This is a genomic window from Yersinia massiliensis (assembly GCF_003048255.1).
Classification (GTDB): Bacteria; Pseudomonadota; Gammaproteobacteria; order Enterobacterales; family Enterobacteriaceae; genus Yersinia; species Yersinia massiliensis_A.
The window spans coordinates 1499458-1960830 of record NZ_CP028487.1 but is presented as its reverse complement, the minus strand read 5'-3'; the positions used below and the strand labels follow the sequence as shown (position 1 = coordinate 1960830).

Below are 461373 nucleotides of genomic sequence, written 5' to 3'. Positions count from 1 at the left end.
ACTTCTCATTCATCGCGCAGTTGATAGCCATGTTGAGGTAGAACGTGGTTTTACCCATCTTCGGACGCGCACCAACGACGAATAGCGACCCCTTCACAATGCGCTTAGGTTCCAGCATGGCATCCAGTGACGCGATCCCGCTGGTTAGTCCGATAGCACTTTGGTCGCCAGCAAATCGCTTCTCCACGACATCAACCCAATCCGTAAATACATCTTCGAACCGGCGTAAGCCTCGCTGATTACCTGTTTTGGCGTGATCTGCTATCTGCGAAAACAGCGATTGAGCCGCCTCGAATTTCTCCTCTGCCGTCATGCCGTCATTTGCATAGAACAGCTCAGTGATTTTATTGGCTTTCTCAATTCCGTAACGCTTCATAGCTCGATCGCGGATCACGTTCGCATAAGCGACAATGTTCGCGGCACTGGGTGTGTACTTGGATAGCTCAGCCAGATAACCGAACCCGCCGACCGTATCCAGCTCACCGCTATCACCGAGAGATTCCGATAACGTGATCAAGTCTAACGGTTGCTGCTGACTGTCCAGACGACGCAAACCTTCGTAAATAACGCGGTGTGGGCGACTGAAAAATGATTCAGACTTGAGGATTGAAAACACAGCTCGGCACCGATCAGTGTCACCGCCGTCAATCATCAGCCCACCAAGGACACTCTGCTCAGCTTCAAGGCTGTGCGGAGGTAATTTATAATCAATGGTCATCCTTGGCCCCCTCGCGGACTAGCAGGTAAGTTTCGTCGTTCAGAAAATATTCCAACCCCTTTTTCTGCCACGTCTTGCCAGAACGAGCATCAGGTCTGTTTTCCAGCATCCAGCGGCAATTGGTGGAAATGTAAGTCAGGTAGGCTTTCCAGCTTTCCAGCGTGAATGGCTGGCTGTCCAGTTGCCTAGTTATCTTGCTGGCTTTCACCCAGAAAGTTTTGATCAGGTTACGGCGTTTGTCGCTGAGTGCTCTGATGCCTTTAGCTTCTGGTAGGATGTCGTGATAAACATTGACCACATCTTCACAACTGAATGACGGTTTTTTCTTTCCAGCTTTATCGGCTGAAGAGGTACTCTCTATTACGTTAGTAATAGAGTTATTAGTTACTTCATTGTTTGTGGCACTTTGTTGGTAATCTGTTGGCACAACCTCGCCGCCAGCGCTTGGTATCAGCGGGTTTGCGATGGCACTTTGTTGGTAATCTGTTGGCACTAAATTTGGCTGATATTCGTCGTATTTTGTGACGTAAATTAGTGAGAATTTCTTGGTGGTTGACTTAGTGATCATCCCAAGTTTTTCAAATTTACCGATGAGATATTTGATGCGGTTTCCTGTGATACCGGTTGCCAATTCCAGCTTATTACGACCGGTCATAAATTCACCGCGACGAACCATGACATCACCTAGCTCAGTACTAACTATTGCCGGTGCGTGATTGGCGGTAAGGATGAAATGGAACCACAGGTGAACAGCTTCAGAATCCGTCCTGTAGAAAGGCAGATCCATTATTTTTCTATGCATCAAGGCAAACCCCTTACCGGTTGCCTCCGGCCTTGCTGTGTCTGGTTGACGAAACGCTAAGACGTTACTCATTGGCTTTCTCCCGATCAGCCTTAAGTCCACGGAAAATCTCAGCGAACTTGTGATCAAATAGTGGATTGTCGTTGCAGACCATGACTAACTCGTCAGGCTTGGCGGATCGCTGCTGAGTAACCTCTCGCTGCTTTGCGTTAGTTTTCTTTCGCATGTATAATTACCTCTAGAAAGACATAGTTATCTGTTGTTCTGAAGCCTCGACTGCCATCGGGGCTTTTTGCTTTCCGGTCACCGCAATCACAGCCTGCCTTGCGATTTCCCTTATTACGCTCGTCTCCCATATCTTCTCCAGAAGAACAAACGTCACTGCCATGTCATGTACGTTTAACCGGCTTACCTTTGATTCGGCCCAGCCAGCCTCCCGCGCAAACTTGCTCTGTCCCTTGATAGCCATTCGGCTTCGTAGCTCAGATTCAACTTCCATAATTCTCTTGCTGTTACTTGCACGTTCCATTGCGTACTCTTCCCTTGTGATTTGAATGTTGTTGTTCCTCCCCGATGGTCTGGGGATTTAGTTTTGATGGGCGCTTTTCAGCGCAGAGGATTTAATGAGCGGCGGTGATTAAGCGGCGTTAAGTTGATTTGTAGGTAACCCGTCAGTTTTGTTCGGGTAGTCATCACTGTTTAATTCATGGGGTGTTACCGCCCAATTGGTTGCCTCTGACCATTGAATGGCCTTGCGTCCCTTTGGTTTGTAACGACCAGCAATAACTTGACTAACAAAACCCTGAGTAACACCGGCAGCAACTGCATAGTCAGCTTGGCTAATGCCGTTCTGTTTTAGGTAATCATTCAGATTCATATCTATCTCCATTTGCTAGATACGACAATATTAGTGCTACTGATTAAGAAAAGCAATAGCTGCACTATTTGTTAATTATTAGCAATACGAATAAAGTCGCGAGCATGGCAAAGAAAAATGTAATTACTGAAGAAGACTTGAAAATTGCGGATCGCTTAAAGCAAATTTGGGATAGAAAAAAAGACCAGTTAGGACTTAGCCAGGAAAAGGCGGCGGGAATACTTGGTTTTAGCACTCAAGCAGCTATAAGCCAATTCCTTAATGGCAAGACTTCTCTTAACACAGAAAATATCCTCAAATTCTCTGCGCTGCTTGATGTAGCACCGGAGGAAATTAATCCATCTATCGGGCCACTGCTTGCACATGTAAGGGCAACGGCACAGACAACTAATTATAAGGATCCGACTCCAGCTTATGGTTACCCATTGATTAGTTGGGTTCAGGCTGGAGCATTTAGCGAGATTGATGGGTCATTCACTGAAAGAGATGCCATCAGGTTAGTGGACTCCACTAAAAGAGCCGGGAATAACGCATTTTGGCTGGAAGTTAAAGGCGACTCAATGACGGCTCCTGTAGGGGTTAGCTTCCCAGAGGGCATGCTCATTCTTGTTGACCCTGACAGGGCTGTTCACGATGGTGATTTATGTGTTGCATATTTGACGAACAAAAAAGCAGCCACCTTCAAGAAATACGTTGAGGACGCGGGGGATCACTTCCTTAAACCGCTTAATCCATCTTGGCCATTGACGGTAATCGATGAGGACTGCCGCATCATCGGTAAAGTTATCGATGCTACGTGGGAAGATTTGGACAGCTAACCCACTGCTAGCCCATAGAGGGGTGGGTAATATTTAACTAAGAGTTAGCTGTTTTTACATAATAAACTTTATTAAGAGGTTGCCATGTCAGCAATGTGGGGAGGGAAGAAATTGGAAAAAGAAGATGATCCAAGCCAGAATGAAGCACCAGAGCAAGGCAATCTTTTCGAGCTAGAATTTAATGACTATACCCCATCAAGCCTCGGGACTGCGCACCTTTCTGGCTTCGCTATCGCCAGTGATGAAATGGAATATGCAGTAAAAGGTTCAACAAGTAATATCACGATTCCAGTTCAGAACCCCTCTCAAGTCCCAGCGGCAGAATGGTTCTGTACAAATTTGGCGGAGAGATGCGGTATAGCGACTCCAGTATGTAAAGTATTGAAATGTATATCAGACGGCGAATATGTTTTTGGGTCAAGAATTGAGCTTTCTGCTTGGAAGAGCGGACTTAATGATGCTCAATGGATATCGATACTGTTCACCGCGAATGAGTCACTAAAAAAGCAGTTGTGGGCTATTTATGCGTTCGATCAGTTCGTGCATAACATAGATAGACATTTCAATAATTATCTATACATGAAAAATAGCCGAGACCAAGTTATCGTCAAGACTTTTGATTTTAGTTTGAGTTCATTTGTCATTGGCTGGCCAAGAAGTACAACAAGCACACTCCCTACGGATTCAAGCACCTGTATCAATTGGAGTATAGCAAAACAGTTTATCGGTGATACCGAAGAACTAAGGAAAGTGGGGCTAAACGTTCTTGACAAGATAGAAAGAATAGGTGTAGATGCCATCTCTGATATACTTAATGGTATGCCAGAAGACTGGATGCCTCCCATGCATAAAGATTATCTAATAAAATGGTGGGCAGGAGAGGGTAAAACAGAACGAATAAATGCCATACGCTTGGAGATAAGTTCATGAAAACATTTAAGTACAGCTTAATCAGAATAACGCCAAATCTCGAAAAAGGCGAAACGATTAATGTTGGGCTAATTGTATATCTGGACGAAGATATCGATGTGCGGATGCTGCATTCTGTTTCAAAACTTAGAGCAATAGATAAAAGCCTTGACCTGAATTATCTTGAAGAACTGACGGGTAACCTGTTTCATTTATCGAGCGCCATTAATGATATAAAAATGCTTCCACGGCTTTTTAAGGGGTCATTATCGCTATCTGAGTTTGGCGTTTTCACTGTAGGTAGTAGCGATAACTATGAAGCAAAGCTGAATGAATTGATGAATCGACTGGTCAACCCCCACAAAAAACCATATAAACGCGTAAACAAGAAAATATTCTTTGATATTAGGGATATGTTCAGTAAGCAAGGTATCCTTGGAAAATATAGTGAGGATATTTTTGAACATAAGGTTGTGGCAAATTACCCGATCAGCGCAGAAGAGGGGCTTGTGGCTGATTTCTTGTTAAAGAATGGGAAATATCATTTAACAGAAACACTAGATTTTAGAACGGAAAACGTAAAGAAGCAGATGGGTGAAGCGGCTATTAGCGCATTAACAATAAATAAAGCCGTTGAAATATATAGTAATAATATAGATTCATTTGTAATTTATGCAGCAGAAACAATGGCCCAAGAAAATAGCGCTAAACATCAGTTAAACTTATTGGGAAAGCATACTGATAACTTAATAAATGCATTTAGTCGCGATGATATGATGGTTTATTATGAGAAAATGATGAACGCCGCATCCCCGCTTCATTAATCACCTAACCCGGCCCCGCTGCCGGGTTTTTTGTGCCTGTAACTTGCTATGTAAAGAAACTCATCTACGCTAAGAGCACAACATCAGGGATTACAAATATATAAACTTAGTCTTTACCTTTGCCCACCGCGTCCCGTGTGGGCTTTTTTATGTCTGTAATCAGCCTTCTGGCGGTAATCTCAGAATATCAATAGCTAACTCGACGGCTAAAGTTACCTGTTCCTCCTGATACAGCACTTCTATCATCTCTGCTATCGACTCCTTCGACACTTCCCCACCTTCCGTTAGTAGCTGCATCACTGCGGTACCGATAACTTGCGCCACTTCTGGCCGCTGCTGCTCGAAAAACTCTTGTTCGCTATCCATATCTCACCCATCAAAGAATAAATTTCACCCAATTTAGCACACTTGACGACGTTTTTTCGGCTGGATGTTTGAGGGTAACCACTACATTGAAAAAATAAATACATATATAAATCAATAATAAGTAGCACTACTATAAATAATTATTAGAAGCACTATTGACCTTAATAATTAGTAGCACTATTATGAATCCATCGACACGGCAGGACGCCAAAAGTACGAAACGGATAGCACGCTCTTTAACAATCAAACGTAAGAATCCTCCGCAGCATCTTGAATGAGAATGCGGGCTAGTACCGGGAAGGTTAACAAAGTGGATAGTTGGCAAGGGAATCCGAGGGAACCAATCGCAAAGTATGCGCGATTATCTGGAAGGCTAATAACAAAGGCAGATAGCTTCCATCCTCTGTAACACGGCGAGTTCCACCATGGGCACAGCTTACGTTTGATAGTTACCAGAGCTTACCGCTCTTTAAGATAACTGCGCTGAAAAGCGCGAAGTACCAAAGCTAATGAGTTTTGGGATGGTGAATAGCTGGAGCTAACGACAGGTAATGCTGCGGGACTGAGAAAGCTATCGAGAGCGCTGTGATTGAAATAGGCACAGACACCATCACCAAAGCTTATTAACCGGAGGTAACACCATGGCTCATCAAGGTTATGACAACGCCAGACAGCGCCGTAACGATAAGCGCAAAGCTCTGACAGCAGCATACAACGCTCAACACGGCATCGTAGAACCAGAGTCACGCGAAGTTAAGCGCCCAACTCTGCGATTGAACCGCAAGCCTAACAGCCGCATAGAAAGCGCCATTACGCCTATCAGCTTTGAATACAGAGCGCAGATAGAGAAAGCCGCTGAGTTTTACGTGGCACTAGCTGAGAAAGCATCAGAGAAGCGCCAGCGCGCAAATATGAAAATTAGCGGTAACTTTGACCAGCAAATCAACGCTCGTCAAAAACAGCGCGGACACAGCATACCGTTAATTTAGAGGCCCACCACATAGTTAAGTGATGAAATTATGAAAATTAAGAATATGGAAGTAGCAGTTCAGGTTGTCGCAGCCCAGTGTTTGACCAAACAATTGGAAGAGCAATTAGTTCTTTGCACCACGGTGCAAACGGAGAAAGCAAAAGAGATTGCCGCCGCCGTCCGCACTGCTTTTGAAGAATTACTCAGTGATTAATAAGGAATATCTTCTTATTGCTTGTCCTTTTTGAAATGCTGTACAGCTTGGTCATACATTTTTAACAGATTATCCATATTTCCAGAGCTGTGCATTGGCACTTTATCTCCACGAATTAACTCTACTACCAGTTGTAGCGCAGCCTTCTCAGGTAAAACTGTTGGATCAGAAATGGGTTCTGACATTCTCAATTCCTTATTTTGACTGTGGAATAACCAACATATCAATTTTCCTTGACTGTGGAAAGCAGGGAAACCACGGCTGGGCGTGGCTAAATAACCCAGCACAAATTATAGAAGGTCACTTAGGCGGCCTTTTTTATTGCCTAAATTGGCGTAACTGAGGAATGAATGATGAGTCAATATCGAAACATAAGCATTGAGTGGCTTCAGCGAATGCATGCGGATGGATATGTAGCTCTGTGTGACGGTGATTTGCAGGAAGTATTAGATTTCATTTCGGAACCCCAGTGACCTTACCCCTGCCACTTAACCGGTGGCAGCAATAAGACCACTAGATGAGGTGATGTATGGAAATTGAAGAGTATGCAAAAGCAGCGATGTCGTCAGTAATTCAACGGTATGAGTCAGTTAACATAGATAATATCGATGTGATTAACGACATCGCCCATCGCAGTTTCCTGCTCGGTGAAGCAATGAAGTGGGAAGAAGAACGACGTAAAAAAATAAGCGAAGATGAGTATTTAAATACTCTCGCCACGCTCGGAAAGCAATAACCCTCCCCACCCCCACCAATCCCCAGAGTAAATAACTGACAACTGTCGGTGTTTTGCTGTGGGACAAACACAAGGAAATGAGCATGGCAGATGAAAAAAAGGAACTGGCACTCGTCACGCTGCCGGTCGAGAAAGCAGATTTAGAGGTCGCTTTACTCAATGACAAATTCATTGATGAGCTGATTGATAACGTTCGTAAGACAGCCGGTTCGGTAGTTGGTGACTTGAAGACTGCAAAGGGCCGCGGTGTATACATCACGATGGCTGACCAAGTACGCAAATCCAAAGCAGCATTTGAGGTTCGCGCTAAAGAGTTGGTTGCTGAACTAAAAGCACGCCCCGCCCTGATAGATGCCAATCGAAAAAAGTTTCGTGATGAGCTGGATAATATTGCAGTAGCAATCCGAAAGCCGGTAACGGACTGGGAGTCTGAACAGGAGCGCATTCGCCAAGAGGAAGAAGCAAAGGCTGAGGCTGAACGCTATAGCAAGATGCGCGACGATGCTGACAAAGACAATGCCGCTTTCGATTTGGCAAAGGCTAAAGAGCTAGCACTTCAAATAGAGGTGGCCCACGCAACAGCCCTACTGGACGACTATGAACGCGACCGAACCCTCGCGGAGCAAAAATCGGAAGCAGAGCGCCTTCGTATCGCTCACGAAGAAGAGTTAAAGCGTCTGGCGGTAGAGCAGGCGAAGCGAGATGCTGATGAAAAGATTCAACTGGAACGCGAAGAGGCTGCTCATCGTGAGTCCGTGTTAAAGGCTCGGGCGGAACAAGCAGAGCGTGACCGTATCGCAGCAGAACAAAAGGCCGAGCAAGACAAGAAGGATGCAGCCGCTAAAGCTGAGCGCGAGAAGCAGGAAGCTATCGCAGCCGAACAACGGAAAGCGCAGGAAACCGCTGACCGTATCCAGCGCGAAGATCAGCAAAAAGAAGAAGCACGTTTGGCCGAAGAGAAGCGTGTTGCTGATGAGGCGGCGGCCCGCGCGAAAGATGTTGAACACCGTCGCACCATCAACCGCCAAGCGGTAGCCGACTTAATTGCAAACGGATTGCCAGAAGATTGCGCACAGAAATGTGTAGCCGCTATCGCTAAAAACCTCATTTCCTCTGTTTGTATCACTTACTAATTAAACCGGAGTATCCCATGCATACCTTTTGTATAGCAGGGTGGCCTTGCGTGGGCTGCTCTGAAACTTTGCTCGACCGTATATTCCGCAACGCCAAGAACGCAGCTAAGCGGCTTATTGAGATATTAAACCAGCTGGGTGAACCATGAGAATAAAACCGAATGGTGACGGAACGGTTACCGCATCTCAGGTGCACAACGGATTCAAAAAGCGTTACACAAAGTCATTCCCTGATAATGCAAAAGGTATTCATGACGCCTATTTGTGGTGCCGAATTATCTGGCTTGGCTGGGATGACTCACAAGATGTGGAGCATGCAGCATGACGGTATCAATCGGAAAGCTGCCAGCAACGGATGCTGAATGGCTGGAGTTAATGCACTCAGAACTTGAAAGTGAGCTCGGCGAGTCATGGATGGAAACCGAATCAAGAAACCAAGGGACAACCAAGGCATCTCCACTAGTAACGCTAAGTGAGTTTGCTGGTAACTTTAACTGAGAGATAAATCATGAAATTTGAAAAGGCTATGAGAAAGAAAGCCAAGCTACGGCTGGCGCTTACAGGCCCGAGCGGTTCAGGGAAAACATACAGCGCCTTGCTGATAGCTAAAGGGATTGGTGGCAAGACGGCTGTAATTGATACCGAAAAAGGTAGCGCGTCGCTTTATTCAGACGTTTCAGACTTTGACGTTCTGGAACTAGATGCACCATTCTCGCCAGAGCGATTCATAGAAGCCATTCACGCAGCAGAGCAAGCTGGCTATGACAATCTTATTATCGACAGCATCACCCATGAGTGGGGTGGCGTAGGTGGCTGTCTTGAGCTTGTTGATACGATTGCAAAAGCTAAGTTCCGTGGAAATTCATGGTCAGCTTGGAGTGAAATCAATCCGCGGCATCGTTTGTTTTTGGATGCGATCCTTAGCACCGGCATGCATGTAATTGCAACCATGCGAAGTAAAACAGAAACCGCTCAGATTGAAGAGAATGGGCGCAAAAAGGTGGCTAAGTTAGGGATGAAATCAGAACAGCGTGATGGCGTGGAATACGAATTCACTACCGTTCTAGATTTGGTGCATGAATCACATCACGCCAACGCCACCAAAGACCGTACAAAACTCTTTTCAAATTCTGATCCAGTAATTATCTCCGAAGAAACAGGCAAGAGATTGATTGAATGGCTTGAATCAGGCGTAAACCCACATGATGAAGCATTAAAGCATTTCACCGCCCTAGCAACATCCGCAAATTCTGTTGAAGAGCTTAAACCAGCATTTGAAGAGGCATGGCGCACATTACGCGGGACTGAACAGCAAGCCATAGCGAAAGATGTATATGACATTCGAAAATCCGAACTGGAGCAAGCGGCATGAGCAAGGGCATAAATAAAGTAATTCTGGTGGGTAACCTTGGGAAGGATCCTGAGGTTCGTTATATGCCGAACGGCGGCGCGGTAGCCAGCATTACCCTTGCTACATCGGAAAGTTGGCGGGACAAGGCGACAGGCGAGCAAAAGGAAAAAACTGAGTGGCACCGGATTGTGCTGTTTGGGAAATTGGCAGAAGTAGCTGGCGAGTACCTGCGGAAAGGTTCTCAGGTCTACATCGAAGGAGCATTACAAACAAGGAAGTGGCAAGACCAATCAGGACAAGATCGCTACACAACGGAAGTAGTGGTCAATGTCGGCGGTACCATGCAGATGCTGGGCGGGAAGCAAGGTGATTCGCAGGGAGCACAGGGCCAAGGACGGCAAAACCAGAATCGGCAATCCAGTGGGCAATCTACTGGACAGAGTGAGCCACCAATGTTCGAAGAAGAACCACCATATTGAGGTGATAGCTATGGAGAATAACCAGCAAATAACAGTTGTTCGATTTTACAACGCGAATAAAAACTCGTGGAAATTTCCAGATGGAAAAGTGATTTTTTCTTTCGCAGAAGCTAATGCCAAGGCCAAAGAGCTTGGTATGACTTTGGAAACCGACAGTAAATGGCGATTTTCTAACTCACACTAAGCGCCATCCCCGCTGGTAATCCCATGACAATCAGAACAAATAACTATGCAGACATAATTGCAGGATGCCTCGCGGCTTTTGATTGTGCAAAGCGGGGAGAAGAACACGATCGGCTTAACAAGATGATTATCAGGACGATAGGCAGGATAACGGCGAGTCACCCTCGCTGCCCTGCTCACTTGTTACCCCTTGAGCGGCAGCCGTTCAGCTTAAGCAATCCTGCACCGATTATTTTAAGCAATATTGATCGTGAATATTACGGAATCGGCTGGTCTGTCAAGCAAGGCTAATCCCCCACCCCACTTAAAGCAGCTAGTCTGCTGAGGACTTTCTATGTCTGAAAATACTGATTATGAAACGTTAGAGGCTGAGTACATCGAACTAGACAAAAACTATCGAGCTGTCGCTGCTGAGAACATGTTACTGAAAGTTGCCGCAAGAGACATGCTTAGTGGATGGAAAGCGATTCGCCAGAACGGTGGTGAAAGTGAAATTTACGGCATTGGTTGGGACAGGTCGCAAAGCGCGGTTGAGTCAGCACTAAATACTCCAGCCACCACTCAAGCGATTAACGAGATAAAGGCGCAGGGTGTCGAGGAACAGGTTTCACGTCTTGAAGGTGAGTATGGTGAGCTTGATGACGTATGCGTGATGGTATTTCGTGATTTGCGAGAGTTCGCCGCCGCCCGCGATGGTGAGTGTCATCACAAAGATTGCCCTCAGATCCGTGATAACGAGCCGACCGCTACCGGACGACATTGCCCTATTGATAATTGGGATGATGAATAATGGAAAGAGAAGAGCGCTATATCGTAATTAAACGTTCTGATGCAGAAAAATACCTTGGTCATTTTAATTTTCAACTTCTGGATACGCTAGAAAATAGCATTAAAAAAGGGCGTGATATTGAGAGTAAGCCCCCATTGCAGTGTGTTGTAGTTGAGTCTGATTGGCCTGAATATGAAACCGTGTGGTCCATGATTGAAAGCCGTGTTGATGGAATATCGGAGGCGGTGAAACCGCGCGAACCTGTATCTTTTGATGCGCTAGCAGATGCAGTTCAGCATGTTACCGGCGGTATTCGCATGGAATTTGACTCTAAATCTGACAAGGGCCACCAAGCTGTGCCATTTATGAATTTCAATTCACTATCTCGCATCGTTGAAATGTTCCGCGCACCTATTAATCCGGTTGAAGGGGGTGAGTAGTGGCAGAACTAACAGCAGCAGAAAAGAAATGGGTTAAGCAGGTCAATGCATTGCTTGCTAAATGCCCGTCAAATCGGCTCGGTTTCTACACGATCGGCGATAGCAACGTTATGCTTTATGACGCGAAACAGTTCAAAGATAAAGGGTTGGAGAATGACCATCGTGACCTCATTGGCGTATTAGCCGACCATGACCTTGCGTTTGATGAAGCATTCGACCTTGATTTTCCGAATGACGTCGAGGGGGTGTGCGGATGAGCAAACTGGCAGAGGGGAATGCAGATGCTGAGTAAAGAAACATTGGAGAATATAAAACAACAGCGAATTGATGTTGACGGAAATATTGGCTCAGAAATGGCCACTGAACTGCTAGCGCTGCGTGAGCAACTTGAAGCGCTTAAGCAGCAGGATCCTATCGGTCAGGTTATTTTCGGCGGTTACAATTCAGGCGGCACACGCGATGTTAGCGTGGTGTGCCTACATGACCAGGCTGATTGGGATAACTTTCAAGATGGCACATTGCTGTTCATGGAGCCAAGGCCAGCAGGTGACTAAATGCTAATAGGCTTTGTTCTTCTCGTCAGTTCCTGCTTTAACGATAGTTGCGATGCCCTACCAGTTACCGAAGATATTTACCCTACTCAATCCGAATGCCAAGTCATGTTAGCGCGAATTAAAGAGCGAAGGCCTGATGCTGTGCTCATGTGCAGCGAAGTCTATCGGTAACCGCGCTATACTCCAATAAAGTAAGCGGAGGGTAAGCAAATGGCGCGTCGTCAGGATGTACCAATAGCCTTTATAGCCTCAATCGTCATTGAGCCAAGTGGTCGGAAAGTTGTTACAACCGCTCGATTTATTACTGAGCTTGAAAAGGTTAATCATCACTACAGCCCATCACAGGCTAACGACTACATAGTCAGATATGAAAGAAACTGGAAGCTTCTGGAAGAGAAAGATAACGGATTAAACACTTACTTTATGTTCAACAGTTACTAAGCGTCACCACCTCAATGAACCTCGCTAATGCGGGGTTTTTTATTGGGAGTAAATCATGAGCGACTCATTCGAAAAGTGGCTCAACGAGCCTATCGGCCCTAACGGTGAACAACGCCGCTACGTCCTCAGCATACCCCGTCAACACTTCGCTAAAACAGTATGGAACGATTGCGAGAAAGCAATCAAAGGGAAACGGACTTCATCTAAATAACTGGAGATTCCCTATGACTATTTCAATGCTCCCCGTCGAGCGCAAATTCCCGCTGCCCGCTGAATTAACGGGCCGTATTAATGACCTTATTCACGAATATGAAGGTGAGATAGGACTCAGTGAAGTGCTTGGCGTGCTGGAGATAGTCAAGTTTGGATTGCTAAACCAACAAGCAAATGAGGTGGCTTAATGTGCGATGAAGTAGACCAAGCCAAAAGCCTCGAATTACACACAATTGAAATCGGTATCGCCAATCGCAAGCCCGCAATGGCATTCACCGGATTCTGCCACTTCTCAGAGTGTCGCCAGCCAATAACTAGAGGCCTGTTCTGTGACGAAGGATGCCGTGACGACTTCGAAATCGATGAGCGCAGAAAAAGGAATTCGGCATGAGTAGAGGAACGATTATTTGCCTGTGCGACCTGACTGGAATTATGGCGGGACCGTGGGTTACGGCTGGGTATGATGCAATTTTGATTGACCCTCAGCATATCGAGAAAAGTAACCAGGAAAGAATACGAAAGTGGCCAGAGACAGTTCTCACGGCAGCCGGCGCATTGGGTGACGTTATCCGTAAAGAGAAAATCGTTTTTGTTGCAGGGTTCCCGCCATGTACTGATGTGGCAGTAAGCGGTGCCGCCCACTTTGAAAAGAAACGCAAAGCTGATATCCACTTTCAAGCAAAGGCGGCACTGGTGGCTGAACAATGCCGGATGATTGGCGAAATAACCGGAGCTCCCTGGTTCTTTGAAAACCCTATTAGCGTTTTCAGTGGCATATTCGGGAAACCAGATTTCATCTTTAATCCGAGCGACTACGGCGGCTATCTGCCAGTTGATGACGTTCATCCAACCTACCCCGATTACATTGCCCCGCGTGATGCCTATCCCAAGAAAACATGCCTATGGACCGGGGGAGGGTTTGTTATGCCAGATAAGTTGCCTGTTCCTGTTCCTGATGGTTATTCAACTCAGCACCTTAAATTGGGTGGAAAGTCAGATCGAGTGAAGAACATTCGAAGCGCCACACCCCGAGGTTTCGCTGAAGCGGTTTACCAAGCCAACGCTCTGCATCTGAAAGCGTTAAGAGAGGCTGCATGAGTGATTTTGGCGGCAGCCACACACCGGACAGCCTGAAAGATTTATGGATGACACCAGCCGACATATTCACCGCACTGGATATTGAATTCGGATTTTATCTCGATGCGGCCGCTAGTCACAAAAGCGCCCTCTGCGCCCGATACCTCACAGAGAAAGACGATGCACTTAATAGTGCATGGGAAAGTTATGGAGCCATCTGGTGCAATCCCCCCTACTCCGATATCTCGCCATGGGTAACAAAGGCCGCCGAGCAATGTAAGCAGCAACTCCAAACCGTGGTGATGCTTGTCCCCGCTGACTCATCTGTCGGTTGGTTTAGCCAAGCACTGCAATCAGTCGATGAGGTGCGATTCATTACTGATGGCCGGATATCGTTTCTGCGTTCTGATACTGGCAAGCCAATTAACGGCAATAACAAAGGATCGCTGCTATTCATCTGGCGGCCATTCATTAAACCTCGCTGTATGTTCACCACAGTTAAACGCGATGAGCTAAAGGCGATTGGCAATGAAATATTATCTGGGAGTAAAGCAGCATGAAACTACCAAAAATATCAGACGGCATATGGTTCTTTGTCGTCATCATCACATGGGCGGTACTGGCAACTATTTACACGATTGAGAATGAAGCTGTTATGGGGATGTTCGGATGATGCATTGGACGACTTTATCTGGCTCAGTTAGTGATTTCATCGGTGCGCCTCACTGGGCCAAACGATTATGCGTTCAGCGCGGCACGGGACAAAAACTCTGGTGGGATGGCATGCAGAAATATCAAGACAAAGAGCAATTGCTTGATGCATACACATCTGACTTTGATGAGTGTGTCGACATTCTGGCAGAGCGACGACTTGTACCTACTAAAGAGGTTGCGCCGAAATGGAAACAACAATAGAGAACGCTATCAGGTCAGTAGCTCGATGTTGTAGAACGGAAATAATACAAGCCACGGACGGCAAACCAACTTCAGAGCACGACAAGCTCATCACAGAAATCCTCGACCGCCACGCAAAAAAAATCACCGCCCTTCCCCCTAACACTTTCCCAGCTAAACGCTGGCTGAGTTACTTCGTTCGTCAGATTGATAAAGAGATAAGAGGCCAAAATGGATAATGTTATTCAAATTGTACCGAATAAGTGGGTAACAGAAGATCTGCTTATTGCTTTAACCGGCCTTCGCCCCGGAACAATTAAACGGGCCAGAGAGAAATCGTGGCTGCAAGGGAGGGAGTATTTATTATTTTCTCCTGAGGATAATCCAAAGCCAAATAGCGAGTGTATGTATAACAGGGAAGCCATTGATAACTGGGTAGAGCAGCAGTCGAAACGACAACCGAATGCTGCAAAGCTCAAGAAAAGCGCTTAACCTACGAACCCCTAATACATTGAGGCTAACTTTATGAGTAAAGCTCAGTATCCAACTGGCGTAGAACATCATGGAGGATATCTACGCATTTGGTTTATGTATCAAAAGAAGCGTTGCAGGGAATCACTTGGGGTTCCTGATACGCCTAAAAACAGAAAAATTGCATCTGATTTACGGTATTCAATTGTGTACGCCATTAAGACTGGGACCTTTGACTATGCAAAACAGTTCCCTGAGTCACCAAATGCATCACAATATGCAACCACAGAAATCAGGAGTATTACCGTTCAGGATTTGTTCAACAAATGGCTTTCCCTGAAAGAGCCGGAGGTTTCTCTAAACACCCACGATAGGTATACCTCAACACTGAAAACCGCAGCTATTCTGCTTGGCCCTGAACGGCAGGTTTCATCAATAAGAAATGAAGACATTTTGAAGTTGAGAAATGAGTTGCTTAATGGGATGCAACTACCTAGGCGTCACCAGATTACAGCGGTGAGGGGGAGGTCCGTGCCAACTGTTAACTACTGTCTTGCATGTGTTAAATCAGCATTTATGTTTGCGTCTGGGAATGGATACTCTGATTCAGATCCAACCTCAAATTTGGTTAGATTAAGAAAGAGTAAGCCACAGCCAGACCCTCTAACAAGAGATGAGTTTTTTAGAATGCTAGATGGTTGCACCCATCAGCAAATTAAAAATTTATGGACACTCGCTGTATATACAGGAATGCGGCATGGAGAGCTTTGTGCTCTTGCATGGGAGGATATAGATCTCGAAGCTGGAACAATCATGGTAAGGAGAAATCTTACCCGAGTTAAGCAGTTTACTTTACCAAAAACCGATGCGGGAACTGATCGTATTATTCAACTTACGGATAGTGCAAAAGAAGCGCTGCGCAGTCAAATGCTATACACCAGGATGGGTCCACAATATCAAATACTGATCCATACAAGAGAAGCGAGAAAGACTAGGGAGGATAGTTGCACCTTTGTTTTTAAACCAAGAGTTACATCATCTAACCAGCTTTGCGGTGACTACTATTCAACTGAATCGCTAGGACAGATATGGAATGGAGCGTTGAGGAGAGCAGGGATCAGGTCAAGGAAGCCATATCAATCACGCCATACTTTCGCATGTTGGTTGCTATCTGCTGGGGCAAACCCATCATTCATTGCATCACAGATGGGCCACGCATCAGCACAGATGGTTTTCTCTGTTTACGGGGAATGGATGCCAGACAGTAATGATGAACAAATGGCATTAATCAATGCTAAATTTTCTCAAAATGCCCCACTCATGCCCCATAAGAAAATTGGATAGTGGCTTTTACTATATAATTCAATAGCGTTACCCACTTACACGCCCATATTCATCACATCTTGATAAGCGGCAACCAACTTATTGCGCACCTGAATACCCAGTTGCAAAGAAACCGATGACTTTTGCATATCCACCATCACATCATTCAAACCAACACCCGGCACACCCAATTCAAAATTCTGGGCCTGAGTGCGGGCATGCTGCTGATTTTCACTGATTTTACCGATAGCCGCTTTTAATTCACTGGCAAATCCCGCTTCTGCTGGCAATGTTTTTGCCGAACCTGAAGCCTGTAATGCCGTGACCTGCAACTGCTGTAACACCCCTTCAATACCTTGAACAGACATGTTCATCCCCGATAGATAGCTGGTCAATCGCCTGATCAGGCAGATATCCCGATAAGACAAATGAAAACGTGGCAAGTGAGTGAGCGAGTGCCGTTATACACGACTGATTGCATATCACTATTTTCAGGATGACACCCTAACACATCATTTTTGCGCTAAAGCGGCTAAATAGACCCAAAAGTATCGGCTTATTGGCCCATCGAATTGATGGCTTACAGCAAATAATGGCATGCCCATAAAAGGGGGAGAACAGCTATTGATGCTTTATTGCTCACAGCAATTGGGAGTCTGTTTTGTTCCAACACACTGATTATATAAAAAATACTAACTCAAACGTTGTTCAGCTTGGCCAAGGACGTGTATGAATGCCTCAATAACTGGCGGTGAAAATCGTGATAATGCTTTTACGACAACGCTGGCACGCCTACGCGCGAATCCAAAAATCCCACTGCTGATTGCAGCAGCGGCGGCTGTCGCGATTATTGTCGCGCTGATGTTATGGGCGAAAAGCCCTGATTACCGCGTCCTTTATAGTAATCTCAGTGATCGTGACGGTGGCGATATCGTTACGCAACTCACGCAATTAAATATCCCTTATCGCTTCGCTGATAATGGCGGAGCATTACTGATCCCCGCAGAAAAGGTCCATGAAACTCGTCTGCGTTTGGCACAGCAAGGTCTACCGAAAGGCGGCGCAGTCGGGTTTGAATTGCTGGACCAAGAAAAATTCGGCATTAGCCAATTCAGTGAGCAGGTTAACTACCAACGGGCATTGGAAGGTGAACTTAGCCGCACCATCGGTACGCTTGGGCCAGTGATGAATGTACGCGTTCATTTAGCGATGCCAAAACCGTCACTGTTTGTCCGTGAACAAAAATCCCCGACGGCGTCCGTCACCCTCGCATTACAACCCGGCCGAGCACTCGATGATGGCCAGATCAACGCTATCGTTTATATGGTGTCGAGCAGTGTGGCGGGCTTACCACCAGCAAATGTGACGGTTGTGGACCAAACAGGTCGTTTGCTCACGCAATCCGACAGTGCTGGCCGTGATTTAAATGCCGCTCAGCTCAAGTTTACCAATGAAGTCGAAAACCGTTTCCAGCGCCGCATCGAAACTATCCTTGCGCCGATGGTTGGCAATGGCAATGTCCATGCGCAGGTCACAGCCCAAGTTGATTTTGCTAGCCGCGAACAGACTGATGAAGAGTACAAACCGAATCAGGCCGCTAACCAAGGGGCGGTACGTTCGCAGCAAGTGAGCAGCAGCGAGCAACTCGGTGGTACCAACGTTGGTGGTGTGCCGGGTGCCTTATCGAATCAACCTTCGGCGACGCCAGTGGCGCCGATTGAAGTGCCTCAAGCCGCCCCTGCCGCCGGTGCTGCTGGCGCAGGTGCCGCAGCGAACAATGCAGCCAATCGCCCTGCGACCACAGCCGCACGTTCGACCGCGACATCGAGCAATAGCCGTCACGACCAAACGACTAACTTCGAAGTTGACCGCACCATCCGTCATACCCAACAGCAAGCGGGCATGGTACAGCGCTTATCTGTCGCGGTTGTCGTCAATTACGGCAGTGATAAAGCGGGCAAACCCGTCCCGTTGACAAAAGATCAATTGGCACAGGTGGAATCACTGACGCGTGAGGCGATGGGTTACTCCACTGACCGTGGTGACACGCTCAATGTGGTCAACACACCATTTAACGCCACCGATGATATGAGCGGCAGTTCCCTGCCCTTCTGGCAGCAGCAGTCATTCTTTGATCAATTACTCAATGCCGGTCGCTATCTGCTGATTTTACTGGTGGCATGGATCCTGTGGCGCAAATTGGTGCGCCCAATGCTGACCAAGAAACAACTTGCGGATAAAGCAGCGGCGTCGGTCAATAACATCGTTCAAACCGCTCAAACTGCGGAAAATGTGAAACAAACTAAAGAAGAGCTGGCCCTACGTAAGAAGAATCAACAGCGAGTTAGTGCTGAGGTTCAGGCCCAGCGTATACGCGAACTTGCGGATAAAGACCCACGTATTGTCGCGTTGGTTATCCGTCAATGGATGAGTAATGACCAATGAGCCTGACCGGAACTGAAAAAAGCGCCATCATGCTGATGACACTGGGTGAAGACCATGCCGCCGAGGTGTTTAAGCATCTTTCCTCGCGCGAAGTACAGCAACTCAGTACCACCATGGCCAGTATGCGTCAGGTTTCTCATCAGCAATTGGTTGATGTCTTGGCCGAGTTTGAAGATGACGCGGAACAATATGCGGCGTTGAGTGTTAACGCCAGCGACTACCTGCGTACGGTGCTGATCAAAGCCTTGGGCGAAGAACGGGCCTCCAGCTTGTTGGAAGATATTCTGGAGTCGCGCGAAACCACCAGCGGCATGGAAACGCTCAACTTTATGGAACCCCAGATGGCCGCCGACCTGATCCGCGACGAACATCCGCAGATCATCGCCACCATCTTGGTTCATCTAAAACGTGCTCAGGCCGCCGATATCTTGGCCCTGTTTGACGAGCGCCTGCGCAACGATGTCATGCTCCGTATCGCTACCTTTGGTGGTGTCCAGCCCACCGCCTTGGCTGAATTGACAGAAGTGCTGAACAACCTGCTGGATGGTCAAAATCTCAAACGCAGCAAAATGGGCGGTATCCGCACCGCGGCTGAGATTATCAACCTGATGAAAACGCAGCAGGAAGAAACGGTTATGGAAGCCGTGCGCGAATACGACGGCGAGTTGGCACAGAAGATTATCGACGAAATGTTCCTGTTCGAGAACTTAGTCAGTGTCGACGACCGCAGTATTCAGCGTTTGCTGCAAGAAATCGACAACGAATCCCTGTTGGTCGCATTGAAAGGGGCCGATCAGGCGCTGCGCGAACGTTTCCTCAGCAACATGTCACTACGTGCGGCCGAAATCCTGCGCGACGATTTGGCCACCCGTGGGCCAGTCCGGATGTCGCTGGTCGAAAACGAACAGAAAGCCATCTTGCTTATCGTCCGTCGTCTGGCGGAGAGCGGCGAGATAGTCATTGGCGGTGGCGAGGATATCTATGTCTGATCGGATTAATTCCCTGCCTTGGCAACCTTGGTCGCTCAACGACTTTGCTAGCCAATCAGAAACCCCTCCGGCGGTTCAAGCGCCGGATATCAGCATGCTGTTTACCGATGAGCCAAGCACTGATGTCCCCATCTCTAATGAGGTAGACGAGCAACAGAAGTTGATGAATCTGCAACTCGAAGCCGAGAAACAAGGTCGGCAACAAGGGTTTGCTAAAGGGTTGCAAGAGGGGCTGGATAAAGGCTATCAAACCGGTCTGGAGGAAGGTCGCCAGCAGGCGCTGGCCGATGCGCAGAAAGAACTGGCCCCGATGACCGAACATTGGCAAATGCTGGTGAATGATTTCCAAAGCACCCTTGATGCATTGGACAGCGTTATCGCCTCACGGTTAATGCAGATGGCGTTGGCTGCCGCGAAACAAATCTTAGGGCAACCGGCCATTTGTGATGGCACGGCGTTACTGGCTCAAATCCAGCAATTGATTCAACAAGAGCCGATGTTTGCCGGTAAACCGCAACTGCGGGTCAACCCGCAAGATTTGGCCGTGGTCGAGCAACGTTTAGGCTCCACGTTGAGCCTTAACGGCTGGCGTTTACTCGGTGACAGCCACATTCACCCCGGCGGCTGTAAAGTCAGCGCCGAAGAAGGTGATCTGGATGCTAGCCTCGCCACCCGCTGGCATGAATTGTGCCGTCTGGCTGCGCCGGGAGAATTATGATGACCGCCCGTTTAGGTCGTTGGTTAGCCTCTTTAGATAAATTCGAAGAGCGCATCGGTCAATCAACCACGATCCGTCGCTACGGGCGGTTAACGCGTGCAACCGGTTTAGTGCTCGAAGCGACAGGATTGCAACTGCCCTTGGGGGCAACCTGTCTGATTGAACGCCACGATAACGGTGAAGTGCAGGAAGTCGAGAGCGAAGTCGTCGGCTTTAACGGCCAACACCTGTTTTTGATGCCATTGGAAGAGGTCGAGGGCATTGTGCCAGGCGCCAGAGTCTATGCGCGCATCACCACCAGCGGTGCTTCTGCCAGTAAACAATTACCCCTTGGCCCTGAATTGCTCGGTCGGGTACTGGATGGTAGCGCCAAACCTCTCGATGGTTTGCCCGCACCGGAAACCGGCTATCGCGCCCCCCTGATCACCCCGCCAATCAACCCTTTGCAACGTACCGCCATTGAGCAGGTTTTGGATGTCGGCGTGCGCACCATTAATGCGTTATTGACCGTCGGCCGTGGGCAGCGCATGGGTTTGTTCGCCGGTTCTGGGGTGGGTAAAAGTGTGCTGTTAGGCATGATGGCTCGCTATACCCAAGCCGATGTGATTGTAGTGGGCTTGATTGGTGAACGTGGTCGCGAAGTTAAAGATTTTATCGAGAACATTTTAGGCACAGAAGGCCGCGCCCGTTCCGTCGTGATTGCCGCCCCTGCCGATGTTTCGCCCTTGCTACGGATGCAAGGTGCCGCCTACGCCACCCGCATCGCCGAAGATTTCCGCGATCGCGGCCAGCATGTTTTGCTGATAATGGATTCCTTGACCCGTTATGCCATGGCGCAACGTGAAATTGCATTGGCTATCGGTGAACCGCCGGCCACCAAAGGGTATCCACCTTCCGTCTTCGCCAAATTACCGGCGCTGGTAGAACGAGCCGGTAACGGCGTCAGTGGCGGCGGCTCTATCACCGCGTTTTATACCGTGTTAACCGAAGGCGATGACCAGCAAGATCCTATTGCTGACTCCGCGCGCGCCATTCTTGATGGGCACGTGGTGTTATCACGCCGTTTGGCCGAGTCCGGCCATTATCCGGCCATCGACATTGAAGCCTCCATCAGCCGTGCCATGACCGCACTGATTGATGAAAGTCATTACAGCCAAGTTCGCCAGTTCAAACAGTTACTCGCCAGTTACCAGCGTAACCGTGATTTAGTCAGTGTTGGCGCCTATGCCGCGGGGAGTGATCCGTTACTGGATAAAGCCATTGCGCTCTATCCGCAAATGGAAATCTTCTTGCAGCAAGGGATGTATGAACGTAGCAGTTACGAAGATGCCTGCCAGCACCTTAAGAGCTTGTTTCCCGGCTAATTGCCAGTGATTCAAGCTGCAGCCCCTGCCGTATGCCCCAAGATATTGGCGTTGCAGGCACGGGGGCAGTGAATATCGTCAACAGCCCCGCGGTTTAGTGACGACGGGGATAAATGAGGAACACGATGAAAAGTCAATCACCTCTCGTTACCCTGCGCGATCTGGCCCAAAAGGCCGTCGAGCAGGCCACCACTCAGCTAGGGCAAGTGCGCTTGTCTTACCATAATGCTGAGCAGCAACTCACGATGTTGCTGTCTTATCAGGATGAGTATCGCGTGCGCTTGAATGACACGCTGTGTAACGGGATGGCCTCCTCCAGTTGGCAAAATTATCAGCAATTTATTCAGACACTTGAACAGGCCATTGAGCAACATCGCCATCAGTTAGCCCAGTGGAACGTCAAAGTGGAACAGGCAGTGAAACATTGGCAAGAAAAGCAGCAACGGCTAAACGCGTTTGAAACCTTGCAAGAGCGCGCTGAAACCACTCAGCGCCTACAGGAAAACCGTTTAGATCAAAAACTGATGGATGAGTTCGCCCAACGCGCCTCACAAAGGAGTCTTAATTCATGAATCTGTCCCTACTGCCTGCCGCTGCGACAACCAGTGAAACGGAAGGTGCCGCAGCGTCTTCCTCAATTGCGGCGCTCTTTACTGACGCAGGGCTGCCGGCTGATTTTGCCAAACTGCTAGGCGATCAACTGGGTAAAGAACTGACTGCCCTTGATGCCTCAGCCTTGAAATCATCTCTGGCCGCCAAGACCGATCTCATCGCAGATGTTGACGGTGGAAAATCCAGCACCGGTAACAGCAAACTGAATCAATTGTTAGCCGCCTTGGGCGACATCAGCGCCACTCTGCCAGCAGGATTAACCCATGCAGGGCAAACCGGTGACGCGGCAAATACCAAAGCGACCACGCTTGCCGATGAGAGCGCGCAGGATAAAACCGCAGATAAAGGCGACCTGAGCGCACTGCAAACCTTACTCGCGATGTTGCCCCACCAAGTCGCGACCACACTAGGTTCCGCCAATCAGGGGCAAAAAGTAGCACTCACTGAGGGCAACGGCCTGAGCGGCAGTAAAACCAGCACTAAACAAGAGTTGGCTGCGCTCACCAGTTTGACATCGCAAGATAAAGGCTTAGCCGCGCTGATCGGCAGTACCATCGCCACGGCCGGTAATGGGAAAAATGATAAAACAGCCAGCAGCGATCCGCTGTTAGCCGGCACCGCAAAAACCAAAACGGCACAAGATAAGTTGGCACGTTTGACCGCGCAAAGTGGCGATAGCGCGCAAACCGCTAAAGTTGCACCGCTCGCCGCGCAGGTTGATACCGCCGTCACCGCCACCTCTGCGCTGGAGAAAACCTTTGTCAGCGCCTCCGCGACCTCAGCAGTGTTACCGCCCGTCTCCAGCCCAGTGATCGCGACCCCCACCAGCACGTTAGTGAATGCGCCGGTGAGTGGTCATTTAAGTGCTCAACTGGGTAGCCAAGAGTGGCAACAATCGCTGGGGCAACAAGTGGTGATGTTTAGCCGCAATGGTCAGCAAACTGCCGAGCTGCGTTTAAACCCGCAGGAGTTGGGGGCGTTGCAGATCAGTTTGAAAATGGAAGATAACCAAGCTCAGCTCCACTTTGCCTCTGCTCATAGCCAAGTTCGCGCCGCCCTTGAAGCCGCCATGCCAAGTTTACGCAGTGCCTTGGCTGAGAGTGGCATTCAACTGGGCCAGAGCAGTGTCGGCAGTGAAGGACAGTGGCAACAGGCCCAGCAACAGAGCCAACAAAATCAGCAAAGTTTTGCTTCACGCAATCAACCCGCATACGGTGAGACCGCCTCGACCGATGCCCTTGCCAGCACACCATTAGTCACCCCTGCATCCTTGCAAGCGTTGGCTAACGGCTCGGGCGGTGTTGATATTTTCGCCTAAAAGGGATGGGAGTTTCGCCAAATAGTGACAAACGGGCAAGTTAGGCCGTTTTTCGCCACCTATTCAGCCTATTGGCAGAAAGGATACGCGGGATAATCATCAGTAATAATTCGGATAGCGAGGAGTGATTTGCGCCTCGCTATTATCGTGATCCACCGGTTTGATACCGAAACAGGAATTTGTCTTCTCCATGTCTGAAAATACTTTCCCGGCTAAGCGTAAGAGTTCGATCTGGGTCATCCTGCTGGTGCTGATTGCTGTGGCAGCCTCTGCGGGCGGCGGTTATAGCTGGTGGTTGCTCAATAAAAGCAAACCTACCACCGCTAAAGCGGCGCCTGTTATCCCGGTATTCATGCCGCTGGAGACTTTTACGGTCAATCTCATCACGCCTGATAACAATCTGGATCGTGTGCTGTATATCGGATTGACGTTAAGACTGCCCGACGATACCACTCGCGCCAAACTCAATGACTATCTGCCGGAAGTGCGCAGCCGCTTGCTGTTGCTGCTCTCTCGCCAGTCTGCTGACAGCCTGTCTAATGAAGAAGGTAAACAGCGTTTAGTCGGTGAAATTAAAAACGTACTTAGCCCGCCAATGGTTAAAGGCCAACCTAATCAGGTAGTCAGCGATGTGCTGTTTACCGCATTTATACTGCGATAATCATTATGGGCGATAGCATTCTTTCACAAGCAGAGATTGACGCACTGTTAAACGGTGACAGCGGCGGTGACGAACCGACGGCAGTGACCGGTAATGACACTGACGTCAAACCTTATGATCCGACCACCCAGCGACGTGTGGTGCGTGAGCGCCTCCATGCGCTGGAGATCATCAACGAGCGATTTGCTCGCCAGTTCCGGATGGGGTTATTTAACCTGTTACGCCGCAGCCCAGATATCACGGTCGGCCCGATTAAAATTCAGCCCTACCATGATTTTGCCCGTAACTTGCCGGTGCCCACCAATCTCAACTTGATCCACCTGAAACCCTTGCGCGGTACAGCGTTATTCGTGTTCGCCCCGAGTTTAGTGTTTATTGCGGTGGATAACTTATTTGGCGGTGATGGCCGTTTCCCGACGAAAGTGGAAGGTCGTGAGTTCACCCATACCGAACAACGGGTGATTAATCGCATGTTACGGCTGGCGCTGGATGCTTACCGCGATGCTTGGGCACCTATCTACAAGATCGATGTGGAATACGTCCGTTCAGAAATTCAGGTCAAATTTACCAATATCACCACCTCCCCGAACGACATTGTGGTTTCGACCCCTTTCCATGTCGAGATTGGTGCGTTGAGCGGTGAATTTAATATCTGTATCCCCTTTGCCATGATCGAACCGTTGCGTGAACTGCTGACCAATCCACCACTGGAAAACTCCCGTCAGGAAGACTCCCATTGGCGTGAAACCTTGGTCAAGCAAGTGCAACATTCTGAGCTGGAACTGGTGGCTAATTTTGTTGATATCCCGCTGAGACTGTCGCAGATACTCAAGCTACAGCCCGGCGATGTATTACCCATCGATAAACCAGACAGACTGATTGGCCATGTCGACGGCGTACCGGTACTGACCAGTCAGTACGGGACATTAAACGGGCAATATGCCCTGCGTGTTGAACATTTGATTAACCCTATTTTGAATGCTCTAGATGAGGAACAGCCCAATGAGTGACCCTAAGCTTCCGTCTGACGATGGAAAGGAATCCGTGGACGATCTGTGGGCTGATGCGTTTAATGAGCAGCAGGCGATGGAGAAACCCGCCGCCACCACCGAAGGCGTATTTAAATCACTGGAAGCGCCGGACGCCTTGGGCAACCTGCAAGATATCGATTTGATTTTGGATATCCCCGTTAAGCTGACGGTTGAGCTGGGCCGCACCAAAATGACCATCAAAGAACTGCTGCGCTTGTCACAAGGCTCCGTGGTATCGCTCGATGGTTTGGCCGGTGAACCGCTGGATATCTTAATTAACGGCTATCTGATTGCTCAGGGTGAAGTCGTGGTGGTGCAGGATAAATACGGCGTGCGTATTACCGATATCATTACGCCATCTGAGCGTATGCGTCGCCTGAGCCGCTAATGACCGCCGCGCAGACGGCCGATGCGCCGGCCACGTCACCACAAGTGCCAGCAACCGGCTTTGCGGCCAGCCATCCGGGTGTGGCGGTGCAGCAAACTGCCCCCGCACTGCCCCCAGGCTCGATATTGACGCAAGTCGGCAGTGTGTTAGGCGGCATTTTGTTGCTGATCTTGTGCGCCGCTTGGCTGGTGCGGCGTCTCGGTTTTGCGCCGCAAGCACGCAATAATAAGTTATTGAATGTGAAAGCCAGTTGTCAGGTTGGGCAACGGGAACGTGTGGTGATCGTCGAAGTGGATAATACGTGGCTGGTCTTGGGCGTCACCGCGCAACAGGTCACGCCATTGCATACACTGGCCCGCCCACCGGTGGATGAATCACAGAACACGTCTGCGAGTGACCTTTCGTCCACGAACAGCACCAAACCTGCGGACTTTCGCCAGCTCCTGAACAGCCATCTCTTTAGCAAGAAATTGAAACATCCGGAAAAATCGGCATGACGTTACTCCGCCTGCTTATCAATAAAATCCCCCTGCTGCTGCTAACCTTACTCTGCTCTCCAGCCGTCTATGCGCAGCTTCCTGGGATCATCAGCCAGCCATTGGCCAATGGTGGGCAAAGCTGGTCGTTACCCGTCCAGACACTGGTCTTTATTACTACGTTAAGTTTCCTGCCTGCTGCCTTACTGATGATGACCAGTTTTACTCGCATCATCATTGTGCTGGGTTTGCTACGTAACGCATTAGGCACCCCTTCCGCGCCACCGAATCAGGTGATGCTCGGACTGGCGCTGTTTCTGACCTTTTTTATTATGTCGCCGGTGTTCGACAAAGTGTATCAGGATGCTTATCTGCCCTTCAGTCAGGACAAGATCAGTATGGAAGTGGCGATGGATAAAGGCTCGCAACCGCTACGTGAATTTATGTTGCGCCAGACCCGCGAATCAGACTTGGCACTGTATGCCCGTTTAGCCAATCTGCCACCGCTGGAAGGGCCGGAAGTGGTGCCGATGCGCATTTTACTGCCCGCCTATGTCACCAGTGAGTTAAAAACCGCCTTCCAGATCGGTTTTACCGTTTTTATTCCTTTCCTCATTATCGACCTCGTAGTCGCCAGTGTGTTGATGGCGCTGGGGATGATGATGGTGCCACCGGCCAGTATTTCATTGCCGTTCAAGCTCATGCTCTTTGTCTTGGTCGATGGCTGGCAACTGTTACTGGGGTCACTGGCGCAAAGTTTCTATACCTAAGCACTAAACGGCTTCCAGCCGGAAATGGCTCGTGAGATTTCACATGACCGCTGCGTGGACTGCCTTCCTGCCACGCGAAGTATTGACGCTATTTTGACTCTTTATTCATCTCGCTAGGCGAAAGGCAGAGACACTATGACACCTGAATCGGTAATGGCCCTCGGCGTCGAGGCAATGAAGATAGCCCTAGCATTGGCCGCGCCATTATTGCTCGCTGCCCTGATAAGCGGTTTGATTGTCAGTCTGTTGCAAGCAGCAACACAGATTAACGAGATGACACTGTCCTTCATCCCCAAGATTCTGGCGGTTTTCACCACCATGGTGATCGCGGGCCCGTGGATGCTGAGCTTGATACTGGACTATATGCGTAACCTGTTCACCAGCCTACCCACGTTGATAGGCTAGCATTTTCAAGATGCTCTCCCTCGACACCACCCAGCTCAGTGCCTTAGTCAGTCAGTATTTCTGGCCTCTGATTCGTGTGCTGGCGCTGATCACCACCGCGCCAGTGCTCAGCGAAAAGCAGATCAACCGCAAAGTGAAAGTCGGCTTGGCGGTATTAATCACCTTTCTCATTGCGCCCGCCCTGCCGCCAGTGAATATCCCGTTGGTGTCCAGTGGCGCAGTTTGGGTCGCCATTCAGCAAGTCTTGATTGGTGTCGCGATTGGGTTGACCATGCAATTTGCCTTTGCCGCCATTCGTCTGGCGGGCGAAGTGATTGGCTTGCAGATGGGGCTATCCTTCGCCACCTTCTTCGACCCCTCCGGCGGGCCGAACATGCCGGTTTTGGCTCGGCTACTTAACCTCTTGGCGATGCTGCTATTTCTGACCTTCGATGGTCACTTATGGCTTATTTCGTTACTGGCTGACAGCTTCCATACCCTGCCGATTCAATTCGAACCGCTCAATGGCAACGGTTTCCTGGCCTTAACCCAAGCGGGATCGTTAATCTTTATGAGTGGCATGATGCTGGCTTTGCCGCTCATTACCCTGCTGTTAACCTTGAACTTAGCCTTAGGGATGCTCAACCGCATGACACCACAACTGTCAGTGTTCGTGATCGGTTTCCCGTTGACCCTCACCGTCGGCATTCTGACATTGGGGTTAACCATGCCGCTGCTCGCACCGTTTTCCGAGAATCTCTTTGCTCAATTCTTTGATCGGCTGGCAGGGGTATTAAGCGGGATGGCACACTAAATCCCGTCAACGAATTCCCATCGACGAATTGATGATTACTGCCTATTGACGTTTGATTAAGATGAGAATGGCGAGGAGAGCATCTGTGGGCCACAGGTAAAAAAATAGGGCCCACAGATGAAAGACAGCTTATTTATTCAGTTGGAACAACGACATACCCTGCATATTGGTAAATGTCGTGTAAGACGCTTGCAATGCCGCCTGCTGCATGACGTAAGAAGAAATGGCTGACGTCCAATCCACATCCACCAAGTCACTCAACCGCTGTTTGTTGCTCAACGTGCGGTCATTGCCCAAGCTATCAAGATTGTCCAACTCTTGCAGTTGAGTCCCCACTTCTGCCTGAACCGACAGCACATTGTTCAATGAGTTAGCCATGCCGCGAATACCTTTATCCATATCCGCTTGCGCCTGCTCTTTCACGGCGTCAGTTGCGCCCTCGAGAGGCACTTTCAGTGAATTTAAGACGGTATCGATGGTATTGAAAATATTGGCTTCAGACGCGACCGGATTACCGCCGGCATCATCAGGTTCGGGTTTAGCATTGCTGGTCAGTGCCATAAATACACTGGTCCCCGTATGCCCAACCGTCATTGAACGGCTTGCATCAACCTTTTGCTCAATCGTGACATCTCCGCCCTGATAAGTGACCTCACCTGTGGCACTGACCACGAAGGGTGGCTTGTCACTTTTAAAGGCAGCGAAAGTGTAGCGACCGTTGCCGTTAGTGGAGTTAGCCTGATTCAGCAACTGGTCTTTTAAACCCTGTAACTGAGTAGCATAAGAGGCTCGGTCATCATCACTCAGGATATCGGTTTTCGCGCTGATAATGATGCTTTGGATTGACTGAATGGTACTTGTCACCTGCTCCAGCGTTTTGGTTTCCTGTGACAGTTCATTACGAGCAAAGCTACGCGCCAACGTGTACTGGTTATTTTCCGATTGCGCTTGCGACACCATCACCGCTTGCGAGGCCGCCATCGGATCATCTGATGGATTCACCACACGCTTACCGGTGGAAAGCTGCTGACCGGATTGCATCCAGAGTGATTGGGCATTCGTGACGCCCTGCATATTTTGCTGATAAATCATGCTAGTACTTAAGCGCACAATGTCAGTTCCTTGTCGTCACTGTTCAGCCAGCTCATGGGGCAGCCTCATCAATTGAATGGCCCCAAGACTCATGCTGACTCAACTAAAATAAAATAAGTCGCGGCACAATGAATGCGCCGCAGGCAAAAACTTAACGCAGATCCAGTAAGGCATTAAACAGCGTTGACGCCGTTTGAATCACTTGCGCATTCGCCAAATAATATTGTTGGAAACGCTGAAGATCGCCGTACTCTTCATCCAAGTTCACGCCAGAGATAGACTGCTGTTCCGCCGTCAACTGGGTCACAATATTGGCTTGCGCCGCACTGTTGGTTTTCGCGGTATTTGTTTGGTTACCCACATTACTGACGAGCCCTGCATACGCGCCCGATAGCGTGGCTTTGCCATCAACCAGCTTCAACGTTTGCAGATTCAATAATGCTTTCGCATTCACGTTGTCACTTTCACCGCCATCCGCCGTGCCCGCTGCTGCAATCTTGCTGGAATCGGTAATATCAACCTGCAAGTTAGCCGCGACATTCGACACGGTTTTCACTAAGAATTTATCTTTGGCTTGTGGGCCACTCACGCCGTTATCAATGCTGACGTTTAGACCATCGAAACTCAAACCGGTGGTGTTACCACTGCCATCCACCACGGGATTAGCCGGTACTTTGGTGTTATCAGACAAGCGAGTCACCTGCCAGTTGGTGCCGTCAAACTCAACACTGTAATCACTGGCTTTGACTTTCGAGGTATCGGTATAGGCCACGGTCAGGTTGGCATCGCCCTGATTTTTCGTGTTTTTCAACACGTTTGGCTGGGCAAAACTGAAGAAGTTTTCACCGGGATCGCCATTGATATCAAACCCGGCTTTATGTTGCGTGTTGAAGCTATCGGCCATGGCCAAGGCCAATTGACCTAACTGATTGCGCGCGCTATCCAGCGCTTCACTGCGGAATTTCAGCGTACCGCCAAGGCTCCCTGTCGCCAGGCGGCTTTCATCCACTTCCATCAGCTCACCGCTGCCGTACTTATAGCCAATCGTCAGCCGCGTAGCATCACTGCTAGAAGGGATCGCTTCAATTTTGTGCGAAGTCTGGCCTTGCACCAATGGCAAACCGTTGGCAAAGGAGACGTTGTAAGCATCACCATCTTGTTGGGTCACGGTGACACCGACAATCTGGTTCAACTCAGTCACCAATTGGTCACGTTGGTCGAGCAAAGCATTCGGCTCACTGCCACTGCTGCCGCGCAAACGAGTAATTTGGTCATTTAACTTCGCGATTTGCTCGGCGTAGTTATTAATTTTGGTGACGCTTTCGGTGATTTTTTGATTCACGCCAGTGTCCATATCACGCAGATATTTATCCGCATTCTGGAACTGGTTCACCAACCCTTCAGCCTTACCCAATACCGTTTTACGCGCCGCATCATCGCCCGCGTTACTCACCAGATTTTGCAGATTACTAAAGAAGTCCTGCATGGTGACAGAGAGGTTATTGGAGGAGTTCGACAGCAAGTTATCGATTTGCGAAATTTGCTGATAATAGGTGGTTAACCCACTGCTTTGCGTCTGAGAAGAACGTAATTGGTTGGTAATAAAGGCATTATATTCGCGGTTCACACCAGTGACGGTGACGCCGTTGCCAACAAAACCGGCGGCGCTGAGTGTCCCACCATTTTGCGCAAAAATGGCGTTTTGGCGGTTATAGCCCGCCACTTGGAAATTGGTAATGTTATTACTGACGGTGCTCAGGGCATATTGCGCTGCGCTCAGACCACTCATCGCAGTATTCATTAAACTATTGGACATAAAGAAATCCTTTTACCGCAGGCGGTTAATATCGCGTACCTGCAATGATTAATATTGGGATACTGCCTGAGGAAACCTAAGCCCCCGCACAGCCTGTATTAGTTATCGACCGGTTAGAGAGAAACTTGAGTAAAAATATGGGTGTTATTGTCAATCAATCCAATGAGTAAAGTCGTGCTCGCCATCCTAATGATGAGGGCCGAGCACGGCCCCATCCCAACATGGCCCGTCACCTAGCCCACTAGAAGAGATTGGTTAAATCGCTGCTGTAGGCTTTCACTGCTTGATCGCCCGCATTCTTCATCTGCTGAATGACGCTGACCAATTTTTGCGCATATTGCGGATCGGTCGCATAGCCCGCTTTTTGCAGTGCATGTGCGCCCTGCTCAGGGCTTTGTGCTGCCGCCACATGGGCGTAGCGCGGGTTCTGGGTCAGCAATTTGACATAATCGCTGACTGCCTCGACGTAAGAACCATAAACACGGAAACGCGCCTTAGTTTTTGTCGCCACACCTTGCTCATATTCAGTGGTGGTAATTTCACTCACTGGCCCATCCCAGTTACTGCCTGCTTTGATGCCGAAGACGTTGTAGCTAGACTTGCCATCAGCGGTCGGGATTTCGCGTTGGCCCCAACCGGATTCGAGTGCCGCCTGCGCCATAATTAGTTGATGAGGTATGCCACTTTGCTGGCTAGCAATTTGGGCGGGAATCGACAACCGTGCCACGAAATTACCGGGGCCTTGCGGTAAGGACATCCCACCGCTGGCTGGCGGAGTCGGTATGGCCCGCCTGACCATTTGTTCTAACGCCTGCGCCGGTAAGGTTTGCAAGACTTCGTTATCCAGCACCATTGGCACGGTGCCCGCGGTTTCACTTGGCGACGTGGTACCTGAAAGCTGTTCCACCATCATGTCGGCTAACCCTAACCCTTTAACCGACATTTGTTGTGCTATCTGCTGGTCATAAAGGGAGGTATAAAGCCGGGTCTGATCACTGTTCATCACGCCATCTTGCGGCAAAGCGGCGCGCATGCTTTTCAGCATCATCTGCACAAACATCCCCTCCACCTGCTGAGCCACCTTTTTCAGGTTACCCTCGGGATCTTTTGCCGCATCACGCTTCAACGCATTCAGTGATTGGGCGTCATAAGCCGCCCCAGACATCGCCATTAAATCACTCATCAGATAATTTCCAATTTAGCCCGTAAGCAGCCAGCGCTTTGCATCGCCTGCAAGATAGACATTAAATCGATAGGTGTAGCCCCAAGTGAATTCAAGGCACGAACCACGTTATTAAGATTCGGGCTGGCATTCACGCGCTGTAACACGCCACCTTGTTGCTGAACAGAAATTTGGGTGTTCGGTGTGACCACGGTCTGGCCGCCGCCGAAAGGTGTATCCGGCTGACTGACGATATTTTGTTTATCCACCACCACCGACAAGTTCCCTTGCGCCACCGCGCAGGAGTCCAACACCACATTGCGGTTCATGACGACAGAACCGGTACGGGAGTTGATGATCACTTTGGCGTCTCCGGCATCCACATTCACCGGTATATTTTGGATATCAGCCAAGAAGCGCACTTGCGAACTGTTGCCACGCGGCACTAATACCTGAATGGTACGCGCATCAATCGCCGTGGCAGAACCGAAACCACGTTGGCGGTTGATGGCATCGCTCACCTGCTGCGCCATCGTGAAATCTTCGGTATTCAGTTGAAGATTAATCACGCCATCAGTGCCGAAGGTGGTTGGCAGTTCTCGCTCGATAGTGGCACCGTTACTGATACGCCCACCGGTCAATTGGTTGACTTGCACGCTGCTACCGCCCGATGATGCGCCAGCGCCACCGACCAAGACGTTACCTTGCGCCAAGGCATAAACCTGATTATCTACCCCTTTCAATGGCGTCATCAGCAGTGTGCCGCCACGGATGCTTTTGGCGTTACCCATGGAGGACACCACCACATCGATGGTTTGCCCTGCCCGAGAAAAGGCCGGTAACTTCGCCGTGACCATCACCGCAGCCACGTTTTTAAGCTGCATGTTGGTGCCCGGCGGTACGGTAATCCCCAATTGCGACAACATATTGCTGAGGCTTTGCGTGGTAAATGGCGTCTGCATGGTTTGGTCACCGGAGCCATCTAAACCCACCACCAAGCCATAACCGATCAACGCGTTATCACGCACTCCCTGAACGGTCACCAAATCGCGAATACGCTCGGCTTGCGCGGGCATCCACACCAGCGAGAGCAGCGTAATAAAGAGTGTGACAAGTGACGGTTTACGCATGGATGGACCTCTTAGTACGGCGAGATATTAAGGAAGAACCGCTGCAACCAGCCCATGGTTTGCGCTTCATTGATATAACCATTGCCCACATACTCGATGCGTGCATCAGCGACCTGTGTGGAGGTCACTGTATTGCTACCGCTGATGGTGCGTGGGTTAACGACCCCAGAGAAGCGGATAAATTCGGTGCCCTGATTAATCGCGATCTGTTTTTCACCGACGACATGCAAGTTGCCGTTCGCCAGCACTTGATTGACGGTGACGGTGATGGTGCCACTGAAGGTGTTATTGGCGTTTGCGCCACCTTTGCCACCAAAGGTGTTATCGCCGGCAATATCCATGTCGGCGCGGGCATTGCCCAATAAGCCCTGCAAATAACGCGGGGCGGTGGCGACTGCAAATGAACTGGAACCATTGCGACTCGCATTGGCCGATGAACTCTTACTGGCACTGACATTTTCTTGCAAGGTAATGGTCAGTGTGTCACCGACATTACGTGGCCGGCGGTCTTCGAACAGCGGCTGATAGCCATAGTTCATCGGCTGAGCAGCCTGAAAAATAGAGCCATTGGGTAATGGCGCACTGGCCGGTGCCGGCTGTGCAGACGTTGTGCCATCCACCAGTGGTTTATGCGGAATATACGCGCAGCCATTGAGTAGCATGGCCGTTAATGGCATGCAAACCCATTTCAATCCACCTGATTTGCGCAGCGGCTTTCTGTCCATCTCTGATTTTCAGTCCTGTAACCGGTTGGAGGCGAACGAGCTTAGCCTCGAATACTCATTGTTCTACAGCAATCAGGGGGCGCGCTGGCCCCCCGAAAGCGGATTTACAGCTGGGTCAGTTTTTGCAACATCTGGTCGGAAGTTGAAACCGCTTTACTGTTGATTTCATAGGCACGCTGGGTCTGGATCATATTGACCAACTCTTCCGCCACATTGACGTTGGAGGTTTCAACATAGCCCTGATACAGCAAACCACCGCCGTTCAAGCCCGGCGTGGTTTCATTTGGTGCACCGGAACTGGCGGTTTCCTGATACAGGTTTTCACCAATGCTTTCCAGACCACTGTTGTTGATGAACGTGGTCAGGGTCAGTTGCCCCACTTGCTGCGTGGCAGTCTGCCCTTGCAAGGTGACACTGACTATCCCGTCACGGCCCACGGTCATGCTCAAGGCATTCGCCGGAATGGTAATGGCGGGTTGCACTTGGAAGCCGCCAGCGGTCACCAACTGACCATTTTGGTCAACTTGGAACGAGCCGTCGCGGGTATAGGCATTAGTGCCATCAGGCATCTGCACCTGAAAGAACCCCTCACCTTTGATAGCAATATCTTTGGTGTTATCGGTCTTGGACAGGTTGCCTTGGCTATGCAAACGCTCTGTTGCCACCGGACGAACCCCCGTACCAATCTGTAAACCCGATGGCAAGGTGGTCTGTTCGGAGGATTGCGCCCCCGGTTGGCGCATCGTTTGGTACAGCAAATCTTCAAATACCGCACGCTGGCGTTTAAACCCATTGGTGCTGACGTTTGCCAAGTTGTTGGCGATAACGTCCATGTTGGTTTGCTGTGCATCCAAGCCGGTTTTGGCAATCCATAATGATCGGATCATCAGTTTATTCCTCTGCGCCTGCGCGCTTAGCCCATTGCTAACAGCTGATTCGCGCGCTGTTCGTTTTCATCCACACTGTGGATCACTTTCATCTGCATTTCGAAACTACGGGCATTGGCAATCATGTCTGCCATGGCTTCAACCGCTTTCACGTTGCTGCCTTCTAGCACACCCGGCATGATTTTAATCAGCGGGTCATTCGCCAACTGCGCGCCACGCGCCTGCTGTGTTTCTGGTGTCAGATGAAATAAGCCATCATCGCCGTGCATCACTTCACCCGCCGATGCCCGAACCCGTTTGATCTGCCCCAATTGCGCAATGGTATTGGGTGAATCACCGGCATTCAGTGCTGAGATGGTGCCATCTGCCGCAATGGTGACCGCCGCTTGTGGTGGCACGTCGATCGGGCCGTTGTCGCCCATCAGTGGGTAACCCTGCACCGTCATCTGCCCTTCAGGCGAAATCTGAATGTTCCCGTTGCGGGTATAGGCTTCTGTACCATCCGGCAGTTGCACCGCCAGATAGCCATCTTGCTGCAACGCCACATCCAACGGGCGACCACTGAAATTGATCGTCCCTTGACTGATATCCACACCGGGGGTTGATGCCACTACCATAGTGCGGGTCGCCATACTCGGCCCGTCGATAGGCACCGCGCGCATGGCAGACAACTGCGCGCGGAAACCCGGCGTAGAAGCGTTAGCCAAATTATTTGCCGTCACCGCTTGCTGATCCAGCGACTGCCGCGCCGCGCCCATCGCGGTATAGATTGCGTGATCCATGAACTTATCCCGTCAGTGCGATTAACGCAGGTTAACCAGAGTTTGTAAGATCTGATCTTGGGTTTTGATGGTCTGCGCGTTGGACTGATAGTTACGTTGCGCCACAATCATATTCACCAGTTCTTTACTCAAATCCACGTTAGAGGATTCCAGCGCGCCACTGGTCAAAGTACCGAAACCACCGCCGCCTGCAGTGCCCAGCATTGGGTTACCGGAAGCCAGCGTTTCGCGCCATACGTTGTCGCCTTCTGATGACAGCCCTTCAGGGTTGGCAAAGTTAGCCATCACGATTTGGCCCAACAATTGGGTCTGCTGGTTTGAATAGGTGCCGACCACCGAACCATCATTGTTGATTTGGAAGCCCGTGAACTCACCCGCCGCATAGCCGGTCTGGTTTTGCGTCACAATGCTATCGGTGCCGGTATTTTGCTGCTTAGTCCCCGCCACGCTCAGCGTAAACGCTGGGGCTGTTGCGCCATTAACCACGCCGATAGGGATTGTGAAGGTGAAGTCAGTGGTACTCGGTGGGTTTGCCCCGTTGGTCACACTTTGCAGCGCGCCATTGGTATCAAACTGCATGGATCCACGTAGTGCTGCCACTTGCGCCGGATTTGCGCTGCTATCACGGGTATAAACATCCCAAGAGTTACCTGTGGTGGAGCTTTCCGTACGTTTCACATAGAACACGTTGATCTCATGGCGATTACCCAAGGTATCGTAGGTGGTCATGTTGTTCACAAAGCTATAGGTATCCGGCTTATCGGGATCAAATGCTGGCGTGGTTGGCACAATATCGTGGGTTGACGTCAAGTTCGCCACCATATTACCGGAAGTCGTCGCTTTCGCTGGGATCATGTCCTGCGGGATAGACAGCGGAATCGGGTTCGCCCCCTGTTGGATCGTTGGCGGTGTACCGGTGGCTGGGTAGCCCGTCAGGCTCAGACCTTGCATGTTGATGATGTTGCGATTTGCATCCAGCTTGAACTGGCCGTTACGCGCAAAGAACACACCACCGCTGCTGTCTTGCATCCGGAAGAAACCGTTTTGGCTGATGGCCAAATCCAAACGACGGTTAGTGGTAGTGGCAGTACCGTCGTTAAAGTCTTGGGTGATCCCCGCCACTTTTACGCCCATCCCCGTCTGAGAACCGGCAAACATATCGGCAAAAGAAACTGAGCCGGCTTTAAAACCTGCCGTTGCCGAGTTGGCGATATTGTTACCGATCACATCCAAGTTACTGGATGCTGCGTTCAAACCGCTGACTGCTTGAGAAAAGCCCATTTTCTTCTCCGTTAGATTTGGGGTCCGTTAAAGACCTTGAGCATTGATGACATATCAAATGCTGCTTTTAAAATTGAGGGTAAGTCGGTACAAATCCTTGTCTCACCATCGTGTTGGTTATACTGCTACTAAAGATGAATCACTGACTTACAGAATCTGCCGGACTTTATCCATGGTGATGGTGCCTGCCATACCGAGGTCTAACTTGGCACCGTCACTACCACGAGTGACGCCATTGACCACGGCATAACTCAGGGGTGTCGTCACCAGTGATTCATTCCCATTGCTGGCGGTAATCGCCACGGTGTAGGCACCATCGGGTGCATTACCACCGGCATCCAATGAGCCATCCCAAGTAAAGGCATGGACACCCGCTGTTAGCTTGCCGATCTCGATGGTACGAACCACCTGACCATTTTTGTCGCTGATGGTCGCCGTCACTTTGTCGGCCGCACGATCCAGCTCGACACCAAATGGCGTCGTGGTCACCACGTCATCTTTACTCCCCGTTAAAATGGTGTTGCCAGGGATCATGACGCCATGACCAATCAGGCTGCTGGCCTGCAAGGACTGACTATTGTCAATTTGGCCGGAAATAGAGCCCAGAGTGGTATTCAACTTTTCAATGCCACTGACGGTGTTGATCTGCGCAAGCTGCGTCGTCAACTCGTTGTTTTGCATTGGGTTGGTCGGGTCCTGATTTTTTAACTGTGCCACCAACAGCGTAAGGAAACTGTTTTGCAGATCCTGACTGGTGCTGCCACTCGGCGAGTTGGCATTAGCACCGTTGGCACTGTTCACACCGTAATCGCTATCGGTCAAAGAATTGGTAATGGCCATCTATGTGGGCTCCTGTTATTGACCCAGTGTCAGCGTCTTTAGCATCAGAGATTTGGTGGTATTCAGGACTTCAACGTTGGCCTGATAGCTGCGAGAAGCGGAAATGGTGTTGACCATCTCGCCCGTCACATCCACGTTTGGCATACGCACATACCCCTTGGCATCGGCCAATGGGTTACCGGGTTGAAACACCAAACGATCCGGTGCGGGGTCATCGATGACTTGCGCCACACGCACACCACCGGTTTCTTGCCCCGGTTGCGCGGCGACCTGAAACACCACTTGCTTAGCGCGGTAAGGCTGACCATCTGGGCCAGTCACGCTGTCGGCGTTTGCCATGTTGCTAGCGCTAACGTTCAATCGTTGCGATTGCGCGGATAATGCTGAACCGGCAATATCAAAAATATTCAGTAAAGACATCCGTCTTATCCTTGTTGTAACACTGACAACATCCCTTTGATTTGGCTGCTAATGACAGTCAAATCAGTCTGATATTTCAGGCTGTTATCGGCAAAATTAGTACGTTCGCGGTCCATATCGACGGTGTTGCCATCCATTGATGGTTGATCCGGCACACGGAATAGCAGATCCAAGTCGGGCGGTTGGACCGTACTTGCTGGGATATGACGGGCTGACGTTAAACTGAGCGACACCCCTGTTCCGCTAACACGTCCTTGCTCCATCACCTTTTTCAGTTGGCTGGAGAAATCGATATCACGTGCCTGAAAGCCGGGTGTATCCGCGTTCGCAATGTTGGACGACAGGATCTCCTGCCGTTGAGCGCGCAAGTTCAGCGCCTCTTGTTGAAAACGTAGAGCACCGTCCAGTTTGTCGAGCATAGTCCCCCCGCAAGGTTAAAATTTGGAGTCGACAGCATAAACGCCGTACAGAGAAGCCTATCGCCAGAATAAGAGCAAAATGCGTCGCTATTTATCCCCTTAACCTGATGAAGGTACGGGTACACTAGCGATCAAAAGAACGATTGCGTGGAAAAAAGCAGAGCGTGATTTGACTCGATGGCAATGGCGGGGAAGAAAGTGATGGTGATAACAAGTAAGTACGCCAAAACATTCATGTGGGGGCTACTGCTGGTGAGTCCGGCATTCGCACACATCGCGATGGCGGCTGACCTATCTGTGCAGGTCAATCAGTTCTTCCAGCAACAATACCCTGACAAAGATAGCCAGGTGAAAGTCATCATCAAAACGCCGCAGAGCCAATGGCCACAGTGTGAAATGCCTGACATCACGTTGCCGACCAATGCTCGCCCATGGGGCAATATCAGTCTGTCGGTCCGTTGCGATGGCGTGAGGCGCTTTATCCAAACACAAGTGCAAGTCAGTGGGCGCTATGCGGTGGCGAGCCGTCCATTGGCGGCGGGGGCAAAAATTACCCCGCAAGATATTGAGATGAAACAAGGCCGATTAGATACCTTGCCACCCGGTGCCTTGCTGGAGCCGCAGTTTGCACAAGGCGCGGTGAGCTTGCGCCATGTTAATGCGGGGCAACCCATCACCCGTAATATGCTGCGCCGTTTATGGATCATCAAATCAGGACAAGACGTGCAGGTGCTTGCGCAAGGCGATGGCTTCAACGTTAACAGCAATGGTAAGGCGATGAATAATGCGGCCATTAAAGATAATGTTCGCGTGCGCATGCCATCAGGCCAGATCGTGAGTGGCGTGGTGGGCGAGGATGGCACTATTCGTATTATGTTATGACGGTTCGAATTAAAACTCGTAGCCTTGTTTGCGGCGTTGTTTTTGCCGCGTATAGTCACCTGAATCATTGACTCAGGTAAACTTGCTGAGGTTAACCGCACGTTGACGACGCTCTATGTGAACCTGTTTAGTTATCGTGATTAAAGTTTTTTTAACCTTTGCCGATAACCCTAGTATGCAGCTATTTACGGCTATGCCAGACCCTATTACAGGCACCGTAAACCGTGATAATCCCGCTATTTTTCGCTGAAAGATAATGGCTGAAAATAATGGATGAGAAATAAAAGTTTCGCGGGCCAATAAACGCCAATCCCGCTCGAAAGGGAGCAACATAAAATGAGTATTGAACGCACTCAACCGCTATCACCGGCAACTAAAGTGCAAGCACGGGAAATCAGTGACATTGCGCAGCAAACGCGTAAGCCTTCTGCCCAGACAAAAACAGCAGTGAGTGGTACAGAGGTTAAATTGAGTGATGCGCAGGCAAAACTGATGCAACCGGCGGGTCAGGATATCAATGTTGAACGTGTAGAAACATTGAAAGAGGCCATCCGCACCGGCCAATTGACCATGGATACCGGTAAAATTGCTGATGCTCTGCTGAAAAATGTCGCCGATGACCTTAAGAATAGTTAGTCGTCAAAAACCGTCTTAATCGTAAAAGGATACGTGGTGGTGGAAAGATTACAGGTAAACCTAGACCAGCAATTAGAACTGCTAGAATCACTGACGACTGTTGTCGCGCAAGAGCAACAATTACTGTGCGCCGGTCGGATTCAGGGTATCGTGCTGCAAGGGGTGACCGAACAAAAAAGTTCAATCTTAGCCACACTCGCTTATCTGGATAAAACCCGTCTCACCGCTGAAGCTGACGTTAAGGCACATGCGCCCTACCATCGCCATCCCGCGCTGGCAGCAAAATGGCAGCGTATGTTGCAGTTAGCGGAAGGTCTACAGTACAGCAATCTGCACAACGGGTTATTGCTACAACAACACATTGAACATAATACGCAGGCGTTAGCTGTGCTTAATACGCGTCACGGCCAGTCATTGTATGGCCCTGATGGCCAAGCGAAAGGCGCCAGTCTACTGGGTCGTAAAATCGGCGTTTAATGTGTCCCTGCCGTAAAATTTTGATTTATAAAATAGATTTATTGCTCGCAGAGATTGATTGCCGCATCGCGGGATCAGTCTCTGTGTCGGCTAAACCGCCTCTTTCGCTACACGCCTTTATCACGTTAACTCCCCCTCGTCTCAAAAATGAGTTTTTTCTCTTGATGGACAGCGCGTTACGATGCTGTGACTGAGCAACTGTGCTCAGTATCCAGACGGAGAAAACCGAGATGAAAAACCGAAGAATGACTCTGTTGTGGGGATTATTGGTCGGTGGCGCACTGGCACTGTCCATGACGCAGACCGTACGAGCCGCTGAAATGGGATGGGATCATTATCCCTACAACTATTGTATGACTTGTTTTCACCCATTATGGTTTTATCGATAATTAACCAATACTTGATTACTGATCACTTGCAGCGGCGGGTTAACCCGACCTTTGCCCGCGATAAAGTAGACAAAAGTCAGTTGCGTCGCCGCGGGTTCACCGGCAAGCCCTCGGCTTTGCCCACTCCCCCCCTCTAGTGGCATACAACGGGTTGGGGTGCATAATTTAACCTGCAAGCCATCTGGCGCTGCTGACATCAATTGGTAGCGCCAGCCCACCGAGACGATACGCGCATTCTCTTGAGCCAGCGCCACGGGTGAGTGTAGCGGTTTAGCCGAGGTCGCCACACCGCGCGAACTTTGTGTGACACCGATATCATCTGCCACCCATGTTCCTGAAGCCGCGGCATTGAGGGGTAATAAGCAAACCGTCAATACTCCGCCGACGATAATGCGCGAGAGGCGAATTAGCATTAAGCCGCTCCTATGGTTGACGTCATACGAATTTGGCGATTATCGCCAATTTCCAGATTAGACAGCACCACCATTTGCGGCAGGCTACGGCGAAGGAAACGGGCCAATAATGCACGCAGTGCGTGGTTCACCAACAGCACCGGCGGCGCACCCAGCATTTCTTGGCGTTGCAGTGCTTGTTTAGATTGTTCGAGCAATCGATCAGCCAAACCCGGTTCTAAACCGCTGCCACCTTGCAGCGCTTGTAATAACAAACGCTCTAATGCCGCATCCAAGCCAATAACCTGAATTTCGCCAGTCCCAGGGAACCACTGCTGCGCGATAGAACGGCCTAAGGCCACACGAACCACAGCCGTTAATTCGTAAGGGTCTGTTTGATTTGGCGCATGCTCTGCCAATGTCTCAATAATGGTGCGCATATCGCGAATGGACACTCGCTCCATCAGCAGATTTTGCAGCACTTTGTGCAACGTGGTGAGTGTCACGACACCGGGAATAAAATCTTCCGTCAATTTCGGCATATCTTGTGCGACGCGATCCAGCAATTGCTGCGTTTCCTGACGGCCAAACAATTCGCTGGCATATTGGCTAATCAAATGATTCAGGTGTGTTGCCACCACTGTACTGGCTTCCACCACCGTAAAGCCTTGAATTTGCGCTTGTTCGCGTAAGGCACTTTCGATCCATACCGCCGCCAAACCGAAAGCGGGATCATGGGTAGCCTCACCCGGTAACGTCCCTACCGCATTGCCTGGGTTTATCGCCAGCCAACGGCCAGGATGGGCTTCGCCACTGCCAATTTCCACCCCTTTCATTAATATCCGGTAGCTGGCTGGCGGCAATTCTAAATTATCGCGGATATGCACCACCGGTGGCAGATACCCCATCTCTTGGGCAAACTTTTTACGAATACTGCGGATACGGCCCAAGAGTTCGCCATTTTGCTGGAAATCCACCATCGGGATCAGGCGATAGCCTACTTCCATCCCCAATGGGTCTTCCAACTGAACATCTGACCAAGTGGCTTCCGTCGCTTGTTGCTGATCCTGTACCACTGGCGAGTCTGCCGTCGCGGCAGGTTTTTCTTGATTACCACGCAGCCGCCAAGCTAATGCCAGCAATGCCGCGGTGAACAGCAGGAAGACAAAGTTTGGCATCCCAGGGACTAAGCCCAGTAAACCCAATACGCTGGCACTTAATACCATCACCCGTGGGTTATTGAATAGCTGGGTGACCATTTGCTGGCCAACGTCCTGATCGGTACTCACGCGAGTAACGATAACACCGGCGGCGGTTGAGATAACCAACGCCGGAATTTGCGCCACCAGACCATCACCGATGGTCAATAACGTATAGGTTTCTGCGGCGTGTCCCACGGCCATGTTGTGCTGAAGCACCCCCACCAATAGGCCACCGACCACGTTAATGACCATGATCATTAAGCCCGCAATCGCATCCCCGCGCACAAATTTACTGGCCCCGTCCATCGAACCGTAGAAATCAGCCTCTTGCGTCACATCAGAGCGGCGCTTCTTCGCTTCATCTTCACCAATCAACCCAGCATTTAAGTCTGCATCGATTGCCATCTGTTTGCCGGGCATCCCATCAAGAACAAAGCGTGCGCCCACTTCGGCAATACGCCCCGCCCCTTTGGTGATAACCATAAAGTTGATGATGACCAAGATGATGAAAACGACAATACCGATAGCAAAATTACCGCCAACCAAGAAGTGACCAAAGGCCTCAACCACACGCCCTGCTGCGCCAGCCCCGGTATGACCATCCATCAAAATGATACGCGTCGAGGCCACGTTCAGGGATAAACGGAGTAAGGTTGAGAACAGCAAAATGGTCGGGAATGCCGCAAAATCCAGGGTGCGCTGGGTAAACATCGCCACCAGCAATACCATGATGGACAGCGCAATGTTGAAGGTAAACAGCAAATCAAGCACGAAGGGAGGCAGCGGCAATACCATCATCGATAAGATCAGCAAGATCAGTATCGGGCCCGCAAGGATTTGCCACTGCGTATCTTTAAAATTGCTCGGTAAACGAAGCAGGGCGGCCAAATTTGCCATTAGTCAGTCTCACTCTCTGTTGCAAAATCCAGTGCTTCCGGCACTGGCAGATGTTCAGGTTTTTTCGGGATTAGCCCACCTTCTCGCTTCCAACGTTTCAGTTGATAGACCCAAGCAAGCACTTCTGCGACCGCGGCATAAAGGGTGGCGGGAATATGTTGACCAACTTCGCTGTGGCGGAATAATGCCCTCGCCAACGGTGGCGCTTCTAATAAAGGAATACGGTTTTCTGCACCTAACTCACGAATACGCAATGCCACTGCACCCGCCCCTTTCGCCAACACTTTCGGCGCACTCATTTTTGCCTCGTTATATTGCAGCGCCACGGCGTAATGCGTCGGGTTGGTGACAATCACATCGGCTTTAGGAACATCCGCCATCATGCGCCGACGGGCCATCGCCCGTTGTTGTTGGCGAATGCGCCCTTTCACATGAGGGTCACCTTCTTGATCTTTAAACTCATCACGTATCTCTTGCTTAGTCATACGCAATTTTTTGATATTGCTGGTGATTTGGTAAAACACGTCAAAGCCAACCATCGGCGTCAGGCCAAGTACCACCACCAACCCGCAGAGAATAATCAGGTGCAGGGCATCCCCTAATGCCGCCACCGGTGGCGCCGCCATCAATCGCATGATGTCTGGCCAGTTGTGCCAGAGGAAAATACCGGTTACCCAACCCACCAACGTTGCCTTCAAAATCGCTTTGAGTAACTCAGCCAACGCTTGGCTGGAAAACATCCGTTTTAAGCCTGAAATAAGACTCATGCGTTTCAGGTCAAACTTGATTGATTCGCCGCTAAACAGCACGCCCCCCAACAGCATCGGCACCGAAATGGCCACTATCACCAGACCGGCAAATATCGGTAGCAGTGCGATTAACGTTTGACGCAGCAACATGCCAATTTGCCGCAACATCTGTTTGTCATTCGTGACCACGCCGTGATCAAAATGCAGGCCTTGCGCAATCATGGCAGCCAGTTGTCGCGCCATGGATTCCCCTGAAACCCACAGGATCGCCAAACCGGCCCCGAGCATTAGCATCGAGGTCAGTTCGCGCGAGCGCGGGATCTGGCCTTTTTCGCGAGCCTTCTCCAGCTTGTGGGCTGTGGGTTCCTCGCTTTTTTCCAGATCGCTATCTTCAGACACCGCCACTATTCCTATTCAGCATAATGGGTCCTGTTCTGTGAGCGTTCCGTATCAGGGAAATGGATAAGAGACAAAAATTGAAGCTTAGGATGCCAAACATTCCATAAGCCTATGGATGGAACAACGCTGTAATTAGTGGGTTATTTCGTGGATGAGCGATATCCAACCGCGTTCAATAGCAGGTTGTGGTGGTGTGAGAACGTTGGCGGAAGGTTGATGGGATAAGAAAGCATACAGATGAGAGTCTCCTCTCATCTGTATGCCTCTATCATCTTTAGTCGACTTAGAAACCTAAGCTGTCCAACAGATCGTCAACTTGATCTTGGCTGGCAATGACACCGGCACCGTTTTTATCCATTTGCGGCCCATTGAGTAGGCTATCAGTGGATTTCTGCGGTTTTGACGGCATATCGGGAATATTTTCCATCAGCACCATCAGCAGTTGTTTCTCAATCTCTTGCACCACATCCATCATGCGCTTAATGACCTGACCGGTGAGGTCTTGGAAATCCTGCGCCATCATGATTTCCAACAATTGCGCGTTGGTAAAAGCGGTATGTTGTGGCACGACATCCAGATAATCACGGGTATCCGTGACCAAAGATCGTGCATCAGAAAGCTCGATTGGGTTAGCAAACCATTCATCCCAACGAACTTTAAGCGCTTTCGCTGATGACTCGAGTTCATTCTGGCGGGGTTGCGCCGCTTCCACGCAGTTCAACGCTCTTTCCGCGGCTTGCGCCGTCATATGGACCACGTAGTCCAAACGATCACGAGCGTCAGGGATCGCTTCCGCCGCCTGAGCAATGGCTTGATCCAGACCTAATTCACGTAAACTGTCGCGTAGCATCCGTGTGAGGCTACCGATACGGCTAATAATATCACTGGCTGATGCCGCATCTGATGCAGGCATTTGATGGTTATTCATTCCGCCTCCTTACATACCCAACTTTTCAAAAATCTTATTGAGTTTCTCTTCCAAGGTCGCGGCAGTGAAAGGTTTCACTACATAACCACTGGCACCCGCTTGTGCTGCTGCAATGATGTTCTCTTTTTTCGCTTCAGCAGTGACCATCAAAACCGGCAACGCGCCCAGAGCACCATCAGCACGAATCGTTTTCAACAGATCCAAGCCGTCCATGTTCGGCATGTTCCAGTCAGAAACCACAAAATCAAAACCACCCGCGCGTAATTTATTCAATGCGTCGACGCCATCTTCCGCTTCTTCCACATTATTAAAACCCAACTCTTTTAGCAGGTTTCGGACAATACGACGCATGGTCGAAAAATCGTCTACCACCAAAAATCTGAGATTCTTATCCGCCATACCTACTCCTAAAGTTTGTTGCCCAACGCTGAGCGATTAATATCTACACCCGATTTTCATCGGAAGAAAATGAATGCCCAAAGTCGCTTTATATACGTAGGGCTTGACCACTACTAATCTGCGCCAACATACGCTGGCTTATTTGGTTCAAATCCAGTATTTCATTGACACCGCCCATGCCGATGGCCTCACGCGGCATGCCGAAGACCACACAACTGGCTTCGTTTTGTGCGATGGTATAAGCCCCTGCCCGATGCATTTCCAATAAACCGGCGGCACCGTCATTCCCCATACCCGTCAGGATCACGCCAACTGCATTTCGCCCCGCATACTGCGCCACGGATCGAAATAGCACATCGACCGAGGGACGATGGCGATTCACAGCAGGCCCGTCATGGATGCGCACTTGATAGTTTGCCCCACTACGTGCCAATTCCATGTGCCGATCACCGGGTGCAATATAGGCGTGTCCGGGCAATACCCGCTCACCGTCTTCTGCTTCTTTCACCGTAATCTGGCATAACTTATTGAGCCGCTCAGCAAATGAACGGGTAAAACCCGGTGGCATATGCTGAGTAATCAGCAGTGCTGGGCTGGTCGGCGGCAATGGCTGCAACACGGTACGAATGGCTTCGGTTCCCCCAGTCGAAGCCCCGATAGCGATTAATTTTTCGCTACTGAGCAGCGGGGTATGCGTGAGCATCACTGGCGCGTGTTCTGGGCCTCGCTGTGGTAAGCGGGCTTTCGCAGCGGTGCGGATTTTCTCCGCGATCAACTCGCTGTATGCCAGCATCCCCTCTCTGATCCCCAATTGCGGTTTGGTGACAAAATCGATGGCCCCCAATTCCAGCGCTCGCATGGTTATCTCGGAATTTTTACCGGTTAATGATGAAACCATCACCACCGGCATTGGCCGCAAGCGCATCAATTTCTCAAGGAAATCCAACCCATCCATACGGGGCATTTCAACGTCGAGCGTCAAAACCTGTGGATTGAATTTTTTGATCAAATCGCGGGCGACCAAAGGATCGGGTGCAGCAGCAACCATTTCCATATCTGGGTGACTGTTAATAATCTCTGTCATCAACTGACGCATCAATGCAGAATCATCAACGCACAATACTCTGATTTTACTCATCACCTCTCCTTGGTCAGCCCATAAACGGTCTGCCCGCGCAAATAGAATTCCCGACTAATTTGGCTGAAATTCTCCGAGTGACCTGCAAACATCAGGCCGCCGGGTTTTAGCAAAGGGACAAAGCGACGCAGAATGCGCTCCTGCGTTTCTTTATCAAAATAAATCATCACGTTACGACAAAATATCGCATCAAACTGGCCTGGCAAGGCCCAATCCGGTGCCAACAGATTGAGCTGCTGGAACTGGATCATATTGGCCAGATCTGGCCGTACCCGCACCATGCCCTGATGCGGGCCAGTGCCACGCAAGAAGTAGCGTTGCATCTGTTGCGCCGACAATGAACGCAACTCATCTTGCCGATAGACGCCGCTCACTGCTTTGTCTAAAACTTGCGTATCGATGTCACTGGCAATGACTTGGCAAGCGCCCGAACGATTTCCTAGTGCATCACTTAATGTCATGGCAATAGAATAAGGTTCTTCACCCGTCGATGCCGCCGTGCTCCAGACCGAATAAGTTCCCGACCGCTGGCGTGCATGTTCAGCCAGAATCGGAAAATGGTGCGCCTCACGGAAAAAGGCCGTCAGGTTAGTGGTCAGCGCATTAACAAACGCCTGCCACTCTGCACTGTTCGGATCACTTTCTAGCAATGCCAAATATTGACCAAAGTCGTTAATATCCAGCAATCTCAACCGCCTAACTAAGCGGTTATAGACCATTTCTCGTTTGTGATCGGCCAGTACAATACCGGCCCGTTGATAAATAAGTTGGCAAATGCGCCGGAAGTGGACATCCGACAGCGGGAGCCGCTGAATCATCTGGGTCAAAATCGATCCAGATTCTTGGGGTGAAGGTTTCATCCAGTTTCACCCCACAATACCGTCTTCGTTACGCCGTTTGACAATCTGGGATTTCCTTCACAACTGGTTGCTTACCACTGCTCACTGCTGCGTGCCCCTCCCCGTCGTCGCTATCCTGCTCCAAACGAAAAACAGACACTGCATGGGAGAGCAGACTTGCCTGCTCTTCCAATGCGTTAGCCGCAGCCGCAGCCTCTTCCACTAATGCGGCGTTTTGCTGAGTGACCTGATCCATTTGTGTTACCGCGAGTGAAACCTGCTCAATTCCTCGGCTCTGTTCATCCGAAGCGGAAGCGATTTCACCCATAATGTCGGTAACCCGAGTCACTGAGCGAACGATCTCTTCCATGGTAGTCCCCGCATTTTCGACCAGAGTGGACCCCTGGCTCACACGGCTGACCGATTCCTCGATCAACACTTTGATTTCTTTTGCTGCTTGCGCACTGCGCTGGGCTAAATTGCGGACTTCACCGGCGACCACGGCAAACCCGCGCCCCTGCTCACCCGCTCGCGCCGCTTCAACCGCGGCATTTAATGCCAGTATGTTGGTCTGGAAGGCAATACCATCTATCACACTGATGATGGCACCAATCTTCTTCGAACTGGTTTCGATAGCATGCATGGTGGTGACAACACTGCCCGCTAACTCGCCCCCTTTTGCCGCAGTGCCTGAAGCATTTTGCGCCAGTTGCGTGGCTTGACGTGCGTTATCCGCGTTCTGTTTCACCGTCGCGGTCAGTTGCTCCATACTGGCTGCCGTTTGTTCCAATGAAGCGGCTTGCTGTTCAGTTCTCGCCGACAAATCATTGTTGCCAGCAGAAATTTCTTGAATGCCCGTCAACATGGATTGCGTACCGTCACGAACATGACTCACCGTGGTGATAAGTGAGTGCTGCATGGTGCGTAAACTGGCAAACATCTGACTAATTTCATTACGGCCAGATACATCAATCTGACCCGATAAATCTCCCTGCGCGATGCGGTCAAAGTGAGAGCGCATGATCTTCAGGGGGTTAACAAACATGGTCCGCAGCCAGATGAGGGACGAAATCGCCATCGCGATCACCATCAGAATTGCGCCACCAAATATCCACATAGAGAGATGATAAGCCTGCTGATTCCCCGTACCTGCCTCTGCAATCACTTCATTGGCGTATTGCAAGTACTGCAAGAAATCCGCTTCGAATAAATCTTGTGTTTTCTGTGTTGGCTGGTCCATAAACGCTTGTAAATTACCGGCTTCCAGAAAATCGATTAACTGCCGTAGCGAGACGCGTAGATTCTGATAACTGTTTTTGGTCGCTTCCAGCAATTCACCGCCGGTTTCGCTTTCATCCAGCCGTGGCACAGCCAAAAATTGATTGAAATAAAGATCAGCTTTCTGCAATGAGCTACGGGCATTGCCCATTAATGCATTAACTTGCTCCTGAGGAACTTTGAGAGCCGAGCGAGTCCCCGCTCGGTTTAAGGTATTACGCGCTTGAAGTAAGGATACCCAACTGAGGCTTAAAGCATCCCGTTGCTGACTACTGAGATCCACACGATTTAAGTTTTGGTAGTCTGAGCGAAAAGCCGTGAATGACAGACCACTCGAAATTAACTGGATCGTGCAAATTAAGATCAATAACAGGAAAAAGCTGGTAGAAATCCGGATTCGGCTAAACATCGTAACCTCTTCTCAGCCGGCTCGTTGGCCGGCTTTATTTATTTTATCTACCCAGCATCATTGAGTTGGCAGGTAACACCCAGCCCATTTCAGCGATGAAGGGTTGTAGGGTTTTATCTAGAAAGTTTCCCAGTTATCTTGCAGGTCACTTCCCAGTGTTTTTTTCGCAGAGCCGCTCAATTCCTGCGTCGGTTGCTTGGTTTTTTTGACATTTTTGGTGTTACTTGCACTGTCCATACGGAGAACAAATACCGACATGGATTGGGTTAGCATACTGGCTTGCTCTTCCAGTGCGGCGGCGGCAGAGGCTGACTCTTCCACCAAAGAGGCGTTTTGTTGTGTTACGCGGTCCATTTCGGTGACCGCCTGACCCACTTGATCAATACCGCGACTTTGTTCATCCGAGGCGGAAGCGATTTCGCCCATGATGTCGGTGACGCGAGTGACCGCATTAACGATATCGCCCATGGTTTCACCGGCGCTTTCGACCAGTACTGAACCCATATCGACACGGCTAACGGAGTCTTCGATTAAGCCTTTAATTTCTTTTGCCGCTTGAGCACTGCGTTGTGCCAAGTTACGCACTTCACCAGCGACCACGGCAAAACCGCGACCTTGCTCACCCGCACGGGCAGCTTCAACGGCAGCATTCAATGCCAGAATATTGGTTTGGAAGGCAATGCCGTCGATGACGCTGGTAATGTCAGCAATTTTCTGCGAACTACCGGCGATCTCATGCATGGTTTGCACCACGTTCGCGACGACTTTTCCGCCTTTTTGCGCAGTTTCTGAGGCACTCAATGCCAATTGACTAGCCTGACGGGCATTTTCCGCATTCTGTTTCACGGTCGCCGTTAACTGCTCCATGCTAGCGGCAGTTTCTTCCAGCGATGCCGCTTGTTCTTCAGTACGGGCAGACAGATCGTTGTTACCCGCAGCAATTTCAGAAGCGCCGCTGTAGATGGCATCAGCCCCTAAACGGACATCATTGACGGTCGTCGCCAACTCAGTTTGCATGTGTTTCAAACTTGCGGCCAAGGTGCCCATTTCATTGCGGCTATGCACCTCAATGGTCTGAGTTAAATCTCCGTTAGCGATGTGTTTAATGTGCTCAATCAGATGTTTCAGTGGGTTAATCAAGATGTGCTGCATACCCAGCCACACAATGATAATGACAGCCAGCACCGCAATCAGCACGGTCACAATCACGCCCATCGCAAAACTGAAGGACTGGTTGCTATCTTCCACTGCGGAGGCATACAAACGGTCATTCTGTGTCAGGTAGGTGTTGTAATCTTGCTCGAACGCATTTTGGAAGCTAGAGGTTGGCTGATCAAAGAATTCATTGATTTTGCCGGCTTCCATCAATTGGATAAGCTCAGTCAACGCACCAAAATATTGGTCATAGGTTTGTTTTAATTTTTTCGCCGACTCTGCACTTTGTTGGCTATCTTGCGGAATTTGCTCATAATTTTTAAAACGGTCGGCTGCCACACCCAGAGTCCCTTTTGCGGAAGCCAACAGATCATTGACCGTTGGACCACTGCCGGTGTGGTTAACATCCATCATGTAGCGGATGCCGGCGCGGTTCAGTGTATTACGTGTTTGCAGCAGATTTACCCAGCTCTCGTTCAACACTGATTGTTGCTGACGGATAACTTGCAAAACTTCGAAGTTTTCTTTGTCATTTTTCAGGGAGTTGAAGAAAAGCCCGCTGGAAACCAGCTGTAAGGCACCAAATAGCACTAACACCAGCAGCAGGCTGGTGACCACTTTCATACGCTTAAACATGTTGTCCCTTCATAAGTACGTCAAAACATAGGTATGTCAAAATACGGGTACGTCAAATCACAAGACGCCTAATTAAAGGTGTTATCGGCATTAAGGGGGGGAACTTTACTGGAGAGGGGGGATTATTTTTTTCGCACGGTTGGGGATTGGAGCTGGTTTTCGGTTGAGGACTGGATTTGGTTTCGGTTGAGGACTGGATCTGGTTTCGGTTGATAGGCGTTCTGTGGCTACTTTACCCTTGTAGCCTCAACCGAGTCGGGCCGCAGGGCGGCGGCCCAACACCCGCGCCTTTGCGCGAAATATTGCCCTGCGGGTAAACCTCCTACGTCTTTCGGCTAACGAGCCAGCGCAATTCGCATCCATGCTCAAGCGCGCTTTTCGCGGGCGTCCTGCCCGCTCACTCTACCCTCTATCCTCGTCGGCAATATTCCTGATTGCGCTCAACGTCAAAGGCCATAGGCCATGATTTTGACCTTGAAGTTTAAAGCACATTTGAGCTGCCGAATGAAGAGTGAAGGTAGGACGCGAGGCATGGATGCCGAGCAAGCCGTGCTTGAGCAGGAGCGAATCACGGCGGTCCGTCAGCCGAAACGATAAGTGAGGGAACCTGCGAAGCAGGCAAGCGATACGTGCGCAAGCGCGGGGGCTCCAAGGGGGTCACGCGCTTGTGACCCCATTGGCGGTTGAGGCATCAGAGCCAAGGTGATCGCCAATCTCATGTCAACCGAACCGATCACCAGCCCAACCCCCCCCAGCAAAGCAGTCAAGCAATCCGTGCGCAAGCGCGGGGGCTCCAATGGGGTCACGCGCTTGTGACCCCATTGGCGGTTGAGGCATCAGAGCCAAAGTGAGCGCCGATCTCATGTCAACCGAACCGATCACCAAACAAAACAATCGGAGCCACCTGCGAAGCAAACAAGCGATACGTGCGCAAGCGCGGGGGCTCCAATGGGGTCACGCGCTTCTGACCCCATTGGCGGTTGAGGCATCAGAGCCAAAGTGAGCACTGAAGTGATAACAACCGAACCGATCGCTAAGCCAAAACCTTATCCCTTCGCCACCGCATCAATCAACGACATCTCTTCACTACTCAACAACTTCTCAATATCAACCAAAATCAGCATTCTCTCACCCAAAGAGCCTAACCCAGTGAGATACTCCGTCGCTAACGTCACCGCAAACTCAGGCGCTGGGCGGATTTGCTCATTGGTCAATGACAACACATCTGACACGCCATCAACCACAATACCCACGACGCGATGATCCAGATTCAACACGATCACCACGGTATTTTCGTTATAACTTACGCCCTTCTGCGCAAATTTAACCCGCAGGTCAATAATCGGCACAATCACACCACGTAAGTTAGTCACACCCTTGATAAATGCAGGCGTGTTAGCAATACGAGTCACCTGATCGTAACCTCGAATCTCTTGCACTTTCAGAATATCAATGCCGTACTCTTCATCGCCCAGCGTAAAAATCAGGAACTCTTGTCCTACCGTTTCGCCAGCCAGCTTCGTGACGGTTGCTAGTCCTGCCATGTTTTTTACCCTTCAATCAGTAGGTTGAATTTATGTTTTTTTTCAGGGCCGGAAACATCCTTCACAGCCCTGCACCTGTTTTCATATGGATTTAATACAGGCGTCCTATTGGGACATCCGCTATGCGGCGACAGTACTTTCAACCGTCACACGCTTTTCCCGATTTAGGGCCTGCAAAGCAGATACATCAACAATTAACGCGACACTACCATCACCCAAAATGGTCGCGGCTGAAATGCCGGGCACCTTGCGATAGTTACTTTCTAGATTTTTCACCACCACTTGATGCTGGCCAATCAGTTGGTCGACCAACAGCGCATAACGACGGCCAGCACTTTGCAGAATCACAACAATGCCTTGAGTGGCTTCGGTTTTCGCATTTTCAACATCAAATACCCGATACAGTTCTACCAACGGTAGATACTCACCGCGCACTTGTAACACACGTTCTCCGCCCGCCAGCGGGTGCAAATCTTCTGCCAACGGTTGCAGTGACTCCATCACCGCATTGAGCGGCAAAATAAAGACTTCATCACTGACTTTGACAGACATGCCATCAAGGATAGCCAGCGTCAATGGCAGCAAAATACGGATCGATGTCCCTTTACCCGCCTGGAAACTGACTTGCACATGGCCGCCCATTTCCTGAATATTTCGCTTCACCACGTCCATGCCAACGCCACGGCCAGAAACATCCGTCACTTGCTCAGCGGTGGAGAAACCCGGTGCAAAAATCAGCATCCCGACATCTTCATCGCTCATGTGTTCGTTAACGGCCATTCCTTGCGACTGCGCTTTCGCCAAGATTTTCTGCCGATTCAGACCCGCGCCATCATCGAGCACTTCGATGCAAATATTGCCGCCCTGATGTTCCGCTGACAGTGTCAGATTACCAACCGGTTGTTTCCCTGCCGCAACACGGGTTTGCGCATCTTCAATGCCGTGATCGAGACTGTTACGCACCAAGTGCGTTAATGGATCGATAATGCGCTCGATCAGGCTTTTATCCAGTTCGGTCGAGCTGCCCAGTAACGTCAGTTCAACCTGCTTATTCAGTTTGCTGGCCAAGTCACGAACCAAGCGCGGGAAACGGCTGAAGACATACTCCATCGGCATCATGCGGATAGACATGACCGACTCTTGCAAGTCCCGCGCGTTACGTTCCAACTGCCCCATGCTATTGAGCAAATCACCGTTAATCACGGGGTCGAGGATGCTGGATCGCTGTGCAAGCATGGATTGAGTAATAACCAGTTCACCCACCAAATTAATCAGCTGATCGACCTTTTCAACTGCGACGCGAATGCTGGTAGATTCACTAGCTTTCGCTTTCGGCTTCACGTGTTCAGAGCTGGCCGGTGCGGTAACTGCACCAGCAACCTTCGGTGTAGCTTTGATTTCGGCCATCGGTGCGACGGCGGCTTGAGGTACATCAGCTTCTATAACACCGACTTCAGCAACATCCACCTCAACAACATCATCAGTCGCTGCTAATGACTCGGCCTGCACAAAACTGATCTGCTCAGGTTCCAAGACAAAACAGAGTACAGCGCTGATATCATCTTCATTGACGGAAGTAATTAAGGTGGCTTCAAGGCTATCTATCGTTTGATGCGGATCTTGAACTTCCCCGAGATTGCCCAGCTCTTCGAGCATCAATGGGATTTCTTGCTCTTTTAAGCCCGATAAGCGGATGCGCATACCGCCCTGAACTAAAGCTGGCGATTTACCACTAGCCTTGGTTTCCACAACAGCGGCACTTTCACTGCTGGATGTCGCTAAAGGCGTATTCGCGGTGGCCGGTTGGTCTAATGCTTCAAGTGCCAACTGGCGCAAGGCGTGGCAAATATACTCAAAGCTTTCCGCATTGGGTTCCTGCGAGGTTTTATAGGCGTCCAACTGTTCCTGCATAATATCTTTCGTTTCCAAAAACAGGTTGATGATATCAGTGCTCAGACGCATTTCGTCGCGGCGGGCACCGTCCAACAGGTTTTCCAACAGATGGGTTGTCTCTTGCAATACCGTAAAGCCAAACGTCGCTGCCCCACCTTTGATGGAATGAGCCGCGCGGAAAATGGCATTGAGTTGTTCATTGTCTGGTGCCAATGGATCCAGCAAAAGCAAATGCTGTTCCATATCCGCCAGTAGTTCATCTGCTTCATCAAAAAACGTCTGATAAAACGCGGTAATATCCATGCTCACGGTGTCACCTCTACTGTGCGTCGCGGCTTGTCGGAGAGACCGGTACATTACTTGCAGGTGCTGCTGGCAACGCAGTCGTTGGTCCAGTAGCCACTGGGGCAATGTTCCCCGTACTCGATTGTTGTGTTTGTGGTGTCGTCGTTGGCAAGACTGCCGTTGACGATGCTGACGCTGTTGGTGATGCCGTTGGCGCAGCCGGTGCATTCACAGGTACATCAGGTGTTGTCGTTGCAAGCCCTGTCGTAGCAGATGTTGTCGCCGCTGATGGCGGTGCCACACTTGCCCCCGCCACTGCCGAACCTGCTGCGGCCGGTTGCCCCGTCAATTTTGCCGCTGGCGCTGCAGCGGCTGCCGGTGCGACGGGTACAACGCCACTGGTTTCAACCTGCTTCAAACTTTCTGCTTTCTCGATATCCAGCGCTTTGTTATCCAAATTCTCATGCTCAATATCGTGTTGAGTCTGCTTGTTCAGCACTAAGATACTGATGCGGCGGTTAACCGGATCATCCGATGCTTGTTCCTTGAGGCGCATCGTCGAAGCCATGCCGACCACACGTAATACCTTGCCTTCATCCAACCCCCCCGCCAGCAACTCACGCCGTGAAGCATTGGCGCGATCAGCGGATAACTCCCAGTTACTGTACCCGCGTTCACCGCTGGCATAAGGCAGGTCATCGGTATGACCGGACAAACTGATTTTGTTTGGGATGTCATTTAGGATCGGCGCTATGGCACGTAAAATATCGCGCATATAGGGCTCAACCTGTGCGCTCCCCATCTTGAACATCGGCCTATTTTGGCTATCGATAATCTGTATTCTCAGCCCCTCTTCCATCATGTTAATCAACAGATGTGGCCGTAATGCTCTCAGTCGAGGATCAGACTCGATGAGTTGATCCAACTTTTCCCGCAGCTTATTAAGGCGATATTCCTCTTTGCGGCGCTCTTCAGAATCAATGTGTTTGCGTACTTCACCGACTTGTTGGGTTGGGTCATCGCCCCCACCCGGAATGGGGCTAGTACTGGAACTGCTTTTATCGCCGCTGGTCAGCGCAACTTTCAATGGCGTGCGAAAGTATTCTGCAATTTGTGTCAGCTCTTGCGGGCTGGAAACGGAGAGCAACCACATCACCAGAAAGAAGGCCATCATCGCTGTCATAAAGTCAGCGTAAGCGATTTTCCATGACCCGCCATGATGACCACCACCATGTTTGGCCTTACGCTTTTTGACCAGAATAACGGGATGGTTCTGATGCTTCATGCGTCCTCTTCTGTCGCTTGCGGCGCTGGCGCTTTCACTCTGCGCACATGCTCTTCTAACTCAATGAACGATGGACGTTCCGTGGTGTAGAGTGTTTTACGACCAAATTCAACGGCAATTTGCGGCGCATATCCGTTCAGACTGGAAAGCAGCGTTACCTTGATGCACTGCATCATTTTGGTGGTTTCCGCACTCTGTTGACGCAATAAGGTCGCCAAAGGTGAAATAAAGCCGTAGGCCAGCAAAATACCCAAAAACGTCCCCACCATCGCATGGGCTATTAACGCCCCAAGTTCTGCGGCTGGCCGGTCTGCAGAGGCCAAGGCATGTACCACCCCCATGACTGCGGCAACAATACCGAAGGCCGGAAGTGAATCCCCCACCATCGCCAAGCTACCCGCTGGCACTTCGCATTCTTGTTCGTGGGTTTCTATCTCTTCATCCATCAAGGCTTCGATTTCAAAAGCATTCATATTTCCGCTGACAATTAATCGCAAATAGTCAGTAATAAATTCGACTAATAACTTATCGGCCAAAATTCTTGGATAATTAGAGAAAATTTCACTTTCAAGTGGATTTTCTATATCCCGCTCCAGTGACAACATTCCCTGCTGACGGGATTTCGCTAATAGGCGATACAGCAGCGCCATTAAATCCATATACAGGACTTTGTTATATTTAGAGCGGCGCATCAATTTTGGCATTGCCTTCATTGTGGCTTTAATTGCTTTACCATTGTTGCCCACAATAAATGCGCCAATACCTGCCCCGCCGATAATTAAAAACTCAGCTGGCTGATAAAGTGCGCCAAGGTGACCACCAACAATGATGTAGCCACCGAAAACCGCACCCAAGACCACGAGATAACCCAAAATAACTAACACGCGACATCCTTAGCAAAGTGTGTGGGCGGAAGGTGAGGTGTTTGCACCCTTTGAGGGCAATGAGTTGCCATTAACTGGCTACAGGAACGATATCCATATCGCTGCTGTAACCAAAAATTCAGGCAAATCAAAAAAACTCAAACGGCGCGTCTAACCTGCTCATCCAGCAGTTGTGAAGTTATATCGGCAGGTTGCGGAGAAAGTTTACGTTTTTTTACTGCGCGGGAAGGTGGTTGGCAGAGACTGCAAACAAAACTGTTTCGTGGCTGGTGTGCATGGGTGATAAAAGCGCCACCACAGCAATTGCAACCCGAAAGCTGCAACATGCCACTGTCAACGAATCGAACTAGTGTCCAAGCACGGGTTAACGCCAGTAGCGGCGGGATCCCCGCCTGATCAGGGCACTGTTCGAGGTAAAGGCGATAGGCCTTAATGACAGCTTCAACACCGGTGCATTGCCCGCTTTTTAGCAAGAAGCTGTACGCGTTATAAAACATCGATGAGTGAATATTTTGTTCCCAAGTCATAAACCAATCAGTTGAAAATGGGAGCATGCCTTTCGGTGGCGGACTGCCTCTCAGCTCTTTGTAAAGCTTAATTAGGCGGCCCCGACTAAGTTGCGTTTCGCTTTCAAGCATCTGTAAACGCGCACCCAAAGTGATTAACTCCATTGCCAAATGAATATCTTTGGCTTCTTGGACAATACTTTTCTCAACCATCTGTCATGCTCTTTTCTTGGGCACGCTACCGTCTTTTGACGATAGTTCGTGGAGTAAGTGGCTAGACAATAGAATTCCGGTGTGGATTTGCTGCAAGTCATCCACACGAGATTCTTTCGTCAGATGATGAATAGTGTTGTGATCACCAAAACGGAAATGACAAACCAATTGGTTAGTTTCAGCCAATTTAACCATTTGCGGTAATGTTAACTGCGATAATGCATCCGCCATCGCGTCAGTAATACCTAAGCGAAACATAGCTGAGGCTTTCTCATCGTTAATTAATCGCTGCGCTAAGAGCAAATATGACAAATTAATATCATAAATATGTTTGAGTAATTCAGACGTACTCATTTTATACATCCCGACAGATTATGTTTTAACACATAAGTTGGATGATAGTATTCTTCACCCAAGACCTGGGATCCTTCCCGTTATACAGTTAATTAAAACCCATAAAACTAAAAGTAATTGAAATCTACTGGTGCTAAGTTGCAAAAAAATACGCTTTGGGTCTGAAACAGCATGTCGTCGGTTTGGCAGCTGAACTTTGCGCTGCTCTGATAATGCCCTCACGCCATGAAACTTTTTTTACAAAATAATAGGAATATTCCTAAAGAGGCCCAACTCTACTCCCGAATCATTAGCACATACAATGTGACTAGTGATTCATTTTAAATGTAATGTGACAGAGGTCACAAAAATAAAATAAAAAGCTGCTACCTTGCATTTAAATTGTTCATTTTTTGACCGTCGCAATGATCAAAAAATAGCCAGAAGTCAGAAAAGAGCTAAAAAAGTAAGGATATAGGCCCAATTCTCAGTGTTTTTAGATCAATTCGAACAAATGCATTCCTAAAGCAAAATAGCAGAACATAAATCTGTCATAACCCGAAATTATTAGCATCACGCGCTGAAAACGCCCGAGATTACTCGGTAAGACTATTAGTAACCTCAGAAACTATTTTGTTTTAACGAATATTTATGCGCTTGCTGACAAAATCATTCTCCGAACATTTATTAACCAATTGCGATATTGGCGTTAAGAAGTCCGATATCTCGTCTTGATAAAGGCAGCAAAGGTAACTACATGTTTCGCTTTTACGTAACCGGATACATTTTCATCAAGCACATTTTCAACTTTGGTTCATATCCGCATTTTTGCAAGGGGTTTGTGAACAAAATGTAAGATATTTTAATAAATAATGTTTAAAACATAAGTTTCATATCTGTTTTATCTCCCCGTCCATTATTTAAACCAATGCAATAAAAGGTATTTTTGTCAGTAACGGGCAATTGTGATTAACCTCCCATTTCTAAAAGGTGCGATCCCCTAATCTTTAATCTGTAGCACAGCTAATGAGAATTCAAAAAATGGGATACCGAAATGTATTAGTTGCCGTCGCGTTGTCACCTGATAGCCAAAAATTAGTGAATAAAGCGGTTTCTATTGTCCGCCCCTATCAAGGTAATATTTCTTTAATTACGCTCACTACCGAACCAGAAATGTACAGTAGCTATGCTGCACCCATGCTCGGTGACTTACGGTCTGTGTTACAGGAAGAAGCGCAGTTATTTATGGAAGAGCTAGCCATTAATGCCAATTACCCTATTGGAAGTAAAACCGTGATCCACGGTGAATTTGCCGAGAGCTTGGCTTACCGTTGCCAACAACAACATATTGATTTAGTTATCTGTGGTAACCACAGCGCCAAACTGATAAATAAATTCACGTGTTCTGCGTCTCGATTGATTAACACCAGCGCAGTGGACGTCTTGATCGTCCCACTTTAATTCACCTCTGCATCCTTTCAACATCGCGGCATTACCTTGCCTCAATGACAGCACCATTTTATCTCGCCATTACCGCACTATTAGCTGATATCAGTTTAAGAAGTTCAACTATCCTTTTCTCCAATCACTTATTTAGCGCCCCTATTTTGCTCTCTCACAGTAAGGGAATCTGATGCCTCAAGATAAAATGAATAATCGCCGTATTCTGTTGGCTTCACGTCCTCACGGCACGCCAACCCACGAGAACTTCACCTTAGATATTCAACCTATTGCGCAACCGATGGCGGGCGAGGTATTACTTCGTACTCGTTATTTGTCTCTTGATCCCTATATGCGTGGCAGGATGAGCGACGCACCCTCCTATGCTGCCCCAGTTCAGATTGGCGATGTGATGGTCGGCGGTGCCGTGTCACGTGTTGAGGCATCAAATCATCCTGATTTTCAGGTGGGTGATTGGGTGCTGGCACGAAGCGGTTGGCAAGACTATGCGATATCCGATGGCTCAGATATCCGTAATTTAGGGCCGCAACTTTCTCACCCTTCACGCGCGTTAGGGGTTCTAGGGATGCCCGGCTTCACTGCCTATATGGGGCTATTGGACATTGGGCAACCAAAAGCGGGGGAAACGTTGGTGGTCGCCGCCGCCAGTGGAGCCGTCGGGTCTGTCGTGGGACAAATCGGCAAATTGAAAGGCTGCAAAGTCGTTGGGATCGCTGGAGGGGCTGAAAAATGCCGCTATGTGGTCGAAGAGTTAGGTTTCGATGCCTGTATTGATCATCGAGCTACCGATTTTGCACAACAGTTGGAAAATGCGTGTGCTGAAGGCATTGATATTTATTACGAGAATGTGGGTGGTGCGGTATTTGACGCGGTGTTGCCATTGCTGAACCCACGAGCACGTATCCCGGTTTGTGGCTTGATTGCTCGCTATAACGACACGGAGTTACCCGATGGCCCCGATCGTTTGCCGTTGTTGCAAAGTATCATTCTGCGCAAGCGCATTAGGATGCAAGGTTTTATCATTTTCGATGATTATGGCCACCTCTTCGATGATTTTTTGCAGCAGATGACGCAATGGGTTGATCAGGGAAAGATCAAATTCCGCGAAGATTTGGTTGATGGATTAGAGAATGCACCGCAAGCTTTTATTGGTCTACTTGAAGGTGAAAACTTTGGCAAATTAGTCATTCGCGTCAGTCACGAATAGCGATAGGTATTTAAGCCATCATCAATCCGAGGCCAATCGGCCCCGGATTTTTTTATCGACTCATATTACGTATTCATCAAACCATCAGAACCACTTGCCAAAACGACGGATATAGAATTGCTTCATCAGTTGTGCCACGACGCAGTAGCTGATCAGTGTCCCTGCTAACCATGGGAAATACTCCCACGGGAGTGGTACTAAACCAACCAATGCACCCAGTGGTGAGAACGGTATGTAGATACCGATTGCCATGATGAGCCCTGTCGTCAGCAACACAGGCAATGCAGCGGTGCTTTGAATAAACGGAATCTTTTGTGTACGCAACATATGGACAACCAACGTCTGCGATAACAGCCCTTCAATAAACCAGCCAGACTGGAACAAAGCCTGATGTTCGACACTGTTCGCGGCAAAAACAAACCACATCAGCGCAAAAGTAGTGATATCAAAAATGGATGATGTTGGCCCAATCCAAATCATAAAGCGGCCAATATTTTTAGCATCCCACTTACGTGGTTTACGTAAAAACTCTTTGTCCATTTTGTCCCACGGTAATGAAAGCTGGGAAATGTCATACATCAGGTTTTGTAACAGGAGGTGGATAGCTAACATCGGCAGGAATGGAATGAATGCGCTGGCAACGAGAACCGAGAACACATTACCGAAATTAGAACTGGCCGTCATATTCAGGTATTTGATGATATTACCGAAGGTTTCACGCCCAATGATCACGCCCTCTTCGAGCACCATCAGATTCTTTTCTAGCAGAATGATATCTGCCGATTCTTTGGCGATATCGGTGCCGGTATCAACCGAGATCCCCACATCCGCATCGCGCAATGCTGGCGCATCATTGATGCCATCGCCCAAGAACCCCACGGTGTGCCCATTGCTTTGCAGCATTTTGAGCACGCGCGATTTTTGTAAAGGTGTCAGTTTGGTAAACACGGTGCGCAGTTCAACTTCTCGCGCCAGTGTTTCATCATCCATGCCTTCAATTTCACGCCCACTCAGCGGCTCACCGGGTTCTAATCCCACATCACGGCAGATTTTCGCGGTAATAATCGGGTTATCACCCGTCAACACTTTGACCGCGACACCATTTTCACGCAATGCGGTAATCGCCGCTTCGGCACTTTCTTTCGGTGGATCGAGGAACGTCAGCAACCCTTGAACAACCAGATCACGTTCATCCGCAATATTCAGCGGCAATTCGCTGACCTGCGTACCTAACTCTCGCGTTGCCAACAGTAAGACACGAAAACCGTCTTCGTTATACTGTGTCGCTAACGCCAATAATTGTGCACGCCGAGTCTCATCCAACGGAAATATTTCATTCCCCTCACGGACTTGAGTACAGATGCTAAGCATCTCTTCCACGGCACCTTTACAGATCAAACGCTGATTTTGCTGCTCATCTTTTACCACAATCGATAAGCGGCGACGAACGAAATCAAAGGGCAACTCATCCACTTTATTAAAGCCACGCAATGCGTCTATCTCAGGTTTGCCTCGGCTAAATTTGATAACCGCCTGATCCATGAGATTGCGCATACCGCTTTGGTGATAACTGTTTAACCAAGCCAGTTGCAATACTTTTTGATCATTACTGCCATTAGCATCTAAATGGTGTTCCAGAATAATCCGGTCTTGCGTCAATGTGCCTGTTTTATCCGTACACAAGACATCCATCGCACCAAAGTTCTGAATGGCATTCAGTCGTTTGACCACAACTTTACGCCGCGACATCGCAATCGCGCCTTTAGCCAAGTTAGAGCTGACGATCATCGGCAACATTTCAGGGGTTAATCCCACTGCAACAGCCAATGCAAATAGTGCTGCCTCGCTCCAATCCCCTTTTGTAAAGCCATTAATCAGCAATACGATGGGGACCATGACCAGCATAAAGCGGATCAATAACCAACTAACGCTATTAACACCACGATCAAAAGCTGTTTGGGCACGGCTTCCAACAATCGATTTGGCCAGTGATCCAAAGTAAGTATGCCCGCCAGTCGCAACTACTACCGCGACTGCCGTGCCGCTTGCCACGTTGGTGCCCATCAAACAGATATTGGACAACTCAAGCAGTTCACTCTCACTACTGCCATCTGCATCAACTGATTTTGAGCTGACATTTCCCATCGCATCGTACTTTTCAATGGGTATGGCTTCGCCAGTCAGAATAGCTTGGCTAATAAACAGATCTCTGGACTTTATTAGCCGTAAATCGGCTGGGATCATATCCCCAGCAGAGAGCAGAATGATATCGCCTGGGACTAACTGCTTTATGGCGATTTCCTGTTTAGCCGGCTGAGCACTGTGGCTGCTACGGCGTAATACAGTTGCCGTGGTACGAACCATGGACTTTAGTGCTTCCGCGGCTTTATTGGTGCGAAACTCTTGCCAGAAACGTAATAGCCCACTGATCAGAACCATCGTGACAATAATGATGACACCAACCAGATCGGTTTCTTCGCCACTTTGTAATGGCAACCAATAATCAGTGAAGAAACTGATTATGGCCAAAATCATCAGTACAAAAATAAAGGGGTTATTAAATGCACTCAATAGTTGGGTTAATGCTGGAGGCGCTTTCTCATGGGCAACTTGGTTGATCCCATATAATTCCAACCGCTCTTTGGCATCTTCCTCTGTCAGGCCATTTAGGTTCGCATTTAACTTAGATAATGTTTGATCCAAGCTATTCTTAGCCTCTAGCGCAATAGCAAAAGGTTTATTATTGCTTTTGGCTGTACCTGTCTTTTTAAATTTGGTCATAACGCATCTCTTTTAATTCTAAACGCACAGGGCTACCCTACTCGAATATTGAGAAGTATTTGTGCTGAACTATTATTTATTGCGCTGCCAACTTTATATTTAATTAGCAGCTAATGATATTAACTCTGGGGTGCTCTTCCATAACAACTCCTTACTCCCACAAGGGGTAGCGCTAATAATTAAACAGGTAATTCGGATGCAATACGCCAATGAATAGAACTGACACTGCGTTCTAAACTCACGCGGCAAACAATACCTTCAATTTCTTTTTGTTCTGCAGGTGTTGCAATTATTTCAGCGCAGACTTCTAACTGCCCAGGCTTAGCGATATCTGCACTACACAGTGATTGTAGACGTAATGCCACACCATTTAATGCTTGCAAAATAAGGGTGCGGACCAGTATTTCCTCTTCAGCGCCGCAAGTTACCTGAATCCGGTAACGTACTTGTAAATCCACTGCTTGTTGCTGAGGTTGTAAGTTAATCCGTTGCGCGGCTTCGCGTAATAATATATTGGCGCATAGAATCACCGCCGTCGCCACCACTGCATTCCAATACAGTCCCAAACCGCAGAGCACGCCAATCCCCGCCGAACACCACAGTGTCGCGGCTGTATTCAAACCTCGAATATTCATACCTTCACGCATAATAACACCTGCGCCAAGGAAGCCGATTCCTGAAACAACTTGTGCAGCAATACGACCAGGGCTGTCAGGCGAAGTCGCATAGGAACTAAGAATAAATACCGCTGCGCCCGTGGCAACTAATGCATTAGTACGTAAGCCCGCCATGCGTTGACGCCATTGTCTTTCAGCACCAATTAACGCACCAAGGCACATCGCTAATAATAAATTTATGACAAAAGGAGTTAATGCCATGATTCTCTCCATGATTTAATCATTGGTAGAATAATCATGTGCTATTTAGCACATAGGTAATTGTGCCGAGCGAAATACGTAGCGTATTACTCAGCTAAAAACCAGAATGCGCCTGGAGGAAATAATGCGTGGTTGTTAAATACCATAATAATAACCCAAACTAATACCCTCGATGATTTATCATCGAGTTAAAACATTATTGGGTATGCACAGCTCAGGAAATACAGAGAGGGTGCTGCCCGCCATTTTTCGGCAAGCAACAAATCAATAGGGAGATTGGTTAGCTTGCCTTGCTTATTTGACTACTACTTTGCGTATCCATTAGTTTCTCCACTTAATTTTTTCAAGATTATAGTTGCCGATGATAATTAAGTAAAGATTATATTCCTAAACAAACTCTAAACCAATTCTAGCGAATGAAATAGCGTCATTAATACTCGTAATATCGAGTATCAATTTCCATCTTTACGCTAGGGGTTATTCTCTTCCTACCACGTTGACTTTATGAAAAAAGGCTTGTACTCCCACCTTCATTATCGCGGCTACCCCGTGGCCTATTGTGAATGACGAGACATGTCATCAAGTTATTGACTCAAATACAGAAATCCACGAAATCTTTAATCCAAATTGCGATCACGGTCTCATTTATAGCCCTAACGATTTTAGGGCCGTTGCCGATAGGTTCTAAAGGATAGTTGGGATTTTTTGAAGCAGGTAAGAACCTTTCCTCGAGCGACTATAGAAACGGAACCGATAATGAAACGTGGAAGTACGCATCAGCCATTGAACCGAAATATGACAACAGAACAGACTCAAAGTACGAAAGTATTGTTTGTTAACAATATGCGTCTGGTCTCTTTGTTTATCGCCATTTTGGCGGGGATACTGCTGTTATTTGCAGCGGCAATTGGTACATCCGGATACTTTTTAAAACAAAGCAACCAATCACTGGCAGAAGCAACACAAGAGCTGGATATCCGTTTGGGCCTTTCCAATAGCTCAAATTACTTGCGCACAGCGCGGCTTATTTTAATTCAGGCGGCCTCATCAGCGCGAATTGGTGATGCGCAGGGCTACCAGCAAGGTCTAAAAAATGCTGAAAATTGGATGGCGCAGTCGCAGCAGATGTTCAATCTTTACTCTAACCGCCCGGTGAAATCTGCCACCGACACGGCACTCGATGGACCACTGAAAAAAGCCTATGAGGAGTATCGCGACACTGGGATGAAACCCATGTTAGATGCAACCAAAGAGGGACATTTTGAGGAAGTTATTTCCTTGGAAGCAGAAAAACTGAGCCCATTGGATACGGCTTACAATGAACCCTTACTAAAAGCGCTTAAATACCGGACAGAACAAGCCACCCAAATTAATCTCACCGCACAGCAAGAAGCCCGCCTCGGTTACTTATTGATGGGGGGAGCCTTTATCTTAGCGATTTTACTGACATTGATCGCTTTTTTAGTGATCAGCAAAGTCATCATTAAGCCAATTAATTGGCTGGTAGAACGCATACAGCGTATTGCTCAAGGTGACTTGACACAAACACCTATCGCCTTCGGTCGTAATGAGATAGGCGTGTTAGGCAATAATATTCAGCAAATGCAGGATTCTCTTTCCACCACAGTAGAGGCCGTTCGCAGTAGTGCCGACTCTATTTACCAAGGCTCCAGTGAAATCGCATTGGGCAACACTGACCTTTCTGCCCGTACAGAGCAGCAAGCTGCCTCTCTTGAGCAGACTGCCGCCAGCATGGAGCAACTCACCGCAACCGTAAAACAAAATGCCGAGAATGCTCATCATGCCAGCCAACTGGCCGCTAACGCCTCTGCTAAAGCCGCTCAAGGTGGCGATATCGTTGATGATGTTGTTACTACGATGGACAAAATATCGCTCAGTTCGATGAGAATTGCGGAAATTACCAATGTCATTAATAGCATTGCTTTCCAAACCAATATTCTGGCACTCAACGCGGCGGTTGAAGCTGCTCGTGCAGGTGAACAAGGCCGCGGTTTTGCCGTGGTCGCCAGTGAAGTCCGAAATCTGGCCCAGCGCAGCGCCGATGCCGCAAAAGAGATCGAATCATTGATTGAAGCCTCTGTTGATTTGATTGGCGATGGCTCAATCTTAGTATCCGATGCGGGTAAAGCGATGAGTGAAATTGTCACTGCTGTCACTCATGTCACCGATATCATGGGTGAGATAGCCTCTGCTTCCGATGAACAAAGCAGAGGTATCAGCCAAGTAGCGCAAGCCGTTTCAGAAATGGACAATGTGACGCAGCAAAACGCCTCTTTGGTTCAAGAGGCTTCTGCCGCTGCCGCTTCTCTTGAGCAACAAGCTGAAGTCCTGACACAAGCAGTGGCCGTATTTCAATTAAATGGCCGCAGCGCTGCCCCTCGACTTAAAACTGCAACACCAACGTCCATGAGCCAAAATCAAGCTTCTGTAAACAAGAAATCCGGTGATGACTCGCTGAATTGGGAAACATTCTAAGAGGCTGACCGCTAAAATCTCGTCAAGCTGTGCAAAGTAAGCCAAGGACGGATAACACCAAATAGCAAAACCGGAGGCAAGGTATTCACCATCCTCCGGTTTTTTATTGCGATATTCATGGCATTGGGCTGGCAGAGTACGCCAAAAACTATTTGTGAAGTGGTTCCACAAACGTCCCATCATGGCTATCAATTTCATTGAAGAACCAAACGCCTGCTGGGTAATCTTCCAGTGAAACCAGGTACATGACACCTTCACTAAACTGCTCAACCTCTAAAACAACCCCTTCACGTCGTGGGCCGCCATCAGTCTTTACCGTCACCCGATCGTTCACTTTCATGATGTTACCTTCAATTTAATCAATGCTATTAGTGTATACGCTAACTAATGAGAGTTGCAGCCAACACACTGCACCTTCAAGTATAAAGGGTATAGTCCGAAATTAGATGAGAATGATAAGGCTTACGTACCGATAACAGTATGCTTTTAACGAATTTATTTGCGCGAACAAAATGAGGGATGTGCATGCCACGATTAAATGGGCCACCCAGTCAGCAAAGATAGTGATATCTCGTCAGTCAGGCCGCTATTGAGGGATATAGGTGGTTTTATGCTGCGTTAGGACGTAAAAAAACCCGCCTTAGCGGGTTTTTTGTAATCAGCCAAAGGCCAATTAGATTGCAGTTACGTTTGCTGCAGACGGACCTTTAGCACCGTTCTCGATAGAGAACTGTACGTTCTGGCCTTCAGCCAGGGTCTTGAAGCCTTGATCTTGGATAGCAGAGAAGTGAACGAACACGTCTTTGCTGCCATCAGCTGGAGTGATGAAACCGAAGCCTTTAGACTCGTTGAACCACTTTACTTGACCTTTCATCATGTTAGACATGTTTATTTCCTTTATTAAAAAATTTTTGCCACCATGGGCGTGTTATAGCCGGTTATCAGTCGTTACTTATGGAGGCACTATGAAGGAAATTCGTCAGTGAAGAGCTATCAACGATAACGCTTTAAATATGAACCACTTTACTCAAGATGTCGTGCATAAATAGGTCTGTACCACAGGCCGAGACGCATTAACTCATGACCGGCTTTTAATAGCAACTCTTTTTAGCGCGTAAACTAAAGATTCTTGTTCGCTTGGCTAAAATAAAGCCAAAAAAGCCACTTATTAGGCGCTGGATGCGCGTTATTACACGAAATAATCACCACATTATTTTCTTCTTACATCTATCCAATCGGAAATATTCAGAAAAATAATAATAAAATTCGCTAAATGCGCCTGCTTATTCTCACGTTTAACCGCCGGGACTAAAAGTTTACCTTATAGTTTTGCTAGAATAAGCAATCACCTATCCGAACGAGATGCGAGAACAAGAGATGAAACCGAAATCTGTCACTTTGGATGATGTCGCCCACCAAGCGGGGGTTTCGTATCAAACCGTATCGCGCGTTTTAAATCAGGCGGCTCATGTTTCGCCAAAAACCCGCACTAAAGTTGAACAAGCGATGGCGGATCTAAACTATGTCCCTAATCGGGTTGCACAGCAGTTAGCCGGTAAACACAGTCTGACGCTCGGGCTGGCCACCACCGACCTCTCTTTACATGCACCTTCGCAAATTGCAGCCGCCATAAAAGGCAAAGCACGTGAGTTGGGGTATTCGATTGTCATTGCAATGGTAGATGACCACAGTGACCTTGCCTGCCAGCAAGCGATAAATGAGCTCCTTGCACAGCGCGTTGATGGCATTTTAGTGAATGTTCCGTTGAAACCAACCCGTAGCCAGAAAGTCGTCCAGCAATGTGCTGGCACACCCGTGTTGTTTCTGGATGTTGACCCACAATCTGCGGCTTTCAGTGTGTTGTTTGACCCAAAAGTGGGGGCCATTCAGGGGGCAGAGCATTTACTTTCATTAGGCCACCAGCAAATTGCCTTGATTTGTGGGCCGAAAGACGCCATTTCGGCTCAATTACGCTACCAGGGCTGGCAACAGGCGCTGAGCAGTGCCTCACTCACGCCTCAGGCCGTTTATTATGGTGAATGGGATGCGCGTAGTGGTTATCAGGCCACGCAGAAGCTCTTGAGCAGCCAAATTCCATTTAGCGCCATTTTAGTTGCTAACGATCAAATGGCGCTTGGTGTGTTGCGAGCACTCCATGAGCATGATGTCGATGTACCGGAGCAGGTTTCTGTGGTCGGTTACGATGACACTGCAGACAGTGCCTATTTCCAGCCGCCACTGACGACGGTGCGGCAAAACTTCAAATTATTGGGTGAAGAAAGCGTTTCCCGCCTGATAGTGAAGTTGCATCATACTATTGAGCCCCCTTCTGAAACCTTGTTATTAGCAACCAAGCTAACAATACGCCAGACCACCGCTCCATTTACCCCTAAAAATGATTAATTGCGATCATTCTCGACTATTTAACCCACGACTATTTACTTTATCTGTCGTTGAATTCATCTTGGTGGCATTAAATTGTGAGCGCATAACATTTATGGTTATTGCGAGCAAAAACAAGAATACATCCGCAGACTAAGAGGCTGATATCATGACGTCACCGCAAAGGGTTCAACAGCAGGTTAAGCCCACCCTATCGCAGATTTTATCTCGCAGGGATTGGGAGAACCCGCAAGTGACGCAGTATCACCGCCTTGAGGCGCATCCTCCGTTTCATAGTTGGCGTGATGTCGATGCCGCACAAAACGACGCTATATCATCGCAGCGACAGTTACTGAATGGGTTGTGGTCATTTAGCTATTTCCCTCAGCCGGAGGACGTCCCCGACAACTGGGTTGAGCATGACTTAGCCGGTGTGGCGACATTACCCGTTCCCGCCAATTGGCAACGCCATGGTTATGACACGCCCATTTATACTAACGTGCAGTACCCTATTCCTGTTGATCCTCCTCGAGTGCCAGAGGAGAACCCGACCGGCTGCTATTCACGTGAGTTCACGCTATCTCCAGATTGGCTTGCCTCGGGCCAAACACGCATTATTTTTGATGGCGTCAACTCCGCATTTTATCTCTGGTGTAATGGGTCATGGGTCGGTTACTCCCAAGACAGCCGCCTCCCTGCCGAATTCGATCTAACACCCTATTTGCAAGCAGGCAATAATCGCATTGCTGTTCTGGTTTTACGCTGGAGTGATGGCACCTATCTGGAAGATCAGGATATGTGGCGCATGAGTGGTATCTTCCGTGATGTGAGTTTGCTCCATAAACCTGAGATCCACTTGCGTGATATTCATATCGCAACCCATTTATCGCCAGAATTCAGTTCAGCCAATTTAGAGGTGATGGCCGCTGTTAACATCCCACCACTTCAAATGAACAACCCTTTAGTGACCGGTGCCTTTCAAATCCGCGTACAGCTTTGGTTAGCCGATCAACTGATCACAAGCAAGAAGCAACCCTTAGGCACTGAAGCGATTGACGAACGAGGTCATTATTCTGACCGCACTCGTTTGAGTATGCGGGTTGAACGCCCCTTATTGTGGAGTGCAGAGGAACCAACCCTGTATCGTGTGGTGGTTTCCCTACTCAATGATCAAGATGAGTTGATTGAAGCGGAAGCCTATGATGTTGGTTTCAGGCAGGTAGCCATTCATCAAGGGCTGCTGAAAATTAATGGCAAAGCAGTGCTGATTCGCGGGGTTAACCGTCATGAACACCATCCGCAAACCGGCCAAGCAATAGATGAAGCAAGCATGCTGCAAGATATCCTTCTGATGAAGCAGCATAACTTTAACGCCGTCCGCTGTTCCCACTATCCAAATCACCCGTTGTGGTATCGATTATGTGATCGTTACGGCCTGTATGTTGTTGACGAAGCGAATATCGAAACACATGGCATGCAACCTATGAGCCGCTTGGCTGACGATCCGCAATGGTTTTCAGCCTTTAGTGAGCGCGTGACTAGGATGGTTCAAAGAGACCGCAATCACCCTTGTATCATTATCTGGTCATTGGGTAATGAATCAGGCCATGGCGCTACCCATGATGCGCTCTATCGCTGGATTAAAACCAATGACCCCACACGCCCAGTACAATATGAAGGTGGTGGTGCAAATACTGCCGCAACAGATATTGTCTGCCCCATGTATGCTCGAGTGGATGAGGATCAGCCCTTCCCCGCCGTCCCCAAGTGGGCCATTAAAAAATGGATTGGCTTACCAGATGAATCCCGCCCGCTGATTCTATGCGAGTATGCTCACGCGATGGGCAACAGCTTCGGTGGTTTTGCCCGCTATTGGCAAGCATTTCGCCAGTATCCAAGGTTGCAAGGAGGATTTGTTTGGGATTGGGTTGATCAGAGCCTCATCCACCATGACGAGCATGGCCAACCTTATTGGGCTTACGGCGGCGACTTTGGAGATAAACCCAATGACCGTCAATTCTGTATGAACGGGTTGGTTTTCCCTGATCGCACCCCACACCCTAGCTTGTACGAAGCGCAATGCGCGCAACAGTTCTTTCAATTTTCACTGATCAGCACCACACCACTGGTCATCAGTGTGACCAGTGAGTTTCTGTTCAGAAGTAGTGATAACGAACAACTGTTTTGGCGGATTGAATCGGCAGGGGAAACGATACTTGAGGGGAATTTATTATTGGATTTGCCCCCTGAAGGTACCCGCACCTACGAGCTTCATGAACAGTTGCCGACTCTCGATAACCCTGACGATTTATGGTTGAACGTTGAAGTGCGCCAGAGAGTAGAGACACCTTGGTCGCCTAGCGGCCACCGTAGCGCATGGCACCAATGGCATTTACCGCAGGCACTCCCAGTTGAGTCGATGCCGCAACATGATGCTAACCTGCTAAGTGCGCTTCAACTCCATCAAGATTCGCACCATATTACCGTGGAACATCAGCAACAACGCTGGCAGTTCTGCCGTGAATCTGGGTTGCTCACACAATGGTGGGCAGAAGAGAAGCCGTTATTACTCAGCCCATTGCGCGATCAATTTGTGCGAGCCCCGCTAGATAACGATATCGGTATCAGTGAAACCACACGTATCGACCCTAATGCTTGGGTTGAGCGCTGGAAGAAGGCTGGGATGTATCAGATGGAATCTCGTTGCTTGTTATTACAGGCCGACACCCTGTCTGATTCAATACAAATCAGTGCACAGTACAGCTACGAAGTTGATGGTCAACGGCTAATACATTCACATTGGCTATACCGTTTTGATCAACAAGGGCGAATGACGATTGATGTGCGTGCCCAAGTGGCAACGGCCCTCCCTGCCCCAGCAAGAATTGGTATGCACTGCCAATTGTCTGATATTGCAGAACATGTCGAATGGTTAGGACTAGGGCCACATGAAAACTACCCTGACCGCAAACTGTCAGCACAGTATAGCTACTGGTTACAGCCTCTTGATCAAATGCATACACCTTACATTTTCCCCAGCGAGAATGGGTTACGATGCAATACTAACCGCTTGAATTACGGCCATTGGCAGGTCACTGGACAATTCCATTTCGGCATTAGCCGCTACAGTACAGAGCAACTGATGAGCACCAGCCACCAGCATCAACTCAAAACGGAGCAAGGCACTTGGCTCAATATTGATGGCTTCCATATGGGAGTGGGTGGTGATGACTCCTGGAGTCCTAGTGTTCATATTGATGACTTGCTAACAGACCAACACTATCAATATCGGGTCTGCTGGCAATATAACGTTTAGATTAACCGTGAAACGAGCGGCGCTTTTTCTTCTTTAGGCCGCTCTTAATTTCAGATTAATACCTATATCGGCATAGGCGTAACACTCATACAATCATGGCGTTCAAACATCTCTTAGTCTTAATATTTGCCCTGCCTTCTTTGTCACCATGCAAGTCTGTCCTTACATGATCGACTCCTTTTTATGCGCCCACCCTATTGGGCGTTTTTTTTGCCTTCTACTTTGCAACACACTGGCAATTGAGCCATGACTTAAGCACATTCTAATGATGAATGATGACTATAACGGGAATAAGATAGTCATCTCACTACTGACATTGCATCTGATCTTGCACCTTCACGCAACAGAGGACTTATATGAAATTATTAACTCAACTTCCGGAAAACATGCTGGCGATTGAAATCTCACAGTCCGGTGGGCCAGAAGTGTTAGTTCCTGTAAAACGGCCTATTCCTATGCCTGCTGCGGGTGAAATACTAGTTAAAGTATCAGCTGCAGGTGTTAACCGCCCAGACGTGTTACAACGTAGGGGTCATTATGCGCCGCCTCCCGGAGCATCTGATATTCCAGGATTAGAGGTTGCAGGTGAAGTTATTGCGATTGCCGCAGATGTGACACGTTTCAAAATTGGGGACAAAGTGTGCGGATTGATTGCGGGTGGGGGTTATGCCCAATACTGCGTGATACACGAGACTAATTCCTTGCCGATTCCCGATGGGCTAACGGATATCGAAGCAGCGGCGTTACCCGAAACGTTCTTTACTGTATGGACTAACCTCTTCCAACGCGGCCGCTTTACTGCGGGTGAAACTGTCTTAATTCACGGTGGAACATCCGGTATAGGAACGACGGCAATTATGCTCAGCAAAGCATTTGGGGCAAAAACGGTGATCGTCACCGTCGGATCAGAAGAAAAACAACAGGCTTGCCTCGCATTGGGCGCAGATATCGCCATTAACTACCGTACTCAAGACTTTGTTGAAGAAACCAAGCGGGCCACATCAGGTAAGGGGGTTGATATCATTGTTGATCTCATCGCTGGTGATTATGTTGCACGTAACTACGAAGCAGCCGCCATGAATGGGCGTATTATTCAAGTTGGGACGCAAAACGGCATCGTCAAAGAGCTTAACTTAATGTTAATGCTGCTAAAACGCCTAACACATACCGGTTCGACATTACGCTCACGCAGCGTGGCAGAAAAAGCACTGATCGCCAAAGAATTGGAACAACAGGTTTGGCCTTTGCTAAGCGAGGGTAAAATAAAGCCGCAAATCTTCCAGTTATACCCATTGGCGGAGGCCTCAAAAGCGCATGAATTGATGGAAAGTAGTTCGCATATTGGCAAAATCATCCTGACCGCTTAGCGTTATTTGTGACGATTTTCGTCCGCATTGGACGTCAACCATCAGGTGAATTCAACAGTTAAGTAGTTGCTTTCACCTGATAAATAAATAATATATATCTCTATTCGCGCTCTCTCACCTATAACAGTTTAGCGGTCAAAATAGGTCAACTGCTATACTTTATAATGAATATTTCATGTTAACCTATAATACGGAGCATGGTTTAATTCTATGAGTAATAAATCACAAGGTTACAATTATGGACATCATTAAAAAGATATTAATCGATGATATTGCAAGAATAAATCAAAAAGAAAAGAGAGATGGTCGATTAAAATTTAATAGCGATTTTGTGTACAAGCACCCTTACCTTTGCTTGGCAATGTTAATTTCCTATTTTTTCGTCTTAATTTTGATGTACTTAACACCCTACTTCGGCACCGGATACATGATCGCTTTTACCATATTCTTTGTGCTGATGTCAGCAATTCTTATGATGGAAATCAAACCCATATTTAGGTTTGAGGATATTGGTGTACTTGATTTACGCGTTTGTTACAACGGAGAGTGGTTCTTTAGTCGTGCCTTGTCAGCGCAAGCAATTGAAGAAATATTAAATAATAAAAATATCAGTGATGAATTTAAGCTGCGTTTCAAACATATTATTAGCAATAAAGGTGAAATCGATTTTTATGATGTTTATGACTTGGCCTATTTGCAAAAAAAGTCCAATCAGTCCAATGATCATAGCACTATGGCTACATTAGCTAGCACATCAGCACTAGGACGTTAAGCACTGATACACACGCTTGTCCATTAGGCGTTAAACCGGCCAACACAGATTGGCCTTTTATTTTTTAAGATACATTCGATTTATTAGGCGTAGATAAGTAATACATTAAAAAATCGCCTATAATCACGCAAATGTACCTAATAATAAGAGGCCAGCGTAAAATATGGATAAGATTGACGAGCAATTGATTACTATTTTGGCTGAGAACGCTCGGATCTCATTAAAAGATTTGTCCCAACAGGTCAACCTCTCCTCCCCCAGCACATCAGAACGTCTGCGGCGCTTTGAAGAACGTAAAATAATCCGCAGCTACACTTTGGACTTGGACCAACGCGCATTCGGTTATGCCCTGCAAGCAATTGTTCGTGTTAAGCCCTTTGTTGGCATGCGACAAGTGGCCCAACAAAATATTCAAGAAACACCAGAATGTGTTGAATGCGACAAAGTGGCCGGTGACGATTGTTTCATCAGCCGGTTGCACATTCAATCGATAGATCAATTGGATGTCATCACAGATCGTTGGTCACAACATGCTGAAATTCAAACATCAATTGTAAAATCGTCCCCTGTCCTGAGACGGTTACCGCCATTAATCCCCTCAGTGAAAGGCTCTAAATTCTGAAAATTGTGTCACAAACCTCACTTTAACTAGCATAAAGCGTTATGATTCCAATCACTGAATGAATATTTCACAGCGGATAATTGATGAGTAATGATAATTTAAATCAGGCGTCAGATTCATTGATTCTGACGCTTCCCAATAACCGTTGGGATCAACAAGGTACAGAATACTTCAGCGCCGTTGAGGCATTGGAGCAAGGTAAAGTCTTATTTTTACCCCATCTTGCTTTCGAATTGAGTGACCAGGAAAAACAATTGTTAAACCCTGCACTTGTTGATGCTAAGCGTAAAAATATCAGCCTTAAACCTCTAGAAGGCGTACTTACTGGGGTGACCGACGAAAATAAAGTTGCGTTAGTTCGCCAGTTACTTGAACGTTATTACCAACATTGTCTTAGCCTAGTTAATCAATTGCTGCCCGAGTACACCTCCGTCCTGCAAAGCCCCACGAATAGTCTGCGCTTACACCCAGTGACGGCTTGGCGTGATAAAACATCTTGGCGTAAAGATGATAGTCGCTTACATGTTGATGCTTTCCCTTCTCGCCCTAATTACGGCGAACGCATTATTCGCATCTTTTCCAATATCACCCCGCAAGGTGAGCCTCGTTCCTGGCGAGTGGGGGAAGACTTCACACAGCTTGCGAGCCGTTACTTGCCTCAATTGGATCGTTATTCACCCGTCAGCAGTTGGTTGCAACATAAAGTGGGCATTACGAAACGCCGCCGTAGCCATTACGACCACCTGATGCTTCAGCTACACGATAAAATGAAATCGGATCTGGATTACCAACAAAATGGCCGACAGGAAGCGATTGATTTCCCATCAGGCAGCAGTTGGATCTGTTTTTCAGATCAAACACCTCATGCCGCCATGGGGGGACAATATATGCTGGAGCAAACTTTCTTATTGCCAGTCAATGGGATGAAAAATCCGCAGCAATCCCCGTTAAAGATACTCGAATCTCTGACGCAGAAGACACTGATATAGCTCATTCCTTTCCAGTGACTTCTTCTATTATGGAATCTGCAGTTGTGCGGATTCCATATAAAACATAGTGATAACGCGGTATTAATCGCATCGAAATTTTTCCAAAAAAAATGGGTTCATGGCTTGATCCCCGATAAAAAATAAATATAATTTTTCGCGTCGGATAGAAAGGCGTTGCAATATTGTAGATTGAATGGCTGTATTCCCCTTATCGGCACCAATATATGACAACCTTGCTCATGCTTATGTTGACTTAAATATCAGCTTATTTTCATTTGCCTAGAAAATACAAATCAACTCAAATGAATATTGGAGGTTAGTATGGTTAAGGTCTATGACAGAAATAGAAACCCAATCATCCCAGGCAAACGTGTTATGGTCGCGCAAACAGGGGAGATTGATGTCGCAAAAGCGATTCATGCTGAAGGGTTGGCCCCAGTACAGGCTGAGCGTGAGCCTGTTGTGGAACTGCAACATACCGGCGAGCGTTATGTTCCTTTTGATTTAGTTCGACTGGGATAATTATCCTAAATAGCGTCACGCTGTTAATATCAGTACTATTTCAAGTTAGATTTATCCGCACAGAGCATATTCGTTAACCGCTAACTCTCCGGAGCAACTTTTGAGAAGTTAAGTTGCTCCGGCCTTGCGCTTTATATCCACAATATTTTTTAGAAAATATAGCAATCCTGTACCAACATTAAGATATCACTATCCGACTAGTCTTAATACCAGTCGGATAGCGCCATTTAAATATGACATGCAGGTTCAATCGCTTTTGCCACTTTATTTTGGAAAGTGGCCAGTTGACAAAGCTTATTAACACCAATGTTCTCGCAACCGTCTATCTCAATGGGCACGACGCCCGCTGGGTTATTATTTAAATCCAGCTTTTCGCTATTTCGCAACTGATCCATTGTTTGATAAAACATTTTGACCGCCACATAGCGCTGATGATTCATTGGGTCTTGCCACAGCTCAAAAACAAGTCCGCCACCCGGTGGGGTATTATCAGGTTGCTGAGGAAGTTGCCAGTCAGCCCCGAGCATACCGCCAATATTAGCGATATTGGTATCATGGCCCCCAAGGAAAAGGATTTTAGTTTGTTCAGATAACGGTAATGTTTGCCCTTGCCCCTTACGCTCTAGCACCAGTGCGGTGTCAATTTGCTGTAACAGCGGTGTTCCCTTGTGGCGAGCGATATAAGGTGTTTTGGCCATCAAATCAAACTGCGCATTATGCAGTGACAACAAGGAACGCCAATTTTCTTCACCCGTTAACCTGTGCCAAGCGACATCCGACATACCTTGCGAGTTTTGTAATAAAAAGATTTCACCTAACGTCGAAGATAATGCCAACGGTCCACTGAGTGAAACTTTAGTCCCCGCTTGGTTCACCTCAACTTTATTCGCTGCAAATGTCGCAAAATCACAGGTTTTTCCCTGCTGTTGCAGTAATTTACAATAAGGTGACCCAGCGAAGTTTAAGATCTCACCCATCTGAGCAAACGGCTTGGCATAGCGCTGACTCAGCTCACTCAATGGCCCCCCTAATCGCGCTTCAATGGCCTGATGAGTTTGCACGTCATCTAACTTACACACGCCGGCATCAACGGGGTGAAACAGTGGGTCAATCCTTTTCAAATCAGCCTGGTAGTGCATTTTCAGGCCACAATCTGGCGCAATACCCTCTAAGAACGCTTCCCCGGTTAATCGGGTACGCTGATCGACATCAGCCTGAGCATATATGGCCCCACTAGGTGGGCAACCCATTGGGATTAAGCCTCGGTGGCGGAAGTAGTCGCCATAAAACGCGCCCATTAAGGCCACTAATTGCGCCCCTCTGGGTGTTAAGTACCCAGCTTGAACCGGCCACTGCGGCCATTTATCGGGGGTGACATCATTCATTAACTGTGTTTGTTTGGTCGGAGAACGCACACCATGGCGACTCAAAATAACGACTCGTTCCAAGGTGTAGCCTGTTGGAGGGGAAACAATCGGCGCGGCATGACTTGCAAAACTACCGAGCATCAACAACAAGGCCATTAATCGCAGATTCTTTATTGCTCTTGCCATCATTTATATCCTTATTAAAACTACGAATATTTATGCCACAACGAGTATGGTCGACGATTGGTGTCCTCACAATGTTGAACGATGGTAAGCAACAGATATACCGCGGCCCCGACATGGACAAATAGGGAATAATTCATATAATCAGGCAAAACAAATGAAAAGGTATGATTATGTCATTTACTGAATGGGTTATTTTAGGCGTGGTCATTGGCTGCGCCATTGGTGCTTTGATGAAGATTTTCGGTAAGAAAAAAGGTCAGTAACCTGATTGGCCCTCCCCCCTCTAAAAATTGACTGACCAGAGCATGTAATACGATCCCGACATTGCCTAAATGAAACTCTGTATTGACCTGAATGCCTAATAAGAGCACGAAGACTTAGTGTGATAAGGATCGCTGAATTTTTTTTCTATAAGTGCTTGAATAATGTCAGTGTACGGGGGTTTTCCCTCTAACAGAATCTCTCCTCGGGTGTTTTCGAGGTGGCCTTTTCAACCACTCATGAATCTCTCAATGAAATGGTTGCGAACATGGCCCCTTTTGCGGCATGTTTACAACAACACCTCCCTGCTTTAGACGTTCGAATTATCACTTTGTGAGCAACCTGATGATTAAGTGGCTGTGGAAAGCAAATCAACCGCAAGCGGAGACACTCGCACAGTGGCGTGAAGCCCTAGATATCCCCTTGCTAGCGCCTCTGAATGAGCAAGAACAAGCGCGTCTGGTTTCTGTGGCGAGCCAACTGCTGCAACAAAAACGGCTGGTACCGTTACAGGGTTTGGTACTCACGCCATTGATGCAAGCTCGCCTGACGCTGCTTTTTGCGCTCCCAGTGATGGAACTCGGTGCCAAATGGCTAGATGGTTTTCATGAGGTGCTTATTTACCCCTCACCTTTCGTGGTAGAGGATGAATGGCAAGACGATCTCGGTTTAGTGCATTCAGGTCAAACAGTGCAATCTGGCCAAAGCTGGGAACAAGGGCCGATTGTTCTTAATTGGCAAGATATTCAAGATTCATTTGATTTATCAGGTTTTAATTTGGTTATTCACGAAGCCGCTCATAAATTGGATATGCGTAATGGTGGCAACTCAAACGGTGTTCCCCCTATTGCGATGCGTGATGTTGCCTCGTGGGAGTATGACCTGCATCAGGCCATGGATAATATTCAAGATGAAATCGATATGGTCGGTATTGAGGCTGCCAGTATGGATGCCTATGCCGCCAGTGACCCAGCCGAATGTTTTGCTGTGTTATCTGAATATTTTTTCAGTGCGCCTGAATTATTAGAAGGCCGTTTCCCCACTGTGTATCAACACTTCTGCGCTTTCTATCGCCAAGACCCACTGGCTCGACTAAAACGCTGGGAAAAACAGTAATGCTGTGGAAAACAGTAACGCTGGGAAAATAATAAGCAACGATGACCGCCGACTGCTCATATGCTGAGCATTCAATTCAAATGTACTAATTTAGCGTTGACAGGATCGGGCATGCTAGATATCATGCGCCCCGTTCACACGATTCCTCTGTAGTTCAGTCGGTAGAACGGCGGACTGTTAATCCGTATGTCACTGGTTCGAGTCCAGTCAGAGGAGCCAAATTAAAGACGCCCGCTCAAGGAAACTTAAGCGGGCGTTTTGCATTACGGCGATCCCACAAGCACAGTCTCCTCGGCCCAATCCAGTAATCTGCCTACAGTGCTGTCTATCCTAACTTGGTGCTTATTATTATGGGTATGCAGCGGAAACTCTTCCCGCAAAGCCAATGCCTATGGGGCATCCCAGCACTCTGTAGATCTCAGCAATCACCTGCATCGTTGCCGCTTCGATAGTTCCTTCATTACGGCATAAAACCCAGTCGTGATTTGCTATTTCTCGCTCAAACGCCTTGGTACAAGCGACGTGCTCTTCCAGCTTATGAATCACGGTACTACTTAGTCCTCGCGGTCGGGCCGCTGCCCTCGCCCAAGATATATCAGGCGCAGTAACCACCCCGACATGCAGGTCTGGTGCTCGCACGTTTCGCTCAATGTTAAGCTGTAAAATCTCTGCAAATAGAACCATCCGGCGAAACACGGCATCCGACGGATACCAGCGATCCATCAAGATAATGCTGTCTGGTGGCTGGTTATTCAGTCACGTTATCCGTTGAACCACATCAGGTTGTGCCGCGGTTGTTTTTTGTTAACGTTAGTGGATACCGCCCTGATACGTTAGCTGAATTGCATGAATTCCACCTTTTTGTTGCGGAAGATACGCGGCAAGCGAAGAAAAAAGCCTTGGCAACGTTACTCTGTGGCTTGGATCAACAGCATGAGGATAACCTGAAGGACGTTGATGATTGTCTACTGCTCGAAAAGTTGCGGGAACGCTTTGTTCACCTGACGCTCTGTGCTTCAGGACATCAAGACCAACCAGAATGGCAAGGTTATCAACCGATAGTCCACTGATATTCAGAGGGTTGAATATGTTCGCTCTGGCAATAACCAGCCCGCAGGTAATCCCTGTCTGCAATGAGCGAAGAGCGGACCTTATTGTACAAAGCATGTAGCCAGATTACAGTGAAGCCACTGATTGACAAGTGAGTCAAACCAGACAAGCAGTCAATGAAACAAAACTTCGCCAACTTAACCAAATCTGGATAACTGATCGGTTCATGAGGACAACAAATAATGTCATTCAATAATAAAAAACTGTTAATTACTCTCTTATCCCTCTGCACATTCCAGACTTATGCAGCACAATGCACAGCGGAAACCTTTGCTAAAAACAAACTGAATAACTTCATCCTCCTGAGCCAGCAGACAAGAACAGAAATCCCCAAATCGGTTGAAATCACTATTGATAGCCCTGATGGGTATCTCCGCACATCGGTTCAAAGCAACTTCAGTCAATGCGGTGAGTTAATTGGCGGCCGTATGAAAGAGGTCAAAACCTCAACAGGCCCGAAAACAGTTTTCACGGCTACCAATGAAATTCAGCTGAATAGAACGGAGTTTGGCTGGCTCATCCATCTGGATGCAAACGGGGTCATAGCCGATAACAACAGTCAGAAGACCACGCAGGCATATCGGCAGACTCTTGAGGGAATTTACCTGCTTAATGATAAAGGAATTATCAGCCGTGCAGTTAATCGTTCGATTATCGCGGCCACAAAACCAGGAGATAAAGACAAAACTACAGTGGGCACAATAGACTACGTTTTCAATTCATCAGGATTACTGGCAAGTGCGGCAAGCAAAGGAAGTATGGCGATAGATAATAATACGACTGTATATAGTTATGATGGCAATCATCGCCTGATCAAAACCCAATCACCCTCAACCATAGAAGAGTATGGCTATGATAACGAGGGCCGTGAGTTGACCCTGAGCAAGACCCAGACATATTTCACCATCGAAAAAAATCTGACCACCTGCGAGGAGTGGAACTCACATGGAGAGTGCACACGCGCCAATATGGATATCACAATCACCCCAACTGATCGGACAGGTAAACAGTATGTGGACAAACATAGCGCCGTAATCACGGCGAAATATGAATACTGGAACTGACCATTTCACCTGCTACATAAAAAGTCAAAATGGTATTGGATCCGCATCTGGATCCTTTATTTCATCCAGATTCTGAGCTGAATCGCCCCGGTATAGCTTGGTCGAGAGCCGACTTGAGCCAGTACAGCTGTAAGTATCCCTGCAAACGAACCATCAATTTTTAGAGGGCCTATGGCACTCCAGTTTGCGCTCTTGGCACGTAGTGGCTATTCAGTTAGGTTAACTTTTATGTCTAGGTTCCTAGGGTGAACGATGATTTTTTTGCTGGATATACTCAAGTAGAATGCGAAAAGGAATTCAAATTAGATGGAATTATGCGCACAGAAAAGGCGCCTTTCAGGATGCTGGTAAAAATTACCGAACAAGCAGATCCAGCCAATCTGGGTTCTCAATTTTACGGGAATAGGGCAGCATCGCACGATTAATCAGCTCAAAGAATTCTGACTCCTCCATCCTTACTGCTTCGCTTGTGCCAGGTCCCTCCCATTCATCAAAGAGATGCCAGTAAAGCGATTTCAGGGTATCGACCACCGCCGCGAAAATCTTTACGTCAGGTTCAAGCCAATGACACACCAGAAAATACATTTTCTGTTCTGCATCATGGATGGACGCGCACTGGGAAAGTTGACTCATAAATAGCTTGATCCAGACCAATGCTGCTGTTTTCAGCGGTGGCAGATCTATCCGCTGCTCTGCCATGTACCGTGACATATATAATTCAACCTCGGTCCGTTCAGGTTGCTTATCAAGCCCCAGTGAAGCGAGAATTAAAAGAGTCTCCGAATCATTTCCTTCGATGATTTGATCTTCAGCCCAGGCAATGATCAGGCAGTCCAGATCATTGTGGAGAAAGTGATATTTCCTTGAAAAAACAAGCAGCCCGAGCAGGTCATTGAATGTGTATAGAGATGGCATCTGATATTCCCTTACCTGTATTATTTACATGAACCCTAACAGTGATAATTTCTGAGTCCATCATTAATTGAACGGTGGGTCTATGTAACCGAATGAAACTCCAATTAACCTTCATTTTATCGAAACTATTGATATAAATTCTATAGAGTGTAGTTGCATACCGATTTTGGCTACATAAGCAGAAGTGTGAAATGTCCGTCTCTGGCACGAAGCTGACGGGCAGATTTGAGCGAAGAGCAGACATTCTGTGTTAAGTAGTGATTCAGGTGCTAATTGGATTTTCTGTGGCGTATCAATACCACCTTATGTTGCTAAGGATATATTGCTCAATTTCTGGAGCATAAAATCAATGAGCGCTCTTGTTTTAGCGGGCAAGTAACGCCGATCTGAATAAAGTGCGAACAATTGCAATGGGGCTGCCGACTGTTCAAACTCAATCTCGGTTAATCGTCCATCCTTAATGTAAGGTTGGCAGGCTTGTTTTGATAGAATTGCAAAACCGACACCTGCTAGCGCAGCTCGTCCTGCCATCTCTCCGCTGTTTACCCGATAATGCCCTTTAACTTTAATTGTCTCGAATCCTCCCTTTTTAGTGACAAACTGCCAGGGAGCACCTTTCAGAGCACTTACCGTTGTAATACAGGGTAATTCTTCAAATTGCTGTATGTGAGAAGGCGTGCCATAACGCTGAATCAAGGAGGGAGCTGCAACAATAGTGCATGGGATAGTCACCAGATGACGGGCTATGTAGTCACTGTCATCCATCTGACCACGGGTAATAATGATAGCTAAATCCAAATCATCTCGTAGGGATTCGAGGCCTGACAAATTTGTGACACAGCTGATCTCCAGATCCGGGTACTGACAGGCGAAATCGGCAACAACAGAGCCTAGCAATGCAGGACCTATTTCATTGGGAATACAGATCCGTAATGGGCCCTTAAGTTGCATTTGCCGCAACGTTAATTCTGTCTCAGTTTGCTCAAGCGCTTCCAGCAATGGCTTTGCTCGGGTATAGAGTAGTTGCCCCGCCTGGGTGAGTTTCATATGTCGGGTGCTGCGCTCAATGAGCTGAAGATTCAGTTTTTCTTCTAACTGAGAAATACAACGACTCACATTTGATGTCGGCATTTCAAGGACTTTCGATGCCCCAACAAAACTTTCACTTTCAACCACAGCAATGAACACTTTCAGGGTATTAAAATCAAGCGCCGGACGCATCAATTATCCCATATTTGATAATAATGAATACCATTTCTACCATATAATGCACACTCTTGATATCGGTTAAGCTAGAATAAATTTCATCCACAGGTTCTTGCTATGCCACTGATCACACAACCGTTTAATCATAAAGCCCTCATGCGGATAGCCATTGTAATGGCTTTTATCCAGTTCACTAATGCGCTGGAATACATGGCGTTAACGCCTGTTTTTGCTTTTATGGCAGCAGATTTCGCAGTTCCCGTATCATTCTCAGGCTATGCGTCCGGTATGTACACATCAGGTGCAGTTCTTTCGGGCGTTATCGCCTTTTACTGGATTGGTCGTTTTAATAAGAAACGTTTTTTAATCGTAAATATGGCCCTATTAGGCCTGCTGACACTTTCGACTACATTCACCTCCAATTTTAGTCTACTGCTTGCACTACGATTCTGTGCAGGGTTGGTTGGAGGGACAACAATGGGTGTGGGGATAAGTATATTGATAAACAACACACCGGCTAACTTGCGTGGAAAAATGTTGGCGACGGTGATTGCGTCATTTTCGATGGTAAGCATTATTGGAATGCCCACTATATTATTTTTGTGTACAAATTATGGTTGGCATGTCGCTTTGTGGCTAATAAGTACACTTTGTGTGTTGGCATTACCACTGATTGTATCCGTCATACCCCAAGACTCAGTCTCTTTCGACACGCTGCGCGCACAGTCTCTCAATGTGGATACTTTACTGTTTGCCTCCAGTAATGCGCTTGCACAGTTTAGTCCAATGCTGGTCATTCCTATTCTAGTGCCATTAATGACACAGCAGTTGGGCGCTTCGCAAGACCTGTTGCCCTGGCTGTTCTTCGTCGGGGGGATTACAGGTTACCTGTCTACAAAAATGACAGGCATGTTAACCTCCCGTGTTTCTGCTTTGATTTTGGCGACAGGTTCAACCATCGTTTTTATATTGAGTTTGCTAATACCAATGCTGGGCTATCAGCATGCGGCGCTATTTATGACTTTATTTCTCGGTGCATCTTACAGTCGTCTGGTTTCATCTTCAGCGGTTTCGATACAGTTTCCTGATGATAGTCAACGAGCTGGATTTTCTTCATTACAGACATCAATAATGTATCTGATAACAACCGTCGCATTTTTCCTGTCTGCTTTTTTATTACCTGATCATGGTATGGCACCACAAAATGTGAACATGTTGCTGGCGGTGTGTGCAATTTCCGCATCAGGGTTCCCAATTATCGTTATCATTCTGCAAAAGAAACTGGCTAAACGTACTATCCAGCCTGACCCCTTCATCATTGATTAGCATAACGTCCTCTGTTGGCACGGAGAGGACGTTAGAAAAACCACTCAGCCAGTAGCAAGACCGCAATGATTATCATCAGACCGCCGGAAATCTGGCTGACATTCTGCGCTGCGCGTGGGCGCGTTCGGAGCATGGTGCCGGAGCCGTACCCTACGAGCAAATAGACTACAGCGCAGCTGACTACATGAACCAGTCCCAGCGCGGTCATCTGCATCGGAAGCGGCCAAGCTGCATGGACGTCTGTGAACTGAGGTAGCAGGGCTAAAAACAGCAGAAATACCTTTGGGTTAAGCCCGCTGATGCAGAAGCCTTTAAGCGCCCATTTCAGCGGTGACCCAGCATCCTCACCTTGATCCGCCACCGGTGCTGACGGATGGCTCAGCATACCGATACCGAGCCAGAGAAGATAGCCAGCGCCAGCAACAGTCAGCGCGGACAATACACCCGGTGCACCTGCAATAATCGAGCCGATGCCGGTGGCCACGATGAGCGTTGCGATCAGGTGACCGCCAAGCATACCAGCAACCGCCGGCATCACACGACGTCCTCGGATACCGGCAGAAATGGCGTAAGCCCAGTCAGCGCCGGGAGTAATAACGAAAAGTACGGACACAGCCCAAAATGCAGCGAACATACTCACTGACATACGATATTCTCCTCAGTGAACCCATTTCTGGCCGGCCATTCATTTGCGTCTGAAACCTGCATTTATTGAGACCTTTATTTAACAGATGTGGTTAAATCTAAATAGAGAATATCTCTTTGATGGCGGGATGTGCTCTCATTTACAGCATGATTTGAATATTTGGCGGGAGACTTTAAAGAATGGACAAGATAGATTGCAATATTCTTGCAGAGCTTCAGCAAGACGGGCGCCTTTCGCTTACCGACCTAGCAGAACGAGTAGGGATCAGCCTGTCCTCTTGCCAGCGGCGGGTCAGGTCCTTGGAGCAGGATGGCGTTATCAGCGGCTATAGGGCGTATCTTGATCCTGCCAGATTCGGGCTGAACTTTTCAGCCATTGTCTTCGTGACCCTGCGTGAGGGAGATCGCCAAGCGGTAAGTGCCTTTGAGGCAGCAGTAAAAGATATACCGCAAATCATTCAGGCGCAGCGACTATTTGGTGATCCGGATTATCTGCTTCACGTTATCACGCGTGACCTACCGGCTTTTCAGCAACTGTATGATGAAAAACTCTCAGGTTTGGTGGGAGTGCAGCGGCTTACCTCAACGCTAGTTATGAAAACAGTCGTAAAAGATCGTGCCCTGCCAGTCTGATGCTCATAATAATCAACAGCTCAATTTTTCAGGCAAGATAGTTAATCTGGAACAGAGAACAGGCCTGAAATCTGACTGAGCCTTCGTTTCTGGCACAGAGCGGACATGATGTGCAGTAGTGATTTAGCTCAAAACTCAATCATTCTGTAAAGGATATGATTACATCACTCTCATAATTTATCTTTGTCATAAATGGATTAAGACTTATGACTATCAATATAAGACCAGCTCAAGCATCTGATGTTGAAAGTATTTTTACTGTCAGAACATCAGTCACCGAAAATCATCTGAGCCGTGAAGAGATGCTGGTGATGGGCATCAGCGAAACTACCGTGTGCAATATGATCGAAGAGAATCTTTGCGCATGGGTTGCAACAGATGATGATGAAGTGGTGGGTTTTTCGATGATTTTAAGGGAGAAAGGCTCTCTTTTTGGTCTTTTTGTTCTTCCTGCATATGAAGGCAGAGGCATCGGTCGCAGGCTTACAAAGATTGCGGAACAGGAGTTGTTCAAACAACACAAAGTTGCCTGGCTGGAAACAGATAAAAACAGTCGTGCGGCCAAATTCTACATGCAACTCGGCTGGGGTAATAAGACACAATTAAATGGTGCTTATATTCGATTAGAGAAGCAACGTGGTGTTTAACCTTCTACGGCTCTTATCAAATTCCGCTTCTGATATAAAGCGAACTATCCGGCTGAGCTGAAGGCCCGCTTCGAGCCAAAAGCGGAAGTTAGCCTCACACATACATCATTAGTATCTCGGGTGACCTCTAAAAGTGAATGGCTCGGATTGCAGGGAAACTTACGCTGAACTGATGTCGCTAGCATCTCATTCCATTAATAAATAGGGTGAGCGTCAAACAGATTCATTGTGGTACAGCAGCCACGCCGATTCGATGCCATTTTTCCGGAGGGCTGATACCAAAGTGACCCGCCTCAATAACCAGTTCCAGATTTGCTGTCGTACTTTCAGCATCAGAGAAGCCAAAATACTTAACCGCACCTTGCATGACAGACAGGCGGCCGTAAACACCAGCTTTCGTATTGTGATGACTCAGAAGAGCTGCAACTCCCGCAACAATCCAAATGCCAGTTTCATATGCGCTTCACTGACAATGAATGCCCTCAACTGCTGCGCCTCATCATACCCTTTGGCAATCAACCCCTGCGGTTCGGCAAAGATTTGCCAGCTCAAATCACCGCGCTGGGTTTCACCCGCGAGATGCAATGGCAGCTCAGGTGTTTTCACTTTCACCAACATGGCGGGAAGCACAATGTCATCGGTTGCACCCAACAGATTTTTAGCCAGCGTCATGGCGCTAAACTGAATAGGTTGCAGGAACGGCAGCACTTTACCGTCAATTTCAGCACAGTCCCCTAGCGCATAAATATTTGCGTCTGAGGTTTGCAACTGGCGATTGACCTGAATACCGCGATTCACCTCAAGCCCGGCGTGTTGTGCAAGCCCAATATTAGGACGCAGGCCGATAGCCGCGACAACTGCATCAACACCAACTACTCGCCCATGACTAAGCGCGGCATTAATGCCCTGAGGCGTTTTAGACAGTGATTCAAGATGTTGATTAAACAGCAACTCGACACCCATTTGATTCAGGCGATGCTGAAGGCGGCTGCTGACTTCTACAGGCATCAGCGAAGCAAGCAGGCTGGAAGCGTTATCGACCAAAATGACCTGTTTACCCGCGCGGCAAAAATCCATCGCAAGCTCAGTACCAATCAAGCCACCACCTAAAATCATCACTCGGTGGGCGTCACGCAGCGACGATTCACAGGTCTGATACTCTTGCTGGCTGTTGAGCGTCAGCATCAGTTCTTTTCCAGGAATCGGAGGCAGCAGTGCACTTGATCCGGTTGCCAGAACCAGTTTGTCGTACTGCCATTGCTGGTTGCCACATTTAACCAAGCGCTCGCGAGTATCAATATCCGACACCCAGCTATTGGCATTGAGCTTTAAATTGAACTGCTCGGCAAACATCCCAGCACGCTGACGAGTGAGGTCGTCTGCACGCTGATTCAGGCTAATAACATGGCTGAGTTCGGGCTTGTTGTATTCATCCATGCTATCGGCGGCAATCATACGCACAGGAACCTGTGCGTCATGTTTACGGATATTTTTTACCAGTTGGCGGGCCGCAAAACCAGAACCGATAATGACAATACCGTGGCTCATTTTGCCTCCGTTGCCAGTACGTCAAACACGTCTTTACCGAGAGAGCATTCCGGACATAGGAAGGTTTCTGGTACTTCACTCCAAGGGGTGCCAGGTGCAACTTCCTGCATTGGTTCACCGGTTTGCGGATCATAAATCCACTGGCAAACGCTGCATTGCATAGATGGGCCTAAGTCCACACAGGTTTTCATTTCTTCAACATTTGCTGTCAGTGGTGCGGTGGCAGTCGCTGAAACCAATGGCGTCAACGCCCACTGGCGTGCGATTTCACGGCCATGCTGACGACAGATTTCCAACGCATCGAGATCTGGGCGCCATTTAGCTTTCAGGCTCAGCGACATTTCAAAACCAGCATCCTGCAAGCGGGTAGAAAGGCGGTCTACCGCACCGCCGCTCCAGCCGTGAGAACCAAATGCGCTGGCACGTTTATTACGGAAACGCATGCCGGTCATCTCTTCAACCAGACCGGCAATTTTTGGCATCATCACGTTGTTCATGGTGGATGTGCCGACCAGTACGCCTTTAGAACGGAAGACGTTAGTCAGAATGTCATTTTTGTCACTACGGGCGACGTTAAAGATTTTTACCGCCACACTTGGGTCAACTTCGTTAATCCCCTGGCCAATGGCGTCTGCCATCATCCGGGTGTTGTTTGACATGGTGTCGTAGAAAATAGTGATGCGGTCTTCCTGATAGTCTGCCGCCCATTTCAGATACATTTCGACAATCTGAGTCGGGTTATCACGCCATACCACACCGTGTGAGGTGGCAATCATATCCACCGGCAGGTTGAAACCGAGGATCTCAGTGATTTTCGGTGTTACCAGACGGCTGAACGGAGTCAGAATGTTGGCGTAGTAGCGCTGGCATTGTTCGAACAACTCGGTTTGATCTACTTCATCATTGAACAGGCGTTCATCGCAATAGTGCTGACCGAAAGCATCGTTACTGAACAGCACGGCATCGCCAGTCATATAGGTCATCATACTGTCCGGCCAGTGCAGCATTGGGGTTTCAACGAAGATCAGTTGTTTCCCATTACCAATGTCCAAACTGTCACCGGTTTTCACCACGTTGAAGTTCCACTCAGGGTGATGATGGTGGCCGGTGATGGAATCGATGGCGTTAGCGGTACAGTAAATTGGTGTGTCCGGGATGTAGGACATCAGCTCAGTCAGTGCGCCTGCATGGTCTTCTTCCGCGTGGTTAATAATGATGTAATCGATATCGGCCAGGTTTATTTCGCTACGCAAGTTCTGCACAAACTCGCGGCTGAATTTATGATCAACGGTGTCGATCAGGACATTTTTCTCTTCACGAATGAGATAGCTATTGTAACTGCTGCCACGCAGTGTTTTGTATTCGGTGCCGTGGAAGTCACGCACTTCCCAATCACGTTGGCCAACCCAATGAATATTGTTTTTTACTAAAATAGCCATTCTTATACCTCAGAAAAGAATTAAAAAAATAATGCTCATGCTAGGTTTAATACAAATGGCATGCCAACTTTTCAATCAATTGATTACAAAGGTTTTTCATTAAAATTGATAAAATGAAATTGTCATTATGACTATTAGGTATAATGTATTTTTGACAGCGTCATTGTTTTTTTGACTATCAAGAGATAAGTTAGCATTGGCTTGCTTGAATCTATCTGGCATCGTCATATTCCTTCGCAAAATTATCTAACCAGATTTGGCATATTCCGTGCCATTTGTTAACGCGTTGATTTGCCTCTAGCGGAAAATTCTCTATTGTGTTAAACACAATGCCTACCTTTGTCATTAAGACAATTCATGTGCGGGTGACAATATGGCTCTTTCTGTTGAAACGCTGGCGGCACTGGCCGTCGATATTCAGAATGGTGTGAACGGACGCGATCGTTTTATGCGGATGATTAACAGCATCCACAGCGCGCTAAACTGTGACGCCACCGCACTGTTACGCTACGAAAATCTGCAATTTCGGCCACTGGCCACCGCTGGCTTGGCGCCGGATGTGATGGGACGTCGATTCAATCTTGATGTTCATCCACGGCTTGAAGCCATCGCGCGCGCTGGCGATGTGGTGCGCTTTCCTGCCGACAGCGATTTACCGGATCCCTATGATGGATTGATTCCCGATCAAGGCGATTTGCACGTTCACGCCTGCGTCGGCATCCCCCTTTTTGTCGGGCAAACGCTGATCGGCGCTCTGACGCTGGATGGCATGAATGCCACTCAGTTCGATGAGTACAGTGATGAAGAATTACGGGTGCTGGCGAGCCTGACTGCGGGTGCATTGAATAATGCCTTGCTGATGGAGCGTTTAGAGAAACCAGCCTCATCTTTTATACCGTCACCTCGCCGACCGGAAGAGAATGAAGAGGTTGAAATTATTGGTGATTCAGCAGCGTTAGCGCACCTCAAAAAAGAGATTGGTGTTGTTGCGCCCTGCGATCTCAGCGTCTTGATAATGGGGGAAACAGGCACTGGTAAAGAGCTTATCGCTCTGGCTATTCACCGACAATCGCATCGCTCAGCGCGACCGCTGATTTATCTGAACTGTGCAGCCCTGCCGGAAAGCGTGGCGGAAAGCGAGCTGTTTGGCCATGTCAAAGGTGCGTTCACCGGCGCCATTCACGATCGGCGAGGAAAATTCGAGTTGGCGGATAAAGGAACGCTGTTTCTTGACGAGATCGGAGAATTGCCGCTTTCGCTGCAGGCCAAGCTTTTACGTGTGTTGCAGTATGGCGATCTGCAGCGGGTGGGGGAAGATAAGCCGCTTACCGTTGATGTGCGCATTATCGCCGCAACCAACCTTGATATGCGTAAAGCGGTGACCGATGGCAAATTCAGGGCTGATCTTTATCATCGCCTTAGTGTCTTCCCGTTGTTCGTCCCGTCGCTGAATGAGCGTCGGGAGGATATTGTGCTGCTGGCTGGCTATTTCTGTGAAAAGTGTCGGGTCAAATTCAGTCTGATAAGCATTGCGCTGAGTTCTGACTGCCGCGCTATGCTGCAAGCCGCCAGTTGGCCGGGAAATGTGCGCGAGCTTGAACATGCCATATATCGTGCCGTTATCATCGCGCAGGCCGAATCACGCAACGGTAAAGTTATTTTGCTTTCGCAACATTTCCAGTTTGAAAATGAGAGCGCTGTTCATGCAGAACCAATCAAAACTTTGGTAGCAACACCAGCGATGAATCTCAGCGAGGCGACGCGTAAATTTCAATACGATTATATCCAACAGGTCTATGTAGACTGTGATCAGGTGTGGGCTAAGGCGGCAAGAAAGCTTGAATTAGATCCGGGTAATCTTCATCGACTGGCAGTCAAATTGGGCCTAAAGAAATAGAGTAATGGACAGGGCTACTGACATTACGATGTGTTAGCCTTCAAAAATTAGCATCCTTCATAGCGGGAGGGAGTATGTACGGACCCGATCCATCCAATAAACATCCAATGAAGGGATTTCCTCAGGTTTGTTTTGTCAAAAATACGGTGACAAATCCAAACATCATAGTGGGTGATTTTACTTATTACGACGACCCAGAGGACTCAGAAAACTTCGAGCGCAACGTTCTCTATCATTTCCCTTTTATTGGTGACAAGCTGATTATCGGTAAGTTTTGCGCCATCGCAAGAGGCGTCCAGTTCATTATGAACGGGGCAAACCATAAACTTTCTGGCTTCTCTACTTTCCCGTTTTATATTTTCGGGAATGGATGGGAAAAGTCCATGCCCCAAGCCGGTGATTTGCCCTACAAAGGCGATACTATAATCGGCAATGATGTGTGGATCGGGTATAAAGCGCTGATTATGCCCGGCGTAAAGATCGGTAATGGGGCGATAATCTCTTCACGTGCGGTGGTGACTTCTGATGTACCTGCATATGCGGTTGTTGGTGGCAATCCTGCCAAAGTGATTAAGAAACGATTTACTGATGAAACGATAGCAACGCTAGAAAAACTGGCGTGGTGGGATTGGCCCATAGAAAAGATTACTCAGAACCTTACTGCAATAATGTCCAGTAATATAGACGCATTACATGACTAAAAGGCCCTGTTTCGTGGTCCGATGATGTCTGTTTCTGGCACGAAACTGCCCGTTCCGCAAATGCCTCAGGCAGCTTAGTGCGTGGAGCGGACTTATTGCCATCAGGTATACAGGGAGCATTAGGCCTCACTGAAATTCTAAAAAATTAATGCTAAAACATCTGAGTTCAGCCCATATTCAAATCGAACAGGCGATATATGGCAATTATGCCACTCGAGGTTAGGTTCACTTCGCGATATCCCTGTGTGCAGGTTATCCATTCTTTTTGTAAAAAAAACGTCATCAGCGCTGAGCCTGCTTCTCCCCCCAGATGGAAACGTCTTTCGCTCCAGTCGAGGCAGGCACAACAGGATTTGCGTCGTGGTCGCGGGTTAAGAACTACACCGATGCGCTGAAAATGGGATTTTCCGGCTTGCGTCAGTGCACTGCCCCCAGCCTCAAGCCATCGTTCCTGCAACATAAACTCGTAAATACTGACAGCAAGTTCTCCTGCCAGATGGTCATAACAAGTGCGAGCGAATCGTAAATGTGTCGGCGTTCGGGTCGTAGGGGATTTGAAGGTATGCATGGAAACCCCCATCAGATTTTCCAGCAATGCGGCAATATGATGACCTGCGAGGCTGTAATAGCGGTGGCGTCCCTGAGTCAGGCACACAACCAGCCCGTTGTTCAGAAGTCGGGAAAGGTGCCCGCTGGTCGTGGATGGGGCAATGTCTGCCACCGCACTGAGTTCAGTTGCTGTCCACGCGCGTCCATCCATCAGGGCACACAGAATACTGACCCTTGACGGATCAGCTATGGCAGAAGCAATCAAAGACATCGATTTTTCGAGAGAGTCATCCGACTCACTGTCATATTCGGTTTTCAGAAAGTTCATTCAGAGGGTAATGCCCATTTTCGCGTCACTTCAGCTGCATGAGTATCATCATCCGTCAGCAGAATGAGTCGGTTACTGTGGTCGCTGTACTGTACCAGAATGTTGATACCATTCCTGGCAATTGTTTCAGCTATCTCCCCCAACTCTCCCGGACGTTCCTGAGGTAACTTTCTTATCACTGGGCGGCACACTTTATGGACGTCAAAACCAGCCTCAGTGAGAACCTTGCGGGCTTTTTCGCCGTCCTGAACCAGAAAATTCGCATGTGCTGTTTCGGATGTTGAAAATACACCGCCTCCTTCAAGACCGACGCCGTTTTTGCCCAACACGCTGCCAAGTGATCCAAGCGCCCCTGGGGTATTACTGAGAATGACGTGAATATTAAACATGATGATGTGCTTCCTTATCAGAAGAGTAGTCGCGAAATACGCTTGCAACACGGATTCTGTAAAAAGAAAAAATCGACTGTTTACCTTCTTTCTGTGCAGCCAGATGCATAACATTCTGCTTCCATCCAGCCACAGAGCTCTCATCCTCCCACCATGACAAAGAAAGCAATTTCCCCGGGGTACTCAGACTCTGGAATCGCTCAATAGAAATAAATCCCGGGGTGTCTAACAATAGTGGCTTGAGCTCAGAAGCAAGCTGAAAATATCGCTCCTGCGCTTCGGGTAATGCTTCTGCCTCGAAAATAACTGCAATCATTGATCAGCTCCTTTGTTAATTTCCAATGAGTTTATTACCAACGAAAGTCTGATACTTCGGTCTGCACCGAAATATGTAAGTTTCATGAAAACAAAACTTTCGCGAACGATAAAAATTCACTGAGTGGAGCAAGTAAAATTGAATATAGGGATCGATATACGAGCGGGTGAACTTATCTAAATTGAGCCATCCATAACATCCGTTTTTGGAACGAGGCGGACAAGATTTTGGAGATGAAGGTCTGCTGTGAGCGAAGAGCGGAAGTTGGCAAAACAATACTACCATCACGGTATACTGATCGGCAGGGAGCAGGTCAATCGCCAAGCTAATATTTATCGTTTAGCTGCCTTTGATATATCAGCAAGTCCAGTTCGGGTGCCTCCCCGGATACGCGGGTCAACATTGCATGGACCTGCCCTCTGTGATGGGTTTGATGATTAAACCAGTGAGCCAGAGCAGACCAGATTACCTGCTGCTTAAGTTCTGGTGTTGAAGCCCGCCGGTAGGAGACTATGCCAGCTAAATCGGTTTCTGATAATCCCATGATAAAACCAACGATCTTTTTATCTTCTTCTCTTCGCGCCATTTCCAGACTGGGAAAATCACTGTTGAACAGTATCTGGTCCAGCCGATACCCTGTTTCAGGTAATGCGTTTAAACGATGTCTCCATATCCTGTCCGTCACTAGCATGTGATTCAGCGTCGCCTCGATAGACCCAAAAAAAGCGCCGCAGTTTTTACGGTAAGCATCTTCTCCAATCTTTCCAACGCTGGAATATAACCGTTCATTCGCCCAGGCGTTGTAGCCGGCTAGAATGTTGAAATGCATGTTGAGTGAACTCATAATTTCATCCATTTAAAAGAACAACCGTTTTAATTATAGTTGTGCATTTAGCTGCGCAATAAAGATACTCTGACCCGTTCCCTTTTAGTCAATGCTGTGCGGACTCAGTAATGTCTGCTCAGAGCGAGGAGCAGACTTCGGCGTCAGCAAGATTACGTTAAGTTGGCAAAGCTATAAGATACAGTTTTTCATAGTGGATCGATGGCTAAGTCGGTAGAGAAGTGCTGAGTATGCGTTATTATTAAGAGTGAGACAGTAGATTGAAAACAAAACAATCAAAAATCCTTAAGTCAATTTATAGGCCCATGCGTTGCGACGAGTTTGACCTCTGGGCGGACCTCTCTTTAAATGACTATGTTGAAGACCTGATCACAAATCATCGGTACAGCCGTAAAAAAGCCCAAGTAGAGACGTCGAAATCATTTAAAACAGCTTTGCCAGCGGGTATCAATACTCCAAATAACCACTTTAGAACTTATGAACATGACGGCCAGGCTGCGGGATATCTGTGGTTCAGCTTGGAAGATAACTCAGCTTTTTTATCAGATATAATACTTATCCCAGAATTTCAGGGTAAGGGTATGGGCAGGGATTTTATCCGTGCGTTCCTGAATGAGTTGACTAGTCAGGGTGCGTATGAGGTGGAGCTAAGAGTATCACCGGACAACCAAAGGGCTTTAAAATTATATAAAGAGTTTGGTTTTCGGATAACTGGTTTTGATATGAGTCTTTTGCTGGAGCCCGAGTTATCAGCAATCCGTTAATCATAATGTTCGGGAACAATGGTTTACTTGTGATTGCCTGCTTACATCGCCTGTTAGATTCAGGCAAAATGGCTATTAATCTGGATTCCCTTACTGTGCATTTTTCTGAGGACTGATCATGGTTTGGTGCTAAAACGTTTGATGGAACACATATTGCCAAACCTCGTCCCCCACTTAATTTGACAGTCCTTAAACGGCTATGGGACACGTTCAGGACGAACTATATGTAGCTTTGAAGTGATCGACACAAATTGGCTACGGCATGACAATTTAATTGAATACTAAAAGTCCGCTCTTGGCACTAAGCTGCCAGTTCCACAATGGCCTCGGGCAGCTTCGGCTGGCAACAGACTTATCAGGCCTAACGGGTATCGGTCATTCCAAACATCGGGGGCATTCTAATATCCTGATTGTTTTGTCATCTTTCGCTCACCTCTCCCCAGAATAATTCACAAAGCATCACGATAAAATGTCACTGCGGTTATACGTTGGCAGATTGCTATCAGTCACTTTATTGGACAAACAGCCAGATTCGCCAGTTGGCTTAAAATTCGTTATTATCCGCTGCCAATCTCCATCCGAGCAGTCTGATGTCTAAGATTTTCGATACTTTTATCGCCCCGCCGTGCCATGAGCAAATAGAGACGCTCTATCAGGATGATCATCTGGTTCTTATCAATAAACCCGCTGGACTGCTCAGCCTCTCAGGGAAAAACCCGCAAAATCTCGATTCAGTGCATCATCGGCTTGTGCAGATATTCCCCGGTTGTACCCTCGTCCACCGCCTTGATTTTGGTACTTCCGGACTAATGACCATTGCCCGCAATAAGGCGATTAATGCTGCTCTCTGCCAACAGTTCAGTCAACGCACGGTGATCAAGAAGTACAGTGCACTACTTTGCGGACATTTGGACGATAACGAAGGGGTGATAGACGCTGCGATTGCTAAAGACCCGGCGTTGTTCCCTTTGATGTCGATTTGCGCAATTCACGGTAAGCCCGCTCGCTCCCACTATCGGGTCATTGAACGTATTTATCAAGAATTGGAAGACAGGACGTTATTACCGTTAACGCGGGTACAGCTAACCCCTGAGACTGGGCGAACCCACCAGCTACGCATCCACTGCCAGCAGTTGGGCCACCCTATTTTGGGCTGCGACCTGTATGGCGGCCGCTTGATATCAGGAACTGAACAGGTTCCGCGGCTGATGTTGCACGCCAGTGAGTTGCATTTTGTTCATCCCATCAGCGAAGAGCGGATCAACGCCCGCCATGCTAGTCCGTTCTAAGCGCGCTCATTACCACATTAAATCATCGGGCACTTTAAAATCAGCGTACGGATCTTCTTCATCTTGCTCTTCCTGACTAAGCGCACTATTTAAGACAATACTGCTCGCATCTCGCTGGGCAATTTTATCGGCCACGCTTGCAGGGATGATTGCGTATTCACTCTCTCCACTGTTATCAATAGTTAAACGAGCAATGGCAAGACGACCATTAATCAATTGCGCTTGAGTAGGCTTATCCACGACGACTTTTTTAATTAAATTATTATCGGTGAAGTTAAAATCAATATTGCCTTTTAAAATGACGATTTTGTTCATTTCAATCAGTTGCTTCACCTGAGCTTTATGCTCTTTGGATAAAGCCGCTTTGTTTTGTTGCTCACTTATCTGCTTATCACGTTCAAGTTGAGTCTTTTTATTTTCTTCTACGGCTTCTCTTGCCTCACGGGCCTGAACGCGTGATTTTTTAGCCGTTCTTTGGACTTTAGCGATCTTTTTGCTGGTCACTAGCCCAGCTTTTAACATCTGCTCTTGTAAGGTAAGTTTTGTCATTTTCGTTTCTAAACCAATTAAGTAATTTACGAGATTATACCTATAATTTTTGAGGCTGTACTAGGTAGCAGTGACAAGTCATATTCATCCAAAAATAGGCTGCTACGATCTGGATAGCAGTTTTTCCTTTCTCGCCTCAATTATTCAAACAACAATGGTGAAAGTCCCATAAACATGACTACGTTCAAAATCATCTGAATCAAGACGAAAAAAATGCAAGCGCACCAAGCACAGCGACTTTTAATCTGTTATCCATTCCCAGAGTTTTATCGCCCCGTACCCAGCTAGAGCCACGCCACTCACAGCTAGGACAACTGGCGCTGCTGCGGCAACAGTTGAAGAACCAACGATACCCGCTATCGCGCTTGAACCCGCAACGCTACTCGATACAGCAGCAGTAGTCATACCCACACCACTAGCCGTTGCGGCTATACCACGGGTAATAGAAGGGCCACTGGCAGCAGCGGTAAGGTGACTAAACGCGGAGTTGCTGGCAGCGCTCATCACCGTATTTCGTGTTAACTGCCCCTTAGTCATTGATGCAGCAGCACGTAGCAGAGGGTCACTTATGGCCTGTGCAGTTTTATATGCATGGTATGTATTGTAACCAGCACTAGATATTTTCACCGTATAGAGTATTTTCTTTTTTACCTGCTGACTCTCGGCTTTCCCGGTCACGCACCACGTTGCAAAATGCTCGCAATTATTAAATATCAAATTATATTCATTCTCACCTAATCGATCTTTTGCCCTTTTCACAATGGCTGTTGGTGAAAATCTCACATCTTCATCGATGTGTTTTATGACTATAATTTCGTCCCTATTTTGGTTGAAATCTTCGATTGCAGTTTCGCAAATAGCACCTTTTGATAGGCCATTTGCAAGTCCTGCATAATGAACAACCTTACCACCACCCACATAGATACCGTGATGCGTGTATCCTGTCCTTGTTGATAATAGATGCGCACCTAAAGTAATCATGATTCTCCCTAAATATTAGGCATATACCTTTCATAGATGTTGTATACCCGCATTAAAATAGTATTGCTACAAATAAAAGGGCGATTCAAGCGCTCCAGATGGGCCACCTGGGATAATTTCTTTCAAGCTACGAATGAATGCGCGTGTTGCGGGGGAATGCAGCGCACCTTTGCGGCTCATGATGCCAATGTCGCGATGAGTTTCATTCAGATGAATTCGTAATGGCGTTAGCACCCCAATCGATATTTCATATTCCAATTGGTGAGATGACACAACCGCCACCATATCAGACCTCAGCAGCAACTCCCTCACCACCGTAGGGTCACCGGTTTCCACCACAGGTTGCGGCGCATCCATGCCAAGACGGCGAAATGCCTTGATTAACGAATGCCTCGACGGTGCATTCTCTCGCGGTAATACCCATTTAATATTGTCAAAATCTGCCGCCATTAAATCTCGGCCCGTCAGGAAATGGGCTGGACGAGTGAGCAGAATCAGCTCTTCGGTAAAGAGTTTGATTTTATCGAGGTCATCAACACTCGAGTCATGACGTAATGCGCCAATAATCAGATCGATATTTCCCCCGCGTAACTCACTCACGAGTCTATCGAATGCACTTTCATCGGTAGCGACTTTTATCGTCTCATGGGCATTAATCGCGTTAATTATCGCTTTGGGTAACAGCCCCGCACGGCTCAACGGCAGCGCACCAACATGCACGGTTCCGGTGACGATGCCTTTCATCGCCGCAATTTCTTCTGGAATACGGCGTATTTCGTTTAATGCGCGGCTTATCGATGGGGCTATTTTTCTGCTCATTTTGGTCGGCATCATGCCTTGTGCTGTTCGACGAAACAGTACGGCCCCACAACCTTGCTCCATGGTTTTTATCGCTGCACTGACAGCAGATGAGGTGATATCTAACGAATTGGCGACGTTGCGGGTGGAATGCAGCTGATACAAGGCCAGAAAAATCTTCAACCGCATAACGTTATACAGCCAGAGCGGTTCAGAAAAATCGGAGCCTGTATCATCTATCAATGGTGGGACTTGCTGGAGTTCATCAAGTATCTGAATCGCTCGCGGTAAAATAGATTTTCCCTGCTCCGTCAATAACATCCCTGCTGAATGTCGTTCAAATAGCGACTCGCCTAAAATGTGTTCAAGCTCACGAATTGAACGCGTTATCGCAGATTGAGTGCGAAATAAATTATGTGCCGCCTGAGAGATACTTCCGGTTTGTGCAACTCGCAGGAATGCTCTTATCTGCATGATATTAAATAATTTGTATTCCTGTTTCTTTTTCAATTTGACTGTCCCACCAATACCGCCTCTTTCACCACATTAAATAAAACTCATAGCGATGGCAACTAAACGCATTATCCCGCCTTGACATCATCATGGAAGAATAACGTTGACGAATAAGCAGGATAAAAGGAGAAGTTTATGACGAGTCCTACCCCTAAAAGTGCCCTAGTAGTCAGTGCACATTCAGCAGATTTTGTTTGGCGAGCAGGTGGAGCAATCGCCCTGCATGTTGAGCAAGGTTACCAAGTTCATATTGTTTGCCTTTCTTATGGTGAGCGCGGCGAGTCGGCAAAACTCTGGCGTAAAGGGCAAATGACTGAAGCCTCGGTTAAAGAGCAGCGACAAGAAGAAGCTCAAGCTGCGGCCGATATTTTAGGTGCCAGTATCGAATATTTTGATCTTGGCGATTATCCATTGCGGGCCGACAAACAGGCGCTATTCAAATTAGCCGATGTGTATCGCAGAATTCAGCCTCACTTCGTACTGACGCACTCTCTCGCTGACCCCTATAATTATGATCATCCTCTTGCCGCCAGCCTGACCCAAGAAGCACGAATCATTGCCCAAGCAGAAGGTTATCGGCCCGGCGAAAATATCATTGGGGCTCCCCCCGTGTATTGTTTCGAACCACATCAACCCGAGCAATGCGGCTGGAAACCGGATGTCCTGCTCGATATCACCTCAGTATGGGATAAAAAGTACGCCGCAATCCAATGCATGGCTGGGCAAGAACATCTGTGGGAATACTACACCCGCGTCGCCTTGCAGCGTGGTGTTCAAGCTAAGCGCAATGTCGGTATTACGTCCCAGAGAGCATTAGTTCACGCTGAAGGGTATCAGAGCATTTTCCCTCGCGTGACGGAGGTTCTGTCATGAGTGACATCAATAGAAAAGGGATTGTGGTTACCCACATTGAGCGTAGCGACCCAGCGTTACTCGCACGTTTCCAGACTTTTGGTGTAGCAACCACACATGAGGCGCAAGGTCGCATGGGGTTACTTGAGCATCGCGTTCGCCCCATTCAACAAGGTGTCACCATTGCAGGAAATGCCATCACTGTCTTGGTTTCTCCGGGGGATAATTGGATGTTCCACGTTGCAGTAGAACAGTGCCAACCCGGTGATGTGCTACTGGTCACGCCCACCTCCCCTTGCTACGACGGTTTTTTTGGTGACTTACTCGCAACATCATTACAGGCGCGTGGCGTGGTGGCGCTGGTTGGGGATATTGGTATACGCGATAGCCAAACGCTCAGGGAAATGTCCTTCCCGGTCTGGTCCAGTTTAGTTTTCGCGCAAGGTACCGTGAAAGAGACCATTGGCTCGGTCAACGTGCCCATTATCTGTGCGGGGCAGTTAGTGCATCCGGGCGATATCGTGGTCGCGGATGATGACGGCGTGGTCATTGTCCCTCTTCAAAAAGGCGCATGGGTTGCCGATGCTGCGCAACAGCGTCTCATCCAAGAAGAGAGTAAACGCCAACGTTTATCTCGCGGCGAACTGGGTTTAGACATTTATCAAATGCGGGACAAGCTCTCAGCAAAAGGATTGCAGTACATCCGTTCATTGACTGATCTCAATGACTGACCGTGGCGTATTCGCGGCAAGATAGTTTGCTGATTGCACCCGAAAGGATACTGTTATGAATGAGAAATTATGGAAAACAGGCATATTGATCGCAGTCCCGCTGGTGATGTGGTTCATCCCCCCTCCTGCGGGTCTTGAGGTTGATGCCTGGCGATTATTTGGTTTCTACATCACTGCAATCATTGGGCTTATTTTAAGGCCCTTCCCTGAACCGGTTATTCTCCTGTCAGTCGTGGGTCTGTCAGGATTATTTCTAAATAACACCAGTCAGATTCTGGTGGGCTACGCAACAACGACGGTTTGGTTAGTCTTCGCGGCTTTCGGTATTAGCGTCGCATTCGTGAAAACGGGCCTAGGTAAGCGCATCGCCTTTCATATGATCAGGCTTTTTGGCGGCACGACACTGCGTTTAGGCTACGTCACGGCTTTTCTTGAGTTTGTGATTGCCCCCGTTACGCCATCAAATACTGCGCGCAGTGGCGGAATTGTCTTCCCTATTATTCTTTCCGTGGTGAAAGCCCTTGGTTCAGAACCCGGTGAAACAGCTAAAAAAGCCGGTTCATACTTAATGTCGAATATCTACTTCGTGATGAAAGTCAGTAGTTTTATCTTCATCACGGCGATGGCACCGAATTTGCTCGTGGCAGAATTTGCCAACAGTATTTTGGATGTTCATCTCGATTGGGGTGTTTGGGCATTGGCCATGATTGTACCCGGCGTTTTACTCTTACTTATCGTCCCTGCGGTTGGCTACTGGCTTGATAAACCTGAGATAACCAAGGTCGATAATGAAAGAATTGCCTCTGAGGGGCTAAAAGAACTGGGGAAAATGACAAGGAAAGAAAAAATTCTGGTCGGGATCTTTATTACTGCACTACTTGGCTGGGCCCTTCCCTCAATTCTGTCACAGGTATTTGGTATCACATTTAAAATTGAGGCGACGGCAATCGCCATTGTTGCCATGATTCTATGTGTGTTGAGTGGCGTGATTAAATGGGATGACTTCCTCAATACGAAAGGCGCATGGAATACATTATTATGGTTCGGTGGAATCATTGGGCTTGCCAGCGCACTTAATAAAGCAAAAGTATTTGACTGGTTAGCGGAGTTGATACAAGACAAGATTGATTTTGGTCATTACCCTTTTATTGTTCTAACGGTTATTGGCTTTGTGAGTATCGCTATTCGTTATTTCTTTGCTTCCGCGAGTTCATTTACTATTGCCATGCTACCTGTATTTTTCACCGTCGGTAAAGTGGCGGGTGCCGACCCTATGGCACTGGCGTTATTACTGGCAGCCACTAACTCTTACGGTGGGTCATTAACACATTACGGAGGTGGTGCAGCACCCATTATTTTTGGCGCAGGATACAGCGATGTTAAACAATGGTGGATATCAGGTGCCGTCATTGCCATGGTCTGCTTCATTATCACAATAACCATTGGTTATGCTTGGTGGACATTTATCGGACTAGTTTAAAATAGTACGTACTGAATAATATCATTATATTAACAACTTCATTATTAACGTATTTGAATGTTGCTTTTGCAACAGGCATAGGCTTTGTTATTAATAGCAACGCCGGGGAATTTTATTGACTGGAATACTATATTAACAAAAGTCATGTCAATAAGTGACATGTCATTGAAGGTATAGTATTCCTAATAGGAAAAATGAAATGATGAATAGTGATATGGATAATTCTAGGCAAGCAGCAGTTAACGTCTTAAAGGTTATTTGCTCAATGGCCACATCTCGTCTTCTCCAAGCACTTATCTTAGATTATACCAAGCTGACGGGCACCCAAGTGAGGCTTGAAAGCACAGGCGGTGTTACTGCCGTACAGCGAGTCACTGTAGGTGAAAAGTTCGATATCGTGATACTCGCCTTACCTGCTATTACGCGATTGGCAACCTCAGTACAATTTAGCCCGCCGGTTAACATCGCCTTGAGTAAAATGGCGCTGGCTGTTCATGAAGACCACCCCACGCCGGATATCAGTAACGAGGAGGCATTAAGAACAGTATTACTGGGGGCAAAATCCATCGGCTGCTCAACGGGCCCCAGTGGCGATCATCTGAAGCAGATATTCACTCGTTGGGGGCAAGAAACGCAACTAGGTCAAAAATTAGTTGTTGCTCCCCCAGGAATTTCTGTGGGTTCGCTGATTGCCAGCGGTAAAGTAGATATCGGTTTTCAACAACTGAGCGAACTGCTTCCTCTACTCGGTATAAAAATACTTGAAAACTTACCGCCGGAAGTTCAATTGACGACCTGTTTTTCCGGTGCCATACCCGAATATTCCGAGGATGCTACCGCTGCAAAAGCACTGCTACAATTTTTAGTTTCCCCTGAAGCCGATGACATCAAAATTCAACATGGCATGACGCCAAGTGAATAGTGCGAAATAGGATGATTCAACACAATATACACCACAAGAATTATCTTATTTCATCATCCAATTAATAAGATAATTCTCCCCTCACCCGCCTTCTCTTTTTATTACTTAAAATAATTGGGTATTAATTGTTTAGCCTTCGTTAAAAATTAAATATCTAATTATTACGGTGGCAATAGGGAGTGTATTTCATGTCACATTTTAACACATGTTAGTAGCTCCCCTTATAATTCAATGATTAGGGTCATATTCTTACGATAACTTACCCCCTATATTTTCCTCAGACTTAAAGCCATTAGTGATCAAGGAGAAATAAATGGATGTAAACAAAGAGGAAAATAAAGTCGGCCCGGGTGCCTATTTTGCGCTGGCCTTCGCAGCGGTCTTTTTTTCAGGATTACTCGGAGGACAAGAGTGGTATGGCGTATTTGATTTCACCACGTTGAATGGCGCATTTGGTAAAGTCGTCAGTCGAGCCAGTCTCGAGGGTGACACACTGGTCACCGCAACCAGTGCTTTTCGCGGCACCGGCGGTAATGGTGCAATGGATGGTTTCCTATTCGCATTGGGGCTAATTCCTGCGGTGATGTTCGCCCTAGGCATGATCAATGTGCTGGAGCATTATGGCGCATTACGCGCAGCACGTAAGTTACTGACACCGATGCTGCGCCCACTGTTAGGCCTCCCTGGCAATACTGGCCTTGCCATGATCGGCAGCCTGCAAAGTACCGATGTCGGTGCATCACTCACCCGCAACTTAGCGGATGAAGGCCAGATAACCGAAAAAGAGAAAGATGTTTTCGCCATGTTTCAGTTTTCAGCAGGTGCGATGATCACTAACTTTTTCTCCTCCGGTGCCATTCTCTTTACGCTAGTTGCCGTTGACGGTACCGCCGCCGTGCCGACCTCTATCGGCGCCTGCATTGTGGTGATGTTTACCATGAAAATCGTTGGGGCCAATATCCTGCGTCTCATCCTAAAATTTATCGACAAAGATGCATCCGTTAAAACTGATGCGAAAGGGGAAGCGTGATGAGCACTCCGAATTCCAATCCCGTTATCACCGATGTGTTTGTTGCCGGTGCCCGTAAAGGCTGGAATATTGCCACGTCGAGTACCCTGCCAAATGTCGTTATGGCGTTTATCATTATTAAAGCGCTGGAAATCACGGGGGCGCTAAAAGGGCTAGGCCTGATTTTCTCCCCGATAATGGGGTTATTTGGGTTACCCGGTGAAGCGGCTGCGGTATTGATCGGCAGTTGGATGTCGATGGGGGGTGGCATTGGTGTTGCTATCGGCTTGTTTGATAAAGGCATCATTACCGGCGAACACTTGGCTATCCTCGCACCCGCCATTTATCTGATGGGTTCACAAGTGCAATACCTTGGTCGCATCTTGGGTGTGATCGGGACCAGCGGCAAACGTATCCCGCTAATGATTGGTATTTCCGTACTTAATGCATTTTTAGCCATGTTGCTGATGCGAATTATTGTCTAGAACAGGATGTCATATGAATATTGAGCGCTATATCGAAGAATTGGCAACACTGGTGAACGTCGACTGTGGAACGCAGACGCTAGAAGGCGTCAAAACCGTTGCTGAACGCATGCAAGCATTGTGGACACAAGAAGGCTGGAATACAGAACAGATTCCTCTGGGCGATAAAGTGGGGCCAGGGCTGTTGGTCACGAATAAACCACAGGCAACCCATTTTGATGTTCTGCTCGTGGGTCATCTTGATACGGTATTTCCAGCAGGAACCGTCGCTGAGCGCCCCATGAGCCGAGATACCGAATACCTTTATGGGCCAGGTGTCGCCGACATGAAAAGTGGATTACTCAACATCTTATGGGCCATTCGCGAGCTGGATGCTGTAGACAAGTCACGTCTTTCTATCGCCATCGCCATGAACCCAGATGAAGAAACCGGCTCGGTCTACTCCCATGAGTGGATTGGTGAACTGGCAAAACGCTCCCGTGTGGTGCTGGTTTGTGAAGCGGCACGCGCAGATGGTTCACTGGTCAAAGCCCGTAAAGGCATGGTGGGCTACCATCTTACCTTCACCGGCGTTGCCGCCCATGCCGGTAATGATCCAGAAAAAGGACGTTCCGCAGTGACCGCGTTGGCAAACGCTATCATCGCCATCAATGGGCTGACGGACCTCAGCCGGGGTACGACACTGAATGTTGGCGTCGTCCAAGGGGGGAGCGCCGCAAACGTAGTAGCTGACCGAGCCATCGCCGAGCTGGATGTTCGTTTCTGGGAAAACGAAGAGTATGACCGCATCAACGAGAGCATGAATAAGTTGTGCGCGAAGGGTTTTCTCGACGGCGTAACCACCAAATTAGAGCAAGTCACTCATAAACCCGCGATGGCCGCGAGTGATGACACATCATCATTGATGTCGTTGGTTGAGGAAGCGGGTAAAGCCGAAGGTATCCCGATTACCTGGCAGGCTGTCGGAGGTGGCAGCGATGCCAATCATACCGCCGCGCTGGGTATCCCAACGTTAGATGGTCTTGGCCCTATCGGAGCGGGGTTCCACAGCACAGCTGAGTATCTGCAAATTGATTCTATTCTGCCGCGTATTCGGCTGCTGCGTCGCATCATTTCTATGCTGTAATTTTATGGGCATCAGCCAGTGAGGAATAGGCTGATGCCCCTATATCCATAAAAAAGGAGTGAGTGGAAGACTCACTCCTGAGGTTGCGGATAAACCCACTATGCAGCCCCCAGACTTGCGGGTCGACTGCAACTTAGAAACTACAGCGCATAAAATATCAGCGCGGCAATGCCACCAAAGAGGATCCATTTAATCAAATAGTAAATTCGGCGATTCCACGCTTTTAAGCGTTTACCCACCTTGCGCACCGCATAGATATATTTAAACATCCGGTTCACGCCACCGGTACGATCGCCTTCATCATTCGGTGCCGCGGCAGCACTCATTAAATTACGTCCTAACCAATGATTCACCCATTGCGCCCAGCGGTAGCGCATCGGCCGCTCAATATCGCAAAACAGAATCAGTCTATTTTGGCCACTTTGGTTTTCAGCGTAGTGAATGTAGGTTTCATCAAACAACACCCCTTCGCCGTCTCGCCAGCTGTAAGTGGTGCCATCAACATCGATAAAACAGCGATCATCATTCGGGGTGATTAAGCCCAGATGGTAACGTAAAGAGCCAGCATAGGGGTCACGATGTCGAGGTAAACGGCTTCCATCGGGTAATTCAGCAAACATGGCGGCTTTGATAGACGGTAGCTCACGTAGCAATGAGGTGGTGTGTGGGCAGAGTGTCATCGCCGAAGGATGGCTGTCTTCATACCATTTTAGGTAAAAACGCTTCCAACCCGTTTTAAAGAAAGAATTAAAACCCGCATCATTATACTTATCTGATGCTTTTATTTGCTGGATCGCCATCAAGGCTTTGCCCTCCTCCCTGATTTGCTGCCAGTTATCACGCAGGATGGTCAGTTCAGGGAAAAGGTCTTGTTTTAAATAGGGCGTCGTAGGAACGCGAGAGAATAAGTACATAAACACATTCAGAGGAGAGACAAATGTCGAATGATCTGAAAGTTGCCGCCAGAATTTATACCGAACTTTCCCTCGAAAATGGACATAGGCGACACACAGGATAAAAATAGTGAGCACAATATATTTCATGATTTCCTATCAAATAAATATGGCGGGTAGCAAAATATTTAGCTGATCTATTTTGAAATATCCAATTTTTAATCATGAAAATTGAAGGCAAAACGCTTGAATAATAAAATTAATAAGCGATGAAGGTTTGAATATCGTTGTCAGTTATCGTAAAACAACCATTAAAACAACGACCTGCTGGGAATTCATCACTCAAACCGCGCAAGAGCTGCAACTCAAAACGCCCCGTGTCTAACGAATAATCGGTGAGGTGTGCCTCAAGGAAATCAAAATAACGGCCCAGTTGCGGATAAACCGCTTTAAATAAGCTCTCTTTCGCGGAAAAAGCCAATGTCAGTAAATGGTTGAACGGTAATGGGCCTTGCTGAAATTGGCGATACTCTTCTTCACTGAGGATGCCGGGCCACAAGTCTGCCGCCCTTTCAACCGGAATGAGCCCTTCAATATCCAACCCAATACCATGAGTGATACGACTTTCCGTTAATGGCCCAACAGCGGGGGTGACCACCTGAGCCGCGCATAATGCACGTTGGCTATTGTGGCTGATACTACCGATGAGGCCAGTTGGCCATTGTGGAGCGCGACCGGCTCCGTTTGTGAGCGGATAATCACGAATTTCCAGCATATTCAAAACTTGGCGAGCCACAAAACGACCCGCCAGATATTCCGCACGCCGTTTCGTCACGGCCTTGTGCAAGTTACCGGGAAAGGCGATGCCATAAACGGCAAACAGCTCATCCCGATACTCATTGACATCAAAATCGCATTTCGCCAACAGTCCGTGGAACTGTGGCTGACCATTCAAACCGCTAGCGGGTAGTGCGGCAAAGGTAAAGTTACGAATAAATACCGAGGTCACACATCATCCTAATCTTGTTGATTCATCGGCTCTTATAGTAGCTGCTAACCTTCGCGACCACAATATTAGACGCCTACCCACTCGCGTGAAGCCCTGTCAGCACTCAGAACACATTAGTACCACAGGCTCATGATTGGCCAACCGACGAGCAACAGCATGGTGATATAGAACACCCCCATGATCCCGCCCAACCGCCAGTAATCTTTCGATTTCACGTAACCGCAGCCATAGATAATCACACCAGGGCCGGTTGCGTACGGCGTTAGCACGCCCATGATCCCGATAGACAACACTAACAGCATCGATAAATGCTCCATCGGTACACCGGTCAAGCCTTTACCGACCGCCAAAATCACTGGCAGCATAGTCGCGGTATGAGCCGATAAACTGGCAAACATATAGTGGGAGAAGTAGAACACCAGCACCAACGCCACCACGGTCATATTGGGTGAGAAACCATCCAAATGGGTACTCATGGTGTTAGCAAACCAATCAATGAAACCAGAGCGGGTCAGGCCATTCGCCATCACCACCAAGGTGGCCAAATTCACCAAGGTGTTCCACGCACTGGAGTATTTGGTGATGTCTTTCCATGACACGACATGCAAGGCCAACATCAGCGAAACAGCCAGTAAGCCAACAGTGGTGGCATCAATAAACTTACCGCCAAACACCCATAAGCTCAGGCTCAGCAGCACCAAACCAATCAGCGTCATCTCTTGGCGCGTCAGTGGCCCCATTTCTGCCAGTGCTGTTTGCGCCCAAGCCGCGACTTCATTACTTTTGGTCACGCCAGGCTTATACAGTACATAAGAGAGCCAGGGTGCAACGATCAGCAAAATTAAGCCCACCGGCAGGAAGGCCAAGAACCACTGCATCCAACCGATATGAACACCGGCAATTTTGCTGACAAACTCAATCCCCAGCACGTTAGGAGCTGCGCCGGTGACAAACATGGAAGAACTGATACTGGTCCCGATCACCATCATCCACATCAAATAACCCCCGATGCGTCGTGATGAAGGGTCATTGGGGAATGAATCAAACAGTGGCGGCAAGTTTTTAACCACCGGGAACACAGTGCCACCGGTACGGGCGGTATTCGATGGCGTAAAGGGTGCCAACAGAATATCGATGATGACAATGGCATAACCCAGCGTCAGGGTGCGTTTGCCCATAAACTTCACCATGAACAAAGCGATACGGCGGCCCAGTCCTGTGGCTTCGTAGCCGAGAGCAAAAATGAACGCGCCGAATACCAGCCAGACAGTGGTGCTCGAGAACCCTGCCAACCCCCATTTCAGCGACTCTTTGCCGCCATTAAAGCTCGCATCGGCCACTTCAGCAGCACTGAACAGCACCCAGTCAGAACTGAGCACGCAAATTGTCACGGCAATAAAACTTATCGCGGTGGCAGGGATAGGTTCTAAAATCATGCCCACAATCATGGCAACAAAAATCGCAAAATAGCGCCAAGCTTGAGGTGGCATACCTTCTGGGGTCGGGATAAGTAGCAGAACGGCCAACACCACAAAGGGCGCGAGCGCTTTCCATAATTTCTCTTGCGACTTCAACATAAAGAGACTCCTATAACACCGTTATTATTTTTTGTGTGAGGGATGGTGAGGGAACTGCGCCAGCAACCAGGTCAAGATCAGCAGATCAGCACTGCCGCCGGGGCTCAGGTTGCGAGCGATACATTGGGCGTCAAACTCCCGCACTCGCCTCTGGCTGAGTGGGCAACCCATCCCTGCCGATGAGTGTGAAGTCAGAATGTCTGTCGCCTGTTGTTGTAGCCATTGCAGCCCCGCCATACCGCCACGCGAAACCACATTGGTATCGCGGTTGACGGACATCAAAACCAGCAAGGTGTGCAATAAGGCGTGATCAGGTTGCGTACCTTCGGCGATTAACCGCCGGTACACCGGTAAGGCATGGGTCAATACGGTGGCGAAGCCTGATTCTGCCTCGCCCCGCGCCCCCGTCAGTCCATGCTGATAAAACAGACGTTGGCCTGCCGTTTGCTGCGGGTTGGTTTGGCACAGTTCGCGTTGCGTTAACCCACGACACAGATGCGCCACTTCCTGACAAACAGCCTCAGCATCGATCTGTTCAGCGCGGGCTCTCAGCCGCCCAAGTGCACAGCAGATCAGTCCCAACGAGAAAACACTGCCCTTATGGGTATTCACGCCGCCAGTGGCACGAAACATGCTGTTTTCACATGCCAACCCCAGTGGCCTTAAATTGTTCAGTGCTGCCTGTCCGCACAAATGGTGATGGTTGATACCCTGTTCGATAAAACGCGGTAGCCACGGCGCTATCGCATCGGCGCTGTAATAGAAATCGATCAGTGCCATATCCCGATGTGCGCCGCAGTTGTTGCGATCGACCAAACCGGGTTTCGGCGTCAGATTCACCTCGGTCAACATGGCTCGATAAGCCAGCCCGCCCCAGTGTCTGGCAAAATCAACCGCCTCATTCACCTCCCCCACCGGCAACGCAGTGAAGGAGAGCCACTCATCAGTGCGTTGCAGTTGTGGCATTGAGCATCAACTCCATCTGAGCCAATAATTCATCAATGCTGTGAGTTTGCGCTCGCCCACAAACATTGGCGGGACGGTGGCACAGCAAGCAGCGGCGAGGCGGTAAACCCACATCACTGCGCGATAGGATCTGACCAGAGGCATCCAGCACATCGATATCCCATAACCGACCTTGCGGGTGCTTTAACTCCAGTAACAGCGCCGCGTCTTTCACGTGTTCTGCTGGCAGATCAACCGCAATTAAGCCTTCGCAACCGGTCGGCAGCGGGAATACTTCCTGCTGTAATACCGGCCAGTGCTGCTGTTGGCTTAGCGTCATAATGGCTTGCCATGCCAACGCAAACAGTTTGCGCGTCAAGGGGTTATCTTTCACCGCGCCGGGGGCCACTAAAGTGAGTGAAATCAAGCTCACTTGATGGCGCGCCAGCCAAGCTTGTTGCCGATGCTGGCGTGACTCTCGACTAGTGAGTAATTCCGGCAAACTGATCGGCCGATTAGCCGCTAATGCAGGAGAAAGTATGTTCATGGCTTATTCCTGTATCTGATGCACAACATCAATCACGGAACCGTCGCGGTAACGCACTACCGCGACCACGCGATCAGTAAATTGGATTGGCTGCGGCACGCCAGTTAAGATCAATGCGCGCTCATAGAGCCATTCGATAGTCACGACCGGCAAACCGGCTTGTTGCAAGCGTTCAGCCAATTCAGGTCGAGCCGGATTGACGGCAATACCATGATCGGTCACTAAAATATCGACACTGGAACCGGGGGTGACACAGGTGGTCACTTGGCTCACCAATGTTGGAATACGGCCGCGAACCAACGGGGCGACGATGATAGACAGACGTGCCGCCACCGCCGTATCACAGTGACCGCCGGATGCACCGCGTAAAACACCATCCGATCCGGTCAGCACATTGACGTTAAAGCGGGTGTCGATTTCCAGCGCACTGAGGACCACCACATCGAGCCTGTCGACGGATGCCCCTTTTGAGCTGAAATTGGCGTATTGGTTAGCACTGATTTCAATATGATTGGGGTTTCGCGCCAGTGAAGACGCGGCCTGCCGGTCAAAACTTTGCACATCCAGCAGCTTAGTGATCAGCCCTTTTTCGTGCAGTTCCACCATCGTGGAGGTGATGCCACCCAGCGCAAATGCAGCGGTGATATTGCGCCGCAACATTTTGTCTTCCAGAAAACGGGTGACAGCCAGTGAAGCGCCACCGGTGCCGGTTTGCAGCGAGAATCCATCAACGAAATACCCAGAGCCAGCAATAACTTCCGCCGCACGGCGAGCAATCAGTAACTCACGTGGGTTTGAGGTCATTCGGGTGGTATCAGCGCCAATCTTGTCGGCATCCCCGACCTTTTCAACCTGCACAATCAGATCGACTTGATCCTGCGTAATACTGGCGGGGTGATGGGGGTAAGCCACCAGCGCTTCGGTCAACAACACCACGCAATCGGCATATTCCGCATCCACTCTGGCGTAGCCCAGCGAACCACAGCAGGCATTGCCGCTAAAACCGTTGGTATTGCCGAATTCATCACAGGCAGGCACCCCGATAAACGCCACATCAATGGTCAGTTCACCGGATTCAATCAGGTTAACCCGTCCACCGTGAGAGTGAACTTGTACCGGTTTGCCCAATAATCCGCGTGAGACTTCTTCTGCTAGCGGGCCACGCATCCCTGAGGTGTAGATCTCGCTCACCACGCCATTGCGGATATGCTCGACCAGTGGCGAATGGCAATCGCTCAAAGAGCTAGAAGCCAAGCGAAGATTTTTGAATCCCATGGCGGCGATGGCTGCCATCACCAAATTCAGCGTTAAATCGCCGGCACGGAATGCATGGTGGAAAGAGATGGTCATGCCATCTTGCAAGCCTGAACGACGAATCGCTTTTTCTAATGAATCGCAAATTTTAATGTCACGGGGCTTTTGCGCCTGCAAATTGGCTTTCGAGGCATTTTGGTACCCCTGATACGCAGGGCCGTTGTCTTGACGGTGACTGAAGTTTTCTACTCGTTGTTGCCTATTCATTTTTTATTCCTCACGCAAACCGCTAACCGCACGTTGCAAAACCAACCGCGCCCGTTCAATCACGGGGCTATCCACCATCTTGCCGTTCAAGGAGACGACTCCGCGCCCTTCGGCCTCCGCCGCCGCAGCGGCATCCACCACCGCCTGAGCATGGCGAACTTCTTTTTCGGTCGGGGCATAGAGGTTGTGTAACAGTTCGATTTGACGTGGATTAATCAGCGACTTGCCATCGAATCCCAGTTGTTTGATCAGTGTGGCTTCGCGCAAGAAACCGGCTTCGTTGTTGGCATCGGAATAAACGGTGTCGAAGGCTTGAATACCGACGGCGCGGGCAGCCTGCAAAATAGAACAACGGGCAAACAGCAGTTCAATCCCTTCTGGTGAGCGCTCAGTACGCAAATTGCGGACATAGTCCTCAGCCCCCAATGCAATTCCCATCAGGCGTTCAGAGGCTTGTGCAATCGCCAGTGCCTGCGTGATCCCTTGCGCGGATTCAATCGCTGCCAGTAGACCGGTGCTCCCCACTTCGCGGCCACATTCAGACTCGATACGGCTGATTTCTCGTGCCATATCCTCAACATCTTTCGCGTTATCGGTTTTGGGTAAGCGAACGATATCCGCGCCACCGCGCACTACCGCTTCCAAATCTGCCAGACCATAAGCTGAGTCCAAGGCATTGACGCGCACAATGGTTTCTACATCTTGATAAAGCGGGTGTTGTAAGGCGTGATAAACCAAACGACGAGCAGCATCTTTTTCGCGCAGAATAACCGAGTCTTCCAAGTCAAACATCAACGCATCCGCCTGATAAATAAAGGCGTTACTCACCATCGCCGCGTTAGCACCGGGGACGAACAACATGCTGCGGCGCATTCTATTTTTCATTTCAATTTTCATGACTGCGCTCTCCATGGCAGAATTTTTTCATCGCAGGCTCTGAGCAAGGCGGTTTCAAGACGTGCCTGCAAAACGCAATCCAGTGCGCCTTTATCATCAATAATCAGTTGCACCCCAGTCACCTGATGCTGTTCCAGCAACGCCAGTACGCTATAGCGAATGGCTTCACCAAATTGCTTATCCACACTGCTGTGAATTTGCAGGTCTATTTCGGGCGGATTTAGCGGTGCAATGCGCACCATAACGTCGCTCGACTCCAGTGTTCCGGCGACGGCCTCTCTGATAATTTTCATGTTTCACCTGATTAACTTGTCTTCAAATTCAGTGACGGCGGACTGACGAATCAGTCCCTATCTTTTCGCCCTGCTTTATCGGCTTTTGTCAGTCGACTAAAACAGGGCTGGATTCTTTTCCGGCGGGGCATTCTTTGCCGGTGAGGCATTCTTTGCGGATGGGGCATTTTTTTCTGCGTTAGCGGTTTTTTGCGCCCGTTGCGCCAACAATCGCTGCAAGTAGTGGCAGGTCGCCGGTGGAACTAATTTGCGAATGGTGTCTGCATCCCCCTGCGCTAAGAGCTTGCGCACCCAAGAGGCAGAAATAGCGGTGTTTTGATATTTAAGGCGCTCAATTTCCACCAAGGAAATTGGGGGGGATGGTAATGACGGCGTTTCCAGCCAGTAGCCCATGTCATGGTTATATTTGGCGGTCACGGTACAAAATGGCTCAGTGCCGACAAACCGGTGAGTCACACCTAATGCAGGTGCTAAATATTGGCGGAATATTTTCAGGTCGATCTCGGTGTAACAGTCATCGGCGACACCTTGATCTTTAATGAAATAACACGGGAAGGTGGCGCGGGAGATCATATATTCCGAACCGGGGTGCACCGTAAGATTGGCGATATCTTGAGTGCCGCTGAGCACTAATTGCAGCCTGTCTTCATAAGGAAAACGGGAATTATCTTCTTTCACCAAAAATAGGTGTAACCAATCACATTGTGCTGCCGCCTGACGGACTAAATATTGATGTCCACGGGTGAAGGGGTTGGCATTCATCACAATGCTGCCAATTTTCTGCCCAGGCTGGCGTAGCTGGCTTAATTGTTTCGCATAGCGCTGCAAACGGCAGGCGCTATTTTCCATCAACACCACAATACCGGGCACATCGGCTATAGGATAAAAGCCACAATTTTTAAATAAACTTTCGTTTTTAGTTTTGGTATAGATAAAAAGATGGCTATGGTGCCGTTCATACGCCAAGTTGACTAACTCCGTTGCCAGTGTCAGCGCTAAGCCTTCGCCCCTGACCTCCTCGCTGATGGCAACGCACTTGATAATGTTGCCCGCAATCCCCCCACAGGCCACCAGCTTTTCATTTCGGCTTACGGTAATAAACACATCAACAGTGGTATCTATATTCAGATCATTAGCCCGTAAGAAACGTGTTATTTCTGCAATCTGTTGATGGTCTGAACGATTAATTCGACTGAATACCGCATCCATAATTAGCTCTCTGCTCTAACGTTTACATAACAAATAAAAAACAAGGAAAATATCGAAAAATAAATAACGAACAGCTACAGGTCGAAAATAAATATTTCACATAATATCAACACGATAAAATATCTTTTCGCCATTTTCTTTTAATTGGGATTAATTGACGAACACATGCTAAACATAAAAATAGCCGGATTAATTGACCTATTTCACATATAAGAGAGTAAATAAAAGTTATTTAATGGTTTTAATTATCTTAATTATTTATATATATTTTTATTTCTCTTAGCTATTTAATTATTAGCTAAATTGACTTATGTTAGCGCCAGTCCCTATGGTCACTATGTTAATTAAGGTGAGTAATGTGTCGAGTCATTCCCCAGCAGATAATTTAAGTTGGCGCGACCCAATATGGAGCCGGTTGAAAAATATGGCTTTCCCGCTGCGTATTTTTCTCTTGCTATTAACCGTCTCGATTTTGCTTATCGGTGCATTAGATCGTTTCCTCAGTCACAACTTTGAGCAATATCTGTTGGATCAAGTCAGTAAGACCGCGATGAATCAGGCCAAAATTATTGCCTCAATGGACTCGGTGGTGAATGCCGTTAAACATCGCGATAAAGAGCAATTGGCGCAAATTGTTGGCCGGCTGGGCAGTACTTCCGATCTGGATTATCTGGTCATTGGTGATACCCAATCCATTCGCCTTTATCATCCTAATCCCAAGATGATTGGCTACCCAATGCAATGGACCAAGCCCGGTGCGCTAGAAAGGGGCGAAAGCTACATTATTTTTGGTAAAGGTTCGATGGGGGAAGCCATGCGGGCGAAAACCCCTATCCGTGATGAGCAAGGGAAAATCATCGGGGTGGTTTCTCTCGGCTATTTGATCAGTAAAATCGATCATTGGCGGCTGATTTACCTGCTCCCCCTCACCCACTCATTTATTCTCGTGCTCATTGTCTTGCTGCTGTTGTCATGGCTTTTTGCCCATCATATTCGTCGCCAGATGATGGGGATGGAACCCAAAGAAATCGCCCGCGTTTTACGCCAACAAGAAGCCTTATTCGGCGCTGTCTTTGAAGGACTGCTGGCGGTTGATCCTGCGGGGAAGATCACTGCAATCAATCAAAATGCGCGTAAGATGTTAGGGATCTCTGCCACGCCACAGCAATTGATTGGTTGTTCCGTCAGTGAGGTTGTCTCTCCTGACCACTTCTTTCTCGATCACACCGGTGATAACCGTCAGGATGAGCTTTGTACCTTCAATGGTTTGAATACGATAGCCAACCGCGCTGGTATTTGGTCAGAAGAGGGGGTGTTTCAAGGTTGGGTAGTGAGTTTCCGTAGTCAGGATGATATTCATACGCTCAGTGCTCAACTCAGCCAAGTTCAGCAGTATGTTGAGAATCTACGTACCGTGCGCCATGAGCATCTGAATTGGATGTCAACCATGAGCGGGCTGCTACAAATGAAAGAGTTTGATCGGGCATTGGAGATGGTGAAAACCGAATCTTCATCTCATCAAGCCTTAATTGATATGTTACGTACCGCCTTCGATAACCGGCAAATTGCGGCGCTACTCTTTGGTAAATACCATCGCGCTAAGGAGTTAGGGCTGAGTTTAAACTTTGTTGCCGGCTGTCAATTAGGCACTCTGCCAGCCAACGTGGGTGAGAATGAACTGGCCGCGATTATGGGGAATTTATTGGATAACGCCTTTGAAGCCAGTTTGAAAAATCCGAACAGTGATAAGCAGGTGGATATTTACCTGTCTGATGAAGGTCATGATTTGATTTTAGAAGTGGCTGACCATGGCTGTGGCATTGACCCACAATTGCAAGATAGCCTGTTTGAACGGGGTGTTAGCTCGAAAAACTCAGATGAACATGGTATCGGCCTGTACCTCGTCGCGACCTATGTTCAGCAAAGTGGCGGCACCATCACGATAGAAGAAAATCCGGCATGCGGCACCTTATTTACAGTCTTTATTCCAAAGACGCATTGATCTCAAAGACGGGGAGATCCCATGGAATGGCTTAATATTTTAGTGGTAGAAGACGAAACACCACTGGCAGAGATGCATGCAGAATTTATCAAACAAAGCAGCTATTGCCATGAGGTCTGGCTCGCCGGTAATTTGCAGCAAGCCCGCAGTATGGTGGCTCGCTTTAAGCCTGATTTAATTCTGCTCGATAACTATCTGCCTGATGGCAATGGATTAGAGCTGTTACGTGAAATGACCTTACAGGGCTTCACGGGGGGGATTATTTTTGTCACCGCAGCCAGCGACAGTGAAACCGTTTCTGAAGCAATTCGTTACGGGGTGTTTGATTATCTGATTAAGCCGGTGGCCTACGAACGGCTGGAGCAATCATTAGCACGCTACAGCCATCGCCATCAGGTCTTGCAGGATGGTACTAAGGTTAATCAGCGCCAGATAGATGAGATGTACAACACTTATGCTCGTGGTGAGCAAAAAGTGGCGCTGCCATTGGGGATCGATCAACTGACGCTGGATAAAATTCAAACGTTATTCAGTGATAGTGCTGCTGAATATACCGCTGAAAATGTTGCTCAAGCGCTCGGGCTAAGCCGTACCACGGCTCGGCGTTACTTGGAATTCTGTGCCGCGAATCAAGCGCTGCAAGCAGAAATCATTTATGGCAAGGTTGGCCGCCCCCAACGGATTTATCGTAGCCGCAAACAAGCTTAATCTGAGATAGCTGACAATGTGCCCGTTGCGGTGAGGACAAGCAGATCGTAAAGACGCCGTAAAATCATCCCTGATGGCGCGGACGCTTTGCTCTTCTGCTTGCCCTCACCGTTCCAGATCGAGTCATCAGTGTTCGTCAGCAGTCTGTTAATCTCCGTTATGCGCCCCTTTACCGGTGGCGTATCATTTTTCAGCATGAGCAACATTTTCAACGACAGCATCTTTTTTCAACAATAACTGACGATATCCTAATCAGATTTTTCTCACATCTGTTAAGCCTCCAACATTTCTGATAACAATTATTGCTCAGCTAATGATTGATCAGCATCATGCCTTTATCGGCTCCGCAATAATGAAGAAACATGATTAATGTTGCATTGATAGATGACCATATCGTTGTCCGCTCTGGTTTTGCTCAGTTGCTGTCACTGGAAAAAGATATTCGTATTATTGGTGAATACGGTTCAGCGGTTGAAGCCTGGGCTAATCTGCCGGACATTGACGTGCACGTCGCGGTGATGGATATCTCGATGCCAGACGAAAGTGGGCTAAGTTTGCTTAAGCGTCTGCGCCAAAAAATGCCCCATTTCCGCGCCATTATTTTGAGTATTTATGACACCACCGCTTTTGTGCAAAGCGCAATGGATGCGGGTGCAAGTGGGTATTTAACCAAGCGCTGTGGCCCTGACGAACTAGTACAGGCGCTGCGTACCGTCAATGGGGGTGGACTTTATCTCTGCGCCGATGCACTGCGCGCGCTACGGCATATGCCACAACAGCCACAGCAATTGGCGGTACTGACTCCCCGCGAAAAAGAAATTTTCCAGCTGTTGGTCAATGGCATCAGTGTCAAAGCCATTGCCGACCAACTGTTCCTCAGCCATAAGACAGTGCATGTTCATCGGGCAAACATTTTGGGCAAACTCCAATGTGAAACCACGGTCGAGTTGGTCCATTTCGCGCTGCAACACCAGTTGCTAGCCGGTAACTGACATGTGGCAACTGCGCTCAGTGGGGCTATCGCTGTTTTTAGCCATCTTCTTTTCTCTCAGTTGGCTGGCATTGTGGACCATCAGCTTTTACCTGAGTGATGAGGGCTTGCATGCCATTTTGCTGCTGCCGCAAGGGCTGCGGCTGGCTTTAATGATTCTGCTACCACGGCGCTATTGGCCGGTGCTCTTACTGACTGAATGCCTTGGGCTTTGGTGGCTACACAGTGAACAACTGCAAACGTCCACCTTGGTGCTATTGTCACCGTTACTCAGTCTGCTCCCGGCTTGGCTCACCCAGCGTTTTTGGCATCACTACACCCTTTATTGGCAACGGCTGCTCATGTTGCTGACCGCGGTGGCGGGTAATAGCCTGCTGCAAGGCGCCGCACTGGGCTGGTGGTTGCCTCTGCCTGTAACCCAAACGCTGCTCGCGACCTTTACCGGCGGTATCTTGTTAGTGCCGTTTACTTATCTCATTTATGAATATCTAAAACAGCAGCATATTCGGAATCTATTTTCCCAGCAGATGCCAGACCCACCGCTGCGCACGTCGCTACTGATTTGGTGTTCGCTTATTTTCGCGATTTTAGTCTGTGTACAAGTGGCGATTGCGCCCAATATGGAACGCCTGCTGTTGATTTTCGTCTTTCTGCCTAACGTGTTTATGGCTTATAAATTCGGCTGGCAAGGCGGGGTGCTCGCTGCGGTATTAGGCAGTTTGATGATCACTGTGACACGCCAAGCCAGTGGCGCATTTCATGATTTAGCAGAACTGGAATTGTTTCTATCGACTCAGGCATTGCTCGGGCTGACACTGGGGATCGCCATCAGTCGCCAACAACAATTGGCCGAGCGTTTACACCGCTATCGTCATCAATTGGAACAAGAGTTGCAGACCCGCCGCAAGTTGATGGCGCGCCTCGTGCATACCGAGGAAGATGTGCGTAAAGAGATTGCCCGCGAGCTCCATGATGAGATTGGGCAGAACATTACCGCGATCCAAATTCAAGCCATGCTCGTCAACCGCAGCACCCCTACGCCAGCCGCACAATCTGCGGCAAATCAAATCAGTCATTTATCGCAACGTATCCACCAAACCACTCGCCAGTTATTGCGCCAACTGCGCCCACCGGTGCTGGATGAAATGCCGCTGGACCATGCGCTGCACCATCTGGCCGAGGAGTTTGCATTTGCTGAGCAAGGGATCAATTTTGAGCTAGATTATGCGCTGCCCCCCACTCCCGGTGAAGATGCAGTGGTGTTTACCCTTTACCGACTGGTGCAAGAGTTGCTCAATAACATCAACAAGCATGCTAAGGCCCGCAATATCCTCGTTAGCCTGCGTCTGACGGATAATATCATCACCTTAGAGGTGCGCGATGATGGTATGGGCATGGCGGCACCATCGTCAGGTAGTGGGCTGGGGTTGCGTGGCATAGAAGAACGTGTGCGCGCGCTGGGCGGCGACTGGCAACTGCAACGCCGTGTGGGCACTCGGGTGGTCGTGAACTTACCCACCCATGTCCGTGCCCATGACAGTGTGAGCCTGTCCACAGAACGCGATCAAAAACCATCATAAATAAGCATTATTCCTAGTCATCTAAAACCTTGTCTCATCCTTTTCATTTTCACCTTCCCTACACTCATTCCCATTACCGGAGGAATCCATGACTGCATCGTCGACGACGTCTAAGACGTTATCCCCTGAGCCTTTGACGCCAGAGGAAGTCAATGCGCGTTACCGCTACTGGCGACCACGCCTGATGGCTGCGATGGTAGTGGGTTACGCCGCTTTTTACCTGACGCGTAAAAGTGTCAATTACGCCATGCCAGTGATGCAGGTGGAATTGGGCTTGGACAAAGGCGATATCGGCTTACTCGGCACATTGTTTTATCTGGCCTATGGCGGTTCGAAATTTGTTTCCGGCATTGTCAGTGACCGAACCCAAGCCCGTTGGATCATGGGTATCGGCTTGATGATGACCGGCGTGCTCAATGTGGTGTTTACGCTGTGCCACACCTTGCCCGCCCTGCTGGTGGTCTGGACCTTAAATGGCTTTTTTCAGGGATGGGGTTGGCCGCCTTGCGCCAAATTGCTGAGTACTTGGTATTCACGCAATGAACGCGGTACGTGGTGGGGGTGTTGGAATACCTCCATCAGCATTGGCGGCGCGGCTGTGCCTCTGCTCTCGGCGTTTCTCGCCTCGTACTATGGCTGGCAAGCGGCACTGCTCGTCCCTGGCGCAATTGGTATCGGATTGGGGCTTTGGCTGTGCTGGCAACTGTGCGATAAGCCGCAACAGCAAGGTTTGCCTACCATCGGTCAATGGCGGCGCGATCCGCAAGATCAGTGGCAAGAGCAGCAAAGCCCACCGATGCCAATGGGGCGTATTTTCCGCGATGCGATTTTGCGCAATCGGACTATCTGGATGTTGGGCGTTTCCTACGTGCTGGTTTACCTGATCCGCATCGCCCTTAACGACTGGGGCAATATTTGGCTGGCAGAGAGCCACGGGGTGAATTTGATCAGCGCTAACGCCACTTTGTCGCTGTTTGAGTTAGGGGGATTATGCGGTGCACTGTTTGCCGGTTGGGGATCTGACCTGCTCTTTCGTGGTCAACGCGCGCCGATGATTTTGCTGTTTGCACTGGGGCTGTTTCTGACCATGACCGCCTTGTGGCTGGCACCGGTGCATCACTATCCCTTGCTGTCAGTGACGTTTTTCAGTATCGGTTTTTTTGTTTTTGGCCCGCAAATGCTGATTGGCTTGGCCGCGACGGAGTATACCCATAAAGATGCCGCTGGCACGGTCACTGGCTTTCTCGGTTTATTTGCCTATCTCGGCGCAGCATTGGCCGGATGGCCACTGGCGCAAGTGCTGCAACACGCTGGCTGGCAAGGATTTTTTGCCTTGTTAACGCTGGCCTCGGCGGGGGTGGGTTTGTTATTGATGCCGTTGTTGATGACTGGCACCAATCGATTAGGGTTCGAACCGGCGGGGAAACGCGTGCCCCCGACGGATAAAGTGTAAATGTACGTCGAATAAGACCTCTGAGCGCGTTTATCTCTACAACAACATTTATTTCTACAACAACAACTCTGCATGTCACTCGACGTTGGGCCATCAGAGAATAAAAAGGATAATGTTATGAAACTTGCACCTCTGTCTGTACTGATTGCTGCGGGCCTCGCACTGAGCGCCTTCACGACCGTTGCCAAGGCCGAAGGTCGTCTGGTGATTTATTGCAGTGCCACCAACGCCATGTGTGAAGAAGAAGCCAAAGCCTTTGGCGAAAAATATGATGTCAAAACCAGCTTTATTCGTAATGGTTCTGGTAGCACGCTAGCCAAAGTCGATGCTGAGAAAAAGAACCCGCAAGCGGATGTCTGGTATGGCGGCACGCTAGACCCACAATCGCAGGCCGGTGAAATGGATCTGCTCTACGCTTACCAGTCTCCTAATCTGTCCCAGATCATGCCGCAATTCCGTGACCCTGCAAAACGTAAAGGCAACTATTCATCAGCGGTCTACATTGGCATTCTGGGCATAGGCGTGAATACCGACCGCCTGAAAGAAAAAGGATTGCCAGAACCAAAATGTTGGAAAGATCTGACGAATCCAGTCTACAAAGGTGAAATCCAGATTGCCGATCCACAAAGCTCCGGCACGGCATACACGGCGTTAGCGACTTTCTCCCAATTGTGGGGCGAGGATGCTGCGTTTGATTACCTGAAACAACTGAACGCTAACGTGTCGCAATACACCAAGTCAGGTATAGCCCCAGCCCGTAATGCTGCCCGCGGCGAAACCACGATTGGCATCGGCTTCTTGCACGATTACTCGCTGGAAAAAGAGAAAGGCGCGCCACTGAAGTTAATCTCGCCTTGCGAAGGTTCCGGTTATGAAATCGGTGGTGTCAGTATTCTCAAAGGCGCACGTAATCTGGATAACGCCAAGTTGTTCGTTGACTGGGTGCTGTCAAAAGATGCACAAGAATTAGCCTGGCAGAAAGGCCAGTCCTACCAGATTTTAACCAATACCACCGCCGCCACTTCGCCGAACTCACTCAAGCTGGAAGACCTGAAGCTGATTGACTACGACATGGACACCTACGGTGCCACCGAGATGCGTAAGAAGTTGATCACCAAGTGGGTCAACGACGTCAAGATGGGTCAATGACGTGAAGATGGGTAAATAGCAGCCCACAGATTATTTATATCGTCTATCAATAACTTCAATAACTCCCTCATTGGCGTTGTAGCAAGACCGTGCAACGTCAATGACGAAGGTTATCTCTGGGGAACACCATGACACACACCCTTCGGCTCCCGCAGACACGGGACGCCATCTTCTATTGGTTGGCGTTCGCCGTGGCCGCTTTTGCCTTGTTACCGGCTTTTAGCTTGGATTACGGCCTGCTTGAAGCCAGCCGTTCTGAGCTATTGGCTGCCTATGGTTGGTCGAGCCTGAACATCAGCACCTTGTGGTTTGCCCTACCACTTGTATTACTCTTTCGCCCCCTTACACCAGCGGGCCGTGAACACCCTCACCGCCATTTTTTTGATGCCGGTTATGCCCTCTTCTGTGCCGCATTTGTGGTGGTCAGTTCTGCTTGGCTAGGGCGTGGGCTTGGCTTTGCGACGATTGGGCTGTTTATCGCCTTGGGTGCCATTATCACGCTGGCCTTGGCGCGCCTAGAATGGCTCGGAGGGGATCGTTTTGTCCTCGGGTCACTGGTGACCATTATCGCGCTGATTACCGTGTTTATTCTGTTCCCCAGCATCGCGATTTTCATCCCCATCTTTACTGATGAAAGCGGGGCTTTTGCGCCATGGCAATTTATGGCTATTCTAGGTCAGGCGCATATCCTGCAAGTGATTTGGAACTCGTTCCTGCTCTCAGTGGCCGTCGGCATTGGCTGTACTTTCTTCGGCATGGTGCTGGCGATATACACAACGCGCATCGCCAAACGCTCAGCGTTGCTAGGGCGTATTTTCTCGATTTTACCCATTGTGACGCCACCTTTTGTGGTCGGTTTAGGCGTCACCTTGATGATGGGCCGTTCAGGCTATGTGACTGAGTTGATGGTCACTTGGTTTGGGCTAACCAATACCAACTGGCTGTACGGATTTACCGGTATTTGGCTGGCGCAAGTTTTGGCCTTTACCCCCATGTCATTTATGATCCTCGATGGCGCAATTAAGACCATTCATCCGTCATTGGAAGAAGCATCCTATACCCTGCGCGCCAGTCGTTGGCAGACCTTTATGCAGGTATTCCTGCCCCTGTTGAAACCCGCGCTGGCTAACTCATTTTTGATTGTGATTGTGCAATCGCTGGCTGATTTTAGTAACCCGCTGGTGCTCGGTGGGAACTTTGATGTGCTCGCCACACAAATCTACTTCTATATTACGGGCGCACAACTGGATTATCCTGCCGCCTCGACATTGGGCGTCATTCTGCTGATGTTCTCGCTGTTTATCTTCTGCATCCAATATATGTGGATTGGGAAACGCTCCTACGTCACTATCTCCGGCAAATCCTCTCGTGGCGATGTTCAGCCATTACCAGTGTCATTGGTATGGGGCACCACCGCCATGTTGTATGTATGGATAGCCTTTAATGTGTTGCTGTACGGCAGCATTTTCTACGGCAGTTTCACCGTCAATTGGGGCGTTGATTACACTTTGACGCTCAATAACTTTAATCAGCTCTTCGGGCAAGGTTTCAGTGATGGTGCATGGCCTTCACTCCTCGACACGCTGCTGTATGCGGGCATTGCCGCACCTATCACAGCCGCTTTTGGCTTGCTGATCGCCTATATCGTGGTACGCCAACAGTTCCGTGGTAAAAAAACCATCGAATTCAGCACGATGCTGTGTTTCGCTGTTCCTGGCACTGTCGCGGGCGTCTCCTATATTCTGGCCTTTAACAGTGCGCCGGTTTACCTCACGGGAACAGCCGCTATCGTGATTATTTCGATGGTCATGCGTAACGTTCCGGTGGGGATACGTGCGGGGATTGCCGGATTGGGTCAATTGGATAAATCGCTGGATGAAGCCTCGTTAAGCTTACGGGCCGGTTCACTACGTACCGTTATCTATATTTTACTGCCGTTGCTGCGACCAGCGATTTTGTCTGCACTGATCTACAGCTTTGTGCGCGCCATGACCACCGTTAGCGCCATCGTTTTCTTGGTGACGCCGGATACTCGTGTCGCCACCTCTTACATTCTTAACCGCGTGGAAGATGGGGAATACGGTATTGCGATTGCCTATGGTTCCATCCTGATTGTGGTGATGCTCGCCATCATTTTCCTGTTCGATTATCTGGTTGGCGAAGCGCGTGTTGCCCGCTCGAAAGCCAGCAATGCTGAATAATGACGGACTGATAAGGCTAACTTCTATGTCTATAAATTCGATGTCTATTAAAGAAACTCACACGTCTAACAAAAATACTGCTGGTGATAAAAAGCATTTTGTCGAACTGAAGCACGTCACTAAACGTTTTGGCACCAACACCGTGATTGACGAATTAAATCTGGCGATCCCTCAAGGGGAGATGGTGACCCTACTCGGCCCATCAGGTTGCGGTAAAACCACGGTTCTGCGGTTGGTGGCGGGGCTAGAAAAACCCACTGGCGGCCAAATTTTTATCGACGGTGAAGATGTGACTGACCGATCTATCCAGCAGCGGGATATCTGCATGGTCTTTCAGTCCTATGCCCTATTCCCGCATATGTCGCTGGGGGAAAATATTGGTTATGGCCTGAAAATGCTTGGTCGCCCCAAGGATGAGATCCGCGAGCGCGTGCAAGAGGCCTTAGCCTTGGTGGATTTAGACGGCTTTGCAGACCGTTTTGTCGATCAAATTTCTGGCGGGCAGCAACAGCGCGTAGCCTTGGCAAGAGCCTTGATTCTCAAACCCAAAGTGCTGTTATTTGATGAGCCACTGAGTAACTTGGATGCTAATTTGCGGCGCAGCATGCGCGATAAGATCCGTGAATTGCAGCAACGGTTTAATATCACGTCGCTGTATGTAACCCACGACCAAAGCGAAGCTTTTGCTGTCTCAGATACCGTTCTGGTGATGAATAAAGGCAAAATCATGCAAATAGGCGCGCCACAAACCTTATATCGCCAACCCGCCTCTCACTTTATGGCCAGTTTTATGGGGGACGCCAACGTATTCCCTGCGCGCATCAACAGTGATAGCGTTGAGATATTCGGTTATCACATTCCTCGCCCACAAGGTTTCGCCGAAGGCTATCAACAATCAACCGTCGGTGTGCGGCCTGAAGCCATCACATTGAGCCAGCAAGGTGAACCTAGCCAGCGATGCATGATTAATAAAGTGGCCTATATGGGGCCACAATATGAAGTTTTGGTTGATTGGCAGGGGCAATCCTTACTACTGCAAGTAAATGCCACCCAGCTGCAACCGGCACCGGGTGATAGTTATTACCTGCAAATCCACCCTTATGGCATGTTTGTATTGGCTGATACCCCCGAGTAAACACTTATGCGGGCAGCTTAAAACAGGGCTGCCCGCCTTTTTATCGGATATCAAACTAGCATTTACTGAGCAAATACTGTGCTAAAAACTAAAAATCTCAATAAGTTGCACAAACTCTAAGCAAACGATCCGATTTTTCTGTTTCCCCTTTGACATGTCCCAGATACCTCGCTATTATTCGCCCCGTTCACACGATTCCTCTGTAGTTCAGTCGGTAGAACGGCGGACTGTTAATCCGTATGTCACTGGTTCGAGTCCAGTCAGAGGAGCCAAGTTTAAAGAATCCCGCTTAAGGAAACTTAAGCGGGATTTTTGCTTTGTCGATGGCATGGAAGGCAGCGAAAAGTAGACGTCAACCATTTGAAATGGTCCACGAGAGTGATAGTGACCGAAATACCACTATTTAGGCCGCAGCTTTATTATTATAAATTCCAGTGTGTTGCATCTACAACGCCGCGGCCAAATCGATACCTATATCCATGATATTTATGCCCGAATATGAACCAGATTGAGCCATAGAGATTTCCTACACCTCGACTTAAAAAATCGTTTATATTTACATTTAGAATTATAAATTAACTGTTCACTGTCTAATTTACTGAGTGGCCCATTATTATTACATTAAAAAAAATCCCAATTCGTTTATAATCAATTTACTACATAGCCATACGCTATTGGGCTGATTAGGGCCAGTAACCTATACATGAGCAAGAATCTTTTCTTGATAATCTATAATTACAGATTAAAATCACCGAAATAGTACTTTGGGCATCGACAATAGTGGTTCATGTTTATCTCATCTTGGGTAATCATTTGGAGTCATTCGATGCAAGTGAAAAGTAGTGAAATACCCCTGCTAATCCCAAGATATAACGGTGTACGGAGAGAACATGACAAAATCAGTGATGATAGTTGATGATCACCCAGCTATTCGAGTGGCCATTCGCGCACTGCTATCACAAAGCAATGAATTTTCAACAATTTATGAATCAGTCGATGGTAGTGAAGCGCTCGAACTATTAAAAAACAACCCCGTTGATTTAGTTATCATTGATATTGAATTACCTAATTTCGATGGTTTTTCATTACTAAAAAAACTGCAACAACGTGGTTTTACGGGTAAGTCCTTATTTTTGTCAGCCAAAAATGAGCAAGTTTTTGCCGTACGTGCATTACAGGCGGGTGCCAACGGATTTATCAGTAAAAATAAAGATATTAGCGAAATTCTTTTTGCGGCACAGAACGTATTACGTGGGTATTCATTCTTTCCATCTGAAGCATTAACCCAATTAGCAGGCCAGCCTTCTAGCCATGATCCTGTCAATCGGGCTCGTTTGTTGTCAGAACGCGAAATTAATGTTTTGCGTTATCTGGTGAATGGCCTCTCTAATAAACAAATTGCCGACGAAATGTTTATCAGTAACAAAACTGTCAGCACCTATAAGACACGAATCCTGACCAAGTTAGGGCTAAGTTCTGTCATTGAGCTAGCTGATTATGCACATACCCATAATTTGGTGTAGTTCAGCTTGGTTTGGCCTGCGGCGCATCAAGTTATTTCTGCGTAGTTGGTTTTCCTTACGTATTTTATTGTGCTGTCTGCTGTTCCTTAGCGGGCAGCTTTATGCTTCTGTGACGGCGGGCCGACAAGGATGTGACACAGGCCAACCCCTAATGATACACAGCATCGCCAATAGCTATAGCGAAGACTTATTGCTGGCCCCTTCTACCGACCCGCGCCAGTCAAGTCGGCGCACAGTGAGAGTGGGTGTTGTCGTTGATGCCAACACACCCTTTGTCGTTAACCGCGATGATAATTCTATTGAAGGGATTGTTGCCGACTATCTGAAAATCATGAGCGATGCGAGCCAATTATCGTTCGAGATGATTGGCTATTGTGATTACGGGTTAGTTTTGAATGCGCTCGAGAATGGTCAGATTGATTTAATGGCTGGGACCCCTATGCCTGCTCAGCCTGGGCTGATCGCTTCCCATGCTTTCTTTACTAACCGGCATGTTGAAGTGCGCAGTAAAAATTGGGATCCAACCAAGCGTACTCATCCAGAAACGGTGGCTATCGTTAATAATGAACCCCTTTCGCCTGAATTTTTATTTAATTACCATGCTGACAAAATTGTCGCCTACCCTAACCAATTACAAGGGCTGCTCGCTGTCGCATACGGTAATGCCGATGTATTCGTCTCGAATGCCACATCTGCCAACTATTTGATTGACCAATTGCAGTTGCTAACGTTGCAGATTCGCAACTTTGCCCCTTACCACCCTGCCCCCTATACTTTTCTCGCGCGGGAAAGTAATAAAAAACTGATTGAATATATTAATCAGATCATCGAACTGTTACCGACTCGTGCGACCGGTGATATTCAACAGCGTTGGTTTGGTAGCAAACCCCATTACAATATTGATGCTAAGTTGCTGTTGACTGAGCAAGAGGTGAGCTGGATTCAGAGTCATCCCGTCGTCACTTACGTTGCCCCACTGGATCTCGCACCACTGATTTTCCGTGACCGTCAAACCGGCTTAATGGCGGGTTTTTCCGTTGATTTAATCGATATTATTTCACGTCGAACCGGCCTTAAATTTGAGCCAATTTACACCAAAGATTCGGCTGAAGGTGTTCGTGATTTTATCGCCGGTAAAATCGATATGCTGCCGATTGTCGCCGTACGTAACGGCCAATATGGCAATAATCTTTATTCATCACCTGTCGCCCAATCGCTATGGGGCATTCTGACTCGTGAAGACCGCATTGACATCAACAATGTGGCAGATCTGGCTGGGAAACGGGTGGGCATGCAATCAGGGAGTGCCTCCAACAGTATTGTGGGTAACCCGCTTTTGGCCCAGAAAATTACCTTTGTCGAAGCCCCTGATACCATGACCTTGGTGCGTTGGTTACAGCAGGGAAAAGTAGATGCTATCGTCAAAAATATGATGACAGCTAACTATTTATCAGCACAAAATTTTAACCCTAAAATCAAAACCGTTGCAGTGGCAGGTGAAGAACCACTGATGATGGCATTTGGTATCAATCCCAAATTACCCGAATTAAAAGCCATCGTTGATAAAGTTATTGAGTCTATTCCGCCGGAAGAACTCGACAATCTGCTTAGCGAATGGAGCACATTCAAACCTAACCCGGTGAGTTTTGATAACGATAACTTAGATAATGAATTACTGATGCTAGCACTGAAAATTAGCTCAGGGCTGTTACTTATCTTTGGGTTATATCTTTGCTATTTGGTGTTCAATAAGCGTCGTCAAGCTAAGCTGTTACACACCCGTTTACTGCAACAAGAATCTATTATTAATGCCTTGCCCTTCGCTGTATTTATTCGTACGGCACAAGGGGAACTCGCCGTACATAACAGCCACTTTGCGGCTGCGCATCAAGATAAGCTCAATGACATGCTCAATCAGAACAATGAGCAAGCCCACTGGCCGATGACGAACCAACTCGATCGCGAGATAGACAAATACTGCCAGACTGTTTTGTTGGATAGAAAACCACAAATGGTCGATTTATCCTTGGAAATTAACGAAGAGCTACGGGATATCTTCCTATGGATTATTCCACTGGATAACGCTGAACGCAGTTTGCTGGGGGGTTGGTTAGACATTAGTCAGCGTAAAACGGTAGAACGTGAGTTGGAAGCCGCACGTGTCGAAGCCGACAGTGCTAATCGTACCAAGAGTACGTTCCTAGCCACCATCAGTCATGAACTGCGCACGCCAATGTATGCCATTATGGGCTTACTGGAGTTAGAAATTCGCAGTGAGAAACCGGTCGAAAAAGATACCTTGATCACCGTATCTAAGACTGCACAATCATTGATGCTGCTATTAGATGACATTATTGACTCTGCCAAAATTGAGGCCGGCCAACTGAGTGTTCATCCCGCCGTGGTTGATTTCCGTCAAGAAATAGAACGGATGTTCACACTCTATCAGCCTATTGCCGATCAACGCGGGCTACGATTCTCTGCTTGGGTGGATGATCAAATCCCACCTTTGCTGATGGTTGATATGCTGAGAGTCCGTCAGGTGATGGGGAATTTACTGGGCAACGCGCTGAAGTTTACCGAACAAGGCGGTGTCTCTGTTGATGTCACTTGGGAGCCGACAGACAGCAAGCAGGGTGTCATGAATATCGATATTACTGATACCGGTATCGGCATTTCTTTGGCTGCACAGGCAAACCTATTCCAGCCGTTTAGTCAGGCGAACGAAGGTAAATCACCGCGCTTTGGTGGATCAGGATTAGGGCTTTGGATATGCCACCAGTTGATCCATAAAATGGGTGGACAAATTATCTTGGAAAGTCAGTTAGGCAAAGGCACGAGCCTATTTATTACCTTGCCGCTGGAAATTGCCACTGAGGATGACTTACCACAAGACACGAATATTCTGCACGCTGATGAAAAACAACTTAGTCAGCTAAAAAACTTACGTGTTTTGGTGGTGGATGATTTGCCCGCTAACCGCCAGTTGCTCCAACAACAGCTCGCCTTTATCGGTATTGAGCAGATCATGAGCGCAGAGAATGGTGCCGAAGCTTGGCAAATATTGCAGCATTATAGCTTTGACATGGTCATCACCGATTACAATATGCCATTGATGAATGGTTACGAACTGGCTTCGCATATTCGTAATAGCCCCACAATCAAAGATATGGTCATCATTGGCTGTACAGCAGATGCTCGTGAAGAGAGCGCTGGCCGCTGTGCTGATTCGGGCATGAATGATTGTATGACTAAGCCGATCACCATCGATACCTTACGGACGGTTCTGCTGCGTCAAGAGATAATCTCTGGCAGTGACGAAGGTGGTAGTAACGAAAGTCCTCGCCCTATCGCGAATGCTCAGGCCGTGCAATTGAAAAACAGCGCCACACCGAGATTGCCGCAATCCCCTCTTGTGGCAGCAAGAGAAAAATTAAACTCGCTCTCGGGTGGAAATGTTGAGGTAGGGTTGCAGTTAGTACAATCATTGCTAGAAAGTCATTTGCAAGATACGGAAGCATTGACACAGCACTATAACAAGTTGATGGCAACGGATAGCTCTTCGACCCCTGCAGATATTTATGAAGAGATGGCCCGCTTGGTGCACAGAATTAAAGGCAGTGTGCAACTGATCGACGCGCAGACTCTGGTAGAGAGTTGTATTGAGCTTGAGCCGCTGCTACTGGCTCATGATAAGGCTAAGGTTATTACTCATAAAGTCAATTATCTGAGATTGTTAAGTGAGGCTAATCTGCTATTAACTCAGTTAGTTTCCTATTACTCAAAAATAGGTAGTGGTAATACCGTAAAATAGAAATTAACAATCACTCAAAACTAAAAAAACCGTCGAAAATTTTGGCGGTTTTTTTATTCCCTCCCTACTAATAATCAAATTTTCGATAGAATAATAATGATATCGCCATAAAAACCACTCATTATAGTAAATTGATATTTAACAACTTAATTATTATTCTAATTTTAATCAGATCTCTTCCTACATGCCTTGTAGGATATTTCAGATGCAAAACAAGGACGTCTCTCATTCTACTGACTTTCATTTCCCTCTACACTAGGCCAGCACAGAAAGTGAATAGCAAAATATGAAAAATGAATCATCTTATTCAACTGAATGATCGCTCATTCTGCTGAATACTAAAGCGCTTAGTTCACTAAAATTATAAATGATAAATTTAAGTAGGTATTACATGGGAAAAACTCTAGTCACATTGGTGCTGCTTACCCTACCGAGTATGGCGTTAGCTGCGACCTCTAATAATACAATTAAGTTTCAAGGCGAAGTCGCTGAACAAACTTGCATGGTGGATATTAACGGTACTGCTAACACCCCCGTCGTTCTATTACCCACCGTCTCCACAAGCAACCTAAATCAAGTGAATGCTGTTGCGGGTAAAACCAATTTCACGATCAACCTCACCGGCTGCAATATTGCCATTCAAGACACCAAAATCAGTTCGGTTTTTCAGGGAATGAACGTGACGAGTGGTGGCAACTTGGGGAATGTCGGTACAGCACTCAATGTCGCAATTCAATTGCTTGATACTAATGGCGCACCGATTCGTATGTCTGGGGGCAGCGTCGAAGTCCCAGGAATTACACTGGTTGCAGGTGCTACCTCCGCATCACAAGATCTGGCAGCACAATACATTACGGAAGAAGGTCGTGCGACGGCAGGGAGTGTCATTGCTTCAGCTCAATATGCCATCACCTACCCCTGACTATTCATGAAATGAGTGTGTTTCATGAATACGTCGGCTAACCGGTAACGGAGCCTAAATAAACCAGAGCAAAGCAAGGATATAGAAGCACTATGACACTGACTGCCCACAAAATAATCGCCTGCTCGTTGTTGCTGCTTAGCGGCGTACCCTTATGGACCAAAGCCAGTGTTGTCATGACAGGGACTCGTATCATTTATCCTGAAGGCACTCGGGAAAAAGTATTACAACTGAGTAATAAAGATGACCATCCTAATTTAGTTCAGTTATGGATGGATGATGGAAGCAATCAATCTTCACCATCAAAAAGCGATGTTCCCTTCACGTTGACACCACAGATATTTCGTATGGAACCTCAGAGTGGGCAAGTCGTCCGGCTGTCATACGTTGAACGTAATTTACCTAAAGATCGTGAATCTGTGTTCTATCTTAACTTTTTGCAGATCCCCGCGTTAAAAGCCGATACCCAAACTGATAATAAGCTGGTTTTGATCGTGAATAATCGGCTCAAAGTATTTTATCGTCCTGCGGCTTTAAAAGAAAATGTCGATACATTGGGTGAAAAAGTCCAAGTGACATTGGATAGCACTGACAGTAATAAAATTAAAGTACAAAACCCAACGGCTTATTACATCAGTCTTCGTGATGCCAAACTGGTGAGCGAGGGAAAAACCATTTCGTTTGCCACAAGTGAAATGTTCCCGCCTAACTCGACCACTGATTTAGCGCTCCCTGATGGGGTCAAAGCCAAGAAAGGTGAGCAACTGACATTCAACGTGGTTAATGATTATGGCACGAATATCCCTAGCCATTATCTTTTGTAATTGGCCCGAGAATGACAAGCCAGTACCCCCTAAGGCCCAGGGATAATCCGTGAGGTTTTCCCCCTGGCTTCCCTGCTTGCTAGCGCATGGCTTGTTAGCCAGTCATAGTTTGTCAGCCGCAGATGAGCATAATCAAGACGAATACGTGTTTGAGGATGCGCTATTACGTGGTTCATCGCTCGGTTTAGGTTCTATTGCTCGGTTTAACAAAAAGAATAGTTTTGAAGCTGGCAATTATCAGGTCGATCTTTATATGAACAACAAATTTGTTGATCGTATCGAGATTATGTTTATCGAGAAAGGTGACGATGTTGTCCCTTGTCTGTCCGGCAAACAGTTACTTCAAGCGGGTGTGGAAGATAGCGCGCTAAAAGATGCCGATCTGGAAGATGATTGCATCGATTTCAAGGCGATTCTACCCGCTAGCAATTATCAATTTGATTACGCCAAATTACGTTTTGATCTATCGGTTCCGCAATTATTCGTGAAAAAAATGCCGCGTGGCTATGTCGACCCACGCAATCTTACCTATGGCGAAACTATTGGTTTCAGTAATTACAACTTCAACCAATATCACGTGGGCTATAATAAAGATGGTATTAAGCGCGCCACAGATTCAAGTTACCTCAGCTTAACCAATGGCCTCAACGCCGGTATGTGGCGTTTTCGCCAGCAAGGTTCGCTGCGCTATGACCAAAATCGAGGAGCCGACTGGACCTCAAATCGGCTGTACAGCCAACGTGCACTTCCCGCTATTGGCAGTGAAGCCACTATTGGCCAGACATTCAGTAGCGGTCAGTTTTTCTCTAGCATGGGGTTTACCGGCATTGCGCTCTCAACGGATGACCGCATGCTACCTGAATCACAGCGTGGCTATGCGCCGGTTGTGCGCGGTATCGCCAGGACCAACGCCAAGGTGACGGTTTATCAAAATAACCGCCCCATCTACCAAAGTACCGTATCGGCGGGGCCATTTGAATTTGATGATCTGTCCGCCACCAACTTTGGCGGTGATCTGACCGTAGAGATTCAAGAGGCCGATGGCAGCTTGAGTACTTTTCAAGTGCCGTTCTCCTCAGTACCTGAGTCATTACGCCCTGGCTATTCGCGCTATGGTTTTGCGGCGGGTGAAGTTCGTGATGTGGGCAATCACGAGGTATTCGGTGAGCTGACCTATCAACGTGGTGTCAGTAATGCCATTACGGCGAACACCGGTCTACGTCTGGCATCAGGCTATCAAGCCCTCATGCTGGGCGGCGTTTTTACCCACTATATTGGAGCCTTGGGGCTAGATACCACTTTTTCAAATGCCAGTTTACCTAATGATGAGCAACAAAGCGGTTGGATGGCCCGCGCTGCGTTCAGCCGAACTTTTTCCGCGACCAACACCACTCTCTCGGTAGCAGGTTATCGTTATTCAACCGAGGGCTATCGAGACTTGAGCGATGTGCTAGGTGTCCGAGCCGCCAGTTATGGTAAGACATGGAACTCGGATACTTACCGGCAGCGTAGTCGAACTGAGATTTCGCTTAATCAGGGTTTAGATAGCTATGGCTCACTCTATTTAACCGCTTCCTCGCAGGATTACCGAAGCGACCGCAAGCGCGATAACCAGTTGCAGTTGGGTTATGCCAATACCCTGTGGCGGAATACCAGTTTCAATATTGCGGTTTCAAAGCAAAAAACCGGTGGTGGCAGTAATGAAACCTATTTTGTCGACCCAGGAAGTGGCCTACCCGCAGCCAATGGTGCGACGACGCTGGGAACGAGTGAAACCGTGGTGCAGATGTCTATCTCATTTCCGTTGGGTGGTAGTCCTCGCGCACCTTATATTTCTGCCGGTGCAGTGAACAGCAAAACCAGCGGTGCAAGCTATCAGACTTCATTATCGGGTGTGATGGGCGAGGATCAATCGGCCAGTTACAGTATGGACTTTGCCCGCAGTGAACAAAGCAAAGCCAATACCTTCAGTGGGAGTTTACAAAAACGCTTACCGGTGACCAGCTTAAGCGGCAGCGCCTCCAGTAGCCCGGGTTATTGGCAAGGCTCTGCCAGTGCACGAGGCTCAGTGGCTGTTCATAGTGGCGGCGTCACACTCGGGCCATACCTGAGCGACACCTTTGCCTTAGTCGAAGCCAAAGGGGCGAGTGGCGCTAAAGTGATGTATGGGCAAGGCGCGCGGATTGACAGCATGGGTTATGCCTTGGTGCCGACCTTAACCCCCTATCGCTACAACACGATTACGCTCGATCCTGAAGGTATGGACTTTAATACCGAACTGCGTGACGGCGAACGGCAAATTGCGCCTTATGCCGGTTCAACGGTGAAAGTGGCGTTTCGCACATTACGAGGATATCCGGTGCTGATGACCGTCAAGCTCGCAGATGGCAGCCAAGTGCCAATGGGTGCGGTGGTTTATAGCACCCATCATGACGATAACGACCATGATGATTCTAGCTCGCTACATGAAGTCGGTATGGTCGGACAGGCTAGCCAAGCATATTTAAGGGCGGAAACCCCTCAAGGACAGCTCATTCTGGTATGGGGCGATAACAAAAATGAGCGTTGCCAATTAGATTTCGATATAGGAACACCTAAAAATGATAAACAACTTTATAAGCTTGATGCCTTGTGCATCGCGACTTCGCATTAAATTAGAGAAATAGCATGAATCTTATGACCAACCTTTTTGCCTTACTATACCGACGATGCTCACTTGGCTCGCAGAAAATGGGATTACTTTTAGCGTTCACTTTACTGTGCACAGCGTTGCCCAGCTACGCGCAATGTGTCTGGAAAGGCGCTAACATCGGCGGTGATAACTACGGTGCGTCATTACAGCTTGGCAATATCAATATGACGAGCAATCACATTCAGCCCGTCGGTTCAATTCTGGCTTCTAGCATTATTAGCTTAGTCCCAGCACGGTTCTGGCCCGACCCTGAAGCCGTTATTTATGAATGCGACCTCGCTGATAAAGACAGTCTTTTCGAAGTCTTCGCCACTAATGGCGACAGTAATGTGGGGGGATACACGAATATGGGGAGTAACTATTTCCAGACGTTCTTCCCTTATACCGCATTGAAACTGATCCATGTCGATTCAGGCATTGAATTCACCCGTATCTGGCAGCAAGTCCCCCTTCGAAAATACGATGTGGTGGGTAATAAAATTCAGATCAAAGGCAAACATTTCAGCCAAATCCGCGCAGAGCTTAAAAAAATCGGCTTAGTAGACCGTACCCCTGGCCCCGCCACTTGGGGATGTCCTGGGCCAGCAGCGGATAATTATTCTGGTAGCTACACCTGCAATCAGCCTAATGGTTATGTGGTATTCAAAGGCCCCGGTATGCCCGTACCGGAAGCGGGTTATGATTCAGCGACCAATTATCAAACTTGGGGAACTGGCCGCTATATGGCATTTGGCATGAACACCGCACCGAACGCTATCCTGACACGTAAAAATACCTGTGTGGTGCGTAACGTGACCCCTTATGTCGTTTTCCCGATCATCACCGTCAATGAACTCAATGATAACCAAACACGTAGCGCCGATATTACTGTCGATATTGAATGCCAGTCTGGCACCGAATCAGGCATTAATAGCGGGCAAACTGCAATGGGTATCCAGACTTCTTTACCGGGTTACCTGAAAGCGCAGGGGTTAGGGCTAGTGAATTCGGCGGGTGGCGTGAGTTATCTGCTGTCCGATAATTACGGTACTGATAACAGTATTGCCACTGGCGTTGGCATCAGTTTGAGTGATAGTACTGGCGCGGCCATGAATTTTGTCGGTTGGGGGGGCTGCGTCAATAATTGTGTCGCTGGTTCCACCGCAGCCGGTTGGTATCCGGTCTTAACCGGTGCCAGCGCCAACGGCAGTAGTGCTGCCGGTTTCAACGATTACTCTCATCACTTCATCGCGACCCTGAAAAAATTACCGAATGGCACTCCGACGGCCGGTAAGATCGATGCAACTGCATACGTTTTGGTGAAAATACAATGAAATACTGTTGCCTAATTTTACTGATATTCAGCCTTAGTCAGCAGGCGATGGCTGGTTTAATCGCTGGGGCGACTCGCATGATTTATCTGCCTGAATCGCGTGAGCGCACATTGATGCTGGCCAATACCAATGATTATCCCGTCGTAGTACAAACGTGGATTGATGATGGGGATGTGGACAGCACCCCGGATCAGACCCAAGCTCCCTTTATGGTGCTACCTGCTGTTTTCAAAATGCAACCCGGTGGGGCTCAGGGGCTACGTATCATCAATAAGGGAGAAAGCCTTCCCAAGGACAGAGAGTCAGTTTACTGGCTGAATCTGTATGAGATCCCCCCCAAAACACGGCGTGATAGCGATGCTCACGCTCAGGTTGCTATGGCGATGAACACCCAAATGAAGATTTTCTATCGCCCTGATGGACTCACACCAACACTGCCGGAAGCGATGAAGAAAGTCAGTTTCAGCCTCAAAAAACAAAATAATCAATACGTGGTGACGGTTCATAACCCTACGCCCTATCACGTCTCTTTCGGCCAGATTCAGTTACATGACAAGAATAGAAGCTATTTGGTTGCCCAAGAAATGGACATGATGGTCGTGCCATTTGCCGATCGCCAATACCAGTTTGAGCACCCACCTACCTCACTCAGCGGTAATATGGCGTTGGACTATATCTATTTCAATGATGCGGGGAATGAGGTTAAAAACAGTCAGTTATTGAAGGTGACACCGTAACTTGTCATTTTTTTACTGCGGTTAAACGACAAAATATATTCGTTCAATAACCAACTTACCGTGGTGAGCTTCGCACTTGAATCCGCTCGCCACGGTCGACACATAAAGGATTTCGCCCGTCACGCTGTGAGTTTCAGCGATTGGCGACAAAAATGCAGATTTAGCGCCCTTTCTTCTTGCGCCCTGGCTGAGCAAAACGCTTACGCGAAGCGGCGTTACCCTCAGGTTTTTCAACTTTCTTTGGCCCGCTAACACTCACTTTTTTTGCAGCTGCTGGCTTTGCTTGTGGTTTTTTTGCCGGTTTCTCATCAGACGATGAATTTTCAATCAGCTTAAATAACTCGATAAGTTCATCATCGGTTAAGTCTCGCCATTCGCCTTGTGGCAACCCTTTCAGATTGATATTCATGATACGGACACGCTCAAGCTTGGTGACTTCATAGCCAAAATGCTTACACATGCGCCGAATTTGGCGATTAAGCCCCTGTACCAAAGTGATACGAAACACAAAGGCGGCTTCTTTCTTCACTTTGCATTTCTTGGTCACCGTGCCCAGCATCGGAACACCCGCCCCCAAGCCGACAATAAACTCATCGGTTATGGGTTTGTTGACGGTGACAATGTACTCTTTTTCGTGATCGTTGCCCGCACGTAGGATTTTATTGACCAAATCCCCGTGATTCGTCAGCAAAATCAACCCCTGCGAGTCTTTATCCAGACGCCCAATGGGAAAGACCCGTTTACTGTGGTTAACAAAATCAACGATGTTATTTTGCTCGCCATCTTCCGTGGTGCTAATAATGCCAACCGGCTTATTGAGCGCGATCAACACCAAGTCTTCTTCATTACGTGGCTCGATAGTCTGACCGTTAACTTTCACCACATCCCCAGCAAACACCTGAACACCTACCGTGGCACGCTTGCCGTTAATAAAAACATTTCCTTGTTCGATGTAACGATCGGCATCGCGGCGAGAACAGATACCGCTCTCGCTAATGTATTTATTCAGTCGAATGGATGAATTAGTCAGCATTGATACCTCGCAAAAAGCGGAACTATACCTTATCCCGACGAGGATGCGAAGCTTGAGCAGACTGAATAATGTGAGCCGCTTAACAAGAGGAATAACTCGCTTAAAAAGGCATGAGTTTGCTGAAAAACAAGTCAATAAGCTCATTCTCTCAGCAAACGCGCATTTTTAACGTTTTTCTACTTTGACAAACGCCATGACCCCCGCTATTATTCGCCTCGTTCACACGATTCCTCTGTAGTTCAGTCGGTAGAACGGCGGACTGTTAATCCGTATGTCACTGGTTCGAGTCCAGTCAGAGGAGCCAAATTAAAGAAGCCTGCTTAGGAAACTAAGCGGGCTTTTTGCTTTTTTGTCTGCTAAGAAGCTGCGTTGCGCGGTCAAGAGACTCGAGCAACAGCAACGGAGTTCATGACGCACTCAAGTCTAATTTGCGCTCTAGGTGGAAAAGGTGTGTATGAGACTGTTTCCATCTCATTCGCACAAATGCTCCGTTCCGCAGTATGGCCGCCATTTATAGGCGACCGGTTCCCATGTGAAACTTTCTTTAATTACTTCGCCAGAATCTGTCCAACATCGATACGATTACGATAAAATCTTTATTTCAGTGGCAATCAAAGCCTGAGTAATGTTGTCGCAGAGGGACAATACAGGCAGTATGAATGCCGCCTGAAAAGATAATAAATAAAGGATTTTAATGTTGCGAAAATCAACTCTAGTCACTTTACCTCTGCTGGTAGCGTCGGTATTCTTGCTGACTGGATGCCCCGCAGCACCCGATATCACGCAATGGAAACGCCCTAATACGGATATTGACGGTGTGCGCGTTGCGATGGGTAAATGCGGCGTGCAACTCCCCGGAGCCGACATCCCCAAAACGGATAATGAGTCAGTTCTGTATTACCAGTGCATGGAGAGTATGGGATTTAGCCGAAAAGACGGATTCAAAATTTGCAGCGTTCGTGTCTATCACGATACCCCAGCTTGCCTCACGCAAGAACAGGGGCACCCTTTGAGCCAGAGCCAGCTAGAAGCGCTGCCTTTTGTGGCAGACAGAGGGTTTCATCCGATTAAGTCCGATTCTGGCGTGAGCCCGTTTTCCTTGATTTCATGGCGTAAAGCGGGAGCCTCGCGACATTTTTCTCATGAAGTTGAAAACGACAAACAAGCACTGGCGGTGATGTATCAATGCGGTTATCCGCAGCCTTTAGGCTCAGTGCCTTACGTGCCGACGCTACGTAAAGCTGCTGATGTTCAGCGATGCATGCTAGACAAAGGTTTCGAGCCGAAGAATAAACTCAATCTAGTCTGCCGCAATTACCCGCAAGTCACGGACTGCCCAAAAATATAACGCTCCGCCACGGCATTAGACCGGTATTTCGTAAAAAGACCCGTATTATAGTGCTCCAGGATTTTCATTTCCGGGAGCATTGAGTTTGACGATTTACTCTTTCGCTATCGGCGTGGCATTTTCATTGATTTTGGTATCACCTTGAATACTCGCAATCTTCTTCTCAATATCGGCAACCTGCGTTTTGTTATGCAGTAACGTATAGGTCAAATCAAACTGTGTGCTGGCTCCTGGTGGCAGTTGCTTAACGCGTTTTTGCTCACGTTCAATGGTGACCGGATAGGCATAGCTAGTGCCGGGTTCAATACCGGTCACATAACCTTGTTTGACGGTATCGGTATTTTTCCATAACGTCAGCACTGGCAACTGACGGGTATCGAACTGAATAGACGCCCCTTTGTCTCCCGCTTGGTTCACAACTGCCGCCAGTGTTTGGTGGTTCTGGTCAGATAGTGGCTTGATGTTAAAGACCATTTCATCGAATCCTTTTGTCGGACCGGCAAAGGTTTGCCATGTCTTCAGGCCTTCTTTGGCATAATCGTTAAACGGACTGATACTGGCCATCGGAGCCAAGAAGCGCGCCCCTTTTTCCAGAATCGGTGCACCGAAATTGCTGTGATAGATTATCTGGTAATCGTGTGGATAATCCGCATGGTTAGTTAACACATCATGCAAGCTGAAACTATTGCTACCCGGCACATAGCGCAGCTCGGTCATGGTCTGCAAATCGGCTTTTTTGAAGGTGCTTTCTTTTATCAGGCCACGGACGCGAATTTCATACGGTGCCGCATCCGCCACTTCAACCTCTACCTGTGAGGCAGGAGTATTCCCCGCTTTGCCATGCAGCGTATAAAGCTGACCGTCAGCAGTCACCGGATGGCCTGTCCACTCATAGCCACAGCGGACCATCATTTCATTAAAACCTTCTAGCCAGCCTACCCCGTTGCGGCTTTCCAGATTGATAAATGCCGGATTCACCACCTCTTTTACCGGAGAAGCCCACCCCATCTTCGAACCGAAGCCTTCAACACCGAGAAGGTTCATGCCGCGAGTGGGACTTAGCGTAATGGTGAGGCCATCTTTGCTACTGATGACAATCACTTTGCTGCCTTCTTGTTTCCCACCATGCAGCACTTTCTGCGCAATGCTGAAAGTCTTATCCTTTACTTTCAGCTCTTCACTCGAAATCTGCCAGTTTCCTTTATCCATGCCATCTTCAGCACTTGTCAGCACCCATGTTTTAGCCGAAACATGCCCCGAAATCATGACTGCCAGTACCGTTAAAGCCAGTTTAGTTTTCATTTTTCTTCCTTTTTGCTGAATCGATTATTTCATTGCGTAAGAAAATCTACTCACAAGCAGGTTAAAGAAATGTGATGAGCTTCACCTGACGGAAAAACAAACTTATTGCGCCATGAAAATGCAAATAAAGTCACAAAAACAATGAAAACCAACCATGCAGTTACTTAAAAAATGTCTAGTTAGGCTTGATTAGATTAATCGATTCAGCTTCATGGTGGCTGTCAGAACGTATCTTGAACCAAATGGCATACATTGCAGGCAGGAATACCAGCGTAATGATGGTGCCGCCAAACGTCCCACCAATTAGGGTGTAAGCCAGCGTGCCCCAGAATACTGAGTGCGTCAGCGGAATAAATGCCAGAATAGCCGCCATCGCCGTCAGCAACACCGGCCGAGCTCGCTGTACCGTCGCCTCGACCACCGCATCAAACGGCGTTAATCCCTGCTGCTCGTTGTGGTGGATTTGGCCGATCAGGATCAAGGTGTTACGCATCAAAATGCCGGATAACGCAATCAGTCCCACCAGCGCATTGATGCCAAACGGCTGATTGAAGAGCAATAGTGTGGGCACAACCCCAATCAACCCCAATGGCGCGGTGAGAAATACCATCACCATCGCCGACATCGACCGCACCTGTAGGATGATGATCAACAGTGTCATGGCAATCATGATAGGGAAAAGTGGAGCCATCGCGCTGGTGGCTTTTCCTGATTCTTCAATCGGCCCTGCCTGCTCAATACGATATCCATCTGGAAGTGTGTCGATAACCGGCTGTAACTGTTTCAGTATTGCTGTAGAGACATCTGGCGGTTGCAGGTTCTCAGCAATATCGCCCCGTACGGTAATGGTCGGTGTCCGATCGCGTCGGCGCAGAATAGGATCTTCCATCTGCACGCCGACGTGCCCAATCTGTGACAGCGGAATGCGCTGACCGTCAGAGCCAACGAGGGTAAAACCCGCTATTTTTGCCGGATCAAGGCGGATATCCCCCGCCGCACGCCCCATGACCTGCACCGAGCGGATGTCTTCGCGCACAGACGTGATAGGGACGCCCGACAGCAAGAACTGAAGTTGCTGAGCGACCGCATTTGATGTCAACCCTACGGCCTGCAAACGGTCCTGATCGAGTGTGAAATTGAGTGTCGGCACCTGCGGACCCCAATCTGTGTTGACCGTTCTCATCATCGGGCTGGCCTGCATCACTGTTTCGACCTGATCTGCAATTTCGCGCAGTTTGGTCGGATCCGGTCCCATGACACGGTAGGCCACCGGATAAGGTGAATACGGACCGAACACCAGTTGGGTCACGCGGACCCTCGCCTCAGGTGCCAGCCCGCTTGCCGCCGCTTCGCGAAGCCTGAATTTGAGCGCCTCACGCGCTTCCTGACTGTCCGTCCGCACCACAATTTTTGCAAACGACGGATCAGGTAGTTCTGGCGCCATGGCGAGGAAAAAACGCGGTGACCCCTGCCCGATGTAAGACGTCACGATTTTTGCTTCTTGCTGCTTTCTCAGCCAGTCCTCTATCTTCGCCGCCGCCAGACTGGTCTGTTCAATGGCAGTACCATAGGGCATCTGGACTTCTACCAGAACTTCAGGGCGATCAGAGGTCGGGAAAAATTGTTTTTTAACCAGCCCCATGCCCAAGATTGCGACGACAAAGAGCGCAATTACGCTGCCGGCCACGACCCATTTACGGGCGATGACGTACGTCAGTAATCGACGAAAGCGGTTGTAATGGCGAGTGTTGTAGATAGCGGCATGCCCTCCCTCCACCCTTTTGATTTTCGGCAGCATCTTCACGCCCAGATAAGGCGTAAACACCACCGCCACCACCCAAGAGGCAATCAACGCAATGCCCACGATCCAAAACATGTTGCTGGTGTATTCACCGGCGGTGGATTGGGCGAATCCGTTGGGCATAAAGCCGACGGCCGTGATCAACGTACCAGCCAACATAGGGGCCGCCGTGTGACTCCATGCATAGGCCGAAGCTTTGATGCGGTCATAGCCCTCCTCCATCTTCACCACCATCATTTCGATGGCAATGATGGCATCATCCACCAATAGCCCCAGAGCCAGAATGAGCGACCCGAGCGTAATACGGTCGAAGTTTTTGCCGGAAGCTTCCATCACCACAAAGACGATAGCCAACGTCAACGGCACCGCTGCCGCAACGACAACGCCCACTCGCCATCCCATACTGATAAAGCACACCACCATCACCACAAGCAGCGCAACAAAGAATTTGATCATGAACTCGTTGACTGACGAACTGATGTTGACTGACTGATCGGTGACTTTCTCAAATGTCATGCCGAGCGGCATGCCCTCATTAATTTTGGTCGTCTCGGCATCCAGTGCTTTGCCCAGATCCAGCCCGTTCCAGCCCTCACGCATCACGATGCCCAGCAACAAAGCCGGTTCCCCTTGGTTGCGGATCATGAAGGTAGCGGGATCTTCGTAGCCACGTTCAACCGTCGCGACATCTGAAAGCTGTAGTGTCCTACCCTGAACGACAATGGGCGTTTCGCGGATCTTTTCCAGTTTATCGAAGGCACCATCCAATCGCAGAAAGACCTGCGGCCCGCTGGTGTCAATCGAACCGGCTGGCGTGAGTACGTTCTGACTGTTCAGCGCGGAGAAAATAGCCTGAGGAGAAATGCCCAGCGTGGCCAACCGGTCATGAGAGAATGAGACAAAAATGCGTTCAGCTTGTTCTCCAATGATATTAACCTTCTTGACCCCAGGCACATGCAGCAGACGCTGGCGCAATTTTTCTGCATCGCGGACCAGCAGGCGTTGCGGTTCACCTTTCGCTTTCAGCGCAAAAAGTGCAAAGGTGACGTCAGAAAACTCATCGTTGACCATCGGACCGATGACGCCAGCCGGCAGGTTTTTGGCTTCATCAGCGAGTTTCTTGCGTGCCTGATAAAACGCTTCCTGTACCTGTGAAGGTGGCGTGCCATCCTGTAATGACAGCATGGTAAAAGCCAGTCCCGGACGCGTGTAAGTCTCTGTGCGGTCATACCATTTGAGCTCTTGCATGCGTTTTTCCAGCGGTTCTGCCACCTGATCTTGCATTTCCTGTGCGGTTGCACCCGGCCAGGCCGTGACAATCGTCATCTGCTTGACCGTAAAGGGGGGATCTTCTGCTCGTCCTAGTTCGAAGAACGACAGAATGCCAGCAACGGTAATCAGGATGATAAGGAACAGCGTGATTGAACGCTCGCGAACGGCAAGTGCCGAAAGATTAAACCTTCCCTCGCTCATGGCTGGCCTCCAGTCACATTGGCATCGCTCTGCTCCAGCAACCGGACTGCCTCCCCCTCATGCAGCAGATGCGCCCCGAGGGCGACCACCCGCTCTCCCGGTTTAAGGTTGCCAGCCACACTGGCGGTATCGTCGCTAAGACCAAGCATCTGCACGGGTCGCCATGACACTGTGGCGGGTTTGTCTGAAATCCCCCATACACCTGGCCCCTTACCCGCGTCATAGATTGCCGCTAAAGGCACCTGTAGCATCTGGCCGGATAATTTACCCTCGGTAATATGGAGCGTTACAGTGGAGCCGAGGGGTGCCCTCGCCAAAGCGCCATCAAGCACATATCTCGCTTCGAAGGTCCGTGTCACAGGATCAGCCGCATCGGAGAGCAAACGCAATTTCGCAGAAACCGGTTGTTTATCGGTGCCGTAGAGCATGGCTTGAGCTTCGCTTCCGACAGCAGGTCGAAGCGTTTCAGGCAATTGCACGATGGCCTCCCGTTGCCCTGCCTGAGCCAATCTGACCACCGGTTGCCCAGCACTGACCACTTGACCGGGTTCGGCAAACGTTGCCATGACCACGCCGTCAGCATCCGCTAACAACACGGCATAGCTTGTCGCGTTCCTCGCCACATCCGCCTGCGCCTGAGCGGCACTAAGCTCGGCTTTTGCCGTATCAGCCGCCGCTTTTATTTGATCGTAAGCAGAAACCGATACCGCGCCAGTAGTGACCAAACCGCGATATCGAGCCTCATCAGCAGATGCTTGTCTGGCTCGAGCCCGAGCAGCGGCTACGGCCTGTTGCTGAGCTTGCGCTTGTAGGCTTAGATCAACGGGGTCCAGACGCATCAATGGCTGGCCACGTTTTACGGTCTGACCGGTATCCACCAGACGTTCAAGGATCTTGCCTTGGACTCTAAAGCCAAGGTCGCTTTGCGTTCGTGCGACAACTACACCGGTGAAAGCGCGAGAGGCATCGGCGGCGCTCACCACAGTCGCCGCTCTGACCAACGGAGGCTGATTGCGTGGATCGTCGATGTTGGTCGCGTCGCGACAGGCCATCAGTGCCAGCGGCAACAGGCAAATAACAAAGGTGGCGGGTTTGAGCCTGAGCATGGGTTCTCTTCTTCATTTAACAAGACAGTAACCGCATTCTCAGACTAGTGACCAATAATGTCAATAGTCACAATTCAGGGTGACAAACTTCTTAGGATCAGCGATGACAGGAGCGTAGCGGCAGCAGAGGCCGTCTCCAGATTGTATTGCAGTTGAACAGGACTGATATAAGGCCGCATGACCAGATATATGGCTTGAGTCGCCTCGTCTAACGGCGTTTTACGTTCAAACTCACCCGCTTTCCGTCCTTCAAGAAGGATTTGCTCGATGAGTTGCCGCAGGCGTTCTTCATGCATTTCCGCAGAGGGCCACTTATCACGGGCAGCGACCGCAGCAATGTCGTAAAGCTTGCGATCGTGAAAAAACAAATCGCTACCCGCTTCAGTGAGTGCTCTGAATAAACGCCTCAATTTTTCAGAGGCGGTGGGTGCATCTGCAATCGCTGAATGGACAATCGCCATGATCATCGCCAGCCGGTTGCTACAGATAACCTCGCCGATCGCCTGCTTGGAATCGAAGAATTTATAGATATAAGCTTTTGAAAAGCCGATAGCTTTAGCCAGGTCAGACACGGTCGTTTTCTCATAGCCGAAATGCCCGAAATGTTCAGTGGCGGCGTCCACAACCTGGTCACGGACGCTGTGGTCCGAGGGTCCCCGCAGGGGATGTTCATTTATGTGTTTAGTCATTTTTCCAGCTTAGCTTAATCAGTACTGATTGACAACGAGTGACCATATCGTTATTTGGTTACAAATAAACCCTGACTGAAGATCTATCAGTGTCTCTCAGAATTCGGGGACTGCTCTCCCGCATCGGGAGAATGAAAGGTCAGTAGATTCATTTTTGAGCCTATCAGCATTTTCCCTGTCATACAGTCAATGTATTTTGCGAAATGCACCATAAAGTATCAAAAATGACACTTTTAACAAATATCACTCATTTTGAATTGGAGATTTTACGCCACCATGTACGAAAGGTTCAAAAATGAACCTTATTGGACTATAGTTCAACTATATAACGATATGTAGGCGCTAAAATCTTTGGAAGTGTCAAAAATGAACCTTGATGAAATTAAGTCTTTACTCGAAAACCTTCCTGAGTCAGAGAAGCAAATAGCGATCGAAGAATGGGCACTGAGTACTCAACCCTTGGTCAAGGCTAGGTATGCGATTGAACCTGACGACAGGTCGACTCTCAGTTCCTTAGAGTTCTCACGACTACCGCAGCTCCTAGTCAGTGAGCTCAAACGACAAAGAATCACTTATGAAGAGATGGCTATTCAAATTGGAGTCTCTATTTCAACATTTAAGCGGCTGATTGCTGAGCCATCTTCTGCTAAGGCTATCAATCTTCATACATTGCTTAAAGAACTTGGGATAAAAGTATGGCTCGAAAAATAGGTGTGTGGCTATACAACAAACCTGTAGGTACTTTGAGTGAAGAGGACATAGGTTTTGCCTTCTGCTACCTAGCCAACTATACCGGCCGTCCTATATCGCTTAGCATGCCTATCAGGCCTGAACCTTATATTAATCAAGAACTTCATCCCTTCTTCAAAGGGTTGGCCCCAGAGGGTTGGCTGCGTAAACGATATTCTGAAATTCAAAAAATTGACGATAAGGATCTGTTCGGCTTACTGATGCAAAATGGTAACGACTTACTCGGGGCTGTAGTACTCAAAGAGATAACATCATGAATCCAGAACACTGCCTGATAAATCTAAGCCGGCTTAAAGGAGCAGAGTTAAAAACGGGTTATTCAACAAAAGGGATTAGACATCTGTTTGGTCGCTTGGAAGTGGCCCTCAGCCTGCCTTTCACGCGAAGTCAGTTTATTCAGGAACTTCCTGAACGTCAGAAAGGGATGAGTATTTCAGGCTATCAACCTAAGTTATCTCTTCGCCTGGAGGGAGGGGAACTGATGGTCGTCAGCAATGATGGTACCTATATCCTGAAACCCTCACCAGAAGAGTACCCACATCTGGCGGAAAACGAGCATGCGACAATGTGCGTCATGCAACGTCTGAAATTTGAAATCCCGCCATTTGGACTGATAGCTTTCAAGCGCGACGATAACCGATCGGATGAATTGGCTTTTGTGATCAAGAGGTATGACCGGCTGGGTGCAGATATAATGAGATTGCATCAAGAACAGTTGGATGGCGCGATGGGCCTCGGCGATAAATATGGCAATATCGATAACAAGAAAGCCATCAGCTACGAGAAAGCCGCCAAATTCCTGAACAAGAGCGTGAGTAGCAGCTTAAAGAGCATGCGTGACGTCTTTTTACGAATCGTCTATGCGTACATACTAGGCAATAATGATTTTCATCTACGTAATTTCGGGATCATACACCCCGAAAAAGGTTCATCGTATCTGGCTCCTGTTTATGACTTTATCAGTGTTGTACCCTACCCGGCAGCTTTCGGAGAATATTTAGCTCTACCTCTCCTTGAGCGCGAGGAAAATGATGCAGCGAGCGCTCCGGGGCTGGATTCAGCCTACGGGGAATACTTGGGCGCAGACTTTATCCTTCTCGCGCAGGGCATAGGTATTAATCCGGTTTTAGCCAAAAAATGGCTTACTGACGTGATTAAGAGCCATCAGTTGATCATCGATACTTACACTGAAAGCCACATGCCAGAAGCGCAACGTGAAGCAGTGCTTAAGTACGTTGCACGGAGGATAACATTACTGGCAGTGACCGAACTTTAACCGAGGCTGGCACTGCTATGCTACCTTGGAGCAGCCGAGTCACCACTCAATAGCAACCACTGCGAAGGACCACACTCCCAGTGGCTGTAGGTAAAAAGCAGGCGCTTTTTGCATTTAAAAAAACCGCTTAAAACATCCTTAAGCGGTTTGCTATTTTTGGGTTGCCGTAACAGCTGTATCACTCAGCCTTTCAGCCTATGTACATGATTATGATAAATAACGTTCGGCGGGGTGTTCTTGTGCAAAACCGGGCAACATGGCTTGCCGTGTGCTTTGATGCGCCTCCCACTGTTCCACGTTATGCAGCGGAGGGATGGTCACTGATTCACGGCGATCAAAACCGACTAGCGCAGCATCGACCAACTCGCCTACCTCCATCACCGCCGCATGGGCATTGATATCAGAACCTGAGCGTTCCCAAATCTCTGTTCGCGTCGCTGCTGGCAATACCGCCTGAACGTAAACCCCCTTCTCTGCCAGCTCAAAGCTTAGCCCTTGGGAAAGAAACAGCACAAATGCCTTGGTGGCACCGTAAACACTCAAACCTAACTCAGGTGCCAAACCCACCACTGAACCAATATTAATGATGGCTCCCTCACCCGCCGCCGCAAAACGGGGTGCGACCGCACTGGCTAACCGTACAAGGGCAGTGGTGTTAAGGGCAACTAAACGCTCAATATCGTCGGTTTTCTGCTCGATAAAACGCCCCGCAATACTCATGCCAGCATTATTTACTAAAATCCCGATGCGGTGATCATCGCGCAGACGAGCCTCAACTACGGCAAGTTCTGCTGACTGGGTCAGATCCGCCGGTAAAACATCCACGGCAATGCCATATTCCTGCCGAAGATGAGTCGCCAAAGTCGCCATTCGCCCACCATCTCGGGCCACTAAGACCAGATCGTGCCCACGACGTGCAAAGCGTTCAGCATAGGTGGCACCAATGCCTGATGATGCGCCAGTAATAAGAACTGAGGGGGTCGTGCTCATAAGTGTGCTCTCTTGTGTGGGATTAATAAATGACGTGTGTCATCTATTTATAATATATGACGACCAACATTTAAGAGTCAACGGCGCTGACAGAACAATTGAATATAAGGAGTCAGATTGAGTGATAAGCAGGTGAGCGGGTACTAGGTTATGGCGTAAGAAAGGTCGTGAGGTGAGGTATCTAGGCCATTGATTTTACGTCAATGGCCTTGAGTTAACAGAGGGATGGCTATTATGAATTGATCGCTTTCTTAGAATCCAACGCGCTGTGAATAGCCGCTTCCAATTCATTCACTTCAAATTTTGCGACATAAGCATCCGCACCGACTTTACGCACATGATCCTCATTCGCACTGCCCGATAAAGATGAATGAATAATCACCGGGATATTTTTCAGGAACTCATCGCGTTTGATGTTCAGCGTCAGCGTAAAGCCATCCATTTCAGGCATTTCCAAATCGGTCAGCACAAAGGCGATTTTATCCGAGATAGGTCGACCTTCTGCCCTCGCCTCTTCGGCCATTTTGCGTATCTTATTCCATGCCTCCAGACCGGTGATATGCATCACGGCGGGAATGTCCATCATCTTCAGCCCTTGTTCCAACATCGAACGAGCCACTTTAGAATCTTCCGCCACGATAGCGACAGCCCCCGGTTTCAGATCAAACGCCTTGGTTTTTTCGCTGTCGATTTGGACATTACGATGGGAGGGCATGATGTCATACAAGATCTGCTCAACATCCAGCACCAACGCCAGACGATTACTGGCCGTATCGTTGTCTAACCGAGCGATACTGGTGATATTACGGCTCTTTACACCGGCATCCGCAGCCAATACCTGACTCCATTCAAGGCGGACGATGTCATCAACCGACTCCACCGCAAATGCCTGAGTGCTGCGAGCATACTCAGTCACTAACAGGATATTTAATCCGGTTTTTGGTTCACAGCCGACAATGGCAGGGAGATCAATCACGGGAATAATCTCTCCGCGAATATTCGCCACACCCATCATAGGGGAAGCCATACCTGCCGCTTTGGTCAGCGTTGGCATCGGCACAATTTCACGCAGCTTAAACACGTTGATGCCATACAGCTCGGATTTATCTTCGTCTTGCGACTCGCCCAAGCGGAACAACAACAGCTCAAACCGGTTTGATGAGGTGAGATTGGTTCTCTCCTCTATCTCTTTTTGAAAATTATCCATACTTTCCCCAACGCGAATGAAGATTGATAAATGATAACAAGGCGAATTAAGTCATTCGGAAAATAAGGAATAACATTCTGCTTATATATTTATCGGCAATCGGTGGAAAATGCTTAATCATTCGCTGAAGAGAAATGAGAAAAAAACGTTGTAAGGACTCGAATACATTAATCCATGGAACGATAACGCCACAGCCAGCGGCCTGTTGACATACGCCGATAAAACAGCACACCGCGCACTATCCAGTCAAGGAACATCCCCATCCATACGCCTGTGACACCGAAACCCAGCGTTATTCCCAAGATATAGCCTGCGATAATGCGACACCCCCACATCCCCGCCAACGCGACCCACATGGTATAACGGGCATCCTTCGCCCCTTTCAGGCTTGATGGCAACACCCAAGCCGCCGCCCAAATCGGCATAAATAGCGCATTTATCCAAATCAGATGTTTCACTACGTTGATCACGCCCGGTTCATCGGTATACAACGAGGCCAAATATCCGGCACTGGGAATGGATAGCAGTGCGATGAAACACACCCCTAAAGTGGATAGCCAGAAAATATGCTTAATCTGGCGGATCGGCTGCAAAATCTGACCTTTGCCCAATCGTGTGCCAATGATAATGGTTGAACTATATCCCAGCGCATTCCCGGGTAGGTTAATGAGTCCCACAATCGAAAAGGCAATAAAGTTACCGGCAATCACTTCAGTGCCCATTCCCGCCACAAAGCGTTGGGTAATCAGTTTACCCACGCTGAACATCACCGATTCAACACTGGCGGGAATGCCAATGCTCAAAACTTCTAACATGATGGCGGAGGTAAAGGGCATAAAATAGGCTTTGAACGGAATGCGCAGCGTATTGTTGGCACCCGAAATCAGCATCAATACCACCACTATCGCGCCGAGGTAGCGAGAAATCGTGATACCGATACCGGCACCAATAAACCCCAACCCATCCCAACTGAATAGGCCATAGATCAGCACACTACTGATGGCGATATTGAGGATATTCATCGCGATATTAATAAACATCGGCAAGCGCGTATTACCTGCGCCGCGCATGGCACCACATCCCACCAGTGTTATCGCCATGGCAGGGTAATTCCAGACCGTCAAGTTGAGATAGGTCAGTGCCATATCTTTTACGGCAGGATCGGCCTGACTGGCCATCAGATTGATAATGCCCTCACCGGCAAAGTGCACTAACAGCACCAAAAGCAGGGAAATTAAGACCAGCAGAGAGATGGACTCTCGAGCGGCGGTTTGTGCTTGTTTGCGCTTACGTTGGCCAAGGCTGAATGACACCACCACGGATGTTCCTAGCGCCACAGAGGTAAAAAAAGCGGCAATCAGCATATTGAAGCTGTCTGCCAAGCCCACCGCCGCCATGGCTTCTTTTCCGAGCCAACTGACCAGCAATGTGCTGAATACCCCCATCAATAAGACGCACAGCCCTTCGATAAACAGCGGAATCGCCAACGGCGTTATCTCACGCCAGAATAACACTCGGTAGGATTTACGCTTTTTGTACCACGCACTTTCGCGCAAGATTTTCAACTTTACAGTCCCTGAAACCCCGTCCATTTGCCTCCCATCGCGCTTTTCACCACACTGGTGAAATATCCTGATACGCCGGTTTACAATGGCGGTTTTCCGCTTTAAATTTTAACGTGTTACCTGCGATAAAAAATCGACGCCGGTATCATAACAGAACGTCAAATTAATTTAAATGAAACGCAATTTCGCCAAAGTACAAAATAAATACTTATGCACATAAATACACATAAATATGCAAAATGTCTTTGACTCGAATACCGGTTTTGCGCTATCAATGTAGGCATTGATACCTTTGCCAGACTGACCTAATTCATACAGGATTTAATTGATGACAACTATTCTCAAACACCTTCCTATTAATCAGCGTGTTGGTATTGCTTTCTCCGGTGGTTTAGACACCAGTGCAGCGCTGTTGTGGATGCAGAAAAAAGGGGCGATCCCTTACGCTTACACGGCCAATCTGGGTCAGCCTGATGAAGAAGATTACGATGCCATTCCGCGTAAAGCGATGGAGTACGGTGCAGAGAAAGCCCGTTTGATCGATTGCCGTAAACAGCTTGTGGCTGAAGGGATCGCCGCCATCCAATGTGGCGCATTCCACAATACCACCGCCGGTGTGACCTACTTCAATACCACTCCACTGGGCCGTGCCGTTACGGGTACGATGCTGGTCGCCGCCATGAAAGAAGATGGCGTGAACATCTGGGGTGATGGCAGCACCTATAAAGGTAACGATATTGAACGTTTTTATCGTTACGGTCTGCTGACTAATGCTGAGTTGAAAATTTATAAGCCATGGTTGGACACTGATTTTATTGATGAATTGGGTGGCCGCCATGAAATGTCTGAATTTATGATTCAATCGGGCTTCGATTACAAAATGTCGACGGAGAAAGCCTACTCAACTGACTCCAATATGTTGGGTGCGACCCATGAAGCTAAAGATCTGGAATTCCTGAACTCCAGCGTCAAAATCGTTAATCCGATTATGGGCGTAAAATTCTGGGACGAAAATGTGGTGGTCAAAGCGGAAGAAGTGACTGTTCGTTTTGAGCGTGGCTATCCGGTAGCACTGAATGGCGTAACCATCGACGACAGCGTTGAGCTGATGATGGAAGCTAACCGCATCGGTGGCCGTCATGGTCTGGGCATGAGTGACCAGATTGAAAACCGTATTATTGAAGCGAAGAGCCGTGGCATCTATGAAGCCCCAGGAATGGCACTGCTGCATATTGCTTACGAGCGCCTGCTGACCGGTATTCATAACGAAGATACCATCGAGCAATATCATGCTAATGGCCGTGTGTTGGGCCGCCTGTTGTATCAAGGTCGTTGGTTCGACCCACAAGCGCTGATGTTGCGTGATTCCGCCCAGCGTTGGGTCGCGAGTGAAATCACTGGTGAAGTGACACTGGAATTACGTCGCGGTAATGACTACTCCATCCTCAATACCGTGTCTGACAATCTGACGTACAAGCCAGAGCGCCTGACCATGGAGAAAGGCGATTCTGTCTTCTCCCCAGATGACCGTATCGGCCAACTGACAATGCGTAATCTGGATATTACCGATACCCGTGAGAAGCTGTTCAGCTACGCCGAGACAGGGCTGTTATCCACTTCTGCGACCACAGGTTTGCCGCAAGTCGATAATAATAATCTGAGCGTGAAAGGCATTCAGAATAAGCGTTAGTCGCGGTTAACCATTATTCATTTTTGAATGACTGATGGCTCATCACTTATCATGAATTCAAGGTGGCACTCTCTCTCTGAGTGCCACCGAAATTATCAGTCACATCACTAATGTGACAATTGGCGATCCTGCATTTCAGAAGGGTCATGCTTATATTGGAAGACAAAGACAAAAATCACGAGTAGCACCAGGGTATAAGCGGCGAAAGATAACCAAATACTGTGCCAGTCCTTCACTCCCTCTACTGTAAAGTAATCCACGACATGTCCGCTGGATATCGCCCCGACATAAGCGCCAACGCCATTAACCATCGTCATAAATAAGCCTTGCGCACTGCCTCGGATATTACGGTCTACTTCCTTTTCGACATAAATTGCGCCGGAAATATTAAAGAAGTCAAAAGCACAACCATAAACCAGCATGGATAATAGCAATAATACAATTCCCGATGCGGAAGGGTCCCCGTAGGCGAACAAAGTAAAGCGCAATGTCCATGCCACCATACTGATCATCATCACGCGTTTAATACCAAAGCGGGATAAAAAGAAGGGGATCGTCAGAATGAAAAAGACTTCTGCAAATTGTGCCATTGACAATAATATGGATGGATACTGCACCACTAAGCTATCGTGAAAAACCGGATTTTTGGCAAAATCATGTAAAAATGGGCTGCTGAAAGTATGGCTAATTTGCAGTGATGCCCCTAATAACATGGCAAATAAAAAGAAAATGGCCATTTTCTTTTGTTTAAATAAAACGAAAGCATCCAGCCCTAAAAGAGTGACCCACGAACCGTCCTTCTTCACATTTGAGGTCGGGCAACTGGGTAATGAAAATGCATACATCGCCAAAACCAGTGCCGCACCAGAAGCAATATAAAGTTGAATATTGCTTAATTCGAATCCCGATAAGCTAATGGCCCACATGGCAAAAATAAAACCCACAGTGCCAAAAACACGGACAGGCGGGAAATCCTTGATGGTATCTAGCCCCGCTTTTTCTAAACAGATATATGAGATGGTATTCGCTAGCGCGATTGTTGGCATATAAACCATCGCATTAAATAGCATCACAAAAAACATGAAATGAGGATTTGAGATTTGAGCCGCGACAAATAATGCACCCGCCCCTAATAAGTGGCAACAGGCATAGAGAATATTGGCCTTAACCCATCGGTCAGCAATGATGCCAACGATACTTGGCATTAAAATACAGGCAATCCCTTTCGCGCCATAGACTAACCCCACCTGCGCACCGGTGAAATTCAGTGTATTCATCATGTAGGCACCCAATGTCACCAGCCAGGCACCCCAGATAAAGAACTGTAGGAAGAACATTACTTTAAGCCGTTTTTTTATTATCATTTTTATTCTCCATGATACGAATGCGTCGAGGGAATATTTTTAGCGAATTAAATTTGTAGGGTTTCCCTCTTTAACGAGTTTCCGCTGTACTGGGCATGATGGGGAACCAAGTACAGCGGATAGAGATAATCTGAATCAGGCAGTCGCTTTGCTCTTTAAGAACGCTTCAATCAGTTTGGTGAAATTAACGGAAGCTAATTTGGCGCATTTTAAGGTTTGTTCGTGGGAAAGAACCACATCAGATAGCCCTTCAGCCAAATTCGTAATCGCGGTTAATGCAATGACTTTTAAGCCGCAATGTGCCGCAGACAGAACTTCAGGTACGACAGACATCCCGACAACATCACCACCGATAATTTGCATCATGCGGATTTCTGCCGGTGTTTCAAAGCAAGGCCCCGGATAAGAGACAAAAACGCCTTCAGTCAGAGGAATATCAAGTTGTTGGGCAATATTCGCCATGTCTGCGCGCAGGTCTTTATCATAAGCATTGGCGAGACTAAAGAAGCGTGGACCAAAGCGATCATCATTCGGCCCAACTAATGGCGTTCCCGGCATGGTGTTAATGTGATCCTTTAACATAACAACCGAACCCGGTAAGACTTCTGGGCGTAATGAACCGGCCGCATTGGTGCAGAATAAAAACTCGCAGCCCATTAATTTAAAGGTACGCACGGGATTGGTCATGATGCTCATGCCTTTCCCTTCGTAGAAATGCCCACGGCCTTTCATACACATCACAGGAACACCAAATAGATGACCTAAAACAAGCTCACCCGCATGACCATGCACCGAACTCACTGGGAACCCAGGAATATCGGCATAACTAATTGTGGTGTCATTCGTGATTTGATCCACCAGCTCACCCAAACCTGAGCCTAATATAAATGCGATCTGAGGTTTAAACCCGGGCTTTATTTTCTGAATATAATCGACGGCCTGAAAGGGTAACTCACTGAAATCCGTATCTATCGTTGTATTTACGTTTGTCATAATAATAATCCTTAATTTTTTTATTTAATACTGAGCAAATAAGCTGGTTAAATAACAAATAGGTAGAGACTGAGATAATCAATACCCATCATAGGGAGTGGGTTATGGCACGACCAATACTAAAATTCCGATTATCCATACTGAAAAGGTAATGGTTTGACCTGTGTTTCCACGCAATTATCGTTGATCATAAGAGGATAATCGGGGCGCACATGACAACGAAAATACTTAAAGCACATCTGCAGATGCTCGGGTTTACCGCCCTGCTTGGCGGGTCCTTTATTGCTAGCGCCACCATCAGCACGACATTACCCCCCATGGTGATCACATGGATGAGATATGCCATCGCTAGCCTACTCTTTATCGTATTAATGGTGGTACAAAGGCGATTAAAGCGACCAACTTATCGTGATTTAGGCCGCTATACATTAATTAGCCTGCCACCTCTGCTCTATTTCGCTTGCATGATAATTTCACTGCAAACCACGAGTGCATTAAATTCCAGCGCCTTATATACCACCGTCCCATTGATGAGCCTAATCATGAGTATGGTATTAATCAAAGCTAAATCGACATGGCCAGTCTTGATTGCATTATTAATGGGGATTTTAGGCGCGCTATTAATTATTTTTAAAGGTGACTTGTCGCAGGTTTTACAATTATCGTTAATCCCTTCTGATTATTTGTTTCTATTTGGCTGTTTAGGTATGGCATTGAATCCCATCGTGGTAAAAAAACTGCATCGCGGTGAGCAAGCATTAGTGCTGACGGGATGGAGTTTAATTTGCGCCACGGTTTTACTGACCGCCTTTGTTGCCTTTCAGTTGCCCGAGATTGAGTGGCGGCATATCAGCATCATCACTTGGAGTGGTATTCTCTATCTGGCGACCTTCGCCACTGCGCTGAGTTTTTTCCTGTTTCAAAAAGCCTGTGTTGTGCTGTCACCGGCCAAAGTATCAGGATATGTTTACCTTATTCCGCTATCAGTCATTATCACTAATATGCTGTTGGGTCAGGTCATCCAATGGCGTGAAATCGCCAGCGGCGCAATATTAGTGATTATTGCCATGGTGATTTTAATTAAAGCTAAGTCATGCTAACTCATGATTCGAATGACTCAGAATAATTCGAGTAATCGTTCCAACGCGGGAGAGGTATTATCTGGGGGATAAACCGCAAACAAGTCAGCAGAAAGGTACTCTTGCAGCGGAATAAACTTAATATTCGGCCAGGGTATCTCCTGCATGCTTTCAGGGACTAATGCGATCCCCAAGTTACTGTTTACAAATGCCAACTGAGTTTGTGGCTCATCGAATTGATAAATACCCTGCGGCTGACAACCTGCGCTTAGGCAACAGTTGTAAAGATTTTTCGAATAGCCTGAATGCGTAAAAGTGAGAAAGATCAGGGTCTGACCGGAGAGGTCCTTCAGCGAGAGCACATCGTACTCGGCTAGCTCACTCTCATATGACACTGCGACACTAACACGCTGTTTTTCTACTCGCTGGTAAATCAGTGCGGGGTTCTGCTCCAAATCTGCACAACGCCAGAACCCAATATCAAGTTTTTTATTTAATAGCGCGTCAAATTGCTTACTGGGGGGAAATTCATGCAATGACCACGTCGTATGAGGATTCAGCGTTTTAAAATGCTTAAATTTTTCCAATAGCTGATGCCACAGTGCTGACCCAATAATGCCGATATTCAAGTGGCTTTGTTCGTGGCGCGCAATATAGGAGACACGGCTTAATGAGTTTTCGATGTTTTCAAACACCTCTTTCATTTCGGCTTGCATCATTTCACCGGCCAAGGTGAGCACCACATTACGGCTATCGCGTATAAATAAAGGGAATCCTAACGCTTCTTCCAACTCTTTGATTTGCAGACTTAAAGGGGGCTGCGATATATGAAGGCGTTCAGCGGCTTTTCCGAAGTGCAACTCTTCTGATACGGCGAGGAAATAGCGAATCATCTTCAGATTAATACGACCAGAAAAGAGAAGCTTTTGCATGCCATTTACCCAATCATTTGAATTTGTTATTTAAATGCGCATGGGGATAATAACATTATCTGATCGTTCATCGCGTAAAAAATCAGGTGTCTCGCCAACGTTGCAAAGAGACGTCTCACCCCTTTGCAACGCGAGTTCGAAAGAGAACCAACCATCAAGCACCAGACGTCGGTAACTCAATATTACTTTCGGCTAATAAGCCCATATTGTTGTACATCGCACAGGCTGCATCGACCAAATGCATAGCAATCGCGGCACCACTGCCCTCACCTAACCGCATACCCATTTGCAAATAAGGCTCGAGTTGCAGGTGCTGAAGGGCGATAACGGCACCTTTCTCTGCCGACAGATGTGACGGAATCAGATAGGCGTGTACACCGGGGGCGATACGGCAGGCTGCCAGCGCCGAGGCATAAGAGAGAAAACCATCCAGCACCACCGGTAACCCAGCCGCCGCCGCGCCGAGCATCACACCGGTCATACCAACCAAATCAAAGCCGCCGACTTTCGCCAATACATCAATACCATCGCTGGCATCCGGTTGATTGGTTTCAATGGCGCGGCGCACAACCGCCACTTTATGGTGCAGTTGTTCGCTGGGGAAATTGGCCCCGATACCCACCACCTGCTCGGGGTCACTGTCAGTCAACACGCTGACCATCGCCGCCGCGGGCGTGGTGTTTGCCATACCCAGTTCACCAACACCAAACACTTTCACGCCCTCTGCCGCTTGTTGCAAGGTCAGTCTGGCAGTGGCGAAAAGCAAGTCTTCTGCTTGCTGACGTGTCATCGCAGCTTCACGGGCGATATTGCCGCTACCCCGGGCCACTTTCATGTCCAACACACCCGGTAAAGTATCGCTGTCGATACCCACATCAACAATGTTCACCTCCACACCCGCATTGGCGGCCAGCACACAAACGCCGGTGACCCCTTTGACCATATTGAGCGCCTGCACCATGGTGACCGCTCGGGGTGAAATCGCCACGCCTTCATCGTAAACGCCGTGGTCAGCCGCCATCACAATAATTTGTTTGCGATCGACCTGATGCCCATATAACCCGCGCATCCCCGCCAGTTGGACCGCCAATTTTTCTAAACGGCCCAGACTGCCGGGGGGCTTAAGCAAGCCATCTAGCCGCACTTGAGCGCGCGCCATTGCTTTGCTGTCTAAAGGGGGAATTCTCGCCAGAATCGATGAAAGTTTTTGCATGTGGTTAATCTCGTGTCGCAGGCTGCCAAACAGCCTGACTGTTAAACGCACGCAGCGTGGCAAACCCATCGTGGATCGTCAACACACTGTATGCACCCTGTTCAAAATGAAAGTGCCACATGGCCGCTGCAGGCATCTCCAGCAAGCGAGCCAACATCAGGCTTAATACACCCTGATGAGCGACCAAGAGGTGATTATTATCATTATTCTTCAAAGATTTGAGCTGCTCAACCGCCCCTTCAACGCGGGCAGAAAACTGCGGAAAAGACTCGCCACCGGTAGGGCTAGCCTGCTGCCAGTCGGCAACCCAAGCGGCCCAAGCATCGGGGTCTTCCCGTTGCAAATCCTGATGATGGCGCATTTCCCACTCACCAAAATTCATTTCGTTCAGTTGTGCGTCGATACCGGCACTCAGGCCACTCTGCCCCGCCAATACGATATCGGCGGTATGGCGCGCACGCAGCAATTGGCTGCTCACAGCATGAGAGAAATCGACATCCGCTAACCATTGCGCGACCTGACCGGCCTGCTGTACGCCCAGCGAGGTCAGTGGCAAATCGGTCAGGCCACAAAAGACGCCCCGTAAATTGGCGTCGGTCTGCCCATGACGTACCAGAAAAAGTCGCATAAGTTAGCCCAAGATTGAGAGGATTCAGCGCGATGCGCTATCACAGCAGCGCCAGCAAAAACACCAGTTCACCTACTTCAGCCGCCGCACCCAGTGTGTCACCGGTTTGGCCCCCTAAACGGCGGCGCAGATAAGTCGCCAATAGCCAGACCACCGCCATGGTGATCACCAAGGCCAGCACGGCTGCCCCCTTACCGAGTAACAGCGTCAATATCGCGCCACCCGCCAAGGTGACGGCGGTTTGTTTACCCGTGACTTTACCGATATAGATATTGCCCAGCCCATTGCCTTCTCGGGCATAACGCTGGCGATACATCAGCAACACAATGATCGTGCGGCCCGCGACCGAGGCCGCCGTGAGTGTGGCGAGCATCGGCATATCACGTAGCGCCAGTTCACTTACCACCAGCAGTTTTGCCACCACAATAAAGATCAGCGCCAACCCGCCGTTGGTGCCGAGGCGGCTATCGCGCATGATCTCTAGCATCTGTTCACGCTTACGCGCGGAAAACACCCCATCACAGGTATCGGCCAGCCCATCGAGATGAAAAGCACCGGTCACCAACGCCAGCGCCAACACATAGCCCAGCGCCGCCAGCGGTACACCGCACCAAGGGGCCAACAGCGTAAAGACCACGCCGCCGATCAGCCCCACAATCAGGCCAATCAAAGGGAAGCCGACAATACCGCGCTCGTATTGATCCATCGCCAGCCCTTGTGTCCAGCGCTCAGGCACAGGAATGCGAGTCATAAACTGTAAGGTGGCGAGAAATAACCGCAGGCTCATTTAATCTTTACCTCAATACCCGAAACCACTAAAAACACCTCATCTGCGGCTGCCGCCAATCGTTGATTAACGCGGCCGGCGATATCGCGAAAATGCCGAGCTAACCGATTTTCCGGCACGATCCCCATTCCCAACTCATTAGTGACAAGGAAAATAGGCGCTGGACTGCGGGCGCAGGCGGCCAGCAGATCGGTTATTTGTTGCTGAATACCGATTTCAAGCTGCGTGAAGTCCATCTGCTCAGGTGGCGTATCACCAGCCTGTTCAAATAGCAGGTTGGTGATCAGTGTGGTAATGCATTCGAGCATCACGGCTTCACCGGGGGCAACCTGTTGCTCCACCACCGCACCGAGATCCCGATACCCTTCCCAGGTGCGCCAGTGTGGCGGGCGGGCCGCGCGGTGTAGCGCCACTCGTTCAGCCATTTCCCCATCGGTCACCACCGAGGTTGCGATGTAAAACACGCGATCGCAGGTCTGCGCCGCCAAGCGTTCAGCCAGCGAACTTTTCCCGCTACGCGCCCCACCGGTAATCAAAATCACTGCGCGCTCTCCTGTAAATGCGTTTTCATGAGCTGGTAAATACGTTCTATATCAATGTGCTGACGCATTTGTGCCGCCAGAAGATCAAACTGTTGCTGCTTATGTTGTGCGTAGTCGACAGTCACGCCATCGAACGCCGCCAGCCCTTTGCGTTGACGTAAATTGTCGAGCAACGCGCGGGTAAAATCGTGGCTGTCAAACAGGCCATGAATATAGCTGCCTAATACGTTGCCGTCTTTATTCACTGCACCATCCACCCACTGCTCCGCTTGCCCATTGCGCAAGGTCAGGCAAGCAAACGGCGTGGCATCGCTCCCCAATTGGGAAACACCCATGTGGATCTCATAGCCCTCTAGCGGCAGCGAATCACAATTTGCCAGCATCCCTGATCGCGCCACTCGGCAATGCCCGCTGACCCGAGTGGTGACTTTATCCTGCGCAAACTGGGTTTCCACATCCAGCAAACCCAGCCCCTCCATCTGTTCGAGGCCCGACTCCACGCCATCAATAATGCGTCTACCCAGCATCTGATAACCGCCGCAAATGCCGATCACCGGCACCGGCTGCGAATGTTGAGATATCGATTTAGCTTGGTGCTGCGCCAGTAAAGCCGCCGCCAGTCCGCTTTCATGCAGCCATTGCAAATCACCGAGGGTATTCTTGCTGCCGGGCAAGATAATCAAGTCCGGCTGACCCAAAGCGGTGACCTGTGAAACATAGCGTAAGCGCACATCTGGCTGGACTGCCAACGCATTAAAATCGGTAAAATTGGCAATGTGCGGCAGCCGAATCACCGCGATATCCAGCGCCTTTTCTGTGGCATCGTTATATTTACCATTTTGCAGCGCCACACCGTCTTCATCTTCCAAATCAATGTCTAACCACGGCATCACGCCCAACACGGGGACATCAGTCAGGGCTTCAATCTGTTCTAATCCGGGCTTGAGCAGCGCAATATCACCACGGAACTTATTGATGATCACCCCTTTGACTCGCGCTTTTTCATGGGGATGCAACAACGCCAGCGTGCCATAAATAGACGCAAATACGCCGCCGCGATCGATATCTGCCACGAGCAAGACGGGCGCATCTGCCATCGCGGCCATGCCCATATTGACGATATCGCGATCGCGCAGGTTGATTTCCGCGGGGCTGCCCGCCCCTTCTAGCACCATCACGTCATACTCGCGGGCTAAGCTGTGGTAAACCTCGCTGATTTGCTGCTGCAATTGCGGTTTGTATTGATGGTATTCAACCGCATCCATATTGCAGGCGACTTTCCCCATCAGTACCACTTGCGCCTTGCGGTCACTGGTCGGTTTGAGCAACACCGGATTCATGCGGACATCAGGGGCTATACCCGCCGCTTCGGCCTGAAAAATCTGCGCGCGGCCCATCTCATCACCTTGCAGCGTAATGCCTGAATTCAGCGCCATGTTTTGCGATTTAAAGGGTGCGCTGCGATAGCCATCCTGCCTAAAAATACGACATAACCCCGCCACTAATACGCTTTTGCCGACATCAGATGCCGTGCCTTGCACCATAATGGATAGACCAGATGGCGATTCGCTCATCGCGCTTCCTCCGCTTCACGCTGACGCATCAACGCGAAAAGTTGTTCTTCGGTTTTGCACAAAGGCAACCCCAATTCAGTGTGCATTTTGACCAACCAAGGCTGAACCAGCCCAGCGGCACGCAGTTTATCTTGTTGCATGAAAACGTCAGTGGTGTCACCCGCAATCATCAGGTGACCCTGAGAGAGAACATAAAGATAATCACAAACCTGATAAATCAGATCGATATCGTGGCTGGATAGAATAACCCGTTTTCCCTCTGCCACAATGCGTTCAATGATCGTAATCATATGCTGGCGGCCCGCCGGATCGAGTCCAGCGGTGGGTTCATCCAACAGCAGGTATTCCGCTTCCATCACCAATGCACCGGCAATCGCCACCCGCTTTTTCTGGCCATGACTCAGATGTTGGATAGATTTATGGCGAAAACTCTGCGCATCCACCAAGGTTAACGCCCGTTCTACCCGCTCAGCAATAACCGCCTCTGGCATGCCAAGATTGCGCAAACTAAAGGCGATATCGCTGTCGATATCGGTGTAAAAGATCTGTTGTTCCGGATCTTGGAACACGGTCGTCACGCGTTGGCGCAACGCCCGTAGGCTGGCTTTCTGATAACTGAGCGGTTCGCCTTGCCATAACACCGCCCCTTGCTGTGGTTGTAAAATGCCGGTCAGATTCATAAACAGCGTGGATTTGCCGCAACCATTGGCCCCCAAGACGCCGGTGACCGCGTGCTGACTAAAATCCAAGGTCAGATCGTGCAATACCGGTTCATCTTGATAGCTGAAACCTAACTGCTGGGTGGCTAACATCAAATCCTGCCTTACAGGTGAAAATCACCCTGATAAAGTTTCATATCCAGCGAAATGACCATCTGTTGATAGCGGATCATTACGCGGGTAAACAACATCCCCACTAGCATGGCCAGCGAACGATAACCGGTTGGCAGTGAGATATAACCAAACCGCAGTGACTGCGCCTGATGGATAGCCGCCGCCTCTTCGATCAAAATAAAGATAAAACGCCAAGTCAGCAGAATTTGTTCTGTCAGCAAACGGGGCGCATGGCAACGCTTCAACAGTTGAATCAACTGCGGGAAGGGCGTATTGAGCACAAACCAGAATGTCGCCGCCAGCGCCGCCAAACTGCGCCACAGCGTTTGATTCGCTGTGGTTAAGCCGACTTTATCGATACCCAACCACCAATGACCCATTTGTACGCCCCACCACAAACTGTCTGGCTGACGGGAAAGTGACAATACAATCGTCACCAACCCGACCAACAAGAAAGAGAGCGGTATGGCGAGCCAGCGCAGGTAACGGCGCAGACCGACCCGCAGCAAATAGCAGGTCAGCCCCGCGATAAACACCAACAGCAGTGCTTGGTACATGGGCGGGCTCAACATCGCTAACAGCAGGAAAACCCCATACAACACCAGCTTTCCCATGGGATCAACCTGCCGCCAGCGGCTTTGGTAACTGAGTTTATCAATCCCCAGCATGCTCACCGCGTTTCCCCCGGTAGTAGCCCAAGATATAGAAAATCACCGCTGCACCAATAGACCCCTGCAAGGTGAACAGTAAACTCTCAATTTCACCACTGGCCGGTTCATACAGCGGCTGGAACCACGGCGTATAGTGCGGTGCCGTGGTTTGAATCAAGGTTTCAGCCTCACCATCCGAACCGCCATACTCGCCGCCATGATTGATAAAGAACGGCAATATCACCAGTGCGATCACCATCGCCAGCAAGATAAGAGTCTTTTTCATGTTAATGTGCCTCCGCTTGGATAAGCTTGCGTTTGGTTAATTGGTCATAAATCATTACTGTCAGCAAACCTTCAGCAATGGCGATCGGGATTTGAGTCAGGCAGAACACGCCCATAAATTTGATAATCGAACCACTGACACCAAATTGCGGATCGGGGAAGGCGAGCCCCAGTTGGACCGAGGTGACAAAGTAAGTGGTTAAGTCCGCGAGCATCGCGCACAGGAACACCCCGACATCACGGCGCAGCCCCGCTTTACAGGCCAACTTCCAAACCAGATAACCCACCACCGGCCCGATGACCGCCATTGACATGCCGTTCGCGCCGAGTGTTGTCAACCCGCCATGGGCTAATAACAGTGCTTGGAACAGCAAGACAATCGCCCCTAAGACTGCCACCACCACTGGCCCGAACAGAATGACCGCCAGCCCAACACCGGTGGGGTGCGAGCAACTGCCAGTCACGGACGGAATTTTCAGGGCTGACAGCACGAAAATGAAGGCACCGCAAAGCGCCAGTAACACTTTTTGGTTGCTGTCTTCTGAGACAATCTGCTTTAAGCGTACCAAGCCCATAAACAGGCAGGGTAGGAACAACACCCACCACGCCAACGCCCACATCGGCGGTAAAAAGCCTTCCATGATATGCATCGCAAAAACATCATTGGGGGCAATGGTCAGCAGGATTGCCATGGCAAGTCCTGTGAACGAGAGTTTCTTAAGCTGTTTTTCCACGAATGACTCCTCATCCCCGCATCACCTAGACACCGCGGCTAACCCTGCGGCATGGCAAGAAGATGGGGGAAGTATTTTTAAGTTAATTAGCGGTCAATTTCACTCGCCGGTTATTCATTAACGCGTTGCTGCTTATTCACTAAAATGGTCGAAAAATAGGGCAAAGACTGATCAGCGGCGATGCTGTCCAACTGTCGCCAGCACACCTCCCCCGGCAATGAGGCTTCCGACATCAATAGCGCATGGGGGAACAGCTCTAAACGGGCCAGCAGCGTCTGAATACGGGCGAAGCGGCCATAGACTTTCATCAGCACCACGCAATCATGATCCCGTAGCGCCCGCTCTAGCTCTGCCTCGGGTGCGGTGCAGGACATAATCGCCAGCGACTGTTGCTCCATGGCTAACGGCAATGCCGCGCGAGAAGCAATGGCGGCAAAAGAGGTCACGCCCGGTACGATCTCCAGCCAATCTGGGCGGCCAATACGTTCGAGCAAAAACACCCACGTGCTGAATAGCATCGCATCGCCAAGGGTGATAAAGCCCACTTGATGCCCTTTGGCGACTTCAGCTTGTAGCTGCTGTGCCACGTCATCCCAGACCGCTTGTTTTTCGCTGTCATCGGCACTCATGGGGAAGTGGCAAGTGCGGATTTCCGTGGTGGGCGATAAATATTCGCGCACGATAGAGAGCGCGAGGCTATCACCGCCTTTGCGCCCTGCGGGGGCATACAGCACATCCAATTTGGCGATCAACCGTGCGGCACGTACCGTAATCAAATCACTGGCTCCGGGGCCAACGCCCAAGGCATAAAGTCTGCCGCTCATTACGCTGCCTCCTGTTGTTTTTGCTGTAAGGCGTGATCCAGATGTTCCACAAACATTTGGCGAATCAAGGGGTTTTCTCCTAACCCTTGCAGCCATGATTGGGCGCTGATACCTGCGGCTTCCAACTGTGAACGCCATGAGTCTGGCTCGTCAGAAGCCATATCATTGATGGCATGATCCCCAGCCACCAGCATCAACGGCATCAAATGCACTTTGCGCACCCCCTGCTGTTGCAAGCGAGTGATGATATGGCCGATTTCTGGGTAGCTTTCGACCGCGCCCACCAAAGCAGGGAAATTCAGCGAGGCCATTAAGTGATCCAAACAGGCATAGGCCGAGAAGGCATAATGGCTCGCCCCATGGCCCATAAACACCACTCGTTCATCGGCGGCGAGGGGCGGCATTTGTGCTTGCAGCGCGACCAGCAATTGCTGGTAATCCGCAAAACTGCTCAGGAGCGGTGTGCCAAGGACTAAATGGTGGAAATGCTCACCAAACGCGCGCACTTCATTGGCGACTTTTTCGTATTCATCACCGTTAATGACATGCAGCGATTGAATGGCAACATCCTGATACCCCAATTCAGCCAACTGTTTAAGGGCTTCGGCGGGGTTATTGATCAGCAACCCATCGCGTTTGCGCAGCTTGCGGATAATCATTTCCGAGGTGAAGGCGCGGAACACATCACGATCGCTGTAGGCAGCGGCCAATTGCTGCTCACAGGCATCAATATTCTTCTGGCGGGTCTGTTCATAACTGGTGCCAAAACTGATCACCAACAGTGCTTTTTTCATTTTATTGTCCTCGTTGTTGCTGCCAGTGCGTCAGGTGTTGACTAAATTCGGCTAATGACGTGACTTGCTGCCCGTTCGGCCCCAACACCACGGCATCGGGTCGGCGCACCACAATGCAGGGGATATTCAGCGCCAAACAGGGCGCGACTTTTTCCTGATAACCGCCCTGCGCCCCCGACTCTTTGGTGATAACCACATCTGGCTGACAAAACACATACAGCGCATGATTGAACTCAGCGCTAAATGGCCCACGCAGCGCGATAATATTGTCCACCCCCAATCCCAGCGCCTCGCATTGATTCAGCACGTCAGCCGTGGGTAACACGCGCACCAACAGTGTTTTTCCGGTTAACCCACGCTGGTAATCAGCCAATTGTTTGCTGCCCGTGGTGAGCAGGACGCGTGGCCCTAAGCTGAGTGCCACCGCACAGGCTGCCGTCAGGCTATCGACTTTGTGCAATAGCGGATGCTGCAATGCGTCAATTTCGCTCGGTCGCTGATAGCGGGTCATCGGCACTTGAGCTTGTTCGCAAGCGGTGATCACATTGTCAGTGAGCAGGCTGGCATAGGGGTGTGAGGCATCAATTACCCAACGCACCTGTCTCGCGACCAGAAAATCCGCCATCGCCGCTGCATCCATCCGCCCAACCAAAATTTCACCGCCAATATCACCGGCCAGTTGCCGACCGGCATCGCTCGCAACCGACAAGCTATAGCGCTCGCCAGCCGCATCGAGCTGTTGGCAAATCAATCGCGCATCGCTGGTGCCGCCGAACACATGGACGGGTGGATGGTCGCTCGTCATATTGAATGTCCTTTTAAAGCGACTGCCCTGTTAAAGTGAATAACCACGAGGCGTGATCATCAGCCCATTGCGGCAATAAGTGGCTTGATTACCCACAATCACCAAACTGGTCATGTCCACCGGCTCAAAATCCATCTCACCTAAGGTGGTGATCCATTTTTCCTGCTTTTTACGCCCCGCCGCTTTCACAACGCCAACCGGCGTGGTCGCTTTTTTCCACGGCTGCATTAATTCAAACGCACGCGCTAAATGCCCTTCACGGCCACGGCTGCGGGGGTTGTAGAAGCAGATAACAAAATCGGCCTGCGCAGCGGCAACAATGCGTTTTTCAATCACTTCCCACGGCGTCATCAAATCACTCAGGCTGATATGGCAGAAGTCATGCATCAACGGCGCACCCAGTAAGGACGCAGCTGCAATGCTGGCGGTAATCCCCGCCACTAAGCGCACTTCTAGCGCTAATTCTTGTTGCGTGACCAACTCCAGCACCAACCCCGCCATGCCATAAATACCGGCATCGCCGCTGCTGATCAGCGCCACGTTGTGGCCCGCCAACGCCAAATCGATGGCGGCCTGACAGCGCTCAATTTCTTTGCACATGCCGGTTTTGATCACCTGCTTATCCATGGTCATCGACTTGACCAAATGGGTGTAAGTCTTATAACCGACGATAATGTCCGCCGCTTGGATCGCCGCAATGGCATCCTGCGTCATCATCGATTCACTGCCCGGCCCAATGCCAATCACGGTTAACATTAATGCGATACTCCCAGAGTGATGGTGACGCCCTGCTGACGCAGAGTATTGCCAACCAATTTACCGTCGCTCATCAGCCAAGCGACCGGTTGTGAAACGCTACCGACACCCACCGTTTGGCGGACAAATTCAGAAGCAGGGAAACGTTGTTCATGGCGGCTTAATTCGCCCACGCTGAACAATTCGAATGGCACGCGCCAGCACTGAGCCAATTGGTGGAGTGCGGGCTCGTCTTTTTTGATAGTGACGCTACCGATGGCCCGTAGTGCCATGATATCGAAGTGATTTTCGGCCATTTGCTGTTGCAGCAGTTCGACCAGTGTTTGCAGTGATGTGGCTTTGCGGCAGCCAATCCCCGCCACCACGCGGCGCGGCACCAATTTGTAGACCGGCATCGCGTGCTGTTTATCGTCAGACAAAGGCAAACTATCGCGCAGTGAAATGCAGACTAAAGCGTCCAGCGGCGGTAAATCGTCCAGCGAATCAACGGGGATAAAGCCTCGGGTGTCACAACGCTCACGCTCCGCTAGCATCGGTGTGTCCCACCACAACCCTACTTTTTGGTTGCTGACCAGCATCTGATTAACCACTTTGACGGCATGGCGAAAATCTTGCATTTCGGCATCCAGTTGGTTTGCCAAGGTGTCTAGTGCCGCCATTTCATTGACGTCAGTGGCAGTGGTAATCACCGGATCTGCCCCTAGAATCCCCGCTAAATAACGAGTCAGGGTGTTGGCACCGCCGACATGGCCGGAGAGCAAACTGATAACATGCTGCCCACGTTCATCGATCACCACCACGGCCGGATCGGTCATTTTGTCGTTCACCAACGGCGCAAGCACCCGCACAGTGAGGCCGATCGCCCCCACCACGACCAAGGCGGAATACTGCTTAAATGCCTCGCGGATCGTCTCGCCAAAAGTGCCGTTAAAGGGCTGAAACCCTGTCTCCAACAGTTTTTCACTGGTAAAACAGGTGAGCGGCAAATGGGTTTGCAACCGCCGCGCCAAACGTACCGCACCGGGGGTGAGGCAAAAGACCGCGATCGACTCAGGCTTGACGATATTCATGGCTAAACCCCGCATCGTAAAGTTTGGAGTAGTGGTACTCATCGCCTAAGAAGGCCCCCACCAGAATCAGCGCTGTTTTATTGATCGCGGCGGCTCGAACCAACTCAGCAATGTCGGTTAAGGTGCCGCGCACCGTGCGGCTTTCCGCCCACGTCGCTTTGTACACCACCGCCACCGGCGTATCGGCTGGATAACCGCCGGCGATTAAGCGCTCGGCGACGCGATCCACTTCCTGCACGGAGAGGAAAATAGCCATTGAAGTTTGATGCGCAGCAAAGGCTTCCAACTGCTCACGAGGTGGCATCGGCGTGCGCCCCTCAATACGGGTGATAATCAGGCTTTGCGCCACTTCAGGTACGGTATATTCCACGCCCAGTTGTGCCGCCGCCCCCAAGAATGCACTGACCCCCGGCACAGAAACAAAGCCGATGCCATGCTCACCCAAGACTTCGCCTTGCTCACGAATAGAGCCGTACAACGAAAGGTCACCGGTTTGCAGCCGAACCACCAATTTGCCCGCGCGGACACCGTCCACCATTAGCCTGATGATCTGTTCCAGATTAAGCCCCGCACTGTCGTGACACTCGGCCTCTGGCGAGCAGTACTCCAGCAATTCGGTATTGATCAGTGAACCGGCATAGATAACCACCTGCGCCTGTTGCAACAGTCGGTAGCCCTTTAAGGTGATCAGCTCTTTATCACCCGGCCCCGCCCCGACAAACCAGACTTTTTGGCTATCCCAAACAGGGGAGAAAGGCGTGTTGGCGTTATCGGCGGGAACGTTCTTTGGCTGCTCAAACATGGCGCGCCTCCTTGTGGCAGGAAATAAGATAAGTAGGATTATTCGGTTTAAAGTAGTGTCCGCTGCCCAGTGGCGTGAGGCTGGAAAGTTGCAATTGCACACAATCGAGCTGGCTGACCGCGCAGGTCTGTAAGTGGCTCAGAGCGTCATTGAGGTTGTTGAGCAGAATAAAGGTCAACACCAAGCGCCCATTGGGATTGAGCATCATCAGTGCCCAATCAATCAGTTCGGTCAATTGACCGCCGCTACCGCCAATAAAAATGGCATCGGCGTGATCTTCTACAAGAAGTGGGGCCACACCGGCGATAATGTCCACGTTGTGACACGCCAGCCGCTGGCGATTTTCGCTAATCAATGCCAGCGCCGCCGGATTGCGTTCAATGGCCGTCACTCGCAAATGGGGAAATTGCAAGGCCGCTTCCAGTGCCACACTCCCCGTTCCCGCGCCGACATCAATCAGATGACGGGCATCATTCAGTTCCAGCCGTGCCAGAGCTAACACGCGCACCGCTTCTTTCGTCATCGGGACTTTTTGCCCGCGCGCATTTTGTCCGCGAATAAAGAACTCATCTCTCATTGAGGATCACCACCACATTCATGTCATAACGGGCCGCCACTTGATCCACCGATAAGCGGTGAATACGTTCGTTGGGCTGGGAGAGGTTTTCACCGATGATCAAGGTGCGCTCGAGGTCGCGTTGCCAGAGGGCATTCGCAATGGCGCGTGGGCCGATAATTCCGTCGGTGACCATAGCGACTTTGTCGTGCTGGAAAATCCAGTCAAAATCCGGTTCGCGACCGTGGCTGCTGGTAAGAAACAGGTCGTTCATGTCTAACGCCACTTTGGCGCACAGGTATTGAATCGCACTAATACCGGGGATTATCTGTAATTGGTCGGGGCTGAAATTCGCCGCCAGTAGTTTGCCGATGCCATACAACAGCGGGTCGCCAGAGGCCAGCACCACGATGTCTCGGCTTTTTTGGCTATCAAGCCATTCCAGTAGCCCCAGTAAATCTGCATCTAACAAGCGTGTTTCACGGCCATGCCCGCCAAAAGTCGCCAGATGGCGCTTGCCCCCGACCAACACTTCTGCCAGTGAAATCGCCTGCTGCGCACGGGGGGTAAGGTATTGGGTATCTCCTGGGCCGATGCCCACGACGGTTATCATCGTAGCGCCTCCAGAATCTCATCCAGTGGCCGGCTGCTACCCAGCACTTGATTGTCGAAAGAGAATAAAATGGCGTCACACTGCGGCGGATTCACCGAGAAACGCACCATCTCGTTGATGCGTTCACAAATACGCTCTGCAATACGGGTATAGACCTGCTGCCAGCCTTGCTCGGCAATCAGCTCCATTGCGGCTTCGGTGGTATCACACTGATTCACTTCAAGTAGCAGCGCATGAGGCGCGCCCATTAACGCCAGATTCGCCACCAGCGTTTCCATGCGCCCATCGGCAATATGGCTGTGGGTGTGGAAGATACCGGCAGCCACTTTGACCAATTTGCCGGGATGCCCAACCAACAACACGCGACGAAAACCCAGCCGTACGGTTTCCTGCAACATGTAGCCGACGAAATTACTCATGGTCACCACCCGCTGGCTATCGAGGCCCAGATGGTCACGGACAAAGCGCTCGCCATGATTACCCGGCACCAGAATCACGCGGTCTTCCCCCGCCGCCCGCTTCATCTCCAACTCCAGTGCCAATGAGCGTTTCCAGCTCTCTTCTGACATTGGCGTCACAATACCTGTCGTGCCAATAATGGAGATGCCACCGAGAATACCCAGCCGCCCGTTGTAGGTTTTCTTGGCCCGTTCTTCACCTTCCGGCGCAAAGATTTCAACGCTCGCCCCACGTAACGGGCCGATAACTTCACGCACTGCGGCTTCAATGGTTTGCTGTGGGGTGCGATTAATGGCGCTACTGCCCACGGGTAAGCCAATGCCTTTGCGAGTGACCGTGCCGACCCCTTCGCCGCCGCGTAAAGTAATGTCAGTCTGTTGGGGTAGGTCGTCAGTCGATTCAAAAACCGTGACACGGGCAAAAATCAGCATGCCGTGGGTGGCATCCACATCATCACCGCCATCTTTACGGATGGCGGCCGTGGCTTGCCGGCCCTCAATCAACGGCTGCTCAACATTCAGGTTCAAGGTGATGCCGGAAGGCGTGACGATGGAAATCTGATCAATCACTTGCTGGCGCAATACCATCAATGCTGCCACTTTTGCTGCCGCCGTGGCGCAGGAACCGGTGGTGTAGCCTTTGCGGTATTGCTTGCCGTTGTGCCAAATGCTGTCTAATGACAACTGTTGTTGTTCAACATCATTGGCTTGCTCATGACTCACCACAGTGTCACTCATAGCGCCCCCCGTAATTGGTAGAGGATGGCGTTAATAATGGCTGCGGCGACATTGCTCCCACCTTTACGCCCCAGTGCGGCGATACAAGGCAGGTCACTTTGGGCTAATGCCTCTTTGGATTCTGCGGCCCCGACAAACCCCACCGGCACGCCAATGACCGCGACAGGCGTCGCTTGCCGCTCGAGAAGGCGGAACAACGCGGTGGGCGCATTGCCAAACACAAACAGTTTTTCACCCGGTTCTGCCAGCGCGACATCAACCGCCGCCATCGAGCGCGTGATACCCTGTTGTGGCGCGCTCTCGACCACTCGAGGGTCACTGATATAACAGCGACATTCACAGCCCATCTGCTTGAGCAGCGTTTTATTGATGCCAGACATCGCCATGGTGGTGTCGGTGTACAGCGTGCAACCTCGCTTGAGGCCCTCGGTAATGTGGGTCAATACCTGCGGTGAAAAATGCAGAATATCCAGCCAGTCAAAATCGGCGGTGGTGTGAATAGCACGCTTGATCACCGCTTCGTGCATCGCGCTGGCAAAACGATACTCTGGCCGCTGTTCGGCAATGATATCGCCAATAATCACAAAGCTGTTTTGTTCGATTTGCTGCGGGTTCTGTATATAGTTCATCAGGTTATCCTTGTTAAATGCCAACCAGCAGCAGATGAATCAGGGCAAACAGCAATAGGGCCAGCAGTGATGCCATCAGCATTAAATGGATGCTGCGCGGGATATCGTTCAACGCCACTTCGCGCTGCGCATCACCGATCCAGGGTTTCTCTACTCGCTCGCCAAAATAATCATTGGGGCCACCCAAACGCACCCCCAGCGCACCTGCGACGGTGGCTTCAGACCACGCGCAATTGGGGCTGGAGTGTTGATAGCGATCACGCCAACCAATGCGCAACGCTTGCCGATAATCGGCTTGAATGAACCATGCTGCGGCACTGAGCAACAGCCAGCTCAAGCGAGCAGGCAGCCAGTTCGCCAGATCATCCATACGTGCCGACACATAACCGATCGCACGGTATTTTGGCGTTTTGTAGCCCACCATCGAATCAAGGGTGTTGACCGCTTTGTAAGCCATCGCCAGTGGTGCACCGCCTAACAGCAGGAAAAACAGTGGCGCAATGACGCCATCGACACTGTTCTCTGCCACCGTTTCGACGACGGCACGCGTCATTTGCGGTTTCTCCAGTTGGGAGGTATCCCGCCCCACAATCCATGACAGTTTCTCGCGGCTTTGCGCCAGTGAGCCGTGTTGCAGCGCGTCATAGACCAACAGCGCCGCTTCACTCAGGCAGCGCCCAGCCAGCAAGGTGTAAATCATCCACACTTGCGCGACCCAACCGAGCCAAGGGTGAATCTGGGTCATCAGCCATAAAAATCCCCAGCTCACGCCCCAAGTCACGCCCACCACCACCAGCCATAACAATGCACCGCCCCATTTCAGCGCACGCTCGCTGCGGCAAACCGACCGAATCGCCCGTTGCAATACCGTGATCATGTTGCCAATCCAGCGCACCGGATGCGGCCAGTGCGGCGGGTCGCCGAGCCAGCTATCGAGCAGAAAAGCCACAAACCACGCCGCGAGTGTCATAGCAGACTCCGAGCGGCATTTAGCCAACCGTTGAGCAAACCGGGACGTTGGGCGAAGTGAATATGCAGGTAACTGGCTTGGGTACGTTGCACTTGATAACCGCTGTGCCAGCGTTGAATGGCAACACCATCACGCCACTTGCTGCTGTCAAAGACCGGTGTCAAGGTGCTGGTGAAATCGGAGTAATGGAATTCATGGCCGCGTAGCGTCTCGCCTTGCGCGGCTAAAAGGGTGTCAGTACGCGCCTGTGCTTGGCAGTAACCAAAACGCGTCAGGCGTTTTCCCATATGGCTTTCACCGGCCAGAATGCCGACCATCCTATGGTGCTGCGCATCCGCATCCGTTAGCCCTTCGCCCAGATACATCAAGCCACCACATTCGGCATACAAGGGAATTTGTTGGTGATGGGCTTGCCGTAACGCGCTGTGCATGGCGGTGTTCGCAGCCAGTTTGGCGGCGTGCACTTCCGGATAGCCACCACCGAGATAGATCATTTGGCAATCGGGCAATTGGCGGTCATGAAGTGGACTGAAACGTTGGATGCGCACCCCAGCTTGCTCGAGTAAATCAAGGTTATCGGGGTAATAGAAATTGAAGGCTTCATCATCGGCTAGCGCCAATGTCAGGCCCTCAGCCAGTGCTTGCGGCGGCAATGTTGGTGGGGTTCCTGCTGGCAACGTCGCGCACTGGGTCAGTGCTAATAGCCGGTCGAGATCAATCGTTTCCTCGATTTGCTGCGCCAGCCGTTGCCAGCGCGGATCGCTGTCAGGTTGCAGACGTTGATTTGGCCTCGAACCATCGCGCTCTTGCGCAGGGACCAGCCCGAGATGGCGTGATGGCAAGGCGACATCATCCATCACTGGCACACGGCCCAACACAGGGATACCGCAATAGTGTTCGATAGCGTGGCGCAGCAGTTGGTAATGACTATCAGAATTAACGCGGTTGACGATCACCCCGGCAATCACCAAATCAGGGTCAAACTGGCAGAAACCCATCACGGTAGCCGCCACCGAGGTTGATACCGCTTTGCCGTCCACCAGTAAGATAACCGGACACCCCAATTGCTTCGCCATCGCGGCACTGCTGCAATAGTTGGGATCGGTGCCGTAACCGTCATACAGCCCCATGACACCTTCAATCACCGCCACATCGGCATGGCGCATATGCTGGTTATACAGCCCATTTAAGGTTTCAACCGGCAACATAAAGGCATCAAGATTGCGGGACATCACACCGCTCACTGCGCTATGCCAACCGGTGTCGAGGTAATCAGGCCCCACCTTGAACGGCTGTACCGACAGCCCACGCGCCATCAACGCGCGCAGCAGACCGAGCGTCACGGTGGTTTTACCGCATCCGCTACCGGTTCCTGCGATGATAAAGGCTTGTTTGCCAGACCGTTGCATAAAAAAATCCCGCCATTTCAAGCGGGATCTGCAGTGTCAAAAAGGTGCGCCAACGCATCGTCGCCGCTGCGCGCATCTGATGACAACCCGCTTCCCACCGAAGGAGTTGAATATCGTTTACCGATCTGGCTGGTCTTCTGGCTTAGCGTCATCCTCTCCCGCACCTTCCCAATCCGGTGGATCAGTGGTTACAGCGGGGTCGTCAGCATCACAGCAGCGGGGGCTGCGGGGGATTGTCACCCCCTTCCCAGTTATGCTTTAGCGCATAACATGACCATTTCGGTATATAAAATTTCTTATTTCGTTATTTATTTTATCTCTTTATTTACACTGTTATAACAGTGCATTTATGAATGAGTATCTTATTAGCGTGCCATAAAATTAATATACGCCTTTCTGTTCATAAAAAATGGTGAATTTCATTTTTTGATGATGATTTTTTTGCATGCGCATATGAAATTATTGTCATCAACACCAAAATTACCATTTAAAAACAGACAACTACACTTGAATTATCATTTTCTAGAATAACAAATTATTGTCATTAATTTTTTTAAAAACTTAATTTTTCGATGACAATTTAAAATAGAAAATCAAAACTGACTACATAATTGAATAATATTAAATCAATATTGTCTATTCCATTTCGTTACGATCAGAAGAGAGCGAACGAAATACCTGTGGAGTCACATTATAAGTTTGCCGAAACACCTTGCAGAAATAGCTGGTTTGCGAAAAACCCAGATTCTTGGCAATACTGGCAATGCTCCAATCGCTGTGTTGTAGCATCTCTCTAGCATTGGCCATTCGCTGTTGGTTTACCCACGCATTAAAGCCGATGCCCTGATATTTTTTGAATAGCTTGCTGAAATAATAGGGGCTGAGATACACCTTGCTCGCCACATCTTCCAAGCGTAGCTCTTCCGACAAATGGGTATCAATGTAGCGTAAAACTTTTTTCATTTTGCTGTCGTGAGGATGCACAGGCCGCGCTCGACCGGGATCTTTACTGCCCATGTTGTCATTGATCACCACAAAGTTAAGGTGTTTTTTCAGGCAGTTCTCAACGATCAGCTTCAGTAAGTCCGCAGAGGCAATCACCCGCGAGAAATCCATGATCGGGACATTGTGGAATTCATCCATCAACGCGGGATTCTGCTGCCAGTGGTTATCCACATTGAGGATATCAATCAGATAGACATCCGAGTGCAACCGCACTTGCCCGCACAACACGAACCCGACCAGATGGCCGGCAATCACCAGCGGAATAGAAAAATCCGTTAGCCCAGCATGGCAACGGTAGATACAAGGCTCATTGGATTTAGAGGCTTCAAGGCCACCACAACGATCACTCATTCGACAGCGAAGATGATTAACCGGATCTTGGCGCATCAATTGGCAAAATGGTGTGAAATTGAATAAGTCGGAAATCTCTTCACCGTGAATATTGACCACAACGACGGCGAGGCCCGTTGCCTGAGCAAAATCCTGCGCGATTTTATTTATGAGCTCTGAGTTTAGAGAACTGGCAGAAATCATGATAAAACCTCTCAGTGAATTTTAATTTATTGTTATAAAGTTTTTTGTTGCGATAAATCATCCCTGTTTTATTTAATATGTTAATGCATTGTTGTATTTTCATTCCCATTCGCTAAGGTCAAAAATCTATTTCCCCGTGAAGGTTAACCCTGAAGAAAAATGAAAAAATAACAATTCACTTTATCAGAATCACCATCAATAAGGGACGACAATACGTTCATTAACCGAAATAGATCACGAAATTTCCTCATCCTACTTTAGGGTTGTCATCGTAAGATGAGGAAACACGCTGGCTTCTCTCTTTCTCGCCTCTTAGCGATAACGTCATGGGACTAAAATGACGTTACGTTATTAAGATGGCGCTCAATCACTAATGGGTAGCTTCTTCATCTTCTAATTTACAGGCATTGCATGCCAGATTTTTGCCGATGAAAACACGATAGACTGCCGCCCCTAAACAAGCACCAATAATCGGCGCGATGATCGGCACGATGAAATAAGGAATTTCGCGGCCGCCAGTCATCGAGATTTTTCCCCAACCGGCGAGGAAGGTGAAAATTTTAGGGCCAAAATCACGGGCTGGATTCATGGCAAATCCGGTTAATGGACCAGTCGATGCCCCGATCACCGCCACCAAAATACCAATTAACAATGGCCCTAACGCGCCGCGAGGTACGCCATTACCATCATCTGTCAGCGCCATGATCAGCCCCATAAGAATCGAGGTAATCACGATTTCAACGAAGGCAGCCTGCCACACACTGATTGCTGGTGATGGGAAGGTACTGAAAATACTGGCTAACTGTAGGCTTTCGACACTGCCACGAACCATCTGATGTGCCGTTTCAAAATCAGTGAATAAGTTGTGGTACAACAAATAAGACAATGCCGCCCCACCAAATGCGCCGGCAATCTGTGCGATAGAATAAGGAATCACTTTACGGCCTGGGAAGCACGCAAAAAGCCATAAAGCAATGGTAATGGCAGGGTTGAGATGCGCGCCGGAAATGCCAGCCGTCAGGTAGACGGCCAATGAAATCCCCAGCCCCCACACGATGCAAATTTCCCACAAGCCGAAGCTGGCTCCGGCCACCTTGAGTGCTGCCAGACAGCTAATACCAAAAAACAAAAATAGCCCAGTACCGAGAAATTCTGCAATACACTGAGCCTTGAGTGAGTCATTCATAGAGTTACCCTGCTTGTGATTATTATGATCAATCTATTTTCCATCAATGAACAACTTAAGGTTAATGAGCAGCTTAAATGTGTTCACTGACTTCACATAGATGAATAAGTGCACGGCCCTTGACTGAACCACTATAAAGAGACACAAAATAAAAGTGTTGTCGTGATTTAGCATTCATTAAACAAAAACTAGACTTTTGATAGCAAATTATTGTCATCATGACAGTAAAAATACCCAGCAATACCCTGTTAATAGGCACTTTTATACTTTGTTGGCGTATATGACTTTATTGCTTTTTATTCTTTCCGTTATTGTTATCAGGCTCGCATTTTTGCGCCAAAGACCTCTTCAATTTCCCCTTTCATTAAAAATAGCCTTCCTTTTTTTAAATAAAAAGCAAACCGCATTCTATTTACCGGGCAGGCGCGCGTTTATCAAAATCAATGTTATCTGTCACTCACTAAATTTCAATTCTGAATATCCAATCACCAGTTATTGTCATGGCAGAACAGTAAAATCTTCTGATAAAACACCCAATTATCCTATTTCTATGACAATAATGTGTTATTTAGTCACTAACCATTCCCGCCAGTAAATTCAATACAGCCATTCTTTTTCATCACTTGTTTGTATATTCGTCCTCAGCACGAACCTGACAATTCAATATTTAAGCATGACGAACTGAACGCTAAACACAGCAGCACCTATTCCGAACATGTCTATTCAAGCCTAAACAAGGTAACTGATATTTCGTCGAGGTATTTATGCAACAAGAAGCACTAGGAATGGTGGAAACCAAAGGGTTGACCGCCGCCATTGAAGCCGCAGACACCATGGTGAAATCGGCCAATGTGACCTTAGTCGGCTACGAAAAAATTGGCTCTGGCCTCGTCACCGTCATCGTACGGGGTGATGTTGGGGCAGTAAAAGCCGCCACCGATGCCGGTGCAAGCGCAGCCGCCAAAGTGGGTGAAGTGAAATCCACCCATGTGATCCCGCGCCCACACACCGATGTCGAGGCTTTTTTACCGAAAAGCCGCTCACCAAAGGGACATAACGAATGAAGAGCAATGACCTGGTCGACCAAATCATGGCGCAGGTAATCGCTAAAGTCAGTGAACACGCTCCGGCGTCTTCTACGCAACCCGCCCATAAACAACGAGATACGGCTATGGCTGAGAAAACTTGCAGTTTAACGGAATTTGTTGGTACCGCGATTGGTGACACCGTCGGACTGGTTATCGCCAACGTGGATACCGCCCTACTGGACGCAATGAAGCTGGAAAAACGCTATCGCTCCATTGGCATTTTGGGCGCGCGTACTGGCGCAGGCCCGCACATCATGGCGGCTGATGAAGCCGTTAAAGCCACCAATACCGAAGTGGTCAGCATCGAATTACCCCGTGATACCAAAGGCGGCGCAGGTCATGGCTCGCTGATTATCTTCGGTGGTGACGATGTGTCTGATGTGAAACGTGCCGTGGAAGTGGCCCTGAAAGAGTTGGACCGGACTTTCGGCGATGTTTACGCCAATGAAGCCGGCCACATTGAACTGCAATACAGCGCCCGTGCGAGCCATGCGTTAGAAAAAGCCTTTGGTGCACCGCTGGGCCGTTCTTGCGGCGTGATTGTTGGCGCGCCTGCATCGATTGGCGTGTTGATGGCTGATACCGCCGTGAAATCTGCCAACGTTGACGTGGTGGCTTACAGCTCACCGGCACAAGGCACCAGCTTCAGTAACGAAGTCATTCTGGTTATCTCCGGCGATTCTGGCGCAGTTCGTCAGGCAGTGATTTCTGCCCGTGAGATTGGCAAAACGGTATTAGGCACCTTAGGCGCTGAACCGAAAAACGACCGCCCTTCTTATATCTGACGCCACAGTGAGGCTGTTTCATGAAATCGAAAAGATTTGAAGCGTTGGCGAAACGCCCGGTTAATCAGGACGGCTTTGTCAAAGAGTGGATCGAAGAAGGCTTTATTGCCATGGAAAGCCCGAACGATCCCAAACCCTCCATCAAGATCGAAAACGGCGTGGTGACTGAGCTAGATGGCAAGCCACAAAGCAGTTTCGACCTGATCGATCACTTTATCGCCCGCTACGGTATCAACCTCGCGCACGCGGAAGAAGTGATGAAAATGGACTCCATCAAACTGGCCAATATGCTGTGTGATCCGAATGTGTCACGCCGCACCATCGTGCCTCTGACGACCGCCATGACACCGGCCAAAATCGTCGAAGTGGTTTCCCATATGAACGTGGTGGAAATGATGATGTCGATGCAGAAAATGCGCGCACGTCGTACCCCATCACAACAAGCTCACGTCACTAACGTGAAAGATAACCCCGTGCAGATTGCTGCTGATGCCGCAGAAGGCGCGTTCCGTGGCTTCGATGAGCAAGAAACGACCGTGGCCGTGGCCCGTTATGCGCCGTTTAATGCCATTGCACTGTTAGTGGGTTCGCAAGTTGGCCGCCCCGGCGTGTTGACACAATGTTCACTGGAAGAAGCCACTGAGCTGAAACTGGGGATGTTGGGCCATACCTGTTATGCCGAAACCATTTCGGTTTATGGGACTGAGCCGGTATTTACCGATGGCGATGACACGCCATGGTCGAAAGGCTTCCTCGCCTCGTCCTATGCATCACGCGGTTTGAAAATGCGCTTTACCTCCGGTTCTGGCTCTGAAGTACAAATGGGCTACGCCGAAGGCAAATCCATGCTGTATCTGGAAGCGCGCTGTATTTACATCACCAAAGCGGCGGGCGTTCAAGGGCTGCAAAACGGCTCGGTAAGCTGCGTCGGTGTGCCTTCTGCTGTGCCATCAGGCATTCGCGCCATTTTGGCAGAAAACCTGATTTGCTCGGCGTTGGACTTGGAATGTGCGTCCAGTAACGACCAAACCTTTACCCACTCTGATATGCGTCGTACCGCTCGCCTGCTGATGCAGTTCCTGCCGGGTACTGACTTTATCTCCTCCGGTTATTCCGCCGTGCCGAACTACGACAATATGTTCGCGGGTTCTAACGAAGATGCCGAAGATTTTGACGACTACAACGTGATGCAGCGCGACCTGAAAGTCGACGGCGGTCTGCGTCCGGTGTTGGAAGCTGACGTCGTGGCGATCCGTAATAAAGCCGCGCGTGCCTTACAAGCTGTCTTTGCCGGTATGGGCTTGCCACCAATCACTGACGAAGAAGTGATTGCGGCGACCTATGCGCACGGCTCGAAAGATATGCCGGAACGTAACATCGTCGAAGACATCAAGTTCGCTCAGGAAATCATCAGCAAAAACCGCACCGGTCTGGAAGTGGTTAAAGCGTTGGCACAAGGCGGTTTTGAAGATGTGGCGCAAGACATGCTCAACATCCAGAAAGCCAAAATTGCCGGTGACTACCTGCACACCTCGGCGATCATCAAAGGTGACAATCAAGTCCTGTCAGCGGTGAATGACGTCAATGACTACGCGGGTCCAGCGACGGGTTATCGGCTGGAAGGTGCACGTTGGGAAGAGATCAAAAACATTCCAAACGCGCTTGATCCGAATGAGCTTGGCTAAGGGGTTCACGAGATGGTGGATATTAACGAAAAACTGTTACGCCAAATTATCGAAGGCGTATTGCAGGAAATGCAAGGAGACAACAATACCGTCTCCTTTAAGCAACCGTCCCAGCCTGCGGCCGCATCAACCGCCGTGGCCTCTGGCGATTTCCTCACTGAAGTGGGTGAAGCCCGCCCTGGCAATAATCAGGATGAAGTGATCATTGCGGTGGGGCCAGCATTTGGTCTGTCGCAAACCGCCAACATCGTTGGGATACCGCACAAAAACATCTTGCGTGAAGTGATTGCCGGTATCGAAGAAGAAGGGATCAAGGCGCGGGTTATCCGCTGCTTTAAATCCTCCGACGTGGCCTTTGTCGCGGTTGAAGGTAACCGCTTGAGCGGTTCCGGTATCTCTATCGGTATTCAATCTAAAGGCACAACGGTCATTCATCAGCAAGGTTTGCCGCCGCTGTCCAATTTGGAGTTGTTCCCACAAGCGCCACTGTTGACGCTGGAAACCTACCGCCAGATTGGCAAAAACGCGGCGCGTTATGCCAAACGGGAATCACCACAACCGGTTCCGACCCTGAATGACCAAATGGCGCGGCCAAAATATCAGGCTAAATCAGCGATTCTGCACATTAAAGAAACCAAATATGTGGTGACCGGCAAGAATCCTCAGGAACTCCGGGTGGCGCTTTAACAAAGGAAAACACAATGAATTCCGAAGCTATTGAATCCATGGTTCGCGATGTGCTGAACAAGATGAACAGCTTGCAAGGCCAAACACCGGCAGCAGCCTGTCCAGCACCGGCGGCCAGTACGCGCAGTGATGCCAAAGTCTCTGATTATCCGTTGGCGAATAAGCACCCTGAATGGGTAAAAACCGCCACCAACAAAACACTGGATGATCTGACGTTGGCGAACGTGTTGAACGGCAGTGTCACCTCACAGGATTTGCGTATCACGCCTGAAATCCTGCGCATTCAAGCCTCTATTGCCAAAGACGCAGGTCGTCCGCTGTTGGCCATGAACTTTGAACGTGCTGCTGAGCTGACTGCTGTACCGGATGACAAGGTGTTGGATATCTATAACGCCCTGCGTCCGTACCGTTCAAGCAAAGAAGAACTGAACGCCATCGCGGATGATTTGGAGCAGAACTACAAAGCGACTATTTGCGCCACCTTCGTGCGCGAAGCGGCCGTTTTGTATGTTCAGCGTAAGAAGCTCAAAGGCGACGATTAGTTCATCAATTAATTGTTATAGCCAATAGATTTCAAATTGCAGATAGACAATCCCCAGAAGCTGACTCAAGTCAGTGACTGGGGTGAGTGAATGCAGCCAACACCGCTGCAAATTGAAAGGTGAAGGGGAAGAATATGGGCCGCTACATCGTCGGTGTCGACATCGGAAACTCATCAACGGAAGTGGCATTGGCTACTTGCGCAGCTGATGGTCAGTTGCAGTTTGTCACCAGCGCGCTCACCGAAACCACCGGTATCAAAGGGACGCAACGCAACATTTTCGGCATCAACAAAGCGCTGGCCTTGTTGACGGAAAAGGCCGGTATCGCACTGAGCGATATCAGTCTGATTCGTATTAACGAGGCAACGCCGGTGATTGGCGATGTGGCGATGGAAACCATTACTGAAACCATCATCACGGAATCCACCATGATCGGCCACAACCCTAAAACCCCCGGTGGGTTGGGATTAGGGGTGGGGCTAACCATCACCATTGATGAACTGGTCACCCGCGATCCGACCCAACCTTACATTTTAGTGGTGCCTGCCACGGTTGATTTTGCCGATGTGGCGGCGGTCGTCAATGCGGCAACGGGTGCGGGATACCGCATCACCGCGATTATTTTGCAGCGGGATGATGGTGTCTTGGTCAGCAACCGTCTCACTCACCCAGTGCCGATCGTCGATGAAGTGCTGTATATCGACCGCATCCCCATGGGCATGTTGGCCGCAGTTGAAGTGGCGATGCCGGGCCAAGTGATTGAAACCCTCTCTAACCCTTATGGTATTGCCACTGTTTTTGAACTCAGTGCCGAAGAAACCAAAAACATCGTTCCGGTGGCGCGCGCCTTAATTGGCACACGTTCTGCGGTGGTGGTGAAAACGCCGGAAGGGGACGTTAAAGCGCGATCCATTCCGGCCGGTCATTTGGTGCTCTTTGCCGATGGCCGCACCGTGCAGGTCGATGTTGCGACGGGCAGTGAAGCCATTATGACGGCAGTGAACAGCTTCCGTCATTTGGACAATGTGAGCGGTGAAGCGGGCACCAACATTGGCGGCATGCTCGAACACGTGCGCCAAACCATGGCAGAACTGACCAACAAACCGACCAATGAAATCTTCATTCAAGACTTGCTGGCCGTCGACACGGCAGTGCCGGTCAATGTCATTGGGGGTTTGGCGGGCGAGTTCTCTCTTGAGCAAGCGGTGGGTATCGCCTCGATGGTGAAATCTGATCGCCTGCAAATGGCGCATATCGCCAGTGAAATCGAAAAGACATTGGGTATTGATGTTCAGGTCGGGGGGGCGGAAGCCGAAGCGGCGATACTCGGCGCGCTGACCACACCAGGGACGCGACGGCCACTCGCCATCCTCGATTTAGGGGCAGGATCGACCGATGCCTCCATCATCAATGCCCAAGGTCAAATCGTTGCCACGCATCTGGCAGGTGCGGGCGATATGGTGACGATGATCATCGCCTCAGAACTGGATCTCCAAGACCGCTATCTGGCGGAAGACATCAAAAAGTATCCGCTCGCCAAAGTGGAAAGTTTGTTCCACCTGCGCCATGAAGACGGCAGCGTTCAGTTCTTCCCACACCCCCTCGCTCCTGAAGTTTTTGCGCGGCTGGTGGTGGTGAAACCGGAAGGACTGGTGCCGCTACCGGGTGATTACGCACTGGAAAAAGTTCGCAATATTCGCCGCTCCGCAAAAGAGCGGGTGTTTGTGACCAATGCGCTGCGAGCCCTGCGCCAAGTTAGCCCAACCGGCAATATCCGCGATATCCCCTTCGTGGTGCTGGTGGGCGGCTCGTCACTGGATTTCGAAGTCCCACAATTGGTCACCGATGCCCTCTCCCACTTCAAGCTAGTGGCGGGCCGCGGCAACATTCGCGCCGTTGAAGGCCCACGTAATGCCGTGGCAACGGGTCTGATTCTGGCTTTTCAACGGGAGCGTAATGCATGAATTTCGCCAATGACGCTCCCGCTATCGTGATCAGTCTCACCACGCCAACGCCGCCAGCGGTTTGGCATCAGGTATTGCTGGGCATTGAGGAAGAAGGCATTCCTTGGCAGTGGCAACAAGACGAAGAAGGCGATGCCATTCTCCGTGCATGGCAGGCTGCCACCCGCTCGCCGTTATTGGTGGGCCTCGCCTGTTCTGCTGACGAAGTGGTGGTGCATTTTCGTCATTTACCGCCCACTAACCCGCTGTTCCGGTTGGCATGGGCGCAAAACGATGACCAATTACGGCAGCTTGGTAACAACGCCGCCCGACTGGTTAAAGGTTTACCGTTTAAGTCATCTCCATAACCCCAAAAAGGATAAATGAACTCATGAACAACGCATTAGGTTTAGTCGAAACCAAAGGTCTGGTCGCTGCTATCGAAGCGGCTGATGCCATGGTCAAGTCTGCCAACGTCCAACTGGTGGGCTACGAAAAAATCGGTTCCGGTTTGGTCACTGTCATGGTGCGCGGGGATGTTGGTGCCGTCAAAGCCGCAGTCGATGCCGGTTCTGTTGCCGCCAGTGCGGTGGGTGAAGTGATGTCCTGCCATGTCATCCCGCGCCCACACAGCGATGTAGAAGCTATTTTACCGACCTCCGCCTAAGGGTAAGACGAGGAGCACAGCGTGAAAACGTCACTGGGTTTACTTGAAGTTAGCGGTCTAGCGCTGGCTATCGGCGCGGCGGATGCCATGGCGAAAGCCGCATCCGTCAACCTGATCGGAATAGAAAAAACCAACGGCTCCGGCTGGATGTTAATCCGCCTAACCGGTGATGTGGCTTCAGTACAGGCGGCAATCAGTACCGGTGCCGCCTTTGCCGAACAGCATCATGGGCTGGTTTCCCGTGCGGTGTTAGCCCGTCCGGCAGATAGCTTGATGGCTTATTGGCAAGCCCCCACCGAGGCGATCACTGTCGAGGTGCAAGTGACCCTCGACCCTGTGAATAAGCCGGTGAGTGAAGGGGTCAGTGAGTTAGAAGCCGAAGTAGAAGTTGAAGTTGTAGAAGTAAAAAAAGCAGAAGCGCCTGCCATTAATGAGGCGCAAACCGAAGAAATCGATGCCCCAAAACCGGCTGAGACGGCGACCGATGATGCACCGGATACGGTGGTGAGTCTCGAAAAAAAACGGATAGAAAGTGAGGCTCTGCAAGCGCCTCGTGTGAGTTGCAATCTTTGCCTCGATCCCGCTTGCCGACGCCATAAAGGTGAACCTCGCTTTCGTTGTATCCACTTGGGTAAACGAGGAAAAGTCTGATGGAAAAAGCGTTACTGGAACCCGTTGTCAGTAAGATCCTCGACGAAATGCGTCTTCGTCCGATCCCGCTTGGGGTTTCCAATCGACACCTACATCTCTCGGCGCAAGATTACCAACGGCTGTTCCCTGAGCAGCCACTGCTGGAGAAAAAGGCGCTGCTGCAACCGGGCCAATATGCCGCCGAACAGACGGTCACGTTGGTCGGGCCGAAAGGCAGCCTGAAAAACGTGCGCATTCTCGGGCCATTGCGTAGCCAAAGTCAGGTGGAGATCTCTCGCACCGACGCGCGCACGCTGGGGATCAATGCGCCCCTGCGCATGTCCGGCAACTTGGAAGGGACACCCGCTATCCGTTTGGTCAGCCCCTACGGCGAAGTGGAGTTGCCTCATGGCGTGATTGTGGCGCTGCGGCACATTCATATGTCGCCGCTGGATGCCTTGATCTACCGAGTGAAGCACGGTGACCGAGTACAAGTGGCGATTCAAGGCAGTGGTCGCCGCCTGATTATGGACGATGTTGCCATTCGCGTTTCACCCCAAATGAAACTGGAAATGCACATCGATACCGACGAGGCCAATGCAGCAGGTGCGGATGATCCCGCCGCGTTTGCCACGCTTTTGATGCCATCACGGACAGCGCAATCATGACACTGACTCAGGCCCAAACCGAACAACTGGTCAGCCAGATTGTTACGCGCTTGACCGAGCGCGAACGTAGGGTTCACGCCTTGCTGCTGCCTCAGTTGCGTGCGGGTCTGGAACCCTGGGTATTCGTGCGCCATGCCACGCTGCATTTGATGTTGCCGGATCTGGCGTTTATGCATCGGCTGGCACAGTCCGATAGCCAATGTCCGGCGGTCAATGCCCTCAACGAGGCGTGGTCTTGGGGCATGAAAGTGCATATCAGTTTGCATCGTCAACTGTTGCCAGCCTTACCCGCTGCGGCACTGCGCCGTATGCCGCTGAGTTTGAGTGACAACCAAGGTGTCGCGGTGCGCCTGCATGCGGGTCGTGTGCTGGGTTATCGCGATATCGCCACACTCTCTTGTGGCTGGCTGCTGATTGATGCTCATACGCTGGTTACACCGCTGGCACAAGACACCGTATCAGCCCGTCATATTCAACTGTTAAGGCAGGAGTAAATCATGCAACTGGCCAGAGTGGTAGGTTCCGTCGTCTCAACGCAAAAGTCACCAACGCTGATTGGGAAAAAGTTGCTGCTGGTGCGCCGTGTCGCCGGTGATGGCTCACTGCCGCCAGACAGCAAAACGCCGGATGAAGTGGCGGTCGATTCCGTCGGCGCGGGTCAGGGAGAACTGGTGCTACTGGCGGGCGGCTCCAGTGCCAGACGTGTGTTTGCTGAGCCGAATGATGCCATCGATCTGGCGATTGTCGCCATCGTTGATGAATGCTCTTACTGATGATGAGCGCGCGTCGTGATGAGTGCGCTGTCTGACCTTGAATAACCTGACAGATAGAACGGTGATTTTATGAGCATCTATACCAAGACGGGCGACGCGGGCACCACTGCCCTGTTCACCGGACAACGGGTAAAAAAGAGTCACCCACGGGTGGAAACTTACGGCACGTTGGATGAACTCAACGCCGCACTGAGTTTGTGCGCCCGAGTGATGCAAGGTGAAGAGAACCGTCAATTAATTGATGCGGTACAGCATCAACTGTTTTATTTCAGCGCCGAATTAGCCAGCGAAGGCATTGAGGTTCCTCCCGTTGGGCGTAAAAGCATCAGCGAGCAGGACATCCACGCACTCGAACAGGCGGTAGACCGCTGCATGGCGCAGTTGCCACCGGTCAAAGGATTTATTCTGCCCGGCGATACCGAAGCCGGTAGCCGTTTACATTTTGCCCGCACATTAGCGCGGCGCTGTGAACGACGTTTGATTGAACTGGCCGAACAAGTCCCCGTGCGCTCGGTGCTGTTGCAGTATCTCAACCGGTTATCGGATTGCCTGTATGCATTGGCCCGCGACGAAGACCAGCGCCAACAGCTGCAACACACCGCGCAGACCGTGCTGGCCCGTTATTTGGCTGCCACCCAGGAGACTCAGCCTGCCACAAAAACGCGACCTACCGCGACTGGCCTGGGTTTTTCCGATGTTCATCAGTTAGTTAAGTTGGCGGTTGAAGCCGCCATGACATTAGATATTGCGGTGGTTGTCGCCCTGACTGACCGCCACGGCAATCTCATCATGACCTACCGTATGCCCGATACCTTGCTGGTCAGCAGCGAGTTGGCCCCGAAAAAAGCGTGGACCGCCGTTGCCCTCAAAGCAGCCACTCATCAACTCAGCAGCGCCGTTCAACCGGGGGCTGACTTGTTCCAACTGGAAGCCAGCACCGGCGGCAAAGTGGTGAGTTTTGGTGGCGGTTACCCCCTGTGGCGTGATGGCCAATTGGTGGGCGGTTTAGGCATCAGCGGCGGTAGCGTCGAACAAGATATGCACATAGCAGAAGCGGCCATATCGGCTTTACACCTGAGGAATGAATAATGAATACCAATGATCTTGAAACTCTCATTCGCACTATCCTCACCGAGCAACTGACGCCAGCTACTGCGTCTGCCTCCAGCGCTATTTTTGCCAGCGTGGATGAAGCAGTTAATGCCGCTCACAGCGCCTTTTTGCGCTATCAGCAAAGCCCGATGAAAACTCGCAGCGCCATTATTAGCGCCCTGCGTGAACAACTCAAACCCCAGTTAGCCTCACTGTCAGAACGCGGTGCCAGCGAAACGGGCATGGGCAATAAAGAAGATAAATACCTCAAAAACAAGGCCGCGCTGGAAAACACCCCCGGTATTGAAGACTTGTCCACCACTGCCCTGACCGGCGACGGCGGCATGGTGTTATTCGAATACTCACCGTTCGGTGTGATTGGCTCCGTGGCCCCGAGCACTAACCCGACTGAAACCATCATCAATAACAGCATCAGCATGTTGGCTGCCGGTAATGCGGTTTATTTCAGCCCGCACCCAGGCGCGAAAGCCGTGTCACTGGATTTAATTGCCCAAATTGAAGCCATCATTTTCAACAGTTGTGGCATCCGCAATTTAGTGGTGACCGTGCAAGAACCTAGCTTTGAAGCGACCCAACAGATGATGGCCCACGACAAAATCCCGTTGTTGGCGATCACCGGCGGGCCGGCCATTGTGGCGATGGGCATGAAGAGCGGCAAAAAAGTGATTGGTGCCGGTGCCGGCAATCCGCCTTGTTTGGTGGATGAAACCGCCGAACTGGCAAAAGCGGCGCAAGATATCGTCTCTGGCGCATCGTTCGATTACAACCTGCCGTGCATCGCAGAGAAAAGCCTGATTGTGGTGGAGAGTGTCGCCGACCGCTTATTGCAGCAGATGCAAGCCTTCGATGCGTTACTGATCAGCAACCCGCAAGATGTCGACAGCCTGCGTAAAGCTTGCCTAACACCTCAAGGCCACGCCAATAAAAATCTGGTGGGGAAAAGCCCGATTGAGCTGCTGAAAGCCGCCGGTCTGGCTTGCCCAGCCAAAGCCCCACGCCTGTTGCTGGTTGAAGTCGCCGGTGACGATCCCTTGGTGACCACTGAACAATTGATGCCGCTGTTACCGGTGGTGCGGGTAAAGGATTTTGATGCCGCGCTGACGCTGGCGCTGCAGGTGGAAGGCGGCCTGCATCATACCGCGACCATGCACTCGCAAAATGTCTCGCGCCTGAATCTGGCGGCCCGCCTGTTGCAGACCTCCATTTTTGTTAAAAACGGCCCGTCTTATGCCGGTATCGGTGTCGGTGGCGAAGGCTTTACCACCTTTACCATCGCCACACCAACCGGCGAAGGCACCACGTCTGCCCGCACCTTTGCGCGCCAACGTCGCTGTGTGCTGACTAACGGTTTCTCCATTCGCTGAGCGAGGACGTATGAAGACTTTTTTCCTGCAAACACGCATTTATAGCGGGGAAGGCAGCCTCAAAGTGCTGCAACGCTTCCATCAGCGCAAAATCTGGATCATTTGTGATGGCTTTCTGGCCACCTCGCCGCTGTTAGATCGCTTAAAACAAGCGCTGCCTGCGGATAACCAGATCAGCCTGTTCAGCGATATTACGCCGGACCCGAATATCAGCACCGTGGTGAAGGGGATTGAGCAGATGCAAACCCTACATCCTGATGTGGTGATCGGGTTTGGTGGTGGTTCGGCATTGGACGCGGCGAAAGCCATTGTCTGGTTTAGCCGTCAGCAAGGGCTGGAGATTGAAACCTGTATCGCGATCCCGACCACCAGCGGCACCGGCTCCGAAGTCACCAGCGCGTGCGTGATAAGCGATCCGGAGAAAAGCATTAAATATCCGTTATTTGACGATGAAATATATCCCGATATCGCCATTTTAGATCCAGCACTGGTGGTCACTGTGCCACCGGTTATCACCGCCAATACCGGATTAGATGTGCTGACGCATGCGCTGGAAGCCTATGTCTCACCGCGCGCGAGTGATTTCACCGATGCACTGGCCGAAAAAGCGGTGCAACTGGTGTTTCGCCACTTGCCGACGGCCTGCAAAAAAGGTGATTGCCTGATCACTCGCGGCAAGATGCATAACGCCTCAACACTGGCGGGCATGGCATTTAGTCAGGCGGGGCTAGGCATCAATCACGCTATTGCGCACCAATTGGGTGGTCAGTTCCATATCGCCCACGGGTTAGCCAATGCCTTGCTGCTGGTACCGGTGATTCGCTTTAACGCCATCGATACACGGGCGCAGAAACGTTATGCACGATTGGCGAAGTTGTGTCATTTCAGCCCCGCAAATGCGGATGATCGCAGCGCGGTGAATCAATTGATTCATCAGATTGAGCAGCTCAAGCGTCAATGCGGTCTGCCTCAGCCGTTGGCGGCAATGAAAGTCACCGAACGCGAGTTAACGCAGCGGATCCCTGACATCATCACCGCTGCGCTGGCGGATGTCACCCTGCGTACCAATCCGCGTGCGGCAGATGACAAAGCGATTCGTAGCATCGTCGAGGCGCTCTATGAGTGATCTGCAAATGCCACTGGCCCCGTTACTGAGTGCCCCCCTCGCCTGCGGTGAATTGGCGCAATGCGATGCCGCGACCATTCAGCAACGGGTACGCGATGCTGGGGTGGTGGGTGCCGGCGGCGCGGGGTTCCCCACCGCGGTGAAATTGCAAGCGAAAGCTGAAATCTTTCTGGTTAATGCCGCCGAATGTGAACCGATGCTGAAAGTGGATCAGCAATTGATACCACGGGAAGCCGCGCGGCTGGTGCGGGGCGTGATTTATGGCATGGTCGCCACCGGCGCACGCGAAGGCATTATTGCGCTCAAAGCCAAATATGACGCGGCCATTGCAGCGCTCACGCCGTTGCTGCCGCCGCAAATTCGGCTGCATATTTTGCCTGATGTGTACCCCGCCGGTGATGAAGTAATCACCATTTGGCTGGCAACGGGTCGCCGTGTACCGCCAGCGGCGCTGCCAGTGAGCATCGGCGTGGTGGTCAATAACGTCCAAACCTTGCTCAATGTGGCGCGTGCCGTGGAACAGCAATGGCCCGTCACCCGCCGCACACTGACCGTCAACGGTGCGGTGGCACGGCCTTTAACCCTGACCGTGCCGCTAGGGACTTCGCTACGTGAAGTGCTGGCATTGGCTGGCGGCGCAACTATCGACAATCCGGCCTATATCAATGGCGGGCCGATGATGGGTCATGCCCTGCATGATCTCGATCAACCGGTGACCAAAACCACCGGCGGCTTATTGGTGCTGCCCGCGGATCACTTGTTGATCACTCGCCGCGCACGCAGTGATCAGGATGTGCTCGCCATTGCCCGCGCGGTGTGCGAGCAGTGCCGGATGTGTACCGAACTTTGCCCCCGTCACCTTATTGGGCATGAATTGCCGCCGCATTTACTGGTACGGGCGATTATTTATCAACAGGTGGCGACGCCCGATATCTTGCTGAGCGCCCTCACCTGCTCGGAATGCGGCTTATGCGAAAGCTATGCCTGTCCGGTGGATATCTCGCCAATGCGCATTAATCGGCTGCTTAAAACACAGTTGCGCGCGCAGGGAGCACGTTATCAAGGGGAACTGCGTGAGGCCGATCCAATGGCCAATTACCGCATGGTGCCGATATCACGGCTGATTGCGCGGCTGGATTTGACCGACTGGTATCAACCCGCTCCCTTTATCGATTTAGACGTTGCGCCGCAACAAGTGGTTATCCCGTTACGTCAGCACATTGGTGCCGCCGCCGAGCCTGTCGTGGCGGTCGGCGAACAGGTCCAGCGCGGCCAACTGATTGGGCAGATCCCCCCTAACGCGTTGGGTGCGCCAGTGCATGCCAGTATTCGCGGCGTCGTCACGGATATCAGCGCCCACGCTATTACCCTGCGTTGCGACCATGAAGAGGAATGAGCATGTCTCAAGCCATTGGAATTGTTGAATTAAGCAGTATCGCCAAAGGGATGGAGGTTTGTGACTTGATGCTGAAAAGCGCCAACGTCAGCCTGTTGGTCAGTAAAACCCTCTGCCCTGGCAAGTATTTGTTGATGGTCGGCGGCGATATCGGGGCCGTTAGCCAGTCCGTGCAAAATGGTGAAAAACACAGCGGCCACTTATTGGTCGATAGCATCGTCTTACCGAATCTTCACCCCTCAGTATTACCGGCGATCAGCGGCCTCAATACGGTTCAAAACCGTCAGGCGGCAGGCGTGGTGGAAACATGGAGTGTCGCAGCCTGTATTACCGCGGCAGACCGCGCGGTGAAAGCCGCCAATGTCACGCTGGTGCGCATCCATATGGCATTCGGTATCGGGGGCAAGTGCTATCAGGTACTCAGTGGCGATATTGCCGATGTGCAAACCGCCGTTGACGTTGCCAGCCAGTGTGCCGGTGAGAAGGGATTACTGGTTTACAGCACCGTGATCTCCCGTCCCCATGAGGCGCTGTGGCGTCAGTTAGTTCAGGAGGCATGATGGAAAACAGCAGCACACCCGAGCGTGTCATTCAGGAATATGTTCCCGGTAAACAGATCACCCTCGCGCACCTTATCGCCAACCCCAACAAGGCGCTTTATAAAAAGCTGGGGCTAAACGATGTCAGCAGCGCCATTGGCATTCTGACCATCACGCCCAGTGAAGCCTCGATTATTGCCAGTGATATCGCCACCAAATCGGGCGCGGTAGAGATTGGTTTTATCGACCGATTTACCGGTGCCGTGGTGTTTACCGGCGATGTTTCTGCGGTGGAGTATGCGCTGAAACAGGTGATTCATACCTTAGGCGACATGATGAAATTCACCGCTTGCCCGATGACGCGGACCTGATGCCATGCAACGCATCATGTTAATTGGCCCTAGCCAGTGCGGTAAAACGTCGCTGATCCAGCGTTTACGCGGCGAGACGCTCAATTACCAGAAAACTCAGTCCATTATCTGGCAAGACAATGCCATCGATACGCCGGGCGAATATCTGGAAAACCGCTGTTTGTACAGTGCGTTACTGGCAAGTGCTTGTGAAGCCGATGTGGTGGGTTTGGTGCAAAACGCCGATGCCACGCAGAGCTGGTTTGCCCCAATGTTGGCACAGGTTTTCAACAAACCGGTGATTGGCATCATCAGCAAGGCGGACACCGTGAGCCACCCCGACCAACTGAATTGGGCGGCAGAGGGCCTGCAGCAAGCAGGCGCACAAAATATCTTTATCACCTCGGCGCAAACCGGCGAGGGATTAACTGACCTTATGACTTATTTGAATCATTCTGGAGAGTCGCATGCCCGGTAAGATTATGGCGATAAACGCCGGCAGTTCTTCGTTGAAATTTCAGTTGTTTTCCATGTTCAATGCGCAAACCGGTCAAGCGGATGAGCAGGTGTTATGCCAAGGATTAATTGAGCGCATCGGGATGGATGATGCGGTGTTTAACCTGCGTGCCGGTGATGTGAAATGGCGGGAAACGCTGCCCATTGCCGATTGCCGCCAAGGCGCAGAACATTTGCTGCACGCACTTATCGAGCACAATATTATCGATTCGCTAGCGGAAATCACTGGCGTCGGTCACCGCGTCGCTCATGGCGGCGAAGCTTTTGCCGATTCTGTGCTCATCACTCCTGATGTGCTGGCTCAAATTGAACAGTTGGGTGTGCTGGCCCCGTTGCATAATCCGGTTAATGCCTTGGGGATCCGCGTGTTCCAACAGGCCCTGCCCCATGCCAGCGCCGTGGCGGTATTTGATACCGCATTCCACCAAACCCTGAGCCAGACCTCGTATCTGTATGCTTTGCCGTGGCGCTACTATGAAGAGCTAGGTATTCGCCGTTACGGCTTCCACGGCACCAGCCATAAATATGTCAGTGGCGTCTGCGCCGAACGCATGGGGCGGCCACTCGAATCGCTGCGCATTGTTTCTTGTCACTTGGGCAATGGCTCCAGCCTGTGCGCCATCGGCAACGGGCGCTCCGTCAATACCTCCATGGGCTTTACCCCACAGGCTGGGATCATGATGGGCACCCGCAGCGGCGATATCGATCCGTCCATCTTGCCGTTTATTCAGCAAACGGAAGGCAAGAGTGCCGCCGAAATCAATCAACTGATCAATAACCAATCAGGCTTGCTGGGGGTTTCCGGCATTTCGCATGATTACCGTGATGTGGAACAGGCGGCCAACAACGGCGATACCCGCGCGCAAGTGGCGCTTGAACTGTTTGCTGAACGTATTCGCGCCGTGATTGGCAGCTATATCGTGCAACTGGGTGGCATTGATGCACTGATTTTCACCGGCGGTATTGGCGAGAATGCTCGTCATGCGCGCCAACAGATTTGCCGCGATCTGGCGTTTCTCGGTATCGAGTTGGACGAAGAGAAAAATCAGAAGAACCAGTTCTTTATCCAAAAAGAAACGGGGCCGGTACAAATTGCCATCGTTAACACCAATGAAGAATTGATGATTGCCCGTGATGTCATGCGCGTGGCACAAACCCTGCCGGTACAACCGGCCCTCGCCATACAGTGAGAAGCAAGATGAAAAGTGGAAAAGTTTGGCTGGTGGGCGCGGGGCCGGGGGATGCGGCGCTGATTACGGTCAAAGGATTGCATGCCATTCGTCAGGCAGAAGCACTGGTGTATGACCGGTTAGTCTGTGCTGAACTGCTGGCTGAAGCCCCTGACGGCTGCGAAATGATCAATGTGGGCAAGAACCCCAATCACCATTTGGTGCCGCAACCTGAAATCAATCAGATCTTGGTGGATTGCGCCCTGCGTGGCCTGAATGTGGTGCGGCTCAAAGGCGGCGATCCTTACGTGTTCGGGCGCGGTGGAGAAGAAGCTGAAGCACTGGCGTTGGCAGAAATCCCGTTCGAAGTGGTGCCCGGGATCAGCTCCGCCATTGGTGGATTAGCCTATGCGGGGATACCGGTGACGCACCGTGATTATGCCTCCGGTTTCCATGTCATCACTGGTCATCTACGCCAAGGTAACGAACCACAAGACTGGGCCACGTTAGCGAAGCTGGAAGGCACGCTGGTTATCCTGATGGGAATGACGCAATTGGCGACCATTTGCCAGCAGTTGATTGCCGCCGGTAAAGCGCCAACCACGCCAGCTGCCGTGGTGATGTATGCCAGCCACCAACAGCAACAAGTGGCCAGTGGCACATTGACCACTTTAGCTGATCAAGCCACTGCGCAGGGCTTATCGGCCCCTGCACTGATTGTGATTGGTGATGTGGTCCGACTGCGCGACATTCTGGCATTCACACCAGAAGCGTTATCGCTCAGCTCAATTCCCTCGTTGATCTCCCCCCTGTCGTTGGCGTTGTAGTTCGCAGCGATGGGTATGATATTCTGCGCACACGAGCTAACGACGGGGATAAGGCAGCAATGAGTGAGCATGGCGGTAATGTGCTGGAAATGGCATTGAAAATCGGGACAGATGCAGAAAATATCATTGATTTCAGTGCCAACATTAATCCTTTGGGGATGCCAGAATCCCTGAAAACAGCCATTGTGGCGCAGCTTAACCGCGCGGAACGCTACCCTGATGTTAAATATCGCCAACTCCATAGTGCGTTAGCCCGTGTCCATCATTGCCAGCCAGAAAACATCATGGCGGGCAATGGTGCCACCGAACTGATTTACGCGATAGTTCACCACTTGCAACCGCGCACCGCACTGTTGCTCACACCGGGTTTTGCTGAATATCGCCGCGCCCTGCAACGGGTAGGTTGCCAGATCAGTGATTATGCGATGAGTGAAGCCGATGGCTTCCAGCCTGATGAGCGCTTGCTGGATGTTCTGGCTCAATCGCGCCCTGACTGCCTGTTCTTGGCGACACCGAATAACCCCACAGGGCTGATGCCGGATGCCGCGCTACTGCAAGCCATTGTGCAGTGCTGCCATCAATACCAAATTGCGTTGATTGTCGATGAAGCTTTTATCGACTTTCTGCCGGAGGCAACGGGGCTTACCCCACAATTAGCGGCGTTCCCGCGTTTATACGTGCTGCGCTCACTGACCAAATTTTTCGCTATCCCTGGGTTACGACTCGGTTATCTGCTCAGTGGTGATCAAGTCGCTATCGCGCAGATGAAACAGCTGCGCGAGCCTTGGACCATCAATGCCTTTGCAGCGCTGGCCGGTGAAATCATTCTCGATGATCATGCATATATTCAAGCCACACATCAGTGGTTAGCACAGCAGCAGCGCTGGTTATACCAACAACTGTGTTCTCTGCCTGCTTTGCGGGTCTGGCAAGGGGCGGCCAACTATATTTTCTTGCGCTGCCTGAAACCAGAAATCGATCTGCAACAGGCGTTATTACAGCATCATATTTTGATTCGCCATTGTGCTAACTACCCCGCATTAACCCGTGACCATTATCGTGTGGCGGTTAAGAGTGCTGCCGATAATCAGCGGCTGATCACCGCGTTGCAGCAGGTTCTCGGCCATGGCTGAAGCCCGCTGCCCTGCGTCCTGTGGCGAGTTAATCCAAGGCTGGATTCTGGGGGGCGAGAAGCTGATTTCCTGCCCCGTCAATTGGTTTAGTACCGTGTCGGTGAGCGACGGTGTACCCAATGGGCATGAGCGGCCGCGGATGCGACAAATGCTGGCGGCCGTCTTGGCTTACTTCGATCACCCTGCTGATATGGCGCGTGGCTTGAATATCTGTTTTGACTCCACCATTCCGGTGGCAAAAGGGCTGGCCAGTAGCACTGCCGATATCGCCGCCACCGCAATGGCCACCGCTCGTCATCTGGGGAAAACGCTGGATGAGGCTGCCCTCGCGGCCCTGTGTGTGAGCTTGGAGCCGACCGACAGTACACTATTTCAGCAATTAACGCTGTTTGACCACCAAACTGCCGCGACGCAAATATCCTATGATTGGCAGCCTGCCGTGGATATCTTGCTGTTGGAAAGCCCGCAGATCCTCAATACTGAAGATTACCACCGCCGAGATCGCCAACCGGCTTTACTGGCAAGCGCCGCGTCACTGGCGCAGGCATGGCAACTCTTTACCCAAGCCGCCGAACAGCGCGATTGTTCGCTACTGGGCCAAGCCACCACGCTCAGTGCACAAGCCAGCCAGCGTTTACTGGTGAAACCCGATTTCGCCGCGCTGATGACGTTAGTCGAATCACTGGATTTATACGGGCTGAACGTGGCCCACAGCGGTAGCGTCGTCGGTTTATTGCTAGACCGCCAACGCCATGACGTCGAAAAGCTCTACTGGCAGTTACAGCAACACCACATCACCCAAAACTACCCGCACCAACACCTGTTAACCATGGTGTCAGGGGGAGTGCGTTAATCTCCGTTATCGCTGCTGAGTACAAAAAATTAGCAGACTAATTAAGAAACATCCGAACCAAATTGTCCATGTTTCTAGCGTTGTTATTCCCCTTCCACCCACCATTTTGATGCAACGCACTTTAAATTTCGCCTCAAAATGTTGACCTCAATCACAAACAGGGAAAGCAGCCATTTAATCCATATAAATAGCATTCAGTGATATGGGGAAAATAGCTGCCGAAGGATTAGAGTCAAGCAACAGGAAATGTAGTGCAGATGTAAAATCTACGCCCTGTTAAATCTTCATTTTTTTAAAAACATAAATAAAACACATGTATCCAGCATCATAATATTGCACCAATACCGAACAACGATAACCGTAACCTACATAGCTCCGGGAGCCTTATTAGATGAAAAAACTGAGTGTAAAAACCCTACTGGCAGCCAGTCTGTTTAGCATGATGGTATGCTCGGGCAGCGCGCTGGCGCAAGAAATCGAAGTGGTTAACATTTCGAAAATCGCCGGTATGCCGTGGTTTAACCGCATGGGTGAAGGTGTAGAACGTGCCGGTAAAGATCTGGGTATCAAAGCCTATCAGGTCGGCCCATCCAGTACCGATGCCCCGCAACAAGTTAAAATTATCGAAGATTTAATCGCTAAGAAAGTGAGCGCCATTAGTATCGTGCCTAACGATGCCGATGTACTGGAGCCCGTCTTTAAGAAAGCCCGTGACGCCGGTATCGTGGTATTAACCAATGAATCCCCAGGACAGCCAAGTGCTAACTGGGATATCGAAATCATCGATAACGCAAAATTCGCCGCCGATAACGTGGAAGAAATGGCGAAAGCCATGGGCGGTAAAGGCGGTTATGTGATTTATGTCGGCAGCCTGACCGTGCCACAACATAACTTGTGGGCCGATCTGTTTGTGAAATACCAGAAAGAACATTATCCGGATATGTTCGAAGTGACTAGCCGCATGCCTGTTGCTGAGAGCATTGACGATTCACGTCGTACCACACTGGACTTGATGAAAGCCCACAGTGACCTGAAAGGCATTGTTGCCTTTGGCTCACAAGGCCCAATCGGTGCTGGCCGTGCAGTGAAAGAAAAACGCGCGAAAGACAAAGTGCATGTCTTTGGCATGATGATCCCTTCTCAAGCCGCTTCGCTGGTGAAAAGTGGTGATATCGCGATGGGCGTGACTTATGACCCAGGTTCTGCCGGTTATGCTTTGACCGCGGTCGCCGATAAAGTGCTGAAAGGCGAGAAAATCGAAACCGGTATGGATGTCCCAGGGGTAGGTAAAGCGGAAGTTGATCAAGATAAACGTTTGATCCAGTTCCATAATGTGTTGCGTGTCACCAAAGATAACGTGGATTCTCTGTATTGATTCACTGAAAAATCGCAGAGCCGGAGCGGTTATTCGGCTCTGCTACTCATGACATTTGGTGTTAGAGGATTTATGCAGCCATTCATTACCTTGGAAAATATCAGTAAAACCTTTTATGGCGTCAAGGCGCTCAATAAGGTGGCGATGACCCTGCTACCGGGTGAGGTTCACTGTCTCGCGGGGCAGAACGGTTGTGGCAAATCAACACTGATCAAGATTATCTCCGGCGTCTACCAACCCGATGCTGATGCCGCCATGACCATTGATGGCAAAACCTACTCTACCCTGACCCCCATTGAATCTGTCCGGTTGGGGATTCAGGTTATCTATCAAGACTTGTCGCTGTTCCCGAATTTAACCGTGGCTGAGAATATCGCCATGAATCATTATCACCATCATCTGTGGGTGGATAAACGCCAAATGCGTGCCACCGCAGAGCGGGTGATCAGCAGCATTAACGCTCACTTGGATCTGGACGAATTAGTCGAAGATTTGCCGATTGCTCAAAAACAGTTGGTCGCTATTTGCCGCGCACTGGCACAAGATGCCCGATTGATTGTCATGGATGAGCCAACGGCATCCCTGACTCGCCAAGAAGTGAATGGCTTACTGCGCGTGGTGCATGAGCTGAAATCACGCAACATCTGCGTCGTTTTTGTTAGCCACCGACTCAGTGAAGTACTGGAAATATCAGACCGGATCACGGTGTTGAAAGACGGCGATTGGGTGGGGACTTATCCTGCCGCCGAAGTGGATGACCAACGTTTAGCTTGGCTGATGACCGGTATGAAGTTTGATTTTAAGGTGCTGCCGCCGTTTATCCCCACTCGCCCACCGGTGTTAGCCGTGGAAGAGCTTTCTCGCGGCAACGAATATCACAATATCTCTCTGACCTTGCATCCCGGTGAAATTGTCTCGCTGGTGGGATTACTCGGTGCAGGGCGTACCGAACTGTGCCTCAGCTTATTCGGTTTAACCACGCCGGAGTCAGGCACCATTCGTGTCAATGATAAGCCGATGTACTTCGCCAGTAACCGTGACGCGATTGCCGCCGGTATTGGTTATGTTTCGGAAGACAGGATGAGCACGGGGCTCATTATGGCGCAATCCATTCGCGATAATATCAGCGCCACCGTATTGCACCGGCTTAAAAATGCCTTTCATCTGATGCGCACGGAACGGGTGGATACGTTGGTGGAAGACATGGTAAAACACCTGTCGATTAAAATCGGTAGCAGCGATTTGCCCGTCAATACCTTATCCGGCGGTAACGCGCAGCGAATTGCCATTGCTAAATGGTTAGCGACGGATCCGCAAATATTGATCCTCGATTCGCCCACGGTTGGTGTCGACATTGCTAACAAAGCCGGTATCTACAACATCATCAATGCATTAGCCGCTCGCGGCATTGCCGTCTTGATGGTCTGTGATGAAATAGACGAAGCGTACTTTAACAGTCACCGTATTTTAGTGATGCGGGCTGGGACACTGGTGCAAGAATTCTTGCCAAGCAACAGCAGCGAAGCAGCCATTGCGGAGGTAGTAAATGGCTAATCCCCATGCGGTCAATAAATCGGTGCCTAATAAAGCTAATCGCGGTCACACCGGCTTATTTAATAAAGAAAATCTGAAGCGCCATGAAGTGATGCTGGCCTTCACTATTTTGATTATTTCGACGTATCTTTCATTCACCAGCCCCGATTTTCTGACGCTCGCCAATATTTACGATCTGATCAATAACTACGCCATGCTGACAATATTGGCGTGTGGGTTATTTATCGTGCTGATCTCTGGCGGTATTGATATTTCATTCCCCGCCATGACCATTATTTCGCAATATGTCATGGTGACGCTAATTGTGAAATTTGGGGGTAATTTCCCGGTCGCTTTCGCGCTCGCGGGGGGGATAGGCTTGTTACTGGGGCTGATTAACGCGTTATTGGTCAATCGCCTACGTGTCCCGTCGATCATTATCACTATTTCTACCCTGAATATTTTCTACGGCTTACTGCTGTATCTCAGCCGCGGTGTCTGGCTGTATACCTACCCAGAGTGGTTCGAACATGGGCCGATGCTGTTCTCCTTTACCGCCGCCGACGGCTATGACTACGGCCTTTCGTTGCCGATTCTGACACTGCTCGCCACCATTATCGTCACGGCATTGTTGATGACGCGTACCAGCATTGGCCGCCAAATCTATGCATTAGGTGGGAATCAGGAAGCGGCATCCCGTATGGGGTTTAGCATTCTGAAACTGCAACTTTTTGTCTATGGATACATGGGCTTTTTATCGGGCATTGCGGGCGTCGTGCAGTCCTATACCGTGTTAACCGTTGCGCCTGACTCTTTACTGGGTTACGAGCTGACGGTGTTAGCCGCAGTGGTGCTCGGGGGCACCAGTATTGTCGGTGGTCGCGGTACGCTGACCGGCACATTGCTGGGGGTGATTTTGCTGGCGATATTGCAAAACGGTTTGAATTTACTCGGTATTTCGTCGTACTGGCATACCGTGGTTATCGGTCTGGTGATTGTCATCAGTATCAGTGTGACCGCTTGGGGCCAACGTCATAAGGTAGGGATATAATCATGTCGAAAACAACGCAACGTGATCATACCGAACGCTGGTTAATTGCTCTGCTGGTGTTGGTCAGTGTGGTGTTCAGCGTGCTGATCCCACAGGTATTTTGGTCTGCGGCCAACTTCCAGTCTATCGCTTCGCAAATTCCTGTCGCGGGGGTACTCACGTTCGCGATGGCCATTACGATGCTGACCGGCGGGATTAACTTGTCGATTATTGCAACCGCCAATGCCAGTGCATTGGTGATGGCGTGGGTTTGTACGCATCTGGACCCGACGTTCAGTTCGATGATGCTGATGCTGTTAGCCGGTGCCTCGGTCGCGTTAGTGGTCGGGCTGATTAATGGGGTGCTTATCTCGGTGGTGCGCGTCTCCCCTATTTTGGCGACTTTGGGCATTATGACGCTACTAAAAGGCGTGAACGTGCTGATTTCCAAAGGTTCCGCCATCTCTAACTTCCCGAACTATGTGTTGGCATTGGATCGCAGCCATTTTCTCGGTGTGCCATTACCGCTGTATTTGTTCATTGCGGTGGCATTGGTTATCTGGGTGATTTTGGCTAAGACGCCGCTGGGCCGCCAAATTTATCTGTCTGGTTCCAATGAAAAAGCGACCTTTTTCTCTGGTATTAATACCCGCCGCACGCTGATTTGGGTCTACATCATTTCATCACTTCTGTGTGCAGTGGCGGCGCTGTTGATGATGTCAAAACTGAACTCAGCTAAAGCATCCTACGGCGAATCGCTGTTGTTGATCACCATTTTGGCGACGGTGCTGGGTGGCGTGAATCCCGATGGCGGTTTCGGTAAGATTGTCGGCATTGCGCTAGCCCTGTTCTTGCTTCAAATGCTGGAAAGCGGGCTTAACATTATGGGTGTGAGTAGCTATATCACGATGGCGCTGTGGGGTTCGTTGCTGCTGGCGTTTATCTTTATTAAAGGGGTCAATCTTCCCGCGTTTCGTTTCTTACGCTAAGCGCGTGTTGCGGCCCAAAGAAAAGGCTGGCAGTGATTGCCAGCCTTTTCTTATAGACAAAATCCCTACAACGGAAAGAGCAGGCAGATCGTAAAGACGCCGTAAAATCATCCCTGATGGCTCAAGCCACGCCATCTTTGGCGCGGACGCTTTACTCTTCCACCTACCCTACCGCTTCAGATCGAGTCAAAAAGTTGTTAGCGGTCTGAAGCAGGCCCTAATTACTTAACTTCGCCCATCGCTTTCAGTTTTTTCGACAGTTCGCGACGTTCTTTGGACAGATCCGCGTTTTTGATGGTGTATTCATCAACACGATCTTCGTAAGCAGTACGCATATCAGCGATGATGGCCTGAATTTCCTCGATGCTCATCCCTGGTTTGATGTAATCACTCAGGTTATCGAGCAGCAGCACGCGTTTTTGGTTATCACGGATTTTCTTTTCGTTATCAACGATTTCACGCTGCAACTTGTTTTTGCGACGAAACATACGCACAAACTCCAAAACGTCCTGGAAAGTTGGCTTAATTGCATTATCCATTTTTACACCTTCACTTAAGTTTTACACAAATTCAATTGCTGGTGACCAGGCTATCTGAACCATACCGCTTTGCTATGCCTGATGACAAGATTCATTGGCTTGGCTTATCTTACCTGCTTTACCCGCCAGACAGAAATATCATCTGCCTGATTAGCCACGAATGATCATCTGCGCAAGGTCATATTAATCAGATCGTCTAATTCCTCAAGCTGTTTGGTCAGCTCCAGACTTAACCAAACATAGCCGTAAATCGGCGTTTCAACCTGTTGTTCCTGTGTGACAGCAAACATCAGTGATTTTAATTCGCTGGCAATCTCACTCAACTCTTGCGTGACTTCTCGTTCACGTGCAGGCGATCCATCGCGCAAACTGTCACTCAACGTATTGAGAGTGCGAATGGTCATTAGCTGTGTATTGCGCAGACCTTTGGCATTGAGCATGATGAAATGGCTTTCACGCGAGGACCAATAGGCATCCACCAGCAATTCCAACGTGCAGATCAGATTGCGGCTTAATGTCTGGATGGCCTCAAATACGTCTTTGTTGATATGGGATTCTTTGCTGGCGGGCGCGATAAAGGTGCGCATCTTCACCGAATGGCTCAACGCTGTTTTTAATTTAGGCTCTAAGCGTGGACGTTCAATAACATTGGGCGACAGATAGGCGGCGTAAATTTGGCTGATGGCGCGCAGGTTATCACTCATTTGCATGCGCCAATGGGTAAAAGCACGCTGTGGATAAATACTGGTAAAAATCAGCGCCAGTAAGGAGCCGAAAATCACATCGCCGCTGCGCCACAATGCCGTGTTCATATCCCCCGGTGCAGAGCCACAGACCACCGCCAGCGTAATCCCAATTAGCAGCGCCATATAGGGCTGCTTTCCTAAGGTGAGGTAGCCACACACAAACATCACTACGCCACACCACGCAAGCATTAATGCCAGTGAGTAGGATTCAAGATAGAGCGCAATCAGGCCCGATATGGCACCAAAGACGGTGCCGCCAATACGTTGCAACGCTCTGGGTAACACATTTCCCCAATAAGATATCGGCCCCATCACCACCACTAGCGTGATCAGTGGCCAAGTCCCTTCAGGTATCGCCAGTAAGCGAATAATCAGGAAAGTGAGTACAAACGCCAGTGTAATGCGCAAAGCGTGAGTAATGCGGTAGTGGGTATAAATCAGGTTATCCAGTGGTGAGATTTTTTTATTTAGCCGCACAATGTACCTACATACAGTAAGATACCAAAGGCTAAGTCTAGCTGAGATATCGCCGGCTGGCACTGGATTTACCGTCATCAGAAGTGATGAATGAACTCTCTATCATGAGTCTGCGGGATAAAGAATACCCCCACCCAGTCGGTTAGGTGGGGAGTTTAGCTTACTTAAAATCAACGGCCATTTGCTGCTGAATGGTCATGCCAACACTGGATTCCACGCAGCAGGCAATATAATCAGTGAAGCGCGGAGATTGAGGCATCCCCAAACTTAATAGCCGTTCATTGCTAAAGCGCACGTTTAGCATGGCAAAAGCGCCATATAAGCGCATGGCTTTTAGCATGAGCCGCTCATTACAGGGACCAAATATGCCTTTCAGTTGATTTCGCATCTGTACCAATACGCCATATTCTACCTGTCGATAATCCGTGCCCACAGGGTTCTGACTGGTGGCTAATGACATCGCCTGATCTATTTCGGCAAAACTGACGCTCTGTTTTTCGCCCGCCGAAATATGATAAATATTTTCGGGTAAGTCAGGATGCAGCAAAATACACAATAAAGCATCGGCGCAATAATCAGCCGGAATAACATCAATATAGTCATCTAATGAGCACATAAATTTACGCAGCATTAATGCCATACGGAATACCCAGAAAATACTGCTAGATGGCTGGCACCCCAAACGAGTATGTCCTACCACAATAGATGGACGGGCAAATACCAGGGGCATATTGGGGCATTGTTCAGCTAATTGACGCTCAATGGCTGATTTAGATTTGGTGTATTCCACAAAATGCGCATCATCTTCGGCTAATAATGCCTGCTCATTCACCACCGTATCTGCATCAGGGGTGCAAGACATGGCCGTCCCAACGTGGATAAACCGCTGTAACCCCGCCACCTCAGACATTCTTTTCCCAAAGGCTAAGGTACCTTCGACATTTACTTTCCAAATTAAAGGGTTATTCCCGAATGACGCGACAGCAGCGCAATTAATAACATGAGTGACATCATCAAGACGCGGATCATCAAGAAAACCTTCTGGCTCCGCCAAGTCACCTAATAAAATATGACGCGTCATTATTTTATTTAGCCGCCCTTCCGGCAAATAAAATTTTGCCAAATTTTCGCGAATACGGGTTAGCCCCTGCTCCGGTGTATTGGCCCGAACTAATAATAAATAATTAAAATCTGAATTTTCCAACAATAATTTTTCAAGCACCGCTCCGCCCAAAAAACCTGTGGCGCCGGTTAATAAAAGTGTTTTCACTATGCGTCCTACCATAATATTTAGTAGGATAATTGTATAAATCACTAAGTAAACGACAGATAAATATTAGTGAGATCGGCACATTTTGGTAGAAACATAATTATTTCATAATGATTCCGTTGATAAAGAAAATTATATTTTCTTTATGGGTGGCTCAAACATATGTAGAGAGTGATTAACCGCTGAGTGATTGGATACCCTATTGATTGCTCGGTACTTATGACAAAGTACGCGTTTCGTGGCGTTTGAAATGCTATTCTACGCCCCACGTCATGGGGCGCTAGCGATCCCCCGCCAACAGGGGGACGGGTTCAAACGGGTCATTGCTGAGGCATGACCATTGTGGATTAAGGGTTAAACCGATTAATGTCAGATAAAAATAAGCAGCCAACGTTCTACGTTCACGATTATGAAACCTTCGGTCAGCGCCCCGCACTGGACAGACCGGCACAGTTTGCCGGTGTCCGTACCGATCTCGATTTTAATATTATCGAAACGCCACTGGTGATTTACTGCAAACCAGCAGATGACTACCTACCGCAACCAGAAGCGGTGATGATCACCGGCATTACCCCGCAACATGCCCTCGCCAATGGGGTCAATGAAGCCGAGTTTGCTCGTCAGATCCATCAGGCATTTAACGTCCCCGGCACCTGTATCCTTGGCTACAACAATATTCGTTTCGATGATGAAGTTAGCCGCAATATTTTCTATCGCAACTTTTATGACCCTTATGCCTATAGCTGGCAAGGGGGCAATTCCCGTTGGGACTTATTGGATGTGATGCGCGCCTGTTATGCCCTGCGCCCTGATGGCATTGTTTGGCCAGAGAATGAAGATGGCTTGCCAAGTTTTAAATTGGAGCATCTCACCAAAGCCAACGGCGTTGAACATTTACAGGCCCATGATGCGATGTCTGACGTGCATGCGACCATCGCCATGGCAAAGCTGGTCAAGCAAGCGCAGCCGCGACTGTTTGATTATCTCTATCAGCACCGCAGTAAGCATAAAATCAATGCCTTGATTGATATCGCCGAAATGACACCGTTGGTTCATGTGTCTGGTATGTTTGGTGCGGCACGGGGCAATACCAGTTGGGTTGCGCCGTTAGCTTGGCATCCTGACAATAAAAACGCGGTGATTATGTGCGATTTGGCGGGGGATATGTCGCCATTGCTTGAGCTAGATAGCGATACATTACGTGAACGCTTGTATACGCGCCGCGATAAGCTCAATGCTCAAGAGGCCGCCGTGCCACTGAAGTTAGTGCATATTAATAAATGCCCCGTATTGGCACCGGCCAAAACCCTGCTGCCAGAGAATGCCGAACGGCTCGGAATAGACCGCCAGCGCTGCTTGCAAAACTTGCAACTGTTGCGGCAAAACCCGCAAGTTCGCGAGAAAGTGGTCGCACTCTTTGCTGAGGCGGAGCCTTTCGCTGTGTCTGATGATGTGGATGCACAGCTATATAATGGCTTTTTCAGTGATGCTGACCGCGCCACCATGAAGATCATTTTGCAAACTGATCCACAAAATCTGCCCGCACTGGACTTGACCTTCCAAGACCCACGCTTGGAAGCGCTGCTGTTCCGTTTCCGCGCGCGCAATTACCCCAACACCCTGACAGACAGCGAGCAAAAACGCTGGCTAGAGCATCGTCGCGAAGCGCTTAGTCCAGAACGCGTGCAAGACTATGTGATGCAACTGGAGCAGTTCTATAACCAGTACGAAAGCGATAAAGAGAAATTAGCCTTGCTGAAGGCGCTGTTTGATTATGCGCGAGGCTTAGTCAGCTAACCCACTACTCTCCATCACGGTGCCCCCTCCATCACGGTGAAAAACGCTGCCCGATTCGAAGTGAGAACAGGCCGATCGTAAAGACGCCGTGAATCCATCCTTGGAGGCTCGAGCCGTGCCATCCCTGGCGCGGACGCTTTACTCCTCCGCCTATCCTCACTTCTCACCCTCAAGTTATGGGGATTTATCAGCCATAAAATCAGCCATAAAAAAACGGAGCCATCAGGCTCCGTTCTCGATGCGTAATACCGCGATTCAATATCGCACTATCAGTACGCGTTATTGTGCCAATTCACCGGTGAATTGCGGTAACGCTTGGCGGAAAGCACGGGTTTTCCAGATCATGTACAGCAGACCGATAGCACCCCATACCAGCCCCAACGTCATTGAGCTGCTTTCCAGATTCATCCACAGTACTCCCACTGTTCCTGCGCCAATCATTGGCAGGATCAAGTAGCTGAAGTGATCCCTAAACGTGCGGTTACGGCGCTCACGGATGTAGAACTGCGAAATCACTGACAGGTTAACGAAGGTAAACGCCACCAGCGCACCAAAGTTAATCAATGCCGTTGCTGTCACCAAATCAAAGGAGATAGCAGACAATGCCACGCCACCCACTAACAGAACGTTGATGGCCGGTGTGCGCCATTTCGGATGTACGTAACCAAAGATTTTCTCTGGGAATACACCATCGCGGCCCATCACATACAGCAAACGTGAAACCCCAGCGTGTGCGGCCATACCGGACGCCAACACCGTGACACAGGAGAAGCACAGAATCACTGACTGGAAGAACTTGCCTGCCACAAACAGCATGATTTCCGGCTGTGACGCATCAGGATCGGTGAAGCGCGTGATATCCGGGAAATAGAGCTGCAAGAAGTAAGAGACGACAATAAAGATCACGCCGCCAATTAATGCGGTCAGGAAAATCGCTTTCGGGATCACCTTACCAGCATCTGGGGTCTCTTCAGATAGCGAACTGATACCGTCGAAGCCAAGGAATGAGAAGCACAGTATCGTGGCCCCCGTTATCATCGGCACCAAATGGGCATTTTCTGAATAGAACGGACGTGGGCTAACCAGCGTACCCGCCCCTTCACCTTGATAAACGCCATGGATCAATAGGCCCATAAAGACCACCATGATAGCGACCTGAACCACCACAATCACGGTGTTCAGGTTAGCGACCACGTTGATGCCACGCAGGTTGAACAGCGTCATCAAGCTCACCAGTGCGCCAACAAAAATCCACGACGGCACACCAGGGAAAATCGCTTCAAGATAAATTTTTGCCAACAAAATGTTGATCATCGGCATGAACAGATAGTCCAGCAGAGATGACCAACCCACCATAAAGCCGACATTCGGGCTAATGGATTTTTGGGCGTAGGTATAAGCCGAACCCGCAGACGGGAAACGCTTAACCAGTTTGCCATAGCTAATTGCGGTGAAGAGCACGGCAATCAATGCAATGGCGTAAGAGGTCGCGACATGACCATCAGTCAGACCGGAAACAATGCCGAAAGTATCGAAAATAGTCATTGGCTGCAAATACGCCAAACCCATCATCACCACTTGGACTAACGTGAGTGTTTTTCTGAGTTGTACGCGGTTATTGGTGCCAGTTTGGTTGGTGCCGACTTCAATAGCAGCATTATGCGTCATGATTCAGCCTCCCCATACCTTTGACTCGTGTTGCAAGTGTAGTGCAACGGCCAGAGGTGACGGGGAAACTTCGTATCTGCCTGGGATACGTAAGTGGGGTAACGAGAGCGGAGTAACGGGTATTGAACATACCTGCTGCGCCATAATCGCTGCATGTGCAGCGCATACCGGTGGGCACCGGTGCCAATGAAAATAATTGCCCCATCGTTCTTTCCTCATAACGGCGACTTTCGTATGTGAATAATCGCTCGCGGACCTATTTATCTATCCGGATCGATGTCCGGCCTCTTTATTTGTGAAAACATGAATGCAAAAAAATAACCGACGCGTTTAAACGTCGGTTATTGCATGGCGCGTATTTTGCCCTAACTCGGGGGTAAAAAACAAGGTGTTAAACCATGAGAAACAATATTCTTATTACGCGTTGATCTAAACACCTATTCCTGCGCTACGCCCACGCTGAGCGGCTGTTTCAACCCGTTCAATCGCCGCCCATAATTTGTCTGAATTTAGCGTTATCGGTAAATAATGGATTGATTCGCTCGGTTTCAGAATTCGGCCAATCACTCGCTCAATACCTTCTCGGTCATTGATATCCACATCCAAGGCAGCAAGATGCGTAGGCAGGCCGAGTTTATTGAAGGCAACTATCAGCGATTGGAGCGCCTCTTCCTGATCCAGCAGTGCAGTTTGCACCAATATCCCGTATGCCACTTTAGTGCCGTGCAGGAAATGTTCCGTTTGCGGGAGCAGTGTTAAACCATTGTGGACGGCATGAGCTGCCGCGACACGGGTATACCGCTCACCCAGCCCCCCGACCATGCCACCACCGGCAATAATGGCGTCGACCACATCGAGAAAATCTTGCGTCAATTCACCTTGCTTAACCGCCTGCAAGGCTGCCTCACTTTGTTGCAGCAGTACATTGCGGATATCCAAGGCCGCCTGTAGCCCCAAACGCACGGTCAACGATAAGGTTTCGGGTTGCGGGCTAAGGACCACGGCCTCGTACCATTTCGCCAAGGTATCGCCGATACCGGCTAACAGATATTCAACTGGCGCCTGTAATATGATGCGCGGTTCAACTAGCACCAAGTGGTTAGCGTCTTTGAAAATCTCAAAATTCAGTGCCTGCCCTGCATCGTTATACCAAACCGACAGTGGCGTCCAAGCGGCGCAAGTGGCGGCGATGGTCGGGATAGCCACCAAAGGCACGCCCAATTTGCGCGCCACCACTTTCGCGGTATCCAAAACGGCACCGCCGCCAATGCCAATCACCACCTGCCGATCGTTGCCGCCTTTTTGGACCAAATCATTGACGGTAGACTCGCTACAATGCGTGGTGAACGCCGCGCGGACGGCGCTTTCCTCGTGGAATGCCGCCGGTAAATAATCACTGGCTGCCACCAGTGCGCGCTCACCGTAAATCCACAATGCATGTTCCAGTGCCGACTGAGGATAAAACTCGCTCAGCTTGTCGATAGCCCCTGGAAAAGAGAAATAGTTAGCAGGCCCCACCTGCACTCGGATGGCAGTCGTGCTCATGGCGCGTTCCTTATTAATGAAAGTCTCAGCAAAATTAATGAAAGTCTGAGCGAAGTTTTTCTCATCTTAAGGGCTATACCCGCAATGTTTAATAATTTTTTGATATACCTTAACCATTTTAGGTTGTTGCGAATAATAGAAACTGTGTTAAAAAAGAATGATCTGAGCAGCATTATTGACTGCCTACCTCGCTAAACACTGTATAGGGCAGCCATCGAAATTTATGTCCAGCAACACTCCCTCTCGCCTTGAGATGCGCGATATCTCTATCTCGTTTTCTGGATTTCACGCCTTACAGCACGTTGACTTCACCTTAGAAGGTGGTTCAACTCATGCGTTGGTCGGCGCGAATGGCGCAGGCAAATCGACCCTGATGGCGATTCTTTCCGGCGCACATAGTCACTATCGCGGCGAAATCGCGATTGATGGTCAAGTCATCGATATTCACTCACCTCGGCAGGCAAAAGAGCATGGCATCCACGTGGTGCAACAAGAGGTGGATGTGGCGCTGATCCCCACGCTATCCGTGGCGGAGAATATTATGCTGGATACCCTCGCTGAACGAGGCCATCTGTTGAACTGGCCGCAACTTTACCGTCAGGCAGAAGCCCTGCTCGAACAGCTCGATCTCAAATTGAATGTGCGCCAACGCCTAGAACTCTGCACGTTAGCCGAGAAACAGCAGGTGTTACTGGCGCGCGCCCTTTCCCATCAATGCCGTTTCCTGATTTTGGATGAACCGACAGCGCCACTGGATCAAGCTGAAAGCGCACGGTTATTCCGTGTGGTGCGCCGCTTGCAGTCCGAAGGGATGGCGATCGTTTTCATTTCGCATCGCATCCATGAACTGCGCGAGATCTGCGATCAATTAACCGTCTTACGAGATGGCCGCCGTGTCAGCCATGATGTGATGGGCGATCTCAGCGGTGAACAGATCGTGGAGAAAATGCTCGGCCATACCTTGGATGACATTTTTCCTCCACGGCGGGCAGCGGTCAGCGATAAAACGCTCTTATCTGTTAGCGGGTTACATGACCAACACAAGTTGCGAGATATCTCACTGACGTTGCACGAAGGTGAGATTTTAGGCATTGCCGGCTTAGCCGGTGCCGGTAAAACCGAATTGTGCAAAGCGTTGTTTGGCGCGACCACCAGCCGCGTCGATCACGGCGAATTACAAGGTAAGCCGTGGAAACCGCGCTCACCAGACCAATCAGTGGCTCAAGGGTTAGCTTTGGTGCCAGAAGAGCGGCGTAAAGAAGGTATCTTTATCCACGAAAGTATCCCGATGAACCTCAGTGTCGCCGCCGATGACAGCTTTTCTCGCTGGAGCATTTTTAGCCGCCGCCAAGAGTTGAATTGGGCTAAAACATTGATTCAACGCCTTGGGGTGCGTACCTCCTCACCACAACAAAAACTGGCCCGTCTGTCAGGGGGAAATCAACAAAAAGTGGCGATTGGCAAGTGGTTGCGAGGGGATGCCAACGTGCTGATTTTTGATGAGCCGACGAAAGGCGTGGACATCAAAGCCAAGCAGGATTTGTTCCATCTGATTGATGGCTTAGCTCAACAAGGCAAAGGCATTATTTATGCTTCCGGCGAATTCTCCGAGTTGGTCGGTTTATGTGATCGTATCTGTGTGCTGTGGGACGGGCGTATCGTCGCTGAACTGAACGCCGCAGAGGTCGATGAAGAGACATTATTACTTTATTCAACGGGAGGAGTCCCTCAGTGAGCAAAGATCTACCCCTACCAGACGCACAACCTTGGCGTCACCAGCTGTTTGATTTTCTCTACAAATGGGGGATGTTACTCACCGTTGTGGCGCTGATCGCGTTATTTGGATTGGCCACCGATAACTTTCTCGATCCCAATAATATCATCAATATTTTGCGCTCAATTGCGATCGTGACCGTGATTGCTATCGGGGTATCGATTTCACTCTCCATTGGTGGTTTTGACTTATCTGTGGGATCGACCGCATCGCTGGCGAATGCCATCGTGGTCTCGCTGTTTGTCTGGTACGGCTTTGGTACCACGGGCGCGATTGTCCTAACGTTGCTGATTTGTACTCTGGTCGGTCTGTTCAATGCGTTTTTGATTGTCGTGCTGAAGATCCCAGACATGCTAGCGACCCTCGCCAGCCTGTTTGTTATCCAAGGTGTCGCCATGACCTACAGTCGCGGCGGCTCTATCACGCAAAATATGTTGCTGCCTAGCGGCGATATGGCGGAAGGCGTCATTCCTGAGATGTTCTCCGCATTAGGGCAAGTACCGGTGATTGTGCTGATTATGTTGGTGGTCACCATCGTGGTGCAGCTCTACTTGTCCCTGACCAAACATGGTCGGCGCATGTATGCCATTGGTGGCAACCCTGAAGCTGCACGGCTCGCGGGTATCCGCACGGTACGCTATCGAGTGTTGGCGTATGTGCTTTCCTCACTGTTGGCGGCGTTGGGCGGGATTTTATTGGCATCTCGTATTGGTTCATCACAAGTCAACGCTGGCGGCGGTTATTTGATGGATGCGGTGGCCGCCGCTTATATCGGTTTCTCACTGGCTGGCTCCGGTAAACCCAATGCCTTCGGCACCTTGATTGGTGCGGTGATCCTCGGTGTGTTGCAAAACGGGCTGGTGATGTTGTCAGTGCCCTACTATGCGATGGATATCATCAAAGGGCTGGTACTGGCGATGGCATTGGCACTGACTTATATTCATCAAAAACGGTGACATGCCGTCAATCAAAGGGAAAGCCCTAGGCAGGGGCATTTCCCTTTGGTTAGCTTAATTTAACGGCATACGATTGGGATCGGGATAGAGGTATTCGAAACCTAACTCACTGCAAATCTTGCTGCCGTCAATCTCACGTGCTGGCTCCTCGATATCTTCCGGCGCAAATACCGGTGGCGTGAGATTTAACGCCCTCGCACTGGCAGGATAGAAGTCACGTTTGCTCGGGTGCATCGGCGCGCACAGATTATAAATATGCCCACCTTTAGGTAAACGAAGCAGCAACTCAATGGCCGCAATAACATCCTCCTGATGCACCAGATTGACCCCCAGTGAACCGCCTTTAACGTCTGTTTTACCCGCCAGGAAACGCCCTGGATGGCGATCGCCACCCACCAAACCGGCTAAGCGTAAAATATCCACCGACGTATTAGGCAGATCATGCAACCAAAGTTCGAGCTCCATGAGGGTTTTCCCCGCCGTCGTGACCGGTTGCAGAGGGGAGCTTTCTTTAATGCGCCCACGGGTTTCCCCATAAACGGAGGTGGAACTGGTAAAAATAATGCGCGGGACGCCAAAAGCTAGCGCACTGTCGACCACTTGCCGTACCGCCTGAAAATAGTCCCTGCCACCTTCTGTCGTCCGGCTGGCGGGTAAAGTGATAATGAGGGCATCGACTGCCATCAACTGGGCTAAATCATCGGGATCGCAAATCAGCTCCGGCGTCAGTTGTAACAGGTAACAATCAATACCGCTCATTCTGGCGGCGTCAACGCCATCCAATGTGGTTTTGCTACCAACCACTTGCATGCCACGACGAATTAAAGATTGCGCTAATGGCATACCCAACCAGCCCAATCCAATAATGGCGACTTTTTTCATCTCGCTTGCTCTCCAGCCATTTTTATCGATAACTCATATCGATAACTGATACCACAAAACTGATACCGCAAAACTAGTTACCACAAATAAGTACCATACAGATAATCTACGCCCGTTAGCCCCCGCTCACAATGAGGTTAGCAGCGTTATGCCCTAACGATGATGACATTATGCCTTTCATTTCATTCATCGGCATAATGCCAATACGTAACAGTTTTGTGCTTAAACTGACATTAAATAAAGTGAAAATCGCCATAAATAAAATGATTCACCACAGATAAGCCGCAATCCACCTCGGTGAAATAAACTCATCAGGCGAAAAAAAGGTTGCGCCGCCACCGCATGATGGTTTACGTTGATTGACAGAAATTATGGCACGTTCCAAATATGGCTATTTTGATTTGCTCAAAAAGCCCAAATAGAGAAATTATCATGAATCGCGTTCAATTTAATCACCATCATCACCATCATCCTGACTAGTCTTGCAGGCCGATGTGTGCTGGAAGACGGTTAACGAATCTTCCAGGTGGCGGTAGAACGCAATAGAGAAAGCCCTCGGAAGATTATCTTCCGAGGGCTTTTTTGTTATTCAGATTTAATCACCTTGCGGCATTACCTTCGCAAGGGAAAATTAATAAATTAAGAGGATTATCATGTTGGATAAAACACGTTTACGCATCGCGATGCAGAAATCAGGCCGCCTGAGTGACGATTGCCACGAACTGCTGTCACGCTGTGGGATTAAAATCAATTTACAGCAGCAACGCCTGATTGCTTTCGCGGAAAACATGCCTATCGATATCCTGCGTGTCCGTGATGACGATATCCCAGGGTTGGTGATGGATGGCGTGGTTGATCTGGGTATTATTGGTGAAAACGTACTGGAAGAAGAGTTACTCAGCCGTCGTGCTCAAGGCGAAGACCCGCGTTACTTCACATTACGCCGTCTGGATTTCGGTGGCTGCCGGCTGTCATTGGCTGCCTCACTGGATACCGAATACACCGGGCCGGAATGCCTGCAAAATAAACGTATTGCCACCTCTTACCCACACATCTTAAAACAGTATCTGGATAAAAAAGGCGTGAGCTTTAAGTCTTGCTTACTGAACGGTTCAGTTGAAGTTGCCCCCCGTGCCGGTTTGGCCGATGTCATCTGCGACTTGGTTTCAACCGGTGCCACCCTAGAGGCAAATGGCCTGCGTGAAGTCGAAGTCATTTACCGCTCTAAGGCTTGTTTAATCCAGCGTGATGGCGAAATGCCTGCCGAGAAACAAGCCCTGATTGACCGCATGATGACCCGTATTCAGGGGGTTATTCAGGCGCGTGAATCCAAGTACATCATGATGCACGCACCAAGCGAGCGCTTGGACGAAATCATCACCCTGTTACCGGGTGCCGAGCGCCCAACGATTCTGCCACTGGCGGGTGATAAAAGTCGCGTGGCCATGCACATGGTGAGTAGCGAAACGCTATTCTGGGAAACCATGGAGAAACTGAAGGCGCTGGGTGCCAGCTCCATTCTGGTGTTACCGATTGAAAAAATGATGGAGTAACCGATGCAGCCGACGAATTTCAATACCCTAATCGACTGGCAGCAATGCAGTGAAGAACAGCAAAAAGCGCTGCTGAGCCGCCCAGCCATTAATGCATCAGATCGAATTACTAGCGCGGTCAGCGAGATACTGGATCGGGTCAAAAACGAGGGTGATAGTGCCCTGCGTGATTTCAGTCAACGTTTTGATGCGGTGCAAGTTGCCGATATCCGTGTCAGTGCAGAAGAGATAACCGCTGCCGCTGCGCGTTTGAACGATGATATCAAGCAAGCAATGGCGCAAGCGGTACGCAACATTGAAATCTTCCACAACGCGCAGAAAATGCCAGTGGTGGATGTTGAGACTCAACCGGGCGTGCGTTGCCAGCAAATCACCCGCCCGATAGCCTCCGTCGGCTTATATATCCCCGGTGGCTCAGCCCCGCTGCTGTCTACCGTGCTGATGCTCGGTACCCCCGCGCGTATTGCCGGCTGCCAGCGTGTCATTTTATGTTCACCGCCACCGATTGCTGATGAAATTTTGTATGCAGCGCAGTTGTGCGGGATTCAAGAAGTGTTCCAGATTGGTGGCGCGCAAGCCATTGCTGCGATGGCCTTTGGCAGCGAAACGGTACCGAAAGTGAATAAAATCTTTGGGCCGGGCAACGCGTATGTCACCGAAGCGAAACGCCAAGTTAGCCAACGCCTTGATGGCGCGGCAATCGATATGCCTGCGGGTCCATCAGAAGTGTTAGTTATCGCCGATAGCGGTGCCACACCGGCATTTATTGCCTCTGATCTATTGTCTCAGGCCGAACATGGGCCTGATTCACAAGTGGTATTGTTAACGCCAGATGCCGCTATTGCGCAAGCTGTCGCCGTGGAAGTTGAACAACAACTGGCGGTGTTATCGCGGGCAGATATTGCACGCCAAGCACTGGAAAGCAGCCGTTTGATCATCACCAAAGATTTGCAGCAATGTATCGATATCAGTAATGAGTACGGCCCAGAACACTTGATTCTGCAAATACGTCAGCCAGAAGCGATTATCGACCAAATCGATAATGCTGGCTCGGTCTTTATGGGGGATTGGTCACCGGAATCTGCCGGTGATTATGCTTCAGGGACCAACCACGTGTTACCGACGTATGGTTATACCTCAACCTATTCCAGCTTGGGTCTAGCCGATTTTGTTAAGCGCATGACCGTGCAACAGTTAACCCCACAGGGCTTGCTGGGTCTGGCACCGACTATCGAAACACTGGCACAGGCCGAGCAACTGACCGCCCACAAAAACGCCGTTACCCTACGCGTCGCTGCCCTGACAGCCACTAATGAGGATCAAGCATGAGCAAGTCTGCCAACATCACTGATTTGGCCCGCGCCAATGTCCGCGCGTTGACCCCTTATATGTCAGCCCGCCGTTTAGGTGGCAATGGCGACGTCTGGCTTAATGCCAACGAGTATCCGCTGGCCACTGAATATCAACTGACGGCACAAACCTTCAACCGTTACCCTGAGTGCCAGCCCAAGTTAGTGATTGAGCATTATGCTGCTTACGCCGGTTTAGCACCTGAGCAAGTATTGGTGAGCCGTGGTGCTGACGAAGGAATTGAGCTACTGATCCGCGCGTTTTGCGAGCCGGGCCAAGATGCCATTCTATTCTGCCCACCCACTTATGGCATGTATGCCGTGAGCGCCGAAACCTTCGGGGTAGAACGACGTACCGTGCAAGCCAAAGAAGATTGGCAACTCGACTTACCGGCGATTAAAGACAGCCTCGATCGGGTCAAGCTGATTTATATTTGTAGCCCCAATAACCCGACGGGCAATCTAATCAACCCAGCCGACCTACGTGAAGTATTGGAATTGTCGCAAGGCCGCGCGATTGTGGCTATCGATGAAGCTTATATTGAGTTCTGCCCGCAAGCCTCTGTGAGCAGTTGGCTAAAAGATTATCCGAATTTAGTCATTTTGCGTACCTTATCGAAAGCCTTTGCATTGGCTGGTCTTCGCTGTGGCTTTACCTTGGCAAATAGCGATATTATCCAACTGCTGCTCAAAGTGATTGCCCCCTACCCGCTATCCACCCCCGTGGCCGATATCGCGGCACAAGCGCTCAGCCCTCAAGGTTTAGAGCAAATGCGCCAGCGGGTGAACGAAGTAAAAGCTAATCGTGAATGGCTGAAAAATGCTTTGCAAGACTGCGCCTGCGTTGAAGAGGTGTTTACCAGCGAGAGTAACTATTTATTGGTGCGTATGACCGCCTCTAGCAGCGTGTTCAAAACGCTGTGGGATCAGGGCATTATTCTGCGTGACCAAAATAAGCAGCCGGGGTTATCCAACTGCCTGCGCATTACCATCGGCACCCGTCAGGAGTGTGAGCGAGTGATTGCAGCCCTTGCTCCCCTGCCCGGTGTTGATAGCCCGAACAATACCAATATTGCCAGCCTGCGTAAGGAAACGATATGAGCCAGAAATTTCTATTTATTGATCGCGACGGCACCTTAATAGCCGAACCACCAGAAGACTATCAAGTTGATCGGTTGGACAAACTGGCACTAGAGCCAGACGTGATCCCTGCATTACTGGCACTGCAAAAAGCAGAATACCGTTTGGTGATGATCACCAACCAAGATGGCTTGGGCACGAGCAGCTTCCCTCAGGAAACGTTCGATCCCCCTCATGACCTGATGATGCAGATTTTCAGCTCTCAGGGGATTCATTTTGAGCAAGTTTTGATTTGCCCACATTTACCCGCAGACCATTGCGCTTGCCGTAAACCTAAAACGGCGTTGGTTGAGCGCTATCTCGCGGAAGGCGTGATGAACAGTGCTAACAGCTATGTGATAGGTGACCGTGAAACAGACCTGCAATTGGCGAAAAACATGGGCATCAGTGGCTTACGTTACCAGCGTGACGGCCTTAACTGGTCACAAATCGCCAAGCAACTGACCGAACGTGACCGTCATGCTCACGTGAATCGCGTCACCAAAGAAACGGCGATTGACGTGAATGTCTGGTTGGACCGCGAAGGCGGCAGCAAGATCAAAACCGGTGTCGGCTTCTTCGACCATATGTTGGATCAAATCGCCACTCACGGTGGTTTCCGGATGGATATACAGGTCAGTGGTGACCTGTATATTGATGACCATCACACGGTGGAAGATACTGCGCTGGCATTAGGCGAGGCTATCAACAATGCGCTGGGGGATAAGCGTGGGATTGGTCGTTTTGGCTTTGTGCTGCCAATGGATGAGTGCTTGGCACGTTGTGCGCTGGATATTTCCGGCCGTCCGCATCTGGAATACAAAGCAGAATTTAACTACCAACGTGTTGGGGACTTGAGCACTGAGATGGTCGAACACTTCTTCCGTTCCCTCTCTTATGCCATGGCCTGCACCTTACACCTGAAAACCAAAGGTCGTAACGATCATCATCGGGTAGAAAGCCTGTTTAAGGTCTTTGGCCGAACGTTACGTCAAGCGATCCGTGTTGAGGGCAATACGCTGCCAAGCTCCAAAGGAGTGTTGTGATGAATGTGGTGATTCTGGATACCGGTTGCGCCAACCTCTCCTCTGTCACTTATGCAGTGCAGCGGTTAGGTTATGCGCCGGTTATCAGCCGTGACCCAGAAATCGTGTTACGTGCTGATAAATTGTTTCTGCCAGGCGTGGGGACGGCACATGCGGCCATGGATCAGTTAAAAGAACGCGATCTGATTGAGCTGATTAAGAGCTGTACCCAGCCGGTATTAGGTATCTGCCTTGGGATGCAGCTGCTGGCGACCCACAGCGAGGAAAGTGGTGGCATCAACACCCTTGGTATCATTGATGCACCAGTGAAACAGATGACCGACTTTGGTTTACCACTGCCGCATATGGGTTGGAATCAGATTACCGCGCAAGCGGGGAATCATCTGTTCCGTGGTATCCCAGACGGAACCTATTTCTACTTTGTGCACGGATATGCAATGCCAATATGCCCAAATACCATCGCCCAAGCCAATTACGGCGAGCCGTTTACCGCCGCAGTCGAAAAAGACAACTTCTTTGGCGTGCAATTTCATCCGGAACGTTCCGGCGCAGCGGGTGCTCAATTGCTGAAAAACTTTCTGGAGATGTAAACACCATGATTATTCCCGCTTTGGATCTCATCGAAGGCAAAGTGGTGCGTTTGCATCAGGGCGATTACGGTCAGCAGCGTGATTATGGCAATCACCCGCTACCACGCTTGCAGGACTACCAGCAGCAAGGTGCTCAGGTATTACACTTGGTTGACCTGACCGGTGCCAAAGACCCCGCAGCCCGCCAGATCCCGCTATTGCGTGAGCTGCTCGCGGGCGTAGATGTTCCGGTGCAAGTCGGTGGCGGTATCCGCAATGAGCAAGACGTGGTCGCGCTATTAGAAGCAGGGGCAACACGGGTTGTCGTCGGTTCTACAGCCGTTAAGCAGCCTGAAATGGTGCAACAGTGGTTTGAGCGTTACGGCCCAGACGCCATTGTGCTGGCGCTGGATGTGCGAATTAATGATGCAGGTCGTAAGCAAGTGGCTATCAGTGGTTGGCAGGAGAACTCCGATGCCACCTTGGAGCAGATCGTCGAGCGATATTTGCCATTCGGCCTAAAACACGTGCTCTGTACCGATATCTCCCGCGATGGCACCTTAAGTGGCTCCAATGTTGAGCTGTATCAGGAAGTCTGCCAGCGTTACCCACAAGTGGCGTTCCAAGCCTCTGGCGGGATTGGTTGCTTGGATGATATTGCCCGTTTACGTGGCAGCGGTGTGCAAGGCGTGATTGTGGGTCGAGCACTTCTGGACGGCAAATTTAACGTGAAGGAGGCGATCGCATGCTGGCAAAACGTATAATTCCTTGTCTGGATGTGAAAGACGGCCAAGTGGTCAAGGGCGTCCAATTCCGTAACCACGAGATTATTGGCGACATCGTGCCACTGGCCCAGCGTTATGCGCAAGAAGGCGCTGATGAACTGGTCTTTTACGATATCACTGCATCTTCCGATGGCCGAGTAGTGGATAAAAGCTGGGTATCACGGGTTGCGGAAGTGATTGATATCCCTTTCTGTGTCGCAGGTGGCATTAAAAGTGTGGAAGACGCGGGTCAGATATTGACCTTTGGCGCAGATAAAATCTCCATCAACTCACCCGCCCTTGCCGACCCCACGTTAATCACCCGACTGGCTGATCGCTATGGCGTACAATGCATCGTGGTGGGTATTGATACTTGGCATGACGCAGAAAGTAACAGTTATCAAGTTTATCAATTTACCGGCGATGAAAAGCGGACTAAAGCCACTACGTGGCAAACCGAGGATTGGATTAAAGAAGTCCAGTTACGGGGTGCCGGTGAAATTGTACTGAACATGATGAATCAGGATGGAGTGCGTAACGGCTATGATTTGCGTCAGTTGAAGCAGATGCGGGCGATTTGCCATGTCCCACTGATCGCCTCAGGCGGTGCTGGCACCCCAGAACACTTCCTCGACGCTTTCCGTGATACGGATGTCGACGGTGCGCTGGCAGCTTCTGTATTCCATAAGCAAATCATTAATATCGGCGAATTGAAAACGTATTTGTCTGAACAAGGCGTGGAGATAAGAGTGTGTTAACAGAACAACAAATGAACCAATTGGATTGGGAAAAAGTCGACAACCTAATGCCAGCCATCGTTCAACATGCCGTATCCGGTGAAGTTCTGATGATGGGGTATATGAATCGCGAAGCGCTCGCAGTGACAGAAGAAACCGGTAAAGTGACCTTTTTCTCTCGCACTAAGCAGCGTTTATGGACCAAAGGCGAAAGCTCGGGTCATTTTCTCAATGTGGTCAATATCTACCCTGATTGTGACAATGATACTCTGCTGATTCTGGTCAATCCTATCGGCCCAACTTGCCATTTAGGCACTAACAGTTGCTTCGCGCCTGCGGCCAGTGACTGGAGTTTCCTGTATCAGTTAGAGCAATTGCTAGCATCACGTAAGTCAGCCGATCCGGCCAGTTCTTATACTGCCAAACTCTATGCCAGTGGCACTAAGCGCATTGCCCAGAAAGTGGGGGAAGAAGGTGTCGAAACGGCCCTCGCCGCTACCGTAAATGACCGCGAAGAGCTGACTAACGAAGCATCAGATTTGATGTATCACCTGTTAGTGCTGTTGCAGGATCAGGACTTGGATATGAGCAAAGTCATTGGTCGCCTGCGGGAACGCCACGAGAAGTAATTGTCGAAGGCTTTCTTGCTGGCAAATAAAAACGCCTCCGGTTTATCACCGAAGGCGTTTTTTATTGAGCATATATCAAAACAATACTGCTTTCGTTATCAGTGACGAAAGCAGGAAAATACTCAGATCGTAAAGACGCTGTTAATCCAACCACTCGGTGTGGAACACACCGTCTTTATCCGTACGCTTATACGTATGCGCGCCGAAATAATCACGTTGTGCCTGAATCAGGTTGGCCGGCAGCACCGCTGAACGGTAGCTATCGTAGTAATTAATCGCAGCAGAAAACGTTGGCGTTGGGATACCGTTTTGTACCGCATAAGACACGACATCACGCAGCGCTTGCTGATATTCATCAGCAATTTGCTTGAAGTACGGAGCCAGTAGCAAGTTAGCAATTTTCGGATTTTCTGCGTATGCATCCGTGATTTTTTGCAAGAACTGAGCGCGGATAATGCAACCTGCGCGGAAAATCTTGGCAATTTCACCGTAATGCAGATCCCAGTTATTTTCGTCAGACGCTGCTTTCAGCTGAGAGAAGCCTTGGGCATAAGAAACGATTTTACCCAGATACAAAGCACGACGGATTTTCTCGATAAACTCCGCTTTATCACCTGCGAAAGGCTGTACTTTAGGGCCAGTCAGCACTTTAGATGCTGCAACGCGCTGATCTTTCAGGGAAGACAAATAGCGGGCAAAAACAGATTCGGTAATCAGAGTCAGTGGCTCACCTAAGTCCAGAGAGCTTTGGCTAGTCCATTTACCGGTGCCTTTGTTGGCAGCTTCATCCAAAATAACATCCACCAGATAAATACCAGCTTCGTCTTTCTTGGTGAAAATATCTTTTGTGATATCAATCAGGTAGCTATTTAGCTCGCCTTTGTTCCACTCAGCAAAGGTGCTTGCCAGTTCTTCATTGCTCAGGCCCAGTGACTGCTTCAGCAGTGAGTAGGCTTCTGCGATCAACTGCATGTCGCCGTATTCGATGCCGTTGTGAACCATTTTGACGTAATGACCCGCACCGTCAGCACCGATATAAGCCACACAGGCTTCACCGTCGTCTGCGCGCGCAGCAATTTTCTCAAGAATTGGGGCAACCAGCTCGTAAGCTTCTTTCTGACCACCAGGCATAATTGAAGGACCTTTTAATGCGCCCTCTTCGCCACCAGAAACACCGGTACCGATAAAGTTAAAGCCTTGTGCAGAAAGTTCGCGATTACGGCGGATGGTGTCTTTGTAATAGGTATTACCACCATCAATAAGAATGTCACCTTTATCAAGGTGCGGCGTCAGTGAGGCGATAGTTTTATCCGTCGCTTCACCCGCTTTTACCATCAGCAGGATGCGGCGCGGTTTTTCCAGTGAATCAACAAACTCTTCAACGGTATAGCTCGGCACCAGATTTTTACCTGGGTTTTCAGCAACGACTTCGTCAGTTTTGTCTGATGAGCGATTAAAGATAGAGACGGAATAACCACGGCTTTCGATGTTGAGCGCCAGGTTACGGCCCATCACCGCCATACCAACAACGCCAATCTGTTGTTTGGACATTAAAAAACTCCTGTCTGAAGGATGACACCTGTTACCGGCCCTGAGGCCAACAGGTTTTTGATGTGGGAAACATGTTAACTCAGGATTATGTCCACTGGGTAGTGATTGGTGCGATAGATAGCACAACTGAGTAGTTGCTGTGCGCATACGTTTGCTTAAAAAGTGTGAACAGGCAGCGTAATACCTCTTTTCTGGCTTTTAGGCACAAAAAAAAGCAATCCGTAGATTGCTTTCTTCTCGACCCGATATCAAATCTGACTGGCTTAGGATACAAACTCTTTCAGCCACGCCTTAAACTCAGCACCTTGCTGCGGATGGCGCAAACCATAAGCAACATAGGCTCGCATATAACCGAGCTTTTCACCGCAGTTATATGACTCTCCCGTCAAGGCAACAGCATCAACAGGCTCTTCCCCTGCCAAAGCATCAATGGCATCAGTCAGCTGGATACGGCCCCAAGCGCCTGGTTTGGTTTTTTCCAATAGCGGCCAAATACTGGCAGACAGCACATAGCGCCCAACAGCCGATAAATTAGATTTTAAATCGGCTGGGCTTTGTGGTTTCTCCACCATGGCTTTGATACGGCTGCTCTCACCCGCTGCCAGCACAGATTTCTCGCATGAAATCACGGAATAGTTTGATAACGCATCAGGATCGACTGCATGCACTAAAACTTGGCTTGTTCCAGTCTCTTCGAAGCGTTTGACCAACTGTGCAAGGTTATCTCGCGTTAAGTCTGACTTCGCATCATCAATCAGCACATCTGGCAGCAATACCGCAAACGGCGCATCCCCAACAAGCGGTTTGGCACATAATACCGCATGGCCCAGACCTTCAGCGTGGCCTTGGCGTATATGCATGATGGTCACGCCCGGTGGGCAGATAGATTGTACTTCGTCCAATAGCTGGCGCTTAACACGCGCTTCCAGCATGGCTTCTAATTCATAAGAAGTATCGAAATGGTTTTCTACCGCATTCTTAGATGAATGGGTGATTAAAATGATTTCTTTAATACCAGCAGCAACACATTCGTTAACGACATATTGAATCAAAGGCTTATCAACAATAGGCAGCATTTCTTTTGGAATGGCTTTCGTGGCTGGAAGCATTCTCATGCCCAAGCCCGCAACTGGGATAACTGCTTTCAATTTAGTCATCAGTAACCTACAAATTTCTTGAGCGAATTTAAATTTCTTCAATTCAACCGCAAAGCTGAAGCTAGATAACTTGCTGTTTTAGCCAGGCTACAAAATTCTCACCTTCGGTATTATGGCGCACGCCATAAGTGACAAAGGCCTTCATATAGCCCAATTTGTCGCCGCAATCGTGAGATTTACCCGTCATATGAAAAGCTTCAACAGGCTCTTGCTCCATCAGCATCGCAATAGCATCAGTCAACTGAATTTCATCCCCTGCACCACGAGGGGTTTTCTTCAACAATGGCCAGATATCTTTCGACAACACATACCGCCCCACTACCGCAAGGTTCGATGGCGCATCGTCCACTGAAGGTTTCTCAACCACAGCCGTCATCAGGGTGCTTTCACCCGGTGCTAAATCCACATGGCCGCAATCAGCAATACCATACTTGGATACATCTTCTCTTGGCACTGGCTCTACCATGATTTGGCTGCGCCCAGTCTCATCGAAACGTTTGATCATGCTGGCCAAGTTTTCTTTCGTTAAATCAGCTGTTGCATCATCGAGTAAAACATCTGGCAACAAAACAATAAACGGGTTATCACCCACCATCGGCTGTGCGCAGAGCACAGCATGCCCTAGCCCTTTTGCGTGGCCTTGACGCACTTGCATGATGGTTACATCAGGTGGGCAGATATTTTTGATTTCTTTCAAAAGCTGCCGCTTAACACGCGACTCCAGCGCAGCTTCCAATTCAAATGAGGTATCAAAATGATTTTCTATCGCATTTTTGGAAGAGTGGCTGACGAGAACAATCTCTTTTACACCCGCAGCAACACATTCTTTCACGATATATTGAATAAGTGGCTTATCGACCACGGGTAGCATTTCTTTCGGAATCGCCTTGGTCGCTGGCAACATGCGCGTACCAAGCCCAGCAACAGGAATGACTGCTTTCAAAGACTTCATTGCTATAATTCTCCAAATTTAAGCAGTGAAACTGCTTAGTGTAATTCAGCATCCTTAAAAAATAGGCGAGTGCTTCCAAAATCTCATCTATTGGGATCAAAGCTTACAACAAAATGTACCTGATTACAGTCATAAAAATGTGGCGAATTGTTTGCAATTTAATATGTGCTTATTAATGAAAATATAATGACATTTAAATCGAAATCTCAGGAGATAAATAAAATTTAATAGTTAAGTTATCAGATACTAACAATATCATTATATAGTTCTATATAACTTGAAACCATTTTCTCTGAGGTGAAATGCTCTAAATAGCGAGCTCTAGCGTTATCACCAAATTTCGCAGCTAATTCAACATCATTCCAGAGTTGATCCATCGCCGTTCTCAGTGCAATTGGATCTGATGGCGGTATGACCAACCCCGTTTTCTGATTAATATTAATAAAGGTTGTACCTGTTCCTATCTCACTAGAGATTAAAGGCTTTCCATACATAGCGCCTTCCAATAAAGTGATACCAAAAGCTTCAGAACGTAAGTGAGAGGGGAACACCACCGCATAGCAGAGGGACAACAACGCGGCTTTATCCTCGTCGGACACTGCTCCTAAAAAGGATATATTACTTATATTAAGTGCTAGCACTTGCCTTTTTAGCTCGGACTCGATCGGACCAGCACCTACAATTACTATAGGATAAGAAGAGTTTTTAGCGGCTTCAATTAGGATATGTAGGCCCTTATAATAACGGAAGGCACCCACAAACAAGAAAAAACGCTGACCAAACTTGTTACGCCAAAATGCCAAACGTTCAGGATCTGAAACTGGATATGACTTCTCATCCAAACCGTAAGGAATAACACACACTTTATCGGCAAATTTTTTCAACGTTTCACTTGTGGCAACATAGTTTGGTGAAGCAGCAACAATTTTTGAAACATCACCTAAAAATCGGTTCATCAGCGGCGAATACAGTTTCAGTATATTCTTTTGTTTTACGATATCAGAATGATAACTAACTACTGTAGGCTTATTTAAGCTCGCGACAAAATGAACCATATCCATAAATGGGAATGGAAAGTGGTAATGGATAATATCCGCTTGCTGAGCAAGTTTTTTAAAGTCTTCTAGGGCTTGAAAGGAAAAAGGCGTTGAAGCTACTTCTAGATTTATTGGCGAACAATAAACAGTATGTGAACCTATTTTCTGATTTGTGATTGTGCCACGCCGGCTTAAAGAAAGTACCGTTGAATCAATTCCCCTACTTGCCCCTCCCTCACATAGCTGAAAAATAACTTGCTCAACACCGCCAAAAGAATCTGGGTAATATGTCTTATAAAAATGCAATACTTTTAGCATTATAATTTTATACCTGCTTATAGGCTCTTATTGTATCTTGGGCGCATCGACTCCATGAGAACGTTTCAGCTTTTATCAAACCTTTTGCGATTGATTTCACCCGCCAGTCATCATCTACAAGGCTACTAATAATAGCAGTTGTTAGCCCTTCCACATCCATTGCATCACACATCAAGCCAGCATCGCCCAAGACTTCAGGCAATGAGGCAGCATTAGAACAGACAACTGGTACACCAGATGCCATTGCTTCAAGCACAGGCAAACCAAAACCTTCATAAAGCGATGGGAACAAAAATGTCCTTGCACCCGCGAAAAGTAAAGGCAAGTCATCTGAATTCAAATAGCCAAGATATAACAACCAACCTTGCTGCGCAGCGAGCTCAAAGCGTCTATGTAAATCTTGACTACTCCATCCAGGAAAACCGCAAACAACTAACGGAAATTGAGAACGAAGCTCAATAGGCAATCGCTCATAAGCATCCAGTAGAGTTGCAATATTTTTTCTTGGTTCGATAGTACCGGTAAATAAAGTATATTGCCCAGCGGTCAGTCCTAACCCAGCCATTAAGCTCTGCAAGTTAGTATAGTCCCTTGGATAGAAATCACCACTGCTGGCTAAAGGTGCGGATACAATTTTATCGATAGGATAATCAAAATACTCAGCCAGTTCTTTACGGGTAAATTCTGAGTCAGTGATTAAAATATTTGCACGTTTTAAAGTTAACAACAGCTCCTTTCTCATATATCGTACACGGTCCTTCGGGTGACATTGGGGCCATGTGAATATTGAAAGGTCGTGAAAGGTTGCAACAGCTTTATTGACCTTCGGGGGCAAGTAGAAATTAGGACTATGATAAATAAAATCACTATATTTATTGAGCGCCAATTTTTTAAGCCATGGGGCCGTAAATCTGTAAAGCTCACTTAAAACCTTGCTACTTTTAGCTATGTTCCTGATCCCGACGGCATTACTGATACTGTGACTAGGACTGAGAGTAGGGAGTACTTGAAATACTCTTCTCCCTTGCAAAAATAAAAGTTCTGATAGCTCGTGGCTTTTTTGTAATTCTTTTGCTAATTCAAATGTATAGCGACCAATACCCGTTAATGGGTGCTTAATAGCATCAGTGCCAAAAATGACTCGCATTACTTGTCTTCCAACATCCAACGAAGCGTTTGCTCCAAAGGGGGGGTTTTCCAATCCTTCACAATACTGTGTAATTTTCCCGCATTTCCACACAGTATTTTTACTTCATTGGCGCGAACAAAATCTGGATTCACACGAATTGAGATATTATGCAGCGTTATCTTCTCGCACAACCCAATGATTTCACGTAACGAGTAGGCACTACCAGAACAAACATTCACTGTCTCACCGATAGGTCTGGCTATTAATAGACCTAGGTAAGCTTTAACAAGTGCCCTAACGTCTGTAAAATCACGCCATACATCTAGATTACCTAACTCTATTTCACTCGCTTTTCGTCTAAAATGAGCAACAATTTTAGGCAGTAAGAAATTTGCTGATTGTCCAACACCCGTATAATTAAAAGGCCTAGCGATAATAATCGGTAATTTTTCTGACCATAAGTTAGCCATATATTCCATAGCTAATTTACTCACCGCATAATCATTGGCTGGATTTACCGCTGATGTCTCGCTCAATACACCTTCTTGTGTATTACCATAAACATTCGCACTACTAGCAAGTAATACTGCTTCGATATTATTGGCAACAGTACTCAGAGCAGCCAATAAATTCCTAGTTCCCACAACATTTACATCATAAAAAGCCGCCGGATTACCATGACCAATAAAAGCGATAGCAGCAAGATGAACAACAAGATGAGGTTTGACTTGCTCAACAATTACGCTGAGCTTTTCCGCATCAAGTAAATCGACTTGGAAATAATCAGGTTCAACAGATGGTTGTGATCCTAATCCAAACACCCGGTAACCGGCAGCGGATAATTCCGCTGCCATGTAATGGCCCGTGAACCCTTGAATACCGGTAATCAGGGCACGTTTGCCATTTAAATTCATCAGAATGAAAAACCTTGTTGGTTACGACGAAGGTCTTCTTCAACCATCATCTGGCAGAGTTCCTCTAAACTTGTTTTAGGCTCCCAACCCAGAACATCTTTGGCTTTTTGCGGATTACCGATTAGCAATTCAACTTCAGCGGGTCGGTAGAACTTAGGATTAACTTTAACTAATGTCTTCCCAGTTGCAGTATCAATCCCAATTTCATTTTCATCCTTTCCTTCAAAGCGTAAATTGAAACCTGCAGCCTTGAATGCCATAGAAACAAAGTCACGCACAGTTTCAGTACGATTAGTTGCCAAAACAAAGGTGTCAGGAGTATCTGCTTGCAGCATACGCCACATACCTTCTACATATTCTTTGGCAAAACCCCAGTCACGCTTAGCATCCATATTCCCTAACTCTAGAATATCTAGCTTGCCTAACTTAATTTTGGCGACTGAATCCGTAATCTTACGCGTAACAAACTCGCGCCCACGTAAAGGTGATTCATGGTTAAAAAGAATGCCGCTGCAGCCAAAAATACCGTAACTCTCACGATAATTAATCGTCATCCAGTGAGCATAAAGTTTCGCGACACCATAAGGGCTACGAGGGTAAAATGGAGTTTCTTCGACTTGCGGTATTGCCTGAACTTTTCCAAACATTTCAGAAGTAGAAGCTTGGTAAAAGCGAATTTTGGTATTAACAATACGAATAGCTTCTAACAAATTCAGTGGACCAATACCGGTTATTTCCGCTGTTGTTGCTGGTTGGTCAAAGGAGACACCAACAAAACTCTGCGCTGCAAGATTATAAACTTCAGTAGCTTGCGTTGTCTGCAACAAGCGAATACTGGCAGACAGATCGGTAAGATCATACTCAACTAAGTGCAAATTCGGGTGTTTATCAATACCTAGCTCTTCAATCCGCCAAAAATTAACAGAACTTGTACGACGATAGGTACCATAAACTTCATAGCCCTTCTCAAGTAATAACTCAGCGAGATATGCGCCATCTTGACCTGTAATACCAGTTACTACCGCTTTCATGTGTATATCCTTTAATTTCTAATTAGATGCGACACTTAACTCAACATTAGCTGTACTTATCACTTTACCAGATTGGAGCAATTTACACTCCATAAAATATACACCCGGTTCATTTGGTGGGAATAGAGGAATCCAACTACTATTTCTAGTATTAAAATACTCTTCTCTAATTTTCACTGAACCAGAGTCAATTATCTGCATTTCTATATCAAAATGTTCACTTGACTTATTGAGTACAATAATGCGACGAAGATGAATGGGACCGGAGATAAGTTCAAATGATGGTTGCATGAATGAAAATTCATTTACATCTATGAGTAAACAAATCGGCCTCACTTTCTCATTCATTTTTTCCACTTCAGTCATTTTAACTTGTTCTAGACCCTTTTTATATTCAAGAATTCTATCAGGGTCATCTACGATTTCATTAAATCCATTATCTAATGAGTCATAATAGTTTTGAAAATCAAACTCTACTGGAATGACATCACAAGGCCAGTCAGATGGATTGCCTGGCCAAGAAAAACATCTATACTCTTTAATGGAAAAATTATTAGGGAAATAGAACGTAGCAATATTAAAATAAACACTCCATTCATCTACCCCTTTATTTTTATCACTAGCCAAATATTTACCGTAAATCTCGTTCACTAGTTTCTTATTTATTATTTGCGGCATGTGTGATGAAAAAGCCTTCGTATTAAAGCCATAGGATTTAAGTAACTGAGCTGTTTTTAAAAGACCGCGGTCATAACTACTTCGACTTGGGTAGCTACCAAGCCAAGATTCTAGCGAATTATAATAATAATAGCAGTTATGAACGCTATTATTTCTGAAGTATTCCTCATTTATGTAATTAAGTGCGATATAATCATCATCAGATGCAATGAAGTTATCTTTTATAACTACTTGCTTATAAAGCTCTTTCCTCAATAACGTATTTCTTTCTTGGTGATCTAATATACTAAGACCAATATCGGCAAGAATATCTTCGTCACAAAAAACATGTGGTGAGAAACCTAGATTGGAAATTTCAGCTTCAAAATCGCTTACATACTCTTTTTTAGTTAAAACAACAATTTCATCAATGAATTTCATCTTGTCTTTCAAAGACTTGATGCTTAATTTAAATTTATTTATATCTATAGAAATATAAACCGCTTGATTAACCTTCTCTTCGAAAGAATAATTAGCAGCGCAATTCTCTAGCTCATCAATTTTAGATATAATGGAACACGCAACAGTATCCCATGAGGTACACTGAAAATCCTCTGCCTTATCTTTTAGTGCAGAGTAAAAATCATCTGAATGGATAACATCGGTGAGTGCTTTTTCAAGTTCTATATTATTATTTAGATCGAAAACAAATGCAGACTGACCGACAACTTCCGGCAAAGCCCCGCCATTAGATACAATTGTCGCTGCGCCAAACGATAATGCCTCCATCGCTGGCAAGCCATAGCCTTCATAAAGAGATGTCGTGATATAAGCTCGACATCTTTTATACAAAAATGCTAACTCTTCATCGCTAGCATCATTGAGCCAGAATATATCTTTATTGTATCTAGGATGAGAAGTAAGTTCCTCGACAAACTCATCAATATTCCATCCCTTACGGCCAACAATAACTAAATTCGTATTTCCATTATCTATTTTTAGAAATGAGGAAAGTAACTGCGGATAGTTTTTTCTTGGTTCAAGAGTGCCAACAGCAAGAAGAAAGTCATTTTTTAGTACATGTGCAAGTTTTTTATCTATCTGAGATAATTTTGTTATATCTATTTCTTCATGTACAGGTAGTGGACCCAAATCAATTACTGATCCATCCTTTGATACACCTATAAAATCTCTACTAAAATCATCAATTTCCTTTTTAACAAAGTTAGAAATTGAGAATATATAATCACTATATGCAATTTTAGCATAGAATGCTTCAATGTAACTTATTACAGTATTCTGATGAGACCAAGCAGAATTAACTAATGGCACACTATCATAATGTAGGTTGTATATTTTTACACCTTTCCTCTTGAGAATTTCATAGAGAAATTTTCTATTAACACCATCACTCCAAGCAGCATCAATATCGAAAAATATATCCCCCTGATTCAGTTCATTAAAATTAAGCGTGAGTAGCTTACATTCGTCATCATATATAGCGTGGCTAATACATTCGTAATCACTAATTAATTTGAACTCTGAACTATTATTATCATAAGTGATGAATTTGTAATTTATATTTTTTGACAGAAACTCACTTAAAGTAACAACAACACGCTGAATCCCAGTTTTACGTTTACTACTGAAAGTACTCGTAATGTTAACATAAATCATAAATTACACCAATTCTTCAAATTATTCCCAGAAGCTTTTTTATATTCTTCACTTTGCTGTATTACCATACATAAATGTCTTATTGGCTTACTTCTAACTATATCATTTTCAGGCATTCTATTTAGCAGTACAATATACAAAGCAGTTGCTGCTGCTATATTCTCATTATTTTCAGAGAATAATTCTTCAAGGGGCTTATTAAGATACAATGCTTCTTTAATTTTTAAAATCCAAGTATCCGTACCGACAGGAAGACTAGCGTTTAAATGTTGAAAACCATTACTTTTAATCACATCTTGGAGGTAATTAATATAACTATCAGTCGATATCATATTTATATGATTTACTTCTGAAACCAAGTCGAAATGATTAAGTTCACTGAGGTTATCAGCTGTTTTATTTTTACTAGCTATCGCAAGTTTTTCTTGCGCTTTTTTATTTTTATTGAAATTACTTACTTCCGTATTAAAGATTACTTCATCATATTTCAATTTCAAAAAACCAGCACTGCCAGGGCTTAATTGTTTCAATAATGAATATGCCTTAATAGCATATTTATTTCCCCTAACAGAAGCAAGCCTGACATTAGTACTACTACTTATTTCTTTTGTACTTTGTTTCTTTATTTTTGAAGAAATAAATCTGAACGGTGCTGTGAATTTCCATGAGTTACTTTTGTAAATAAGCTCAATTCTATTTTCAAGCATTGCTAATTCTTTCGTTCGGTCTTCAATTAGACGCTTAAATTCTAACTGAACATCTTGTAGGCTATTCTCTAATAATTTAACTTTCTCTTCTAATAAATTATAGTTTTCTCTACTTTCTTCAAATTTTGCCGCGGTTTTTTTATCATATAATTTGGATAGCTTTTCTAAATTATACCCTGATTTGCCACCCAAAATTTCTTCTATATTAACTTCAATAGCATTTATGTCTTTTTTCTGTGCAATAACTGAATAATCAAAACTAACCCCTGTAATGACATCATATAAGCCAAAATTCGCTTTCTCCATTAATCCTTGTGGATGTTGCAACCTCATGATATAACTATTTTCCAACCCATAATACTCACATAAGAAATTGAGTAAAAGAGCAGGGATAGGTTTATTATGTGTGGGATCAAGATAGAAATTATTTGTCCCGACGATTATATTTTCAGCGTTTGGTGTTTCTAAAATCAAAATTCCACCCGGTTTAAGTACACGAATAGCATTATCAATAACGGCACATAAGTCATCAAATGCTATATGTTCAACAAAATGGAATGCAGTGATTATATGATACTTCTCAGCCTCACAAGAGTTTAAAAAGGAAATTGCATCTACATTTCTAACTGAGAAATTCCTAATTCTACATTCCTCGAGCATCGCATCATCCAGATCGATACCAAAAGTTTCAACCCCAAGATCTCTCAGAAGTGACATCCACTCCCCTCGACCACAACCCAGATCTAAAGAAGTTAATCCTCCATGCAATTCTTTTATCCTTTCAATTAAAGGAGAATAAACCATTAATCTTTCTTTAATTGAAGCCTGCGAACCTCTATATTTATCTTCAAATGCACGATAAAAATCAGCCATTATTTGCAATACTCTACAGTTGGGGGTATCCAAGAAGAACCAACAAAATTATTTTTAGATGTATTAACAATAGTAAATACAAATGCTAAATCCTTCCATTCATAATTTTTACTTAAATGGTTATGCCCCATATGAGCAGCGACGGAAACCGAATAATTTCCTTCACCTATGTTTGCATCAAACGTGAATTTATAATGTATAGTCTCGCCCGCCATTACTTTATCTATTACTTTAGAGTGATAATAAGTATTTGTGCCAAAAATCTCTTCTCCTAATCTATTTTTGATCAAATAACCTACACATAAATCTTTTAAATCTCTATTTACGGCTAGCGCGACATTCAAAATGACGCGCTGACCAACAGTAATAACTTCTATTGGTTTACCATTTACATCAGTAATATTGACGTGTACAAACGTAGCATCACCATTTCCAGAAATAGTTTGGATATTTCCATTAGAAATATTTTGTGACGCATTCACTTTTCCGCTGTTATCAGATAATAATGCATTATAATAATCGAGAACGGCTTCAGGTTCTCCTTCCATTATTTTCTGACCATTAGAAATTAAAATAACTTTATCACAGATATTTTGAATCGCTTGCTTGTCGTGAGATACAATAAGCAAGGTTGTACCCTGCTTTTTAAATTCTTTGATACGCTCAAAACTTTTATGTTGGAAGTAGGCATCTCCAACAGAAAGAGCCTCATCAATGATAAGTACATCAGGTCTTACCGCAGTGGCAACACTGAATGCAAGCCTTACTTGCATCCCACTGGAATACACTCTGACAGGCTGATCAATATAATCCCCTATTTCAGAAAATTTTATTATTTCTGGCATTAACTTTTCAAGTTCAGGTACACTTAAGCCTAGAAGTTGACCAGACATAAAAACGTTTTGTCTGCCTGTAAAATCTGGATGGAATCCCATACCAAGCTCTAATAGAGCAGCTATACGACCTCTAATTGTAACGCCACCCTCCGTAGGAGTTGCAGTGCCGGTAATCAATTTTAATAATGTACTCTTTCCCGCCCCATTTATACCTATTATTCCAACTGAATCCCCAGGATTAATATTAAAATTAATATCTCTGAGAACCCATTTGAGAGAGTGGTATTTTTTTGCCGATATCCATTCTTTAAGTCTGCTTAATTTTGTTGGATATTGCTTATAGGCCTTACCTAAATTCTTTACTGATACTGAACTAATCATAATTCATCTACCATATCGTTTCCATATTTTTTAAATAAGCCTAATCCCAATATAGAAAATATCACTATTGCTACTACTGCAGGCAGTAAATTGCTTAACAGGGGAGCTTCACCAGCAACAAATATTCTTTGTGCGGAAATAACCAAACCAGTTAACGGATTAAAGTGAATGATATTTTGAACCCATACAGGTAAAATAGAAACAGGATATACTATTGGTGTTAACCAGAACCAAAATTGGAGTATAACTATTATGAACTGACCAACGTCCCTGAAAAAAACATTGAGCACAGCTATAATCATTCCCAAACTTATAGAAAATAGAAGAGTCAGTAGCACTACAGGAATAATAAATAATATAGACAATCCTTGTAGACTATTCGAGACCACAAGAAAGATAAAGAATATAGCAAATATTAAGAGGAAGTTAATAGTACTGGTAGCTATTATTACTACAGGCAAACATATTTTGGGGAAATTGATCTTCTTAATTAGATTAGCGTGTCGTATAAAAACTGTCACACTTTTTGATATAACCTCTGAAAATAAATTCCACAGTATAATCCCTGAACAAAGATAAATACTGTATGCTACATTACTTGGATTTCCTGGTAACTTAGCTTTCATTATTGCAGAGAAAACAATTGTATATACAAGTATCAATGATAAGGGTTGAATAATGAGCCAAAGAGGTCCAAGTATACTAGATTGATATCTTGACTGAAACTCTCGTCTAGACGAACCAATTATAAAGCCTCTGTAGCGATAGATGGCTTGCAACATTTCTTTCACAATTATTTTCCACCTAGCAGTGCTAATATTTCTTTTGTCTTACTCTGCATTAGTACCATACTCCCCATAGACTCAACATTTAAGCGGACCACTGGTTCTGTATTAGACACTCTTAAATTAAACCGCCAGTCACTATACTCGATACTAACTCCATCTGTTAAATCAATAGTAGCAGCGTCGAGTTCGTAAATAGTTCTAATTTTAGTAATACTGTCTTTAGCATCTTTTAGTTTGAGGTTAATTTCACCTGACGCAGGAAACTCTCGAATACGATCACCCACTAATTGACTCAAGGATTTATGCTTCACACATAATAACTCCGCAACCAGCAACCATGGAATCATTCCACTGTCACAATATGCGAAGTCTCTGAAATAATGGTGTGCGCTCATTTCACCACCATACACGGCATCTTCTTTGCGCATACGTTCTTTGATAAAAGCATGTCCCGTTTTCGACATGACTGGAATACCGCCTGAACTTTCAACGATATCAATCGTATTCCAGGTTAAGCGAGGATCATGAATTATCTTGGCACCGGGTTCTTTCTTTAAGAAGGCCTCAGCCAGTAACCCTACAATATAGTAACCTTCAATGAACTTTCCATTTTCATCAAACAGGAAACAGCGATCAAAATCGCCATCAAATGCAATCCCCATATCTGCGCGAGATTCAATGACTGACTTTTCAGTATCAGCTCGGCATTCAGGTAATAGCGGATTGGGAATACCATTTGGGAAGTTACCATCAGGATGGTGATGAAGTTTTACGAATTCGATGGGTAGATGCGCAGCAATAAAACGTTTTTCTATTTCATCAATAATATGCCCAGCAGCGCCATTACCAGAGTTAATAACTAATTTTAGTGGGCGAGTGAAGTTTTTAAAATCGATATAGCTCATTAAGTGATCAACATACTCTTTAAGTATCGAAATTGTTTTGTAGCTACCTCTTTTACTTTTATCGACCGACTTAAAGTTATTTTTTTCAGCCAACTCTTGTATATCACGTAAGCCAGTATCACCACTAATCGGCTTAGCATTATCTCTAACTAATTTCATACCGTTATAATTTATTGGATTATGACTAGCTGTCACTTCTATTCCGCCATCGACTCCTAAATAAAAAGTAGCGAAATAAATCTCTTCCGTGCCACTTAATCCAATGTCCAAGACATCACTTCCGGCATCCATCAGTCCTTCTGCCAAGGCCATCTTTAAGGGCTCACTTGTCAAACGAACATCACCACCGACAACAACTGTTTTAGGCTTTAAATATTCACCGAAGGCTCGACCAATGCGGTAAGCAATGTCTTCATTTAATTCTGAACCCAACTGACCACGGATGTCATAGGCTTTAAAACACGTTAGGGTATCCATTCTTTCCTCTAAATCAGCAGCGGCCATAGTGGTCTTTAATTCTGATGATATCGTCATCTTCCAAATAAGAACCTGACTGAACTTCAATCAATTCAAGTGGGATTTTCCCCGGATTCTCAAGCATATGAAGTGAGCCAATAGGTATAAAAGTCGATTGATTTTCAGTGATTAAGAATGTTCTATCCCCAATAGTGACTTTTGCCGTACCCGATAAAACAATCCAATGTTCTGCTCGGTGATGATGCATTTGCATAGAGAATGCACCACCAGGTTTCACTGTAATTCGGTTAACATTAAAGCGTTGCTCATTAACTACGATATCACTGTGTCCCCAAGGTCGATATGTTTCTCTATGACGCCGATATTCGCTACGCTTAGTTTGTTTCAGGTATTCAACAACCTTTTTAACATCTTGTACTTTAGATTTATCAACCACTAAAACGGCATCTTTAGTGCTCACAATCACCAAATTATCGACACCCACTGCCGCAATTAATTTCTCATCAGTATTGATATAGCAATTCTGTGTGTCATGCAGGAAGGCATCGCCTGTAATGGCATTACCCAATTTATCTTTATTACTGACATCCCACAGCGCCGACCAAGATCCTACATCACTCCAACCGGCATCCAGAGACACGACAACAGCACTGTTCGTTTTTTCCATAACAGCATAGTCGATCGATTCATCAGGGCATGCGCTAAATTTATCACGATCGATGGTGATAAAATCATTATCTGCATCTGTATCTTTCATTGCAGTTTTGCAGGCTTCAAGTATATCCGGCCTAAACCTCTGCAGTTCTTCAATATAACGTTTGGCGCGGAACATAAACATGCCACTATTCCAATAATACTCACCCGTACGTATATATTGCTCTGCCGTCTCTATATCAGGTTTTTCGACAAAACGTTTAACCTTGAATGCTTCAGAAAGCTCACTAACCGTCACGTCACCTCGCTGTATATAGCCATAACCCGTTTCAGGGCCGGTTGGTACAATACCAAAGGTCACGAGACTGCCTTTTTCAGCAAAAGGAAGTGCATCTCTTACCGCTTGCTGGAAGGCATTACAGTCATTGATAATATGGTCGGCTGCTAACACCAACATTATTGGGTCATCACCTTGGGAAATAGCATTTAGTGCAGCCAAAGCAATGGCCGGCGCGGTATTACGACCAACAGGTTCCAATATTATATTATGGGATAGCTTATTAATTTGGCGCAATTGCTCTGCGACCAAGAATCGATGTTCCTCATTACAAATGACAACGGGTTCTCTACCTGAAATCCCCTCTAAGCGGTTTACAGTTTCCTGCAGCATTGAATTTACCCCATGTAAGCGTAAAAATTGTTTTGGGTAAAGTTCTCTTGACATCGGCCACAGACGACTTCCTGTCCCGCCAGCCATAATCACTGGAAGTAACATCATTTATCCTTAATAACGATATTGTTGCGTTTTGAATGCGTTAAGCCATACGTGCAAATGCATAAATGATAATAACAATCATTACGTATAGAATAATTGTTATTGAATCTATCTGATTTAACAACGCTACCGCCCTTGGCTTTACAGCTACCAATAGCTATTTGGTCATATTTCCGGCTTTTTTGAGTATAGCTAAAATATTGACACGTTATTCCTTTGAGAAAATTTTCTCATGGAATTAATTACACTTATTATTCATTATATAATATTAACTTTAACTAGGAAATGTCTGTTAGTTTCATTAGACCATCTTCTTAACCCAGATTGATATTTTATTGTTATATTTCAATATTTTAAATGACTTACACTCAATTTCTTAATAGAACTATTTTCATCAAGAATATCATCCATTTCCTATATATAAATTTGTAAAATTGATATTATAGGCTCATTATTCTCTCTAATAGCAGAAGTCGCAGAGATAAGGTGTAATTATAAATATGGAATGGATCGCAGATCCTACTATTTGGGCAGGGCTGGCGACGCTGGTTGTGCTCGAAATTGTGTTGGGTATTGATAACCTGATATTTATTGCCATTTTGGCTGAAAAACTGCCTCGACATCAACGAGATAAAGCCAGAGTTACCGGTTTGCTGTGCGCATTGTTAATGCGTTTAGTGCTATTAGCCAGTATCTCGTGGTTAGCCACATTAACTGCCCCATTAGTGACCCTTTCCGGACATCCATTCAGTGCCCGTGACTTGATTATGCTGATCGGGGGGATATTCCTGCTCTTCAAAGCCACTATGGAGCTTAATGAGCGACTTGAGGGCAAGGACCACCAGCAAAACCAGCAACGCAAAGGCGCACGCTTCTGGCCTGTAGTGGCGCAGATTGTGGTGCTTGATGCCATCTTCTCGCTCGATTCAGTGATTACCGCGGTTGGTATGGTAGATCACCTCGCCGTGATGATGGCGGCTGTCTGTATTGCGATTGGTTTGATGCTGTTAGCCAGTAAGCCATTAACCCACTTCGTGAATGCTCACCCAACGATTGTCATCTTGTGTTTGAGTTTCTTGCTGATGATCGGTTTCAGTTTAGTGGCCGAAGGTTTTGGCTACCACATTCCGAAGGGATACCTATACGCTGCGATTGGTTTCTCCGTCATTATTGAATCGCTCAATCAATTTGCTCAATTCAACCGCCGGCGCTTCTTATCAACGGTTCGACCTCTACGTGAAAGAACCGCAGAAGCCGTACTACGCATGCTCAGTGGTAAACACGAAGAAGTTGAGTTGGATAACCACACTGCCAACCTAATAGCCGATGGTAGCAGTGGTGGACAAGAGGTCTTCAATGATCAAGAACGCCGGATGATTGAGCGTGTTTTAGGGCTGGCCCAGCGCACGGTGAGTAGTATCATGACCTCACGCCATGATGTGGAGTATCTAGACCTTAACGATCCGCCGGAAAAACTCACTCAGTTGTTAACCAAAAATCTGCATACCCGAATTGTGGTGACGGAAGATAGTTCTACAGATGAGCCTTTGGGTGTTATTCACGTCATTGATTTGTTGAAACAGCAGCTCTCGGGCGAAAAACTTGATTTACGGGCGCTGATTCGTCAGCCATTGATTTTCCCTGAGCAAGTCTCGCTGTTGATGGCATTGGAACAATTCCGCCAAGCACAAACCCACTTTGCTTTTGTCGTCGATGAGTTCGGCTCTATCGAAGGTGTGGTTACCCTGACGGATGTGATGGAAACGATTGCAGGTAACCTACCGGTCGCCGGTGAAGAATTGGATGCTCGCCATGATATTCAACAAATAGAAGATGGCTGTTGGATTGCCAATGGTTATATGCCACTGGAAGATTTGGTGCTTTATCTGCCACTGCCCATTGATGATAAACGCGAGTATCACACCTTGGCCGGACTGTTGATGGAGTACACCCAGCGGATACCGCAAGTGGGTGAACAATTGAAGATAGGGGATTATCTGTTTGAACCGCTAGAGGTGAGCAGCCACCGTATCTTAAAGGTGAAAATAACCCCGCTAAAAGTGCCGGACCCAGATTACGAAGTGTAATTTTTAGTTATGGGAAACGACCCGTAACGCGGAAAAATAAAGCCGAGTTGCTTTATGGCATTAGTCCATATCGCAACTCGGCTTTTTATTTATCGATTGATCAAGGAGGAGCCTAGCTCCGTTATAAGTGCACTGGCACCAGAATTTCCGTTGCTACAATCACCACGACCAACCCGACGAGTACAGGGACAGAGGTGCGTTTCACCACTTCGAATGGTGAGATTTTTGCCATACCCGCGACCGCGACCACTACGCCAGAAACCGGCGACAATGTGCGCCCCAAGTTTGAGGCTTGTAGCATTGGGATAACCAGATAGGCCGGATTGATACCCATTTGAGCCGCCAGTTTTGGGATCAATTCCACAAACGCATAAAACGGCGCATTACCTGAACCTGTCGTCATTGCTGCCAGCATGGTGATCACCACCAATACCAGCATCATGACAATACCACCCGTGCCAAAGGATTGAGCCAACCCAATTAAGCCACTGATAAAGCCAACCGTGCTCAGCCCTTGCGCGAATACACCCGCCGCCACTAACAGCATGACAACCGTTGCGAACGCATCGGCCATTCCTCGATAAGCAACCTCAAGACCAGCAAACACCGTTTTCGCACTGAAACTGCGGATAAACTCAATCACTGCCGCGAGCATCATACAAATCACCAATACACTGATGATATGCAGTTCCGGCCCCCACTTACCATCAAAGATCAGCACCCCAATAATCGGCGTGAACGGTAAGATGGCATAAAAAGCAGGCGCATTGGTGGTGATGTCGTTAACGTCCATCATCTCGTGCTTCTCTTGGCTTTTGTTATCCAGATAACGCTGCCAGAAGAAGTGCGCAATCGCCATACAAACAATGGCGGCAATAGAAATGGGTAACGTGGTTTTAAAGGCGAAATCGACCAGCGGCATTTCAGAGGCTTTGGCCGCCAACACCACATCACCTGAGGTTGGTGCCAGAATGATTGCTGCCGGTGAGGCGCAAATCGCTGCTGCTGCACCACGGCTGATCCCGACATTGACCATAATAGGGAATAGTGTGGCCATCAAAAGCACACCCAGCCCTGTGGCAGATGACACAGCCAGTGACATTAAGCAGGCCACAATATAAGCCGCAACCATTAATAAATATGGGGAATTGATCATTTGCAGTGGTTTGGATGCAATCTTAACCACCACATCATTTGCGCCGATATGGGTCATGTAAGCTGCAAAGCCACATAACATCATGATCATCATGCCAAGGTCGCCACCACGGCTCATCAGCAGGATTTTGACATACTCAACGATATCGGTGGCGCGCCAGCCTGTCGACGTCGCACTGGCTGGCAAAATATTTTTGCCCATCAAGGCGCTGATAATTAATAGCAGTAAACCACCTACCATCAGCACGCCTGTTGCTGAATAGCCCTTAATGATATAGCGGCCAACACCGATGGCCACGATAACCCCAATTAATAGATCCAACATATCCCCTCTCTCACCGAAAATTCGCCTGTTTTTATGTATAGTCTGAGTTGTGTATAGTCTGAGTTGTAGTAGCGCGATTATGGTTCGCAGCACACTAATAACATCAGGTGTAATTCATTTTTATTGTTAATAAAGTCAATATTCTTTAAATACAGAAATCGCTCTGCACTCTGCCCAAAGTCCATCGGCGAGTTTATGACATCTATCAATTATTCACAGGGATTTTAGAAAGAAATATCAGATTGTGAGCAGCAGAGAGAATTTTATGTTTAAAACAACGATAATGACGAACAAAAATACAACAGTGTAATAACAAGATGGAGCCATCATCTCCGATACACTTTGCGCTTATCGGAGATGATGGGGTCATTAAAGTTTATCGATAAGCTTTTTCAGGTCCTGACGACCACGATTTTGCTGATTGCGATCGACCCAATCATTGAGTGCTCTTTTAGCACGCTGTTGTAACTCATTACGCAGTAGTTGCTCGACATTTAATTGGTAGCTGAGTTGAGTCCAAGGGCCATAAATACGCAACGGAATATCGGTATTTTGCAGCATCTTAACCAGGCTATCTTGCCCACTCCAGCCTTGCATCACCCGTACAGCCAGATTCATATCACACTGCTGCGCCGGTAAATTAAGTGTGCCACTGCCTTTAATGGAAATCAGTTCTGAGTCTGCGAAAAGATTACTGACTTTCATCGCACCTCGGTTCAGCGCCAGATCAGCATGTAACTGTTTAACTTCGGTGTAGCGCTCATAACGATCCTGACCTTTAACATCACTAGAGCTACGAGTCACGGCTTGCTGAATGAGCTGCTGGATATTCAGCCCCTCTAGCCGAGCATTATTCATGCTGAATTGCGCATCCCCTTTCCAGCGGCGGTTGAATGACTCGACATTGAGGCCATCCCCTGACAGCTGTGCTTTCAGCATGAATTTACCGGTCATGAGGGCGGGCAACCCCGCCGCCTGTAATACTGGCCCCAGTTCCATATGATTAATGACGGGATTGACACTGGCTAGCACTTTCTTACCCGTCACATCCAGTGATCCTGGTAACGAAAAATCGCCGCCTAACCCGCTGCCCGTCAAGCGATTAATTTGCACGTCCCCGCGCTGGTTTGAAACTTGCAGGTTTAATTGATTAACGGCAATTGCGCGATAAACCAAGTTATTGGCCGTGAGCGAGATTTGTGCGCTAAAGTCGCGTAATGCTTGCAAATCTTGCCCTACATCATCCTCTGTCTGAGCCGCGATAACCGGTGCTGCTACCGTAGAGGGTTTGGAGGCAGCATCTTTGCTAGCAGCGGCGCTTTTCGGTTCCCAGCCAAAAATAGTGTCGAGGTTGAGATTATCGGCCGCGAGATTGACAGCATAATCGGGCACATCACCCAACGTTGCTTTCGCACTCCCTGTTAGCTGATTGTTGTTTGCTGAGAAACTGAGCTTACTGAGCAACACCTGCTGAATGTCACTTTGATAGCTTGCCTGCAATGTCCCTTCACCACTTACACCACCGGCAGGAATATCCGCACCTTCCAATTTATAGCTAAATTGACTGATATTGGCGCTGAATTGCTGCGGATAGTGGCGCATGTCGGCATCGGCCGTCATGGAGAACGTGACATCCCGTTGGTTGCGGTTAACACGGCTGGACAGGGTGACATTGATTTGGCGCTGATCGTTTTGGTTAAGTTCGAGATTCAGATCGCGCACATTAACTTGGTCGTTATCAGTGCGTTGCCAAATGAGCAAGCTATCGGCAACCTGAACTTTATTGATATCGAGCTTCCATGCACGATGCTCATTAACAGGCGGGCTACCAGAAGGGGCAACAGGTGCATTGGGCTGCTGCTGAGGCTCACTGTCAGGGGTGAGGCGAATAACCGCCCCTTTCAGCATGACCTGTTTCACATCGAGTTGATGTGACAACAACGGCCACAGTTTGACATCAAGGCGCATGTTTTCAGCGCTGACGACGGGGGATGTTGCCCCAGGTGCCGTCAGTGCGGTTCTGCCAACAATGATGCTAAGTTGTGGCCAAACGTGCCACCGTAAATCACCGTCTAATTGCAGGTGATAACCACTTTTTCTCTCAACTTGTTTGACCATGTAAGCGCGAAAATCATTAGGATTGACCAACAATACCAATGCGCTCATTCCTGCGACGATGACCACCAGCAGGATAATTAACGTTGTCAGCAATCGTCTCATGACGTCCTCTTGTCACTACAAGCTAAAAGTCAAAACAAGCTAAAATATTAGCAAGTAAAATGGCTAGTCTTTATCTATTCGACTGGCGACAGCACCTTGTTGGCCACGATATTTTGCGTCCTGACGGCTATTATAGGGGCGGGCCGCAGGACCAGACAGTGGTTCAAAACTCAGCGCACCAATCAGCATTCCAGGGCGCAGCGCCAATGGCAGCTTACCTGAATTATAGAACTCCAACACAATTTTGCCCTGCCAACCGGGATCGATACGATGCGCCGTCACGTGAACCATCAAACCAAGGCGAGCCAAAGAGGAGCGCCCATCCAGCCAGCCCACTAAATCATCAGGAATGGTGACTGATTCAAACGTCACTGCCAGCGCCAACTCCCCCGGATGCAGGAAGAACGCTTCCCCCTCCGGCAAATTGATTTCGTCGCTCATCACCCGCTCTAACGCCGCGCTGACTTCATCCTTCGGGCCACTTAAATCAATAAATGCTGCCGTATGGCCCGTGAAAACACGGAATTGATTCCCTAAACGAACATCGACCGTGGCTCCATTGATACGTTCTACCGGTGGACGTGGATCAATGCCTAATTTACCGCTGTCCAGCCAAGCTTCTATGTCACGATCGCACAGTCTCATTGCTAAAATCTCCATCAAAATTCATGTGTTACGGCTGCATATCAGGAAAGCTGCCATATAAATAAGCAAAGGTCCAGACGAACGTTACTCAAAGAACTGACTGATTTTCGCTTTTAGAATATCGATCGCAATTCGATTCTTACCGCCGCGAGGAACAATAATGTCAGCGTATTGTTTGGATGGTTCTATAAATTGCAGGAACATTGGGCGGACTGTTTTTTGGTATTGAGCCATGACAGAGTCCATAGAGCGGCCCCGTTCATTAACATCACGCTTCATGCGGCGCATCAGGCAGATATCCAAGGGGGTATCGACAAAAATTGAGAAGTTCATCTCTTGGCGCAGGCGAATATCGGTTAACAGCAAGATCCCTTCCAGAATAATGACTTTTTTCGGTTCTAAATGGACGGTTTCTTTTTTGCGGGTGTGCTCAGTATAACTGTACAGCGGCAACTCGACCGACTTGCCTGCTTTCAACGCTTGCAGATGTTCCAGCAATAAGTTGTGATCCATGGCGCTAGGGTGGTCATAGTTTGTTTTGATCCGCTCTTCCATGGACAAATGGCTTTGGTCTTTGTAATAACCATCTTCTGGGATAACACCAATATGTTGGTCACCGACCTGATCGCGTAATTCACGATACAAGGTGCTGGCGATAAGACTTTTTCCGGAAGCTGAGGCACCGGCTATCCCAATAATGACGCACTGGTGTGCTTTGTCAGTCATAAAATTAAAGACCTGATTACGAAGTGTGAGGGGGGACAAAGCACGCGAGGTGCTTCGGGCGGGCTAATTATAGGGAGTTCGGCGGCATGATGCCAGCCCCATACCCTGCGTACTTGAAATGACAGCGGTGTTGGCTGCATTCATTCGCCCGAATCACTGACCTGTGTCAGCTCATCGGGACTCATTCACTGGCCGCCTACCTGTCATTCCAACTACTTTGGGTAGACTCTTTGTACTTGAAATGACAGCGGTGTTGGTTGTACTCACTCGCCCGAATCACTGACCTTTGTCAGCTCATCGGGACTTATTCACTGGCCGCCTACCTGTCATTCCAATTACTTTGGGTAGACTCTTTGTACTTGAAATGACAGCGGTGTTGGCTGCTCTCATTCGCCCGAATCGCTGACCTTTGTCAGCTCATCGGGACTTATTCATCGGCCACCTTACACCGCGCGGAATGAAATTTCCGTTGGAATGGCTTCACCTTGCCAATACATTTCAGCTGCCACATTAGAGGCCAGTTGGCGATAGATATCCGCAAACTCGCTGTCAGGATGGCTGACAACTGTCGGTTCACCGCGATCGAGATCTTCACGAAGCGAAATATGCAGTGGAATTTGGCCCAACAGTTTGCAATGGTATTTTTGTGCCAATTTCTCTGCGCCCCCCGTGCCGAAAATAGGCTCCAGATGACCGCAATTGCTGCAAATATGCATACTCATATTCTCAACAATACCCAATACCGGCACATGAACCTTCTCAAACATCACAATACCTTTCATCGCATCAATCAACGCGATGTCTTGTGGTGTAGTGACCACCAGCGCGCCGGTGACGGGAATATTTTGTGACAGCGTCAATTGGATATCACCGGTGCCTGGTGGCATATCAATCACCAGATAATCCAAATCTGGCCATAACGTATCCTGTAGCATCTGCATCAATGCTTTACTAGCCATCGGCCCGCGCCACACCATGGCGTTTTCATCAGTCACTAAATAGCCAATGGAGTTAGTCGCTAAGCCATGAGCCATGATAGGCGCCATATGCTTGCCATCGGGAGATGTTGGCCGCTGGTTCATGGTACCCAGCATGTTCGGGATGGATGGGCCATAAATATCAGCATCCAAAATACCGACTTTGGCTCCCTCTTCTGCCAATGCCAACGCCAGATTCACCGCTGTGCTGGATTTCCCAACGCCACCTTTACCCGAGCTCACCGCTAGGATATTACGAACGCCTTTGATGCCCGGTTGGTCATTGGCGCGTTTCAGCGTGGTGATATTGTGAGACAACTTCCAGTCAATCGCTTTAGCGCCCGTCAGTGCCAGCAATTCTCCGCTAACGGTCTCTTTCAATACGTCAAAACCATACTGCCATGCAAAAGGCATCACCAGTTCGATGTGCAGCACATTGTCTAATAACGCACAGTGATGGATAGCGCGCAGAGCACTCAGATCCTTTTGCAAGGTTGGGTGAGTAAAGGCAGTAAGCACCTTAGAAATTTGAGATTGCAGTTGATCCGCGGTGGTTTGTTCGGGGGATTTAGGGCTCATCCCGGCTCCTTGAATTTATCGTTATTAACCTATGGATAATATCAATAGTGTACCAGAACTCAGCCACGCCTGTGTGGGCCGAATAGAGAGAAAACAGGTTCAGGCCACATAACGACCAAGGTTAATAACCAAATAAACTGAAAACAGGCGAAATCGTACCCCTTTTGACTTAAGACAAGATGCCTGCTGCCTTACCCTAGCGACAAACCAGCATATCGGTTAACATCAAAGACCCTTTAATCGACATAAAGAAAGCAATTTCCCATTATGGCTCAAGTCGCGAAAAAAATATTGGTGACGTGCGCGCTACCATACGCTAACGGTTCTATTCATCTCGGTCATATGCTCGAGCACATCCAGGCAGATATCTGGGTCCGTTTCCAGCGAATGCGCGGCAATCAGGTTCATTTTATCTGTGCAGATGATGCCCACGGCACCCCTATCATGCTGAAAGCTCAGCAACTGGGTATCGAACCGGAGCAAATGATCGCCGAAATGAGCCAAGAGCACCAACAGGATTTCGCCGGTTTCGCTATCAGTTATGATAACTATCACTCCACCCACAGTGATGAAAACCGTGAACTGTCGAGCCTGATATACAGCCGTTTGAAGGCGAATGGCTATATCAAGAATCGCACGATTTCTCAGCTCTATGATCCTGAGAAAGGCATGTTCCTGCCCGATCGTTTTGTCAAAGGCACCTGCCCAAAATGTAAATCGCCAGATCAATACGGCGATAACTGTGAAGTTTGCGGCGCAACCTACAGTCCAACGGAGCTTATCGATCCGAAGTCTGCGGTTTCCGGTGCAACGCCAGTGATGCGTGAATCAGAACACTTCTTCTTTGATCTGCCTGCCTTCAGCGAAATGCTGCAAGCTTGGACTCGCTCCGGTGCACTGCAAGAGCAAGTTGCCAACAAAATGCAGGAGTGGTTTGAATCAGGTCTGCAACAGTGGGACATCACCCGAGATGCACCTTATTTCGGATTTGAAGTCCCTGATGCGCCTGGCAAATATTTCTACGTTTGGCTAGATGCCCCTATCGGTTATATGGGTGCATTTAAAAATCTGTGCGACAAACGGGGTGATTTGGATTTTGATGAATTCTGGCGTGAAGGCTCTGAAACAGACCTTTACCACTTCATCGGTAAAGACATTGTTTACTTCCATAGCCTGTTCTGGCCAGCCATGTTAGAAGGCAGTAACTTCCGCAAGCCAACTAACCTGTTTGTTCATGGTTATGTCACGGTCAACGGCGCAAAAATGTCGAAATCCCGTGGTACGTTCATCAAAGCAGGGACGTATCTGAAGCACCTAGATGCGGATTGTCTGCGTTATTATTATGCCGCGAAGCTCTCTTCACGCATTGATGATATCGATTTAAATCTGGAAGATTTCGTCCAGCGTGTTAACGCCGATATCGTGAATAAAGTGGTGAATTTAGCCTCACGTAATGCGGGCTTTATCAATAAGCGGTTTGGGGGCAAGTTAGCCGATCAACTGGCCGATCCTGCGCTGTATAAAACCTTTACCGATGCAGCCAGCAGCATTGCGGATGCCTATAACAGCCGTGAATCAAGCAAAGCGATCCGTGAGATCATGGCGCTGGCTGACGTTGCCAACCGCTACATTGATGAGCAAGCACCGTGGGTCGTGGCGAAAGAAGAAGGTCGTGATGCCGAGTTACAAGCGATCTGCTCGATGGGCATCAACTTGTTCCGCGTGTTAATGACTTACTTGAAGCCGGTATTGCCAGCCCTGAATGAACGTACTGAGGCATTCCTCAATACCGAGTTGACATGGGATGGCATTGAGCAGCCACTGCTCGGCCATCAAGTGAATGCCTTTAAGGCGCTGTTTAACCGCATCGATTTAGACAAAGTGAACGATATGGTCGCCTCTTCTAAAGAAGATATGGTTGCTACCACCGTCGTGGCAACAGGGCCTTTAGCTGATGATCCAATTCAGGACGTGATCAGTTTTGATGATTTTGCAAAAGTGGATATGCGTATCGCGCTGATTCAGCAAGCAGAATTCATCGAAGGCTCAGATAAGCTACTGAAACTGACACTGGATATTGGTGGCGAAACGCGCCAAGTCTTCTCCGGCATTCGTTCAGCGTATCCGGATCCGAAAGTGTTGGAAGGCCGTTTGACCATGATGGTTGCCAACCTTGCGCCGCGTAAAATGCGCTTTGGCATCTCTGAAGGCATGGTGATGGCTGCTGGCCCTGGCGGTAAGGATATCTTCTTGCTCAGCCCAGATAGTGGTGCTCAGCCAGGCATGCAAGTGAAGTAATAGAATAACGTGATTGTTCACAGTGCCGATGGGGGAAACCTCATCGGCATTTTTATTGCTCTGCTGCCACCTTTGTTTCGCTGTATTCCGTCGCTCGCTCAACTCCCCACATCCCTTTCAGCCCCCTGCCTTTAAGCCATCCAAACTAAAAGATATAACGCGATCGAAAAATTCATAACAAAGTTAATTCCTTATCAAAAAAGTTATGGTTATGATGCTGTACTTAGACAGATAGACGTCTAGACACAAAGATAGCTATAGCTATAACAAAAATAGCCACAACAACAGCAACACACACATTGCATAACTTATCGACACCATGACGGAGTTCCGGATGAAAAAGATTGCTTCCCCTTTACTGGCCTTGAGCCTGCTGACGGCGCTGCCGGTATTTGCTGCGGACACCGCCACGCTAGCCCCCATCCCCGATGCGATTGCTAAGCATCAAGGGCAGATCAAAATCGCCGTCATTCGTAATTTAGGTTCTGACGACAACACGACCCAATTTCTCTCTGGCGTGTTGAAAGAGGGCAAGAAGCTTGGGTTCAAAATTGATACCTTCTTGAGTAACGGTGATGATGCACGTTTTCAGGATTTTGTTAATCAGGCCATCAGCCAAAAATACGACGGCATTATCCTGTCTCAGGGCCGTGACCCTTACTCAACAGAGTTGGTCAAACGCATTGCAGCCAGCGGCATTGCCGTCTCAGTGTTTGACACTGCAATTCAAGGCGAGATCCCGGGCTTAACCGTGACTCAGCAAGATGATGCTTCTCTCACCAATGAATCATTCGGGCAATTGATCAAAGACTTTGACGGCAAAGCCAATATCATCAAGCTATGGGTGGCTGGTTTCCCACCAATGGAACGTCGCCAAGCCGCCTATCAAGCGCTGCTCAAACAGAACCCTGGCATAAACGAGCTAGAATCCATCGGTGCCGTCTCATCGGATGTTCAGGGTGATACCGCCAATAAAGTCGGCGCAGTCTTGGCGAAATACCCGAAAGGCAAAATTGATGCGATTTGGGGCACTTGGGATGCCTTCTCACAAGGCGCGTATAAAGCCTTACAGGAGAATGGTCGTACCGAAATTAAGCTCTACAGCATCGATATCTCGAATCAGGATCTGCAACTGATGCGTGAAGCGAATAGCCCATGGAAAGTGAGTGTCGCCGTTGACCCTAAACTGATCGGTGCCGTGAACTTGCGTTTGGTGGCCAAGAAAATTGCTGGGGAAGAAACACCTGCCAGCTATGAGTTCCGCGCAGCATCTATTCCACAGGCATTGCTCGCCAGCCAACCCGGCCCCGTTAACGTGGCAGGTTTGAGTAAAATCATTCCAGGTTGGGGTCAGTCAGACGATTTTAATTCGCCTTGGTTTGCCACCCTCGCGGCCAAAAACGCGCAGTAATGACCGATGGCTACCGCCATCAGTTGCGGTAGCCAATCATCGTCATCAAGCATGCAATGAATGACAAGGGCCAAGACGGCCGATGGATTTGGAGTGAAATAGATGGCAACGCAAGGCGTTTTGCCGACACCGGAATACAGCCGCAATATGCGGCTGATTGGTCATAGCGACCAAGGAGGCAAACCAGACGGTGTGCAGGTGATGGTGCACCGTGGTTACGCCTATGTCGGCCATATGGTGTCACAAGGGGTATCCATTATTGATGTTAGGGACGCAAAAAACCCACGTCCTGCTGGTTTTATCGCCGCACCTGCCAATACCTGGAATGTGCATTTGCAGGCCCATGATGATCTGCTTTTGGTGATTAATGCCCGCGACTTATTCGCCGATGCCAGTTTTGCCGAAGAAAAAGTGTATTACACCCGTTCGGTGGCACAGACCGTCAGCACGCGTCAGGACGGGCGCAGTTGGAGTGCTGGTTTACGTATTTTTGATATTTCGACGCCAGATAAACCGCGTGAAATCAGTTTTCTGCCCCTAGAGGGTATCGGCATTCACCGCATTTGGTACGTCGGTGGGCGTTGGGCCTATGTTTCCGCGCTGCTTGATGGCTACAGTGACTATATCTTCCTGACGATCGATCTGGCTGATCCGCAAAATCCGCAGGTGGCTGGCCGCTATGCGCTGCCCGGTATGCATACCGCCGCGGGTGAACAAGCCCACTGGCCAGAGGGGAAACGCTACGCACTGCATCATGCCATTATCAGTGGTGACACCGCCTATGGCAGTTGGCGTGATGGCGGTTTAACCCTCTTGGATGTCAGCGACCGATATGCCCCCCAACTAATTAGTCATCGTAATTGGAGCCCACCTTTTGGTGGCGGTACCCATACCGCACTGCCGCTACCGGACCGAGATTTACTTGTGGTACTGGATGAAGCGGTACTCGATAATCAGGAAGATGGCGAGAAGCATATTTGGCTATTCGACATCCGCGAGCCAAGTAATCCGATCAGCATTTCAACCTTCCCTGTCCCCAATGAACGGGATTACGTGAAGAAAGGCGCGCATTTTGGTCCCCATAACCTGCATGAAAACCGTCCGGGCAGTTTCATCAGCTCAACACTGATTTTTGCGACCTATCAAAATGCCGGTGTCCGCGCCTATGACATCAGCAACCCCTACCAACCAAAGGAAACCGGTGCGTTGGTCCCTGCGGCACCCGCAAAAATGATGGATAAACGGCCCGGTCGACCGCAAGTCATTCAGTCGTGTGATGTCTTTGTGGATGCTCAGGGGATTATCTACAGCACTGATTACAATGGCGGGCTTTCCATTATTGAGTACTTAGGTTAATTATTGAGTGCCTAGATGACTCGTTATTTAATCACCTTATGTTGCAGGTTGACTCAGGCCAACCTGCTGTTTACAAAAAAATTCTCACTGCCTCTTCTCTTCTTGCCACAATGGTCTAATGTAAGTGACTGAGCTGCTGTCGGCTGACTGTGTGCGTGTCATTTTTTATTAAAATACCCCGCCAAAATAGTCTAATCATCCAATATTAAAAATAAGAAAATGTCATGAAAGGATTTCCATCGCGTGTTACCAATCTACTGATTGCTTCGCTGGTGTTAACCATTGGCAGAGCCGTGACATTGCCCTTTATTACGATTTATCTCGCGGAGCATTTTCAGCTAGCTCCAGACAAGGTGGGGCTTGTGCTTGGGGCCAGTTTAACCTTGGGTATTGTCACCAGCCTGTATGGCGGCTATCTGGTAGATAAATTCAACAAAAAACAGCTAATCTTAGTGGCCATCACTCTGTTTGCCGCCACCTTCTTCACGCTACCTTGGATTGAGCGCCCTGCTTGGATCATCTTGATTCTCGCCCTGCTCCATTCGGCTTACTCCGTCTATGGTATCGCCATTAAAGCCTGTTTTGCCGACTGGCTGCCGGTTAACGAACGCATCAAAGCCTTTTCAGCCAACTACACGCTAGTAAACGTGGGTTGGGCGGTCGGCCCAGCGCTAGGGGTATTGGTGGTCAATTTCGGGCCACAAGTGCCTTTTCTCATTTCAGGCGCACTGGCATTGCTAGTTGCTCTCGTCCTAAAATTCAGAATCAGCCACACCGATATGTCAGTCACAAAACCCATGCTGACCGAACCGGCACCTGATTTTCGCCAAACATTCCGTATCTTGCGGCATGATAAGCGGCTGATTTACTTCACTGTTGGCGGCATGTTTAGCGCAATTGTCTTTGGTCAGTTCTCCGGCTATTTATCGCAATATTTGATTACCGTTTCTGATGCTCAATTCGCTTATAAAGTGATTGGCGCGGTGATGACCGTGAACGCCGTCATTGTGATTACCTTGCAATACCTATTGAGCCGTAACATGAATCAGCAAAATTTAATGCGTTGGTTGATGCTCGGCACCCTGTTCTTTATCATCGGTTTGATTGGTTTTATGGCTGCCCAAGATTCAATCCCTTTGTGGATGCTGGCCATGGCGATTTTCTCATTAGGTGAGATTATTGTTATTCCAGTCGAATATCTGTTTATCGATTTTATTGCCCCCGCGAATCTCAAAGGCAGTTACTATGGGGCACAGAACCTCGGTCAGCTTGGTGGGGCCATCAATCCGGTACTTTGTGGTTTCTTGCTAGCCTATGCCGCACCACAGATGATGTTCTATATGCTGATTGTGGCCGCTATTTTAGGGTTGGCCTTTTTCTATCGCGGCTATCAATTGGCTAAAACGTCTGTTGGTTAAAACGTCTATTGGTTAAAACATAAGCCTCTCAAGCGCATCAGGCATCCGAGCCTATCTCATCGCTGCCAAGATGCTGGATGTACAATATGATGAGCATATTATTCATAATGTGATTGCTAGCACATAATCACAGTTAATTGTATGATGAATGTATTCCGTTACTCAGGATCCTTTCTATGCGCAATGTGACTTCACTTTGCTTACAGTATCTGCGAGCTTTCGCCATTATTTACCTGTGTCTGTGGATCGGTAAATTCGTGGCCTTACTGCTACCCATCACGATCCCCGGCAGCATCATTGGCATGCTGATTTTGTTTACCCTGCTCTCATCACAAATCTTGCCTTCGACCTGGGTAAAACCCGGTTGCCGTATTCTGATCCGCTATATGGCACTGCTATTTGTGCCTATTGGGGTTGGCGTGATGCAATATTACGATCAACTCACAAAACAATTCGGGCCGATCGTGGTGTCCTGTTTTGTCAGCACCTTAATTGTGATGCTGGTAGTGGCTTATAGCTCACATTTCGTCCACCGTGAACGCAAAGTGATCGGTTCTCCTACCAATGAGGAGGACGATAAATGATCGACAATTTATGGTGGTCGCTGCCACTCACTCTGATCGTGTTCTTTGCCGCTCGCTATCTGGCGCGTTGGCTTAAAATGCCGCTGTTAAATCCATTATTGATATCAATGGTTGTCATCATTCCATTGTTGTTAGTGACGCATATGCCCTACGCCAATTATTTTGCGGGTAGCAAAATCCTAAATGACCTATTGCAACCGGCGGTCGTCGCTTTGGCTTTCCCGCTGTATGAGCAATTACATCAAATTCGCGCACGATGGAAATCCATCATCACCATCTGCTTTGTCGGCAGCATCACCGCCATGGTCAGCGGGACAGCCGTTGCCTTGTGGATGGGTGCCACGCCTGAAATTGCCGCTTCCGTATTACCTAAATCGGTCACCACACCGATCGCGATGGCCGTGGCTGAATCCCTCCACGGCTTGCCCGCCATTAGTGCGGTATGCGTGATTTTTGTCGGTATTTTGGGGGCGGTGTTTGGTCATACCCTGCTGAATGCACTCAAAATCAGTACCAAAGCTTCACGAGGCTTGGCAATGGGCACCGCTTCTCATGCACTCGGCACGGCTCGCTGTGCTGAATTGGATTACCAAGAAGGCGCGTTCAGCTCATTGGCACTGGTTATCTGCGGGATCATCACGTCATTGATCGCCCCATTCTTATTCCCTGTGCTGCTACATTTATTCGGCTGATGGTATTGATTCGGTTGATCGAATGCCATCAGCACCGGATAACCCCTCTGCTGCGGCCATAAATTTGAGATACATCTCTCATTAGTCATTTAACTTGCACAAATTTCATATATAACGTGACGCGAATCACTCTAATCGTATTCTAAGCTGCCTAAAATAGCGTCCCGTTACCATTGGAGAAAACCCATGCAAGCACGTTTTCATGCCCCTTGGGCTGAGTTGCCCACGGCACTGCAATCCGCACTTGAACCTATTCTGAGCGCAAACGATTTCCCTGCCATGCTGACTGCCGAACAAGTGAAAACGGTTAAGGACATCAGCGGGTTAGATGACGACGCATTGGCATTTGCGTTATTACCCCTCGCGGCAGCTTGCGCATTAACACCAATCTCACACTTTATGGTCGGTGCCATTGCGCGCGGGAAAAGCGGTAATCTGTATTTCGGCGCCAATATGGAGTTCACCAGCGCGCCTTTGCAGCAAACCATTCATGCCGAGCAATGTGCGGTCACCCATGCATGGCTACGCGGTGAAGCCAGCCTAGTTTCCATTACGGTGAATTACACCCCTTGCGGTCACTGCCGCCAGTTTATGAATGAGCTCAACAGTGGCACTGACTTGCATATTCATTTGCCAGGTCGCCCCGTGTCGACGTTAGGCCAATATCTGCCCGATGCCTTCGGCCCCAAAGATCTGGCGATCACTACCCTGTTAATGGATGCGGTGGATCATGGTTACTCGTTGGCAGAAACGGATCCACTGACGCAAGCGGCACTTGATGGCGCAAACCACAGCCATGCACCATACAGCCTGGCACACAGCGGTGTGGCGGTGGAATTGGCAGACGGTTCGATTTACATTGGTCGTTATGCAGAAAATGCCGCGTTTAACCCCAGTTTACCGCCGCTGCAAGGAGCATTAATTCTGGCGAATCTTTCCGGCAAAGATTGCTGGACCATCCGCCGCGCGGTACTGGTTGAAGGTAATGAAGCGATTTTAAGTCAGTGGGATGCCACGAATGCAACACTGGCGGCATTAAGCTGTACGGATGTTGATCGCGTCACTTTTTTAAGCCAATAAAAGCCAATTTTCTGGGGTTATATCGTTAACCCCAGATTCATCAAACATTATATTCCCAGACCCATCAAACATTACATTCCCAGCTTAACTCTCTAAATCTGCTAGATAACTCGCATTTCTATCGGTGACAGATATATTTAACTAACAAAAGCTGTACATATTTCTCTTATCTTTTAGGATCGGGGCAACTACCTGATAACGTCTAAGAGTAAAACTCATGGAACTTGAATACGAAAGTAAGCGTCCCCTGTACATCCCCTACGCCGGCCCTATCTTGTTAGAATTTCCTCTCCTGAACAAAGGCAGCGCCTTTACCGATGAAGAGCGCAACCAGTTCAACTTGCATGGATTATTGCCAGAAACGGTTGAAACCATTGAAGAACAAGCTGAGCGTGCTTACCGCCAGTATCAGGATTTCAAAAACGACGACGATAAACATATTTATCTGCGTAACATCCAAGACACGAACGAAACCCTGTTTTATCGCCTGTTAGAAGCGCATCTGAGCGAGATGATGCCCATTATCTACACGCCAACGGTTGGTGAAGCCTGCGAACACTTTTCAGACATCTACCGCCGCGCGCGCGGGTTATTCATCTCTTATCCCAATCGTGATCACATCGACGATATGCTGCAAAACGCCACCAAGCAGAATGTAAAAGTGATCGTGGTGACTGACGGTGAACGTATTCTCGGCCTTGGCGATCAGGGCATTGGCGGTATGGGTATTCCTATCGGTAAACTATCACTGTATACCGCATGCGGTGGTATCAGCCCAGCTTATACCTTGCCAGTCGTATTAGATGTCGGCACCAATAACCCACAACGCCTGAATGACCCACTGTATATGGGCTGGCGTCACCCGCGCATCTCTGGTGATGAATATTATGCCTTCGTGGATGAATTCATTCAGGCGGTAAAACGCCGCTGGCCAAATGTATTGTTGCAGTTTGAAGATTTCGCTCAGAACAATGCCACGCCACTGCTAAACCGCTACCGTGATGAGTTGTGCTGTTTCAACGATGATATTCAAGGCACCGCAGCCGTGACACTGGGCAGTTTGATTGCCGCCAGCCATGCTGCTGGCAGCCAGTTACGCGACCAAACCGTGACCTTCCTCGGGGCAGGTTCTGCGGGCTGCGGGATTGCAGAGCAAATTATCGCGCAAATGATTTCGGAAGGTTTGAGTGAAGAGCAAGCCCGTGGGCGCGTCTTTATGGTTGACCGTTTCGGCCTGTTAACGGATAAGCTACCAAACTTGTTGGATTTCCAAAGTAAATTGGTGCAAAAAAGCGATGCATTGCAGCAATGGAATCTGACCAGCGACTCAATTTCACTGCTCGACGTTGTGCGTAATGCCAAACCAACGGTATTGATTGGCGTGTCAGGTCAGCCTGGGCTGTTTACGGAAGAATTGATCCGCGAAATGCACAAACATTGCCCACGCCCAATTGTGATGCCGCTGTCGAACCCAACCTCACGAGTTGAAGCACGGCCAGAAGATATTATTAACTGGACCGATGGCGCAGCGTTAGTCGCGACAGGCAGCCCATTCTCACCGGTCAGCTACAAAGAAAAAGTTTATCCGATCGCTCAATGTAACAACTCCTATATCTTCCCAGGTATTGGTCTAGGCGTACTGGCATCCGGTGCCAAGCGCGTTACCGATGGTATGTTGATGGCGGCCAGCCGTGCATTAGCGGATTGTTCACCGCTGGCGCTGAATGGTGAAGGGGCATTGCTGCCCAATATCGATGATATTCAGGCGGTTTCCAAGACGATCGCCATGCAAGTCGGTAAGGCCGCACAGCTACAAGGCGTCGCCATTGTGACCTCAGAGGAAGCACTCGCCAAATCCATTGAGCATAACTATTGGCAGCCACAGTACCGCAGCTATAAGCGCACATCGTTCTAAGCTTATCCGCAAGGCGAACCGCAACAGGCACATTGTCAGCAATCTCAAGGTGATACCCACAGACTGCTGACAAACACCAATGACCCGATCACGAACGGTGAGAACAAGCGGAAGAGTAGAGCGTCCGCGCCTAGGATGGCGCGGCTCGAGCCATCAGGGACGATTTCACGGCGTCTTTACGATCGGCTTGTTCGCACCGCAACAGGCGCATTGTTAATCCCGATGAGCTTACACAAGTAAGTGATTCGGGTGAGTGCGAGCAGCTCACACCCCTGTAACGGCAAGGCCAAAGGGTAATACCCGAGTCATTGCTGTTACAGGTAGGCAGCAAATAAACGAATCCCGATGAGCTTACACAGGTAAGTGATTCGGGTGAGTGCGAGCAGCTAACACCCCTGTAACGGCAAGGCCGAAGGGTAGAGAATGGCTTGCACCACATCGACAGGTAAAGTAGCCTAATCATTATCACCAGTGAGTTGAATGCATCAAAGGCAAAAGCATGTGGAAACGCTTGATTATTAGCTTAATTACCATCGCAGGGTTGCTGATGGTCACAGCTATTGCGCTCGATCGCTGGATCAGTTGGAAAACAGCCCCATTCATCTACGATGAGCTACAAGATTTGCCCCACCGCCAAGTTGGCGTGGTATTGGGCACAGCCAAATATTATCGTACGGGTGGGATTAATCAGTTCTATCAATACCGCATTCAAGGCGCGATCAACGCTTACAACAGCGGAAAAGTCAGCTACCTACTCCTCAGTGGCGACAACGCCCTACAAAGCTATAACGAACCCATGACCATGCGCAGAGACTTAATCGCCGCAGGTGTCGCACCGGCCGATATCGTACTGGACTACGCTGGTTTTCGCACATTGGACTCAATCGTCCGCACCCGTAAAGTCTTTGATACCAATGACTTTATCATCATCACCCAACGTTTCCACTGCGAACGAGCACTGTTTATCGCCCTACACATGGGAATACAAGCTCAATGCTTCGCGGTGCCATCGCCTAAAGATATGCTCAGTGTCCGAGTACGCGAAATCTTCGCCCGCCTTGGCGCACTAACAGACCTTTATTTACTAAAACGCGAACCCCGCTTCCTCGGCCCATTAATCCCCATTCCGGCCGTACACGTCATACCGGACGACGCCCAAGGCTACCCCGCCGTCTCGCCCGAACAACTCGTCGAGCTAGAACACCGACTGGCAGAAGAAAAGCAGAAAACCACCACCCCATAACCCAAAACTCACACCATAAGTTTTGGGTTATGCCACAGTTCCAATCTAGCCTTCACCCCACATCTTACCCCATCCCTCCCTTTGCCTTTTCCTTTGCCCTTGATTTCGCCCTTGCCCTTGCCTTGATTCCGCCTTTGACCTTGCCTTTGACCTCAAGCGCAATCAGAAACTATTACCGACAAAGATTGCAGGCCGAATGAGCCGCATGGACGCGGCGAAAGGGGCTGTCGAGTTGGGAGCGAGTCAGCACCGGTTCGAACAGCCTGCAAACTGCAGGAGGGCACTGCGAAAGCAGTAATATTTCGCGCACAGCGCGGGATTCCACAAGGGGGCCGCTGCCCCCTTTGGCGGTTGTGCCACCAAAAGCCAAACAAACCACAAACCTCTAACAACCGAACAAACCACCTAGCCCCCCCAATAACCCAACCTCCCCACCATCAACCTATACAACCCCTTCCCCCTGCCCCAAAAACCCCCTCACATCCGCCTCAACCTCCCCCATCTCCTGCAACAACTGCAACGTCTCCAACGCCTCATCCTCATCCAAACGGCTCATGGCAAACCCCACATGCACCAACACCCAATGCCCTATCAAGGCCGTACCCGCTGCCTCATTCTCGGCCACCAACATGATATTGACGCTACGCCGCACACCACAGACATCCACCCAAGCCGTTCCCGCTTGCGAACCATCCAATGCCACAATTTGCCCAGGGATGCCTATACACATAATCTGCCCTCCAAACCGCCTAATCGCACCATGCTCACCACAAAAAACAGCGTCATTCCACCTCCAACCGCTTAATCATCACACCATCGTCTGCCGCGCCAATACGCAAATGACTCCCCGCACACAACGGACAACGAGTCACTTTACTGCTCAGCAAATTCACGTTCTGCTGACAGTCATGGCACCACACCTGCGACTGCTGCTGACTAAGATGCAAGACACAACCTTCCGCCAGCGTGCCGCGACACACCAACTCAAAACAGAACGCCAATGCCTGCGGTTCGACACAGGAAAATGCACCGGTTTCCAACCACACCCCCGTAATCCGCTGCGCGCCATGTTGCCTAGCCTGTTGCTCCATCATCGCTATCGCGTTTTGGCACAAAGTGATCTCATGCATAACTGTTTTGCTCCGGTGATCATTGCTCTGTCAAAGCAATGCAAAGAAGATGCCAGCAATACCCCACTATTTAGCGATATACCGCATAAGCTAACCTAATGATAAATATAGGAATAAATAACAGTTAATCCGTATCAAATTTGCTGAATGAATAATCACTGTCGAAGTGTCACCCACCAGCTTGGTTTTCGTCACTAATGTCGACACGTCACCGCCGCAATCAGCCTGTTTTTCCTGCCTTTTACGTCACCGCAATTTATCTGTCATCCCGCTAACGCACAGCAGACGGGCTTTCACGCGGCTTTTTCTTTTACCGTCTTCGGGCTGGCACAAAATATGCTTCAGGGCTGGGAAATGATTTCTATCTGCCTGACTGTCACCAGATTTTTGTCCCGGAGGGTATGGCTATGAACCGCTTTGTGATTGCGGAGCCGAGGCTTTGTATTGGATGCAATACCTGCATGGCTGCTTGCAGCCAAGTACATAAAGCCGAAGGTTTACAAGAGCATCCCAGATTGACCGTAATGCGTAACGCCACGGTTACGGCACCGATTCTCTGTCGTCACTGTGAAGATGCGTGGTGTGCGCGGGTGTGCCCTGTTAATGCCATCACCCTGACCAACAACGCAGTTGAATTAGATGAAACCACCTGCATCGGCTGCAAACTTTGTGGTATCGCCTGCCCATTTGGCGCGATCACACCGTCAGGCAGCAAACCCTTAGCCGTACCGGAAACTTTCCCTGAATACATCCCCATGACCGAACTGTCCGATGTGCCTTTCAGTCCAGCCAATATGAATCCTTTCTTGGCTTGGACGGCGGGCGTGCGCACCGTGGCCGTGAAATGCGACCTGTGCAGCTTCCAACCCCAAGGGCCGGAATGTGTGCGGGTCTGTCCAACCAACGCCTTAATGCTGGTTGATGAGCACAGCATTGAACAAGCGAGTCAGGCTAAGCGCATGGCCGCGGCCAGTTGGTTTGCTAATGACCTGCCCTTTATGACTGTGGACACCTCGCCCGCCATCTCTCACGAGGAGCAAAAAAGATGATGAATTCACTTGAGCTATTGTCGCTCTCTTTATTGCTCTATCTCGCGGGTGCACTGCTTTCCCTGCTCTTGGCGCGGCGCGAAACACTGGCAATTTATGCCTCTGGACTGGCCTCATTGCTCGGCGGTATCGCGGGTTTATTGGCCGCTGCCCCCACATTACTGGGCGGCGGCATCATTACCTTCGTGACAGCGGGGCCATTCCCCTTCGCCGCCTTCAGCCTACGCCTTGATCCACTGGCGGCCTTTATGCTGCTGGTGATTTCATTGTTGGTCGTGATAACCGCACTCTATTCATTAGCCTATGTGCAGGAATACAAAGGGCGCGGGGCGTGGGGAATGGGGGTGTTTATGAACCTGTTCATCGCCTCGATGGTGGCCTTGGTGGTCGTCGATAACGCCTTCTATTTTATCGTTTTCTTCGAAATGATGTCGCTAGCCTCTTACTTCTTGGTGATTTCAGATCAAGACGACGATGCTATCGACGCGGGCCTGCTCTATTTTCTCATTGCCCACGCCGGTTCAGTGCTCATCATGATTGCCTTCTTCCTGCTCTATCGCCTCAGCGGTAGTCTGGAATTCGCCGCCTTCCGGCAAGCCAACCCGCAGCCCATCATGGCCTCGATTATCTTCTTACTGGCCTTCTTTGGTTTTGGTGCGAAAGCGGGGATGCTCCCCCTGCACGGCTGGCTGCCACGGGCGCACCCTGCTGCACCGTCGCATGCCTCAGCCTTGATGTCCGGTGTCATGGTCAAAATCGGCATCTTCGGCATCATCAAGGTCGGCATTGATTTACTCGGCGCCAGCCAACTGTGGTGGGGCGTGGTCGTGCTGGCGTTCGGCGCTGTGTCTTCCGTATTAGGGGTGCTGTATGCACTGGCAGAGCACGATATCAAACGGCTACTGGCTTATCACACGGTTGAAAACATCGGCATTATCTTAATGGGAGTTGGTGTCGGCATGATAGGCATCGCCAGCCAGCAACCGGTATTGGCGGCCCTTGGCCTGCTCGGCGCGCTCTACCATCTGCTTAACCACGCCGTCTTCAAAGGGCTACTGTTCCTCGGTGCTGGTGCCGTCATTTATCGCATCCACACCAAAGACATGGAGAAAATGGGCGGGCTGGCCAGAATGATGCCTTATACCGCGCTGGCCTTTTTGGTGGGGTGTATGGCGATCTCGGCTCTGCCGCCGTTTAACGGTTTTGTCAGTGAATGGTTCACCTACCAATCCCTGTTTACCATGACCAAAGACGGCGGCTTTATTATTCGCCTCGCAGGGCCGATTGCCATTGTGATGCTCGCCATCACCGGTGCGTTGGCCGCGATGTGCTTTGTGAAAGTGTATGGCATTAGCTTCTGTGGCTTGCCGCGCACAGAAAAAGCGGCACAAGCGCGAGAAGTGCCGTGGCCGATGACCGCCTCCATGCTGCTGCTGGCATTACTTTGCCTCGCACTGGGCGTGGGGGCTTCCCATGTCGCGCCCGTCATCGCCCGCATCGCCTCTAGTCTGATTACCACCTCGCCAGCACCGACGTTGCAGGTAGCCCAAGGGGCCGTGCTGTTCCCACAACACAGCACGCAAGCGATGCTGTCCACCCTCTATATCTTCTTCGGCTTACTTCTCTTGCCGCTGGTGATTTTACTGGTCACCCACCTCTACAAAGGCAGCCGCTTGACCTTTCGTCATGGCGGAGATCCTTGGGCCTGTGGCTATGCCTACGAGCAAGACATGACGGTTTCGGCTGGGGGCTTTACCCAACCGCTGCGGGTGATGTTTGCCCCGCTCTACCGTATGCGTAAAAAACTGGACCCCGCGCCGATGATGAAAACGGCTTTGGAGCATTCCGTTAATGGTGCCACCAAAGTGGAACCGGTATGGGACGACCACGTTGTGGCCCCGCTTATCCGCGCTATCCAATGGCTCAGCCAGCGTATTCAGTGGCTGCAACAGGGTGATTTCCGCCTCTACTGTCTGTATGTGGTCGCCGCACTGGTGGTCCTGCTGATTGTCGCGGCTATTTAAGGAGACGAGCAATGCCAACTACTGATATGCCTGCAGTCTCTATGATTGCCTTCGCCTTCGGGCAGGCGCTTTTCATGCTGGCGCTGGCACCGCTAATGTCCGGTATTTCCCGCATGGTGAAAGCCCGAATGCATTCTCGCCGTGGGCCGGGTGTGCTGCAAGAGTACCGCGATTTAGCCAAGCTGCTGAAGCGGCAAGATGTAGCACCGGCGAATGCTGGCGTCATCTTCCGCCTGATGCCCTATGTGCTGTTGGGTAGCATGCTACTGATCGCGATGGCGCTGCCGATTTTCACCTTGGCGTCACCCTTTGGTGTCGCAGGGGATCTGATCGCTCTGCTTTATCTGTTTGCGCTATTCCGCTTCTTCTTCTCGTTAGCTGGTTTGGATAGCGGCAGCATCTTCGCAGGTATCGGCGCGAGTCGTGAGTTAACGCTGGGCGTGCTCGTCGAACCCACGCTGATCCTCTCGCTGCTGGTCGTGGGGTTAATCGCTGGCTCCACCAATATCGGCACCATTAGCACTGCGCTATCTGAAGGCCACTGGCAATCACCAACCGCCACGGCATTGGCGCTGCTGGCCTGCGGCTTTGCGGTATTTATCGAAATGGGCAAAATCCCATTCGATGTCGCCGAGGCTGAACAAGAGCTCCAAGAAGGGCCATTAACCGAATATTCCGGTGCTTCGCTGGGGTTGGTCAAATGGGGCATTAGCCTGAAACAAGTGGTTGTCGCGCAACTGTTCCTCGGCGTGTTTATCCCGTTTGGCAAGCTGGCGGTGCTGAGCGGAACCGGCATGCTATGGGCGCTAGTCGCCTGCGTGATCAAATTAGTGGTGGTGTTTACCCTCGCCTCTGTGGTGGAAAACAGTATTGCCCGAGGGCGTTTCTTGTTGACCTCTCATGTTACTTGGTTGGGGTTTGGCGTCGCTGCCCTATCCCTCGTTTTCTATCTCACGGGTCTTTAAGGCGCTAATCACCCCATCATGGAGAACATGGCTCTTATGAACATTGGTCTTATGAACTTAGCCATTATGGAAAACATAGCCCTCATGGAACATGTAGCCCTTGCGACTATTTTGATCCCGTTTGCGGGGGCTATCTTCACCGCCTGTCTACCCCAGCGCATGGCGAAATGGTCCTGTACCTTTTTTGCCCTGCTAGCCACCTTGGGGACGGTACTCTTGGCCTACGCCTACTTAGGCGGTGGAAAGGTAGATGTCACCTTTAATCTGATTCATTACGGCGAAATGGCACTATTTGGCCTGACCATCGACCGCATCAGCACCTTGATTGCTTTTGCCGTGGTGTTCCTTGGGCTGCTGGTCAGTATCTATTCCACCGGTTATCTCACGCTGGGCAATCGGGAACATCCGCACGAAGGCACAAACCGCTATTACGCGTTGCTACTGGTGTTTATCGGTGCCATGGCGGGGCTGGTTCTCTCCTCCACGTTACTGGGCCAACTGTTCTTCTTTGAAATTACCGGCGGCTGCTCGTGGGGCTTGATTGGTTACTATCAGAGCCAGCGATCCTTACGTTCCGCGCTCAAAGCCTTGTTGGTGACCCACGTAGCTGCCATTGGCCTGTATCTGGCGGCGGCGGTGCTGTTGGTCAACACCGGCACCTTTGCGCTTACGGCGCTGGCGCAACTGGATAACACCACCAAAATCATCGTGTTCGGCGGCATTCTGTTTGCGGCTTGGGGGAAATCAGCCCAGTTGCCGCTGCATATCTGGTTACCCGATGCGATGGAAGCACCGACACCGGTCAGTTCCTATCTGCATGCTGCCTCGATGGTCAAAGTGGGTGTCTATATCTTCGCCCGCGCCATCTACTCAGCGGGAGATGTGCCGCAGATTATCGGTACCGTGGGGATGGTGATGGCGGTGATTACGCTGATTTATGGCTTCTTCATGTATTTGCCGCAAAAAGATATGAAGCGACTGCTGGCCTACTCCACCATCACTCAGCTGTCTTATATCTTCTTCGCATTGTCACTGGCTATCTATGGCTCCAACTTAGCCTTTGAAGGCGGCATTGCTTACATCTTCAACCATGCATTTGCCAAGAGTTTGTTCTTCTTGGTCGCCGGTGCGCTGAGCTACAGCTGTGGCACCCGCATGTTGCCGAAACTCAAAGGCATCATGGGCAAGATGCCGCTACTGGGCGTCGGGTTCTGTGTCGCAGCACTGGCTATCACCGGTGTACCGCCTTTCAACGGCTTCTTCAGTAAATTCCCCATTTTTGCTGCTGGCTTCTCGCTCTCTCACGAACATTGGCTCCTGATCCCGCTGCTGGTCTTGGCGCTGATTGAATCGGTGGCGAGCTTCGGCTGGTTCTTGTACTGGTTCGGGCAAACCGTACCCGGTAAGCCATCAGAAGAAGTCGCCAGTGCTAAACCGCTGCCGTTGGCGATGCAAGGGGTGCTGGTGATTCTGGTGATCATGTCAGTGTGCTCAAGCTTTATTGCCGTCGCTTGGCTCGGATAAGGGAGTAGAAAATGACCGGAACATTACTCGTCAACAATCTCGCAGGGCTGCTGATCATTACCTCGCTGCTTGTCATCATCGTGAAGAAACCCGCGACCTCGGCGCTGTTTTATGCCTTGCAGTCACTGGTCTTGGTGCTGATTTTTCTGGTGCTGGCTGAAACGCTGCACGCCCACGAGTTGTACATGTGGTCGTTAACGGCATTTATCACCAAAGTGGTTCTGGTGCCGTGGATTATGTATCGCGCGTTTCGCCAGATGGAAGACCCCAAAGCCAACGGTGGTGTGATAGGCACGGCTAGCCTGATCTTTATCGCCGCCATCATTATTTTGCTCAGTTACTTTGTGGTCGAACCGGTGCAATTGCCGATGGTGAGCGCCCTCAAACCGGCTCTGGCGGTGTCCTTAGGGCATTTCCTGATTGGCCTGCTGTGCATCGTCACCCAGCGCAATATTCTGAAAAATATTTTTGGCTACTGCCTGATGGAGAATGGCGCGCACTTGATGCTGGCACTACTCGCTTTTCGCGCACCGGAGTTGGTGGAGATTGGTATCGCCACCGATGCCATCTTCGCGGTGATTGTGATGACGTTCATGGCGCGCAAAATTTACCGCACGCTGCACACGCTGGATGTTAAACAACTGACGGCGCTCAAGGGGTAATGAAATGAGTAATATGGACCTGCTGTTGTTACTGCTGGCGATACCTCTGATAGCCTCACTGCTGGCTTTTGCCTCGCGTGCTTTGGGCAATGCAGCCCGCGCGGCAACCACTTGGGTGCATGTCGTCGGGATCAGTTTATTGCTGGTGGTGGCATTGACGGTGGTGTGTCGAGTGGCGCTCGACGGGGAGATTCTCGCGGCGCACCACTGGTTGCATATTGACAGCCTCAGCGCACTCTTCTTAGCCATTTTGGCCATTATCGGCTTTATCACCGGCGTTTATTCCCTCGGCTATATGCGCCATGAAGTGAATAACGGTGAAATCACGGTCGGTACACTGTGCAACTATTACGGCTTCTTCCATCTGTTTCTGTTCACCATGTTGCTGGTGGTCACCAGTAACAACCTGATTCTAATGTGGGTCGGTATCGAAGCCACCACCCTCAGCTCGGCCTTTTTGGTGGGGTTATACGGTCAACGTTCGTCACTGGAAGCGGCGTGGAAGTACATCATTATCTGTACGGTTGGCGTGGCATTCGGCTTGTATGGCACCGTGTTGGTGTATGCCAACGCCGCCAATGTGTTGGCCGATCCGGGCAGTGCTATCTTCTGGACGGTGGTCGCAGAGCATGCCAAAGAGCTGGATCCTAGCCTGATGCATCTGGCGTTTGTCTTTATCCTGATTGGCTTTGGCACCAAAACGGGCCTGTTCCCGATGCACTCATGGCTGCCCGACGCCCACAGTGAAGCCCCTAGCCCCACCAGCGCCTTATTATCTGCCGTGCTACTCAACTGTGCCCTGCTGGTGATCATCCGTTATTACATCATTATCAGTACCGCCATCGGGCCATACTTCCCGCAAATGTTGCTGTTGGTGTTTGGCATGATGTCCGTCGCTGTCTCAGCGTTCTTTATTCTGGCGCAGCGCGATATGAAGCGCTTGCTGGCTTATTCCAGCGTCGAGAACATGGGGTTAATCGCTGTTGCACTGGGCATTGGTGGCCCACTCGGTGTGCTAGCCGCGCTGTTCCACACCCTGAATCACAGCTTGGCAAAAACCTTGCTGTTCTGCGGCTCCGGTAACGTATTGCTGAAATATGGCACACGGGATATGGGGGCAATCAAAGGCATTATTCGTGTCGCACCCCTCACCGCTGTGCTATTGGCAGGGGGCGCGCTGGCACTGGCAGGGATGCCACCGTTTAACGTGTTTATCAGCGAATTTATGGTGGTGGCTGCGGCCATCAAAGCGGGCCATATCGGGCTGGTGATTGTGCTGCTCCTGCTGCTGACATTGGTTTTAGCAGGGCTGGTACGCATGATTGCCAGTACGGTATTAGGGACGCCACCCGAAGCGGTCAGTAAAGGCGAATTAGGCATACTCACCACGGCACCTATGGCACTGCTTTTACTGCTGATGTTGCTACTCGGCGTGCATATCCCCACCCCGGTGACCCGTTTACTGACTGATGCGGCGCAAATTGTGCTCAAGAATGACAGCCCCATTGAACAACCCTTTATGTTGCCGTGGGAACATCTGTCCCCCATGAAAGCCATTTCACCGGCACCAACAGCCCCTTCCGTCGCAGATACGCATACCGCCCTGCAACTTACCCCGACACGTCAGGAGATGTAACGTGACTCACGAAACGCCTATTTCAGCCACTTCAGTTTCAGGCCAACCACAGGGCGGTGAAAAACTCGGTGCCGCTTATGTGGCTCGCCTGCGTGAACAATTTCCGTCGGCTATCCTCGATGAAGAATGGCAAACCCACGATCAACTGACCATTACCATCAAGCTGAACAGCCTGCCGGATGTGGTAGAACACCTTTACTACCAGCAAGGCGGTTGGTTATCGGTGTTGTTCGGTAACGATGAACGCAGCCTAAATGGCTATTTCGCGATTTATTATGTGCTGTCGATGGAAGGCCGCGAACAATACGGCGCAGACACCGGTAAACATTATGGCGATAAGTGCTGGGTTATCGTCAAAGCGCTCATCAGCCCCGAACGGCCTGAGTTCCCTGCGGTGACACCACGCGTTCCTGCCGCCGTTTGGGGTGAGCGCGAAGTGCGTGATATGTACGGTTTACAACCGGTGGGTCTGCCAGATGAGCGGCGTTTAGTGCTGCCCGATGATTGGCCAGACGATCTGTATCCGCTGCGTAAAGACACCATGGATTACCGCCAACGCCCCACCCCGACCGGCGATACGGAAACCTATCAGTTTGAGAATGAAGCAGGCAGCAGCAGCCGTGTCGTCCCTATCGGCCCAATGCATATTACCTCCGATGAACCGGGTCACTTCCGTTTGTTCGTGGATGGCGAAGACATTATCGATGCGGATTACCGCTTGTTCTATGTTCATCGCGGCATGGAAAAGCTGGCTGAAACCCGTATGGGCTACAACGATGTGACCTTCTTGTCAGACCGTATTTGCGGCATTTGCGGTTTTACGCATAGCGTGGCTTATACCTCATCGATTGAGAATGCCTTGGGCATTATCGTGCCACCGCGGGCGCAGATGATCCGTACCATTTTGCTGGAAGTCGAACGGCTGCATAGCCATCTGCTCAATATCGGGCTGTCCTGTCACTTCGTGGGCTTCGATACCGGTTTCATGCAGTTCTTCCGCGTGCGTGAAAAAGCCATGACCATCGCTGAGATGCTCACTGGGGCGCGTAAAACCTACGGTCTGAATCTGATTGGTGGCGTGCGTCGCGATATCCTCAAAGCCGATCGCCTCAAAACCTTGCAATTAGTGGCGGAGATGCGCGCTGATATCGGCCAACTGGTGGATATGCTGATGAGCACCGCCAACATTGAACAACGCACGGTCGGTGTTGGCCTGCTTGACCGTAAAATCGCCCGCGATTTTAGCCCTGTCGGCCCGATGATCCGCGCCAGCGGTTTTGCCCGCGATATGCGCCACGACCACAGCTACGCCAACTACGCCAATGTGCCCAAAGAACTGTTTAGCTTAGAGGGCTGCGATGTGAACTCTCGCTTGTTGGTGCGAGTCCGTGAATTCTTTGACTCATTGGTGATGATTGAATATGGCCTGAACCATATGCCAAGCGGCCCGTTGCTGGAGGAGAAAGTCCACTATCAACCCTACAAGTTTGCTCTCGGTTTCTCAGAAGCGCCACGGGGTGAAGATGTTCACTGGAGCATGACGGGCGACAATCAAAAACTGTTCCGCTGGCGTTGCCGCGCGGCCACCTATGCCAATTGGCCGGTGCTGCGCTACATGCTGCGTGGCAATACCGTTTCCGATGCGCCCCTGATTATCGGCAGCCTCGATCCCTGCTATTCCTGTACTGACCGGGTCACCTTGGTGGATGTGCGTAAGCATAAATCCGTCACGGTGCCGTACAAAGAGATTGAACGTTATGGCATCGAGCGCACCCATTCGCCGCTCAAATAGAGGGATGAAGAATGTTAAAACTGTTTAAAACCATCCTGAAAGTGGGCGATACCACGGTGAAATACCCGTTTAAGCCGCTCGAAGTCAGTCAGGGGTTCCGTGGTAAGCCACAATATGATGCCGAGCAGTGCATTGCTTGTGGCGCTTGCACCATGGCCTGCCCCGCCAATGCGCTGACCATGGAAACCGATATCGTCAGCGGGACACGTCAGTGGCAGTTGTTCCTCGGTCGTTGCATCTTCTGCGGGCGCTGTGAAGAAGTTTGCCCGACCCGCGCCATTGTTCTGTCGCAGGAGTTTGAACTGGCGGTATTCAATAAAGCGGATTTATATCAACGTGCCAGCTTTACTCTCGCCCACTGCCAACAGTGCCAGAAACCTTTTGCGCCGAAAAAAGAGGTCGATTACGTGATGGCGCTGCTGATTCACTCCGGCATGAGCGCGGAGAATATCGAGCTGCAACGGCCTCATTTTGAAACCTGCCCTGATTGTAAGCGTAAACAGAATATCGTCGGCAATAGCAATATCTCGATGACCCAGCAGACCATCAATAATCAGCATCCTGATGAGGGGACCCATTCATGAGCCAGTCAGATTCAGCAAAATCAGCTTGGGGGCATCATGTTAGCCAGCCGGTGCCACTGGACCCCGCCGTCGCGAAGTTAAAAAGCACATTGCTCAAAGACATCAAACGCTCGGCCTATGTCTATCGGGTGGATTGCGGCGGCTGTAACGGCTGCGAAATAGAGATTTTCTCCTCGATCACCCCGCTATTCGACACCGAACGTTTTGGCATAAAAGTGGTGGCCTCGCCGCGCCACGCTGACATTTTGCTGTTCACTGGCGCGGTGACCCGTGCCATGCGCAGCCCAGCCCTGCGCGCCTATGAATCGGCACCGGACCCGAAAATCTGTGTCTCTTACGGTGCCTGCGGCTGCGGCGGTGGCATCTTCCACGACCTGTATTGTGTCTGGGGAGGCAGCGACACCATTGTGCCGATTGACGTCTACATCCCCGGCTGCCCACCGACCCCTGCGGCCACCATTTATGGTTTTGCCGTGGCACTTGGCCTGCTGGAACAGAAGCTGAAAAGCGAAAACCACCAAGAAGCCGCTGACGAACGAGTGGCGCTGATCCATCCTGATGCCCCTTTAACACTGCGGGTGTTATTGGAGCGTGAAGCTCGCCGTATGGCCGGTTATCGGCAAGGGCGAGAAATTACCGACCGCTTTTTGTCACTGCTGGTCAATCAGCCCTTACAGGGGCTGGAACAGCGCTGTCAGATTTACCTCAATCAGCAAGATGATCCGCGCTTGAGCGAGATTTTTGCTTGCTTGCAGCAGATAACGTTAATGCAGCTGGCGGGAGGACATGTTGATGGACGCTAACGTCATTTTTTACGCGCTAAACCAAAAGTTTCTCGACAGTGATGACGACATGCCCGCACAGGCGCAGCAGGTGATGTATTACTCTTTAGCCATCGGCCACCATGTCGGGGTGATTGACTGCCTGAAAGCCATCATGACATGTCCATTGGCCGAATATGAGCAATGGTTCAGTCAGTTACCCGCAGGCGAGGCTCACCGCAAAATGGCTGGCCTGCTGAAATTTGGTGAAATCACCATCGACAGCACCCACACCCAGTTGCTGGCAAAAGCGTTTGCACCACTGGCTGAAGATCCTGCTTCATTACATCGGCCTTGGAGCCAGCAGTTACTGCAAACGCTGTACGATATCGAGCAAGAACCCGCCATTTATTTAATGGTTAAACGCGTTATGCCTAAAAAAGAACATAGTGAAAACCGCCCATGAATCAGCCAAATACAGTGACAAATTTAGTCTTAACCGTGGGCAATAGCATGATGGGCGATGACGGCGCGGGGCCGTTGTTGGCGGAGCGCATGACGGAGCAACCCTTAGCGGATTGGCAGGTGATTGATGGCGGCTCTGCGCCCGAAAACGTGGTGCATCGCATTCGTGCCATGCAACCTTCACGGCTGATTATTGTTGATGCGGCCGACATGGAGCTCGCGCCGGGGGAGATTCGAATCATTGACCCTGATCGAATTGCTGAGATGTTCATCATGAGCACCCATAATATGCCGCTCAATTTTCTGATTGATCAGCTAAAAGAGGATATCCCCGAGGTGGTTTTCGTGGGTATCCAACCCACCCTTGTGGCGTTCTACTTCCCCATGACCGATATCGTCAAACATGCAGTAGAAACACTGTATCAACAGTTGCCCCAGTGGCAGGGTGACGGCGGCTTTGCGCATCTGTGACTGAGTGACGGTGTGGCGTCGTCAAATTTGCCGACGTCACGGCTACCGACAGTATTCCCCCGCCCTACCCCTCGCAGCAAAAAACCCATAAAACCCTGTTAAAACAATAAGATTGACTCTGCTTATCTTCACATATTCAAGTTGGCATAAACCATGCAGTATGTGGGTGAATAGATGAATCCCGATGAGTTGAATCATGGGGACATCAGAACAGCCGTCCCTTGCAATTTAAGAGACGACGGGGACAGGACCGTAAGGAGATTAAGCAATGAACCGGTTCATTATTGCAGATCCAAAGAAATGTATTGGCTGCCGCACCTGCGAGGTTGCCTGCGTGCTGGCACACAATGGTGGCAGGTTGGATGCCGTGAATAAGGCGAATTTCGCCCCGCGATTGCAAGTCGTCAAAGGGTTGAATGTCAGCACCACCATTATGTGCCGTCACTGTGAAGACGCACCTTGTGCCAATGTCTGCCCGAACGGGGCCATTGTTCGCGCGGCCGACAGCATTCAAGTGTTGCAAGAGAAATGCATTGGCTGCAAAACCTGCGTCGTTGCTTGCCCATACGGTGCCATGAACGTGGTGACTAAACAGGTCGAAGTGATGTTTAACGGCCTCTCGCAGGGCTTTTGTCTCAAAGCTGAAGCGCAAAAATGCGACCTGTGTATCGGGCGCGCGGCTGGCCCAGCCTGTATTGCCGTTTGCCCAACACATGCACTGCATATGATTGGCCGCGACACCATGCAAGCCATGCTGCGTAAAAAACAAATGCGTGCGGCATTAGATGAAGCCAACGAGATGAATTTCTAAGCCGAAACGGCTGCAAGAACGAAGGATAATAATCATGCATAAAGCACTCACGGTTTGTCCCTACTGCGGCTCTGGCTGCAAAATTAATTTGCTGGTTGAAAACGGCAAAGTCGTCGGCGCAGAAGGCGCGAATGGTGTCACCAATCAGGGTGAACTTTGCCTAAAAGGCTATTACGGTTGGGATTTCCTTAACGATACCAAGCTGCTGACGCCGCGCCTGAAACAGCCCATGATCCGTCGGCAAAAAGGCGGCAAGCTGGAAGCGGTGTCTTGGGATGAAGCTATCGAGTTTGCCAGTAGCAAATTACGGGCAATCAAAGAAAAATATGGCCCCGAAGCCATTATGCACACCGGCTCCTCCCGTGGTCCGGGCAATGAAACCAACTATGTGATGCAAAAATTTGCCCGCGCCGTCACCGGCAGCAACAATATTGACTGCTGCGCCCGTGTTTGCCACGGCCCGTCAGTGGCCGGTCTACAAGTGACGCTGGGTAATGGCGCCATGAGCAACTCAATCTGCGAGATTGAAGACACCAAATGTATTTTGGTATTTGGCTACAACGCCGCCGATTCACACCCAATCGTGGCCCGCCGTATCCTGAAAGCCAAAGAAAAAGGCGCGAAAGTGATTGTCTGCGATCCGCGCCATATTGAAACAGCCCGTATTTCAGACCTGTGGTTGCCACTGAAAAATGGTTCGAATATGGCATTGGTCAATGCGTTTGCTAACGTGTTGATCACCGAAGAACTCTACGATAAAGACTATGTTTCACGCTATACCGAAGGTTTCGATGAGTATCGCGCCATCGTCGCCAAGTACACACCGGAGTATGTCGAAGATATTACTGGCTTGCCTGCACAAACTATCCGCGAAGCCATGCGTATCTATGCTGCCGCCCCTTCTGCCACAATTTTGTGGGGCATGGGCGTCACCCAATGGGGCCAAGGTGTGGATGTCGTGAAAGGGTTATCCGGCTTAGCGTTGTTGACCGGTAACCTTGGCCGCCCGAATGTCGGTGTCGGTCCGGTTCGTGGGCAAAATAACGTGCAAGGCGCTTGCGATATGGGGGCTCTGCCCAATATGTATCCCGGCTACCAGCCGGTGGTCGATCCCGCGACGCTGGAAAAATTTGCTAAAGCATGGGGTGTGCCTTCGTTATCCAACAAAATTGGCTACTCCCTGACCGACGTCCCACACAAAGTGAAAGAAGGCAAAATCAAAGCCAACTACGTGATGGGCGAAGATCCGCTGCAAACGGAACCTGATCTTTCGATGATGCGGGAAGCGTTCAGCGAGTTAGAACTGCTGATTGTGCAGGATATTTTCATGACCAAAACCGCTGCCGAAGCGGATGTGATTTTCCCTGCCACCTCTTGGGGCGAGCATGAAGGGGTTTATTCTGCCGCTGACCGAGGTTTCCAGCGTTTCGAAAAAGCCGTTGATGCACAAGGTGATGTGAAGCCAGATTGGGAAATCATCAGTCTGATGGCAACTGCCCTCGGTTATCCGATGAAGTATCACAATACCAAAGAGATTTGGGATGAGCTGCGCGAGCTATGCCCACTGTATTACGGTGCGACCTACGAGAAAATGGCGGGGTTGGGTTATGTGCCGTGGCCCTGTACCACTGAAGACAGCCCCGGTACGCCGTGGTTGTATGCCGGTAATAAATTTGACCGCCCTGGCGGTAAAGGATTGCTGTTTGCCAGTGAGTGGCGTGCGCCAATGGAACAGGTCGATGCGGACTATCCGTTAGTACTCTGTACGGTGCGCGAAGTGGGTCACTATTCTTGCCGTTCGATGACCGGTAACTGTTCAGCGTTGCAAACATTGGCCGATGAACCGGGTTATGTGCAAATCAGCCCACAAGATGCCGATAAAATGCAGTTGCGGGATCAACAGCTGGTTTGGGTGGCATCACGGCGTGGCAAGGTGATTACTCGCGTTTCTGTCAGTGAGCGTATCAATGTCGGTGCGGTGTATATGACCTACCAATGGTGGATTGGGGCCTGTAATGAGCTGACACTTGACCATCTGGATCCGATTTCCAAAACACCAGAGTATAAATATTGCGCGGTTAAGCTGGAGGCCATTCCTGATCAGATTTGGGCAGAGAATTATGTGCAGCAGGAATATAGTCAGTTGAAGGCGCGGTTACGTAGAGAGGCTGAAGTCGTTTAGTCGAATCAATGGCTACTGGACGCCTTATCGTGTTCAGTAGCCAAGCTAATATTTAAGACAAACCGTTATTTAAGACCAACCGTCATCTAATCCAATTCTCACCTAATACAAATCATCGTCTAATCCAAACTCTCTTCTTCTTCGATACTTTTGACTGATATTCCGAGTCGTTGCATACGGGATAGCAAGGTGGTGCGTTTTAGCCCCAGCTTGATGGCGGCCCCTTTTGCTCCGGCGACTACGCCATTCGTTTCACGTAATACACGAATAATGCGCGCACGTTCAGATTCTGAAAACTCTGGCTCTTCACTTTCCGGTAACAAGGCTTTGCGGACCGGTTTTTCCGGTGTCGGTTTGGCCGCTTCAAGGGGCGATAAGTGATATTCCAACTCTTGTAACTGCAAATTCAACGTAGTGCCTCGGCTGAGGATCACCGCTCGCTCAATCACATTTTCCAGTTCGCGAATATTCCCCGGCCAAGGTAAGCGGCTGAGTAAGCGCAATGTTTCGCTGGGGATGGTATCGATAACGCGATTCATACGTTTGGCTATTTTCTGAGTGAAGAATTTCACCAATAAGGGAATATCTTCAGGGCGCTCCCGTAATGGTGGGATGACAATAGGAAAAACATTGAGTCGATAATAAAGGTCACTGCGGTATTCGCGGTTAACCATCATTAATTTTAAATCGCGGTTGGTGGCCGCAATAAGGCGAACATCGACCGGAATAATTTTACTGCCGCCCAAGCGTTCTATTTCTCGCTCTTGTAATACCCGTAATAGTTTGGGTTGCAGTTCAAGGGGAATATCCCCCACCTCATCAAGAAAGAGTGTTCCGCCATCAGCCATTTCAAATCGGCCAATACGCTGAGAGGCCGCACCGGTATAAGCGCCCTTTTCATGACCAAACAAATCACTTTCCATTAAGCCCGAAGGGATCGCAGCACAATTCATTTTCACCATACGCTTTTTCTTACGCAGGCTTAAATTATGGATAGCGCGAGCAATTAACTCTTTACCGGTTCCGGTTTCACCGAGGATCAAAACGGTACAATCGCTGGACGCGACCATTTCGACTTGTTCCAGTACCGCTTTAATGCCGGCACTATGACCAATTATCTCGCCGAATTCCTCGTTATGAATAATCTGATCCGTCAGATACAGATTTTCATTCACCAATGAATCTTTGAGGCGGGTAATTTCCGCGTAAGCTAAGGCATTATCCACTGCGATGGCAATACGGGCCGCGATTTGTCGCAATAATTTGAGGTTGCTATCCGTAAAAAGGTCGCGCTGACATTGCGCCAGTTTTAATACGCCCAACATCTTATGGCCGAAAAAGAGCGGTAGCAGGCAAACCACCTGTAATCCCTCATCCAGCATATTGGCCAGTTGTTTATCTTCAGGTGCCAAGAGGGCAATATCAGCCAGGTCAACCAGCAATAATTCTCGGCTGTGTAAAACCTGCCCAGCTAAAGTCCCCGCGATATCGACCCACGTTTGCTGGTGCTGTACCGCTTTACCGGTTTGATAGCGCGTTGAAAAAACATGCAGTTTATCTTTATCGTCTTGAGAACCACACAGCGCCAAACTGATGTAATCAATATTGAAAAAGCGGTGTATCTCTTTCGACACTTCTGCCGCTAAGACATCTAGCTCCAGCTTAGAAATAACCGTATTGGTGACGTCCACGAGTATGCGGTAGTGATCACGTTCGAAACGGAGTTTTTCACGCTCAGTTTCAGCACGATGAATATGAGAGATATTATCGACCGCGATAGCCACCACGTCAGCCAGCAATCCCAAAAAAGTGATCGCTTGCTCATCAAAGTCACTGCCATCGGTTTTAATAAACTCAACACAGCCCGACCAATGGTTATCATGGCCCAAGGGGAAATGGCAGCCAGCATCCAATGCCTGATAAGGTGCCAAATCACACACCGCGGAAAACTCCCGTTGCATACGCTGATGGTCAGTCTGCAACGGCGTTTGTTGCTGCCAGGCCAAACCGCCGGGGCCTTCGGCAAACAGAATATTTTGCGTGCCCAAGACGGTGTTAGAGGCATCATCATGGGTATATAGCGTAATTTGGTTATACAGCGGGTTGAGCAGCAATAAATTAACACGTTGAAAACGGACTAAAGAAAAAGAAATCTTTCTGAGTTGATTAACCAATTCAGGGATATCCCGAATCAATAATAACTCTTTCGATACCCTGAACAACGTATCTTGCCAAACCTGAGCCAAAGTGGGACGGGGTAGTTTTTTTGTGCTATCCATCATATTCCCAATGTCATTAAGCCCAACGGAATTAAGCCCAAAAATGGATGATGACTACTTTAATGTATTGAAATAAACAAATATATATTAACCCGCGATAAGCTTGATCTGGGTTAATAAACAATTTCATCTGGATTAATAAATTACACCCTCGGTTGAAATCAAGTCTCATTTACATCAAAAACCAAATAAAACATCAGGTTACATGCAGTTACATCTTAGTGTTTTTCCGATCAATTCACCCTTCGCTATATAAATATATACATATCGACTTTTGAAGATATATCGACATCAAGCCTAAAAATCAAAGAATATTCTCAGCATAACGCATGGTATGAAAAATGCATGAATGCTATGCCAAAACAAGAACGATTTAATTTTCATCTTATCACTCCCTTCAGCATTAAAATAAGCAACAGGAGTTAACAATGAGTATTGAAAATCCCTTTGACCTACGATTACCGGTTGATATGGCAAAACTTGCCGAGCAAGTCGGCATATATAAAGCCACCAAAAATCCAGCGACAACGTTTTATTTAGCCATGACAGCGGGCGTATTTATCTCAATTGCTTTTGTTTTTTACATTACCGCCACAACCGGCACAGCAGGTGTCGCATTCGGATTAGCTAAGTTGGTGGGTGGCCTCTGTTTTTCTCTCGGCCTCATATTAGTGATTATCTGTGGCGCAGACTTATTTACCTCTACCGTATTAATTGTGGTGGCAAAAGCCAGCGGTAAAATCAGTTGGCGGCAATTGATTTGTAATTGGATCAATGTCTATATCGGTAATTTGATTGGTGCCTTATTTTTTGTCGCTTTGATTTGGTTTGCCAGCCAACATACAGCAGCAAACGGTCTATGGGGCTTAAATGTGCTGCAAACAGCCGATCACAAGTTGCATCACACTTTTGTCGAGGCTGTCTGTTTGGGGATTTTGGCAAATTTGATGGTCTGCCTCGCGGTGTGGATGAGCTATTCCGGCCATACTTTGACCGATAAAATCGTAGTCATGCTATTGCCTATTGGCATGTTTGTCGCCAGCGGCTTTGAACACAGCATCGCCAATATGTTTTTGATTCCTTTAGCCATTGTGATTCGAGATTTTGCCTCGCCTGAATTCTGGCATGCCATTAATGCCACACCGGATCAATTCCCTGCCCTGACGATGTCCAACTTTATTATCGATAATCTTATTCCGGTGACCATCGGCAATATTATTGGTGGCGGATTATTGGTCGGGTTGACCTATTGGATTATCTATCTGCGCAATCCGGCTCATTAGGGCTACTGGCGGAATAATTGATGGCAATAACACGTCTAATGCTGTCGTCAATTTTGACGAAGTGACGTAAAAATGCACAAAGCCAGTCAGGAGGATCCTAACTGGCTTTTATTTTATGGCAACGTCATGACCAATATTCGATTATTTTTTCTTCGCGTACTTCAGTGAGTCCAAAGCAACCGCAAAGATAATGATCGCACCCTTAATAATGTACTGCCAGTAAGGGTTCACACCGATATACGTCAGCCCGTAGTTGATGACGGTAAAGATGATAACCCCAGTCACAACGCCGATAACCGTACCGACCCCGCCACTGAAGGACACGCCGCCCACCACACAGGCCGCGATAGCATCTAACTCATACATAAATCCGAGGTTGTTGGTGGCGCTGCCGATGCGGCCCGCCTCTAACATCCCGCCGAAGGCATAGAACACGCCAGACAGCGCATAGATCATGATCAGGTTCAGTGGCACGTTCACACCAGAAACTTTTGCTGCTTCTGGGTTACCACCGATGGCAAAGATATTTTTACCAAAGCGTGTTTTGTTCCACAGCACCCAAACAAAGCCGATAGCAATTAACGCATAGAAGGTTATGTAAGAGAGTTTGAAATCACCAAACCTCAAGAACCCTTGCGCAAAAGTAGAGAATGCAGGGTCAAAGCCGGCAATCGGTGATGCACCAACATAGTCGTAATACAGTGAGTTAATACCGTAAACGATAATCATCGTACCCAATGTGGTAATAAAAGGCGTCACATTCAGATAAGCAATGATAATACCGTTAACCAAACCAATAACCGCACCAATCAGGCAAACGGTTAAGATAACGACAGGGATAGGGACAGTCTGCAAATCAGGGAAAACTTTATTCACGTTATCCATAGATTGCAGCATGGTCGCGGCCACCACCGCCGCCAAGCCCACTTGGCGACCGGCTGACAAGTCGGTCCCTTGAGTGACAATCAGGCCCGCCACACCGAGTGCGATAATAATACGCACCGACGATTGGGTCAGAATGTTACTTAAGTTCATCAAACTTAAAAATGTCGGGTCCTTGACGATAATAATGCCCAGCAATACGAATAATACGACATAAATCCCGCCCTCTTTAAGGTAAGTGAGCATACTTTTCTTATTTAACGCATTCATAATAAGAACCTTCGACTAGATTAGAGATGCAAGGATGCAAGACGTAATATTTCATTTTGCGTGGTATGTTTGGTTTCAACAATTCCCGCAACCTGACCATTACTCATTACCAAAATTCTGTCAGTGATCCCTAATAGCTCAGGCATTTCAGAGGAAATAATAATAATTCCTTTGTCTTTCTTCGCTAGTTCAGTCATTAACTGATAGATTTCAAACTTAGCACCGACATCAATACCCCGAGTCGGCTCATCCAACATTAATATTTCTGGCTGAGTGAGTAGCCAACGGCCAATAATGACTTTCTGCTGATTACCACCTGACAAAGAACCAATACTGGTACGGTGACCCGGTGTTTTTACTCGCATCGCATCGATAACCCATTGGGTATCGCTCTTCATGCGGGTATTATCCAGCAGCCCAAGTTTATTTTTATAATTACGGATATTAGAGATCAGGGAATTAAAACCAACATCAAGATAAGCGTAAATCCCGGTTGAACGGCGCTCTTCAGTCACCAGTGCGAACCCATGATTAATGGCTTCATTCGCGCTGTGATTATTAATCGTTTTGCCGTGTAATTTAATGGTGCCAGCCACTTTTTCGCGAATACCAAATAAGGTTTCCACGATATCGGTACGCTTAGCCCCGACCAAACCGGCAATCCCCAAAATCTCGCCTTTATGCAAATCAAAGGAAATGTCACGGATTGATGGTTGGCGTAGTGAGGTTAAATTCTTCACCTCTAAAATGACTTCACCGGGCGTATTCAGGCGATCAGGGAAACGCTGGCTCAGTGAGCGCCCGACCATCATGGAGATAATCTGGTCCATGGTCAGCCCTTCCAGTGGTTGGGTGGCGATCCATTGGCCATCACGTAATATCGTGATTTCATCACACAGTTGGAATATCTCTTCCATTTTATGGGAGATATAAACAATTCCGCAGCCACGATCTTTTAATTTGCGGATGATGGTAAATAGGTGATTAACTTCTTTCTCTGTTAATGAAGATGTTGGCTCGTCCATAATGACGATTTTGGCGTTATAAGAGAATGCTTTGGCTATTTCGATCATCTGCATTTGGGATACGGATAATGTGGCGACTTTATCGCGTGGATCAATATCAATATCCAACTCATCGAAAATAGCTTTGGTATCGTTGTACATTTTATCTTGATCGACAAAAAAGCCTTTGGTTGGGTAACGACCCAGCCACATATTGTCCATCACTGTACGCTGTAGCACCAAGTTTAATTCCTGATGCACCATAGAGATACCATGCTCTAATGCTTCTTTCGAACTTTTAAACTCTATTTCTTGCCCCTGAAAGATGATACTCCCGGAGTCTTTTTTATAGATACCAAAAAGGCATTTTAATAGCGTTGACTTACCTGCACCATTCTCGCCCATTAATGCATGGATCGAATTAGGCCGCACTTTAAGATTAACATTATCTAACGCCTTTACACCCGGAAATGATTTATTGATATTGCTCATTTCCAGCAACCACTCGCGGGGTTGTGCTGTATTAATATCGGCCATAGTTGTACCTGGCTAAGAACCGCCACCTATTGTTGGATATATCAACATCCACCATTAAGTGCGCACTCTAAAATAAGGATCAATGCAACAAAAAAACCTTCAGCCTCGGTGCCCGACTCCGTATACCGAATAATCAGTACCGAGGCCAGAAGGTTAAGGACTTTCTACCCGTCATGCTTGGGTGTAAAACGTCTTCGACTGTTACTTAGTAAATTCAGCCAAGTTATCTTTATCGACGCCTACATACGGAATACGTACGATTTTGTTGTCGATTTTCCAGGTTGTCCCTTCAGCCGCAGGTTTACCGTCAGCCAAGTTTTTCGCCAGATCGAACGTCGCTTTCGCCTGATTGTTCGCATCGTTCAGCACCGTACCGGCCATTTGACCTGATTTCACCATCGCTAACGCTTCTGGCAAGGCATCAACACCGAACACAGGAATGCTGGTTTTGTTGTGTGCTTTCAGCGCTTCTACTGCACCCATCGCCATCGCATCGTTGTTGGCAATAACCACTTCGATCTTGTTGGCGTTAGGGCCAGATAACCACGCATCCATCTTATCTTTAGCCTGTGCGGTATCCCACATTGCGGTATCTAACTGCAATTGTTGCGTTGGAATGCCTTTTTCGTTCAGTGTCTTAATCACGTAAGTGGTACGTGCTTCCGCATCTGGATGACCCGGCTCGCCTTTGAGCAACACAAATTGAATTTTGCCGTCTTTATTCAGATCCCAGGCTGGATTCGCTTGCCAGTGTTTCGCTATCAGCTCACCTTGAATCACACCAGACTCTTTAGAGTCAGTCCCGACATAGTAAGCTTTGTCATAGCTGTCCAAGGCTTTACGTGAAGGTTCTTTGTTATAGAACACAACCGGCACATCATTGGCGCGAGCTTTATCGATAACCACCGGTGCTGCTGCTGGGTCAACCAAGTTAATCGCCAACGCTTTGACACCCTTTGCCAGCAACACGTCAATTTGATCGTTTTGCTTGGACTGGTCGTTCTGGGAGTCATTCATCAGTAAGGTAACGTCAGGAGATGCTTTGGCATCTTTCTCGATAGCTTTACGGACCACGGACATAAAGTTGTCATCATACTTATAGATGGTGACACCAATACGGGTATCAGCTTGAGCAGCTGCGCCAAACATCATGCTGGCAGCCAGAGCCGCTAATGTGAAAACCTTCTTATTCATTTGTATCTCCGGGTTTATGTAGGGTAGTACAGGGTGATAACACCATCGCCTAACGAGAAAAAACCATCGTAAAGCGGCTGACACTTAAATTTATCGTCCTTGACCGCACTCCACTCCGAAAGGGCCGCCTGAGTCGTCATAAACCATGTCATTTACCAACGTATTGTTTGCGGAACACTCGTTGATAAATCGCTATTTTAAAAACCTGCTACCGCGTGTTTTTTATCCGGTAGCCGATGACATATTGATACATTCAGGTAGAAAACAGCTAGAGCATAGACGGCTCGTTGTTAAGAATCTGTGAATTTTCTCACAGATTGAAAACGGTTACACAAGAATAAATTCGTAACTAGTGAGCAACCCCACAAATTGCGACAGAGTGCCGCGGAACCAAGGTTGGCTTAAAGCAGTAAGTTGCTTGAGGATCGGGTGCACGCAAAGCCCCATCAAGTGCTAACTCGGTGGCTAAAGTTGCCATAGAAACAATCGGATAGCGGATAGTGCTCAATTTAGGGCTGGTGTAGCGGGCAATGGGAATATCATCGAAGCCCACGACCGAGAACTGCTCAGGTACACTGATACCGTTCTCTTTCAAAGCCGCTAATGCACCCGCCGCCATTGAATCATTGTAGGCGAACACCGCACTGAGCTGTAAATTACGCCCCAGCAAGTCAATCATGGCGCGCTCTCCCCCTGCCAAGTCTGGGGTGCCAAATGCTCGCCAACTGTCGAGAGCAGTGATACCGGCGGCCTCAAGTGCATTGAGGTAACCGGTCTGGCGCTGCATCACATCATCAATAGGGTGATTTGATCCGAGAAAACCAATGCGCTGATGACCTTGCTTGAGCAATAAGCGACACGCCATTTGCGCACCGCTAACATTGTCTAATCCTACGCAGCGATGCTCAAAGCCAGGAATAATTCGATTAATGAGCACCATGCCGGGAACTTGCTCTAAAAATCCAATTAACTCTCGGTCACTCAATGCTTTAGCGTGTACAACCAATGAATTACAGCGCTGGCGTAAGAGCACCTCAATGGCATGGCGTTCTTTGTCTGCCTGATGATAACTATTGCCAATTAGGACGTATTTTTTATGCCGTTGCGCCACAGTGTCTACCGCTTTCACTAAGGCACCAAAGAAGGGATCAGAGACATCCATCACCACCACACCCACAGTGTCACTGCTTTGGGTCGCCAGTGCTTGGGCATTGGCATTAGGACGGTAGCCCAGCTCTGATACCGCTTTAAGGACCGCAGCACGGGTTTCCGGCCGGATGGCAGCGCTGTTGTTAAGGACGCGAGAGACGGTCGCCAGCGAAACGCCAGCTCGTGAGGCCACATCGCGGATCGTAATATTGTGACCAGATGAATGCAGAGCGGTCATGGCCTTATCCTGTGAATATTACTTCATCAATAAGTCACCATGCGCACATTGGAATTAACTGGGCATGGCAGGTGGCCTATCCTACCCAGTTTGTTGAGTTTGCCACGTGAAATACGTCACAAGAAAGAAAACGTTTACATACAAATTTGCAACCCGCTCAAACATTTTTCTCTATTGCACAGATTCAGGGCTTGGTGTTGCGAGGTTGTAACGATTGGCCGCAGGCATATGCCGTTAATTTACGCCAGAGCCATTCTACGGGACCTTGAGCAAAATAACGTAGCCAAAACAGCGAGAAAAGGATGTTACAGAGCCAGATAAAAGGCACCACCGCGAGCAATTGTAAGCGGTCCAGCTGTTGATAGAGACCAAAGTGATAGAAGATTAATGTGCACAGCAATGTTTGTAGCAAGTAATTACTGAGCGCCATTCTGCCCACTTTTGCCAGCCAATAGCTCACACGCCAGCCGGATAACGTAGGCCAATAGCCATAGAGTAGCGCCAGATACCCCACTGCCTGTAACGGTGCACCTAACTCGCGGGGAACTTGCAGTAAAAAGCCCGTCCAGCGGTAATCCCAGCCCACAGCCCATTGCAGCGCCACGCCTGGAATTTGGATCACCAATGAAAGCGGTATCAAACAGGCCGCTATCAACCGGTAATGGCGCAAACTAAACTCGCCGCGCAACCAGCCACAACGCATTAAACCCGCACCAAAGAGCATGGAGCCTGCCAGTTCCCACCCGTACTGTGCACCGATCGCAATCAAATTGGATGAAAACAGATCCAGCCGGTTTTTCCATGCTTCCATGCCACCTTGTAACTTCCAGAATTGTTCATATTGCAGGTCAGCCAAACCCGGCAGCCAAAAACGGCCCGGTTCACCCTGGGTAATAAACCCCAGTAGCAACAACACAGCGACCCCAATCAGATACAGCACCACACCAGTGCGCATTAAACTGGCGGCATCTTTGGCATCACGGATCATTCGCCAACACACCAGACCAATCAAACCATAAGCAAATAGAATGTCCCCATCCCAGAAAAAGATGCCATGAATCAATCCAAGCAAAAGCAAGAGAGATAAACGTGCCCGTATCCAGCTTTTGCCCCGCTTAAGCAGCAGTTCAAGGCCCCCACCAAACAGGATGGCAAAGATAAAGAGAAACTTCGCTTGCGCCACGATATCGAGTATGGCCCAAGTCCAGCTATCAGACAGCGAGGGAAGCCCCATATAGGCGGGGTTTAGGTAGGCAGCCTTTGGCAGGCCAAATGCGCTGATATTGAGCAGCAGAATGCCAAGAATGGCCAGCCCTCGCGCACTGTCTAACGTTGCGATGCGTTGACGCATACCCGACATCCTGTGTACGGGCACCCATTGGTGCCCTCTCTGGCAAAAGGCTATTTAGCCGTGGTGACGTACCGCGCGCAGGAATTCCTGACGGGTATTCTGGCTGGATTTGAATAACCCACCCAATGATGTGGTGGTGGTCGCACTGGTTGCATCACGGATACCGCGTGCTTTGACGCAATAATGCACTGCATCAATCGAAACCGCGACATTATTGGTACCCAGTAGCGTCTGTAACGCCAACAATATTTGCTGGGTTAAGCGCTCTTGCACTTGCGGGCGCTGAGCAAAGAACTGCACGATACGGTTGATTTTGGACAACCCAATCACGCTATCTTTAGGAATATACGCCACAGTGGCTTTACCATCGATCGTCACAAAATGGTGCTCGCAGGTGCTGGTCAGGGTGATATCCCGTACCGTGACCATTTCATCGACCTTCATTTTATTTTCAATCAAGGTAATTTTAGGGAAATTTTCGTAATCCAGTCCGGAGAAAATCTCATCAACATACATCTTGGCAATACGTCTTGGCGTATCCGCCAAACTATCGTCCGTTAAATCAAGATTCAATAACTGCATGACTTGCGTCATATGCGCTTCAATCTGGGTCTTGCGCGTTTTGGCATCTAACTCTTGCTTACGCAACGGGGTTTCGAGGCCACGAGCCAGCAGCGCTTCATGAACGAGCTCAGCTTCTTTACTTAGCGATGACATTCTTTTCTCCAACAGGCTACGCGTCCGGGTGAAATAAACATGATGCAGATCACACCCGGATTTTGCTCCCCACTGTAGTTGAGAGCAAAATGATTATCCAGTGATTGTTATTCATATCCAATTGTTCTTTCTATCATGATGGATATAGAGCTTCAGCTCACGCCTTTAAACTGATTGCTCCACCACCCCTTCTCGAGCGCGGGCTGGCGTTTTAATCACCAGCGCGCCTGCAACGATCAGCGCGACAACCGCCACATAAAGTGCGGGTTCCAACCGATGGGTGAGCGTCGTCGAAATCGCCGATAATATCGGGCCAACTAACTGCCCGATGGCATAACCCGTGGTAAGGAGTCCCGCCATATAGCGCGTATGATCGGGCGCGAGTTCACGGCCATGCTGCAATGAAAGCTGCACCACACTGAGGAACCCACCGCCGGTCAATAATGCCCCCAGAGCCAGCCCGCTAACACCAGGGACTAACTCAGCACAGAGCACGCCAAGTGCCTGAATCCATAACGTCAACGCTAGGCGTGTCTGTGAGGTTAGGCAATGACGAGTCAAAATGCCAATGGTGATGCCGATAACCGCCGCCCCACCGAATACCGGCCAAACAAATTGAGCAAACAGACTATCAGGGAAACGAGCAGTCGCCATCTGTGATAGAAAAGTCGCCGGTAGAATATAGCCAAACCCAGCCAAACTGTAACTCCACACCAAGCGTTTTAGCGCCGGTGTTAAGGTCAATGGCACTGCTGCAATGTGTGGGCGATGTAATTCACCGCCACGTGGCAGATTGATACTTATCGCGGCAATAATAATCAGCGCCAATGTGCCATACACTGTCCACGCTTGCGCTGCAGATAACCCATAGCTATGAATCAGCACGGCTAGCATACCGCTGATGAAGATACCGGCCCCTGGTCCAGCAAAGACCGCAGCGCTGAGCGCTGGGCGACCATAATGCGCCAAGCGTTCATTGGTCCATGCCGCGATCAGCACCATTGACCAACCACTGGCCCAACCAATCGCAAAGCGAACAATGCCATGCCACCACGCGCCTTCAACGACTGCCGAGAGCAGTGTGAGCGCCACTGCTCCCCAGAGCCCCAGCCATAAGCGCCGTTCCACATGACGGCTGGCACGCATGGCGTCAAAGGCACCAAATAAGTAGCCCAGATAATTAAAGGCGGCAACCAACCCCGCACCCGTCAATGTGAATTGATGTTCTGCAATCATCAATGGCACTTGCGGCGTAAAAGCAAAGCGTCCAATGCCCATGGCGACCACTAAGGCCAGAAAGCCACTTAGTGCAATTCTTAAAGCCATTCATCTCACCTATTTGTTGCGCTGTCAGTTGAGAAATCTGCCAGTGGGTTAAAAGAAAGTTGCCAATATCATGCCTGAGCATTAGAATCACAAAAAATGAATAATAATTACCAAGTTCATCACGAAAAGAGAATAATTATGGATCTGACCCAGCTACGCATGTTTTGTTGCGTGGCAGAAACCGGTTCCGTTGCTCGAGCAGCGGAGCAGATGCACCGCGTACCTTCAAATCTCACCACTCGCCTGCGCCAACTCGAAATTGAGTTAGGTGCGGATCTGTTTATCCGTGAAAAACAGCGCCTACGCCTTTCTCCAATGGGACATAACTTTCTGTGTTATGCCCACCGGATTCTGGCATTGAGCGATGAAGCGATGCGTGTTACCCATGCTGGCGAACCTGCCGGTAACTTCCCCATCGGATCGATGGAAAGCACGGCCGCCACCCGCTTGCCTAGTTTGCTGGCGGCTTATCATCAACGCTTTCCCAACGTCACGCTGTCACTCACCACCGGCACGTCAGGCGAAATCATTGAGCAAGTCCGTGCGGGGACATTAGCAACGGCGCTGGTTGATGGCCCAGTCCAACACGATGAACTACACGGCTGTCGCTCCTTCGAAGAGCAACTGGTGCTGATTTCATGTTTGGATCACCCGCCTATTCGGCAAGCCCGCGATGCGGTTGATGAGACATTGTTTGCCTTTCGCACCAGTTGTTCATACCGGCTACGCTTAGAAGGCTGGTTCCATCAAGCCGGTATCTTACCGGGGCCTATCATGGAGATTCAGTCCTACCATGCCATGCTGGCGTGTGTCGCCAGCGGTGCTGGATTGGCACTGATACCACATTCCGTCTTGGCACTGTTGCCCGGCCATGAGCGGGTGCGAGTGCATCCATTACCCAGCGAGATTGCCGATACAGCCACTTGGCTCATCTGGCGTAAAGACGCCTTTAGTCCCAATGTCCGCGCGCTAAAAGAGTTGATCATCGAGCAATTTGATATTGATGATTAAGCGCACGGCACTGCATTTTCCGGTCATAATCTATACAAGAAAATGTTGCGACTCAGTCAAAAATCCAATGCAACATATATGATACATAAAGAATATATTTATATAACACTCATCACGAAGAAGCTATAGGAGCAACACCATGGAGATGATTAAAACCCGCGCCGCTGTCGCATGGGGGCCAAACCAGCCACTATCCGTTGAAGAAGTGGATTTGATGCCACCACAGAAAGGCGAAGTGCTTGTACGGATTGTCGCCAGTGGGGTTTGCCACACTGACGCTTACACCCTATCGGGTAAAGATCCTGAGGGGGTATTCCCAGCTATTTTGGGCCATGAAGGCGGCGGGATTGTTGAAGCGATTGGCGAAGGCGTTACCAGCGTGGCAGTAGGTGATCACGTGATCCCTCTGTACACGCCTGAATGCGGCGAGTGTAAATTCTGTCGCTCAGGGAAAACCAATTTATGTCAGGCGATCCGTAGCACACAAGGCAAAGGCTTGATGCCAGATGGCACGACTCGCTTCTCAAAAAATGGCCAACCCATCTTCCATTATATGGGCACCTCTACGTTCTCTGAGTTGACCGTTGTGCCAGAAATATCATTGGCAAAAATCAATAAAGAAGCGCCATTAGAAGAAGTTTGTTTGCTGGGTTGCGGCGTCACGACTGGTATGGGTGCAGTGATCAATACCGCCAAAGTGAAGCCTGGTGACACTGTCGCTATCTTCGGTTTAGGTGGCATCGGTCTTTCGGCGGTGATTGGCGCACAAATGGCCGGCGCGAGCCGTATTATCGGCATCGATCTGAATACCAGTAAATTCGAGCTGGCCCGCAAACTCGGCGCGACTGACCTGATCAACCCGAAAGACTATGATAAACCTATCCAAGATGTGATTGTCGAGCTGACCGATGGCGGGGTTGATTTCTCCTTCGAATGCATTGGTAACGTCAATGTCATGCGCTCTGCACTTGAGTGTTGCCACAAAGGCTGGGGCGAATCCGTGATCATTGGTGTCGCCGGTGCCGGTGAAGAGATCTCAACACGTCCATTCCAACTGGTGACAGGCCGAGTTTGGCGTGGTTCTGCCTTTGGTGGCGTCAAGGGCCGCTCAGAATTGCCGGGTATCGTGCAGCAATATCTGGATGGCAAATTCGCATTGAACGATTTCATCACCCATACAATGGGCTTGGATCAAATCAATGAAGCTTTTGACTTGATGCATGAAGGTAAATCTATTCGTACCGTGATTCATTTCGATCAATCTTCGCAAGATCGTCATTCATAAAATCATACTTTATAAAATCGTACTTCATAAAATAAGTCGACCAAGGAGGCAGACGCCGCATGAATATGTCACTTGAACTTCTCGAAGAGCACCGGATGTTTGGTGGATGGCAGCAACGCTATCGCCATGCCGCTAGCAGCCTGAATTGCAATATGACGTTCAGCATCTATCTGCCACCACCACGGGATGATAACCCACCGCCAGTACTGTATTGGCTGTCAGGGCTGACATGTAATGATGAAAACTTCACGTTAAAAGCGGGCGCACAGCGGATTGCTGCTGAACTGGGTATTGTGCTAGTGATGCCTGATACCAGCCCGCGCGGTGAGGATGTGCCGAACGATGAAGGCTATGATTTGGGGCAAGGCGCGGGGTTCTATCTGAATGCAACGCAAGCGCCTTGGTCGACGCATTTTCGGATGTACGACTATATCAGCCAAGAATTGCCCGCCTTAATCCGCGAGCATTTTAGTGTCAGTGATCGTCAATCTATCTGCGGGCATTCAATGGGGGGTCATGGTGCATTGATGTTGGCATTGCGTAACCCCCAGCAATATCAGTCAGCATCAGCCTTCGCGCCAATCGTTAATCCATGCCAAGTGCCTTGGGGCCGCAAAGCTTTTGCGGCCTATTTGGGCGCGGACGAAAGCCAATGGCTGCAATATGACAGTTGCCATTTACTGACTCATGCACAAATTCCGCTGCCGATGTTGGTCGATCAAGGTGATGGTGATCAGTTCCTCGCAGAGCAGTTACAGCCAGCAAAATTAGCCGAATTGGCACGTCAGCGTGATTGGCCACTGACGCTTCGGATTCAACCCGGTTATGACCATAGCTATTTCACCATCGCGACCTTTATTGAAGATCATCTACGTTTCCATGCAGAGTATTTGCACGCATAACATTAATTAAAAACGTCACTCTCAATTAATGCTATCTCAAGCCCCTACGGGGGCTTTTTTTATGCGTTATTTAATGAGTGATATGGGCTAATAAATGGCGAATTGCGGTTGATTGTAGAATGAATTAATACTCAGCCCCTAAACCACACTCATCTTGTTTCAGGGCTGATATATTTTACTGTTCCTATAAATCGACCTCTTGCCCTTTACGATGTAACCGTAAAGACACTAAGAAGGTGAGGAAACACATGGCTGAGACATACCAAAAGAAGCTATTTTCCAGATCAAACGACTTGAGAGACAGTGCCACATATTCAGCGCTGCCACCAAACATGGCATTTGCGACAGCATAGGATAAGCCGACCCCTAACGCTCTCACTTCCGGCGGGAACATTTCAGCTTTAAGTAACCCACCAATTGAGGTGTAGAAACTCAGTATAATCAGTGCCGTTACAATCAACGCAAAAGCAATATAAGGGCTGGTCACGCCTTTCAATGCATGCAAAATAGGCACCGTTAGCAGCATCGATAACAGACCAAAAATAAGCATGGAAGTGCGGCGGCTAATTCGATCGGACAACGCACCAAATAATGGCTGCATAATCATGAAAATAAAGAGCGCAGCCGTCATCACTAAACTGGCTGTTTTTACATCCATTCCGGCAGTATTAACCAAATACTTTTGCATATAAGTGGTGTAGGTATAAAAAGAGAGTGACCCACCCGCAGTAAAACCTAGCACCATGATAAATGCGCGGCGATTCTTCCACAGTCCTTTTAAGCTACCAGCATCTTTCTTATTACGCGTCTTTTCATCAGAGGTTTCATTCAACGAACGGCGCAAATAAAGTGCCACCACCGCCAATAATGCGCCCAGTACAAACGGAATACGCCAACCCCAGCTATGCAGAACATCTGATGGCAAAGTTTGCTGTAAAATAACGAGCACTAATAAAGCCAGTAATTGCCCCCCAATCAATGTGACGTATTGGAATGAGGCGTAAAAACCCTTCCGCCCTTTCACTGCCACTTCACTCATATAGGTTGCACTGGTGCCGTATTCCCCCCCAACGGACAACCCTTGGAATAAGCGAGCCACTAGCAGCAAGATAGGGGCCAAATTACCGATGGAAGCATAGGTAGGCAGGCAAGCAATCATCAATGAGCCTGCGCACATCATATAAACGGAAATCAACATGGAGAGTTTACGGCCATGTTTATCCGCAATATACCCAAATAGCCAACCCCCTATTGGTCGCATTAAAAAACCGGCGGCAAAAACACCTGCGGTTTGCACTAATTGCGTGGTGGGATTATCACTGGGGAAAAATAATGGGGCGAAATAGAGGGCGCAGAATGAATAAATATAAAAATCAAACCATTCAACTAAGTTACCAGAAGAAGCCCCAACAATTGCGCGAATTCTCTGCCGAGTATCTGCGCTCTCTGTCAAACGCGCTGATTGTGCTGAATTTTCTGTCGAAACTGCTTCGATTGATGTTGTTTCTGCCATGTTGATGTATCCATCATCTTGTTGAATGTTCACACCCACATGAACATTCTTTATGTATTGTCATATTGTTATATATTGGTAGTAATATTGTTTCAATTGACGTTATCTCTGGTTTCACAGTTTAGGAAAATACTTATATTTACTTGTGATCTCAAAGAGATAATTTTTGCAGCACTTATGTATGGCAGATGTATTTCTGTGAGGTTGAACGCAGATAAAACAATCAGAGACAATAATGCATCGATAATAATTGACCAGTGTTTGAGCTTCACTGGTCAATTATTGCGTTTAAGACTTAGACCTAAAACGCTGAGCCCGGTTGTAATAGAAATGCCTGTTCCTCAGCGCTGGATACCCGACCAAGAATATGATTGCGGTGCGGATAACGGCCGAAACGATCAATAATCGCTTTATGGCGCAACTCATAATCAAGTTGAAGCTCATTGCCTAGTTCGGTATAAAGCACCAGCGCTTGTTGATGAATGAATGGGGATTCCGAGTGCATAAATGGCATATAGAGAAAACCACGTTGTGTATCTGTTAGCTGCCCCGTCTGACCGCTGCTGATAGCCTCTTGAGCCAGCACCAATGCCATACCATCGCAGGAGAAGGAAGCGGGAAGATCACGGAACATATTCCGGCTGAACTGGTCGAGTACCAATATTTCCGCTAAGCGCCCTTCTATCTTTTGCCGCCAATTCGCCAGTTCGCCCTTGGATGCAGCCTGCCAGACTGAGCCAAAATGCTGACGCAAATGGGCATCAAAATCGTCATCCTTTTTGAACCACAATGCTGAGTCCATTTCACTGAACCAAAAATTAAGAATTTTTTGATAGTCCATATTTTTTCCCCTATTTCGTCAGCCAACAATAAACACTCATAAAAAAGCCTAGCACCGACCAATACAGTCCCAGTCTGTGGCCTTCATCCATTCACCCACCTTGCAATCTCTGCCATAATAGCCACCTTACTTGATAGGTAATTCTGCATCCACAATACCTCTTCGTTAGGGTGCACATAGACCACGGAGTTCAGCATGGATCACTGTAATACCTCGGATTTAATCTCTCTGGAACAAGCACTGACTACAATGCTGTCGCAGGTCACGCCATTACAAACAACAGAATTCATCCCGTTAACCGATGCTGCCGGACGTATCACTGCCAGTGCTATTACGTCCCCCATTGCTGTTCCCCCTTTCGCCAATTCGGCCATGGATGGTTATGCGGTGCGCAGTAATGAGCTTAGCAGCGGACTGCCTTTACCGGTGGCTGGTAAGTCTTTTGCCGGTGCCCCCTTTAACGATATTTGGCCTGCCAATACCTGTATTCGAATCATGACCGGCGCCCCGATCCCGACTGGCGCTGATGCCGTCATCATGCAAGAGCAGGCGGCGGTGAGTGAACAGGGTGTCACATTTAATGGCAGCGTGCGTATCGGGCAAAACATCCGTTTAGCCGGAGAAGATATTCAACAAGGTGCTGCGGTGTTCCCTGCTGGCGTAAAGCTTGGCACGGCACAGCTTCCCTTGTTGGCATCATTGGGGATTGCCGACGTGACTGTTTTTCGCGCGTTGAAAGTCGCTATTTTCTCAACCGGTGATGAATTGCAGGCTATCGGTCAGCCGTTGGGCGAAGGTCAGATTTACGATACTAACCGTTTTGCCGTGCGTTTGATGCTGCAACAACTGGGCTGCCAAATCATCGATCTGGGCGTTATCCCTGATGATCAACACGCTTTGCGCAAAGCCTTTGAGCAAGCAGATAGCGTGGCAGATCTCGTGATAAGTAGCGGCGGCGTTTCTGTTGGTGAAGCGGATTACACCAAACAAATGCTAGAAGAACTCGGCGATATCGGCTTCTGGAAATTAGCCATTAAGCCCGGTAAACCTTTCGCCTTTGGCAAATTGGCCCACGCTTGGTTCTGCGGCTTACCCGGTAATCCAGTCTCTGCTGCCCTCACCTTCTATCAGCTCGTACAACCTCTGATTGCCAAACTGTCGGGCCACTCTCAATGGCAACCACCGCTACGCCTGAAAGCCACTGCCATGACGAAATTGAAAAAATCCCCTGGCCGTTTGGATTTCCAACGTGGCATTTTCGCGTCCAACGCCAAAGGCGAGCTGGAAGTCCGCACCACCGGCCATCAAGGCTCCCATATTTTCAGCTCATTTAGCCAAGGCAATTGTTTCATCGTACTTGAGCGAGAACGTGGTTCGGTAGAGATCGGTGAAACCGTTGAGATAGAGTTATTTAACGCGTTGCTAGGGGGCTAAATGTTGCCTGAACTTTCCGATGCACAGGCTCTGCGGTACAACCGGCAAATCGTCCTGCGGGGGTTTGACTTTGACGGGCAGGAAAAGCTTAACGCGGCGAAAGTATTGATCGTGGGCTTAGGCGGCCTTGGCTGCGCCGCCGCACAATATCTAGCCGTGGCTGGCGTGGGGCATCTCACCTTACTGGATTTTGATACGGTCTCTCTCTCTAACTTGCAACGGCAAATTTTGCACCGTGATAATCGGATTGGGATGTCTAAGGTCGCCTCTGCGGCGTTAGCTTTGCCAGATTTGAATCCCCATCTGACGCTAACCACCATTGATGCTCAGCTAGAGGATGAACAACTCGCCGCTGCTATCACGGAACACAATCTCGTGCTGGATTGCACCGATAATATTGCCAGCCGTGAGCAGTTGAACCGCTTGTGCTATGCACAACGCAAACCACTGGTATCAGGTGCCGCGATTCGCATGGAGGGGCAAGTCAGCGTCTTTACCTATCAGGAGAATCAACCCTGTTATCGCTGCCTTAGTCGGTTGTTTGGTGAAAATGCCCTGACCTGCGTCGAAGCGGGAGTGATGGCCCCGTTGGTTGGGATTATTGGTAATTTACAAGCAATGGAAGCCATCAAATTATTGGCCAATTATGGTCAGGTCATTTCAGGGCGAATATTGATGTATGACGCTATGACGGCAGAGTTTCGCAGTTTAAAACTGGCAAAAGATGCCCACTGCGAAGTTTGCAGCCATGCTTAAAAGGTTTGCAGCAAGGCTTAGCCGAATTTGAGGCGAAAAAAAAGCTGATGCCATGCATCAGCTTTCTTTATTTTGACACCATCAGATAATCAGGACTGAATACCTTGGCTACGCAGATAATCTTCGTAGTTACCGGTGAAGTCGATCACCTTAGTTGGGGTCATTTCAAGCACTCGGCTCGCCAATGAACTGACGAACTCACGGTCATGAGAAACGAAGATTAATGTCCCTTCGTACATTTCCAATGCCATGTTAAGGGCTTCAATAGATTCCATGTCCAAGTGGTTGGTTGGTTCATCCATAACCAGAATGTTAGGACGCTGCATCATCAGCTTACCAAACAACATCCGCCCTTTTTCACCACCCGACAAGACCTGAACTTTTTTCTTGATATCGTCTTGGCTAAACAGCAAACGACCCAACACACTGCGCACAGCCTGCTCGTCGTCTTTTTCTTGTTTCCACTGGCTCATCCAGTCAAAAACAGTCAGGTCAATTTCAAAATCACTGGCGTGATCCTGTGCGTAGTAACCCACTTTGCTGTTTTCAGACCATTTCACCGTACCAGAGTCTGCTTCGTAGTCCCCGACCAGCGTTTTCAGCAGTGTCGATTTACCGATACCGTTCGGCCCAAGAATCGCCACTTTCTCGCCAACTTCTAAGCGCAGATCCAGTTTTTTAAACAATGGGCCGTCATCAAAACCTTTGGTCAGTAATTCAACTTCCAGCGCATTACGGAACAATTTTTTATCCTGATCAAAGCGGATAAACGGGTTCTGGCGGCTAGAAGCTTTAACTTCATCAAGCTGAATTTTATCAATCTGACGGGCGCGCGACGTGGCCTGTTTTGATTTAGAGGCGTTGGCACTAAAGCGGCTAACGAAAGATTGTAGCTCAGAGATCTGGGCTTTTTTCTTCGCATTATCGGACAACAGACGCTCACGCGCTTGAGTCGCAGCCGTCATGTACTCATCATAGTTACCCGGATAAACACGCAATTCACCGTAATCCAAATCCGCCATGTGTGTGCACACCATATTCAGGAAGTGACGGTCATGGGAAATGATGATCATGGTGCTGCTACGTTCATTCAGAACTTGCTCCAACCAACGGATAGTATCGATATCCAAGTTGTTGGTCGGTTCGTCGAGTAACAAAATCTCTGGGTCTGAGAACAACGCCTGCGCCAGCAATACACGCAATTTAAAGCCGGGGGCGATTTCGCTCATCAAACCATAATGTTGTTCAACCGGAATACCCACACCGAGCAGCAATTCACCCGCACGGGCTTCTGCGCTGTAGCCATCCATCTCACCATAGGCAACTTCCAGATCAGCCACTTTGTAGCCGTCTTCTTCGCTCATCTCAGGCAAGCCGTAAATACGGTCACGCTCTTCTTTGACTTCCCACAACTCGCCGTGACCCATAATAACGGTGTCCAGCACAGTGTTGTTTTCAAAGGCGAATTGATCCTGACGCAATTTACCCAAGCGCTCATTTGGATCAAGGAAGACGTTGCCACCACTTGGCGCCAAATCGCCACCAAGGATTTTCATGAATGTGGATTTACCACAGCCATTTGCGCCAATCAGACCGTAGCGATTACCGCCGCCGAATTTGACTGAAATGTTTTCAAACAGCGGCTTGCTGCCGAATTGCATGGTGATATTGTTAGTACTTAGCACAGAGCTCGCTCTCGATTGTATTACTGAATAGGGATATTCAAGAATGATAGAAAATGTGATTCGGCGCGCATTATGCCACAAGATGGCAAGAGTATCGCCTCCAGTTTTGCACGAAATCTCAGCAGGGGCTTAAATCTGAAAATACACGAGGATAACAACCCTGTTCTGGGACGTTAAAAGGGGCGAAATCGCCCCTAGAGTCATCCTAATTAACGCCTAAGCTATCAGTGCTATACCTCAATCACGCATTGTAATGCACTGTACTTATCCAATAAGTAAGGCCGTAGATAACCCACGGTATTAGACATCGGTAACACTTCTTCGCTAAGACGAATATTCAGCACATTAGAAATATAATGCCGGCGATGCATTATTCGTTGCCACACCTCAGGATAATGCGCCGCAAGTTCTTGACGTAGCGGCTCATCAGCGAGCGCAATACACTCTTCCGCACTCACCCCAGCGTAACCTTTCACCGAAGGAATAATGTCAATTTGGAATAACATGCCACTGCTGATTTTCTCATTAGAGCCACGATAAATCGGCGAACATAGCCACTCTTCATCGGCGACTAAGTGGCCCGGATTTAACGACCAATGATATTGCGATTGAGGGAATACCCTTTCAACCAATGCATACATCTCTTGGCCCAACATCCCAATGCGGATGTTTTCCAACCAAGCGACCACCGTGGTGTAATAAGGAATCGCCACTTTGTCGAGATAATCTCTTTCCGCCGCAGGCAATTCATCAGCTTGGTGAACAACATAACCCGTTCGGCTGCTCAAGCCGCCTTTAAACCCAGTGGTCAACGAGAGCTTATCGCCAAGTTGTACTGTTTTATCACTGGGATACAGATTCGCCTGTTCAAAACGGGCACCGGTTGCGGCAATCATGACAACCGTATTCGGTTGACCTTCATCAGCCAGATAACTGCCAAGTTGTTTTTCCGTTTTACCCACTTCTACAGCAGCTAGCGCATTAAGAATGCAATTCGATGCGAGATTTGCGCCATATTCATAGTGCGCCAATTCATTCGCATTATTGGTCACTCTGGCCGCAGTCTCACTCCCTATAAATAGCGCGGTGGCATTAATGACCGCAGTGGTGGATGAAACAGATTGTTTTATGGCATCTAGCATAAAATGCGGAATATCAAATAACTGGCTATTATCATCCAGCTTACTGGTGAAGAGTTTCCACCCGACTACCCCGACCTTTTTAGCTTGCTGAATACCCGTTTCTGCCAACAATTCAGCCAAGGTTTTACTGTTCCCCATCGGTTGATTCGGCAGTGAAAAATAGGGGACATGTATCCCCGTATTTTTCACTCGTGCATATTGCGATAACTTTAGGTTTTCATTACCCAACAACAGATAAATCTCACCTGTAGCATGTAACACTATCGCTGCTTCTTCAAATCGAGGAATAAACCCCGCTAAATATTCAAAGTTGCCGCCATGCTCTTTATCGGCATAAACAAATAAATAGTCGATACCCGCTTGGGACATGTTGTTAATGAGTTTGGCTTGGCGAGCGGCAATAGTGCTATCGCTAATGGCGACCTTAGATACGGCTTCAAATCGTGCGGGTGACTCAATCGGGGCCAGCTTGACTTGGCGCTTAGCCACGACTTTATTCATAGCCACTTTTTTATCCATCACAATCACGACCTCCATTAGTTAATTTAAATTAGGTTATTTCTATTGGGTTATAACCATTTAGCATCACGGGTAAAGGAGATAGTTAACCAGCGATGGGGACCTGAATCACCAATTGCATGGGAGATCTCATCACGTATCTTGTCAAAATAAAGAACCCCGCTATTTTCCATTTCAGGTGGAATAACAACATGAATTTCAACAAATAAGCCTCGACCAATGCGAGTAGCGTAATGCGAGTAATCAACAAATTGATATTTTTCCATTAGCCTATCCATCAAATTTTCCATGGAGGTATCTAATGTATCTGGTGTCATTTGCAATACTTCACGCACAGCAGAAATGACCGTTTTTATTGGGACAGGTATCAATATCAGCGTTAACAGGGCTAATACGCTAGGGTCAGTATAGACAATCAAATGCTCATAGCGCGTGCCTTCCATGCTCCAAGAAAGCAAAAATGCCACCAATAAAGCAGAACTAATACAGGCTGACATCAACCAGCTTTTGGTATCCAGTGCAATAAGTTCAGACTTAACACGCTTATTTAAGCGGCGCTGTTTTAAAAATACTGTAAAACAGAAAATACTGACGACTAGAGCATAAACAATTGCCCAGCCAAGTTCTAATTCACGACCGCCATCGATAATACCTTTGATAGCATTAACAAATGCATACAAACAGAGAAAAGCCAATAAACTGCCATTAAATGCCAGAACCAGCGGTTCAACATGCCAAAAGCCATATTGGAAGCGGCGGCTATTCGGTTGACCTAACAATCGCGAAACCAACAAGGATAAGCTGCACATACCAGCATCTAACGCGGAGAACATGCCATCAAAGATAATCGACATCGAACCACAAACAATGCCGAAAACGATCCCCATGGTGGCGATAAATAAAGTGAAAAAAATCGATCGCCGTAAAATCTGCTGTTCAAGCTTGGTGTCATGTAGCATAAGTGGAGCCGCTGCACTCTGTGTCGTCATGATTACACCCTATTATTTTGGTTATCATTGTTTGTTTCTAATGCAAGCAACTGTTTTTATTACAACCTATTATTTGTTATTTAATATTCGGCTTCAGATAGAAATCACAACAAGGAGTGTGAGACTCAATCAGCGTTAAAAGTAGTTTGTCATATTATTCAATTTTTACCAGTAAATTGCGCTTTTACTATCAATAGAAAAGCTTTTTAATCTATTGTTTTTACTTGCTTTAAGTTTCACTGGCTATGTTACGAGATATTTTATATCGCCAATTTGCCGCTTTATAGCATTAATACATGTTTTATTTTCATCTTTATCCTAAAGCCATCCACCAGCAAAATTTTATACTGATACTTCATAACAGACTTTATTTATTCTCATAACATACAAGTGAGATTAGAAAAAAGAAACGACATCGTAAATGAGTAGAAGTTGTTATTCGTCAAAAATGCATTTTCTACAGAACGATATTATCCAGTGTTTTGGCTAATACCTGTTTAGGGGGGAATATGGCGGCTAAGCTTAATATCCTATTAGTGCATGGCGCGTGGGCTGATGGTTCACAATGGCGACATATTATCCCCGCGCTACATGCGATGGGTCACCGGGTTATCGCTATTCAAAATCCCCTGACATCACTCGCGGATGATGTAGAACGTACAATCAAACTCACGACTGCGTTATATGGCCCTACCCTACTAGTGGGCCATGCTTATGGCGGTATGGTTATTACTCAGGTCGGGCACCTGCAAAATGTGGTAGGCATGGTGTATCTTGCCGCGTTCGCACCGGATGCGGGTGAAAGTCTATCAAGCCTTTCTGGCGCATTTCGCCCATCCCCCATTGGGGCAGCATACATTCGCCCTGATGATAATGGCTTTTTGTGGGTAGATACCGATAAATTCCACGAGAGCATGTGCCAAGATATTGATGAAAGCGAAGCAATAGTCCTAGCGTTATCGCAAAAACCGTTAGCGGCACGGGCTTATACGGATAAATCAGCCCAGCCAGCTTGGCGAGTGAAGCCTTGTTGGTATCAGATTTCAACGGAAGACAGAATGTTACCTGTTGAAATACAACGTGGATTTGCCGAGCGAATTCAAGCGCAAAAAGTGATTGAGTTGGCTGCTAGTCACTGCTCGCACCTATCGCATCCGCAGCAGATCATTGCCTTGATTGCCGATGCAGCAAATACGGTCAAATAATCAGCACCATTGCCATTAAACTCAATGAAGTTGTGGCAGAGCTCAAAGCCCTTACAAGGTTCTCTTATCCACAAACGAAAAAAATCCGCCCTAGAGCGGATTTTATGCAATCTAGTCATTCATCGTTAAAGATGAGTGCTGATCATCCTAAGTAATACTTAGAAAGTGTAACCTACGCCAGCAACCCAAGTACCGATGTCAACATTACGGATACGGCTCTGCTCGTAAGAGACGTCCAAAGCAACGTTTTGCATTGGGTTAAACTGCATACCTGCGCCATAGGTGAAGCCGTAATCGCTGGTGCTGTTTTTGTCTGAGTTAGCCGTTGGGAAGTTCTGAGTGAAGCGACCATAACCCACACCGACTAAACCATAAACGCTTGCCCAATCGTTGATACGGTAAGCAGGACCTGCGGTGATCGCGTTGTATTGTGCTTTGTTGTAAACAGATGCGCTGTCACCAAAGCTGCTTTTCTCAGTGTGAGTGAAAGAGGTGATGTAGCCCAGTTGGGAATCGCTCCACTCGTAACGGTATTTCAGGTTGAAGCCTGAAGATTTGTTTGCAACACCTTGGTAATCGCTCTGGGCATAACCACCAGAAACGGTGCTTTGACCTGCAAATGCTGAACCTGCAGTCACTGCTAATACACAAGCTGCTACCGCTGAAAGACATGTCATTTTATTCATAACCACCTCGAAAGACGCAAAAATATAGATGAAACAAAAACACCATGAAATTATAACAATAAACAGTTTGAAACTCTGCCTACTAATGATTGTCTAATCATTTATTTGGTGTAACAAAGAATTTCAAGTATCTTCCATCTTACTAATACGCTTACGATTTCCGGCTATCCTACACCTTATTGTGATACCCATCACTAAAATCCATTCCAGACTATTCTTAATTTTCCAGCTCAAATAAACATCAAAAATAGCGTTAAAAAACAGCGCCACGAGAGAAATCGTCGCCCTTTTTTATTTTTGATAACGGATTGGCGATTTTTAAACACTCCCCTGACATTTCATTTACACTGGCAAAGACGAAAACCTAATACTTATTTTTGAGGCTCAAAAGGATGTCTTTGTCTCCCCCATCCAAACATTCAATTCCGTTAGTCCCTATTTTGCTGTTGATAGTCGCCATGATCTCCATCCAAAGTGGCGCGTCATTGGCAAAAAGCTTGTTCCCGCTGGTTGGCGCACAGGGGATAACCTCTTTGCGACTCGGTATCGGTACACTCATTCTGTTTGTCATTTTTAAGCCTTGGCGGATGAAATTTGAAGCGGGCAGTCGTTTGCCCCTGCTTATTTATGGGGTGACGCTCGGTGGAATGAACTTTCTCTTTTACCTGTCACTGAAAACGGTACCGCTAGGCATTGCTGTCGCATTGGAATTCACTGGCCCATTGGCCTTGGCAATGCTGTCATCTCGCCGCCCAGTTGACTTTATCTGGGTCGGGCTAGCCGTTCTAGGGCTGTGGTTCCTACTGCCATTGGGGCATAACATTGGCACCATCGATTTATTCGGCGCGGCTTGTGCATTGGGTGCGGGTGTCTGCTGGGCGCTTTACATCGTTTCCGGGCAAAAAGCCGGTGGCGACCACGGGCCAGGGACAGTTGCGGTTGGCTCACTGATTGCCGCCCTAGTGTTCTGCCCGATTGGGGTGGCTTATAACGGTATGGCGCTGTTCTCCCCTGCTATTTTACCGGTTGCTCTGGCCGTCGCGATTTTGTCTACAGCCTTGCCCTACTCACTCGAGATGGTGGCATTAACCAACCTCCCGACACGAACATTCGGCACATTAATGAGTCTGGAGCCTGCATTAGCGGCAATTTCAGGATTAGTGTTTTTGAATGAGCATCTGACGTTGATTCAATGGCTGGCATTGGCATCAATCATCTGTGCATCTATCGGTGCAACGTTGACCATCAGGCCTAAGCCAAAGCTTGATAGCATTACTTAAATAGGGGCATTGAGTGGAAATTAGAGCAGCAACACCGGCAGATTTTACTGAAATATGGCCACTATTTCAGACCATTGTCAGTGGCGGTGATACCTATGTGTTCAGCCCTGACACACCCAAGCAAGATGCTTATGATTACTGGTTTGGTGCGGGTGTGCGTTGTTTTGTTGCCGTGCACCAACAACGTATTGTGGGCATGTATAAACTCATCAATAACCAACGTGACCTTGGCGCTCATGTGGCTAATGCTTCCTTTATGGTGGATGGGCAAGCGCGAGGTTTGGGGATAGGCAAAGCACTCGGCCTGCATTGCATTGAACAGGCCACCGCATTGGGCTACCGAGCCATGCAGTTTAACTTTGTGGTCAGCACCAATACGCTGGCAGTGGCGTTATGGCAAAAGCTCGGTTTCAAGATCATCGCCACGCTACCTGCCGCGTTTAATCACCGCCAATTAGGTTATGTCGATGCTTACGTCATGCATCGGGTATTGGTGCCAAGTTCAGACTAACATCCGATGATCCCGCCCAAAGCAGAATATTTTGATTTAACTTATTGCACGCCAGCCCAGTGATTTCGCGGGTTGGCGTTTTTTTATCATTATTTTTCGTTTTCTGTGCATCCAAAACCACAGGTTGGTTCGTATAGGTAGATGTGAGGCAAGACTTCACCACAACCCGCTCAAAAGGAATACATTATGAAAACGCTTATTCGTACCGCTATCTGTGCTTCCTTGGTATTCAGCAGTGTTTCTATGGCCGCGATGATGTCCGAAACCGTCATGGTCGGTGGTGCATCCATGTTCCCAAGCAAAAACATTATTGAGAATGCGGTGAATTCAAAAGATCACACCACATTAGTGGCAGCCGTCAAAGCTGCGGGGTTGGTTGATACCCTACAAGGTCCAGGGCCCTTTACCGTGTTTGCGCCCACCGATGCCGCCTTCGCAAAATTGCCCGCCGGTACGGTTGAAAGTTTGGTCAAACCAGAAAATAAAGCCATGCTCACCCAGATCCTGACCTATCACGTCGTCCCGGGTAAGTACGATATGAAACAGCTGCAAAGTAAAATCAAAGCAGGTGGCGGAACTGCGGAACTGAAAACCGTTAACGGCCAATCACTCTGGATTATGAATAATGGCCCACACAATATTCAGTTAAAAGATGGTAAAGGAAACGTCGCCAACATCAGCACCTATGATGTACAACAGAAAAATGGTGTGATCGATGTAATTGATACTGTCCTGATGCCTAAATAAATCCCGTCTATACTGGGTGCAGTGTCTTACTGCACCTGACGGATTTTTTAGGGATTGGCGCATGAATGAATGTTCTTTGGAACAACAAGTCGGACTGATCGAGGCCATTGCTAAAGGCGATCAGTCCGCGTTTGAACAGCTTTACCGTCTAACCTCCCCCCGATTATTCGCCGTAGCTGTGCGAATGCTACGTAGCCACGCCCGTGCAGAAGAAGTTCTACATGACAGCTTTCTCACTGTCTGGAATCGGGCGGATAATTACAACGCGCAACTCAGTGCGCCACTGACTTGGTTGACACACATTGTCCGTAACCGAGCAATAGATTTGATGCGCGGCAGCGATAACCGCTTACAAGCACTCGATGACGATGAAACCGAGATGCTGACGGACAACAGGCTGACACCGTTGGCGCAATTGCAGCAAGACAGCGAGGCTAAACAACTGGCAGACTGTTTAACGCATCTCCCTGCGGATCAACGCCAAAGTATTATGCTGGCCTATTATCAAGGGCTTTCTCATGGGGAAATATCGGTTCATTTACAACAACCCCTTGGTACGATAAAAAGCTGGATTCGTCGTGCACTGGACCACCTAAAGGACTGTGTAGGCTTATGAAAAACAGACGTGAATATGACTCAGCATTAGCCGCAGAGTATGCACTCGGCCCCCTGCGCGGATTGGCCCGAATGCGTTTTGAACGCAGGGTTCGCCGTGATCCTCGACTGGCGGCAGATGTTGCCAGTTGGCAGAGCTTGTTCACTCAACTCGATAATCGGTTGGCCCCCTTGGCCCCACCAGAACGCGTCTGGAAACGCTTAGTGTTGGAATTACCGCCGATTAACGTGCGCCACATCAATCGTCATCGTTGGCTGTATGCAGGCTGGGCGATAGCCGCATGCTTAGCGGCTGTTTTAATCATTCCGCGCCTATTGGTAGAACCGCCAAGCGCCATCCCTGTTGCGGTACTGTCTAATAGCCAGCAAAGTAGCCAATGGGTCGTTAGTCTAGAAAAATCAACCCGTCACTTGACCTTAACACCACTGAATCCCATTGAGGTCAGTCACAACAATAGCCTCGAATTATGGCGTATTCCTGACGGTAAAAAACCGCAATCTCTTGGGCTACTCAATGCCAGTGGCCCGACCCAATTGCAGTTAGCTGAAAATCAACTCGACGGTCATTCGCTGCTGGCCATTAGCCTTGAACCGCACGGCGGCTCCCCAACGGGTCAGCCAACAGGGTCAGTGCTGTTTAGCGGCCCAATACAGAATTTGTAACAGATGAGTGTTATTGGGTGCGGTCGCGGTGTAAACCGCGCCATCCCGTTGTATTTCTGAGTTTTTGCCTCGGAGGCCCTGCATGAAAGACTGGAATCCTGACTTATATCGTCAATTTGAAGCAGAACGTACTCGCCCTGCTCACGATCTGTTAGCTCAGATTGATCTCGCCGCACCACGTTACATTAGTGACTTAGGATGCGGGCCAGGCAACTCCACCGAATTGCTTTATCAGCGTTTTCCTGACGCTCAACTGGTGGGGGTTGATAACTCGGCCACCATGTTAGCCAGTGCGCAAAAACGCCTTCCTCATTGTGACTTTCTTGAAGCAGATATTCGCCAATGGCAACCTTCTGAACCACAGGATCTTATCTACGCCAATGCCTCATTGCAGTGGCTAACGGACCATTCACAACTGTTTCCGCATTTGCTTTCTCAACTAGCGCCCAACGGTGTACTGGCTGTTCAGATGCCGGATAACTTGGATGAACCCAGTCACCGCGCCATGCGCAAAGTCGCAGAAAATGGGCCTTGGCAGCAAACATTGCAAGAGGCGGGCGCGGTACGGGCAAAAGTACTCAGCGCGACTCAATACTATGATTTGTTAGCGCCTCATGGGGAACGAGTGAATATATGGCGCACCACCTACTATCATCCGATGCCCTCTGCCCAAGCGATTGTTGACTGGTTACGATCCACCGGCTTGCGCCCATTTTTGGACCCGCTTCCGGAAGCGATGCAAGTGGATTTCCTGCAAGATTATCTGTCCATCATTGATGCTGCCTATCCAGCCCTCATCGATGGCCAGCGCTTGCTGGCATTTCCACGCTTATTTATCATCGCTCACGCCCGAGCATAATCCCACAATATATACCGGCCAATAAATGAGGCCGGTATATCGCATTGATAAAACAACAATAAAATAGTCCTGCGTAAGAATTATTTATTTGTTATTCATTTTTATTAAAACTGACTTTCTACTCAATCAACTTATACGTTAACAATATTTCAACCTTTGGTTGCTGAGAAATATCCAGCTAGACACCCCATCAAAAGTTGAAATAAAAAACAGATATAAATCACAGCGATAGTCATTATCAATTAGCCATAACATTCAATTGAAATTATTTTATATACGAAACATAAAATTACACTTCAAAATACTTTCAGCATTCAACTATTTAATTGATAGGCAATATCTAAACTGCAAAATTAAATATCTTTGTTATACTTATTGCGGTGAAGAAATTGGTAATCAACTCAATAAAGGGATACCTATTATGAGTACAGCAAAACTGGTCAAAGCAAAATCTTCCGAACTCATCTATACCCGTAATGATGTCGATGAGCATGCAAAAGCACTGACGATTAAGCTCTTAAACCAATTGGTTATTCAGTTTATCGATCTGTCGCTGATCACCAAACAGGCTCACTGGAATATGCGCGGCGGTAATTTTATCGCGGTCCATGAAATGCTTGATGGCTTCCGTACCGCCATTAACGACCATTTGGATACCTTTGCAGAACGCGCGGTACAATTAGGTGGCGTAGCACTGGGTACTGCACAGTTGGTGACGGATAAAACACCACTGAGAAGCTACCCCACTAATATCCATAGTGTCCAAGAACATCTCAAAGAGTTAGCAGACCGTTATGGCGTCGTCGCTAACTTTATTCGCAAAGCGATTACAGAAGTTGATGATGAAGCCAGCGCAGATATGTTCACTGCCGCTTCACGCGATTTGGATAAATTCTTGTGGTTCCTCGAAGCCAATATTGAGTAATCGTCGTATTTGATTAAATGCACCTGCAATTTGAATAATAACGTCATAGAGGGTCGGTCAACCGGCCCTCTGAACGGAGGTTATATGGCAAGTGGATGGGCTGGAGACGGCGCAGTACAAGATCAAATTGACTCGACCCTTGAAGACGCCGTGCAACGTGCCAGACAGGCGCTCGGCAAAGGTAAGAGTGAAAATTATTGTCTCGAATGCGGGCAAGAAATCCCCGAAGCGCGCCGTAACGCATTGGCGGGTGTTAAGTATTGTCTCGCCTGCCAAACCGAATTAGATAAGCATCAAGCCAGCCATGCCGGCTATAACCGCCGCGGCAGTAAAGATAGTCAACTCAGATAACCCCCGCAGTCCACATCCCTACCCTGCACTTTTTTCATGCAAAAACTCGATGCAGTTAACAATATTGTTACATCGATGTTGTTTATCGATTGTTTATTCTTGATTGCAGAGTTAATAATAAGTAAATATATAGCCCATTGCACCATAATGAGATTATCGCACCATTTTGGTGGGCCAGCATGGTGCAATCAACGCTAACTCATTAGTTTCAGGCTAAGTACTTAGGGTAAAAGCCATATTTTTAAATAACTTGCATTTCTGGCACGATCTTTTCATATTGCTCCCTGAAATATAAAAATGGATCTCTTTGCCCCAAGTAATTGGTGTTGCAGTTTAACTGCAGCGTCGATGCAAAAGGTACGTCCACAAAAGCACAAAGGAACTCCCACTTATGAAGTCACTTGTCAAAGTTTCATTGGCCGCACTTGCGCTGGCCTTTGCCGTTAGCTCCCACGCCGCAGAAAAAGAATTGATTGTTGCTACAGATACCGCTTTCGTCCCATTTGAATTCAAACAAGGGGATAAATACGTTGGTTTTGATATCGATTTATGGGATGCCATCGCGAAAAAACTGGATCTGAAATATACCCTGAAACCGATGGATTTCAGTGGCATCATTCCTGCGCTGCAAACCAAAAACGTTGATCTGGCACTGGCGGGTATCACTATCACCGATGAACGTAAAAAAGCGGTCGATTTCTCTGACGGCTATTACAACAGCGGCCTGCTGGTCATGGTGAAAGCAGACAACAACGACATCAAAAGCGAAGCTGATCTGAAAGACAAAGTGGTCGCCGTTAAAAGCGGTACTGGCTCTGTCGATTACGCTAAAGCCAACATCAAAACCAAAGACCTACGTCAATTCCCGAATATCGATAACGCCTATTTGGAGTTAGGCACTGGCCGTGCTGATGCTGTTTTGCATGACACACCAAACATCCTGTACTTCATCAAAACTGCCGGTAATGGCCAGTTCAAAGCAGTGGGTGATTCTATCAAAGCACAGCAATACGGTGTTGCTTTCCCACAAGGCAGCGAACTGCGTGACAAAGTTAACGTAGCTCTGAAATCTCTGAAAGAAGACGGCACTTACGCTGCAATTTATAAAAAATGGTTCGGCGTAGAACCTAAGTAATTCATTTTTGCCGTTTTTAGACCAGGAGAATATCCATGCAGTTTGAATGGAGCGCTATTTGGCCCGCCATCCCAATCCTGCTTGAAGGCGCCAAGTTAACCCTATGGATTTCGGTCCTAGGGTTGCTTGGCGGCCTGATAATTGGGGTTATAGCCGGTTTTGCCCGTGCCTATGGAGGTTGGTTAAGCCGGAATATCGCATTAGTCTTTATTGAGCTGATCCGTGGCACGCCGATTGTGGTGCAGGTGATGTTTATCTACTTTGCCTTGCCGATGATGATGCCAGTGCGCATCGATCCTTTCTCAGCCGCCGTTGTGACGATCATCATTAACTCAGGCGCTTATATCGCGGAAATCACCCGTGGTGCCGTGCTGTCAATCCACAACGGGTTCCGTGAGGCCGGTCTGGCGCTGGGGTTATCCAAGCGTGACACCTTACGTTATGTGATTGCCCCGCTGGCTCTGCGCCGCATGCTGCCACCATTAGGTAACCAGTGGATTGTCAGTATCAAAGATACCTCACTGTTTATCGTGATTGGTGTGGCAGAACTGACTCGTCAGGGTCAGGAAATTATCGCCGGTAACTTCCGCGCCATGGAAATATGGAGTGCGGTCGCGGTGATCTACCTGATAATCACCTTGGCTCTGAGCTTTGTTCTGCGCCGGTTAGAAAGAAAGCTGAAAATAATATGATTGAATTTAAAAACGTCTCCAAACACTTTGGCAAAACCCAGGTGCTCCATGACATCAATCTGAACATCACCAAGGGAGAAGTGGTGGTGATTATTGGTCCTTCCGGCTCAGGTAAATCGACTTTGCTGCGTTGTATCAATAAGCTGGAAGTCATTACCAGTGGGCAACTAATCGTCGATGGTCTAGATGTGAATGACCCTAAAGTTGACGAACGCCTCATTCGCCAAGAAGCGGGAATGGTGTTCCAGCAATTTTATCTGTTCCCACATCTTACTGCGCTGGAAAACGTGGCTTTTGGCCCTATCCGCGTTCGTGGGGCGTCTAAAGATGCCGCCAATAAGCTGGCGATGGAACTATTGACCAAAGTTGGCCTAGCCGATCGCGCTCATCATTTCCCAGCAGAATTATCCGGTGGTCAACAGCAACGAGTGGCGATCGCTCGTGCGCTGGCCGTTAAGCCAAAACTGATGCTGTTTGATGAACCAACCTCTGCGCTGGACCCTGAATTACGCCATGAAGTGTTGACCGTAATGAAAGATCTGGCCGAAGAAGGCATGACCATGGTTATCGTTACGCACGAAGTGGGCTTTGCCCAAAAAGTGGCATCGCGCCTGATCTTTATCGATAAAGGCCGAGTGGCGCAAGATGGTGAGCCAGATAGTTTGATCACTAACCCGCCAAGTGAACGTTTACGGGAATTCCTGCAACACGTTTCCTGATACGCGGTTTAACGTTAATCTAAAATAAAACGGGCGGGCATCTTAGATCCCCGCCCGTTTTTTTATGCAGAATAGCTTACAGAGGTGTTTGCTGATTTTTAACCTGAGCAAAAGCTGTCATTAGTTTCACTACATCCTGCATACCAATGTTGACCTGATTGATCACCTCACCCGCATCTTGTGTCAGTGTCACCCCGCCACCTGCTTGCTCAACACAGGTTCCCATCCCTTTGATGGCCGCCATTACGCCGTGCTGAATGGTCTTAGTCATCTGCTCTATCTCTGTCGCCGCCTTACGTGAATGCTCTGCCAGCAAGCGCACCTCGCTGGCGACGACAGAAAAGCCCTTTCCATGCTCACCCGCATGAGCCGCTTCAATCGAGGCATTGATAGCCAGTAGATTCGTTTGTGAAGAGATTTTACGGATAGCTTCGACAATCGTACCGATCTCTTGCGAGCATCGACCTAAATCGCTGACCACATCTGACGTTTCACGCGCTATCGACTCGACTTCTTGCATGCCGCGAACGGCTTGCTGAACAATTTCAGCGCCTTGTGAGGCAGAACGGTCCGTCGAAAGTGAGAGGTGGTGTACATTACGGATCAGGTTTTCTTCATGCTCTTGTTGCAACATCAGTTGCGTAATGTCCTGAGCAATTTTCACCACTTTAAACACCTGCCCTTCATTATCCATAATCGGGTTATAACTGGCCTCCAGCCAGACACGTTGGCCACGACTGTTTACGCGTTCAAAGCGCCCGAGAATAAATTCACCGCGCGCCAGACGTTGCCAATGCTGATAATAATCATCCGAGTGGGCAAATTCAGGCGTACATAACATCTGATGGGATTTATGCTGAATATCTGCGAGTGAATAACCAATAACACGCAGCAGATTATCGTTTGCCGCTAAAATAATGCCTTGAGGGGAGAACGTAATCATCCCCATCGAACGGTTAAGCGCTTCCAGTAAACTTTGGTGCTCTTGAGATTGCAGTATTCGTTCAGTCACGTCATGGGCTATTTTAATTATTTCGACGACACGCCCTTGGTTATCTAATACCGGTGTATACGTCCCCTGCAACCAAATAATGCTGCCGTCTTTACGTATCCGCTTAATATTATCGGTGATGGGACGCCCCTCATTGAGCAATTTCCAGTGGCGGCGATAAGGTTCACTGAGTACATATTGTGGATCACAAAATAATTTATGATGCTTGCCGATCACCTCATTTTGTTGATAACCCATTGCCTGTAAAAAGAGTGTATTAGCGTGTTTCACCGTGCCATCTGGCTTAAAGATTATCATTGGAACAGCATTATCAATCGATGCTAGCTCTGCCCGTGGAGACGCATGAGATGAGCTGAAGTTGAACAACATAAGTTGAGTCCTTCTGGTGAATGATTGAGCAGCAAATGAATCATGTGCCTTTCAACGTGCATGCACGGTAAAACCCAGAGAATTGATTAGACTTCTCTTGAGATTTTATTCTTCACCCTGGACGATGAGGTCATTGAACTGATGAGTTCTAAACACGACAAAAAATCAAAATAACACTTTTCATTGCTGGCTATATTGCCAAGCTAAGAATTATCTTAATCAGCTTAGACTATAGAAATGAGATTTGCAGGTTGCTCGGTAATGTCTAATGAATACCGAGGGAAATAGGCTTATCGCAGTATTTAACAGTTAAATAGAGTAAATACTGCGAAGTAAGAAGCGAGAAGATGACGGGAAGGCCATTCCTTACGGCTTCAAATCCTGAGGGGTCGATGACCAACGTTCCGCTTTCCAGCGCGCTTGCTCTTCCGGCGTCAAGAAAGTCCATGCCACGAATCGACTGACTTTCTGGCCTTGCGCCATATCGATGGTGCGAACCTCAACCGCATTGGCATAACGCAATGCATGGTAGATAGCCGGTAAAGTCGTTTTCTTAGAAATCAATGAGGTAAACCAGAAACAACTTTTTGCTTTGGTTGCGCTTTCCGCCACCATGCGGCTGACAAACCCTTCTTCGCCCCCTTCACACCACAGCTCACTATTTTTTCCGCCAAAATTTTGCACCGGTTTAGCGGCAACTTCACCTTTCCCTAACTTGTGCAATTTACGACGCGTGGTTGCTGCCGCTTCTTCTGCCGAGCCGTGGAACGGCGGGTTACACAACGTAGCATCGTAACGCTCATTCACTGCCAAAATCCCGTCGAAAATGGCCTGCGGGTCTTTTTGCTGCTTTAACCGCAGGGTATTTCTCAGCGTCGGGTTCATGGATACCACCATTTTTGCCGCGCTCAAGGCTTGCGGGTCAATGTCAGTACCGGTGAAACGCCAGCCGTATTCACGCTGACCAATGATTGGATAAATACAATTCGCGCCGACACCAATATCCAGTAACGCAATGCTTTTACCTTCTGGGATAACCCCATCATTGCAACTGGCCAACAAATCGGCCAAATGATGAATATAATCAGCACGCCCAGGGATCGGTGGGCAGAGAAAATCAGCGGGAATATCCCAATATTCAATGCCGTAGAAATGTTTCAGTAATGCCCGATTCAGCATTTTTACCGCCGAGGGGTCAGCAAAGTCGACAGAAATATCACCATAGGCATTCGGTGCCAAAAAAGGGATTAATTCAGGGCAACTCACTGAAAGCGCATCAAAATCATAACGCGAGCGATGACGGTTTCGGGGATGCAATCCGCTTTTTTCTTTGGGGAATACTTTTTTGTTTTCCATCGTACTGACTCTCTGATAGGCATTTTCTGGCGCGTAAGATAGCATAAATTCATGTTAAACAGGTCAGCCATGTCGAGATGGCCCAAAACCGGTTTATTTTTTAGCCCGCTTGTTCATTACCCAATTTATCTATGACAGTAATGCCAGTTGAATAATAACATTCTGTCCTTATGTCACTTTTATGCAGCGTAGGAATATATGCATACTGAAAACGATTATTACTATGAACCTGCAACCGGTCATGGTTTGGCGCATGATCCGCTGAAATCTATTATCAGCCCACGCCCTATCGGTTGGATCTCCTCCGTCAGCAGTAGCGGCCAACGTAACCTTGCACCTTATAGCTTCTTTAACTGCTTCAGCGATCGGCCACCGATTATTGGTTTTTCTAGCAGTGGTTGGAAGGATAGTGTCGCTAATATCGCCGAAACGGGTGAGTTTGCATGGAATCTGGCGACCCGTGAATTGGCCGCTGCGATGAATAACAGCTCAGCCTCTCTACCTGCGGACCAAGATGAATTTCAGTTTGCCGGATTGACGCCTAAGCGAGGGCGGCGAGTTAATGTCGACTATGTGGCCGAAAGCCCGGTTAATTTTGAATGTAAACTGACGCAATGTATCCAGCTAAAAAATGCTGATGGGGCATTGATTGATAACTGGCTAGTACTCGGGGAAGTTATCGCCGTCCATATTCATCGCGACCTCATCAACGCTGAGGGGATTTATCAAACAACCGTCGCACAGCCCATTCTGCGCGGTGGTGGTCCTAGCACTTATTACCAAATCTCAGATGATTTAAGCTTTGATTTATTCAGGCCCTCTCATGTCAATCCTCGCCAGGATTGATTCAAATATTTTGAATGTATTACTCAATGTTATCCGGTTTTAAAAATTCAACAAGGGCGTAACATAGCTTCTATCGAAAGGGAACGCCCTTTCAACCTTAAAACCGAATAGGAATACATCATGAAAAGCATCAAAAATTTCGTTGCAGTTATCGCCCTGTCTACTTTATCTTTCGGTAGCTTCGCCGCTGAATATGTGAGCAACCAAGATGCGGCTAAATTAGAACAAGCTGGCGTTATCACTGTCAGTGGTGCCACTGACTTGAGTAGCCTGAAAGCGAAACTGGCAGAGAAAGCAGATGCGGCTGGCGCTAAGTCTTTCACCATTACTTCAGTAACAGGTAATAACTTGATGCACGGTTCTGCGGTTATTTATAACTAATCAGCACCTCATTGCTAGGTTATAAAGCGATTTATTATTCCCGACAAAGCCCATCAGCCAAACTGATGGGCTTTGTTCTGATCATTAAGCACTGATGTTAACGCTAGTGTGAAAGCACGTTTATTGCTCGGGCAAAAGTCCGGCACATCGCCTCATCCCCTTGCTGATTATCAGCCAAGAGCCGATCACCATCCACCACCCGTATGCTAACGTTTAAATCAAAATCAGCTGCCGGTTGTACTCGCGTAGCCGCTTGCGCCATCGTTTCCTGCGCGTTATGCCAGGCTTCTGCCACTGTTTGGTTGCAGACCGCAGCCAAATAATCGGGGTTGAATCCTTCGCCTGTCAGGCTACGTAGCGTCTCATCATGGCTAACACTGTTACCAGGGCGCCAATAATGTTCAGCAAGATCCGGTCCGATTGCCGGATTATCCGTGAGATAGCCATCTCGTTGCAGGAAGAATGCTCGAGTTTGCTCGACGGCCATCAGCGCCAGTAAATAGCCTTGATATGAGCACGCTGACTCCATCGATAACAAGTGAGGAATAGCCAATGTTGGCCGTGGACTCCCCGTGACACCGAGGATCTTCAGCTCAATGTCTCTGGCCAATTGAGTGATAGCCTGTGGCGTGCGCTGCGCATCATCCCACTGGTAAAGTTGCCACTCAAAATAGGGTACTAGCAAGATATGCCGCTCATTAAAAGCCCGCATTGGCTGACGTGCCTGAATGCTCTCTTGAATTAGCGTATCGGGCAGGGATTCACCTTTGCTATTTTTCGCGTAGCGCTTGAGCCAATCAGCATCATCCAGCAGGCTATCGCAAAACATGGATTGAGTTTCAGCATACGCCATCGATGTCGGCGGGAATTCTTGTGAGAAACAGGGCGCATTTTGTACGATATTGGAGAAGTGAGCTGCATGCCCGCCTTCGTGGAATAAGGTGTTTAGCCCCGACGCACCACTGCCGACCTGATCCGGTTTTGCCAAACTGGTAAAGTTGATCCGTGCTGGCCGCCATTTACCTTGATCCACAAACGGCGGCACGGGCCCATGCATAAAACCATTCTCATATTTGCCCTGCCGAACCAGCAGGTCGAGATTCATCTGCGCGCCACGAAAGCCGATATGCAACCGCTTGAAGCTATTGACCCAGCGATCGAGTGATTCCGCAAAGGGGAAATAGGGATCGAGTTGGCGGGTAACATCTCCTGCGCTGGCAAAACGGATGTTCCAAGGCTCCAACGCTGCTGAACCCTTTTGCGCTGCGAGTTGCTGCAAACTGCGCTGATTCGCCTCTCTGGTTTGCGCTTCAAAGCGGTCCAAAATCGCGAAAAGCTGTTCTGGTGTCATACGTTCGGTTTGATTGACCTTGTAGTCAAAATAATTGCGATAACCCATTTGGCGCGCAAATCGATTACGTAAATTAATCAACTCTGGCAAGCCGTTATGCAGCAACCATTGCTCCAGTTCACGCAAAGCAAGCTGCGAGCTATGGCGGTACTCCTCGTTTTCATTGGTGCCTTGGTTCGTCAACAACTCCCCCAATGAGGCGGGAACACGCTCACCTGTTGTGTCTAAGTGGGTCAACGTAAAAGCCATACGTTGCTGATACAGTGACGACTCAGCGGCAATAATCTCATCAAGCAAGGCTTGCGCCTTGGGATCTTCAATGGAATTGCATTCAAAAAAGCGATACCACCCCTGTAACCCATGCAGCAATGCATCACGCTCAGCGGTAACAGGCTGACTTTCAAGAGCGGCCACCAGATCACGGAGTTCTTTTAACCGGCGACTTTGCGAAATAAAACGCTTATAAGCCGTTTGCGCCGCTTAAAATTGCTGCGCAATATCGTCACCGCCCAGCCCCATATAGTTCTGCCAGAAAAGGTCTTCTTTGGTCTGATGGACGGCCAGATAATCCCGATTCAGATCGGTAAAGTAACTCAAAGCCTGTTGCATAACGTTCCTTCTTCGCAAGATGAAATGAAGAAAATCAATGGATTCTCTTCAGCCTAGCACCATGAGATCAATCAATAAGTGACGACAAAAGTGACACTATTTGGGTCTGCCGTCGTTTTAATCTGTTGTAGCAGCTTTACTCTGTCGTAGCCTTAATTTGTTGTAGCCCTAATCTGCTCTAGCGCCTGTTCGATGGAATCAGCACGCCCAACGGCGACCAAACAGCAGGCCAGCTGTTTTTCGATAGCTTCAGGAATAGCCACTTCGCCTGCTAGACAACGCTCAATCCAACGTGCCGTTATTGTGGCTTCTTTCGAAGTAGGCAGTTCCGGCGCTACTGGCTCTGGCTGGCGATCATGTAAAATTTGCTGCTCGCCAGCATTGATGTAATGAATCGGTGGACAGCGCAATGGGTTAGCATAAACCTCACCTTCAGTACCTTGCTGCAACAGTGCTGGCGCATTAATCGCTTGGAAGAATCCCCCGACTTTTTGCATATATTCTGGGTGAGAAACACTGGCAAGTCGCAGCGCTTTATCTTGAGTAAATGGAGTGGCCAGTTTTGCCAATGTATGGCTGCTATTTCTTACCCCCATTCGCCAACGCAACTGCAATTGATTATCTAATGGCGCGGAAAGTGCGGACACAGGAATAAACACCGGTAATCCGTTATCCAGCCGTTGTTGGGCCTCGTCGGCGGTGAGTGACCATGGGATATTGAGCTGCTGGAAAATCTCAGCGCTGGTCACTCGGCTGCTGTCTTGCGTCACGCCGTGTACCACGACCGGTAGGCCCAGACGCGAGAGTAACAAAGCCAGTAATGGAGTGAGGTTAGCCTGTTTACGCGCGCCATTGTAACTGGGGATCACCACCGGTAATGAGCGGCCAGCAGGTGCGCGCAGTGACATCACTTGCTCTTGCATTGCCTGATAGAAGCCTAAAATCTCCTCCTCAGATTCACCTTTGATGCGAAAGGCGATTAAGATGCCCCCTAACTCGAGCGCCGGTACTTGCTCAGCCAGCATCGCCTTGTACAACTCATACGCCGTCGGCTGATCCAAATCACGGGCATGGTTCTTACCGCGCCCAATCTCTTTAATAATCTTGCTGTAATCCATGGTGCGCCGCTTCCCCTGTCATCATGTTAGTTATCATCAGGCTATATATTGCTGAAACTTTATCACTGATAGTAATCGATATACCCGCAATTGTTGCGTTAGATGAAATGTTGTCACCTAGGGAGGGGCTAAGAGGAAAATGCAGTTAAGAGAGGAATGCTTTGGACAATGGAATATTGTCATCAAGGTTAGATAATACGAAGTCAGCCATCACCATCAATAGCCATTCGAACGCCAGAATAGGCGCTTGGGCGTGAACGAGTCTTGAAACAGGCTGCTGAGATAAAACCTCGTTGCAGCCTGTCGATGATGGACGTTATTTTATCTCTTCTGGTGGACTAAACAGCACGCGGTAGATTGCTCCACCTAAAGCCCCCCCTACCAAAGGCGCCAGCCAGAACACCCACAATTGTTGCAATGCAATGCCTCCGGCAAAAATAGCCACACCGGTACTCCGTGCAGGATTTACCGAGGTGTTATCCACGGGGATACTGATTAAATGAATCAGTGTGAGACATAAACCGATGGCCAGAGGTGCAGCCGCAGCATGAGAACGGCTATCTGTTGCCCCCATCACCACCATCACAAACCCCATGGTTAACACGACCTCAGCCACCAATACGGCTTGTAAGCTATAGCCGCCCGGTGAACGAACACCGAAACCATTAGTGGCGAATCCAGCACTCACATCAAATCCCGCTTTACCGCTAGCAATCATGTACAAAATTGCCGCACCCACCAAGCCACCCAGTACCTGCGCCACAATATAGGGCACAAGTTGTGCCCCCGGGAAGCGGCCACCGACCCATAAACCCAACGATATCGCCGGATTAAAATGTGCGCCGGAGACATGCCCTAATGCATAAGCCATCGTGACCACCGTCAGGCCAAATGCCAATGCCACGCCAAGAAAGCCAATCCCCGCCACAGGGAACATAGCGGCTAATACTGCACTGCCACAACCGCCGAGTACCAACCAGAAAGTGCCAATAAACTCTGCCATTAGCTGTTTCATTCTGCCTCACCCCTACCCGATAAATAGGTTGATAATCGCTAGCATCATCACTCACTCATCACCAGCAATTTACACCGACGGTACGATCAGGCTTGACTTGTTAGGGTCAGCTCCCCAGCGGCTGATTAAATTTTAGTCATAAATAACTATATTCGGATAGATTTCAGCGTAAATGGTTTACCAGAGCAATTATTGGATCTAATAGGTGCCTAAATTAAAAATGCCTAAAGCTACCCCCGCTTTTTACGCCCTTTCTTCGCCACGGTCTTAACTACTTTTAAATTCAATGATGTAGAGGGTATTTCCCCCTCCGGCATATCCGGCTGCTCAATCGGGAAAATGGGCAATGCGGCTAATAATCTCGAACCATAACCCTTGGTTATTAATCGTCGGTCATAGATAACAATTTCACCATGGCATTTATGGCTTCGGATCAACCGTCCAACTTGCTGGATCAAGTTAAACGAGGCGCTCGGCAAGCTTTGCACTTCGAATGGATAGCGTTTCAATGATTTTAACCATTCGCCTTCCGTGAGGATCACTGGGCTATCAATCGGTGGGAATGATATTTTATGAATATGGACTTGAGTCAGTAATTCACCTTTTAAATCCAACCCTTCAGCGAAGGATTGCAGGCCAATCAGTACACTTGCAGTACCGCTTTTCACCCGTTTGCGGTGCTCTTCGACCAGCCGATATCGTGGTTGATCCCCCTGCACTAACAGCATCAACCTTAAATCGGTGACATGGCTAAGGAAGGTTTGCATCGCTCTGTGGCTGCTGAACAGAATCAACATTCCCTTATGTCGCCCGCTAGCTTGCTGCGCGCGGAAGAAATGTGCCATTTCAGCTAGATGCTCAGCTTCATTGGCCATCGTTGGCTCAAAACGCATTTTGGGAATAACTAACTTCCCTTGATCAATATGATTGAACGGTGACGATAACGCTTCAAACCGGTCGCCGCCCTTTTCGCTCAGCCCACTGAGTTCCTGTAGGCGGCCAAAACTGTTCAGTGAACGTAACGTCGCTGAAGTCACAATCACATGGGGGACTTTACGCCAGAGCATTTTATCAAGCTGATCGCTGACGCGGATGCCCACACAGTGGAAATAGAGATGCGTTTGATTCTCGCGATATTCGCGGGTGACCCACTTTGAAATCGGGGCGTTCGACGCTTTAGCCATCGCGGCCAAACGCCACAGTTTGCTCATGGCCTCAAGATAGCCCAGTGTCCGGCTCATTTGGATAATCGCGCGGTGTAATCGGACAATGTCGTGCTTACCCGTTTGTTCACTCAAATCATTGAGAACAAATTCAGCCAAGCCCCGTAAGGCATCAGTTAACTTGAATAATTTGGCACAGTCTTCCGTCAAACTGTCGGGCAGTTCACCCATCTCAAAACGGTACACCGCTGGGTTGCCTTCAGCAGGCAACAGTTGACTCACTTGCTGCTCCACACTCAACATCAGTTCGCGTAGTTGCTCACAATGATCTTTCAAGCGCTCCGGATTCGATAAGCTGGGAGGATTCTTCGGCCGATACTGCACCATGCATTGATCCACCAGTCGTACAATCATATCCAACTGCATATTGGCGAAAACAGCGGTGATCTCACCTTCGATTTCAAGGGCATCGCGTGCCACATCAGGCAAATGGTGGCCTTCATCCAACACCAACAAGAGCTCTTTAGGATTGGGCAACACAGATTCCGTTTCCAATGCCGCCATCACTAAAGCGTGGTTTGCGACCACGACATCGGCACTTTCAATCTCTTTACGGGCAATAAAAAAAGGGCATTCACGAAAATAGTGACAATTACGCCCAAGGCAGTTGGCCTTATCAGTACTCAGTTTTGCCCACAAGCTATCACTGAGTGATAACTGATGATGGTCGCGTAACCCATCCCAAACATGGCTGTTCAATGACTTAGTGAGTGCCAAGCAGGTTGCTTGTTCTTCGCCATTAGCGGGCGCAAGTTCATCACCGAGAAACAGCGATAGGTCGCCCTGCCCAGAAACATCAGTGCACATCGCGGCCAAATTACGCGGACAGACATAGCGCCCGCGCCCAAAGGCACCGGTGAACTTAAGGTCTGGAATAATCTTTTTCAGCAGTGGCAGATCTTTGCTGTAAATCTGGTCTTGTAATGCCACGTTCGCGGTACTGACCACCAACGGTTTGCTTTCGGCTCGCCCAACCGCAATACCGGGAATCAGATAGGACAACGTTTTGCCAACGCCCGTCGGCGCCTCAATGGCTAAATGGCGGCCAGCATCTCCCGCCAGTGTTTTTGCCACTTCGGCTATCATCTGGCGCTGTGGTGCGCGGGAAATAAAATCGGGGATCTGCTGCGAAAGCGCCTTATACCACTGACTTATTTGTTCTTTTACTGCTGGGGATAACGCCATGCATATCTTATCTAAACTGAATGTTGTCCTATTGTCCCATACCACAAGGCTCACGTCAGCCTGAAAGGCGGCTTATTCGCCGTTGAATTTTGCAGCGTCGTAGCTGAAATCTGCTGCTTGCGCAAATGACAGTAAGATGAAATTTACGGAATGTTGCCGTTATTTATGATTTGTCATAAATCTATCACACAGATGCGGTAAAAATTCTGCGCTGGACGAATTCAGACAGATATTGAATACAGCAAAAAATTCTACCATTCGCGTTTTTTCAAATAAGAGAAACAGGGCAAAATATGAAACGTAATATTCTGGCAATCCTAGTACCGGCCTTATTAGTTGCCACCACTTCACACGCAGCAGAAATTTATAATAAAGACGGTAACAAGCTTGATTTATACGGAAAAGTAAAAGCACTGCATTACTTCTCAGACAATAATAAAAGTGATGGTGATAAATCTTACGTCCGTTTTGGATTTAAAGGTGCCACAAAAATTACTGACCAACTGACCGGTTACGGCCAGTGGGAATATAACGTTGCAGCTAACTACGCTGAAAGCCAAGAAACAAAAGATAATAAAACACGTTTAGCATTTGCTGGTTTGCGTTACGGCAATTTAGGCTCTATTGACTATGGTCGTAACTACGGCGTGTTATATGACGTCGCCGCTTGGACCGATATGCTGCCTGAGTTCGGTAACGACAGCTACACCCGAACTGATAACTTTATGACTGGCCGTACTACAGGCGTGGCAACGTATCGCAACACCGACTTCTTCGGCTTGGTTGATGGCCTGAAATTCTCCCTGCAATATCAAGGTAAAAATGGCAGCGAAGCGGATAGCAACAACGGCCGTGCTGACATGACCAAACAAAATGGCGACGGCTTCGGCATGTCTTCCAGTTACGAGATTGGCGCAGGTGTGAGCGTAGGTGCTGCCTTTGCTTCATCTAACCGTACCACCGCGCAAAAGAACGGTAACTTCGGTAAAGGTGATAAAGCTGACGCTTGGACCACTGGCCTGAAATATGATGATAACGGTGTTTATCTGGCCGCAATGTATGCTGAAACCCGTAATATGACGCCGATTTCTGGTACTGCGGTAATCAATAACGTATCAACCAGCGTCAGTGGTTTTGCTAATAAAACACAGAACGTAGAAATCGTTGCACAATACCTGTTCGATTTCGGCTTAAAACCTTCATTGGCCTATATTCAATCTAAAGGCAAAGATATCGAAGGTATCGGTGATGCAGATTTAGTTAAATATGTTGATATCGGCGCTTCTTATTACTTCAATAAGAACATGTCCACTTACGTTGATTATAAAATCAACCAACTGAATGATGATAACAAACTGAAATTGAATACAGACAACGTTATTGCTGTCGGTTTGGTTTATCAGTTCTAATCACGTTATATCGGTATTATCCTCATTGTCTTACTGTTTGAATGCTTCAATGTGATCTGTGAATTTAATGAGTCATTTTTCATTATGCCGGGATATTTCCCGGCTTTTTTATTATAGGCAAGCTATTGAACAGCGATCACCGCCAATAACGTCGTATCACGTAATGCCTCAACAACCGCACCTTTTCGTTTCGCTTCTTGTTTTCCATCCGTGAAAGAAAAATCCGCCTGCTGGATCCATTGCTGGTAACGGTTTTCGCCCTAAAGATTTGTAGGGTATTTTTATGTTGGAAATGTTTTTTGCTTTCATGGAAAGCACAGAATGTGCCACTGCCAGCACACCTTTCAGTGCTTATCTTTAAGAATAACCCTCTGTTTTAGTGCAAAATTTAGACGAAAAGCTAAAACAAAAATAAATGATAAAAACCTTTGCTAACCACCGCTATTCTCATGTTTACTGATGCATCTGTGTTTTACCGCTCTTTCTTTGTTGAAGAACTATGTTAAAGCAAAATAACCGTAATTTGTGGTTGCTGATCGGTTCACTGTTCACCTTATATTTCGTTTGGGGTTCAACTTATCTGGTCATCCGTATCGGTGTGGAGAGCTGGCCGCCGTTGATGATGGCAGGCTTACGCTATCTGATTGCGGGGGTTCTACTGTTCAGTTTCCTTGCCATCCGAGGTCATGCCTTGCCCACGTTGCGCCAATGGATGGGAGCCAGTGCGATCGGTATTTTATTATTGGCAATCGGTAATGGGCTTGTCACCATCGCTGAGCACCAGCATGTCCCATCGGGTATTGCTGCTGTCATGGTCGCCACCGTACCACTCTTCACACTCTGCTTTAGCATGTTGTGGGGGATGCGCAATACAAAACTAGAATGGGCGGGGATTGCTCTGGGTTTGGTCGGCATCATATTACTGAATACGGGTAGCAATTTGCTGGGTAACCCTATGGGGGCAGTGCTGATATTACTCGCTTCCGCCAGTTGGGCGTTCGGCTCCGTTTGGAGTTCACGTATGGCATTACCCGCTGGTGCGATGTCCGGCGCGGCACAGATGTTAGTAGCTGGGGTTGTGCTGTTATTGGCCAGTACCTTTAGTGGTGAAGAGCTAGAGCAAATGCCCTCGACGGGTGGCATTCTCGCGTTACTTTACTTGATTGTTTTCGGTTCGATGCTGGCAATCAGCGCTTATATGTTTTTGTTGAAAAATGTTCGCCCAGCGGTCGCCACCAGTTATGCCTATGTGAACCCCGTCGTTGCAGTGTTGCTAGGCATTGGTTTTGCTGGCGAAAGCTTGTCAGTGACCGAATGGTGTGCATTGGCCGTGATTGTCTCTGCCGTCGTATTAGTGACGCTGGGGAAATTTCTGTTTAAGCCGCGGTAATCTTTTTGCATCAAGAATGCAACACAGTTGTTTCATTGAATGAACAGGCTATAATTCCCGCTGGTTAGATAAAAAGTGAAAATAATTATGCTGAGAAAAGCACTCATTATCCTGATTGCGATCATGGCTCTGAGTTCATTAGGTGGCGTTTTTCTGGCTGGGCTGAACATCTACACTCGTTCAACCACCCCGCAGGAAACTGAAGCCGTAGAATCCTCCCCAGTGCCTGATGTAGGTCCTGAAGGCTTATCCAACAATGGTCACGAGTCTCCTTAGTCCTCATTCCATCACACGGAGTAATGTCTACTCCGTGTGATTAATGGTAAAACAGTCGCTGCGACAACTTATTCAGTATTCAAATCTACTGTTTCAGTACCCAAAACTATTCCTTCAGGACCCAAATCTATTCCTTCAGTACCCATATTCTATTCCTTCAGTACCCATATATAGTATTGCCCGTCTTTCTGTTCCGAACCTTCCAGAATTTTTTCGAATCCTGGGAAGTGCTGTCCCCAATCAGTTAAGCTGCGGATATAGCACAACCACGGCTCATCATCACGGCCAAAGCTCTCTCCCGGCATCACAATCGGAATACCCGGTGGGTAGGGAATCACCCCAACAGCAGAAATACGCCCAGCTAATTTATCCAGAGGCAGTAGTTCACAACGCCCCGCCATTTGGGCTTGAAAAGCGTGTCGAGGCAAGGTTTCTGGCGAGGGTAACTGACTAAATGCTGTCGCCTGTAACTTATCCATTTCACTGACTTTCATGTAAGAAAACATGCTGTCACATAATGTTTTCAGACCCAAGTGTCCATATTGTTGCGGATAGTTTTTTGCGAGATTCGGCAGACAAATTGACAGGGGTGTGTTGCTGTCATAATGCTGTTTGAACTCCAATAACACGTTGATTAACGTCCCCCACTTCCCTTTGGTCACCCCGACTGAAAACAGACACAGCACCATAAAATCAGTCGTTCGTGAAGGAACAATCCCTCGCTGCCCGAGGAATTCAGTCACAATTGCGGCAGGAATACCCTTGTCCATTAAAGTGCCATCATCTCCCATTCCCGGCACCATAATGCCGGCTTTGATAGGGTCCAACATGCACCAGCCATCCTCCAGTTGATCAAAACCATGCCACAACTCACCCGGTTTGAGCACCCAACAGCTTGGATCGGTAGCAAGCTGTTCTCTAGACGCTTGCGCAAAAGGAATTTTTTTACCGCTCTTACTTTCAGTGATTTCCGGCGGATTCCAAGGCTTAAAGAACCACTCACCTTGTTTAGCAAAAGCATCATGTGCACGCGCCAGTGCTAAACGGAAATCAACCGCCTCTTCAATGACCTCTTGTGTGAGCATCTCACCTTGTTCGCCCTCCATCATCGCCGCACCGACTTCATTGGCAGCGATAATGGCATAGAGTGGCGAGGTAGTGGATTGCAGCATATAGGACTCATTAAAGCGTGAGTGTTCAATCGGTTTCTTGCCATTCCTCACATGGATATAGGAAGCCTGAGATAATGCTGCGAGCAATTTATGTGTTGATTGCGAGGCAAAGACAGTCGGCCCTTTCGGGCTATGGTCAGCCGCCGCCCCACGCATAGCAAAGCGATCGCGGTAAAGAGGATTGAAGCGCGCATAGGCATACCATGCCTCATCAAAATGGATTTGATCGACACTTTTCGCCAGCAGTTCCTCGGCCTGCTTCGCGTTGTAACACATGCCGTCATAGGTACAGTTGGTGATCACCGCATAGACAGGCTTTTGGCCCGAAGCCATCCCACTTAACGGATTCTGAGTGATTTTCTTGGTAATAGCGGCAGGTTGAAATTGTGCTTTGGGAATAGGACCGATTATCCCGTAGCGGTTGCGTGTTGGGATAAAGAATACCGGCAAGGCACCGGTTAATACCAAGCCCTGCTCGATGGATTTATGACAATTTCGATCACACAGCGCAATCTGTCTATCACCCACTACTGCCGTCATAATGGCGCGATTTGAACCCGAAGTCCCATTTAGCATTGAGTAACTGATGTGTGCGCCAAAAATTTGCGCCACGTAAGACTCTGACTCTTTTATTGGCCCACTGTGATCAAGTAAGGACCCCAAGGCCGCCCGCTCAATGCCGGTATCTGAGCGAAATAAATTTTCGCCAAAGAAATCCAAAAACTCTCGCCCCACGGCACTTTTGCTAAAAGCTACGCCTCCCTGATGCCCGGGTGCTGCCCACGAGTATTCAGGGTTGTCTTCCGTATACTGCAACAGGGCTTTGGTGAAGGGAGGTAATAACTGTTGGTAATATTTGTTTATGAGCGCTTTCGCTCGAGCAGCAATAAACTCCGCCGTATCTTCATGCATCCAGACAAACTCATTGACCATCTTCATGGTGTCTAAATTCAAGCTATCTATGCAGGAATGTTCCGCCATCAATAACACCGGAATAGATTTATTGCGGCGACGAATATCTTTCAGCAGAGCAAATGCTTGACTGTGGGATTCATCATCATTTCCTCCAGAGGTCCAATCGACAAAAATACAGCACAGTGAAGCATCTGAGGCCACCGTGGCCCTGCCATCTTCAAATGATGAGGCAGCAATGACATTAAAATTGATATCATCTAATGCAATAATGAGTTCATTAACCGCGCGGCCATTGGCAGTATTAAAATCACAAATATTACTGTCGACGACCAAAATATTACGCTTTCTGTGGCTACTTAAATCAATCATTGTCTTTGTCCTTATTCGCTATGACTTATCACTTACTGATAATCGGTCCATTCCGAAATTACTGAGCATTTTTAGCAGATGAATCGAGCGGGAATGGGTTTTTATGAGTACGGTTATAATTGAAGGTATAGAGAGCCGTGATAATCATTAGAGTAACGAATGACCACATCACCTGTTCGGCTCCTGAACCGACCACAGCCCAAATACAATAGATAAAAGCGATCAATGTAATACCGAGATACGTTGTTGATTGTGTTCCTAAATGACCATGCCCAACCAGCAGCAAAGCGGCGCAGGTATAAAGATAGGGAACCAACGTGAAAATAACCGAAACAGATGAGACAAGGCCAAACTCTTTGGCGGCATTCGGTGAAATACTGCAAATTTGGAAAATCGTCATCAGAACACCGATGATCAATAAGCCAGCAACAGGTGTACCTGCCTTATTGACCTTACCGAAAATCGGTGGGAATAATTTATCATCAGCAGCGGCTTTAGCGGTTTGACCGGCAACTAATGTCCAACCACCCAGCGACCCTAAACACCCTAGCGCAGCGCAGAGTGAAACAATTGCCCCCGCAGTGTCCCCCAGAGCAAGACGAGCAGCATCACCAAAAGGCGATGCTGATACACGCAACTGCGCATTGGGGATCATACCCATGATGGCAGTGCTCGATAGGACATAGGACACGGCAGCAATCAACACGCCGCCAATCGTGGCAATTGGCACGTTACGCTTTGGATTTTTCACGACGCCAGCAGCCACCGAAGCAGTTTCTACCCCAATAAACGACCACAAAGTAACGTTTAAGGTACTTTGAATCGCCCCTAATGACCCCAAACCGCTGACATTCCAAGCTGCCATATAGGTTTCGCCTTTGAACCAAAACCAACCAAATAAAGCAACGCCGACAATCGGTATTAGTGCCAGTGACGTAGCGACCGCCTGCACGCGAGTAATCATTTTAGGCCCGATAATATTAAGCCCTACAAATATCCATAGAATAACAATACAGGTAATCGTTAATACCATTGGCTCTTTCAATATTGGGAAAAAATAGCTGAGGTACCCCACCCCAATAACAACCATCGCAATGTTGCCAATCCAACATGCTAACCAGTAAAGAACGTTAGTTTGATAACCTAAAAAGGGGCCAAACGCACGCCGTGCATAAGCATAAGATCCCCCTGGGCTATCATCTAGAGATGACATTTTGGCATAAACCATTGATAGTGCTAATGCGCCTATAATGGTGACCAGCCACCCCCATATTGCTATTCCTCCCGTTGAAGCTAAATTTGCCGGTAATAAAAACACACCGGAGCCCATTATATTCCCTGCTACCATTAAGGTGACAGGAATAAGGCCCACCTTTTGATCATCTGTAGACATAGGTAATCCTTACAAACGCCTATAAAAGAATAAAAATAATGATGAGTATTTCCCGCACCTATAAAGGTAGCTGATATAAGTTATAAATAAAGCAACATAAAGATATAAATAATTCTATTTTTTATTGAGGTATTTTTATTTAATCCAATAACATTAATTAAGAAATTAAAAGTATTAATAATAATTAAAATAAAAAATAGTTATCCAATATAATTATTGGTGAAATATTAATATGCACTCTAAAGTGTTATTACCCCTGATGCAAAAGCAGCTGCTTGCAACTGCCGAATAACGTCATAAGCTGACCACGGTATTTCGTTAAATGAATTGATCAATAGCCTATCCTTGGCTGACCTAGCCTCTGGCGCTTCAACTGTAGCGCGAATAGCCTGCCGTAATCGGATAAATTGCTCTTCAGATGTCGACAATGAGGTTATGAGAGGTAACCCTGGCACGGCCTGTGTTTGCGCTATTATCTTTAAACCCGTCACGGCTGAGGGATTCTCTCGTTGTAATAGCGCAAAGCTAACACAGTCTATCGCAGCGATATCGGCTTGATGTCGCCGAATCATTTCAATTGATTGGGTATGGCTCCCAGAAGCAAAACGTTGGGAAAAAAAGTGCCCATTGATAGCCAGCGGCGTAATTAATGCCCGCAGCGCATTGTAACCAGACTGCGAGTCTATGCTGTTATAGGCCACTCGCCGGTGACGAAAATCAGCCAATTCCTGCCCAACTTCATCGTCTCGCACCACAACTAAACTTCGATAATAGGCGCCTGAGCAGTAAGGTGATTGATAGCTAAATACACCCACTAGCCGCACATGTTGCTGCAATAAGGTTACCAGCGGGAAGCCACACGTCTGGCTCAAAAGCAATTTAGGGTCACGCCAGTGTTGCAGTAAATCTGAAGGCCAGACTAATTGTTCATCCGTTTTCGTGACACCATAAAGGCGCAATTGATGCCGTAATTGTTGCCCAAAAGGCAGCACGTCCTGTGGTTGGATACCATACATGGGAAGTGAGATCAATATTGGCCCTCCTATTAATTTGAACGAATAAAATATAATTTGAACGAATAAAATAAGGCGGTCAGTGACGCGTTGTCACAGAGAGCATTTTTAATTCCCGCCAACGTGATAATCGGCGACTCCAACGCGAAAGGATCATATCCGTAATAATCGCTAGCAATGCAACAACAACCGCACCCTGAATAACATAGGCGGTATTAAAGCCACTTAAGCCGATAATGATAGGGGAGCCCAAGGTTTTCGTTCCAACTGTTGAAGCTATTGCGGCTGTTCCAATATTGATAATGACCGATGTTCGAATGCCCGCCACAATAACAGGTGCAGCCAGTGGTAATTCGACTTGCCATAAAATTTGCCGAGCACTCATGCCGACCCCTTGCGCGACTTCTCGGATATCTCGGGAAACAGACTCAATACCCGTTATTGTTCCCTGCAAGATAGGCAATAACCCATAGAGTACTAAAGCAATAATGGCAGGATTCTCGCTAAAACCCATCACGGGAACAGCAATGGCGAGAACCGCAACGGGGGGAAATGTCTGCCCCATTGCGACAACGGTTTCGACAACAGATCGAAACTCTTTCCCTGCGGGTCGTGTCACTGCAATACCGGCGCTGACACCGATTAAAACGGCGATAATGCTCGAGATAAGCACTAACAAGACATGAGCGACGACCAGTGACCAAAATGTGTCTTGCACATAAATCGGTCTATCGAGATCGGGGAATAAAGCGGCAAAAAAACCGTGTAACGACGTCATCCCAAAGACCAAGCACCCAAGCAAAAGAACGGCCCAGCCCAGAGGGTCGGTTAGCCAACCCACTAATCTGGATGTTTCGCGTCTAGAGGCAGACTTTTTTATGTCGCTGACTTTAGTCGATCCCAATTTCACAGCCTCTCCTTTTCTGCCACCAAGTTATCAGCCACCAAATCAGCAAAATAAAGCACGCCCAATGGTTGCCCATGCTCGTCAGCGACAGGCAATTTATCGGTCTGGCGTGACACAAACAGAGAGAGCGCTTCACGCAGACTGGTTGTCCCCAGTATCGGCTGGCCCATCAGGGTTTCACCGCGTCTGACCCGATGTTCAGCCCGCCCAAGCGATAACAGCTTAATACCGAGATCGCTGCGGCCAAAGAAGTCACGAACGAAATCATTGGCGGGCTTCGTTAGCATTTCAAGCGGTGTTCCTTGTTGAACCACTCGTCCTTCATCCATCAAAACAATGCGATCAGCCAAGCTCAACGCTTCATCAATATCATGGGTGACCAAGACGATAGTTCGACCCGATAGTTGATGGATACGGGTTATTTCGAACTGTAGAGCGGAACGGGTCACTGGGTCTAGCGCCCCAAAAGGTTCGTCCATTAATAACACTTCAGGATCAGCCGCCAAGGCTCGAGCAACACCGACGCGCTGTTGCTGACCGCCAGAGAGTTGGTGAGGATAGCGATGAAGAAATTGTTCTGGATCCAACTGCAATAGCTCGAGTAACTCGGCAACACGCTGGCGGATACGGTCTTGTGGCCACTTCAGTAACTGGGGGACAGTCGCGATGTTACGCTCTACCGTCCAATGCGGAAACAGGCCTATTGACTGAATGGCATAGCCCATCCGCCGCCGGATATCTTCTGGTTTATAGCGACGAATCTCTTCACCGGCAAAATGGATTTCTCCCTCGTCATGCTCAATCAATCGGTTAATCATTTTCAGCGTGGTTGACTTCCCAGAGCCTGAAGTCCCAATCAGTACGGTGAACTCGCCCTTCGCAATCTGCAACGTCAGGTTGTCTACCGCCCGCTTACCGGCAAAATATTTGCTTACCTGATGGAAATGAATCATCGATGTGAAGTATCCATAAAAATAACAATGAATTTAAACAGTGAGTCAACCATGACCGCCATCACTATCACGGGGATAACGCCCAATAGCACTAAATCCAATGCGCTGCTGAGTAACCCTTGAAACATAATCGCACCTAAACCGCCCGCCCCAATCAGTGCCGCCACGACAGCCAGGCCCACCGTTTGCACAGCAATAATGCGAATGCCAGATAAAATAAGCGGCATCGCGATAGGGACTTGTACCCGAAAAAAAAGCTGGCGACGGGTCATACCCATCCCTTGAGCTGATTCAACCACACTGTCAGGGATAGACTCTAGACCTGCTACCACACTGCGAACTAATGGCAAGAGCGCATAAAGCACCAGTGCGACAATCGCAGGTGCCAGACCAATGCCACTCACACCATGTTCTGCCAGCCATGGGATAGCGGCAGCTAGCCCTGCCAAAGGTGCAATAAGCAAGCCAAACAGAGCGATAGAGGGAATGGTTTGAATAATATTCAACGCTGAAAAAATGGCACTTTGAAAGCGAACAGAACGATAGCAGAGTAACCCCAAAGGGATACCTATCAGTACAGCGGGGACTAGCGTAGTGACTAGAATCTGGAGATGCTGCCATAGTGCATCATCAAACACATCTTGTCGATTAACGTACTCTTTCATTAAAGACAGTTGATCAAGTTGCCCCGTGGCTAACAAGACGACAACCGGTAATACCAACATGACATTCGCCAAACTCCGCCAAACGGGGTTAACAATGGCACGGGACAAGCCATCGACCGCAATCAATATGCCAAACCCACTCATCAGCCAGAACCCACCGCCGAGTGAAGTACGAGCAAGGCTCTCTTCTCCCCCAGTTAGTTGAAGTGCAGTGCGGCCCGCCAGCAGCAATAGACCGAATAACAACATTTCAGCAACGAGTACCGTTGACCAATGCAGCAAAATAGTCTGTTTAACGAAAGAGAAGGCGAACAGTATCACTATCGGAATTAACAACCACCACACGTGCCCCGTTAGCAACGACGTAAATGAAATTCCTTGCCCAGAAATCAACCGATTTGGAGCGTGACTGACAAAAGAAAGTCCTCCTCCTGACAGGACCAACATCACCACCATTGTTAGCAGGACTCGGTTTTTAACAGCCATAAAAATCCATCTCCATGACAGGTAATCAGTACCGTCGAAAAGTACTACCTGTGTATTTAATGGCGCTATCGCGTTGCTTGCGATAGCGCCATCCCTTAATTCCCACCGTTATCCTTTAACGAACCCTTTTTCTTTCAGGTAATTAGCTGCGACTTTTTTTGCATCTTGGCCTTCAACTGCAATGCGAGCATTCAATTTTTGTAGTGTTGGCCCATCAAGAGTGGCAAATACCGGATTGAGTAAAGCGGGTATTGTTGGATGCGCTTTTAATGTAGCTTCGCGGATAATGGGAGTAGGTGCATAAATTGGTTGCACACCTTTGGTGTCTTCCAGTGTTTGTAAGCCCAAAGCCGCGACTGGGCCATCGGTGCCATAAGCCATGGCCGCATTCACACCAGAGGTTTGCTCAGCAGCAGCTTTAATCGTCACCGCTGTATCGCCGCCAGCCAATGACAACAGTTGGTCTTGGTTCAATTTAAAGCCATAGGCTTGCTGGAAGGCAGGTAAAGCATCAGGGCGTTCAATAAATTCTGCCGAGGCTGCCAACTTAAATTTCCCGCCTGCATTAATCCATTTACCCAAATCTTCAAGCGTTTTCAAATTGTTTGCTTGGGCTAAATCTTGGCGCACGGCAATGGTCCAAGTGTTGTTCGCTGGCGCAGGCTGGAGCCATACCAACTTATTTTTCTCGTAATCGAGCGCTTTGACTTTTTCGTATCCGGCTTTGCTATCTTTCCACGCGGGATCGTTTTCATCAGAGAAGAAAAATGCACCATTGCCGGTGTATTCAGGGTAAATATCAATCTCACCTGCAGTGATCGCACCACGCACAACTTTAGTCGTACCCAACTGTGATTTGTTGGTGGTTTTTATCCCATTAGCATCGAGAACCTGCACAATAATATTGCCCAACAATGAGCCTTCAGTATCAATTTTTGAACCGACACGGACCGTGTCTGCTGCCTGAGATACGCCGCTAAATGCCGTCATCATCACTGCAAGCAGCGCAAAAATCCCGCTACGGGGTAGGGTCTTTGCCATGTTTACCTCTATATGCTCAAGGGTGAGTAAAAATTGAATTGTTAGCGTCTATCGAATGTGGGTATCTACCCGATTTGAAGAGAACAGCCACCATTAACAAGTCAGTAACCATAATAGATTTAGTCTAAAACAAACCAAATAACCAATTGATATCAATTATATTATTCATACAATTTTGGTTCGCCAACACAATCTAAAATACAAATAAAACTATAATTATTAATTAGTTAAGCTATAACTCATCATCATAAAATTGATGTTAAGATGACACCAAACACTGTATATAACAACAGTTTATTTTAAAAAAATAGCAAGATTGAGATGAACATCGCAGTCAAAACAGCTCATTGATTAGCTATTTTCAATTGAAGGCGAGCGGCGATCACCACTTTCGATTCCTCCGCGCTGATCTCGCTCTATCACCGCATTCTCTGCGCTGGCGTAAAATGGGTGTACTTGGATTTCTAACGCGGTAACCGCATAATCTTCAAGCCACTGAGCATAGCCGCGAACAATAAATTGCTCGCTTCGATGCTGGTATTCAATACGATTTTCTAGATAAATCTGTCTTAGCCCATACCAAGGCAAGGAGGGTAAATCATGGTGGACGAGATGGTAATTGAGGTTGAGAAATAACAGACGCCAATGCCATGCTGCTTCATTCAATGTTGAGCGTGCGGCACTGTTTTTAACAGCGCGATGTTCAAAAAAAGATCTCACTTTGGTTAAGCTAAGTGCCGGATAACTCACTACCAGCAGATAATAAAGCGGCGAAATACCGTAGCTTGCCATCCAGTGAAACAAGCACAAAAGCAATGCTAAATGGATCACCCACATGATGATGGTTTGGCGATCACCTGAATAGAAGGCACGGCCAGCACTGCGTATTGTGCCAATGATATCCAATGCAGGCCCGAGCACTAATCTGCCAAGGAAAGTATTGTTAATCCGCACAATATATTTGAAAAATGAAGAAAAATGATTCCACTGAGATGCTGAATAGTAGTAACTCTCAGGATCCTTTTCTGGATGAGTCAAATCGTCATCGCGGTGGTGCTGAATATGTGAATCACGATAGAGACCATAGGGATACCAGACAGCAAGGGGTAACGTTCCAAAGAGTTGATTAACGCCCCGCCAGGGTGTGGGGTGCCCATGGATCAACTCATGTTGTAACGACATATACCATGCACTCAGCAAGATGAGTAGTACGCTCCCCATCACCGTACCCAATTGCTGCCAATGAATCACGGTGTTGAACCACCCAGTGTAAATGACACCGATGAGTAGCCAAGTCGGCAACTCCAATCGCCATATCCAAGAGCGCGATAATGTCAGTATTCGTGCCCGCTGTTGCTCACTAAGGTAGTGAGCACCGCTTGCAGGACGATAATCAGATTGGGGGTCCAAAGTTGGCATATTTTGGGCTCATACAGGGCATAATGAGCGCCAGTATTCATTGAATCATGCCCATGGCTAACCAACTTAAAACACTTTCTATAGCTAAAAAATGTCTATTTAAACTTCTCTCCAGCGCTTTTCGTGTGCTGAGACAGCAATAGCATCCAGTACTTTAGAAACTTTCCAACCCTCTTCAAAATCAGGCCACATACGATCCCCTGCGGCAATACCATTAATCAAATCACGGATCTCAACTGTTTTTTGATCGTTAAAGCCAATCCCATGTCCTGCACTGATACAAAATGCCGCATAATCTGGGTGCTGTGGTCCAGTGAGGATTGTTTTGAACCCTTGCCTTGCTTGCGGATCATCATGGCGATAGAACTGTAATTCAGCCATACGTTCTTGAGAGTAGCTGATAGTCCCTTTGGTACCAGTGACGACGTAGGTCAACCCCATTTTACGTCCACAAGCGATCCGTGAAGTCTCGATAGTCCCCATCGCGCCATTGGCGAAGCGTACCAACGCACTGGCTTGATCTTCATTTTCCACCGCTCTGCGTGAGGATGGATTATGCGGATCGGGCCGCTCCTTTATGATGGTCTGCATATCACCCGAAACGCTTGTGATATCACCAACCAAATAGTGGGCCATATTAACAATGTGTGCCGCTAAATCCCCCAACGCCCCCAGTCCCGCTTGCGCTTTAGTGCAGTGCCAGTCTAAAGGTGTGAGGGGGTCAGCCAGATAATCTTCATTATGCGTACCGTAGAAATGCACCACCTCACCAATTTCACCCTTGGCAATAATCTCTTTGGCTAACTGGCTGGTCGGGTTTTTCATGTAATTAAATCCCACCAGCGTTTTTACCCCTTTCGCACGTGCAGCATCGACCATTTCTTTGGCGTCTGTGGCATTTAGTGCTAGCGGCTTCTCAGAATAAACATGTTTGCCATGGCTGATTGCCGCCAAGGCCATTTCTTTATGCAAGAAGTTAGGTGCGCAGATATCCACTACATCGATATCTGGATCAGCCACGAGTTCGCGCCAATTAGCGGTAGAGCGGGAAAACCCAAATTCAGTGGCACGCTGTTGAGCCAATTCAGGGGTGACCTCCGCTAGCATTTCTAATACTGGCAGCCCTTTTAAAGGGAAAACAGTCGCAACCTGCGCGTAAGCAATGGCATGGCAGCGACCAATATACCCGGTACCAATGAGGCCAATTCGAACCTTTTGCATCCTATCCTCCAGCCTGTTGATAAATAATGGCCCTAATAAGGCGTTTTGCTTGCCACTTTTATACGAAATTTAAATTTCACCATCAAGAATGAAATGGAATAAAAAACTCATTTTGCGAAGTGCGACTAGATTTAATTTATCTCCCATGAAATTTGCATTAGGCGGGACTTAAACTCTGTACTCAGCTCGCAAAAACAGCCACTCAGTATAAATTAGAGGTCTAATAATTCGGTTAAAGGTATCGATGAAAATAAAATTCTAAAAAATGCGATAGGTTACGCATCAATGATAAGCTGGGGTTCCAATCACCTAGTTTCGTTATATAGTGGGCAACACGCTGACGCGACCACACATTCGCGTCTTGATCATTTTGATAGGTAAACCGCTATGAACTCACCTTTTATGGTTACACCGCAATGGCTGGCGGAACATAAGCACGATACAAAGATCGCTATTCTGGATGCCAGAATGTCACCGCCAGGATTGATACCTAAAAGGGATATTCAGGCTGAGTTTGAGCAGGGGCATATTCCTGGCGCTGTTTACTTTGATATAGATGCCATAGCCGATCACAGCACCAACTTGCCTCATATGCTGCCCTCCTCCCAAGAGTTCAGTGAAATGGTCGGCCAGTTGGGGATCAGTGAGCAACATACTTTAGTCATTTACGACGATGGCAATCTCTTTTCCGCTCCACGAGTTTGGTGGACGTTCCGGATATTTGGTGCCAAAAATGTGCATATTCTGGCTGGTGGGATTAGCGGATGGCAGCAGGCGGGTTATGCATTAGAAAGCGGCCAGGCTGCGCCTGCCTGCCAGACGTTCAATGCTCACTTTAATCACACCGCCGTCAAACACGCTGATGAGGTTGTCGCCGCACTTGGTAATAACGAGATACAGATTTTAGATGCTCGCCCTGCAGGACGGTATAAAGCGCAAGAACCTGAACCTCGCCCCGGTTTACGCCTTGGGCGCATTCCTGGCAGTATCAACATTCCTTGGGGTAGCATGGTCGAAAATGGCAATTTGAAATCGCCGCAGGCGCTAGCCACCATTTTTGCCGATCAAGGCGTGGATTTGACCAAACCCATTATCACTAGCTGTGGCTCCGGCGTAACAGCCGCGGTGGTTGCGCTCGGTTTAGCGGCAGTAAATGCGTCATCCGTTTCACTTTATGATGGCTCGTGGGCGGAATGGGGGGCATCGGACGCTCTACCAATCGATGATACCCGTCTCCCGTAGTCGTAGCTTAAATGGCGACCAGTCCACGGACGCCATCTCTCTCCATATCAACCCCACGCCCTCGCTGAACAATTTTGCCACGAGACATCACTAAATAGTTATCGGCCAGTTCTGCGGCAAAATCGTAAAATTGCTCAACCAACAAAATTGCAATATCGCCTTGGGCTGCCAGTTTTTTAATCACGACACCAATCTCCTTGATGACTGAAGGCTGAATTCCCTCGGTAGGCTCATCCAGAATCAATAATCGAGGCTGGCAAGCCAATGCACGACCAATCGCCAATTGTTGCTGTTGCCCACCGGATAAGTCCCCACCACGGCGATGCTTCATTTCTTGCAAGACAGGAAAGAGTTGGTAAATATTTTCCGGTACAGCCTTGCTCTGTGAGCTAGGGAAACGAGAAAGCCCGATTAAAATGTTTTCTTCTACCGTTAATCGAGGAAATATTTCTCGTCCCTGTGGTACATAAGCGATCCCGCTCTTAACCCGTTGATGTGGTGATTGATGGCTAATATTTTTACCTTCCCAAATGATGCTGCCATTTTTAAGGGGAACTAATCCCATCAGGCACTTGAGCAAGGTGGTTTTACCGACGCCATTGCGGCCCAATAAACACGTCACCTCTCCCACCTCGGCCTCAAATGATAAGCTACGCAAGATATGACTTCCGCCATAATATTGTTCAAGTTCATTTACTTGCAGCATTTTTAACCCTCAAATAAGCCGACCTTAATTGCCCATGAAAAGCGAAATCCCCCTTACGCCACACCGTATTTCGTTGCCTAAAAAAGCACCGACTAAATAGCGTCTGAGCAACCTAACGGCCAAGGTATACCTCTATCACCTGTTCATTGGCTTGCACCTCAGCTAAGGAACCTTCTGCCAAGACCTGGCCTTGGTGCAACACAGTGACATGATCAGCAATGGTTTCGACAAACCCCATGTCATGCTCGACGACCATCAGTGAATGCTTTCCCGCCAATTGATTAAACAACTCCGCGGTATAGGCTGTTTCTGCATCAGTCATCCCTGCGGCAGGTTCATCTAATAAGAGTAGATGCGGGTCTTGCACCAATAACATCCCAATTTCAAGAAACTGCTTTTGCCCATGAGATAACAAACCAGCCTGTCGCTGCCGCATATCACTGAGGCGTAACATAGCCAGTGTTTCGTCAATTTGATCACGCTGTTCGCTGTTTAATTTGGCTCGTAGGCTAGCCCAAACTGTTTTGGTGCTTTTTTGCGCCAGCTCTAAATTTTCAAACACACTCAATGCTTCAAAAACAGTTGGCTTCTGAAATTTCCGCCCGATCCCCGCTTGAGCAATCTCAATCGTATTCATCATGGAGAGGTCATGGCGTTGGTCATACATCATCTTGCCAGTCTGTGGCCGCGTTTTCCCCGTGATCACATCCATCAGCGTTGTTTTGCCTGCGCCATTCGGGCCGATAACACAACGCAATTCCCCGACGCCGATTTGCAAGGAAAGATCACGTAACGCATGAAAACCATCAAAACTGACATTGATATTTTCTAATGTCAGCACCGGATCCCGTTGCTGTCGATATTTGTCAGCCGCATATTCAATCGCACCCGGTTCTTGACTCAGGATCTCGGGATAGATGAGTTGCTCCGTAATTTGAAATCGGCTCATTTATCTTTTCCTCGCTTCAACAAACCAATCACACCTTTTGGTAAGAACAAGGTCACCAAGATAAATATTAACCCGAGGAAGAATTGCCAATATTCTGGCATAGCCATGGTGAACCAGCTTTTTGCACCGTTGACGATCCCCGCGCCTATGACAGGGCCAATAAGTGTTCCTCTGCCACCAAGGGCGACCCAAATTGCCGCTTCAATAGAGTTCGTCGGAGACATTTCGCTGGGATTAATGATGCCGACTTGAGGTACATATAGCGCCCCAGCCAAGGCACACAGCACAGCCGAAAGTGTCCAAACAAATAACTTGAAGCCTTTCGGATCATAACCACAAAACGTCAGGCGATTTTCAGCATCGCGCACAGCGGTTAGAACCCGGCCAAACTTGGTGCGTGCCAGCGCAAATCCCAGCGCTAGGCTGGCAATTAATAATGTGAGTGTTGCGAGGAATAACGCAATGCGCGTTGAGGTTGCCGAAACTGAAAACCCCAGCATGGTAGTGAATCCCGTAAAACCGTTGTTGCCACCAAAACCGGTCTCATTACGGAAGAATAACAGCATCCCAGCATAGGTGAGCGCTTGGGTCATAATAGAGAAGTAGACCCCTTTTATTTTGGAGCGAAAAGCAAAGTAACCAAAAATAAAGGCTAGGAGCCCAGGTACCAGCACGATTAAGCACAATGCCCAGACAAAGTATTGGCTACCACTCCAAAACCACGGTAATTCAGACCATGACAGAAAAGACATAAACGCCGGCAGTCCATCACCTGCCGCTTGCCGCATCAGGTACATTCCCATCCCATAGCCACCAAGAGCAAAAAACAGACCATGCCCAAGTGACAGTAATCCGGCATATCCCCAAACTAAATCCAGCGCGATAGCGACTATCGCATAACAGAGAATTTTACCGACCAGCGTTAAGGTGTAGGTCGAAATTGCCAGTGGATTATCCGCAGGCAGCAAAGCCAAAAAGGGTAGAATAGTCAGCGCGACAACCACCACTGCACCCAGAGATAGGCTGATTGTCGGGGCTTTTTGCGTCAAGGTAATCGCCAAAGGTTGATTCATTAGTCACTCACCCTGCCCTTGAGGGCAAACAGACCTTGTGGTCGTTTCTGAATAAACAAAATGATCAGCACTAAAATCAAAATCTTGCCTAGCACTGCGCCAATCTGCGGTTCCAAAATTTTGTTCAACATCCCCAGTCCGAGTGCAGCAACAACGCTTCCCGCTAATTGCCCAACGCCGCCCAGTACCACCACGAGGAAGGAGTCGATGATGTAGCCCTGCCCTAACTCTGGGCCGACATTGCCCAATTGTGATAGTGCAACACCGCCCAATCCGGCAATCCCCGAACCAAGTCCAAAGGCCAGCATATCCACCCGTCCTGTCGCGACACCGCAACACGCAGCCATCGCTCGGTTTTGCGTCACAGCCCGAACCTGTAACCCAAGGCGGGTTTTATTTAGCAGTAACCAAGTGAGCAACAGAACAATGATGACGAAAGCAATCACAGCAATACGGTTCCAAGGTAAAACCAAATTCGGTAGCACCTGTAGCCCACCAGAAAGCCACACAGGGTTAGCCACTTCCAAATTTTGCGCCCCAAAGATCATGCGGACGCCCTGAATCAGCATTAGGCTGATCCCCCATGTCGCCAACAGTGTTTCTAATGGGCGTCCATACAGGTGCCGAATGACTGTACGCTCCAATGCCATACCTATACTGGCGGTGATAAAGAAAGCAATTGGTAAGGCGACCAAGGGATATAAAGCCAGCCAGTGCGGAGCAAATTGTTGAAATGCGGTTTGTACCAGATACGCGGAATAGGCCCCTAACATCAACATTTCGCCATGAGCCATATTGATGACGCCCAATAAGCCATAAGTGATAGCCAATCCCAACGCGGCTAACAGCAGGATAGAACCCAGTGATAATCCACTGAAGACTTGCCCGATAATGTCCCCCACCCATAACCGGTTTTGTACTTGCTTTAAGCTACTGGCCGCAGCCGCACGGACTTGTGCATCTTGCTCGGTATTGGGGTCGGTTAAGCTTTGTAGCCGCGACACGGTTTGCGGTGAACCAGATTGCCCTAATAGCTGCACGGCATTCAGGCGTATCTGCGGGTTACTATCAGCCAGTTGTAAATTAGCCAGTGCAATCTCTAATGCTTCTTTGACTTTACTGTCAGTTTCCAATTTCAGGCGTTGGTTGAGGAGAGGTAATTGCTCACTATTTGCCTGTTGCTGTAATGCCAACGCAGCTTGTAGCCGCACAGACTCATCGTCACTCACCAGCCGTTGGGCCGCTAACGCATTGGCGATTAATATGCGTAACCGATTGTTGAGCCAAACTTTCTTAGGCGTACCGCTAGGCTGTGCTTGCCCTTCTAACGGGGTGAAACCTTGGTTACTTTGAATGAACGCTTGCCCCGCACTGTCAATCATCAATGTTTCTTGTTTCAGTGCCTGCAATAAAGGCAAGCGACTGACATCAGGTTCCGTCGCCCATTGCTGTAATAACGTGGCTTGTTGTGAACGATTGGCTGTAGCGAAATCATGGGCTGGCCCCGCGACGGCAAATGTCGAAATCCCCAACACTAGCCCTATCATCAGCCTGAGTAAAAGATTGGCCGTTTTATCCCACACAGGAGTTAATGATTTCATACACTCACTCATTGCTGATTTTGCAAAAGAGATCTGGAGTCAGTTTGTTAACATCAACAGAACTCACTCCAGAAAGTCACGGCTATTGAGTACTTTTTACGGGGTGATCCGGTTTTTTATCATTGCCGGCGATAAATGGGCTCCATGGCTGTGCCCGAATGGGGGCATCAGTCTGCCAAACCACATTGAATTGCCCATTCGGCTCAATTTCGCCAATCATCACTGGCTTATGCAGATGATGATTCGTTTTGTCCATCGTCAGCGTAAAACCAGAAGGAGCGGGGTAAGTCTGCCCTGCCATAGCTTCGCGTACTTTATCCACATCCGTTGATTTGGCTTTTTCAACGGCTTGCGCCCACATATGCATACCGACCCAAGTAGCCTCCATAGGGTCATTGGTGACGGCAGTTTCTGCATTCGGTAATTTTTTCTCTTTGGCGTAAGCTTTCCATTGATCGACAAACTGCTTATTAGTTGGATTCTCTACCGACTGGAAGTAGTTCCAAGCGGCCAGATTCCCGACCAATGGTTTAGTATCGATGCCACGCAATTCTTCCTCTCCGACGGAGAAAGCAATAACAGGGACATCAGTCGCTTTGATGCCTTGGTTGGCGAGTTCTTTATAGAAAGGGACATTTGAATCGCCATTAATGGTAGAGATAACAGCCGTTTTGCCATCAGCAGAGAACTTCTTAATATTGCTCACAATGGTTTGATAATCGCTGTAGCCAAACGGGGTATAAATTTCCTCAATATCTTTGTCCTGAATACCCTTGGTGTGCAGGAAGGCACGTAGAATTTTATTTGTGGTGCGTGGATAGACATAATCTGTGCCCAACAAAATAAAGCGTTTAGCCCCACCGCCATCTTCACTTAATAAATATTCTACTGCTGGGATAGCTTGTTGGTTAGGTGCAGCACCGGTATAGAAAACATTCGGTGACATTTCCTCCCCTTCGTATTGCACGGGGTAAAACAGTAAGCCATTTAATTCCTCAAATACCGGTAATACAGATTTTCGGGAAACAGAAGTCCAAGCACCAAATACCACCGCGACTTTATCTTGTGTTAATAATTGCCGTGCTTTTTCAGCAAATAATGGCCAGTTAGAGGCGGGATCCACAATAACTGGCTCGAGTTGTTTACCCAAGACACCACCATGAGCATTGATATCATCAATACTCATTAGGGCCATATCTTTCAATGGTGTTTCAGAGATAGCCATTGTGCCGGACAAAGAGTGCAAAATACCCACTTTAATCGTGTCGGCGGCCAGTGTACCAAAAGCCACACCCATGCTAATAACGGAAGCTGACAGTGCAAAAACCTTAATTAAGTGACGATGTTGCATAGTATTAACCTCTGGTCGTTGAGTTAAACACACAAGATTGAATTACTCTGCGCAATCGCCATGCCAATTTTACATCTTGATAATTTCATTGAGAAAAGAGTTATTTCAGACAACTATTCGGGTTTAGGAGCAAATAGACTGCACCATTAATGCGCAAAGAATGAGCCTAGATAGTGCAAAATACCAAGAGGGAAATAGGAGATGATAAATAAACATTCGGAATAAAAACGAATATGAATTGACGGTAAACTGAGGAGAAATATTTCAGCAACAAGCAGGAATGGTTAATGACCATTCCTGCTGTATTGTGATGAAGAAGTGATGACGAATAAAACGTGTTTTACCGCGACTGCAACTGCTACCCAATATTCTTGATATTACTTTTTCGGGCCACGTATGCGTAATGTCAGACCTTTCAGGAAATAACGTAAAACTTGATCGCCGCATGGACGGAAGTTTTTACTGCCTTCTTTACGGAACAAGGCATTCAACTCAGGTTTTGACACAGGGAAGTCAACGGCATTAAACACATCGTGCATGTCGGTATCTTTCAACTCAAATGCAACACGCAGTTTTTTCAACACGATATTGTTGGTAATAACAGCTTCTATCGCAGGGGCGGGGAATTTGTCATCTTTACCGCGTCGAAAGAAGATAAGGCCATTCAGGAAATGCGCCATCACCAGATCAGGACAATCCTGATAACCAGCTTCATCTTCTTTCTTAAGAAAATTAACGACATCCGCATGGTTCACATCAAAATCAGCCAACTTAATGATTTCAGTTATCTTAGTATCATTCACGTTAAGCATGTAGCGAACACTACGGAGTACATCGTTGTTCATCATATTACTGCCCTATTCCTATTATTTAGTTTAGACGTAGCGAATATCGCAAGAAAACGAAACATTTCTTTAACGTCTAGCGGGCAGTATTGTATCGATCAACGTCGATCTTCTCAACGCAAATCTGTTTGACGTGAGCACCTCAAATAGGGGCTGCATTAAAGTTAGCCATCATATACATATAAGATCACTATTATATATAGCGGCAATAAAAAGATTAAGACAGTATATCAATAATACCCTATCTTAATCTTTTTATTGCCATAATAATATTAATTAATCACTTTGTTATTTTCAGGTTGATAAAGAGAAATCTCTTCGCCAAGAATATATTTTCTTCTTAGCGTTGCCGATATTTTATCCATTATCATGACAATAACGACCATAATTAGCGTGATAAACATCACGACATCCCAGTTCCATAAACGCATATTCTCGGCATAGACCAAGCCGATACCGCCTGCGCCAACAAAACCTAATACCGCTGCTGAACGAGTGTTAGATTCTATTTGATAAAGGCTTAATGCTAAAAAAGTCGGAAAGGATTGAGTGAATATGCCAAAGCGATGTTTTTGTAAGGCGTTAGCGCCCATGGCGGTCAGTCCACGGTTAGGGGACTTATCGACTGCCTCATGGCCTTCGGCATAGAGTTTGCCCAGTAATCCCATATCTTGCATGATAATGGCCAGCACCCCGGCCAGTGGCCCCATACCTACGGCTCGAACAAAAATCAGCCCCCATATCGCCATATCAATCCCTCGGAAAATATCCAAGAAGCGGCGGACCATAAAGGAGATAATACGCAAGCCTGGTGTAGACATAACATTGCGCGCGGCAAGGAATGATAAAGGCAAAGCAATCAGTGTTGCTGTTAGTGTCCCAGCAAAGACAATGGCTAGCGTGATAAATATCTGACTAAAATAATATTTAAATGGCCAGTTAATGAAATCATGCCAAACAAACATACGTAAAAAGTAGCGACTTATTTGCTGGCTACCATGAGCGAGTGTTTGCCAAGGGATACCAAAAAATTTGAAGAAAAAAAGGTAATATAAAATAATCCCAACTGCAATGGCGGTAATCAGCCTGACATAACGTTTTTGCTGTGTAAAAAGCTGAGGATGTTGCTGTTTGAGGCGCAATATTTGTTCTGTGGTGAGATGATAAGTCAACATTATGATGCCCCTTCCACAACTCGTTTGCGTAATTGACCGGATGTATAATCCAGTAACGAAACCACGATGATGATGAGTAATAATGTCATGCTGACTTGATCATAGCGATCCAGCTTGATTGAGGTCATCAATTCCTGCCCAATACCGCCCGCTCCCACTAATCCTAAGATCGTTGATTGCCGGAAATTAATTTCCAATCGCATAAAACTGTAAGAAAGGAAGATAGGTTTGACTTGTGGCCACAGCGCAAAACGCATACGTTGCAATTTACCGGCACCACAAGCAGCTAAACCGCGAACAGGCTTATCCGATGCCGTTTCCAATGACTCATAGAACAATTTGGTTAAGCTACCGATGGTGTGTAGTGCCAATGCCAAAAAGCCGGGTATCGCACCGATTCCAAAGGCCATAACAAACATCACCGCCCACGCTAATTCTGGCATAGTGCGCAAAAAGGCAACGAAAGTTCGAATCATTAAACGCAACCAAGCTGGACTTTGGGTATTATTCGCGGCCATAAAAGCCAGAACAGTGGCGACGATGACGGATAAAATGGTTGAAGCGATGGCCAGCTGTAGCGTTTCCCAAATCAGCGGTAATTGAATGTGTAATCGATAGCCCCAATAAGCGAAAGAACCTTCCGTACGGCCATCTGCGAATAATGAGTTCAAATGGAGTACCGGTATGGTTTCGGCTAAATAATCGAAGAAATGGGGAATGGAAATAAAAACAGTATGCAGGTTAAATTCTGCAATACTGCCTGCGCCAAGGTAGATTATCGCCAAGGCTAGTGACCATATTAACGTTTCACGTTTTTGTTTACCGCGTATCTGTTGATAGTAGCGGTTAAAGTCTGTATTCAAAATGAGCTACCACCTAAAAGCAATAGCTCTGGCAAGCCAGAGCTATACCCTATATCTTGACGTTCCAGAGAGGTTATCCACTAACGCGCCTGCAACACCAAATACGTTGGGTCAATATTTATTACCCATCGTTCGAATTAACGATCGCCTTTGGTTAACTCTCGCTTCATATCAATAATATTTTGATACTCGCTAAGGGATGTTTCACCAATATGCTGTTTCCCACCCATTGCCTTAATAAAGCAACCGTGATCTTCTTTATCTAATTTTTTAACCGCTGCCACTAATTGCGCTTTAAACTCAGGTGGTAACCCATTACGAACTAAAATCGGGCCATTAGGAATCAGCGGAGATTCCCAGATAATACGGATCTGTTTCATTAAATCAGGATGGTCCATACGGATCATGCGGGTAAATGCGCCACTAGTATAACCCGTATCATAATCACCGATCATGGAAGCCCAAGTCACAGCACCATCAAACTGGCCATTAATGACACCAAGAATATCTTGTTCATGACCACCGGAGAAAGTCACGCTAGAAAAGAAGTCGTTATATTTATTATCAACCGTCCCGCCAAACTTCTGTTTAAAGCTTTGATTAGGGATGAGGAAGCCTGACGTTGAATCTGGGTCAGCAAAGCCAAATGCTTTCCCCTTCAAGTCTTCAATTTTCTGATAAGGGCTATCTGCTTTCACAACAACCACTGAGTGATAACCACGTGATTTATCCGTGTCATCGATAGCGATACCGACAATATCAACCGCTTTAGGATCTTTGATATAAACAGAAGCGAACGATGAGGGAGACATACTTAATACCAAATCAATTTTGCCGCCCAATAAACCTTGAATGACACCAGAATAATCAGATGCATTGTGCAAATTTGTTTTTACATTGAGTTCTTTTTCCAAGAACTCTTTGACGCACATATTATCACCAATTTGCTGCGTGGCGTTTTGCCCACCAAGTATACCCAGGTTAATTTCCTTTGGTGCATCCGCTGCGGTCGCATTAAAGATCATCATGCTGGCCAAAAGTGAGGTAAGACAAAGTACTTTTTTCATTAAAATAACCTATTCTGATAAAGGGATAAGTAGGGATTAATGCAAAAGATCAGTTGATTCATCGCTATATATATCTTGAATAATGGCGTCATTCAGTTGCGATGGTGGCCCGTCAAAAACAATTCGTCCATGTGCAATACCAATAACTCGTGTACAGTAATCTTTCACTAATTCAACAGAATGCAAATTCACAACGACAGCAATATCGTTTTCACTTATTTTCTGTAATGTATTCATGATGCGCGTTGTATTTTTTGGGTCCAAAGAGGCAACCGGTTCATCGGCCAATAATATGCTAGGGTTCTGCATCATGGCGCGACAAATAGCCACTCGCTGCATTTGTCCACCAGAGAGATTTTCTGCCCGCTGTAAAGCATGAGGCAACATATTAAGCCATTGTAATAACTCAATCGCCCTAGCTCTATCTTGCTCGGCGAATATTTTGAAAAATGATTTTAGTGTTGAGGTATAACTGAGGCGGCCTAATAAAACGTTGGTCATAACATCAAGGCGAGGAACTAAACAAAAGTCTTGAAAAATCATGCCGCATTTAGCACGCCATTGACGCATCTGTTTTGCCGTTAATGCCGCAATATTCTGCGTATCACCATTGTCATGGTAATTAATAATTTCGCCTGCGCTACTGGGAATAGTACCGTTTAATACATGCAGTAATGTGGATTTACCGGCACCTGAACGGCCAATAATGGCGACGAATTCCCCTGCATGGAGTTCAAAATTAATATCATCTAAAACGCGATGCTGCGATTTGTAGGTTTTAACTAATCCCTTAACGGCAAGTACCTTCTTACGCGCTTCTGGCACCATAGCCTGATAATCAGCCACAATGAATTTACGTAATGCCTGGCCCATATCATGTCTCTCAGATTGCCTGTCGTCATGAGCCATTAACGGATATTTTTATTGCATATTGATGATAGTTTTATGAGAGAAAGGTGACAAAAAATAGCCACCTTTCTTATTAGTTCAAGAGAATATTAATACTCAGACGCCATATTATTGGCGATTAAGTCGCGCTAGCTTCTTAGTTTTCGGTAGACAAACAGGACGACCAACGAACCAATAACAGCAACAACGAAGCTACCAATATTGAACCCGTCTACTCTGCCCATACCAAAGAAGGTACTAATATATCCCCCAACCAGCGCACCGACTACACCTAGGATGATGGTCATAATAAAACCGCCACCATCCTCTCCGGGCATGATCCATTTAGCCAAGATACCAGCAATAAGGCCAAAAATAATCCAAGATAGTATGCCCATAAACGCCTCCATTAAATTAATTTTCGCTGATAGTTGATTTAGCTATGTGGCCAGCCATCTACTGATCAACCATCATCATCAATATTAAGTTAAGACCCAAAAAACAAAATTCGCAAATCAGACCAGCTGTTCTCAGCACGAATCAAATAACAGGTTGGCGCGGTATGAAAATCTGGTTAACGCCCTGCGCCTGTAATTTTTTCAGTAAATCCGTACCACCATTTGGCATACTTTGCGCAAACTCACTTTCACTGGTAAAGATAGGGCTGGCCCAATAGATATTGACTGGGTCACCTTGCTGGAGAGGCAATGTAAGGCTATCAGCGTCAGCATAGAGTGCTGACGAAAGAATATAGCCTTCGTAGCCTTGAGGGGCGACCGATGATGCTAATGTATGCCCTTCCCCAAACCACGTTAATTTGTTCCAAGGGACATGAGCAAACCCAGCTAAAGCACTGGCCATTTGAATCGCATTGTCTTCCGTCATATATTGCCCATCGATCGCAATAGCCATTTCCAAGCGGCGGTATTTAGTCGCATCATCATTAAAGAGAATTTCGACCCAGGGTTGCGGACGAATACTGACCCCTAAGGTCAAGAAGTAATATATGCCGTCTTTCTCATGCTGCGAAATAGCCATCGGCGGCCACGTACCTTGGTCGATAGCATAATATTTTAATGACGGGCCAAAGTGCTGTTCGTAGCTTTGAATATATTCAGTCTGTAATGCTGGCCACGGATTCCCTTCTTCTTGTTGCCAAGTTCGCCAAAATTGGCGCGTATTTTGTGCATTAGCATATTGAGTGTTGGTTGAAGCGGAGCCAAGTGGCATCGTTAACGGATTATCTTTAATACAACTGGCAGAATAACAAATGGAGTGATCAATATATAAACTCCAACCGGGAATAATCGCTAACAATTGCCCTTGATACCACAAAGCAGCACCATCATCACTTTCGGACCAGACGACCGTAATATATTGGGCATCCAATTGTGCCTCACCAGCAACATTACGGCAGAATTCGGCTGCCAATCGGGGAGCTAGCCCTTGTTCAAGAGCGGCATTATCTGCCGATAGTGGTGCTGCAACTAAATTCCGTACCCAGCAGGCACGAACAGGAAAACGCTCCTCAAATGCCTCCTGCGGATAAATATAAAAATAAACGACCCGCTGGTCTTGCTGCACCACAGCGACTAATGTTTGGTTTTCATTACTGACTTCAGCCAGTACTTCAGATTCTTTCATATCGCCTCAACAGTATCGGCAAAGGATTTCAGGCAAAACATCTTGCATGCCTGCCGTAACATCAGTCTATTAGCGTTATGCTGATATTCTTAAGCTAATAACTTGGTATTGGCCATGTAAACATATGGGTGATATCAACATGACATACTAAACATTAAAGGACAGTGTAAAACACCCTAGTCCTATAAATCATCAGCAAAAGTCTCAAAAAACGGCGGCTTAAGATGAATAATTTATAACGATAACTTATCGCATTAATTCAATATGTTCCTATCAGATTCAGTGAAAATGATAGACCGCTATTGAGAGATTTATCGCCAATCGGTGATAGTTTATAAGCAAGATTCACGCTAAAATAGCGCTAATATTTTCGTAGCACCGAAGGTTCATATGGCATATATACCGAAGAATTATACCCGTCTGGAAAGTGGTTATCGGGAGAAAGCATTAAAGATTTACCCATGGGTCTGTGGTAGATGTTCACGCGAGTTTGTTTATTCCAACCTACGAGAACTGACGGTTCATCATGTTGATCATGACCACAGTAATAATCCAGAAGATGGCAGTAATTGGGAAATGTTGTGCCTATTTTGCCATGATCATGAGCACTCTAAATACACCGAAGCGGATCAATATGGCTCAACCGTGATTGCGGGTGACGATGCTCAAAATGATCAGGGCGTGGCAACTCATAATCCATTCGCTAATCTAAAGTCCATGATGAAGAAGTAAATCGATCTGGTCGCTTATTTGAGAGCGACCAGAGACTTTATCGCGCTCAAGTGACTAAAATCCTAATAATTGCCGATATGAACGATGTTCTTGTTTTTCTGGCAATAATCCCAACTTATTCGCTAACTGCCAGCATTCTATCTCTAACTCATTAGTTGCAGCGGCATCATCCGTCATAATGGCTATTTCAGCAAAATCACCCAGCCCAACTAAACTGTCGATAGTGACATGGAATTTACCAACGAAATAAATACTTCGCCTTTTTTCTAGTATAAAAGCAGGTTGATATCCTAATGTTCCTAACATGCTTTTTACTTTGTCGATATCTTCGATATTGCAGGCTTCACAACGCTCGGTTCCCGGCCCTTTAACTATCCATAACCGAATGCCTGATGGGTTCATCTCTCGCAGCACCATGCTGATCTTTTGATTGGCTAAATCCTCGCCATTGGCTTCCAGATAGATGTCTTTTTCATGATTATCCAAAGTAAAAGGTATAGCTTCATGTTGCTTCAATTGTTCATGCAACTGTGCAATATCCGATAACCTAAACTTAAGCTCAATTTCAAATTGGCCAACAAAATGCTCGCTCATCATCTGTCCTACTAATCCATGTAAAAATTAGATTCGATCTTATACTTTTTCGTCTGATGAATCACAATCATGATCGCGATAACGAATAGTTTTACCGATATCTATTATTCGGATATTTCTTTTCCCAACTCATTAATATTAATAATATTTTTTAATGAATAGTCACTGGCTGAAATGCAACTCAAGCGCAAATAACGTGATACGCATCACAAAAAACAGGTTCTAACAGGAAAGCCTTCTCTCCCTCATGTTTACTTCATAGCTCTAGTTTGACTGTTTCATAGGGATCTGAACTCGGGTGTCATGCTCGATGAGATAAAAAGTCAATTCAATGACGGGAAGCGGCACGAATGAATCAATCCAATGATGATAAGACGCAAATCTTGCTAAATAAATTGCAGCAGATTGTGGGCGCTCGTGGCCTACTCACTGGCGAGCGGCAAACCGAGCGATATCGTACAGGCTTTCGATCGGGCGGCGGCGCGGCACTTGCGGTGGTATTCCCTGCAACGTTATTGCAACAATGGCAATTGCTACAAGCCTGTGTCGCGGCCGATACCATTGTCATCATGCAGGCGGCCAATACCGGACTCACAGAGGGATCGACCCCTAGCGGCCATGATTACGACAGGCCAATTGTGATACTGAGTACTTTGCGCCTCAACAAAATTCAGTTGTTGAATAATGGCAAACAAATCATTGGATTCCCTGGCAGCACCTTAAATCAGTTAGAAAAAATGCTGAAACCTTATGATCGTGAGCCACATTCCGTTATTGGCTCCTCATGTATTGGTGCTTCAGTCGTGGGCGGTATTTGTAATAATTCGGGCGGTTCCTTAGTTCAACGCGGACCGGCCTACACTGAAATGGCACTGTATGCACAAATTGATGCTCAAGGTGAATTACAGCTAATTAATCATCTAGGCATTAATTTAGGCAATACACCGGAAGAGATTTTACGACGCTTAGAACAGGGTAATTATCAAGCCAGTGATGTTGAGCAAGGTACGCAACAAGCCTCAGACCACGAATATGCGACTCGGGTAAGGGACATTGATGCCTCGACACCTTCTCGCTTTAATGCCGATCCACGGCGTTTATTTGAGGCTTCTGGCTGCGCAGGTAAATTAGCGGTATTTGCCGTACGCTTGGATACCTTCCCTAGTGAGAAAAAGCAGCAAGTTTTTTATATCGGCACCAATCAAACTCAAGTATTGACTGAGCTGCGCCGCGCTATTTTACGTGATTTTAAACATTTACCGATCGCCGGTGAATATATGCACCGTGATATTTTTGATATCGCCGAAATTTACGGGAAAGATACATTTGTGATGATCAATAGCATGGGCACTAATAACATGCCTCGTTTCTTCACATTGAAAGGCAAGATTGATGCACGCCTCAACAAAGTTCCTTTTCTAGTCGATCATTTATCTGATCGGATAATGCAAGGTTTTAGCCGAGTACTGCCTAATCATTTACCGAAGCGCCTTAAAATGTATCGGAATAAGTATGAGCACCATTTATTACTTAAAATGTCAGGAGAAGGTATTGCTGAGGCGCAGCAATTTTTGAAAGATTACTTTGCGACGGCGGAGGGTAACTTTATAACCTGTACAGCAGATGAAGGTAAAAAAGCCTTTTTACACCGCTTTGCCGCCGCAGGTGCAGCGGTACGCTATCACGCTATGCATGCCGATAAAGTAGAAGACATTCTGCCGTTAGACATTGCCCTACCAAGAAATGAAGAAAATTGGTTTGAAACTCTGCCACCCGAAATAGATCAATGTTTGGTCGCCAAACTCTATTACGGCCATTTTTTGTGCCACGTTTTCCATCAAGATTATATTGTGAAGAAAGGCGTGGATACCCAAGCGTTAAAACAAAAAATGCTGGCACTGTTGAACGATAAAGGGGCGGAGTATCCAGCAGAACACAATGTCGGGCATCTTTATTTCGCCAAACCTGCATTGAAAGCGTTTTATCGGCAGATAGACCCAACGAATAGTTTTAATCCTGGGATAGGTAAAACGTCAAAACTTAAGTTTTGGCAGGAATAATAATATTACTGAAGTGATATCGCGCCTATCGACAGAATTTGCAAGCTCACTGCAAATTCTGTCGCAAACGCCCTGCCGACTTTATTCTGAAACCTGAGCGATCCGTGCCTGCGTATCTTTTTGCAGACGATAGCTTTTCGCCGCGCCTGGAATTGGCGTTGCTTTACCGGTTTCCATCCAACTGCGTAAACGGTTTGCATCGGCAAAATGGGTATATTTGCCAAAAGCATCTAATACCACCAGTGCAACAGGACGATTACCAATCACAGTACGCATCGCCAAGCAATGCCCTGCTTGATTAGTAAAACCGGTTTTAGTTAATTGGATATTCCACTTATCGTTATAAACCAAATGGTTAGTATTCCGGAAGGGCAGCGTATAGTTAGGATCGCGGAACGTCGCCATTTTCTCGGTCGTGGTACTCAGTTGCCCAATCAGCGGGTACTGCTTAGTCGCGATTAGCAACTTGGTTAGGTCACGGGCTGTCGAGACATTATCAATCGACAGACCTGTTGGTTCGACATAGCGCGTTTTTGTCATGCCCAGAGATTTGGCTTTGGCATTCATTGCCTTAATAAAGGCGTTATATCCGCCTGGGTAGTGATGCGCCAAACTAGCCGCTGCGCGATTTTCGGAAGACATCAACGCCAGCAGTAGCATATCTTTACGGCTAATTTCACTGTTGACTCGGACCCGCGAGAATACGCCTTTCATTTCTTTCGTTTGATGAATATCGACGGAGATAATCTCATCAAGCGGTAATTTCGCATCCAATACCACCATTGCGGTCATCAGCTTAGTAATTGAAGCAATGGGAACAACGTGATCTGCATTGTTGGCATAAACCACTTTATTGGTTTGTAAATCAACCACCATTGCACTCCCTGATGCTAATTCCAGCGGAGACGTCCCTTTTATTTCAGCCGTTCCCCCCTTGGCGAGAGCCAAAGGTGCGACACTAAAACCAGTGGATAAAAGCAATAAACTTAATAGTGCAGAACGGATTTTCACATGCATGTTCGTCAGCTTAAATAGGTTGTTGGGAGTGATGGTTGTTGGGAGTGATGATAGTTGTTCCGCCGCATTATAAATTACAGTAATGCGCTGCGCATCAGCCATTACTTAAATGATTGTTACAAAGATTAAAAATTGGCTAATTGCCGCTCATCGGTAAACATACTGAGTGAATTGATATCGGCGACGTACATTAAGCATCAGTCCTAAAAACCTATACAGATACTCAATAATAGTAAAAAAACGCCTACGCGCGACTTTATTAACCTATAATTAGCGGCATAATTTTTTATTAAATCAGATTTATAGGTATTAATATGGGCACGACAATCGTAGGAATTATTTTTGGTGTATTTTTGATAGCCGCAGGATTAGCTGATATTCATGATGAGAATCTTGCATCATTAACATTTTGGGTTGATGCGTTGCTGATTTTTGTTGGTGCGATATTCCTACTCGGGGTCGCTAAATTTATTGGCCGCAAAAAGAAGTAATTATAACGTATTGATAACTAAAGGCGTAAAACACGCCTTTATACTCTTTAGCATTCAACCTATTCTTCATCAACATAGACAGCGATTTGTTGAATAGCCAGCGCGATATCTTTTGAGGTTTTTAGCGCACGTATTTGGCTGAATAAATCTGTTGCTTCAGTGTATTCCTTACGCAGATAACCCAACCACTGTTTGATACGTGCAACATGATACAAACCCGTATCGCCCTGTTTTTCCAACTGCACATATTTCTTCAGGAGTTTGACCACTTCCGGCCATGGCATGCGCGGTTCGTTATATTTCACCACGCGACTGAGATTCGGCACATTCAGTGCGCCACGCCCTAACATCACGGCATCGCAGCCTGTCATATCCATGCACGCCTGCGCGCTCTGATAATCCCAGATTTCACCGTTGGCGATCACCGGTATTGTTAGACGCTGGCGAATTTCACCGATCGCCTGCCAGTTAATGCGCTCGGCCTGATAGCCATCTTCTTTCGTGCGGCCATGCACGGCTAGCTCGGTTGCACCGGCCTGCTGCACGGCATCCGCAATTTCAAACTGACGATCACCAGAATCCCAACCTAAGCGTATTTTAACCGTGACCGGCAGATGAGCGGGTACAGCTTCACGCATTGCTTTAGCGCCCTGATATATCAGCTCAGGATCTTTGAGCAACGTGGCCCCACCGCCACTCCCATTGACGAGCTTTGAAGGGCAACCACAATTGAGATCGACACCATATGACCCCAGTTCTACCGCACGGGCGGCATTTTCCGCTAACCACTGTGGATATTGGCCTAACAGTTGAACCCGCACTAAGGTGCCTGACTGAGTTCGGCTTTGATTGTGCAATTCCGGGCATAGGCGATAGAAGGACTTTGCAGGCAATAGCTGATCGACCACCCTGAGGAACTCGGTGATACAAAGATCATAATCATTCACTTCGCTGAGTAATTCGCGTACCAGTGAATCTAATACACCTTCCATCGGTGCCAGTATTACCCGCATGCTACTTATCCCGCCTCATTAATCATCCACACCATCAGGTTCTTCGACGTTTGGCTGTTTCCAGCCACTGCCAATACAACAGCCGCGATAACTTCAGCCAATATCGCCATCAAAAAGACCGGCAATCATACGGGGGAATAGCGGCGTTAAACAAGAGATTCCCCCTTGTACCAATAATAGAGGTAAAAAAAAACCGCTCCAGAGAAGCGGTTTCAGACTGCTGACAAACACCGATGACTCGATCTAGAACGGTGAGGACAGGCAGAAGAGTAAAGCGTCCGCGCCAAGGATGGCGCGGCTCGAGCCATCAGGGATGATTTACGGCGTCTTTACGATCTGCTTGTTCTCTCCACCATCAGCACGTTGTCAGCTATCTCGGTTTCATTAGCAAATAGCTTTTACAGCTTATTCGCCTGGATTACGGCTGCGCCCGCGAGAAGACGGACCGGCTGGGCGACGCTGACCATCAGCTTGGCTACGTGGGCGGCTGTTACGGCTATCGCCACGACCTGCTGCACCACCGCCATTTTGTGAGCGCCCTGCATTGCTGCCACGACCCATACCTGGACGTTGCGCACCACGGCCTTGGCGACCATTTTGAATCGGATCCGCTTTAATGCTTGGATCTGGTTCATAACCTTCCAACGCAATACGCGGAATTTCACGCTTCAACAAACGCTCAATATCACGCAGCAGTTTATGCTCATCAACGCAAACCAGTGAAATCGCTTCACCTGTGCGTTCTGCACGGCCAGTACGGCCAATACGGTGGACGTAATCTTCAGGCACATTTGGCAACTCATAGTTAACCACATGCGGCAACTGATCGATATCTAGGCCACGAGCCGCGATATCCGTCGCCACCAATACGCGAATTTTACCGTCTTTAAAATCAGCCAATGCACGAGTACGCGCGCCCTGACTCTTGTTACCGTGAATAGCAGCCGCGGTAATACCGTCTTTATTTAGCTGTTCAGCCAAATGGTTCGCACCGTGTTTAGTGCGGGTAAACACTAACACTTGCTGCCAATCACCTTCGCCGATCATCTGAGACAACAACTCGCGCTTGCGATTTTTATCTACAAAATGAACGCTTTGGGCGATTTGCTCGGAAGCGGTATTGCGACGAGCCACTTCAACCGATGCCGGATTATGCAACAGCTTGCTGGCCAAACCTTTAATCTCATCCGAGAACGTCGCGGAGAACAGCAGGTTCTGGCGTTTAGCCGGTAGTTTTGCCAATACGCGGCGGATATCGTGAATAAAGCCCATATCCAGCATGCGGTCAGCTTCGTCCAACACCAAAATCTCAATCTTGGAGAGGTCGACTGCGTTCTGATGTTCCAGATCCAGTAAACGGCCTGGGGTCGCGACCAAAATATCGACGCCACCGCGTAATTTCATCATCTGTGGATTGATGCTAACGCCACCAAATACCACCAGCGAACGCAACTTCAAATATTTACTGTAACTCTGTACGTTTTCATCAATCTGCGCAGCCAGTTCACGGGTCGGCGTTAGAATCAACGCGCGGACTGGACGGCGGCCTTTAATCGGCGCTTGGTTCTGGCTAAGCAACTGCAACAGCGGCAAGGTGAAACCGGCCGTTTTGCCCGTACCAGTTTGTGCGCTAGCCATTAAATCACGGCCTGCCAATACAACAGGGATTGCCTGACTTTGAATCGGTGTCGGCACAAGGTAGCCCTGCTCTTCAACAGCGCGCAGGATATCGGCATTTAAGCCGAGAGAATCAAATGACATATTACGAGAAGCTCCAGACCTTCCCAATCCCAACGATATCGTCAGGTGCAGTTTCAAGGGAAGATTATCAGACGAGGCATGAATTGAGGCATTACCACGAGGATTGGCACAAACTGCAGTGCACCATTGCGGCGGATTATAACAGATGTTTAGCAAGAAAAGGGATTTTTACGTTTCTATTCGATTTTTTATGGCGAAAAACATGAAAAAAATTGATTAATTTCTCTTCTGTCATCCAACCCAGCTCACAAAAATAGGCCTTATTTGTCCCATCACTTTACAGATCCACTGCGGACGCCTAAAGTTAATCATACGATTGATTTATTATTTAGCTATCTATTAAAATCGGCATAAATGAAGTTAATGCAAACCCTGTTGACCGAATAGGAAGCTCATGCCCCATTCCACATCTCATAGCTCAACTACATCAGCCTCGGTCACTAGCCGAGGTGAACTTGCGCGTCAGCAACTGATTCAGGCAGCGACCGAACTCTTCGGGGAATTGGGGCTGAAAGGCGCAACCACCCGAGATATTGCGCAGCGCGCGGGGCAAAATATTGCAGCCATTACCTACTATTTCAACTCCAAAGAAGGTTTGTATCTGGCGGTTGCTCAGCAAATAGCTGACTTTATCCAGCAAGCGTTTTCACCCTTGGCGCAAGAAATTAACCATTTCCTCCAGCAACCTCTTCATGCCCAAACGGCTGAACAACAGTTGCACTACATTCGCCGTGGATTACTGGAATTCAGTCATTTGATGACCCAGCCAGAAACCTTAAACATGAGCAAAATCATGGCGCGTGAGCAGCTTTCGCCCACCGATGCCTATCCGCTGATTCACGCCCAAGCGATCGCACCTTTGCATCAAAAATTGAATGTACTATTGGCCGCATTTATTGGTGCGGATGCCAGTGCGACGAAAACGATTCTTCATACCCACGCATTGATTGGCGAGGTTCTGGCTTTTCGAATGGGGCGCGAGACGATTCGCCGTCAAGCCGGTTGGCTAGACATTGGTCAGGCCGAAAGTGAAATGATCAATGAAGTGCTGGTTGAGCATATTGATCTGCTTCTCTACGGGCTACGCGCCAAGTTTCAGCATGAGATATGAAATAAGAAATTAGAAAGACGAAATACGAGCCATCTCCATAAAGATCATGACTGTGGTGATACATACCAGTAACAGATAGGGAGCATTATGAATCGCAAAAAGATTGTAGTGGCCGTCGTTATTGTCGCGCTGTTGGCGGCGATAGGTTATGGATGGAGTTATTACCGGCAGCAGCACGACTCGACATTGACGCTATACGGTAATGTGGATATCCGCACGGTCAATCTAGGCTTCCGAGTCGGTGGACGCTTGGCATCATTAGCGGTCGATGAAGGGGATGATATCAAGCCGGGGCAACTGCTCGGTAAACTGGATGATGGCCCTTATATCAATGCCCTCAAGCAGGCGCAGGCCAATGTGCAAAGCGCGCAAGCACAGCTCGCACTACTGAAAGCGGGATACCGCGATGAAGAGATAGCACAGGTCAAATCAGAAGTTTCCCAACGTGAAGCCGCATTTAGTTATGCCGATAGCTTCCTCAAACGGCAGCAAGGATTATGGGCCAGCAAGGCCACCTCGGCTAACGAACTGGAAAATGCTCGCACAGCGCGTAATCAAGCACAGGCCAATCTGCAAGCATCCAAAGATAAGCTCGCGCAATATTTAAGTGGTAACCGTCCGCAAGAAATCGCACAGGCGGAGGCAAATTTGGCCCAAGCGGAAGCAGAACTCGCCCAAGCCCAGCTTAATCTGCAAGACGCGACGCTCCTTTCGCCCTCAAGTGGAACGGTGCTCACTCGCGCCGTGGAACCGGGCACCATCTTATCCGCCAGCAATACCGTCTTTACCCTTTCATTGACTGATCCGGTTTGGGTACGGGCTTATGTCAGTGAGCGCAATTTAGATAAAGCCATCCCGGGTACACAAGTTGAAGTTTTCACCGATGGCCGGCCCAACAAGCCTTATCACGGCAAAATTGGTTTTGTGTCACCGACCGCCGAATTTACGCCTAAGAGTGTTGAGACGCCGGACTTGCGGACCGATTTAGTTTATCGCTTGAGAATCATCATCACAGATGCTGATGAATCACTGCGACAAGGTATGCCGGTTACCGTTCGTTTTGCCCAACCTTAAGGCGGCCAACGTTATGAATGGAATCCAGCATCTCATTACTCTGGATGGCGTTGAGAAACGCTTCCCTGAACTGGATCACCCTGCTGTCGCCAGCCTGACGACCGAGATCCGCAGTGGTGCCGTGACCGGCTTAGTGGGGCCGGATGGCGCTGGTAAAACCACGTTGCTACGGATGTTAGCTGGGTTACTCAAACCTAGCCAAGGCAAAATGGAGGTCGTCGGTCTTGATCCGCTGGAAAACGATCGCCAGCTTCATTCCATCCTCGGATACATGCCACAAAAGTTTGGTTTATATGAAGATCTGACGGTGATGGAGAATCTGACGCTGTATGCCGATCTGCGTGGCGTCATCGGTGAAGAGCGCCGCCAGACCTTTGAGCGCCTGCTGACGTTTACCGATTTGACCCGCTTTACCGAACGCTTAGCAGGAAAACTGTCTGGCGGGATGAAACAAAAACTGGGCTTGGCTTGTACCTTGGTCGGCCAACCCAAAGTGTTATTACTTGATGAGCCCGGAGTCGGGGTTGACCCTATCTCACGCCGCGAGTTATGGCGCATGGTGCATGAGTTGGCGAACGATGGCATGCTCATTTTGTGGAGCACATCCTATCTTGATGAAGCCGAGCAATGCCGTGAAGTGTTGCTACTGAATGAAGGCAAGTTGCTGTACAGCGGCGCACCGCAAGACCTCACCCAGCGCATGAGTGGACGCACGATTTTGGTTGCCGCCCAAAGTGGCGCTCACCGCAAGCTGTTACAGCATGCTCTAACATTGCCGCAGGTCAGTGACGGGGTTATTCAGGGCAAATATGTGCGTCTCATCCTGAAACAGGATGTCGACCACAGCCAAATATTACCCCTGCTCAATCAACCCAATGCAGAAATCATCGAAGCGGAACCACGCTTTGAAGATGCGTTTATTGATTTGTTGGGTGGCGGCCCTGCCAGTGAATCCGCATTGGCGAAAATCATGCCTAAAGTTGCCGGTAGCCATGAAGATACGGTGATTGAGGCGCAAGAGTTAACGAAAAAATTTGGTGATTTTGCCGCCACCGACCACGTCAATTTCCAAGTAAAACGCGGCGAGATATTTGGCCTACTGGGGCCAAATGGGGCCGGTAAATCCACCACCTTTAAAATGATGTGCGGCTTGTTAGTCCCCAGCTCCGGTAATGCATTGGTATTGGGGATGGATCTGAAAACCAGCTCCGGCAAAGCGAGGCAGCATTTAGGCTATATGGCGCAGAAATTCTCGCTGTATGGCAATTTGACCGTTGAACAAAACCTGAAGTTTTTCTCGGGTGTTTATGGCCTGCGGGGTAAAACGCAGCGTGACAAAATCGCCGATATGACCTCAGCATTTAATTTCACGCCGATCCTCAAGCAGACACCAGACGCATTGCCACTCGGTTTTAAACAGCGGCTAGCACTGGCCTGTGCTTTGATGCATGAACCCGATATTTTATTTCTTGATGAGCCAACCTCTGGCGTTGACCCGCTAACCCGCCGTGAATTCTGGCTACATATCAATGGCATGGTCGATAAAGGCGTCACAGTAATGGTGACCACACACTTTATGGATGAAGCCGAATACTGCGACCGTATCGGCTTGGTTTATCGTGGCAAGATTATTGCTGCTGGCACACCGGATGAACTCAAACAGCAAGTCGCCACCGATGAAATGCTCAACCCCTCCATGGAAGAAGCCTTTATCGGGTTAGTTCAGCGCTATGATCAGCAACATGATAAGGGGCAACAGTCATGACCGAGCCACATGCTATGCCAGCACATCCTACGCCAGTAAATGAGGAAGAAACTTATCAGGACACCGGTTTTTCTTGGCGTCGCCTACGGGCTTTGTGCCGTAAAGAGACGCGGCAGATTCTGCGTGACCCCAGTAGCGGCTTGATAGCCTTCGTCATCCCCTTGTTGTTGCTGTTTATTTTTGGCTACGGCATCAATCTGGACTCCAGCAAGCTACATGTTGGTATTCTGATGGAGCAACAGAGTAAACCGGCGCAAGATTTGGCGAACGCGTTTGCCAGTTCGCCCTATATCATGCCGCAAATCAGTGATGATCGTCAGGCGCTAATTCAAGCCATGCAAGCGGGTAAAATTCGTGGCTTAATCGTTATTCCGAATGATTTCGCCGAACAACTTGCTCGACCAGAAAGCAAAGCGCCCATTCAGGTGATTACGGATGGCAGTGAGCCGAATACCGCCAACTTTGTGCAAGGTTACGCACAAGGCGTCTGGCAAATCTGGCAACAGCAACAGGCACAAAATCTGGGGCAAAAAAATGACCCGCTGATTGAAGTGCAGGTGCGCTATTGGTTTAACCCCGCCGCCATCAGCCGGCACTTTATTATTCCCGGCGCGATAACCATTATTATGACGGTGATTGGTGCCATTCTAACGTCGCTGGTCATCGCCCGTGAATGGGAGCGCGGCACCATGGAGGCCTTGCTGTCGACGCAGGTGACACGCAGTGAGTTGTTGCTCTCGAAGCTGATTCCTTATTACGTCCTCGGCATGGTGGCCATGACACTCTGTATGGTGGTGGCGGTGTTTGTTCTGGGCGTACCCTATCGCGGATCGCTGTGGATACTGTTCATCATGACCAGCCTCTTCTTAGCCAGCACGCTGGGGATGGGGCTATTAATTTCGACCATCACGCGAAATCAATTCAATGCCGCCATGGTGGCACTAAACGCTGCATTTTTACCTGCGGTAATGCTCTCGGGCTTCATATTCCAAATTGACAGCATGCCCGCCGTTGTCCGTGCCGTGACCTATATCATTCCTGCCCGCTACTTTGTCAGCAGCTTACAAACGCTGTTCCTCGCAGGGAATATTGGCACCGTATTAGTGGTTAATCTGTTGTTCCTGGTGGCTTCCGCCGCGGTATTTATCGGCCTCACGGCATGGAAAACACAGCGCAGATTAGATTGACTCCGATGAGATTAACCCAAGGAAGTAAACTATGTTTCATCGCCTCTACACATTGATTATTAAAGAGTTGCAGTCGCTACTCCGCGAACCGCAAACCCGTGCGATATTAATCATGCCCGTCATTTTGCAGGTGATTTTATTCCCCTTTGCCGCGACCTTAGAAGTGACGAACGCCACTATCGCCATATACAGCGAAGACAGCGGCAAAGCCTCTGTTGAGCTCACCCAGCGTTTTGCGAAAGCAGAAGCGTTTTCTCATGTGCTACTGCTGCATAGTCCTCATGAGATCCAGCCGGTGATTGATAACCAGAAAGCGCTGCTGCTGATCCGTTTTCCAGAACAATTCAGTGCCGATTTGGCTAACGGTAAAACTACTCAGCTACAGTTAGTGCTGGATGGGCGCAACTCTAACAGCGCCCAGATTGCTGCGAACTACATTCAGCAAATTGTGCAAAATTACCAATTAGAGCTAACCCAAGGCCAAGTTAAGCCCAATAACAGCGAGTTAGTCATTCGAAATTGGTATAACCCCAATTTGGACTATAAATGGTTTGTGGTGCCATCATTGATTGCGATGATTACGACCATTGGTGTATTGATTGTGACCTCACTTTCCGTGGCGCGGGAGCGTGAGCAAGGCACATTGGAGCAACTGCTGGTTTCCCCGCTGACCACTTGGCAGATTTTTATTGGCAAAGCGGTTCCGGCGTTGATTGTAGCCACCTTCCAAGCCAGTATCGTGTTGTTTATCGGTATCTTTTTCTATCAGATTCCGTTTGCTGGGTCGTTAGCCCTGTTTTACTTCACCATGCTGCTCTATGGTTTGTCGCTAGTGGGTTTTGGGCTGTTGATTTCGTCATTATGCTCTACGCAACAACAGGCGTTTATCGGGGTATTTGTGTTTATGATGCCCGCGATTTTGCTATCCGGTTATGTTTCGCCGGTCGAGAACATGCCGGTCTGGTTGCAAAATATCACTTGGATCAACCCTATTCGTCACTTTACGGATATCACCAAACAGATTTATCTCAAGGATGCGAGCTTCGATATTATTTGGCACAGTTTATGGCCGCTGTTGGTGATTACCGCCACAACGGGAAGTGTGGCGTATGGGATGTTTAGGCGGAAAATAGCTTAAGCGGAAACCATATTCAGGCGGGCAATACGGCATCAAGCCGACAGCGTTGCCCCGCCATCCACGACAATATCTTGCAGCGTAATATGGCTGGCTAAATCGGAGGCCAGAAATGCCACGGTGTTGGCTATTTCTGTTGGCGTCGCAATTTTCCCCAGTGGAATTCCCAACTTATATTGTTGCGGAAAACCGGCAATGGTTTGCTGCTGCGCATCGTCACTGTGCCACATACTGCGTTGCATCGGGGTATCAGTAGAACCCGGTGAGACCAGATTGCAGCGCACGCCGTAGGGCGCCAACTCCAATCCAACACAATGACTAAAGCTGGTTAATGCGGCTTTAGAGGCACAATAAGCCGACATTTGCATCCGCGGCACATGGGCCGCATTGGAGCTAATGGTGACCACAGCACCAAAACGCTGCTGTTTAAATTGTGGGATCAATTGACGCAAAAGGTAAAACGCGCCGGAAACATTCACATCAAAGCATTGTTTCCATTCTTCCAGACTGAGTGACTCCGTCTCTGCCATGCGCAAAATGCCTGCACCGTTCACCAAAACATCAATACGCGGAACTTGGCACAATAGGCGCTGACACACCCCTTCCACTTGCTGTGGATGGCTAATATCGAGTAATTCGGTCGCGAAGGGATAGTCTCGCGCAGTCGAGGCATTATCAGTTGAAAATGCCTTATCCAGACCCACGACGTCGGCCCCCATGGCGGCAAATTGACAGGCAACCTGATAGCCAATTCCCTGCCCAGCACCGGTGACCCAAACTCGTTTACCGGTAAAATCCATCTGCATAGTTGCCATTATTCTGCTCCTGCCAAAGCCGAATTGTCGGTCTGATTGGCGAGCTGTTGCTCCAACAGCTTCCACCAATTATTGAGGCTGGGATTCTTCGCTAAATCGACAAAGTTCAGCTCAATGCCTTGCTGACGCCACTGGGTTGCCAGTGTCATGATATGCACCGAGCTCAGGCCATAATTGATCAGATTTTCGTTCTCATCGAAATCTTCGGCACTTTCATCAACCAGTGTCAATAATTGCTGTTTAAGCTCATCTTTGCTGAAATTTGCGGCACTTCCGTTCACCACCATTTCCTCGGTAAAAATGACGCGTCCACTTCGGGTTGCCACATACTTAAGTGCCATCAAATGCTCATCCAACGAGAAATCGGCAATAGCATCAGCAACCATAAATGGCTGAATGTCTTGCATAAAAGCATCTGTTGCGGTGGTCAAACACCCGATGTGCCCATAAATACCGCAGATAACCAATTGATCGCGGCCCTTATCCGTCATGATTTGGCGTAAAGGCGAACGGTAAAATGCGCTGTATCGCCATTTGACCAAGACTTCATCTTCCGCATCCGGTGTCAGTTCTGATACCACCCGCTGTTTGGCTGGATGATTATTTAAACCTGCGCCCCACATATCATTAAGCAGTGCTCTATCTTCTGCACTTTGATGATTAGGTTGGGCGGTGTAGATAACCGGTACGCCCTGCTGTTTGCAGTAATGTCGTAGGGCGGCGATATTGGCGATAACCTGCTGTATCAAGGGGTTATCTTCACCATAAAAACTGACGAAATAATCCTGCATATCATGGATCAGCAACACCGCACGCGCTGGGTTAAACTGCCAATTCACTTTATTTGCTGGAAATTGCCCAGGTTTGGGCAGGTCGTAAGCAGAAAGAACAGGGATAGCCATGATAAAATCCTTATTTGCTAAGCGTACTGAGGCGGTCTTGTATATCCTGACGTAACCGCTTTTTATCTATTTTGCCGACTGGCGTAACCGGTAAATGGGTCACCATTTCAAAACGATCGGGTAATTTGAAGTCAGCCACCCCTTGCTCACGCAGATATTTACGTAAAGTGACTGGCCGCAAACTGGCGTCATTGCTCACAATAAAGGCGCAGCTTTTCTCCCCCATCATCTCGTCGGGCATTGAAACCAACGCCGCATGAATAATGTTGTCATGAGCCACCAGCAGGTTTTCAATCTCTTCTGCGGCGATCTTTTCCCCGCCACGATTAATCTGATCTTTTTCCCGCCCAACGACGCGTAAATAACCCTCTTCGGTCATCTGGACCAAATCACCGGAATGGTAAAAACCTTCATGATCAAAGGTATTGGCATTATGCGTCGGGCTGCGGTAATAGCCGCGGAAGGTATAAGGGCCACGGGTCACCAACGCACCAACTTCCCCCTGCGCGACGGGAACCCCTTCACTATCAACCAGCTTGATTTCATCGTCTTCGCTGATGGGTCGCCCTTGAGTGGTAAACACCAAGTGGTCACTGTCATCAAAGCGGGTGTAATTCACCAGTCCTTCCGCCATACCCAATACCTGCTGCAATTGACAGCCCAATACCTGCGGTATACGTCGCGCCAGAGATTCACTGAGTTTCGCGCCACCGACTTGTAATACCTGCAAACTGGTCAGGTCATCAGCAAAATGCTCCGCGGCTTGTAACCATAGGGCTACGGCGGGAGGAACTAAGGAAGTCAATGTGATCTGATGGCGCTTAATGAGTGGGAAACAGCTCATGGCACTGGGATCGGGCGCGAGCACGACGCAGCCGCCAGCGTAAAAGACGCCTAATGCCCCCGGTGAACTTAGCGGGTAATTATGAGCCGCGGGTAAGGCGCATAAGTAGCGAGTGTGTTCATCAAGCTGACAGATTTCCGCACTGGCACGCACACTGTAGTAATAGTCATTGTGGGTACGGGGGATCAGTTTTGGCATACCGGTGCTGCCACCTGACAGTTGGAAAAAGGCGACTTCGTCGGCGGCTGAGGGATGAAATTCTACGGCTTGATTGCCTAGCTCACCCGCCAACTCTGTCCCATAGAGCACCGCTTCCAACAATGGCGCATAATCTGTCTCTCCCGCCACCAGCACCACGTCCAACATTGGCGCTTTTTGCTGCAATTGGGCGCAATAATGGCCATCAGCAAACAGGTTGTGATCGGCGTGGGCGATCAGTAAACGTGGTTGAATCTGTTCAATATAGGCATTTAATTCCAGCCGATTATGGCTGAATAATGCATTAACGGGTGCTACGCCGATTTTTAATAGCGCGAAATAGACGAGATAGAATTCGGCGCAATTAGGGAGTTGGACCAATGCCGTATCACCGCAACCCAAGCCCTGCTGAGTCAGGTAAATGGCGAGTCGTTGCGCGGCCTGCTCAAACTGAAGATAGCTAATATGACGCTCACCACAAATGATGGCTGTGGCTTCGGGCCGAATCTGGCACTGACGAGATAACATCTCTGTCATCGGCTGATCGGTCCAATAGCCTTTTTCGCGGTAGCGACGTGCAAATTCCTCTGGCCAGCGAGTGAACTCGATGCTCATGGCTGCTCTCCTGAAGGGGTAATTGCCAGCGCATTGAGCATGGTGCCCAATTTGGCTTCGGTTTCTAACCATTCCAATGCTGGTTGTGAGGCGGCAACAATGCCTGCACCGGCAAATAATCGCACTTGAGTGGGATGCAAGGTGGCGCAGCGGATAATGACCGCCCATTCACCATTACCCTGCTCATCACACCAGCCGACAATGCCACTGAATAAGCCACGATCAAAGGGCTCCAAGTGGTTAATCAATTGCCGAGCTTTTGCTGTTGGTAAGCCACACAAAGCCGGTGTCGGATGCAATAAGTTAGCCAGTTCCAGCACCGACATCGCCGGGTCTTCCAGTTCACCACTGATGGCAGAAGATAAGTGCCATAAAGCCGCCGTGCTAATCAGCGAAGGTTGGGAGGGGATATTCAGGCTGCGGCAATGGGGTGTCAGCAAACGGCGAATTTCATCAATAACCAAGCGGTGCTCATATTGATCTTTTTCTGAATTCAGCAGTGCTTGGCTGATGTCCAGATCGTCCTGCTGATTCGTCTGCCGTTTTGCCGACCCTGCCAATGGGTTGGTATAAACCTGAGATAAATGCTTACGCACCAATAATTCAGGGCTAGCACCGAGTAGGACTCCCCCATCGGACAAAGGCACCCTAAAGTGATGGGCATGACTGTTTTGGACCAGCAAATGATTCATGACTTGGTCACTATCAACTGGGGTATCAGTTTCAATTTCTAAAATACGGGACAGAACAACTTTATGAATGGTTCCGCGTTGACAGGCAGAAATGGCTTCAGTCACGCATTGTTTGAATTGGTTTTCATCTGGCAGACTACGCACGCACCCAGCGCTGACCGGACTACGATTTGCTATTTTTGCTGCATTGACCAACGTTTGTCGGTCACAAACCTGATATTGCTCCGGCACAAATAAGCAGGATGCTTGACTCGCATCAAACGGAATTGCGCCAACCACGATAGGCTGCTGTTTACCCGCTTTATGAGCACGTTGGAAAGCCCGTTTTATCGCATTTTGCAGTGAATCATTGCTTCCAATACGACTTTGCGCGGCTTGGTTTATTCGCTCGAAGATACCGCGAGTTTTAATACTCTGGTGTCCTGAGGTGAATAAGAAAGTTGAGGGTATGGTTGAAAACGGCGAATTAACGGGCATTTCTTCAGAGCTACCATGTTCGTCAGAGTTGCTGTATCGCACAAAGACCTCCATTGCGATGTAAATACTAATGATAATAATAATGACTATCATTTCCTTTAATGCATGGTAAATTACGACTAAGTATTCGCATTGTCAATAAATGTAAAAATATTATTATTAACCATTGCTAATATAAACCCGCTAACTTAGCGCCTACTCACAAGAAGAGAAAACGTCGTTATGTCCCTTGGTCATCAGCATAAAACAGGGTGTTCACTCTTAACTGGCTTGGGTATTTTGGGCCTTGTTTTGTGCTTATCAGGCTGCAAACCTGCCGAAGAAACAACAGGTAAGTCTACCCCTCCAGCAGCCAGTGAAAGCCCAACTACATGGTCGCGTACAGTAGAAACCGCTAAAGGCTCAGTCACACTGACACAACAGCCAACACGGATTGTCTCTACCAGTATCACCATGACCGGCACCTTGCTGGCGATCAATGCACCGGTGATCGCCACAGGCGTGACCGTACCCGATACGACAGTGGCTGATCATCAAGGATTCTTTACACAATGGTCAGATGTTGCGCAATCGCGAAAATTAATGCCGATGTACCAGACCGAGCCCAACGCCGAAGCCGTTGCGGGCATGAGTCCAGATTTAATTATCATTGCTGCCACGGGCGGTGATTCAGCGCTGAAGTTATATGAGCAATTGTCAGCCATCGCCCCAACGCTAGTGATTAATTACGATGATAAGAGCTGGCAAGAATTAGCCCTTGTATTAGGGCAAGCGACAGGACACGAAAGCGACGCTAAACGGGTGATTGATGAATTTTCCAATCGGCTCAATGAGGTAAGACAGAATATTACTTTACCGCCGCAACCCATTTCGGCATTCGTCTATCAGGCAGCCAGTAGCACCGCGAACTTATGGACAGAGAATTCAGCGCAGGGGAAATTATTGCAGGAGCTGGGCTTTACGCTGGCAGAGATCCCGAATTCAGTGAAGGGCAACACCAGTATGGGGAATCGTAAAGATATCATCCAACTGGGTGGGGAGAAGTTAGCCGAAGGCTTGAATGGCGAGACTATTTTGCTCTTTTCCGGTGACCAACCGGCGATTGATGCATTGAAAAGTAATCAATTTTTAGCCCATATTCCGGCGATTGAACACAATCGAGTTTATGCCGCAGGGTACGATACCTTTCGGTTGGATTATTACAGTGCGAGTAATTTGCTCACCCGAATTGAGGGCATGTTTAAGGCAAAGCCTTAGCGGCGAATGTTGTTTTGGTGGATATTCGGCTGAGTGATCAATTGGGTTGATAAAGTGTCACAACCCAGTTGATCTTCACAGCCTTAACCGGCATCTGGCAAGCAAGCCATCAAATTACTCAACGACGGCCTCATCCTCTTCTGAACCACGCTGGTCGCCCGCCATGGTGGCCTCACGCAGTGTCCCACCACAGAGCGCAATGAGGCTCCCCAGTGCTGCGGCTGCCACGCCAAATGTCAGGGCGCTGAGTGCCGGCGCCATCACTTTTGCTAATACCCCTAGCCCCAATGCCCCGAATGATTCACCCGCGACAAACTGGACATTCCACAGACTGTTTACCCGCCCCAATAACGCATCCGGTGTATGAGTTTGTACCAATGTATATTGCAGCAAGCCGCTAATCGACCCCAGATAGCCGTACATCAACAAGCCCGGTAGGGCCAAATAGACATTATGGGTTAAGCCGAGTGTCCCGATGGCTAAAAAAGCGGCAATCGAGCTGTACATCAGCACCACGCCAGGCCGCCTTACCTGACTGACCCATCCACTGGTAAACGCCCCGATGGTCGCCCCCAGCGGCACGATTGAATACATCAAACCAATCTGCGAGGCGCCGACATGATAAGTATTTTCCGCCAACGCCGGAAACAAAATACGAATGGCGCCAATCATGCTGACCAACGTCCCCAGCAACACCACCGCCCCCACAATTTTGTGGCTAAAGACGAATGAAATCCCAGTGGCAAGCGCCCGTAGCGGGTGCTCATGTTGGCTTATCGCCGGTTTCATGGCTGGCAGACGCAACAGCGGTAATAAGGTGAGCATGGTGCCCACCGCAGCAATGCCGTAGTTCCAACCTAACCCGCCGTACACTATGACTAAGCCCCCGATCGCCGGAGAGATGACCGAGCCAAAACGGACAGTAAGCATGCTTAAGCCACCAGCAGCAGCCAAATTCTCCCGCCCAACCAATGACGGTGTTGCCGCCATCAATGCTGTCATCCCCAGCGCCCCGAAGAACCCATCCCACGCGGCTAAGACATACAGTACCCATAAGGAAGGTGTCGCGGAGAATGCATTGAAACTTAAGCCAATAAAGCCTAAGCCACAGGTAAAACGCGCAAATAAGATCAGTGTGCGCCGATCAAATCTGTCTGCCAGTACGCCCCCCAGTAGCAGGCCGATAAACATCCCTGCCCCATCCAAGGTGACGGCCAATCCGACTTGTAAGGTTGATCCCGTCATCTGTTGAATCTGTACCGGTACCGCGACTGTGAGCATTCCCAGCCCTAATATCGAAATCAGGCGAGCAAAAAATACTGCGCGAAAGTTGGCGTTATTCTTTAACAAGCTGAAATCTAGAAGAATAGGCGATTTTGCCATGTTTATTTAATCCGTTAATGTGGGCCACCATGACCCGCCATGCCTTAAGAGAGTCGATAGATTCGGTTGAACGTTGGCTCAGTGAACCGTTCGGCTGATAGGTCTTTACGCCTCACCTAGCCAACATCAACCATCAACCGCTTGCCACTACTAGGATAACGATCGAATCCCCTTAAACACGCGTTGCAAAATCGGCCCCAACACTTTTAATGTCTCCGGTGACATCATCGTGATATGGGAACAATCCAAACTGTAAGTTTGCAATTGTTTCGCATAAGGTCGCCAAATTTCCTCTGGCGATTCACCGTCAGGCAAGGTCTGAGTGGCAACAAACAACGTGGTTTCACCCTCATAAACCGGCGTTTTCGCCCCTGACAGCAAACCAACCGCATCGTCGTAGTTTGCTTGAATTTGCGCAAACATCTCGCGTTTCTCTTCTTGCTCGTCACCTGCCGCAGCCATAAATAATGCCCGCTCACGTTCGACTTCTTCGAGTGCTTCAGCCTCAATCGGTGCATTCCAATCCTGAGTTTCCGGTGGATAGGTATCCAACAACCCTAAGAAAGCGACTTCCTCACCCTGTGCCCGCAATTTTACCGCCATGGCCTGCGCCACGGTGCCGCCCAGTGAATAGCCCATCAGATGATATGGCCCCTGTGGTTGGACCTGACGTAACGTTGCCAGATGATGATCACAGAGGCTATCCATATCCTGACAGGTGGCGATTGCCCCATCAGGGCGAGGTGATTGGATCCCTAACACTGGCCAGTTGCCCGGCAAATAACGAGGTAATAGGCTGAATTGCCAAGCAAAACCCGAGGCCGGATGGAGACAAAATAGCGGATGACCGTGGCCGCTTCGCAACGGCAATACTTCACTGAAGCCCGCTTTTCCGGCTGACATTTCTGATGATGGCTGGCTCAATGCTGCCGCCAACGTTGCTACTGTTGAGGCCACCATCACTTGCCCAACCGCGACCGGTTGCTGCAACTCGCGACGTAAATCAGCCGCCAGTCTCATCGCCAGCAAAGAGTGCCCCCCTAACGCAAAGAAATCATCATCAGCATTGACCGACTCAACCCCCAGCAAGTTGGCAAATAACCCCGCGATCACACTTTCCAGACCGGCGTGTGGCGCACGTCCACCATGACCTGCTTGATTAACGGGAGCGGGTAACGCTTTGCGATCCAGTTTGCCATTGGCGCTAAGCGGAAATGCTTTCAGACTGACGATAACTGCCGGCACCATATGCGCGGGCAACTGTTCACTGAGCTGTTGGCGCAAGAGTTCCATGTCGGTATTTTCAGCCCCGTTAGTCGGCACGATATAGCCCACTAATTGACGGCTATCGGCACCGGCCAAAGCTCCCTCGACACCGACCAAGGTGCGAGCATGAACAACGGCTTGCTGGACTTGAGGTAGCGCCAGCAAAGCAGACTCTATCTCGCCCAATTCAATACGCTGTCCACGGATCTTTAATTGAAAATCGCTGCGCCCCAGATACTCGACGGCACCGTCCGGCAGCCAGCGAGCAATATCGCCAGTGAGATACATTCGCTGGCCATGATCGTAAGGATCAGCGACAAAGCGGCTGGCCGTGAGATCTGGACGATCATAGTAGCCTTGCGCCAATTGCACGCCACACAGATACAGATCGCCTGCCACGCCAACGGGGACTTGGCGCAGCATACTGTCGAGAATTCGCAGTTGAGTATTCCAGACCGGCTTACCAATGGGCACACTGTTGCCCGCCACCTGCGCCAGCGCATCGCCATAGGCTGGCTGATAAGTCACATCAACCGCCGCCTCAGTCGGGCCATATAAGTTATGTAATGGCGCAGAAAAAATCGCCTGATAGAGAACCGAGAGCTCGCGTGACAATGCCTCACCACTACAGAATACTCGGCGCAAGCTCTGGCAGGGCTTATCTTGCGCTGCCATAGCACTGACAAAAGCCGCCAGCATGGAGGGGACAAAGTGGGCGGTGGTCACCCCATAATCTTCAATCAGGGTGCGTAATGCATCGGGATCACGGTGCGCCTCCGGTGGTGCCATGACCAATCTAGCCCCGGTGATCATCGGCCAGAAGAACTCCCACACCGAAACATCAAAACTGCACGGCGTTTTTTGTAATACCACATCATCACCGCCCAATGGGTACTCATTTTGCATCCACAACAAGCGGTTAACGATGGCACCGTGCGAGATCACCACCCCTTTAGGTCGGCCAGTGGAACCTGAGGTATAGATGAGATAAGCCGGACTTTCCACCGTGATCAGGACGGTAGGCAATGTCGCTGTCACCAGCAAATCCTGCTGATCGAGCTGCAATAAGGGTGCCTGACCGATAAAACGTTCCGCCAATGAACTGACGGTAATAATCAACCGTGGCTTGGCATCACCTATCATATAAGCCAGACGATCCGCAGGATAACCGGTATCCAACGGTAAATAAGCGGCACCGGCCGCCAAAATAGCCATCAGAGCCAGACTAAGATTGACCGAACGTGGCAGTGCCACAGCGACCCGATCCCCCGATTGCACACCTTGTTGGCGTAAAATAGCCGCCAGTGCGTTGACCCGTTGATTTACCTGCTGGTAAGTCAGTGTTTCATCGATATCCAGTAACGCGACCGCTTGCGGGGTGGATTGTGCCTGCTGGTTCATCAAGTCACATAGCGTCAGTTTAGGTAGGGCGATGGCGGTGTCATTGACTGACGCTATCAGAGCTTTTTCGCCATGGGTCAGCAAATCCAGTGCGGATAAAGGCAGCTCTGGCTGCCAAACCAAGTGCTCAAGCAACATCACCAAACGCTGGGCTATTTGTTGCGGATCGGTGACGGCATCACGGTATTCCAGTTGCAGGTGCAGCCTCTCACCCGGTAGCACCAATAACGTCAGTGGATAATGGGTATAGCCGCGATTATTCAGTGCATCACAGCGTAGACCATTGAAAGATTGCTGATGTAATTGGTTGTTTTCTGGATAATTCTCGACCACCAATAAAGTATCAAATAAGGTGTTCGCGCCGGCCAGACGTTGGATCTCGCCCAAGCCAAGGCCATCATGCTCCAATAACTGGATTTGCTGTTGCTGCAAGGCTGCCAGTTGCGTTAACAGTGGCAATTGAGGTTGCAATTTTACCCGCACAGGGAGGGTATTACTGAACAAGCCAACATGCTGCTCGATGCCTTCTATTTCACTAAAACGACCCGAAACCGGCGAGCCGAAGACCACATCATCACGGCCACTGAGTACCCCCAATAATGTCGCCCAAACACCTTGCAATAAGGTATTCAGCGTGATGCCTTCACGCCGCTGCAAGGCGGTCAATGCGCTTTCCAGTTTGCTGTCCAGCTCAATCACCCACTCGGACACTGGACCGGCGGCATTGGATTCAGGGTACAAAATTGTCGGCGTCGCCCCCTGCAACGCCTGCTGCCAAACCGAGCGGTCTTGCCGTAAGTCCCGCGCTGTCATGCGGCGAATGAGGTCGCCATAACTCACGCTCAGCGGCGGCAGTTTTGCACTCTTGTCATATGTTTCACTATTCCCCGATTTTTCACTATTGCCATACAGGTGCAGTAAGTCATGTAACAAGATGGCCGACGACCAGCCATCACCCACCAAATGATGCGCAATGATTACTAAGGAATGGCGCTCGCTGCTGTAGCGGATCAACGTCGCCACCAGCAAAGGTTGCAGCGTCCCCGCCGTGTCGCGCATCAGATCCCGTGCCAGCCCTTCGCGCTCTAATCGTTGGGTTTCGGCCATTTGCTGATGCGGTGTCAGTGCACTGAGATCATGCTGTCTCCAAGGCCAGCGACGGGCATTGCCATGAATCTGCGGCAGGATTTGCAAAGATTCAGGGTGGAGCTCACTGTCAAAAATAGCGCCCAATTGCGGATAGCGTTGTAGCAGGCTTTCCAGTGCATCGCGCAAGCGTTCGATATCGAGCTCACCCTGAAGATCAAAGCGGCTAATGGCATTGTAATTGTTGGCTTCTTGCCCTAATTGAGCATGGAATAGCAACCCCTGTTGCAGCGGTAAAACCGGTAAAATATCGGCTATCGGGCCATATTTTTCACTGGCGGCTTGCCACAGTTTTTCCGGTAAAATATGGGCTGTTGGCATCGCTAGCGCTGGCTCTGTCCCCTTCTCAATCAATGGCTGTAATGCTTGCGCCATTCGAGCCGGCGTACGCAAAGCAAAAATTTCACGCGGAGTTAAGCGGTAACCCGCGCGGCGCAAAGCACTCCCCAAAGCCATGGCTAAAATACTGTCGCCACCCAGTTGGAAGAAATCATCTTCTGCCCCGATGCAGTCTAAACGCAGCAAGCTGGCAATATTCGTGCACAGGAGCGTTTCCTGCGGGGTTAGTTGTTCAAGATAAGCTGACTGTTCAAGACGGGATGACTGTTGCCGATGTTGTGGGGCGGGCAGTGCCTGACGATCAATTTTACCATTCACGGTCAATGGCATTTCATCCAGCACCATCAGCAGCGCGGGCACCATATAATCCGGTAAAGTGGCCGCCAGTTGACGCATTAATCGCGCATTGAGATCTTCGCTGTCACGCAGTTGTGCATCAGGCACTGAGCAGTAACCAATCAGCCGGTGTGTCGCGCCGATGGCTTGTGCAATCACCACGGCACTGCTGACTTCGGGTAAAGCCACCAATGCATTTTCTACTTCACCCAGTTCGACGCGGAAACCACGCACTTTTATCTGATGATCAATTCGGCCAACAAAATCTAACTGCCCCTGTGCTGTCCAGCGCATCAAATCGCCACTGCGGTACATCACTTCGCCGTAACGGAATGGGTTGGCGACAAAACGAGCTGCCGTTAAATCAGGCCGATTCAGATAACCACGCGCCAGCCCTAGGCCAGCAATATAGAGCTCCCCGACCGAGCCCACTGGGACTTTTGCCAGTTGGCTATCCAACAAATAAACTTCGGTGTTAGCTACCGGGCGGCCCACCACCGGTTGTAACGACACAGTGGTATGTGCGCCAAGGGTATCAATGGTGTATTCCGAAGGACCATAGAAGTTAACCACATTGAGCTCAGTATGCTGCTTTAACAGATCCCATAACCGCGGGGTCGCCGCTTCGCCGCCAATCATAATGAAAGCAGGCCGATGGCGACCAAGCTCCAATAAGCCGCTATCGATCATTTGTGTGAAGAAAGACGGCGTAATATCCATCGTGTCGATGGGGGCCTGATCCATCAACTGCACCAGTGCATAAGCATCACGGCGCATTTCTTCATCAAAAATCACCATCTCACAGCCCATCATCATCCAAAACAGTGGTTCCCAAGAGGAATCAAAGGAAAATGACGCGGTGTGTCCAGCACGCATTCGACGCGTATTTTGTTGCTTGAAGGCAGCCATCGCCGGACCATACAGATAGGTACGATGCGCCACCAACAAGTTCACTAAACCGCCATGGGTGCTCATGACTCCTTTGGGCCGCCCAGTCGAGCCGGAGGTGTAAATCATGTAAGCCAAATGGTCGCCGTGCATTGGCTGCCGACGTTCAATATTGCTGATGGGTTGGATAGCATAAGCCGCACATTCACGCTGGAAGTGAACGTCATCCAGACAGACTATCGGCATCTCACCCATCGCATTCAACGGAGATAACACACTTTCTGTCGATTGGTGGGCCAACAGGATACGCGGAGTGGCGTCTTCACACATGAGCGCTAATCGGTCCATCGGATAATCGAGATCCAGCGGCATATAGGCAGCACCACTGGATAACACCCCCAAAATTGCCACTAGCGAATCCACCGTTCGGGGAAGACCAATCGCAATCACATCTTCGGCCCCAATACCTCGGGCAATTAACGCACGCCCCAATTGGGCGACACGGGCAGAAAGCTGATGATAAGTCAGGCTTTGATCGCCACATCTCACCGCAATGGCATCCGGCTGCGCGCTGACTTGTTGCTGGAAAATATCCAGTACTGAAACGATGCCGGCAGGCAGACTGAATTGTGGGCCTTTCGCCCAGCTATCAATGGATTGCAATTCTTGCGTGGGGGTCAGTATGAGGTTGCCAATCGGCATGGTGGCCTGAGTCGCCAGTTGTTGCAGCAAATACGATATCCGCTCACCGTGTGCCTGGAGGTTGGCGTGATCATAACGCTCCGCATTCGCCAAGATTTCCAGCGTTAGCTCGCCGCTTTCGAGATAGAGGTCAATTTCTAAATCATCTACGGGGCCAGAGGCGAGCGTGTGAGTGATGCCCGTGATTTCCCCTAGATTCAGCGCAAAATCAAACAGTTTGAAATTCAGCACGGGGCCATAAAGTGACCGTTGGGAACCGACCATCCCCAGATCGCGCCGTAATTGGTCCGCTTCATAGCGCTGGTATTTCCGTACCCTTTTCAACTCGCTCGCCACTGCCCGAGCAACATCCAGCAGGTTCATTTCAGGTTGTAAATTCACCTGCAATGGGAGGACATTCACCACCGGCCCAGTGGCAGATAAAGCGGCCGATCCCAAGCGGCGCATAAACGGACATCCTACCGATAGACGCCTTTCACCACTCATTCGGGCAAAATACGACATCAGCAGTGCCATCGCCATATCGGCGGCAGTCAGACGTTGCTCTGCCCCCTGTTGTGTCAAACAGCTAAACAAGGCTGAGTCGATATCAATGCGCTGACGCAACACGCGACTCGCAGCTTGTTCGGCCCGAATAGGCGAGTTTATGGCTGAAAGAGAAATCGCGGCGGGTAAATCCGCAGTATGTTGCAGCCAGAATTGCTTATCACGTTGCTCGGTTTCAGAACCGGCATACGCTAAGTATTCACTGACTACATCACTGAAAGGGGTAAAGGGCGATTCGCCAATGGGTTTACCCTGCTGAAGAGCGGTGTATATATCAGCGATACGGCGGGTAATAGCGGTGAAACTAAAGCCATCGATTACCAGATGATGATAACGCTGATACCAGAGCCAGACCGGTTTACCTTGTTCATCCGGTACACGAATCACCCAGTGGCGATAAAGGGGTTCGTCGCCATCGGCCAGTAAATCTGCATCAATATCATCTTGCATTAATGCCAGTGCCGCCTGACGACCATCGGCACGAGAACTGAGATCGAGCCAAACCAGCTTGGGGATGTCAGTTGCTTTACACTGGAGAGGAATACGCTGCATCGGGCCATCAACGCCGTGGAAAAAGCGAGCATGCAGGGTGTCAGCCTCAGACAACCCTTGGCTGACGGCGCGGCTAAATAACATTCGGTCCAACGAACCGGCCAGTTCAATGTAATGAGCCACGGTATACAAGGTCTTTTGCTGGCTGAGCTGATCGGCAAACCAAATACCGGGTTGCGCGGCAACCAGTGGCAACTCGACAATAGCGGCATCTGCGAAAATGGGGGTTGAATCCTCTGACACGATGGGTATTCCTTTTTTGGGCAACAAACGACTTATCGCAACCGGTAGGGTCGCAATATTCCGATAATTCCGTTCACCGATGACCTGCGTTATCGCAGGGCAGCCTCTGCACGAATCAAGCTGGCCGGACGCATATCGGTCCAATTGGCCTCAAGATATTTCACACAGTCCGCCCTGCTTTGCGGGCCATAGACACTCGTCCACCCGGCTGGGATCGCCGTAATTTGTGGCCACAAACTGTATTGCTGCTGCGCGTTGATCAGCACTAAGAAGGGTAATTCTTCGTTATCGAAGGGGTTAACTTGTGTTTCATTGCTCATGGCGATGACGTCCTTGTTTTTAATGAGTGGAACCTAATAAACAGTGCAATCCATCAATCAATCCACCACGCCAACACAGTGCATCGTGACCACCGGAATAAATACGATAGTGCAACCGATGCCCAGCCTGACGCAGCGCGTCACTCATGGTTTCATTGACTTGATAAATCACATCTTCACGGCGGCCGGCTTCCATAAAAATAGCCAATGGATGACCCGCTCCCAGACCTTGGTAAACCTGCTCTGTCAGCCACCCCTGATGTTCAGCCGTCCCCGCCGACAATGCGGTGAAATTATCAACGTCTGGCCACCAGAAAGAACCGGATTGGCTTAATACACAGCCAAAACGCGCAGGCCAATGTAATCCGGCATATAGCGAAGCCAGACCACCATAGCTTTGCCCAGCAACGACGGTGCGAGAGGCTTTTTCAGTGAAGGGTTGCAACAAGGCAACTTGTGGCAGTAATTCTGTTTGCAGCGCGAGCCAAAATTCTTGATTGCAGGGCAATTCTTCCGAACGATGGGGCTGATCAATAATATCGATCAACACATATACACTCGGGGGTAAGCGGCCAGCGGTCGTTTCATTATCCAACACGCCAAATACCGTCTGCCCCTGCGCCCAATACTGACCATCGAGCAAAATAGCCAACGGCCTTTCTGCTATCGCGTCCGCATCAAAACGGGCATTGCCAAGACTTTCATCACCCACAGTGTGATAAATCCACACATTGCGGCTGTTACCTAATCGCTGGCTGTTCCAAGTGATGCGTTGTAGCCGTTTTGAGTCGGTAGGCAGTGTTTGGCCCGTATCAACCTGTTGCCAGGCCGTTTGCGGCAAAGCATCGGCGAGATGCACCGCAGAAAGCGGCATGCCACGATAACTGCAATGAGCCGCAGTGAGATTTAATGGATCGTTTTCTGCCAGATCCAACATTGATATCCACCAATTGCGCTGCGCCTGACGCCGCTCTGGTGCGCTACCTTCGGGCAAATTTAAGCATTGCGCTGCGGTGGCCGGAATAAAGCAATAGCTGGCACGGAAATCAGATTCCACTTCCGCCTGCCAATACCAAACATCTGTTTGGCCCAAGCGCTGAAGAGTTTCAGGATTCGGGCTGTGGTGATCTGTCAGCCCATTGACGTCGATATAGACTCGACGGTAAACAGAGTCGTGCGCCTTTTCCTGCCGGTCGCGCCACAGGAAAGTCAGTTTTATATTGCCCGCCGCGAGAGGTTCCACCAGCGGTGTCCCCCACTGCGCGACCTGCTGCCACCATGAGTCACTCCCGGCGAAAGGATCAGCTAGCAGATGCTGACTCGCCGGATATTCATTTGTCGTGCCCACACTCAACCCTCTTAATTTTACTGCCCAAGTCTATTCGCGGCTATTCGCGCGAATACCTGTCCCGTAACGACTAAAGAGAAAGCTAATACATACGTGTTTCTTATGAGAATACGAATTCTATTGAGAACAATTATTATTTGCAATAACATAGTGCGCATTCTTTCTGGGGTGTCACTCTCTTGTCGCATTTGGCATGGGCGCGGTGTGGTGCGGCTAATGATTGAATGGCTAGAAATCTTTTATATAACTCATTAAATCAGACCTATACCCAATAGTTTCCGAGGGTATATTTTTGTGTTTCTAGATAGGGATAAATCATGTTTGAAACTTCTGGCAAGAAGAGACCAACAAAATTGCCATTTCGGGCAAGCTGCAAATCAAAGACCTTATTATTTACCTCAGCATTAATATTAATTCCTTCTCTTCAAGCTTCCGCTGCGACCACCGCTAAAGAAGCCACTGCGTCGAAAGAAGATAAGCTGGTGGTGGTTGCCCAAACCGGCAGCGGGCAACAAGATGATGGTTTCGTTGCTAAAAATAGCTCCACTGGCACCAAGACCGATACCCCGCTAATCCGCACACCACAATCAGTTTCTGTTATTACCGCTCAGCAAATACAAGACCAAGGTGCAACCTCTGTCGCACAAGCTCTGCGCTACACCGCAGGCGTTGTACCGGAGTATCGGGGCGGCTCTAATATGAATGATGAAGTGATCATTCGTGGTTTTGGTTACGCACCGCGTTTTCTTGATGGTTTGAGCTATAACTCATTGGGTGGCGCACGTCGTGGTGGTCAAATTGATCCATGGTTACTGGAACGGATTGAAGTAGTGCGTGGCCCTGCCTCCGTGCTGTACGGTCAGGTCAACCCAGGTGGCTTAATCAATATGGTTAGCAAGCGCCCAACCGCAGAAAGCATCCATAAAGTTCAGGTCGGTGCAGGTAATAACAGCTTGGCAGAAGCCGCTTTCGACTTTGGCGGTGCAGTGGATGATGAAGGCAAAGTGCTTTATCGCCTGAATGGCATTGGCAGAACTCAAGATGATGCGGTTAATTCATTTAAGCAGGAACGCTTTGCGATTGCGCCTGCGTTAACCTTTATCCCGAACGAAGACACCACCTTTACTTTACTGACCAGCTATCAGAAAGAGCCAAAAGCCGGCTCGCGTAACTTCTTACCCGCAACGGGTACGGTGTTTGGCACTGCCTACGGCAAAATTCCCTATGACTTTAATGTCAGTGACCCCTCATTTGATCAGTCTGAGCGCGAACAAACGTCTGTTGGTTATTCGCTTGAGCATTACATCAATGACACCTTAAAATTCCGTCAGAATCTACGCTACAGCTATAACAAACAAGACTATAAATATCTGGTCTTTATGAATTTGCTCGCCGATAACCGCACCATGACCCGTCGCCCGCAAATCGAGCGACAGACAACCGGTGAATTTGCAGTTGATAACCAGTTGCAAGCGGATTTCTGGACTGGCCAACTTAACCATACCGTGCTGACGGGGTTAGATTACAAACGCACCCGTATCGATAGCCAATTCTTTATGGGAACGGTACAGACAAAATACAATCTGGATTGGGTATCGCCGAGTTATGGCCTGAATATTCAGGACAGTGATTTATCACTCAATAGCAGCGATCTGACCAAGCTCGATCAAGTCGGGGTTTATTTACAAGATCAAATTGAGCTGGATAAGTGGAACTTCCTGCTGTCTGGGCGCTATGACTGGTCACAGCTAAAAAACCAGTACCGCAAAACCGCCACTCATGATCAGCAAGACGACCATGCTTTCACTGGCCGTGCTGGCGTACTGTATGCCTTCGATTCGGGTATTTCTCCTTACGCCAGTTACAGTACTTCATTTGAACCTAGCACCGCCAAAGGCGCGCCAGGGACGGGGGCATTGGACCCAGTGACCGCACGTCAGGTTGAAATTGGCATCAAATATCAGCCACCGGGTAGCAGCACCATGCTGACCACCGCGCTGTATGATTTGCGCCAGAAAAACATCAGCCAATACGATCAGGCGCTAGCCTATAGCGTCCCGATTGGCGAAGTACAATCTCAGGGTATCGAAGCCCAGTTAAACAGTGAGATTAACGATAATATCAACTTGATTGCCGCCTATACCTACACCAAAGGGAAAGTGCGTGAGACCAAAACACTGGCTGAATTGGATAAAATGCCAGCCCGTACACCGAGCCATTCTGCTTCACTCTGGGGAATGTATACCTTTGATAAAGGCGTGGTAGAGGGCTTATCCACCGGTATGGGCGTGCGATATATCGGCACCAGTTGGGGAGATGCGAAGAACAGCTTTAAAGTCCCGGCAGTGACCCTGTATGACTGGATGATGCGCTATGAACTCGGGCAAGCAGTACCTTCTCTGAAAGGCACCAGTTTGCAAGTCAACGTCAACAACGTTTTCAATAAAGAGTATGTCGCCAGTTGCGCACAAATGGCCGCTTGTTTCTATGGCAGTGGCCGTGTTGCCACCGCAACGGTCAGCTATTCCTGGTAAGTCCTCTGATAGTTCTACCCCGTGCCGGTTGAGCTATGCCGGTACGGGTTCTCAATCTACGTGCTAATTGCTCCCTGACACCAAAAACAAAAAGGGCACCCGCAGGTGCCCTTCATCAGAACTTCACTTCACCAGCATCAACTGGCCAACCCTTGTTAACGACGGTTGCCGAAAATCCGCAGCAACATCAAGAACAAGTTGATGAAATCAAGATACAACGTCAATGCGCCAACAATGGAATACTTACGGAAGCTATCTCTGTCGTTAGGATCCAACTGCGCACCCATATTCTTCAACTTCTGGGTATCGTATGCAGTCAAGCCAACGAACACGAGCACACCGATATAAGTCACTGCCCACATTAATGCAGGGCTTTTCAGCCAGATATTCACAATCGAGGCTAATACGATCCCGATCAGGCCCATAAACAGCATACTGCCCATGCCGCTCAAATCGCGTTTGGTGGTGTAGCCGTAGAAGCTCATCGCACCAAACATCCCCGCACAAATGATAAAGGTGCTGGCAATTGACGCGCCGGTATACATGATCAAAATGCTGGAAAGTGTTAAGCCCGTTAATGCGGAATAGAGCATGAACAAGCTGGTTGCCATCGAACCACTCAGGCGATTAACCATGCCTGAAATAACAAATACCAAGCCCAACTGAACAATGATCAGCCCGAAAAAAGTAATCTGGCTGGAGAAAATAAAATTAAGTATCGCAGGTGTATTCGCTGCGTACCAAGCGACAACCGCCGTTAATAACAGACCACAGGTCATCCAGCCGTATACCTGCGCCATATATGCCTGAATGCCAGAGTTGGCACGTTCGACAATAGAACCATTAGAGCGTGGATAGCGATCCATGGTAGTTACCTTATGCATATAAATAATGAAACAGGCTATCAACTGACAGCCCACCGACTCTTTTAGATTAACACAGAAACACCCTCAATACGGGAGTAAAAATCGGTATTTAGCGCTAATCTTTACATGGGTTTACGTATGATTTACCAGCGATTGGCGGCAGCATGGTCACTATCGCGTGATTCAACCCAACGTTCACCCTCCGCAGTGGCTTCCCGTTTCCAGAAAGGTGCCTTCGTTTTTAAGTAATCCATAATAAATTCAGCGGCATCAAATGCCATGCCACGATGCGCACTGGTGACGCCAACAAAGACGATTTCATCGCCGGGGAAGAGTGGCCCAACACGATGAATGACCGTCACCCGCTGTAGGGGCCAACGGCCGCGCGCTTCAGCGATAATGTCGCCAAGCGCTTTCTCCGTCATACCGGGGTAATGTTCCAGTGTCAGTGCGCTGACACTTTCGCCCAGATTGTGGTTGCGAACTTTACCGGTAAATGTCACGACTGCGCCGTCTTCGTCACACTGCGATAACCATTGATATTCATCACCGACATTGAAGGCTTCAGGCCCAACGTGAATACGGGTGTGTTCCATCATTATCCCCCCGTCACCGGTGGAAAGAAGGCCACTTCATCACCAGCCACCAGCGGATGTTGCCCGCTCACCAACGATTGGTTGACCGCGGTGAGTAACTTACCCTCTTCGAGGGCCAACTGCCAGCGATCACCTCGTTGGCACAGCGCTTGCCGCAATGCCTCGACGGTTGGGAACTCAGCCGCCAATTGCAGGCTATCGGTTCCCACCAGTTCACGAACCTGAGCGAAAAATAGAATCTGGATCATGGGTTCACCTTAAAATCACCAGACTTCCCACCGCTTTTTGCCAGCAGGCGTACTGGGCCAATAATCATGTCTTTTTGCACCGCTTTGCACATATCGTAGATGGTCAGTGCCGCGACTGATGCCGCAGTCAGGGCTTCCATTTCTACGCCAGTTTTACCGGTCAGACGGCAGCAGGACTCAATACGCACCCGATTGTGTTCAGGCTGAGCTTCTAACTGCACTTCCACTTTGGTCAGTAGCAGCGGGTGACACAATGGGATGAGTTCCCAAGTGCGTTTAGCTGCTTGAATGCCCGCAATACGTGCGGTGGCAAAAACGTCGCCTTTGTGATGGCTGCCGTCAATGATCATTGCCAGTGTCGCGGCGTACATTTCAACAAATGCCTCCGCTCGTGCTTCGCGTACGGTATCTGCTTTGGCAGATACATCGACCATGTGGGCTTCGCCAGCGGCGTTGATGTGGGTGAGTTTTGTCATTATTTTCATTATTTTCGTTATTGATGTTAAAAGGCGTTAGCCGCCAATAAACGATAAATTCTGCGTGATACCGCTGTTGCCTTCATGCAAGAAATGGGTCTGCTTCTTAGTTTGCAGTGCGCGCTGAATTCGCATCATCAATTCATCTTGCTGATCATCACTGCCCAGCAGGTCACGCAGCGTAATGCCTTGTTCGCCAAATAAGCATAAGTGCAGATTCCCCAGCGCTGAGACACGCAAGCGGTTACAACTGGCGCAAAAATCTTTCTCATACGGCATGATAAGCCCCACTTCCCCTAAGTAATCAGGGTGATGGAATACCTGTGCGGGGCCATCACTGCGGGCACGTTCTTGCTGTTGCCAACCTTGCTGAAGTAATTGCTGGCGGATAACGCCACCGGAAACATGGTGTTTGCGAAATAGATTGCCGCCCTCTCCCGTTTCCATCAACTCAATGAATCGCAGTTGGATCGGTCGGGATTTAATCCAGTGAAGGAAGGCACTTAATTGGCGATCATTCACATCTCGCATCAGCACCGCATTGATTTTGATTTTGTCAAAACCGGCTTCAAAGGCGGCATCAATACCCTGCATGACTTGATGGAATTTATCCTGCCCAGTAATGGCATGAAATTGCCGCGGGTCGAGGCTGTCGACACTCACGTTAATGGCGGTTAGCCCTGCCTCTCGCCATTGCATGGCGTCACGGGCTAAGCGATAACCATTAGTGGTCACAGCAATAGTGCGTATCGCAGGATTTTGGCGGATTGTCGCAATGATATCGGTGAAATCACGCCGCATAGAGGGTTCACCGCCCGTCAGGCGGATTTTTTCCGTCCCTAACAAAGCAAAGGCGCGACTGACGCGGCTTATTTCATCAAGGCTCAGAAAACTTTTTTGCCCGTCAGGGCGATAACCATCCGGCAGGCAATAGGTACAGCGAAAATTGCACACGTCGGTGATTGATAGGCGCAAATAATAGAACTTGCGCGCAAATGCGTCAGTAAGTTGTACCATAACACCTTTCCAAATACGGGAGATGCAGGCATTTCTGCCTCGCACCCTGGTGGCTTAAAGCCACGGCCAAGGCATCATATTGTTCGTTATTCATCCAACGAGACAACTTAGACACCAAGGCTAGGAGTTTAAGTTCAGAGACGGTCAGTGACTGCTGCTGAACCATGGTTTAAAAAAGTCAGGCACGTGCCGACATCAAGACGACTAAACGCTAAAAACCCTACTTTTCACAGAGATTCTAACGCTAAAACGACAGGATAGCCAATCTCAGTTTTTCGCTATATATTTTTATATACAACGACTTAGGACACACAATACCGCGTTATTAACAGTAAATTAATTGCCCGCTAATACCTTGTTTAAAATCACGTAAATCATGGCTTTTATCGCGTTTTAACGGTAAATCCGTTAACTTATGCAGCAATTGCACCATTTGCGTTACCCAAAAGATTCAAGGCTAAGCTAAGAAGATAGTCTTTCGACAATTTGAAACAGCGACTGATTGAAAATGATGGGTATATGCTATTAAAGCTAAGTAACACTTTTTAGGCAGGAAAATATGCGAAATCGCACATTAGCGGATCTCGATCGGGTGGTTGCACTTGGCGGCGGTCATGGCTTGGGTCGAGTAATGTCAGCCCTCTCCTCTTTAGGTTCACGCCTAACGGGCATTGTCACTACAACGGATAATGGCGGTTCAACTGGGCGTATACGCCGCTCAGAAGGCGGCATTGCTTGGGGCGATACACGAAACTGCCTTAACCAATTGATTACAGAGCCCAGTGTGGCTTCCGCAATGTTTGAGTATCGTTTTACCGGTAATGGTGAGTTAGCAGGCCATAATCTGGGGAATTTGATGCTTAAGGCGCTGGATCATCTCAGCATTCGCCCCATTGAAGCCATCAATCTCGTGCGTAGCTTGCTGAAGGTAGATGCTTGGCTAATCCCTATGTCCGAACAACCCGTCGATTTAGTGGCAATCGATAGCGAAGGGCATCCGGTCTATGGGGAAGTGAATATCGACCAATTGGCGCACATGCCACAAGAAATGTTGCTCTCACCTCATGTCCATGCCACTCGAGAAGCCATTGAAGCCATCAGTCAGGCAGATGTGATCTTGATTGGCCCAGGGAGCTTCCTGACCAGTTTGATGCCACTCTTGCTGTTAGATGATTTGACGCAGGCTTTACGCCGCAGCTCCGCCAGCATGATTTATATTGGTAATTTGGGCCGTGAACTCAGTGTGGCGGCTGCGGAATTATCATTACAAGAAAAGCTGGCCATCATGGAAAGCAAGATTGGTCGCAAGATAATTGATGCCGCCATCGTTAGCCCAAGGATTGATATTAGTGGGGTCACTGACAGAATTATTATCCAGCAACCCTTGGAAGCCAAAGATATCCCTTACCGCCACGATCGCGAGTTATTGCGTCAGGCACTGGAAGCGACTTTGCAGCAGTTAGGTGGCGCAGGATCTGCTTGACTGCGCGCGACGGGTTACAGCTATAAACACGTTACCCCTGAAAAATGCTAACGGCTAAAAATGCCGCAGCTAAGATATCGTTATGGCTGAGATTTAGCGCGCAAAGCTGCATTTTCAATCATATGGATATAGAGCGCTTCGACTTTGGCCCGTGCCCACGGCGTGCGCCGCAAGAACTTCAAACTCGATTTAATGCTGGGATCGCTGGTGAAACAGTTGATCTGGATACGGTATCCCAGCTCTTCCCAGCCGTAATGTTCCACCAACTTGGTCAGCAATTGCTCCAGCGTAATGCCGTGCAATGGATCTTTGGACAAGTGATCACTCATTTTTTATCTCACGCGTTATTCGGTGACAATTTTATCAGCCGCACACCTTAATCAGGATTGGTGGGTGCGACAAGCAGTAAATGCCAATTTATCTTTCCTTTGCCAATTGACCTTTTCCAAATCAATTGCCGCCCCGCGTTGCCCGTTCAAGCGCTAAATAGGCGATTATCAGGAAATGGCGATAAATTGCTGGCGCAACTGATGGACCTGATCACGTAATTCTGCGGCCTGTTCAAACTCCAGATTCTGCGCATGGGTATACATTTTTGCTTCCAGCTCACGGATTTTCTGATCCAGCGCTTTCGGTGCCAAGGATTGATAATCATGGGTATCAACCACTTTGTTGCTGCGCCCTTTCCCTTTGCCACGGGTAGAAGGTTGACCGAGCTGAAGAATGTCGCCAATTTTCTTGTTGAGCCCTTGCGGAATAATGCCACGTTCTTCGTTGTATGCTTGTTGTTTAGCGCGCCGACGTTCTGTTTCACCAATGGCTTTTTCCATTGATGCCGTGATGCGGTCACCGTAGAGAATAGCTTTCCCGTTGAGGTTACGTGCCGCACGGCCAATCGTCTGGATTAGGGAGCGTTCAGAGCGCAGGAAGCCTTCTTTATCGGCATCCAAAATTGCGACCAATGACACTTCAGGCATATCCAAACCTTCGCGCAGCAAGTTGATACCCACCAGCACATCAAATTCACCCAAACGTAAATCACGGATAATTTCAACCCGTTCAACGGTATCAATATCTGAATGCAGGTAACGTACACGTGCGCCATGCTCTATCAGATACTCGGTCAAGTCCTCCGCCATACGTTTGGTCAACGTGGTCACCAGCACCCGCTCGTTAATCGCTGCGCGGATACGAATTTCTGATAAGAGATCATCGACCTGCGTCGTGACAGGCCGCACTTCAATGATGGGATCAAGCAGCCCCGTTGGCCGCACCACTTGATCAATCACGTCACCACCGGATTTCTCCAGTTCATATTTACCCGGTGTTGCCGAGACATAGATGGTTTGCGGCGCTAAAGCCTCAAACTCTTCAAAACGCATCGGCCGGTTATCGAGCGCAGAGGGTAACCGGAAGCCATATTCCACCAATGTCTCTTTACGTGAACGGTCACCTTTGTACATGGCACCAATTTGCGGGATCGTGACGTGAGATTCATCGACAATCAACAAACCATCTGCGGGCAGATAATCGAATAACGTTGGTGGTGGCTCGCCCGGCCCACGGCCCGATAGATAGCGGGAATAGTTTTCGATGCCGGAGCAGTAACCCAATTCATTCATCATTTCGAGATCAAACTGAGTACGTTGAGTTATGCGCTGTTCTTCGATGAGTTTATTGTTCTCCAACAGCACCTTGCGCCGTTCCGCTAACTCGACTTTGATCTCTTCCATTGCCTGCAAAATACGCTCACGGGGGGTGACGTAGTGCGTCTTAGGGTAGACCGTAAAACGCGGAACTTCGTGTTGCAATTGGCCGGTGAGGGGATCAAATATCGAGAGCCGCTCCACTTCTTCATCGAACAATTCTACCCGCAGCGCCCATTCATCTGATTCTGCTGGGAAAATATCGATAACCTCACCACGAACGCGGAAAGTACCCCGCTGAAAAACTTGGTCATTGCGGCTGTATTGTAACTCTGACAAGCGGCGCAATATTGAGCGCTGATCGATGATCATGCCCTTCGTCAGATGTAGCATCATTTTCAGGTAAAGGTCGGGATCGCCCAAACCATAAATGGCTGAAACCGACGCCACGACGACCACATCTCGCCGCTCTAGCAATGCTTTAGTCGCAGATAACCGCATCTGTTCGATATGTTCGTTTACCGAGGCGTCTTTTTCGATAAAAGTATCAGAGCTAGGGACGTAGGCTTCAGGCTGATAGTAATCATAGTAGGAGACGAAATACTCTACCGCGTTATCAGGGAAAAACTCTTTCATCTCACCATACAATTGGGCGGCCAACGTTTTATTGGGTGCCAGCACCATCGTCGGCCGATTCAAATCCGCAATCACATTGGCAACCGTAAAGGTTTTACCTGATCCCGTGACCCCTAACAGCGTCTGGTGGGCAAGACCATTTTCCAGCCCCTCCTCCAGTTTACGGATGGCTTCAGGCTGATCGCCTGCTGGCTTAAACTCAGAATGTAGTTTGAATGATTTACTCATGAATTTGTTACCCGCCGGAGAAACATACACTGTCAGGAGGCTAATTATGAAAGCCCCATAAAATTTTGCCACCCCTATGATACTGGATATAAAACCAGCTTCAAGCACCAATATGTGGGAATTTCTGTAATCGTGCGATGAGTTGCTTCGTTACAGTGGCATATTGACGCAAGTTGCACTGTAAAAGTGTTTTTATCCCCAACTGTTAACATAAACACATTAGCGATAGCTAATTGATTAAAGTTCAACCATCAGCCTTAGTGATAATTTCTGGACGCTTGATTTTAATTAACGTATTGAAAATAAATATTATTTTAGAAAAGTAGAGAATCCGGACAACTGAGTCGTAAGCCGCGCCCGCTCTCGCTTTCCTTCAGTTTTCTATGGCTAATGCACATGGTTATCCACAGGAATGGTGGATAACTCATTCAACCCCATAGGGGCTGGGAGTTGGCGAAAAGCAAAGCTTCGAGATGAAATAGGGATTAATTAGCTTTTTTAGTGTTTTTTTTACATTTTTATTTCAACACATATTTCAATTAGTACTAAATACTCAGCTTGCTAATTCTAAATGTTTAACCCTACAAGTTTCAAAAATAGCCGTTCGCGCCTTTCTACTTTTTCTGCACCATTATCTCCATCAAAGCACCGCTGAGGTGCAACGAATTCACCCTTTAGCGCCTTCTGCCTCACAGACCCAGGCTCTTTACACGCGAGTCTTACGTCAAAACCATTTACAGCCTATTAACATACGGATTTTATTGTGCATACCCTCAACTTGGCCCAAGAGTTGCTTACTTTATGATGAAGCAGAGAATCTCTATTAAGCGGATAGATAAGAGGCGAAATGATCTCGACTCTTGTGACGGCCAATTGGCTGCGAATGATCCGATAAGCAGAGTGATAATGAGTCAAAATAACGCATTGAGGGACTTTTATAACGCTACTCACTGAATTTACCTCAATTTACACTGACAACCACGCGATATAAGCGCGGTGTTTTATGCTGGACTGCCGCTTTTTAGTATGCAGATTTGCTGGTTAATTCTTCACTAGCCGTTACAGAACACCGGGTCACCTGTGAACTACTGAGATCGACTGAGGAGAAGCACTGATGCTGAGTTTAACCGCAGTAAATCAATACTATGGTCAGAACCATATCCTTTGGGATATCAACCTAGAACTTCCTCGCGGCCAATGTACCTGCCTCATTGGACGCAACGGCGTAGGGAAAACGACGTTAATTAATTGCATCATGGGGCATTTACCCATTAAGAGTGGCACCATGACATGGCAACCCAATCATGAGCCGCCACAAAACTTACTGCAGCAGCCTGTCGAAGGGCGAACCGCGCTGGGCATTGGTTATGTTCCGCAAGGACAGCAGATCTTTTCTCAATTAAGTGTCGAAGAGAATATGTTGATCGCAGTGTTAGCTGGCCGCCATAAATCACGCCACATCCCAAGCTGGGTGTTTGACTTATTCCCCCAACTGTATGACAGACGCAGCCAGCGTGGTGGTGAGCTTACTCGCCATCAACAGCAGCAGTTAGCAATTGCCAGAGCCTTGGTCGCTGAACCAGAGTTGCTCATCCTTGATGAGCCAGGTAGCGATACGTTGCCGCCATTGAGTGAAGATATGGGCAATATTCTGCATCAACTTAGCCGCAGTCTGGGCCTGACCGTGTTATTAGTTGAGCATCGAATACCGCTCATTCGCCATGTTGCAGATAGATTCTGTTTGATGGCAGGAGGGAGAAATGTGGCACAAGGAACCGTGGATCAATTGGATGAAGGAATGATTATTGAGCATTTAGCCAGTTGATGTTCAGAACTTACTATTTTCAGGGCTAAGAAGCGCTATTAGCCCTGAAAATAAGCGAGCCCTTTTGAGCGGCTAACTGGCTGATGATGGCAATAAGCTTAAATCTAGGTAAGCCCCCAGATCGCGGCGTTCAGTGGCAGGGAATGCGCCAAGATCAGCCAGATGTGGGATCACGCCTAATAGTGGTGCGTCGATCATCCTCGCTAATGTTGCCAAATATTCCGCTTGCCGCGTTCCCGCCGGTATCACCTCATTGGCAACCCAACCGACCAAGGTCAAACCCGCTTGTTGTATAGCCAACGCCGTCAACAATGCATGGTTGATACACCCCAGCTTAACTCCAACAACCATAATGACCGGTAGTTGTTCTTGCTGTACCCAATCGGCAAAGGTCGCTTGCGTAGAAAGTGGGGTAAACCAGCCTCCCGCCCCTTCAATCAATATCCATTCTGCCTGTTGCTCAAGCTGGCGTAAGCCTTGTGATAAGGCTGACAGATGGATCTCGCACCCTTCACTTTCGCTGGCAATATGCGGTGATGTCGCTTCCAACAACGTCAGTGGATTTATCTGCGAGTAAGGCAATCTTTCACTGCTGTTCGCTTGCAGTGCCAAGGCATCACTATTACGTAATCCATCGACCGTTATTTGGCTGCCGGAGGCAACCGGCTTATAACCGACAGTCCGGTAACCTTCACTGGCAGCGGCTTGCAATAATGCGCAGCTAGCGATTGTTTTACCGACATCGGTATCAGTACCCGTAATGAACCAACGCTTAATCACGATAGATAACCCCATAAACCAAATGGTAACTTAACGGATAGCATCCCGCTTGTGTGGTATAAGCCTGCTGCAAGGCCACCAAGCGCTGGCGGCCGCTTAGCCCAGCCTCACGCCCTTGATGTAAATGCGTGGCACCAACACCTTGTAGCGAGCGCATAAGTGCTATCACATCTGGAAATTGTTGTTGATAGCGCTGTGGTGTTAGCTGATGACGATAGCCCTGACAAGCCGCACCGATTTGCTGGAGGGATAAGAAATCATTGACGTGACGCCTGCCATCAACTTGTTGCCACGCCTGCCCCAGTTCATCAAGCGAACCTTCTGCCAGCGTAGAGAACAGGATGATGCCGCCGCGGCGCGTGACGCGATAGAGTTCGGCCAATGCCGCAGGTAAATCAGCACACCACTGCACCGCCAGATTACTGAAACAGATATCAATAGCGTGATCGGGCAGCGGGATATGTTCGATATCCCCCAGTAAATAGTCGTCAGCGGCCTGCTGCTGTCGTGCATGATCCAACATGCCCGCCGCGAGATCGAATGCAATCACCCGCTTGCCGAGTTCACGCCAGCGGCGGCTAAAGTGCCCCGTACCGCATCCTGCATCCAGCACCGATACCCCAGCGTGCTGTTGGCCTAGCCCCAACAATGTCTCGCCTGTTTTGCGCTGTAAATCGGCTGCCGTGTCATAGCTGCCCGCGGCGCGGCTAAAGGCCGCCGCTATTGCGATTTTGTCTACCGCGACAGGTTTGGCAGCACTGGCGGTTTTATCTGTAGGCGCAGCTTTATCAAGACTTTTGGTTTGCGGCTCAAAGTCGGTTTGCAGATCAATAAATGCCTGCTGGTTTTCAGTGACTAGCGCCATGCAGCCCCTCCAGTAATCGGTCAATATCTTCCGGCTGATGCGCAGCACTCAGGGTAATTCGCAACCTAGCTCCCCCGGGCGGGACTGTGGGTGGACGGATGGCCGTCACCCATAACCCTGCGGCGCGTAGCCTTTCTGCCAGCGCTAATGTCTGTGGGTTATCCCCCACCATCAGCGGCTGGATGGCGGTTTCTGAAGCCCCTAATTGCCACGGTAAATCCCCTGCACCACGACGAAATTGAGCAATACGCTGCTGGAGTTGTTGGCGTAGGTCATCACCTTGTTGAATGCGCAAGAGTGCAGCTTGTAAAGCGACGGCCTGTGCAGGTGGCATCGCGGTGCTGTAAATGAGGTGGCGAGCATATTGCAGCAGATATTCAGCCACAGGAGCTTGGCACAAAACCGCCGCACCACTGAGGCCAAATGCCTTGCCAAAAGTGACGACCAAAAGATCGGGTTTTACCCCTTGTGACCAACAGCTACCACGGCCGCCGTCGCCCTGTACACCAATGCCGTGCGCATCATCGACCATCAGCCAGCCCCCCGCAGCGGTGGTATGCTGCTGCAAGGCGGTCAGCGGCGCACTGTCGCCGTCCATACTAAAAACGCCTTCAGTGACCACCAAGGTTTGGCCGACACAGGGCTTACTGAGCAACTTTTGCAATGAATCCGGTTGATTATGTGCAAAGCGCCGCAGTTGAGCCGGAGAGTGTGCCGCCGCCTCCAATAAGGACGCGTGGCTGAGTTTATCAGCCAATATGCGATCATCGGCCCCCGTCAGCGCGGCTAACACCGCCTGATTCGCGGCATAACCAGCAATAAATAGCAGTGCTCGTGGGTAACCGAGCCAATCGGCCAACTGTTGCTCTAATTGCGCATGAGGCTGGCTATAACCGGTAACATGGCCTGAACCGCCGCTGCCGACACCGTAGCACTGCGCGCCCTGCTGCCATGCCGCTATCACAGCAGCATCTTGGCTTAACCCCAGATAATCATTGCCCGCGAAGTTGAGATAGCGCTGTTCGCCACACTGTAACCAACGGCCATTCGCCCCCGAATTAACCTGACGAGTCCGATAAGCGGCAGCATCGCGCCGCTGTTGCAGCCCCTGTTCTATCTTGCTTTGCCAACTCATCATACCGCCGCGTTATAGAATTGGACGCTGTCTTCAGGGGATGAATCACCGTGGAAAAGTTGCTCAGTCAGCGCTTGCTGCTGCTCGCGATCCCCCTGTTCAGTGGCGGTTTGTTGTGGATTCAATCCCAACTTACGGAACAGTTGCAGGTCTTTATCCTCTTCAGGATTCGGCGTGGTGAGTAGCTTGCAGCCGTAGAAAATGGAGTTAGCACCGGCCATAAAGCACATGGCTTGTGTTTGCTCATTCATTTGTTCGCGACCAGCAGATAGGCGGACGTACGAGGTGGGCATCATGATGCGCGCCACCGCAATGGCACGGATAAATTCAAAAGCATCTACGTCGTCATTGTTCTCAAGGGGTGTCCCTTTCACTTTGACCAGCATATTGATGGGCACACTTTCAGGAGGCTTCGGCAGATTCGCCAGTTGTACCAACAGTCCGGCGCGATCACGAACTGTTTCCCCGAGTCCAACGATGCCACCAGAGCAGACTTTGATACCGGCATCACGCACTTCGGTGAGGGTATCCAATCGCTCTTGATAGCTGCGAGTGGTAATGATGCTGCCGTAAAACTCAGGCGAGGTATCCAGATTGTGGTTGTAGTAATCCAAGCCAGCGTCTGCGAGCCGGTGCGCTTGTTGCTTATCCAACGTTCCGAGTGTCATGCAGGTTTCCATCCCCATCGCTTTGACGCCTTCGACCATTTTCTCCAAGTAAGGCATATCTCGTTCATGAGGATTTTTCCAAGCAGCCCCCATACAGAAGCGAGTAGAACCTGCGGCCTTGGCTTTTTTAGCGGACTCGAGGACTTGCTCGACTTGCATGAGGCGTTCGCTTTCCAGACCCGTTTTGTAGCGTGAGCTTTGGGGGCAATACTTGCAATCTTCAGGACAAGCACCGGTTTTAATCGAGAGCAGAGTACTGACTTGTACTTGGCGGGGATCAAAATGTTGGCGGTGGATACATTGTGCTTCGAACAATAAATCTAACAGCGGTTTTTCAAACAGGGCTTGGGCTTGCCCCACTGTCCAGCGAGTATAATTTGCCATTACGGCTTCTCCAAAGAAGAGAAAAAAGTGTCGTCAGTGTAAATAAACTCGTTATACTGTCAACCATTCTTACTGCAATTTGGTTTACGACAAATTCTCATGACACCTTCTGACTTGGCTTTTGATCAACGCCATATCTGGCACCCCTACACCTCAATGACCGACCCGCTCCCTTGCTATCCGGTGGTTGCCGCCGAAGGTGTGGAGCTGCAATTAGCGGATGGTCGGCGATTGATTGATGGTATGTCATCTTGGTGGTCAGCCATTCATGGTTACAATCACCCTGCCCTCAATCAAGCTGCGCATCAGCAGTTAGATAAAATGTCACACGTGATGTTTGGCGGCATTACCCACCCGCCTGCGGTTGCACTTTGCAGACAGTTAGTCTCCATGACGCCCGCTGAGCTGGAGTGTGTATTTTTAGCCGATTCGGGTTCAGTGGCGGTTGAAGTCGCGCTGAAAATGGCCTTGCAATATTGGCAGGCAAAAGGAGAACGGCGGCAGCGATTTCTGACGCTGCGCCATGGCTACCATGGCGATACGTTCGGCGCGATGTCAGTGTGTGATCCGCAAAATTCAATGCACAGTTTGTATCAGGGCTATTTAGCGGAAAATCTGTTCGTGACTTCACCGCAATGCCGTTTCGATGACACATGGAACCCTGAAGACATCACGGATTTTGCCGCAACGATAGCGCAGCACGCTCACGAGATTGCCGCGGTCATTCTGGAACCTATCGTGCAAGGCGCGGGAGGAATGCGAATTTATCATCCGGCTTATTTACGTGAGGTGAGAGCGCTGTGCGATAAACATCAGATTTTGTTGATTGCAGATGAAATTGCCACAGGCTTTGGCCGCACTGGCAAACTCTTTGCCTGCGAACATGCGCAGATCGTGCCCGATATTCTCTGCCTCGGTAAGGCACTGACGGGCGGTTATCTCACTTTATCCTCCACGATAAGCACTCGTCAGGTGGCGGAAACCATCAGTCATGGTGATGCTGGCTGCTTTATGCATGGGCCGACTTTTATGGCGAATCCGCTCGCCTGTGCTGTCGCCTGCGCCAGTCTGGAGCTGCTGGCAGAGAATCGCTGGCAACAGCAAGTGAGCGCCATCGAGATTCAACTCAAGCAGGGGTTATTGCCACTGGCAAAACAGGCTAACGTCGCGGATGTCAGGGTGTTGGGGGCCATTGGGGTGGTCGAAATGAAAGCACCGGTTAACGTTGCCCGTTTACAGCGCAGGTTTGTCGAGCTGGGCGTGTGGATCCGGCCCTTTGGTCGGCTGATTTACTTGATGCCGCCTTATGTGATCTCGCCTGAGGCGCTAACAAAGCTGACTGATGCTGTCGCCAGCGCAGCCATGGAGTAGTCGAACGGAATCCAGAGTATCGCTGCAATCCAATCGGCAAACGGCCAGTGCACAGTCAACCTCACGTCATACGTGAGGATAATGCACACTGCCCGTATGCAGCGTGGCAGGTAAAATGACTTATTGCGCCAAGATACTGACCCACATTGGGCCTTTACCCACAGGGTAGCGGTTCAATGTTGTCAGTTCACCGCTGTTCTGATCGATACGATAGACGGCAATATGATCAGATTTTTGACCAGAAGAAATCAGGAACTGGCCGCTGTGATCGATATTAAACCCACGCGGTTGTGCTTCCGTCGGATGATGGCCAACCAATGAAATCTCACGCCCGTCTTCCGATACGCTGAAAATACTCAGCAGGCTAGCCGTACGATCGCTGATATAAAGATGACGACCATTTGGCGTGATATGGATATCTGCCGCCCAGCAGGTCTCAGTAAAATCAGCAGGCATGGCATTCAATGTTTGAATCAGTTGGTATTCCTGACCGTTATCACTGATTTGGTACACATCAACGGAGCTATTGAGTTCGTTGACGCAATAAGCGACTTGCTGGTTGGGATGGAACGCCATATGACGCGGCCCCGCGCCCGCTGCAACCTGAATGTTCGCCTGTGCATGAGGTGTTAGCTTGCCATTCTCACTCAAATCAAATAGCCGGACTTTATCCTCTTTCAAGCAAGGGACGAGCAGGATCTGATTGGTTGGATCAATGTTCGCCGAGTGCGGTGCTGGCAAATCATCTAGCTGCTGAATAGGAGCCTGTACCACGCCATGCTCATCAATAGGGCTGACGCTGACACAGTTGAAGCTGTAAGAAGCAGAGAACAGGAAACGGCCTTGTAAATCGGTGCCGATGTGAGTCGGGCTACCTGGCAGAGGTGCCATACCCGCAGCAACTAGCGTGCCGTCATCAACAATGTTGTAGCTGACAATACCAAAATCAGGGCGAACCCCAACATACAAATGGCGTTGATTCGGGTTGATGACCATCGGCTGCACTTGGCCCGGAACGTCCACTGTTTGCAATAAAGTTAATGCGCCAGCGGAATCTAATTGCCAGACATGAATTTGCTGACTGTCTGGGCTTGCCACGTAAACCACTTGCTTCATCTCTACTCCTTAGTCGAACCTGTTGAGCAATACTGTTTAGCCGTCTTTATCTGCCTCAGCAAATCCGGCCTTAACCCAATATCGATTTTAACACCTTATTTTAGCCTAGCTTACCTGACTGGCTGGGCATAACAACACTCTCGCGTCGCACACCTTAAACTTACCCTGCTTATTCTTAGCGAATAAACAGTCTGGTTTAATCAGCTGCTTATCCGGTGTACTATCCATTAACTCGATACAGAAAATCATTTTGATACTGACTATCTCACTCGCCCTTTCAATGAGTCTGGACTGCTATGACATATCGCGTAATTGCACTGGATCTGGATGGAACACTGCTGGATCACAAAAAACGTATTCTGCCTGAATCTTTATCTGCACTAGCACAGGCACGTGCTGAAGGCATTAAAGTCGTGGTGGTCACTGGGCGTCATCATGTCGCTATCCATCCATTTTATCAGGCGCTAGAACTGGATACGCCCGCTATTTGCTGCAACGGCACTTATCTTTATGATTATCATGCAAAAAAAGTGCTGGAGTCTAACCCGTTAGCCCCTAAACAAGCGGTGCAAGTTCTTCAGTTGTTAGAGCAAACTCAGATTCACGGTCTGATGTATGTGGATGATGCGATGCTCTATCAGCAAACCAGTGGGCATGTCATTCGTTCACTGAGTTGGGCTGAGTCTTTGCCTGCCTCACAACGCCCGACATTGCTCCATGTCGACAGCTTGTTAGACGCCGCTCACCGCGCCACCGACATCTGGAAATTCGCCACGTCTCACGCCAATCTCGAGCAGCTTAATGCATTCGCGACCATGGTTGAGGGTGAATTGGGGCTAGCCTGTGAATGGTCATGGCATGATCAGGTGGATATTGCACAAGCGGGCAACAGCAAAGGGATGCGCTTACAACGGTGGGTTGAATCTCAGGGCATGAGCATGAACGACGTGGTCGCCTTTGGTGACAACTTTAACGACCTGAGTATGCTGGAAAGCGCCGGTCTGGGCGTAGCAATGGGTAACAGCGCTGATGCTATTAAGGAACGAGCCGATTTAGTCATTGCCGATAATGAACAACCGGGTATTGCTGCCGTTATTCGCCAGCATGTTCTAGCCTGATATTGAGGTGAGTGAATCACCTCATAAGGCCTAAATCGACCTCCTAACCTAGGCAGGTTGGGAGGTTCGCATCACACTAAAATCAATCTTCGCGTGGGGTGATTTTACCGTAGTCTTGTTCGTTGTTACGCGTCAGCCACAGTGACAAGGCTTTCAGGGAATCCGGCGTAAACTCATCACAACGCGCAGTGATCTCTTCCGGCAGCATCCAACGGACTTCATCTATCTCTTCAGCTTGTAGTGCAAATGGGCCGTGAGACACACAACTGAATAATGCCCCCCAAACACGGCAGCAATCTTCCTCAAAGTAAAACTGTCCATGTTCAGCAAATGGGACACCTGCGATACCTAACTCTTCTTCTGCTTCACGCCGAGCAGAGTCGAGATAATTTTCACCACTTTGCACGACGCCGCCCGCGGTGGCATCCAGTTTGCCGGGATAGAAATCTTTGATCTCAGTACGGCGTTGTACCAGAATTTTGCCCATTCCATCATGCACCACAATATAGGTAGCACGGTGGCGTAGTCGCTGAGCTCTCATTTGTTGACGACTGGATTGAGCAATAACCTCGTTTTGCTCATCAACAATATCAACCCACTCGATGACTGCTGCTGGATTTTGCTCCACCATCCTCTAAAACCTTCTATCTAGGCGCGATGAAACGCGCGCAATTGTTAATCAAGAAATGACCTTCTCGAGTGGCCGCAGTCTGGTAAGCGCCCGCCTCTCTAGGGTAAATGACGATTTATCTTATTGTTTTTTAAATACTTACTTTTTCAATGCCGACTATTTTTTTAATGCCAACTGGGCGACAAGTTCATCATTTTGTAGGGTCAGAACCTGTAAAACACCTTTGTTTAACATGCCATAGCTCGCCGGAAATCCCCCTTTCGGGATGCTGACAGAGCCCGGATTGAAGCAAATCACATCCTCCTGCCACTCTGCTTGCGGAAGGTGAGTATGACCATAAACTAAGACATCCCCTTTACGCAACGGAGGAAGTGACTCTGGATGATAAAGGTGACCATGCGTCAAAAATAAACGCGTTTCTGGCATAATTATCTGCTGCCAACCGGCCATGATAGGGAACTGTAAGAGCATTTGATCGACTTCACTGTCGCAGTTGCCACGCACAGCAATGATCTTGTCTTTGTAGGGATTAAGACACTCAGCAACGGCTGCGGGTTGATAGCCCGCCGGTAACGCGTTACGCGGGCCATGGTTGAGCAAATCGCCTAATAGCACTAGCCATTGCGCTTCACTTTGGTCGAAAATTGCCAGCACTTTTTCAGTCGCGGGCAGTGAACCATGCAGATCAGAAGCAAACATTAACTTCATGACATCATCTTCCCTGATCATAATCTCAGTCATTCTGACGATATATATCGCCGCATGACTGATGAGAGCTAAAAGAGGCGTTATTCTATCACCCAATCCGTCGGATTTATCCGATAAAAAGAGGTATCATTTGCGAGAAATTTTTTTCCATCGTAACAGCGCCGCCCTGTTAGCCGTGCCAGCGTATTTCGAAATAGCAAGGGAGGAACGGATATCATCTAGGTTGGGATACCAGCTCATCTAATGTCAGAGGATGGAATAAATACCCCTGCATCGCGTCAATATTGCTCCCCTTGAGTTGTGCCGATTCATCCTGATTTTCGACGCCAACAACAATAACACCGAGGCAATATTTCTTGATGTTATTGATCAGAATTGGGAAGGTATGTTTATTGTGCTGCCAGAAGAAATGTTTATCGATCTTCACATATTCAAAAATATTGGCCGTCACCGCATTTAAAGTCGAACCCCCACTGCCCAAATCATCTAACCAGAGCGGATATCGCCCAGCTAATTCACGTAATAGCGGGTTATTCATACCATCGGATAAATTAGAGAAAGTTTCCATAATTTCCAGCCTAAGGAAAGGCACTTCATCCATCATACGGCGGGTTGAATCATCGGAAACGATCACGCTTGCCAAGTCAAAATCGATATTAATCGATAGCAGAACATTGTTAGCAATAAACCATTCACTGTAGGTTTTTACTGCGCGCAATTGATCATGAAATAATTTCGTTTTCCCTTCAACGCCTAACTCTCGAATAAACTGTTCGACGTCCATGGATAAATCGACCGATTTGGCTGAGAATCGGCTTAATAGCTCGACGGCTAATAAACTACCATCCTGCTTATGTATGGGTTCACATACGTAAGAACAATTAACTTCGATGTTTAGCTTCATGCGCACCTGAAAAGTTTATAAGCAATAATGAGATCACAACCTAACCTCAGCGGGACGATTTATAAGCCTGCGTTAACTTTTATAAAATACCCGACATTGATAAAACATCCAATTTCGCAAAGTGAAGGAAGGCGGATGGCTCCCTTTAATTAAAATACTCATATTCACTTTAGCAGAAATTCACTTTAGCGTGTTTTAACGTCGTTTGGGCATGGCTTATACATATTTTTAACATTTAAAAACAATGAGGTATACCGATACCACCTAAGGGGGAACTGGTAGTACCTGAATACCTACTCTTGTATTAATCGGTCAGAATGTCGGATTTGTTTAATGATTATTTAATTATTTTTCAAACGAGGCTGTAGGAGGGGTTTTCTCTTTAGATTTATCTCAGGATGTGCTCAGTATCGTAGGATAAGCGCTTGGAATCATCTATGCTGAAAGTGAAACAAATAATAATGAGTGCGTGACCCGATGGGGTGGGTTATTTACCCTTCAGAGTTCATGTTAAAGGGCATCAATGGAGATTGGCTATGCGTATTTTAATCACTGGCGCGACAGGGCTAATCGGACGCAGTCTGACCGCCTTCCTGTTGTCACAAGCTCATCAAGTCACTGCACTGACACGCGATCTACAGCGCGCAAAAGAAGTGCTTGGTCCACAAGTCACCTGCTGGTCTACGCTTGATGATCAGCATGATCTGAATAGCTTTGATGCCGTGATTAACCTCGCTGGCGAGCCTATTGCGGAAAAACGTTGGACCCCACAGCAAAAAGAGATTTTGTGCCAAAGCCGCTGGCAAATAACCGAAAAACTAACCGCGCTAATTAAAGCCAGTAGTGAGCCTCCTGCGGTGTTCATATCCGGATCTGCGGTGGGGTTCTATGGCGACCAGGGGCAAGCTTTGGTCACAGAAGAAGAAACACCACACGATGAGTTTACCCATCAACTTTGCGAACGCTGGGAAAGTCTAGCACTCGCCGCCGAAAGTGAGCAGACGCGAGTCTGTTTATTGCGTACGGGTATCGTGTTAGCTCCTCACGGCGGTGCGTTAGCCAAAATGGTGCCGTTGCTGCGCCTTGGTTTGGGTGGCCCAATCGGTGATGGCCGTCAATATTTACCGTGGATTCATATCGATGACATGGTACATGGCATCTATTTCTTATTGACGACCGATGGCCTTAACGGCCCCTTCAATATGGTTTCCCCGTATCCGGTACATAACGAGCAATTTATTGCCACGCTAGCAGAAGTATTAGACCGCCCTGCCGTCATTCGTACTCCTGCGGCGGCAATGCGTTTATTACTGGGTGAATCAGCGGCGTTGGTACTCGGTGGCCAACGGGCCGTACCAAAACGATTGGAAGAGGCGGGCTTTGGTTTTCGTTATTTCGATCTGGAAGAGGCGCTGCGGGCTGTATTGAAAAAACCAACAACTGCCGATAACGCCAAACGCTAAATACCTGAGATATATCGCAGCGGGATAGACTCATTCATCGCTATCCCGCTGAACAATATGTTACTTCAATGCCCCTGAAAGGAACTGCTGCAAGCGAGGACTTTTCGGGTTACCAAAAAGCTCTGCCGGTGGGCCTTCTTCTTCTATCACCCCCTTGTGCAAGAAGATGACATGGCTTGAAACATGCCGAGCGAACTCCATTTCGTGGGTCACCACCACCATGGTTTTCCCCTCTTCTGCCAGTTTTTGCATAATACGTAAAACTTCGCCAACCAGTTCAGGGTCTAGCGCTGAGGTCGGCTCATCAAACAGTAATACATCCGGCTCCATGGCCAATGCCCGTGCAATTGAAACGCGCTGTTGCTGGCCGCCAGAGAGATGCACCGGATATTTCGCCCGCGCTCGTTCATCAATACCGACTTTATCCAAATAGCGGATAGCTCGCTCTTTCGCTATCGATTTACTTAGCCCTAATACTTGAATAGGCGCTTCCATGACGTTTTCCAGCACCGTCATATGGCTCCATAAATTAAAATGTTGGAAGACCATCGTTAACCGCGTGCGCAATAACTGCAGTTCTTTTTTATCGAAAACTTTTAATTGCCCATCTTTATCTCGCACTAAGCGAATATCTTGGTTATTAACGCTAATCGAACCTTCGCTTGGTTTTTCCAAAAAATTAATACAGCGTAAAAAGGTACTTTTCCCAGAGCCCGAAGAGCCAATAATAGAAATCACATCCCCAGCTTTAGCGGAAAGTGAAACACCTTTTAAAACCTCATGCTCACCATAATGCTTATGTAATTCCGTTACAGAGAGCTTGGTTTCAGCTATTTTCGTTTCTGATGTGTCAGTCATAGTTTCGGATGTGCTAGAAATAGTTTCAATTATGTCCATCATGGTTTCTCCGTACTTAATGCGATGCCTGCGGTTTTATATGAGCCAGCCAACGTCTCTCTGCCTGGCGGAACAGGCTAATTAGCGTAAAGGAGATAATCAGATAAAGTACGGCAGCAATACCAAAAGCATAAAACGGCTGATAAGTCGCGGCGTTAATATCTCGCGCTATTTTCAGTATATCCGGCACGGTGGCCGTAAAAGCTAATGCCGTTGAATGCAGCATTAAAATCACTTCATTACTGTACGCAGGTAAAGCAATGCGCAGCGCTGAAGGCAAAATAATACACCGATACATTTTAAAGCGCGAGAAGCCATAAGCTCTAGCCGCTTCAATTTCACCGTGTGGTACTGAACGAATAGCACCGGCAAATATCTCTGTTGTGTAAGCACAGGTATTTAATGTCAGCGCTAAAATAGTACAATTCAATCCGCTGCGAAAGAAGGCATTCAGTAAATCATTGCCTCGGACAATCTCTAAGCTGTACATGCCAGAATAGAACACCAGCAATTGGACATATAACGGCGTGCCGCGGAAAATATAAGTGAAAATCCAGACGGGTAAGCGGATCCAGCGCCGTTCTGCCACCCGAGCAACCGCTAGCGGAATAGCCAACAGCCCACCCATGACGACCGAGGAGATTAATAACCACAAGGTGACGGCCATGCCGGTAAACCGATAGCCATCACTCCAGAGCAGTGCTTGCCAATATTGATGCAGAATCTCGATCATAGCTCAGCCCTCTTCACCCCATGGGAGTAGCGCCGCTCTAACCACAGCAAGACACCATTCGATACCGTGGTAAAGATCAGATAAACCACACCGGCAACTAAAGCAAAGAAGAAGGGTTGGTAAGTGCCCTTACCCGCTAATTGCGTGGCTTTTACGACATCATTCAACCCCAGAATAGAGACTAATGCCGTTGCTTTTAGAATCACCTGCCAGTTATTACCAATGCCCGGTAATGCATAGCGCATCATGGCTGGAAACATAATTCTGCGGAAAATCTGGCTTGATGAGAAACCAAAAGCGGTAGCCGCTTCAATTTGGCCAGCAGGAACAGCCATATAGGCGCCACGAAAGGTTTCGGTGAAATAGGCCCCATAGATAAAACCGAGGGTAATGATCCCAGCAGAGAGAGGGTCAATATTAATTTGTTCAAAACCGAGGGATTCGGTAATGCTGTTTAGGGTGATCTGCAAACCGTAAAAGATAAGCAACATTAAAACTAAATCCGGTACACCACGAATAAGCGTGGTGTAGCACTCAAATAAGCCCGATAACAGCCGATTTGAGGATAACTTTCCACCGGCACCAATCAGGCCGATAATCACCGATAGCAGCACTGAACATAATGCTAACTCCAGCGTTACCAGGGCACCTTCAAATATCAGTTTCGAATATCCATCCAGCATCTGGGTTATCCTGTCTTACTGAGTAAGGAGTCTGGTAAATTACGCGTGTTAATTACCCTATAGCGGCCCCTGCTGGCGTCAGCAGAGGCCTTCACGGCAATAGAATTAACCGCCGTAAACATCAAAGTCGAAGTATTTTTTCGCCAGCTTGTCGTAAGTGCCATCTTGACGCATTTCTGCAAAGGCTTTGTCTAATGCCGCTTTCAGTTCTGCATCATCTTTACGTAAGCCCATTCCGGTACCCACGCCAAAGAACTCGTCATTTTTAACGGATGGCCCTGCGAACGCATAATCTTTACCGATAGCTTGTTTCAGGAAGCCTTCGCTGCCAGCGACTTCATCTTGGAACGCCGCATCAATACGGCCCGAAGCTAAGTCAGCGTAGATCAAATCCTGGTTTTGATAGGCAACAACATCAATGCCTTTTGGTTGCCACTCAGCATTGGCGAAAGCCTCTTGTGTTGAACCTTGCAACACCCCAACACGTTTGCCTTTCAAGGCCACCAGTGTCGGTTCAATTTTGCTGTCTTTCGGCGCAATCAGACGCGCATTCGCTGCGTAGAGTTTGTCGGTGAACGCAATCTCTTTTTGGCGTTTTTCGGTGATGGAAAGCGAGGAGATAATAGCATCGATTTTTTTAGCTTTGAGCGATGGGATTAATGCATCAAAGTCACTTTCAACGAAAGTACATTTGGTATCAATACGGTTGCATAGCTCTTTTGCTATATCGATATCAAAACCAACCAATTCCCCACTGGCATTTTTAGATTCAAAAGGTTCATAAGTTGGATCGGTACCGATCTTGATATCTTTAGGAATGGCAGCAAAAGCACTGCTCGCGGCAGCTAAGGCTAAAACTAAAGGTAGAACCAGAATCGTCTTCTTCATACATAACCCTCAAATTGATTTTCGATGCCATAAAGCGCGTTAGATTTCTGTACCATCTCGCTCTGTTCAATCCCGCTAGGTACAGGTTTGCTCGGTACAGCCCAGAGCTTTCATAAATAGATAATAGCTTTCATAAATCAATTTGCAGTAATCGTGCCAGTAATTATCTGGGAGGAAAGGAAATTCCACGCCAGCTTTCTGAGCACGATCACCACCAAATCAAGGCATCAAGCCATCGACAGAAACCGAACACCAAATTCATGCCACAATGCAACCTTGTGGCAGGATCATTGTGGTGCATAACCTGCCTCATTTCAGTGCGATGTTGCACAAATGTATCAATAAAGTGAGAAATATATGAATTTAATCGGGAGGGGTTTGTGCGGATCAATCCGAAACGTTAATTCGCACCTTGCCAACGGACAAAGAGATCTTCAGGTAATTCGATATCAAATTGATCGATAACCCGATTAACGGTCTGATCAACAATCTCTTGCAGGGTTTGTGGCCGATGATAGAACGCAGGCATCGGTGGCATAATAACTGCACCTAATTCAGCCGCTTGCACCAATAGCCGTAAATGCCCTAAATGTAACGGGCTTTCGCGGACACAGAGCAGTAATGGGCGACGCTCTTTTAAAATCACATCAGCGGCACGAGTCAGTAAACCATCCGTATAGCTATGGACAATTCCAGATAAGGTTTTGATTGAACAAGGTAAAATAACCATTCCATGGGTCTTAAATGAACCAGAAGAAATGCAGGCTGCAATATCCCGTGAGTCATGCACCACATCGGCCAATGCTTGAACATCCTTAACGCTGAACTCGGTTTCAAGTGCTAACGTTTGGCGCGCCGCATTGCTGAGAATTAAATGAGTTTCCACGCCCTCAACCTGTTGCAGCACCTGTAACAGCCGCACGCCATAAATGGCTCCGCTAGCCCCGCTGATACCGATAATAAGTCGCTTCATGGAAAATGCCTCGTACTGATGTTATGTCTTCAAAAATAAGCATAACACAAAGAAATAGGGGCAAACTTTGCCGTATCAGGCACAGATAAGCAAGTCATGCCCCCAGTATCTTAAAACAAAAAAGGTGCACCGCGCCTGAACGCAAGTTGCACCTTTTTGATTCATCTATTTTTGTCACATAATAAGTCTTGCAGACCGCAATCGTAAATCAGCCTGCATACCTGCAACTTAATCCGTTGCGGGTATCAACCCTCGTTATGCATCTCAAGATTTTCCGCTTCGTTATGATTACGTAATGCTTGCGCATCATCGTTACGTAACGATTCCAGATACTCTAGATAGCTCTGATCCACATCTTTAGTGACGTAAACGCCATTAAAGACGGAACATTCAAACTGAGTGATATCGGGGTTATCTTCGCGTACAGCTTCGATAAGATCAGTAAGATCTTGGAAAATCAGCGCGTCGGCACCAATTAACTGGCGAATCTCATCCACTTCACGACCATGAGCGATTAACTCATTGGCGCTCGGCATATCGATCCCATACACGTTAGGGAAACGGATTTCAGGTGCGGCTGAGGCAAAATAGACTTTTTTCGCTCCCGCTTCACGTGCCATCTCAACGATCTGCTCTGATGTGGTGCCCCGCACAATCGAATCATCCACCAATAACACGTTCTTATCGCGGAATTCTGCACGGTTAGCATTCAGTTTACGACGCACCGATTTACGGCGTTCTTGCTGACCCGGCATGATGAAAGTACGGCCAACATAGCGGTTTTTCACAAAACCTTGGCGGTAAGGTTTATCCAGAATTCGAGCAATCTCCAGCGCAATATCGCAAGAGGTTTCAGGGATAGGGATAACCACATCGATATCTAAATCTTCCCACTGTTTGGCAATTTTCGCGCCCAACTTCTGGCCCATGCGCACACGTGCACTGTAAACAGAAATTTTGTCCATAAAGGAGTCAGGGCGAGCAAAGTAGACATACTCAAACAGGCATGGATTGTATTTTGGATTTTCAGCGCATTGGCGAGTGAACAACTGGCCTTTTTCGGTGATATACACCGCTTCACCTGGCGCAACATCACGCAGGAATTCGAAACCAAGGGTATCGAGTGCCACACTTTCAGAAGCGACCATATACTCATTGCGGCCATCAACCAATGTGCGTTTACCAATCACCAGCGGGCGAATCCCATTCGGATCACGGAAGGCGACCATGCCATGGCCGATAATCATCGCGACGCACGCATAAGCACCGCGAATGAGCTGATGCGTAGCGGCAACAGCGGCAAAAATGTTGTCAGACTCCAACGGATAATGTTGGAAGCGGTCCAATTCACTGGCAAAAATATTCAGCAAAATTTCTGAGTCAGACGTGGTATTCACATGACGGCGAGAAACTTCGAATAATTTCTTTCTCAGCTGGTGAGCGTTAGTCAGATTACCGTTATGTGCCAAGGTAATGCCAAACGGTGAATTAACGTAGAAAGGCTGAGCCTCGGAAGCACTGGAACTGCCAGCTGTCGGGTAACGAACATGGCCAATACCCATATTCCCCTGTAAGCGCAGCATATGCCGGGTTTCAAATACATCCTTCACCAAGCCGTTTGCTTTACGCAGCCGGAACCCGTTATGGGCATCAATGGTAACGATGCCCGCAGCATCCTGGCCTCGGTGCTGAAGCACCGTCAGCGCATCATAAATCGACTGGTTTACCGGTGCAAAACCGGCGATACCGACAATACCGCACATGTTGTCTTTTCCTCATAAGCCGCTCCGAATCGGTAGTTGATCCGGTAAGAAACTCGACGTGCTCTGCAGGTAGTCAAAGAACCACCTGATGATATAACTGAACTGCGGGATTAATTGCGACTGTTTCCAGTCTTCACTTTGCGAGAAACCGGTAAACGTATCGAGGAAGAACAACATGGCAGAGACAATCAGAACACCTCTCAGCGCCCCAAAACAGATCCCTAATACCCTGTCTGTTCCTGATAACCCAGTACGCTCAACCAGTGAACCAATCACATAGTTAACAATAGCCCCGACGATCAATGTCGCGATGAACAAAATGCCGATAGCAATTCCGTTACGGACCACTTCATCCTCAAAACGAGTGAAGTAGACAGCAAGGTAACTGTAAAAATGGCTGGCAACGAAAAACGCACATCCCCATGTTACAAGTGACAATGCTTCACGGACAAACCCTCGGATTAAGCTGACCAACGCAGAAAATCCGATAATCCCTATAATGACGTAATCAATCCAGACCATGGCTATTCCAATGACGAAATCACCGCTGCATCCTGTTCGCGGCGAATTCTAACAGAAAAAGAAAACGTTTGCGTAGGGGTTTCTGACCCCATGACAAATTAAAGTGCGACGATTTTAAAAACAACAATCGTCGCACAAACTTAGCTCACATACTTCATTCGCAACCCCCGCGTGACCAGACATCGTCATGCCACGCGAGACCTTAACGCCCCGTGCTGTAGGACTTAACCTGTCCATTTAGGCCGCTTAATGAATTAAGCTCAGGCAACGCTGATTGCAGTTTTTGTTTTGACGCATCCGGCCCGACAAAAATACGGGTTATCTGGCCCTGAACAGGGGTCGCGGGTACGGTATAAGCCCGATGACCAGACAGACGTAATGTGGCAACAACCTCATTCACTTTAGCGGCATTTTTCAACGCCCCCAGTTGGACGACATAAGCCTGTCCGACCGGTGCTTTCTCTTCTGTGACGGGTTTGCTCTCCGGCTGTGCTTCTGGCTTAACCTCGGGTTTGGGTTTCACTTCCTGCGGTTTTTTCTCTACCGGAGCTGGCTTGATCTCAACCGGTTTCTTCTCCACAGGTTTCACCTCAACCGGCTTATTTTGCATCGGCGGTGGTGAGACAATAAGGGGCTCAGTTGGCCGGTTACCGGCATCGTTCGCGGCCTGAGAGACGGAATCATCTTTCGGGACTTCCACCGCTTGTGCCGCGCCTTCCGGCGGCGCGATAGGCAAAGGCTGACTGACCGGCGGAACCGCATCAATCTCTTGGCTATCACCGGGTTTTGGCACTAATGGAATGGCGGCGAACTCATCCTCATAATGCTTCTTTTTGCCATCGAGCAGCCCCGGCAGCACAATCACGCCTAACGCGACTAGAATGATGGTCCCGACTAAACGGTTCTGGAACTTACTTGCCACTCGCACTCCCCAAACTTTGCCTGTGATACTGGATGCTACAGCTACGTTCGCTGACTACCGCTGTGTAGCACCCACTATTTTAGGTCTATATTCAATCGGTTATAAAATCGACACCACTACAGACTCAATGCGGCCATCACATGGGCGACTGTATGGAAAGAGCCACAGACAATGACCACATCCTGTGGTGCTGCATCCTGCATGGCCTGTCGCCAAGCCGTTTCGACATCATTAAATACGCGGGGACGGCTAAGGTGTTCAGCTAATTGCGCAGCCGTGGCCCCACGCGGGCCTTCTAACGGCGCACAATACCATTCGTCGACCTGTTCAGATAAACACGCCAACGTCCCGCCAATATCTTTATCTGATAGCATCCCCACCACTGCCCGTACTTGACCTTTTTTCGGCAATTGGGCCAGCCTATCAGTCAAATAACGTGCAGCGTGCGGGTTATGAGCTACATCCAAAATCAGCAAGGGTTGCTCACTGACTATCTGGAAACGTCCCGGTAAACGGGCAGCCAGTAAACCTTGATGCACCGCAGCTTCACTCAATGGCAGACCGGAATAATACAATACGGCCAATGCCGTGGCCGCATTCGCCAACGGCACATTGGGTAACGGTAAATTCGCCCATTGATGATCGCCGCACTGCCAGTTCCAATGCTGTTCTTGCTGGCTAAATTGCCACGCTTTATTGCGCTGATACAGTTGAGCGCCGAGCTTTTCAGCGACATCAGCAATAGACTGCGGCATATCAGGTTCGCCCACGATAGCCGGTTTTCCTGCACGGAATACCCCTGCTTTTTCGCGCCCAATGCTCTCGCGATCAAAGCCCAACCAGTCGGTGTGGTCTATCGCAATGCTGGTGACAGCAGCCACATCAGAATCAACAATGTTGGTTGCATCCAATCGCCCACCTAGCCCCACTTCAAGAATCACCACATCAAGCTTAGCCTGCTTAAAGAGTTGCAGTGCTGATAACGTGCCAAATTCGAAGTAAGTCAGCGAGATACCCTCGCGCCCAGCTTCAACATGGGCAAACGCGTGGCTATGTTCGGCTTCAGATAGCTCTTGCCCCTGAATGCGAACGCGCTCGGTGTAACGTAAAAGATGTGGCGAGCTATACACCCCCACTCGCAGACCGGCTGCCAGTAGAATTGATTCAAGGGTACAGCAAGTGGTGCCTTTGCCATTTGTGCCGGCAATGGTGAATACGGTCGGGGCAGGTTTAAGCAGATCAAGACGCTCAGCAACCTGTTTTACGCGCTCCAAACCCAGCTCAATCGGCTGAGAATGCAAGTGCTCAAGATAGTCAAGCCACGCGGCCAAAGGCGACGTGGCTTGGGGAATTTGATGATTGTTCATGAGTCCCGTCACTGGCCTTTATACCCTTAGTACTTGAGATGACAGGAGGTATTAGCGACGTTATTTCACTTGCTGCCTACCTGCAACGTCATGACTTAGGGTAATTCTATTCTTGTGTAAAGCGACAATGTCTTCTGTAAGAGAACCCTGTCTTATGTAAGAGAACAAGGTTTTCAAGCGGCGACAATGCTGAATAACTGGGCACCACCTTATCAGGGGGGTGCCCGCAGAGATAATCAGGCTTCGGCCTGAGTATCCGTCGCCGTCATATCGCTTTTGACGTCATCCACGCTTGGCTGTGGCTGATGAGTCAACTTAGACAAGATGCTGGCAATCGTCTCACGCATCACTGGACGACGCACAATCATGTCGATAGCGCCTTTCTCAATCAAGAATTCACTGCGCTGGAAGCCAGGTGGCAGTTTCTCTCGAACAGTTTGCTCAATAACCCGTGGGCCAGCAAAACCGATCAAGGCTTTAGGCTCACCGATATTAATATCACCGAGCATCGCCAAACTGGCGGAAACGCCCCCCATGGTAGGGTCCGTCAGCACCGAGATGTAAGGCAAACCACGCTCTTGCATTTTCGCCAGAGCAGCGCTGGTTTTCGCCATCTGCATCAGTGACATCAATGCTTCCTGCATACGAGCACCGCCACTGGATGAGAAACAGACTAATGGACAATTATCTTCCAGTGCCTGCTCGACTGCGCGCACAAACCGCGCCCCCACAACTGATGCCATCGAACCGCCCATAAAGGCAAATTCAAATGAAGCGGCAACAATCGGCATGCCATGCAAAGTGCCTTTCATGGAAACCAAAGCATCTTTCTCGCCCGTCTCTTTTTGAGCGGCAGAAAGACGATCTTTATACTTTTTGGAATCCTTAAACTTCAGGATATCCTTCGGTTCCAGCTCGCTACCCAATTCAACTTCACTGCCTGCATCCAACAGCATATGTAACCGTGCACGGGCTGACATACGCATATGATGATCACACTTAGGACAAACTTCTAGATTACGCTCTAGTTCGGCACGGTAAAGCACCTGACCACAGCTGTCACATTTCGTCCACACCCCTTCAGGAATACTCGCTTTACGGGTTGGTGTGATATTGCTTTTGTTAAGAATTCGTTCAATCCAGCTCATCGATGACCTTTCTGTTTGAACCTGGCCGAAGCCAGTCCGCTGTTCATGCTTTAACCATCTTCCTGAAATCACCCCAATAAAAAATGCCTGAGATACACGCCAGTACAGCGTGGCTAAGGCATCGAAATTAGAGCTATCCGCAGGAACAGACCATAAATGTCACTCATTAAACCATATTGGCTCGACAGTGTGGATAAAAAACTGGTCGAACCCTTGGCTTAGGTAACGTTTTTACTGATTTTTTTGACGTGCCGCTGCGCGCCGATGCCGCCAAACCTCAAAGACACCAGGTAATATTGACACCACAATGATGGCGACAATTAGCAATTTCAGATTGTTCTGCACGAAAGGCACGTTACCAAACAGATAACCAGCATAGGTGAATAGCAGTACCCATACCAATGCCCCAATCACGTTATACGCTGCAAAATGACGATAGGACATTTTCCCCATCCCGGCAACGAATGGCGCAAAAGTACGAATAATGGGGACGAAGCGTGCCAGAATAATCGCCTTCCCACCATGTTTCTCGTAAAACTGGTGAGTTTTATCCAGATAACTGCGACGGAAAATCTTGGAATCTGGATCACTGAAAAGCTTTTCACCAAACACTCTGCCAATGGTGTAATTAACCGCATCCCCGATAATTGCGGCTGTCACCATTAGCGCAACCATGATATGCACATTGAGATCATTTGATGGCAATGATGCCAGCGCCCCAGCCACAAAGAGCAAAGAGTCGCCCGGTAAAAACGGGGTGACAACTAACCCGGTTTCACAGAATAAAATCAGGAATAAAATGGCATAAACCCAGATCCCATACTGCGCCACCAGCTCCGCCAGATGAACATCAATATGCAAAATAAAATCAATAATGAAACGTATAAAATCCATAATTACTCTCAAATGGTAAGCGAGCTTAAACGGTGATTGAGACTAGCTGATGTTCCTTAAATATTCCTTAGACTAAGAGACAGGTTCAGCCAATAACCGTAGATTTATTGCTATCAATCATCCGCTAAGAAAAGTGGCCCCATCGGCGCAAAGGGCAAAGCAAAATGTTCGGGATAATCAACTGACACCAAATACAACCCTTCGGCTTTCGCTGTTGCTGCTGCACGCGAACGGTCCTTTAGCGCTAATAACTCAGCCATCCAGTTAACGTCCTGATTCCCAGCGCCAATTTCTATCAGGCTACCCACGATATTGCGCACCATATGGTGGACAAAAGCGTTGGCCTTGATATCTACCACGATATACGCGCCGTGTCGGGTAACTTTGACATGTTTTACATTTCGCCATGGTGTACGAGACTGACATTGCACGGCACGAAATGACGTAAAATCATTCTCACCAAGCAGACACTGCGCGGCCTGTTCCATTTTTTCGGCATCCAACGGCATGTGGCAATGGGTGACCCCTTGCGCTAATACTGCGGGGCGATAGCGATGGTTAAAAATAATGTAGCGATAGCGGCGAGCCGTGGCACTGAAACGGGCATGGAAATCTTCATCAACCGTTTTTACCCAGCGCACGGCAATATCTGGCGGCAAATGGCTATTGACCCCCATGGTCCAAGCGGCATCTTTACGCACAGCGGTGGTAACAAAATGCACGACTTGCCCAGTGGCATGTACTCCCGCATCCGTTCGCCCAGCACAAAATACGCCGATAGGCTCATTGGCGACTTTCGAAAGCGCCGCCTCGAGGCAAGCTTGCACGCTGGTGACTTCTTGCTGACGTTGCCAGCCAAAATAGCGGCTACCGTTATACTCGATCCCCAGCGCAATCTTTAGAGTGGCAGTCTCAGACACTGTGGTGCTTTGCTGAGCAACATTGTCTTGCTGAACAACATTGTCTTGCTGAGTCAACTCAAGTTCAGACATCAGTAAAGCTGCTCCTGCAACAGGCGCTCCGCCGTTTCAATGGCCATTAATGCGCCACCAAAACGAATGTTGTCGGCCACTGACCAGAACTGCAAGACTTCAGGAATACCGTAATCGTTGCGCACACAGCCAATGCTCAGGACATCACTGCCTGACGCATCACTGACCTGCGTGGGGTAATCGTCTTCTTCGGATAATTGAATATCTTCGCAATTTTCCAGTTCTTCACGCGCTTCTTCAGCGGCGATAGGACGTAGTGTTTCCAGATGGACCACTTGGGCTTGGCCGTAAAATACCGGCGACTGAATGCAGGTCACCGAGATAGGCAAGCCTTCGTCTTGCAACACTTTGCGCACTTGATCCACCAAACGGCGCTCTTCGCGCACACTGCCCTCTTCATCTGCCAGCAACGGCAAGACGTTAAAGGCCAGCTGTTTGGCGAAGATACCCGGTTCGGCAGGGATACCGTTAAGTAACTTAGCACTTTGGCCCGCGAGATCATCCACGGCGGCTTTGCCGTGGGCGGAGGCAGAAATCAGCGCGGTAACATGCAAACGAGATAAACCTGCCTGTTCGGTCAACGGTTTAATCGCCGTCAGCAATTGGCTGGTCAGGCTATCGGCAACCGCGACGATATTACGATTACGGTAATCGGCCAGCACTTGAGGGTTCACACTCGGCACCACCAGCGGTATATCTTGCTCCATCGCGAACAAGCCACTGCTGTCGATAACCAAACAACCGGCGTTCCCTGCCTCTTCCGCATACTGCTGTGAGGCTTCAGGGCCAGCCACAAAAAACGCTAATTGTGCTTGGGACCAGTCAAATTCAGCGGCGTTTTCAACCAGCAAACTTTTACCGTTAAAACGCACGGTCGCGCCAGCACTACGCTCGCTGGCCAGCGGATACAATTCACCAACGGGGAACTGGCGTTCATTGAGCAACTCCAGCAAAGCTTCGCCTACTGCGCCCGTCGCTCCTAACAGAGCAATATTCCAGCCGTCAGACATGTTGGTTTTCTCCACGATGTTCATTAAATGGCAAATAAGGCATACCAATACAAAAGACGGTAACACCCTGTTTTGATAGGGATGACACCGTCTGAGATCTCGTCATCGAGTTACTTTAACTCAGTCCCGAATCCTAATTTCTGCAATAACGCGGCACTCGCGGCATTGTCACACTGTACACACAGTGATGACCATTCGCGCCGTTCTTGATAGTGCTTACGCAAGTGGTCAAACTCTCCCGGCAAGCCAGCAACACGGCGCAGCGGCGCATCATCGCGGCGCACATCATACACTAAGTGCATCAATCGTTTTAATTTGCCTTCATCCAGCTCGCCATTGAGTTGTAAATGGCTGAACTCAGGTTGTGGTAGCAGCGTCGCTAAGGCGACCGATTGGGGCTGCCCTAAATGCTGGCTGAATGCCTCGAACACTTGGGTCGTGCCACGTGCTTTACCTTCGAGTGTGTATCCGGCAATGTGCGGCGTGCCGATATCGACACGCGCTAGCAGCGGTAAAGAAAGCTCCGGTTCTGGCTCCCACACATCCAATACCACACTCAGTTTTTTCCCTTTTTCCAGTGCGCGGAGTAAGGCGGCATTGTCCACCACCGCGCCACGGCAAGCATTGATCAGTATGCGACCATCGGGCAGCGCCGCCAGTAACTCATCATCAGCCATATGCAGGCTTTGATAAGCACCGGTTTTGTTTAATGGCGTATGGAAGGTGAGAACGTCAGCTTCGCTAACCAGTTTTTCTAAGGGCCAAAATGTTTCGTTATCGCCCCGATCCGCCCGCGGTGGATCGCAGAGTAAGGTACGGACACCAAGGGCTTTTAGACGGTCATTGAGCCGTGAACCGACATTACCTACCCCCACGATGCCCACCGTTTTATCGCGCAGTTGGAAACCATCACGTTCGGCCATCATCATTAGCGCAGAAAAAACGTACTCGACCACAGCGATAGCATTACAGCCTGGCGCAGCGGAGAAGCCAATTCCCTGTTGGCGTAACCAGTTGTCATCAACATGGTCTGTACCGGCTGTCGCGGTCCCGACGAAACCAATAGACGTGCCTTGCAGCAGTGCTTCATTGACTTTGGTCACGGAGCGCACCATCAGCGCATCAGCATCGACCAGCGCTTCACGAGGAATGGGCCGCCCCGGCACCGCTTGCACATCACCTAAACGCCGGAATAGTTCGTCCGCGTACGGCATATTCTCATCAACCAGAATTTTCACGTTGTTCTCCAGCAGTTCTCTGCCCTACAGATGAAAAACAGGGGGCTTAGTATATACCCAAAAAACACAGCGTTGCAGATGCCTTTCTATAGCACCACGCAGACAACGAAATCCTCAACGTCAAGCACACCACCGAAATACTCAAAGTCATTGCCGTTGCAGGTAGGCAGCAAGCAAACGCATCCCGATGAGCTGACACTCGTCAGTGATTCGGGTAAGTGAGCGCAGCTAACAACCCTGCAGCGTCAAGCACACCACCGGAATCCTCAAAGTCATTGCCGTTGCAGGTAGGCAGCAAGCAAGCGCATCCCGATGAGCTGACACTCGTCAGTGATTCGGGTAAGTGAGCGCAGCTAACAACCCTGCAGCGTCAAGGGCGAAGAGGATTGGCGCGCCGAAAACGCTCAGGTGAAGTCCCTGCCACCTGCTGAAACATCGCAATAAAAGCAGACGCTGAACTGTAGCCGACATCCAGCGCCACATTTTGCACGGTTTTTCCTTGCTCTAACAACGAGATGGCATGTAAAAAGCGCAGCCGCTGCCGCCATTCACTGAAGGCCATACCCAGCTCTTGCTGGCAACGGCGCGATAACGTCCGCTCGGTGGTGTAGACCTGTTTAGCCCAGAGCGCTAACGAGGTGTTATCCGATGGGCAACGTTCCAGCGCCGCGAGGATGGGCGATAAGAGTTTATCTTGCGAGGTGGGCAGATAGGTGCGTTGCACTGGCGATATCTTGAGTTGATCAATTAACACGCTTGCTAAGCGCATATCTTGCTCATTCTCAGGCATTAATAAGCCACGAGAAAAGCAATCTTCCACAATGACACGAAAGATTGGGCTGATATTGATTAGGCACGCCGATTTTGGTAACTCATCGCAAAGTTCGAGGGCGATATCAATGGCGCGAAAGTGCATCGACTTACGGTTAAAACTGGAGTGTTCTACCCCCGCAGGCACCCAAACGCTGAATTCGGGCGGCGCTAAAAAACGCTGACCACCAATGTTCATCGCCAATACGCCCGCTTTCACACAGATCAATTGTCCGTAAGAATGGGCGTGCGGCAGGAATTCAGTATTGGCATTGTATATCTCGCAGCGGAAAGACAAACTTTGCGGCGCAGTGGGGGCAACAACAGGAAAAGAGGGTTTGGTCATGATACATCGGCTCCAGCATGCCCCATTGCTAAGGCTAAAATTGTCCTATTCTGTGCGAGGATTGTCTGATTATCGCTATATATAATAAATCAGACAGAGGTAAACTGCACCGTATAAGTGTATCAATGAGAATTATTAGTATGAATGTGTTATTCCCTCTGTTCGCGGTGATTATTTGGTCAATCAATGCCGTGGTCAGCAAAGTGTCTGCCACCGCAATCGATCCAGCCGCGATCTCATTCTACCGCTGGGTACTCGCGTTACTCACCTTAACCCCCTTTGTATTAACTGGCGTTATCCGCAACTGGTCAGCCATTCGGGTCTATTGGTGGAAATTGATGATTTTGGGGCTGCTCGGCATGGTGCTGTACCAAAGTCTGGCTTACTACGCGGCCCACAGCGTTAGCGCCCTGTTTATGGGGATACTCAGCTCGTTAATACCACTGCTAACTGTGCTGATCAGCATTGTTTTGTTACGTGTGGCTCCGACGGTTGGGATTGCCCTCGGGAGCGTGCTTTCACTGGGTGGATTGGTGTGGTTAGTCAGTGCGGGCAGCCCCGCAGAACTACTGCAACATGGCATCGGCAAAGGTGAATTGATGATGCTGGGCGCTTCAGCCTCCTATGCCCTCTATGGCGTGTTAACCAAACGCTGGGCCATTCAACTGCCAAATTGGCAATCTCTTTATATGCAGATTGCCTTTGGTGTAGTGCTATTAATCCCGAATTTCCTGCTGGCACAAGATGTTCAATTAACGGCGCAGAATATCCCACTGGTATTATTTGCCGGTATCCCTGCTTCGATTATTGCGCCCTATTTATGGATTCAAGGCGTGATGCGATTGGGCGCAAATACCGCCTCAATTTTCATGAATTTGACACCGGTGTTTACCGCCATGATAGCCGTGACTTTCCTTCATGAACAATTACATAGCTATCACCTAATTGGCGGGGGAATTACGCTGGCAGGGGTCATTTTGGCCCAACGGCTACGTATCCCGTTACGCAGAATAGGCGTCAAGCGGCTTCACCGAAATATATGATAGATATCATTAGTTAAATGTTAATCAATGGTTATTATTCCTTTCGCTTAGTATACTTATCGGCATGTAATTCATTATGTTGGGTGAAAAAATGTCAACTTATGCTTGGCGCAGTACTGTTTGGATTGCGATATACCTATTTTTTATTTTAGCGCCATTGTTGGCATTATTGACCGGTACCTTACCCCCCGCCCGAGATTTCTGGACTGAGTTTTCCATTGCTCTCGGTTATGCTGGATTAGCCATCATGGGGCTGCAATTTGGTCTGACGGCGCGTTTTCGCTATGTCACCGAGCCGTGGGGAGAAGATATTATTTATCACTTCCACCGGCGCATTTCACTTATTGCTGTTGGCTTGGTTATCGCTCATCCCATCATCCTGTTTGTTGTTCGCCCTGAGCTACTGGCATTACTCAACTTCATCGAAGCCCCCTGGCGCGCCCGATTTGCCGCGATATCAACCTATTCACTGATTGCCTTGGTGATCACCGCATTGTGGCGAGTACAGTTGAGGATCCGTTATGAAATCTGGCATTTATCTCACATTATTCTGGCTATCGTTGCGGTCATCGCAGGGATCGCTCATATGGTGGGTTGGGGCTTTTATCTCGACGATCCACTGAAAAAAGCGCTGTGGGTTGGCCTGATTCTGTTTTGGTTTGGGCTGCTGCTCTATGTGCGTATCGTCAAGCCGCTTTTTATTCTGCGCCGCCCCTACCGAGTGGTCGATGTGGTTAAAGAACGTGGAGACACGACGACACTGGTGATGGTCCCTGAAGGTCATAGCGGTTTTCGCTTTACCCCTGGTCAATTTGGCTGGCTCACCGTTTGGGGCAGCCCGTTTAACATCACTGGGCATCCTTTTTCCTTTTCGTCCAGCGCTGCAGTGAGCGATGGGCGCGTCGAAATGTCGATCCGCAACTTGGGCGATTTCACCCGTAGTGTTGCTAAAATACCGGTTGGTCAGCGAGTCTATCTCGATGGTCCCTATGGCGCCTTTACCTTGGGTAATCCGGCAGATATGCATGTTTTAGTCGCCGGCGGCGTTGGGATAACCCCGATGATGAGTATGTTGCGTACTCTCGCCGATAGCGGCGACCAGCGCCCCGCCCTACTGCTTTATGGCAGTAAAGATTGGGAGTCAATTACGTTTCGTGAGGAATTAGAAGCCTTACAATCACGACTGAATTTGAAAGTGGTGCACGTATTATCCAATCCATCACCAGACTGGACTGGCGAAAAAGGGTTTATTAATGCCGAGGTCTTCAAGCGCTACTTGCCTCCTCCTTATGCCAGCCATGAGTATTTTATCTGTGGTCCAAATATCATGATGGATGCGATTGAAAAAGCACTGGATGAGATCGGGGTTCCGATGTCGAAATACCATTCTGAGCGCTACAGCTTTGTTTAAGGAGTATACGAATGCGACGTTTATTTGCTGATCGACTGACCCTTGCGACCGCCGTTATTGTGATTGTCGTCGCCTTACTGTTTGCCTGGTTACGAGTCGCTGGGTAAGACGTTATTTCAGATCTGCCCCTGTAAGCGATGGGTAGACTAAAAAAGCCCGGCATAAATGCGCCGGGCAATCAATTTTAGTGGCGGAACATTTGATTTAGTGGCTTAACATCAAAATGCCGCCAACCATAGACGTGCTTTCATCCCCCAATAGCTGGTCCAGCCGCTAGTGTGTTGCACCATTTTCCCGCGATAGAGAACCACCAGCGTTGGCGTGACACTGACTTGCCATTGAGCAGATAGCTGGCCAGTCGCGTCATTAATCACCGGCATCTGGTAACCTTTTTTCCTCAGCCAGTGCTCAACCTGCGGCCCATCGCCGGAACGTAACGCCACCGTCATGACATTCTCCCCTTCCTGAACCAATTGATTGACGCTAGGACTGGTGAATTTGCATACCGCACACCATGTCGCCCAAAAATAGATCAGCAAGGGCTTATCTTGGCTCATCGCCTGCAAAGAAACCGTCTCCCCCGTCAGCGTTTGCAATGGCGTACTGGACCAGTCTGAGGGTGCTTGCGGGCTACGCAGCCAATCCATCCCTAACGAGACAACCGCCACTAGCAGGACCAACACGACGAGTTCTTTCCCCCAACGTTTTAATCGGCTCATTTTTCTGCCTGTGCCAGTTGCTGCTTAACAATCGCCTCCAACTGTTCATAGGAGATCGCCCCCGGCACCATTTGGTCGCCAATCAAGGTCGCAGGTGTCCCTTGAACGCCCAGTTGCTCAGCCAATTTCAGGTTACTGCGCAGCACAGTGAGGCTTTGTTCGCTCGATTCAACGGGCGTGACACCGGTTGTTTTCTGCGCAGACGCAATACTGCTGGCATCATGAAATCCTTTTTTAGCCATGAGTCGCTGATGAAATGCCATAAATTGATCAGGATGTTGCTGCCATAGTGTCAATGCCACTCTGGCGCTCGTCACTGAGCTTTCCCCCTTGAACGGCAACGGTTTTAACACCACCGCGACTTGCGGGTATTCCTGCACGAGCTTTTCCAGCAGCGGATCAAATATTTTGCAGAATGGGCAATTGTAATCGGTAAATAGCACAATGGTGAGTACCGGTTTTGCCGCGCCAAATCGCGGGCTACCGGGGTCCTCGTAGAGGACTTTCTTATTGGCAGCGATAAATTGATTGAGCTGCTTGTCCTGCGCTTCATTGGCTTGTTGCTGCCATGCGTTAACTGATTGTTCCAAAATATCTGGATTGGCTATCAAGGTTTCTCGGATCAATGCCTTTATCCGCACTTCTTGTTCGGGGGTGAAGGGTTGTGCTGCCCAAAGTGGCGTCGCTGTCAGCGTGAATAACAAAACCAGTAGTATTCTCATTTTTGATCTCCTTTTGCAGCGGCCAGTTCTTTCAATAACACGTCACGATCCAACAGAGGGGACAGCACCACGCCCTGCTGCTGTTGTGGGCCATAGATCTGATTGAATGGGATAGCGACACTGCCGCGCTCACGTAAAAATTGAGTGATCGACGCCGAAGGTCGCGTCCAGTCGCCCCGCAGTGCCACGACATCCGGCGCTTGCAACGCCTTTTGCACATCATCACGCATCAGCACATGTAGCTTGTTGACTTTACAGGTCACACACCAATCGGCAGTGACATCGACAAACACTCGCTTATTCTCATGCAGAGCCTGTTTAATGGCTGACTCTGTTAATGGCTGCCACGCGACATTGTCATGCAACGGTTTCCGCCATAAGTTAGCGGTCAGCGAACCGGCCAGAAGCAGCGCGCCCACCAGCAACACACTGATCAAAGAGACAATAGTGGCGATGCGAGCACCATAACGCCATCCAATGCCGAATATCAGCGCCAGTAGCAGCACACCTGTCATCACCATGACGGCTTGTAAGCCAATATGGCTCGCCATCAGACTGAGCAGCCACAGGCTAGAGGCCAACATCAAGACGCCCATCGCGATACGCAGATGGTTCATCCAGCGGCCAGGTTTCGGTAAGCAGAGTGCCAATTTGGGCCACGCTGCCACCGCCAGCCACGGCAAGCTCATCCCGACGCCCAGCGCAGTGAATATCCCCCACAGTGCAGGCAACGGCGCTGCCAGTGCAAACGCCACCGCCGTCCCCAAGAAAGGTGCAGAACAAGGGGTTGCCAACAAAGTGGCTAATGCTCCCTGACCAAAGTGGCCTGCCATACCCCGCACACCCGATTTCTCAATACGAGGCGCGGCAATGCGCGTATTCAACGAAGAGGAAAGTTGGATCTCGAATAGGCCGAACAGATTGGCGGTGAAAAGTGCGGTAACCACGACCATAAAGCCGATAAACCATGGATTCTGGAATTGAATTCCCCAGCCGAGTGCATGATTACCTAAACGCAAGGCGGTCATCAGCAGGGCCAGCAGCCAAAATGAGGTAATAATTCCCGCTGAGGAAGCCAGAAACTGCCAACGCACCTGACGACGAGTTTGGTGCTCGGTATGCAGAATCGAACCCAATTTCATCGCCAAAACAGGTAACACGCAGGGCATCAGATTGAGAATTAATCCCCCCGTTAATGCCATCAATATCCAAGACCAAAAAGCAGTGGATGAAGTCGGTAGCGTGATTGCCGGCCCAATCATCACGTTCGCTTCTTGCGCTAAGCCTCCATCGGTAATCACCATCGTCAGTTGTTTGCCCTGCAGATCTGCGGAGCCCTCACCCCAACCATCGGTAGCCGGCACCCGCACAGATAGCTGTTTGCCTTGCACACTAACAATAGGTTTGCCCAGATCGGCATCTTCCAACGTATCGAAGAATAATGCGGGTTGTTGCCAGCCTTCTTCACGGATGGCATGGATTTGTACTTCCCCATTGCCATAACCGGCCTGAATCTGTTTGGTTAAAGCATTGGCAATCGGTACTTGCCCCATCGCTTGGGCAAAATCGTGTTCAAATTGCTGCTGGTTTGCCGCACTTATGGGGGAAGTGAGATCAAGGCTAAACGGGTAATCGGTCAAAATGCAGACATTACTACAGGTCGATAACGTGAGTGTTCCGCTTAACGTTTTGGGCAACGGGCCAGAAATCACTATCGGCAACATCACCTGCTCATGGTATCCCTGCGTTGAAATACCCGATACATCAAAGCGCTGTGGTACTGGCCAAAACCACTTCACTTTCTCAAGTGGTGGTGTCCACACAATAGTCGGCGCAATACCGCCTTCACCTGGCGAACGCCAGTAGGTTTTCCAGCCCTTTTCCAATTGAACGGAAAGTAACATGCGAGTTTCCCCGCCTGCTGAGGGTTCAGCACGTAGTCTGACTTTGGCATGGTCATTTTGCGGTGTAACCAGCCAGCCACTATCTGCAGCCCAAAGGGTTGGCATCCATAGCAGCAACAGACAGAACAAGGCTGTCTTATATAAATTGAACATTGTCTTTCTCCAAAAAATAGATTAATCGCAGCAACGCTTGAGTTGCCGTCACGACGCCAAAAGCGTCTCTATTCTCGGAAAATACAAAGTTGCAAATGCACCCTTAGACCACTGGGTGATATGACTCTGGGCGGCGGGAATCGCATGCTGGACGGCACAGTTGGCAGTAACAGCAGCAACAATAGGCCCAAAGAGAAAATTGCTAATTCGAATAGAACGGGGGGTGACGCTAAGAGGGATTTAGCGCTGAGTTCACAGGGCGTGGTTTCTTCATCTGAGTCAGCAAAAATCTGCGACACCGATGTCGTCGGCAACAGGTTTTTTTCCAACGCGTGCAGGCTGGCGATGCGTTGCGTCATACAAACCAGTATGACCAAGCAAGCCAGACAGAGGAACCATTGAGCGGCGCGTTGTCGTTTTACCATTATTCGTCTTTAGACCTAATCCCTGTTCTTCATCGTTATTATCAATCTGACGGCCCATCTTAGCGGCATAATAAAGTTTATCAATGTCCAAACCCAAACAATCACTCAAGGTTACAATTATTGACAATAGTACTGAGTTAAAAAATGTAATGTCGTCGACACATTTACAGGTATCATGTTGCCTGCTTACGACTATCGTGGGCTAATCTCATTACTTTCCGCAGTATCGTCTCCACAGCGAAGGACTGGTGATATGCAACCTTTGAATGGCCCAAGTGTGCCTCTTGCCAGTGACCGCAATATCGCGCCGACCAAACTTCCCTCTCAGGGCAAACTGGACAATCAGGCGTTGACGCCGATTCAACGCACGACGCTAGAAAAACTGATTATGCGGATTATTGCGCTTAGCCCAGTCAAGTCAGCTGAGATTTGGGCCACGCTTCGTCACGATTTATCCCTTAGCAGCAGTAGTGAGCTCCTTGCTCGCCACTTCCAACCCGCGGAACAATTGCTGCAAACGCGTTTGTTACAGGCGCAGGAAAATCACGCGAGTCATCAATTACGTCAACAACTGACCGAACTGCTGCCCCAAGGTAATAATCGGCAGGCTGTCAGTGATTTTATCCGCCAGAACTTTGGTCACACCGTATTAAGTCAATTGAGCCATGCTGAGTTACAGCAAGTGTTCGTCCTTCTGCAATCCGGTACGCTGAATATTCCGCCGCCACAGTTGGCAACAATAATGGATAGGCCGCTATTGCCCGCAGAACAGCAGAGTCTCCAATCACTGGTGGTGAAACTGAGTGCTGCCACCGGTGAACAACCGGCAAAAATATGGCAGGCGCTGTTTGATATGGTAGGGGTGAAAAGCAGTGATCCGCTGCCCGCACGGCATTTCCAGTTAATCAGCCAGTTGTTGCAAACCAAAGTGGCGCTCAGTCAGCAAACAGCGCCCACGTTAATCAACCTGCAAACTGCACTTAAGCAACCTGCCAATGCACAAGAACAGCAATTGTTGATTGATTACAGCCAGAATCGCTTTCAGGCAAGCCCGACGACACCACTGACGCAGGCGCAACTGAATGACCTCATCAATGTGCTGTTTGCCGCCAGATTAGACCGTGCCAACGCGGCGCAACATTTAGCTGAAGATCAAACAACGCTTCAGCCCACCATCAATCCGATGATTATTGCACTGCCACAATCATTACAAGATGCACTGCAAAAACCGTCACTGGTGATTATTACCGTGGCGCTGATTATCGCCTTTATGTTGGCAATATTCCTATAGCAGCAAAATAATGGCTCAGGTACTTAGCCTCTGAGCCATTCACTTACCCGCTCACCACGCTAACAAATACCAGCCAACCAGCGCGCTCCACAATAGGAAAGGCAGCGAGTAGGCATGGAATTTCAGCCAAATAGCCGGCTCACCTGCCATTCTAAGCGCGATTAAATTAGCCATTGAGCCTAACGCAAAACCAAAGCCGCCAATATTCACGGCATAAGCCACGAGGGCACTGGAGGGTAAGTAATTCAGCAATAAAATAGTGGCAGGAACATTGCTGATCAATTGGGATAACCCAATACCCAGAATATAAGCCGCAGCATGAGAGAGTGTTTTAATTTCGCCAAACAACGCTTGTAGCGCAGGTAATTCGGTCAGTAGGCGCACATCGATAAACATCGCCATAAAGACCACGATTAGGCTCCAATCGATCGCCAGTAAAACTCGCCGTGCCATGAGGAGTAATCCCGCGAAAACAATGAGCAGCCCATAATTTTCCAAGCCCAAATCCACGCAAATAATAAAAATCACGTACAGTGCAACACAACTCAGCAGCAAGCGGAATTGGTAAGGATAAATGGGGCTGGAAGCCTGTTTCTTAATGGTCCGCGCAGGAAAGCGCCACCAAGTGACCGCCAGTAATGTCAGTAGAATCACCGCTGCCAAAGGGGCCATTTGGCGGGTAAAGCCCATGAATGAGAGGTCGGAACGGCTCCATAACAGAATATTTTGCGGATTACCGATTGGCGTTAATAGTGAACCGGCATTGACCGCCAGCGCAGAGAAAATAATTAGGCGAGAAACCGGTAACGACGAGATTTTCTTCAGCGTCAAAATCAGTGGAACAATGATAAACAGCGCAACATCATTGGTCAGGAAAGAAGACAGCACCGCTGCGGATAATACCAAGAACAGGGCTAAATGCCGCTCAGTGTGTAATGTGTTAATGATCTTGCGGCCGATAAAGTCAAAATAGCCGCTGACCTCAACCCCTTTCGTCAGTAGCATTAATCCCAGCAGCGTGACAATGGTCGTCCAATCAATAAATTGCGGGAATGCCGTGATTTTTGCTGGCATGAGTACGGTTAACCCTATGCCTAAAACCAATAAAATATGTAGCAGGCGATCTTTCAAAAAGGGTCTGAAAATTGTATTAATCGCGCGGTGGGTTGTCGTATGTTGCGTCATCGGGTGATCGATAATAACCAAGGGCTGACAAAGAAAGGCCACGTTAACGCAGCCCATCATTTAATGCCAGCCCCATCCTTTTTATTACTGTTATTCCTAAGCTCACCAACGCTCAATTAGATCTGCGTGTTGTGCTTTATTGCTTTTCTAAAATCATCCATTGAGCAGAACCCTTTGGCGTCAATTGGACAGCCTTCAATTTCCAACGTGACACGTTTTGGCGGTGCTTGCAGGGTTAATGGTGTTTTATTGCGGATTTGCTCTGTCGACAGATAGATATATTCAATCTTCATCATATCTTTGTTTTGCTTGATATCTTTCCAGCGTTCAAAGACCACTTTGCCGCTGATCGGCGTTTTCTCATATTGGTCTGGCAACTGATACTCTTTGGTTTTAAGTGCCGCCAGCAACGAAGCAATGTTGGAATCATGCCCGACTAACACAGCCAATTTGGCTTGTTGCGCGGCTAATTCATTTGGCGTTTTCTCACCAACAGGATCCAATGCGGCGCTGATAAAGCTCACTAATTTCTCGGCGGCATTATCGGCAATCGCGGGTGAGCCGAATAATGTTTCATGGTACAGATTTTTTATATCGATTAATTTACGCCACTCTTCCGAGGACTTAATTCGCCCCCAAGCGACATCTTGCGCCGGAAAACCTTCGTAATATTGCAGCATAAAGGCATCAGAAGCACCGGTCCCTAATTTCAATGGCCCAGTAATGCCCGGCTCCTTATTTTGCACTAACACAATATTGGTGGGTTGCGTACTCCAGTCACATTTTTTATCTACCAAGCAGGCGGGGGAGTTTTTATAGTCCAACACTTGTGATAGCAAGGCATAGTTAGGTTGTAATCGCTGATTTAGCCCCTCAACCCCACCCGGCCCCGCATGTTGATTAATCGAGGCCAGCGCTTTTTCTTTAAATTCGGGCGTGACATCCAACGTAATTATCGGGTTAAAAACAGGGTCCATCTTGCCGATATCTTTTTGGTGAACAACGGGGACATTACAGCCAGGGAATGCACCAAATAAGAAATGCTGCGCGGTGCCAATGGTTCTTGGCAAACTGTTGGCATAGGTAAATACGGTCTTGTCTGCGGGGCAACCTGTAGCTTTCAGTAGCTTGGTCTCTGCCAACCATAAGCGGAAATAACCGCCAAATATTGCCTCGATTTCAGCCCCTTTCGGTGTCAGGTATCCTCCTGGCGTATTCCATTGCGGCCACTTATCCGGTGTCGCACTCGAAAGCATATCGCCATAATTCACTAGCGGCGCACGAATACCATGGCGACTCATCACTAATACCTGCTCAAGTTTATAATTGTCGCTCTTATCCTGAGCCACGACATGGGTTGAAGTCGGTAGAAGTATCGCTAATAAGGTCAGGGTATAGGCCGTCTTTATCTTTATCATCCCAAGCTCCGTCATCCAGTTGATGGTATAAAAGTAGATAGCGTGTTCCTATTACTACAGTTTTGTGACACGAAATTTGTTACACAAATGATAATAGTCATAGATAACCAGCAATGGCGGAGTCATATCACAGTTTTGCCAATTGCTCTCTACCGGTGCTGACGGGAAGATAATGATGAAAATTTTGGGCCTTATTGGTGGTATGAGTTGGGAATCGACCATTCCTTATTACCGGATGATTAATCAACAGGTTAAAGAACAATTAGGTGGGTTGCATAGCGCCAAAATTATTCTCTACAGTGTCGATTTCCACGAAATTGAGCAGCTACAGGCCAAAGGTGATTGGCAAACTGCTGCGCAAGTGCTCTCTGATGCAGCCGTGTCATTAAAACGTGCTGGAGCAGAGGTCGTGGTGGTTTGCACGAATACAATGCATAAAGTCGCGGACGACATTGAAGCCGCCAGTGGGCTGCCGCTGCTGCATATTGCTGATGCCACTGCGGCGCAAATTAAGCACCAAGGGATCAGGAAAATAGGTTTATTGGGTACTCGCTATACCATGGAGCAAGATTTCTATCGTGGTCGCTTAACGGAAAAACACGATATTGAGGTGATTACGCCAGACAGTGCTGACCGCGAAATCATTAACCGCATTATTTATGAAGAGCTGTGTTTGGGAGTTATCAATGAGCACTCTCGCCAAGAGTATCGCCGGATTATGAAAACGTTAGAGCAGAAAGGTGCGCAGGGGATTATCTTCGGTTGTACTGAGATTACCTTACTGGTTAATGCGCAGGATGCCACTGTGCCGGTGTTCGATACGACCGCTATACACGCCAAAGCGGCAGCAGAGTATGCACTGGAGCCTTAACCGTTTAGCTCAAAATAAAATGTTATCGCCAATAAAAATGCCGTTGCCATTGCAGCAACGGCAAATACGATAAATCAGCCTTTGATGACATTTTTCCCCGCAGCCTTAGCGTTATACAGCATTTTGTCCGCACGAATTAATAACTGTTCTTGAGTCTCATTCGGTTCCAACTCGACCACGCCTAAGCTCATGGTGACGCTGATATTGTCGTCGACCGGCATGGTCGCAATGAGATGCCTAATTTTCTCAGCAATGACTTTCGCTTCGCTTAACTGTGTGCTTGGCAAAACAATCATAAACTCATCGCCTCCCCAACGGCCCAAAACGTCAATCTCTCTGATATTATTTCTCACCACATCAACGATATGAGTCAAGGTTAAATCCCCGACAGAATGCCCATACTTGTCATTAATAAATTTAAAATTATCGAGGTCCAACGAAAGCAATGAGAGTGGCTGAGAAAATCGCTTAGCACGATTATATTCATGCTTCAAAACTTTCTCTAATAAATAGCGATTCGCAGCCGACGTTAATACATCGGTTTCAGAGAGACTCTTTTTAATATTTAATTGCTGCTGCAATTGGTCATTGGTTTCACGTAACTCTGCTGTTCGCTCCTCAACTAATGCTTCCAGCGTTTTATTCTTTAGCTCTAACTTTTCAAGACGATGCTTTCTGTCATGAATATTGCGATGCGCACCAATCATCCTAGAGACCGAGCCGTCGTGATTACGTTCAATCACCTTGCCACGGTCCTCAATCCAGATATAACCCCCATCATGGGTCCGGCAGCGATACTCAATCTGGTATCTGTCAGCCTGATTATTGATATAGGCATCAAACTGAAACATGACACGGTCAAAGTCATCTGGATGGATGATTTTTTCCCACGTATGCACTGTATTTTCAAACGCATGGGCCGGGTAACCCAGCATTTCATACCAGCCAGAGTTACGATAAACGAATCCGCTGTTAGCGTTCCAATCCCAAATACCATCACTTATCACTTCCAGTATTTCGTGAACAACGCGCTCGTTTAAATCGGCAATCTTCAACTTCTGATCACTTTGATTATGGCTCATTGAACTACCCTGCTGTGTTGGTAAATTAACAAGGAAAAATAAATTTGTTTAATTATTGTTTTAAGATTGTGAATTAACGTTTTTAGGCAGGCAAGGTTTTTTTAAACGTTAAATTTGACGTTATAAGAATATAAATAGATAGCGACCTCGCTAATGCTTTAACATTCAATCACCTACTTTTTATACCACTATTCACTTTGGTTATTTAGTATAAGATGTTTTTATGAATAACAAGTGATCTGCACTCATTCTTTTACATAAAAAGATAGAATTAACAAAAAAGATACGATTATCTGAGAATTACACTATTTTTCTTGAATAGTGTTTATATTATAGCGAATAAAAAAGCCCACGATCACTCGTGGGCCTCATTATTAAGCAATAACTAGCAGAAATATCTGCCGTTAGGCTTACTTCTGGTATTTACGCATCACTAAAGTGGCGTTAGTACCACCGAAACCGAAGCTGTTAGACATCACGGTTGTCAGTTCACGTTGAGTTGGCTCAGTGATGATATTCATCCCCGCAGCTTGCTCATCCAGATTTTCAATATTGATGCTCGGTGCAATAAAGCCATGCTCAACCATCAACAAGCTAAAGATAGCTTCATGTACGCCCGCCGCACCCAGTGAGTGGCCGGTCATCGCTTTGGTTGAAGAAATCGCTGGCGTGTTATCACCAAACACTTCACGAATTGCGCCCAGCTCTTTCACATCACCCACCGGGGTAGAAGTGCCGTGTACGTTCATATAGTCAATTGGGGTGTCAACACCCTGCATGGCCATCTGCATGCAACGAACAGCGCCTTCACCTGATGGAGCAACCATGTCTGCACCGTCAGAAGTCGCACCGTAACCCACAATTTCAGCATAGATATGTGCGCCGCGCGCCAGAGCATGTTCCAGCTCTTCAACCACGACCATGCCACCACCGCCAGCAATGACGAAACCATCACGGTCTTGGTCATAAGTACGGGAAGCCTTAGCGGGGGTTTCATTGTACTTGGTTGACAATGCGCCCATCGCATCGAACTCACAGGCCATTTCCCAGCACAGTTCTTCGCCACCACCGGCAAAGACCACATCCTGTTTGCCCAGTTGGATCAATTCCAATGCATGACCAATACAGTGTGCAGATGTCGCACAAGCTGAACTGATGGAGTAGTTCACGCCTTTGATTTTAAAAGGTGTTGCTAGGCAAGCAGAAACACCCGATGCCATGGCTTTAGTCACCATGTAAGGGCCAACACCCTTCAGACCGCGTGGTGTACGCATCGCATCGGAGCCGGCAACCTGATTGCGGGGTGAACCGCCGCCAGAACCTACCACCAGCCCACTGCGGAAATTAGAAACCTGCTCTTCAGACAAACCGGCGTCTGTAATCGCTTCTTGCATGGCAAGGTAAGCATAAATTGAGGCGTCGCTCATGAAACGCAGCACTTTGCGATCAATGAGATCCTTTGGCTCAGAGGCGAGTTTAACGTCACCCCATACATGGCTGCGCATTCCAACATCTTTAAATTCTTGCGAGAAAGTAATGCCAGAGCGGCCTTCCTGCAAAGACGCCAGAACTTCCTGCTGGTTATTACCAATGCTGGAGACGATCCCCAAGCCAGTAATGACTGCACGCTTCATTCAATACCTCTTCCACTAATTTTACATTCGGGATTTTGCAACGCACTTTAGCGTACAGTTGTACGCCGAACAAGTCCGATCAGCGTAATATAGCCAGATAATTTTACAATTTGCACGTGGCGGGTCACATAGTTAGAATCGGCCCACCCCTTGAGATACGAGTCTTTTAACGTGAGCCAAGCGCCAATTCAAACTGCGACCTTGAGCTGGAATGAACAGGGTACACCTGTATCGGAACAGTTTGATGACATCTATTTTTCCAATGAAGATGGGCTGGAGGAGACGCACTACGTTTTTCTCAAGGGAAATGGTTTCCCCGAACGCTTTGCCCAACACCCGCGTGATAACTGCATTTTCGCCGAAACGGGTTTTGGTACTGGGTTGAATTTTCTCACCTTGTGGCGCGACTTTGCCCAATTTAAGCAGCAAGATCCCACGGCAACACTCCAGCGATTGCACTATATTAGCTTCGAAAAATACCCCCTTAAGGTCGCTGATTTAGCCGCCGCCCATGCACGTTGGCCGGAACTGGCACTCTTCGCCGAGGAATTACGGGCGCAATGGCCTCTGCCCTTAGGGGGTTGCCACCGTATTGTGCTCGCGCAGGGGGCCATCACGCTGGATTTATGGTTTGGCGATGTCAACACGCTGCTACCACAGTTAGATGCCAGCCTGAATGATCAGGTAGATGCTTGGTTCTTAGATGGCTTCGCCCCCGCCAAAAACCCCGATATGTGGAATGACACGCTGTTTAGTGCGATGTCGCGGATGGCCAGACCGGGAGGGACTTTTGCTACCTTTACGGCGGCTGGATTTGTGCGCCGAGGGTTGCAACATGCGGGGTTTGACGTCGCTAAAGTCAAAGGTTTCGGGCAAAAACGTGAAATGCTGACGGGTACTTTGCCCCAGCGTCTTGATACGCCATCTGAACCCGATACACATTCTCATTCGGACACTCATCCTGATCCTTGGTATCACCGCCCTGCCTCGGCCCATTGCGATGATATCGCCATTATCGGGGGTGGCATTGTCAGTGCATTGACTGCATTGGCATTGCAGCGCCGTGGGGCTAAGGTCACCCTTTATTGTGCTGATGCGCAGCCCGCACAAGGGGCATCCGGTAACCGGCAAGGTGCACTCTACCCGCTTTTGAATGGTAAAAATGACGCATTAGAAACCTTTTTCACCAGCGCGTTTACCTTTGCACGCCGCCAATATGATCAGCTTATTGCGCAAGGCATTCGTTTTGATCACCAGTGGTGTGGCGTCAGCCAACTCGCCTACGACGAAAAAAGTCGCGGCAAAATTGATAAAATGCTGCAAACAGATTGGCCCGCCTCTCTCGCCCAAGCAATGAGCCGTGAACAACTCAGTGCGCTGGCAGGGTTAGATTGCGCCCATGATGGCATCCACTATCCAGCCGGTGGTTGGCTTTGCCCCTCTGACCTAACCCTTGCACTGATGGCTCTCGCGCAACAAAACGGCATGACCTGCCACTATCAACATGAATTGCATCAGTTAGAACGCATTGAAGGGCAATGGCAGCTGACTTTTGTTGAACCACAGGCTGCTAAGCAACATGCCAGCGTGATCCTTGCCACGGGCCACCGCTTACCCGAGTGGGCGCAGACTCGCCATCTGCCGCTGTCAGCCGTGCGGGGGCAGGTCTCGCATATTCCGACTACGCCAGTGCTCAGCCAGTTGCGGCAAGTCCTGTGCTATGACGGTTATCTGACACCCGTGAATCCAGCCAATCAGCATCACTGTATCGGGGCCAGTTATCAGCGCGGCGATCTCGCCACTGATTTTCGGGCTGATGAGCAGCAAGAGAATCGGGATCGATTATTACGGTGTTTGCCACAGGTGAGTTGGCCGCAGCAAGTGGATATCAGTGATAATCAAGCGCGGTGTGGGGTACGTTGTGCTATCCGTGATCATTTGCCGATGGTCGGTGCGGTGCCCGATTATAATGCCACGTTGGCTCAGTATCAGGATCTTCCGCGTCAGAGACAACGTGGTGAAGAGATAGCCCTTGCGCCGGTGTACCCAGAGTTATTTATGGTCGGCGCATTGGGGTCACGAGGTTTGTGCAGTGCGCCATTGGCGGCAGAAATTTTGGCGGCGCAAATGTTTGGCGAGCCGCTACCATTGGATGTTTCTACTTTGGCAGCGTTAAATCCTAATCGGTTCTGGATTCGAAAATTATTGAAAGGCAGACCGGTGCAACAACGCACACCGGATTAATCGAGGCGAACACATCCCGATGAGCTTACACCAGTAAGTGATTCGGGTAAGTGAACGCCGCTAACACCCCTGCGGCTTCAAAGTAAAATATTAACTGGAAGTCATTGGAGTCGCAGGTAGGCAGCAAGTAAACGCATCCCGATGAGCTTACACCAGTAAGTGATTCGGGTAAGTGAACGCCGCTAACACCCCTGCGGCTTCAAGGACAATCAGTTAATGGCTTTCTCAAGCAAACGATCCCACAACCCCAACACCAAAACCTGATCCGGCGGGGAAAGCTCACCGGCCTTAATCGCTTTTTCCAGACTGGCTTGAACACGGGCATGCAATTGCTCAGCGGAATGTTCACCGTTTGCTTCTGACTCAGCGACGGCTAACGTCAGATGACCACGCAGATAACCACCGGCAAATAAATCATCATCACTGGCGTGCTCTACCATGTCATCTATTTGCGCCAAGATATGTGTTTCAAACTCTGCGATCATTACCGGTCCTCAATATAAAATGTATTTTCGCTATGCCCCAAGATGGGGTCTGGCAGCCCAATCGCGACTGAGCGCTAAACCAAGTCTTCCGGATAAGGGAAATGTTCTGGGGCCAGCGGCGGCGTATTGTAGAACGATTGTAGTGCCTGAATAAAGCCCGCAGGTCGTGGGGATACTCCGTTTTTCAAATGCCAAAGTACTTGCTCACGCACTTTACGCTGGAACGTGATTCGATCCGGTTCGCAATCCCCTTCCAAATTGTCGCAACTGACGTTGAACGGGAAACCCGCAGCGACACAAAACATCCACTCTAGCGCCTGTGGCTTAATCTCTACCGCTTCAAACTGGCTTTGGGTTAATGCATCACGCCCATCTGGACAATACCAATAGCCAAAATCGACTAGCTTGCGCCGCTCTTCACCGGCAATACACCAATGTGAAATTTCATGCATCGCACTGGCGTAGTAGCCGTGGGCGAAAATGACCCGATGGTAAGGAAACTCATGGTCGGCTGGCAGGTAGATAGGTTCATCGTCACCTTTGACCAATTGTGTATTGAATGGGCAGCTAAAACTGGCATTAAAAACGTCGATCAACTGCTGATAATGGTGCGTCATGCTTGAGTCCGTAAGAGCGGTATCGCTAGCGGCATAGAGATTCCTCTACGCCTTCTGACACCTAAAGTTATGCGAAAACGTGTAATCCCAGCCAGGAAGAAATCTCGGCACCGTGGCTGTCGTACAGCAATTTGCAGCTCATGACGAATGACACCACGACAATCATGGGACGAATTAATTTCTGCCCCTTGGTTAATACCATATGCGCCCCTAACCGCGCGCCTAACACTTGGCCAACCAGCATCACTAGCCCGATGCTCCACACCACTTTGCCGCCAACGATAAAGAAAATCAGGCTGCCCAAATTAGAGGTGAAATTAAGGACTTTGGCATGGGCGGTCGATTTAGCCAGATTAAAACCGCACAGGGTAACAAAAGCGAGTGCATAGAAAGAACCTGCACCGGGACCAAAAAAGCCATCATAAAAACCGACGCCACCACCCGCAATGAAGGCGAAAGGCACAGGCGACAAGCGGCGCTGTTGGTCGATTTCACCTAATTTTGGCGTCACCAAAAAGTACACACCAATCCCGATCACCAGTAACGGCAAGATCTGCCGCAAAATATCGGCCCGCATATATTGGACCAAAATGGCACCCAGCATCGAACCGACGACGGTTAGCGCAATGGTTAGCTTTTGATCTTTAAGATTCACCGCACCACGGCGAATAAAATAGAGGCTGGCGGAGAGCGACCCGCCAACAGATTGCAGCTTATTGGTCGCTAATACTTGCGCTGGCGGTAATCCGACAGCGAGCAGTGCGGGGACAGTGAGCAAACCACCACCGCCCGCGATAGAGTCAATAAATCCGGCCAACAGTGCAACGACAAACAGTATCCCCAGAAGCGCAGGACCAAGGGTAAACCAATCCATGATTTATTCCGCAGCGAAATGGTTATCCAATAGCGCCTGACAGGAAGGCGGTAATGGTGGTGGTAAGGTTTTACCCGGCTTAGCACTTGGCTGATGAGGCTGGAACCAGCTCTCCAGTTCCGCACCACAACCATCACCCGGTGGCGGTGTATCTTGATCCAAGCATTCCAAGCTATCAGTTGGGCAGCGTAAACGCACATGCATGTGAGCGCGGTGAGCAAACCATGGGCGCACTTTATGCAGCCAATCGCGATCCGTACCAGCATCCAGACAAAGTTGTTTTTTGATGGCTGGATTGACGAAGATACGCGTCACTTCACTATCTTTAGCCGCTAACTTAATCAGACTTTCAATCTGCGGTTGCCATAATGCAGGCACCACACGTTTACCGTCAACGGCAACCAAATCAATGGGTTGTGGCTTAAGTAATTGCTGCTGGCTCCAGCGTTGTTTGGGCAACTGTAACCAGATATCCACATCCAGACCTGATTGATGGCTAGCATGACCACTGCTAAAACGCCCACCCGCTGGCATCGCCATATCACCAATCAGAACTGTACCCAGCTGATTTTTCTCTGCTTTCTCGCTCAGACGGTGAATAAAGTTCAGCAAATCAGGGTGACCAAAATAGCGGCGTTGATCTGGTCGCATCACCTGATATTGTGCTGACTCAAGCGGCAAAGGCATGGCCCCAATCACGCAACCGTTAGCGAAACCGCCGATCGCTTGCGGCGATCCGGCCACTGGGTTTGCAATTTGCTGCCACGGTGTTGCAGCAAGGACGGGGGCCGCAAGGGTCAATGCCAAAAGACCCGCAATCCATTTTTTCATTGTGCCTACCAGCGCGGAACGTCTGAAACCACATCACCACACTGTGCACGTTGACGCAGTAAGTGATCCATTAACACGATAGCCATCATCGCTTCTGCAATCGGCACCGCACGGATACCGACGCAAGGGTCATGGCGGCCACGGGTGACCATTTCAACCGCTTCACCTTGCCGATTGATGGTTTGCCCTGGCACCATAATACTGGAGGTTGGCTTCAGCGCGATATGCGCTACGACAGGTTGACCGCTACTAATGCCCCCCAAAATACCGCCAGCGTGGTTGCTCTGAAAACCTTCGGGAGTGATTTCATCGCGGTTTTCGCTGCCACGCTTCGTGACCACGGCAAAACCATCGCCAATTTCCACCCCTTTCACCGCATTGATACTCATCAGCGCATGGGCTAAGTCTGCATCCAACCGGTCAAATACGGGTTCGCCTAATCCAACAGGAACATGTTCTGCAACGACCGTAATTTTGGCACCAATGGAATCGCCAGCCTTTTTCAGCTCACGCATCAAGGCGTCCAAAGGTTCTAATTTGCTCGCATCTGGGCAGAAGAACGGATTTTGCTCAACCAGATCCCAGTCAATTAAATCGCAGTTAATATCGCCCATTTGGGCCAGATAACCTCGCACCTGCACACCGAATTTCTGCGCCAAATATTTTTTGGCGATAGCGCCAGCTGCGACACGCATCGCGGTTTCACGGGCCGATGAACGGCCACCACCACGATAATCGCGCGTACCGTATTTTTGTTCGTAGGTATAGTCAGCATGACCAGGGCGGAACACATCTTTGATCGCGCTGTAATCCTGCGAACGTTGATCGGTATTTTCGATCATCAACCCGATACTTGTCCCAGTGGTTACCCCCTCAAACACGCCAGATAAAATACGCACTTCATCTGCTTCGCGGCGTTGAGTGGTATAGCGTGATGTGCCTGGGCGACGCCTATCGAGATCCAACTGAATGTCAGCCTCGGTGATGGGAATACCCGGCGGAACCCCATCGATAATGCACCCCAAGGCGATACCGTGAGACTCACCAAAAGTGGTGACGCGGAAAAACTGCCCAATACTGTTCCCAGCCATCACGGCTCCTTACCCTGTAGTGACAAATAAATAGCTCGCTATCCATCCACCAGCTCGATCTTCATCGACCTGACAGATTGTTCAATAGCGATAGTTTCGTTTAAGTATCGATGACTTAATCGCGATACATACTAAAATGTGGCTTGCAATCAATCAATTGCTGTTTAGTCAGCATGAAGACGCCGTCGCCGCCATTGTCAAACTCAAGCCAAGTGAACGGGACATCAGGATATTGATCCATCAAATGGACCATGCTGTTGCCTACCTCGCAAATCAACACGCCGTCATCTTGTAAAAAGTCTGGCGCGCAGGCCAGAATTCGGCGCGTCAATTTCAGGCCATCGCTGCCCGCCGCCAAACCTAATTCAGGCTCAAAGCGGAACTCTTGCGGCAAGTCAGCCATATCTTCGGCATCGACATACGGTGGGTTAGTGACAATCAAATCGTATTTGATCGGTGGCAAATCGCGGAACAGATCGGAACGGATCGGGGTAACTTGATGAATCATTCCGTGCTGCTCGATATTGTGCTCAGTCACCGCCAAAACATCGTTGGAGATATCAACAGCGTCCACTTCGGCTTCAGGGAAAGCATATGCGCAGGCAATGGCAATACAGCCGCTGCCGGTACACATATCTAAAATATGATTGGGTTGATGACGAATCAGCCCGTCAAAGCGGTTATTGATCAATTCACCAATCGGCGAGCGCGGTACCAGTACACGTTCATCCACATAAAATTCCATGCCACAGAACCAAGCCTTATTGGTCAAGTAGGCCACTGGAATACGTTCGTTAACTCGGCGGATAACTCGCTCAACAATGCGATGACGCTCGCTGGAGGTCAGACGCGCATTGCGCATATCCTCTGGAATATCAATCGGTAAAAACAGGCTGGGGAAAACCAGTTGCACCGCTTCGTCCCACGGATTATCCGTTCCGTGACCATAAAAAATATTGGCTGCATTAAACCGGCTGACTGCCCAACGCAGCATATCTTGAATGGTGTGCAGCTCACTGACTGCTTCATCGACGAAAATCTTGTCCAAGGTTATCTCCAACGGGTGCATAAAATCATTCTCTATACCCCTAGTTTGCCATGAAGCCCGCGACAAATCAGCAGCAATACATCAGTTGAATGATAACCCAATAATGATAGACACATTAAAGTCCCAGTCTTAACCCAATTTTTATTTAGGCGGATGACCATCAACAGGTAAACTGAGAGCAATTGAAACAGGCTAATGAACCGATAATGAAAAAAAAATATCACCTGACAGCGGATGAGTTACAACTCTTTAAAGAGTCGATTGCGGGCGCAAAAAAGCTCGAGCAAGACACGATCCTCCACCGTTCGCCACCTAAATTGGGTCAAAAAATTGCGCCTGAGCGATTAATTCAAGAGCAAGTTGATGCCAGCTATTATTTCTCTGATGAATTCCAGCCACAGTTGGATATGGATGGCCCGACACGTTATGTGCGGCCAGGTGTTGATCATTTTGAAGTTAAGAAATTACGGCGCGGTGATTATTCACCCGATATGTTTTTAGATTTGCATGGATTGACGCAAAAACAGGCGAAGCAAGAATTGGGCGCATTGATTGCGGCCTGCAAACGTGAGCATGTCCATTGCGCTTGTGTCATGCATGGTCATGGCAAACATGTTTTGAAGCAGCAAACACCACTGTGGTTAGCTCAGCACCCTGATGTGCTGGCATTCCATCAAGCCCCTAAGGAATGGGGAGGAACCGCTGCATTATTGGTTTTGATTGAGTTAGCTGAGTAATTTAACCACGCGGATATTGAATATGGGAGTACCAAAAAAAGGTGCTCGACTTGCCTCCCCATCGACTTACATCACCTGACTCGCGTGCTGGCGTTTAGGCACCAAGCGATAACCTTGGTTTGTTTTTCATCCACAAACAGAGGTCAAATATGAACACGTTCAGTCAGGTAAATGCATCGTCAGCAACAGCAAAGAGTGGACAAAGAGTTTCGGACCTGATGCCATTCAGGCTTTACAAGCCTCAAATGCACTTAGAGAAGAACCCTACTTCATCCAAACACCCACATGTGCATCATCGCCCAAACAGAGAAATCACAAAACCTGATGAGACTATCGGCAATAATAATATCTACAAAGTTAATCAAGGAGGTGGCTGCAGAGAAATTTATCTCATGGCAGGTTCAAGCGACAACACCCTCGAATTTGGCAGTGGGATTACCCCTGATATGCTGCATTTTGAAAAATCTCCGCATTTCAGTCCATTGTTTCCTAAGTTCACAATCAGTGTGCTTGGTAGTCAATCCGATGATAGTGTCATTATTACTGAGAGTTTGAATGACCGCTTCGCTCTCTCAAGCCGATTCAAAGACATTTCGGTTGACGGCCAAACCCTACCGATGGAAACCATTCGAACTGCACTGCGTAAAAATGAGCAACCGGTCTGGTTAGCAAAAGAAACGCCTCCAGTTTTGGATAATAAAGTTGTACCAATCGTTGAAAAAATTGCGGCCGACACTTTAAAAGCAGCATGCGCCAGCCCGACAGAAATACAAATGTTGACTAACGCTATGGCCTCGTTTGGCGAAAACGGTTTAGTTTCATTTAGCAAGGATGTCATCAGTGACGCAGCTTCAACCCTCTTCAGAGTCGCCTCTCCCCCTCAAGCCTTTCGATTTTTGATGACTACGCTGTAAAATGACAAAAGGCGCAATATTTTCATATCGCGCCTTTTATTTATCTCAAGAACAACCATTCGAATGCAATATCTCGAAATGCCCCTAACACAGTCGCTATATTAGCCGTGGCAGGCTTTCGCCATTAGTTGTGTTGGGCTGACTTGCCAGTCAAAAGTCCCTTTACCCGTTTCGCTGTTTAGCGTGACGCAAGCGACGGCTGAAGTGGCGAACATAGGCGGACATTGCCCTGGGCAAAGTTCAGCCACCAAATAGCCCACCAGCGGTAAATGCGAGATAACCAATACTGCCGCATGGTCTTCTTTGGCAAGTGCTTGCAGATAGCAACAGATAAAAGCGGCATCCCCACCCGGCGTTAATTCGGGCATCACTTCCTGCTCTGCCGGTAGCGTCATGACACCACGCACAACTTCCAAAGTCTGTTCAGCACGCAAGTAAGGACTCACCAGAATCTGATCGACATCGACCGATTGCTCGTTAAGCCAACTTGCTATCTGACGTGATTCATCCTGACCACACAGAGTTAGAGGCCTTAACGCATCACTTGCTGCGTCAAGTACCGCGTCACCGTGACGCATAATGAAAACTTGCATATTGCACCGTTTTTGTTAACCAAATAACGCTATACAGAAACGCTTTGCGTGCTGTACCGCCGAAACCTTTACCCGAAGATAAAGAAACTTCATAACGATAACGCGCCGTCTCTCTATGGCGGCCGGGCATTTTGCCTGAAACTTAAAGTAAATAAAATGGCTGTTTTCACACCGGTTACCCCGGCAGCCAACCCTGATTGGTTACATAATAACCATATCAATAGCTTAATCTAAACTCTACTACCTGCCAATAAGTAGCGATTAATTCATTTTGGCACGAATAGTCACTTCACGTGATTCCGGCTTAAGGTAGCGCGGGTTGCCCCCTGTGTACAGCCACCTTAACCGCAAGAATTGCAGGCAGTGATCCTGCTCACACTCTAAACAACAGGGTTTACAGACACCGTATTATCGCTATTTTCCTCTGGGTAAAAACGCTGGTGATGTTCAGCCATGGTGACCAGCAACGGGCAAGGCTCAAAACGATCACCGTACTGTTGCGCCAGCAATTTGAGCGTTTTCACGACGGTATCGGCACCCAAACTATCCATATATCGGAATGGCCCACCAAGGAACGGCGGGAAGCCAATACCAAATACCGCGCCAATGTCACCATCCCGTGCATGACGAATGATGGACTCATCTAAGCAGCGAGCGGCCTCGTTCAGCATCATCATTGTGCATCGCTGCGCTATCACAGCCGCGCCAAGATGGGGCTTAGGGGTGACGCCAAGTAACACATAAACGCTAGGATCCACTTGTTTTGCTGTGCTTCGTTTCCACTTAAATCCGCTGCTTTTTTGGGTAGGGTATAAATAAAAACCACGGCCGTTTTTGCGCCCTTTGCGGCCATCTTGCAAAATGACATCAAACGACGACGGCGCAGCAAAACGTGGCCCTAATTGTTCAACCAGAATCGGCATAATTTTAGTTCCCACATCAATACCGACTTCATCCAGTAATGTGATTGGCCCCACAGGGAAACCAAAATCAACCAATGCACTGTCGATAGAATCGATAGGTTCCCCGTCTAGCAAGCAGCGGGAGGCCTCATTGATATAAGGGGCCAAAATGCGATTGACATAGAAACCGGCGCGATCAGCCACCACAATGGCTGTTTTCCCCTGTTTACGGGCTAAAGCCACTGTCGTCGCAATGGTTTCTTCGCTGGTTTTTGCATGGGGGATCACTTCAACCAACGGCATTTTATCGACGGGACTAAAGTAATGTAGGCCGATAACTTGCTCTGGTCGCTGCGCCTGAGCTGCAATTTGGCCGATGGGCAATGACGATGTATTGGAGGCAAAAATGGTATGCGCCGCGCCAAAACGCTCAATATCTGCAACCATTTGTTGCTTCAGAGATAAATCTTCAAATACTGCCTCAACCACGATATCAATGGTGTCAAAACCACGGTAATCCGTGCTACCAGAAATTAGCATCATCTGTCGTTGCCGCTCAGCGGGGCGCATTCGTTTGCTGCGCACGCGTTTACCTAGAGCGTCCCACGTATATTTGAGCGCCTGATTGATCCCTTGTGGATTAATATCTTTGATGCGAACAGGTAACCCCGCGCGGGTTGCCGTGACATTCGCAATGCCGCCACCCATCAGCCCGCCACCAAGCACCCCAACACGGTGAATAACACGAGGCTGTGCATCCCCGCCGGTTTCTTTTTTCAGTGATGTAGTGGCAAAAAACAAGCTGCGCAATGCCGCAGATTGCGGGGTCATGGCTAATTCACCAAATGCAGTCGCTTCAGCCTCATAACCACTGGCACTGCCGTGATCCAGCCCCTTACGCACCACGTCAATAATACGTTCAGCTGCTGGATAATGGCCTTTGGTCTTCGCCAGCGTTTTCTTGCGCACAATGCTAAAGAGAAGTGCTTTACCTAATGGCCCACTGAGCAAACGCTCTTGCCAAGGCAATACGGGCTTATCAAGCCAACCGGCTTTGGCTCGTTCGATAGCCACTTCCAGCAAAATATCTCGTGGTACCGCATCGTCCACCAGCCCCATTTTAAGCGCCTGACGAGCACGAACCTGCCTGCCTGTTAGAATCATATCCAACGCCTTACTAACGCCCACTAGGCGCGGTAAGCGTTGTGTTCCGCCAGAACCGGGCAGCAAGCCCAGTTGTACTTCAGGCAGCCCCAGTACTGTTTTATCGTCCAATGAACAGATACGACTGTGGCACGCCAGCGCCAACTCTAAGCCACCGCCGAGACAAGCTCCGTGGATAGCCGCGACCACTGGCACAGGGAATGCCGCGATTTGAGCTAAGATTGATTGCCCTTTTTGGGCTAATTTCCGCGCATCTTGTGCGCTACGGCAAGCTGCAATCATGGTGATATCAGCCCCCGCAATAAACGAATCTGGTTTACCTGAAATCACCACCAGCCCCTGTAATTGCGGCAAAGCCTGCGCTTGTTGCAGTATTTCGGCGATTTGTGCTGCAAATTCAGCCTTTAAGGTATTCACTTTATCGCCAACAACATCGATGGTGATCACCCCGATATTGTCAGGCCGAAGAGTGAGGCTAAATACAGAAGGAGTCATTGCTGCGGTCTCTACGACCTTCGGCTCATCACGGGTATTAAGTCCGTTTACTTGATTCATTACTCCACCTCCAAAATCATCGCGGCACCTAATCCACCGGCAGCACAGGCAGTGGTTAACCCTAACCCGCCGCCACGGCGACGCAATTCATTCAATGTTTGGGTAATCATACGTGCGCCAGTGGCCGCAAAGGGGTGACCATAAGCAATTGAGCCACCCAACACGTTGAACTTGCTCATATCAACTTCACCAATAGCTTGGTTACGCCCCAATTTTTCACGCGCAAAAGTCTCGCTGGCAAACATTTTCAAGTTCGCCAGTGTTTGTGCCGCAAAGGCTTCATGCATATCAATCAAGGTTAAATCTGCTAGCGTGATGCCAGCACGATCAAGTGCCAGTGGCGTTGCATAAGAGGGGCCTAACAGCATGTCTTGCCAAACATCAATCGCGGAAAAAGCAAAACTGCGTAGGTAACCTAATGGCTGTAAACCGAGCGCTTTCGCTTTTGATTCGCTCATCATCATCACTGCCGCTGCACCGTCAGTCAGTGGCGTACTATTGGCTGCCGTGACACTGCCGTGCTTGCGATCAAAGGCCGGGCGCAGTTTGGCGTATTGCGCCAATGTGGAATCTTTGCGGATATTGTTATCTTCGGCAATCGCATCACGATAAGGCGGGATATAGGCCGTCATGACTTCATCCTGCAACAGCCCCTGCTGCCAAGCTTGTGCCGCCATTTGATGCGAGCGCAACGCTAATGCATCCTGATCTTCGCGGCTAATACCATAGGTTTTTGCCATCTGCTCAGCCGTATCTCCCATGCGTAAACCCGTGGAATATTCTGCCACTGCGGGGGCTACGGGTAGGAGGTCACGTAATTTTAATCGGCTGAACAATTTGAGGCGCTGAGATAAAGTGCGCGCTTTGTTGACGTCAACCAAGGTGCGCGCTAGCGCTTTGCTGACACCAATAGGCAACACGGAAGAAGAATCTGCCCCTCCTGCCACGCCCACTGTCACTGAACCCGCAATGATACTTTCCGCGACATTGGCTACCGCCTGAAAACTGGTGGCGCAGGCACGTGAGACACTGTAGGCATCGGTATGCACACTCATGCCCGTACCTAAGACAATTTCGCGAGCGATATTAGGCGCTTCCGGCATTTGCACGACTTGGCCGAAGACCAATTGATCGATGAATTCAGGAGCGACGCCACTGCGAGCCAGTAATTCGCTGACCACCATTTTGCCCAAATCGACGGCGGGCACGCCATGGTAAACAGTTGCCTGCTTGGCAAAAGGGGTCCGCAGGCCGCTGACGATGGCAATACGATCGCCCTGACGCGTCACTAGCGGTAATGGCTTACTCATAAACGCTCCCGATAAATAAAAGTGGCAGTTGTTAATATAGCAAAGTAATAAAGAACAGGTCTGACCTGATCTGATGATTGTTAACCAAATATTTACATTCGGTAAACCTACAGAGCAGGAAAGTGAGAGCAGGAGCAACTTTTTGATGTAAAAACTGCTTGGTGTAATAGCTACGGGAACGGGGAGAAGAAACGAAAGTAGAATTGTCTCAGCGAAAACAATGCATTTAACGCAATAAATTCATTAAAGAAAGATAAAAAAACGCGAAGCCTAAAGCTCCGCGTTAGATGATAGCCAATTTAGATATCAGCGTGAATATTAACGCAAGCCCAACTGGAAAATCATGGTTTCTGCTTGGCAGGAGAAAGTGAAATCTATCGTTAAGCGTACACCACCCTCAACGTCTTCCAGTTTATGTTCAATCAGGCAAGGCTCTGACTCAACGGCGCGGGCTTTCTCGGTCAGCGATTTCAGCATAGCTTCTGCGTCAGCGCGGTTGTCAAACACACAGCTGTAGGATGCAGTACAGTCAGTATTGTCCATGACAGTGCCTACATCTACGCAGCAACACGCTGCCGTTTCTTCAGCACTACAACGGTTTTTGATTGGACGATCGGTTGTATCTGACATCTTCAATTCTCCTCAACGGACATTTCAAAATAGGTGAAAATTGCCTAGCAGCGAACGCAAATAGTAATAAATACAAAAAAAAGTCGATTTGTCGTAGAAAAATTTTTCTCTGTTGTTATTTTACTCCCCCAAACACGAAGGCACTAGAACTTACTGTTTATAGGCTTATTAAGTGATGGATATCACAGTCGTTTTGTTAGTTTGCTCATCAATAGCGCATAAATTGATACGGAAATGTAAGTTTTTTGTTAACTACGTCTATTTTTTGCGATCAATTTTGAACAAATCTTAAAACACACTTGCAACACTCATACAGGTCGGACCTATACTTCAGCCACTGGTCTGCTTTGTCTGACAGATAACGGACCCTACAATCCCGCATTCTCTTGTTACGGTATGTAACATTAATTAAAACAATGAGGTTTTGGTCATGAACCAGAAAAACCTGTTTACTCGATCAGCTCTGGCAGCTGCAGTAGCAATTATCTCTTCAAACGTATCTGCGGCAGGTTTCCAACTGAATGAATATTCAGCCGCTGCATTGGGCCGCTCTTTCTCTGGTGAAGGCGCTGTTGCCGACAACGCATCTGTTGGTAGCCGCAACCCCGCCGCAATGACTATGTTTGATCGTCCTTCATTCTCTGGCGGTTTGGTCTATGTCGATCCTGACGTCAATATCAGTGGTACGTCACCTGTCAGTGGTCGTAGCACCGATGCCAATAACATTGCGCCATCAGAGTGGATTCCAAACATTCACTTTATTATGCCGCTGAACGAACAATGGGCAATTGGTGCCTCCGGTACCTCAAACTACGGATTGGCAACTGAATTCAACGATGATTATATTGCCGGTTCATTGGGTGGGCAGACCGACCTTAAAACCGCTAACCTGAACTTGGCGGCAGCTTATCGTCTAAATGAAAACTTCAGTTTCGGTCTGGGCTTTAACGCAGTTTATGCCGATGCGAAGATCGTGCGTCATATTGGTGAACTGGGTGGCCCAACCATTCCAGCAAAAACAGAAGTCACCCGTATGGAAGGTAAAGAGTGGGGCTATGGCTGGAACGCCGGTATCCTGTATGAAGTGGATAAAGAAAACCGTTACAGCTTCACTTACCGTTCAAAAGTTAAAATTGATTTTGATGGCGATTTCAGCAGCCAGTTACCACCACCTAGAGGCACTGGCGGTGCCATCATCCCTGGTGCGTTAACCCTGAACCTGCCAGAAGTTTGGGAAGTGTCCGGCTACAACAGAGTCGCGCCGCAATGGGCAATTCACTATAGCTTGGCCTACACCAGTTGGAGCCAATTCAAAGAGTTGAAAGCAACCGGAACCAACGGTCAGGTACTGTTTGAGAAGGATGAAGGGTTCAAAGATGCTTACCGTATCGCGTTAGGTACCACCTATTACTACGATGATAATTGGACCTTCCGTACTGGTATCGCGTTTGATGATAGCCCAGTTCCAGCCAATAACCGTACTATCTCTATTCCAGACCAAGACCGTTTCTGGATAAGTGCCGGTACCACTTACGCCTTCAACAAAGATGCATCTGTTGACGTCGGTATCTCTTATATGCACGGTCAGAACGTGCATATCACTGAGAGAACACCGGCAGCATTGGGTAATGTTCCGTACCAATTCGACTCAAAAGGTACTGCACTGCTGTACGGCGTTAACTTTAACTACGCTTTCTAATCAGTTGATATTGGCATCTCGATGCCCACAAAAAAGCGCCTTTCGGCGCTTTTTTATATATTGTTTTTTATAAACAGTTAGTTAAGCAATCAAATGCTCGCCACCAATTAGAGGAATAAGCCTCGCTAATACCTCATCATATAAGCCAGCTTCGGACTCAATGACAAATTTGGCTTTGCGCTGACGCCAGCCAAAAGTTTGGATTAATGTCGTTGCCACTACGCAGGGCGTATCCAAGTTGGTGACCGAGACTTCTGTCGGTGAACCACGCACGCTACTACTGACTGGGCAACACATCACCAGCCCCGTAAGCCGGTTATACGTTTCATGCGAAAGAATTAACGCGGGACGATATTTACCAATTTCTTTTCCTTTCGTTGGCTCAAAATCCAACCAACAAATATCACCACGCTTTGGTATATACATTAATAATCAAACTCCCTTTCCGTGGGATCGCTCCGTTCATCCGCATGAGCTGTGTAAGCGGTCAGACCGGCCAGTAAACTCTCTTCGGTAAGCGGTTTTTTGACCACTTTTTGAATGACTAATCCCTGCTCGCTAATATCAATATCGACGGTATCACCGACTTCAAAATTTGGGATGGTTTTTAGATTACCGGATAAACGTAATGCAACGCTATTACCCCATTTTAGCAATGTAGCTTGGGCACGCATGAAAACCTCCTGCACTTTGTGTCTCTACGATGAGTATACACAACGATGCCACGTAGATACATCGTAGATACATCGTAGATACATCGTAGATACAAAAAAGCGCCTTTCGGCGCTTTTTTAAATTCTGCTCTCGTCACTGTTGACTGACTGAATCGATCAGTTTGCTGAGTCGATGCTTTCCAAGTCACCCTCAATGGCCTGAGCATTTGAGTTGACTTCCGGTTTCAACTGGCCACCATTGGCTAAGAAATCATAGCGTTGGAAGTACGCTTCACGCACCATCAAATATGGGTCTGAAGAGTTACGCAGCAAGCCATCTGAATCTAGCAGTTGCGCACGCGTCTCTATCCCTTCAACCATCCATTTACCCGCTGACATCCAGAAGGTCAGATAGCTTAACACCGGATAGACGAAATCAACTGCGTCTCCGCCATCCTCACGGATCGTGAAACTGCCGTACCCTGGTAATACCACATATGGCCCATAACCGACATTATAGTGGCCCAGCGTACTACCAAACCGATGCGGAACTTCCTTCGCCAGTTTAGGGTTCGCCATTCCAGCCACATCAATCAAGCCACCCATACCCAAAATAGTATTCAGGAAGAAGCGGTTAAAGTGCTTCATGGCGTTATAGGGGTCACCCACTAAGAAGCTGTTGACCATGCTCGCCGGCTCTTCAAGGTTCCCCAAGAAGTTACTCATGCCATTACGCGCCGGTTGCGGCACATAATCACGCCAGACAACGGCAACTGGGCGCACGACGTAAGGATCAAGAACTTCATAGTTGAAATTGAACATTGCCCGGTTAAAACCTTCTAGCGGATCCGAGCGGCCTTGCTCACTGTGATCCGGCGAGCTACTGGCACACCCGACTAATAGTACGGTTGCAAAAGCCAGCCCAATCAGGCGGTAGTTCATATGTTTCTCCATGAAATTCTTGCTAGCCCCTTACACTTAAGGGGTCTGCTTATTTATCTCAACATTTATCGTCTGAGGCTGCCCTTTTCCACTGAAATCCTGCACATCGCTTTCGCCATACCAGTCACCCGACTGCGGATTGACCGTGCCATCTCGCGAAATACGCGCACGCACTTTTACCTGCTGCAACGATGAAAGCAAGCGCTCAGGCATCATTGCATTGCTGTCATCCAGCGCGATAGATAGCGGGAATCGACTCAACGGCAATTGCTTTACGGCAACCGGCACCGGATTTGTGCCATCGGTTACCGATAAAATCAGTGTTCCCTGTTGGGGTAACTGTCGGGTTGCTTCAGATGATAGTGAAACCTCTATTCCCAGTGTAGCTGTTTCCTGCCCAGCCTGTGATCTGGCTTGTGCAATACTGCGTTTTATCACTTCTACGCGTGAATCGCCAGCCGGCAGCAATTTTAGCATAACTTCCCATGCGCCAATGGCTTGTTTAAAATCGCCTTGCTCAAAAGCATTAAAAGCTAATAAGCTCATGGCTCGCAGGTTGTTGTGATCCTGCCCCACCATGCTCCGCAGCATCTGAGTGGCTAACTGATTATCTTGTGGATCGTTGGAACGTGTCAGCACTTCTGCATAACCGAATCTGACATCATCATTCGTCGGCGCGAGCTGGTAGGCCTTGGCAAAGGCTTGAGTCGCGGTCGTGGCGTTATTGAGCGCCATCCCGACTCTACCCAGCATCATCCAATCGTCGACGTTACCTTGATCATGCTGCAAAGACGTCCGCAACCCCAGCCCTAAACGCGCGATCTCTTCCATGGTGAGGGGTTCAGCCCGTTCATTGGCCACTCTGGCGCGTAATTCAGGCATTTGCGCTTCGACCTGATGCCACGCTTGCACCTGCGTTAAACCACCCGTTTTTAGGTATAAGCCCACAGAAAGCAGCACCATAATGATGACGCCAGGCAATAACGCCCAGCGGTTGATTGGGCTTCTGGTTTCTTCTGCTTGCTGGGGAATATCCGTCAGTAGGTTTTGTTGCAGCTCTTGAATCAATTCAGGCCGCTGCTCAACGACACCTTGCGCTTCATCTTCAGCCAGTTCAGATAATCGGTCTTGATAAATAGCCTTGTTGAGCGCATCCCGGGTCGTCACCCCGGAAGGGTTATTCTGTCGCATGGCCGGAATGACCAATAAGGCCCCCGCGACCGCCAGTAAAATAATCACTATCAGCCAAAAAGCCATTATGGTTGTTTCCTGTCAGTCGGTTCTGATTGGGTCGAATGTTCAGCCAACAATTTTTGTAATCGCTGCCGTTCCTGCTCAGAAAGCGGTACGTCTTTCTCTACTCGCCGACGAGCGCGTAAGACAACCACTGTTGCGCCAATGAGCACAAACAGCGCGGGCCCAACCCATAAGATGATTGTCGCCGCTGTCACTGGCGGTTCATAAGTCACGAAGTTACCGTAACGGGCCACCATATAATCAATGATTTGCTGTTTGGAGTTCCCCTGCTGCTGGAGTTCGTACACCTTTCCACGCATATCCGCGGCAATGATGGCATTGGAATCAGCAATGCTGTTGTTCTGGCATTTAGGGCAACGTAGCTGCTCGGTCAGCTCGCGATACTGCTGCTCTTGCGCTTCAGATTTGAAGGTGTAGGTATCGATGGCCGCAAAGACACTCCCACTCAGCAACAGGCCAAACATCAGGCTCAGTAATTTCATGCGCCCCCCTGATACTTTTTATAAAGCGGTAGAATTTCTTGCAACCAGACGCGGTCATTGAGATCACCCGCATGGCGATAACGAATAATACCTTGGCCGTCGATCAAGAACGTTTCCGGCGCACCATAAACCCCCAAATCCAGCCCTAGCATGCCATCGCCGTCGTACAAACTCAGCGCATAAGGATTACCTAATGAATTGAGCCACTGCACTGCTTTCGCGCGATCGTCTTTATAGTTCAGTCCTACCACGCGAATACCTTGCGCGGCCAACTTGTTCAGATATTCATGCTCAGCTCTGCAAGTCGGGCACCACGTCGCCCAAACATTCAGTAGCATCGGTTTGCCATCATGCAGCACCGCTTGATCAAAGGTTTTCCCCGGTTGATCGAGCGACTCTAACTTGAACATGGGAACCGGTTTACCAATCAGCGCAGACTCCAACATCGTGGGATCGTCGCCATTCGCATTGCGGGTCAATTGCACTAAAAAGGCCACCACCAGCAGCAAAAATAGTATCAACGGAATAAACATCAGCTTATTAAATGAAGTTCCAGATTTCATTGTTCAGCCCCAGGTTTTAATTTTTTACTCATCCGATAGCGCGGATCGAACATGCAGAAGATGCCGCCGATAGCCATAAACACCCCGCCGTACCAGATCCAACGCACAAAAGGTTTGTAATACAGACGCACCGCCCACGAACCGTCATCCAGCTCTTCACCCAATGCGGCGTATAGATCCCGAGTCAAGCCACCATCAATGGCCGCTTCCGTCATCATCGAACGGGCCACACTGTAATAGCGTTTTTCTGCATGTAAGGTCGCTTCCGGTTTGCCATGACGGGTCACATCGATGATCCCAACACCACCGGTATAGTTTGGCCCTTTAACATCATGAACATCTCGGAAAACAAAGTGATAATCGTGAATATCAATGCTATCACCGGCTTTCATGCGCACATCACGCTCGACGCTGTAATTCTGGCTGAATGCAATCCCAATCACCGTCACCGCGACACCCAAGTGGCCCAGCACCATACCCCAATGACTGCGAGAGAGATGGCGTAGACCTCGCCAAAAACCGTGGCGATGCGTCGCGCGCTCATGCAACTCCATTAATGTCAGGATAATCACCCAAATCGCCATCATTAGCCCGACCACGGTCATTCCGGCGATAGTGTCTTGCAGCAACCATGGCAACGAAATGGACAATAGCAAGGTGACGACCAAGGCTACACCCAGACGTCGCCACAGCTTACTCGGTTCATCACGACGCCAACGGATCAGCGGCCCAATCCCCATCAACAGTGCCATGGGTGCCATCAGCCAAGTAAACATGGTGTTAAAGAAAGGCTCACCGATAGAGATGCTGCCCAACCCGAGCTGTTTGTGCACCAACGGCAGTAATGTTCCAAGTAGCACCACCAGTGTGGCAGCAATCAACAACACGTTATTGCCGAGCAAGAATGTCTCACGCGAGAACACTTCATGCTGAGTCCGGCTGCGCACTTGTGCACCTTTCACCGCGTACAGCAGCAAAGAGCCGCCAATGACGATCACCAAGTAGGCGAGAATAAACATGCCGCGTGCCGGATCAGAGGCAAATGAATGCACCGACACCAATACACCGGAACGCACCAAGAATGTCCCCATCAGACACAGCGAAAATGCGCTGATAGCCAGCAGTACCGTCCAAGCTTTGAAAGTACCGCGTTTTTCCGTGACAGCCAGCGAGTGAATCAGCGCGGTACCGGCTAACCAAGGCATAAAGGAGGCATTTTCGACTGGATCCCAGAACCACCAACCGCCCCAGCCAAGTTCATAATAAGCCCACGCAGAACCCAGCACGATCCCCAAAGTCAGGAACACCCATGCGGCCTGAGTCCAAGGCCGCGACCAGCGCGCCCAAGCACTGTCGAGCCGACCGGCCATTAATGAAGCAATAGCGAACGCAAAAGCCACGGAGAAACCGACGTAACCCATATACAGCAACGGCGGGTGGAATATCAGCCCGATATCCTGCAACAGAGGGTTCAGATCGTTGCCATCAATGGGGAAGTCCGGCAAGGTGCGAGTAAATGGATTCGAGGTCAGGATAATAAACAGCAGGAAGCCTGCCGTGATCATCCCCAATACTGAAAGCACTCTTGCCACTGCATCTTCGGGCATTGAACGGCTAAACAACGCCACGGCTAACGACCAACAACTGAGTAGCAACACCCACAACAGCAGCGACCCTTCATGCGCGCCCCAGCTCGCCGCGATCCGGTAATAGACCGGCAGGTGCGAATTCGAGTTGGCCGCCACATAAGAGACAGTGAAATCATTCACCACAAAGGCATAAATAAGGCATATAAATGAAAGTGCGATCGTCGCGAACATGCCATAAGTCAGTGGCCTGCCGGTTGCCATCATGCGAGCATCTTGACGTGCTGCTCCCCACTGAGGATAAAGGCTCAGTAGCAGCGAAATGGCGAGGGCCAGACATAATAGAAAACTGCCAATTTCAGGCATCATGAGGCATTGCCCCCACTGTTGGCATTGTTGTAAACCTCTGCGGGGCGCGTATGGTTTTCTTTCATCGCTTCTTTCACTTCTGGTGGGGTGTATTTTTCATCATGCTTTGCCAGCACTTCTTTGGCGTTAATGGTATTGCCTTCGGCGAATACGCCTTGTGCGACCACACCCTGCCCTTCGCGGAACAGATCAGGCAGAATGCCGGTATAAGTGACGGTGACGACACCCCGCGCATCGTAAACCTTAAAACTCATTTCCAGCGTTTTATCATCCCGCTTGACGGAGCCCGGCATAACCATGCCGCCGATGCGTAAGCGTTGGCCAATTTCGGGCATCTCATGACGTTCGCCTTTGCCCTCAATGATCTCGCCCGGTGTATAAAACAAATCAATATTGGCGCGTAATGCATAGAGCACCAGTGTGGTGGTCAAACCAAGACCGATGAGCACCGCTAACGCCAGATAGAGCCGGCTTTTTCTACGTGGGTTCACTGGTGTCCCTCCTGCGAATGAGCGGCATGCTCACGAATACGCTGTTCTCTGGCTTGGCGGCGCTGGATATCTGCGATTAATTGTTTGTGCTGCCACAGGGTATGTAGGTAGAGGCCCAGCATCGAGATTAAGGTGACCGCGACGGCCAGCCAGACATAAAAGGCGTAACCGCCCATGGCAAAAAATGCCGTCCAAGAATCAAAAGCCGGATTCATACACGAGGCTCCTTACGCAATAAGGCACTGACCCAAGGGCGATGGCGCTCTTGCTGCAAAATCAGATTGCGCAAGCGCATTAAAGTGAGGGTAACAAAGCACAATAGATAACCGAATATCGCCCAGCGCAGTGGTGAACGCATGCTTGGGTCAATACTTTGCTGCATGTTGGTCGAACCTTGATGCAAGGTGTTCCACCAAACGACGGAATAATGAATGATAGGAATATTCACCACGCCCACTAAGACCAAAATACCGGCGGCACGTCCGGCCAATTTGCGATCTTCAAAGGCGTTATACAGGGCGATCACCCCAAGATAGAGGAACAACAGCACCAACTCAGAGGTCAATCGCGCATCCCAGACCCACCAAGTTCCCCACATCGGTTTACCCCAGGTGGAACCGGTCGCTAAAGCAATAAACGTAAATACCGCGCCAACGGGTGCCATGGCGGCGAGCACGTTCTCGGACATTTTCATTTGCCAGACCAAACCAACAAACGCCGCGATAGCCATCGACATATAGATGCCCATCGACCAGATTGCCGCCGGAACATGTATATAGATGATACGGAAGCTGTCACCTTGCTGGTAATCCGAAGGGGCGAAACCAAATCCCCACACCCAACCGACGATCAAGCAGATGGCAGCGCCAATGCCCAGCCACGGAATAAATCGGCCACACAACTGATATAGCCGTTCGGGTTTTGCCAATTGATGAAACCATTTCCACATTTTTCATTGCTCACATTGAAATTGGATGGGTATCACCATGTTGGCAACCCCATGCAGGGTACGGCGCACAATCTGCTCTGATTCGCGTTGGCTACCGCGTTTAAGCGTCTGAAAATCGGTACTTATTTTATTGCTTTTTTTTACTGCACCTATTCTTCTGATGGACAGCCTGTTAGCCGCCAAGGATAAGCCACTAGTGCACACTCACTCTCAATGCGGCAGCGGTAGCAAAAGGTGCAAGTGTTGCACTGCCTGCCAACATCGCCCCAAGAATCGCCAGATAACCATCAATCGGCAGAGACATAGATGCCGCATCAATCGCTGCCGTGGCAAATATCAACACGGGGATATACAACGGCAACACTAATAAACTCAGCAAGACCCCGCCTTTACGCAAACCCACAGTCAGCGCGACGCCAATGGCACCAATAAAACTTAAGGTCGGCGTCCCTAACAATAACGTTAGCGCCATCGCAATCGCGGTATTGCTATCGAGGGAAAGCAGCAACGCCACCAGCGGCGATAAAATAAGTAACGGCAACCCAGTGACAACCCAGTGAGCACACACTTTGCCTAATACCGTGAGTGCTAGTGGTGTCGGCAATAGCAACAGTTGCTCAAGCGACCCATCAAGGAAATCATCACGGAATAACCGTTCCAGCGATAATAGCGAGGCTAACAAAGCGGCGACCCAAACAATACCAGGGGCCATACGCGCTAATAATTGTGGTTCAGGGCCAATACCCAACGGAAACAAGGTGATAACAATCAGAAAAAACCAGAGTGGGTTAACGATTTCCCCACCTTTCCGGAAGGCTATTTTTAGTTCACGGCGCAACACGCTGATAAACATTAATTCTCCTGCGTGCTGGTGAGACGGATTTTACGCACCTGTTGGCCGACGGTATCCAAATCTTGATGCGTGGTCAGCAGTACCATGCCACCTTTAGCGGCATGTGCGACAAACAGGGCTAACAATGTACTCACCCCTTGCTTATCAATGGCGGTCAGGGGTTCATCCAAAATCCATAACGGCGATTGACTCAGCCATAAACGCGCCAGCGCGACCCGCCGTTGCTGCCCTGCCGATAGCTGTGAGACAGGCAAATCTTCGTATCCCACCAACCCCACCTGAGCCAATGCTTGCCAGATGGCGGCACTATCCACCTTTTGAAACACCGACTGATAAAATGCCAAGTTTTCAAAAGGTGTCAGCACCGCTTTAATGCCCGGTTGGTGGCCTAGAAACAGTAAATCTTGGTGATATCGGGCGCGATCACGGCGGATATCCTCCCCCAGCCAGTTCACTTGCCCTTCATCCGCGTCCGCCAGCCCGGCTAAGATACGCAGCAAACTGGTTTTACCTGCCCCATTTTGCCCCTCAACCTGCACGATTTCACCCGCAGCCACATAAAAACTTAACTTGTGGAATAAGCGACGTTCATCTCGAATGCAGGTCAGATTCTTTGCTTCCAGCATGACGAATTTTCTTCCACCGTAGGATTGTTCGTTCAAGAAAACCGAATGATAACATAAGGCTTAATCCTTACGTAGCTTGGGTCTAACGCTATCCCTACCCTTATAGAGGTATTATTCGGGATAAGATCAAATTTCTGTAGAAAAAACCAACAGCGTTAAAATTTGGTTACTTTTTTTTATCAAAACCACAAAAATTTCAACGCAGAATCCTCTCATTCTTACCGGTAAAACGTCTTGAGCCATCATTAGCGACTATGCTTATCACTGTTGCTTTTCCTTATTTACCCTCCCCATAACCATGACTTTCTCTACCTTTCAGGAAACCTCTTATGAGCGATGAAAAAGACTCTCTGGATGAGAATGAGCTAAAAGTGGAAAGCAATGAGCATCAGCAGGAAAAAGACATCGAAGTTAATGAGAAGAATTTGCCCTCCAAGGCAGCGGCAATCCATGAACTTATTCGGGAGGATGGTGAAAAAGAGTTAGAACGCGACAGTTTCGCTTTACTGTGGTCTGCCATTGCCGCGGGCCTTTCTATCGGGGCATCGTTGCTTGGCAAAGGAATTTTTCACGCAAAATTGCCTGATACGCCCGCCAGTTTTTTACTGGAAAACATCGGTTATACCTTCGGATTTATTATTGTGATCATGGCTCGTCAACAGCTGTTCACTGAGAATACCGTCACACCTGTTCTGCCCATTATGCAAAAACCTAGCCGCCAAAATTTCATGCTGCTATTTCGCCTTTGGGGATTGGTATTATTGGGTAACTTGATTGGTACTGGGCTGGCCGCCTATTCCTTTATTCATATGCCAGTGTTCGATGATGCCACTCGCGCGGCTTTTGTCAGCATTGCACAAGGCGTGATGGAAAGTACTGCGGGGGAGATGTTTGCTAAAGGAATATTCTCCGGCTGGATTATTGCCACTATGGTTTGGATGATGCCTTCGGCGGGCGGCGCTAAGATTTGGGTGATTTTCCTGATGACCTATTTAGTCGCGTTATGCGATTTGACTCATATTGTGGTCGGCTCCGTGGAAATCTTCTATCTGGTGTTTAACGGTTCGATCCCTTGGCAGCAATTTATTTACCCCTTCGCCCTCCCCACACTGGCGGGCAACATTATCGGCGGTACCTTTATTTTTGCCCTGATAAGCCATGCTCAGATTCGCAGTGATATGACCCATCGACCTAAAATAGGCGACAAAGTAGACAAAAAATCATCATCATCTCGCCAATAACGGCACGACGTGCATGGCTGATGACGGTAACTTTGTGATTGTCGATAACACTTATTCACTCTAAATTGGCGACAGAGTAACCAAACGGACGTCTAACTGCTTATTATCTGGGTCAAAATGCGTATAATGCTCCGGCACCACACATCGCCAGCACCCGGTTGATGATGACGTCCCCGTAGTTAAACGGATATAACAAGCCCCTCCTAAGGGCTAGTTACTGGTTCGATTCCAGTCGGGGACACCATAACCGCTTCTCATCGTGTCTCATTCAGATTCAAATCACTTAAAAATCAAACACTGACCAAGTAGGTCAAAACCTCACTAATTTGAAACTATGTCAGAATTTAGCCATAAAAAAACTGCACCTTAGTTGTTGGGCATCCAACATTTGGGGTGCAGTTCAGCAATACTGCGATCGGTAATCAATAGCGATCGCAGTGATTCGGTTTTAAACACTGGCCCCCTGCGGAGGATCAAATGCCGTTAGCGTCAGTGCCGGGCCGGTATATTTCTCAATAGAAACCAGCGCAGTGTTACCGGAACAACCATTGGCTAACTGAGACGTTGGGATATCCAGCGTCAGGACGTTTGCCCCGCCGTTCTTACAAATGCCGGTTGCAGGATCAAGGTCCGGCCATGCACCTTCATGGATACAAACGACGCCGGGCTTAATGCCGTCAGAAACTACCGCACCAACTAACACCTGCCCACGATCGTTAAAGGCTCTGACTAAATCACCATTGGCAATGCCGCGAGCTTTAGCATCCTCAGGATGAATAGTAATAGGTTCTCGATTATCAACAGCATAAAGCTCACGTAGCTTGGCATAGTTAAGTTGGCTGTGAAGACGGTGTGCCGGATGGGCAGTTAATAACTGGAGCTGGCCTTCTTTGGCTGACCCTTTCCACTCATCAGGTGCGAGCCATGTCGGATGCGGTGGGCAATCTTTATAGCCATAACCTTCGATGGTTTTCGAGAAGATTTCTATTTTTCCACTTGGCGTACCTAATGGGTTCATGACTGGGTCTGCCCTAAACTCAGCATAGCGAACATATTTTGCGTTCTTTTCATTTTTACGCATTTCAATCAGCTTATTGTCCTGCCAGAACTGATTAAACTGCGGCATGGCAACACGCTGCGCACGAGCGCCCTTCTGTGCTGCGTCATAAAACTCTCGCAGCCAGTCCATCTCTTCTTTACCTTCAGTATAAACTTTACGGCCACCGGGCTTGAGCAACTCAGACATATCGGCAAATACATCAAAGTCATTGCGGGCTTCAAACTGAGGAGCGATGACCTGCTTCATCGGAACCAAATGCTGGTTACTGTAATCACCGGTCATGGTCAGATCATTACGTTCAAACGACGTGGTAATCGGTAAAACAATATCGGCATGCTTAGCTGCGGCAGTCCAGTAACATTCGGAGACCACAATCAGCTCTGGTTTTTGCCAGGCTTTAATCAAACGGTTGGTATCTTGATGATGCGTAAAGTTAGCACCACCAGCCCACCAGATCATTTTAATATCAGGGTAAGTCAGTTCATGGCCATTATGCTGATATTTAGTATTCGGTTTTTCCAGCGCTTCAACAATACGAGCCAGTGGGAAACTGTTCACTGCATCTGACGCTGCCCAGTCATTCCCTGCTGAAGATGTTCCGGCGACGGAGGATGATATCGCAGAAAGTACACCACCAGAGCGGGTCGGGTTACCGCCGTTAGAATAGTGATATGAGAAGCCAAAACCACCACCTTCAGTACCAATTTGCCCCAACATGGCGGCCAACGTAACCATCATCCAGTGTTTTTGCTCACCGTATTGCTGGCGCTGAATGCCCCATCCACCCATGAGCATGGTACTGTTTTTACTGAAAATCTCAGCCAATAATTCAAGTTGAGCCGCCGGTACGCCACAGATCTCCTCAGCCCAGGCTGCAGTCTTCGGCGTATTGTCTTGCTTCCCGAGCAAGTACTCCTCGAAGCGATCATACCCAGTGGTGTATTTCTCCAGGAACGCCTTATCATGTAAGGACTTCGTGACTAAAGTATGTGCAATACCCAACATCATAGCCACATCGGTCCCCATATTTGGGGCCAACCATTGCGCCTGATCACCAAAGAAATCAATCGTTTCTGAGCGCATTGGGTCAATGGCAATAATGGTTTTTCCTGAACTCTTGAGCTGATTGAAGAA

General features: G+C 48.6%; 435 protein-coding genes, 4 tRNA genes, 5 pseudogenes, 2 riboswitches and 2 other annotated features (2 of these 448 cut by a window edge). Of the genes and pseudogenes, 206 read left to right on the top strand and 238 right to left on the bottom strand.

Translation table 11 applies throughout. From position 1 onward, the window contains the following. The 5 genes from DA391_RS09080 to DA391_RS09065 form a co-directional block, all read right to left on the bottom strand. Positions 1–718: the 5' portion of a DnaB-like helicase C-terminal domain-containing protein gene (locus DA391_RS09080; protein WP_108087575.1), read on the bottom strand. 689 nt of this gene lie to the left of the window's left edge; only the first 718 of its 1407 coding nucleotides appear in the window; it begins with the start codon at positions 716–718; the stop codon falls past the left edge of the window. Next, positions 708–1592: a DNA replication protein gene (locus DA391_RS09075; RefSeq protein ID WP_108087574.1), complete on the bottom strand. Its 885-nt coding sequence runs from the start codon at positions 1590–1592 to the stop codon at positions 708–710. The genes DA391_RS09080 and DA391_RS09075 overlap by 11 nt, the downstream gene beginning before the upstream one ends. After that, a complete protein-coding gene (locus tag DA391_RS24185; RefSeq protein WP_159074564.1) occupies positions 1585–1746 on the bottom strand; it encodes a hypothetical protein in 162 nt (53 codons plus the stop codon). Before DA391_RS24185 ends, DA391_RS09075 begins: the two co-directional genes overlap by 8 nt. A gap of 12 nt (positions 1747–1758) precedes the next feature. Next, positions 1759–2049, bottom strand: a complete 291-nt coding sequence (locus DA391_RS09070; RefSeq protein WP_048619603.1) for a CII family transcriptional regulator — start codon at positions 2047–2049, stop codon at positions 1759–1761. A 108-nt stretch (positions 2050–2157) separates the two neighbouring features. Further along, positions 2158–2397 carry a helix-turn-helix domain-containing protein gene (locus tag DA391_RS09065; RefSeq protein ID WP_057631540.1) on the bottom strand — a complete coding sequence of 80 codons (240 nt, stop codon included), beginning with the start codon at positions 2395–2397 and terminating at the stop codon, positions 2158–2160. A 104-nt stretch (positions 2398–2501) separates the two neighbouring features. Here DA391_RS09065 and DA391_RS09060 point away from each other — a divergent pair, with 104 nt between their 5' ends. The 3 genes from DA391_RS09060 to DA391_RS09050 all read left to right on the top strand — a co-directional run bounded on the left by DA391_RS09060 (position 2502) and on the right by DA391_RS09050 (position 4948). Next, positions 2502–3215, top strand: coding sequence for a LexA family protein (locus DA391_RS09060; RefSeq protein WP_099466419.1), 714 nt, complete (start codon positions 2502–2504; stop codon positions 3213–3215). Positions 3216–3299: 84 nt separating this feature from the next. Further along, a complete protein-coding gene (locus DA391_RS09055) occupies positions 3300–4145 on the top strand; it encodes a HipA family kinase (RefSeq protein ID WP_108087573.1) in 846 nt (281 codons plus the stop codon). Beyond that, entirely contained in the window at positions 4142–4948 is an 807-nt protein-coding gene (locus DA391_RS09050) for a DUF3037 domain-containing protein (RefSeq protein WP_108087572.1), read from the top strand. The genes DA391_RS09055 and DA391_RS09050 overlap by 4 nt, the downstream gene beginning before the upstream one ends. A gap of 159 nt (positions 4949–5107) precedes the next feature. Here DA391_RS09050 and DA391_RS09045 read toward each other — a convergent pair whose 3' ends face one another. Further along, positions 5108–5314: a hypothetical protein gene (locus DA391_RS09045; protein WP_108087571.1), complete on the bottom strand. Its 207-nt coding sequence runs from the start codon at positions 5312–5314 to the stop codon at positions 5108–5110. 641 nt (positions 5315–5955) lie between these two features. Here DA391_RS09045 and DA391_RS09040 point away from each other — a divergent pair. Together DA391_RS09040 and DA391_RS24180 are read left to right on the top strand one after the other, a co-directional pair. Continuing rightward, positions 5956–6303 (top strand): hypothetical protein, encoded by a 348-nt coding sequence (locus DA391_RS09040; RefSeq protein ID WP_108087570.1) that lies wholly within the window; start codon positions 5956–5958, stop codon positions 6301–6303. Between the two features lie 30 nt (positions 6304–6333). Next, on the top strand, positions 6334–6498 hold the full coding sequence (locus DA391_RS24180; protein WP_159074563.1) for a hypothetical protein: 165 nt from the start codon (positions 6334–6336) through the stop codon (positions 6496–6498). A 14-nt stretch (positions 6499–6512) separates the two neighbouring features. On the opposite strand, the gene DA391_RS09035 is transcribed toward DA391_RS24180, so the two are convergent. Continuing rightward, positions 6513–6683, bottom strand: a complete 171-nt coding sequence (locus tag DA391_RS09035) for an ATP-NAD kinase (protein ID WP_108087569.1) — start codon at positions 6681–6683, stop codon at positions 6513–6515. A gap of 344 nt (positions 6684–7027) precedes the next feature. On the opposite strand from DA391_RS09035, the gene DA391_RS09030 reads away from it, so the two are divergent. The 20 genes from DA391_RS09030 (at position 7028) to DA391_RS08945 (ending at position 16583) form a co-directional block, all read left to right on the top strand. Then, entirely contained in the window at positions 7028–7234 is a 207-nt protein-coding gene (locus DA391_RS09030; RefSeq protein ID WP_098904806.1) for a hypothetical protein, read from the top strand. 83 nt (positions 7235–7317) lie between these two features. Further along, positions 7318–8367, top strand: coding sequence for a hypothetical protein (locus tag DA391_RS09025; protein ID WP_108087568.1), 1050 nt, complete (start codon positions 7318–7320; stop codon positions 8365–8367). Positions 8368–8384: 17 nt separating this feature from the next. Next, positions 8385–8516, top strand: coding sequence for a protease FtsH-inhibitory lysogeny factor CIII (locus tag DA391_RS09020; RefSeq protein ID WP_108087567.1), 132 nt, complete (start codon positions 8385–8387; stop codon positions 8514–8516). Further along, entirely contained in the window at positions 8513–8692 is a 180-nt protein-coding gene (locus tag DA391_RS09015; protein ID WP_108087566.1) for a DUF5444 family protein, read from the top strand. Before DA391_RS09020 ends, DA391_RS09015 begins: the two co-directional genes overlap by 4 nt. Further along, a complete protein-coding gene (locus DA391_RS24175; RefSeq protein WP_159074562.1) occupies positions 8689–8865 on the top strand; it encodes a hypothetical protein in 177 nt (58 codons plus the stop codon). The genes DA391_RS09015 and DA391_RS24175 overlap by 4 nt, the downstream gene beginning before the upstream one ends. A gap of 10 nt (positions 8866–8875) precedes the next feature. Further along, positions 8876–9739 (top strand): ATP-binding protein, encoded by an 864-nt coding sequence (locus DA391_RS09010; protein ID WP_108087565.1) that lies wholly within the window; start codon positions 8876–8878, stop codon positions 9737–9739. Further along, positions 9736–10197 carry a single-stranded DNA-binding protein gene (gene ssb / locus DA391_RS09005; RefSeq protein ID WP_108087564.1) on the top strand — a complete coding sequence of 154 codons (462 nt, stop codon included), beginning with the start codon at positions 9736–9738 and terminating at the stop codon, positions 10195–10197. The genes DA391_RS09010 and ssb overlap by 4 nt, the downstream gene beginning before the upstream one ends. Before the next feature lie 10 nt (positions 10198–10207). Beyond that, entirely contained in the window at positions 10208–10381 is a 174-nt protein-coding gene (locus DA391_RS24170; protein WP_159074561.1) for a hypothetical protein, read from the top strand. A 333-nt stretch (positions 10382–10714) separates the two neighbouring features. After that, positions 10715–11170: a hypothetical protein gene (locus DA391_RS09000; protein WP_108087563.1), complete on the top strand. Its 456-nt coding sequence runs from the start codon at positions 10715–10717 to the stop codon at positions 11168–11170. Continuing rightward, the gene (locus DA391_RS08995) at positions 11170–11589 is read left to right on the top strand and encodes a hypothetical protein (RefSeq protein ID WP_108087562.1); all 420 of its coding nucleotides are present in this window, start codon (positions 11170–11172) and stop codon (positions 11587–11589) included. Before DA391_RS09000 ends, DA391_RS08995 begins: the two co-directional genes overlap by 1 nt. Next, positions 11589–11846 (top strand): hypothetical protein, encoded by a 258-nt coding sequence (locus tag DA391_RS08990; RefSeq protein WP_108087561.1) that lies wholly within the window; start codon positions 11589–11591, stop codon positions 11844–11846. Before DA391_RS08995 ends, DA391_RS08990 begins: the two co-directional genes overlap by 1 nt. Positions 11847–11870: 24 nt before the next feature. Then, a complete protein-coding gene (locus DA391_RS08985) occupies positions 11871–12143 on the top strand; it encodes a hypothetical protein (protein ID WP_108087560.1) in 273 nt (90 codons plus the stop codon). 210 nt (positions 12144–12353) lie between these two features. After that, entirely contained in the window at positions 12354–12584 is a 231-nt protein-coding gene (locus DA391_RS24165) for a DNA polymerase V (RefSeq protein WP_159074560.1), read from the top strand. A 55-nt stretch (positions 12585–12639) separates the two neighbouring features. Continuing rightward, positions 12640–12795, top strand: a complete 156-nt coding sequence (locus DA391_RS24160; protein WP_155965387.1) for a hypothetical protein — start codon at positions 12640–12642, stop codon at positions 12793–12795. 13 nt (positions 12796–12808) lie between these two features. Further along, positions 12809–12985 (top strand): hypothetical protein, encoded by a 177-nt coding sequence (locus tag DA391_RS24325; RefSeq protein WP_019212801.1) that lies wholly within the window; start codon positions 12809–12811, stop codon positions 12983–12985. 199 nt (positions 12986–13184) lie between these two features. Next, complete coding sequence (locus tag DA391_RS08970) at positions 13185–13895, top strand: Dcm methylase (protein ID WP_108087558.1); 711 nt, start codon at positions 13185–13187, stop codon at positions 13893–13895. Then, entirely contained in the window at positions 13892–14434 is a 543-nt protein-coding gene (locus DA391_RS08965; RefSeq protein ID WP_108087557.1) for a phage N-6-adenine-methyltransferase, read from the top strand. The genes DA391_RS08970 and DA391_RS08965 overlap by 4 nt, the downstream gene beginning before the upstream one ends. Positions 14435–14543: 109 nt before the next feature. Then, positions 14544–14789, top strand: coding sequence for a hypothetical protein (locus DA391_RS08960; protein WP_108087556.1), 246 nt, complete (start codon positions 14544–14546; stop codon positions 14787–14789). Positions 14790–14999: 210 nt separating this feature from the next. Next, positions 15000–15260 (top strand): excisionase family protein, encoded by a 261-nt coding sequence (locus DA391_RS08950; RefSeq protein WP_108087554.1) that lies wholly within the window; start codon positions 15000–15002, stop codon positions 15258–15260. A 33-nt stretch (positions 15261–15293) separates the two neighbouring features. Beyond that, complete coding sequence (locus DA391_RS08945) at positions 15294–16583, top strand: site-specific integrase (RefSeq protein WP_108087553.1); 1290 nt, start codon at positions 15294–15296, stop codon at positions 16581–16583. 35 nt (positions 16584–16618) lie between these two features. On the opposite strand, the gene fliE is transcribed toward DA391_RS08945, so the two are convergent. After that, positions 16619–16930 (bottom strand): flagellar hook-basal body complex protein FliE, encoded by a 312-nt coding sequence (fliE, locus tag DA391_RS08940; protein WP_050080470.1) that lies wholly within the window; start codon positions 16928–16930, stop codon positions 16619–16621. A gap of 361 nt (positions 16931–17291) precedes the next feature. Between fliE and fliF the strand changes: the two genes are divergently transcribed. From fliF to fliR, 13 genes are all read left to right on the top strand, one after another. Then, positions 17292–19007 carry a flagellar basal-body MS-ring/collar protein FliF gene (fliF, locus tag DA391_RS08935; protein WP_019210344.1) on the top strand — a complete coding sequence of 572 codons (1716 nt, stop codon included), beginning with the start codon at positions 17292–17294 and terminating at the stop codon, positions 19005–19007. Further along, on the top strand, positions 19004–19996 hold the full coding sequence (gene fliG / locus DA391_RS08930; protein WP_019210345.1) for a flagellar motor switch protein FliG: 993 nt from the start codon (positions 19004–19006) through the stop codon (positions 19994–19996). Before fliF ends, fliG begins: the two co-directional genes overlap by 4 nt. Next, a complete protein-coding gene (gene fliH, locus DA391_RS08925) occupies positions 19989–20714 on the top strand; it encodes a flagellar assembly protein FliH (RefSeq protein ID WP_050080469.1) in 726 nt (241 codons plus the stop codon). Before fliG ends, fliH begins: the two co-directional genes overlap by 8 nt. Further along, a complete protein-coding gene (gene fliI / locus DA391_RS08920) occupies positions 20714–22078 on the top strand; it encodes a flagellar protein export ATPase FliI (protein ID WP_049605655.1) in 1365 nt (454 codons plus the stop codon). The genes fliH and fliI overlap by 1 nt, the downstream gene beginning before the upstream one ends. 125 nt (positions 22079–22203) lie before the next feature. Further along, the gene (fliJ, locus tag DA391_RS08915) at positions 22204–22650 is read left to right on the top strand and encodes a flagellar export protein FliJ (protein ID WP_050080468.1); all 447 of its coding nucleotides are present in this window, start codon (positions 22204–22206) and stop codon (positions 22648–22650) included. Beyond that, positions 22647–24008, top strand: a complete 1362-nt coding sequence (locus DA391_RS08910) for a flagellar hook-length control protein FliK (protein WP_050080467.1) — start codon at positions 22647–22649, stop codon at positions 24006–24008. Before fliJ ends, DA391_RS08910 begins: the two co-directional genes overlap by 4 nt. A gap of 190 nt (positions 24009–24198) precedes the next feature. Further along, positions 24199–24669 (top strand): flagellar basal body-associated protein FliL, encoded by a 471-nt coding sequence (fliL, locus tag DA391_RS08905; protein WP_019210350.1) that lies wholly within the window; start codon positions 24199–24201, stop codon positions 24667–24669. A gap of 5 nt (positions 24670–24674) precedes the next feature. Continuing rightward, on the top strand, positions 24675–25679 hold the full coding sequence (gene fliM / locus DA391_RS08900) for a flagellar motor switch protein FliM (RefSeq protein ID WP_050080465.1): 1005 nt from the start codon (positions 24675–24677) through the stop codon (positions 25677–25679). After that, complete coding sequence (fliN, locus tag DA391_RS08895; RefSeq protein WP_049605647.1) at positions 25672–26088, top strand: flagellar motor switch protein FliN; 417 nt, start codon at positions 25672–25674, stop codon at positions 26086–26088. Before fliM ends, fliN begins: the two co-directional genes overlap by 8 nt. Beyond that, a complete protein-coding gene (gene fliO / locus DA391_RS08890) occupies positions 26088–26585 on the top strand; it encodes a flagellar biosynthetic protein FliO (RefSeq protein WP_108087552.1) in 498 nt (165 codons plus the stop codon). Before fliN ends, fliO begins: the two co-directional genes overlap by 1 nt. Next, positions 26582–27334, top strand: a complete 753-nt coding sequence (gene fliP, locus DA391_RS08885; RefSeq protein WP_049605645.1) for a flagellar type III secretion system pore protein FliP — start codon at positions 26582–26584, stop codon at positions 27332–27334. Before fliO ends, fliP begins: the two co-directional genes overlap by 4 nt. 135 nt (positions 27335–27469) lie before the next feature. Then, the gene (fliQ, locus tag DA391_RS08880) at positions 27470–27739 is read left to right on the top strand and encodes a flagellar biosynthesis protein FliQ (protein WP_019210355.1); all 270 of its coding nucleotides are present in this window, start codon (positions 27470–27472) and stop codon (positions 27737–27739) included. Positions 27740–27749: 10 nt separating this feature from the next. Next, a complete protein-coding gene (fliR, locus tag DA391_RS08875; RefSeq protein ID WP_050080462.1) occupies positions 27750–28532 on the top strand; it encodes a flagellar biosynthetic protein FliR in 783 nt (260 codons plus the stop codon). 129 nt (positions 28533–28661) lie between these two features. Here fliR and flgL read toward each other — a convergent pair whose 3' ends face one another. The 11 genes from flgL to flgB all read right to left on the bottom strand — a co-directional run bounded on the left by flgL (position 28662) and on the right by flgB (position 39086). Continuing rightward, entirely contained in the window at positions 28662–29642 is a 981-nt protein-coding gene (flgL, locus tag DA391_RS08870) for a flagellar hook-associated protein FlgL (protein ID WP_049605643.1), read from the bottom strand. A gap of 133 nt (positions 29643–29775) precedes the next feature. Further along, on the bottom strand, positions 29776–31440 hold the full coding sequence (flgK, locus tag DA391_RS08865) for a flagellar hook-associated protein FlgK (protein WP_050285788.1): 1665 nt from the start codon (positions 31438–31440) through the stop codon (positions 29776–29778). Positions 31441–31681: 241 nt separating this feature from the next. Then, complete coding sequence (gene flgJ / locus DA391_RS08860) at positions 31682–32623, bottom strand: flagellar assembly peptidoglycan hydrolase FlgJ (RefSeq protein ID WP_019210359.1); 942 nt, start codon at positions 32621–32623, stop codon at positions 31682–31684. After that, a complete protein-coding gene (locus tag DA391_RS08855) occupies positions 32623–33732 on the bottom strand; it encodes a flagellar basal body P-ring protein FlgI (RefSeq protein ID WP_049605639.1) in 1110 nt (369 codons plus the stop codon). Before DA391_RS08855 ends, flgJ begins: the two co-directional genes overlap by 1 nt. A gap of 11 nt (positions 33733–33743) precedes the next feature. Then, the gene (gene flgH / locus DA391_RS08850) at positions 33744–34457 is read right to left on the bottom strand and encodes a flagellar basal body L-ring protein FlgH (RefSeq protein ID WP_049605637.1); all 714 of its coding nucleotides are present in this window, start codon (positions 34455–34457) and stop codon (positions 33744–33746) included. Positions 34458–34561: 104 nt separating this feature from the next. Continuing rightward, positions 34562–35344, bottom strand: coding sequence for a flagellar basal-body rod protein FlgG (gene flgG, locus DA391_RS08845; RefSeq protein WP_019210362.1), 783 nt, complete (start codon positions 35342–35344; stop codon positions 34562–34564). Positions 35345–35370: 26 nt separating this feature from the next. After that, on the bottom strand, positions 35371–36126 hold the full coding sequence (locus tag DA391_RS08840) for a flagellar basal body rod protein FlgF (RefSeq protein ID WP_050080457.1): 756 nt from the start codon (positions 36124–36126) through the stop codon (positions 35371–35373). A 21-nt stretch (positions 36127–36147) separates the two neighbouring features. Continuing rightward, positions 36148–37407: a flagellar hook protein FlgE gene (flgE, locus tag DA391_RS08835; protein WP_050080455.1), complete on the bottom strand. Its 1260-nt coding sequence runs from the start codon at positions 37405–37407 to the stop codon at positions 36148–36150. Positions 37408–37554: 147 nt separating this feature from the next. Continuing rightward, a complete protein-coding gene (gene flgD, locus DA391_RS08830) occupies positions 37555–38247 on the bottom strand; it encodes a flagellar hook assembly protein FlgD (protein WP_050080453.1) in 693 nt (230 codons plus the stop codon). Between the two features lie 15 nt (positions 38248–38262). Continuing rightward, entirely contained in the window at positions 38263–38667 is a 405-nt protein-coding gene (gene flgC / locus DA391_RS08825; protein WP_050080452.1) for a flagellar basal body rod protein FlgC, read from the bottom strand. A gap of 5 nt (positions 38668–38672) precedes the next feature. After that, positions 38673–39086, bottom strand: a complete 414-nt coding sequence (gene flgB, locus DA391_RS08820; RefSeq protein WP_019210367.1) for a flagellar basal body rod protein FlgB — start codon at positions 39084–39086, stop codon at positions 38673–38675. Between the two features lie 234 nt (positions 39087–39320). Here flgB and flgA point away from each other — a divergent pair, with 234 nt between their 5' ends. The 4 genes from flgA to DA391_RS24155 all read left to right on the top strand — a co-directional run bounded on the left by flgA (position 39321) and on the right by DA391_RS24155 (position 41470). Next, positions 39321–39968, top strand: a complete 648-nt coding sequence (gene flgA, locus DA391_RS08815; protein ID WP_072187272.1) for a flagellar basal body P-ring formation chaperone FlgA — start codon at positions 39321–39323, stop codon at positions 39966–39968. A gap of 336 nt (positions 39969–40304) precedes the next feature. Continuing rightward, on the top strand, positions 40305–40604 hold the full coding sequence (gene flgM / locus DA391_RS08810; protein WP_019210370.1) for a flagellar biosynthesis anti-sigma factor FlgM: 300 nt from the start codon (positions 40305–40307) through the stop codon (positions 40602–40604). 36 nt (positions 40605–40640) lie between these two features. Further along, a complete protein-coding gene (locus tag DA391_RS08805) occupies positions 40641–41081 on the top strand; it encodes a flagella synthesis protein FlgN (protein ID WP_050080451.1) in 441 nt (146 codons plus the stop codon). 230 nt (positions 41082–41311) lie between these two features. Continuing rightward, positions 41312–41470 carry a hypothetical protein gene (locus DA391_RS24155; RefSeq protein ID WP_155410997.1) on the top strand — a complete coding sequence of 53 codons (159 nt, stop codon included), beginning with the start codon at positions 41312–41314 and terminating at the stop codon, positions 41468–41470. Here DA391_RS24155 and DA391_RS08800 read toward each other — a convergent pair. From DA391_RS08800 to flhD, 15 genes are all read right to left on the bottom strand, one after another. After that, complete coding sequence (locus tag DA391_RS08800; protein WP_019210373.1) at positions 41461–41883, bottom strand: flagellar protein FlhE; 423 nt, start codon at positions 41881–41883, stop codon at positions 41461–41463. The two genes, DA391_RS24155 and DA391_RS08800, sit on opposite strands and share 10 nt — an antisense overlap. Further along, positions 41883–43961, bottom strand: coding sequence for a flagellar biosynthesis protein FlhA (flhA, locus tag DA391_RS08795; RefSeq protein WP_019210374.1), 2079 nt, complete (start codon positions 43959–43961; stop codon positions 41883–41885). Before flhA (DA391_RS08795) ends, DA391_RS08800 begins: the two co-directional genes overlap by 1 nt. Then, positions 43961–45109, bottom strand: a complete 1149-nt coding sequence (gene flhB, locus DA391_RS08790) for a flagellar biosynthesis protein FlhB (protein WP_019210375.1) — start codon at positions 45107–45109, stop codon at positions 43961–43963. The genes flhA (DA391_RS08795) and flhB overlap by 1 nt, the downstream gene beginning before the upstream one ends. Positions 45110–45392: 283 nt before the next feature. After that, positions 45393–46037, bottom strand: coding sequence for a protein phosphatase CheZ (cheZ, locus tag DA391_RS08785; RefSeq protein WP_019210376.1), 645 nt, complete (start codon positions 46035–46037; stop codon positions 45393–45395). Positions 46038–46046: 9 nt separating this feature from the next. After that, positions 46047–46436 carry a chemotaxis response regulator CheY gene (cheY, locus tag DA391_RS08780; protein WP_019210377.1) on the bottom strand — a complete coding sequence of 130 codons (390 nt, stop codon included), beginning with the start codon at positions 46434–46436 and terminating at the stop codon, positions 46047–46049. A gap of 88 nt (positions 46437–46524) precedes the next feature. Next, on the bottom strand, positions 46525–47574 hold the full coding sequence (locus tag DA391_RS08775) for a protein-glutamate methylesterase/protein-glutamine glutaminase (RefSeq protein WP_005164481.1): 1050 nt from the start codon (positions 47572–47574) through the stop codon (positions 46525–46527). Then, entirely contained in the window at positions 47574–48392 is an 819-nt protein-coding gene (gene cheR, locus DA391_RS08770) for a protein-glutamate O-methyltransferase CheR (RefSeq protein ID WP_230820146.1), read from the bottom strand. The genes DA391_RS08775 and cheR overlap by 1 nt, the downstream gene beginning before the upstream one ends. 70 nt (positions 48393–48462) lie before the next feature. Beyond that, complete coding sequence (locus DA391_RS08765) at positions 48463–50100, bottom strand: methyl-accepting chemotaxis protein (RefSeq protein WP_108087551.1); 1638 nt, start codon at positions 50098–50100, stop codon at positions 48463–48465. 117 nt (positions 50101–50217) lie between these two features. Further along, positions 50218–51891, bottom strand: a complete 1674-nt coding sequence (locus DA391_RS08760; protein WP_049605616.1) for a methyl-accepting chemotaxis protein — start codon at positions 51889–51891, stop codon at positions 50218–50220. A gap of 1046 nt (positions 51892–52937) precedes the next feature. Beyond that, positions 52938–53435, bottom strand: a complete 498-nt coding sequence (gene cheW, locus DA391_RS08750) for a chemotaxis protein CheW (protein WP_048616040.1) — start codon at positions 53433–53435, stop codon at positions 52938–52940. Positions 53436–53555: 120 nt separating this feature from the next. Next, the gene (cheA, locus tag DA391_RS08745) at positions 53556–55631 is read right to left on the bottom strand and encodes a chemotaxis protein CheA (RefSeq protein WP_167398218.1); all 2076 of its coding nucleotides are present in this window, start codon (positions 55629–55631) and stop codon (positions 53556–53558) included. Between the two features lie 16 nt (positions 55632–55647). Further along, complete coding sequence (gene motB, locus DA391_RS08740; protein WP_108087548.1) at positions 55648–56898, bottom strand: flagellar motor protein MotB; 1251 nt, start codon at positions 56896–56898, stop codon at positions 55648–55650. Continuing rightward, positions 56895–57782, bottom strand: a complete 888-nt coding sequence (motA, locus tag DA391_RS08735) for a flagellar motor stator protein MotA (RefSeq protein ID WP_050083775.1) — start codon at positions 57780–57782, stop codon at positions 56895–56897. The genes motB and motA overlap by 4 nt, the downstream gene beginning before the upstream one ends. Positions 57783–57919: 137 nt before the next feature. Further along, a complete protein-coding gene (gene flhC / locus DA391_RS08730; protein WP_019210386.1) occupies positions 57920–58501 on the bottom strand; it encodes a flagellar transcriptional regulator FlhC in 582 nt (193 codons plus the stop codon). Positions 58502–58504: 3 nt separating this feature from the next. Continuing rightward, a complete protein-coding gene (flhD, locus tag DA391_RS08725) occupies positions 58505–58855 on the bottom strand; it encodes a flagellar transcriptional regulator FlhD (RefSeq protein WP_049611105.1) in 351 nt (116 codons plus the stop codon). Between the two features lie 1020 nt (positions 58856–59875). On the opposite strand from flhD, the gene uspC reads away from it, so the two are divergent. Continuing rightward, positions 59876–60295 (top strand): universal stress protein UspC, encoded by a 420-nt coding sequence (uspC, locus tag DA391_RS08720; protein WP_050083776.1) that lies wholly within the window; start codon positions 59876–59878, stop codon positions 60293–60295. A 172-nt stretch (positions 60296–60467) separates the two neighbouring features. Beyond that, on the top strand, positions 60468–61502 hold the full coding sequence (locus tag DA391_RS08715; RefSeq protein WP_108087547.1) for an NADP-dependent oxidoreductase: 1035 nt from the start codon (positions 60468–60470) through the stop codon (positions 61500–61502). A gap of 84 nt (positions 61503–61586) precedes the next feature. Here the strand turns inward: DA391_RS08715 and mgtA are convergent, their stop codons facing one another. Continuing rightward, positions 61587–64283, bottom strand: coding sequence for a magnesium-translocating P-type ATPase (mgtA, locus tag DA391_RS08710; protein ID WP_050083778.1), 2697 nt, complete (start codon positions 64281–64283; stop codon positions 61587–61589). Positions 64284–64462: 179 nt separating this feature from the next. Continuing rightward, entirely contained in the window at positions 64463–65161 is a 699-nt protein-coding gene (locus DA391_RS08705) for an MgtC family protein (RefSeq protein WP_050083779.1), read from the bottom strand. 756 nt (positions 65162–65917) lie between these two features. Between DA391_RS08705 and DA391_RS08700 the strand changes: the two genes are divergently transcribed. Further along, a complete protein-coding gene (locus tag DA391_RS08700) occupies positions 65918–67657 on the top strand; it encodes a methyl-accepting chemotaxis protein (RefSeq protein WP_108087546.1) in 1740 nt (579 codons plus the stop codon). Between the two features lie 148 nt (positions 67658–67805). Here DA391_RS08700 and dsrB read toward each other — a convergent pair whose 3' ends face one another. Both dsrB and cspE read right to left on the bottom strand, forming a co-directional pair. Then, positions 67806–67997 carry a protein DsrB gene (dsrB, locus tag DA391_RS08695; RefSeq protein ID WP_004701013.1) on the bottom strand — a complete coding sequence of 64 codons (192 nt, stop codon included), beginning with the start codon at positions 67995–67997 and terminating at the stop codon, positions 67806–67808. 333 nt (positions 67998–68330) lie between these two features. Beyond that, positions 68331–68543 carry a transcription antiterminator/RNA stability regulator CspE gene (gene cspE, locus DA391_RS08690; RefSeq protein WP_002210893.1) on the bottom strand — a complete coding sequence of 71 codons (213 nt, stop codon included), beginning with the start codon at positions 68541–68543 and terminating at the stop codon, positions 68331–68333. 491 nt (positions 68544–69034) lie between these two features. Here cspE and DA391_RS08685 point away from each other — a divergent pair, with 491 nt between their 5' ends. The 8 genes and pseudogenes from DA391_RS08685 (at position 69035) to ydfZ (ending at position 77627) form a co-directional block, all read left to right on the top strand. Beyond that, positions 69035–70060 (top strand): LacI family DNA-binding transcriptional regulator, encoded by a 1026-nt coding sequence (locus DA391_RS08685; RefSeq protein WP_108087545.1) that lies wholly within the window; start codon positions 69035–69037, stop codon positions 70058–70060. Between the two features lie 148 nt (positions 70061–70208). Next, positions 70209–73355, top strand: a complete 3147-nt coding sequence (locus DA391_RS08680; RefSeq protein ID WP_108087544.1) for a beta-galactosidase — start codon at positions 70209–70211, stop codon at positions 73353–73355. 356 nt (positions 73356–73711) lie between these two features. Then, positions 73712–74722, top strand: coding sequence for an NAD(P)H-quinone oxidoreductase (locus DA391_RS08675; RefSeq protein WP_050286402.1), 1011 nt, complete (start codon positions 73712–73714; stop codon positions 74720–74722). Positions 74723–74960: 238 nt separating this feature from the next. After that, entirely contained in the window at positions 74961–75494 is a 534-nt protein-coding gene (locus tag DA391_RS08670; protein ID WP_050286401.1) for a YlaC family protein, read from the top strand. Positions 75495–75657: 163 nt separating this feature from the next. Further along, complete coding sequence (locus tag DA391_RS08665; RefSeq protein ID WP_050083784.1) at positions 75658–76116, top strand: Lrp/AsnC family transcriptional regulator; 459 nt, start codon at positions 75658–75660, stop codon at positions 76114–76116. A gap of 83 nt (positions 76117–76199) precedes the next feature. After that, positions 76200–77039 (top strand): annotated as a pseudogene (locus DA391_RS08660) (Kdo hydroxylase family protein); the annotation flags it as partial. Further along, the gene (locus tag DA391_RS24695) at positions 76952–77173 is read left to right on the top strand and encodes a hypothetical protein (RefSeq protein ID WP_226722679.1); all 222 of its coding nucleotides are present in this window, start codon (positions 76952–76954) and stop codon (positions 77171–77173) included. The pseudogene DA391_RS08660 and the gene DA391_RS24695, both read left to right, overlap by 88 nt. A 253-nt stretch (positions 77174–77426) precedes the next feature. Next, positions 77427–77627 carry a putative selenium delivery protein YdfZ gene (gene ydfZ, locus DA391_RS08655; protein WP_050083786.1) on the top strand — a complete coding sequence of 67 codons (201 nt, stop codon included), beginning with the start codon at positions 77427–77429 and terminating at the stop codon, positions 77625–77627. A gap of 227 nt (positions 77628–77854) precedes the next feature. On the opposite strand, the gene DA391_RS08650 is transcribed toward ydfZ, so the two are convergent. After that, a complete protein-coding gene (locus DA391_RS08650; protein ID WP_108087542.1) occupies positions 77855–79180 on the bottom strand; it encodes an AppA family phytase/histidine-type acid phosphatase in 1326 nt (441 codons plus the stop codon). A gap of 606 nt (positions 79181–79786) precedes the next feature. Here DA391_RS08650 and mtfA point away from each other — a divergent pair. Beyond that, the gene (mtfA, locus tag DA391_RS08645; protein WP_050286400.1) at positions 79787–80557 is read left to right on the top strand and encodes a DgsA anti-repressor MtfA; all 771 of its coding nucleotides are present in this window, start codon (positions 79787–79789) and stop codon (positions 80555–80557) included. Between the two features lie 143 nt (positions 80558–80700). Next, a tRNA-Asn gene (locus tag DA391_RS08640) sits at positions 80701–80776 on the top strand. Between the two features lie 129 nt (positions 80777–80905). Here DA391_RS08640 and DA391_RS08635 read toward each other — a convergent pair. Continuing rightward, positions 80906–81313: pseudogene (locus DA391_RS08635) on the bottom strand (thymidylate kinase); the annotation flags it as partial. Between DA391_RS08635 and DA391_RS08630 the strand changes: the two are divergent. Beyond that, a complete protein-coding gene (locus tag DA391_RS08630) occupies positions 81298–81627 on the top strand; it encodes a DUF1543 domain-containing protein (RefSeq protein WP_147659441.1) in 330 nt (109 codons plus the stop codon). The pseudogene DA391_RS08635 and the gene DA391_RS08630 sit on opposite strands and share 16 nt — an antisense overlap. Before the next feature lie 222 nt (positions 81628–81849). Continuing rightward, positions 81850–82731 (top strand): hypothetical protein, encoded by an 882-nt coding sequence (locus tag DA391_RS08625; RefSeq protein ID WP_108087541.1) that lies wholly within the window; start codon positions 81850–81852, stop codon positions 82729–82731. 354 nt (positions 82732–83085) lie between these two features. Here DA391_RS08625 and DA391_RS08615 read toward each other — a convergent pair whose 3' ends face one another. After that, on the bottom strand, positions 83086–83646 hold the full coding sequence (locus DA391_RS08615) for a hypothetical protein (protein WP_050874645.1): 561 nt from the start codon (positions 83644–83646) through the stop codon (positions 83086–83088). Between the two features lie 303 nt (positions 83647–83949). Beyond that, a complete protein-coding gene (locus tag DA391_RS08610) occupies positions 83950–84867 on the bottom strand; it encodes a LysR family transcriptional regulator (RefSeq protein ID WP_108087540.1) in 918 nt (305 codons plus the stop codon). 102 nt (positions 84868–84969) lie between these two features. Between DA391_RS08610 and DA391_RS08605 the strand changes: the two genes are divergently transcribed. After that, positions 84970–86178, top strand: a complete 1209-nt coding sequence (locus DA391_RS08605; protein WP_057645438.1) for an MFS transporter — start codon at positions 84970–84972, stop codon at positions 86176–86178. Between the two features lie 31 nt (positions 86179–86209). Here DA391_RS08605 and DA391_RS08600 read toward each other — a convergent pair whose 3' ends face one another. Then, positions 86210–86824, bottom strand: coding sequence for a LysE family translocator (locus DA391_RS08600; RefSeq protein ID WP_050286397.1), 615 nt, complete (start codon positions 86822–86824; stop codon positions 86210–86212). Between the two features lie 179 nt (positions 86825–87003). On the opposite strand from DA391_RS08600, the gene DA391_RS08595 reads away from it, so the two are divergent. After that, complete coding sequence (locus tag DA391_RS08595; RefSeq protein WP_050286396.1) at positions 87004–87456, top strand: Lrp/AsnC family transcriptional regulator; 453 nt, start codon at positions 87004–87006, stop codon at positions 87454–87456. Positions 87457–87662: 206 nt separating this feature from the next. Beyond that, complete coding sequence (locus DA391_RS08590; protein WP_108087539.1) at positions 87663–88103, top strand: GNAT family N-acetyltransferase; 441 nt, start codon at positions 87663–87665, stop codon at positions 88101–88103. Between the two features lie 247 nt (positions 88104–88350). Here the strand turns inward: DA391_RS08590 and DA391_RS08585 are convergent. The 3 genes and pseudogenes from DA391_RS08585 to norV form a co-directional block, all read right to left on the bottom strand. Beyond that, a pseudogene (locus DA391_RS08585) lies at positions 88351–88524 on the bottom strand (DUF1971 domain-containing protein); the annotation flags it as partial. Next, entirely contained in the window at positions 88515–89651 is a 1137-nt protein-coding gene (gene norW / locus DA391_RS08580; protein ID WP_108087538.1) for an NADH:flavorubredoxin reductase NorW, read from the bottom strand. The pseudogene DA391_RS08585 and the gene norW, both read right to left, overlap by 10 nt. Further along, complete coding sequence (gene norV / locus DA391_RS08575; RefSeq protein ID WP_108087537.1) at positions 89648–91090, bottom strand: anaerobic nitric oxide reductase flavorubredoxin; 1443 nt, start codon at positions 91088–91090, stop codon at positions 89648–89650. Before norV ends, norW begins: the two co-directional genes overlap by 4 nt. Before the next feature lie 373 nt (positions 91091–91463). Here norV and norR point away from each other — a divergent pair, with 373 nt between their 5' ends. Together norR and DA391_RS08565 are read left to right on the top strand one after the other, a co-directional pair. Beyond that, positions 91464–92987 (top strand): nitric oxide reductase transcriptional regulator NorR, encoded by a 1524-nt coding sequence (norR, locus tag DA391_RS08570; RefSeq protein ID WP_050874637.1) that lies wholly within the window; start codon positions 91464–91466, stop codon positions 92985–92987. 74 nt (positions 92988–93061) lie between these two features. Beyond that, entirely contained in the window at positions 93062–93688 is a 627-nt protein-coding gene (locus DA391_RS08565) for a Vat family streptogramin A O-acetyltransferase (RefSeq protein WP_050286391.1), read from the top strand. A 166-nt stretch (positions 93689–93854) separates the two neighbouring features. On the opposite strand, the gene DA391_RS08560 is transcribed toward DA391_RS08565, so the two are convergent. The 4 genes from DA391_RS08560 to DA391_RS08545 form a co-directional block, all read right to left on the bottom strand. Further along, entirely contained in the window at positions 93855–94565 is a 711-nt protein-coding gene (locus DA391_RS08560) for an ArsR/SmtB family transcription factor (protein ID WP_050874635.1), read from the bottom strand. Further along, positions 94562–94954: an amino acid-binding protein gene (locus DA391_RS08555; RefSeq protein ID WP_050286389.1), complete on the bottom strand. Its 393-nt coding sequence runs from the start codon at positions 94952–94954 to the stop codon at positions 94562–94564. The genes DA391_RS08560 and DA391_RS08555 overlap by 4 nt, the downstream gene beginning before the upstream one ends. Then, entirely contained in the window at positions 94947–95270 is a 324-nt protein-coding gene (locus tag DA391_RS08550; RefSeq protein ID WP_050878785.1) for an antibiotic biosynthesis monooxygenase family protein, read from the bottom strand. The genes DA391_RS08555 and DA391_RS08550 overlap by 8 nt, the downstream gene beginning before the upstream one ends. 325 nt (positions 95271–95595) lie before the next feature. After that, the gene (locus DA391_RS08545) at positions 95596–96114 is read right to left on the bottom strand and encodes a DinB family protein (RefSeq protein ID WP_240624799.1); all 519 of its coding nucleotides are present in this window, start codon (positions 96112–96114) and stop codon (positions 95596–95598) included. Between the two features lie 260 nt (positions 96115–96374). On the opposite strand from DA391_RS08545, the gene DA391_RS08540 reads away from it, so the two are divergent. Together DA391_RS08540 and DA391_RS08535 are read left to right on the top strand one after the other, a co-directional pair. Next, positions 96375–96878, top strand: a complete 504-nt coding sequence (locus DA391_RS08540) for a GNAT family N-acetyltransferase (RefSeq protein ID WP_050079747.1) — start codon at positions 96375–96377, stop codon at positions 96876–96878. Positions 96879–97468: 590 nt separating this feature from the next. Continuing rightward, on the top strand, positions 97469–98167 hold the full coding sequence (locus tag DA391_RS08535) for an RluA family pseudouridine synthase (protein WP_108087535.1): 699 nt from the start codon (positions 97469–97471) through the stop codon (positions 98165–98167). A 9-nt stretch (positions 98168–98176) separates the two neighbouring features. Here the strand turns inward: DA391_RS08535 and DA391_RS08530 are convergent, their stop codons facing one another. From DA391_RS08530 to DA391_RS08520, 3 genes are all read right to left on the bottom strand, one after another. Further along, positions 98177–98716 (bottom strand): DUF2058 domain-containing protein, encoded by a 540-nt coding sequence (locus DA391_RS08530; protein WP_108087534.1) that lies wholly within the window; start codon positions 98714–98716, stop codon positions 98177–98179. 240 nt (positions 98717–98956) lie between these two features. Continuing rightward, the gene (locus DA391_RS08525; protein WP_050286384.1) at positions 98957–99697 is read right to left on the bottom strand and encodes a lecithin retinol acyltransferase family protein; all 741 of its coding nucleotides are present in this window, start codon (positions 99695–99697) and stop codon (positions 98957–98959) included. A gap of 66 nt (positions 99698–99763) precedes the next feature. Beyond that, positions 99764–101005, bottom strand: coding sequence for a LysR family transcriptional regulator (locus tag DA391_RS08520; RefSeq protein ID WP_240624797.1), 1242 nt, complete (start codon positions 101003–101005; stop codon positions 99764–99766). Between the two features lie 138 nt (positions 101006–101143). On the opposite strand from DA391_RS08520, the gene galB reads away from it, so the two are divergent. The 7 genes from galB (at position 101144) to DA391_RS08485 (ending at position 107613) form a co-directional block, all read left to right on the top strand. After that, the gene (gene galB, locus DA391_RS08515) at positions 101144–101881 is read left to right on the top strand and encodes a 4-oxalmesaconate hydratase (protein ID WP_019210420.1); all 738 of its coding nucleotides are present in this window, start codon (positions 101144–101146) and stop codon (positions 101879–101881) included. Then, entirely contained in the window at positions 101878–102591 is a 714-nt protein-coding gene (locus tag DA391_RS08510; RefSeq protein ID WP_108087532.1) for a 4-carboxy-4-hydroxy-2-oxoadipate aldolase/oxaloacetate decarboxylase, read from the top strand. Before galB ends, DA391_RS08510 begins: the two co-directional genes overlap by 4 nt. A 55-nt stretch (positions 102592–102646) precedes the next feature. Further along, a complete protein-coding gene (locus DA391_RS08505; protein WP_050286381.1) occupies positions 102647–104071 on the top strand; it encodes an anion permease in 1425 nt (474 codons plus the stop codon). Between the two features lie 265 nt (positions 104072–104336). Beyond that, a complete protein-coding gene (locus tag DA391_RS08500; RefSeq protein ID WP_159074559.1) occupies positions 104337–104993 on the top strand; it encodes a substrate-binding domain-containing protein in 657 nt (218 codons plus the stop codon). 313 nt (positions 104994–105306) lie between these two features. Beyond that, positions 105307–106023: a nucleoside recognition domain-containing protein gene (locus tag DA391_RS08495; protein WP_050079754.1), complete on the top strand. Its 717-nt coding sequence runs from the start codon at positions 105307–105309 to the stop codon at positions 106021–106023. Next, entirely contained in the window at positions 106023–106487 is a 465-nt protein-coding gene (locus DA391_RS08490; RefSeq protein WP_019210425.1) for a YjiG family protein, read from the top strand. The genes DA391_RS08495 and DA391_RS08490 overlap by 1 nt, the downstream gene beginning before the upstream one ends. Positions 106488–106500: 13 nt before the next feature. After that, positions 106501–107613 (top strand): M20 family metallopeptidase, encoded by a 1113-nt coding sequence (locus DA391_RS08485; RefSeq protein ID WP_050872640.1) that lies wholly within the window; start codon positions 106501–106503, stop codon positions 107611–107613. A gap of 140 nt (positions 107614–107753) precedes the next feature. Here the strand turns inward: DA391_RS08485 and lpxO are convergent, their stop codons facing one another. The 9 genes from lpxO to citC form a co-directional block, all read right to left on the bottom strand. Further along, positions 107754–108656 carry a lipid A hydroxylase LpxO gene (gene lpxO / locus DA391_RS08480; RefSeq protein ID WP_050079756.1) on the bottom strand — a complete coding sequence of 301 codons (903 nt, stop codon included), beginning with the start codon at positions 108654–108656 and terminating at the stop codon, positions 107754–107756. A gap of 109 nt (positions 108657–108765) precedes the next feature. Continuing rightward, a complete protein-coding gene (locus tag DA391_RS08475) occupies positions 108766–109515 on the bottom strand; it encodes a 4'-phosphopantetheinyl transferase family protein (protein ID WP_050286378.1) in 750 nt (249 codons plus the stop codon). A 113-nt stretch (positions 109516–109628) separates the two neighbouring features. Beyond that, a complete protein-coding gene (locus DA391_RS08470) occupies positions 109629–111092 on the bottom strand; it encodes an anion permease (RefSeq protein ID WP_049609517.1) in 1464 nt (487 codons plus the stop codon). Positions 111093–111116: 24 nt separating this feature from the next. Beyond that, positions 111117–111944: a triphosphoribosyl-dephospho-CoA synthase CitG gene (gene citG, locus DA391_RS08465; protein ID WP_409945055.1), complete on the bottom strand. Its 828-nt coding sequence runs from the start codon at positions 111942–111944 to the stop codon at positions 111117–111119. A 91-nt stretch (positions 111945–112035) separates the two neighbouring features. Continuing rightward, positions 112036–112584 (bottom strand): citrate lyase holo-[acyl-carrier protein] synthase, encoded by a 549-nt coding sequence (gene citX / locus DA391_RS08460; protein WP_050079758.1) that lies wholly within the window; start codon positions 112582–112584, stop codon positions 112036–112038. A gap of 3 nt (positions 112585–112587) precedes the next feature. Next, entirely contained in the window at positions 112588–114105 is a 1518-nt protein-coding gene (gene citF, locus DA391_RS08455; protein ID WP_050079759.1) for a citrate lyase subunit alpha, read from the bottom strand. Positions 114106–114108: 3 nt separating this feature from the next. Continuing rightward, a complete protein-coding gene (locus DA391_RS08450; protein ID WP_050286377.1) occupies positions 114109–115002 on the bottom strand; it encodes an aldolase/citrate lyase family protein in 894 nt (297 codons plus the stop codon). Next, entirely contained in the window at positions 114999–115295 is a 297-nt protein-coding gene (citD, locus tag DA391_RS08445) for a citrate lyase acyl carrier protein (RefSeq protein WP_049609508.1), read from the bottom strand. The genes DA391_RS08450 and citD overlap by 4 nt, the downstream gene beginning before the upstream one ends. Positions 115296–115391: 96 nt before the next feature. Continuing rightward, on the bottom strand, positions 115392–116504 hold the full coding sequence (gene citC / locus DA391_RS08440; RefSeq protein ID WP_088130166.1) for a [citrate (pro-3S)-lyase] ligase: 1113 nt from the start codon (positions 116502–116504) through the stop codon (positions 115392–115394). Positions 116505–116841: 337 nt separating this feature from the next. On the opposite strand from citC, the gene dpiB reads away from it, so the two are divergent. The 16 genes from dpiB to DA391_RS08360 all read left to right on the top strand — a co-directional run bounded on the left by dpiB (position 116842) and on the right by DA391_RS08360 (position 139548). Further along, the gene (gene dpiB, locus DA391_RS08435; protein WP_167398217.1) at positions 116842–118506 is read left to right on the top strand and encodes a sensor histidine kinase DpiB; all 1665 of its coding nucleotides are present in this window, start codon (positions 116842–116844) and stop codon (positions 118504–118506) included. A gap of 21 nt (positions 118507–118527) precedes the next feature. Next, positions 118528–119214: a two-component response regulator DpiA gene (dpiA, locus tag DA391_RS08430; RefSeq protein ID WP_019210435.1), complete on the top strand. Its 687-nt coding sequence runs from the start codon at positions 118528–118530 to the stop codon at positions 119212–119214. Positions 119215–119576: 362 nt separating this feature from the next. Next, positions 119577–120206: a response regulator transcription factor gene (locus DA391_RS08425; protein WP_050079763.1), complete on the top strand. Its 630-nt coding sequence runs from the start codon at positions 119577–119579 to the stop codon at positions 120204–120206. Position 120207: 1 nt separating this feature from the next. Next, positions 120208–121785 (top strand): MASE1 domain-containing sensor histidine kinase, encoded by a 1578-nt coding sequence (locus DA391_RS08420; protein WP_057645787.1) that lies wholly within the window; start codon positions 120208–120210, stop codon positions 121783–121785. An 88-nt stretch (positions 121786–121873) separates the two neighbouring features. Then, entirely contained in the window at positions 121874–123238 is a 1365-nt protein-coding gene (gene uhpC / locus DA391_RS08415; protein WP_050079765.1) for an MFS transporter family glucose-6-phosphate receptor UhpC, read from the top strand. Between the two features lie 117 nt (positions 123239–123355). Then, the gene (locus DA391_RS08410; RefSeq protein ID WP_050286370.1) at positions 123356–124387 is read left to right on the top strand and encodes an ABC transporter substrate-binding protein; all 1032 of its coding nucleotides are present in this window, start codon (positions 123356–123358) and stop codon (positions 124385–124387) included. Positions 124388–124515: 128 nt separating this feature from the next. Then, positions 124516–126588: an ABC transporter permease gene (locus DA391_RS08405; RefSeq protein WP_050286369.1), complete on the top strand. Its 2073-nt coding sequence runs from the start codon at positions 124516–124518 to the stop codon at positions 126586–126588. Positions 126589–126628: 40 nt separating this feature from the next. Next, a complete protein-coding gene (gene fbpC, locus DA391_RS08400; RefSeq protein ID WP_098904698.1) occupies positions 126629–127723 on the top strand; it encodes a ferric ABC transporter ATP-binding protein in 1095 nt (364 codons plus the stop codon). Between the two features lie 196 nt (positions 127724–127919). Further along, a tRNA-Asn gene (locus DA391_RS08395) sits at positions 127920–127995 on the top strand. 618 nt (positions 127996–128613) lie between these two features. Continuing rightward, positions 128614–129246, top strand: coding sequence for a response regulator transcription factor (locus tag DA391_RS08390; protein WP_019210436.1), 633 nt, complete (start codon positions 128614–128616; stop codon positions 129244–129246). A 79-nt stretch (positions 129247–129325) separates the two neighbouring features. Further along, positions 129326–133060: a response regulator gene (locus DA391_RS08385; protein WP_167398215.1), complete on the top strand. Its 3735-nt coding sequence runs from the start codon at positions 129326–129328 to the stop codon at positions 133058–133060. Positions 133061–133451: 391 nt separating this feature from the next. Further along, positions 133452–133982, top strand: a complete 531-nt coding sequence (locus tag DA391_RS08380; RefSeq protein ID WP_050079769.1) for a fimbrial protein — start codon at positions 133452–133454, stop codon at positions 133980–133982. 92 nt (positions 133983–134074) lie between these two features. Next, on the top strand, positions 134075–134806 hold the full coding sequence (locus tag DA391_RS08375) for a fimbrial biogenesis chaperone (protein WP_050079770.1): 732 nt from the start codon (positions 134075–134077) through the stop codon (positions 134804–134806). 49 nt (positions 134807–134855) lie between these two features. Beyond that, positions 134856–137459: a fimbria/pilus outer membrane usher protein gene (locus DA391_RS08370; protein WP_108087530.1), complete on the top strand. Its 2604-nt coding sequence runs from the start codon at positions 134856–134858 to the stop codon at positions 137457–137459. 77 nt (positions 137460–137536) lie between these two features. Continuing rightward, positions 137537–138811: a fimbrial protein gene (locus DA391_RS08365; protein ID WP_050079772.1), complete on the top strand. Its 1275-nt coding sequence runs from the start codon at positions 137537–137539 to the stop codon at positions 138809–138811. Beyond that, positions 138808–139548 carry a fimbrial biogenesis chaperone gene (locus DA391_RS08360; RefSeq protein ID WP_050079773.1) on the top strand — a complete coding sequence of 247 codons (741 nt, stop codon included), beginning with the start codon at positions 138808–138810 and terminating at the stop codon, positions 139546–139548. Before DA391_RS08365 ends, DA391_RS08360 begins: the two co-directional genes overlap by 4 nt. A 160-nt stretch (positions 139549–139708) precedes the next feature. Here the strand turns inward: DA391_RS08360 and rluF are convergent, their stop codons facing one another. Then, a complete protein-coding gene (gene rluF, locus DA391_RS08355; protein WP_050079774.1) occupies positions 139709–140581 on the bottom strand; it encodes a 23S rRNA pseudouridine(2604) synthase RluF in 873 nt (290 codons plus the stop codon). Between the two features lie 228 nt (positions 140582–140809). On the opposite strand from rluF, the gene DA391_RS08350 reads away from it, so the two are divergent. Beyond that, positions 140810–140885: transfer RNA gene (locus tag DA391_RS08350), tRNA-Asn, on the top strand. 390 nt (positions 140886–141275) lie between these two features. Then, positions 141276–141929: a hypothetical protein gene (locus DA391_RS08345; protein WP_050079775.1), complete on the top strand. Its 654-nt coding sequence runs from the start codon at positions 141276–141278 to the stop codon at positions 141927–141929. A 93-nt stretch (positions 141930–142022) separates the two neighbouring features. Here DA391_RS08345 and DA391_RS08340 read toward each other — a convergent pair whose 3' ends face one another. From DA391_RS08340 to DA391_RS08325, 4 genes are all read right to left on the bottom strand, one after another. Beyond that, entirely contained in the window at positions 142023–143231 is a 1209-nt protein-coding gene (locus DA391_RS08340; protein ID WP_057650538.1) for an aldose 1-epimerase family protein, read from the bottom strand. A gap of 175 nt (positions 143232–143406) precedes the next feature. After that, complete coding sequence (locus DA391_RS08335; protein WP_050079777.1) at positions 143407–146505, bottom strand: efflux RND transporter permease subunit; 3099 nt, start codon at positions 146503–146505, stop codon at positions 143407–143409. Further along, the gene (locus DA391_RS08330; RefSeq protein ID WP_050079778.1) at positions 146502–147611 is read right to left on the bottom strand and encodes an efflux RND transporter periplasmic adaptor subunit; all 1110 of its coding nucleotides are present in this window, start codon (positions 147609–147611) and stop codon (positions 146502–146504) included. Before DA391_RS08330 ends, DA391_RS08335 begins: the two co-directional genes overlap by 4 nt. A gap of 74 nt (positions 147612–147685) precedes the next feature. Further along, the gene (locus DA391_RS08325) at positions 147686–148300 is read right to left on the bottom strand and encodes a TetR/AcrR family transcriptional regulator (protein ID WP_050079779.1); all 615 of its coding nucleotides are present in this window, start codon (positions 148298–148300) and stop codon (positions 147686–147688) included. Positions 148301–148666: 366 nt separating this feature from the next. Between DA391_RS08325 and DA391_RS08320 the strand changes: the two genes are divergently transcribed. The 3 genes from DA391_RS08320 to DA391_RS08310 are packed head-to-tail and all read left to right on the top strand — an operon-like array spanning position 148667 to position 150326. Then, complete coding sequence (locus DA391_RS08320; RefSeq protein WP_050079780.1) at positions 148667–149011, top strand: hypothetical protein; 345 nt, start codon at positions 148667–148669, stop codon at positions 149009–149011. Beyond that, positions 148996–149307: a HipA N-terminal domain-containing protein gene (locus tag DA391_RS08315; protein WP_050079781.1), complete on the top strand. Its 312-nt coding sequence runs from the start codon at positions 148996–148998 to the stop codon at positions 149305–149307. Before DA391_RS08320 ends, DA391_RS08315 begins: the two co-directional genes overlap by 16 nt. Next, positions 149304–150326: a type II toxin-antitoxin system HipA family toxin gene (locus DA391_RS08310; protein WP_050286363.1), complete on the top strand. Its 1023-nt coding sequence runs from the start codon at positions 149304–149306 to the stop codon at positions 150324–150326. Before DA391_RS08315 ends, DA391_RS08310 begins: the two co-directional genes overlap by 4 nt. Before the next feature lie 207 nt (positions 150327–150533). Here the strand turns inward: DA391_RS08310 and DA391_RS08305 are convergent, their stop codons facing one another. The 3 genes from DA391_RS08305 to DA391_RS08295 form a co-directional block, all read right to left on the bottom strand. Then, positions 150534–151316 carry an SDR family NAD(P)-dependent oxidoreductase gene (locus DA391_RS08305; RefSeq protein ID WP_050079783.1) on the bottom strand — a complete coding sequence of 261 codons (783 nt, stop codon included), beginning with the start codon at positions 151314–151316 and terminating at the stop codon, positions 150534–150536. 232 nt (positions 151317–151548) lie between these two features. Next, on the bottom strand, positions 151549–152523 hold the full coding sequence (locus DA391_RS08300) for a chemotaxis protein (RefSeq protein ID WP_050286361.1): 975 nt from the start codon (positions 152521–152523) through the stop codon (positions 151549–151551). Between the two features lie 167 nt (positions 152524–152690). Continuing rightward, on the bottom strand, positions 152691–154115 hold the full coding sequence (locus DA391_RS08295) for an EmmdR/YeeO family multidrug/toxin efflux MATE transporter (RefSeq protein WP_167311297.1): 1425 nt from the start codon (positions 154113–154115) through the stop codon (positions 152691–152693). Between the two features lie 301 nt (positions 154116–154416). On the opposite strand from DA391_RS08295, the gene argG reads away from it, so the two are divergent. Further along, the gene (gene argG, locus DA391_RS08290; protein WP_019210448.1) at positions 154417–155778 is read left to right on the top strand and encodes an argininosuccinate synthase; all 1362 of its coding nucleotides are present in this window, start codon (positions 154417–154419) and stop codon (positions 155776–155778) included. A 107-nt stretch (positions 155779–155885) separates the two neighbouring features. Here argG and DA391_RS08285 read toward each other — a convergent pair whose 3' ends face one another. Next, positions 155886–157142 (bottom strand): nucleoside permease, encoded by a 1257-nt coding sequence (locus DA391_RS08285; RefSeq protein ID WP_050079786.1) that lies wholly within the window; start codon positions 157140–157142, stop codon positions 155886–155888. A gap of 135 nt (positions 157143–157277) precedes the next feature. Beyond that, positions 157278–158135: a xanthosine phosphorylase gene (gene xapA / locus DA391_RS08280; RefSeq protein WP_050079787.1), complete on the bottom strand. Its 858-nt coding sequence runs from the start codon at positions 158133–158135 to the stop codon at positions 157278–157280. Positions 158136–158380: 245 nt separating this feature from the next. Here xapA and DA391_RS08275 point away from each other — a divergent pair, with 245 nt between their 5' ends. Further along, positions 158381–159235 carry a DMT family transporter gene (locus DA391_RS08275; RefSeq protein WP_050872911.1) on the top strand — a complete coding sequence of 285 codons (855 nt, stop codon included), beginning with the start codon at positions 158381–158383 and terminating at the stop codon, positions 159233–159235. Positions 159236–159252: 17 nt separating this feature from the next. Here DA391_RS08275 and DA391_RS08270 read toward each other — a convergent pair whose 3' ends face one another. The 24 genes from DA391_RS08270 to pduF form a co-directional block, all read right to left on the bottom strand. Further along, positions 159253–160146: a LysR family transcriptional regulator gene (locus DA391_RS08270; RefSeq protein ID WP_050286359.1), complete on the bottom strand. Its 894-nt coding sequence runs from the start codon at positions 160144–160146 to the stop codon at positions 159253–159255. Positions 160147–160300: 154 nt separating this feature from the next. After that, positions 160301–161359: a nicotinate-nucleotide--dimethylbenzimidazole phosphoribosyltransferase gene (gene cobT, locus DA391_RS08265; RefSeq protein WP_050079788.1), complete on the bottom strand. Its 1059-nt coding sequence runs from the start codon at positions 161357–161359 to the stop codon at positions 160301–160303. Positions 161360–161363: 4 nt separating this feature from the next. Next, positions 161364–161987 (bottom strand): adenosylcobalamin/alpha-ribazole phosphatase, encoded by a 624-nt coding sequence (locus DA391_RS08260; protein WP_057643785.1) that lies wholly within the window; start codon positions 161985–161987, stop codon positions 161364–161366. A 40-nt stretch (positions 161988–162027) separates the two neighbouring features. Next, entirely contained in the window at positions 162028–162774 is a 747-nt protein-coding gene (gene cobS / locus DA391_RS08255) for an adenosylcobinamide-GDP ribazoletransferase (protein WP_108087529.1), read from the bottom strand. Next, positions 162771–163316, bottom strand: a complete 546-nt coding sequence (gene cobU / locus DA391_RS08250) for a bifunctional adenosylcobinamide kinase/adenosylcobinamide-phosphate guanylyltransferase (RefSeq protein ID WP_108087528.1) — start codon at positions 163314–163316, stop codon at positions 162771–162773. The genes cobS and cobU overlap by 4 nt, the downstream gene beginning before the upstream one ends. Next, positions 163313–164890: a cobyric acid synthase gene (locus DA391_RS08245; RefSeq protein WP_108087527.1), complete on the bottom strand. Its 1578-nt coding sequence runs from the start codon at positions 164888–164890 to the stop codon at positions 163313–163315. The genes cobU and DA391_RS08245 overlap by 4 nt, the downstream gene beginning before the upstream one ends. Next, the gene (locus DA391_RS08240) at positions 164887–165702 is read right to left on the bottom strand and encodes an ATP-binding cassette domain-containing protein (RefSeq protein WP_050079792.1); all 816 of its coding nucleotides are present in this window, start codon (positions 165700–165702) and stop codon (positions 164887–164889) included. Before DA391_RS08240 ends, DA391_RS08245 begins: the two co-directional genes overlap by 4 nt. 11 nt (positions 165703–165713) lie before the next feature. Beyond that, positions 165714–166391 (bottom strand): energy-coupling factor ABC transporter transmembrane protein, encoded by a 678-nt coding sequence (locus DA391_RS08235; protein WP_057643797.1) that lies wholly within the window; start codon positions 166389–166391, stop codon positions 165714–165716. Continuing rightward, entirely contained in the window at positions 166378–166659 is a 282-nt protein-coding gene (locus tag DA391_RS08230) for an energy-coupling factor ABC transporter substrate-binding protein (protein WP_050079794.1), read from the bottom strand. Before DA391_RS08230 ends, DA391_RS08235 begins: the two co-directional genes overlap by 14 nt. A 1-nt stretch (position 166660) precedes the next feature. Continuing rightward, on the bottom strand, positions 166661–167350 hold the full coding sequence (cbiM, locus tag DA391_RS08225) for a cobalt ECF transporter S component CbiM (protein WP_050079795.1): 690 nt from the start codon (positions 167348–167350) through the stop codon (positions 166661–166663). A gap of 152 nt (positions 167351–167502) precedes the next feature. After that, on the bottom strand, positions 167503–168216 hold the full coding sequence (locus DA391_RS08220; RefSeq protein WP_050079796.1) for a cobalt-factor II C(20)-methyltransferase: 714 nt from the start codon (positions 168214–168216) through the stop codon (positions 167503–167505). Further along, positions 168216–169010: a sirohydrochlorin cobaltochelatase gene (gene cbiK, locus DA391_RS08215; RefSeq protein ID WP_050079797.1), complete on the bottom strand. Its 795-nt coding sequence runs from the start codon at positions 169008–169010 to the stop codon at positions 168216–168218. The genes DA391_RS08220 and cbiK overlap by 1 nt, the downstream gene beginning before the upstream one ends. A 1-nt stretch (position 169011) precedes the next feature. Beyond that, positions 169012–169815, bottom strand: coding sequence for a cobalt-precorrin-6A reductase (locus tag DA391_RS08210; protein WP_050079798.1), 804 nt, complete (start codon positions 169813–169815; stop codon positions 169012–169014). Positions 169816–169845: 30 nt separating this feature from the next. Next, positions 169846–170571, bottom strand: coding sequence for a precorrin-3B C(17)-methyltransferase (locus DA391_RS08205; RefSeq protein ID WP_050286354.1), 726 nt, complete (start codon positions 170569–170571; stop codon positions 169846–169848). After that, complete coding sequence (gene cbiG / locus DA391_RS08200) at positions 170571–171641, bottom strand: cobalt-precorrin 5A hydrolase (protein WP_049609440.1); 1071 nt, start codon at positions 171639–171641, stop codon at positions 170571–170573. Before cbiG ends, DA391_RS08205 begins: the two co-directional genes overlap by 1 nt. Further along, positions 171622–172443, bottom strand: coding sequence for a cobalt-precorrin-4 methyltransferase (locus DA391_RS08195; RefSeq protein WP_050079800.1), 822 nt, complete (start codon positions 172441–172443; stop codon positions 171622–171624). Before DA391_RS08195 ends, cbiG begins: the two co-directional genes overlap by 20 nt. Beyond that, positions 172436–172966 (bottom strand): decarboxylating cobalt-precorrin-6B (C(15))-methyltransferase, encoded by a 531-nt coding sequence (locus DA391_RS08190; RefSeq protein WP_409574506.1) that lies wholly within the window; start codon positions 172964–172966, stop codon positions 172436–172438. Before DA391_RS08190 ends, DA391_RS08195 begins: the two co-directional genes overlap by 8 nt. Positions 172967–173009: 43 nt before the next feature. After that, on the bottom strand, positions 173010–173612 hold the full coding sequence (locus DA391_RS08185; protein WP_108087526.1) for a cobalt-precorrin-7 (C(5))-methyltransferase: 603 nt from the start codon (positions 173610–173612) through the stop codon (positions 173010–173012). Beyond that, positions 173609–174808 carry a cobalt-precorrin-5B (C(1))-methyltransferase CbiD gene (gene cbiD / locus DA391_RS08180; protein WP_050079803.1) on the bottom strand — a complete coding sequence of 400 codons (1200 nt, stop codon included), beginning with the start codon at positions 174806–174808 and terminating at the stop codon, positions 173609–173611. Before cbiD ends, DA391_RS08185 begins: the two co-directional genes overlap by 4 nt. After that, positions 174805–175437 (bottom strand): cobalt-precorrin-8 methylmutase, encoded by a 633-nt coding sequence (locus DA391_RS08175; RefSeq protein WP_019210471.1) that lies wholly within the window; start codon positions 175435–175437, stop codon positions 174805–174807. Before DA391_RS08175 ends, cbiD begins: the two co-directional genes overlap by 4 nt. Positions 175438–175450: 13 nt before the next feature. Continuing rightward, entirely contained in the window at positions 175451–176407 is a 957-nt protein-coding gene (gene cbiB / locus DA391_RS08170) for an adenosylcobinamide-phosphate synthase CbiB (RefSeq protein WP_019210472.1), read from the bottom strand. Further along, the gene (locus DA391_RS08165; protein WP_108087525.1) at positions 176404–177816 is read right to left on the bottom strand and encodes a cobyrinate a,c-diamide synthase; all 1413 of its coding nucleotides are present in this window, start codon (positions 177814–177816) and stop codon (positions 176404–176406) included. Before DA391_RS08165 ends, cbiB begins: the two co-directional genes overlap by 4 nt. A gap of 110 nt (positions 177817–177926) precedes the next feature. Further along, positions 177927–178110: riboswitch (cobalamin riboswitch) on the bottom strand. A 342-nt stretch (positions 178111–178452) separates the two neighbouring features. Next, the gene (gene pocR, locus DA391_RS08160) at positions 178453–179355 is read right to left on the bottom strand and encodes a transcriptional regulator PocR (protein ID WP_019210475.1); all 903 of its coding nucleotides are present in this window, start codon (positions 179353–179355) and stop codon (positions 178453–178455) included. 370 nt (positions 179356–179725) lie between these two features. Continuing rightward, positions 179726–180541 carry a propanediol diffusion facilitator PduF gene (pduF, locus tag DA391_RS08155; RefSeq protein WP_019210476.1) on the bottom strand — a complete coding sequence of 272 codons (816 nt, stop codon included), beginning with the start codon at positions 180539–180541 and terminating at the stop codon, positions 179726–179728. A gap of 764 nt (positions 180542–181305) precedes the next feature. Here pduF and pduA point away from each other — a divergent pair. From pduA to DA391_RS08020, 27 genes are all read left to right on the top strand, one after another. Further along, a complete protein-coding gene (pduA, locus tag DA391_RS08150) occupies positions 181306–181605 on the top strand; it encodes a propanediol utilization microcompartment protein PduA (protein ID WP_019210477.1) in 300 nt (99 codons plus the stop codon). Continuing rightward, on the top strand, positions 181602–182414 hold the full coding sequence (gene pduB, locus DA391_RS08145) for a propanediol utilization microcompartment protein PduB (protein WP_050079807.1): 813 nt from the start codon (positions 181602–181604) through the stop codon (positions 182412–182414). The genes pduA and pduB overlap by 4 nt, the downstream gene beginning before the upstream one ends. Before the next feature lie 20 nt (positions 182415–182434). After that, entirely contained in the window at positions 182435–184099 is a 1665-nt protein-coding gene (gene pduC, locus DA391_RS08140) for a propanediol dehydratase large subunit PduC (protein WP_050079808.1), read from the top strand. A gap of 15 nt (positions 184100–184114) precedes the next feature. Beyond that, complete coding sequence (locus DA391_RS08135; protein ID WP_167311310.1) at positions 184115–184786, top strand: propanediol/glycerol family dehydratase medium subunit; 672 nt, start codon at positions 184115–184117, stop codon at positions 184784–184786. Between the two features lie 14 nt (positions 184787–184800). Further along, positions 184801–185328: a propanediol dehydratase small subunit PduE gene (pduE, locus tag DA391_RS08130; protein WP_050079809.1), complete on the top strand. Its 528-nt coding sequence runs from the start codon at positions 184801–184803 to the stop codon at positions 185326–185328. Positions 185329–185462: 134 nt separating this feature from the next. Then, positions 185463–187292, top strand: a complete 1830-nt coding sequence (locus DA391_RS08125; protein WP_050079810.1) for a diol dehydratase reactivase subunit alpha — start codon at positions 185463–185465, stop codon at positions 187290–187292. Beyond that, complete coding sequence (locus tag DA391_RS08120; protein WP_049609407.1) at positions 187289–187639, top strand: glycerol dehydratase reactivase beta/small subunit family protein; 351 nt, start codon at positions 187289–187291, stop codon at positions 187637–187639. Before DA391_RS08125 ends, DA391_RS08120 begins: the two co-directional genes overlap by 4 nt. Positions 187640–187662: 23 nt before the next feature. After that, positions 187663–187938 carry a propanediol utilization microcompartment protein PduJ gene (pduJ, locus tag DA391_RS08115; RefSeq protein WP_019210484.1) on the top strand — a complete coding sequence of 92 codons (276 nt, stop codon included), beginning with the start codon at positions 187663–187665 and terminating at the stop codon, positions 187936–187938. Between the two features lie 21 nt (positions 187939–187959). Beyond that, positions 187960–188589 carry a BMC domain-containing protein gene (locus tag DA391_RS08110; protein WP_057643819.1) on the top strand — a complete coding sequence of 210 codons (630 nt, stop codon included), beginning with the start codon at positions 187960–187962 and terminating at the stop codon, positions 188587–188589. Further along, positions 188589–189236: a phosphate propanoyltransferase gene (locus DA391_RS08105; protein ID WP_019210486.1), complete on the top strand. Its 648-nt coding sequence runs from the start codon at positions 188589–188591 to the stop codon at positions 189234–189236. The genes DA391_RS08110 and DA391_RS08105 overlap by 1 nt, the downstream gene beginning before the upstream one ends. Next, positions 189233–189730, top strand: a complete 498-nt coding sequence (pduM, locus tag DA391_RS08100; RefSeq protein ID WP_108087524.1) for a microcompartment protein PduM — start codon at positions 189233–189235, stop codon at positions 189728–189730. The genes DA391_RS08105 and pduM overlap by 4 nt, the downstream gene beginning before the upstream one ends. Positions 189731–189733: 3 nt before the next feature. Then, the gene (locus DA391_RS08095) at positions 189734–190009 is read left to right on the top strand and encodes a EutN/CcmL family microcompartment protein (protein WP_004873635.1); all 276 of its coding nucleotides are present in this window, start codon (positions 189734–189736) and stop codon (positions 190007–190009) included. A gap of 69 nt (positions 190010–190078) precedes the next feature. Then, positions 190079–191098, top strand: a complete 1020-nt coding sequence (locus tag DA391_RS08090) for a cob(I)yrinic acid a,c-diamide adenosyltransferase (RefSeq protein WP_108087523.1) — start codon at positions 190079–190081, stop codon at positions 191096–191098. Next, positions 191098–192486: an aldehyde dehydrogenase family protein gene (locus DA391_RS08085; protein WP_049609398.1), complete on the top strand. Its 1389-nt coding sequence runs from the start codon at positions 191098–191100 to the stop codon at positions 192484–192486. The genes DA391_RS08090 and DA391_RS08085 overlap by 1 nt, the downstream gene beginning before the upstream one ends. Positions 192487–192496: 10 nt before the next feature. Then, positions 192497–193612: a 1-propanol dehydrogenase PduQ gene (locus DA391_RS08080; protein ID WP_050079814.1), complete on the top strand. Its 1116-nt coding sequence runs from the start codon at positions 192497–192499 to the stop codon at positions 193610–193612. Beyond that, positions 193605–195008, top strand: coding sequence for a 4Fe-4S dicluster domain-containing protein (locus DA391_RS08075; RefSeq protein WP_108087522.1), 1404 nt, complete (start codon positions 193605–193607; stop codon positions 195006–195008). Before DA391_RS08080 ends, DA391_RS08075 begins: the two co-directional genes overlap by 8 nt. Positions 195009–195010: 2 nt before the next feature. Beyond that, positions 195011–195568, top strand: coding sequence for a BMC domain-containing protein (locus DA391_RS08070; RefSeq protein ID WP_019210493.1), 558 nt, complete (start codon positions 195011–195013; stop codon positions 195566–195568). Next, positions 195568–195918, top strand: a complete 351-nt coding sequence (gene pduU, locus DA391_RS08065) for a propanediol utilization microcompartment protein PduU (RefSeq protein ID WP_049609389.1) — start codon at positions 195568–195570, stop codon at positions 195916–195918. The genes DA391_RS08070 and pduU overlap by 1 nt, the downstream gene beginning before the upstream one ends. 4 nt (positions 195919–195922) lie before the next feature. After that, positions 195923–196375: a EutP/PduV family microcompartment system protein gene (locus tag DA391_RS08060; RefSeq protein ID WP_049609386.1), complete on the top strand. Its 453-nt coding sequence runs from the start codon at positions 195923–195925 to the stop codon at positions 196373–196375. Then, positions 196365–197603: an acetate/propionate family kinase gene (locus tag DA391_RS08055; RefSeq protein WP_050079816.1), complete on the top strand. Its 1239-nt coding sequence runs from the start codon at positions 196365–196367 to the stop codon at positions 197601–197603. The genes DA391_RS08060 and DA391_RS08055 overlap by 11 nt, the downstream gene beginning before the upstream one ends. Positions 197604–197611: 8 nt before the next feature. Continuing rightward, complete coding sequence (cobA, locus tag DA391_RS08050; protein WP_050079817.1) at positions 197612–198409, top strand: uroporphyrinogen-III C-methyltransferase; 798 nt, start codon at positions 197612–197614, stop codon at positions 198407–198409. A 59-nt stretch (positions 198410–198468) separates the two neighbouring features. Further along, positions 198469–199542: a threonine-phosphate decarboxylase CobD gene (cobD, locus tag DA391_RS08045; protein ID WP_108087521.1), complete on the top strand. Its 1074-nt coding sequence runs from the start codon at positions 198469–198471 to the stop codon at positions 199540–199542. After that, entirely contained in the window at positions 199535–200395 is an 861-nt protein-coding gene (locus DA391_RS08040) for a GHMP kinase (RefSeq protein WP_050079819.1), read from the top strand. The genes cobD and DA391_RS08040 overlap by 8 nt, the downstream gene beginning before the upstream one ends. A 439-nt stretch (positions 200396–200834) precedes the next feature. Further along, positions 200835–201770: an autoinducer 2 ABC transporter substrate-binding protein gene (locus tag DA391_RS08035; RefSeq protein WP_226720212.1), complete on the top strand. Its 936-nt coding sequence runs from the start codon at positions 200835–200837 to the stop codon at positions 201768–201770. A gap of 72 nt (positions 201771–201842) precedes the next feature. Next, positions 201843–203324 (top strand): sugar ABC transporter ATP-binding protein, encoded by a 1482-nt coding sequence (locus DA391_RS08030; protein ID WP_050079820.1) that lies wholly within the window; start codon positions 201843–201845, stop codon positions 203322–203324. A 91-nt stretch (positions 203325–203415) separates the two neighbouring features. Continuing rightward, positions 203416–204354 carry an ABC transporter permease gene (locus DA391_RS08025; RefSeq protein WP_042806553.1) on the top strand — a complete coding sequence of 313 codons (939 nt, stop codon included), beginning with the start codon at positions 203416–203418 and terminating at the stop codon, positions 204352–204354. A 2-nt stretch (positions 204355–204356) separates the two neighbouring features. Beyond that, on the top strand, positions 204357–205322 hold the full coding sequence (locus DA391_RS08020) for an ABC transporter permease (RefSeq protein ID WP_050079821.1): 966 nt from the start codon (positions 204357–204359) through the stop codon (positions 205320–205322). 221 nt (positions 205323–205543) lie between these two features. Here DA391_RS08020 and tmaR read toward each other — a convergent pair whose 3' ends face one another. From tmaR to DA391_RS08005, 3 genes are all read right to left on the bottom strand, one after another. Beyond that, a complete protein-coding gene (tmaR, locus tag DA391_RS08015; RefSeq protein WP_004711143.1) occupies positions 205544–205861 on the bottom strand; it encodes a PTS system regulator TmaR in 318 nt (105 codons plus the stop codon). Positions 205862–206025: 164 nt separating this feature from the next. Then, positions 206026–207084, bottom strand: coding sequence for an FUSC family protein (locus DA391_RS08010; RefSeq protein ID WP_050286341.1), 1059 nt, complete (start codon positions 207082–207084; stop codon positions 206026–206028). Between the two features lie 160 nt (positions 207085–207244). Continuing rightward, positions 207245–208354, bottom strand: coding sequence for an SDR family oxidoreductase (locus DA391_RS08005; RefSeq protein ID WP_108087520.1), 1110 nt, complete (start codon positions 208352–208354; stop codon positions 207245–207247). A gap of 366 nt (positions 208355–208720) precedes the next feature. Between DA391_RS08005 and sbcB the strand changes: the two genes are divergently transcribed. Beyond that, a complete protein-coding gene (gene sbcB, locus DA391_RS08000; RefSeq protein ID WP_050286340.1) occupies positions 208721–210151 on the top strand; it encodes an exodeoxyribonuclease I in 1431 nt (476 codons plus the stop codon). 279 nt (positions 210152–210430) lie between these two features. Here sbcB and DA391_RS07995 read toward each other — a convergent pair whose 3' ends face one another. Then, positions 210431–211819 carry an APC family permease gene (locus tag DA391_RS07995; protein ID WP_050079878.1) on the bottom strand — a complete coding sequence of 463 codons (1389 nt, stop codon included), beginning with the start codon at positions 211817–211819 and terminating at the stop codon, positions 210431–210433. Positions 211820–212248: 429 nt separating this feature from the next. Next, positions 212249–213364 (bottom strand): oxidoreductase, encoded by a 1116-nt coding sequence (locus DA391_RS07985; RefSeq protein ID WP_108087519.1) that lies wholly within the window; start codon positions 213362–213364, stop codon positions 212249–212251. 223 nt (positions 213365–213587) lie between these two features. Here DA391_RS07985 and DA391_RS07980 point away from each other — a divergent pair, with 223 nt between their 5' ends. Both DA391_RS07980 and DA391_RS07975 read left to right on the top strand, forming a co-directional pair. After that, a complete protein-coding gene (locus DA391_RS07980) occupies positions 213588–215099 on the top strand; it encodes a sugar ABC transporter ATP-binding protein (RefSeq protein WP_050079881.1) in 1512 nt (503 codons plus the stop codon). After that, positions 215096–216094, top strand: coding sequence for an ABC transporter permease (locus tag DA391_RS07975; protein ID WP_050079882.1), 999 nt, complete (start codon positions 215096–215098; stop codon positions 216092–216094). Before DA391_RS07980 ends, DA391_RS07975 begins: the two co-directional genes overlap by 4 nt. Before the next feature lie 54 nt (positions 216095–216148). Here DA391_RS07975 and DA391_RS07970 read toward each other — a convergent pair whose 3' ends face one another. Next, complete coding sequence (locus DA391_RS07970) at positions 216149–216976, bottom strand: SDR family oxidoreductase (protein ID WP_050079883.1); 828 nt, start codon at positions 216974–216976, stop codon at positions 216149–216151. A 432-nt stretch (positions 216977–217408) separates the two neighbouring features. Between DA391_RS07970 and hisL the strand changes: the two genes are divergently transcribed. From hisL to hisIE, 9 genes are all read left to right on the top strand, one after another. Further along, positions 217409–217456 (top strand): his operon leader peptide, encoded by a 48-nt coding sequence (hisL, locus tag DA391_RS07965; RefSeq protein ID WP_002231208.1) that lies wholly within the window; start codon positions 217409–217411, stop codon positions 217454–217456. Further along, positions 217432–217562, top strand: a sequence feature (His leader region). (Overlaps the previous gene by 25 nt.) Continuing rightward, positions 217520–217636: a sequence feature (His leader region), on the bottom strand. It overlaps the preceding feature by 43 nt. After that, the gene (hisG, locus tag DA391_RS07960) at positions 217630–218529 is read left to right on the top strand and encodes an ATP phosphoribosyltransferase (protein ID WP_019210513.1); all 900 of its coding nucleotides are present in this window, start codon (positions 217630–217632) and stop codon (positions 218527–218529) included. Its footprint overlaps the feature before it by 7 nt. 3 nt (positions 218530–218532) lie before the next feature. Beyond that, positions 218533–219858: a histidinol dehydrogenase gene (gene hisD, locus DA391_RS07955; RefSeq protein WP_057650566.1), complete on the top strand. Its 1326-nt coding sequence runs from the start codon at positions 218533–218535 to the stop codon at positions 219856–219858. After that, a complete protein-coding gene (hisC, locus tag DA391_RS07950) occupies positions 219855–220979 on the top strand; it encodes a histidinol-phosphate transaminase (protein ID WP_108087518.1) in 1125 nt (374 codons plus the stop codon). Before hisD ends, hisC begins: the two co-directional genes overlap by 4 nt. Then, complete coding sequence (gene hisB / locus DA391_RS07945; protein ID WP_050079886.1) at positions 220976–222043, top strand: bifunctional histidinol-phosphatase/imidazoleglycerol-phosphate dehydratase HisB; 1068 nt, start codon at positions 220976–220978, stop codon at positions 222041–222043. The genes hisC and hisB overlap by 4 nt, the downstream gene beginning before the upstream one ends. Beyond that, positions 222043–222633 (top strand): imidazole glycerol phosphate synthase subunit HisH, encoded by a 591-nt coding sequence (gene hisH / locus DA391_RS07940; protein ID WP_050079887.1) that lies wholly within the window; start codon positions 222043–222045, stop codon positions 222631–222633. Before hisB ends, hisH begins: the two co-directional genes overlap by 1 nt. Before the next feature lie 5 nt (positions 222634–222638). Continuing rightward, positions 222639–223376, top strand: a complete 738-nt coding sequence (hisA, locus tag DA391_RS07935; protein WP_050872716.1) for a 1-(5-phosphoribosyl)-5-[(5-phosphoribosylamino)methylideneamino]imidazole-4-carboxamide isomerase — start codon at positions 222639–222641, stop codon at positions 223374–223376. Further along, positions 223358–224134: an imidazole glycerol phosphate synthase subunit HisF gene (gene hisF, locus DA391_RS07930; protein WP_050286333.1), complete on the top strand. Its 777-nt coding sequence runs from the start codon at positions 223358–223360 to the stop codon at positions 224132–224134. The genes hisA and hisF overlap by 19 nt, the downstream gene beginning before the upstream one ends. After that, on the top strand, positions 224128–224742 hold the full coding sequence (hisIE, locus tag DA391_RS07925) for a bifunctional phosphoribosyl-AMP cyclohydrolase/phosphoribosyl-ATP diphosphatase HisIE (protein WP_050872721.1): 615 nt from the start codon (positions 224128–224130) through the stop codon (positions 224740–224742). The genes hisF and hisIE overlap by 7 nt, the downstream gene beginning before the upstream one ends. Positions 224743–224883: 141 nt before the next feature. Here hisIE and gndA read toward each other — a convergent pair whose 3' ends face one another. The 13 genes from gndA to DA391_RS07860 form a co-directional block, all read right to left on the bottom strand. Continuing rightward, a complete protein-coding gene (gene gndA / locus DA391_RS07920) occupies positions 224884–226293 on the bottom strand; it encodes an NADP-dependent phosphogluconate dehydrogenase (protein WP_050286332.1) in 1410 nt (469 codons plus the stop codon). A 263-nt stretch (positions 226294–226556) separates the two neighbouring features. Continuing rightward, positions 226557–227450 carry a UTP--glucose-1-phosphate uridylyltransferase GalU gene (gene galU, locus DA391_RS07915; RefSeq protein WP_050079891.1) on the bottom strand — a complete coding sequence of 298 codons (894 nt, stop codon included), beginning with the start codon at positions 227448–227450 and terminating at the stop codon, positions 226557–226559. 61 nt (positions 227451–227511) lie between these two features. Beyond that, a complete protein-coding gene (galU, locus tag DA391_RS07910) occupies positions 227512–228402 on the bottom strand; it encodes a UTP--glucose-1-phosphate uridylyltransferase GalU (RefSeq protein ID WP_050079892.1) in 891 nt (296 codons plus the stop codon). Between the two features lie 239 nt (positions 228403–228641). After that, complete coding sequence (locus DA391_RS07905; protein ID WP_050286331.1) at positions 228642–229757, bottom strand: glycosyltransferase family 4 protein; 1116 nt, start codon at positions 229755–229757, stop codon at positions 228642–228644. Positions 229758–229764: 7 nt separating this feature from the next. Next, the gene (locus DA391_RS07900) at positions 229765–230904 is read right to left on the bottom strand and encodes a glycosyltransferase family 4 protein (protein WP_108087517.1); all 1140 of its coding nucleotides are present in this window, start codon (positions 230902–230904) and stop codon (positions 229765–229767) included. Further along, positions 230904–231800, bottom strand: coding sequence for a GDP-mannose 4,6-dehydratase (locus DA391_RS07895; RefSeq protein WP_050286330.1), 897 nt, complete (start codon positions 231798–231800; stop codon positions 230904–230906). The genes DA391_RS07900 and DA391_RS07895 overlap by 1 nt, the downstream gene beginning before the upstream one ends. Beyond that, positions 231800–232831: a GDP-mannose 4,6-dehydratase gene (gene gmd / locus DA391_RS07890; protein ID WP_050079896.1), complete on the bottom strand. Its 1032-nt coding sequence runs from the start codon at positions 232829–232831 to the stop codon at positions 231800–231802. Before gmd ends, DA391_RS07895 begins: the two co-directional genes overlap by 1 nt. Before the next feature lie 18 nt (positions 232832–232849). Continuing rightward, on the bottom strand, positions 232850–235165 hold the full coding sequence (locus DA391_RS07885) for a glycosyltransferase family 4 protein (protein ID WP_057650573.1): 2316 nt from the start codon (positions 235163–235165) through the stop codon (positions 232850–232852). Further along, positions 235162–236745 (bottom strand): class I SAM-dependent methyltransferase, encoded by a 1584-nt coding sequence (locus DA391_RS07880; protein ID WP_050079898.1) that lies wholly within the window; start codon positions 236743–236745, stop codon positions 235162–235164. The genes DA391_RS07885 and DA391_RS07880 overlap by 4 nt, the downstream gene beginning before the upstream one ends. Continuing rightward, positions 236745–237959 (bottom strand): ABC transporter ATP-binding protein, encoded by a 1215-nt coding sequence (locus DA391_RS07875; RefSeq protein WP_050080119.1) that lies wholly within the window; start codon positions 237957–237959, stop codon positions 236745–236747. Before DA391_RS07875 ends, DA391_RS07880 begins: the two co-directional genes overlap by 1 nt. Further along, complete coding sequence (locus tag DA391_RS07870; protein ID WP_050080120.1) at positions 237959–238744, bottom strand: ABC transporter permease; 786 nt, start codon at positions 238742–238744, stop codon at positions 237959–237961. The genes DA391_RS07875 and DA391_RS07870 overlap by 1 nt, the downstream gene beginning before the upstream one ends. An 11-nt stretch (positions 238745–238755) precedes the next feature. Beyond that, positions 238756–240132, bottom strand: coding sequence for a phosphomannomutase CpsG (gene cpsG, locus DA391_RS07865; RefSeq protein WP_050286407.1), 1377 nt, complete (start codon positions 240130–240132; stop codon positions 238756–238758). Between the two features lie 13 nt (positions 240133–240145). Beyond that, positions 240146–241561, bottom strand: a complete 1416-nt coding sequence (locus DA391_RS07860) for a mannose-1-phosphate guanylyltransferase/mannose-6-phosphate isomerase (protein ID WP_050286327.1) — start codon at positions 241559–241561, stop codon at positions 240146–240148. 500 nt (positions 241562–242061) lie between these two features. On the opposite strand from DA391_RS07860, the gene DA391_RS07855 reads away from it, so the two are divergent. After that, a complete protein-coding gene (locus DA391_RS07855) occupies positions 242062–243648 on the top strand; it encodes a TerC family protein (protein ID WP_108087516.1) in 1587 nt (528 codons plus the stop codon). A 121-nt stretch (positions 243649–243769) separates the two neighbouring features. Here DA391_RS07855 and dcuC read toward each other — a convergent pair whose 3' ends face one another. From dcuC to apbC, 5 genes are all read right to left on the bottom strand, one after another. After that, entirely contained in the window at positions 243770–245128 is a 1359-nt protein-coding gene (gene dcuC / locus DA391_RS07850) for an anaerobic C4-dicarboxylate transporter DcuC (RefSeq protein ID WP_050079901.1), read from the bottom strand. Between the two features lie 369 nt (positions 245129–245497). Continuing rightward, positions 245498–247348 carry an outer membrane assembly protein AsmA gene (gene asmA, locus DA391_RS07845; protein WP_108087515.1) on the bottom strand — a complete coding sequence of 617 codons (1851 nt, stop codon included), beginning with the start codon at positions 247346–247348 and terminating at the stop codon, positions 245498–245500. A gap of 63 nt (positions 247349–247411) precedes the next feature. After that, positions 247412–247993, bottom strand: coding sequence for a dCTP deaminase (gene dcd / locus DA391_RS07840; protein WP_019210543.1), 582 nt, complete (start codon positions 247991–247993; stop codon positions 247412–247414). Positions 247994–248077: 84 nt separating this feature from the next. Continuing rightward, positions 248078–248719, bottom strand: a complete 642-nt coding sequence (udk, locus tag DA391_RS07835) for a uridine kinase (protein ID WP_019210544.1) — start codon at positions 248717–248719, stop codon at positions 248078–248080. Between the two features lie 443 nt (positions 248720–249162). Continuing rightward, positions 249163–250275, bottom strand: a complete 1113-nt coding sequence (gene apbC / locus DA391_RS07830; RefSeq protein WP_050079903.1) for an iron-sulfur cluster carrier protein ApbC — start codon at positions 250273–250275, stop codon at positions 249163–249165. 267 nt (positions 250276–250542) lie between these two features. Here apbC and metG point away from each other — a divergent pair, with 267 nt between their 5' ends. The 9 genes from metG to sanA all read left to right on the top strand — a co-directional run bounded on the left by metG (position 250543) and on the right by sanA (position 262272). Next, the gene (gene metG, locus DA391_RS07825; RefSeq protein ID WP_050079904.1) at positions 250543–252573 is read left to right on the top strand and encodes a methionine--tRNA ligase; all 2031 of its coding nucleotides are present in this window, start codon (positions 250543–250545) and stop codon (positions 252571–252573) included. 334 nt (positions 252574–252907) lie between these two features. After that, a complete protein-coding gene (locus DA391_RS07820) occupies positions 252908–253984 on the top strand; it encodes a sugar ABC transporter substrate-binding protein (RefSeq protein ID WP_050286322.1) in 1077 nt (358 codons plus the stop codon). Positions 253985–254086: 102 nt separating this feature from the next. After that, positions 254087–255340 (top strand): LVIVD repeat-containing protein, encoded by a 1254-nt coding sequence (locus DA391_RS07815; RefSeq protein ID WP_108087514.1) that lies wholly within the window; start codon positions 254087–254089, stop codon positions 255338–255340. Between the two features lie 224 nt (positions 255341–255564). Then, positions 255565–256758 carry an MFS transporter gene (locus DA391_RS07810; protein WP_050079907.1) on the top strand — a complete coding sequence of 398 codons (1194 nt, stop codon included), beginning with the start codon at positions 255565–255567 and terminating at the stop codon, positions 256756–256758. 176 nt (positions 256759–256934) lie between these two features. After that, the gene (locus tag DA391_RS07805; protein ID WP_050079908.1) at positions 256935–257342 is read left to right on the top strand and encodes a CidA/LrgA family protein; all 408 of its coding nucleotides are present in this window, start codon (positions 256935–256937) and stop codon (positions 257340–257342) included. Further along, positions 257339–258034 (top strand): CidB/LrgB family autolysis modulator, encoded by a 696-nt coding sequence (locus DA391_RS07800; protein WP_050079909.1) that lies wholly within the window; start codon positions 257339–257341, stop codon positions 258032–258034. The genes DA391_RS07805 and DA391_RS07800 overlap by 4 nt, the downstream gene beginning before the upstream one ends. A gap of 186 nt (positions 258035–258220) precedes the next feature. Further along, a complete protein-coding gene (cdd, locus tag DA391_RS07795; protein WP_108087513.1) occupies positions 258221–259114 on the top strand; it encodes a cytidine deaminase in 894 nt (297 codons plus the stop codon). Positions 259115–259331: 217 nt separating this feature from the next. Then, entirely contained in the window at positions 259332–261029 is a 1698-nt protein-coding gene (locus tag DA391_RS07790; RefSeq protein ID WP_049606454.1) for an NAD-dependent malic enzyme, read from the top strand. 499 nt (positions 261030–261528) lie between these two features. After that, complete coding sequence (gene sanA, locus DA391_RS07785) at positions 261529–262272, top strand: outer membrane permeability protein SanA (protein ID WP_050079911.1); 744 nt, start codon at positions 261529–261531, stop codon at positions 262270–262272. Between the two features lie 442 nt (positions 262273–262714). Here the strand turns inward: sanA and DA391_RS07775 are convergent, their stop codons facing one another. Further along, entirely contained in the window at positions 262715–263002 is a 288-nt protein-coding gene (locus DA391_RS07775) for a HypC/HybG/HupF family hydrogenase formation chaperone (protein ID WP_050079912.1), read from the bottom strand. Positions 263003–263054: 52 nt separating this feature from the next. Next, positions 263055–263402, bottom strand: a complete 348-nt coding sequence (gene hypA, locus DA391_RS07770; RefSeq protein WP_019210556.1) for a hydrogenase maturation nickel metallochaperone HypA — start codon at positions 263400–263402, stop codon at positions 263055–263057. A 407-nt stretch (positions 263403–263809) separates the two neighbouring features. Here hypA and DA391_RS07765 point away from each other — a divergent pair, with 407 nt between their 5' ends. From DA391_RS07765 to fdhF, 13 genes are all read left to right on the top strand, one after another. Then, positions 263810–264451 (top strand): 4Fe-4S dicluster domain-containing protein, encoded by a 642-nt coding sequence (locus DA391_RS07765; protein WP_050286116.1) that lies wholly within the window; start codon positions 263810–263812, stop codon positions 264449–264451. Further along, a complete protein-coding gene (gene hyfB / locus DA391_RS07760; RefSeq protein WP_108087512.1) occupies positions 264448–266475 on the top strand; it encodes a hydrogenase 4 subunit B in 2028 nt (675 codons plus the stop codon). The genes DA391_RS07765 and hyfB overlap by 4 nt, the downstream gene beginning before the upstream one ends. Before the next feature lie 11 nt (positions 266476–266486). Further along, positions 266487–267440, top strand: a complete 954-nt coding sequence (locus DA391_RS07755; RefSeq protein WP_050079916.1) for a respiratory chain complex I subunit 1 family protein — start codon at positions 266487–266489, stop codon at positions 267438–267440. A gap of 84 nt (positions 267441–267524) precedes the next feature. Next, complete coding sequence (locus tag DA391_RS07750) at positions 267525–268964, top strand: hydrogenase 4 subunit D (RefSeq protein ID WP_172986956.1); 1440 nt, start codon at positions 267525–267527, stop codon at positions 268962–268964. 11 nt (positions 268965–268975) lie between these two features. Next, entirely contained in the window at positions 268976–269626 is a 651-nt protein-coding gene (gene hyfE, locus DA391_RS07745) for a hydrogenase 4 membrane subunit (protein ID WP_019210561.1), read from the top strand. Positions 269627–269630: 4 nt separating this feature from the next. Then, positions 269631–271262: a hydrogenase 4 subunit F gene (locus DA391_RS07740; protein WP_057649877.1), complete on the top strand. Its 1632-nt coding sequence runs from the start codon at positions 269631–269633 to the stop codon at positions 271260–271262. A 1-nt stretch (position 271263) separates the two neighbouring features. Next, the gene (locus DA391_RS07735; protein ID WP_098904726.1) at positions 271264–273054 is read left to right on the top strand and encodes an NADH-quinone oxidoreductase subunit C; all 1791 of its coding nucleotides are present in this window, start codon (positions 271264–271266) and stop codon (positions 273052–273054) included. An 11-nt stretch (positions 273055–273065) separates the two neighbouring features. Continuing rightward, entirely contained in the window at positions 273066–273638 is a 573-nt protein-coding gene (hyfH, locus tag DA391_RS07730; protein ID WP_098904727.1) for a hydrogenase 4 subunit H, read from the top strand. After that, positions 273635–274441, top strand: coding sequence for an NADH-quinone oxidoreductase subunit B family protein (gene nuoB / locus DA391_RS07725; RefSeq protein ID WP_108087510.1), 807 nt, complete (start codon positions 273635–273637; stop codon positions 274439–274441). The genes hyfH and nuoB overlap by 4 nt, the downstream gene beginning before the upstream one ends. Next, positions 274431–274865 carry a formate hydrogenlyase maturation HycH family protein gene (locus tag DA391_RS07720; protein ID WP_108088258.1) on the top strand — a complete coding sequence of 145 codons (435 nt, stop codon included), beginning with the start codon at positions 274431–274433 and terminating at the stop codon, positions 274863–274865. Before nuoB ends, DA391_RS07720 begins: the two co-directional genes overlap by 11 nt. Then, complete coding sequence (gene hycI, locus DA391_RS07715) at positions 274862–275335, top strand: hydrogenase maturation peptidase HycI (RefSeq protein WP_019210567.1); 474 nt, start codon at positions 274862–274864, stop codon at positions 275333–275335. The genes DA391_RS07720 and hycI overlap by 4 nt, the downstream gene beginning before the upstream one ends. A gap of 268 nt (positions 275336–275603) precedes the next feature. Further along, the gene (locus tag DA391_RS07710) at positions 275604–276146 is read left to right on the top strand and encodes a 4Fe-4S binding protein (RefSeq protein ID WP_019210568.1); all 543 of its coding nucleotides are present in this window, start codon (positions 275604–275606) and stop codon (positions 276144–276146) included. Between the two features lie 34 nt (positions 276147–276180). Then, positions 276181–278328 carry a formate dehydrogenase subunit alpha gene (gene fdhF / locus DA391_RS07705; RefSeq protein WP_019210569.1) on the top strand — a complete coding sequence of 716 codons (2148 nt, stop codon included), beginning with the start codon at positions 276181–276183 and terminating at the stop codon, positions 278326–278328. A 119-nt stretch (positions 278329–278447) separates the two neighbouring features. Here the strand turns inward: fdhF and flhA (DA391_RS07700) are convergent, their stop codons facing one another. After that, entirely contained in the window at positions 278448–280607 is a 2160-nt protein-coding gene (gene flhA / locus DA391_RS07700) for a formate hydrogenlyase transcriptional activator FlhA (RefSeq protein WP_050079923.1), read from the bottom strand. Between the two features lie 428 nt (positions 280608–281035). Here flhA (DA391_RS07700) and focA point away from each other — a divergent pair, with 428 nt between their 5' ends. Further along, positions 281036–281890 (top strand): formate transporter FocA, encoded by an 855-nt coding sequence (gene focA, locus DA391_RS07695; protein WP_049606480.1) that lies wholly within the window; start codon positions 281036–281038, stop codon positions 281888–281890. A gap of 141 nt (positions 281891–282031) precedes the next feature. Here the strand turns inward: focA and mglC are convergent, their stop codons facing one another. The 7 genes from mglC to DA391_RS07660 all read right to left on the bottom strand — a co-directional run bounded on the left by mglC (position 282032) and on the right by DA391_RS07660 (position 290558). After that, on the bottom strand, positions 282032–283042 hold the full coding sequence (gene mglC, locus DA391_RS07690) for a galactose/methyl galactoside ABC transporter permease MglC (RefSeq protein ID WP_050079925.1): 1011 nt from the start codon (positions 283040–283042) through the stop codon (positions 282032–282034). Positions 283043–283062: 20 nt separating this feature from the next. Then, a complete protein-coding gene (gene mglA / locus DA391_RS07685; RefSeq protein ID WP_108087509.1) occupies positions 283063–284583 on the bottom strand; it encodes a galactose/methyl galactoside ABC transporter ATP-binding protein MglA in 1521 nt (506 codons plus the stop codon). A gap of 201 nt (positions 284584–284784) precedes the next feature. Further along, entirely contained in the window at positions 284785–285777 is a 993-nt protein-coding gene (mglB, locus tag DA391_RS07680) for a galactose/glucose ABC transporter substrate-binding protein MglB (protein ID WP_019210574.1), read from the bottom strand. 349 nt (positions 285778–286126) lie between these two features. Continuing rightward, a complete protein-coding gene (gene galS / locus DA391_RS07675; protein WP_019210575.1) occupies positions 286127–287164 on the bottom strand; it encodes an HTH-type transcriptional regulator GalS in 1038 nt (345 codons plus the stop codon). Between the two features lie 184 nt (positions 287165–287348). Next, positions 287349–288515, bottom strand: coding sequence for a DUF418 domain-containing protein YeiB (gene yeiB, locus DA391_RS07670; RefSeq protein WP_108087508.1), 1167 nt, complete (start codon positions 288513–288515; stop codon positions 287349–287351). Between the two features lie 54 nt (positions 288516–288569). Next, positions 288570–289232, bottom strand: coding sequence for a GTP cyclohydrolase I FolE (folE, locus tag DA391_RS07665; protein WP_050872747.1), 663 nt, complete (start codon positions 289230–289232; stop codon positions 288570–288572). A gap of 165 nt (positions 289233–289397) precedes the next feature. Then, positions 289398–290558 carry a YbfB/YjiJ family MFS transporter gene (locus DA391_RS07660; RefSeq protein ID WP_050079928.1) on the bottom strand — a complete coding sequence of 387 codons (1161 nt, stop codon included), beginning with the start codon at positions 290556–290558 and terminating at the stop codon, positions 289398–289400. Between the two features lie 138 nt (positions 290559–290696). Between DA391_RS07660 and ptrR the strand changes: the two genes are divergently transcribed. From ptrR to fghA, 3 genes are all read left to right on the top strand, one after another. Further along, positions 290697–291569 (top strand): putrescine utilization regulator PtrR, encoded by an 873-nt coding sequence (ptrR, locus tag DA391_RS07655; RefSeq protein WP_050079929.1) that lies wholly within the window; start codon positions 290697–290699, stop codon positions 291567–291569. Between the two features lie 139 nt (positions 291570–291708). Continuing rightward, entirely contained in the window at positions 291709–292854 is a 1146-nt protein-coding gene (locus DA391_RS07650) for an S-(hydroxymethyl)glutathione dehydrogenase/class III alcohol dehydrogenase (protein WP_049606494.1), read from the top strand. Positions 292855–292913: 59 nt separating this feature from the next. Continuing rightward, positions 292914–293756 carry an S-formylglutathione hydrolase gene (gene fghA / locus DA391_RS07645; protein ID WP_050872750.1) on the top strand — a complete coding sequence of 281 codons (843 nt, stop codon included), beginning with the start codon at positions 292914–292916 and terminating at the stop codon, positions 293754–293756. A 184-nt stretch (positions 293757–293940) separates the two neighbouring features. Here the strand turns inward: fghA and DA391_RS07640 are convergent, their stop codons facing one another. Further along, on the bottom strand, positions 293941–295269 hold the full coding sequence (locus tag DA391_RS07640) for an MFS family transporter (RefSeq protein WP_050080122.1): 1329 nt from the start codon (positions 295267–295269) through the stop codon (positions 293941–293943). Positions 295270–295570: 301 nt separating this feature from the next. Continuing rightward, positions 295571–296110 (bottom strand): DUF924 family protein, encoded by a 540-nt coding sequence (locus tag DA391_RS07635; RefSeq protein WP_050079932.1) that lies wholly within the window; start codon positions 296108–296110, stop codon positions 295571–295573. A 195-nt stretch (positions 296111–296305) separates the two neighbouring features. Here DA391_RS07635 and moeA point away from each other — a divergent pair, with 195 nt between their 5' ends. Both moeA and moeB read left to right on the top strand, forming a co-directional pair. Then, positions 296306–297544, top strand: coding sequence for a molybdopterin molybdotransferase MoeA (gene moeA, locus DA391_RS07630; RefSeq protein ID WP_108087507.1), 1239 nt, complete (start codon positions 296306–296308; stop codon positions 297542–297544). After that, entirely contained in the window at positions 297545–298300 is a 756-nt protein-coding gene (gene moeB, locus DA391_RS07625) for a molybdopterin-synthase adenylyltransferase MoeB (protein WP_167398166.1), read from the top strand. Positions 298301–298389: 89 nt separating this feature from the next. Here the strand turns inward: moeB and DA391_RS07620 are convergent, their stop codons facing one another. The 3 genes from DA391_RS07620 to DA391_RS07610 form a co-directional block, all read right to left on the bottom strand. Beyond that, complete coding sequence (locus DA391_RS07620; protein WP_072085289.1) at positions 298390–299985, bottom strand: ABC-F family ATPase; 1596 nt, start codon at positions 299983–299985, stop codon at positions 298390–298392. A gap of 230 nt (positions 299986–300215) precedes the next feature. After that, positions 300216–301628, bottom strand: a complete 1413-nt coding sequence (locus DA391_RS07615) for an aminopeptidase P family protein (RefSeq protein ID WP_057644975.1) — start codon at positions 301626–301628, stop codon at positions 300216–300218. Between the two features lie 68 nt (positions 301629–301696). Next, positions 301697–302635: a cation diffusion facilitator family transporter gene (locus tag DA391_RS07610; RefSeq protein WP_050079944.1), complete on the bottom strand. Its 939-nt coding sequence runs from the start codon at positions 302633–302635 to the stop codon at positions 301697–301699. Positions 302636–303144: 509 nt separating this feature from the next. Between DA391_RS07610 and DA391_RS07605 the strand changes: the two genes are divergently transcribed. After that, positions 303145–303840 (top strand): alpha/beta fold hydrolase, encoded by a 696-nt coding sequence (locus DA391_RS07605; RefSeq protein ID WP_057649864.1) that lies wholly within the window; start codon positions 303145–303147, stop codon positions 303838–303840. Between the two features lie 158 nt (positions 303841–303998). Here DA391_RS07605 and ompX read toward each other — a convergent pair whose 3' ends face one another. Continuing rightward, positions 303999–304526: an outer membrane protein OmpX gene (ompX, locus tag DA391_RS07600; RefSeq protein ID WP_042806560.1), complete on the bottom strand. Its 528-nt coding sequence runs from the start codon at positions 304524–304526 to the stop codon at positions 303999–304001. 392 nt (positions 304527–304918) lie between these two features. On the opposite strand from ompX, the gene rhtA reads away from it, so the two are divergent. The 11 genes from rhtA to glnQ all read left to right on the top strand — a co-directional run bounded on the left by rhtA (position 304919) and on the right by glnQ (position 313023). Next, positions 304919–305806 (top strand): threonine/homoserine exporter RhtA, encoded by an 888-nt coding sequence (gene rhtA, locus DA391_RS07590; protein ID WP_050079946.1) that lies wholly within the window; start codon positions 304919–304921, stop codon positions 305804–305806. Between the two features lie 13 nt (positions 305807–305819). Further along, positions 305820–306317: a GNAT family N-acetyltransferase gene (locus DA391_RS07585; protein WP_050079947.1), complete on the top strand. Its 498-nt coding sequence runs from the start codon at positions 305820–305822 to the stop codon at positions 306315–306317. Between the two features lie 186 nt (positions 306318–306503). Beyond that, complete coding sequence (locus DA391_RS07580) at positions 306504–307064, top strand: fasciclin domain-containing protein (RefSeq protein ID WP_050079949.1); 561 nt, start codon at positions 306504–306506, stop codon at positions 307062–307064. 61 nt (positions 307065–307125) lie between these two features. Beyond that, a complete protein-coding gene (locus tag DA391_RS07575) occupies positions 307126–307680 on the top strand; it encodes an RNA polymerase sigma factor (protein WP_019210599.1) in 555 nt (184 codons plus the stop codon). After that, positions 307677–308342, top strand: coding sequence for an anti-sigma factor (locus DA391_RS07570; RefSeq protein ID WP_108087506.1), 666 nt, complete (start codon positions 307677–307679; stop codon positions 308340–308342). The genes DA391_RS07575 and DA391_RS07570 overlap by 4 nt, the downstream gene beginning before the upstream one ends. 82 nt (positions 308343–308424) lie before the next feature. Beyond that, positions 308425–309201: a trans-aconitate 2-methyltransferase gene (tam, locus tag DA391_RS07565; protein WP_057649862.1), complete on the top strand. Its 777-nt coding sequence runs from the start codon at positions 308425–308427 to the stop codon at positions 309199–309201. Positions 309202–309622: 421 nt separating this feature from the next. Beyond that, positions 309623–310126: a DNA starvation/stationary phase protection protein Dps gene (gene dps, locus DA391_RS07560; protein WP_050079953.1), complete on the top strand. Its 504-nt coding sequence runs from the start codon at positions 309623–309625 to the stop codon at positions 310124–310126. An 84-nt stretch (positions 310127–310210) separates the two neighbouring features. Continuing rightward, positions 310211–310477, top strand: coding sequence for a DksA/TraR family C4-type zinc finger protein (locus tag DA391_RS07555; protein WP_050079954.1), 267 nt, complete (start codon positions 310211–310213; stop codon positions 310475–310477). 391 nt (positions 310478–310868) lie between these two features. Beyond that, positions 310869–311612 carry a glutamine ABC transporter substrate-binding protein GlnH gene (glnH, locus tag DA391_RS07550; RefSeq protein WP_019210605.1) on the top strand — a complete coding sequence of 248 codons (744 nt, stop codon included), beginning with the start codon at positions 310869–310871 and terminating at the stop codon, positions 311610–311612. Between the two features lie 35 nt (positions 311613–311647). After that, the gene (gene glnP, locus DA391_RS07545; RefSeq protein WP_004709093.1) at positions 311648–312304 is read left to right on the top strand and encodes a glutamine ABC transporter permease GlnP; all 657 of its coding nucleotides are present in this window, start codon (positions 311648–311650) and stop codon (positions 312302–312304) included. After that, positions 312301–313023 (top strand): glutamine ABC transporter ATP-binding protein GlnQ, encoded by a 723-nt coding sequence (gene glnQ, locus DA391_RS07540; RefSeq protein ID WP_019210606.1) that lies wholly within the window; start codon positions 312301–312303, stop codon positions 313021–313023. Before glnP ends, glnQ begins: the two co-directional genes overlap by 4 nt. A gap of 76 nt (positions 313024–313099) precedes the next feature. Here the strand turns inward: glnQ and DA391_RS07535 are convergent, their stop codons facing one another. Then, positions 313100–314404 (bottom strand): methyl-accepting chemotaxis protein, encoded by a 1305-nt coding sequence (locus DA391_RS07535; RefSeq protein WP_050079955.1) that lies wholly within the window; start codon positions 314402–314404, stop codon positions 313100–313102. 366 nt (positions 314405–314770) lie between these two features. Continuing rightward, positions 314771–315760: a 23S rRNA (adenine(1618)-N(6))-methyltransferase RlmF gene (gene rlmF / locus DA391_RS07530; RefSeq protein ID WP_167311368.1), complete on the bottom strand. Its 990-nt coding sequence runs from the start codon at positions 315758–315760 to the stop codon at positions 314771–314773. Positions 315761–315958: 198 nt separating this feature from the next. On the opposite strand from rlmF, the gene DA391_RS07525 reads away from it, so the two are divergent. Both DA391_RS07525 and bhsA read left to right on the top strand, forming a co-directional pair. After that, complete coding sequence (locus DA391_RS07525) at positions 315959–316606, top strand: flavin reductase family protein (RefSeq protein ID WP_108087505.1); 648 nt, start codon at positions 315959–315961, stop codon at positions 316604–316606. A 120-nt stretch (positions 316607–316726) separates the two neighbouring features. Beyond that, a complete protein-coding gene (gene bhsA / locus DA391_RS07520; protein ID WP_050079958.1) occupies positions 316727–316987 on the top strand; it encodes a multiple stress resistance protein BhsA in 261 nt (86 codons plus the stop codon). 103 nt (positions 316988–317090) lie between these two features. Here bhsA and DA391_RS07515 read toward each other — a convergent pair. The 4 genes and pseudogenes from DA391_RS07515 to dinG form a co-directional block, all read right to left on the bottom strand. Next, positions 317091–318947: pseudogene (locus tag DA391_RS07515) on the bottom strand (M3 family metallopeptidase). A 152-nt stretch (positions 318948–319099) separates the two neighbouring features. Beyond that, the gene (ybiB, locus tag DA391_RS07510; RefSeq protein WP_098904732.1) at positions 319100–320065 is read right to left on the bottom strand and encodes a DNA-binding protein YbiB; all 966 of its coding nucleotides are present in this window, start codon (positions 320063–320065) and stop codon (positions 319100–319102) included. 316 nt (positions 320066–320381) lie between these two features. Continuing rightward, positions 320382–321080, bottom strand: a complete 699-nt coding sequence (aqpZ, locus tag DA391_RS07505) for an aquaporin Z (protein WP_050079961.1) — start codon at positions 321078–321080, stop codon at positions 320382–320384. 230 nt (positions 321081–321310) lie between these two features. Then, a complete protein-coding gene (dinG, locus tag DA391_RS07500; protein WP_050079962.1) occupies positions 321311–323488 on the bottom strand; it encodes an ATP-dependent DNA helicase DinG in 2178 nt (725 codons plus the stop codon). Positions 323489–323781: 293 nt separating this feature from the next. On the opposite strand from dinG, the gene ompF2 reads away from it, so the two are divergent. Further along, on the top strand, positions 323782–324897 hold the full coding sequence (gene ompF2, locus DA391_RS07495; protein ID WP_049606544.1) for a porin OmpF2: 1116 nt from the start codon (positions 323782–323784) through the stop codon (positions 324895–324897). Positions 324898–325019: 122 nt separating this feature from the next. Here ompF2 and DA391_RS24690 read toward each other — a convergent pair. Next, positions 325020–325157, bottom strand: a pseudogene (locus DA391_RS24690) (alginate lyase family protein); the annotation flags it as partial. Positions 325158–325396: 239 nt separating this feature from the next. Here DA391_RS24690 and yedA point away from each other — a divergent pair. Then, complete coding sequence (yedA, locus tag DA391_RS07485) at positions 325397–326287, top strand: drug/metabolite exporter YedA (protein ID WP_050079963.1); 891 nt, start codon at positions 325397–325399, stop codon at positions 326285–326287. A gap of 87 nt (positions 326288–326374) precedes the next feature. After that, positions 326375–326563: a hypothetical protein gene (locus DA391_RS07480; RefSeq protein ID WP_050286131.1), complete on the top strand. Its 189-nt coding sequence runs from the start codon at positions 326375–326377 to the stop codon at positions 326561–326563. 149 nt (positions 326564–326712) lie between these two features. Here DA391_RS07480 and DA391_RS07475 read toward each other — a convergent pair whose 3' ends face one another. The 9 genes from DA391_RS07475 to DA391_RS07435 all read right to left on the bottom strand — a co-directional run bounded on the left by DA391_RS07475 (position 326713) and on the right by DA391_RS07435 (position 338117). Further along, positions 326713–329019, bottom strand: coding sequence for an Orn/Lys/Arg decarboxylase N-terminal domain-containing protein (locus tag DA391_RS07475; protein ID WP_108087504.1), 2307 nt, complete (start codon positions 329017–329019; stop codon positions 326713–326715). Between the two features lie 58 nt (positions 329020–329077). Further along, entirely contained in the window at positions 329078–330412 is a 1335-nt protein-coding gene (gene adiC, locus DA391_RS07470; protein ID WP_050079966.1) for an arginine/agmatine antiporter, read from the bottom strand. A 239-nt stretch (positions 330413–330651) separates the two neighbouring features. Continuing rightward, positions 330652–331428 carry a phosphate/phosphite/phosphonate ABC transporter substrate-binding protein gene (locus tag DA391_RS07465; protein ID WP_098904733.1) on the bottom strand — a complete coding sequence of 259 codons (777 nt, stop codon included), beginning with the start codon at positions 331426–331428 and terminating at the stop codon, positions 330652–330654. 76 nt (positions 331429–331504) lie between these two features. Further along, positions 331505–332203, bottom strand: coding sequence for an ABC transporter permease (locus tag DA391_RS07460; RefSeq protein WP_108088256.1), 699 nt, complete (start codon positions 332201–332203; stop codon positions 331505–331507). 128 nt (positions 332204–332331) lie between these two features. Beyond that, a complete protein-coding gene (locus DA391_RS07455) occupies positions 332332–333285 on the bottom strand; it encodes an ABC transporter ATP-binding protein (protein WP_057649845.1) in 954 nt (317 codons plus the stop codon). Beyond that, positions 333282–334436: an ABC transporter permease gene (locus DA391_RS07450; RefSeq protein ID WP_108087503.1), complete on the bottom strand. Its 1155-nt coding sequence runs from the start codon at positions 334434–334436 to the stop codon at positions 333282–333284. Before DA391_RS07450 ends, DA391_RS07455 begins: the two co-directional genes overlap by 4 nt. A gap of 108 nt (positions 334437–334544) precedes the next feature. Then, on the bottom strand, positions 334545–335477 hold the full coding sequence (gene osmF / locus DA391_RS07445) for a glycine betaine ABC transporter substrate-binding protein OsmF (RefSeq protein ID WP_050079971.1): 933 nt from the start codon (positions 335475–335477) through the stop codon (positions 334545–334547). 351 nt (positions 335478–335828) lie between these two features. Next, positions 335829–336896, bottom strand: a complete 1068-nt coding sequence (locus DA391_RS07440) for a fatty acid desaturase (protein ID WP_108087502.1) — start codon at positions 336894–336896, stop codon at positions 335829–335831. A 99-nt stretch (positions 336897–336995) separates the two neighbouring features. Then, positions 336996–338117, bottom strand: coding sequence for a Gfo/Idh/MocA family protein (locus DA391_RS07435; protein ID WP_098904735.1), 1122 nt, complete (start codon positions 338115–338117; stop codon positions 336996–336998). 387 nt (positions 338118–338504) lie between these two features. Between DA391_RS07435 and sseA the strand changes: the two genes are divergently transcribed. Then, positions 338505–339359: a 3-mercaptopyruvate sulfurtransferase gene (gene sseA, locus DA391_RS07430; RefSeq protein WP_050872770.1), complete on the top strand. Its 855-nt coding sequence runs from the start codon at positions 338505–338507 to the stop codon at positions 339357–339359. Between the two features lie 7 nt (positions 339360–339366). Here sseA and urtE read toward each other — a convergent pair whose 3' ends face one another. The 12 genes from urtE to DA391_RS07370 form a co-directional block, all read right to left on the bottom strand. Further along, positions 339367–340065 (bottom strand): urea ABC transporter ATP-binding subunit UrtE, encoded by a 699-nt coding sequence (gene urtE / locus DA391_RS07425; RefSeq protein WP_108087501.1) that lies wholly within the window; start codon positions 340063–340065, stop codon positions 339367–339369. Between the two features lie 112 nt (positions 340066–340177). Beyond that, positions 340178–341014 (bottom strand): urea ABC transporter ATP-binding protein UrtD, encoded by an 837-nt coding sequence (urtD, locus tag DA391_RS07420; RefSeq protein ID WP_050079976.1) that lies wholly within the window; start codon positions 341012–341014, stop codon positions 340178–340180. Beyond that, entirely contained in the window at positions 341011–342087 is a 1077-nt protein-coding gene (gene urtC / locus DA391_RS07415; RefSeq protein ID WP_050079977.1) for an urea ABC transporter permease subunit UrtC, read from the bottom strand. Before urtC ends, urtD begins: the two co-directional genes overlap by 4 nt. After that, positions 342087–343688 (bottom strand): urea ABC transporter permease subunit UrtB, encoded by a 1602-nt coding sequence (gene urtB / locus DA391_RS07410; protein ID WP_050079978.1) that lies wholly within the window; start codon positions 343686–343688, stop codon positions 342087–342089. The genes urtC and urtB overlap by 1 nt, the downstream gene beginning before the upstream one ends. 82 nt (positions 343689–343770) lie before the next feature. Further along, the gene (urtA, locus tag DA391_RS07405; protein ID WP_050079979.1) at positions 343771–345039 is read right to left on the bottom strand and encodes an urea ABC transporter substrate-binding protein; all 1269 of its coding nucleotides are present in this window, start codon (positions 345037–345039) and stop codon (positions 343771–343773) included. Positions 345040–345416: 377 nt separating this feature from the next. Next, the gene (locus DA391_RS07400; RefSeq protein WP_050079980.1) at positions 345417–345887 is read right to left on the bottom strand and encodes a DUF1456 family protein; all 471 of its coding nucleotides are present in this window, start codon (positions 345885–345887) and stop codon (positions 345417–345419) included. Positions 345888–346156: 269 nt separating this feature from the next. Then, on the bottom strand, positions 346157–347059 hold the full coding sequence (phnE, locus tag DA391_RS07395) for a phosphonate ABC transporter, permease protein PhnE (protein ID WP_050079981.1): 903 nt from the start codon (positions 347057–347059) through the stop codon (positions 346157–346159). Continuing rightward, entirely contained in the window at positions 347059–347922 is an 864-nt protein-coding gene (gene phnE, locus DA391_RS07390; protein ID WP_050079982.1) for a phosphonate ABC transporter, permease protein PhnE, read from the bottom strand. The genes phnE (DA391_RS07395) and phnE (DA391_RS07390) overlap by 1 nt, the downstream gene beginning before the upstream one ends. Before the next feature lie 137 nt (positions 347923–348059). Beyond that, entirely contained in the window at positions 348060–348989 is a 930-nt protein-coding gene (gene phnD, locus DA391_RS07385; RefSeq protein WP_050079983.1) for a phosphonate ABC transporter substrate-binding protein, read from the bottom strand. Positions 348990–349025: 36 nt separating this feature from the next. Then, on the bottom strand, positions 349026–349862 hold the full coding sequence (phnC, locus tag DA391_RS07380) for a phosphonate ABC transporter ATP-binding protein (protein WP_108087500.1): 837 nt from the start codon (positions 349860–349862) through the stop codon (positions 349026–349028). 164 nt (positions 349863–350026) lie between these two features. Further along, positions 350027–350275 (bottom strand): GlsB/YeaQ/YmgE family stress response membrane protein, encoded by a 249-nt coding sequence (locus DA391_RS07375; protein WP_032815356.1) that lies wholly within the window; start codon positions 350273–350275, stop codon positions 350027–350029. Between the two features lie 142 nt (positions 350276–350417). Next, on the bottom strand, positions 350418–351521 hold the full coding sequence (locus tag DA391_RS07370; protein ID WP_098904740.1) for a suppressor of fused domain protein: 1104 nt from the start codon (positions 351519–351521) through the stop codon (positions 350418–350420). Positions 351522–351911: 390 nt separating this feature from the next. On the opposite strand from DA391_RS07370, the gene yajD reads away from it, so the two are divergent. Further along, positions 351912–352253: an HNH nuclease YajD gene (gene yajD, locus DA391_RS07365; protein ID WP_098904741.1), complete on the top strand. Its 342-nt coding sequence runs from the start codon at positions 351912–351914 to the stop codon at positions 352251–352253. Between the two features lie 54 nt (positions 352254–352307). Here yajD and cyaB read toward each other — a convergent pair whose 3' ends face one another. Then, the gene (gene cyaB, locus DA391_RS07360) at positions 352308–352847 is read right to left on the bottom strand and encodes a class IV adenylate cyclase (RefSeq protein ID WP_050079987.1); all 540 of its coding nucleotides are present in this window, start codon (positions 352845–352847) and stop codon (positions 352308–352310) included. A 350-nt stretch (positions 352848–353197) separates the two neighbouring features. On the opposite strand from cyaB, the gene dld reads away from it, so the two are divergent. After that, positions 353198–354907: a D-lactate dehydrogenase gene (gene dld / locus DA391_RS07355; RefSeq protein WP_108087499.1), complete on the top strand. Its 1710-nt coding sequence runs from the start codon at positions 353198–353200 to the stop codon at positions 354905–354907. Positions 354908–354988: 81 nt separating this feature from the next. Here the strand turns inward: dld and pbpG are convergent, their stop codons facing one another. Beyond that, a complete protein-coding gene (pbpG, locus tag DA391_RS07350; RefSeq protein WP_050080124.1) occupies positions 354989–355924 on the bottom strand; it encodes a D-alanyl-D-alanine endopeptidase in 936 nt (311 codons plus the stop codon). 314 nt (positions 355925–356238) lie between these two features. On the opposite strand from pbpG, the gene DA391_RS07345 reads away from it, so the two are divergent. After that, entirely contained in the window at positions 356239–356415 is a 177-nt protein-coding gene (locus DA391_RS07345) for a hypothetical protein (protein WP_019210644.1), read from the top strand. 59 nt (positions 356416–356474) lie between these two features. Here DA391_RS07345 and dusC read toward each other — a convergent pair whose 3' ends face one another. Together dusC and rhlE are read right to left on the bottom strand one after the other, a co-directional pair. Beyond that, positions 356475–357428, bottom strand: coding sequence for a tRNA dihydrouridine(16) synthase DusC (gene dusC, locus DA391_RS07340; RefSeq protein ID WP_050079989.1), 954 nt, complete (start codon positions 357426–357428; stop codon positions 356475–356477). Positions 357429–357833: 405 nt separating this feature from the next. Beyond that, positions 357834–359189, bottom strand: coding sequence for an ATP-dependent RNA helicase RhlE (gene rhlE, locus DA391_RS07335; RefSeq protein ID WP_019210646.1), 1356 nt, complete (start codon positions 359187–359189; stop codon positions 357834–357836). Between the two features lie 394 nt (positions 359190–359583). Here rhlE and cecR point away from each other — a divergent pair, with 394 nt between their 5' ends. From cecR to DA391_RS07310, 5 genes are all read left to right on the top strand, one after another. Beyond that, the gene (gene cecR, locus DA391_RS07330) at positions 359584–360300 is read left to right on the top strand and encodes a transcriptional regulator CecR (protein ID WP_108087498.1); all 717 of its coding nucleotides are present in this window, start codon (positions 359584–359586) and stop codon (positions 360298–360300) included. 87 nt (positions 360301–360387) lie between these two features. Then, on the top strand, positions 360388–361374 hold the full coding sequence (hlyD, locus tag DA391_RS07325) for a secretion protein HlyD (RefSeq protein ID WP_019210648.1): 987 nt from the start codon (positions 360388–360390) through the stop codon (positions 361372–361374). 13 nt (positions 361375–361387) lie between these two features. Continuing rightward, positions 361388–363139 carry an ATP-binding cassette domain-containing protein gene (locus tag DA391_RS07320; protein WP_050286149.1) on the top strand — a complete coding sequence of 584 codons (1752 nt, stop codon included), beginning with the start codon at positions 361388–361390 and terminating at the stop codon, positions 363137–363139. 14 nt (positions 363140–363153) lie between these two features. Next, complete coding sequence (locus DA391_RS07315) at positions 363154–364326, top strand: ABC transporter permease (protein ID WP_409574504.1); 1173 nt, start codon at positions 363154–363156, stop codon at positions 364324–364326. A gap of 31 nt (positions 364327–364357) precedes the next feature. Next, positions 364358–365464, top strand: a complete 1107-nt coding sequence (locus DA391_RS07310) for an ABC transporter permease (RefSeq protein ID WP_049606601.1) — start codon at positions 364358–364360, stop codon at positions 365462–365464. A 32-nt stretch (positions 365465–365496) separates the two neighbouring features. Here the strand turns inward: DA391_RS07310 and dhbA are convergent, their stop codons facing one another. Genes dhbA through DA391_RS07290 form a run of 4 tightly spaced genes read right to left on the bottom strand, consistent with a single transcriptional unit; the run spans position 365497 to position 370004 of the window. Continuing rightward, entirely contained in the window at positions 365497–366276 is a 780-nt protein-coding gene (gene dhbA, locus DA391_RS07305) for a 2,3-dihydro-2,3-dihydroxybenzoate dehydrogenase (protein WP_240624795.1), read from the bottom strand. Next, complete coding sequence (locus DA391_RS07300; RefSeq protein WP_050079993.1) at positions 366276–367178, bottom strand: isochorismatase family protein; 903 nt, start codon at positions 367176–367178, stop codon at positions 366276–366278. Before DA391_RS07300 ends, dhbA begins: the two co-directional genes overlap by 1 nt. Positions 367179–367188: 10 nt before the next feature. Further along, positions 367189–368835 (bottom strand): (2,3-dihydroxybenzoyl)adenylate synthase, encoded by a 1647-nt coding sequence (locus DA391_RS07295; protein WP_108087497.1) that lies wholly within the window; start codon positions 368833–368835, stop codon positions 367189–367191. Beyond that, complete coding sequence (locus tag DA391_RS07290) at positions 368832–370004, bottom strand: isochorismate synthase (protein ID WP_108088254.1); 1173 nt, start codon at positions 370002–370004, stop codon at positions 368832–368834. Before DA391_RS07290 ends, DA391_RS07295 begins: the two co-directional genes overlap by 4 nt. Positions 370005–370226: 222 nt before the next feature. Between DA391_RS07290 and fepB the strand changes: the two genes are divergently transcribed. Next, a complete protein-coding gene (gene fepB / locus DA391_RS07285) occupies positions 370227–371261 on the top strand; it encodes a Fe2+-enterobactin ABC transporter substrate-binding protein (RefSeq protein WP_167398165.1) in 1035 nt (344 codons plus the stop codon). Positions 371262–371375: 114 nt separating this feature from the next. On the opposite strand, the gene entS is transcribed toward fepB, so the two are convergent. The 4 genes from entS to fes all read right to left on the bottom strand — a co-directional run bounded on the left by entS (position 371376) and on the right by fes (position 381731). Next, on the bottom strand, positions 371376–372644 hold the full coding sequence (entS, locus tag DA391_RS07280) for an enterobactin transporter EntS (RefSeq protein ID WP_049606606.1): 1269 nt from the start codon (positions 372642–372644) through the stop codon (positions 371376–371378). A 150-nt stretch (positions 372645–372794) separates the two neighbouring features. Then, complete coding sequence (locus DA391_RS07275) at positions 372795–380063, bottom strand: non-ribosomal peptide synthetase (RefSeq protein WP_108087496.1); 7269 nt, start codon at positions 380061–380063, stop codon at positions 372795–372797. A gap of 89 nt (positions 380064–380152) precedes the next feature. Continuing rightward, positions 380153–380383, bottom strand: a complete 231-nt coding sequence (locus DA391_RS07270) for an MbtH family protein (protein WP_050079998.1) — start codon at positions 380381–380383, stop codon at positions 380153–380155. Between the two features lie 19 nt (positions 380384–380402). After that, positions 380403–381731 carry an enterochelin esterase gene (fes, locus tag DA391_RS07265; RefSeq protein ID WP_050286155.1) on the bottom strand — a complete coding sequence of 443 codons (1329 nt, stop codon included), beginning with the start codon at positions 381729–381731 and terminating at the stop codon, positions 380403–380405. A 317-nt stretch (positions 381732–382048) separates the two neighbouring features. On the opposite strand from fes, the gene DA391_RS07260 reads away from it, so the two are divergent. Beyond that, positions 382049–384265, top strand: coding sequence for a TonB-dependent siderophore receptor (locus DA391_RS07260; protein WP_057649826.1), 2217 nt, complete (start codon positions 382049–382051; stop codon positions 384263–384265). Positions 384266–384420: 155 nt separating this feature from the next. Here DA391_RS07260 and DA391_RS07255 read toward each other — a convergent pair whose 3' ends face one another. The 5 genes from DA391_RS07255 to moaA form a co-directional block, all read right to left on the bottom strand. Further along, complete coding sequence (locus tag DA391_RS07255) at positions 384421–385131, bottom strand: Bax inhibitor-1/YccA family protein (RefSeq protein ID WP_019210662.1); 711 nt, start codon at positions 385129–385131, stop codon at positions 384421–384423. A 143-nt stretch (positions 385132–385274) separates the two neighbouring features. Next, positions 385275–385727 (bottom strand): molybdopterin synthase catalytic subunit MoaE, encoded by a 453-nt coding sequence (gene moaE / locus DA391_RS07250; protein ID WP_050080127.1) that lies wholly within the window; start codon positions 385725–385727, stop codon positions 385275–385277. 2 nt (positions 385728–385729) lie between these two features. Then, positions 385730–385975: a molybdopterin synthase sulfur carrier subunit gene (moaD, locus tag DA391_RS07245; protein WP_019210664.1), complete on the bottom strand. Its 246-nt coding sequence runs from the start codon at positions 385973–385975 to the stop codon at positions 385730–385732. Then, a complete protein-coding gene (gene moaC, locus DA391_RS07240) occupies positions 385972–386451 on the bottom strand; it encodes a cyclic pyranopterin monophosphate synthase MoaC (RefSeq protein WP_050080001.1) in 480 nt (159 codons plus the stop codon). The genes moaD and moaC overlap by 4 nt, the downstream gene beginning before the upstream one ends. A gap of 36 nt (positions 386452–386487) precedes the next feature. Then, complete coding sequence (gene moaA, locus DA391_RS07235) at positions 386488–387468, bottom strand: GTP 3',8-cyclase MoaA (RefSeq protein WP_050080002.1); 981 nt, start codon at positions 387466–387468, stop codon at positions 386488–386490. After that, a riboswitch (molybdenum cofactor riboswitch) is annotated at positions 387455–387607 on the bottom strand. Its footprint overlaps the gene before it by 14 nt. 420 nt (positions 387608–388027) lie before the next feature. On the opposite strand from moaA, the gene yvcK reads away from it, so the two are divergent. Further along, complete coding sequence (gene yvcK / locus DA391_RS07230; protein ID WP_057644257.1) at positions 388028–388951, top strand: uridine diphosphate-N-acetylglucosamine-binding protein YvcK; 924 nt, start codon at positions 388028–388030, stop codon at positions 388949–388951. A gap of 80 nt (positions 388952–389031) precedes the next feature. On the opposite strand, the gene DA391_RS07225 is transcribed toward yvcK, so the two are convergent. After that, positions 389032–389280: a VF530 family DNA-binding protein gene (locus DA391_RS07225; RefSeq protein WP_049606621.1), complete on the bottom strand. Its 249-nt coding sequence runs from the start codon at positions 389278–389280 to the stop codon at positions 389032–389034. Between the two features lie 168 nt (positions 389281–389448). Further along, positions 389449–391461, bottom strand: a complete 2013-nt coding sequence (uvrB, locus tag DA391_RS07220) for an excinuclease ABC subunit UvrB (protein ID WP_050286159.1) — start codon at positions 391459–391461, stop codon at positions 389449–389451. A gap of 1114 nt (positions 391462–392575) precedes the next feature. Here uvrB and DA391_RS07215 point away from each other — a divergent pair. Then, positions 392576–393286, top strand: a complete 711-nt coding sequence (locus DA391_RS07215; RefSeq protein ID WP_050080005.1) for an ABC transporter ATP-binding protein — start codon at positions 392576–392578, stop codon at positions 393284–393286. A gap of 72 nt (positions 393287–393358) precedes the next feature. Here DA391_RS07215 and bioD read toward each other — a convergent pair whose 3' ends face one another. Genes bioD through bioB form a run of 4 tightly spaced genes read right to left on the bottom strand, consistent with a single transcriptional unit; the run spans position 393359 to position 397118 of the window. Further along, positions 393359–394066, bottom strand: coding sequence for a dethiobiotin synthase (gene bioD / locus DA391_RS07210; protein ID WP_050080006.1), 708 nt, complete (start codon positions 394064–394066; stop codon positions 393359–393361). After that, positions 394059–394931 (bottom strand): malonyl-ACP O-methyltransferase BioC, encoded by an 873-nt coding sequence (gene bioC, locus DA391_RS07205; protein ID WP_108087495.1) that lies wholly within the window; start codon positions 394929–394931, stop codon positions 394059–394061. Before bioC ends, bioD begins: the two co-directional genes overlap by 8 nt. After that, positions 394915–396066 carry an 8-amino-7-oxononanoate synthase gene (gene bioF, locus DA391_RS07200; protein ID WP_050080007.1) on the bottom strand — a complete coding sequence of 384 codons (1152 nt, stop codon included), beginning with the start codon at positions 396064–396066 and terminating at the stop codon, positions 394915–394917. The genes bioC and bioF overlap by 17 nt, the downstream gene beginning before the upstream one ends. Beyond that, positions 396066–397118 carry a biotin synthase BioB gene (gene bioB, locus DA391_RS07195; RefSeq protein ID WP_057644262.1) on the bottom strand — a complete coding sequence of 351 codons (1053 nt, stop codon included), beginning with the start codon at positions 397116–397118 and terminating at the stop codon, positions 396066–396068. Before bioB ends, bioF begins: the two co-directional genes overlap by 1 nt. A gap of 99 nt (positions 397119–397217) precedes the next feature. Here bioB and bioA point away from each other — a divergent pair, with 99 nt between their 5' ends. Next, positions 397218–398489, top strand: coding sequence for an adenosylmethionine--8-amino-7-oxononanoate transaminase (gene bioA, locus DA391_RS07190; RefSeq protein ID WP_108087494.1), 1272 nt, complete (start codon positions 397218–397220; stop codon positions 398487–398489). A gap of 120 nt (positions 398490–398609) precedes the next feature. On the opposite strand, the gene pgl is transcribed toward bioA, so the two are convergent. Continuing rightward, entirely contained in the window at positions 398610–399605 is a 996-nt protein-coding gene (gene pgl, locus DA391_RS07185; RefSeq protein WP_050872799.1) for a 6-phosphogluconolactonase, read from the bottom strand. Positions 399606–399901: 296 nt separating this feature from the next. On the opposite strand from pgl, the gene DA391_RS07180 reads away from it, so the two are divergent. Continuing rightward, positions 399902–400723 carry a pyridoxal phosphatase gene (locus DA391_RS07180; protein WP_050286164.1) on the top strand — a complete coding sequence of 274 codons (822 nt, stop codon included), beginning with the start codon at positions 399902–399904 and terminating at the stop codon, positions 400721–400723. Positions 400724–400805: 82 nt separating this feature from the next. Here the strand turns inward: DA391_RS07180 and yfcD are convergent, their stop codons facing one another. The 3 genes from yfcD to DA391_RS07165 form a co-directional block, all read right to left on the bottom strand. Then, positions 400806–401354 carry an NUDIX hydrolase YfcD gene (gene yfcD, locus DA391_RS07175; RefSeq protein WP_050080012.1) on the bottom strand — a complete coding sequence of 183 codons (549 nt, stop codon included), beginning with the start codon at positions 401352–401354 and terminating at the stop codon, positions 400806–400808. 156 nt (positions 401355–401510) lie between these two features. After that, positions 401511–402062: a phosphodiesterase gene (gene yfcE / locus DA391_RS07170; RefSeq protein WP_049606880.1), complete on the bottom strand. Its 552-nt coding sequence runs from the start codon at positions 402060–402062 to the stop codon at positions 401511–401513. 214 nt (positions 402063–402276) lie between these two features. After that, positions 402277–402966 carry an EAL domain-containing protein gene (locus tag DA391_RS07165; protein WP_050080013.1) on the bottom strand — a complete coding sequence of 230 codons (690 nt, stop codon included), beginning with the start codon at positions 402964–402966 and terminating at the stop codon, positions 402277–402279. 536 nt (positions 402967–403502) lie between these two features. On the opposite strand from DA391_RS07165, the gene DA391_RS07160 reads away from it, so the two are divergent. Continuing rightward, complete coding sequence (locus DA391_RS07160) at positions 403503–404429, top strand: TIGR01777 family oxidoreductase (protein ID WP_050080014.1); 927 nt, start codon at positions 403503–403505, stop codon at positions 404427–404429. 60 nt (positions 404430–404489) lie between these two features. Here DA391_RS07160 and hisP read toward each other — a convergent pair whose 3' ends face one another. The 14 genes from hisP to pdxB form a co-directional block, all read right to left on the bottom strand. Then, the gene (hisP, locus tag DA391_RS07155) at positions 404490–405287 is read right to left on the bottom strand and encodes a histidine ABC transporter ATP-binding protein HisP (RefSeq protein WP_072084596.1); all 798 of its coding nucleotides are present in this window, start codon (positions 405285–405287) and stop codon (positions 404490–404492) included. A 55-nt stretch (positions 405288–405342) separates the two neighbouring features. Then, positions 405343–406059: an ABC transporter permease gene (locus DA391_RS07150; RefSeq protein ID WP_019210685.1), complete on the bottom strand. Its 717-nt coding sequence runs from the start codon at positions 406057–406059 to the stop codon at positions 405343–405345. Beyond that, positions 406056–406742 carry a histidine ABC transporter permease HisQ gene (locus tag DA391_RS07145; RefSeq protein WP_050080015.1) on the bottom strand — a complete coding sequence of 229 codons (687 nt, stop codon included), beginning with the start codon at positions 406740–406742 and terminating at the stop codon, positions 406056–406058. The genes DA391_RS07150 and DA391_RS07145 overlap by 4 nt, the downstream gene beginning before the upstream one ends. A gap of 105 nt (positions 406743–406847) precedes the next feature. Continuing rightward, positions 406848–407630 (bottom strand): histidine ABC transporter substrate-binding protein HisJ, encoded by a 783-nt coding sequence (gene hisJ, locus DA391_RS07140; RefSeq protein WP_108087493.1) that lies wholly within the window; start codon positions 407628–407630, stop codon positions 406848–406850. 400 nt (positions 407631–408030) lie between these two features. Further along, positions 408031–408603: a UbiX family flavin prenyltransferase gene (locus DA391_RS07130; RefSeq protein WP_049606640.1), complete on the bottom strand. Its 573-nt coding sequence runs from the start codon at positions 408601–408603 to the stop codon at positions 408031–408033. Positions 408604–408848: 245 nt separating this feature from the next. Beyond that, the gene (gene purF / locus DA391_RS07125) at positions 408849–410366 is read right to left on the bottom strand and encodes an amidophosphoribosyltransferase (RefSeq protein WP_019210689.1); all 1518 of its coding nucleotides are present in this window, start codon (positions 410364–410366) and stop codon (positions 408849–408851) included. Between the two features lie 12 nt (positions 410367–410378). Next, on the bottom strand, positions 410379–410888 hold the full coding sequence (cvpA, locus tag DA391_RS07120) for a colicin V production protein (RefSeq protein WP_019210690.1): 510 nt from the start codon (positions 410886–410888) through the stop codon (positions 410379–410381). A gap of 202 nt (positions 410889–411090) precedes the next feature. After that, on the bottom strand, positions 411091–411810 hold the full coding sequence (gene dedD / locus DA391_RS07115) for a cell division protein DedD (protein WP_050080017.1): 720 nt from the start codon (positions 411808–411810) through the stop codon (positions 411091–411093). Between the two features lie 116 nt (positions 411811–411926). Beyond that, positions 411927–413177 carry a bifunctional tetrahydrofolate synthase/dihydrofolate synthase gene (folC, locus tag DA391_RS07110; RefSeq protein WP_050080018.1) on the bottom strand — a complete coding sequence of 417 codons (1251 nt, stop codon included), beginning with the start codon at positions 413175–413177 and terminating at the stop codon, positions 411927–411929. A 236-nt stretch (positions 413178–413413) separates the two neighbouring features. After that, a complete protein-coding gene (gene accD, locus DA391_RS07105; protein ID WP_050080019.1) occupies positions 413414–414325 on the bottom strand; it encodes an acetyl-CoA carboxylase, carboxyltransferase subunit beta in 912 nt (303 codons plus the stop codon). A 231-nt stretch (positions 414326–414556) separates the two neighbouring features. Then, positions 414557–415219, bottom strand: coding sequence for a DedA family protein (locus DA391_RS07100; RefSeq protein ID WP_019210694.1), 663 nt, complete (start codon positions 415217–415219; stop codon positions 414557–414559). Between the two features lie 113 nt (positions 415220–415332). After that, on the bottom strand, positions 415333–416211 hold the full coding sequence (gene truA / locus DA391_RS07095) for a tRNA pseudouridine(38-40) synthase TruA (RefSeq protein WP_098904750.1): 879 nt from the start codon (positions 416209–416211) through the stop codon (positions 415333–415335). Beyond that, the gene (locus DA391_RS07090; RefSeq protein WP_108087492.1) at positions 416211–417221 is read right to left on the bottom strand and encodes an aspartate-semialdehyde dehydrogenase; all 1011 of its coding nucleotides are present in this window, start codon (positions 417219–417221) and stop codon (positions 416211–416213) included. The genes truA and DA391_RS07090 overlap by 1 nt, the downstream gene beginning before the upstream one ends. Before the next feature lie 110 nt (positions 417222–417331). Continuing rightward, entirely contained in the window at positions 417332–418459 is a 1128-nt protein-coding gene (gene pdxB, locus DA391_RS07085) for a 4-phosphoerythronate dehydrogenase PdxB (protein WP_057644275.1), read from the bottom strand. A 218-nt stretch (positions 418460–418677) separates the two neighbouring features. On the opposite strand from pdxB, the gene DA391_RS24585 reads away from it, so the two are divergent. After that, positions 418678–418806, top strand: a complete 129-nt coding sequence (locus tag DA391_RS24585) for a hypothetical protein (protein ID WP_261373836.1) — start codon at positions 418678–418680, stop codon at positions 418804–418806. Between the two features lie 23 nt (positions 418807–418829). Here the strand turns inward: DA391_RS24585 and DA391_RS07080 are convergent, their stop codons facing one another. Continuing rightward, a complete protein-coding gene (locus DA391_RS07080) occupies positions 418830–419615 on the bottom strand; it encodes an AraC family transcriptional regulator (protein WP_050878811.1) in 786 nt (261 codons plus the stop codon). Between the two features lie 140 nt (positions 419616–419755). On the opposite strand from DA391_RS07080, the gene DA391_RS07075 reads away from it, so the two are divergent. Continuing rightward, positions 419756–420658, top strand: coding sequence for a DMT family transporter (locus DA391_RS07075; RefSeq protein ID WP_049606652.1), 903 nt, complete (start codon positions 419756–419758; stop codon positions 420656–420658). A 91-nt stretch (positions 420659–420749) separates the two neighbouring features. Further along, the gene (locus DA391_RS07070) at positions 420750–422069 is read left to right on the top strand and encodes a ferredoxin reductase family protein (RefSeq protein ID WP_108088252.1); all 1320 of its coding nucleotides are present in this window, start codon (positions 420750–420752) and stop codon (positions 422067–422069) included. 218 nt (positions 422070–422287) lie between these two features. Here the strand turns inward: DA391_RS07070 and DA391_RS07065 are convergent, their stop codons facing one another. From DA391_RS07065 to DA391_RS24435, 5 genes are all read right to left on the bottom strand, one after another. Further along, entirely contained in the window at positions 422288–422788 is a 501-nt protein-coding gene (locus DA391_RS07065; RefSeq protein WP_050080023.1) for a protein disulfide oxidoreductase, read from the bottom strand. Next, a complete protein-coding gene (locus tag DA391_RS07060; protein WP_050080024.1) occupies positions 422785–423510 on the bottom strand; it encodes a DsbA family protein in 726 nt (241 codons plus the stop codon). Before DA391_RS07060 ends, DA391_RS07065 begins: the two co-directional genes overlap by 4 nt. Continuing rightward, the gene (locus DA391_RS07055; protein WP_108087491.1) at positions 423507–425567 is read right to left on the bottom strand and encodes a protein-disulfide reductase DsbD family protein; all 2061 of its coding nucleotides are present in this window, start codon (positions 425565–425567) and stop codon (positions 423507–423509) included. The genes DA391_RS07060 and DA391_RS07055 overlap by 4 nt, the downstream gene beginning before the upstream one ends. A 68-nt stretch (positions 425568–425635) precedes the next feature. Next, a complete protein-coding gene (locus DA391_RS07050) occupies positions 425636–425926 on the bottom strand; it encodes a copper resistance protein (RefSeq protein ID WP_240624829.1) in 291 nt (96 codons plus the stop codon). Continuing rightward, a complete protein-coding gene (locus DA391_RS24435; RefSeq protein WP_240624839.1) occupies positions 425847–426083 on the bottom strand; it encodes a hypothetical protein in 237 nt (78 codons plus the stop codon). Before DA391_RS24435 ends, DA391_RS07050 begins: the two co-directional genes overlap by 80 nt. A gap of 162 nt (positions 426084–426245) precedes the next feature. On the opposite strand from DA391_RS24435, the gene flk reads away from it, so the two are divergent. Then, the gene (gene flk / locus DA391_RS07045) at positions 426246–427283 is read left to right on the top strand and encodes a flagella biosynthesis regulator Flk (RefSeq protein WP_057649813.1); all 1038 of its coding nucleotides are present in this window, start codon (positions 426246–426248) and stop codon (positions 427281–427283) included. 51 nt (positions 427284–427334) lie between these two features. Here the strand turns inward: flk and DA391_RS07040 are convergent, their stop codons facing one another. Continuing rightward, the gene (locus DA391_RS07040) at positions 427335–428468 is read right to left on the bottom strand and encodes an SLC13 family permease (RefSeq protein WP_057644319.1); all 1134 of its coding nucleotides are present in this window, start codon (positions 428466–428468) and stop codon (positions 427335–427337) included. Positions 428469–428584: 116 nt separating this feature from the next. After that, positions 428585–429886: a bifunctional glucose-1-phosphatase/inositol phosphatase gene (gene agp / locus DA391_RS07035; protein WP_050872817.1), complete on the bottom strand. Its 1302-nt coding sequence runs from the start codon at positions 429884–429886 to the stop codon at positions 428585–428587. A gap of 175 nt (positions 429887–430061) precedes the next feature. On the opposite strand from agp, the gene DA391_RS07030 reads away from it, so the two are divergent. Next, complete coding sequence (locus DA391_RS07030) at positions 430062–430757, top strand: aspartate/glutamate racemase family protein (RefSeq protein WP_050080029.1); 696 nt, start codon at positions 430062–430064, stop codon at positions 430755–430757. 74 nt (positions 430758–430831) lie between these two features. Here DA391_RS07030 and DA391_RS07025 read toward each other — a convergent pair whose 3' ends face one another. Together DA391_RS07025 and fabB are read right to left on the bottom strand one after the other, a co-directional pair. After that, on the bottom strand, positions 430832–431839 hold the full coding sequence (locus DA391_RS07025; protein ID WP_050872818.1) for a sensor domain-containing diguanylate cyclase: 1008 nt from the start codon (positions 431837–431839) through the stop codon (positions 430832–430834). A 410-nt stretch (positions 431840–432249) separates the two neighbouring features. Further along, complete coding sequence (gene fabB / locus DA391_RS07020; RefSeq protein WP_019210711.1) at positions 432250–433473, bottom strand: beta-ketoacyl-ACP synthase I; 1224 nt, start codon at positions 433471–433473, stop codon at positions 432250–432252. 171 nt (positions 433474–433644) lie between these two features. On the opposite strand from fabB, the gene mnmC reads away from it, so the two are divergent. Next, positions 433645–435717, top strand: coding sequence for a bifunctional tRNA (5-methylaminomethyl-2-thiouridine)(34)-methyltransferase MnmD/FAD-dependent 5-carboxymethylaminomethyl-2-thiouridine(34) oxidoreductase MnmC (gene mnmC / locus DA391_RS07015; RefSeq protein ID WP_108087489.1), 2073 nt, complete (start codon positions 433645–433647; stop codon positions 435715–435717). 209 nt (positions 435718–435926) lie between these two features. Here mnmC and DA391_RS07010 read toward each other — a convergent pair whose 3' ends face one another. The 6 genes from DA391_RS07010 to prmB all read right to left on the bottom strand — a co-directional run bounded on the left by DA391_RS07010 (position 435927) and on the right by prmB (position 440663). After that, positions 435927–436202 carry a YfcL family protein gene (locus tag DA391_RS07010; RefSeq protein ID WP_050080032.1) on the bottom strand — a complete coding sequence of 92 codons (276 nt, stop codon included), beginning with the start codon at positions 436200–436202 and terminating at the stop codon, positions 435927–435929. Between the two features lie 74 nt (positions 436203–436276). Beyond that, positions 436277–436819, bottom strand: coding sequence for an elongation factor P hydroxylase (locus tag DA391_RS07005; protein WP_108087488.1), 543 nt, complete (start codon positions 436817–436819; stop codon positions 436277–436279). Positions 436820–436886: 67 nt separating this feature from the next. Then, positions 436887–437693 (bottom strand): sulfite exporter TauE/SafE family protein, encoded by an 807-nt coding sequence (locus DA391_RS07000; RefSeq protein ID WP_019210715.1) that lies wholly within the window; start codon positions 437691–437693, stop codon positions 436887–436889. A gap of 3 nt (positions 437694–437696) precedes the next feature. Continuing rightward, positions 437697–438524: a penicillin-insensitive murein endopeptidase gene (gene mepA / locus DA391_RS06995; protein ID WP_108087487.1), complete on the bottom strand. Its 828-nt coding sequence runs from the start codon at positions 438522–438524 to the stop codon at positions 437697–437699. A 5-nt stretch (positions 438525–438529) separates the two neighbouring features. Further along, a complete protein-coding gene (gene aroC / locus DA391_RS06990) occupies positions 438530–439615 on the bottom strand; it encodes a chorismate synthase (protein WP_050080035.1) in 1086 nt (361 codons plus the stop codon). Positions 439616–439730: 115 nt separating this feature from the next. Continuing rightward, positions 439731–440663 (bottom strand): 50S ribosomal protein L3 N(5)-glutamine methyltransferase, encoded by a 933-nt coding sequence (gene prmB / locus DA391_RS06985; RefSeq protein ID WP_050080135.1) that lies wholly within the window; start codon positions 440661–440663, stop codon positions 439731–439733. A gap of 206 nt (positions 440664–440869) precedes the next feature. Here prmB and smrB point away from each other — a divergent pair, with 206 nt between their 5' ends. Both smrB and DA391_RS06970 read left to right on the top strand, forming a co-directional pair. Further along, positions 440870–441400: an endonuclease SmrB gene (smrB, locus tag DA391_RS06975; RefSeq protein WP_050080036.1), complete on the top strand. Its 531-nt coding sequence runs from the start codon at positions 440870–440872 to the stop codon at positions 441398–441400. A 149-nt stretch (positions 441401–441549) separates the two neighbouring features. Next, positions 441550–442314 carry a hypothetical protein gene (locus tag DA391_RS06970; protein WP_145566288.1) on the top strand — a complete coding sequence of 255 codons (765 nt, stop codon included), beginning with the start codon at positions 441550–441552 and terminating at the stop codon, positions 442312–442314. Positions 442315–442415: 101 nt separating this feature from the next. Here DA391_RS06970 and sixA read toward each other — a convergent pair whose 3' ends face one another. From sixA to DA391_RS06945, 4 genes are all read right to left on the bottom strand, one after another. Beyond that, positions 442416–442907, bottom strand: coding sequence for a phosphohistidine phosphatase SixA (gene sixA / locus DA391_RS06965; protein WP_050080038.1), 492 nt, complete (start codon positions 442905–442907; stop codon positions 442416–442418). A 380-nt stretch (positions 442908–443287) separates the two neighbouring features. Further along, positions 443288–445468, bottom strand: a complete 2181-nt coding sequence (gene fadJ / locus DA391_RS06955; protein WP_072189273.1) for a fatty acid oxidation complex subunit alpha FadJ — start codon at positions 445466–445468, stop codon at positions 443288–443290. Between the two features lie 59 nt (positions 445469–445527). After that, on the bottom strand, positions 445528–446838 hold the full coding sequence (fadI, locus tag DA391_RS06950; RefSeq protein ID WP_050080040.1) for an acetyl-CoA C-acyltransferase FadI: 1311 nt from the start codon (positions 446836–446838) through the stop codon (positions 445528–445530). A gap of 318 nt (positions 446839–447156) precedes the next feature. Beyond that, positions 447157–447468 (bottom strand): YfcZ/YiiS family protein, encoded by a 312-nt coding sequence (locus DA391_RS06945; protein ID WP_019210778.1) that lies wholly within the window; start codon positions 447466–447468, stop codon positions 447157–447159. Between the two features lie 430 nt (positions 447469–447898). Between DA391_RS06945 and fadL the strand changes: the two genes are divergently transcribed. Then, positions 447899–449167: a long-chain fatty acid transporter FadL gene (gene fadL, locus DA391_RS06940; RefSeq protein ID WP_057644295.1), complete on the top strand. Its 1269-nt coding sequence runs from the start codon at positions 447899–447901 to the stop codon at positions 449165–449167. Positions 449168–449248: 81 nt separating this feature from the next. On the opposite strand, the gene DA391_RS06935 is transcribed toward fadL, so the two are convergent. The 12 genes from DA391_RS06935 to ccmA all read right to left on the bottom strand — a co-directional run bounded on the left by DA391_RS06935 (position 449249) and on the right by ccmA (position 457938). Continuing rightward, positions 449249–449593, bottom strand: a complete 345-nt coding sequence (locus DA391_RS06935; RefSeq protein WP_108087484.1) for a type II toxin-antitoxin system PemK/MazF family toxin — start codon at positions 449591–449593, stop codon at positions 449249–449251. Continuing rightward, a complete protein-coding gene (locus tag DA391_RS06930; protein WP_019210781.1) occupies positions 449593–449841 on the bottom strand; it encodes an AbrB/MazE/SpoVT family DNA-binding domain-containing protein in 249 nt (82 codons plus the stop codon). The genes DA391_RS06935 and DA391_RS06930 overlap by 1 nt, the downstream gene beginning before the upstream one ends. A gap of 156 nt (positions 449842–449997) precedes the next feature. Further along, on the bottom strand, positions 449998–450762 hold the full coding sequence (gene mlaA / locus DA391_RS06925) for a phospholipid-binding lipoprotein MlaA (RefSeq protein ID WP_072084578.1): 765 nt from the start codon (positions 450760–450762) through the stop codon (positions 449998–450000). Between the two features lie 36 nt (positions 450763–450798). Continuing rightward, complete coding sequence (ccmI, locus tag DA391_RS06920; RefSeq protein WP_050080044.1) at positions 450799–452019, bottom strand: c-type cytochrome biogenesis protein CcmI; 1221 nt, start codon at positions 452017–452019, stop codon at positions 450799–450801. Next, entirely contained in the window at positions 452019–452501 is a 483-nt protein-coding gene (locus DA391_RS06915) for a cytochrome c-type biogenesis protein (RefSeq protein ID WP_050080045.1), read from the bottom strand. The genes ccmI and DA391_RS06915 overlap by 1 nt, the downstream gene beginning before the upstream one ends. Beyond that, positions 452498–453064 (bottom strand): DsbE family thiol:disulfide interchange protein, encoded by a 567-nt coding sequence (locus DA391_RS06910; RefSeq protein WP_049606756.1) that lies wholly within the window; start codon positions 453062–453064, stop codon positions 452498–452500. The genes DA391_RS06915 and DA391_RS06910 overlap by 4 nt, the downstream gene beginning before the upstream one ends. Continuing rightward, a complete protein-coding gene (locus tag DA391_RS06905; RefSeq protein ID WP_050080046.1) occupies positions 453061–455019 on the bottom strand; it encodes a heme lyase CcmF/NrfE family subunit in 1959 nt (652 codons plus the stop codon). The genes DA391_RS06910 and DA391_RS06905 overlap by 4 nt, the downstream gene beginning before the upstream one ends. Continuing rightward, entirely contained in the window at positions 455016–455510 is a 495-nt protein-coding gene (gene ccmE, locus DA391_RS06900; RefSeq protein WP_019210787.1) for a cytochrome c maturation protein CcmE, read from the bottom strand. Before ccmE ends, DA391_RS06905 begins: the two co-directional genes overlap by 4 nt. After that, entirely contained in the window at positions 455507–455725 is a 219-nt protein-coding gene (gene ccmD, locus DA391_RS06895; protein WP_050080047.1) for a heme exporter protein CcmD, read from the bottom strand. The genes ccmE and ccmD overlap by 4 nt, the downstream gene beginning before the upstream one ends. Then, complete coding sequence (locus DA391_RS06890) at positions 455722–456459, bottom strand: heme ABC transporter permease (protein ID WP_050080048.1); 738 nt, start codon at positions 456457–456459, stop codon at positions 455722–455724. The genes ccmD and DA391_RS06890 overlap by 4 nt, the downstream gene beginning before the upstream one ends. Positions 456460–456652: 193 nt before the next feature. After that, positions 456653–457312 (bottom strand): heme exporter protein CcmB, encoded by a 660-nt coding sequence (gene ccmB / locus DA391_RS06885; RefSeq protein WP_019210790.1) that lies wholly within the window; start codon positions 457310–457312, stop codon positions 456653–456655. Next, complete coding sequence (gene ccmA, locus DA391_RS06880) at positions 457312–457938, bottom strand: cytochrome c biogenesis heme-transporting ATPase CcmA (RefSeq protein ID WP_050286183.1); 627 nt, start codon at positions 457936–457938, stop codon at positions 457312–457314. The genes ccmB and ccmA overlap by 1 nt, the downstream gene beginning before the upstream one ends. 329 nt (positions 457939–458267) lie before the next feature. On the opposite strand from ccmA, the gene DA391_RS06875 reads away from it, so the two are divergent. Beyond that, positions 458268–459179: a formate/nitrite transporter family protein gene (locus DA391_RS06875; protein ID WP_050286184.1), complete on the top strand. Its 912-nt coding sequence runs from the start codon at positions 458268–458270 to the stop codon at positions 459177–459179. Positions 459180–459348: 169 nt separating this feature from the next. Next, positions 459349–459423 (top strand) — tRNA-Arg (locus DA391_RS06870). Between the two features lie 204 nt (positions 459424–459627). On the opposite strand, the gene DA391_RS06865 is transcribed toward DA391_RS06870, so the two are convergent. Beyond that, positions 459628–461373: the 3' portion of a trimethylamine-N-oxide reductase 2 gene (locus tag DA391_RS06865; RefSeq protein WP_050080051.1), read on the bottom strand. 702 nt of this gene lie beyond the right edge of the window; 1746 of the gene's 2448 nt are visible here — the last part of the coding sequence; its start codon lies off the right edge, out of view — the gene reads right to left on this strand; it ends in the stop codon at positions 459628–459630.

Coding starts and splice junctions, on each gene's coding strand:
- DA391_RS08470 (WP_049609517.1), bottom strand. CDS start 111,092: ATGTTGAAGTCGCAAGAGAAATTATGGAAAGCGCTCGCGCCCTTTGTG.
- DA391_RS08775 (WP_005164481.1), bottom strand. CDS start 47,574: ATGAGTAAAATCAGAGTATTGTGCGTTGATGATTCTGCATTGATGCGT.
- DA391_RS08650 (WP_108087542.1), bottom strand. CDS start 79,180: ATGGCAAGAGCAATAAAGAATCTGCGATTAATGGCCTTGTTGTTGATG.
- yvcK (WP_057644257.1), top strand. CDS start 388,028: ATGCGAAATCGCACATTAGCGGATCTCGATCGGGTGGTTGCACTTGGC.
- DA391_RS08530 (WP_108087534.1), bottom strand. CDS start 98,716: ATGACAAAACTTACCTTACAAGAGCAGATGTTAAAAGCTGGGCTAGTG.
- DA391_RS07870 (WP_050080120.1), bottom strand. CDS start 238,744: ATGTTGCAAGCCATCTATCGCTACAGAGGCTTTATAATTGGTTCGTCT.
- hyfH (WP_098904727.1), top strand. CDS start 273,066: ATGTTAAAACTGTTTAAAACCATCCTGAAAGTGGGCGATACCACGGTG.
- DA391_RS07455 (WP_057649845.1), bottom strand. CDS start 333,285: ATGATTCATTTCCATCAGGTAAGCAAATATTTTGCCGGTAAGCGGGCG.
- fliR (WP_050080462.1), top strand. CDS start 27,750: ATGCTCTCCCTCGACACCACCCAGCTCAGTGCCTTAGTCAGTCAGTAT.
- hisC (WP_108087518.1), top strand. CDS start 219,855: ATGAGCAAGTCTGCCAACATCACTGATTTGGCCCGCGCCAATGTCCGC.
- smrB (WP_050080036.1), top strand. CDS start 440,870: ATGAAAAAAAAATATCACCTGACAGCGGATGAGTTACAACTCTTTAAA.
- fbpC (WP_098904698.1), top strand. CDS start 126,629: ATGTCTATTAAAGAAACTCACACGTCTAACAAAAATACTGCTGGTGAT.
- ybiB (WP_098904732.1), bottom strand. CDS start 320,065: ATGGATTACAGCAAGATTATTAAAGAGATTGGGCGCGGTAAGAACCAT.
- agp (WP_050872817.1), bottom strand. CDS start 429,886: ATGATAAAGATAAAGACGGCCTATACCCTGACCTTATTAGCGATACTT.
- ompF2 (WP_049606544.1), top strand. CDS start 323,782: ATGAAACGTAATATTCTGGCAATCCTAGTACCGGCCTTATTAGTTGCC.
- DA391_RS07310 (WP_049606601.1), top strand. CDS start 364,358: ATGTTTCATCGCCTCTACACATTGATTATTAAAGAGTTGCAGTCGCTA.
- DA391_RS07710 (WP_019210568.1), top strand. CDS start 275,604: ATGAACCGGTTCATTATTGCAGATCCAAAGAAATGTATTGGCTGCCGC.
- DA391_RS08030 (WP_050079820.1), top strand. CDS start 201,843: ATGCAGCCATTCATTACCTTGGAAAATATCAGTAAAACCTTTTATGGC.
- DA391_RS08300 (WP_050286361.1), bottom strand. CDS start 152,523: ATGGATAATTTTCAAAAAGAGATAGAGGAGAGAACCAATCTCACCTCA.
- nuoB (WP_108087510.1), top strand. CDS start 273,635: ATGAGCCAGTCAGATTCAGCAAAATCAGCTTGGGGGCATCATGTTAGC.
- ccmD (WP_050080047.1), bottom strand. CDS start 455,725: ATGAATCCGGCTTTTGATTCTTGGACGGCATTTTTTGCCATGGGCGGT.
- DA391_RS07060 (WP_050080024.1), bottom strand. CDS start 423,510: ATGAGAATACTACTGGTTTTGTTATTCACGCTGACAGCGACGCCACTT.
- DA391_RS07755 (WP_050079916.1), top strand. CDS start 266,487: ATGCCAACTACTGATATGCCTGCAGTCTCTATGATTGCCTTCGCCTTC.
- folC (WP_050080018.1), bottom strand. CDS start 413,177: ATGAACAATCATCAAATTCCCCAAGCCACGTCGCCTTTGGCCGCGTGG.
- sixA (WP_050080038.1), bottom strand. CDS start 442,907: ATGCAAGTTTTCATTATGCGTCACGGTGACGCGGTACTTGACGCAGCA.
- accD (WP_050080019.1), bottom strand. CDS start 414,325: ATGAGCTGGATTGAACGAATTCTTAACAAAAGCAATATCACACCAACC.
- DA391_RS08495 (WP_050079754.1), top strand. CDS start 105,307: ATGGATGTAAACAAAGAGGAAAATAAAGTCGGCCCGGGTGCCTATTTT.
- DA391_RS08410 (WP_050286370.1), top strand. CDS start 123,356: ATGAAACTTGCACCTCTGTCTGTACTGATTGCTGCGGGCCTCGCACTG.
- truA (WP_098904750.1), bottom strand. CDS start 416,211: ATGTCTGAACTTGAGTTGACTCAGCAAGACAATGTTGTTCAGCAAGAC.
- DA391_RS07800 (WP_050079909.1), top strand. CDS start 257,339: ATGATCGACAATTTATGGTGGTCGCTGCCACTCACTCTGATCGTGTTC.
- DA391_RS08490 (WP_019210425.1), top strand. CDS start 106,023: ATGAGCACTCCGAATTCCAATCCCGTTATCACCGATGTGTTTGTTGCC.
- moeB (WP_167398166.1), top strand. CDS start 297,545: ATGTTGCCTGAACTTTCCGATGCACAGGCTCTGCGGTACAACCGGCAA.
- flgG (WP_019210362.1), bottom strand. CDS start 35,344: ATGATCCGATCATTATGGATTGCCAAAACCGGCTTGGATGCACAGCAA.
- bioC (WP_108087495.1), bottom strand. CDS start 394,931: ATGGCGCTAGTCACTGAAAACCAGCAGGCATTTATTGATCTGCAAACC.
- DA391_RS08230 (WP_050079794.1), bottom strand. CDS start 166,659: ATGAAAAAGACTCTTATCTTGCTGGCGATGGTGATCGCACTGGTGATA.
- DA391_RS08340 (WP_057650538.1), bottom strand. CDS start 143,231: ATGAAAACTAAACTGGCTTTAACGGTACTGGCAGTCATGATTTCGGGG.
- urtC (WP_050079977.1), bottom strand. CDS start 342,087: ATGAATCAACCTTTGGCGATTACCTTGACGCAAAAAGCCCCGACAATC.
- DA391_RS08675 (WP_050286402.1), top strand. CDS start 73,712: ATGAAATTATTAACTCAACTTCCGGAAAACATGCTGGCGATTGAAATC.
- norW (WP_108087538.1), bottom strand. CDS start 89,651: ATGAGCCACGGTATTGTCATTATCGGTTCTGGTTTTGCGGCCCGCCAA.
- DA391_RS08545 (WP_240624799.1), bottom strand. CDS start 96,114: ATGAGTTCACTCAACATGCATTTCAACATTCTAGCCGGCTACAACGCC.
- DA391_RS08055 (WP_050079816.1), top strand. CDS start 196,365: ATGCCCGGTAAGATTATGGCGATAAACGCCGGCAGTTCTTCGTTGAAA.
- DA391_RS07005 (WP_108087488.1), bottom strand. CDS start 436,819: ATGACGCACCATTATCAGCAGTTGATCGACGTTTTTAATGCCAGTTTT.
- sseA (WP_050872770.1), top strand. CDS start 338,505: ATGAACTCACCTTTTATGGTTACACCGCAATGGCTGGCGGAACATAAG.
- DA391_RS08670 (WP_050286401.1), top strand. CDS start 74,961: ATGGACATCATTAAAAAGATATTAATCGATGATATTGCAAGAATAAAT.
- DA391_RS07050 (WP_240624829.1), bottom strand. CDS start 425,926: ATGACGCAACGCATCGCCAGCCTGCACGCGTTGGAAAAAAACCTGTTG.
- DA391_RS08330 (WP_050079778.1), bottom strand. CDS start 147,611: ATGCTCAGGCTCAAACCCGCCACCTTTGTTATTTGCCTGTTGCCGCTG.
- DA391_RS08245 (WP_108087527.1), bottom strand. CDS start 164,890: ATGAGCGAATCGCCATCTGGTCTATCCATTATGGTGCAAGGCACGGCA.
- urtB (WP_050079978.1), bottom strand. CDS start 343,688: ATGAAATCATTAACTCCTGTGTGGGATAAAACGGCCAATCTTTTACTC.
- flgA (WP_072187272.1), top strand. CDS start 39,321: ATGTGGGGGCTACTGCTGGTGAGTCCGGCATTCGCACACATCGCGATG.
- bhsA (WP_050079958.1), top strand. CDS start 316,727: ATGAAAAGCATCAAAAATTTCGTTGCAGTTATCGCCCTGTCTACTTTA.
- dld (WP_108087499.1), top strand. CDS start 353,198: ATGAATCAATCCAATGATGATAAGACGCAAATCTTGCTAAATAAATTG.
- DA391_RS08285 (WP_050079786.1), bottom strand. CDS start 157,142: ATGATAATAAAAAAACGGCTTAAAGTAATGTTCTTCCTACAGTTCTTT.
- yedA (WP_050079963.1), top strand. CDS start 325,397: ATGTTAAAGCAAAATAACCGTAATTTGTGGTTGCTGATCGGTTCACTG.
- DA391_RS08765 (WP_108087551.1), bottom strand. CDS start 50,100: ATGTTTAGCCGAATCCGGATTTCTACCAGCTTTTTCCTGTTATTGATC.
- DA391_RS08565 (WP_050286391.1), top strand. CDS start 93,062: ATGTACGGACCCGATCCATCCAATAAACATCCAATGAAGGGATTTCCT.
- DA391_RS06910 (WP_049606756.1), bottom strand. CDS start 453,064: ATGAAATCTGGAACTTCATTTAATAAGCTGATGTTTATTCCGTTGATA.
- rluF (WP_050079774.1), bottom strand. CDS start 140,581: ATGCTGACTAATTCATCCATTCGACTGAATAAATACATTAGCGAGAGC.
- dps (WP_050079953.1), top strand. CDS start 309,623: ATGAGTACAGCAAAACTGGTCAAAGCAAAATCTTCCGAACTCATCTAT.
- DA391_RS08950 (WP_108087554.1), top strand. CDS start 15,000: ATGGATAATGTTATTCAAATTGTACCGAATAAGTGGGTAACAGAAGAT.
- mgtA (WP_050083778.1), bottom strand. CDS start 64,283: ATGACCAAATTTAAAAAGACAGGTACAGCCAAAAGCAATAATAAACCT.
- DA391_RS08120 (WP_049609407.1), top strand. CDS start 187,289: ATGAATTTCGCCAATGACGCTCCCGCTATCGTGATCAGTCTCACCACG.
- DA391_RS07535 (WP_050079955.1), bottom strand. CDS start 314,404: ATGTTGTTCAACTTCAGCTCATCTCATGCGTCTCCACGGGCAGAGCTA.
- DA391_RS07575 (WP_019210599.1), top strand. CDS start 307,126: ATGAATGAATGTTCTTTGGAACAACAAGTCGGACTGATCGAGGCCATT.
- DA391_RS09065 (WP_057631540.1), bottom strand. CDS start 2,397: ATGAATCTGAATGATTACCTAAAACAGAACGGCATTAGCCAAGCTGAC.
- DA391_RS08800 (WP_019210373.1), bottom strand. CDS start 41,883: ATGCTAATTCGCCTCTCGCGCATTATCGTCGGCGGAGTATTGACGGTT.
- DA391_RS07150 (WP_019210685.1), bottom strand. CDS start 406,059: ATGATCGAGATTCTGCATCAATATTGGCAAGCACTGCTCTGGAGTGAT.
- aroC (WP_050080035.1), bottom strand. CDS start 439,615: ATGGCTGGGAACAGTATTGGGCAGTTTTTCCGCGTCACCACTTTTGGT.
- DA391_RS07180 (WP_050286164.1), top strand. CDS start 399,902: ATGACATATCGCGTAATTGCACTGGATCTGGATGGAACACTGCTGGAT.
- fliL (WP_019210350.1), top strand. CDS start 24,199: ATGTCTGAAAATACTTTCCCGGCTAAGCGTAAGAGTTCGATCTGGGTC.
- DA391_RS07090 (WP_108087492.1), bottom strand. CDS start 417,221: ATGTCTGACGGCTGGAATATTGCTCTGTTAGGAGCGACGGGCGCAGTA.
- flgE (WP_050080455.1), bottom strand. CDS start 37,407: ATGGGCTTTTCTCAAGCAGTCAGCGGTTTGAACGCAGCATCCAGTAAC.
- phnD (WP_050079983.1), bottom strand. CDS start 348,989: ATGAAAAAAGTACTTTGTCTTACCTCACTTTTGGCCAGCATGATGATC.
- DA391_RS24165 (WP_159074560.1), top strand. CDS start 12,354: ATGGCGCGTCGTCAGGATGTACCAATAGCCTTTATAGCCTCAATCGTC.
- flhC (WP_019210386.1), bottom strand. CDS start 58,501: ATGGTTGAGAAAAGTATTGTCCAAGAAGCCAAAGATATTCATTTGGCA.
- fghA (WP_050872750.1), top strand. CDS start 292,914: ATGAATATGTCACTTGAACTTCTCGAAGAGCACCGGATGTTTGGTGGA.
- cspE (WP_002210893.1), bottom strand. CDS start 68,543: ATGTCTAACATGATGAAAGGTCAAGTAAAGTGGTTCAACGAGTCTAAA.
- fliH (WP_050080469.1), top strand. CDS start 19,989: ATGTCTGATCGGATTAATTCCCTGCCTTGGCAACCTTGGTCGCTCAAC.
- DA391_RS07985 (WP_108087519.1), bottom strand. CDS start 213,364: ATGAGCACGACTGCCATCCGAGTGCAGGTGGGGCCTGCTAACTATTTC.
- cheY (WP_019210377.1), bottom strand. CDS start 46,436: ATGGCGGATAAGAATCTCAGATTTTTGGTGGTAGACGATTTTTCGACC.
- DA391_RS09070 (WP_048619603.1), bottom strand. CDS start 2,049: ATGGAACGTGCAAGTAACAGCAAGAGAATTATGGAAGTTGAATCTGAG.
- ccmI (WP_050080044.1), bottom strand. CDS start 452,019: ATGGCTTTTTGGCTGATAGTGATTATTTTACTGGCGGTCGCGGGGGCC.
- DA391_RS06970 (WP_145566288.1), top strand. CDS start 441,550: ATGAACACGTTCAGTCAGGTAAATGCATCGTCAGCAACAGCAAAGAGT.
- DA391_RS07260 (WP_057649826.1), top strand. CDS start 382,049: ATGTTTGAAACTTCTGGCAAGAAGAGACCAACAAAATTGCCATTTCGG.
- DA391_RS07000 (WP_019210715.1), bottom strand. CDS start 437,693: ATGGATTGGTTTACCCTTGGTCCTGCGCTTCTGGGGATACTGTTTGTC.
- fadI (WP_050080040.1), bottom strand. CDS start 446,838: ATGAGTAAGCCATTACCGCTAGTGACGCGTCAGGGCGATCGTATTGCC.
- adiC (WP_050079966.1), bottom strand. CDS start 330,412: ATGTCTACAGATGATCAAAAGGTGGGCCTTATTCCTGTCACCTTAATG.
- DA391_RS08965 (WP_108087557.1), top strand. CDS start 13,892: ATGAGTGATTTTGGCGGCAGCCACACACCGGACAGCCTGAAAGATTTA.
- dcuC (WP_050079901.1), bottom strand. CDS start 245,128: ATGTTGGATCTATTAATTGGGGTTATCGTGGCCATCGGTGTTGGCCGC.
- pduA (WP_019210477.1), top strand. CDS start 181,306: ATGCAACAAGAAGCACTAGGAATGGTGGAAACCAAAGGGTTGACCGCC.
- DA391_RS07465 (WP_098904733.1), bottom strand. CDS start 331,428: ATGTATGGTATCCAACCACAGGACGTGCTGCCTTTTGGGCAACAATTA.
- DA391_RS07610 (WP_050079944.1), bottom strand. CDS start 302,635: ATGACGACACAGAGTGCAGCGGCTCCACTTATGCTACATGACACCAAG.
- galB (WP_019210420.1), top strand. CDS start 101,144: ATGACGAGTCCTACCCCTAAAAGTGCCCTAGTAGTCAGTGCACATTCA.
- DA391_RS07895 (WP_050286330.1), bottom strand. CDS start 231,800: ATGAATTTAAATGGCAAACGTGCCCTGATTACCGGTATTCAAGGGTTC.
- moaA (WP_050080002.1), bottom strand. CDS start 387,468: ATGGTACAACTTACTGACGCATTTGCGCGCAAGTTCTATTATTTGCGC.
- hycI (WP_019210567.1), top strand. CDS start 274,862: ATGAATCAGCCAAATACAGTGACAAATTTAGTCTTAACCGTGGGCAAT.
- glnP (WP_004709093.1), top strand. CDS start 311,648: ATGCAGTTTGAATGGAGCGCTATTTGGCCCGCCATCCCAATCCTGCTT.
- DA391_RS08090 (WP_108087523.1), top strand. CDS start 190,079: ATGAGCATCTATACCAAGACGGGCGACGCGGGCACCACTGCCCTGTTC.
- mlaA (WP_072084578.1), bottom strand. CDS start 450,762: ATGAACTACCGCCTGATTGGGCTGGCTTTTGCAACCGTACTATTAGTC.
- DA391_RS08910 (WP_050080467.1), top strand. CDS start 22,647: ATGAATCTGTCCCTACTGCCTGCCGCTGCGACAACCAGTGAAACGGAA.
- DA391_RS24325 (WP_019212801.1), top strand. CDS start 12,809: ATGACTATTTCAATGCTCCCCGTCGAGCGCAAATTCCCGCTGCCCGCT.
- DA391_RS07475 (WP_108087504.1), bottom strand. CDS start 329,019: ATGATTGATTTAAGTAGCCACAGAAAGCGTAATATTTTGGTCGTCGAC.
- DA391_RS08365 (WP_050079772.1), top strand. CDS start 137,537: ATGGGATTACTTTTAGCGTTCACTTTACTGTGCACAGCGTTGCCCAGC.
- uhpC (WP_050079765.1), top strand. CDS start 121,874: ATGACTGCATCGTCGACGACGTCTAAGACGTTATCCCCTGAGCCTTTG.
- DA391_RS08040 (WP_050079819.1), top strand. CDS start 199,535: ATGGCTGAAGCCCGCTGCCCTGCGTCCTGTGGCGAGTTAATCCAAGGC.
- rhlE (WP_019210646.1), bottom strand. CDS start 359,189: ATGTCATTTGATTCTCTCGGCTTAAATGCCGATATCCTGCGCGCTGTT.
- hisH (WP_050079887.1), top strand. CDS start 222,043: ATGAATGTGGTGATTCTGGATACCGGTTGCGCCAACCTCTCCTCTGTC.
- DA391_RS08705 (WP_050083779.1), bottom strand. CDS start 65,161: ATGGCATTAACTCCTTTTGTCATAAATTTATTATTAGCGATGTGCCTT.
- DA391_RS08550 (WP_050878785.1), bottom strand. CDS start 95,270: ATGATTGCAGTTATTTTCGAGGCAGAAGCATTACCCGAAGCGCAGGAG.
- DA391_RS07215 (WP_050080005.1), top strand. CDS start 392,576: ATGCTGAGTTTAACCGCAGTAAATCAATACTATGGTCAGAACCATATC.
- DA391_RS07750 (WP_172986956.1), top strand. CDS start 267,525: ATGGAACATGTAGCCCTTGCGACTATTTTGATCCCGTTTGCGGGGGCT.
- DA391_RS08080 (WP_050079814.1), top strand. CDS start 192,497: ATGAAGACTTTTTTCCTGCAAACACGCATTTATAGCGGGGAAGGCAGC.
- DA391_RS06905 (WP_050080046.1), bottom strand. CDS start 455,019: ATGATGCCTGAAATTGGCAGTTTTCTATTATGTCTGGCCCTCGCCATT.
- DA391_RS07075 (WP_049606652.1), top strand. CDS start 419,756: ATGAATGTGTTATTCCCTCTGTTCGCGGTGATTATTTGGTCAATCAAT.
- pduM (WP_108087524.1), top strand. CDS start 189,233: ATGACACTGACTCAGGCCCAAACCGAACAACTGGTCAGCCAGATTGTT.
- DA391_RS07775 (WP_050079912.1), bottom strand. CDS start 263,002: ATGTGTATAGGCATCCCTGGGCAAATTGTGGCATTGGATGGTTCGCAA.
- rhtA (WP_050079946.1), top strand. CDS start 304,919: ATGTCTTTGTCTCCCCCATCCAAACATTCAATTCCGTTAGTCCCTATT.
- hisP (WP_072084596.1), bottom strand. CDS start 405,287: ATGACTGACACATCAGAAACGAAAATAGCTGAAACCAAGCTCTCTGTA.
- DA391_RS09035 (WP_108087569.1), bottom strand. CDS start 6,683: ATGTCAGAACCCATTTCTGATCCAACAGTTTTACCTGAGAAGGCTGCG.
- DA391_RS08505 (WP_050286381.1), top strand. CDS start 102,647: ATGAATGAGAAATTATGGAAAACAGGCATATTGATCGCAGTCCCGCTG.
- DA391_RS08590 (WP_108087539.1), top strand. CDS start 87,663: ATGACTATCAATATAAGACCAGCTCAAGCATCTGATGTTGAAAGTATT.
- DA391_RS07040 (WP_057644319.1), bottom strand. CDS start 428,468: ATGACGCAACATACGACAACCCACCGCGCGATTAATACAATTTTCAGA.
- pbpG (WP_050080124.1), bottom strand. CDS start 355,924: ATGCATGTGAAAATCCGTTCTGCACTATTAAGTTTATTGCTTTTATCC.
- DA391_RS09055 (WP_108087573.1), top strand. CDS start 3,300: ATGTCAGCAATGTGGGGAGGGAAGAAATTGGAAAAAGAAGATGATCCA.
- mglC (WP_050079925.1), bottom strand. CDS start 283,042: ATGAATGCGTTAAATAAGAAAAGTATGCTCACTTACCTTAAAGAGGGC.
- cbiM (WP_050079795.1), bottom strand. CDS start 167,350: ATGGCAATCCTGCTGACCATTGCCCCCAATGATGTTTTTGCGATGCAT.
- DA391_RS07300 (WP_050079993.1), bottom strand. CDS start 367,178: ATGGCTATCCCTGTTCTTTCTGCTTACGACCTGCCCAAACCTGGGCAA.
- DA391_RS08390 (WP_019210436.1), top strand. CDS start 128,614: ATGACAAAATCAGTGATGATAGTTGATGATCACCCAGCTATTCGAGTG.
- dinG (WP_050079962.1), bottom strand. CDS start 323,488: ATGGCGTTATCCCCAGCAGTAAAAGAACAAATAAGTCAGTGGTATAAG.
- ssb (WP_108087564.1), top strand. CDS start 9,736: ATGAGCAAGGGCATAAATAAAGTAATTCTGGTGGGTAACCTTGGGAAG.
- DA391_RS24180 (WP_159074563.1), top strand. CDS start 6,334: ATGAAAATTAAGAATATGGAAGTAGCAGTTCAGGTTGTCGCAGCCCAG.
- DA391_RS08165 (WP_108087525.1), bottom strand. CDS start 177,816: ATGCAACGGTCTGGCAAACAAGCCTTTATCATCGCAGGAACCGGTAGC.
- DA391_RS08360 (WP_050079773.1), top strand. CDS start 138,808: ATGAAATACTGTTGCCTAATTTTACTGATATTCAGCCTTAGTCAGCAG.
- cdd (WP_108087513.1), top strand. CDS start 258,221: ATGCAAGCACGTTTTCATGCCCCTTGGGCTGAGTTGCCCACGGCACTG.
- DA391_RS08320 (WP_050079780.1), top strand. CDS start 148,667: ATGAACCTTGATGAAATTAAGTCTTTACTCGAAAACCTTCCTGAGTCA.
- pduJ (WP_019210484.1), top strand. CDS start 187,663: ATGAACAACGCATTAGGTTTAGTCGAAACCAAAGGTCTGGTCGCTGCT.
- hisF (WP_050286333.1), top strand. CDS start 223,358: ATGCTGGCAAAACGTATAATTCCTTGTCTGGATGTGAAAGACGGCCAA.
- DA391_RS09060 (WP_099466419.1), top strand. CDS start 2,502: ATGGCAAAGAAAAATGTAATTACTGAAGAAGACTTGAAAATTGCGGAT.
- DA391_RS08855 (WP_049605639.1), bottom strand. CDS start 33,732: ATGCGTAAACCGTCACTTGTCACACTCTTTATTACGCTGCTCTCGCTG.
- tam (WP_057649862.1), top strand. CDS start 308,425: ATGAAAGACTGGAATCCTGACTTATATCGTCAATTTGAAGCAGAACGT.
- ccmA (WP_050286183.1), bottom strand. CDS start 457,938: ATGCTGGAAGCAAAGAATCTGACCTGCATTCGAGATGAACGTCGCTTA.
- DA391_RS07765 (WP_050286116.1), top strand. CDS start 263,810: ATGAACCGCTTTGTGATTGCGGAGCCGAGGCTTTGTATTGGATGCAAT.
- yfcE (WP_049606880.1), bottom strand. CDS start 402,062: ATGAAGTTAATGTTTGCTTCTGATCTGCATGGTTCACTGCCCGCGACT.
- hisB (WP_050079886.1), top strand. CDS start 220,976: ATGAGCCAGAAATTTCTATTTATTGATCGCGACGGCACCTTAATAGCC.
- hisJ (WP_108087493.1), bottom strand. CDS start 407,630: ATGAAGAAGACGATTCTGGTTCTACCTTTAGTTTTAGCCTTAGCTGCC.
- tmaR (WP_004711143.1), bottom strand. CDS start 205,861: ATGGATAATGCAATTAAGCCAACTTTCCAGGACGTTTTGGAGTTTGTG.
- purF (WP_019210689.1), bottom strand. CDS start 410,366: ATGTGCGGTATTGTCGGTATCGCCGGTTTTGCACCGGTAAACCAGTCG.
- motB (WP_108087548.1), bottom strand. CDS start 56,898: ATGAAGCATCAGAACCATCCCGTTATTCTGGTCAAAAAGCGTAAGGCC.
- urtE (WP_108087501.1), bottom strand. CDS start 340,065: ATGCTGCAAGTAAATGAACTTGAACAATATTATGGCGGAAGTCATATC.
- DA391_RS07900 (WP_108087517.1), bottom strand. CDS start 230,904: ATGCGAGTCATTTTTGGCACTGATGCTATTAAGCACCCATTAACGGGT.
- cheA (WP_167398218.1), bottom strand. CDS start 55,631: ATGGATATTACCGCGTTTTATCAGACGTTTTTTGATGAAGCAGATGAA.
- hyfE (WP_019210561.1), top strand. CDS start 268,976: ATGACCGGAACATTACTCGTCAACAATCTCGCAGGGCTGCTGATCATT.
- galS (WP_019210575.1), bottom strand. CDS start 287,164: ATGACCGCTCTGCATTCATCTGGTCACAATATTACGATCCGCGATGTG.
- fadL (WP_057644295.1), top strand. CDS start 447,899: ATGAACCAGAAAAACCTGTTTACTCGATCAGCTCTGGCAGCTGCAGTA.
- cheW (WP_048616040.1), bottom strand. CDS start 53,435: ATGGCAGGACTAGCAACCGTCACGAAGCTGGCTGGCGAAACGGTAGGA.
- flgJ (WP_019210359.1), bottom strand. CDS start 32,623: ATGAGTGATTTAATGGCGATGTCTGGGGCGGCTTATGACGCCCAATCA.
- DA391_RS08600 (WP_050286397.1), bottom strand. CDS start 86,824: ATGTCAGTGAGTATGTTCGCTGCATTTTGGGCTGTGTCCGTACTTTTC.
- ompX (WP_042806560.1), bottom strand. CDS start 304,526: ATGAATAAAATGACATGTCTTTCAGCGGTAGCAGCTTGTGTATTAGCA.
- DA391_RS08345 (WP_050079775.1), top strand. CDS start 141,276: ATGTTGCGAAAATCAACTCTAGTCACTTTACCTCTGCTGGTAGCGTCG.
- yajD (WP_098904741.1), top strand. CDS start 351,912: ATGGCATATATACCGAAGAATTATACCCGTCTGGAAAGTGGTTATCGG.
- citC (WP_088130166.1), bottom strand. CDS start 116,504: ATGGATGCGGTATTCAGTCGAATTAATCGTTCAGACCATCAACAGATT.
- cbiG (WP_049609440.1), bottom strand. CDS start 171,641: ATGAATATCGTCAAGCCTGAGTCGATCGCGGTCTTTTGCCTCACCCCC.
- DA391_RS08605 (WP_057645438.1), top strand. CDS start 84,970: ATGCCACTGATCACACAACCGTTTAATCATAAAGCCCTCATGCGGATA.
- DA391_RS07525 (WP_108087505.1), top strand. CDS start 315,959: ATGCATACTGAAAACGATTATTACTATGAACCTGCAACCGGTCATGGT.
- argG (WP_019210448.1), top strand. CDS start 154,417: ATGACAACTATTCTCAAACACCTTCCTATTAATCAGCGTGTTGGTATT.
- DA391_RS08680 (WP_108087544.1), top strand. CDS start 70,209: ATGACGTCACCGCAAAGGGTTCAACAGCAGGTTAAGCCCACCCTATCG.
- DA391_RS07810 (WP_050079907.1), top strand. CDS start 255,565: ATGAAAGGATTTCCATCGCGTGTTACCAATCTACTGATTGCTTCGCTG.
- norR (WP_050874637.1), top strand. CDS start 91,464: ATGGCTCTTTCTGTTGAAACGCTGGCGGCACTGGCCGTCGATATTCAG.
- DA391_RS08525 (WP_050286384.1), bottom strand. CDS start 99,697: ATGATTACTTTAGGTGCGCATCTATTATCAACAAGGACAGGATACACG.
- DA391_RS07435 (WP_098904735.1), bottom strand. CDS start 338,117: ATGCAAAAGGTTCGAATTGGCCTCATTGGTACCGGGTATATTGGTCGC.
- DA391_RS08175 (WP_019210471.1), bottom strand. CDS start 175,437: ATGAACTATATACAGAACCCGCAGCAAATCGAACAAAACAGCTTTGTG.
- DA391_RS07145 (WP_050080015.1), bottom strand. CDS start 406,742: ATGCTGGATGGATATTCGAAACTGATATTTGAAGGTGCCCTGGTAACG.
- DA391_RS09000 (WP_108087563.1), top strand. CDS start 10,715: ATGTCTGAAAATACTGATTATGAAACGTTAGAGGCTGAGTACATCGAA.
- DA391_RS08060 (WP_049609386.1), top strand. CDS start 195,923: ATGCAACGCATCATGTTAATTGGCCCTAGCCAGTGCGGTAAAACGTCG.
- pduF (WP_019210476.1), bottom strand. CDS start 180,541: ATGAATGACTCACTCAAGGCTCAGTGTATTGCAGAATTTCTCGGTACT.
- DA391_RS08380 (WP_050079769.1), top strand. CDS start 133,452: ATGGGAAAAACTCTAGTCACATTGGTGCTGCTTACCCTACCGAGTATG.
- hisG (WP_019210513.1), top strand. CDS start 217,630: ATGTTGGATAAAACACGTTTACGCATCGCGATGCAGAAATCAGGCCGC.
- pduU (WP_049609389.1), top strand. CDS start 195,568: ATGGAAAACAGCAGCACACCCGAGCGTGTCATTCAGGAATATGTTCCC.
- DA391_RS07855 (WP_108087516.1), top strand. CDS start 242,062: ATGGAATGGATCGCAGATCCTACTATTTGGGCAGGGCTGGCGACGCTG.
- hisD (WP_057650566.1), top strand. CDS start 218,533: ATGCAGCCGACGAATTTCAATACCCTAATCGACTGGCAGCAATGCAGT.
- DA391_RS24185 (WP_159074564.1), bottom strand. CDS start 1,746: ATGCGAAAGAAAACTAACGCAAAGCAGCGAGAGGTTACTCAGCAGCGA.
- entS (WP_049606606.1), bottom strand. CDS start 372,644: ATGGCAAAATCGCCTATTCTTCTAGATTTCAGCTTGTTAAAGAATAAC.
- DA391_RS07615 (WP_057644975.1), bottom strand. CDS start 301,628: ATGAATAAAGTCGTGGCTAAGCGCCAAGTCAAGCTGGCCCCGATTGAG.
- DA391_RS08715 (WP_108087547.1), top strand. CDS start 60,468: ATGCCTCAAGATAAAATGAATAATCGCCGTATTCTGTTGGCTTCACGT.
- DA391_RS07160 (WP_050080014.1), top strand. CDS start 403,503: ATGCGTATTTTAATCACTGGCGCGACAGGGCTAATCGGACGCAGTCTG.
- DA391_RS08315 (WP_050079781.1), top strand. CDS start 148,996: ATGGCTCGAAAAATAGGTGTGTGGCTATACAACAAACCTGTAGGTACT.
- fliJ (WP_050080468.1), top strand. CDS start 22,204: ATGAAAAGTCAATCACCTCTCGTTACCCTGCGCGATCTGGCCCAAAAG.
- DA391_RS08610 (WP_108087540.1), bottom strand. CDS start 84,867: ATGCGTCCGGCGCTTGATTTTAATACCCTGAAAGTGTTCATTGCTGTG.
- citD (WP_049609508.1), bottom strand. CDS start 115,295: ATGAAAATTATCAGAGAGGCCGTCGCCGGAACACTGGAGTCGAGCGAC.
- DA391_RS24160 (WP_155965387.1), top strand. CDS start 12,640: ATGAGCGACTCATTCGAAAAGTGGCTCAACGAGCCTATCGGCCCTAAC.
- metG (WP_050079904.1), top strand. CDS start 250,543: ATGGCTCAAGTCGCGAAAAAAATATTGGTGACGTGCGCGCTACCATAC.
- cbiD (WP_050079803.1), bottom strand. CDS start 174,808: ATGAGTGACACTGTGGTGAGTCATGAGCAAGCCAATGATGTTGAACAA.
- DA391_RS07905 (WP_050286331.1), bottom strand. CDS start 229,757: ATGCTAAAAGTATTGCATTTTTATAAGACATATTACCCAGATTCTTTT.
- DA391_RS07100 (WP_019210694.1), bottom strand. CDS start 415,219: ATGGATTTTATACGTTTCATTATTGATTTTATTTTGCATATTGATGTT.
- fabB (WP_019210711.1), bottom strand. CDS start 433,473: ATGAAGCGTGCAGTCATTACTGGCTTGGGGATCGTCTCCAGCATTGGT.
- DA391_RS07030 (WP_050080029.1), top strand. CDS start 430,062: ATGAAAATTTTGGGCCTTATTGGTGGTATGAGTTGGGAATCGACCATT.
- cobS (WP_108087529.1), bottom strand. CDS start 162,774: ATGAGCCTGCGGTTATTTCTCGCCACCTTACAGTTTATGACTCGCATT.
- DA391_RS08105 (WP_019210486.1), top strand. CDS start 188,589: ATGGAAAAAGCGTTACTGGAACCCGTTGTCAGTAAGATCCTCGACGAA.
- DA391_RS08190 (WP_409574506.1), bottom strand. CDS start 172,966: ATGACGAAAGAAGCGGTGCGCGTGTTAGCTCTGGCACGGCTGGAACTG.
- DA391_RS08945 (WP_108087553.1), top strand. CDS start 15,294: ATGAGTAAAGCTCAGTATCCAACTGGCGTAGAACATCATGGAGGATAT.
- DA391_RS07980 (WP_050079881.1), top strand. CDS start 213,588: ATGTCCAGCAACACTCCCTCTCGCCTTGAGATGCGCGATATCTCTATC.
- DA391_RS08075 (WP_108087522.1), top strand. CDS start 193,605: ATGAGTGATCTGCAAATGCCACTGGCCCCGTTACTGAGTGCCCCCCTC.
- DA391_RS08020 (WP_050079821.1), top strand. CDS start 204,357: ATGTCGAAAACAACGCAACGTGATCATACCGAACGCTGGTTAATTGCT.
- DA391_RS07055 (WP_108087491.1), bottom strand. CDS start 425,567: ATGTTCAATTTATATAAGACAGCCTTGTTCTGTCTGTTGCTGCTATGG.
- DA391_RS08235 (WP_057643797.1), bottom strand. CDS start 166,391: ATGCTGGGGATTGATAAACTCAGTTACCAAAGCCGCTGGCGGCAGGTT.
- DA391_RS07995 (WP_050079878.1), bottom strand. CDS start 211,819: ATGACGCATAATGCTGCTATTGAAGTCGGCACCAACCAAACTGGCACC.
- DA391_RS08970 (WP_108087558.1), top strand. CDS start 13,185: ATGAGTAGAGGAACGATTATTTGCCTGTGCGACCTGACTGGAATTATG.
- norV (WP_108087537.1), bottom strand. CDS start 91,090: ATGGCTATTTTAGTAAAAAACAATATTCATTGGGTTGGCCAACGTGAT.
- DA391_RS07805 (WP_050079908.1), top strand. CDS start 256,935: ATGCGCAATGTGACTTCACTTTGCTTACAGTATCTGCGAGCTTTCGCC.
- DA391_RS07370 (WP_098904740.1), bottom strand. CDS start 351,521: ATGAAAGAATCTGAAGTACTGGCTGAAGTCAGTAATGAAAACCAAACA.
- DA391_RS06890 (WP_050080048.1), bottom strand. CDS start 456,459: ATGTGGAAATGGTTTCATCAATTGGCAAAACCCGAACGGCTATATCAG.
- DA391_RS09015 (WP_108087566.1), top strand. CDS start 8,513: ATGAGAATAAAACCGAATGGTGACGGAACGGTTACCGCATCTCAGGTG.
- galU (WP_050079892.1), bottom strand. CDS start 228,402: ATGAAGTCTTTGAAAGCAGTCATTCCTGTTGCTGGGCTTGGTACGCGC.
- bioB (WP_057644262.1), bottom strand. CDS start 397,118: ATGGCAAATTATACTCGCTGGACAGTGGGGCAAGCCCAAGCCCTGTTT.
- DA391_RS08555 (WP_050286389.1), bottom strand. CDS start 94,954: ATGTTTAATATTCACGTCATTCTCAGTAATACCCCAGGGGCGCTTGGA.
- DA391_RS08205 (WP_050286354.1), bottom strand. CDS start 170,571: ATGTTAACCGTGATTGGCATTGGGCCGGGCAGTGAATCGATGATGACG.
- DA391_RS07400 (WP_050079980.1), bottom strand. CDS start 345,887: ATGATGAACAACGATGTACTCCGTAGTGTTCGCTACATGCTTAACGTG.
- DA391_RS07295 (WP_108087497.1), bottom strand. CDS start 368,835: ATGAGCATCGAGTTCACTCGCTGGCCAGAGGAATTTGCACGTCGCTAC.
- mglA (WP_108087509.1), bottom strand. CDS start 284,583: ATGGCCGATATTAATACAGCACAACCCCGCGAGTGGTTGCTGGAAATG.
- DA391_RS08085 (WP_049609398.1), top strand. CDS start 191,098: ATGAATACCAATGATCTTGAAACTCTCATTCGCACTATCCTCACCGAG.
- citG (WP_409945055.1), bottom strand. CDS start 111,944: ATGTTGACCGAGGTGAATCTGACGCCGAAACCCGGTTTGGTCGATCGC.
- DA391_RS08375 (WP_050079770.1), top strand. CDS start 134,075: ATGACACTGACTGCCCACAAAATAATCGCCTGCTCGTTGTTGCTGCTT.
- flhD (WP_049611105.1), bottom strand. CDS start 58,855: ATGAGTACGTCTGAATTACTCAAACATATTTATGATATTAATTTGTCA.
- DA391_RS08025 (WP_042806553.1), top strand. CDS start 203,416: ATGCTGGCCTTCACTATTTTGATTATTTCGACGTATCTTTCATTCACC.
- pduB (WP_050079807.1), top strand. CDS start 181,602: ATGAAGAGCAATGACCTGGTCGACCAAATCATGGCGCAGGTAATCGCT.
- DA391_RS08305 (WP_050079783.1), bottom strand. CDS start 151,316: ATGAGCACGACCCCCTCAGTTCTTATTACTGGCGCATCATCAGGCATT.
- DA391_RS07450 (WP_108087503.1), bottom strand. CDS start 334,436: ATGGCTGTTAAAAACCGAGTCCTGCTAACAATGGTGGTGATGTTGGTC.
- DA391_RS08625 (WP_108087541.1), top strand. CDS start 81,850: ATGTCATTCAATAATAAAAAACTGTTAATTACTCTCTTATCCCTCTGC.
- xapA (WP_050079787.1), bottom strand. CDS start 158,135: ATGACAAACGTAAATACAACGATAGATACGGATTTCAGTGAGTTACCC.
- bioA (WP_108087494.1), top strand. CDS start 397,218: ATGACACCTTCTGACTTGGCTTTTGATCAACGCCATATCTGGCACCCC.
- DA391_RS08425 (WP_050079763.1), top strand. CDS start 119,577: ATGATTAATGTTGCATTGATAGATGACCATATCGTTGTCCGCTCTGGT.
- DA391_RS07640 (WP_050080122.1), bottom strand. CDS start 295,269: ATGGCAGAAACAACATCAATCGAAGCAGTTTCGACAGAAAATTCAGCA.
- DA391_RS08310 (WP_050286363.1), top strand. CDS start 149,304: ATGAATCCAGAACACTGCCTGATAAATCTAAGCCGGCTTAAAGGAGCA.
- DA391_RS08035 (WP_226720212.1), top strand. CDS start 200,835: ATGATGGTATGCTCGGGCAGCGCGCTGGCGCAAGAAATCGAAGTGGTT.
- flgB (WP_019210367.1), bottom strand. CDS start 39,086: ATGCTCGACAAACTGGACGGTGCTCTACGTTTTCAACAAGAGGCGCTG.
- DA391_RS24155 (WP_155410997.1), top strand. CDS start 41,312: ATGAAAAACCGAAGAATGACTCTGTTGTGGGGATTATTGGTCGGTGGC.
- DA391_RS09030 (WP_098904806.1), top strand. CDS start 7,028: ATGGAAATTGAAGAGTATGCAAAAGCAGCGATGTCGTCAGTAATTCAA.
- DA391_RS07255 (WP_019210662.1), bottom strand. CDS start 385,131: ATGGATCGCTATCCACGCTCTAATGGTTCTATTGTCGAACGTGCCAAC.
- cpsG (WP_050286407.1), bottom strand. CDS start 240,132: ATGGATACCCTAACGTGTTTTAAAGCCTATGACATCCGTGGTCAGTTG.
- hlyD (WP_019210648.1), top strand. CDS start 360,388: ATGAATCGCAAAAAGATTGTAGTGGCCGTCGTTATTGTCGCGCTGTTG.
- DA391_RS07740 (WP_057649877.1), top strand. CDS start 269,631: ATGAGTAATATGGACCTGCTGTTGTTACTGCTGGCGATACCTCTGATA.
- DA391_RS08995 (WP_108087562.1), top strand. CDS start 11,170: ATGGAAAGAGAAGAGCGCTATATCGTAATTAAACGTTCTGATGCAGAA.
- DA391_RS08260 (WP_057643785.1), bottom strand. CDS start 161,987: ATGCGACTTTTTCTGGTACGTCATGGGCAGACCGACGCCAATTTACGG.
- DA391_RS08450 (WP_050286377.1), bottom strand. CDS start 115,002: ATGAAAATTGAAATGAAAAATAGAATGCGCCGCAGCATGTTGTTCGTC.
- fdhF (WP_019210569.1), top strand. CDS start 276,181: ATGCATAAAGCACTCACGGTTTGTCCCTACTGCGGCTCTGGCTGCAAA.
- DA391_RS07290 (WP_108088254.1), bottom strand. CDS start 370,004: ATGCCCGTTAATTCGCCGTTTTCAACCATACCCTCAACTTTCTTATTC.
- fadJ (WP_072189273.1), bottom strand. CDS start 445,468: ATGACTCCTTCTGTATTTAGCCTCACTCTTCGGCCTGACAATATCGGG.
- DA391_RS07720 (WP_108088258.1), top strand. CDS start 274,431: ATGGACGCTAACGTCATTTTTTACGCGCTAAACCAAAAGTTTCTCGAC.
- fliQ (WP_019210355.1), top strand. CDS start 27,470: ATGACACCTGAATCGGTAATGGCCCTCGGCGTCGAGGCAATGAAGATA.
- DA391_RS08985 (WP_108087560.1), top strand. CDS start 11,871: ATGCTGAGTAAAGAAACATTGGAGAATATAAAACAACAGCGAATTGAT.
- DA391_RS07970 (WP_050079883.1), bottom strand. CDS start 216,976: ATGAAAAAAGTCGCCATTATTGGATTGGGCTGGTTGGGTATGCCATTA.
- cobA (WP_050079817.1), top strand. CDS start 197,612: ATGAAAAGTGGAAAAGTTTGGCTGGTGGGCGCGGGGCCGGGGGATGCG.
- uvrB (WP_050286159.1), bottom strand. CDS start 391,461: ATGAGTAAATCATTCAAACTACATTCTGAGTTTAAGCCAGCAGGCGAT.
- asmA (WP_108087515.1), bottom strand. CDS start 247,348: ATGAGACGATTGCTGACAACGTTAATTATCCTGCTGGTGGTCATCGTC.
- DA391_RS08185 (WP_108087526.1), bottom strand. CDS start 173,612: ATGATAACCGTCGTGGGCATCGGCCCAGGAGATACCCAATACCTTACC.
- cbiB (WP_019210472.1), bottom strand. CDS start 176,407: ATGACACTCGCGGCGTGGTTTGTGGCTTTTCTGCTCGATAGCTGGCTC.
- sbcB (WP_050286340.1), top strand. CDS start 208,721: ATGTCAGATAAAAATAAGCAGCCAACGTTCTACGTTCACGATTATGAA.
- ccmB (WP_019210790.1), bottom strand. CDS start 457,312: ATGTTTATCAGCGTGTTGCGCCGTGAACTAAAAATAGCCTTCCGGAAA.
- rlmF (WP_167311368.1), bottom strand. CDS start 315,760: ATGGAAAACAAAAAAGTATTCCCCAAAGAAAAAAGCGGATTGCATCCC.
- DA391_RS09025 (WP_108087568.1), top strand. CDS start 7,318: ATGGCAGATGAAAAAAAGGAACTGGCACTCGTCACGCTGCCGGTCGAG.
- DA391_RS08240 (WP_050079792.1), bottom strand. CDS start 165,702: ATGTTAGCCACCCAGCAGTTAGGTTTCAGCTATCAAGATGAACCGGTA.
- DA391_RS08270 (WP_050286359.1), bottom strand. CDS start 160,146: ATGCAAAAGCTTCTCTTTTCTGGTCGTATTAATCTGAAGATGATTCGC.
- DA391_RS07885 (WP_057650573.1), bottom strand. CDS start 235,165: ATGATTTATGTTAACATTACGAGTACTTTCAGTAGTAAACGTAAAACT.
- pduC (WP_050079808.1), top strand. CDS start 182,435: ATGAAATCGAAAAGATTTGAAGCGTTGGCGAAACGCCCGGTTAATCAG.
- DA391_RS07165 (WP_050080013.1), bottom strand. CDS start 402,966: ATGAAGCTAAACATCGAAGTTAATTGTTCTTACGTATGTGAACCCATA.
- DA391_RS08665 (WP_050083784.1), top strand. CDS start 75,658: ATGGATAAGATTGACGAGCAATTGATTACTATTTTGGCTGAGAACGCT.
- DA391_RS08760 (WP_049605616.1), bottom strand. CDS start 51,891: ATGTTTAAGCGTATGAAAGTGGTCACCAGCCTGCTGCTGGTGTTAGTG.
- DA391_RS08420 (WP_057645787.1), top strand. CDS start 120,208: ATGTGGCAACTGCGCTCAGTGGGGCTATCGCTGTTTTTAGCCATCTTC.
- DA391_RS08560 (WP_050874635.1), bottom strand. CDS start 94,565: ATGAACTTTCTGAAAACCGAATATGACAGTGAGTCGGATGACTCTCTC.
- DA391_RS06875 (WP_050286184.1), top strand. CDS start 458,268: ATGAGCGATGAAAAAGACTCTCTGGATGAGAATGAGCTAAAAGTGGAA.
- DA391_RS08295 (WP_167311297.1), bottom strand. CDS start 154,115: ATGGACGGGGTTTCAGGGACTGTAAAGTTGAAAATCTTGCGCGAAAGT.
- glnQ (WP_019210606.1), top strand. CDS start 312,301: ATGATTGAATTTAAAAACGTCTCCAAACACTTTGGCAAAACCCAGGTG.
- moeA (WP_108087507.1), top strand. CDS start 296,306: ATGGATCACTGTAATACCTCGGATTTAATCTCTCTGGAACAAGCACTG.
- flgH (WP_049605637.1), bottom strand. CDS start 34,457: ATGGACAGAAAGCCGCTGCGCAAATCAGGTGGATTGAAATGGGTTTGC.
- galU (WP_050079891.1), bottom strand. CDS start 227,450: ATGACTAAATTGAAAGCAGTTATCCCAGTTGCGGGCTTGGGCATGAGA.
- DA391_RS06945 (WP_019210778.1), bottom strand. CDS start 447,468: ATGTCAGATACAACCGATCGTCCAATCAAAAACCGTTGTAGTGCTGAA.
- flhA (WP_019210374.1), bottom strand. CDS start 43,961: ATGGCAAATTTGGCCGCCCTGCTTCGTTTACCGAGCAATTTTAAAGAT.
- ptrR (WP_050079929.1), top strand. CDS start 290,697: ATGGATCTGACCCAGCTACGCATGTTTTGTTGCGTGGCAGAAACCGGT.
- flk (WP_057649813.1), top strand. CDS start 426,246: ATGCAACCTTTGAATGGCCCAAGTGTGCCTCTTGCCAGTGACCGCAAT.
- phnE (WP_050079981.1), bottom strand. CDS start 347,059: ATGTTGACTTATCATCTCACCACAGAACAAATATTGCGCCTCAAACAG.
- mepA (WP_108087487.1), bottom strand. CDS start 438,524: ATGAAAAAATGGATTGCGGGTCTTTTGGCATTGACCCTTGCGGCCCCC.
- apbC (WP_050079903.1), bottom strand. CDS start 250,275: ATGAGCCCTAAATCCCCCGAACAAACCACCGCGGATCAACTGCAATCT.
- DA391_RS07065 (WP_050080023.1), bottom strand. CDS start 422,788: ATGAGCCGATTAAAACGTTGGGGGAAAGAACTCGTCGTGTTGGTCCTG.
- DA391_RS07320 (WP_050286149.1), top strand. CDS start 361,388: ATGAATGGAATCCAGCATCTCATTACTCTGGATGGCGTTGAGAAACGC.
- DA391_RS07650 (WP_049606494.1), top strand. CDS start 291,709: ATGGAGATGATTAAAACCCGCGCCGCTGTCGCATGGGGGCCAAACCAG.
- DA391_RS08335 (WP_050079777.1), bottom strand. CDS start 146,505: ATGAGCGAGGGAAGGTTTAATCTTTCGGCACTTGCCGTTCGCGAGCGT.
- cheR (WP_230820146.1), bottom strand. CDS start 48,392: ATGATTCAGCGGCTCCCGCTGTCGGATGTCCACTTCCGGCGCATTTGC.
- fliE (WP_050080470.1), bottom strand. CDS start 16,930: ATGTCTGTTCAAGGTATTGAAGGGGTGTTACAGCAGTTGCAGGTCACG.
- cyaB (WP_050079987.1), bottom strand. CDS start 352,847: ATGAGCGAGCATTTTGTTGGCCAATTTGAAATTGAGCTTAAGTTTAGG.
- hypA (WP_019210556.1), bottom strand. CDS start 263,402: ATGCATGAGATCACTTTGTGCCAAAACGCGATAGCGATGATGGAGCAA.
- DA391_RS09020 (WP_108087567.1), top strand. CDS start 8,385: ATGCATACCTTTTGTATAGCAGGGTGGCCTTGCGTGGGCTGCTCTGAA.
- DA391_RS07605 (WP_057649864.1), top strand. CDS start 303,145: ATGGCGGCTAAGCTTAATATCCTATTAGTGCATGGCGCGTGGGCTGAT.
- DA391_RS07480 (WP_050286131.1), top strand. CDS start 326,375: ATGCTGAGAAAAGCACTCATTATCCTGATTGCGATCATGGCTCTGAGT.
- DA391_RS09010 (WP_108087565.1), top strand. CDS start 8,876: ATGAAATTTGAAAAGGCTATGAGAAAGAAAGCCAAGCTACGGCTGGCG.
- yfcD (WP_050080012.1), bottom strand. CDS start 401,354: ATGGTGGAGCAAAATCCAGCAGCAGTCATCGAGTGGGTTGATATTGTT.
- pocR (WP_019210475.1), bottom strand. CDS start 179,355: ATGATTTCTGCCAGTTCTCTAAACTCAGAGCTCATAAATAAAATCGCG.
- uspC (WP_050083776.1), top strand. CDS start 59,876: ATGGGATACCGAAATGTATTAGTTGCCGTCGCGTTGTCACCTGATAGC.
- DA391_RS08960 (WP_108087556.1), top strand. CDS start 14,544: ATGATGCATTGGACGACTTTATCTGGCTCAGTTAGTGATTTCATCGGT.
- citX (WP_050079758.1), bottom strand. CDS start 112,584: ATGAACATACTTTCTCCTGCATTAGCGGCTAATCGGCCGATCAGTTTG.
- fliO (WP_108087552.1), top strand. CDS start 26,088: ATGACCGCCGCGCAGACGGCCGATGCGCCGGCCACGTCACCACAAGTG.
- DA391_RS08325 (WP_050079779.1), bottom strand. CDS start 148,300: ATGACTAAACACATAAATGAACATCCCCTGCGGGGACCCTCGGACCAC.
- DA391_RS07880 (WP_050079898.1), bottom strand. CDS start 236,745: ATGGCTGATTTTTATCGTGCATTTGAAGATAAATATAGAGGTTCGCAG.
- DA391_RS07860 (WP_050286327.1), bottom strand. CDS start 241,561: ATGTTACTTCCAGTGATTATGGCTGGCGGGACAGGAAGTCGTCTGTGG.
- fliN (WP_049605647.1), top strand. CDS start 25,672: ATGAGTGACCCTAAGCTTCCGTCTGACGATGGAAAGGAATCCGTGGAC.
- DA391_RS07070 (WP_108088252.1), top strand. CDS start 420,750: ATGTCAACTTATGCTTGGCGCAGTACTGTTTGGATTGCGATATACCTA.
- fepB (WP_167398165.1), top strand. CDS start 370,227: ATGTCCCTTGGTCATCAGCATAAAACAGGGTGTTCACTCTTAACTGGC.
- flgK (WP_050285788.1), bottom strand. CDS start 31,440: ATGTCCAATAGTTTAATGAATACTGCGATGAGTGGTCTGAGCGCAGCG.
- DA391_RS07815 (WP_108087514.1), top strand. CDS start 254,087: ATGGCAACGCAAGGCGTTTTGCCGACACCGGAATACAGCCGCAATATG.
- hisA (WP_050872716.1), top strand. CDS start 222,639: ATGATTATTCCCGCTTTGGATCTCATCGAAGGCAAAGTGGTGCGTTTG.
- DA391_RS07790 (WP_049606454.1), top strand. CDS start 259,332: ATGGAACTTGAATACGAAAGTAAGCGTCCCCTGTACATCCCCTACGCC.
- DA391_RS08095 (WP_004873635.1), top strand. CDS start 189,734: ATGCAACTGGCCAGAGTGGTAGGTTCCGTCGTCTCAACGCAAAAGTCA.
- fliP (WP_049605645.1), top strand. CDS start 26,582: ATGACGTTACTCCGCCTGCTTATCAATAAAATCCCCCTGCTGCTGCTA.
- urtD (WP_050079976.1), bottom strand. CDS start 341,014: ATGAGCCGATTTCAAATTACGGAGCAACTCATCTATCCCGAGATCCTG.
- DA391_RS08840 (WP_050080457.1), bottom strand. CDS start 36,126: ATGGATCACGCAATCTATACCGCGATGGGCGCGGCGCGGCAGTCGCTG.
- yeiB (WP_108087508.1), bottom strand. CDS start 288,515: ATGCGTCAACGCATCGCAACGTTAGACAGTGCGCGAGGGCTGGCCATT.
- gndA (WP_050286332.1), bottom strand. CDS start 226,293: ATGTCCAAACAACAGATTGGCGTTGTTGGTATGGCGGTGATGGGCCGT.
- DA391_RS08195 (WP_050079800.1), bottom strand. CDS start 172,443: ATGTTTGAGCAGCCAAAGAACGTTCCCGCCGATAACGCCAACACGCCT.
- dusC (WP_050079989.1), bottom strand. CDS start 357,428: ATGCGGGTAATACTGGCACCGATGGAAGGTGTATTAGATTCACTGGTA.
- flhA (WP_050079923.1), bottom strand. CDS start 280,607: ATGGATAGCACAAAAAAACTACCCCGTCCCACTTTGGCTCAGGTTTGG.
- DA391_RS08595 (WP_050286396.1), top strand. CDS start 87,004: ATGGACAAGATAGATTGCAATATTCTTGCAGAGCTTCAGCAAGACGGG.
- fliM (WP_050080465.1), top strand. CDS start 24,675: ATGGGCGATAGCATTCTTTCACAAGCAGAGATTGACGCACTGTTAAAC.
- DA391_RS08275 (WP_050872911.1), top strand. CDS start 158,381: ATGCTCGGGTTTACCGCCCTGCTTGGCGGGTCCTTTATTGCTAGCGCC.
- dsrB (WP_004701013.1), bottom strand. CDS start 67,997: ATGAAAGTGAACGATCGGGTGACGGTAAAGACTGATGGCGGCCCACGA.
- DA391_RS08535 (WP_108087535.1), top strand. CDS start 97,469: ATGTCTAAGATTTTCGATACTTTTATCGCCCCGCCGTGCCATGAGCAA.
- mglB (WP_019210574.1), bottom strand. CDS start 285,777: ATGAATAAGAAGGTTTTCACATTAGCGGCTCTGGCTGCCAGCATGATG.
- glnH (WP_019210605.1), top strand. CDS start 310,869: ATGAAGTCACTTGTCAAAGTTTCATTGGCCGCACTTGCGCTGGCCTTT.
- DA391_RS08125 (WP_050079810.1), top strand. CDS start 185,463: ATGGGCCGCTACATCGTCGGTGTCGACATCGGAAACTCATCAACGGAA.
- cbiK (WP_050079797.1), bottom strand. CDS start 169,010: ATGAAAAAAGCACTGTTGGTGATCAGTTTTGGCACCAGTTATGAACAG.
- cobT (WP_050079788.1), bottom strand. CDS start 161,359: ATGCAAAAACTTTCATCGATTCTGGCGAGAATTCCCCCTTTAGACAGC.
- DA391_RS07010 (WP_050080032.1), bottom strand. CDS start 436,202: ATGATCGCAGAGTTTGAAACACATATCTTGGCGCAAATAGATGACATG.
- cobD (WP_108087521.1), top strand. CDS start 198,469: ATGAGTGAGCATGGCGGTAATGTGCTGGAAATGGCATTGAAAATCGGG.
- urtA (WP_050079979.1), bottom strand. CDS start 345,039: ATGCAACATCGTCACTTAATTAAGGTTTTTGCACTGTCAGCTTCCGTT.
- DA391_RS06935 (WP_108087484.1), bottom strand. CDS start 449,593: ATGTATATACCAAAGCGTGGTGATATTTGTTGGTTGGATTTTGAGCCA.
- DA391_RS07130 (WP_049606640.1), bottom strand. CDS start 408,603: ATGAAGCGACTTATTATCGGTATCAGCGGGGCTAGCGGAGCCATTTAT.
- sanA (WP_050079911.1), top strand. CDS start 261,529: ATGTGGAAACGCTTGATTATTAGCTTAATTACCATCGCAGGGTTGCTG.
- focA (WP_049606480.1), top strand. CDS start 281,036: ATGAGTATTGAAAATCCCTTTGACCTACGATTACCGGTTGATATGGCA.
- udk (WP_019210544.1), bottom strand. CDS start 248,719: ATGACTGACAAAGCACACCAGTGCGTCATTATTGGGATAGCCGGTGCC.
- phnC (WP_108087500.1), bottom strand. CDS start 349,862: ATGGGCCAGGCATTACGTAAATTCATTGTGGCTGATTATCAGGCTATG.
- DA391_RS07375 (WP_032815356.1), bottom strand. CDS start 350,275: ATGGGCATACTATCTTGGATTATTTTTGGCCTTATTGCTGGTATCTTG.
- aqpZ (WP_050079961.1), bottom strand. CDS start 321,080: ATGAAACAGCTAATGGCAGAGTTTATTGGCACTTTCTGGTTGGTACTC.
- DA391_RS07820 (WP_050286322.1), top strand. CDS start 252,908: ATGAAAAAGATTGCTTCCCCTTTACTGGCCTTGAGCCTGCTGACGGCG.
- citF (WP_050079759.1), bottom strand. CDS start 114,105: ATGAATAGGCAACAACGAGTAGAAAACTTCAGTCACCGTCAAGACAAC.
- moaC (WP_050080001.1), bottom strand. CDS start 386,451: ATGACAAAACTCACCCACATCAACGCCGCTGGCGAAGCCCACATGGTC.
- DA391_RS08685 (WP_108087545.1), top strand. CDS start 69,035: ATGAAACCGAAATCTGTCACTTTGGATGATGTCGCCCACCAAGCGGGG.
- DA391_RS08405 (WP_050286369.1), top strand. CDS start 124,516: ATGACACACACCCTTCGGCTCCCGCAGACACGGGACGCCATCTTCTAT.
- dpiB (WP_167398217.1), top strand. CDS start 116,842: ATGTTAATTAAGGTGAGTAATGTGTCGAGTCATTCCCCAGCAGATAAT.
- DA391_RS07345 (WP_019210644.1), top strand. CDS start 356,239: ATGGGCACGACAATCGTAGGAATTATTTTTGGTGTATTTTTGATAGCC.
- DA391_RS08500 (WP_159074559.1), top strand. CDS start 104,337: ATGGCCACATCTCGTCTTCTCCAAGCACTTATCTTAGATTATACCAAG.
- cecR (WP_108087498.1), top strand. CDS start 359,584: ATGCCCCATTCCACATCTCATAGCTCAACTACATCAGCCTCGGTCACT.
- DA391_RS07580 (WP_050079949.1), top strand. CDS start 306,504: ATGAAAACGCTTATTCGTACCGCTATCTGTGCTTCCTTGGTATTCAGC.
- osmF (WP_050079971.1), bottom strand. CDS start 335,477: ATGGCAAAGACCCTACCCCGTAGCGGGATTTTTGCGCTGCTTGCAGTG.
- fliG (WP_019210345.1), top strand. CDS start 19,004: ATGAGCCTGACCGGAACTGAAAAAAGCGCCATCATGCTGATGACACTG.
- dhbA (WP_240624795.1), bottom strand. CDS start 366,276: ATGGCAACTATGCAGATGGATTTTACCGGTAAACGAGTTTGGGTCACC.
- DA391_RS09045 (WP_108087571.1), bottom strand. CDS start 5,314: ATGGATAGCGAACAAGAGTTTTTCGAGCAGCAGCGGCCAGAAGTGGCG.
- DA391_RS07635 (WP_050079932.1), bottom strand. CDS start 296,110: ATGGACTATCAAAAAATTCTTAATTTTTGGTTCAGTGAAATGGACTCA.
- DA391_RS07555 (WP_050079954.1), top strand. CDS start 310,211: ATGGCAAGTGGATGGGCTGGAGACGGCGCAGTACAAGATCAAATTGAC.
- DA391_RS07440 (WP_108087502.1), bottom strand. CDS start 336,896: ATGCCAACTTTGGACCCCCAATCTGATTATCGTCCTGCAAGCGGTGCT.
- fliI (WP_049605655.1), top strand. CDS start 20,714: ATGACCGCCCGTTTAGGTCGTTGGTTAGCCTCTTTAGATAAATTCGAA.
- DA391_RS24170 (WP_159074561.1), top strand. CDS start 10,208: ATGGAGAATAACCAGCAAATAACAGTTGTTCGATTTTACAACGCGAAT.
- moaE (WP_050080127.1), bottom strand. CDS start 385,727: ATGGAACACACCCGTATTCACGTTGGGCCTGAAGCCTTCAATGTCGGT.
- cvpA (WP_019210690.1), bottom strand. CDS start 410,888: ATGGTCTGGATTGATTACGTCATTATAGGGATTATCGGATTTTCTGCG.
- DA391_RS24175 (WP_159074562.1), top strand. CDS start 8,689: ATGACGGTATCAATCGGAAAGCTGCCAGCAACGGATGCTGAATGGCTG.
- dpiA (WP_019210435.1), top strand. CDS start 118,528: ATGGAATGGCTTAATATTTTAGTGGTAGAAGACGAAACACCACTGGCA.
- flgC (WP_050080452.1), bottom strand. CDS start 38,667: ATGTCTTTACTGAATATTTTTGATATTGCCGGTTCAGCATTATCCGCG.
- DA391_RS08485 (WP_050872640.1), top strand. CDS start 106,501: ATGAATATTGAGCGCTATATCGAAGAATTGGCAACACTGGTGAACGTC.
- DA391_RS07080 (WP_050878811.1), bottom strand. CDS start 419,615: ATGACCAAACCCTCTTTTCCTGTTGTTGCCCCCACTGCGCCGCAAAGT.
- bioF (WP_050080007.1), bottom strand. CDS start 396,066: ATGAGTTGGCAAAGCAAGATAGAACAGGGGCTGCAACAGCGGCGCGAT.
- DA391_RS07270 (WP_050079998.1), bottom strand. CDS start 380,383: ATGAGCAATGAAACACAAGTTAACCCCTTCGATAACGAAGAATTACCC.
- DA391_RS08070 (WP_019210493.1), top strand. CDS start 195,011: ATGTCTCAAGCCATTGGAATTGTTGAATTAAGCAGTATCGCCAAAGGG.
- lpxO (WP_050079756.1), bottom strand. CDS start 108,656: ATGAAATATATTGTGCTCACTATTTTTATCCTGTGTGTCGCCTATGTC.
- DA391_RS08510 (WP_108087532.1), top strand. CDS start 101,878: ATGAGTGACATCAATAGAAAAGGGATTGTGGTTACCCACATTGAGCGT.
- DA391_RS07660 (WP_050079928.1), bottom strand. CDS start 290,558: ATGGCTTTAAGAATTGCACTAAGTGGCTTTCTGGCCTTAGTGGTCGCC.
- DA391_RS09040 (WP_108087570.1), top strand. CDS start 5,956: ATGGCTCATCAAGGTTATGACAACGCCAGACAGCGCCGTAACGATAAG.
- DA391_RS07460 (WP_108088256.1), bottom strand. CDS start 332,203: ATGACGTCGTTACACGGTTTTTTTGCCGCTTTATTCCCCGATCTCGAT.
- DA391_RS09050 (WP_108087572.1), top strand. CDS start 4,142: ATGAAAACATTTAAGTACAGCTTAATCAGAATAACGCCAAATCTCGAA.
- DA391_RS08615 (WP_050874645.1), bottom strand. CDS start 83,646: ATGCCATCTCTATACACATTCAATGACCTGCTCGGGCTGCTTGTTTTT.
- pgl (WP_050872799.1), bottom strand. CDS start 399,605: ATGAAGCAAGTGGTTTACGTGGCAAGCCCAGACAGTCAGCAAATTCAT.
- DA391_RS07025 (WP_050872818.1), bottom strand. CDS start 431,839: ATGAGCCATAATCAAAGTGATCAGAAGTTGAAGATTGCCGATTTAAAC.
- hyfB (WP_108087512.1), top strand. CDS start 264,448: ATGATGAATTCACTTGAGCTATTGTCGCTCTCTTTATTGCTCTATCTC.
- gmd (WP_050079896.1), bottom strand. CDS start 232,831: ATGAAAGCGGTAGTAACTGGTATTACAGGTCAAGATGGCGCATATCTC.
- DA391_RS08220 (WP_050079796.1), bottom strand. CDS start 168,216: ATGAGCGGCAGACTTTATGCCTTGGGCGTTGGCCCCGGAGCCAGTGAT.
- DA391_RS07315 (WP_409574504.1), top strand. CDS start 363,154: ATGCCAGCACATCCTACGCCAGTAAATGAGGAAGAAACTTATCAGGAC.
- fliF (WP_019210344.1), top strand. CDS start 17,292: ATGAATGCCTCAATAACTGGCGGTGAAAATCGTGATAATGCTTTTACG.
- DA391_RS09075 (WP_108087574.1), bottom strand. CDS start 1,592: ATGAGTAACGTCTTAGCGTTTCGTCAACCAGACACAGCAAGGCCGGAG.
- pduE (WP_050079809.1), top strand. CDS start 184,801: ATGAATTCCGAAGCTATTGAATCCATGGTTCGCGATGTGCTGAACAAG.
- flgD (WP_050080453.1), bottom strand. CDS start 38,247: ATGGCCATTACCAATTCTTTGACCGATAGCGATTACGGTGTGAACAGT.
- mtfA (WP_050286400.1), top strand. CDS start 79,787: ATGATTAAGTGGCTGTGGAAAGCAAATCAACCGCAAGCGGAGACACTC.
- DA391_RS08700 (WP_108087546.1), top strand. CDS start 65,918: ATGAAACGTGGAAGTACGCATCAGCCATTGAACCGAAATATGACAACA.
- ydfZ (WP_050083786.1), top strand. CDS start 77,427: ATGGTTAAGGTCTATGACAGAAATAGAAACCCAATCATCCCAGGCAAA.
- DA391_RS07225 (WP_049606621.1), bottom strand. CDS start 389,280: ATGAGTGATCACTTGTCCAAAGATCCATTGCACGGCATTACGCTGGAG.
- DA391_RS06930 (WP_019210781.1), bottom strand. CDS start 449,841: ATGCGTGCCCAAGCTACATTGCTAAAATGGGGTAATAGCGTTGCATTA.
- cheZ (WP_019210376.1), bottom strand. CDS start 46,037: ATGAATAACCATCAAATGCCTGCATCAGATGCGGCATCAGCCAGTGAT.
- DA391_RS08210 (WP_050079798.1), bottom strand. CDS start 169,815: ATGACGAGCGACCATCCACCCGTCCATGTGTTCGGCGGCACCAGCGAT.
- DA391_RS07570 (WP_108087506.1), top strand. CDS start 307,677: ATGAAAAACAGACGTGAATATGACTCAGCATTAGCCGCAGAGTATGCA.
- flgM (WP_019210370.1), top strand. CDS start 40,305: ATGAGTATTGAACGCACTCAACCGCTATCACCGGCAACTAAAGTGCAA.
- dcd (WP_019210543.1), bottom strand. CDS start 247,993: ATGAGACTGTGCGATCGTGACATAGAAGCTTGGCTGGACAGCGGTAAA.
- moaD (WP_019210664.1), bottom strand. CDS start 385,975: ATGATCCAGATTCTATTTTTCGCTCAGGTTCGTGAACTGGTGGGAACC.
- DA391_RS06915 (WP_050080045.1), bottom strand. CDS start 452,501: ATGAAATTACTGAGCCTGATGTTTGGCCTGTTGCTGAGTGGGAGTGTC.
- folE (WP_050872747.1), bottom strand. CDS start 289,232: ATGTCATCGCTAAGTAAAGAAGCTGAGCTCGTTCATGAAGCGCTGCTG.